This window comes from Bacteroides sp. 90-K9/2 (assembly GCF_047310725.1).
Lineage (GTDB): Bacteria > Bacteroidota > Bacteroidia > Bacteroidales > Bacteroidaceae > Bacteroides > Bacteroides vicugnae.
This window is the reverse complement of the sequence record NZ_JBCGVL010000005.1, coordinates 1-381,933: the sequence shown is the minus strand read 5'-3', so window position 1 is coordinate 381,933 and position 381,933 is coordinate 1. Positions and strand designations below refer to the sequence as shown.

Here is a 381,933-nt window from a genome sequence, read left to right as displayed (position 1 = left end):
TGATAAAGGAAAGGATCCTGACGGCCATTCCATAAATGAGGTTGATCGATTTCAAATGTAAATTCCTGCTGCATTGCTGCGTTTCCAGAAAGATTCACTTTCTTTGTTCCTTCTTTCACCACCCTTTGACCATCTAACAGGCGTACATTAAGCTCTACTTCCCGATTACCACTATCTCCGTTTGATAAATCAACAACAGCACGCACCTTAGCATATTTATGGCTTACACTATCCTGTATCAGACGTACTCCGGGAGAAGCATAATTCAAAGGAGAAATACACGTCTCATCAGTAATCAGCAAATGTACATCCCGATAAATACCTCCATAAAAATTAAAGTCACCGACCAAAGGCATAATATCCAACTGTTCACCATTATTCACTCGTACCAATATAGAATTTTCTTTTCCATATTCCACCTTTCCAGTGATCTCAAAGATAAAAGCCCCATATCCCCCACGATGCTCACCTATATGACGACGATTGACAAACACATCTGCAATGTTATTCACTCCTTCGAAACGAATAAAAAGACGTTTTCCTTTCCATTCGGAACGAATAAATAAATTCTTCTCATAATTGCCAATTCCCCGTTTATAGTCTATCTTACCGGACAAAGCATCCTGCGCATTCCAAGTATGAGGCAAATCAACTCTTACTTCTGTTCCCTTCTGTACCTGATGCGAGAACCGGAAATTCCAATCGTTATTTAACAAGATATCCTGTCGCTGGGCAAACATCGACATACCATAAAGCATGAATAAAACAACCGATACCAAACGGTTGGACTGTAAAAAAACTGTTCTCATATTATTTCTTTAATGATGACTTCTTTATTCTGATAAAAGAAGATAATGATTCGACCTTATTCTTATATTTTTTCTCATCTACCCGATTCTTGTTTTCCTTCCTGTCAATCTGATGATCAAACAGCATACTGGCTTTCTTCACGTCGCCTTTCATCCATTCCGCATAACTATAACGCCGGTCAACAGCATTATCTCCTCCTTCCCACTGAATATAAACTTCATCTTTCGTCTTAGCTTTCAGATTTTTGAAAACCCCGGCAAAGCTTTGTCCGCTTAACTGTTCAGCGGGAACAGGAAGTTTGCAAAGTTCACATAAAGTTGGGTACAAATCAACAAATTCCACCATCGATTTTGTTTTTCCCTTTTTCATTCCCGGCACACGGACAATCAACGGTACATGAGTAGAAGTATCCATCAGATTATGTTTACCTATAAAATCATGTTCTCCCAGATTCCAGCCATGATCCCCCAACAAAACCACAATTGTATTATCCGATAATCCCAGTTCATCCAATGCATCCAATACCTTGCCGATCTGTGCATCCACATAACTCAAACAAGCATAATATCCATGTTTTACCTCCCGTTGGAAGTCAATATCACTCGTATCCGTAACCCGTGCATACGCATATATCTCGCCCGAATTACGAACCTGTTCCGGTAATCCTTCAGGCCGGAAACGATTGGTAGCCAAAGGTATTTCCTCCCGTTTATATAAATCCCAATATTTCTTTGGAGCATTGAACGGCAAATGAGGTTTCCAGAAACCACAAGCCAAGAAGAAAGGTTTGCCGGTCTCCTTCATCCTTTTCAAGTCACGAATAGCCCGGTTTGCAAGTTTCCCATCATCATAGGCAGTATCAGGAACATCAGCAGATTCACAGAAAGGTCCCCTCATCGTTTTCGGATTAATCGTTTTTCCCGATTCCGAATTCATCCAAAGTTCCCATTTATTATATTCCGCCCAATATACATCATATCCATCCGGATGATTCCGGTAAGGAGCCTCGCTCCACGAATCCGCATGATCGCTGATATGATGAAACACCTTGCCGTCCGAAATAGTATGATAACCATTCCGGGTGAACCATCCCGAAATAGGTATTGCTTCAGGACAATCTTTGCTGGCATAGGCGGAAAAACTAATAAAGCGATCGGGATAATGAGGATATACCCCCGTCAATAAACTAGCCCGGGATGCCCCACTCACCGGAATATTACAATACGCATTCTGAAACAAGACTCCACTTGCCGCCAAACGGTCCATATTAGGAGTTTTCACTACATCCACCCCGTAGCACCCCAGTTCGGGACGCATATCATCAGCCATTATAAAAAGCACATTCATTCGAGATACATCCTGTTGCGCCCGTAATATAGATGAGATGCAGCAAGCTGTTCCACAAAAAAACGCATATTTTATTGATATTCTATTTTTCATTTTCTACCTTAAATTTTCAAGACCTGCAATATACTAAAATATTACAGGTCTTGTGCATCATTTTAATTTAAAATTACTTTGTCCATACCGGATTTTGTTCCAGATTCGTATTTAAAGCCAATTGCTTCAAAGGCAACGGATACAGATAATAATGTTCCTGCCATCCAAGCGGGGTATCAAAGAAATAAACATATCCTTCATCAGCACCTGTGCCACCCGTTACTTTCAAATTCTTGGCCGAAGCCCCTGTCACATAAGCACCTAGCGGTTGTTTGTTAACATAGTCTCCTTTCTTCCACCTGCGCAAATCATCCAGACGGAAACCTTCACCCATCAACTCAACTCGTCTCTCCCTACGCACTTCCCACAAGAGAGCAGGAACGGAAGGATCACGCTTCGGATCAAAAGCATCATTAATATCATTTACCACCATTTTCGCCACATTAGCTCTTGCCCGAAGTTTGTTAATAGACTTATCCGCAGCATCCTGGTCTAACTTGTTCAATTCGCACATCGCTTCGGCATAATTTACCATCACCTCACCTATACGAAACAGCGGGGCATCTGTTGTATTCACCCCATTCGCGTTGGTAGCTACAGTATGTGTATTATAATATTTCCATACCCAGAAGCCCATTTGGGAAGCATTCCAGCCCTGTCCCCAGTTCATATTCTTAAAGTGAGGTTGTCCTTGCACAGTGAATCCTTTAAAGTTGGAAGACGGCAAACGATGATAAGTTTCACCGGAAATCGTAGCCATTAAATCTATAAATTCTCTGTCCTGTGCATTATCCGTATATTTCCAATCAGCCGTACTGGGTCCGTTTTCTTTCTTCACCATATATGGAGGACAGATCGTCAAATACAACCGGTAATCACGATCACGGAATTGTCCATACATATTCTTATCACCCCCATAATGGCTAGTCGTCGTGCTAACCGGTCGTCCATCCGTACAGAGATAACTGTCTACCGCGTCTTTCGTTGCCTCAATATAAGATTCACCTGTACGCACCATACGGGTCAAACCATGCATCAACTGTCCGGTTTCATAAGCCTTATACAAAATAATCCCTGTCACTCCATCCAGTGTTTCCGAATTAAACAACTCATCATATTTAGGATGCACATTCGGATATTGCTTAATCACCTCTTCAGAAGCACGGGCACATTCTTCCAGATAAGTATCTGCCCCCGACAAACCATGATATTTTCTCCAAGTTCCTTCAAATAAAGCAAAACGGGAAATAAGAGCTTTCACCACATACATATTAATTGTATTTTTCCCATCCGCTTCGATATTACTGCCAATATGTGTTTCCGCATATTTCAAATTAGACAGAATATTGGAAGCCACCAGGTCACGACTATCACGTTTTCCATAAAGCTCGGGACTTTCCTCTGTCAAAGCATGCTCTACCCAGGGAATATCACCAAATTTAGAAAGCATCTGAAAGTATTTATAAGAACGGAAGAAATATCCCACACTTCTCCAATGCTCCCTCTCGGTTTCATTCATTTCCGAATGATCGATATTATCAAGCATCAGATTAACACGGCGGATATAATCGTAATCCCAATCTTTAGATTCATCCGTAGCCTTTGCTTTGCGATATGCCCACTGACCTTCATATCCATCCAATCCTTTTATCATGTTATCCGATTCAAAATCACCACGGAAAATTTCATCCGTTTGCCCTGTATCATACGTATATCCGAAGAACACGTTATACAATCCCCATGTATACGTTTTAAAGTTGTCATAAGTAGTAAAGACCGATGCTTCTGTTTGCTGTCCTTTAGGATAAACCTCCAGAAATTCGTCATTCAGACAAGACGACATCAACAAACAAAAACTAACGCTTACACATAGTATATATTTATTCATAATAATTACTCTTTAAGTTGTGAAACAATCAGAATGAAAGGTTTATACCGAACGAATACTGTCTCATATACGGATAGGTAAAACCACGTTGTCCTAAATCATCCGTGACAGAACGTTCCGGATCAAGTCCCTTCGGCAAGTGGTCGAACGTATAAAGATTCTCACCACTGAAGAACACAGCCAGATTATTAACTCCAATCTTACTCATCCACTTGGACGGGAAATTATAAGAAAGTGTTATATTACGAATACTTAAATACGATCCATCCTGTAAATAACGAGTCTGTACACGTGTATTGGCATCTGTATTTCCGGCCGCTTTCTCATAAATACGGGGAAAATAACTATTCGTATTTTCCGGAGTCCAGTAATTCAACTGTGAATCGTAAACGGTAGTCCAAGCATCATAATGTGGATAAAACAGATCGTTCATCACCCATAAATCCCGTTTACCAACTCCTTGCAGCAAGAATGACAGAGAAAAACCGTTCCAACTTGCACTACCATGAATACCATACTGATAACGCCGGGTATTATTACCGATGATTTTACGGTCTCCCGGATCTTTCGTTGTACTGGTACCACTGTTGATAATATTATTACCATCCAAATCTTTGTATAATATATCTCCCGGATTCGGATTATACCCTTCCACTTTGGCAATACCCGGTTTCAATTTACCTTCCGCATCGAAATCATCTACTGTATACAAACGATCGGTTACATATCCCCAGATCTCACCCAGCTCCATTCCTACACGATATGTTTCATTATCATTCTTGTCCTTACCAAATAATCCTGTTTCGTTATTGTATTTAGTAATCTTTGTTTTCGAATCGTAAAGATTGAAACCTAAGCTATATTTCACTTTTCCGATTTGGTCATTCCAGTCAACCGAAACTTCCCATCCTTTAGAACGAAGATCAGCCGTATTTTGTAAAGGAGCACTTGCACCTAATACACCCGGAAGTTCAGAACCCGGAGCAAGCATACCCTTAGTATCTCTTCGATACCAGTCGAACACCATATTTAGTCTGTTATCCAATAGCCCAAGATCGAATCCGACATCAATTGTCGTAACTTTCTCCCAAGTAAAGCTATTGCTGACCAATGCAGCAGGTTTCAAAGTAGTAACTTTAATACCGGAAACAGTCCAATAAGCCTGTTCAGCATCCATACCGGGAATATATGCATAAGGAGTGATACTCTGATTTCCGATATTACCCCAAGAACCACGCAATTTCAAGTTAGAAAGAACTGAATTCAAAGGTTTCATAAATGCTTCCTCGCTGATACGCCATCCGGCGGAAACAGAAGGAAAGAAACCGAAACGGCTATTCTTCGGGAATTTGGAAGAACCGTCATAACGTCCGTTCGTTTCAAGCAAATACTTGCCGGCAAACGAATAGTTGATGCGATAGAACAACCCTCTTACCGTATAACGTTCAAATTTGTCTTTAGCAAAATAGTCACCTGTCGACTGCGAGATAGACGGCAGATCTTCATTAATCATATTCATACGCGACATCTCCGCATAGCGGTAGTCGCTACTTTCCTGATTGAAACCTCCCATCACCGTTACATCATGTTTGCCCCATGAGTTGTTATAGTTAGCATAGAAGTTCAATGCATTATAATCCGTAATACCATTGGAGTATTCATACTTGGAATTGGCAGTGGAAACCTCTTTCACAAAATTGCCTCCATGTGCATAATAGAACTTCTTCTCAAATTTCGTTTTCTCGTTACTTAGATGATTGAATGTGTACTCACCAATCAACTTCACATTCTTCAAAGGACTGATCGTTACCTTTCCGAAAATACGAAGATTATTCTTTTGAATAGTGGTCGGATATGCCAGGTCAATCAAATTACGAGGAGTATTGATCGGTAATTCTTCACCGTCGATATTCATTGTTCCGGTAGGGAAATAAGAAGGGAATGCGACTGCTGCTCCCCATATACCATATCCTCCGGAAGTTTCCGGCAATGAAGAGTTGGAATTCGTATATTTAATATCCAATTCCGGAGTAATCCATGAAAACACATCTGAACGGAGATAAGAAGACACATTGTAACGCTTGTACGTATCTTTATCCGAAGCCAGTACCCCATTTTCATTCACCATACCGAAGGAGAAACGATAAGAAATATCTTTCGTACCGCCACCTACCGAGATATTATGAGTTTGCTGGAAACCAGTCTCCATCATATCATCGAAAAGATCAGTTTCTGCCAAGCTATAGCGCAGCCCGTCCACCATTGCATAACCATCCGGATATGCAGACGGATTAGCATTATATTCCTTCAAAAGTCCCAACCAAGTATCTACGTTCTGACCACTTTGATAATTGATTGTCCCCATGTCCTTATAAGCCTGTACCGTTTGGAGCGGAGTAGCCTTATGAGGCATATTGGCAGGCCTGCTGAAGGAGAAATTATTTGAATAATTAATAGAGAGTTTAGTTGCATCCGAACCTTTCTTTGTAGTAATCAAAATCACCCCGAAAGCTGCCCGTGCTCCATAAATAGCAGAAGATGCCGCATCCTTCAAAACAGTCACCGATTCGATATCGTTCGGATCGAGCATATTAATATCCATCTCCACGTTATCCACCAGTACCAGCGGTTTTCCATTCTTATCCAGACTGTTGACACCACGAATATTGAAACTCATTTCTTCACCGGGTCTTCCAGAATTACCTGTAATCTGCAAACCGGGCATTGCCCCTTTCAAAGCGTCACTCACAGACACCACCGGACGGTCACCTAAAACATCATCCATCTTCACACTGCTCACCGCACCTGTCAGGTTCGCTTTCTTTTGTACGCCGTAACCAACAACTACTACTTCGTCTATTAACCGGGTATCTTCTTTCAAAGTTACATTGAGAGGACGTTGATCTTTCACCACCACTTCCTGTGTGGCATAGCCGATATACGATATGGATAAACGGGCATTTGGAGTAACCATCAAGGAGAAATTGCCATCCATATCCGTAATGGTACCTTCTGTAGAATCGACCACTTTCACATTTGCCCCAATCACCCCTTCACCAGTAGGATCAGTGATCCGTCCTTTTAAGACAAACGCTTTTTTCTGTTCTTTCTGCGGTGTCACTGCATGGAACATAATCACCCGGTTTCCGTTCACTTCATACCTGACGTCCGTTCCGGCCAGCAATTGTCCCATCACATCATTAATAGTACCGTTATTTATATTCACAGAAACTTTCCTATTCAAATCAATGTCATTATTACGAATCAGGAAAGAGTAATTGCCTTGCTTCTTTATTACTTCAATGGCTTCTTTTAAAGTAATATTATCTACTTTCACACTGAAACTTTTACTTTGTACCTGTGCCGATAGCTGGAAACCACCAGTCAAAGCATTTCCTACAGACAAAAGCAGAAGCATTAATAATATTCTTTTTACTATTAATCTCATATTTTTCACTATTAAAGGTTAACATAATATCTTTCTATACAACGCTGAACCGCCGATATATCTATCGACTAAGTTCTCAATCATACTTTACTTTTTCTTATTTTACCTCCTTTTTCTTGTCAGTTATAAAGATAGTGTCTCCACTAACTTTCCATGTATATTGCTTCTCAACGTTGATTTCTCCCAATATATCATTGATACTTTGATTACTATTGAAACATCCGGAAAAGCGTTCCGCTTTCAGACGTTCACTCCCTAAACTGATCTTCACCTGGAATTTGCGCTCCAGACGGTGTGCAATGTCGGCAAATGGAGCATCCTCAAATGTCAGGCCACCATCCAACCAGTCACAGGCAGAACTAGCATTTGATTTCATTTTCTCCATGCGGCCCGTATTCTTATCGTAAAAAGCCTGTTCGCTAGGGAATAGCTTCATCACCGAACCGGACAAAGTGGCTAAATTGACACGACCTTCCAACAGAGATACCATTACATAATTATCGTCATCATAAGCACGGACATTAAAAACAGTCCCTACCACCTTTACCTGTACACCATTCGTCGTTACAAAGAAAGGAATCTTCTCATTTTTTGCCACCTTGAAATATCCTTCGCCATCAAGCGTAACATCACGTTCACGAATACCGAACCCGCGACAATAGCGTAACACAGAACCCGCATTCAATGAAACCTCTGTTCCATCCGGAAGCACAATATTCGTCCGCGAACCGGCCGGCACTTTAATTTCATAAGGAGAATCCGCATTCGTATATACTTCCGTAAGATTTTCAGTATAAGTGTACCAGAAGTAATTACAGCCCAACAACAAAATAATTGCAGCAGCCACCTTCAGCCACACAGGAACTATCTTCCGCGAACGGACAGGCTTCATCTCTGCAGCCGCTATTTTTTCTTTTATCTGTGATAAATTAGCATCCTCTATTTTCGCAAATGCAGGCACAGAAGAAACAGCCCATACTGCGGACATCTCCCGAAATATTTTAGCAGCATCTTCATTGGAAGCCAGATAAGCGAGCAGAGCTTCTTTCTCTTCTTCGGTGCAGTTACCGGACAGATAGTTGCTTATCCGGATTTCCAATTCTTCTATATGATAAGAGTCATTCATAAACGTACTTTTTCTATGGGTGTATATAACTAGATACGCAATAAAAAAAGAAACGTTTAAAAGAAAAGCGATTTTTTTTAGAGAAACATCAAAATAGCTATCATATAAGGAGTACCTAGCGATTCGCGCAGCTTAGTCAATGCTATTTTCATCTGTACCCTTACAGTGGTCACATTAATATTCTGCTCCTCGGCAATTTCACTATATGTCTTCCCCTCATACAAACTTGCTTTAAATATGGCACGGCATTTGGCAGGCAATTCCTCCACCTTCTTCATGATGATGGTATTCATTTCGCTATGCTCCAATGCCTGCAAAGGATTATCGGAAGAAAGAATATGATTTTCGAGAAAAGCCCAGATTTCTTCCATCTGTTCCGTCATCTGTTTTTCGTTGAAGTAAGAAGAGCGCAGATAACTGATGCTCGCATTTTGAATGGCACGCCGCAAATACGGAAGAGCAGGATGAGTAATATGATGTCGATTCTGCCAAAAAGCAACAAAGACATCATTCACAATCTCCCCTGCCACCCTTTTATCATGCACATAATAAACGGCTATCGCACACAAATAAAGATAGTAGGTATGATAGATTTTATCAAATGCTTTTGTATTACCGTGATTTAACTGTTCAATTAGATTTTCAGAGATTTCTGGTAGATTCATTCGTTGTCTTTCTTTAAGGAACGGTGCAAATATAGCGATTAATTCAGAAAAACAAAATTCCAATCTGATAAACCGGAGCCCGGCAATCATTCCTTAGCCCTACAATCCCATCGGTATTTTCAACAAATACCAAACGATAAACAACAATGTCCAGACAACCAAAATGCCTAATGAATATCTCCAGGTATATTTCAGCAATGAACCATACGTAATCTGCTTATCATACTGCCGCATATAGGTAAGCACCAGAGGCATATAGAATAAGAAAGGAGTAATGGCATTCGTCGAGCTATCTCCGATACGGAAAGCACATTGTGCTATATCCGGAGCAATTCCCATCTGTGCAAACATCGGGATAAAGATAAAAGACATAAAAGCCCATTTGGAAGTAGCAGATACCATAATCAGGTTTATCAATGCCGTAAACAGAATAAACAGGACAAGAGCAGACAAAGGAGCCGGTTCAAACGAAGAAAGCAGATCAGCACCCATGATAGCCAGACATTTATCCAGATGAGAATATTCAAAACAGGCAAACATCTGCGCAGCGAAGAAAGCGATAACGAAATACACTCCAAGAAGCTTCATCGGCTGCGTAAGTCCTTCAATCACATCATTGTCAGTGCGATACCGCCCGGAACTGAATCCATAAGCCATTCCCGTAATACCTGCTCCCAAAGAAAGCAAAAACAAAATACCGGCAATAAAAGGCGAATGCATCAAACCACCGTTCACACCCCGCAAAATTCCATAAGAAGAAAAAGTAAGCCACAAGATAAGAGCCACATAGATAGCTGCCACAACAATGGAAATCATAATAGCACGCCGCTCTTTACGAGACAGAGGATGGTAAGCCACCACTTTCATACTGCCTTCATATTTACCTAACGTAGGAAGAAGCCATTTTTGAGTAATCCAATACACAATAGCCGTAATGGCTACTGTTGAAGCACTCATAAAAAAGTAATTGCAAAGAGGTTCCGTATTTCCCTGATAACCCGTTTGTGCCAATGCAGCCTCTTGCGTGGTATGCGCCAACAACGGGTCCATCGTACTCAATACAATATTAGCACTATACCCGCACGCAACGGAAACATAAGCCGTAACAATCCCTGCAACCGGATGAAGCCCCACCCATTGAAACAGCATAGCAGCAATAGGCAATAAAATGATATATCCACCATCACCAATGGCATTCGACAACAAACCAAGCACAATCACCCACAAAATGATTTTCCTCTTTTCCTGCCGGTTTCCCACCCCCATGCGGATACATGCATCAATAAAACCGGAATGTTGTGCCACTCCCAATCCGAACATAGCAATAATCACCATGCCCAACGGAGCAAAACCTGTAAAGTTCTTAATAGCGTTCCGCAACCACCAACGGATTCCTTCCGGACTCAACAGGCTTTGTACACGGATATCCTCACCTGTCTGCGGCAATGTCACTTTCAATCCATAGATATCGCATATCCATGAAAGAAAGACCACTGCCATTGTCAGCAGAAGGAACATCGTAGCGGGATGGGGCATGCGCCATTTATTCTTCATATAATACTTTATACCTAATACTTAATTTACTCTTCGTCAGGCTCCAGATTATCCAGATCAATAATACGCAATTCCAATGCACGTACTGCCAACCGGGTAGCATTCACTCCCACCCGTTCACCATTCGGGAAAAGACGTCCGATAAGATCATTCTGCCGTTTCTCCAATGATTTCACACCAAAAGGCATTCCTTTCAGATTGGCAATCATCTCTTTCGTATAACCTAATGCCAGATGACGGAGAAAACGTTCGTCATATTCATCAATATCATAACTGATGACAGCCTCCTGACGCTTGGCATCGTTGGCTACAGATTTCTTGAAACGATCTACAATCTTTTCCAGAATCGGATAGTTGAATACCAATTTCTTTCCGTCCATCACAGCCTGAACGTCTGTTTTCGTCAGTAACTCACCCGTTTTGAGGATGATTCCATCGGCACCGGCATTCAATACGTCCACCCACAACTTTTCGTTCAGAATCTCCCCCGTGAAGATCAATACCCGAACTCCTTTGTAACGTTTGAATATATTCTTGCAAATATCAACACCAATGGTCGTAGAACCTCCCAGTCCTAAGTCCAACAATACCAGATCGGGAAGCTGGGCCTCCATCAACGGCCAAAACTCACTTTCCGTCATTGCCGTGCCGATCACTTCCGCATTCGGTATTTCATGACGGAATATTTCTTCTGTCCCTTTCAACTCCAGTTTTACATCCTCTACAATAATAACTTTAAACTTCTGTTCTTCCATGTTCCTTATCTAATAACTTTTATGTGTTTTCCTTTTATCGGCGCGGAATAGTGAAATAAACCGTAAACCCGCTGCCTTCAGCCGGCTCGGCATTGATACGGCATCCCCTACGTCCCGCAAATTCGTCGTGGTCGCGGATAATCTGCTTGCATACCAGATATTCCGTTCCCCTCAACTCCCCTTTTTCACCGGAAGTCATACGTGCCAGATTCGGATAAAATAGTTGATTCAACTCTTCCACACTCTTCTCGCGTCTCGTATCCGTAAAGAGGAAACGAATATATTCATTATCCTTGCGTGCTTGCAGACGTATCACTCCATCTTCACGCACAGTCAATGCTTCATCAATCAAATTCTCCAATAGAAAACGCAACTGATTCACGTCTCCTATCACCTTCGCCTCCATAGACTCTATTTCCAATTCTATCCTCTCCGGCCGATTCTTCATCAACTTCTTGAAATATTTTCCGGCAGCATCCAAAAGCTCCTGTACCGGAATCACCGTACGCCGGAAAGTGACCTCCTCCAATTGACGGGAAGCACACGAACTCAAAATCGTAAAGATTCCCTTATAGTATTCAATCAATTCCGTCATAGTCTCCACCGCTTCACGCTCTTCCGTTTCCGGAAGATTCTGCGCATTCAACCGTCCTACAATCTGTTTGATCTTATTCGGATAATAAATCGTCTCATGTTTAATAGTCGACAAACAGTTGTCAAGCACCATATTCTGTACATGCAACATGCTGTCCTCCCAAGAAGCCCGGCGTGTTTCTTCGTGTGCCGACTCGATATCCCGGTATTTTGTAGCCAGCTTCACCACTGCGTTAAACACGACAATAGCCACATAACGAGCTACCAGTTCAAAAAGCAGTCGATCCGTCTCCTGTTCCGTTCCCTCCCTGCGCTCCAGATAAAGCACACCGACACATTGATGCTCGCCTCCTGCTTCCACCATCAGCGGAATTGCCTGAAGATGCTGTTCGGAAAGATATTTTCCGGAACTAAAACACAGCTCTACCATCTCCGGCATTTCCTGTCCGGGACGAGAAGCATATTCCAGCCGGTGCGTCGTTTCATTATAAACAGCAATCCCCATCCGATCAATCGTCAGTAATTCATTTACCGAACTGAATGCTTCATCCACAATCCGCTGTGGAATTTCTTTAAGCGTACTCTCTTCCCGTTGAAGCGCCTCTGCGTTTTCCTGTTCCTGCGGTCTCACCAAAGATGCGGCAAACACCTTTTGGTTAATCTCAAGTACCTGTTCGAGATTCAAACGATTCTGCAAACGTTTTCTCATGTACAGAAAATAATATCCGACCAACGAAACAATCAATAAAACAAAGCATAAAATAATTCCTACCGTCTTATTAGTATTCGAACGCTCCAACTGCCGGCAATATGCTTCGAGAGTTTGATCCTCTCCCTGCAACTTATACAAATCCGTAAATGCCGAATTATTATAACTATATGCATCCAACTGTTTCAAAGCCAGAAAAGCTACTGACGCCTCATTCCTGATATCCAAAATTACATGATAATCCGAATCAAACAGTTCGTTCCACCAACTGATTTCAGCAGGCGTTCCCTCACCTACCAGCTTCATATACCGATGTGGACGATCCGGACGCGCATATTTTTCATAATGCTCATTCAGAAAAAGCATGGCAGAATCTATATATTGCAAAGCTAACTCATAATTTTCATCCACATTAGCAAAATAGGCGGCATTCGCATAATCCGATGCTACATCCAGCAAATCCTCATACGCAGAATCCGTAACTACTACAATCGAATCGCCATCCTGCAACATGGGAGGAATCGGATCATGCAGACAAGAAACCATCTCTAACGGAAATAACAAGCAAAGCAGCAATCCCCCCATCGCTTTACGCACTCCCGAAGGCAAACGAAAATAAAAACGACTTCCTTTCCCCAGTTCGCTCTCCACATCAAAGACGCATCCCCGGAATAAATCATTCGTTTTCTTATACTTCTCAATGATTCCCTTACAATTCATCAATCCGAAACCACTACCTTTGTTCTCTTTCAACACTTCCGGATCGGCTGCATTCTTCATTCCGATCACACGGGAATCATACACCTTCTCACCAATGATATACGCCACATCCTCTTCGGAAATACCTCTTCCGTTATCCTCCACAGAGATCTCGACATAGGCATCCTCCGTAGTGCGGGCATACACTTTAATGGTTCCTCCTTCCGGAGTATATTTACGGGCATTTTCAGCCAGCGTATTAATCATAAACAAAGTCAGTGCCCGGTCAGCCTTCACCATAGCCGTAGTCGGTTCAATTTCCAACTTCTGATTTTTCATTTCAAAAGCACGTCTTCCCTTGCCTAGCAACTCAAACAGTTCATTGAGACTGAAAGTTTCAATATTCAAGCTAAGCGTTCCCTGCTTCATCTTAATCCAAAGAGCCAGAATATCGTTGTACTCATTAATCGTAGTTACCAGCTCATCAATGTATTGATACTTCTCTTTCTTAATCTTCGCATGATCAATATATCCCCTCTCCGTCAACTTATGCACCTCATTCAAGATACGGTCGATATAAGGATTAATACCATTGACAATGGCCAGACAAGCCTTCTTTATAAGATTCTGGCGTTTATTTCCCGCAATATGTTGTTCGTAAACATACCGCTGCTTTTCCAACTGCATCCGCTCGTCACTCAACGCTTCCACCATCTGCTCATTATCCGCAGCCCAAACAATATACGGTTCAAGCACATGCACTAACGCTTTTTCATCACGGTTCAACCGATGCAGAGGAACCAGTGCCGCTTTTCCCTCCTCCGAAATTTCCAGTTGAAGACGTCCTTTCCCGAACAATTGATCGATACCTTGCTGAATTAATGGGACATTCATCGGAATGGACGAAGTTATGTCCCGGCAAAGAGTCAGAATCCGTTGCAGACGCTCCACGTCTACCTGATTCCTTATTTTAGACCGTTTATTGAAAAACCACCAAAGAATAACCACCAATACAAGTCCGACAATAACCAAAGAAAGTACAAGCGTCATTTGTCGTGAATCGGCTTCCAATGAAAGATAACGGCTCTCCAACTCCTTATCCTGACGGGTATAATTCAAAATATCCAGATATATATTCCGGTTGTAGTCAGAAGCATACTTCATCCCGAGCCCCGCATACGACACACTCAATTGCTCCCGAATCCTTGAAATCCATTCAGGTACCGTTCTCACATCTTCCTGCATAATCCATGGAACCCCGGTATAAGTCGTATCTCCTTCTACAAAAACATATAGTTTATCCAATGTATCCGCCGCATGATGATAATAGAGCATGTGATGTTGATTCACACAATCCAACGCTTTTGCAAGCGTATCCAATGCCTCCGAATAACGTCCGTGCTCATTCATATATTTACCGATAGACACATACGCACCGGCAATCTGATACAAATCATTATACTCACGGAACTTTTCAAGCGCACGCTGTGCCATCCGCAAAGGCAAAAGCGAATCTACCGGAAAACCAAACTGATCCAGCGCATATCCCCTTCTCGTCCGGAAAAGTTCGAAATTATTAGGTGAAACCATCAGATTAGCCAATCCTTGTAGACCATTTCCTTCGAAATAAGGATGATTGGTCTGAACAGCTGTCCGCCACGTAATATAAAGTTGGTCGAACTCACGCATTTTCCGGTCTTCCGGCTTAGTTGCTTCTACCAATGAGGCCGAACCTTTTATATAATGATAATAAAGCAACTGATTAGTATCTGTCAAAGCTTCATCTTCGGGAATCCGGTTGAGAGATGTGATGGCCTCCTGCCGTTGCTGCAGATAGTAGTAATAAATAGAAGAAACGATGAAAAATTCGGTGAACGCATAATCCAGCCGGAGTGCTTCGTGACGATCAGCAAACAGGTCACTCTCTTCACGAATACGTTTCATGCGCTTGAGCGCACTGTTACGATAATCATAAAATTCTTTGTTCATAGCCGTCCGCTGACAGATTTTCATCAGTCCGATGTCGGCAATCAACAGTTCGAGTTCATTTTTAGTCAGTTTATATACTTCCTTATGCAACGCTTCCGCCCGGTCAAAGTCCATAGCCATAAAAGCACAGAATCCCAGGTTGTTGGATGCTTCCGCTTTCCCCGACTTGTAGAAGTTCACCTGCCGATAGGCTTCATTGGCATATTTATAAGAAGAATCCAGACTTCGATAACGATAAGCATACGCTTTCCCGTTTAATGAATCAATCAGGCGCACCTCTTTGGTCGGCACCATATCAGTGCACGAAAAAAAAGAGGCAAACAACACTATACCTATTATATATAAAGGAAAGCGTGAACTCATTTTTGACTATTAACTGTTTTCAGAAAGCAAATCTACAAATATTTCCGATAAGTTGGAGAGAAAAATATTTTTTATACAATAAGTCCTTCTAAATAATAAGAGAAATTCCTACCTTTGCAGGCAAATTAACAAATAGGTAACATCTATTACAAAATGAGCGAAAAAGCACCCTTTATGGTATTCTCGGGAACAAACTCGAGATATCTTGCAGAAAAAATCTGCGCAAGCCTGGATTGTCCTCTGGGAAATATGAACATTACCCATTTTGCCGATGGCGAATTTGCTGTTTCATATGAAGAGTCAATTCGTGGCGCACACGTATTCCTGGTTCAATCCACTTTCCCTAACTCAGACAACTTAATGGAACTTCTCCTGATGATCGATGCTGCTAAACGTGCATCTGCAAAGAGCGTTGTGGCCGTAATCCCCTATTTCGGATGGGCACGTCAGGATAGAAAAGACAAACCGCGTGTATCTATCGGCGCTAAGTTGGTAGCCGACCTGCTATCTGTTGCAGGTATCGACCGCCTGATTACGATGGACTTGCATGCAGACCAGATTCAGGGATTCTTCAATATTCCGGTAGATCACCTGTATGCATCAGCAGTATTCCTCCCCTACATCCAGTCATTGCAACTGGAAAACCTGGTTATTGCTACACCGGACGTAGGAGGTTCAAAACGTGCCAGCACTTTCTCCAAATACCTCGGTGTGCCATTGGTACTTTGCAACAAATCACGTGAAAAAGCCAATGAAGTAGCATCTATGCAAATCATCGGTGATGTAGAAGGTAAAAACGTTGTATTGATCGACGATATTGTAGACACGGCAGGAACAATCACCAAAGCAGCCAACATCATGCTGGAAGCCGGTGCCAAATCTGTACGTGCTATCGCCAGCCACTGTGTAATGTCTGATCCGGCTTCTTTCCGTGTACAAGAGTCTGCCCTGACTGAAATGGTATTTACCGACAGCATCCCTTACGCAAAGAAATGCCCGAAAGTGAAACAGTTAAGCATTGCCGATATGTTTGCAGAAACAATCAAACGAGTGATGAATAACGAATCTATCAGTTCACAATACATCATTTAATAGATGATAAGTGATAAATGATAGTTGATAGTTGAAGTTACTTTCAACAGGAAATTAAAAATGGATAATGACCGCTTTGGGTTATTATCCATTTTTCTTTGTACCATAAAAAAGAGGCCACGCAATGCGCAGCCCACTCCCACTATCATTTATCACCTATCATCTATTGAAGTCTTCCAAATTTATAGGTTCCTTTTTTAATCACTTTCCCATCTTTATCTGTTTCTACAAAGGGACCATTCTTCTTTCCTTGTTTGAAAAAGCCTTCGAAGCGATTACCGTCTTTGTCGATTTGTACGCCTTGTCCGTCTTCCAATCCATCAACAAAGCCACCTTTATATTGCATACCAGCAACGGTTTTCAGAGTACCCTGTCCATTGGGACGGTTATCTTTCCACTCACCATCATAAACATCGCCATTGCTCCATTTATAGACTCCCTTACCATCACGTTTGTTATTTTTCCAGCTTCCTTCATATACAGCACCATTCGCCCAGGTAAAAGTACCTTTTCCGTCTTGCATGCCATTTTTGAAATTACCAACATATTTGTCACCGTTAGCGTGATAATAAACTCCCTCACCGGTACGTTCACCTAAGAGATAAGAACCTTCATAACGATCGCCCGTATGAAAGTAGTAAGTACCTTTCCCATGTTGGATATCATCTGCCCAGTCACCGTCGTATTTATCTCCATTGGTATATTCAAACACCCCTTTTCCGTGACGGACATCATCTTTCCAGTCTCCTTCATACTTACAGCCGTCGTCCCAGTTCATGATACCTTTGCCATTCTTCTTATCATTTTTCCAGTGACCGGTATATTGGGCACCATTCGCCCAAGTGTATGTACCTTCGCCTTCACGCTTATCATTCACCCATTTACCTACATACAAATCACCGTTATGATAATACATTGTTCCTTCACCATGCTGATAATCCTGATACCACATACCGTCGTAACGGTTATTATTCATAAAATAATAAATACCCTTTCCATGCTGCTGGTCCTGAAACCACTGTCCTTCGTACTTTTCTCCGTCGGGAAACATATAAATTCCATATCCCTCACGTTTTCCCTTCACATATTCTCCTTCAAAGACATCACCGTTTTTAAAGACAGTTTTTCCTTTTCCATTCGGTTTTCGTCCTTTCATTTCTCCCGTATAGACACTGCCATCCTTAAAAGTATAGTTGCCAATCTTTATTTCAGTGGAGAATGTATCTTTAATTTTTCCGAAAAATCCGCCTTTTTTTCCTTCATTTTCTTGTGCCATCACTCCCTCTTGTGCAAGAAGAGCCAGCAAAAGTGTAGTATATAGATATTTCCTCATTGGTTTTAGTCGTTACTCATTTTAGAATTACAATTTGGACAAAGATACAATTTCTATCCCAAACAGCCCACTTTCGGAAAGCAAATTATGACAACTTTTTACCTGCAATGACCTCTTTTAATGTCTCTTTGCACAAATAGCGCTGTGCCAAATCTTGTATTTCCATCGGAGTAACCTCATTCACAGCCAGCAGAGAACGTGAAAAGTAGTCATCATCCAGCCCGGAAGTAGCAATGAAGATCCACGCATCCGAAAGTGAGAAAGGCGACTCATAACTACGGCACATTTCTCCCAACATATAGTTGCGCACAATAGTCAGTTCCTCGGCTGACACAGGTTCCTGATGCAGGCGGTCTATTTCATGGTACACTTCCTGTATCAACGGTTCCACATATTCATTATCCGTTTCTGTCGAGATAGCCAACAGTCCGCTATCCGGATAAAACATGATTCCTGCCGAAATACCATAAGTATATCCCTTCTCTTCACGGATATTAGACATCAGCCGACTGCCGAAATAACCTCCAAATAAAGTCATCAGTACCCGAAGTTTCAAATAATCAGGATGATTACGGGTAATGGTCGTATATCCCATCTTCACAGCACTCTGCATAGCATCTTCACGCTCTGTAAAAATCCTCTTTTCGGGAACAGCAGTAAAAGGAAAACTTAATCTCGACACCTGCTGCTGATGTTGACCGAAAGAAGTGCCGAATGTATCTGTCACCCGACTGATAATATCCTCCGTCACCTTGCCGGACAAGAATATAGAGCAATTACCCGAATGATAATACCGTTCATAAAATTCACGGAGCACTTCCGGAGTGATGGCATGATAATCTTCCTCCACCACAATTTTACCACATGGATGCTGTTCACCGTAAAGTGACTGCAACAGGCTGCGGTGTGCCAGAAAATCAACTTTGGAAGTATTAACCAGATATTGTTGGATATTGGTATCGAGAATAGTATGCAATTCCTTCTCCGGGAAAAGCGGTTCTTTAATCATGGATTCCACCACCTCCAATGTTTTCGCCAAATACTTATTCAACGAATAAACAGTGATATATGCATATTCCGACGAACTGGACAATTCGAGCCATGAGCCGTAATAATCCAGTTTTTCGGCAATGGTAGCAGCCGTATACTTTTTCGTGCCTTCGCGCAGCATCCGGTTCGTAAACAGAGCTTGCAGTTTCTGCGACTGCTGCCAGCGTCCCCCGGCAAAAAGCACATCTATGCGTACCACTTCCTGTTCACCCGCATTAATAACAGTCAACGGAATGCCGTTTGGCAACGTCATTCGAACAGGAGGAAGTATACGAAAATTTTTCAGGGTTTGTATTTCAGGTTGTATCGTACGATCCATAAGATTAACTTCTATTCTTCAAAAATTCTTCTGCCCGTTCCAAGTCTTGCGGCGTATCAATTCCAATAGTTTCCACTTCACTGATACCTACCTTTATTTTGTATCCGTTCTCCAGCCAGCGAAGCTGCTCCAAAGATTCGGCCAACTCCAAAGAAGACTGTGGAAGCATGGTAATCTCTTTCAGCACCTCTGTACGATAAGCATACAATCCGATGTGCTTGTAGTAGGTATGTCCCTTCAACCAGTCCTGTTTCTCGGCATTACGCTGATAAGGAATGATAGAACGGCTGAAATAAAGTGCGTTCCAGTTCTTGTTGACTACCACTTTCGGTGAATTCACGTTTTCCAGTACGGCAAACGGTTCATCGGCAGTAAAAGGCTTCACCAATGTAGCAATCTGCGTGGTTACATCCTCGAAGCAAGCCTTTACCGCATCCAGTTGTGAAGGCTGAATAAAAGGCTCATCTCCTTGTATATTCACTACGACGTCAAAATCACCTCCAATCTTGGTACAAGCTTCATAACAACGATCCGTACCACTTTTATGGTGAACGGAAGTCATCACAACCTTTCCCCCGAACGCCTTAACGGCAGCTTCAATGCGTTCATCATCCGTAGCTACATAGGCGTCATCTAAAACGCCTGCCACCTGTTCGTATACACGTTGTATGACTGTTTTTCCGCCTAACATAGCCAACGGTTTCGCAGGAAAACGAGTGGATGCATAGCGGGCAGGTATAATTCCAAGAAATTTCATCTACTTAATAAATAATGAAGAATGGAAAGCTGATAATGACTGTTGTATATATCCCCTTTGCCAATCTTCCGGTTTTAATATTTTGTTATCATATAAAAGCATGTCAATATCCAGACATACTTTTTCCTCTTTCTTATCCTCCGGACGACGCCCGGACCTCTGTTCTATATTTTTCAGCATTTTCCTCACCGTCTCTTCATCCTTATCGGAATAGAACAGAGCCACTTGGTTGGAAAACAGAGCCGGATTCTTAAAAAACAAAGGTTTAGTTTCCAGTTCGGGAGCAAAACAAATAGAAGAGAACGATTCAGTCAACTTCTGTCTGGCAAAAGTCAGGTTCTCTTTCCTATTGTAATTACTCCCTATGCAAACAATATACTTGTGCACTTCTTTAATTGAAAAGATCGTCCAGTCCTCTTTCTTCCACTTCGCCATCAGGAGTTTCCGAACCGGCACACGGGTCAAATCCTTCAGGAAGTTTGAATCTCTCCTGCTGGTCATATCCTAAAGTCGGGTCATCATATACTTTCTTCATATACATCGCCCAGATAGGCAAAGCTGCAGCAGCCCCCTGTCCATAGGTCATTCTACCGAAGTGAATATCACGTTCGTCCCCTCCTACCCAACAACCGGATACCAGTGAAGGAGTAAATCCCATAAACCAGGCATCGGAGTTATCATTGGTCGTTCCTGTTTTTCCACCCATATCGGCGGTAATTCCATATCGACGAACACGTCCACCCGTTCCCTCATTGATAACGGCACGCAGCATAACCAGCATCTTGTAAGTGCTCGACGCGCTTATCACTTCTTCCATTTGCGGTGCAAAAGTAGAAATGACATTGCCATCACTATCCTCAATGCGAGTAACGAACAATGGAGCCACCCGGATTCCCTTATTGGCAAAAGCCGTGTATGCGCTGACCATTTCACCGACAGAAATTTCACAAGGTCCCAGACAAAGTGAAACCACCGGATCAATTGCTTTATTGCGTACACCGAAACTATGGATCAAGCGTACCAAATCATACGGATTCAGCTTACCCATCAGGTATGCAGAAATCCAGTTATCGGAGTTTGCCAATCCCCATTTCAGAGTCACCATTTCTCCATAACGCTTATCATTTGCATTACGTGGTGTCCAGGGAGTCCCATTCTCATCAATCAAAGTCTGCTCTACGTGGCGTGCCTGATCGCAAGGAGAAAATCCGTTCTCCATTGCCAATGTATATAAATACGGTTTAATAGTAGAACCTACCTGACGACGTCCCACCATCGCCATATCATACTGGAAATATACATAATTCGGTCCGCCCACATAAGCCTTCACGTGTCCGTTTGCCGGATCCATTGACATAAATCCCGTCCGCAAGAAAGATTTGTAGTAGCGGATGGAATCCATCGGTGTCATAATCGTATCTTTATCACCCTTCCAGGAAAAGACAGTCATTTCTTCCGGTGTATCGAACGCCTTACGAATCTGTTGTTCCGAAGCTCCCGCCTCTTTCATGAGGCGATAACGTTCCGTTTGTTTCATTGCTTTCGTCAACAACTCTTCCACTCGTTTTTCCGGTAGTGATCGTGCATACGGAGCATTCTTACTTCCCTCTTTTTCTTTGAAGAATACAGGTTGCAGATAATCACCCAAATGCTCTTTTACAGCATCTTCGGCATACTGCTGCATACGTGAATTGATAGTTGTATAAATCTTCAATCCATCTGTATAGATATTATAATTTGTACCGTCTTTCTTCTTGTTTTTCGCACACCAACCATATAACGGGTTAGTTTCCCAAGCGATAGAATCCTCATAGAATTTCTGCATTTGCCAACCACGATAATCACTTCTTACCGGTTTCGGTGCTGTCATGACGCCACGGAGATATTCACGGAAATAAGTAGCCAGCCCCTCTTTGTGGTCAACACGATTATATGTCAGTTTCAACGGAAGAGCCTGCAAAGAATCACATTCTGCATCTGTGATATATCCGGCTTTACGCATCTGCTCGAGCACCACATTACGACGGCCACGGGAACGTTCGTTGAAACGAACCGGATTGTAGAGTGACGGATTCTTACACATACCCACCAACGTAGCTGCTTCTTCAACCTTCAAGTCCTTCGGTTCACAGCCAAAATAGGTATATGCAGCAGTTTTGATACCAACAGCATTATTCAGAAAATCAAATTTATTGAGATACATACTCAATATTTCCTCTTTGGTGTAGTAACGTTCAAGTTTCACTGCAATCACCCATTCAATTGGTTTTTGAAAAAGACGCTGAAGTGTATTTCTCGCCACATTTTCCGTAAACAACTGTTTAGCTAACTGTTGCGACAAGGTACTACCCCCACCTGCATTTTTCTGAAACATCAAACCACGTTTCACAAATGCACGGAACAACGCTTTGGCATCAATCCCGGAATGCTCGACAAAACGAACATCTTCCGTTGCAATAAGAGCATTGATAATGCTGGGTGACAAATCCTTGTAAGCCGTGTACACCCGGTTCTCCTTGCTGTAAGACCATGTACCAAGCACTTTCTCATCTTCAGAAAAAATCTCCGTTGCAAATTTATAGCTCGGATTCTCAAGTTCCTCTACAGGAGGCATATAGCCAATCCAACCCTTTGAGATAGAGACAAAGATGACAACAATAGCCAACACAACGACTGCCAAAAATATCCAAAGAGCTTTTATTATTTTTCGAATCATGTTTTTTCTCGCTTAAAATGACGCATTTAATTGAGATGCAAAGGTAGATAAAATCCGCTATTCAGCCAACGAGTTTGATTAGATTTTCTATTTTGTTAAAATATAGAGCGATACTCCTAACAAATAGCACGAAACAAAAAGAAAGAACGTTTGTTTGGGAAAATAGCGGAAAGAAAGTATCTTTGTATACACTTATTCAAAGTGCATTCATATAAAAGACATTAATTATGAAATATGTATCATCAGACAGGAAGTTGTTACCTTATGGTATGATGAACTTCGAGGACATCCGTTTGGATAATTATTATTACGTGGATAAAACCTCTTACATCCCCTTGATAGAGCAATCAGATCGTTTTTTCTTTTTTATCCGCCCGCGCCGATTCGGAAAAAGTCTGACTTTGAATATGCTTCAACATTATTATGATGTACGTGCCAAAGAAAAGTTTGACGCTTTGTTTGGCGATCTTTATATTGGAAAGCATCCCACAAAGGATCGCAATAGCTATCTGGTAATAAAATTAAATTTCTCGGGAATAAGTGGAGATTTACACAGCTACCGCAAAGGTCTGGACGAACATTGCAGAATCGTATTTGACTATTTCTGCGACGTTTATGCTGACTACTTACCTGAAGGAATCAAAGAAAAAATGGACGAAAAAGACGGAGCCGTCAGCCAATTCGAATATCTGTTTACGGAGTGCGCCCGTGTCAATCAAAAGATTTATCTCTTCATTGATGAATACGACCATTTCACCAATACAATACTCTCTGATGTCGACAGCTTAAACCGTTACACTGATGAGACACACAAAGAAGGTTATTTACGTGCTTTTTTCAATAAAATAAAATCCGGCACAGACTCCAGTATTAAACGTTGCTTCATCACAGGTGTCAGTCCCGTGACAATGGATGACTTGACCAGCGGCTTCAATATCGGCACTAACTACTCATTGTCACCAAGATTCAACGAACTGATGGGATTCACAGAAAGTGAGGTTCGCGAAATGTTAACTTATTATTCTAATACAGGGCATTTCAATCATACCATCAATGAGTTGATAGAAATCATGAAACCATGGTATGACAATTACTGTTTTGCACAGGAATGCTATGGTAAAGATACGATGTACAATTCCAATATGGTGCTTTATTTCGTCAAAAATTATATAGAATATAACGGTGAAATACCGAAAGATATGGTAGAAGACAACATCCGTATTGACTACGAAAAATTGCGTATGCTCATCCGCAAAGACAAGGAGTTTGCGCACGATGCTTCCATCATACAGACTTTAGTAAGCCAAGGATACATCACTGGAGAAGTGAAAAAAGGATTCCCAGCCGCCAGTATTATTGATCCGGACAATTTCATAAGCCTACTCTATTATTTTGGCATGCTTACTATTAGTGGCACACATGAAGGAAAGTGCAAACTCACCATTCCCAATCAGGTAGTTCGCGAACAACTTTACACCTATTTGTTGAACACTTACAATGAAGCCAACTTAAGCTTTAGCAATTATGAGAAAAATGAATTATCCAGTTCGCTCGCTTATCGAGGTACCTGGAAAGCTTATTTTGACTACATAGCTGATTGCCTGAAACGCTACGCCTCCCAACGCGACAAGCAAAAAGGAGAATTTTTCGTACATGGTTTCACGCTAGCCATGACTGCACAAAACCGGTTCTACCGCCCTATTTCGGAAGCAGATACACAAGAAGGATATGCTGACATCTTCTTATCTCCATTATTAGATATTTATCCGGATATGAAACACAGCTACATAATCGAGTTGAAATATGCTAAATACAAAGACCCCGAAAATCGTGTGGATGAATTACGATTAGAAGGTATCGCTCAAACCAACCGTTATGCTGATACAGATACAGTAAAAAATGCTATTGGCACCACACAGTTGCATAAGATTGTTGTAGTATATAAAGGAATGGAAATGAGAGTATGCGAAGAAGTGTAGCTCTCTTATTATATCTAAACACAAACAGGCGGGATTTCTCCCGCCTGTTATTCATTCATAAATATACCTATTTATAAGATAATCAATTACAACGTTGCTGCCTGCACACCAACCACTCCGGCAATCGCACCAGCAACAGCAATAATCACTTTCAAAATAATACTCCACGTTTTTTTCATAGACATTTCTTTTTTAAAATTAAACACTAAATGGACACTCTAACCGTCAACTATTAATTGTCAAGGCATTAAGCTGCGGGATCCGGTGCCTCTCCACCATCATCACCATCATCTCCACCATCTTCGCCTTCACCCGGTTTTTCAGGATTTGTGGGAGATACAGTAACACTAATTTTCTTCAGATATTCATCCAGACTGATCAGGTCTAACTTCTCATCTGCACGGGTAGCAGTTTTGGTGACACGCAACTCTTTATTGGCTTGGAAAAAGATGCGAACACTATCCACACTCTTAGCATTAACATCCTTCGCCAACTCCGCACCCTTGGAACGGGCAGTCAACATAAACACACCCAAGCCTTCGATATTAATTGATTTACCTTCCAGCAACTGCTCCTTCATTTTTTCCACAAAATTCTGGATTACGCTCTTAATATCACCGACAGACAGCGAAGAACGATCCTGCATTTTCTGTGCAATATATTTCAGATTGACAGACTGACCTAAAGTGATCAGATGCGGATAATATCTCTTAGGAGAATTGGGAACACGCGGATCTGTTGGCCGCGTAATGACTTTGTAAATTACACTCATACTACGTTTTTTTAAAGATTTAAATTCAAGTTTATTTATTCACGTTTTGTTGATCAACAATGCAAAGGTGAAGCTTTTATTCCGGATAGAAAAGAAAAAAGCCCCTTACGGAGCTATTTTCATTTACCTAAGTATATAATAAACTATAAATCAACAATATAATCAGCATCCTATAATCTTCCAGTCCCCAATCGTACACCGTTCGCTATCAAAACTGACAGCCACCTTTACAACAGGCAATCCACATAAAGCAAAGCGTTCCGGATAATTCTTCAAATCAATTTGCTCCATCGCTTCACCCGCACTTTTATCCAATTTCAGTTCCATCACATACAATGTAGTCTTCGTACGAAGTACTATATCTACCCGTCCACGAGGAGTACGAACTTCCACATCCACATAATACCCCAACAAACTGAATATGATATAAAAGACCTGCTGATAGTGTCCTTCGAACCTTGTATTGTCGCAGTAGGGAATCGTAGACAGAAATTCCTGCAAACGGTGTAAAGCAGCATCCATATCACCATTCTGAATATCATAAAAAAGATATGCCACCATGGTAGTTGCTTCAGGTGTCTTGTTATCTACATAATAAGGAAGAAGGCTCTCCATAAGTCCTAGTCTTACTTCTTTATTGGGAATATCCAGCGTATAAAGATCTAGCATCTTATTATAATCCTTAATAGTGATATACCCACTTTGGTACAATAAAGGCACTGCATCAGTCATCGTTTCAGTAGGAGCATCGAAAGCTGAGGACTTTAGTTGTTTACATCCAATTTCGGAAGGTTTCACTCCGAATTTATTCAACATCTTAATCAGATATGTAGGAGTACCGCTACCAAACCAATAAGATCCAAATTTTCCATCAGCAAAAGCATTTAGCAAACTGAAAGGATTATATATATCGGGCGAAGGAGATGTGAAATGATAACCATCATAATTTTCTTTCAATTTCATCAAAGCCTCTTCAGGTGTTATCTCCAATTTCTTTGCCAATTCTCCCAAATCATCCTTCATTTGCAAACGTATCTCATCTTCACTAATTCCACAGATAGCAGCGTATGGCTCATCCATACTAATATTCTTTATATTATTCAACTCACTAAAAATACTTAGTTGGGAGAATTTGGTAATACCAGTCAAAAATACATATCGCAAATAAGGATCACAAGCTTTTAACGGACTGTAGAAGTTACGCATGATATTACGCAATACATCCAGGTTTTCCCATTCGTGCACTACATCCAGTAGAGGAGCATCATATTCATCAATAAGCACGACCACTTTCTTGCCGGTTTGCTCATAAGCACGTTTTATCAGTCCCATCAAACGCTGATTGGGATTAACCTCCTCCTCCAGCCGTCCATAAATCTGTTCATAACCATATAGTTTCAGATTCAATTCTTGGAGCAACTGTTCACTATCCGCATGTTTGGCAGTACTCATATCGAAGTGAAGTACCGGATATTCCGTCCACTCCTTCTCCAGTTTCTCCATAGCCAATCCATGAAACAGCTCCTTACGTCCGGAAAAATAGCTATGCAGCGTGGAAGTAAGTAATGACTTACCAAAACGTCGTGGACGGCTCAAAAACATATAGCTGGAAGCCGAATGAGTCATCCGGTAAACATATTCCGTTTTATCAATATAGAGGTAATTCCCCTCCCGTATCTTCGAGAATGTCTGTATCCCGATAGGATATAGTCTTTGCAAATCTTCCATATCAACCATATTTTTCACATACTTAAGCATTTATAATCTCCCAGCCCCCAATCGTACACCGTTCGCTATCAAAACTGACAGCCACCTTTACGACAGGCAATCCACATAAAGCAAAGCGTTCCGGATAATTCTTCAAATCAATTTGCTCCATCGCTTCACCCGCACTTTTATCCAGTTTCAGTTCCATCACATACAATGTAGTCTTCGTACGAAGCACTATATCTACCCGTCCACGAGGAGTACGAACTTCCACATCCACATAATACCCTAATAAACTAAATATGATATAAAAGACCTGCTGATAGTGTCCTTCATATTTCGTATTATCGCATTGCGGTATAGTGGACAGGAACGTTTGCAAACGGCGTAATGCAGTATCCATATCCCCATTACGGATATCACGGGAAAGATACGCCACCATTGTCGTGGTTTCCGGAGCTTTACTACCGACATAATGTGGAAGAAGACTTTTCATCAGGCCTATTCTCACTTCCTTATTAGGAATATTCAATGTATACAAGTCTAATTCCTCATCATAATTCTTAATAGTGATATAGCCACTTTGATATAACAGCGGGATAATACTTGTCATCCTTTCTGTTGGTGCATCAAAATCCTCGACCGAAACCCTATTATTTCCAATTTCGGAAGGTTCCACGCCAAACTTCTTCAACATATTTATCAGATACGTAGGCGTACCGCTACCAAACCAGTAAGATCCAAATTTTCCATCTGCAAAAGCATTTAGCAAACTGAAAGGATTATATATATCGGGCGAAGGAGAAGTGAAATGATAACCATCATAATTTTCTTTCAATTTCATCAAAGCCTCTTCAGGTGTTATCCCCAATTTCTTTGCCAATCCTTCCAAATCATCCTTCATTTGCAAACGTATCTCATCTTCACTAATTCCACAGATAACAGCGTATGGCTCATCCATACTAATATTCTTTATATTATTCAACTCACTAAAAATACTTAGTTGTGAGAATTTAGTAATACCAGTCAGAAATACATAACGCAAATAAGGATCACAAGCTTTTAACGGACTGTAGAAGTTACGCATGATGTTACGCAATACATCCAGATTTTCCCGTTCATGTACTACATCAAGCAAAGGAGCATCATATTCATCAATAAGCACAACCACCTTCTTACCTGTTTGCTCATAAGCACGCTTAATAAGATTGACTAAGCGTAGATTGGCATCCCCCTCTACTGTGTTAATAGCAAACGTACGTTCATATTCAGCAAGCATAAAATCAAGAAGACGTTCCAATCCTCCTTTATCCACATGTTTCGCCATACTCATATCGAAGTGAAGTACCGGATATTCCGTCCACTCCTTCTCCAGTTTCTCCATAGCCAATCCGTGAAACAGGTCCTTGCGTCCGGAAAAATAGCTATGCAGCGTAGAAGTAAGTAATGATTTCCCAAAACGTCGTGGACGGCTCAAGAACATATAACTGGAAGCCGAATGAGTCATCCGATAAACATATGCTGTTTTATCAATATAGAGGTAATTCCCCTCCCGTATCTTCGAGAATGTCTGAATCCCGATAGGATATAATCTTTGCAAATCTTCCATATCAATCATATTTTTCACAAAGCTACTAAAAATTATCCATCAGTCATTGCATTACAAAAAAAATATCAACTATCTTCACAGACAGTTGATATAATAGAAATCACATCGGATTTACACCGATATGAGGGCGTTGATCAGGAATACACCGCTGTGTATTTCCTGACCACAAAATGTAGGGATCTTCATGTGTGTAGCATGAAGTTAGGGACCTACATGTTCCATCTCACTTTCGTGTAAAGTATTAAAAATACTCTATAACATTATTAACTTTAAAAAGATCAGTCATTAATGACTTTAGTCTTCCTTGGTATGAGATTGTTCTCCATATCCATAACCGTAGCCATATCGCTTACCATAGCCATAATACTTGCCATATTTACCATAACCATAATAATAACCATACTTTCTTCTCTTTAAATCCAGACCATTTATTACAGTACACAGTTTAGGCAATTTATTATTTTCAGCAAGTTCGTTAATCAAAGTATACTCATTCTTGTGGGTATAGTCTGCACGACAGACATAAACAGATAAATCAGCCACACGTCCTATCAACAAAGTGTCAGTTACCATACCAACAGGAGCTGTATCCAAAATCACATAATCAAAATTCTTCTTGAGTGTCTCAACCGCTTTATCCAAGCCATCACGAGCCAACAATTCGGTCGGATTAGGAGGAACTGTTCCACCAGGAAGAATATAGAGATTCTTACTGATATCAGAAAGCTGTACTAAATCCATCAAGTTCTTTTCCGGATTGGCCAAATATTGAGTTATACCAATTTCTTTTCGAGGAATATTAAAGACCTTATTCAAACCCGGTTTACGAATATCAAGACCGACTATCACTACTTTCTTACCCAATAAAGAAAGACTGATAGCAAGATTAGCAGAGATAAAAGATTTACCTTCACCACTGACCGTAGAAGTAACCAAAATCACCTTCTTATCATTTTCAAGTATAAACTGAAGATTTGTTCGGATATTTCGAAAAGTCTCACTCATCAGGTTATTTTGATTCTCAAATACAGCAATAGCTCCTTGTTTTTCATCGGTTAATGGGATATCACCGACAATAGGCAAACTTGTGAGCTTTTCTACATCTGCACGACCTTCAATCTTAAACTTAGTCAATTCGAGCAGATAAATAACCCCTACCGGAATTCCAACTCCTAACACTAAAGCAATCAGGTAAATCATCTTACCCTTAGGAGATACGGGAGCATCATCCGCTATAGCATCATCTATAATCTTCGCATTATTGGCTGTAGCAGCCAGAGTTATAGCATTCTCCTCACGCTTCTGAAGAAGCATCAGATACAGTCCGGCCTTTATCTCCTGTTGACGCGCAATACTTACAAACTCACGTTCCTGGCCAGGTGCCTCACTGATACGACGGGAATAACGGCTCGCTTCGCGATCCAAATCCGCCTTTGTGATAAATAATCCACGCAAAACCCTGTCTAAAGAGACTTGGATATTCTCTTTCATTGCACCGATACTGGTATCCAGGTTTATAATGGTAGGATTATTCTCCGTTGATGTACGTAATAAACGTTTCCTCTCAACAAGCACATCATTATAACGGTTGATGGCAGCTGCAAGATTCAAATCCTGCAATCCGATATTACTGGGTAGAACCTCATAACCTTCATTTTGCATATATTTCTGCAGGTCCTGTAGCAAATTTATCTGGGTTTGATTCTCCACACGCTTCTTTTCATATTCAGCACTACCCGTCAAAGCAATTTGTGCATCACTGGTCAAATCAGTAATACCTGCCCCACGTTTGAAACTTTCCAAATCCTTTTCCGTACTACCCAGTTCTTTGGAGATTATACCAATACGTTCATTGATAAATTCTGCTGTTTTCTGCGCCACTTCATTCTTATCATTATTCGTATTGATATTATACATCTCTAATAACTTATTGATAAAATCCTTGCCACGCTGTATATTTGAGTTTTTCAATGATATGACAGCCACAGAAGTGGTTTTGGAAGTCGGCTCGATAGTCATACTCCCACAATACCCTTTCGCTACAGCCAAAGGCTTATTAATCACTGCCGTAATATTACGTACAGTTCCTTCTACACCCACTATTTCCTCTGACGATTTCTTAGAAGGTAATATTGAATCTAGTGTCTGAAAGAAAGCAAGTGTTCCTTTATTGGTGGGAAAAACAGCCGGTAACTTTTCGAAATGTTTCTGATATTCATCATCACCTATCTTCACATTCACATCCAGACTTCCCTGTGGTTGCAATGTCATCTCCACAATCATCGGTTTCTCCAACAAGTCAGCCTCCTGCGGAGTCAGGCTTACTTGCACAGGCGAAGTCTTATACATGTTTCTGGAAGGAAATTCATCCTTATCTGTATAAGAAATATAGAGTCCCAAATCCTCAACCACCTCTTTAACAATAGTCTTTGAACGAAGAACCTCAATCTCGTTATCAATATTCTGCGAAGAAGAGACCATACCATCCAATCCCAGACTCTCCAACCCGGAAAGCATTCCAGCCCCCCCCCCTTTTTTATCATCTTTTATCAAAACCGTAGCGGAAATATTATACACGGGAGTGGACATATATAAATAGACCCATGCCGCAATCAGACACGCCACAACCGCACCCACAAACCAGGGCCAGTGGATCAAATATTTAAACAACAACTCCTTGACGTCTATATTTTCTTCCTTAGATTCTTTTGCTTCGTTGAAATCTGTTTCTTTCATTGCAAATCATTATTTTAAAATATTTACTAATAGGCTGACGATAGATACCAAAATAGAGGTAGCGGAGAACCAAAGACTGGTACTGTTGCCCACATCCGAATTTCGAGCCTTTGCTTTATTGGGGGTCACATAGACAATATCATTCTGTTGTAACCAATAGTAAGGTGAAAGAATGGTTTCGGCCTTATTCAAGTCCAAGGTGACAATCTGCTGTTTGCCGTTTGCATCCTCACGGATCAACTTCACATTATCACGAAGACCGTATACCGTCATGTCACCCGCCATGGCCAATGCTTCCAACAGATTTACTTTTTCATTAGAGATAGTAAAAGTACCAGGTCGGCTAACTTCTCCAATGACAGATATTTTATAATTGACCATACGTACCGTTACAATAGGTTTTTCTTTTATGTAAGGCTTTAGTTTATCTATTATCAACCGCTCAGCCTCTCGTTTAGTTAAGCCGCCTAATTTCAATTCTCCTAATACCGGAAAATTTATGTTTCCTTCATTATCAACTAAATAGGCCTGTAATGCAGGCTGGGTAGTCACATAAAACGAAGTATTCGCAGCCAAACTAGCATTACTAGCCACTGTCAAGTTAAAAGGTACTGCTAATTCTGGATTAGTACATGATACTACAATGGTCAACAAATCCTTTGGCATAATCTTAGCATCATACAATTTTTCTTGTTGTTCTGCCTCATTCACCACATCCACATCATGAAAATAAGGTACTTTTTTATAAGACTGACAAGCGACCAGTAAGAGTGGTAGCAGCATTAGCCATAAATGTCTGTTGTTAAGTTTTCTCATCATAATTCTCAAATTCATAATTAAACGCCCTTTAATTCCTAAGTTTTTATTATTATTTTTTAATATAAATTACAATCCTATCAATACGCTTCTTTTTCTCCATGTATGGCATTATACACCGTCTTATACATAATATACAAATCAAGCAGAAATGTCCAATGTTCTATGTACCAGATATCACGCTGCACACGACCCTCCATCTGCCAGAGCTCCTTCGTCTCACCACGATAACCCGTCACCTGCGCCCAGCCCGTTATTCCAGGTTTAACAAAATGGCGAACCATAAACTTATTTATCAGACTGGAATATTCCTCTGTATGCTTCAACATGTGTGGACGGGGACCTACAATCGACATATCCCCTTTCAATACATTGATGAACTGAGGTAATTCATCTACACTAGTCCTTCTCATAATCTCTCCAATACGTGTTTTACGAGGATCATTTTCTGTAGCCTGAAGAGTATCACATTGCGCATTCACCCGCATTGAACGGAACTTATAACACCAGAATTCACGACCATCCTCACCACTACGTTTCTGTTTGAAAAAGACAGGACCGGGAGAACTTAATTTAATTGCAACTCCGAAGAATATATAGACGAACGGAAAGACAGTAATAAGAAATAACCCCGAGCAGACAATATCAAAAGCACGCTTAATTATACGGTTTTCTAATGACTCCAATGGTTCACAACGAATGGAAAGTACAGGAACATTACCCAATAACTCAAAATGCATCCTACGCTTCAAATAGTTACGGACATTAGGAACACTAAAGAAACGGACCAGATGGTTTTCGCAGTAATTAATGATGGGAACAATCTCCGCACTACGCACAGAAGGAAGACTACAGTAAAGCTGATTGATCTCTCCCGCATGTTTTTCTAAAAAAGCACTTACTTCGTTTGGTTGTCCCAAATATGGAACATCCTGCGGATACCGGTCCGAAGGAAAATCCTCGAAATACCCCAGTACACGATAACCGGACGTAGGATCATCCGTCATCGCATGATAAAGTTCCTGCATATTCTCATGGCTCCCAACCAATACTACCTTGCGGACATTCCCCCCCTTTTTCCGATAAAGCTCCAGAAAGTGACGAAAAATTAAACGATAGCTGACAATAACAATTATTAAAGCGACATAAAATAATCCGAAATAACGGGAATGAGAAAAATGAAAATGAAAAACAAGCAACATACAAACCGAAAAAAAAACAAAAGGAACCATGTTACGTAAGACACGGATCATGATCTGTTCGGGACGAACCACAGGACGATGAAGAATGACACCTGAATGCATGTTACAAAGTAAATAGCACAGAGTGACAAGAGCCATCCCCTGAAAGATAGAACCGCAATGGATACACCAGAAACGGGTACCCAGAAACAAATTAAATCCCCATAAAAGCAGGTTCAGCAAAATAAGATCCCCTAAAAGGACCAAAGACTTTAGGACTTTGTTAAAACGTTGGACTTCCTGCATAACAACAAACTTAAATATATAAAAATTAAAACATATTTTCGTATACAGAAACAACCTGTTCTGCTATTCTATCCCAGTTATACTCATCCATTAAATAATGGACAGGACAAAAATCCTGCACTAAATTCTTTTGTAATTTTTCCTGTAGTTGCTTTTCATTCCCTGTCTGAAAATAGCAATCAAAAGCCAGCCCTACTTCCAGATTTGCAGGGATATTACTCACAATCACTGGAAGATCATAGCTCATCGCCTCCAATAAAGCGATAGGTAAACCTTCATGAGAAGACGGCAAAACAAAACAACGGGCATGAGTTAGCAGTTCATGCAACTTAGTACCTTTAATAAAACCAGTCAGAATTACCCCATTTTCTTTTGCCAAAGACTTCAGTTTCTTTGAATAATCATCCTCAAAATCTGTATCGCCTGCAAGCACCAGTTTATAGTTCTGTTGTTTCAGAGCTGCAAAAGCACGAATCAACTGATGAAAGTTCTTTTCCGGTACAAAACGTCCCATGGCAAACACGTAACTATGGGATTCTACCCCCAGGCTTTTCAGATAGTCCGTATCCGCCACCTTATCCGGCGCAGGTACTCCGTTGTAAATCAGGTGGCAGTCTCTCCGCCCGTATTTGCGCACCAGGAGGTCGTTGATCACCTCCGAGATAACAATCACCTCATTGGCGAACATGACACCCATCCGTTCGCCGTGTTTCAACATGGTTTTAGCCGCCCATCCCCATTTGTCCCTGTCGTAATCGGGACCATGGTGCGTGAAGACCACCTTCATGCCCAGCAGGCGTGCCAATGGTGTCACCAGTGCAGGTCCTATAGCATGGATATGTACAATATCCGCATGCAGGCTTTTAGCTTTCAATATAGCTTTGAATGTATGAATGATAGCCTCCAACGACTTTCTCTTGGGAGTCGCTAGGTCCACCAGTTTTACCCCCCTATATTCCGTAAGCGAATCATGGACGTAACTCCTCCTGCGAATCAGACTGACGTCAATACCTTTCCTCACAATACGTGGAAAAAGCTCCTCACAATGTGTCTCGACACCGCCCAGAATATCAGGGATACCCCGAGTGCCAGTTACTATAATTTTCATGTAAAACTATTTATTTAAAAATCGATTATAGAAATTTATTAGTTTCGGATAGTAATTTGTCAAACCAAAATTCCGTTTAGCAAAATCTATCGTATTTTGGCTGAATAGTTCATACTCCTCATTTGATAAAAGTAAAGCCTGTTCTATCTTATCCAACAAATTATCTACATTTCCACTTTTAAACTGAAAGCCTGTACTATTATCTATAACAATTTCAGGAATACCACCTATTTGCGCCCCAATAACAGGTGTGCCTAAAGAATAAGACTCAATAATAGTCATGGGATTATTTTCATACCATTCGGAAGGAACAATAACAAAATACGCGTTCTTTACCAAAGAAACAAGCTCTTCTCCTTTCTTATAACCCAAAAATTTAATGTTATTCAAATCGTGTTTTTCCTTAAAATCCTTAAGTTCGCTTTCCAAAGGACCTGTTCCAACAATTCGCAACTGGTAGCTATTTTTTCTCCTAAATGCTTCCATCAAAGTTTTTACCCCTTTCTCATAAGACAAGCGTCCGAAAAATAAAAAATATTTATCTATAAAAAAATTCTTTTCAGCAACTATAGATGTAGAAAAGTTATAAAGAACAATATTAGTTTTTTGTCTAACAACTGGCATATACTTCTCCTGTATTTCCTTCGAAAAATAACTTACATAAATAAATCCATCTATATATTTCGCAGGATTAAAAAAACAATTACGGAAATATTGTTCAGCCGCCATAACCGCACTCATCACTTTGTCGCCTTTTGTACAAGTGTGAGTGAAGCATTTATAAAAATATCTGCCTTTACAATCTTCACAAATACGTCCACTGCCATCTCGGAATGTGTATGCCGGGCACACAATCCTATAATCATGCACTGTGAAAACGATAGGTATGTCATATTTCTTCAATACAGGGAACACAGACGGTGTTATTTGTCCCCAAAGTAAATGGATATGAGCAATATCAGGTTGCTCGTCTTTTATCAATTGTTCCATGTTTCTTGCAGCTTCAAAATGGTAGAAGTAATTTACTAAATTTTTTACTCCTTTCATTGGTCCCTTTCGAGTTTCCTTCGATTCGGGAAAGTATTTGGAATAAGGTGACGGAGTGTTCTTCGACCATTTTAAGGTGAAATATACCACCTGATGCCCGAGCTCTTTCAACATTTTCCCTGTATTGAAACAGACAGTTTCCGCTCCGCCTTTATTGTAGTTATACACATCAATTAAAAGAACTTTCATTATTTATATTATTATTTTGAAGTACACAATATGGATTTCATAAGTCGGTAGTCTCTTTAGCAATGAATGTAAGCACTCAATTTAGGACATCCCCCTTTGAAAGGGCATATAATTATGCTCTAAACCGATTTTTGTTAATAAATTAGGTTAAATTTAATATTGACTTGCAGCCAAAGTGATTTTGTCAGGAACCATGTTAACATATACATATCTTTTTTAATTTGATTCTCGATGAAGGTAACCATCCATTTTAGATCCTAATTTTAGTGCTTACCTCACATGTATCTTAAACTGGCCTCACATTTTAAAATCTCTAAGGATTAGAATTCCAGAGTTAAACCCTTTTATTCGCCATCTTTTTGCTCCAATAAAATAATTTACAGAAAGCAAACAAGATATAAATTCGTTTGTGTATTGTCAACCAATAAATGATCGCTTGAGCTAAAGGAAGATAATGGACCTTATATCGGGGGATTATTTCTTTCCATATAGGGTGATCAAGCATACATCTCATAATATTCAATTTATCTTTTCTGTCAGAACCAATGAGCTGAATCAACTGGACCCTACAATATCCCAAAAAGAAACGGTTGATTCTCAACATTGTTTCATTTGATTTACCCAATTTTTCAATTTGACAGCTTCTAAGCTTTATAAATCGCTCAAATTTTTCAGGCTTGAATGTAGTAGTCAGTGAAGTTCCATTGAGACAATAATAATACATTGCGAATGGAAGTAATACCATCTTTTTGCTTTTCAAGAAAAAATCTATTTGAAAAGGAATATCTTCCGAAACAAGTTCTCTCTCTGAAAGAAAACGCATTCCATACTGATCAATGATAGACTTCTTGTAAATAGAATGCCATACAGACATGGAATGAAGCCTTTCTATTTTATTTCCGGGAAGAGTAGCAATCATATCAAACAAATATTCTCGAATACCATCTTGAGTTAAGAGAGTCTCTTCCTTGACTTCAATTTCTTTATCCCAAATACCCGCAGCAGTTTCTGTTTGAATGCCAGCAAATACACAATCAGCCCCGTACCGGACAGCTGCATTGTATAGTTTTTCATAAGCGTCAAGAGTTACATAATCATCTGAATCGACAAAAGCGATGTATTCGCTACATGCCATATCTATGCCGGAATTTCTTGCAAATCCAAGCCCCGCATTTTTCTTATGTATGACTTTAACTCTATTATCTTTCTTTGCATACTCATCGCACATCCTAGGGCAATTATCAGGAGAGGCATCGTCAACCATAATAATTTCTATATCCTTCAAAGTTTGATTAAGTAACGAAGTCATACAACGATCCAAGTATTTCTCAACGTTGTAAATTGGAACAATAATACTTATTTTTGGCATATATGATTGTATTTATTATAATCATAAGCAATTAGAAATGAGATAACAACAAGCAATTTATTGTCTATTGTAATCTCTACTAATCCCACAATGAAAAAAAACAAAATGTAGCACAAAAGAGGATAAGAAAAAGAATGAGCGATTTTATCCTTAACATATTTAAATACACTTATAAATATAAGCAAATACAATACTGTGCATGTTAGCCCCTCTTCAATATATAGATTCACTAAACCATTTTGAGCATTAGCTACACCTAGTAGATACGCTAAAACCCAATGCGAATTTCCTACACCGACCCCCCATAATGGTCTAACAGATAAGATGGGAATCAAGGCATCATAAATTTCAGTTCTTCCAGTCAAAGTTATGTCCTCATGAAGTATATTCACTATAAAATCTTGAACAATTTGTATATCAAGTATAAAACTATAAAAGAAAATAAACAAAACACCCAAAGATAGAATTATGACGTAAGTTTTTAGCTTGAATAGAATAAACCCAAAGCGTCTTTTAGTATTAAACAGAAATACAATAACCAACATTCCAAGTAAGGTTGTTGTACATTCTGCCAATATCGACATTAATAATGTCATAATTATCAACATTATACTTATGCATTTATTAGGTATAACATTCCTTTTATAAGAATATATGTAGTAAAAAACATAGCATAAAATATGCATATAGCACAATGAAAACTTATTCCCGATTAAATAACCTTGTTCGCCAATACTTCCAATTACAAGAAATACTAAATCAGATATAATGATATAGAAAAGTGACACTTTATAAAATGTTCTAAATAGTATTTCAGTCTTATTTATGCTACTTAAGTATTCAATATAAATGAATGACGTAAGAACAGAAAGAGCCTGAAGTATTCCTAAAGTATATGATGATAGTCTTAAATCTTCTTTATTACCCAATCTTAAACTATCAAGACTATTCATATTTATATCTTTGCTTAAATAAGATATTACAAACAATCCAATACAATATATTACAACTAATCTATTAATAGTCTTAAACTGTGGCAACAATTTATATTTCCGCTTGACTAATAAAAGTGCAATGAGAGCCACAGTACTCATAGCCTGAATTATTCGCCCTATTCCACTACCGTCATCAAGATATACAAATATAGAATGAAAAAGAAGTAGTGATGTTAATAATAAGAAACGTTCATTCATAATTCAAGTTCTATATAATAACTTTCAGCGGATAAAATCAATCAACTTATAAGGCCAAAAAAAATTTCGAAAAGCTCCCCAAAGTAGAATCTTCTTTATCAGAGATATTCTATTCTCCGAAAATACATAACAAGAAGAAGGAGCATATAAATCAACAAGCCATTCTTTCTTTCTCGTGGCCTTTCTCAACATGCAAGCTCCCTTAAAAGTATTAACAAAGTTACAGAACGCAGCCTCATGCTTCTGAAAAAGGTCCTTGTTTACTAAAATCCGCTCTATCATTTTCAGGTTTTCATATACACTGCTAGCACGTTTCAGCGAGTATTCGTCGCTAGTCAAAGAGCCCGAGTTTGTCAGATTATAATGATAGAATGGTTTATCTATAAATGATATTTTTTTAACATTTACAAAAATTTGCACCATGATTACCAAATCCTCATGCATATTGGCAATGGGAAATTCCAAGCCTTCATACATTTCTCTTCTCACTAATTTGTTCCAAACACCCGAATGCAATTGTGCTCTAAGCATCATATTTATTCCATCCGAAGCCATGTCGAATCGAGGACCTTCTATCACAACTTGTTTATCGGTATAATTTTCATAATAATGAGCTATGACTATATCAGAATCATTCTTAACTGCCGATACATACATTTTTTCAATGTAATCAGATTCTACCCAGTCATCAGAATCAAAGTGAATAATATATTTCCCTTTTGAAGCTAAGAATCCGGTCTTTCGGGCTTGGGGTAAACCTTCATTCTTAGGTTTATTAATTATTCTAACATTACGATTTGGATAATCGGATATAACCTTTTGCAGAATCTCCATTGAATGATCCTTTGTGCAATCATTTACAAAGATAAATTCTATATCATTGTAAGTTTGTTCCAATACAGACCTTGCGCATCGTTCAATATATTGCTCAACATCATAAATAGGAATAATAACACTAATCATAAGACATTTAAAATTTGATTATAGAACTCTTTTCTCTTTGCATCAAACAACTGTTTGTTAGGTTTGGCTTTCATTACAGCATCTACATTAACTATGAAAGATTTTTTATCAAAACTATCCATATAGAAAATATATCCACAGTCTTTTATCCATTCAAAACAGTTTTTTACTTTTTGATTGCTATTAGAAAATACAATAGCAGGAGTCCCAGTAATATATGCAAATATCATCCCATGTAATCGGTCTGTAACCATTAGTTTTTTACTAGACAGATTGAGTAAGAATTCATTCAGATAATATTCTTTATTATCTAAGGTAATCATCGTATCGCTGAGAACAGTATCTGTCCTTTCAAAAGGTTCGGAATAAGTTTGAACGACTTCTATTATATCAGAAACATCATTCCAAGAAAGGAACTTCTCTTTATCATCTCTTAAACAAATCGAGAAACCTTTGCGTTGATTGTCGAGTTTCAAATAATCCAAGGTCAACACAACATCCGGCACGACTACTACTGATTTATTTAATAGTTCAAAAAGGAAATCAGAGGTTCTACTCTCTCGAGCTAGTATTTTCAAATGCTTATGACTACCATATATTCTTTGAGCAGCCTTCATTGTTTGCCTACCTTCTAACGAATCAGAGAAATCCGCAGTTAGCGGAAATTGTAAAATTTCATTAATAGGAAGTAATGAAACAATAATCTGACGAAGATTCTCATAAAGAGGATACATATCTCCCATATTTCCTCCTCCTACAAAAGTAACTATATCTTCATTAGATACTTGTTTAACAACACTTTTAAGATAAGAGTACGAACAATTTGATGGAATTTCGACGATAGTATAATCAGGTTTCCAGAAATGTAGCAACTGATGTTGAGCATAAGTAATAGCAATGTCACCTAAATTTCCATAATTAGCTGCCAAGAAAATAAAAATTCTTTTCTCTTTTGGCAACTCTATCTTGGATTCCCTTGCTAACCAATAATTTTTTTTAAAACGGAAATAGGGCGGAACAAGAGTTTTAAGCCTATCTATATAATACATTCTTTATGAACAGTTTTAAGTTTTTTGGAATGAATCCTTTTATGCCACTAAGTAATAAACATTCGTAGTGTACATAAGACGAGCAAAATGTCTCCCATTTAGTGTCACAATTATGATTATCATACAGTTTTTGCGACATGATTTCTTTCATCTCATCATTAATCCAATTCCATCCCTCCTTTGTTTTACGATTCCTCAATTCATAGTAAGTGGGAGCTTTGTATTCAGGAATGACTCCGAAACTTATGAAATGAGAAGAGTTCATACAGAATGGAGAACGACAATGATGACCAACAGAAAAGAACTTAATAGGCCTCTCTATATCCTTGTAAAGGTTGATCGTATAGGGAGATGCATAGCAAGATCTGAATTCACCTGTAGCCATATTTAAACTTCCCCCCCACTTGCCTGAATAGCAGTATTCATAGCGTTTCACCATAAAATTCTTCATAGTAAAATCAAATAGAGGAGAGTTGAATTCATTACCTTTTCTAACATATTCTTCCTTTGAATGTTGAGTTAACAAACGGATATCTTTTGAAAGATTTAACTCATCACGTGTTGCCGCAATCTGGGGCAATGCTCCCACATTGTCCATACACAATTGTTTGATTTCATCAAAATAAGATTCATATTCGTCACATAAATTCACTTGAACCAAAAATGAGCATCCTAAATTATGCACATATTTGATATTATCGAAAAACTTATCTACATAATTAATTCTCTTCAATTCTATCAAATGCATGGAAAAAGAGAACTGTACATGTTTCAAAAGGTCCGACGGTATTACTTCCGCTATTCTTTTAAAGGCTTTCGTAATAGTTCCATTCGTGGTGATATTAACATAATGTCCTTCTTTCAATAGAGCAAGCATCAACTCGGGCAAATCTTTTTGCATCATTGTTTCACCAGCTCCACACAGTGAAAAGTATGCTATACCTCCAAGACGTTCTTTAGATAGCGCTCGACCAATATATTCAGTAGAATATTTCATATCTGCCATTTTCATCTTACGATTATCTCTTTGTACCACATAACAATAGTGGCATTTGATGTTACAAGCAGTAATAGGTATGAGACATTCAAAAAAGTATTTTATTTTTTCCATAAATCAATTTTTTCCTTGATCTTTATCAAATTACGTCTTATAAAAGAACTAGCAATCTCCATTTGGCTATCCCATTTTTTAATTTTATCAAAATTATCAAGCGTAATGATTGGATATTCTAATTCGCAGAAACGATTAGGAATAATTTTTACAATATCATTTAATAACAAATCAGAAGAAAATAACATTTTGCGCTTCTGCAAATGTATATAGGCCATTTCTTCGAAAACGAGCCGTGCCCCTTTTTTCATATACCGAACAATATGACCATGATCCCACAAATAAATTGCATTTCTATAGGGCTCTGCTAAATATCCATACTTAGATTTCTCCTTATATTTTCCAATATATTCTACACGAACAAAACGGTAATAGCTCATATGAAAATTAAATGAGAAATCCTTTATATATACAGGTCTGTTTTCAGCTAAAAATATTCGATTAATATTGTTATCATAAAGATATTCTTCATCAAAAGTAGCTATTGAGTTTGTCGTAAACGCATTCTTATATAAAGATATTCCTTTATAATCGTGCATGAAAATTCTATTGGTTTCGTATGAATTACGATACAAAACCATATGGCCTAAACAAAATAATTTATCATATTTCTTCAGAAGATCATCCGTTATAAAATTCGACAAATCCCCCATTATAGTATCTGTATCGCAATGCCCCCAAAATTGAAATTCAGAAAGATACTCTTCAAAAAGATATCCATAAGCCGGCTTGTAGTCACACAGTTTATATGGCGTTTCTAATGCAATAGGAAAATCAAATTTTGATTGCACTAAATCTCGCATTTTTTTAAAAGATATTTTTTTAACTATGAAATTCTCGGGATAATTATATTTTGTTTCATCATCGGTTATTACAAGCCAATTAAAATCTGTATTCTTAGCACAAGATCTCAAAAATAATGGGAAATAATTATTAAACCGTCCAAAGTAAACAATGATGAAACAGCACTTCTTTATTTTTTCAGCATCCATTTTACCAGTTTTTTAACGTAAGTTCTTAATCTGTTATAATAATATATGAATGTATTTAATATAATTTCTAGAGTAATTGCTTCTTTGATAATAAGATTATCCGACTCAATATTTAGAAATAATTTCTCCCATTCTATTATCACATTTTCAATAGAAAATTGCTTTATATAATCCATTGTAGCTTTTTTATTATAACAATCATTGTTTAAAAGCCGAATTACATAGTCAGCAAGCTGGTCTGTGTTATCATAAAGATTGCTTTTTTCATAGACAGTGTCAATATATCCAGCACATTTGATAGTTGTAACCTGACAATCCATAAATTGCATTTCAACAGCTGTATATCCAAAGGTCTCTGATACTCCACTTGGATTCGGAACTCCAACTTTGCACTTCTCTAAAATATCATATTTTTCATTTCCCATAATACCCAAAAAATGTACAGAATTTAGTATTTTATCATCTTTTGTGATAAAGGGTATAAATTCGCGCTCAAATTCAAATGAAGCAATTCCCCATTTACCTAGTTTTGTATTTCTCCCATATAATTTTCCAGAACCAATGACATATAATTGAGCCCCGGGTATTTCTTTAATAATAGAAGGCCATGCCTTTGCTAAATATTGAAAGCCTTTAGCTGCATGCAAACTGCCTATATAGCACACGTTGGGTGATCTTAACTTATTAGGGGTAAGAGTCGGATAATGACTCAAAACATTTGTCGGAACAGCATTAAAAATATAACAAGACTTATCATAAATAGGATGCCCTTTTGTTTGCTCAAGTTCTTCTTTTCCAACATTAACAATCTTAATAACATTGTTCATTCGCGAGATGAAATCTTTGCTATCATCTTTAATGAATGTATTTGCCCATCCAACAAATTTCACTTTATTGAATCGGCAAACAATATCTTTAGTCAATAGTTTACCATCCACAACAAGAAAATCTATCTTGTTGTGGATGCTATATTTAATAGCTCCAATAAAATCCTTGCAAGCATTCCAGCATAAAGACGATGGAAATGTACCTGGTTTATCACAGAGCATGATACAATCAATATATCCTCTTATACATAATTGAGAGGCTATTAGGACTGCAGAATACTCAGACCCTCCGACTCCGGGATTGCCTTCGTCAACCTTTCGAAAATCAATATTTTCAATATTCTCATTTGCAACATAAAAGGCTATTTTCATCTGCAAGAAAAGTTTAATGATTCGTTTAGATACTGTTTTGATCTGGAAATATATGATTCTAATTTGCTTTTTACCATAGGATAATCTATTATATTTTCCTTGAATTCGTCCTTGGATTTTATATATCTTTCTAATAATCCAGCATTAGATAACAAAGTTTTAAGTCGGGCACTTTCATATCTATTTATAACCCAAAGTTCTTTATTCAAAATAATAGATAATGCAACACCGTGAAAAGAGTTAGTTATGACTGTATCAGCATATTTTATATATCCTGCTATTTCTAATGGACCAAGCCCTCTCTTATGTCGTTTGCCCTTGTTTGAATAGAAACTTGCATGAACTTCAACCACCATTAGACCTTTTCTTTTAGCAATAAAATTTGCTAATTCGACAGATTCTTGGGTTTCTGACATATGATATACAAGAATATAATTTGTTTCTTGCGGTTTGACCAATATTTTTTCATAGTCTTCACAGTCAAGTAAAAAAGTAGGATCTATACACACAGAAATATCTTTATGTGTATAACTGGCTAGTTCATCCTTTAATTGATTTTCTCTTACTGATAAAAAATCAAATGATTCTAATAATCTAATCAAATCATCTTGATATTTTTTAAATAAGTGAAAAGATGCTATTTCTGAACTTGCTGCATAGGAAATTCTTAAAGCTTTAGCTGGCATGGGAAAATCTAAAAAATAATATTTATTCAATCCATGCAGTAAAGAAAAATTCCAAATTTGATCACTTCCTGCTATATAAGCATCGTAATTTAAATTTTCTATTTCTTTGTTATTACAATTTGATAATTTGAGGTATTTTGATCTGAATAAATCATATGCTTTCTTTTTACTATACATTTCACGATGATTCCATAGATTAAAGCAAAATATATAGATAGACTTTAATAGATTTTTTCTTTGAAAAAAAATTTGATAGTTTAAAATACTATAAACTTGTTCTATTGCTTTGCAACGATAGTCAACAATACTTGCATCATACCCCTTTCGTTGAAGGTATGTTTGCAAAGCATATGCTTGTAAAGCTGCTCCAAAATTATCAGCTCGATGAAATGTTAATATGCCAATTTTCATTTTCTCCGTAATAAGAATTTAGCAATAGATTTAACCTTAACTATAAATTGTTGCTTACTTTTTTCTAGCTTATATCTCCACCCGTCTTCACCATATTTTCTAAAGACGTATTCAAATCCATGATTTACATAGTCTTTTTCAAAATCATCCCTATGTGAATCCATTCTTGTTGGATATATCATATTGGGTTGAATACAATTATCTAATTCTGCGGTTATTACAATCATCCTAGATTGAACCATTTCAAACAATTTTCGTCCTTTCTCCGTATTTATTAGAACCAAAGAAACACCTTTATCATCAGAATTAATATTGGAATCTGTTTTTTTCCATCCCCAGAAATCAGCAATTGTTATATCACTAGGACGATGAAGATTAGTAAAGTGACATTTTCCACATGATTTGCGAAGCATTATGTGTTTATAAAACAAAAATGTAAAACTCATTTTACCCCCCCCTTAACAAATTTAAACGTTTCATAATGAGCTGCCCATCCAAATTTTTGCTTATCGCGAAAATTCACCCAACAAATAGGTGAACCTTGTTTTTTTTCTAAATAAGCAAGGTAATCTCTCCATAAATAGGGTCCAGGCACACCATGACAAACAATATCAATTAAAAAGAGATTCGTACGTAAACGTTTACCCACATAAGAGTTTAAACCGGAAGTCTGACATGGAGTCCCTGAAAATAGTACAATCAATCCATCACGCAAATCTTTTTTTATCTGACGAAACACTGTATTCATATCACTTTGTACATACTTACTTCCTTTAAACTCATCTCTTTCAGCTTTAGTAACAGCACGTTTATGAACAACACGAAAATGATCTTTATAACCTGCACCATAAACAACACCACCTTGTTCCAATATATAATCAGATATAGCTATAAATGCTGCCCCGCTGCGACTTGTCTCGACTTCATTCATATCTTTATGTCGTGTAGCATAAGCCAAAGGTTTGTCAAAGTTAAAACTCGTATCATAATGATCGTTGAATGCACAAACTTTCTCACATAAACCGCAATCTACACATTTTTCCTTATCGACTTCTGGATAAAAAAAGCCTAGAGCATCGGGTTTCATTACTATCGCATCATGAGCACATATACAAGCACAAGCCGTACACCCGCAACAATCTGCCGGATTGCTAATGTTTATCATTTTTTAATATTTTATCTTTAAGTAGAGTAGCTTTATTTTTGATAAGACATCTTTCATTTCTACTACATCCAACGTATAATATTGCAAATGAAGTACAAAGAATAGACACAATAGATTTTACAAAAAATGAACAAAAAGATTCTGTTAATTTGCTTTCTAAAATAAGTGGAAACAAAACAGATGCTAACGACACTAGTAATATATTAAAATATACTTTTTTTAAAAACAGAATTGAAGAAAGCCCTATCATTTTCCTTAATAAAAAAAGACGAACAAACAAACAACACTGTGACATTATTATTGATATAATCATTACACTCTCCGGAAAATAGCCCAATCGAAAAAGCAGATAACAAATTGGAACATTCATTAATTGTAAGCTTCCAACGATTATTTGATATTTTTTAATATTACCTGTTGCCAACATTGCTGTAATTAGTGGATTTGAAATTGATTCACACATAGCAGAAACCAAAATCAACTGAACAAATGCCACAGTATGGCCGGGTACTATTTTAAGCCAAATAACTAATATATAATGTGCATTAACAATCACCGGTAAGGATAATAACAGAAGCATATAAAAAGAAAGTCTAGCACCCTGATAAATTAATTTCATCATATATTCCTTATCCCCCGCGGCATATGATTTTGTAATTTGCGGATTTATAGCCGTCATAAAATTATTTACAAAACCCATAACTGCGCCATTGACTTGAATCGCAATTCCTCTGGCAGCATTGACCGCAGGACCAAAAAATACATTGATAAGAATATTTCCACCTTGGTCCCTGATTACTGATGACGCTGCACCTATAAAATTCCATCCTGCAAACTTAAACATTTTATAAAAAACATCTTTATCCCAATAAAAATGATAAGTACATTCTATGAAATGTTTCTTACAATAACATCCATATACTACTCTGACAATTATAGCAACGATACACATTAAAATAGAGTAGAAAATCAACTTATCAATAGGAGCCATAATAAGCAAAAATGCAATTGCTAGTTTCCCAATAGCTTCTAATATACCGATGTAAGCAAATGCCGACATTTTCTCGTGTGCAATGATAGCTGCATTGTAGGGAATACTAATCAAATTAATAACAAAGGTGACGATCGAAAATTGGAGTACCCAGTTGGCTGCCGTCATTCGTTCGACAGGGATAGTCATCTTAGTATTCAGAAACCACACTCCTATCAACTCGATAAGAACAACAATAAGTAGTGACAGAATGAGTTGAATAGTGACTGAAGCTGAAAAGATGCGATTCAGCTTGTTTTGGTCTTCTTTTCCCAGCTCAAAAGTAATGAAACGACTGATGGCGGCTGACAAGGATCCAGAAATAACAGCAAACATCGCCACTACCCCACCTACCACATTGTAAATACCAAAGTCTTCCACACCCAATGCATTCAAGATGATGCGACTCGTATATAAAGACACAATCATCATGAAAAGCATCCGCACATACAGCAGCAACGTATTCTTCGCTATACGTTTATTATTATCTGAAATATTTTGAGACATTCCATCAACTCGTTAATCAAGATACATTCAGCTTTACAAGCATAGTCAACACGACAAACATAAATAACAGAAAGGCTACATAAGCAAATTTCACAATTTTAACTATGGTTTTTATAAGTGTTAGTTTATGATAAATATATTTCTGAATCAATTCCGTTCACTGACAGGTTCCACATACCCAACCGGCATATCCGCACAAGCACACCCCAGCATATTCAACCGGACAGCAATCTTACTCCTGCCATCTACCGTGACAAGTTCTCCTACAAGACCAGTCAAAGGACCTTTGACAACACGTACTTTTTCACCACGTGCCAAAGGAGCACTATTCATACAGATTGCCTCTTCGGAATAGTCGAGCATAAAACGGAAACGGGCCATTTGTTCATCAGGAATGATAGTCGGACTGCTCTCACCGCGCATTACCATATACCGACTAACTGTAGAAAAGGAAAGAACCTCTTTACGTTCTTTAGGATCAGCATGTACAAAAACCATCATGGGAAGCAACACGGATTCAACCACTTTACGGCGGTCGCTCCATTGATGTACTTCTTGCTGGACCGGTACAAAATTTTCAATCCCCATTTTGTCTAAACGTTCGGCTACTTTCTTCTCATGATGCATACGGACCAGAGCGACATACCAGCGTTTAGAGTGTGCTACGCCTTCCCCTGTCCCAATTTTAGGCCCAGCACTTAAAGTTTCTTTCGTTAGAATCATACTTTTTTACCCCTTATGTATCCGTTACTTCTTAGGTAACGGATAAGGTACTTATTCACAGGAAAACAGATGAAAACAGAAAAACATAGACAAGAACCGCCTACAGCAATGTTTTTCTAACCTACGCGAAGGGAAAAACATCTTTGAAAACAGAATATAGGAATATCGGGCATGATGAAACAGAATTATCATGTCCTGATATATTTTTGTTGCATATTTCAACAAATCAGAAAAAAAAAGAAGATTTTACTTGTTTACTATTTGTATTTTTGCATATCTTTGCACCGAATAATTATCCGTTACCTAAGAAGTAACAGAAACATTTCGCCCTTGATTTCTAACACTTTACCGTTAATTACCTACCTAAACGATAGTTCCTAATGTAAGATAAATTCCCTTTATTTACCTCTGTACGTTCTCTTAGCTCAAAACCCTTTAAATAGATTTGTGTGGTTTTTATTGATTTGTGTCCCAATGATTCACTGATCATTTCAATTGGCACTCCACGATACTTGGCTGTCGTTGCCCAGGAATGACGGAGTGTGTAAGAAGAAACGGGAGACTTCAAACGTAGAGCTCTCGCCAAATCCTTCAAACGATTATTGAATCTCCGAAGAGCAGACTGATATTCACGGTATGCCCTTTCATCCTTCCGTTTTTTATTACCGCAAAGTATGTCGAACAGATAGTCCGGACAATCAGGAATGGGTTCCTGATTACTTCGGAGTTGATTAATCATTCCCCTGGCAGTATCAAGCACTTCCACGCTCATGGGAGTTTTCGTCTTGATTCGATTATAGCGTAATACACTCTGATCTAAAGCCGATTTTTCCAGATGCGCTAAATCAGCGAATGACATTCCACAAAACTGGAACATCAGAGCAGCAATAGTTTGTGTGCGACGTAAACGCTCCGATTTGGGATCCTCATACAGAAGTCTGTGCAACTCACCGGCAGGCAAAGCTTTCTTTTGTCGGACATCCACACCTGTATAGACATCATGAAATAATCGGGGAACATAAGGGGCACTCCCTGCTTCCACTCCCCGATTGTAAATGCTACGAAGCATACGCATATACGTAGAAATCGTATTAGGCTTCAAACCACACTCATAAAGATACTGACCATAACGTCGTAAACGTTCTTTGGTGACCTGTCTGAACGACATATTCAACGTACCACAAAACTTACTGAAAGAATAAAGGGCATTCTTATAGACATGCGCTGTAGAATAGCGCCCCTCCTTTCGTAAACGATTGATGTAGTTCTCCCCACATCGACTGAATCCATTTTTATTCATCATTTGCATCACTAGTTATTTTATATATATACTATTTGGCAAGCGACAAAAGAACAAATCTTTTTGCAGGTTCAATTTCACTTTCCAGATATTATTTTTAGAATTAACACATGTTTAACCAACGTTAAAATTAGTAGATTATGAAAAGTAAAAATGCCAAAAAAGGTAGTAAAAACGACAAGGTAAAAAGAAATGTCCAAACAATGAAAAAAGCTTCAGGGAAGCACTCAAAGGAAGAAATCATCAGTGAAGAAGAGCTGGATAACAGAATAGCAATCGACGGAGATATCCGCCTTTATTTCACCATGTATTTAAAAATCTTTATTGATGGACATTTCCGCCATCCTAAGAAGAAAAAGCTGATAAATCTAGCCCAATATATCTATGACCAAAAAGTATTATACATCCACAAACATGGCGGCTATAAGTTAATGGAACTTAGCAGTATACATGCTGAATTGGGTGCATTGAAAAAACCTGTTGAGGAAGAGTACATGAAAGAAAAAAAGGAAAAAAGAGAACAGGCTGAAAAGGTCAAAAGCAAGTACTAAGAAAAAATAATGGGACAGTTGGAATATAAAGCTTACCTTCGCCGCCGTTTTCAACCGGTCGAAAACTAACAGATTTTCTCTTAAAAAAATAGTGACGGTATGCTATCGTTATAGCGTCACTATAATGAAAGGATAGTGACGCTATGACAACAACATACCGTCACTATCTATAAGGGAAGATTTACGCTCAAACAGAAATTTATTTTTCAAAATTAAAAACAGAAGAAAATGAGACAAAAAATCAGGAAAGGCAAGTTAGAAGCTTGCAAATTAGTATGGAAAAAACGTATTACTGCTGAAAAGGGGATTTCGGATAAATGTGCGGAGAGAATTGTACAAGAGTGCATTAAACTAATAGATCGCATGTTGTATGGAAATGTAGTGATAGCTTTTTACAAGCAGGATGGCACGTTTTGTCTGGAAAGAGGAACACTGGTAGGATATGAAAAATTCTTCCATAGAGAATTCAATATCACAGCAAAACAAGAGTCTATTCTCTATTGGAGTGAAGAACAAAAAGGATGGAGAAGATTTATGATCGGGAACCTGATGGAGTGGAGAGCTATTGTATAAGTTAGATTAAAATATATTGAACAATGAATATGATTAATAAAGGGATACCTTATTTTCCGACACCGGCAAACTTCTTTGACGAAGAAGTAATGGAACTATTAGAAGCTAAGTTTGGAGTATTAGCTTCTTACATTGTCATGCGATTGCTTTGTAAAATATATAAAGAGGGATATTATATCTCTTGGGGAAAGGAACAAAACCTGATTTTCGTCCGTAAAGTGGGCGGCGGGATCAAAGAGGACATGATGGAAAAGATTGTCGACCTGTTATTGGAGAAAGGATTTTTCCATAAAGAAACCTACGAAAAATACGGCATACTCACTTCGGAACAGATTCAAAGGGTGTGGTTCGAAGCCACTACACGGAGGAAAATAGATTTCTCCCAACTACCTTATCTATTAGAGACCAAGAAGAAAAAAGGGATGCAAAAAGAAGAGTTGAACGCGGAAAATGCAGACATTTTTGAAACTCAAGAGGAGGTGAGTCAAGAAAATGCAGACATTTTCCGACAAACTAAACTAAAGGAAACTAAACTAAATCATGAAGAAGAAGAAACCAACATTGTTTCGATTGAGATTCCGGGGTATGCCTACAATCTGGCTACACACAACATTGCAGGATTAATGGAGAGCCTGGACAACCATAAAGTGACTGACCAGAAAGAGAAACAGACGATTCTGCGGTTATCGGACTATGGCAGGAAAGGCACCCAGGTGTGGAAACTGCTCTCCAATACGACCTGGAGCAAAATCGGAGCACCGGGGAAATATATCATTGCAGCGTTAGCCGGCGGACGGAAATAAACCGACTGATTAAAAGCTGATAAAAAAGGTACGAAAAATCTGTGCTTTTCACAAATTCTTCGTACCTTTACGCTCCGGTAAAACAAGTTCTATCCACATAAAAGATAACAAAATGGAAAACAGAAGTTTAGTAACCATTGCCGAACATTCTAAAGAAAAAATCCTCTACATGCTCGAAATGGCGAAGCAGTTTGAAATGAACCCCAATCGCCGGTTATTACAAGGAAAGGTTGTAGCAACCCTGTTCTTTGAACCTTCCACCCGTACCCGCTTGAGTTTTGAAACAGCTGCCAACCGTCTCGGTGCACGAGTAATCGGATTCTCTGACCCCAAAGCTACCAGCTCTGCCAAAGGGGAAACACTTAAAGACACGATCATGATGGTGAGCAACTATGCAGATATTATCGTCATGCGACATCATCTCGAAGGAGCTGCACGGTATGCCAGCGAAGTAGCCCCGGTGCCTATTGTCAACGCAGGTGACGGAGCCAACCAGCACCCGTCGCAAACGATGCTCGACCTCTACTCTATCTACAAGACACAAGGTACGCTGGAAAATCTGAACATTTTCCTGGTGGGTGACTTGAAATACGGTCGCACCGTACATTCATTGCTGATGGCGATGCGACACTTTAATCCGACTTTCCATTTCATCGCTCCCGAAGAGCTGAAAATGCCGGAGGAATACAAACTTTACTGTAAAACTCACCAAATAAAATACGTTGAACATACGGAATTTAACGAAGAGATTATCGCTGATGCTGATATTCTGTATATGACCCGTGTGCAACGCGAACGTTTCACCGATTTGATGGAATATGAACGGGTGAAGAATGTATATATTCTCCGTAACAAAATGCTGGAGAACACACGTCCGAACCTGCGTATCCTGCACCCGCTTCCCCGCGTCAACGAAATTGCTTACGATGTGGATGACAACCCGAAAGCATATTATTTCCAACAGGCACAAAACGGTCTGTATGCCCGCGAAGCAATCCTTTGCGATGTATTAGGTATCACATTAGATGACGTTAAAAACGATATTTTATTATGAGCGAAAATAAACAAGAATTGCAAGTAGCTGCCCTGAAAAACGGGACAGTGATTGACCATATCCCATCCGAAAAGCTCTTTACCGTAGTGCAACTGCTCGGTGTGGAACAGATGACCAGCAATATCACTATCGGATTCAACCTCGACAGCAAGAAGCTGGGTAAAAAGGGGATCATCAAGATTGCAGATAAATTCTTCTGCGACGAAGAGATCAACCGTATTTCAGTAGTTGCCCCACACGTCAAGCTGAATATCATCCGCGATTACGAAGTAGTGGAAAAGAAAGAGGTGAAAATGCCGGATGAACTTCGTGGCATCGTGAAATGTGCCAATCCGAAATGTATCACCAACAACGAACCGATGGCCACTATCTTTCATGTGATAGATAAGGATAATTGCATCGTTAAATGTCATTATTGCGAGAAAGAGCAGAAACGTGAAGAGATTACAATCCTCTAACTCCTATTCACCACAGAGGACACAGAGGACACAGAGTATATTGAGGTACAGAGAGTAAAAAACTTTTTTTTCAAAGAAATAAAACTCTGTGTCCTCTGTGGTGAAAAAAGATATAAGTAGTATGAAACAGGACTGGAAACCAGGAACGATGATTTATCCGCTGCCGGCTGTACTGGTGAGCTGCGGAAAAGAAGAAAGCGAATATAATATTATCACAGTAGCATGGACGGGTACGATTTGTACAAACCCGCCCATGTGTTATATATCCGTACGTCCGGAGCGCTATTCTTATGACATTATCAAAAAAAACATGGAGTTTGTCATCAACCTGACAACGAAAGATATGGCTTTTGCCACCGACTGGTGCGGAGTTCGTTCGGGACGTGATTATCATAAATTTGATGAGATGAAGCTGACACCCGGACAGTGTACGGTGGTCAGTGCCCCGTTGATTGAAGAATCTCCTCTTTGCATTGAATGCCGTGTGAAAGAAATCATCTCTCTCGGCTCACACGATATGTTTATCGCTGACGTGGTAAATGTCCGTGCGGACGACCGGAACCTGAATCCGGAAACCGGAAAGCTGGAACTAGCAGAAGCCAATCCGCTGGTATATGTGCACGGAGGATATTATAATCTGGGAGAGAAAATCGGTAAGTTCGGTTGGAGTGTGGAAAAGAAGAAATCATAAAAAGTGCGATATTGCCATGAATATGCTGCGTAAATTCATTCTTCCCGGTTTGTTAGCCATAGCCTGCACGGCTGTCGGTCAGAATTATAATGCAGATAGAGTGGACCGCCCCAATACAAGAAAAATAAATATCGGTATCAAGGCGGGATTCAACTCCTCCATGTTCATGGTGTCTGAACTGAAAATTAAGGATGTGACTATCGATGAGGTGCAGAACAACTATAAGATAGGTTATTTCGGCGCCCTCTTTATGCGCATCAATATGAAGAAGCATTTCATTCAGCCGGAAGTGTCCTATAATGTAAGCAAATGTGAGATTACTTTCGATAAGCTCGGTTCGCAGCATCCTGCCATCGAACCTGATTATGCTTCGGTGCAATCGGTGCTGCACAGTATCGATTTTCCCATATTATATGGTTATAATGTGGTGAAAAAAGGACCTTATGGAATGTCTATCTTCGTAGGTCCCAAACTTCGCTATTTATGGGGAAAGCACAATGAAATCACTTTTAAGAATTTCGACCAGAAGGGGATTCATGAAAGGCTGTATCCGTTCAATGTCAGTGCAGTGATCGGCGTAGGCGTCAACATCTCCCGTATCTTCTTCGATTTCCGTTACGAGCAAGGCCTCGGAAACATCTCCAAGTCCATCATTTACGACAACATCAATTCTGACGGAAGCACGGGGGTGAGCAATATTATTTTCCGTCGCCGCGACAGCGCATTAAGTTTTTCGCTGGGATTCATTCTTTAAGAAATTGAGAGTTGAAAATTGAGAATTGAAAAATAAAGAGTGGCGGTTCAAAGGGTTGAATGTTTAAAGATTGTCAATTGTCAGGAGGCAATTGTCAATTATCCTTTGATTTCATTAACTTTGTGCGCTTAAAATAGGTATCTCGAATTAGAAATTTAATCTTACTTATAAAAGAATGAAAAGAGACGACATCATTTTCGACATTATCGAAAAAGAGCATCAACGTCAGTTGAAAGGAATCGAGCTTATTGCATCAGAAAATTTTGTGAGTGACCAGGTTATGCAGGCAATGGGTTCTTGTCTGACTAACAAGTACGCAGAAGGTTATCCCGGCAAACGTTACTACGGAGGTTGCGAAGTAGTAGACCAAAGCGAACAAATCGCTATCGACCGCCTGAAAGAAATTTTTGGCGCTGAATGGGCAAACGTACAGCCACACTCGGGAGCACAAGCTAATGCCGCTGTTTTCCTCGCAGTTCTGAATCCGGGCGACAAATTCATGGGATTAAATCTTGCACACGGCGGACACCTTTCTCATGGCTCACTGGTAAACACTTCCGGTATTATCTATACTCCTTGTGAATATAACCTGAATCAGGAAACCGGACGCGTTGACTACGACCAGATGGAAGAAGTCGCTCTGCGTGAGAAACCGAAAATGATTATCGGTGGTGGTTCTGCATACTCCCGTGAATGGGATTACAAACGTATGCGTGAAATCGCTGACAAAGTAGGCGCTATCCTGATGATCGACATGGCTCACCCTGCCGGTCTGATCGCTGCCGGAGTGCTCGAAAATCCGGTTAAATATGCACATATCGTCACTTCTACTACACATAAAACACTTCGCGGACCTCGTGGTGGTGTCATCATGATGGGTAAGGATTTCCCCAATCCGTGGGGTAAGACCACTCCGAAAGGTGAGATCAAGATGATGTCTCAATTACTGGATTCTGCCGTATTCCCAGGGGTTCAAGGTGGACCGTTGGAACATGTAATTGCTGCTAAAGCAGTTGCTTTCGGTGAAATCCTGCAACCTGAATTTAAGGAATATGCTAAACAAGTACAAAAGAACGCTGCTGTACTTGCACAGGCTTTGATTGACCGTGGCTTTACTATCGTTTCCGGTGGTACAGACAACCACTCTATGTTGGTCGACCTGCGTAGCAAATATCCTGAACTGACAGGTAAAGTGGCAGAAAAAGCATTGGTTTCTGCTGATATTACCGTTAACAAAAACATGGTTCCGTTCGACAGCCGTTCGGCTTTCCAGACTTCCGGTATCCGTTTGGGTACTCCTGCTATCACTACCCGTGGTGCAAAAGAAGACTTGATGCTCGAAATTGCCGAAATGATCGAGACTGTATTGTCTAACGTAGAAAATGAGGAAGTTATTGCAAAAGTACGTGCACGTGTCAATGAGACAATGAAGAAATATCCTCTTTTTGCTTATTAAAAAACAATTTCAAAGCTAATAGCTACAAACTGGCAGCTTTATTTCCCATTTAAGGTCTGCTCCTCGTAAAAGGAGCAGACTTTTTTATTTATTAACAATCCTATCCGAACCATCTGTCCGGAATTTCGTTTTTCTTACTATAAAAGAAATATATGATGTTATATATCACTTACAACAAGGACGAATTCAACCGTACAGTGTGCAAGAAGAGAAAATAGAAGCGCACTGGACTCTATATACAGCCATCCCCGTCTTTCCACATTTTATTTTATAGGGAAAGACGGGGATTTATTTTACCGGCAATACCGGAATATTTTTTTCTTGAGGATATATTAACTCAATCCTTCTATTTCTCCATCCACAATATCGATGTATAATGCTTGCGGTTCCTTGGGTAATCCCGGCATACGAAGAATTTCTCCGGCAATGGCCACAATCATTTCAGCTCCGTTATTGATAACAATATCTTTAATATGGAACTCGAAGTTGTTTACCGCACCATAAATCTTCGGATCGGCAGAGAATGAATATTGTGTTTTAGCAATACAAACCGGATAATGAGTGATTCCCATTTTCTCAATCAGTTTGATACGACTGCGGGCGATACTGCTATAGGTAATAACGCTGGCTCCGTAAATATTAGTAGCTACCTTTTCGATCTTCTGCTGTATGCTATCTTCTTCTTTATAAGTGTAGCGTAAGGATTCTGACGGATTGTTCTCTATGGTATCTACCACCAGGCGAGCCATATCTACTGCTCCCTCTCCTCCTTCACTGAACGCATTGTTGATGGCAAAGCCCACTCCCAACTGTTCGCAATGTTCGCGCAGCAATTCCATTTCTTCGTCCGTATCGGATGCAAACTTATTGAAAGCTACAATGATTGTCTGACCGAATGAGCGAAGGTTACGAACGTGTTTGTCGAGATTACGCAATCCCTCTTTCAGTCCTTCCATATTCGGCTCTTTGATACGGTCGAGACTGACGCCTCCATGCATCTTCAATCCTTGTGCCGTAGCGACAATCACCGTGAGACGAGGTTGAAGCCCGCTCTTACGACATTTGATATTGTAGAACTTCTCCGCACCGAGATCAGCACCGAACCCGGCTTCCGTGATTACATAATCACCGAAAGACATGGCCAATTTGGTGGCAAGGATAGAGTTACAGCCATGGGCAATATTGGCAAACGGACCACCATGTACAAAAGCAGCGGTTCCTTCGGTAGTCTGCACTAAATTAGGATGAATCGCATCTTTCAATAACACGGTAATGGCTCCTGCCACTCCCAAATCTTTCACTGTGAAAGGTTGGTCGTCATACGTGAAGCCCAACAGGATATTTTCAATACGGCGACGCAGATCACTCACATCTTTAGAAAGGCAAAGAATTGCCATGATTTCCGAAGCAGGAGTAATATCGAAACCGGACTCCTGGGTAATCCCGTTGGATTTAGGTCCGAGGCCGACAACGATGCTACGCAATGAACGGTCGTTCACATCGAGCACTCTCCGCCAAAGGATTTCTTTCAGTCCGAAACCTTTTGACTGATTCTGGTAGAGATAATTGTCGAGCAAGGCGGCAATCATGTTATGAGCAGAGGTGATGGCATGAAAGTCACCAGTGAAATGGAGGTTAATCTTGTCCATCGGAAGCACTTGTGCATATCCTCCACCGGCTGCTCCCCCCTTCATCCCGAAACACGGACCGAGAGACGGCTCACGAAGAGCGACAATCGCATTTTTTCCAATTTTATTCAGTCCCAAAGCGAGACCGATAGATACTGTAGTTTTGCCGATGCCCGCTTTGGTTGCTGTGATAGCAGTTACCAGAATAAGATTGCTTTTCTTCACTTTCTCTTCATCAATCAGTTGTTCGGGGATCTTTGCAATGTAGCGGCCATAATTCTCCACTTCCTCGCGAGGGATTCCGATACCTTCGGCAACTTGCTTAATCTTCTTCAGCTCAATGCTGCGAGCAATTTCTATGTCTGATTTCATACAGAATATGATTAGTTTTATTTTTGAATGAACAAAAGTATAACAAAAAAGCGAAATAGAGAAATTTAAAGTCTATCGGATATTTATATCTCTATTTATCATAAACACTATAAACTCTTTCCACACAACAACTGTTGTAGATAGCATAACCTAAACAACAACTTAATTATGGAATGGATTATTAATCAACTAAGGGTACATCCTGAACTTGCTATTTTCCTTACGCTTTTTGCCGGATTCTGGCTCGGCAGACTCAAAATAGGAAAATTCTCCTTGGGGACAGTCACCAGCGTTCTTCTGGTCGGAGTATTGGTCGGACAACTGAATATCACTGTAGATGGTCCGATGAAAGCCGTGTTCTTTCTGCTTTTCTTATTTGCCGTTGGCTATAAGGTGGGTCCGCAGTTTTTCCGCGGATTGAAGAAAGACGGTCTGCCACAAGTAGGATTTGCCGTATTGATGTGTATTGTCAGTCTGGTAGCCCCGTGGATATTGGCCAAAATCATGGGATATCATGTAGGAGAAGCTGCCGGACTGTTGGCAGGCTCACAAACAATATCCGCCGTTATCGGCGTGGCAAGCGATACGATCAACCAGCTGGGAATCAGCGATGCACAGAAAGCCACGTTCATCAATGCAATTCCGGTAGCTTATGCCGTAACTTATATTTTCGGAACGGCCGGTTCGGCATGGATTCTGGCTTCTCTCGGCCCTAAGATGCTGGGGGGACTGGATAAGGTGAAAGCCGACTGCAAGGAACTGGAGGCTCAAATGGGAACATCGGAAGCTGATGAACCCGGATTTTCCCCAGCTCTTCGTCCGGTCGTATTCCGTGCTTATAAAATCACCAACGAATGGTTTGGCAAAGGAAAGAAAGTCAGTGAACTCGAAGCTTATTTATGCAAGAATGACAAACGTCTGTTTGTAGAACGGATTCGTCAAAAAAGAATGGTGAAGGAAGTAGATCCGAACCTGATTCTTCACAAGAACGACGAAGTGGTACTTAGCGGACGCCGTGAATTTGTGATTGGAGAAGAAGACTGGATAGGTCCGGAAGTGATCGATGCACAATTACTTGACTTCCCGGCAGAAACTCTTCCTGTAATGGTGACCCACCGGACTTTTGCCGGAGAAACAGTTTCCAAAATCAGATCGCAGAAGTTTATGCACGGGGTCAGCATCCGGAATATCAAGCGTGCCGGAATCAACGTTCCGGTATTACCTAAGACAATCGTAGATTCGGGAGACATTCTCGAACTTACCGGTCTTAAACATGAAGTGGAAAGTGCTGCCAAACAAATGGGCTATATTGACCGGCCTACCAATCAGACAGATATGATTTTCGTTGGATTGGGTATTTTGCTCGGTGGCCTTTTCGGTGCACTGGCTATTCATCTGGGAGGTGTTCCTATCAGTCTTTCTACCAGTGGAGGCGCATTGATAGCCGGACTTCTGTTCGGTTGGCTACGCAGCAAGCATCCTACTTTCGGAGGTATTCCCGAACCTTCTTTATGGGTATTGAATAATGTAGGGCTGAATATGTTTATCGCAGTGGTCGGTATCGCTGCAGGTCCCAGTTTCATTGCCGGATTCAAGGAAGTAGGCGTCAGCCTGTTTATCATCGGTGCATTGGCTACGGCTATCCCTCTCCTCGCCGGATTGCTGATGGCGAGATACCTGTTCAAGTTCCACCCTGCCCTGTCATTGGGATGTACGGCAGGAGCACGTACTACAACAGCTGCGTTGGGAGCCATTCAGGATGCAGTGGAAAGCGACACACCGGCATTAGGATATACGGTGACGTATGCAGTCGGCAATACACTCCTGATTATCTGGGGAGTTGTCATCGTACTACTTATGTAAAACTAACTAAATAAATATCATTATGGAAAAGAAAACAAATAACCCTGCCATTACCAAAAGTTATGCCAAGAAAATGGAAACGATCAGCCCGTTCGAGCTGAAAAACAAACTGATCGATATGGCAGATGAAAGTATCAAGAAGATAGCACATACCATGTTGAATGCCGGAAGAGGTAACCCGAACTGGATTGCTACCGAGCCACGTGAAGCCTTTTTTCTGCTGGGGCAATTCGGCCTTTGCGAATGTCGCCATGCGTTTTCACTGGAAGAAGGAATAGCAGGCATTCCGCAAAAGGCGGGAATTGCCGCCCGTTTCGAGGCTTTCCTGAAAGAAAACGAGAAAGCTCCCGGTGCTAACCTGTTGAAAGAGGGCTACAATTATATGCTGATGGAACATGCCGCCGATCCGGATACGCTTATTCATGAATGGGCGGAATCGGTGATTGGCGACCAGTATCCTGTGCCCGACCGTATTTTACATTTTACGGAGTTAATCGTACAGGATTACCTGGCACAAGAGATGTGTGACCGCCGTCCGCCAAAAGGAACTTTTGACCTTTTTGCAACCGAAGGAGGTACGGCAGCCATGTGTTATCTGTTCGATTCATTGCAGGAGAATTTCCTGTTGAACCAGGGGGATGCCATTGCTTTAATGATTCCAGTGTTCACTCCTTATATAGAAATCCCGGAACTGCGACGCTATCAGTTCGACGTGACCGAAATTTCTGCTGACCAGATGACTCCTGACGGTTTACATACCTGGCAGTATAAGGATGAAGATATAGACAAGCTGAAAGATCCGCGGATCAAAGCATTATTTATCACCAATCCGAGTAATCCGCCCAGTTATGCGCTTAGTAAAGAGACTACCGAACGTATCATCAACATTGTGAAGAATGATAATCCGAACCTGATGATTATCACGGATGATGTGTACGGGACATTTATTCCTCATTTCCGTTCATTAATGGCAGAATTGCCGCATAATACGCTTTGCGTTTATTCGTTCTCCAAATATTTTGGAGCTACGGGATGGAGAACCGCAGTGATCGCTCTACACGAGGACAACATCTACGACAAAATGATTGCCCGCCTGTCGGAGGAGCAGAAATCAATATTGAACAAACGTTATTCCAGTCTTAGCCTACAACCGGAAAAGATGAAGTTTATCGACCGTATGGTGGCCGACAGCCGGCAGATTGCATTGAATCATACTGCAGGACTTTCTCTACCTCAACAAATGCAGATGAGTTTGTTTGCCATTTTCTCACTTCTGGATAAAGAAGACAGTTATAAGAAAAAGATGCAGGAAATTATTCATCGTCGTCTGCATGCGTTGTGGGATAACACAGGTTTCACACTGGTGGAAGATCCGTTACGTGCCGGATATTATTCGGAGATCGATATGCTGGTATGGGCGAAGAAATTCTATGGGGATGACTTCGTTGCTTATCTGCAAAAGACCTACAATCCATTGGACGTGGTTTTCCGCCTGGCAAACGAAACTTCACTCGTTCTGTTGAATGGTAGTGGATTTGCCGGACCGAAATGGAGTGTGCGTGTGTCACTAGCCAACTTAAATGAAGCCGATTATGTGAAAATCGGACAAAGTATCAAGTGCGTCTTGGAAGAATATGCCAAAGCATGGAAGGCATAAAATCACCACTTATTTAAAGCGGGAAGTATCGACCTCTTCCCGCTTCTTCTCTTTGTACCCTCCGAATTTATAGTTAAACGAAATGCCGAATGTACGGGTGGTCCGCATATAGTGGTTTTTCACATTCTGCAATCCGTAACGGACTTGTGTCGAAATGGTGGAGGTATTGAACAGGTCGTCACACTTCAACGTCAATTGTGCTTTTCCTTTTGCAAAGGTGTAACGAAGCGCTGCATCCAGATTTCCCGAACGGGGAAGATCGAAAATTCCCTGTATGGCTTTATTTTGATAAAATCCGGTCAAGGTAAACTTTAAGTCGGGCTTGGTGGAAAGGGTGAATGTGTTGTTCATCGTCAAGACGAATGTATATAGTTTGCGGTCAAACGGGATATCCCAGAAATCACTGTCTTTCTGGCGATAACGAAAACCGATAGCGGTGAAACGGGAGTCCAGCCATTTTTTCACCTTAAAGGGAACTGTCATTACCAATCCGGCCTGTGATGAAAAATCAAAATTGAAGAATTTGTAAATCTCTACCAAGCGTTCCGGTGATTGGTAGAGGGTTTGCATTTGATTGTCTTTTGTATAGCTATAAAAGGCGGTAAAAACATACTTGCCTTTTAATATATAATTAAGGCTGGTTTCATAATTCGTGGCAGGTTTGAGATAAGGATTTCCTTGAATTTCAGAATATGCTCCCATGTAAGAGATTGCATTCTGTACGCTCCAGTATTCGGGATATTCCTTGTCACTACTCAATGAGAGCTGGAGGACATGTCCGGCAGCGGGTATATAAGTTAGATTAGCTACCGGGTACAGGCTCCATTCATTCCAGATATTTGTATGATACTGCTCCGCTGCCAGAGAAACATCGGCCGAGAGTTTTTCACCGAAGCTTTTACTCAGTCCGGCATACACATTCAGGGTTTGCTCGCGACGGCGGGAGGTCATGTTATTATCCGGTAACAGGTTGTCTGTTTCCGGGTCATAATACCTTTGATAACTATGGTCTAAAGCGGTCGTATAGGTTATGCCATAATTCAATCCCCAGCCTTTGCCCAAAGTATGTTCTTGTCCGGCATAGAAACGCCATTGATTGATTTGCTGCTTATCCCGGCTTAGGAAGTTCATCGTCTCTGCTCCCATCGTGCTATGTAATAGTTCGCTACCGGGAGAATGATAGGATGTAAATGCTACGCCTGCTTTCAGTCCGAAAGGGGTTTGATAATCTAATTTTGCATTATGGAGCTGGCTGTCTCCCTGTGAATCGGTAACGGAATTCTGTGCACCGGTAGCTATGGAATAATGCTTGGAATCGGTAAAGGCTGTTGTATAGACCAAGCTTAACAGATGATTTTCAGCGAAAGAGTAGTCCATTCCGAGGCGCATCTGATGAGTGTTGGTACGGGAAGTCATGATTTCATCCATATCCATCTGATGCACCGAACCATCGGCCAACGTGTGAAGTGCTTCTTTCTCCGTAATCCTTCGGTCGCGATCATAAGAGTAAGAGTAAAGAAGATCTGCAGAGAATTTACGTCCGGAGTACAGAAGACTTGCACGTTCTGCCAAAGATTCGTAGTGATGTTGGTTAAAAGCTGTATAAAGTTCTCCTTGAAGGGAAGATGCCTGTCCTGTGCCGGGTGCTAATATCAGGTTAATCATCGGTCCGCGTACCTGATAGCGTGCCGGAGCGGAATACATCACCTCCGCCTTCTCGATCCGGCTGACAGGGATTGATTTTAATAAAGCGTCTAATTGCTCGACGGACAGTGTGGTAACTTTTCCGTTGATGACAACGGTAACTTCCTGTCCTCCCAACATCAGACTATTATTCATATTTACTATACCCGGAAGATTTTTCACAACATCATAGGCATTATCCACAGGCAGGTTACCTACCAGCCTCGGTACGTCATACACAAGTTTGCCTTGTTCGGCTTTCACTATCGGGCGTTCACCCGTAATCATTACTTCGGGCAATTCCTGAAACAAGCTATCCATATAACCTATATTCTTGATACTGTCGACAGGTTCCTGTGACTGTTGTCCGATTTGTGCTGTAGCAGATATCCACACGCAAAGAAGAGACATAAATAGTAAATTAATCCGTTTCATTTCGTCTTTATTTTTAGAATACGACAAAATACGGTAGAAAAAATGGATATTTGCGTTATCACTGGCTTATCTAGTGTTATTTAGTCTTATCAAAGAGAAGAATAAGAATAGTTTCCTATTATCTTTGTCAGTATGAAATTACCGCTAAAACATATCGTCATACTGGTTATCTGCTCGCTAATCGGAATTTTTGTTTATCAAGCTTATTGGTTGACAGGGCTTTACCGGTCGATGAAAATGGAAATGGAGAGCAATATCAGAGATGCAATGCGGACGAGTGACTTCAACGAGGTCGTGCTCCGGGTTAATGATTTGCAAAAAGATAATGTGGAACACGGTTCGCTAACGGTATCGGCCGGATATGATGCGGACGGCAATTCATTAGTGACCCAACAAACGATTTCTTATACGGATAGTAGCCGTCAGGATACGATACATTCCCGGACAGAAACTACCACAGACACGGTAAAAACCGTTGGCAATGCTTCTGAAGATTCCAAAGCTGTTGCAAGTAGCGAAAGCGGACTGGATGTATTATTGAAAAAGCAAGATTCGCTAAAGGAGTTGTTAATGAGTATTCAGCAGGGCATTCATTCAGGTGTGGACACTTATATAGATGTCAACCTGCAGCGATATGACAGTTTGCTCACCCATGTGATGAAAGAGCATAATCTTTCTATTCCTCATCACACTCTTTTGATTTATACAGGAACCAGTGCAGATTCTTCCATTGTATATACAGATACATTAGGTCTTGCGGGAGATAGCAGTTATATTCCCAGTCCCAAGGCAATTCGCTATGACTATGAATTTAATATGCATCATAGCCAACGCTACCAACTGGTGTTCGAGCCGATCAATTCATTGGTATTAAAGCAGATGACAGGTATTCTGGTCACTTCATTTGTAATTCTTCTGATTCTCGGATTCTCTTTCTGGTTCCTTATCCGGACGCTCCTGAAACAGAAAACACTGGATGAAATGAAAAGTGATTTTACCAATAATATCACGCACGAATTAAAGACTCCCATTGCCGTAGCCTATGCGGCTAATGACGCATTACTGAACTTTAACCAAGCGGAAGAGAAAAGCAAGCGCGACCAGTATCTACGCATCAGTCAGGAGCAGTTGCAAAGGCTTAGCGGGCTGGTGGAACAGATTTTATCCATGGGAATGGAGCGTCGCAAAACGTTCCGTTTACATCCGGAGGAAATCAACCTGAAGGAGCTGATTACTCCGCTCATGGAGCAGCACCAGCTAAAAGCGGACAAGCCTGTACATATCGAATTGGACATTAAACCGGAAACGCTTGTTATTGTTGCAGACCGTACGCATTTCAGCAACATCATCAGTAACTTGATAGATAATGCTGTGAAGTACTCGAAAAAGGAAGCCGAATTGTCTATTTCCTGCCGACAGACAGGGGGAACAGTAACCATCAGCGTTACCGACCGGGGAATCGGAATTCCACTTGATAAACAAAAGCATATATTTGATAAATTCTACCGGGTCCCGACGGGCAATCTTCATAATATAAAAGGTTACGGACTAGGACTGTTCTATGTCAAGAGCATGGTCGAAAAACATGGAGGGACTATCACCGTAAAGAGTGAACCGGACAAAGGAAGCACTTTTACCATTACTTTATAAACCCATAAAATCATGAGTAAAAACAAAATTACCGTATTACTGGTAGAAGACGAACAGACGCTCGCCATGATCATCAAAGATACACTTGAAGAAAATGATTTTATCATTCATACGGCGAATGACGGCGAGGAAGGTCTAAGCCTTTTCTTCGAACTTCATCCGGATATACTTGTAGCTGATGTGATGATGCCGAAAATGGATGGCTTTGAAATGGTACGTCGCATCCGCCAGACGGATAAACAGACTCCTATCTTATTCCTGACTGCCCGTTCGACCATCAATGATGTGGTGGAGGGCTTTGAACTCGGAGCGAATGATTACCTGAAAAAACCTTTCGGTATACAAGAGCTGATTATCCGAATCAAAGCACTGATGGGAAAGGCTTTTCTCTTCACAGAGAATAAGGTTGCCAATCATTTTGAGATAGGAAGTTATCTGTTTGATCCTGTTGCACAAACTTTATTACACGCAGGAACGAGACAGGAACTCTCTCATCGTGAATCGGAAATCCTGAAACGGCTTTGCGAAAACCGGAATCAGGTGGTCAACACGCAGGATGTCTTGCTCGAACTTTGGGGAGATGACAGTTTTTTCAATTCCCGAAGCTTGCATGTGTTCATTACCAAATTGCGGCATAAACTCTCGCAAGATGAACAGATACGTATTGTCAATGTACGGGGAATCGGTTATAAACTGATTGTCAACTAAACTCTTTAACACCGCAAAGTGCCATGAATAAAAGACAGTTCACAGGATTTATGTTTTTACTTTGTACCTGTACAGCATTTGCGCAACAGGTGGAAGTGAAAAAGGATAGCATCGGCCGTGCGGTTCTTCTGCCACCGGAGCAAAAGCAGACATTAAATATGGATAAGGAGGGCTTCATCTTACCCGATATGAATATAACGCCGAACGACAGGAAGCCAACCATTCAAACGGATAGCATGACGCTTCATATATCTCCTCCCGAATTTATGGATACTCCCTGGCCTACTCCCAGACTGGGTACTTCTTTCGATCCTTTCAGCCGCGACTATAATCGGTCGGATCTTTTCGGGATCAATGCTAACAGCTATTTAAGTACGTATAGTTTGCATAATACGTATCCTACCATGGGGACGCATATTCAGGTAGGTGCCATTTATACGTATGCCCCTAATGAACGATGGGAGTTTTCAGGTGGGCTGTTCAGCGCCAAGTATACAATGCCTTCTTTCAAACATGGCGCCAGAAATGATTTTGGTTTTAGCGGTTCGGCTGCTTACCGGATTAATAATTTTCTACGTATACGGGCTTTTGGTGAATATTCTGTGAATGGAGAACGAAATGCTTCGCAGGGATATCTCACTCCTATCTATCCGCAAAGCGGTTATGGCATGATTCTTGAAATCAAGTTCAACGATTATATCGAACTCCATGGAGGCATGGAACGTTCATACAACCCGATGAAAAGGAAATGGGAGACGGCTCCTGTCATTTATCCGGTTATTAAATTGAAAAGATAATTTTTTTTCTAAGAAAACATAACGGAAGCGGATAGTCAGGTGGAAATTATCTATCTTTGTGATAAATCAACCTTTACGAAGATGAAAAAACTGATTCTATTTCTTTCGCTGATATTATCGGTCGGTTTTGCATCCGCACAGTCGGAAATTCCTTCCGATAGTATTCGTCGTGCTCCATCTACCAATATCAAAGAGTTTGGTGGTTTTCTGCTGGATATGGGGTTAATGAACGTAGCAACTCCCGAACTTCCCAAGTTTAATTTAGATATGCCTAATATGACGAAAGATTATAATCAGCTCTTTCGTTTAAACACGGATATTACCTATTCTCAAGGATTCACTGACTCCTTTTCTTCATCTTCTTACTCCGGGTTTTCCGGTTGGGGATACGGATATGGTTGGGGATTGTCTTCTTCTCCACAGTTTATGCAGATGGGATCTTTCAAACTGAAAAACGGAATGAGAATCAATACTTACGGAGATTACAACAAGGATGGCTGGCGGGTGCCTAACCGCAGCGCTATGCCTTGGGAAAGAAATAATTTTCGGGGAGCGTTCGAACTGAAATCTGCTAATGGTAATTTCGGAATACGAATTGAGGTGCAGCAAGGAAGAAATGCTCCTTATTAAATAATAATTAGGCACGGATTACACGGATTTCACGGTCTTTAGGGTTACCATTGCTGAAAAACAACCGCGTTAATCCGTGTAATCCGTGCCTAAAAAAATAGCAATTAATTAGTGGCAGGTAGTTATTAAAATCAGGAAAATCAGAAGGCTTTGTCTGCCGCACTGATTGCATTGGCTATACGGTCACACCACGAATCAAATTCCGGATCGGGTGTTTGAGTTTCCGGATGAGAAAGCATATAATGTACAGCTTGCCGCAATCCGTCCGCCATGGAGATATGGCATATAAAATCCGGGACGAACCGCTTTATCTTCGAATTATCGAAAACAACCGTAGCCGCTTTATCTCCTAAGAGTTCCCCCCTGAAATCATAATGATCGCTATGTTTGGCAAGGAAATCGGATGCTACGTGCAATGCGTTCAGAGGTTTGCCTAACGCATCGGCGATTGTCTGGTAAATCTGATTCCAAGTCATACTTTCATCGGTAGTGATATGAAAAGCGTTCCCAATGGCATGTGGATTCGCCATCAGTCCGACATAGCCTTTGGCAAAATCTTTGGAGTGAGTCAGTGTCCACAAAGAGGAGCCATCACCGGGAATAATGACAGGTTTTCCGTCAAGAATCCGTTTGAGAATCTGCCAGTTTCCCTTATCTCCATGTACAGCTACGGGAGGTTTGGTTCCGTTATAGGTATGGCTGGGACGAACGATGGTCACCGGAAAGCCACTTGTCCGGTAGGCTGACATCAATACTTCTTCCGCTTCTATCTTGTTTCTGGAATACTGCCAGTAGGGATTGACCAGAGGGGTGCTTTCGGTAATGCGATAATCAGTCAATGGCTTTTGATAGGCAGAGGCACTGCTGATAAAGATGTATTGCCGCGTTTTATTCTGAAACAGACGGATATTACGCTTTACGTCTTCTGCCGTATAACCGATGAATTGTGCAACCACATCGTAATGTTCAAGTGCGATGGCTTTTGCCACAGCTTCTTCATCATTAATATCCGCAATGATACTGTGAATTCCTTCCGGCATTTTTTTTGAGCCGCGGTTAAGGAGAGTAATCTCCCACCCTCTCTGTTGCGCCAATGCAACTACATCTGTACTGATAGTACCCGTTCCTCCAATGAATAATGCTTTCATAAAACCTGTTTTTTATATTCTCCGTAGCAAATATATCAATTCCATGACTTACTTCCAGCAATCATTGCCATTTATTTTTCCGTCCGCAAGTTTATGTAGTATACAGATTACTGATTCTTGTACCCTTATTACTGATTTGAAGAATGAAATAAAAAAGATACCTCCAAATGTTTTATCTTTGTATCAGATTAATAACAAAGCATATGGATGAAATAACAAAAATTGAAACCGTCGATCAGTATGACCAGTTGTTTGGACTGGAAACATTGCACCCTTTAGTTAATGTAATCGACTTCTCAAAAGCTACCAAGTCGGTTGAGTATATCCGTATGAACATCGGATTCTACTGTCTGTTCTTGAAAGATGCCAAATGCGGGGATCTCACATACGGACGTAAGAATTACGATTATCAGGAAGGAACGGTTGTCTGCATGGCACCGGGACAAGTGAGCGGAATAGACAACCGCAACCGTACGGCTCCCCGTACCAAGTCGATTGGAGTTTTATTCCACCCCGATTTAATCCGTGGAACTTCATTAGGACAGAATATCAAAAACTATACTTTTTTCTCTTACGAGGTCAATGAAGCATTGCATCTTTCAGACCAGGAAAGAGAAATCGTAACCGATTGCATACATAAAATCCGGCTCGAACTGGAGCATACTATCGACAAGCATAGCAAGCAGCTCATTGTACGAAATATCGAACTGCTATTGGATTACTGTATGCGTTTCTACGAACGGCAGTTCATTACACGCAATCAGGCGAATAAAGATATAGTCGTTAAATTCGAGCAATTACTGGACGAATATTTCCAAAATCAGGTGGCAATGACCGAAGGACTGCCATCCGTGAAATACTTTGCAGACAAGGCATGCCTCTCTCCTAATTATTTCGGGGACCTGATAAAGAAGGAAACCGGAAAAACTGCACAGGAATATATCCAGTGCCGGATTATCGAACTGGCCAAAGAAAGAATTCTGGAAGGTGTTCAAACTGTCAGCCAGGTAGCTTATGAACTGGGATTTCAATATCCACAGCACTTCAGCCGGTTATTTAAAAAGCATGTCGGCTGCACCCCGAACGAATATAAACAAAAAAACTAGACGTATTTTAGATACAGGAGTCTCAACATCATGGGAGATAAAGTACTCAAAATAGGAACCGTGCATCAATGCAATTGTTGCCTGGGGAGTAAGACACTACACCCGCTGGTAAGTGTCATTGATCTCTCAAAGGCTGACTTGTCAGCTCATACGGGCATCAAGTTCGACTTTTATACGATTCTATTGAGTGAGTGTAAATGTGAAGCGTATATGTATGGTCACCAGTATTATGATTTTTCGGATGGTACTTTGCTCTGCCTTAGTCCCGGAGAGTCTATCAATATGAAGGAAAACAGTAAGAATTTTCCCTCTAAAGGATGGATATTGGCTTTTCATCCCGATCTGATTTGTGGCACTCCGCTCGGACTTCATATACATAACTATACTTTCTTCTCTTATCTGCCTGAAGAAGCATTACATATATCTTTGCGCGAGAAGCAAATCATCCTGGAGTTTATGGATAAAATAAACCAGGAACTCGAGCGTTGCATTGACCGCCATAGCAAGAAGATAGTTTCCAAGTATATAGAACTATTGCTGGATTACTGCGTCCGTTTCTACGAACGTCAATTCATTACACGTAATGAAGCGAATAAAACGATTATCAAACAATTCGATAAAATCATAAATAACCATTTCGAAACGAAACAGGTATCGCCTGTTGATATACTTTCACATAAGTATTGCGCGAACCTGCTTCATTTGTCTCCTGAATATTTCAACGACTTACTGGAGTATGAAACGGGAAAATCATTTAAAGAGTATATCGAATTCAAACGCTTCGAGATTGCCAAAGATTGGTTGGTAAATACTGATAAAACGATCAATCAGATAACGCAAGAGCTGGGTTTTCAGAATCCACAGTATTTCAGCCGGTTATTTAAGAAAATCACAGGTTGTTCTCCGAATAATTTCAGGATGCCTAATTGAAAGTATATGTAAAGGGATTAGAGGAGGATAAAGCCATCAAAAAGTCTTAATAAAAATTGAATTGGAATATCAAATTCTTAATCTATGTTATGAAACATACTTTTTTTCTTGGATTATTTGCTAAGTTGCCAAAAGTATGTACCTTTGCAATGTGTTTTTCATAGTATTAGATTTAAGGTTAACAAAGGTTGGAGCAAGGCGTTGCTCCTTTTTTATGTCCATACGCTAGATACTCCTTTAAACATGGCATGACATTATCCCTTAATCACTGCCATTGGAGCCAGCTCTACCAACGGTTTCACCAAGTCCCGCTCATTCGCTATCACTTGCGCAATATCTTTATAAGCTCCCGGTGCTTCATCCAGTTCGTTCTGCGAACGAAGTCCGTGAATGATACCTTGCTGATCCATTCTTTCCTTCTCTTCATCCAGTGACAAACGGCGACAGGCATCCTTTCTTCCCATTAATCGACCTGCACCATGCGAACAGCTTTTAAAACTCTCCGGATTACCCAGTCCCTCAACAATATAGGATTTAGTACCCATAGATCCGGGGATAATACCAATCTCACCCTCATAGGCACGCGTAGCACCTTTTCGGTGTACAATCACATCCTGATCGAAGTGCTTCTCCCAAGCGGCATAGTTATGGGCAATATTAATCATAGGTTCAAAGTCTGTTTCAGGTTTCACCGCTTGGATAGATTCGCAGATACGGTTCATCATCAACTGACGGTTGGCAAAGGCAAAAGCCACACAATAATTCATTTCACGGAAATAATCCTTTGCCATCTGTGTCTCCATTGGCAGGTAAGCCAGTCCCGGTACCATTGCAGAATACCATTTCTCATTCCAATACTGTGCAACCTTATTATAGTGATTGGCAACCTTCAAACCAATGTTACGGCTTCCGGAATGAATCATCACCCAGACGTCAGATGTCTCTGTATCTTTCTGAATCTCAATAAAGTGATTTCCTCCTCCCAAGGTTCCTATCTGCTTCAAACAAGCCTCGTACTGATTCTTCAAAACAGGCATCTCTTCAATGTCGAATCCTTGCGGAAGCAATTTCTGATCCTGCTTTTTATTCTGATGATCGAATCCCAAAGGAACAACCGCACGAATCTTCGACATAATGGAAGTCAAATCCGTATAACTAAAATCTTCCGCTTTTAGATTCGTTTTAATCGCACACATACCACAACCGATATCCACTCCCACAGCATTGGGAACAATCACGCCTTTGGTAGCCAACACACCGCCAATAGGCATTCCTTTTCCCGCATGCGCATCAGGCATGATGGCAATATGTTTAAATGCAAAAGGCAGTGAAGTCAAATCCATAATCTGTGACATACAAGAATCCTCTACTTCATCCAACCAAAGTTTAGCGGGTAAACGTGTTCCCATAATTACTTTTTCCATACATCTTTTTTTTTATCAATTCATATAAATCTCGTTATCGGGAGCAAAGTAAGAAGGGAAGTACGAAATCTATTTGCGCAGTTGATATTATTTTTTATTTTTGTAGAAATAATCTATAACATCTATATATATAACCTAATGAAGAAGATATTAATTATCGGTGCCAACGGATTCACCGGACGCCAGATTTTAAACGATTTGTCTGCTTGTAAACAATATAAGGTAACGGGCTGCTCCCTGCATCCGGATATTCTTCCCAATAACGCGGAGGATTATCGTTTCGTCGAAACAGATATACGGAATGAAGCGGACGTTAAGCGTCTCTTCAAAGAGGTTCAACCCGATGTAATCATTAATTGCTCCGCCCTGTCCGTGCCGGACTATTGCGAAACGCATCACGAAGAAGCCTATCTTACCAATGTTACTGCAGTAGGCCAACTGGCTGATTTATGCGAAGAATACAAAAGCCGGTTCATTCATTTATCTACTGACTTTGTTTTTGATGGAAAGATAAACAAAGCTGCCGGACTGTTATACACAGAAGAAGATCTCCCTGCTCCGGTCAACTATTACGGATATACCAAATGGAAAGGAGAAGAGAGAGTGGCAGAAACTTGCAGCAGCTATGCCATTGTCCGTGTAGAAATTGTTTATGGCAAGGCACTGCCGGGACAACACGGTAATATTGTTCAGCTGGTAATGAACCGTTTGAAAGCCGGACAAGAAATACGTGTCGTGTCCGATCAATGGCGGACACCAACCTATGTTGGAGACGTTTCGGATGGAGTGCTACGTTTAATAGAACATACGACGAATGGCATCTTCCACATCTGTGGAGATGAATGTATGACCATTGCAGAGATTGCCTATCAGATAACAGATTATATGAAACTCGACCGTTCTCTTATCCATCCTGCCACCACAGAAGAAATGAATGAAAGCACTCCCCGTCCCCGCTTCAGTGGCATGAGTATTGATAAAGCCCGGACAATGCTTGGATACAGGCCCAAAAAGTTAAAAGAGATTCTTACGAACTGGGATAATCTATAAGGGAAAGAGCACATAACCAACTTTTTACAACCATCTATCTCGTTCAGGATATTCCTTTCTCTCTTTCTCTTCATTTATTGCATATTTATTTTGAAAATATGCAATAAAGAACTATCTTTGCACCAAATTCAAAAAAGACCAATGATGAATCAAACATTACAATTACATAACGCTACTCTTTTTCTTGCAGGAATACCAATTTTCTGTAAGTCCTGTTGCGTGCATGTGCATTGGTTCAGTGGATTCATCTAAATTTCCCAACTATTTCTTTACAGGAACTACCTGCTGACTTGTTTTGTTAGTCACAGCAGTATTTCTTTCTGATTTTCAAGTAGATGTAACATCTTCTTTGAAAATTCCTTTGTGTGTTGTCAATCATCAGTTTAACCTAACCCCAAATATATACAATTATGTTCTCTATTATATCTACCATGTTTTTAGGAATCGGCATCGGCTATGTATTGCGTAACTGGAGTATTCTGCAGAAGACAGAAAAGACAATTTCTCTTACAATATTCCTGTTGCTCTTTATTCTCGGTGTATCTATCGGTTCTAATAGTCTGATTGTGAACAATCTTGGTAAGTTCGGATGGCAAGCCATCGTTCTTGCTGTGTCCGGTGTATTGGGAAGCCTGATTGCTGCCCGTTTGGTACTACAATTATTTTTCAGGAAAGGAGGTGAACAATGAAAGGAAGTCTGATCGTTATAGTATTCTTTTTTGTAGGCTGTATCATGGGAGCTTTCAATAAGTTCGAGTTCGATACGCACACAGTTTCCATGTATATACTTTATGCATTAATGCTACAAGTGGGAATCAGCATCGGTTCCAATAAGAACCTGAAAGCCATTGTTTCACATTTGCACCCTAAAATGTTGCTGATTCCATTGGGAACGATTATCGGTACGCTGTTATTCTCCGCCCTGGCAAGTTTGCTATTGCGTCAATGGAGCGTGTTCGACTGTATGGCAGTGGGAAGTGGATTTGCCTACTATTCACTTTCTTCCATCCTTATCACGCAGTTCAAAGAACCCTCCATCGGACTGCAACTGGCTACGGAACTGGGAACCATTGCCCTGCTGACTAATATTTTCCGTGAGATGATGGCACTTCTTGGTACTCCGATCATCAAGAAGTATTTCGGGAAACTTGCTCCTATTTCAGCAGCAGGAGTCAATTCGATGGATGTACTGCTGCCTTCCATCACCAGATATTCAGGAAAAGAAATGATTCCCATCGCCATCCTGCACGGTATTCTGATTGACATCAGCGTTCCCGTTTTCGTTTCTTTCTTCTGTAATCTTTAACCCTGTCCGGGATAATAACTTTATTTATTAATGCCCGGAAACAGCCAATACAAACTTGATATCAGCATAGGAGACATCGTCTCCTAATGCTACCTTTATAGCGAATATTCCCATGTATTCATGTTCATCCAAATACTTGCGAATCTTCGCTATATTTTCAGCTTTCACCACCTGCTCCACTTTGATCTTTCCCGAACGGACATAATGCTCCAGATGTCCGGCAATGGTTCCGGATACCAAATCACGAGCCTTGGCTATTTCATCTATATTCATTCCCTGACGGAACATTTCATAGCTAACCAACTTCGTATCTTTCTTCGCCTCCTTCTTTTTCTCCTTCTCCGCCTCTTTCTCCTGTTTCTCTGCCTCTTTCTGCTGCTTCGTCTTTCGTTGCCTTGCCATATCATCGCTATTACCGGAGGAGATTAACATATCTGTGATCTCCGGCCTCTCCAATTGATTCTCCGCCATATACTTGCGGATAATACCCAGAATTTCAAGCCCGTATTTCTCTACTCCTTTGGCTCCAAAATAAGGTATCGCCTCCAAAGCTCTTGGACTATCCGGTAGCAGATTCACAATTCCCATCAATGCTTTCTGTTGCATAATCACATAAGCAGGGACATTCATCTCCCTTGTTTTGGCTGTTCTCCATTCAGACAGGGCGCGATAAAGCTCCGGATGCAGAATATCCGTAGGAACTTCCACCTTTACCTTTTCAGCACTGCGCGTACGCTCTTTCCGTTCCTTGCGTTCTTTCTTCTCCTTCAAAGCCTTCGAAGAACCGGAGGACATAGAATCATCTTCAAGACTCAACATTACTTTAGCCTTCAACTTCAAATAATCCGTGATAGCAAACTTCCCTCTCGCAGACACAGCTTCCAACAAAGACTCTTTAATCCACAACGCATCATCCAGCGCCTGCATACGTTCTGCCAACAGCTTTCTCAACTCTTTATTATCAAGAGGCATATTAGTCTTATTGTACAAAGCCCGAACCGGTTCCAACTCCTTATGAAAATATCCGGCACCGGAACGAATCCGTTCCTGCAACTCCTCATTCGTCGCATAATCCTCACTCTCATGTATCAACCGGGTATACTGATTGCGGAAACGTTGGGACACCTCCACAATCTTCTCCTTAACATGGGGAGCCAACGCCTTATATTCAGCCAACTGCTTCGGAAAGAGCTTATACAAATCCTCATCCATAAGACGAAGCAACCGTTTATAAGCCTGATCGATTGAATAGAAATTAAACAAATCACTCAACAAATCAAAGAAATACGCCTTTTGCATATCATTCAACTGCTGGCTGCCCGGCTTATTCTGCTCCACCGCTTTGGTGAAATTATCCACCGTAGCATCACTTATTATGGCTTCCCTGCGCAAAGGAGACTCCAACACCATACCCTCCAACGTCTTGCAACGACTCAAAGCCACATAAGTCTGCCCATGCGCAAAGGAATTCCGTGCATCAATAATGGCACGTTCAAACGTCAAACCCTGACTCTTATGTATCGTAATAGCCCACGCCAAACGAATAGGATACTGGCGGAACGTCCCCTCTATCACTTCAGTGATTTCCTTCGTCTCCTCATTCAACACATACTTATAATTCCCCCACTCTTCCGGCAACAACTGAAATTCGGATCTGTCTCCCTTACCACGCACCACAATACCTGTTTCATTAACCGCTACCACCTCACCGATCATACCGTTATAATACCGTTTCTCGGACGATGGATCATTCTTCAGGAACATAATCTGTGCTCCCTCCTTAATTGTCAGAAGTTTATCCGCAGGATACGAATATTCAGGAAAATCCCCCTCTATCTCGGCACTAAAATGATACGCCTTGCCGGGCAACGATGCCAGTTCGCGATCATTAACCCTCTGTGCCTGATTATTATGCGTCGTCAGACGAATATATCCCTCTTCTTTTTGCGGCTGAAAGCCGGGCTGATAACGACGGTTCAATTCATTCAACACCTCATCATCCGCCTTATTCTCCCGGATTTTATTTAATAAGGAAAGGAAGAACGTGTCACTCTGACGATATACTTTCTTGAGTTCAATCGTCATATATGCCGTTTCTTTCAAGGCATGACTTGCAAAGAAATAAGGAGTCTCATAATGCTTTCTCAACAACTCCCACTCATTATCTTTCACGACAGGCGCCAACTGTTGCAAATCGCCAATCATCAACAGTTGCACCCCGCCAAAAGGTTTCTCTCTATCGCGATACCTCCGCAGAGTTGCATCCACCGCATCCAACAAATCGGCACGCACCATACTGATCTCATCAATAACCAGCAAATCCATACTACGGATAATATTCCGCTTTTCTTTACTGTAACGATAATGCGTCTGGGAAGAATTAAAGGTGGTTTCGGGCACAAAAGGAGCAAAAGACAACTGAAAGAAAGAATGAATCGTTACGCCTCCCGCATTGATGGCTGCAATCCCTGTCGGAGCCAATACGACCATGCGTTTGGGAGTATGTTCTTTCAATCGTCTAAGAAATGTCGTTTTCCCGGTTCCTGCTTTTCCGGTAAGAAATAAATGTGTGCCTGTATTTTCAATGAACTGCCAAGCAAGCTGCAGTTCCGGATTATTTTCCATGCTTTTTACAATTTTCGGTAAAGTTACTGAATATTCTTTTTCTTTCGTCTTGATACGAAAGAAAAAGAACCAAAAAGAAAGAATCAAGGCTGCGTTTTTCCGGCTACTCCGGTGCTTCCTCCGGCTAAAGGGCAGAAACTCGCTACGCTCAAACAGTCTGCCCTTTTTAACGCCGGAGAAATCACCTGCGCTTGACGCCGGAAAAACGAGGCCGGAAGACCTGCGGCGTGAAAGCCTTACAATGTGGAAAACTTTATTTACTAAAAACTCACTATATAAGAGAGGAATATAGAATAAAACTAATATAGCAAAAAGGATTTATAGAATAAAGACTTAACAAAATGAAAGTGAATGTAGCTAAAGTCCCAAATGAAAAGCTTAATAGAATAAAAAGCTAATAGAATGATAACCAATATAACCCTAGTAATATAAAGAGACTTATGAAAGATTCCCCCCTTATAAAAAAGCTTTGCTATATAAAAGCCGCAGACGTTATACGACTTAATATAGCAAAGCAGAACAATATATAATAAAATTACAAACGATATAACAGCGACTCACCAAAACAATACCAAACATATCGCACGTCTTCCCCGCAAACTCCTCCAAAACAGCTTCCCCACAAACCTACCCTACATCCTGCAATACCTATCCTGCACCCCACCCCGCCAGGTTCCCCGGCCTACTTTTTTCTCCGTCAGGCGAGCGCCCGCAACGGAGCGTTAAGAAGGGCAGACTGTTTGAGCGTAGCGAGTTTCTGCCCTTTAGCGAAGTGAAGGAAGCGAGTAGGAGAAAAAAGTCAGCCTTGAATTTTTCTTTGCTTCTTTCTTTTGTTTCAAGACAAAAGAAAGAAGATTACTTCATGGAGCCCCCCACAATATCCAGCAATTCGTTTGTAATCGCCTGCTGCCGGCTCTTATTATACTGCTTCGTCAAATCCTGAATCAGCTCATTTGCATTGTCCGTAGCCACTTGCATAGCTAGCGTACGTGCAGCGTGTTCCGATGCATTGGAGTCGACAGCAGCGGTAAAAATCTTCTGGCTCAATACAGTTGGGATTAAACTGGCGATTAATTCTTCCGCGTTTGGCTCGATGATATAATCATTAGCAATTTCGTTCTCCTGTATATCTTCCTTACCTCTGTTTCCCTCCTTGTTCCCGTCCTCTTCGCCAACCACATTCGTCAGATTAATAGGAAGATACGTCTCACGGAGAAGAATCTGTATCCCCATTGATTTGAAGTGATGATAGATTATTTCCACACGGTCTACCTCGCCTGCCACATACATATCCATCAGTCGGTGAGCCAGTTCGGCAGCCTCCTGATACGTCGGTTTGTCGGAGAGCGTCGGAGAAACCTCCTGCGGTTTGAAACCCATCCGTTTGGCAGCTTCATCCACCTTCTTGCCTACCGGGAATATCAAGATATTATCCTGTCCTAAAGTACGAAATTCCCCGATAGTCTGCATCATCATTTTGATGACGTTGGCGTTGAAAGCACCACAAAGAGAAGTGTTCGAAGAAAAAACAACGATTGCTACACGCTTCACTTCACGCTCCTGCACATAAGGAGATTCGATAGGCAGGTCCGCGCTTAGGAAGTTAGTCAGAATCTTGTTCAACTTCTTCTGATAAGGCAGCATATTCTCAATGGCTCCTTGTGCCTTATGTAATTTGGCAGAAGCCACCATCTTCATTGCTGAAGTGATTTTTCGGGTACTCTTGACCGAATTTATTCTGGTTTTTACTTCTTTCAGTGAAGCCATAGTGATAATTAAAAATTAATAATTAAAAATTAAAGGCGATCAGATAAATTGTTTAGCAACCATGGCAGCAGTCTCTTCGATAGCCTTGGTCACCTTATCGTCAATCACACCCGTTTTCAATACATCCAGTACATCCTCCTGATGATTCAGTTGCAAAGATTCGATGAAGCTACGTTCAAAGTCCTGCACCTTATCCAAGGGAACATCGTGGAGCAGTCCGTGTGTACCACAGTAGAGGATAGCAATCTGCTGCTCTACGGGCATCGGACTGTATTGAGGCTGAATCAACAGCTGGCCGTTCTTACGTCCCTTATCAATGGTCAATGCGGTAATCGGGTCCATGTCGCTGCTGAACTTGGAGAACGCTTCCAGTTCACGATACTGTGCCTGGTCGATCTTCAATGTTCCCGCCACTTTCTTCATGGCCTTAATCTGCGCATTGCCACCTACACGGGATACAGAGATACCGACGTTGATAGCCGGACGCGTACCCTGGTTGAACAAGTCAGTTTCGAGGAATATCTGTCCGTCAGTGATAGAAATCACATTCGTCGGGATATAAGCCGATACGTCACCAGCTTGCGTTTCGATAATAGGCAATGCCGTAAGCGAACCACCGCCTTTGACAATACCCTTCAGACTTTCCGGAAGGTCGTTCATTTCGCGAGCCACTTCCTCCTGGCTGATAATCTTGGCAGCACGTTCCAACAGACGGGAGTGCAGATAGAAGATATCACCCGGATAAGCCTCACGACCAGACGGACGGCGGAGAATCAGAGAAACCTCACGATAAGCTACCGCCTGCTTGGAAAGGTCATCATAAACCACCAATGCATGACGACCGGTATCACGGAAATACTCGCCAATGGCAGCACCCGCAAAAGGAGCATAATACTGCAATGCAGCCGGATCACCAGCCGTAGCAGCCACCACAATCGTGTAGTCCAGTGCTCCGTACTCACGAAGCGTATTAACGATAGAAGCAACGGTAGAACCCTTCTGACCGATAGCCACATAAATACAATATACAGGATCACCTGCCAGGAAGTTACTGCGCTGGTTGATAATCGTATCAATAGCGATGGCAGTCTTTCCCGTCTGACGGTCGCCGATAATCAACTCACGCTGTCCGCGACCGATAGGAATCATGGCGTCTACCGCCTTCAATCCCGTCTGCAACGGTTGGTTCACAGGCTGACGGTAGATTACCCCCGGAGCTTTCCGTTCCAATGGCATATCATACAGTTCGCCGCCGATCAATCCTTTGCCATCGAGCGGTTCGCCCAACGGGTCGATCACACGTCCCAGCATACTCTCTCCTACACGGATGGAGGCGATACGTTTGGTACGCTTTACAACAAATCCCTCCTTGATCTTGTCCGTCGGCCCCAACAGTACAGCTCCCACGTTGTCCTCTTCGAGGTTCATCACAATTGCTTTGATACCATTGTCAAACTCCAGCAATTCATTGGCTTCGGCATTCCGCAGTCCATAGATACGCACTACGCCGTCGCTCACCTGGAGCACCGTACCAATTTCGTCAAGTTGCACATTAGCGTTGATTCCTTCGAGCTGCTTGCGCAATATATCAGATACTTCGCTTACTTTTATATTTTCAGACATTATACAATTCTCCTATTCTTATCAATAAATTGTTGTTTCACTCGCTTCAACTGCGTGGCAACACTTGCATCCAGCCGGTAGTCGTTGACATCGAAGATAAATCCGCCTTCAATAGAGGGATCTACCACCGTTTCCAGTTCCATCTGGGCATGCAAGATATGCTCTGCCGCAGAACGGATCCGGCTTTCCGTTTCCTTATTGACAGGAACGGCTGTAATCAACTTGCCTATTCCGATGTGCTTCAGTTTCCGGTAAAGATCCAGATACATCAGGCTGATAAATTGCAGATAGCCTTCACGCCTGTTGCGCAGTACCAAAGTGATAAAACGGACAAACTCTCTGGTCGATTTTCCGTCACCATCGGCAGCTGTGCAGACTAACGCCAACTTCTCCTTGAATGAGATGACAGGATTATCAAGCGCTTCACGCAGACCGGGCAGTTCACAAAAGCTGTGTGACAGAGTCAAAAACTCCTGATACAACCTATCCTCCATACCTTTTTCCTGTGCGTATTCAATGATGGCTTTCGCATAACGCATTGAGAGTATTCCGACTTCCATCTTCCTTAGTTCTTATTCGGGGTTAGTACTTCATCCAGCATACGGTCGATCATACCCATCTGTGCTTCCTTGTCCTCAAGACTCTTGCGGAGCACTTTCTCGGCGATGTCCACAGAAAGCACGGCTACCTGGCGACGGATGTCGCGGATGGCTTCGTCTTTCTCTATCTGGATTTGTTGTTTCACCGCATCCAGTTCTTTTTGTGCGGCAATTTCGGCTTGTTTACGGGCCTCGTGAACAATCTTGTCACGTTCTTCCATTGCTTCCCTCAAGATGCGTCCTTGTTCTTTGTTGGCAGCTGCCACCAATGCGTCACCTTCTTCTTTCAGTTTAGACAACTGGGCATTAGCTTCTCTCGCCACCTCCAAAGACTGGTCGATATAAGTCTTGCGACCCTCCACCATCTTGATGATGACGGGGAAGCCGTATTTCGCCAATATCACGAACACAATCCCGAATGAGAGAAACATCCAGAACAGCAGGCCACTATCAGGTAATAGTAATGACATAATCTTTATTTACGATTTTACGATTTACAATTTACGATTTCGCGGCTGATCATGATTTGAAACATGGCTCACGCCTGCGAAATTCGCTTGTTATATGCCTGATTAGAGGAAGAACACCAACAGACAAACTACTACCGCCAACAAAGCCACACCTTCAATCAAGGCGGCAGCGATAATCATATTCATACGGATGTCCCCTGATGCTTCCGGCTGGCGTGCGATTGCTTCCATTGCCGAACCACCGATCTTACCAATACCCAAACCAGCTCCGATTACTGCAAGACCTGCACCGATAGCTGCACCTAATTTACTAACTCCTACTGCTGCTGCAGTGGCTTGTAACAATACTGATAGTAACATAATTTTCAGTTTTAAAATGGTTTATATTTTCTCTTGTTTATTATTTAATCATTCATTCCGCGCGCCTATTCCGTATCTTTTTTATCGACGTTTTCACCGCGTTTCATTTCAATCTTCTTCTGTTTTCACTTTGGCACCTTCCTGTGCCAGTCCGATAAACACTGCCGACAACATCGTAAATACGTAAGCTTGGATGAAAGCAACCAACAACTCAAGCGCATTCATAAAGATGTTGAACAATACGGATGCCACCGTCAGCGTGCCGTTCAGTGCAGGCCCCATGCTTGCCGAGATAAAGATCAGGCAGGTGAGCACCAGCATCGCCATGTGTCCTGCCAGCATATTGGCAAAAAGACGGATCATCAAAGCAAACGGTTTCGTAAAGATTCCGAAGAACTCGATGAACGGCATCATCGGTATAGGCACTTTCAACCACCAGGGCACATCGGGCCAAAAAATATCCTTCCAATAATGTTTCGTACCGAAGATATTCACTGCCAGAAACGTGCAGACTGCAAGCACCATAGTGATAGCGATATTTCCCGTCACGTTCGCCCCTCCGGGAAAGAACGGAATCAATCCCATCATGTTATTGATAAAGATGAAAAAGAACGCTGTCAACAGATACGGTGCAAACTTCCGGTAGTTGGGTCCTACACAACTCTTGATAATATCGTCGTTCACCATCATGATAAACATCTCCATGAATCCGATAAATCCTCCCGGCGCTTTCGCTCCTTGCGGGCGTTTTCTGTACCAGTGTGACACGCTCAATACGATAACGAGCAACAACACGCTGTTGAACAGCAAAGCAAACGTCACTTTTGTGATGGAAATATCCCACGGGCGAACCTGTTCGCCTGCCGCATTATACTCTACCAGTTTGCCCTCGTACTTGCTTCCTTCGGGAGCGATGGAAAGTCCTTCATAAGTACCTCCATTCTCTTCGAGACGGGAAGAAAGGAACGTGTGCCAACCTGTAGTACTACTATAAACAATGATAGGTAATGGTATAGTAATGTGCGTGTTACCCCACGTTGTGATATGCCATTCGTAGGAGTCTCCGATATGACCGAACACAATTTCTTTCACATCCACCGTGTTCTCCTGTTCCTCTTTCGGAGTAATCTCGTCCTGCGTCTGTTGTGACACCGCTTCCCCCTCCTGCTCCTGTGCAGGAACCGGCAAGCTGACCACTGCCATGAGGCAGAACAGAATTAACGGAGCTACTATGTTATGCAACTGTTTCATTTTTCTTCTTATTTTTCTTTTTCCGTTTCTGATTCAACTCAAAAGAGAAGAAGAACCAGGTTTCGAATATCAGATATATCAAATAGAACGAGATAAACGTCAGCAGAAAGGCTCTGGCTTCTTCGCGAACGGCAAGACAATAAATCAATACCAGAATCAGCGATAGAATCATTTTTATCATCTTTATTGCCAGATACAACAGTAACAATCTCTGTGGAGCATGTCGGCGGCAAGCGTCGAACATATAGATGCTAAACAGACCAAAGAAGTAAAAATAGACCGGAATAAACGGATACCCTCCGAAATAATGTCCTGGCAAAGCGAAGTGTAGAATGACAGCTCCGAGTGCCGCGCTTATTACTGCAAATAAGGTATGCAAAAAAATAAAATTCCGTTTAGTTTTACTTATATTCACCATGTTACTGTGTTTTTCTGTAAAGTTATAATCTCGTTTTTTTCACACTTTTGATATTTAGTCTTTGTGCCGGTGGGGAACTTCCGTCAGGAAACACACGCGGAAACCGTACCGTCACTCATTTCGACAAAACCGCCCTGAATATCCATCGTGTGCTCTTCTCCGTCCATCGTCGTGTAACTCAACGTTCCCTCTTTCAACGACGAAACAATGGGCGCATGCCCGGGGAGAATAGAAAACGAACCGATCATTCCCGGCAATGTGACAATCTTCACATTTCCGTCGAATATGCTCTTTTCGGGCGATACTATACTCAAATGCAGTTCTTTCATCATGCTATCTTTTTATTTTTTTGCCTGTTCCAGCAATTTCTTACCTTTCTCTATTGCCTCCTCAATGGTTCCGACATTCAAGAAAGCCTGTTCGGGAAGATAATCCACTTCTCCTTCCAGAATCATCTTGAATCCCTTGATAGTGTCTTCGATGCCCACCATCACGCCCGGAACGCCTGTAAACTGTTCGGCTACGGCAAACGGTTGCGAAAGGAAACGCTGCACACGGCGGGCGCGGTTCACTACCATCTTGTCTTCTTCCGAAAGCTCTTCCATACCGAGGATGGAAATAATGTCCTGCAATTCCTTGTTACGTTGCAGAATTTGTTTCACTTGCTGCGCTACGTCGTAGTGCTCCTGACCAACAATGTGCGGATCGAGGATACGTGACGTAGAAGCCAACGGGTCTACAGCCGGATAAATACCCAGCTCCGTAATCTTACGATCGAGTACGGTAGTGGCGTCCAAGTGGCTGAAAGTCGTTGCAGGAGCCGGGTCGGTCAAGTCATCGGCAGGCACATACACCGCCTGTACGGAAGTGATAGAACCTTTGCGGGTAGACGTGATACGTTCCTGCATCGCACCCATTTCCGTAGCCAGCGTAGGCTGGTAACCAACGGCGGATGGCATACGTCCTAAAAGGGCGGACACTTCCGAACCTGCTTGTGTGAAACGGAAGATATTATCGATAAAGAACAAGATATCGCGTTTCTCACCTTCTTTTCCTGCGTCGCGGAAAGATTCCGCTACCGTCAGTCCGGACAATGCCACAGAAGCACGTGCGCCCGGAGGCTCGTTCATCTGACCGAAAATCAGAGACACCTGCGATTTCTCCAGTTCGTTATAATCCACTTTCGAAAGATCCCAATGACCTTTCTCCATTCCTTCCTTGAATGCCTCGCCGTAACGGATTACACCGGATTCAATCATTTCGCGCAGCAAGTCGTTACCTTCGCGGGTACGTTCACCTACTCCGGCAAATACAGAGAATCCGTTATGTTTCTTGGCGATATTATTGATAAGTTCCTGAATCAATACAGTCTTTCCTACACCGGCGCCGCCGAACAAACCGATCTTACCACCTTTGGCATACGGTTCGAGCAGGTCGATCACCTTGATACCTGTGAAGAGCACCTCTTGCACAGTTGTCAAATCCTCAAACTTAGGGGGTTCTCGGTGAATAGAATATGCACCTTTACGGTCGAGTCCTTTCATACCGTCGATTGAATCACCGACTACGTTCATCAGTCTTCCTTTAATCTGTTCGCCAATCGGCATCGTGATCGGGCCTCCGGTGGGATACACTTTCATGCCTCTCTGAAGTCCGTCAGTACTATCCATCGCTACGGTACGCACCGTATTTTCGCCGATATGTTGCTGAACTTCTACAACCAGTATTTTGCCGTTTGGCCTCTTTATCTCCAGCGCGTCGTGGATGCTTGGCAGCACCAATTCTGCATCCGTACCTTCAAAGTACACATCGACCACAGGGCCGATCACCTGCGAGATATGTCCGATAATCTGTGACATAAGCAATCTCAATTTATTTATATTATTCTTTTCTCTCCCTTTGACTTTATAATATGACAAGGAATGAACATTTTTCGCGTTTTACCTATTTTCATTATTATAGTAAACAGTTGAGTTCAGTTTTTGTTCAACTATTTTCTATATTCGATAAACTTCTGTCCTTAGAAATAGTTAAAGAAACAACTGCGCAAATGTAGAAACAATTCCGTGTCGTTGTGCTTCCTTTTTCATTATTTGTCGTTCGATAACACTTATTAGACCTACAAAGACTACAGATTAACCAATTCCGGCGGTTTTCTGCTATAAATTAAAAGCAAAACAAGTTTAGCACTAATAAACTATCAATAAACTAAATTATCTCCTCCAGTTTCCTATCTCCCTGTTTAAAATCAATGAATTAGCCAGAACAGAAAATAGTAGCAAAGGCAACTAGTTTTGTGTTCGAACACAGAAAAGACGGTTTTTCCATGCTTTCCTTAAGAAAGTTTAAAGTTAGACTCCCTGTTTTCCTACTATTCATTCTTTCATATTCCGTATTCCTGCGTTAAGACCCACATCCATCTTTATAAACTTCCCGATTTATATAAAAGAGCAATATAATAACGCTCTATACAATTATTATCTCATTTTTTTGCTGTAATTTTGCACCACTTAATATAAAACACTCAAAATGATGAAGAAAATACTATTACTCGGTTCCGGCGAACTAGGAAAAGAATTTGTAATTTCAGCTCAACGTAAAGGCCAGCACATCATTGCATGTGACTCCTATGCGGGAGCACCGGCTATGCAAGTGGCCGATGAATTTGAAATATTCGACATGTTGAACGGTGAAGAACTGGAACGCGTGGTGAAGAAACACCGCCCGGACATTATCGTTCCGGAGATTGAAGCAATCCGTACAGAACGTTTATACGACTTCGAAAAAGAAGGCATTCAGGTAGTTCCCAGTGCCCGTGCCGTGAACTTCACCATGAACCGCAAAGCCATCCGCGACCTTGCCGCTAAAGAACTCGGATTAAAAACGGCCAAATATTTCTATGCCAAAACCTTGGAAGAACTGAAAGAAGCTGCCGATAAAATAGGTTTCCCTTGTGTCGTTAAGCCGTTGATGTCTTCTTCCGGCAAAGGACAATCGCTCGTGAAGAGTGCCGACGAACTCGAACACGCTTGGGAATACGGATGCAGCGGCAGCCGTGGCGATATTCGCGAACTTATCATTGAAGAATTTATCAAGTTCGACAGCGAAATCACCCTGCTCACCGTTACTCAAAAGAACGGTCCTACCCTCTTCTGCCCTCCCATCGGACACGTGCAGAAAGGTGGCGACTATCGTGAAAGTTTCCAACCTGCACACATCGATCCCGCCCATTTAAAAGAAGCGGAAGAGATGGCCGAGAAAGTAACCCGTGCACTGACAGGCGCAGGACTTTGGGGAGTTGAGTTCTTCCTAAGCCACGAAAACGGAGTCTATTTCTCCGAGCTTTCCCCGCGTCCGCATGACACAGGTATGGTGACACTGGCGGGCACACAAAACCTGAATGAGTTCGAACTCCACTTACGTGCCGTGCTCGGCCTGCCCATTCCCGGCATCAAACAAGAACGGATAGGTGCAAGCGCTGTGATCCTTTCCCCGATTGCCAGTCAGGAACGCCCTCAATATCGCGGACTGGAAGAAGTGACGAAAGAAGAAGACACCTACCTCCGTATATTCGGCAAACCGTTTACCCGCGTCAACCGCCGTATGGGAGTAGTGCTTTGCTATGCTCCGCTGAATGCCGATTTGGATGCCCTGCGTGATAAGGCAAAGAGAATTGCCGGGAAAGTAGAGGTTTATTAAAATCCAAAGAATCATAGAAAACTAGAGGAATCATAGAGAAGATAAAAACGAGGCGTGTGTCGAAAGTTAGTGATTACCACTTATTGACACACGCCTCACTTTTTCAGAGAATATCTATCGATTCATCACCATCTTATTCTTTAGAAGAACACCATCCGCTTGTTTATAATTTCAAAAAGTTTGTTTTTTAGCACATTAGCATTGATCGGTTTGGAAGCATAGCCGTCGAACCCTTCGCTAAGAATACGCTGCTCATCCGAAGCATAAGCATAAGCCGTGATAGCGATGATAGGAATTTCGGCAGATAGTTTGCGTATCTCTTTCGTTGCTTCGTATCCGTTCATTATAGGCATATTGATGTCCATCAATACAATATGCGGATGCTTCTCCTTGAACAAATCGACAGCCTCCTGACCATTCCAGGCATGGATAATATTGAAATCCTTGTGCAAGATATTCTCGAACAATTTATAATTACTCTCGTTATCTTCGGCAATCAAAATACTGATATCATCGCGATGCACGTGCATCATGTCGAACTTCGGTTCCTGCGACTGCATCTTTTTTACAGGATGATAAGGCAGCGTAAACCAGAAAGTAGAACCCTTTCCGTACTCCGATTCCACACCTATTTTCCCTCCCATGTGCTCCACAATCATCTGGCAGATTGAAAGTCCGAGTCCTGTGCCTTGCGCAAAACTGTTGAGCTTCACAAAGCGGTTGAACACCGTTCCCAGTTTGTCCTCCTGTATGCCACAGCCCGTGTCGGTCACATAAAAGCGCAACATATTCTCTTCTTTCTCCAGTGTATATCCGAAAGTGATGCTGCCGCCTTTATCGGTGAATTTGATTGCATTGGTGATAAGATTCGTAATCACTTGGTTCAACCGGTTGCCATCTGTTTCAATACAACAATCCGGCATAGGCTCCATCAGGCTGAAAGCCAGCCCTTTTTCTTCCGTTCGGGCTTGCAGTGAGCATTTTATACCCCGCAAAATCTCGCTCAAATGCTTGGGCAGGTAAGCAAACTCAAGTGTGCCCGATTCTATTTTGGACAAGTCGAGGATGTCGCCCACCAGTTGCAACAGCAGCTTGTTGTTGTTTTCGATGATCGTAATATACTCTTCTTTTTCTTCCGGTTCCTCTACGGTAGGTAATAGTCCGGAGAAACCGACAATCGCATTCAGCGGCGTGCGTATCTCGTGGCTCATATTGGCAAGGAAGGCACTCTTCAGGCGATTCGATTCCTCGGCACGGTCCTTGGCACTTACCAATTCCTCTTCCAAAGCCTTGCGGGCGGTAATCACCAATGAAGAACCTACCAACGTCAGCGGGCGACCGTTTTCGTCACGGGTGGCAACAGTTGCCTGTGCTTCCACCCAGTCCGTTTGCAGTCCCGTAGCCGTGCGGGTAACCACCCGGTATTCTTCTTTCACCTTCTTGATAGTTCCGGTTATCAAATCCTGATAAGCCTTCTCGATGCGTGGCCGGTCTTCCCTGAATATTTTTGCAAAGTACTGTGCATCCGGCACAGAAAGTTGCTCTTCGGTAACATCCTGTTCTTCGGTGCTCAATTCGATAGGACGGTTTATGTCGCAAAGAATCATCCTCCGTTCCAGATCCCACTTCCAAGGAATGATGTCGGCCACTTCGAGAGCCATAATCAACTTCTGGTTTGTGGCGTTCAGTTTTTGCTGGGTGTGATACAAATCCGTGCTGTCCACACCAAACACATCTATGTAATCTTTCTTCGAGCTAAGAGCCAGCACGATTTCCTGATGCTTATTGGTCTGTGGGGTATAAAATGAATACGTGATCGGACGTTTTCCCTTATCCAGAATCTTCACATAGTTTATAGAGGCAAGGAAGTTTGTTCCAAACAATTCACTGGCCCGCTTGCCGATTACATCCACTTTAGATTCATACTGTTTCAGGAAATGCTTGTTTATGGAACAGATTTCCATATCAACGATTTCGCCCTCATCATCACGTATCAGACGTTCACGGGCATAGATGATAGGCATATTATCAAACAAATCCGACAACTCTTGTGCCGTTTCCAATTGCGTCTGTTGGGCTTCACGCACCCTGCCTAACGCTTTTATTCTTATATATTGATAAAGCACCACAAAGAGAATAACAAAGAAAGCGATAATGGCTATGAATAAATAGCCATACTGCTGCCATACAGTTTGCGGACGGTTGAAAAAGACAGAACCGGACGGACAACTGTCCGGCGAGAAATTCCGTTGCAACAAAGCGGGATAATTGAATATATTTTCTCCCTTCGGAATGTAAAACGGGATAGTGCGCGGAGCAACTCCCGACAGTACAGCGGAGAGTGTTTTGAGCAACTGCTCGTTGAAATCCGTTTGTGAATACATAAACCCTCCTATCATTCCGCTATTTACGACCAGAGAGTTTTTAAGTGCAAATATCGGAGTCACACTATTGGAGATTACCTGGAATGAATTAGCTTGCAACTGCACATTTCCGGCTACCACCTGACGGGTGAACCAGGATGAAAGAAGTACTCCCGTGGTAGCACTGTCCACTTTGTTCAGTTTCAACAGCAAACTGTCCGTAGTCATATTTGCAGCCGAATAGAAATCATATTCCAGCTCCGGATATGCCTTCTGCAATAACTGTTTCATGTCAGTATTGAGTTGCTGATTCACATAACGTCCGTCTCCGATCAGGATAATCTTCTTCATACCGGGAATCATATGTTGCAGCAGCTTCACATTTTCCTCAATAAACACACGGGTCTGGAGCAGTGTGAGATTATACTCTTCGGTGAAGTTGGTAAGCGGAACCTGTTCGGACGGTACTACCGGATATTTTTTAATGTAGCAGTCATCGGGACCCATATAACTCTCTTCCCCGCACAAAATGAGGGGAACATCTCCCCATGCTTCACGCATCTCATTGCGGAAGAGCATCATCGAGTTGCCCAACAGCAATACGGCTTTAGGTTTCTTCTTTCCATATTTGGCAAAGATATTCGTTTTGAGGTCCGCCAGTTTCAAGCTGTCATCAATCATCAGCATATTCATGTTTTCCACATATACTTCTGTTTTTCTTTCCATGTTCAGCCATTGCAGAACAGGGGAAATGATGGCATTACTCCAAGGAGCATCCGATGTATAGGTATTAAGTATTAGCAGATAATCACTCTGGAAAATGGTATCTTCTTTCACTTGAGGAAAAACGGTGAGAGTCCAAAGGCATAGACTTACCAGCAAAATGGCTTTACGGAACTTTAGTGCTTCCATATTTTCTTGTTGTTTTATTTGTGATATTGATAAACTTCGCAAATCTATGATTTATTTTTGGTATTTTGAGTAAAAACATCAAAAAAAGAAATGATTTTCACTCACTTTCCGAAAAATATCAGTTTATCTTCGTTATTATGCGAATCCCGTTCCAGAAAGTGCATACGCACACTCTGAAACGGGACTACACTTTTGAATGACTCCGGATTCATCGTCCAAAAAAATTTCTACATACCTATTTATATAATTATGTCTTTCTCCGGCGACCCGAATCCGGCTTTTACCTCAAAACAGGGACACGATTTCACCCATTCTTCCGGCTCTATTTCACCATTTCCGTTCAGGTCGGGACTAAGATCACGATGGCCGCACACCCTGCAATCCGGGTAATCCCGCAACAACGTGAGAACCAATACGCGCAGTGAGTGCTTCTGCCATTCGGTACAGGTGTCTTTGGGCTGCCCTGTGCGGTCGACATGTGTACCGAAGCAGTTTGAATGCAATCCGCACTTTTCTGGGTTCGGACAAGATGCCGTTTCGGCAACTGACGCCCAAATGGTTGAAGCGTTTTGAGAACAGTCTACGGGAACATGGATGCAGTTGGAACACGGTGTCTACTTATCTGCGGAAAGATTATTGATTTTGTGAAGCGGTCAAGAGGGAAAGCAATCTCCTGACAAATAAGACGTTACTTCGTAGGTAACGGAAATTTAATTTGAAACGAAAAAGGACACAGAGTATGTATATACTGTAACTGTCAACATGCCGGATGATGGAAAAGTAGAAGCCGGACAATAGTCACCTTTTGGATTATTTTATCCTTCTCCTTGACCATATTCAACAAAAAAGCGCTATCTTTGTTTTGTAATTGAGACACAACATACAATGGGAAGATTTATCAATCCCTTTACCGATTTTGGCTTTAAGTTTTTATTCGGCAGAGAGGTAGAAAAGGAGTTATTAATTGACTTCTTGAATGATTTGCTCGTAGGAGAGCACATAATCACCGACATCCAGTTCCTCAACAACGAACAGCAGCCGGAAGTAAAAACAGAGCGAGGTATTATCTACGACATATATTGCGTAACCGACACGGGCGAACGCATTATCGTAGAAATGCAGAATCGGGAACAGCCTTATTTTAAAGACCGTGCCCTCTTCTATCTCTCACGAGCCATCACGCAGCAAGCAAAAAAAGGTGTTTGGGACTTCCAGTTGGATGCAGTGTATGGAGTGTTCTTCATGAATTTCGTGATGGACAAGGATATGCCCGCTAAAATCAGAACGGATATTATACTTTCTGACAGGGATACTGGGAAGCTCTTCAACAACAAGTTCCGGCAAATCTTTATCGAACTGCCAAACTTCAACAAAGAAGAGGATGAATGTGAAAACGATTTTGAACGCTGGATTTATATATTAAAGCATATGGACACACTTGACAGAATGCCTTTCAAGGCTCGCAAAGCAGTTTTTGAACGACTGGAGAAGTTGGCTTCCAAAGCGAATATGACCCAGGAAGAAAGAGCGCAGTACGAGGAAGAATGGAAAATTTACAACGATTATTTTAATACGTTGGACTTTGCTGAACAGAAAGGACGACGGGAAGGACGGCAAGAAGGGATACAGAAAGGTCGACGGGAAGGACGGCAAGAAGTTCTTATCGAGACCGCTCGTAAATTCAAAGAAATGGGATTTACTACTGAAATGATTGCCAAAGGCACCGGACTTTCAAAAGAAGAAATAGAAAAGCTATAAAATCGACTTATTACGATTAGTACCTCCTCGGAGGAAAACAGGAATACATATCAGAAAAATAAAAGTCCCGTTTTGTCTTGCAACAAAACGGGACTTTCTCTATAAAAAAACTACTACCTATCGTTTCTTGCTCAAGAAACGCTTTGCCAAATACTTACGCAAAGGTTCATCATAGAATTTCAAGCTTAGATAAGCCAGTACAATGCATAATGCGTAAACACATAAAGCTACCTGCCAAGTCTCGCCCAGCGTATAGAGTTGATTCTTAATCAGCCATGCATAGAACAGATACATCAACGGATAGTGTATCACGTAGATCGGATAAGATATATCTCCCAAGAACTTACATATCTGCGTTGACCGCTTATCCGTCGTACTTCCCGACGCACCCAGCCACACAAGGATAGGGAAAGCTACGACAATGCAAAACGCTTCATACACACCGTTCGTACAAACCGGCTCTGCGCCCTCCAAATAAGGAACGGAAAACAGGGCAATCAATACAAGGGTACATATCCAGAAAGCGCCTTTCACTTTCACTGGTTTGAAGTTGCGGGATAAAAGCATACCCAAAGAGAAAGGGAAAAGCATTCTCAATGATCCGCCCAAGAAGTTTACACCATCCAGCGTCCATCCTACCCCCATGTTTCCATAACCGGAGACATCGAAGATGGCGAATGACGTCAACGCCACTCCCAACAATACCACCATCACAGTCAACGCCTTATTAGACAAACGGCGAATGAACAACGCATAAAGGATATTGCCTATATACTCGAAAAATAACGACCAGCACGGCCCGTTCAGCGGAAACATCTCGCCATTGCCGCGAACCTCATAGCCCGCCCCCGGCATGGCAGGAATGAAAAATATCGTGCAAAGAAGAGACAACATCACCATGGATATGGTAACGTGTGTTCCATCCCATTGCACAGAGCCCTGAATGCAGAACGTGATAGCTCCCAGAACAGCCCCCAGAACAACCATGGGATGAAGACGTATCAACCGGCGTTTAAAGAAATCTTTCATAGTGAGACTCTTACCCCAACGGTCGTCGTAAGCGTAACCGATCACAAAACCCGAAAGGATAAAAAAGAAATCCACGGCCAAATATCCGTGATTCAAAGTTTCAATAGCACTATTACTGGCAAAAGCGAAGCCCTCGAATACATGATACCAGATCACCATAAGAGCCGCCACACCGCGAAGTCCGTCAAGAAGATCATAATGCGCCTTGGTGTCTGAAAAGGCTGAAGCAGAAATGTTCGACATTTGTTTTTCTATTAGTAAGTTAGTATTTTCAGAGGACAAAGATACGGTTTGCGCTACGAAGTTTCTTTGCTCTAAAGCAAAAAAGCCCTGCTAATCGCTATTTTTTAGCGCGCACCCGGCTAAGGGTATAGATGGAAATACCCAAAAAAGCAGCCACATATTTCAGCTTCACCCGGTTTATAAGTCCGGGATAGCGGCGGTTGAACTGTTCGTAGCGTTCTTTAGGCGAAAGTTGGAGGCGTTCCACAAACATGTGGCTAAGCTCCTTGTTTACATTCTGATGCAGGATTCTTCCCCAGTTGGCTATGTCGATATACGTTTCGTAGAGGGCATTCAGCTTGTCGATGTGGATAACGTAGATTTTGCAAGCGGAAAGCGTTTCAACGCTTTCTATCGATGGTTGCTGATAGTAGAGCGAATCCATGCCGAACGTAACGTCACCCTCCTGACTGAACCACGTAGTGGTGTCCTCTCCGTTGTGATGGAATATAGAACGGGCAATGCCCTCTTCAATGAAATAAACCAAGCGGTCTGTCACTCCTGCCTGAACAATATAGGTATCTTTGGGATAATACCTTAATTCCATATTCGCCTGAAGCGCTTGAAGTGCTTCGTCGGAAACCGGATAGATTTGCCTGATTTTACGAATGATATTTTCCATTTGGGGGAATGGCGTATTGGGGGTTAATGACGTACTTTAGGATATTTATTATTAAAACGGAAACCAAGACCGAGCATCAGATAATTAGGAGTCTGGAAATCCTGAAGATTGTAGCCGATGTGAAGGAATGAACTCCGGGTGACGTCTATCTTCAACGCAAAGACCTGATACAGTCCGCGCAAATCGCCACGCCCCAGCACATTTGTTCCCAAGCCGACACCGATAGTAAAAAACGGCATCACGTATTCTGCCCGTCCGGAGAGTCCCAGCGCAAGCTGATGCTGAATGCCCGGCACGAGAAATTTACGACGGGAGGAACCGCTGCCGCCATCGTACTCTACCAGCGCATCTTCGGTGTACACATTGGCACTACCGTCATAGACACCATCCAGCGAGACTCCGAAGCGCAGCTTATAGTTGAGATTGTACATCGGAGCAAAGTTGAATCCCGCTACGGGATAGCTGCCCGGTGATGCAATCTGTTTCTCGCCCACATAGACACCTTTCCGGCGCCACGAGCCGAACAACACAAGGTCATAACTGACGTGCCGCGGAAAACGGGGAACGTAGGGATGAACCAATGATTTAGTGAGGTCGGCTTCTTCCCGGTTGAAGTTGTACACCAGTCCGATTTTCGCTCCGGTGGTGTTGACACCTGCATTGGGAAACTTGGTGTTGCCGTTAGAGAAATGCGTGAAGTCTCCGCCGATGATAAAGTCGAAATAACGGGAAAGCGACCAGTTAAGGTAGATACCTGCGTTGAGATAGGCATTCACCCGTGAGCCTACGGCTCCGTTGTAAGAGTTGTAATCGTTGTCATAAGGTTTCCATCCGGCAGAGATACCGAAATTCCACTCGTAATTGAGCGAAAGGCGGGGATTGAAACGGGCAATGCGTGCACCTTGAAAGACATAGAACGTCACAGGATCACCCAGCTGCTTTTTATCGCCAAAGGTGGTGAAGGCCAAGCCGAAACCTTGATAGGCTCCGCCATAGATGCGGTCGGCACAGGTGTTGGGACGAAACTTGAAAGAGTATTTCAGATGAGCGGCAAATGAACTCTGGATGGGTTTCCACCGTTCGTTCTCGCCTTGCAGGAAAGGATTGGTGGGGAACACGTATTGCGGCCGCGCCTCTATCCCCAACCGGTGAATGAAATGGTGGGGAACGTAGGGAGCTACGGTGTCGGCTCCGCATTGCGGGAAACTGTTGTGCCGGAAGCCATGAATTTCTTCCTGCAATCTCCGCACTTCTTCACGAAGTTGGCGGACGTCCTGCCGGAGCTGTTTCACCTCTTGCCGCATTTCCTTCATCTCTTTCTCTTCCTGCCCTACCTCCTGCGCACAAAGCGAAGTGCCGGGAAAAAGCAAAGCGGAACAGATTACGGCAATTTCCCATCTGGGTATCTTTACTCTCATATAATAGTCTGGTTTGTCTTTTCAGAACGGAAGTTACAAATGGAGCTTCTCAATAAACTGTGCCACATGATAGCCGTCCATCAATCCATGATGGCAGGTTACGGAAACGGGCATCATCAGTCTTTCTCCGTCGCGGAAGTACTTTCCGGTGGAGATTTTGGGAACACTATCGCCCGAACGCATATTGGTGGGGTGCTTCATGTCGGTGAATGAGAGCCACGGCACTGCCGAATAATGAATGGCATTGGGATGGAAAGTGCCTCCTTTGTTGAGTCCCGTAGTGGCTTGCAAACGTTCCATCTCTGCTTTTGCCCGACGGATAAAGACGAGTTCGTCCGGATCGTATTCAAAGGCGGCAAAAGAAAAGGTATGGTCGGCACGGCCTACGGTGGCTTCGGGCAGAAGGCTGTCATAGCACACCACCTTATCGCCTTCGATGCGGTAACGGAATTCTTCTACCGCAGCAGCGGCTGTCGTTATCCGGTGGAGGACTAACAGGGAAAAGGATATGCCTTTGGCTTTGGCTTCCTGATACGCGCGCGTACAGTCTACCTGAACGGTTACTCCGAAAAACGGATCGTCAAAAGCACTGAAATGTTCGTAATGTTCTCTTCTGTTCCAAGTAGCAATATCGATGATCTTCTCTATCTGATTCATTCTAAACACTCTTTTTTAAGTTTCACCACAGAGGACACAGAGTTTTTTCGGTAAGGTAAGACCGGAAACAATGGAATCAATTGCATTAATCCGGTGAAAAAGTTCTATAAAAGCTCTATAAAATCTCTGTGTCCTCTGTGTCCTCTGTGGTGAATAAATTACTGATGTTGCTCACGCAACAGGTCGTTCACTGTTTTTACCGGGTTGAAGGTGGAAAGTGGCACTTCTACGAAGACGGTATTCCAGTCGCTCATCGCACCGTTCCACAAGCCGGGAAGTTCGAGAGCTTTCAGGTCTTTGCCGTTCTTCGATTTGTAGGAGATGAAGCCTGTTGCCTTATCTACGTACTTCACCAAGTCGAATTTATGTCCTTTATAATCGCGCACAGCACATACGAGGTCTACCGGATTGAAGTGTGTGCCTTTCTCGAACATTTCTTTCTTCTCCGGATCGTCCATGTCGATCTGTGAGCTTTCGAGGATTTGCAGGGAGATGGTTCCGTCGCTGTTGTAAGCAAGGAACGGGCCGCCACCGGGTTCGCCTACGTTCTTCACCATTCCGCAGACACGCATCGGGCGGTTGAACTTGTTTTTCAGGTAGATGGCGAGTACGGAATCTTCGAGGTCTTTCGTCTCCGGATTCTTGCAGAAGAGTTTCTTTTGCAGGAATTGAAGCATTTCCATCATCTGGTCATGGGTGTATTTACCGCTGTCGAGCAGGGTAAGATATTCGAATACTTGTTTTTGCAAAGTCACGAGCACTCCGGCAATCAGTTTCTTATAAGTAACGGTGTCGGCCTTCAGTCTGTCGGGCACTACGTTGTCGATGTTCTTGATGAAGATAATATCTGCATCGAGGTCGTTCAGATTCTCAATCAGTGCACCGTGGCCACCGGGACGGAACAGCAGTTTGCCGTTGTCGCGGAAAGGTTGGTTGTCCATGTCGGCGGCAATCGTGTCGGTACTCGGCTTCTGTTCGGAGAAGGTGATGTAATAATCCACTCCATAGCGTTTGGAAAATTCGTCTACCTTTTCGGCTACCAATTTCTTGAAAAGTTCGCGATGTTCGGTAGATACCGTGAAGTGCACATTCACTTTACCGCTCTTTCCGGCAGCATACATGGCTCCTTCGGCGAGATGTTCTTCCATCGGTGTGCGTGAACCTTCAGGGTACTTATGGAATTTGAGCAGACCTTTCGGCAATGCGCCATAATTCAGTCCGGCAGTTTCGAGCAGGGCGGACACCACTGCTTTATAGTTACCTTCTTCGATCAGTCCGGAAATATCTTTTCCGTCGATACGCTGGCAGGCTACATTCAGATCGTCATAGAAAGCAAAATCCTTGATTCCGTCAAAGAATGCCTGTTCGAACTTGGTAGTCGGCCGGTCATAGTCGGCGGACAGGAACTCGAATAGGTTCTTGAACATACGACTCGCTGCACCGGAAGCGGGCACGAACTTCACAACAGTCTTACCTGTGTTTGTATACGCATCCCAAGCGGCCAGATAAGCCTTCTGTTCTTCTGCATCGGGAGCCAATATTCCTTTTTCGATGGAAGCGGCTGCATCCAGTTTCAAAAAGGGGAAACCCGTCTGGAAGCATGCTAATTGTTCTGCAATTTGCTCTTCCGTAATGCCTTTCTTGGCAAGCAACTCTTTGTCCTGTGTCGTTATCATAATATCTAATTTTATTAATTGATGCCCAAAAATACAAAATGTTATTTACTTCTTGCCGAATAACCGGGAAAAAAACTAATTTTACATCGAATTAACAAGATTGAATATGGACGACTTTTTTACATCGGAGGAAAAAAAGGAGCTTTTTTCACTCTACCGGCATTTGTTGCAATCTGCAGGAGATAGTATTTCCTGGAAGGATTGCCTAAAGTTAAAGAGACATCTTATCAAAGCGGCCCAGTGTAACGGTCTGCAACGCAATAACTTCGGGATGAATCCCGTCATCAGAGATTTACAAACGGCAGTGATCGTTGCCGAGGAAATCGGTATGAAAGGTTCGTGCCTGGTCGGTATCATGTTGCACGAAATCGTGAAGGGGCATGTCTTGTCTATCGACGAGGTGAACGCCGAATATGGGGATGACGTGGCAAGTATCATCAAGGGATTGGTGAAAACAAACGAGCTTTATGCGAAGAGTCCGGCTATCGAGTCGGAAAACTTCCGTAATTTGCTGCTTTCTTTCGCGGAGGATATGCGTGTAATCCTGATAATGATTGCGGACCGCGTGAACGTGATGCGCAAAATCAAAGATACGGGCAACGAGGGGGACCGGATCAAAGTGGCGAACGAAGCTGCATATCTGTATGCTCCGCTGGCGCACAAGCTGGGACTGTATAAGCTGAAATCGGAACTGGAAGATTTGTCTCTCAAATATACGCAGAAGGAAACGTATTATTTTATCAAGGATAAGCTGAATGAGACGAAGGCTTCCCGCGACAAGTATATCGCTGCTTTTATCGAGCCGATCCAGAAGAAGGTGTCGGAAGCAGGATTGAAGTTCGACATCAAGGGGCGAACCAAGTCGATTCATTCGATATGGAACAAGATTCAGAAGCAGAAAACGTCTTTTGAGGGGATTTATGACTTGTTCGCCATCCGTATCATCCTCGATTCGGAACCGGATCCGGCTAAGGAGAAGCAGGAATGCTGGCAGGTTTATTCGATTGTTACGGATATGTACCAGCCGAACCCGAAGCGTCTGCGCGACTGGCTCTCTATTCCGAAAAGCAATGGTTACGAATCATTGCACATCACTGTGATGGGCCCGGAAGGGAAATGGGTGGAAGTGCAGATACGTACCCGCCGCATGGACGAGATCGCGGAACGCGGCTTGGCTGCTCACTGGAGATATAAAGGTATCAAGGGTGAAACGGGTCTGGACGAGTGGTTGACTTCTGTGCGGGAGGCGTTGGAGAATGCGGACAACGACTCGCTGAAAGTGATGGATCAGTTTAAGATGGATCTCTACGAGGATGAAGTGTTTGTCTTCACGCCCAAGGGGGATTTGTTCAAGCTCGGCAAGGGGGCTACGGTATTGGATTTTGCGTTCCATATCCATAGTAAGTTGGGATGCAAGTGTATCGGCGCGAAAGTGAACGGCAAAAATGCACAGCTTAAACAGAAACTGAACAGCGGCGACCAAGTGGAAATCATGACTTCAAACACCCAGACTCCGAAGCAGGACTGGCTGAACATCGTGACGACTTCCAAAGCGCGCACCAAGATAAGGCAGGCTCTCAAGGAGATGGTGGCACGCCAGCATGCTTTTGCCAAGGAGACGCTGGAACGGAAATTCAAGAACCGTAAGCTGGAATATGATGAAGCGACCATGATGCGCCTCATCAAGCGATTGGGCTTCAAGAATGTGACGGAGTTTTATCAGCGGATTGCCGACGGTGGACTGGACGTTAACGAGATTCTGGATAAATACGTAGAGCAACAGAAACGGGACAGTGATACGCACGACGAAATTGTGTATCGCAGTGCCGAAGGGTATAACTTGCAGGCTGCGCAACAAGAGGAAACGACGTCTAAGGAAGATGTACTGGTGATCGACCAGAATCTGAAAGGGTTGGAATTCAAGTTGGCTAAATGTTGTAATCCGATTTACGGGGACGATGTGTTTGGTTTCGTTACGGTAAGCGGTGGTATCAAGATACACCGGGCGGATTGTCCGAATGCCAACCAGATGCGTGAGCGTTTCGGTTATCGTATTGTGAAGGCTCGTTGGGCGGGGAAATCGGTGGGTACACAATATCCTATCACGCTGCGGGTTGTAGGACACGATGATATTGGTATCGTGACTAATATCACTTCTATTATATCCAAAGAGAATGGTATCACGCTGCGCTCCATCGGTATTGACTCGCACGACGGTTTGTTCTCCGGAACACTGACGGTCATGGTGGGTGATACGGGACGTTTGGAGGCTCTTATCAAGAAATTACGTACTATAAAGGGAGTAAAACAAGTTAGCCGGAATTAATTCCGGCTACTCTCCTATCTTACTTTCTTCTTTATATAATAAGGATAGGTAATCAATACAAAGAAGAGTAAAGCAATGGATGCTACTATCTGTCCGGTATGTAGCATCTTATCTGTATCCAGTTCCATGTAGCAGGCGGTAGCGATTCCCAGAGAAATGCCGATTTCGGTTGCCAGCAGATGGGTAGTGTTGGCTGTTCCGCGTTGGCAATGGTGGGATAGCTTTACGAACATCACCAGGAATTCCGGCAGGATAAAGCCTAAGCCCAATCCCAAGAGTACGGAGGAAATACCTATGGAGATGTCTGTATTCAATAAAGACATGGCTACCATTTCCAATCCGATTCCCATAATGACCAGTCGCAAGGTTTTCTCTTTCAGGAAAAACAGACGTGCAAAGAACAGGGAAACAATGTATCCGAGGGCTGTTCCTACAAAGAACGGTACGGGGATTCCTGTGTTTCCGAGTACGAAATCGTTTAGGAAAGGGTGTACCATGGGAACCAGCAGTCCCGGAATGAAGGTTATCAGGATCAGATTGATGGCAGGAACCCATCCACGAAGCAATAAGAAGCGGTCGAAGGAATAGAGTTTGGTGACAATCGGCGCACGGAAAGGTACGTAGACTCCTGATAAAATGAGGATTCCGACAGCTCCGGTTATGACAGATACAGTGAGCAGGGTTTGGAAGGATTGGCTTTGATAAAGCCATACTCCGAGGATAATGCCTGCGATCATCCCCATACGTGCCATCCAGGAGAAACTGACGTTTCCCGCACTGCGCAGCGTGGAGTTGGTGATGTCGATGGCCAATGTGATGCCGGCTGTTGTGCCTATGCCAAAGGCAAGCCCTTGCACGGTGCTCAACAGAATCAGTTCTGTGAGGTTGGTGACAAAGGCGTATCCGATGGTCGCCACTACCATCAGGGCGGCAGCAAACATACACACGTATTTACGCTTGTATGCATCTACCAGATAGGCATGGAAAGGACCGATGAGGAACATCCCCAAGGTGAAAAAGAGAAAGATTACTCCTGTCTGTGCAGCCGGCACTCCGAGACGGTCGGCCATCTCTACGGAAAGCACCGGAAATAACACATACAAGGATATAAACAACAGCAAATTAGCTACACATATCCGCATAAAATGAACTGTCCACAATTTAACTGCCATATACTATATTTAATATTGTTCCTTCTCGTTGGGAAAGTAGCAATTCTTCACGTCAGAAACATAACGGCTGATGGCATCGGTCATCACCGTGTACAAGTCAGCGTAACGACGCAAGAAACGGGGACGGAATCCGTTGTTCATGCCAAGCATATCCTGAATCACCAATACTTGACCGTCTACGTGTCCACCGGCACCGATACCGATAATAGGTATGGTCAGTTCGGAAGCTACGCGTTCGGCAAGGGTTGCGGGAATCTTTTCGAGTACAATGGCAAAACAGCCTGCTTCTTCCAATAGATGGGCGTCGCGAATCAGCTTCTCGGCTTCGGCGTCGTCCTTGGCACGCACGGTATAGGTACCGTATTTATTGATGGATTGAGGCATGAGTCCCAGATGTCCCATTACCGGAATGCCGGCGCATACGATGCGTTTCACCGTGTCTATGATTTCTTCACCACCTTCCATCTTCAAAGCGTCAGCGTGGCTTTCTTTCATGATGCGGATGGCAGAAGCAAGTCCTTCCATCTCGTTGCCCTGATAGGATCCGAAAGGCATATCAACCACTACCATCGCACGCTTTACACCACGTACCACGGATTTAGCATGATAAATCATTTGGTCGAGTGTGATAGGTAGTGTAGTCACATTACCTGCCATTACATTAGAAGCAGAGTCGCCTACCAGAATTACATCCATTCCTGCACCGTCTACAATCTGCGCCATTGTGTAATCATATGCAGTCAGCATAGATATTTTTTCACCTCTCTGTTTCATTTCAACCAAGCGATGAGTAGTCACCTTTCTTGTATCATCCGATATATAACCAGCCATGTCTTTTTAAATTAAAAATTAATGATTAAATATTAAAACGACGCCAAGCGCCTTCAAAAATCGCGGCAAAGTTATAACATTTAATTCAGAACAGAGAAGGAAATGCAAAAAATCCTTTCAAACGCCTCGCTTAGGTAGCTGGGGAGGCGTTTGAAAGGATTCTGTGAGGTATAATAAAAGCTCCTTAACGATATAAGGAAGCGATTTATCAAGTGCAATAATGTGCGTTTCGGATTTATTCTTTCTCTTAACGATGTAGAGTCAGGAGCTTGTCGTAGGTCATGCCGATAAAGTCATCTATTATATAATGTGCTTTGCCGGTAATAGCTTCACGTGAGTTGGTGGTGGCAAGTCCGATCACTGTTGCCCCGGAAGTCATTCCGGCTTGCAGACCGTGGAAAGAATCTTCAAAGACATAGGTATTTTCGGGAGTGGCTTCAAAGATTTCCATTCCGAGCAGGAAGCAGTCGGGAGCCGGTTTGGAACGGGCAAACATCTCTCCGGTCAGAATGCGGTCTACCATTCCTTTAAATTCGGGGTGGGCATTATAGACGTTGGCCATCTTCTCTTCGTTGGAGCTGGTGACTACGGCTATCTTTGCACCGTTACGGCGAAGATCGGCTATAAAGGCTTCTACTCCGGGGATATACTCGTAGGACATCTTTTGCTCGTAAACGTAAAGTTCAGCGCTTATTTCAAGCTGGGCTTCGGGTTTGTCCGAGAAATACTTTTCATAGATTTGCAATAATGTCTGTCCCTTGATCCGGCGGCCGAAATCTTCTTCGTTCAGATATTTCCGTCCCTGCTCGTCCCAGAAGACTGTGTACTGCGTTTCTGTATCCATAATGACACCATCAAAATCGAAGAGTGCCGCAATCGTTTTCGTTGTATTCATATATAAACTTTCTTTTTACCTAAACGTTAAACCTTGTGTATCCATCGCTGCAAAGTTCCGAATAATCATCGAATCAGGCAAATAATTCGTACCTTTGCAAAGCTAAAAAAAACGTAACATACGTTTTTATCCAACAAAATCTACTAGCGCATGAGCAAGAACGACCCACATATCTTAGGCAAAGAAAGTATCGGCAAATTGCTGTTACAATATTCCATTCCTGCAATTATAGGAATGACGATTACTTCTATCTATAATATTATTGATAGTATCTTCATCGGACATGGCGTAGGCCCGATGGCGATTGCCGGACTGGCCATCAGCTTTCCGCTGATGAATCTGGTGGTGGCTTTCTGTACATTGGTATCGGCGGGCGGTTCTACGCTGGCGTCTATCCGTCTGGGACAAAAGGATATGAAGGGGGCTACGGAAATCTTGTCACACACGTTGATGCTCTGTATCACTAATTCGTTCTTCTTTGGTATTTTGTCTTTCATCTTTCTGGATGATATATTGGTTTTCTTCGGGGCCAGTAACGAGACGCTTCCTTATGCGCGGAGCTTTATGCAGGTGATCTTATTGGGTACTCCTATCACTTATACGATGATTGGGTTGAACAACGTGATGCGTGCTACCGGATACCCGAAAAAGGCGATGTTGACTTCGATGGTGACGGTGGTGGCGAACATTATCCTCGCTCCTATCTTTATTTTCCACTTTGAATGGGGAATGAGAGGGGCTGCTACGGCAACGGTGATTTCGCAGTTGATCGGTATGGTGTGGGTGGTGAGCCACTTTGTCAAGAAAGACAGTACGGTGCATTTTGAGGGGAATATCTGGAAGATGAAACGGAGAATTGTGGAGAGTATCTTCGCCATTGGTATGTCTCCTTTCCTGATGAATGTGTGTGCGTGTGCCATTGTGATTATCATCAATAACAGCCTGCAAAATTACGGAGGTGATATGGCGATTGGAGCTTATGGGATCATCAACCGTTTGCTGACGCTTTATGTGATGATTGTGTTAGGTCTGACGATGGGTATGCAGCCTATCGTGGGGTATAACTTCGGAGCGCAGAAGATAGACCGCGTGAAACAGACGTTGCGACTGGGGATTATCTCCGGGGTTGTGATTACCAGTAGCGGGTTTATTATCTGCGAGTTCTTCCCGCATGCTGTGTCGGCTCTTTTCACGGATAGCGATGAATTGATTGATTTGGCCGTAGACGGTATCCGGCTGGCTGTATTGATGTTCCCGTTTGTAGGGGCGCAGATTGTGATTGGTAACTTCTTCCAAAGTATCGGGAAGGCTAAAATAAGTATTTTCCTTTCGCTGACGCGGCAGTTGCTTTATCTTTTGCCTTGCTTGCTACTCTTTCCCAACTGGTGGGGATTGAAAGGTATCTGGATTAGTATGCCGGTATCGGATGCACTGGCATTTATTACGGCGGTTGTCAGTCTGATGATTTACATTAAGAAAGTATCTAAACAACATCCGGAAACGGTAGCGGAATAAAGCATTAGCAGCTTTACTCCGCCTATTGGTTTTTATTATTTATTCTGCTTTAATGCTCTTTACGGGGTTTTCATTGGCAACGTGCCAGGCTTTCACTACCACGCAAGCCACGATAACCAATAGTACCAGCAGGGCTATTCCTATAAAAAGTAACAGATCCATATCAATTCGTTCGCTAAACTGTTCCAACCATATTTGGCCTGTAAAATAGGAAGCGGCAGTACCTATCAGAACAGAGATTACGGAGATGTTCAGAATGTCGTATATCAATAATTTCAGGATGCCGGAGGCTTCTGCCCCATTCACTTTGCATATGGCTATTTCCTTGCTGCGGCGTTGAGTTTCTCCATTCACATAGCCAATCAATCCCGTGATGACAATAAGCAGGATGAAGCAGGACGAAATCCAGACTGCATTACGGAAACGATATACACTCTTATAGCCTTCCCGGATCTTGCTGTCTACTGAATTGAAGTTCAGAGCTACATTCGGAAATGTTTTTGCCACACATTCGTTCAAGCGTTTCAGGTTCTCGTCATAGGGTTCTTTTAGACGGACATTGATGGTGTGATTGGCCGATTCTTTATCGGCAATCAATGCAATAGGAGACTGACTGGAATAGAAACTTCTATTACGAATATCATCAAACACTCCTACGATGGTACCTTCTACCCCACTCACGGATTTTCCTACGGCACCATCGGTCCATTTCATCAAACGGACGAGTTCTTTATTCACCAATAGATCGCCTTTTTTCTTGATGGTGGTGCCTTCTGTTATTCTGATTCCCATCACATTCGGATAATCATAGTCGCACATATTGAAATTAAGGGTAGCAATGCGTTTGCCGTCGTTGCCAATCAATCCACGTGTCCAGTACTCTCCCAGTACGCTGTGTGTGGATGCCGATACCCCATCCACCATCGGTTGGCGAAGCAACTCGTCTTTTACATGTTCTACTGTTTCGCCTGACATCCAGGTTTCGGCTTCTACCAGTCCCGGAATCTTGATTCCCATATCTCCATTCATCAGGTGAGAATATTGTAACAGGGTAACCAGCAATAGTCCGAGTACAAAGGAGGTACCCGTGAACTGGACAAATAGCAATGAACGTTTCCATCCTCTTTTCCCATCCGTATAGTGCCGGAATACCTGCGTGACGGGAATACGTGAAAACAGTTTCCCCGGTATGCCTCCTGCCAGGAGGAAAAGGACTGCTACAGTGAGCAACGGTATCCAAATGATGTCCCAGGCAAACAGTGAGGCAAGGCTGGTTCCCAGCAGGTCTTCGATCAATTCGCCCATGTTGATTATCAACAGGAAGCTAAATAGAATGGATAGTAGAACCAAGACTCCGGTTTCTGCCAGAAACATACCAAAGACGTTCCCTGAACTGGCTCCACTGCATTTATGTACTCCTACGCTTTTTGCACGACGACTGATAGTGGCTATTGAAATCAACATATAATTCATGATGGCTACAAAAAACACTGAAAAGCCGAGGAAGCCGAATATCATCAAACGTTTCTGGGTATCGGCAGAATCCAGATGACGTTCCGAAAGAGGAACAACGCTGTATTCCAACTTCCAGTCATCCCATTGCAAGGGGCTGTATTTTGCCATTACTTGTTGGATTTTGCTGTTCACCTTGTCTATATCCGACGCATGACGCAAGCGTGCAAAGGCATAAAAGATATCATTCCCATTCCAACCGTTACCACTCGCATAGTGACCATCGCGGTGAATGGTAATCACAAAGTCACGGGAGAGCATCGAATTTTCGGGTATATCTTTATAGACGCCACGAATTGTCAGTTCCAACTGTTTGTCCGCCGAAAGGGTTTTCCCAATAGGGTCTGCACTGCCGAATGTTTCACGGGCAAAATGTTCTGAAACAAATATGCTATTCGAAATGATGAGATCTTTCGCGTTCCCTTTTAGTACGGGTATACCCATCGTTTCAAAGAAACAGGTGTCAACCCTCATGTAATTTGCTTTTGACAGCAGTTTGTCTTCTTTATAAATATGATAAAACTGGGAAGGAAGTACACAGGTGGCCAACTCTATTTCTTCAGGCATATCCTGCGCCAGGGTAAAAGCTACCGGATCGCAGACGGTATAGTCATAATTCATTCCGTCATCGCCCTGCACTTCGCCGGTCGTCATATTCTGTGCCGCTATTCTCGCCATTATCAGATTCTCCGCTTCCGGGTAACATTTCTCATAGCTCATCTCAAAAGCTATTTGCGAGAAAAGCAAGATGCCAACTGTTAGTCCTAAAGAAAGGGAGAGCACTCTTACGATATTCAAAGTACGCTCATGCAGTAATGTACGTATGCTATAATAGATTTGTCTCATACTTGCTTCTGATCTGGTTTATGCTATCACACTGGCTACCACGCTGCCGTCGAACAAATGAACTGTACGATGGGCAAAGGATGCGTCATGTTGTGAGTGTGTCACCATGATGATGGTTGTTCCTTCTTTATTCAGTTCGGTCAACAGGTTCATCACTTCTGCCCCATTCTTTGAATCGAGGTTACCGGTCGGTTCATCGGCGAGAATCAGTTTCGGATTGGTCACTACGGCACGGGCAATGGCGACACGTTGTTGCTGACCACCGGAAAGTTGTTGCGGAAAGTGTTTGGCACGATGACTGATGTTCATCCGTTTCAGAATATCTTCTACCATGCGGCGGCGTTCGGATGCTTTAAAGCCCAAATATGTCAGAGGAAGTTCTACATTCTCGTAAACATTCAGTTCGTCGATCAGGTTAAAGCTCTGGAATACGAATCCGAGTTTGCCCTTACGCACATGGGTACGTTCTTTCTCTTTCAATCCGCCCACTTCTTCACCCATCAAGCGGTAGGAACCTTCGGTAGGGTTATCGAGCAACCCCAGAATGTTCAACAAAGTGGATTTACCACAACCGGAGGGCCCCATAATGGCTACAAACTCTCCCTCTTTTACTTCAAGGTTTACGTGATTCAAGGCAACTGTCTCCACTTCGGAAGTACGGAATACTTTACTGATGTTGTTTATTTCAATCATAATCTTTTTATTTATGTTTTTAATTATTCACTTTTAAGGCTACTCACGGGATTTTCATTGGCAATCCGCCACGATTTCCAAAGTACGCAGGCTACGATAACGAGAAGATTTACAATCGCTATCAGTACATACGCCGCCCAGCTGACGGGCACGTGTTCGGCAAACATATCCATCCACATATCATTGACGTACCATGATGCCGCCACACCGACCACAACGGCTGCAACGGCTACATAGAGCACATCTTTCACCAACATTTCCAAAATACCGGAGGCTTCGGCGCCATTGACTTTGCGTATGGCAATCTCTTTGGAACGGCGGCGGACTTCGTCGGTTGTGTAGCCTATCAATCCCATCATCATCACAAAGAACATGGTAACCGCTGCCAGTATGGTAGCATTGCTGAAGACGCGGATGGAGTTATAACTCTCTTTTATCATCTGCTCCATCGAACGGAAATCGACCGTTTTATCGGGGAAAGCATCTGCCGATACTTTATTCAGTTTCTGAAGATTCTCCGCAAAAGGTTCTTTCAGCCGGACATGAACACAGCTCCCGAAATTCTTGGTACTCATCAGGATGAAAGGTGCTTGCGGGTTGGTGAAATTACCGATCCGGAAGTCTTTAATCACTCCCACTACTTTACATACGTAGCCTGAATTATAGACGGTACGGTTCAATAGTTCGGTTCCCCAGTGCATCCATTCGCCGTATGTTTCATTGATGACTACTTCGTCTTCATTTCGTGGCATACGCCCCTCCTTCATCACCATACCCATCATCTTCGGATAGTCTTCCATCATTTTACAAAAACGGGAAGAGAAAAGTGATTGTCCACTTTCATCCTGAATCATCGTTCCGCTATAACTATATACGGGATGGGAATCGGCACTGGACACGGACTCTACATAAGGCAGGCCGCGGAAGAAAGTCAGGGCATAGTCTTGGTTTTCTTTATTGCCGAAACCGGTATTGGCTACGACAACGCGCTTCGGATTGTATCCCAGGTCTTTGTTTAAGACATAGTAGTATTGCAGCATCACCACATACATCAGTCCGCAGATGAAAGCTACGCCGGCAAACTGCACGAATAATAGCGGGCGTTTCCAGCCTTTCTTTCCTTCTGTATAGCGGCGGAAGACTTGTGAAACGGGGATTTTGACAAAGATGCGTCCGGGCAGTGCTCCTCCTATGAGGAACAGGATAGCTACCGTCAGCAGGGGTACCCAAAGACGGTCTAAAGAGAACAGAGCTCCGAGTTCAACGGCGGTTGTATCTTCTATAAAGTCGCGGAAGTTCAGTAAGATTAATCCCATCAGTAGTAAGGCGAAGAGAATAATGATAGCTGTTTCCAATAGGAACATTCCCAGAATTTTGCCGCTGCCTGCACCGCTACACTTATGTACGCCGATGGCTTTGGCACGATATGAGAGTGAAGAGATGGAGATCAGTACGTAGTTCAAGGTAGCGATAAAAAGGATGATTATTCCCAGGATAGACATGATGTTCCGCATCCGCTTCACGTCCGGCTCTTCCCTGTACACATCACGGATCGGCTTTACAAAAGCGGTATAACCTACTACTTTCTGGTCTTCTGCAGGACGATATTTCTTTATCAAGTCATTCAACCGGGCATTCACCACGGATTTGTCTGCTCCGGGACGGAAACGGATAAATGCAATCCAGCTATCGCCTCCTCTCCAGGAGTAGTTTCCCCATCCACGGCTCCATACGGTAGGCAGAGAAATCACAGCCTCCGGTCTGACGGTAGCATTTTCAGGTATGTCAGCATACGTACCTTTCACTGTCAGTTCTATTTCCTTATTATAAGAGATAACTTTGCCTATCGGATTTTCTTGATCGAACATCTTACGAGCCAACCGGTCACTAAGAAAGACAACATCTTTCTGCATCAGTTCCTTTTCCGGAACACCGCTTAAAACGTCGATACCCATAGTCTGAAAGAATAGTGAATCGGCTGTCACTTTGTTAGCTTCAAAACGGACACTTCCATGATAAAGAGGGGCACTCATCCAGACGCAATAGCTGGTGGCTGCCTCCACTTCTTTAGGAAAATTCTCCAGTATGGCACCCGCCACCGGTCCGCAGTTCATTTCCTGCGGCTCAAAGGTTTGGCCATTGGCGGAAAAGACGGAGAAGATCTGATACAGGTTATCATAATCTTTGAAGCATTTGTCAAAGCTCTGTTCGAAAGCCACACGGGCAAACAACAGAATGCTCATCGTCAGCCCCAACGCCAAAGAGAGGATTTTGATAACGTTGGAACCATGCCCCCGCAATAAAGTACGGATCACATAATAGATTTGTTTCATATTATATTTTATTTTTGTTTTTCTATTTTCAATCATGCAGAAAGCATGCCAAAAAAGAATAATAATTCATTATCAGGTGTTTATCATTTCAACCTTTCTGAATATTGTCTAAAAATTAGACAGTACCGTCTAATTTTTAGACAACCGGGAGACTATTCCATTTCTCCTTTAAATTGTTCCAACAGTCTCTATTATCCATGGGGAGATTGTCCATCCCGGTAGAAAACTTTATCTTTGCATTCAGTTTTATAAACTATTAAAGTAATGATGAAGAGGAAGAATTTATATGCACTGTGTTCGTGCCTGTTCCTTTCGGGATGCGGTATGATAGACTATCATCCGTATGACGTCCGCATCAGCGGAGAAACAGAGGTCAATGCACACAACATCGAAAGAATAGAAGCGAGCTGCCAGGGTAAAACTACGATACGGTTCGTGACAATGGGCGACTCACAACGATGGTATGACGAAACGGAAGATTTTGTAAAAGCGATCAATCAACGGAATGATATTGACTTCGTCATCCACGGAGGGGATATGAGTGACTTCGGACTGACCAAGGAATTTCTTTGGCAAAGGGATATCATGAACGGACTTCATGTTCCTTATGTGGCTTTGATCGGAAATCATGACTGCCTGGGCACGGGAGCGGAAACCTACAAGGCTGTATTCGGCTCCACAAACTTCTCTTTCATCGCAGGCAATGTGAAGTTTGTCTGCTTGAATACCAACGCTTTGGAGTATGATTACTCCGAACCGGTACCGGACTTTACCTTTATGGAAAATGAGATAACGAACAGGCGGGAGGAGTTTGAAAAGACAGTTATTTGTATGCACGCGCGTCCCTATACGGATGTGTTCAATGATAATGTGGCAAAAGTATTCCAGCACTATGTCAAACAGTATGCAGGAATACAGTTCTGCACGGCCGCCCATACCCATCACTATCAGGACGATGTGATTTTTGATGATGGAATACATTATGTTACCAGTGATTGTATGGATTACCGTACTTATCTGGTATTTACAATAACTCCGGAAAAATACGAATATGAGCTGGTTAAATACTAATTATATCTTACGCGCAGGAGTACTGTACGTGCTTCTCCTGCTTTCCGGTCTGATGTCTGCCACCTGCCAGACAAACGCACCGGAACAGACCCAACATACCCGTTATGACAATCGGGTTCACCGTTTCCGCAGAAACTGGGAGCGGATTATCCCGACTCATTCCAAAATACAATATGCCGGAAATATGGGATTACTCTCTTTCGGCACAGGATGGGATTATGGAAAGCGTAATCAGTGGGAAACGGATGTATTGCTCGGATTCATCCCGAAATATTCTTCGAAGAAAGCAAAAGTGACCATGACGCTCAAACAGAACTATATGCCCTGGAGCATTAACATTGGAAAAGGATTCTCGACGGAGCCTCTTACCTGTGGTCTTTATGTGAATACCGTATTTGGAAATCAGTTCTGGGTGAATGAGCCGGAACGTTATCCGAAAGGGTATTATGGTTTCTCAAGCAAAGTGCGTTTCCATGTCTTTATGGGACAACGCCTGACCTATGATATTGACCCGCAACGCAGATTTATGGCCAAGTCCGTAACCTTTTTCTATGAAATAAGTACGTGCGACCTTTATGTGATTAGTGCGGTAAACAATAGTTATCTCCGTCCGCGTGATTACCTTAGTTTATCATTCGGATTGAAGTTCCAGTGGTTTTGATTGGGGGCACAAGGAGTCTAAAATCAATTTTGAATTATGATTCTTGAATTATCACATCCTTTTTTCGTAAGTTTGCGCTGTACAAACTTGAACGAAAATGAGTAAATCTGGAACAATCATCATTGTAGACGACAATAAAGGAGTGCTGACTGCCATACAAATCCTTTTAAAAAGTTATTTTTCAAAGGTCGTTGCCCTCTCCTCGCCTGTCACCCTGACGAGCGTCCTGCGGGAGGAAATGCCGGAAGTGGTATTGCTGGACATGAATTTCACATCGGGCATCAATACCGGCAATGAGGGATTATTCTGGTTACATGAAATAAAAAAAGTACGTCCGGATCTTCCGGTCGTACTTTTTACGGCTTATGCCGATATTGAACTGGCTATCCGGGGGATTAAAGAGGGAGCAACGGACTTTATCGTTAAACCCTGGGACAACCAGAAACTAGTGGAAACGCTGCAAACCGCAGCAACCTCTACGCACAATGACAGGAAAACAGCAAGCAAAGAAAAGCCTGCTCACTCGCCTATGTACTGGGGAGAAAGCAAAGTAATGCAACAGTTACGGGTTTTGATTGAAAAGGTTGCCATCACCGATGCCAACCTCCTGATAACGGGTGAAAACGGAACAGGAAAAGAGATGCTGGCACGTGAAATCCATGCGCTTTCCAACCGCAAACATAAGGAAATGATTGCTGTGGATATGGGAACCATCACGGAATCTTTATTCGAGAGTGAGCTTTTCGGACATATAAAAGGGTCGTTCACTGATGCACATACCGACCGGACAGGTAAGTTCGAGGCTGCCGAAAAGAGTACGCTGTTTCTGGACGAAATAGGAAACTTGCCCTACCATCTGCAAGCAAAACTACTGACTGCCATCCAACGGCGAAGCATTGTAAAAGTGGGAAGTAACACGCCAATTCCTATTGATATCCGACTGATATGTGCCACGAACCGGAACTTGCAAGAGATGGTAGCGAAAGGCGAATTCCGGGAGGACTTGCTCTACCGCATCAATACCATTCATGTGGAAATTCCTCCCCTGCGCGAACGGAAAGAGGATATTATCCCATTGGCCGAACGATTTTTGTCTCACTTCTGCAAGCAATATGACAAGTCGTTGATGAAGTTCACTCCCGAAGCAGAGGATAAATTGACTGCGCATCCCTGGTATGGGAATATCCGCGAATTGGAGCACGTCATCGAAAAAGCGGTTATCATCAATGACAGTCCGCTGATTCCTGCTGAATTATTCCAATTATCCGTACCACGGATAGCCATTCAGGAACAAAACATCTCCACCCTGGAAGAAATGGAAGTGCAGATGATACGGAAAGCACTCGATGCCTGTGCGGGAAATTTATCGGCAGTGGCCGCTCAACTGGGAATAACCCGGCAAACGCTCTATAACAAGATGAAAAAATTCGGATTATGAACTCACAGATCCAACAACTGGGGATTCGGTACTGGTTCAGAGTTTTGCTGACTGTACTTTTCTGTATATCGACTGTCTGGTTCGGTATTCATCAATCATACGGTTGGTTGGGCGTCAGTCTTTGTCTGCTGGTGCTTAGCATCATCTGGCAAATCCGCCTGTACCAGCTTCACACCAAGCAGGTGCTTTTCATGATTAACGCGCTTGAAAACAATGATAACACCTTTCATTTTCCCGAAGAAAACGGTACTCCCGAAAGCCTAAAGATCAACCGGGCACTCAACCGGGTGGGACACATTTTATATAATGTAAAAGCGGAAACCGCCCAGCAAGAGAAATATTACGAGCTGATTCTGGATTTTGTCAGTACAGGATTGCTGGTACTCAATGACAATGGGGCGGTTTATCAGAAGAACAAGGAAGCACTCCGTCTTTTGGGGCTGAATATATTCACGCATATCCATCAGTTAAGTAAAGTAGACACTACGCTCATGGAGAAAATAGAGAACTGCCGTCCCGGAGACAAACTGCAAGTGATGTTTCACAACGAACGGGGAACCGTTAATCTATCCATACGTGTATCGGAAATCAATGTGCGCAAAGAACATCTGCGTATCCTGGCCCTGAACGATATCAATACCGAACTCGATGAAAAGGAAATAGATTCATGGATTCGCCTGACACGGGTTCTGACGCATGAAATCATGAATTCGGTCACTCCTATCACTTCCCTTTGTGACACTCTTCTTTCCATGTCCGAGGGCAAAGATGAAGAGATCAGTCACGGGTTGCAGACCATCAGCACCACAGGAAAAGGGTTGCTCTCTTTTGTAGAATCTTACCGGCAGTTTACACGCATACCTGCACCGGAACCGTCGCTGTTCTACGTGAAAGCGTTCATAGAAAGGATGATTGAACTTGCCCGCCATCAGAATCCGTGTGACAACATTTGTTTCCACACGGAGATTTCTCCTGCGGACTTAATCCTGTATGCAGATGAAAACCTCATCGCCCAAGTGGTTATCAATCTTCTAAAGAATGCCATTCAGGCAATCGGCAGCCAGCCGGATGGTAGAATCGAGATCCGGGCTTATTGCAATGACATGGAAGAAATATGGATCGAGATCAAGAACAACGGCCCTGAAATCCCATCGGAGATAGCAGAGCATATCTTTATACCTTTCTTCACCACCAAAGAAAATGGTAGTGGAATCGGACTTAGCATTTCACGCCAGATCATGCGTCTTTCGGGCGGAAGTCTCACTTTGCTGCGGGAGAAAGAAACAACGTTTATTTTAAAATTCAAATAACTATTGATATATGATACCTGCACTCGTCAACAATCCCTTATTCCGGGGAATCACTCCGGAAAGACTTTCTGCCGATCTGGAAGAGATCAGTTTCCATACACGTTCTTATAAGAAAGGGGAAATCCTGGCTCAACAGGGGGCTGTGTGCAACCGCCTTGTCATCCTGACCAAAGGAAGTGTGCGTGGAGAGATGATCGATTATTCGGGGCGTCTTATCAAAGTGGAGGACATCGCTGCTCCAAGAGCGATTGCCCCTCTGTTCCTGTTCGGTGAGGAGAACCGCTATCCGGTGGAAGTGACGGCCAACGAACCGACAGAGGTTATCGAACTTCCTAAATCAAGTGTATTGAGTTTATTCCGCAAAAACGAGCAGTTTTTGGAAAACTATATGAATCTTTCTGCCAATTATGCACGGACCTTATCGGATAAGCTTTTCTTCATGTCATTTAAGACGATTCGTCAGAAACTTGCTTCGTACTTGCTCCGACTACATAAACAGCAGCAACAGGCACATATCACCCTCGACCGTTCACAACAGGAATTGAGTGATTACTTCGGGGTGTCCCGTCCTTCCCTCGCCCGTGAACTGGCGCATATGCAGGAAGACGGATTATTGATAGCCGATCGTAAGCATATCACTATCTTACAGAAAGAAGAACTGGTCCGGCTTATCCAATAATGGAATCGACTTAAAAATTCATGGATTGAATATTGACCGGATAATAATCAAATAGTGAGTATCTATATAAAAAATATTCATTGTTGTAACATTGGTTACAGAATCACCTGAAACCTTTCCTCTACTTTTGCGTTCAAGAGATAAACTATTGGACTAATTAAAAACGTAAAAGTTATGAGTATGTTCTGTTATCAATGTCAAGAAACCGCAATGGGTACCGGTTGTACCTTGAAAGGTGTGTGCGGTAAAACGTCTGAAGTGGCTAACCTGCAAGACTTACTACTCTTCGTAGTACGTGGAATTGCTGTCTACAACGAACATCTGCGTAAAGATGGACATCCTTCCGAACAAGCAGACAAATTTATCTATGATGCATTGTTCATCACCATCACCAACGCCAATTTTGATAAAGCGGCTATCACTGAAAAAATCAAAGAAGGACTGAAACTGAAAAAGGAACTTGCCAACAAGGTAAAGATTGAAAATGCTCCCGACGAATGTCTTTGGAATGGAAGCGAAGATGAGTTTGAAGAAAAATCAAAAACTGTCGGTGTGCTTCGCACTCCCAACGAGGATGTCCGCTCACTGAAAGAACTTGTACACTATGGCCTGAAAGGAATGGCTGCCTATGTAGAGCATGCACATAACCTGGGCTACGAGTCACCGGAAATATTTGCTTTCATGCAACATGCCTTATCCGAACTGACCCGCAATGATATTACAGTGGAAGAACTGGTTCAGCTGACTTTGGAAACAGGAAAGCATGGAGTATCGGCAATGGCACAGTTGGATAAAGCGAATACCAGCAGCTACGGAAATCCGGAAATCTCACAAGTGAGTCTCAGTGTACGCAATAATCCGGGTATATTAATCAGCGGACATGATTTGAAAGACCTGGAAGAGCTATTGGAACAAACAGAGGGCACAGGAGTAGATGTATATACTCACAGCGAAATGTTGCCTGCACACTATTATCCTCAACTAAAGAAGTACAAGCATCTGGCAGGAAATTACGGAAATGCCTGGTGGAAGCAGAAAGAGGAATTTGAAAGTTTCAACGGTCCTATCTTGTTCACAAGTAACTGTATCGTTCCGCCACGTGCAAATGCCAGCTACAAGGATCGTATTTACATCACAGGAGCCTGTGGTTTGGAAGGGGCACATTACATCCCCGAACGCAAAGACGGAAAACCGAAAGATTTTTCTGCCCTGATTGCTCACGCCAAACAATGTCAGCCACCGGTAGCCATTGAAAACGGAACGATTATCGGAGGATTCGCTCATGCACAGGTGACAGCCCTGGCAGATAAAGTGGTGGACGCCGTGAAGAGCGGAGCTATCCGCAAATTCTTTGTAATGGCAGGATGCGACGGACGTATGAAAAGCCGTGAATACTATACGGAATTTGCTCAAAAATTACCTGGTGACACCGTGATTCTTACTGCCGGTTGTGCCAAATACAGATATAATAAACTGGCTTTAGGTGATATCAACGGCATTCCGAGAGTATTGGATGCAGGACAATGTAACGACAGTTACTCACTGGCCGTCATCGCTTTAAAACTGAAAGAAATCTTCGGACTGGATGATGTAAATCAGTTGCCTATCGTATACAACATCGCCTGGTACGAACAAAAGGCAGTCATTGTTTTATTGGCATTACAGGCTTTAGGAGTGAAACATATTCATCTGGGTCCTACTCTCCCCGCTTTCCTTTCACCGAACGTAAAGAACGTATTGATCGAACAATTCGGAATCGGAGGCATCAGCACAGTAGATGAGGATATTGTGAAGTTCCTATCCTAAACAACAATGGAATAGCCGGAAATTTCAATTGGAGATTCCCGGCTGCAAAATAGTGACGGTATATGATAAAGATAGTGACGGTATTGTTGTCGTATACCGTCACTATCTTTATCATATACCGTCACTATCTTTTTCTATATTGAACAAGATTTCTATGTTTATCCCGCACGCATAGTCGATGGAATCTTTTTGAATAGTTTCTTTTTAAATAGAATATCAATCTTCTCTAGGCAATATTAAATTGAGAAGCACTCCCACCAAAGCTGCCAGTCCAATGCCGGACAATGAAAAATCGCCCCAATTAAAAGCAGCGCCGCCAATACCGACAGTCAGTGTCAAAGACACAATGACTATATTTCTTGTACGACTCAAATCAATGCAATTATTCACAAGATTACCAATTCCCGCGCAAGCAATCGTTCCGAAAAGCAATAACATGATGCCGCCCAGTACCGCACTAGGAATGGATCTTAATAATGCACTGATTTTACCGATAACAGAAAATAAGATAGCGGAAATGGCAGCTATTCTTATCACTTGCGGATTGGTTATCTTTGTCAGAGACATGGCTCCGGTCACTTCCGAATAAGTTGTCACAGGAGGGCCACCCAATAATCCGGCACAGAAACATGCCAGACCATCCCCCAATAAAGTACGGTGCAACCCCGGATCTTTCACGAAATCTTTTCCGGTGACCGTATTAACGACATAGATATCACCAATATGTTCTATCACCGGAGCAATGGCTACCGGAATCATAAACAACACAGGTTCCCATGAGAATTTAGGAAAGACAAACTGCGGCAATCCAATCCAAGCAGCATCTCTGACACCGGACAAATCCAAATCATAGAAAAGCCATGCAGCCAGATACCCTACAACAATTCCACAGAAGATAGGAATCAGTTTCAAAAGCCCCTTGGCCTTCATTGAAACAACGACTGCGGTAACCAACGAAAGCAGTGCCAGTACCCAGTTCTCTTTTGCCATATTCACTCCCGTTCCCGCCAATGACAAACCTATCAGAATGATGACAGGCCCTATGACAACAGGAGGAAACAGCCGTTCAATCACCCTCACTCCCTGCCATTTGACAAGCGCACTCATCACAAAGTAAACTAACGCTACTCCAACCATGCCGGATAAGGTGCCGGGCAATCCATAAAGTTCTGTCGCTTTAATGATAGGTGCAATAAATGCGAAACTACTCCCCAGAAAGACAGGAACCTTTCCACGCGTAACCGCATGAAAGATAAGCGTACCAATACCTGCTGTAAACAGAGCTGTAGAAGGGTCAAGCCCCACCAATAACGGCACGAGTACCGTAGCACCGAAAGCTACAAACAAGAATTGTACCCCCACCATCCCTTTCCTCAAAGGTGTAAGATTATTTGAATCCATAAGTATAATGTAGATTATTCTTTGCAAAATTAGTCTTTTTAGACAATTTAACTCCCTTTTTTCACAAAAATACATCCAAAAAGGGTTTTTATTTGTTGTTAATAATGTGTAACTTCGCACGGTGAGAATTAATACGACAATTTTATAACTTTATAATATATTGCCTATGATATTTACAGCAGAAAACACTCTACTTATCGGTTCTATCTTACTTTTCGTCAGCATCGTTGTTGGAAAAACCGGATACCGCTTTGGAGTACCTACCTTATTATTGTTCCTCGTAGTAGGAATGTTGTTTGGAAGTGACGGCCTCGGCCTGCAGTTCCACGACGCGAAAGACGCCCAATTTATCGGTATGGTGGCCCTTAGTATTATCCTTTTCTCGGGAGGTATGGATACGAAATTCAGAGAAATCAAACCTATTCTAGGTCCCGGTATCGTGCTTTCCACTGTCGGAGTACTACTCACAGCCCTTTTCACCGGACTCTTTATCTGGTGGATATCAGGTATGAGCTGGTCTAATATCTATTTACCTATCACTACTTCCCTGCTTTTGGCTTCTACCATGTCGTCTACCGACTCGGCTTCGGTGTTCGCCATCCTCCGCTCACAGAAGATGAACTTGAAACACAACCTTCGTCCCATGCTGGAACTGGAGAGCGGAAGTAATGACCCGATGGCCTATATGCTGACCATTGTCCTAATACAGTTCATTCAGTCGGCAGGTATGGGAGTCGGAGCCATCGTCGGATCTTTCATTATCCAGTTCATCGTTGGTGCCGCTGCCGGATATATACTTGGAAAGCTAGCCATCCGAATGTTGAATAAGCTCAATATTGATAATCAGGCCTTGTATCCTATCTTATTACTTGCATTTGTATTTTTCACTTTCTCCATCACCGACTTACTGAAAGGTAACGGTTACCTTGCCGTATATATTGCGGGTATCATGGTAGGAAACAATAAAATCATGCATCGTAAAGACATCTACACCTTTATGGACGGACTGACCTGGTTGTTCCAAATCATCATGTTCCTTTGCCTGGGATTGCTTGTCAACCCGCACGAAATGCTGGAAGTAGCTTCCGTGGCATTGTTGATTGGTGTCTTCATGATTATTATCGGCCGCCCGTTAAGCGTGTTCCTCTGTCTGCTTCCATTCCGGAAAATCACGATGAAATCACGTATTTTCGTGTCTTGGGTAGGATTACGCGGTGCAGTTCCTATTATCTTTGCTACCTATCCGGTAGTGGCGGGCGTAGAAGGTTCGAACCTCATTTTCAACATTGTATTCTTTATTACCATTGTCTCATTGGTCGTACAGGGAACAACCATTTCTTTCGTCGCCCGGATTTTGAATCTTTCCAAACCGCTGGAAAAAACCGGTAACGACTTCGGAGTGGAACTTCCGGAAGAAATTGACTCTGACCTTAGTGATATGACTATCACTAAAAGTATGCTGGAAGAAGCAGATACATTGAAAGATATGAATCTTCCGAAAGGCACGCTGGTAATGATTGTGAAGCGCGGAGATGAGTTCCTGATTCCCAACGGAACGCTGAAACTGCATGAAGGAGATAAACTGTTACTTATTTCCGAGAAGTCCAAAGAAGAAGATGCTGATTCAGAATAACATCAGAAAAGAGTTATTCAGTACACCATAATTGATTCGTCTCCACGCATGAAACCTCTTGCCTTTGCAAGACATTCGTTTCATCTTCATGCATGGAGACGAAACGTTTTATACAGGCCAATGAACTAGTTTTAAGGAAGAAACACGAAAGACCTTTATCCGGCTGGTAAAATTGTTCATTCCCCTCCGTTAATTAACCGTAAAACTTGAATTTAAAATTCGGTTTACATCTACGAAGTATTAATTTTGCGCAGTTTTAAACTAAATGTGCAAAAATCGAATGGAACAAGAACATCAGTTCATTGATTATATTGAGCAAAGCATCATCAAAAACTGGGACAAAGATGCCTTAACTGACTATAAAGGAATTACCCTCCAATATAAGGATGTAGCGCGTAAAATCGCTAAATTTCACATCGTCTTGGAAAGTGCCGGCATCCAGCCGGGAGATAAAATAGCCGTTTGCGGACGTAACAGTGCTCATTGGGCGGTTACTTTCTTGGCGACCATCACTTACGGAGCTGTTATTGTTCCCATTTTGCATGAATTCAAGGCAGATAATATTCATAATATCGTCAACCATTCCGAGGCCAAATTACTTTTCGTCGGCGACCAGGCATGGGAGAACCTGAATGAAGATGCCATGCCTTTGTTAGAGGGCATCGCTTCACTGACAGATTTCTCGGCATTAGTGTCCCGGAACGAAAAACTCACTTACGCTTTTGAACACCGGAACGCTATTTACGGCCAACAGTATCCCAAGAACTTTCGCCCGGAACATATTTGTTACCGGAAAGATCGTCCGGAAGAACTGGCTATCATCAACTATACTTCCGGTACCACGGGTTACTCTAAAGGAGTGATGCTCCCCTATCGCAGTCTTTGGTCGAACGTGGCTTATTGCTTCGAAATGCTTCCCGTTAAACCGGGAGATCATATCGTTTCCATGTTGCCTATGGGACACGTGTTCGGTATGGTATATGATTTCCTTTACGGATTCTCTGCAGGTGCACACATCTATTTCCTGACGCGTATGCCGTCTCCGAAAATCATTTCCCAATCTTTCTCCGAAATCAAACCCAGAGTGATTTCTTGTGTACCGTTGATTGTGGAAAAAATTATCAAGAAAGACATTCTTCCTAAAGTAGACAGCAAAATCGGCAAGTTATTACTGAAAGTGCCTATTGTGAATGATAAAATCAAATCATTGGCACGACAGGCTGCCATGGAAATCTTCGGTGGAAACTTTGACGAGATTATTATCGGAGGTGCTCCTTTCAATGCGGAAGTAGAGGATTTCCTTAAAAAGATAGGGTTCCCCTACACCATCGCTTACGGTATGACGGAATGTGGTCCGATTATTTGTTCCAGCCGTTGGGAAACACTGAAACTTGCTTCCTGCGGAAAGGCAACCAGCCGGATGGAAGTCCGCATAGACTCACCGGACCCGAAAACACATGCCGGAGAAATCGTATGCAGAGGAATGAATATGATGCTGGGGTATTATAAAAATCCGGAAGCTACGGCACAAATTATTGATGCTAACGGTTGGCTGCATACCGGTGACCTCGGTACGTTGGATGAAGAGGGTTATGTGACAGTCCGCGGACGTAGCAAGAACCTGCTTCTCACCTCTAGCGGACAGAATATCTATCCCGAAGAAATTGAAAGCAAGCTGAACAACATGCCGTATGTTTCGGAGTCACTGATCGTCTTACAGCACGAAAAGCTGGTAGCCCTGATCTACCCGGATTTCGACGATGCTTTCGCTCATGGATTGCAGCAGACGGATATTCAGAAAGTAATGGAGCAAAACCGTATCGAATTGAATCAACAGCTTCCTAACTATTCTCAAATAAGCAAGATTAAAATCCATTTTGAAGAATTTGAAAAGACTGCGAAAAAGTCAATCAAACGCTTTATGTATCAGGAAGCAAAGGGATAATATCTCAAATAATAAAATAAGTATTCTCGCAAATAAAAACAAAAACGGTGGACAGCCTCAACACTGTCCACCGTTTTTTTCTAACCTCTAACCAACTTTATTTATACTACCTGTTTTCTATCTTTCTACCTAAAAACGAATCCTATTTCCATTATTAACAGTCTAACTTTATAATCAATCAGTCTTTTTAAAGTGCTATAAATGAAATAGCCTGTCCGCCTCCGGAGCCATTCGTATGTTCAACGTATTTTCAGAAAATAGTTCCCCTTTGCTTTACGCACGATGGCTACAAATTCACCCGGTTCTCCTGCCAATGCTTTCGATTCGTCACAATCCGGATCGAAGTCGCGGAAGAACTGAAAAGCCGGATGGCCTTCATAATTTTCAATCAACAATGAGTCACCTACTAAAACATTATATAACGGTTTGCCGTTGTCGTCTACTGTTAAAGCCATTTTGATATGACCGTCCGGTGATTTCACTTCTGTTTTCGGACTGCCACACCCATAACATCCCAGCACACAGAAAAGCTCCAATGACACAATTTATTTTCATAGCATATCTATTGTTTGTATATAGTACAACTCAAAAAGAAGAAACACTTAAATGTAGCGCAGATTTCTTTCTCCGGATGCCAGGAAAAAAGTATCTTTGCACATAAACAATCTGAATTATGGCAAAGATACTATTGGTTGAAGATGAAATTAATATCGCCTCTTTCATCGAACGGGGACTCAAAGAATTCGGGCATTCGGTAAGCGTCTGCCATGACGGGAACGCCGGTTGGAAAATCCTTCAGGACGAGCCTTTCGACCTTTTGATACTGGACATTATCATGCCTAAAATAAACGGTCTGGAACTTTGCCACCTTTACCGCCAGATGTTCGGGTATCAGACTCCGGTTATTATGCTGACGGCCTTGGGTACAACGGAAGACATTGTTAAAGGACTGGATGCGGGAGCAGACGATTATCTCGTCAAACCTTTTAGTTTTCAGGAGCTGGAAGCGCGCATCAAAGCCCTATTGAGACGCAACAAGGAAGCAGCTTCCAATCTATTGACTTGCGACGATCTGGTGCTGGACTGCAATACCCGGAAAGCCAGAAGAGGTGAGACAGACATCGACCTCACCGTTAAAGAATACCGCCTGCTCGAATATTTCATGACCCATCAAGGGGTTGCCCTCTCACGTATCACCTTGCTCAAAGATGTATGGGACAAGAACTTTGACACCAATACCAATATCGTAGATGTTTATGTGAACTATCTCCGGGTAAAGATTGATCGTGACTTTGATAAAAAGCTGATCCATACAGTCGTAGGACTAGGATATATCATGAATACTTAAACTCCCAAGCACCCCGGCTATGAAAATAGGTTCTAAAATAGCTCTTTTTTATACATTAATCAGTGTACTGACCACTGTCATTATCATTGCCGTATTTTATATTTTCAGTACACAGTACATCAATAAACTTTATGCTTCTTACCTGCGTGAAAAAGCCTACCTGACCGCACAGAAGCATTGGGAAAAAGATGAAGTAGACGAACAGAGCTACCAGATTATCCAACGCAAATATGACGAACTCCTGCCCGAAGCCCATGAGATTCTTTTAAATATGGACAGTCTCTCCGAAGTGCGTGATACACTGAATAAATACCTCACGCAACACCAGCAGGCTCTTCTGCTGGCAGGACAGGACAGCATCCCTTTCTCTTTCAAATATAAGGATCAACTGGGAGCCGCCCTTTATTATCCGGATAATGAAGGAAACTTTATCGTACTCGTCATGTCCCGGAATGCCTACGGAACAGAAATCAAGGAACACCTATTATTGCTTTCCATATTTCTCATCTTAGCCAGTTCCGTCCTGATCTTTTTCATCGGGAAAATATACTCCGGCCGCATTCTGGTTCCCCTGCAACACATACTAAAGGAGCTGAAAAGAATACGTGCCAACAGTCTGAACCGCCGATTAAAGACCACCGGCAATAATGACGAGCTGGAGGACATGATAAAGACATTAAATAGTATGCTCGACCGTCTGGACAGTGCATTCAAGGCAGAGAAGTCCTTTGTCAGTCATGCTTCACATGAGTTGAACAATCCGATTACCGCCATTCAGGGAGAATGCGAAATCAGTCTGCTGAAAGAGAGAAGTACGGGAGAATACATTGAATCCCTTCAACGAATCTCTTCGGAAAGCAAACGATTGTCCAGCCTCATCCGGCACCTTCTTTTTCTTTCACGACAAGAAGAAGAACTTCTGAAAAACAATATTGAAGAGATTATTCTGGCCGATCTATTAAAAGAGTTGACGGCTTCCGATGAAAGGATCCATCTTCATTTGGAAGAGACAGACCGGCAGATGACCGTAAAAGCCAATCCATATCTATTGAAGATAGCATTAAAGAATATAATAGATAACGCCTGCAAATACTCTGATAGAGAAGTCAATGTGACTCTCTACCGGGAGCAACAACAAATCATTCTTGATATAGAAGACCGGGGAATCGGTATTCCACAAGAAGAAATAGAACACATATTCCAGTCCTTCTATCGGGGCAGTAATACCCGGGACTATGCCGGACAAGGCATCGGACTTAGCCTGACCCTGAAAATCATCTCTGCTTATCACGCAAAGTTGGATATATTTTCAGAAATAGAAAAAGGAACAAAAGTACGGGTGATTTTTTAATTCACCCTTCTTTTATTCCTTTCTCCCTCTACCTACTGAAAACCTACAAATTTAATCTATGAGAGTTTTTTTCACAGAATAGAAATGAACTAAATACGTCTTTGCAATAACTTTCCATTTTTATCATATAACATTCGTTCATATACCACTTCCACAATAAGAGGAAAGACAAACAGCGCAAAGAAAGTCGCTCCTATCAATCCACCGATAATGACAATCGCCAACGGACGCTGTGATTCCGAACCAATTCCATGACTCATGGCAGCGGGCATCAAACCGATAGCTGCCATTGCCGCTGTCATAATCACAGGGCGGATACGCGAGCGCACTCCTTCCTTAGTGGCTTTCTCCAAGGGCGAGCCCAGTTTCAGATTCGCCTTAATATCGGAAATCATAATCACCCCATTCTGAATACAAATGCCAAACAAAGCAATGAAACCGATACCGGCAGAAATGGAGAAGTTGAACTGCGTTATCAGAAGAGCCACAATACCCCCCACGGCGGCAAACGGTACATTCAACAATACCAGTCCCGCATCCCGCGCATTAGAGAATAGAATAAACAGGATGATAAAGATAATAGCAATACTGATAGGTACAACCTGTGCCAGACGTTTTGTGGCACGTTGCTGGTTCTCAAAATCCCCCGTCCATTTCAGCGAATAGCCTGCTGGCAGATGTATGGAAGCATTCACCTTTTTCTGCGCCTCGGCAACTGCCGTACCCATATCGCGGCCTCTCACCGAGAACTTCACCGCACAGAAACGAGCGTGATTATCACGGAATATCAATAACGGTCCCGTAATCGTCGTTATATCTGCCAATTCCTTGATAGGAACCATCGTTCCATCCATCGCCGGAACCAATATCTTACCTATCTCCTCTTCATTCTGACGGAATTGTTCGCTATATCTTACCATGATATTGAACTTCCGCTCATCCTCATACAACAGTGAAGCCGATTTTCCGCCAATAGCCATTTCTATAATCGATTGCACATCCTCCTTGGCAACCCCATAACGCGCCAACTGACGTTCATTCAACTCTATACGAAGCTCCGGCTGACCGATGTTCCGAATCACACCCAAGTCTTCAATTCCCTGAACCGTACTAAGAATTTTTTCAATCTGAACCGCATATTTCTCCGACTCATACAAATCTTTACCAAACACTTTCACCGCAATAGATCCTTTCACACCGGAAGCAGCTTCCTCCACATTATCGGTAATCGGTTGTGAGAAATTGAAGTCAATGCCGGGATAAATGGATAAATCCTCCTGCATCTTATCAATCAGTTCCAATTTTGTCAGCTTGCTCTCCCATTCCTTTTCGGGATAGATATCAACGTGAAACTCGATATTATAGAATCCGGTAGCATCTGTACCGTCATTCGGCCGTCCGGTTTGCGACAGCACTTGCCGCACTTCCGGAAACGTCAAAAGTTTCCTTCTCATTTTATTGGCGAGAACCACCGATTCATCCAGCGAAATACTTTGTGGCAAGGTAGCACGAATATAGATAGATCCCTCATTCAACTGCGGAAGGAACTCCGTACCCAAGAGAGAGAAAAGCCATAATCCGACACCAGCTATGACCGTTGCCAACCCGATAGTCAGCTTCCTGTGCGCATAGAATAAATCAAAAAGAGCCGAACACTTCGTATTGATAAAATGGACAAAACGGTTATTCTTCTCACGGACATTCTTCTTCAATAACATGGAAGACATCACGGGAACCAATGTCAATGTAAAGATCAGCGCTCCCAACAGTGCAAAGCCCAGTGTGTAGGCTAAAGGAGAGAACATTTTTCCTTCTACCTTCTGGAAAGAGAAAATAGGGATCAATGCAGTGATGATAATCAATTTGGAGAAGAAAACCGCTTTCGCCTTATCTTTTGCCGTGTTGCGGATCAATCCCATTTTAGACATAACATTAAAAGCCGGCATCCCCACTTCCCTCGCTTTCTTGTCCAAAGCCACAAACACTCCTTCCACCATTACCACAGCCCCATCAATAATAATACCGAAGTCTATGGCTCCCATAGAAAGCAGATTGGCGGACATTCCCATCACCCGTAAACAGATAAAAGCGAACAAAAGGGCTAATGGGATAACGACAGCAACAATCACGGTAGTCCGCCAATCTGCCATAAAGATCAATACAATAAACGTAACCAATAATATTCCTTCGATCAGGTTATGCGTCACAGTCTTTACCGCCAGATTCACCAAGTCCTCCCGGTCATAGAACGCCACTATCTTCACATCTTTCGGAAGCACATTCTGATTCAAGTCTTCTATTTTATCTTTCAGGTTTGCAATCACCTCACCCGGATTCTCTCCTTTCCGCATGACTACAATGCCCTGAACAACATCATCCTCATCCATTCGCCCTACCTGCCCCAGACGAGGCAGACAGGATTCGTGTACATCGGCAAGATTCTTCACCAGAATGGGAGTGCCATTGATGTTTTTCACTACGATATTTCTCAATTCGTCCAAATCATTAATCAGACCGATTCCACGAACGACATATGCCTGTGAGCTTTTAGTAATGACATCACCTCCTACGTTAATATTACTTTTGGCAATCGCATCATAAAGTTCCAAAGAGGTAATGCCATAATTAATCAACTGGTGAGGATTCACACTTACCTCAAACGTCTTCACCTCCCCGCCGAAGCTCACAATATCCGCCACACCGGACACCGAACGAAGATTACGTTCAATCACCCAATCCTGAATCGTTTTCAGTTCCCGCACACTGCGCTTGTCACTACGAAGCGTATAACGGAATATTTCTCCCGTCGGTCCGTACAGAGGTTGCACTTCCGGAGTCACCCCGTCCGGAAGGTCGGCATCATTCAATAAATTATATACCTGTTGACGTGCGGTGAAATCATCGACACGATCTTCAAACATTACATTGATGACAGAAAGCCCGAAAAGAGTGGTGGAACGAATATCCGTTTTCTTCTGAACGGGATTCATCGCAATCTCAACAGGAATGGTGATAAACTTCTCTACCTCTTCGGCACTACGTCCCGGCCATTGCGTGATAATCGTCACTTTCGTATTCGTCACATCCGGGAAAGCATCTATCGGAGTATGTTTAAAGGAAACAGCTCCGGCTATAACGGCAATCGCTGTACAGAAGAAAATAAAGAATTTGTTCTTCAGCGAGAAAGCCACTATATTATCTATGAATTTGTGCATACTATTTTCTGTTTTTAATCTGCATTCAACGCATTATATACCAACAATACATTATTATTCAGCACTCTGTCTCCCTCGGAAAGTCCGGAACGGATATAGCACTCCTTGCTCAACTGCTTGTACACATCCACCTCTTTCACCTGCAAACGCTCATCCGGCTCCACCACGACCACATAATTCTTTCCTCCTTCAAATACCAGTGCATGAGCATCGATACGGGGCATGGAAGTTCCATCCGCTTTACATTTCACACTTACATTCGTAAACATCCCCGGTTTCAACAAATACTCTTCATTCTTTAATTTGATACGGACATTCATCGTTTTACTTTCACTGTTCAGCAAATGATACACCTTATCAATCGTACCGGCAAACATCTTATCCGGATAAGCCAACGTAGAAATGCGTACGGAAGCACCTTCAGAAACCTTACTGATATCGCTTTCATACACATCCGCCATCACCCATACATCTGACAACCCCGAAATCGTGAACAGCTCTTCGCCCTGATCCGGACGCAACTGCATATCTCTGCTAATTCGTTTCTCTACAATAAACCCCGAAACGGGAGATTTCAACTGATAATAAGCATTTCCGGAGAAATTATAAATAGAGAAAACATCCTTTATTCTTCTTTCTTCGGCTTCGGCACTTGTCAACTCCTGCTTCGCCTGAAGTACATCTTTATCCGAGGTCATGCCGGAAGCATACATATCCTGCATGGCATCCATATTTCTGCGTGCCAGCAATAACTGTTGTTCCGCCTCCTTCAATTGCTTTTCATAATCTGCCACTTCTCCACTGCGGATGACTGCCAATACCTCTCCCTTACGAACAAAGTCTCCTATTTCAACCTTCAGTTCTGTTACCGTACCTCCAAACATCGGATATACATGTGCCACCTGATTCTCATTAAACGTCACCCGTCCGTTCAATGTCAGTTCATCAATCACCTCTTGAACGTGAACCGTATCGACAGATACAATTCTCAACAAGCTATCTGTCAGGCATAAGGCAGTCGGTTCAACATTCGTTTGTTCTCCTTTACCGGAGCATGCTCCCAATACGGTAGTAAGCAATATGCAAGGAAGGAATTTATTCCAGTTCATAGTCTTTGATAATTTATGAATATTAGTAGTTCAATATAGTTTGTCCGATAGTTGTATTCAGGTTTTCCATCGCCAGGAAAACGTCTTTCTTTATTTCATGTAGCTGAATACAAGTTTCTTTATAGCTGTCATAGTAATCGATAAACTCCAACAAGCTGATATTTCGTTTCTTAAAGTTCTCATTCACTCCTGCTATCAGTTTTTCGAAGTTACGTTCCAGCTCCATATGGGTAGATTGATAAAGCTGAACAGCTTTATCCAACGAAGCATAAGCGGTATAAAGCTCCATATCCGCACGGTTAGCCGCATTTTCCTGTTCCGCTCCTGCCTGCCGGATACTAAAACGGGCAGCTTTAATATTTCCCTGGTTGCGGTTGAAAATAGGCACTGACAGGCTCACTCCTATTGCAAAATAGTCATTGATAAAGTTTCCGACACGGTCATAACTACCTTTCACCGAGAATTCCGGAAATGCCATCGATTTCTGCAATTTCAAGTTCGCACGGGAAGCACTTACCATGCTCCGGGCAATCTTGAGATCCGGACGCTCATTCACCATCGCTTTCAAGTCGGCAAACGATAATTGAGACAGATCCAATTGTTTTAACACTTCTTCATCCAGCGATAGCTTAATCACAGTATCTCCCGGAAGATTTAACAAGACATTGAGTTCCCCTCTAAGGGTCAGCAACTCGTTTTCCCGTTCGTTCTTCTCTTTTTTCAAAGAGAACAGCATAGATTCCAGACGGGACATTTCCATCAACGAAATATTTCCTTTCTCCTGTTGCTGTTTCATTCCGGCAAGTAACTCTTGCAGAGAGTTCACTTCTTTCTCGTAAATAGATATGGATTTCGAAAGAAAATAGACTTGTACGAACTTCTCATTCAATTCCTGTCGAAGTGTCCTCATCACCTCTTCAAACTGATATTCCGCTATTTCCTTATTGATTTTCTCGAGCTTCACCTGTTTATTTCGCTGTCCGGCAAGATGAATCACCTGTTCAATCTCCACAACCGCTTCGCCCTCCTTACCAAAATCAAAATACTTCCCGTTCAGTCGGTTATAGACATTCTGTTCCAACGAGATTACCGGATTCTCAAATAATTTGGCTTGCAGCACTTGTGCCTGTGCCACATCAATGTTGTACCGTTCGGCTATCAGCGATAAGTTACGTTCCAGAAAACGCTGTTCCGCCTCTTTCAGGGTTAATGTTCCTGTGGTAACTTGTTGCGCACAGACTTCTCCTGTCAACAGAAGAAAAAAAGAAATTAGCAATACTCTATTCATTACTCTATTTATCTTTATTACCTTATTGTAATTGTCGTGGCAAAATTACAATTCTGTAACCGGAGAGATGGGAAAAAGCGATTATAAGCCTCTCATATCAGATTAGAATTCGATTAGAAAATAGCTATAAAGGAAGAATTGTAAACACAACAGGAAAAATGGCTATCCTTCTTTCATCCCAACTCCCCTATCTTTGCAGAAGAGAAAATAAAATGAACCATTAAAAATTAAGATATGAAAATAATAGATTTAACCAAAGATAGTTTTGTAGAAAAAGTAGCTGATTATCAATCTTATCCTGACAACTGGAACTTCAAAGGGAATAAACCTTGCCTGGTCGATTTTCATGCTCCGTGGTGCGTTTATTGCAAAGCGTTATCGCCTATATTAGACCAACTGGCTAAAGAATACGAAGGGAAATTAGATATTTATAAAGTAGACGTCGATCAGGAACCGGAACTGGAAAGTGCATTTAAAATCCGCACCATTCCCAATCTGTTACTTTGCCCGCTGAACGGCAAACCGACAATGAAATTAGGTACAATGAATAAAAACCAATTGAAAGAACTGATAGAAACCAGTTTACTTTCAGAATAAAAATACATTAAAAGTCCGGGAAACTTCTGATGATGATAAACTGCCGGACTTTTGATATCATACAGAACATTGGCTTTTATATAGGGAGTGTGTCAAAACGCAGATTAACGCAAATTATCGCAGATTATTTCATTTATATTGATATATTAATCAACGACTTATAAAATTATTTCTGCGATAATTCGCGTTAATCTGCGTTTTATTATTCATTATGCCCCTCCTCTTTGGGGATTATTTCAACTATTCTTTATGCAACAGAATATCAGTTCCCGGAACAATCTTCCCCATCGACCATACACATCGCACATTCAGCTCCTTATCAAGAATCACAATATCGGCATCCTTTCCCTTTGCCAACGCCCCTTTCCGGTCACTCACTCCAATTAAACGGGCAGGAGTTTCAGAAGCCATGCGCACGGCATCTTCCAAAGGTATATTCGCTTTCTTCACCATGGTGCGAACCAATACATCCATCGTAGCCAAGCTACCGGCCAGTGCAGAATGATCTGCCATCTTACATACGCCGTCCTCTATGATATAGCGAGGATCAATCGGTTCGTTCCCTTCATAAGCAGCATAAGCCAAAGCATCGGTAACGAGGCACGTATTCTCTACACCTTTCAACTTATAAACTAATTTTAGAATCGTGGCAGGCAAGTGAATACCATCTGCAATCACTTCCACTGTCATCCCATCCGTCAAATATACACTCTCCACCGTACCTTCATATTTATATTCACGACGTTTGTGGAAACCCGGCATCGCATTGTAAAAATGGGCAGCATGAGAGAAACCCACTGCATACGCAGCCTTGATATCATCATATTCGGCTTCCGTATGTGTTACGGCAGTCATAATTCCTTTCGAACGGGTGTACTTTGCAAAATCATGCGCGCCGGGCAGTTCAGGACTGATATCCCAACGTCTGATACAAGAGGTATGCTCCAATAAAGGAATATATTCATTTTCATCCGGAGTTTTCAGGAAACCGTCATATTGTGTTCCCGCCATCTTCGGATTCAGGTAAGGACCTTCGATATGCAGGCCGAGAACAGGAGAATCCTTCTCTTTCATCAGGTTTTCACAGACATCGACAGCCTGATAGATTCTTTCGAACGAGGTAGATGATAATGTAGGAAATATCCCGGTAGCACCATGTTTCAGATGTGCAGTAGTTGCCGTGCGGAATGCTTCTTCCGTTGCTTCCGTATAATCATGTCCGCCACCTCCATGTGCATGCATACTTACAAATCCGGGCACAATCGTCATCCCTCTGGCATCAATAACCGTTGCACCGATAACCGCCAAATCACTGTTGGTCACCTCTAATATTTTTCCATCACAAATCAATACGGAACCATCTTTCAACCAGCCTTGCGGGGTCAATATTCTTCCGTTTATTATTTGAGTCAACATAGTTTTCGTTATTTATCAGATTTAAAACAGTTTATTGGTGCCTTCCACCAGTTCTCCCATTGCCCATACAGCTCTCACATTCAAGTCTCTGTCTAAAGCAATCATATCGGCATCCTTGCCACGCTCCAGCGTTCCTTTGCGGTCGAGTACTCCCATGATCCGGGCAGGGGTTTCGGAAGCCATGCGCACGGCATCCTCCAAAGGTATTTCCGCCTTCTGCACCATGGTACGAATCAGGCGGTCCATCGTTGCAATACTTCCCGCCAGTGCTGAATGGTCTGCCAGCTTACATACACCGTCCTCGATAATCACACGCGGATCAAAAGCCACCTGACTATCGCTGGCCGCACAAGCCAATGCATCCGTTATCAGGCAAGTGCGTTCCACTCCTTTTATCTTGTAAACAAGGCGCAAGATTGTTGGAGGCACATGAATTCCGTCTGCCACCACTTCCACTGTCATATCATCAATCAGATAAATACTTTCTACCGTACCTTCATACTTGTACTCTTTCCGTTTATGGAATCCCGGCATCGCATTATAAAAATGAGTGGCATGTGTATATCCCGCCTCGTAGGCTGTCTGTATATCCTCAAACTCGGCCTGGGTATGTCCTACCGAAGCCAACACCCCTTTCGCCGTTATATATTTACCAAATTGCATGGCTCCGGGAAGTTCCGGTGCGGCATCCCAACGCTTGATACAATGAGTTTCTTCCAACAACGGAATATATTCTTCGGGATCGGGATCTTTGATATTTTCCGGAATTTGTCCGCCTGCCATCGCCATATTGAAATAATGTCCTTCCAGATGAAGTCCGAGCACAGGGCTATTAGGCTCCGCCATCATTTTTTCAGTAGTTTCCGCAGCTGCACGGATCATGGGAATGGTAGAAGAAGAAAGAGTAGGAAAAATACTGGTAGTGCCATGCTGCATATGAGCTTTGATTGCTGTCCGGAAAGCCTCTTCCGTGCCTTCCATAAAGTCTCTTCCACCACCACCGTGAACATGGATTTCTACACCGCCCGGAACAATATACATTCCTTTGGCATCAATCAGTTTGGCTCCGATAATTGCAAGGTCACAATTGGTTACTTCCAGAATTTTATTGTCACGAATAAGAACTGACCCATCCTTCAACCAGCCTTGCGGAGTGAGGATGCGTGCATTAATGATCTGTGTTAACATATCACAAATAGTTAAATTAATTAAAGGTCTGTGTGAATCAATGACGCTCTTTTTGGGGGGAGTACATTGATTTTTTCGTTTGCAAAATTACGTTTTTCCGTTCAATCTATCGCTAAAATCGTCCGGTAAACTTCCAATATTATACAAAAAAAGGTTGCCAATCTTATCGACTGACAACCTCATTCTATATGGAGCGGAAAACGAGACTCGAACTCGCGACCCTAACCTTGGCAAGGTTATGCTCTACCAACTGAGCTATTTCCGCAAACTAAATTTCGTCATTCAGAAATCTGAAAGATGGGTGCCCAGAACAGGACTCGAACCTGCATGCCTCTCGACACACGCACCTGAAACGTGCGCGTCTACCAATTCCGCCACCTGGGCAAAACTTAGTTCCATTATTTCAAAGAAACAAGAGCGGAAAACGAGACTCGAACTCGCGACCCTAACCTTGGCAAGGTTATGCTCTACCAACTGAGCTATTTCCGCATTTCACTTTTATAAACTGTGAAGAGAAGGAGACTCGAACTCCCACGACATAACTGTCACTACCCCCTCAAAGTAGCGCGTCTACCAATTCCGCCACCTCTCCATAATTTTAAAGTTTAACCTTTGTGCCCAGAACAGGACTCGAACCTGCATGCCTCTCGACACACGCACCTGAAACGTGCGCGTCTACCAATTCCGCCACCTGGGCAAAGATTATTGTTCCAACATTTCAAAGAAACATGAGCGGAAAACGAGACTCGAACTCGCGACCCTAACCTTGGCAAGGTTATGCTCTACCAACTGAGCTATTTCCGCATTTTTCCGTTTGCGGTTGCAAAGGTAGGGATTTTCCGTAAACCTGCAAACATTCTGCCTACTTTTTTCACAGAAATCTGTTCACTTTGCATCGACCGCAAAACAATCATTTTGATTATCAACTCATTCGGTCACGATAATCTTCATAAGAAAATTGCTTGTATATTTCAGCTTTCCCCTCTTTTGTCCAGATGGCAATGGCAGGATGATGAATTCCGTTAAACATATTTGTCTTGACCATCGTATAATGAATCATATCTTCGAACACAATACGCTCTCCGATTTGTAACTCATGATCGAAGCTCCACAGCCCCATATAATCACCGCTCAAACAGGAATTTCCTCCGAGACGATAAATATATTTTCCTTCATTTCCCATTTCCGCACCACGCACGGCAGGTTGATATGGCATTTCCAGACAGTCAGGCATGTGGCAAGTGAAACTGACATTCAAAATTGCCGTCTTGATGCCACGACTTTCCACCAGATCCACTACTTCGGAAGTCAGCACTCCCGTCTGCCAGGTAAAGGCCGAACCGGGCTCCAGAATAATGCGCAAATGAGGATAACGTGCTTTTAACCCTTGCAACAGTCTTATCAAATGATCAGTATCATAGTCTTTGCGGGTCATCAGGTGTCCACCACCCAGATTCAACCATTTGATCTGTGAAAACCAGCGGGCAAATTTAGCTTCGAGATGTTCTAATGTACGTTCCAACTCATAAGAAGAAGATTCACAGTGACAATGGCAATGAAAGCCTTCAATCCCTTGCGGTAATGCTTCGGGGAGCAGATCGGCCGTTATCCCAAAACGTGTGCCGGGTGCACATGGATTATAAAGTTCGGTTTCCACTTCCGAATATTCAGGATTTACGCGGATACCACAAGAAATACCGCTTCCTTCTGCAACCACCATCGGATAGAAACGTTCAAACTGCTGCATTGAGTTGAATGTGATATGACTGCTGCAACGCATGATTTCCGGGAAATCCTGTTCCGTATAAGCAGGAGAATATGTATGCGCCTTACTGCCGAACTCTTCCAATGCCAAACGGGCTTCATACACCGAACTTGCCGTAGAATGATCTATATATTCACGGAATATAGGGAAGGAACGCCACATGGCAAATGACTTGAAAGCAAGGATGATCTCCACTCCCGCCCTGTCGGCTACGCTTTTTATCAAACACAGGTTCTTTCTTAAAAGTTCTTCTTCCATGATGTAACAAGGAGAAGGGAACTGATTAAAATCTATCATATATAAAAATATTATCTAAAATAACGCCTTATGAACGTGAATGCAAAAATACAAATTCAAAAGCAAAGAGGGATTGTTTTATTTTTAATTAAGATATTGGTTTTCGCGAACTTTTTCTTATTTTTACACCTTTATAATCTATAAGTAGTTATATCATCCTAAATACCTGATTGAATATGAATAAAGATTTAAGAAAAGTAGTGATTCTGCTGGCACATCCAAACATAAAGGGATCCCAAGCAAACAAAGCATTAATTGATGCTGTCAGTGACATGGAAGGGGTGGCAGTTTTCAATCTTTACGAGCTGTCGCAGGAAATCGCTTTCAATGTAGATGAATGGAGTAAAATCATTTCCGATGCCTCGGCTGTCATCTATCAATTTCCTTTCTATTGGATGTCTGCACCGTCATTGCTAAAGAAATGGCAGGATGAAGTCTTTACTTTCCTATCCAAGACTCCGGCAGTCGCCGGCAAGACATTGACAGTAGTAACAACTACGGGGTCCGAATACGAAGCCTATCGTAGTGGCGGCAGAAACCGTTTCACTACGGACGAATTATTACGTCCTTATCAGGTTAGTGCCATTCATTCGGGAATGTCATGGCAAACTCCTATTGTTGTTTACGGAATGGGAACGGCAGACGCAGGGAAAAATATTGCTGAAGGAGCAAACCTGTATAAACAACGTGTGGAGATGCTTATCGGTAGCAGTAATGCCGGGAATAATTGGTAAGACTATACAAAGCGTAGCTTTATCCTATCTAAAGCTACGCTTTACAAGTGCTAAAGCTTAGCTTTAGGTATCATCAACCACTTCTTTTTCAACGTCAGCACCGGCAGGAAAATAAATACTCCGATTACAGACATTATCAATCCTCCGATAGTGCCTGCTGCCAATGGAAACCAAAAGCCTTCTTTCTCCAAACCTACCATAAAAGGAATGAATCCTAAAATGGTAGAAGTCACCGTCAGGAAGATAGGAATCACTTTCGTATTCCAGGCTTTCACGTAAGCCCGAAGCGGTGAAAGACGCGGAAAACGTTTACGAACGGAATTATATTCATTCAAGATATAAATGCTCGCATTTACCGTAATTCCACAAAGCAAAACAAAGGAAGCAAATCCTCCCTGATCGAAATTCAATTTGAACCAATAGAATGTCAGAAACACGCCGATATAAGATACAGGAATCACAAAGATTATTGCCAATGGCTGTTTCAATGAATTGAACAAAATACTCGTAATAAAGAAAATAATAGCAATCACAATCAAAAGCAGGCGATATTGTTTATTATCCTTTCCGCCCCATGACCAGTTATTATCTTCCGATTTAGCAGTATATCCCATCGGAAGGATCTCATTAAACTCTTCCAAATCCTTTTTCAGTAGTTTATTTCCCTGTTCCGAAGAGCCGATATACTCATATTGCAGGCATAACCGATACTGCTGATTCTCCTTGGCCACTTCCTGCGGCATCTGCCCTTTTTCCACAGTTGCCAATTCCGACAACTTATATTCTCTCCCTCCTATTTGAAAAGGATAAAACTGCATCGCCCACACATCCCTATCCACCGACTGACGCGAAGAAAGCTTTATCTTTTCAGTACCCTCTTCCGCCATCACTGAACCAATTTCCATATTCCGTCCATATATCGGATGGATAGCGGCAAACAACTTTCCGGCTCCAATCTCCTCCTCTGCCATTCGCTGTTTATCCAGATTAAAATAGAATTCCATATAATCATCTTTCCACCAAGAGAAATCAGAACCGATTGTCACTTCTCTAATCCGACGGTGAGACAACAACTTTGCTTTTAACTCTTCAGCCCAACCATACAGTTCATCATAATTATATCCATACATCTTCACCCGGAAAGACCCCGCATTCTCACGTACATCATTACTGAATCCCTGGTCCTGCAAGCCATATATGCTCCAATTTCCACCTCCCAGTTGAAGAGCTTTACTAATCATATTAGCTTTCAATGTATAAGGAAAACCGCTTTTCTGGTGTTCTTTCGTAAAATAGATATGAATAGATGCCCTGCGGGCACTTTCCACAGATGTCTGGAACTGCTTGATCTCTTTAAATTCACTCAAATAAGTCTCCATTCGTTTAATCAGTGTATTCATCTGCTCAAGTGTACTTCCATTCGGCAAATTGGCATTAGCGTGAAGCACTACCTCTTCATTATTTGAAAAGTAACTTCCTTCATACACCTTTTGCACAAATAACCTCAAAGTGCCGCCCAATGCCTTATCCACTATTGGTTTCACCTTTTCCTTATAAGTGGAAGTACCCAATGTCTTATTATAAGCTGTCGCCCATTTATCATCACCTTTCATCTTTTCCGGTAATAGAAATACCGGTAATCCGAATGCCAATAATAACAAAATACACACTGCCACCCTCCAACGGCAAAGAACTTGTATCAACCACCTGTAAAAACGGCTAAAATAAACCGGAATCCGGCGTATTCTTGAACGCATCCACACAAAGAAATGTATATTCCCAATCCTCCATCTAACTATTGAAAAAGAAGACTTCTTTCTTCGTTTCAATCCTATTTTATCAATCAGAGAAGGAACAAAGAATAAGGCAACCAGCAGTGATACCCCCAGATTTATAATGACTACTGCTGCAAAATCCTGTAAATTAAGCCGTATCTTCTCATCCAAAAAGAAAATGATAACCAAGGCTCCCATTGTTGTCAACGTAGCTGCAAGAATAGACATAAATGCCTTCCGGTCTCTGCGTCGCAGATAATGATCACTCATTACAATTGTATTATCTATCACCAGGTTTAATGAGACCGTAATACCAGCTAACGAATACAGTTGCATTTCCAATCCGAATATATAATAAAGGATTACAGCTATCGTCATATTGACAATCAAGCTAATCACAATCAAAAAAAGATATTTAGGACTGAAGGTTATCAACAATACAAACAGAAGCAAAATGGCTACAGTCATTCCTGTACGCAAATAGATTTTGCCCAGTTCTTCCTGAATAAATTCCGTTGCATCATAACTGGCATGAATTTCATATCCTGCCGGAAGTAACAACCGGATATCGTCCATAGATGCCTTCACCTTTTCACTCAATGCCAGTTGATTTGCCGTTTCCTCTGCAACAATCGACAGATAGATCGAATTCAGCCCATTAATCCGGTAATAGCTCTGAGGTTGTTCCTCCATGCGGGAAACCTTTACCAACTCATTCAGACCTATGATCTTACCATCCTTCATTCTCACCTTTATCTGCTCCGCATCAAACTCCCGAATCTCATTCTCGGGAACCAATGCCAGACGTATCCATTGTCTGCCCGCAGTTCCCTGTTCCATATCATAAGTACCCAGAAATTCTTTCTGATAATGCAACCGGACGGCCTGACGAATATCATCCGTACTTACCCCAAGTATACGCAATTGTTCTGAATCATACTCCAATCTCCACTCCATCGGAGTAGCTCCACCTAGATTAATCCTATAAATTCCCTGAATCTGTGCAAGACGTGTTTTTATATGTTCCTCCGCATATTGCTGAATTAAGATAGGAGTAGCGGGCGCATTGATCGTAAATGCCATAAAAGGTCCCTGACTACTCTGCCCCGGACTATGCATCTGAATATACGGATAACTCACCCCGTCCGGCAGTTCCGGCCATGTCTGGCGAATAATAGTAGAAGCCTCAAAACGGGCAACCGCCGCATCCACATGTTTATCCAGATTCACACTGACGCTTCCCCATCCATTTCCTGACGTAGAAGAAATTCCCCGAATCCCTTTCACACGGGCGAGCATTGCCTCCAATTTACTGGTAGCCGTCATTTCCACCACACGTGCCGAAGTGCCCGGCATACTGAAACGTACCGTGAAACCGGGTAATGTGCGTGACGGATTCAGTTTGACAGGCAGCAACGGAATAATCGCCACCCCAACCAATGCCACACAGACAAAAGCCACAATCAGTGTGAAAGCGGAAGCTTTTGAAGACTTTTTTATTTCAGAATCTATATTTTGCATTATTATTTATATGAATGGGAATTTTGAGGAACGGATTACACGGATTACACGGATTACGCTGTTGCTTTGTACAATCATATATCAGAAAACCGTGAAATCCGGGTAATCCGTGCCTAAATTAAAATTATCATTTGATCAACTTCCCTCCGTTAAAATCAAACCTGTCCGAAAGCGAAAGTTTCGAAGCAAAATCAAATAGAGTGAGCCTTCGTATCTTATAATAATTCAGCCAATAGTTCTGTAAGGCAGAGATAAAATTGCGTTGTGCCTGTTGCTGTCTGTTGAGAGAAAGAGTCAGACTATTAATATCTGCTTTACCGATAATAAAACGCTGTTTTGTTTCATTGTAAGCAAGTATGGACAGATCCAACGCTTCTTCCGCACTGGCTATCAACTGCTGCTGGATATTAAAATCGCTTACCGTCATGATTACTTCCTCCTCGATGCTTATCTCATCCTGACGTGCCGATATCTTCACTACATTCAGATTATTCCTCGCCATATTATACTTTCCCTTGCGAACACCCCAGTCCAGTAGCGGAATAGAAACACTGACTGCCACCAAATCCTGCTGCATCGGCTTATGATACACATCCCCGAAGTTATCCGCCACCTGGTTGAAGCCAATACTCGCATTCACACTTGCATTAAAGTGAGATTCCTTTTTTGTCTTATCCACACTTCGTTCCGCTTCAAGTACATTCTGTTTCAGGCCCAACAATTGCGGGTTATTATTCCTACCCCACTTCAAAGCCTCATCTATCGGAATTTCCATCCTTTCCGGACGGGAAGGAAGTTTTAATTCAATTTGCGTATTCTTATCCAGATTGAGGAAAGATGCCAGTGAGAACATAGCCCGTTTCAGGTCACTCGCTTTATTTTGTAACGTATTCTGCGCATTCACACGATCCAGCTTCAACGTCAACAAATCAGCCTGCGAAATAGCCGCAATTCGATGACGCTGTTGCCCTATACGATACAACGTATCCGTAGAAGCCAGATTTTCTTTGGCTAGATTATATTCCGCCTGTGCCATAGCCAGAGAGAAAAAATAATTAGTAGCAGTTTCCGACACCTTTTCCACATTATAGAGAAATTCCTTTTTTACGCGTTCGTATTTTAACGGCTCTATCTTCCGTTCCCATTTAAAGGAATTATATCCCACCAGACTTTGTGAATATCCAATTCGTATAGGGACGCTCGTGAACTGTGTCGCACTGTTCCCTCCGAAATTACGCATATAGGCAAGATTCGATTCCAGGTAGAATGTACCTCCAGTCAAATCAAAGTTCTGTTTCACACTCAACCCTCCATAAGCATAGTAAGACTGTTGCGTACGATATACATCCAAATCCTGCCCCGAATCGTATCGTTTCGTTATATCCCGGTTATATTGTGCCGGAGTAACATCCAGTGTCAGACTAGGCAAACGATTTGCCCGGTAAGTCCTGTATTCCCAATAACCGGATAAATACATATTCTGCGTACGGAAGGACTCCAACGAACTGTCGTTGGCAAGAGAAATAGTCCGGTTCAAATCCAATACCAGGTGTTTCTGTGCTCGAAGCTGGGATTCACCACAGAGGACACAGAGGGCACAGAGGAAAACGGGAATTCTTTTCTTTAATCTATTCATAACTCTCATTTTTGGACTAATACTTAATACCTAATACTTATTTTCTTGTTCCTATAAATAAACCAGTAAAGCAACGGTATGATAAACAGACTCACCGCCGTACCAATCGACATCGTTCCTATCATAGCAATAGACAGAGGTTTTTGCAATTCCGAACCCATATCCGAAGAAAAAAGCAGTGGTACCATTGCGAATATTGTAGTCAATGAAGTCATGATGATCGGTCGTAAACGTCTTCGGCCAGCTTCATGTATAGCTTCTAATAGCGGGACACCTTCCTTACGTAATTCATTAATAGCATCCAGTTTCAGAATAGAGTCATTGATTACGATACCACAGGTAACAATAAGTCCGATAGCAGACATTAAATTCAGCGTATGTCCACAAATCCAAAGCAAAAGCAAGGCAAATGCAAGGTCAATCGGTATCTCCGCCAGAACAAGCAAAGGCTGCAAAAAACTTTCAAACTGTGCGGCAAGAATAAAATACATCAGCAACAACGAAATAAATAAGATTACCACCAATTCATCCAGCATCTCGCTATTGGAAAAGAAACTGCCGGAAAAACCGGTATCCCAATCCTTCATTTCTTCCGCTGTTTGTTTCACCTCTCTTATGAGTTTGTTCCCGTCCGATACACCGTAAAAATCAAAAGGGATATATTCCCCGTTACGTCCGGCAGCAATACTCTTCAAGTCTTCGGCAGGAGTGACCGTCACCAGCTCCCGGAGTGGAATATACTCTCTGTTGCCTTTATTGTCCGGTTCAGTCTGTATCAATGTTTCCTGTAATATTTCATTCACAGTCTTCTCACTGCCCGCAACGTTAATCGGAAGATATTGCTGGTAGGAATGCAGCATAGTCACACTATTTTCCCGGAAAGCAGTTTTCAAGACTCGATAAAGTTCATTGTAAGCAACACGGTAAAGCAGTAGCTTTTCCTTATTGATACTTAGGTTCAACTGATTTTCAAAAGCAATACCTGTAGGAGCGATTCCCGTTCTTCGGAATAACTCCTGTTCCAGCATCCGGATATCTCCCGCTTCCGGTGCTTTTGCCTTATTACGGGTGTAAAATTCGGCTATGATATCCGGTTCTCCCGTTACAAAAAGCTTCTCAAATACCGTCTCCGGTGGAGAGAAAGAAATAACGGAAAGCGGATAATCTTCTTTCAGTTTATGATATATTTCCTGCTGCAAAGGATTGATTGTTTCTGATGTCTCCGTTCGGAAATAGAGTTCTGCTTCGGAAGAAGAAAGTTCCCTTTCACGATTCAGAAGAAAATCCTGTCTGCCAACCGATGCCGTGTGCTCCAATACCTGTTCTTTTAAATCCTTAAAAAGCTCATCCACACGCCGCCTGTTTTCATCCACATGAATATTTTCATTCCACTCGATTCGGGCGATCAATTCATTCTCTTCTATATCAGGCATCCGCTGCTTGTCTATAAAGAAAAAGAAGAATACACAAAGCGGAATAGAGATAATACAAAACAATACACTAAATGTTTTGTGACAGAACACCCAATCCACACCGGCATCATAGAATCGATCCAATGTATGATCCTTTATCGGATTATTGAATTTAAAAGAAAGCCATTTCCATTTCCGGGTATGAATACCTGTCCGATAAACCAGCAGATAAAGCACCGGAAGAAGCATAATACCGGTAAAATACGAAACCATCAGTCCCACTGTAACCGAAAAGGCCTGATCATAGAAAATAGCTCCGGCAATACCACTCATAAAAATCAAGGGAGCAAATACAGAAATGGTAGTCAGGGAAGAACTCAACATGGGTGTCACCACTTCACTTGTCCCTGTTATACAGGCGCGGCGCAATGAATATCCCCGTTCCCGGTATTGTGAAATATTTTCGGTCACAATGATCGAACTGTCAATCATCATACCCAATGCCAGAATTAATCCGGCAAGCGAGATGATATTCAGGGACATATTGCACAGATAGAAGAAAACAAAACTAATCACGATAGAAACCACCATACTAAGTCCGATTACCAACGGAGATTTCACATCTCCCAAAAACAGGACAGCTACCAGACAGATAAAGAAAAAACCTAAAGTAAGATTCTGTTGCAGATTTGAGATGGTGTAGTCCAGTAGCTCCGTCTGGTTGCGACTGATATTGAAGTCAATATCAGGATATAACCGCCTAAAATGCTCCATCGTCCCTACCAAGGAGTTCTTCATCTTGTCCATATTCTCATCCGCCTGCTTGATGACAGCCAGTGTCACCGCACGCTTTCCGTTCGATAAGGACACGCCCTTCTCTTTCACAGGCACGATATTGACCTTGCAGAAATCCTTTAACTGCACAATGCGGTCGCCCTTACGCAGATAGATATTTTCCACATCTTCCGCCGTACGCAGTAATGTCGAGAATTTGATATTATATTCATAGTACCCGTCACGTACCGTCATACTGCCCGGTTCTACATTGTTGGACGACAGGGCGGACTCAATATCCTCGATGGCAAGTCCCATCATGGCAAGCTTGTCCTCATCGGGCACAATCTGTACCTGACGTTCCACCAGTCCGGTCACGTCCACCATAGCCACTTCTTCAAGCTGCTCTATCCGGCGCTTGATAACCGATTCGGCAAATTCACACAAGTCAAGAAAGGATTGCTGTCCCGTGGTAGCAGTACTATAAGCACTGTCATTCTTCAAAGTCAGATTCAGGTAGAACACGGGAATATCCGTTGCGCTCGCCTTGATTACTTTCGGACGTTCCGTTTCCTTGGGGAGATAGTTCATCGCAGCGTCTATCTTCTCATTGACCTCGATAAAAGCAAGGTCCGTATTAGTGCCGAACTCAAAAGACAGGCGGATGATGCCCGCCCCGTCCCTTGATTCGCTATGAATGTCTTTCAAAGTGGAAACTTGAATCAGTTGGCTGCGCAAAGGTTTCACAATCGTGTTTTCCAGTTCGCGGGCGGATGTATTCGCGGCAGACACTTGTACGGTAATCTCCGGAATGGCGATATTCGGAAGCAGCGATACCGACAGTGTGGAATAAGTCACCAGACCGATTATAAAACAGGCGGTGAACGCCATCAATACGGCGATAGGACGCCGGATTAAAAATTTTATCATGCTTACTTTAGTTTTAGTCACGGATTACACGGATTACGCTGTTGCTTTATGCTATCACAATTCTAAAACCGTGAAATCCGTGTAATCCGTGCCTTTTTGATTATCTTACATTTACTTCCGCTTCATGCGCCAGATTCAGGTTTCCGGTCACAATAACCGTGTCTCCTTCCAATAAACCGTCTTCAACACCTTTCCGGGATTTATCAGAAACGATGTATTCCGTTGCGTTCTCCAGTCCCGTATGCACATAGTTCCACATAGCCTTGCCTTCTTTCAATGTGAACACCACCTGCTTGCCGGAGCGCAGTACCACAGCCGTCTTGGGAATCACCAACTGTTCACCCAGATTCCGCCTGACACTGACCCTCACATTCATACCGCTGAACAGCCTGCCTTCACCGTTTACGTCAGCCTTCACCTTCACCATTCCATTGGTATCCACCAACGGATTGACTTCAGATACCCTACCCTCAAACGAGCTTCCCCCGGCATAAGGAATGACCGTCACCTTATCACCTTTTTTAATAAAGGCAAGTTCATTCTCCAATACGGTAAATTCAGCTTCCATTCCTTTGGTATCAAGAATAGTACAGAATACTTCCGAGGTATTGGCCGGATTATAAGGCTTTGAAAAAAGATTAGCCACCACCCCGTCAAAAGGCGCGGCAAGCGTCGCATGCTCCGTCTCCCTTTTTGCCAGTTCGTACTGGGATTTCGACTGCTCGTAACCGCTCTTCACTTTCGCAATCTTCATTGTCTCCACAGGAACCTTGCTGAAATCATCCGGCGTATATCCCTGCCCGATGAGTACATCTTTCAATTCTAGCTCAGCTTTCAACAGAGCGTCTTCCGCCTGGGACAGTTTCTGCTCCAGACGAAATCTGTCCAATTCCGCCAGTTTCTGCCCTTTATGTACACGGTCGCCATTCTTCACATAAATACGGGCAATGACTTCGCCCGTTTCAAAGCGCAAATCGGCTTTACTGCGGGCATTCACCTTTCCGTTGCTTACCAGTTCATGGTCAAAATTCCGCTTCTTCAGAATTTGGGTAGTAACTTCATTCTTTGTGTCAGGAAGAATGGTAGTCACTCCTTTCTCCTGTTCATCAGCACTATTTTTCTTGCCAGAGCAAGAGGTGTTTGCTCCTAATGCCAAACATAACAGTAACCATATACAATCGTGTTTCTTCATATTTATTGGTTCTTTTATTTCAATAATTTCTTTACTTCTTCTCTCATTTCTCTGACTGCCGTAGACTGCACTTTCGGTTCTTTCGTCAACACTATTTCAGCAACATATTTTAATTTTTCAGGTTGCCGATATTTTGGCTCCGCATAAAGTTTCGCCAACAGATAATAGGGATAAATCCGCCCCGGAAGCCGGTGCGTAGACCGAATCAGGTATTCTTCCGCTTGCTCATAATCTCCTGATGCCTGATAATTCTTGCCGATAATATTCAGAATCATGGGATCATTACTGTGTGTCATCGCTTCCTCCAATATCCTTGTCGAGTTATCATATTCTTTCAATTTATGCAGAGAATATCCGTATTCAAAAAGAAATGCTCCACGATTTGCTAATTCGGGATATAACTTCTCGTAGTCTTCTTTAGCTGACTGGTAAGCCCCTATATTATAGAGCATCTTACCACGATGCCAGTCCTTACACGCATCATATTGGTTGTTTTTCCAATAATACGCTCCCAATAGGACCATCAGCGAAACAAAAAATAATAGTATTATCTTTGAACGCCCGATAACACAAGCCGCCAATAAAAAATAAAATGTCACTGCAAATCCAGGAATCTGTATCGGATAAGAGGAAAAGGCAAATACCATAACAGAAATTACACTCCCACAAAGACCTATTCTTCCTTCACTGCTCCCCTTCCAAAGACAAAATCCAATAACTAAAGAGACAACTAATAAGAAAGGAATCCCATATTCCACTGCTACTTGCAGATATTCATTAAAAGCATATTCCGGACTTCCTGCCACCAATTCTTCCGTTTCCGAATATTCTCCGTTGGCGAAATAATCTTCCTGCGCTCTGCCATAGGCCGAAACAAAATTCCCAGTTCCATGTCCGATAACGGGACTTTCGGCAATAGTAAGAGTGCTGACTTTCCACATGAACAAGCGTCCGTTGGCGGAAGTGGCTTTCAGTTGGAAAAGTGCGTAACCAATCATTATGATTATAACACCGCCTGCGATACAAACCAGTCCTACCTTTCTTTTATCTCTCTCTCTAATCTCCTTTAATTTGCTTCCCCATGAAGCGTGCATCCCATATACCCATACACCCGATATAATGGCAGCAATCCAAGCCGAACGGCTCATTCCGGCAGGTAGTACACAAAGAATCAACAGCATCACTCCCAATGCCATATAATATTCCCCCTGTTCTCCCCATGTACGTTCTGTTTTTTCTTTCAAATTTAGCCATTCATACAGGCAAAGCGGGAATATCATCGCCAAATATCCCGAATAAGGTCCCGGATTATAGAAAGAGCCCGTAAGTGCATATAAAGAGTGATTGGAAACAGCCAAGCCATATATCTGCCTCAATCCCCAGATAGCTTCCATTCCTCCCAATATAATCAATACCCATGTCACGATGGTTGGAAAAGACAAATAGTTTTTTCTATTCAGACAAAAGGATAATAGACAGCAAACGACAAAAACAAAAGTCATGCGTCCCAACCATAGTATTTGATATGCCATTTCACCGACAGGAATATCATTCGAAGTAGCAAAAACTACTACGCTCAAGATTGCCGCAACTCCTGTAAGAGTTATTACATCCGCCATATTCTTCTGTGTCATCCGCATCAATTCCAACTTTATTTTCGTTCTTTATTTGATTTTCTTCATAATTCTGTCCCAACGGGGTTTCTCCGTAAATTTATCTTCCGAATACCAAATACGGGTAGCCTTACCTACAATATATTCTTCAGGCAACATCCCCCAGTATCTTGAATCTTGTGAATTTGCCATATTATCACCGGAAACAAAATAATAGTTCTTTTTAAAGCGATACTGGATAATCACGCTGTCCCCCAATACTATCTGTCCGTCTTTTATACGTAGTTTCTTCTTCTGTTCCCAACCTATCAACTGCCTGTACAAAAGGCAATTCGTACGGTTCATCATTACTATCTGACCTTTCTTGGGAATCGGCAAAGGTCCGAACTCACAAATAGTCCATCCAATTTGTTTGTCATACGGAAATGTACCTACTACAATGCCATGCTGTTTCGGATACTGTAATCCAGCGAGATATTGTTGAGCCTTATAGTTTCCCAACTGTTCATCACAACCACGTATTTTATAAAATCCTCCCCGAATCTCTAATGTATCTCCCGGCAAAGCAATACAACGCTTTACATAATATTGCATTACATCCATCCGTACACTATCCCAACGATTCATTTGATATGGGAAATTAAAAACCAGTATATCATTTCTCTTGAAATTCCCAAATCCGGGCGTTCGGTGAATAACAACATCCTCATTATTCAAAGCTGCAAACACATCGAACAAACGAGCCCCCTTTATCATCTTATTAACTAATATCCGGTCGCCATCCTTCAACGCCGGTTCCATAGAATCCGAAGGTATCCTGAATGAAGTAAAGCAGAACAGTTGCATCAAGAATAGAACTACTACCATACAGAATATGAAGAATGCTAAATTCTCCAGTATCGCCCAAATTCTCTTTACTTTACTCATAAGTTTCCCTTTAATTGAACCAATTTGTGATAAGCCATCAGTCCTAACACACATTTCACACGTTCGTCATCATTATCCAATAATCCAACAGATGGAAAAGTCATTATCTTCATTCTTTCCTGCAAATAATCCGCCCACAAGCACAACTGTTTCCAATGCATATCAGCGTAACCGAAATCCTGTTCCGCTTCTACAATAGCAGTTGTCATCATCAACATATTAGACGCCGCTTCTACAGCACAGTCTTCCAATTTTACTTGTTTACTAGCAATAGGATACAAACCTATATCGTAAGGTGGATACTTCTTCACCCAATAAATATCTTCACAATATGCAAATATTGGATTCAACAAGCCTTTCATCCAGTCAGTACAGTTAAAAAACAACAACGTTGGAAAATTTTCATAAGCTTCTCTGACATTACTCAAAGTATCACCAAAACAAAAAAGCTTATTATCCGAGGATAACACAAACCTATGAGAGGATATAAAATTACGATAAGCAGGAAGCATTTGTTCGGCAAAAGCTTTATTCCCTGCTTGAAACGCCTTGATATTCCACCGATAATCCAATTTATTACATTCTGCTTTCAACTCCTGATACCTGTTTCCTACAGACATCATCAATTCTTTTATTTCTCTTGTTCCATCCTTATTCCAAAGTGGGCGTAAACTCTCACCACTATACTGGAAAGTTTTCCCTTCTTCATATCCGAGAAGCAATACCCCCCTATTTTCATTTCCCGCACACAATTTTTGAGATAGAATGATATGATTATCTTCACACGAAAAGGTTGTTTCATCTGCTGCCATAGCCAAATACAAACTGTCGGACTTCACAAAACACCAATCCTTATCGACCCAACTATCAATTTTCCTTTTGCCAAACATCCATTCAGTGTCCACGTCGAACAAAACTTCCACCGTATGTTCCTTTTCGCTTTTCGTACGAACCTGATAGGTCAGAAAACCGACAGGCCATCCTGTCATATTCCACTTTTCCGATAAGGAAGGGGAAACAAAGTCAATCTGAAGTTCCACATCTCCACATTGGAAAATAAATTGAGTCTGCGTAGCTTGCACTTCCATTTCTTTCAAAGTTGCCGGTTCTGCATCAGCATATGTTTTATTTTCTATATACAAGCCAAAATCCAACAAGCCGGCACCACCCGTATTACGACAGTATGCAGCCAGAACATTATCTCCATCAACTATTTGACTAACAGCTTCATCAGTCAAGCGTTGACATTTCGTTCGATGCGTAAATCCATTCTCTAACAGAAATCCCCCATTACAAAAAAGCTTTATTTGATCGTCACATACATAACGGGCATACACCTTATGATTCTTCAAAACATCTTTATTGTCCACCTTGATATGCCTGCGAACATAAAAATTTTCCGCTCCCCACAGAGTATGAGCCGGATAATAATATCCCTTTGTCGGACCAAAAGCTCCGTTACCTTCATTCCACAAAGAATCATCATATTCTCTCAATTCCCATCCTTTTCCCGGATACAAAAAAGAATATTTCCCCATCCATCCGATAGTATCCTCTGAAAGAGGAGCTAAAGGAGATATACGCAAAGAATCGTCTCCCATGAAACGATAAGCTTTACCGTCTACACGCAAAAGACCTGTTATCGGGAATACTTTCCCGGTTCTCAACTGCGGATAACTTTTATTTAGCGAATCACCTATTACTTTGATACTAACATCGGGAGTAATCGCCAATAATGTATGTTCAGAAGGAGCAATACCGGAAAGATGCGAAATCTTCTTATCCGAATAAGAACAAGCATATATTAGAGAAATAATACCCGAGATTATAATTATTCTCCATGCCACGACAAGCCTGATATGAGTTCTTATTTCCATAGCTGAGTTCCGTTTTCATAAATAAAGATTCTCTCGTCCAGTCCGCGCGTATGATTTCTCAGAAGTAACAGTGTATTTACGGGAATATCCCGAAATACCAGTGAATCGGCAGTTGCTTTTATTTTTCCGGCAGACTTCCAATCCCGGTCACAATAAAATAACTCATATACATCATCAGGACGAACATAATTATCCCTATTGCGCGGAGTATAGACAATACGGTCTACGCAGACTTTTCTGCCTAAATCAAGTCCTGCCCATCCTCCGGTAGGCTTAAAATAGTCGAAAGAAGTCCATGTTTTCCCGTCAAACACATTGGTATATTCATGCGTTCCGTCATGTTGATAGCATCCGGGAGTCCCTATCACTTTCCCTGACAGAGCAACAGTATCATTCTTCTCATAAAAAGCGACTTCTGAAATATTACATGCGCTTCTGGGTGGACCAAAATATCTTAGATAACGATATTTTTTATCAGACCAACTCTTTACAGTTGTATTCAAACGATTAGGTCTGCCCTGTATTATGAACAAAGTGTCTTTTTCCAAAAAATCAGGATGGTTGCTCCCTTCAAAAACACCGCCTATCATCCGGTCTCTGAACATATTTTCTCTCCCAATATCACACTTGGCATATAATACTACATCTTCCTTCCCCTTTCCTGCAGGATAATAACAGTTCTCATTACTCTGTTTATCAACATAAAAAGGATCGGTCAGAAAGCATAATGTTCCATCCTCATAAGTAGCCACTCTCATAAACGAACCATTCCGTACATACTGAAATGCCAAATGCCCCGCATCATATGCAGTCCAGTCAACAGGAGTCCAACGATCCCTGTCACTGACACATAGATAAGCCATTTTCCCGCTCCGTTTCGTTTTATACTGTTTTTCTAAAGGGATAACCAATTCTTTCTTAAAATTATAGCCATATCCATAAGTTACGTCTGTAAATTTCGGCAAACGCCAAAAAGGATATACTTCTTCACCATACTTTGCCATTTGCTCATACAGGTCTCTATTCACACTAAAAGTATATCTATACACTTTGGAACTGTCATCCCACCGATACCACCAGTTCTTCCGTACAGGTCGCAATTTTTGCGGGAAATCAGTCATATATTCCTCTCCATCCTTATTCCATGTTGTCAACCAAAAATGCCCGGCATTTATGTAACTTCGTACAGGAACAAAATCTATGGCACAAGGAATGCCCAAAGCACGGAATAGATACACAGCAAAATCGGTCACTTCCCTACATGTACCGGATAAGTATTGTACATATTCCGGCCCTATATGTCCAAATGGATAGGGCGTTACAGAAGTATAATAATAGCTCTTATCAGGCAATTTACTTATTAGATAATTAGCGGCAACCACCGGGTCTTCAATATCCAATGAATCAGACATACGTAATGAATCCAGTAACGAATTATATTTGTCATAATACATTTCACGCCAATAAGTTAATGGTTCATCACCTATTCGGTAAGGCAATAAGTACTCACAAAACATTTCAAATGAGATATTCTTTCCCCAAGGTTGTTCCTGCCAAACCTTAAATGCCCAGTCAATATTATGGCATAGGTAGGCAGAATCTATTTCCATAATATCTCGTTTCTTGCTGGGCTCCTTCATAGGACCATATATCTTCTTAATAGAATCAGCTACTTGTTGCGGAGTTTTTCCTTTACTTTTCTTCAGCCATGTATAGTAAGATTTATAATTTTCAAATTGTTCACTATCGGAATAAGTATAAAAAGGAATATTTTCTATAAGGAAACAAGCTGCTTTATATTTTAGGCTGTCTGCCAAATTTATTCGATAATAATGAAGCACCTTTTCTAATTCTTTTCTATTTTCACCAGCCACTTGTAATACTGTTTCCAAAGAAGTAACATACTCTTTTCTAAGAGAGTTTATTATTACTTTTCCAATTAACATGATAACAAGTACAATAACTAAAGTATATTTAAAATTCCTGTTCATACATTTTTAATGAGCATTTCCAGTAACTTTCACTCGTAATGGTGCATTAGATGCATTACAATAAACTGTAATAGTCTTATCAAAACGTTCCGGGCGCTCTGATTTATAAATTATTTTCACCTTTGATGTTTCATGAGGGTTAAGTGGTTTCTTAACGTATTTTGCAGTAATACAACCACAAGATGTAATCACATCATTAATTACTAATGGGATTTTTCCAGTATTGCAGATTTCGAATTCTACTTCTTGCTTCTGCTCCCAAGAAAAATTACCCATTTCTATTTGAGACGAAGAAAGTGAAACTGTAGTTAGCGGTTGATTATCCAACATAGATGAGTCTTGTCTACCTGAGATTATATTCCAATAAAGTTCTTTAATACGCGGATTCTGCATCGGATTACCAATTGCCATAACTTTATTATTTTTATCTAATAAAAAAGTTTGGTATTGCATATCAGAAGGAAAGTGGTTTATTTTATTTAAGACATCTAATGTATCAATACAAATTGGATATACGAATCTTTCCACTCTTAAGGTAAGATATATATCACGTCCATTTTTTGGAAAAAAGAAAAATAAAAACTGAACTTTATTAGGATAAATAGAATCAATATTATTAATATAATTGTTCCATTCAGATAAATGTAACTTACAACTGGTACATCCCATAGAGTCTACATATGCTATTATCTTAAATTCACTATCACGTATAGTAAAATTCGAAGCCCTTTCACTTCCTTGAATACTAAAATTAAGATTTTCAGGAAAAATAATCTCTTTATCTATCCATTTCTTTAATATTTTTTCAGCATGTATACTCTTTTCATCTTGACAAGAGAACATACAAATGGAAAGAAAAATTATATACACAAAATATTTCATAATCAATTCTTACTTAATTTTAACTTATAAAAATGATAGGGATCATTAGAGTCTACACCATAAAAGCAATTCAATAACTCATCTATAAAAAAATAAGATATAGTTTGCCCTAAATGATATATAGCTTTAAATTCTCCATCCCAATTTGCGACTAGTAAACTGGAAGGTGAGTTTACTTCCTTTGTATCCGGACACAACAAATAAATCATATTATTAGTAACATATGCATCTCTTATATGCAAGAATCGTCTCTTTATGTCAGTATCAATAATAGTCTGACAAGGTTCGTAATTCAACAAAATGTCACGAAATAACACACCGTTTTGGTTATAAATACGACAACGCCGTGTCCTATAATAAAACACCAATAAACGACTCCCATCAGGCTTTGCTATAATTTCATGAGCATAAGCTGATTTAAAATCACTGATAGAACTAAAATTTACATGTGTATCTGGATATATGCCTTTAGGTTCTTTTTGTTTTCGAGATAAATTTATCATAAAAAATTCGTTCATTCCTTTATCAAAACAATTGTCAGAATAAGCATACAAATTATCATTTAGCTTAGCAACTCCTAACATTTGTTGTCCCATTATATTATTAAAGAAAGAAGTTGAAAACAACTTCAATGAATCACCTTCAACCCATTTATAAAAATATAATGAATCATTATGAACTAAATAAAATTCATCATTAAACTGCTCCAAAGGGACAATAAACTCAGATTGTTCACCAAAATATGACAGATGTTTCATTTTGGGATAAGAAAATACAGAATAGACAGCATTATCCAAAGTTGAAGTACGTACTAAAATTCTCTCATTATTAAACAAGATACACCGAGGATTAAATTGAGCAGGATACATCGGTAGTTTTTCTAAAGTAACAATAGTATCTTTGGAAAAGATGTTATTGTATACAAGTGGCACTGTAGATGAAGATGGAATACAGCCCACCAAACAAATCCCTCCCCAAATCACTATGGTCAACAATCTAATTCTCATAATTCATATTTAGCCAACACATAATCAGGATCAACTCCTATTGCATATAAAGTATTACTTTTTCTATTAGCTACTATTCTAATTGCAGGCATTCCTATATCCACTATTTTCAACAAGTTACCATTGTAATCATACAAAAACAGTGTATGAGGACACTTACTTATATTGCGACCAACCGTAGATTCGTCTACGGGCTCTTTCTCACGATCCCGTTCTAAAGTAATTATATAATCCTTACTCATACATACATCATACGCTCCAACTATTTTTCTATCAAATATAACTCTATCATCTGCAATAGTATAATTCTTTTCTTTATTAACTTTCCGTTCCCATTGTAAAACAAAAGTAGAATTTTCTTTTTTATACAAAGCCAAATATGGAAACTTGAAAGACGAAATCAGAAACAATCCTTCAATTGGATCATAAGATTCATAAATACCAATATGTTCCTTAATTTCAGGGATAGGATAAACACCCCACGATGATTCTTGCCCATTTATTATTGTTCGAAAATAATTTTCCGAACCATTTTCTGTATATTTTATATATAGGTCCTTATCTACTTTTTCCATCTTCATTTCTTTCTCTTTATCCGACAATTCGCAAAATGGTTCCTGTCCATTTATCAGACTATCAATAGATAAATAACCAACTGTCTTCCCATTTGCATCTATAGCAAAAAGTTTATTATCTACACAATATCTATTAGTCATAGGCGTAATAAATTCTTTAGGACCTTCTCCTACTTTTCCCATTACTCCTAATTCTTCACCAGTTAATGCACTATGCACATGCAAAAAACAGTCTCGAGCAAATGGATCGGACCAAACTAAATAGTCATCAGCCAAAAGTAAATCGCCCGGCATCATGGTAAATATTTCATCATTTAAGACTTGCGATTTCAAAGATAGTCTTTGCACATCTGTTCTATTAGAAGAACAAGAACTAAATATAAAGACCGCAATACTAGCTATTATAATTATATTTTTACACATAGTATTAATTATAAAAGCTACCTTACTAGATAAATACTGATGATTTTCTTTTAAGGTAGCTTAATTCAACTCAATTATTACCAGTGACTACAGCCACTTTTTGTATCACAACTTCTATTAACAGATGCCTGATAAGTATAGTGAATACCATTACATACACAGCATTCTCTACTAGATGAAGGTTCACAATTTCCTCCTGAAGATTCGCCTTGAGCTAACGCCTCCATATTTACCATAGCTAAACCAGACAGCTTCACATCATTTGGTGAAGTAAGCATATTGTATCCCGCAATAGCGGCAATAGCAACAACAGCTATAAGCCCCATTATTTTCTTTTTCATTTTGTAGTTTTTTAATTTGTACTTTTCGTTTTTCTTCTGTATCTATCATTTCAACAGAACAGCAATAGTTTGCTACATTAACTTTTTATTCTTATGTTTGCATCGGAATCTTTTTTAAAGGTTTAGGAGCAGATGATATGTAAGCAAATCCGGCAAGATGGACAAACTCATCATTCTGCTCCTTTAATCATGTTAATTCTCTCATACGCTACCAAAACAAAATTTTAGTATTGGCTGATCGTTATTAACATCTGTTGCCATTATTGTTTTAGTAGCTTCATCCACCCAAATACCATATATATAATGGTCGAGTACATATTTACACATCGGTTCTCCTTTCAAACTAAATACATAAATGTATTTTCCTCCGTCAGGAAGCCTTCCACTTTGTCTTGCTATCTCTTTAAAGGGCGTTCCGTGAAATACCGCATAAATGGCACTATCCGTTACTTGAACATCACTGAATCCCATGATGCCTGTTGGTATACCATATCCATCTGAAATTTTGAATTCAGGTTCGTCATGCTCACCGATACGAATTACATGAGTACTATCTTTTAAATTATAAACTTCAACCACCTCGCCCAGTTGAGTGACAGCAGCTAAAACGCCATTATGGGGATTATAATCTAAAAAGCTACGCCATGCCTGTGCTAATGCCGGACGGGCTTCTTGCAAAGCTTTCTCATTCGCTGTAGGTATAGCGCCTATCTTCTCTATAAGTTTACCTTTGCAACTAACCTTTAAAAAGCGGCTCTCACCTGAATAGTCAGGAATGACAAATGTTGTATCATCATACACTGTAAAATCAAGCGGTCGAAGTATATCTTCATCCAATGTTACCGTTTCCTCACGAAGCAGTGAATCACCGGATGAAGAAAAATCTAACCTAGTTAATTCGCTTTTGTTAGCATCTAAAGTCCATAATTCATGGTTATACAAACGGAAGTTTTCCATTGACAACATTTCCGTTGGGGAATCGCCTCGTCTGCCGAAAGAAGATAAATACCGGAAACTTGGGTATTGGAATAAGTGCCCATAATGTTCGGAACCATGCAAATCCATTACAATGGCTTTATCTCCCTCTATCCGTATCCGAAAAGGATAGCGGAACAAGGCTGTATCAAGCTCTATTACCTGTGCCGACAGATGTTTCTCTTCCGGAAAATCCGAATATTTAATCCCCAAAAAAGTTTTTGGGGACTGTGAGCACGAGAATAATATCCCAACTACCAATATCAGTAGCAGAAGCTTACCAATCCAATATAAATGGTTCGAAAACATACTTTACTTTTTCATGATTTAAAGGACAATCTACAGAACCGGTACCTCTACATCTAGTCGTAGGATTCTCACCGGCAGCCAATGCCTCCACATTATTTAATAAAATAACATTTTGCAGTTTGTTGTGCTCAGCTTTTCTACAAAAGAAAATAGAAACCAATACGACAAAAGAAAAAACTCCAAACTTTAAATACTTTTTCATACTATAATATAAATTGATTAATTTTTGCTCGAAAGTAGGCATCTTATTCGAACACGACAATTTATTGACGTGAAAAATCGTGCGAACTATTGTGAGAAATTTCTCACAATAGTTCGCACAACAAATTTTCATCGATGAAATAGCACTTTTTAAACAATCAAAGAATAGCTATTTCCTGATGATTTAATAGATATGTTCACTGATTTTTCCCGAAGTAAAGACCTTAAATCACTCACCACACGACGCAACCTACCTTCTACTCCTCTATCTTCCGGCCTCCAGAAACATGAAATAATCTCTTCTTTTGTCATTGTATGATTTGGAGCTTTCAAAAGCAGCAAAAGTAAAGATGCAGGTTGGCCAGTAATCCGAATCTTTCGATTATCATCTACATAAAATTCATGCGAACTGTAAACATAACGCAGATTCGCTAATTTTATATCTAATTGGGAGATATCTGTTACTGAAGGAATGCTCTTTTTTATTTTCTTTCTTAGATAATAGATAAAACAAACAAATAAAAGAACAAGGATAATCAATTCTACAATAACCACCATCGTTATTGAGGTGTTTTTAAGAACTGTCAACCAAGAATACCGAATAAAAGGCTCTACTTCAATTTCATTGGAAAGTCCGGCATAAACACTACTAATCTTTTTATACTCAGGTAAAAATAACGTAGAATCTCCACAAACAAGTACATAGGCACTATCTGTATGAATATGAATATGTATTTGTAATGCATGACAAGAAACAATATCAGCTGCAGACAGTTTCTTACTCCACAAAGATAAACAAGCATCGGCATCTATTCCCTCTTCTGCTAAAACGGTATGACTTATTCTAGTATCAATATCCGAACTCACTACGACCTTGTTTTCTTCAACCGCAATATCTTTTACTTTTTTACCTTTAGAACTAGTTATAGTACAATGCTCAAAGTTCCTGTTCGGTTCCATTTTATAACCAGCCTCATATAGTCCCAGTGCATCATATTGCGCATTGAATCCATCTTCTATTGTTTCCAATAAAGTTATTTTAGTCTTATTTGCAAGTGCAACTTCTCCTGAAGCATAAAGCATTCGTTCTAATGTGACAACAAGAATTATCATTAAAATGAAAAATAGTAAAGCCATTCGTCTGTCTGAATCCATAATTTACACCAATAACAAATTATTATAAATAGTTCTTATCATGTTTCTTTTTATATATTTTTCAGTCACAAAGGTAACATTATTTAAACTAACAAACGAATAAATCAAGCAACAACCATATCATGAGAAACAATATTCTTGCAGTTTCAACAGAGAATGGAATGTCAACCGTGTCTCTCAGAATAAGAGATTCTGTTCTATTTTTAAGATTTCCCCTTTTAATATTTAACTCAAAATCGAGCAAATAGAAAAATAAATACATAAATTAATGTAAGAATATGCTATTCATGAGCTAAAAACTGCATAAATGAGGAATAAAAAACAAGTCATTCTCTCTAAACTAGGCTCCGTTCCTTTAAAAGGAACGCATCACTGGTCAGTGAGGATCAATGCTTTTCTCACCGACCAACGATGTATTCATCGGTGTGACTCTAAATAACCTGCATATTTTCAGCTATTCCATGCTTTTTACTACAATAAACTGATGTAGCAAAATACGATATAGCCACACAATTCTCTGACGAAATATCATAATTAGCACTTTATTACAAACTATATGCACCACAATAACATATAAGCAGAAGCAATACAGATTTTCATAATGCCTAATTACTCGCATATTTGCTTGAGCGCCATATACTGTTCAGATTTCAAGCAAGAGAAACGCATACAGTATCCTATTTTTATGAATAAAAAAACGCTCTCAGTACAAATGGAAGCGTTGTCTTTATCATTTTAAAATTCACATTTTTCGGGGGCAATCCCTACTACAAGCTTTTTATTTCTTCAAGGGATAGTCCTGTAACTTGCGAAATGGTATCAAGTGGAATATTCAAAGATTTCATATTATGTACCATTTCTCTTTTTTCTTCCATACGACCTTCCATAAGTCCCTCTGCACGGCCCTCAGCACGACCTTCCGCACGTTCGGTATATATATTATCGCGTAGAATCACTATATTATCCAAATGACGATAATAAGCATTTAATTCTTCTTTAATCATCTTATCCAGTTTCAAGCGTTGACGAGCCTCATCCAACCCCGGTGCTGTCGCACTATCAGGTATATCACCAGTATTCATATAATAAATCCATTCTTCCAACGGGCTCCGAGCCACTTGATTGAAATCATTGACCTTCAGAATATAATATTCGGGATAAAACTGACTGACACTATCTACTTTGAATGTCTGTTTCTGGAAAGGAGTCAATTCCAAAACATCTCCCTGATGGATTCCGCGGAATTCAGTTTTTCCATGATATACGATATCCTTTCCACTCCCTAAAGAGAAATATACAATATTGACACTATATACTTTCCTTACTTTGTCATACCCTTCCCCGCGGTTTATGTATTCGGTCACCAATTTCGAAGTGCCGAATAACATACGTTGGAAATACGCATACTCATTATTATTTTGAACTTCAATTAAAATAAGTTCACCCTTTGAGTTTTCAGCAAGCATATCTACCCGATTATACTTGTCAAACTCGTCCTCTTGATTGCTCTCACTTTCCAACAGCTTCTGAATGACTATCTTTTCATTTAGAAGAGTGGTAAGAAAGCCCTCGAGAACTACAAAATAGGCTTTATTGCGTAATAAACGCTTCATAGCCCAATCGAAACGAATATAATTACTCGGCATAGGTTCGTCTCCTTTCTTGTTACCTTGTTTCATGCTCTATCACCCACTTTCCCAAAGTCCGTGTTGTACTATCAAAATTCACTCCGACCTTGACAACCTTGTGATGATCTATCTCGTAAGGAATAGCATATTGCTTACTATTAATTTGAGCCAATGCTTCTTCGGGAGTTCCATCTACCTTAAATTCAAATACATAAATTGCATCGGGCATCTTAATTACCACGTCAGCCCTGCCAATGGCATTCTTTACTTCTACATCTACATATTGGCCCATTAAACGGAATAATAAATAGAAAATAGTCTGATAATGCTTCTCCTGATTGTTCTCCAAATCATAAGGTATAGATGAAAAGAAAGAACGAGTACGAAGAAGACACTGCTCAATATCACCTTTCATCAGGTCTCTTACAAAAGAGACTACATAAAAGTTACTTTCTCGTGTCGGTTGATTGAGATAGGAAGGGATCAATGTCTCAATAAAGCCTATTTTAACTTCTTCGTTGGGATAACCTAATGTATATGTACGAAAGAGAGGTTCATATCCTTTAATAGTCAAATAGCCACTCTGATAAAGCACAGGAATCGGATCGGTAATAACCTCTGTCGCTTTATCAAAATCTTCGTCTTTCACTTCCATCTTTTCCAATAGATTAAGACTGAAGTCCATTCGCTGTAACATTTCAATCAAGAAAGTAGGCGTGCCGGTAGAGAACCAAAAGCTCTTATAATCTTTTTGCGAAAATGCATTGAAAAGGCTGAACGGATTGTAAATATCTTCACAATTCTTGCTAAAATGATAACCGTCATACTGCCGTTTCAAATGCCGACAAGCTTCTTCATAGGTTTCATTATTCGCTTGAGCTATCCTCTCAATATCCGGTTGCATCTGACTTAGCAACTCTTGCTCTGTAATACCACAAATAGCACTATAATCATCGCTCATGCTGATATTCTGCAAGTTATTCAGCTCACTAAATATACTCATCTGACTGAACTTGCTGATTCCTGTCAAAAACAAGAAACGAAGATATTGCCCTTGTGCTTTAAGAGGACTGAAGAACTTCCGCATTTCAGTTCGCAATTGTCCTTGTAAAGCAGAGTCACTATTACTATCCAATAAAGGTGCATCATATTCGTCAATCAATACGACAACCTGCTTTCCTGTCTGTTGATAAATTCGTTGAAGCAAACCGGTTAAACGGGCTGCATAGCTCGTTTCTTCTTCATTTTTCCCATAAGTCCTCTCCCATTCGCTTAGATAAAGATTCAATTGCTCTTGCAAATCTTCGATAGTGGTATATTTTGTTCTGCTGAAATCAATATGCAACACAGGATAAACAGTCCATTCCTGTTCCAACTGTTCTATTGCCAGTCCTTTAAATAAATCTTTTTTTCCGGAGAAATAAGCTTCTAGAGTAGAGACTAGAAGACTTTTTCCAAAGCGGCGGGGACGGCTAAGAAAATACACAGTATCAGTATGGACTAATTGATAAACCAATGCGGTTTTATCAATATATACACAATTCATATTACGTAACTGCTCAAAATTCTGTATCCCGATAGGATATCTTCTGAATATCTCTTTCATATAAACCTAATGCATTAGTTGAAACATGAACAAAGATAATGTTTTTACGCATATCTTACACAGATAGAGACTGAATTTGTTATTTCTAACCGTATCATTGTTGTATTGAAAATGAAAGTTGCTATCTATCATTCATTATCAACGAGAAGTATTATCACTTTTCACTCATTCACAATGAGCAATTTTAGCATTTTATATTCGTTTATAATGAGAAGTTTTATATCTTTGCAATCAAAAGCCCAGTTATCATGAAAGAATTATTAAAGCATATCATATTCGACCAGCGTGAAAAAGACATATCCCAAATGATAGAAAGGGATATTGACATGAGTTGTGTAAACAATCCCGAAGTGCTAGTCATATCTGGTATAAGAAGATGCGGAAAATCTGTTCTTTTACAGCAAATACGTTCGCAACAGTCAGAACAAGACTTTTACATGAATTTTGATGATGAGCGGCTTATCAACTTCAAAGTCGATGATTTTCAAACCTTATATGAAGCTTTCATCGAATTGTTTGGAGAACAAAAAACATTTTATTTTGATGAAATACAGAATATTCCCGGTTGGGAAAGATTTGTAAGAAGGTTGCATGACAGTGGATGTAAGGTATTTGTTACAGGCTCTAATGCCAATATGCTAAGTAGAGAATTAGGCACACACCTCACCGGACGTTATTGCCAAATTGAACTATACCCTTTCTCATTTCCCGAATTTCTAAAAATGAAGGAAGCATATCCGCAACAAAAGGACTTTTATACTACTACCGGAAAAAGTATGCTAAAAAAACACTTCGACGAATACTTGAAAACTGGCGGTTTTCCCCGTTATATAAAAGACCGGAACAACAATTACCTATCCACTCTTTATGAGAATATTATTTATAAAGACGTTGTCACTCGAAACAAACTAAATGGTGAAAGAGAATTGCTGGAAATGGTTTATTACTTAGCCAGCAATGCTACGAAACGTTTCTCGTACAGTTCGTTAGCAAAAACGATAGGTATCAAACATACGGAAACAGTCAAAAACTATCTGGAATATCTTGAAAATACTTATCTGCTATTTCAGGTAATGAAGTTCGACTGGTCTGTAAAAAAACAGATGAACAACCAAAAGAAAGTGTATTTCATAGATAATGCCATTATTGGCAAAGTGGGATTCAATGCGACCGACAACATCGGGCAATTACTTGAGAATTTGGTATTTATAGAAATAAAGCGCCAGGGAAAAGATATCTATTATCATAATGACGGAATAGAGTGCGACTTCATTATGCGTGAAAACGGACATATTGTATCTGCCTGCCAAGTCACCCGTTCGATGAAAGATGAAAAAACAAGGCAGCGTAAAATAAATGGATTAATTTCCGCACTCAATACCTATAATCTCACCGAAGGAATAATTTTGACTGATGACGAAACCGAGGAAATAACTATCGGCAACAAAACAATACATATAATTCCTATATGGAGATGGCTATTAAAATAGTGACGCTATCCCACCAACATAGTGACGGTATATGCTTAGGATAGCGTCACTATTCCAGGCATATACCGTCACTATGTTTGAACCGGATATTCCGGGCTGTTATTTCTAGTTTCCGCGCTGTGTAGGCAGAGTAAATTCTTGCGAATCACAAATCACTCCATTCTCGTCCGCCACTGCGACACGGAATGTCACTTCACCGTCTTTCAATTTTTCACCTGCATGAATGGAAGCGGTATAACGGATGCCTTCACCCGGAAGAATTTCCTCCACCATCACGGAAGGAGAAATGCCGAGATGCTTCACCTTCCCCACCGTTTCTACCACAGGAACTACATTATAAACTGGATTTCTCCCTTCATTCATAATCTCAAAGATTATCTTGCTATTTTCTCCCGCATCAATCACATGACTGCGATTATCATCTATAAAACGGATCTTGCGCAACTTCAGTTGAGAAATAGGCTGTTGCACCTGTGGCTGCTTCTTATATTTTTGCACACGGACTTCCCTCACTTCAGGAATATACGCATCTTCCTCTATTTGCTCTTGTCTTGGCGCCGTCAACGCGTTTCCAATAGCTGCACCGGCAATGGTTCCCACAATATTCCCAATAGCAGAACCACGGTAACCGCCTCTCCAGCCACGATTATTATCTCCGATAAGTCCACCTATCGAACCTCCCAGACTACCTCCGATAGAAGCACCTGCCATGATAGCTCCCGGATTTCCCATACGCCCCGACGCACATCCACTCAAAATCAAAGCGGAAAGCAAAATTACTGTTAGTTGTTTCTTCATGAGTCTCTCTATTTAGTGTTATTATTTATTCTACCACTTTAAAACGAGCGAAACGTAATAATAGTTGTTTGTCTCCCGCATTTTTAAAATGAATAGTTGCTTTCGCATTGTCTCCCGTTCCTTCTACTTTAATCACTTCACCCAATCCGAAACGTTCGTGCTCTATCATCTGTCCGGCCTGTACTCCTGCTACCGATGCCGAAGTGGAAGAGGTTGCCTGTGCACCGTTACTTGGGCTAACAGTACTAACTTTCTTCAAATTCCTCGGTACGCTGGGAGCAATGATCTGTGCTTTCGGATGTTGCTGTAAGGAAGCGCGGAAACGTCCCGCACCTTCATCGACAGCCCGGCTCACTCCTGCCTCATGCGGCAGTTGCAAGTAATGAACATCGATATCACGCAAGAAACGACTGGGGCTTCCAAATTCCATCTTTCCATAACGGAAACGGGTTTTGGCAAAAGACAGATAACAATGTTCCTCCGCACGAGTAATTGCTACATAGAACAAACGACGTTCTTCTTCCAGTGCCCGGGGAGAATCTCCTACCATCCCACTGGGAAACAGGTTCTCTTCCAGACCGACCACAAATACATTCTTAAACTCCAATCCTTTAGCCGAATGGACTGTCATCAACGTTATCTTTTCTCCATCATCCGCCTTATCGGAATCCTGATCGGTAAGCAATGCAATCTCCGAAAGGAAATCGGTAAGAGACACATTCGGGTTACCCTCCTCCTGCCGCAAAGCGCAGAAGTCGTTGATACCATTCACCAACTCTTCTATATTTTCCTTACGGCTTAGATTCTCGGGGGATGTGTCCTGACAGACATCATTGATAATGCCGGACTGACGGATGATATTCGTTCCCATTTCATAAGCGTTCTTATCCGCCTGATCAACAATGAAACTTTCTATCAATTCACGAAAGCCTTGCAGTTTCGCATGCGTTCCTTTATTTATATCCAACCCATAAGTTAATGGTTCGCAGAGTGCCGCCCAAAGACTTACACCATGATCGGTAGCCGCCGATATAATCTTCCCGACCGTCGTATCTCCAATGCCACGCGCCGGATAATTAATGATTCGCTTGAATGCTTCTTCATCATTCGGATTCACTACCAAACGGAAATAAGCAATCACATCTTTTATCTCTTTTCGCTGGTAGAACGAAAGTCCTCCGTAAATCTTATAAGGTATACTTCGTTTCCGAAGAGCCTCTTCAAAAATACGGCTTTGTGCATTCGTACGATACAGGATAGCAAAATCAGCATATCCGTAGCGATACTCCCGACGCAGTTCTGCAATCTTATTAGCTACAATATCACCCTCTTCCACATCGCTATACGCCTGAAACACACCGATAGGTTCCCCCTTTTCTTTCTCTGAAAACACGGCTTTCCGTATCTGACGTTCATTCTTCTCAATCAGGCTGTTGGCAGCACAAACAATGGTTTGCGTGGAACGGTAATTCTGCTCCAGTTTAAAGACTTTCGTATTGGGGTAGATTTTTGTAAAATAGAGAATATTGTCAATATCCGCCCCACGGAAAGAATAGATACTTTGCGCATCGTCTCCCACTACACAGACCCGTTGATTTTCTTTAGTCAGTTGCAGGACAATGCTATGCTGCGCATAATTCGTATCCTGATACTCATCTACCAGCACATAACGGAACTGATCCCGGTAGCGTGCCAACACTTCCGGAAAGTCACGGAATAAAATATAGGTGTACACCAGTAAATCATCGAAATCCATTGCACCTGCCTGACGACATCTGTCCCAATAACGGGTATAGATATCACGGATAGCAGGCATCTTGGCGGCCATATCTCCTTCGTAGGCCTCTTTATTGGCAGCATACCCCGTGGGAGTAACCAGATGGTTCTTGGCATTGGAGATGCGTGCTTGCACTACTCCCGGCTTATACGTTTTCTCGTCCAATCCCATCTCCTTGATGATGGAGCGAAGCAGACTCTTACTATCAGCCGTATCATAGATGGTGAACTGGGAAGTAAAACCGATATATTGTGCTTCGGCACGAAGAATCCGTGAGAAGATGGAATGGAAAGTTCCCATCCACAAATAACGTGCCCGTTCCATACCGACCTGACGGGCAATACGCTCTTTCATCTCACGTGCAGCCTTATTGGTAAAGGTTAATGCAAGGATATTCCATGGATTATACCCGTTCTCCTGCTCCAGCAAGTAAGCGATTTTATAAGTCAATACACGCGTTTTTCCCGAACCGGCACCGGCTATCACCAGTGAAGGACCGTCATTATAAGTCACTGCTGCACACTGACTCTCGTTTAATTCCTCTATATAATTGGTATTCATAACAGCATTATAAAAACTATGTGGATTTTTAACAAACCCTTGGCACTCAAATTTGTTCTCAATACAAAAGTATAATATTCATTCGAGAATGAAGGTATTTTTATGAATTTTCATCACTAACTATTTTAACCTAACACCAAAAAGCAATGAAAAGAAGTATATTTTTATCGATTATTTTGAGTTTGTTTCTGGTTGCCTGCATCCCACAGGCAATGGCACAAAAGCAGAGCCGCCTGGAAAAGCTGCTAAGGTATCTGAACGATAATGACGCCGACAAATGGCAGAAGAACCGTGATAAGATAGACACCGAGACTCAAAGCTATTACGCCGAAGAACTGGCATTATTGGATGTGCTCAACGAATTATGGAACGAGCAAAGCGAACAAGCCGCCGCCAATTATTTCGGATGCTATGAAAAGGCTGCGAAAGCCTATTTCCCGAATATCTGCGAAGAAGAGAAGATACAACTTTCCAACGTGCAAGACAAAGCGGAACAAGCTGTCATCTCTGTTCTGGAGGCTTCGAAAGACCAGATTCCTTTTAGCAAGACATTGATGGACAGCATCCAGTCAAGCGGTTATCCGGCAGACTCCGCCATTTTACAAAAGGTACGGGACATCCGTGAAATGGCCTTACTGGAAGGGATGCTGAAAACACCCACGCTGAATATTTATCAAACGTACATCACGGAATATCCGAACGGCAAATTTATCTCTCAAATCAACGCTGCGGAAAACAAACGGCTTTACCAGATTGTAAAGAGTAATCCGACATCGGAGAATTTCAAGGCATTCTTTGATAATGCCGATATGCAGAAATTTTTCACTGATAAAGATACGCGTCCATTCCTTCCGGAAGTTCGCACGCTATACGACGATTTTCTGTTTCAAGGGATCGACAGCCTCCGGGAAAAAGGAAATGCGACAGCCATCCGGCAGATCATTGACGAGTATAAGCAATCACCTTACCTGACTTCCACTGCGCGTACTCATCTGGATGATCTTGAATATCTTAGTGAAAAGGCTGATTTCGAGCTTTTAAAAGCTGCCATTGTCAGTTCCGAATCATTGAGCATGCTGCAGGATTTTCTTTGCACACACAGGTACAAGGAATTTCGTGACCAGGCTAATGCACTACGGACACCGTTTATCCTACAAACAATCGTATCCACCCCTACCTCTGTGAAATACTATAATGGAGGACGATTGATAAAGTCTGCGGAAAATGACAGTACAGGAAATATATCGACCACTTATTCGTATGACGATAAGGGACAGCTCATTTCCACCCTGTCGCTTACCATAAGAAACGGTCAGCCAAGCAATGAAATACAAACGAACAGATTATACGATCCGCAAGGCCACTGCATCTTTGAAGTGCAAACGAATCCGAAAACCAAAACGGACCTCTACCGGCGGACACGCCGTATCGGTACGGATGGAAGTATCGAGAGTGATTCACTCAAGTATACAGACGGAAGAGTTATCATAAGTTCCTATGATAAACAGGGGTTATTGACCGAAACCAAAGAGTATAATAAGAATGGAGAACTTCAGGCGTACACCGCAAACAAATATGATGATAAGGGCAGATTGATTTCATCGCAACATCAAAATTTGCTTTTCGCCAACTCTCCGGATCAGATTATATCACAAAAAGATGCTTATGAATACGATAAATACGGCTATCTGACACAGATCGTCTACCAACGGATTTTGGGCAATAACCAGAAAACATCCGGATGCCTGATCTGCCTGTACGATAAATACGGAAACCGGATCGATAGTAATTCTTATTATGAATATGACAATACGGGCCAATGGACCTGCCGTACCAACCGTGATCATCCGAAAGATGTGGAACGTATACAGTACATTTATAAATAAAGCAAGATAGTGTGAACATTTTGCAGAGGGCTTCTGTTATTATAGTATAACAAGCCGATTAAAACTTGTAACATTATGAATACTATATTAATGTCTTTAATTATGATGACCATGACTTACGAAATGCCTAAACTTCCTTATGCAAACAATGCATTGGAACCTGTAATCAGTCAGCAAACAATAGATTTCCATTACGGAAAACATCTACAAACGTATGTAAATAATCTGAATAGCCTCGTGCCCGGTACAGAATATGAAGGTAAAACGGTAGAAGAAATCGTTGCAGCCGCACCGGATGGAGCTATATTCAATAACGCCGGACAAGTATTGAATCACAATCTGTACTTCCTGCAATTTGCCCCGAAACCTTCGAAAAAGGAGCCAACCGGCAAACTGGGAGAAGCCATCAAACGTGACTTCGGCAGCTTTGAAAACTTCAAGAAAGAATTCAATGCAGCAGCAGTCGGGTTGTTCGGTTCAGGATGGGCCTGGCTATCCGTAGATAAAGACGGTAAACTGAAAATCACTAAAGAAGTGAACGGAAGCAACCCAGTACGCGCCGGTTTGAAACCGCTTCTCGGATTTGACGTTTGGGAACACTCTTATTATCTGGATTACCAAAACCGCCGTGCCGACCATGTTAACGCCCTGTGGGATATCATCGACTGGGATGTGGTTGAAAAAAGAATGTAATCGGATTTCATAGACTAAACTATACTTATGAAAAGGTCGTTGTGTATTTCACAGCGACCTTTTTTACAGACTAAAAAAAAACTGACTTTTATTGTATATCAGACGCATTAGTTGTATTTTTGCAACTAATAATCCAACATAACAAACAATTATGATACTATATAAAAGAAAAAAAATACGATTTATCGTCTCCATTGCAATCCTTTTCTTCCCTCTTTTTTGCAATGCTGCCACCACAGAAGAATCTGCGGGAGAAATTCTGTTCATCACCTCTTATAATTCGGATACTAAATACACCTACGACAACATCAGTACATTTATAGAAACTTACACCCGATTGGGAGGAAAATACTCGACCATCGTAGAAAACATGAATGCAACAGACTTAACGCAGGCACACCAATGGAAAAAAACATTAACCGATATTCTGGATAAGCATCCGAAAGCTAAATTAGTGATTCTTCTGGGTGGGGAAGCATGGAGCAGTTTCCTCCATCTTGAAGATGAAAAATACAAGCAGCTTCCTGTTTTTTGCGCAATGGCATCACGCAACGGAATCCGTATTCCGGAGGATTCGATCGATATCCGAGACTATAATCCAGTAAGTATCGACTTAACGGAACGAATGAAAGACTATAATGTAAAATACTGTAATTCATACGAATACAATATCAGCAAAGACATAGAAATGATACAGGATTTCTATCCGGATACCGAGCATCTGGTATTTGTATCGGATAATACATACAACGGACTTGCCGAACTGGCATGGTTCAAGAAAAACCTGCAGCATTTCCCGCAGTTATCTATCACTTACATCGACGGTCGCATCCATACACTTGATATGGCTGTCAATCAATTGCGCAATCTTCCCAGAAACACGGCAATGTTACTTGGCATCTGGAGAATCGACAGCCGGGGTATCACCTACATGAGCAACTCTGTTTATGCTTTCTCCAAAGCCAATCCTCTCCTGCCTGTGTTCAGTATGACTTCCACTGCCATTGGTTACTGGGCTATCGGAGGATATGTCCCGCAATATGAAGGAGTGGGAAAAAGCATGGGAGAATATGCTTACCGTTTTTTAGACCAGAAGGAAACTGATATCAGCAGTATCAATATCTTACCCAACAGATATAAATTTGATGCGAAGAAACTAAAAGAATGGGGATTTGAAGACAAGAAGTTACCTGTCAACTCAATGGTCATCAATCAGCCCATCCCGTTCTTTGTAGCTTACAAGACAGAAGTGCAGTTCATCCTGATCATATTTCTCATATTAGTAGGAAGCCTGATGATTTCCTTGTATTACTATTACCGGACTAGAATCCTGAAGAACCACCTTGAAAAAACGACGAAACAATTACGGGAAGATAAAAAGAAGCTGGAAGAGTCTGAAGTTGAATTACGTGACGCCAAGGAACGTGCCGAAGAAGCCAATCAGTTGAAAAGTGCCTTTGTTTCGAATATGAGCCACGAGATACGGACACCTTTAAATGCCATTGTCGGTTTCTCCAGCCTGATTATCGGCTCTGTTGAGCAAAATAAGGAACTGAAAGAATACGCAGATATTGTCCAGACCAATTCTAATTTACTGCTACAATTGATTAGTGACGTACTGGATATATCACGTCTGGAATCAGGGAAACTGCAATTCAATTATGAATGGTGTGAGCTGGTGAACCATTGCCAGAATATGATTACCCTGACCAACCGGAACAAGACAATGGATGTAGACATCAAACTTCAAATGCCTAAAGAACCCTATAAGCTCTACACAGACCCGTTACGCCTGCAACAGATTATTATCAATCTACTGAATAATGCTCTGAAATTCACTCCCGCCGGAGGAAGTATCACGCTGGATTATAAAGTGGATGAGGAAAAGCAATGTATGCTGTTCTCCGTGACTGATACCGGCACAGGAATCCCCGAAGACAAGCAGGAACTCGTATTCCAACGTTTCGAAAAGCTGAATGAATTCATGCAGGGTACGGGATTGGGACTGGCCATCTGCAAACTGACCATCCAATATATGGGAGGTGATATCTGGATTGACAAAAGCTATAAGAATGGTGCCCGGTTTATCTTTTCCCATCCCATCAAAAAACAAAAATCAACAGAAAAATGAAAAAAAATCGGATGATTTAGTGTTTTTCTGTTTCTTTTTCGCTTACTTTGCCCCTGTAAAGACAAAGGGGTGCCCCTCGAGGGGCTGAGATTATACCCTAGGAACCTGATGCAGTTAGTACTGACGTAGGGATTGTGTTTCTTCGTTATCGCCTTTCCATTCAAGCACGCTCTTTGTATTTACTTTCAATTTATTTATTCTGATAGGACAATGAAAGTACAAGTGAACAACAAAGAGGTGGAAATTATTCCTGATTCTACCCTTACACAACTGACAGCACAGCTCGAACTTCCTGTTCAAGGCATTGCTATCGCCGTAAACAACAAAATGATTCCCCGTACCGAATGGGAAGGTTTCATATTGCATGAGAACGACAACCTGGTGATTATCAAAGCTGCTTGCGGAGGATAAGGGAATGGTCAGTCTACAATTTATCACGCATCAGACCGAACGGTATTCGTACCTCGAATCGGCACGTATGGCACTCGAAGGAGGGTGCAAATGGATCCAGCTACGCATGAAAGACGCTTCTCCCGAAGAAGTGGAGGCAGTAGCCTTGCAACTGAAACCGCTCTGCAAAGAACACGAAGCGATCTTGATTCTGGACGACCACGTCGAACTGGCGCAAAAGCTGGAAGTGGACGGTGTGCATCTGGGTAAAAAAGATATGCCTATCGACCAAGCTCGCCAGATACTTGGAGAAGCCTTCATTATCGGCGGCACCGCAAATACATTCGAAGATGTCGTACAGCACTACCATGCCGGAGCCGATTATCTCGGCATCGGTCCTTTCCGGTTTACTACCACTAAAAAGAATTTAAGCCCTGTACTGGGATTGGAAGGTTATTCCTCCATCCTTTCACAGATGAAAAAGGCGAATATCGAAATCCCCGTAGTAGCGATTGGAGGAATCACTTATGAGGATATCCCTGCCATACTTCATACAGGAGTCAACGGGATAGCCCTGTCAGGAACCATTCTCGGAGCGGACAATCCGGTAGAAGAGACACGTAGAATCATTGATTCACCACAGAGTACACAGAGTTTTTCGTTCTTTCCTAAAACAGAATGATAAACACATATACTCTGTGTAACTCCATAATGAATAAGAAATCATCAGACCTCCGTGTCCTCTGCGTCCTCTGTGGTGAACTCATAAATTAGCATTTAAATAATCAACTAAAATACATAGAATGGAAAAGTTAGTAATTGCGGGACGCGAATTTAACTCCCGTCTTTTCCTGGGAACAGGAAAATTCAATTCCAATGAAGTAATGGAACAAGCTATTCTGGCTTCAAGCACGGAAATGGTTACTGTTGCCATGAAACGAATCGACATGGACAACAAAGAGGATGACATGCTGAAACATATTATCCATCCGAATATTCAGCTATTGCCCAATACTTCCGGTGTACGTAATGCAGAAGAGGCTGTTTTTGCCGCACAGTTGGCTCGCGAAGCCTTTGGAACAAACTGGCTGAAACTGGAAATTCACCCGGACCCGCGTTATCTGCTCCCTGACTCTATCGAGACACTGAAAGCTACGGAAGAACTGGTAAAACTAGGTTTTATCGTGTTGCCTTATTGTCAGGCTGACCCCGTACTCTGCAAACGTCTGGAAGAGGCGGGCGCAGCTACCGTTATGCCACTCGGTGCACCAATCGGTACTAATAAAGGATTGCAGACCAAAGAATTCCTGCAAATCATAATCGAACAGGCAGGTATCCCGGTGGTCGTAGATGCGGGTATCGGTGCACCCAGTCATGCTGCCGAAGCAATGGAACTGGGAGCTTCCGCTGTATTAGTAAATACTGCAATAGCCGTTGCCGGAAATCCGGTAGAAATGGCAAAAGCATTCAAAGCGGCTACAGAAGCCGGAAGACAGGCTTACGAAGCAGGATTAGGATTACAAGCCGTAGACTTCGTGGCAGAAGCAAGTTCACCTCTAACGGCTTTTCTTGATTAAAAACGAATAAACTATGGAACAAAAAATAAAATTTCCCCGCTCACAGAAAGTCTATTTACCCGGTAAACTTTATCCGAATATCCGTGTAGCCATGCGGAAAGTGGAACAAGTGCCCAGTGTCAGCTTTGAAGGCGAAGAAAAGATAGCAACACCCAATCCGGATATATATGTATATGATACCAGCGGACCGTTCAGCGATGCAAATATGAGCATCGATCTTAAAAAAGGGCTGCCCCGTATGCGCGAAGAATGGATTGTGAGTCGTGGCGATGTGGAACAACTCCCTGAAATCACTTCGGAATACGGACGTATGAGAAGGGATGATAAAAGTCTCGATCACTTACGCTTCGAGCACATCGCCCTGCCCTATCGCGCTAAAAAAGGAGAGGCAATCACTCAAATGGCGTATGCCAAAAGAGGGATGATCACTCCTGAAATGGAATATGTAGCGATCCGCGAAAACATGAATTGCGAGGAACTGGGAATTAACACTCATATTACTCCTGAATTTGTCCGTCAGGAGATTGCAGAGGGACGTGCCGTATTACCAGCCAATATCAACCACCCGGAGGCCGAACCGATGATTATCGGACGCAACTTCCTTGTGAAAATCAATACAAATATCGGAAATTCAGCTACTACTTCAAGCATAGATGAAGAAGTGGAGAAAGCATTGTGGAGCTGTAAATGGGGGGGAGATACTTTGATGGATCTTTCCACCGGAGAAAATATTCATGAAACACGTGAATGGATCATCCGCAATTGTCCCGTACCGGTCGGTACTGTTCCCATCTATCAGGCACTTGAAAAAGTGAACGGCATAGTAGAAGACCTCACCTGGGAAATCTACCGGGATACATTGATCGAACAATGTGAACAAGGCGTAGATTACTTCACCATCCATGCAGGTATCCGCCGCCATAATGTTCATCTTGCCGACAAGCGGTTGTGCGGTATCGTCAGCCGTGGAGGAAGTATTATGAGCAAATGGTGTCTCGTACACGATCAGGAAAGCTTCTTATACGATCACTTTGATGATATTTGTGATATTCTGGCACAATATGACGTAGCCGTTTCCTTAGGAGACGGACTTCGCCCCGGCTCCATCTATGATGCGAACGACGAAGCGCAGTTTGCCGAACTGGATACCATGGGAGAATTAGTGCTTCGTGCCTGGAACAAGAATGTTCAGGCATTTATCGAGGGACCCGGCCATGTTCCGATGCATAAAATTAAAGAGAACATGGAACGTCAGATTGAGAAATGCCATGACGCCCCATTCTATACGCTCGGCCCGTTGGTGACGGACATTGCTCCCGGATACGACCATATCACTTCTGCTATCGGTGCCGCACAAATCGGATGGCTGGGTACGGCCATGCTTTGTTATGTCACTCCGAAAGAACACCTTGCCTTACCCGACAAAGAGGACGTACGTGTAGGAGTCATTACCTACAAGATAGCCGCTCATGCCGCTGACCTGGCAAAAGGTCATCCGGGTGCACAGGTACGGGACAACGCATTGAGTAAAGCCCGTTATGAGTTCCGCTGGAAAGATCAGTTCGACCTGTCTCTCGACCCGGAACGGGCACAGACCTATTTCCGTGCAGGACATCATATCGACGGAGAATATTGTACAATGTGCGGACCCAATTTCTGTGCAATGAGACTGTCACGCGATTTAAAGAAAAGCGCTAAAACCAACAAATAATGAGTGGGGAGAAACAAAAAGTCAGCCCACTGACCGAACCTGCCCTCCCCTCATTTTAATTTTTAATTTTCAATTCTCAATTTAATAAGAATGTTCTCCGACGAATTAGAAAAAATATCCTGGGAAGAGACGACAAAAGCCATCTATTCCAAAACAGATGCCGACGTACGCCGTGCATTGGGTAAAAAAGAGCATCTGGATGTCAACGACTTTATGGCGCTGATTTCACCTGCCGCCACTCCTTATCTGGAAGTGATGGCACGCCTTAGTCAGAAATATACGATGGAACGGTTCGGTAAGACTATCTCCATGTTCGTACCGCTCTACCTGACTAATTCATGTACCAACTCCTGTGTCTATTGCGGTTTCCACATCAGCAATCCGATGAAGAGAACAATACTGACAGAGGAAGAGATTGTCAACGAATACAAAGCCATCAAACGGTTGGCTCCCTTTGAAAACCTGCTGCTTGTAACTGGTGAGAATCCTGCCGCAGCAGGCGTTCCGTACATTGCCAAGGCACTGGATTTAGCGAAGCCTTACTTCAGCAATCTGCAAATTGAAGTAATGCCTCTTAAAGCGGAGGAATACAAGGAACTGACAAATCATGGCCTGAACGGAGTGATCTGTTTTCAAGAGACTTACAACAGAGCAAATTACAAAACGTACCATCCGAGAGGCATGAAATCCAAATTCGAATGGCGTGTAAACGGCTTCGACCGTATGGGACAGGCAGGTGTACACAAAATTGGCATGGGTGTCCTGATCGGTCTGGAAGAATGGCGGACAGACGTTACGATGATGGCTTATCATCTGCGTTATCTGCAGAAGCATTACTGGAAAACAAAGTACAGCGTAAATTTCCCGCGTATGCGCCCGTCTGAAAATGGCGGATTCCAGCCGAATGTAGTCATGAACGACCGGGAACTGGCTCAACTTACATTCGCAATGCGAATCTTCGACCATGACGTAGATATCTCCTATTCCACCCGTGAGAGTGCAGAAATTCGAAATCACATGGCAACACTCGGCGTCACAACCATGAGTGCAGAGAGTAAAACAGAACCGGGAGGATATTACAGTTATCCTCAAACGCTGGAACAATTTCATGTAAGTGACGAACGGAAAGCGGTTGAAGTGGAACGTGATTTAAAGAGATTAGGCCGTGAACCGGTCTGGAAGGATTGGGACCAGTCTTTTGACTTTAAAAGATAAGCAGATGCGGTACGACAGACAAATCATACTTCCCGAAATCGGAGAAGAAGGTCAGAAGAAACTGCAGGAAGCCAAAGTGCTTATTGTAGGCGTGGGAGGGTTAGGCTCTCCCATCGCCCTTTACCTGACAGGTGCGGGTGTGGGCTGTCTCGGACTGGTAGATGATGATCTGGTAAGCATCACTAACCTGCAACGGCAAGTTCTCTATTCCGAAAAGGAATTGGGTAAACCGAAAGCCTTGTGTGCAGCCGGACGACTCTCCGCTCTCAACAGTGGGATCAGGATCTATCCCTACTCTACCCGGCTGACGAAAGATAATGCGTATGATATTATTCAGAAATACGACATAGTGGTCGACGGCTGCGACAATTTTGCCACCCGCTACCTGATTAACGACATCTGCATTAAACAGGAAAAACCCTACGTATATGGAGCCATCTGTGGTTTTGAAGGACAGGTTTCTGTGTTCAATTACGGAAATCAGAAGAAAAACTACCGGGATCTTTATCCTGACGAAGAAGAAATGCAGCGGATGCCTCCTCCGCCTAAAGGTGTAATGGGAGTTACTCCTGCTATTGTCGGGAGTGTGGAAGCTACGGAAGTGTTGAAAATTATCTGTGATTTTGGTGATGTTTTAGCCGGTAAACTATGGACAATCGACCTGCGGACATTGCAATCTAACAAATTTTCACTATAAAGGTTGGTTTCTGACATAGTTAATTAGTAACTTTGCTAGACAATCCAATTTTAACGAAAGAAATGAAACTAATTGTAGTTACCACCCCTACCTTCTTTGTCGAAGAAGATAAGATAATTACCACTCTTTTCGAAGAGGGGCTGGATGTCCTACATCTTAGGAAACCGGAGACTCCGGCTATGTATTCAGAACGGCTGCTGACTCTTATTCCGGAGAAATATCACCGCCGCATTGTCACGCATGAGCATTTTTATCTAAAAGAGGAATTCAATCTGATGGGAATCCACCTGAATGCCCGTAATCCCAAAGAGCCGCATGACTATTATGGCCATATCAGTTGTTCGTGCCATTCAGTGGAAGAGGTGAAAAACAGAAAGCATTTTTATGATTATGTTTTTATGAGTCCTATCTATGACAGTATCTCTAAAGTGAATTACTATTCAACCTATACTGCCGAAGAATTGCGCGAAGCACAAAGAGCGAAAATCATCGACTCTAAAGTAATGGCATTGGGAGGCATCAATGAAGATAATTTACTGGAGATTAAAGATTTCGGTTTTGGAGGGGCTGTCGTATTAGGAGATCTTTGGAACAAATTCGATGCCTGTCAGGATCAGAACTATTTAGCCGTAATCGAGCACTTTAAAAAGTTGAAGAAGTTATCAGATTAATGAAAAGCCGATGGTAAACTGACTGTGCATTCCCATTATACCCACAATAAAAGAAATGACTTTCTCAATCATGAACTAAAAAAAGCCGCTGCAAATTGTCTTCTGCAACGGCTTTCTGTATTTTCAGTGTTTTCTTATCAGAACTTATATCCCACGATAATAGAGAAGTTCATATTTTTAGGATTGCCAACTTTTTGTACGTCAACTAAACCGAATTGACCATCCAAACCTGCAATGATCTTACCAAACTCCAATGCGACTCCCACACCAAGACCAGCATCAAAACGTTTCAAACCATCATCACCGAAAGTATTCTCTTTATGCTCCGTATTGTTTCCTAAGTCAAACTTTGTCTTACCGGCAATACCACAAGCAAAATAAGGACCTGCATTAACCACCAGATTAGTATTATCTGCTACATTGAAACGCGCAGCAGCCATTACCGGCAATTCCAAATACATTGCATTAATGCTACTTCCGTCTTTCTTTGCCCCCTTGCTAGTCAGGAATAATGAAGGTTGCAGTGACCATGTATCATCAAAAGCATATTCAAAACCTCCACCAAGTTTGAATCCAACCTTTGCATTCAGGTCAAGATCACCGGTGTAATTACTAAAGTTCATACCTACTTTGGCATTCCAACCTGTAATTTGAGAGAAACCTGCCACTGAAATCAGTGCAAATAAAACAAACAAAACACTCTTCTTCATAATTTTAAAGTTTTAAATTAATACTAAGGGATTTTATTACCCCTCCCTATTTAACAATACAAATGTATAATTGTAATTCGTATTAAACAACTTTTTCGTTAACAAGTGCGTAATTTATAGAGTTTATACATAGAAAAAGGGAATTCCCTATTTTTGAGAACTCCCTTTCCTATTTGATTAAACTGTTTTCCTCTTATCAGAAAGCGTAATGGAAACCAATTGAAAGATCTTCACTGGTAAGTTCAAGACCAAAAGAATCTCCAAGCGTATTTACATTTCTACGATATCCCAAGAAACCATACTTGGCAATAAAAGAAAAGTGATCGTTCAATTTAACGGCAATACCCGGTCTAAGTCCCACTTGTCCAGCCTTGGTAGTGTCTCCATCTTTAATTTTCACGAAGCCGATAGCAGCAGTTCCGTCCAGAAACAGACGGACAGCACCGGTTTCACAATAAGACCAACGAATGTACGGAGCTACAAATACAGAGTTTGCAGTTTGTCCTGTAACATAATTGTGTGAATAGTCCAATTCAGCACCCAATGCCCATGTCTCATTAAAGTTGTATCCGATTTCCGGAGCAATTTTAAAAGAGGTAGTGTTGCCTGTACTGTTACGCCACAGATTCAAAGATCCGCCTACGTAAATGTCTTGTGCTTTTACAGCGATAGTTGCCAACATTACAACTACCAATAATAAACCCTTTTTCATCTTCTTTGTTTTTTTAAATTAAACGTTAGACCCCAATTCGGTCGATTTCTGGGGTGCAAATGTAAAGCTGTTTTTACGATTAAACAAACATTTGGTTAGTTTTTTATAATAAATACCAAATATTTATTTAACCAAGAGAACGAATGCCCAAGACAAAGCGGACATAAAAAATAGACTGCAAATACTTTCACAAGTATTTACAGTCTATTTATCAGATAGTTAAGTACCTAACCAGCGTATTTGACTATCCTTCTATTGCAGCCTGCGCCACTTTCATATACGATTATTCCCCAATAGGTTACATTGCCGGTGTATGTGAAGTGTATGCGCTTTGGTATGACTTTTTTCTAAAGCTGCTACTTTCTTAGCATTATTATTCTATCGCAGCTTGCGCCTCTCCAATACATATCTGTATTTCAACAAGATGCAATATTTGTGTATGTAATCTGTATGCATCTTGATACAATGCTTGGAACAGTTGCAATAGATATTAAGGATGAATGATTTGACCTCTCTGTAACGAGATGACGCATTCATTTAAATTTCAGTATTGTTTATTCCCTATCTTTCAATAGTTCAATAATCACGTCCTTATCCTTCAGGTTTGAATCAAGACGTAAAATCTGTGAGTTCAGACTCTCTATTTGCTCTTTCAGAAGCTTGATTGTTTCCCTCAGGTTCTCTGTTTCTTTCTTTTCGCTGGATAACTGCACGGCCAGTTCTGCATCACCTATCAGATTATTTGCATTACCGTCCAATGATACGGCTGCAAGGTGTGCCGAAATATGATGCTGTTTCGGACAGAAAAGGGAAAAGAAATTGAAGTCCAATGCTTCGCTGACTTTAATAAGCCTGCTTGTCTCCATTGTTTCCCTCTCTAATATTCGGTTTATGTGCTGCTGCGGTACACCGATTTTACGTCCAAGCTCAGATTTGCTCAATCCAAGCTCGTTGCGTCTTTTGTCGATAGCCTGACCTACATGCACGTGTTTTATGTCATTATCCATGCGATTCCTTCAATAAATACATCTTAAACAATAAATCATCAAACAAATATTTGGTTATATAAACCATTTTATGTTACTTTGTAGTGTAATCTATTCATTTGGTGATTACAAAGTTAAACATTAAATATTAAACATCCAACAATTATGTCTGAAAACTTAGAAAAAATCCGTCCGGCACTTGTTGCCCTTGAAGTAGGTGAATCCGTTTCATTCCCCATTTCACGTTTGAAAAGCGTCCGTACCCAGGCTTCAGAGCTTGGTGCCATCTACAACCGCCAGTTCAAGACCAGGACTGACAGGGAAAACCATATCATTACGGTCAAGCGAACAGTATAGAAACCAAATCAGGTTTATATGAAGATATTACAGTTTCTGGACCATCTTATACCATACGAAACATTCCTGAATGACCTCTCCTCCAGAATTGTCAGGCAATTGAAAGCCGACAAGGATGATCCTGAATTCATCAGCCAGAGGAAGGCATACGAACTGTTTGGCCGCAGGAATGTAGAACGGTGGAAACGTCAGGGAAAGGTGGTTTCCTATAAAAGACCCGGTAAGGTGGAATACCGCACGGCAGACCTCAGGCTTCTCCAGCGTACCACCCAGGACTATTTTGATGAAAGTCAGCCGAAACAGGCAGAAAAACCGGTCAAGAAAGATAAATGATAAACATATTATGGCTAATATTCTAATATTGATAAACTTTATTTGTTTAGTTTAGCCGTGATACTCTATGAAATATAAAGAAAGCAATTATAGTAGGTACAGGAATGTGCGTCAGTAACCTTTGTTCACCAGCTTATAGCTTTACCACTTAACGATAAAGCCGGACAGGTCTCTTTTATCGCACATTCATAATGATTTTATAATAATGAAAGAAATCAGACCAGCGTGCGATCCAAACGGTGTCTATTCAGTCAAGCGCACCTGTGCAGAACTCGGTATCAGCAACAAGACACTCAAAAAATACAGAGATAACGGATATATCCAACCGCTCAATCCTAATAATGTCAGCCGTCCGAAATACTCCGGCCAGTCAATAATCGATTGTTGGAATTTACTGAGGACGATATGATAAGCGAAACAACCATACAGAAAGTGAGGGAACTTGCCATAGAAGACGTACTCAGTCCTTATGTCAGACTGTCCAGAAAAGGTTCAACCCTGATGGGACTTTGTCCTTTTCATACTGAGAAGACCGGTTCCTTTGCCGTCACTCCCAGCAGGAATCTCTTCCACTGTTTCAGCTGTAACCGTGGTGGTGATTCCATTACGTTTATAATGGAAAAGGAAAACCTTTCCTTCAGTGCCGCAGTGGAATTTATTGCCAGAAACCATAATATTCCGGTAAAATACATCAGTGAAGAGCGCAGTGAGGAACAGATGTCCGAAGCCAGGCACAGGGAATCACTTCTGACAGTTCTCGATGCAGTCCAGACCTTCTTCCTACAAAATTTAAAAGCAACAGACAAGGAAGAGAGCCTTGATGCCAGGGCCTACGCATACGGCCGGTGGCATGAGGAGTTCTGTGCCTTTGCCGGAATAGGCTATGCACCGAAGGACGGTCAGGCCTTTATGGATTTTTGCAGAAACAAGGCTTTGAACGAAGAACTGCTGTACGAACTCGGTATGTTCAAGCGTGGTGAGGACGGAAACACATACGCCATGTTCCGCCAGCGTATCATGATTCCTGTGAGAAACAGATGGGGACGCATCATTGCCTATACAGCCAGATACATCGGAGACAATAGGAAAGCTCCCAAGTATATCAACTCGGCAACAAGCATGATTTACTCCAAGGGAGAAACAGTATTCGGTATTGACCGTGCCGCCAGACTGCGTGATGCCGACTATTATATCATTGTGGAAGGTGCTCCTGATGTACTGAGAATGCAGTCGATTGGATATGACAATACAGTAGCGTCACTTGGAACAGCCTGGAGTGACAGCCAGTTCGAGCAGCTGAAGAAGTATGTATCCTCACTCTGTTTCATTCCAGATTCAGATATTGCGGAGGGCAAGCCATACGGACCGGGATTTGAGGCGGTGATGACCAATGGGGCTGCAGCCATAAGAAAAGGATTCCATGTGACAGTAAGAGAACTTCCTTTCGCTGAAATACCGTCAGAAGCAGAAGGAGAAGTACAATATTCCAAGAATGATGCCGACAGCTATATCCGCAGCAGGGAAGATTATACTTCACTGCCTGAAAAGCATTTCATCATCTGGCTTGCACAGAAACGTTTCCTGGTAGCCAGTTCCATGGTAGAGGAAAGAAAGTGTGTAGCGGAAATAGCAGACCTGCTGCGTTATATAAAGGACCAGCTGGTGTATGACCAGTGCATAGAGCAGTTGTCCAGACTGTACGGCAAGGTAAAACTTTGGCGTGATGCAGTTACCCAGGCACGTGGAGAGGCCAGGAGAAGGAACGACAAGCCGGCGGCCATGAACGAGATGCAGCGTGAAGCTGAACTGCTGCGCCAGTTCGGACTGTTCGTGAGGGAAAACTGTTACTACTCCATCGGTGAAGATGATGATGAACCGTCAAGAATCTCCAACTTCATCATGGAACCACTATTCCATATCGAGGATGAGATAAACGGAACCAGAATCTTCCGTATGAGGAATATGTACAATGTATGCAGGGTCATAGAACTGAAAGAGTCGGAACTCTGCTCACTAAGCAACTTTCAGCAGAAGGTCGGCTCACTGGGCAATTATGTATGGCTCGCCAAGATAGACAAACTCAACCGTGTAAAGGAATACCTGTATTCAAAGACCGATACGGCAGAACGTATCAGAAAACTCGGCTGGAATGCGGCTGAAGGATTCTTCGCTTTCGGTAACGGAATATTTTTTGCAGGTACATTCAATACCGTTGATGATTTGGGTATAGTCCGTAGTATAAACGGCAAGGCCTTCTATATACCGGCCACTTCAAAAATATATCTTAACAACCCGGAGATATTCCAGTTTGAGAGACTTATGGTACATGAGAACCGCAACGGAATAAAGCTGTATGACTACGTAAAAAGACTGATGGAAGTGTTCGGTGAGAATGCAAGCGTAGCCTTCTGTTACCTGCTTGCCACCCTCTTCCGTGACATAATATTCAGACGTACCCGTCACTTCCCCATCCTGAATCTTTTCGGTGAAAAGGGAACCGGTAAAACAACCCTGGCTGTTTCCCTCCAGTCCTTTTTCCTGCACGGAGTAGATCCGCCCAATCTCGGTGTAACTTCCGTACCGGCCATGAACGATCGTGTATCACAGGCTGTCAATACACTTGCTGTGCTTGATGAATACAAGAATGACCTCGACATACGCAAGATAGCCTATCTGAAAGGACTCTGGGGCGGTGGCGGTCAGACCAAGAAGAATACAAACACAGACGGTATGGCAGCCCAGACCATTGTCACAACAGGTGTTGCCCTTTGCGGCCAGGACAAGCCTACTCAGGATATGGCACTCTATACCCGTGTCATTTTCCTTGCCTTTTCAAAGACATCATTCAACCAGAATGAGAAAAGGGCTTATGAAGACCTTGTATCAGTCTGCAATATGGGACTAACCCACCTCACCCTGGAGATATTGGGACACCGGGAACTGTTTGAGAAGAACTTTCCGGAAATATATTCCATCACCAAGCGTGAACTGGCTGCAAAACTGGAGAATGAAACCATCCATGACCGTATATTCGGTAACTGGGTTATTCCACTGGCCACCTTCAGGACACTGGAGACAGTCATTGACGTGCCTTTCAGCTATGCGGAACTGTTTGATACAGCAATCAAAGGAATACGAAATCAGAATGAACTGGCTCAGGAAAGTTCAGAGATAGCGGACTTCTGGAGTATGCTTCAGGGATTCCAGACTTCAGGGAAATGTATCGAGAAGGCACATTACCGTATAAGGTATATGAAATCCTTCCGTCCGTTGTCTGTCAAGGAAGATATAGAATTTAAGGAAGCACGTCCTATTCTCTATCTGAACACGGCAGCCGTAGCATCACTGTTCAACAGCCGGAATGCAGGTTCCACCTCCAACCGCTCGAACTGGTCCACTATCATGTCGTACCTGAAATCCCATACTTCATACCTTGGACTGAAACAGGACAGATTCACCATACTTCTGCCTAGCGGACTTCCTGACTATACCATTGACATTGTAAATGGTGAACAGGTAAAGAAGGTAAAGGTAAACCGACCGAAGGCACTGTGCTTTGATTATCTGCAGTTGAAGGAAACTTTTGGGCTGGATCTTGAAACTGAAGTGGTGGCTGAAGTACAGGACATGCAGGAAGAAGTGATAACAGAAATGCAACACACTTTCAAACAGAATGAATTTGATTTTACATAAATGATTAATCTGAACTCTGATGATGAAAGAAGTAAAGGGTTTAATACAAATCAAAAATATAATTGTAGTATTAAAAGACTTCTCCTAGTTTTTTTGGTGAAATCACCAAGTTCTTAGATAAAAAAGCATAAATATTTAGCAATTTTTAATGATAGAGTTGACTATTTGACGGGAACAAAGTATTTTTGTACATCAATAATTTTATAACCATATTACGATGGCAAATGCAGACCAAATATTATCTCTGATACGCAATCATTTAAACAATGATGATGCACAATTCAGAAAGGTTGCCTTACAGATTTCAGCTGTAGAGGCAAAGAATGGTCATGCTGTATTGGCGAGAACTATCCAGGAATTGTTAAGCCAGAAAAAGACCTCTTTTAGCAATTTAAAAATTATTCCACGCAATAAGGATGTTGACGATTTGTTGCTTCAGACTGAAACATATGACAGTTTGAATGATCTGGTTACAGATAAGTCTGTAAAGGAGAAGCTGGAAAGGGTAATAAAGGAATATACAAGAAGAGAAGAACTTCAGAAATATGGCCTTGCAAATCGCCGTAAGCTGTTACTCTATGGTATGTCTGGTACAGGTAAGACTATGACATCAGGGGTATTGGCAAAGGAACTTAATCTTCCTTTCTTTATTGTAAGAACAGAAAAGATTATCACTAAATTCATGGGTGAAACAGGTCAGAAACTTAGCCGTATCTTTGATTTTATAGATGAAGTTCCTGCCGTTTATCTCTTTGATGAGTTTGACGCTATAGGTGCACAACGTGGAATGGAAAATGAGGTCGGTGAACAACGCAGAATACTTAATACATTCCTGCAGTTGTTGGAGCGTGATTCTTCTGATAGTTTTATTGTTGCAGCTACAAATGCAATAGAGTCCATCGACAAGGCAATGTTCCGGCGTTTTGATGATGTCATTGAATACAGAATGCCGGATGCAGAACAACGTTTGTTGTTGTTGCGTGAATATTTATATACAGCAAAAAATCTGGATTTCTCTCAGGCTGAACCTTTATTTATGGGAATGAGCCATGCAGAGATAAAAATGGTATGCTCCGACATATTCAAAGAATCACTGTTAAATGATTTGCCTATAGATATGGAAATGGTGAAAATGATTGTTGACAAACGAAATCAACTGTGCCGTGAAATAGGTTGAATATGTAGGTAATATGCAAAAGAAACATTTTTTCTTAGGAAATAAGATAGCAGAAGATCGTTCTTTTACACCAAGAACCAGGTCTGTACAACCGCCAACCATGCCTGAAAGAAACAGACAGGAACATGCGGCTTATATAAAAGAAATTTATAATACAGCTATTGATAAGGCAATAGAAACTTTGTCACAACGGTCAGAAAGAGGATTACCTGTTGCAGATGGTGTTTATATGAACTTTGATATGGTTTCAGGTTTTGTTCCTCAGGCATTGGCAAAAAGAAGTGGAGCATCAATTCTAAAAATTTCAGAAGATAAAGGTGAAGGAAATGTTGATGTTACCATATATATCAAAAAAGAAAAAAAAGATTGGTTGGATAAAAAGGCTAATGAGTATGCAAATGAAGAAATTTGCACAATAAATGGAAACCCTAAGAATGCAACTCTTATTGAGCCCATCAATTCTATTGAACAAGCTGATATTCATAGTCTTTATACTTCTGCAGAAGATTTTGATATGCTACCAGATAATCACCTGCAGACATTTGAAATATGGGTAACTAAAGGTGATGATTATAATCTAGAGGAACTTACTAAAACTTTAGACAGTCTTGGCCTTATATCGGCTGGTAAAAATATCCTGGACTTTGACGGAGTTGCTGTTCTGCTAATCAAAGCAACAAAACAACAATTATGTGAGTTACCCTTATCTGTTGGTTATATAGAGGGAATACGTCCTTATAAACAGCCTTCAATACTTGTAAAATCCCACAATGAAAGCAGGGAGTGGAGTGAACTTATTAAAGATGAAATTGAGATTTCAATAAACAGTGACAGTGTAAGGGTCGGCTTGTTGGATTCGGGTGTAAACAATGCTCATGAATTGATAGCTCCATTCTTATCGGATGATATGATGAAAAGTGCAATAGGTGTTTCTGACACTATTGATCACAGCTTCCATGGAACGGACATGGCTGGCCTTATCCTATATGGTGATATGACAGATTTAATTTATGGGCATAAGAAATCTGTTGCAATTGAAAACAACTTGGCATCAGTGAAAATATATGAATCCGGATATGAAACTGATTCTGATTTTTATGGTGCTGTTATAGAGGATGCTATACAGCAAGCTCATGAAATGGGAGCATCTATACAATGTATGGCTGTTACTGATGACATTTCGTATGACTGCAAATCCACGTCAAGTTCTGCTGCTTTAGATGAAAGTATATACAATGGAGGGAATTGTGATCGTCTGGTAGTCGTTTCTGCGGGAAATATTGAAACTACAGAAATAGACGCTTCAGATTATATAGAATCGTGTAAAGCTAATGTTATTAAAAGTCCGGCACAAGCTTGGAATGCACTGACCGTAGGAGCTTATACTGAGAAGACTGTTGTTACTGATGATAGATATAAGCCTCTGGCTGCACCTGGAGGAATCTCTCCGATGTCAAGAACCTCCTGGAGTTGGAGAAATGGTCTTAATAAGCCCGAGATTGTTATGGAAGGCGGTAATGTAGCTGATCATCCTGTTCTGCAGACTACAACAACTCCTGATTTGAGCCTGATTTCGACCAGTGCAGATCTGGCAGAATCATTGGAACCATTTTATGCAACCAGTGCAGCCACAGCGTTGGCTGCACGTATGGCAGCAAAAATCAAGACAGTGAATCCTGATCTTTCTTTGTTGTCTGTACGTGGTATGATGGTACATTCTGCGAGATGGACTGAAGAAATGAAGCGTATAGGAAGTATCAATGATATCATGTCAATATGTGGTTATGGCATTCCAGATGAAAAAATTGCTTTATTTAGCAATGAAAGATATGCTACATACATCTTTGAAAATGAATTGATACCATATGTACGTAAAGATGGTTCAAATACATATAATCAACTGCATTTTTATGATCTCCCATGGCCTGTTGAATTACTTGAGCAGATGGGAGCAGAAAAAGTAAAGATAAGAATTACACTTTCCTATTATATAAAGCCTTCTCCTGGTTATGCCGGTAGAAGAAATAAATATCGTTATCCTTCAGCAACTTTGCATTTTGACTTGAAGAGTCCACATGAAAATGTTGAAGAATTTTTATGTAGAAGGAATAAGAATGAAGGAGATAAAACAACGGATAATGATACTCAAAGATGGACAATCAAGCAAAATCGCCGTGAACAAGGTACTGTTCAGTCGGACTGGTTTGAGTGTACAGCAGCTGAATTAGCAGGTTGTGGTCATATAGTTGTTTATCCAGGACCAGGTTGGTGGAAAGAGAGAAAACTGGCTAATGTTGACAATGTTATAAAGTATTCTCTAATAATATCTATAAAAACAAGTGAAACAGAAATATATAATGCTGTAGAGACTGAAATCAACAACAAGATAGGTATACCAATAATGCAGGAAGTATAAACCTATCATTTTAAGTTTAAATCATTGTTTTAAATATAATAGTTGCGGTTTGGATTACTCCAAACCGCTTTTGTTTAAAAAAGGAGTGGTTAGCTACCTGCAATGCCATCACTAACCATGAAGCTCCAAGCTTTAATCTTAGTTACTGTTTCCTTATCTATTGAATGGCATTAGCCAATTGTGCAGAATCAATGGAAAAGGCTAAAAGGGATTGGTACTACGAGTACCATGGGATAAAAGCTGAAATATCATGAATAACAGTCATGACCTTGCCTTTATCAACTCCCTTTCGTGATATCCATTGAATTATTAACTCTGTACTATCTTTTGCCAATGACATACTGCTTGCTGCAGGGATTCCAAGAATCCCTAGTACATCTAATCCTACAGATAACAAATTACTAATAACCTATCCTTTCGGACATTTGATTGTGGCATGAACCTTCACCAAAGGTTCTACTGCCTAAAAAAAAATTTTTCCCATTTTCTTCAGGATTAAAAATTTTGAGTTTTTAATTGTAGAGCTTAGCTCCATAGTGGCAAATGATGGTATCGAACCATAAACTTATGAGCTTTACCTGGACATTTACCATAGTTTTACTTAAAAGATTACAAAAATAGCGATTAATCTTAATATTGAATATTATTATTACCATATTTTTAAATTAAATACTTGTTCCCGGTATGTCGGTGGGGTTCCCGGTATGTCCAATTTCCTGAAACAGCTTAATACTTGGATTTTCCGCATCGGTAACTTTAACTTTCTAATTGAAATATAGGATTTCTCCATAGGTTCGTCAAGTTACAAGAAGCATGTAATGTAATCAAATGACGTACCCCCCCTATATCTTCTATCTTTTAATGTTGGAAATGTTGATTTATATAAGTTTTTTGTTTAAATAATCAGGATTGTACCATTGATACCTTCATTGTTATAGTTGTATTTTTGATAAAAAGATGTGTGGATTCTGATTGTATTTTTATCCGTATTGGATTAAACTTTATAGAAGTTTTATACGGTTAAATTTCTGATTGTCAAAATATTTTCGTATATTAGTATAGCAAAAAAGATTATAAACAAAGGTATAACAAATAAATCCTATGATTATGGCAAGAACATTTACTATTACCAGTTATGGCAAGACTAAGGAATATCCAGAGAGCCAGCGTAAGAAAATGATTAAGGAGTTTGAGACGGCTATGCTTTGCTGTGATGGCAGTGAAGCTGAACGTTACAGGAATATATATGGTGACCTGGTTGCCGGTGAGAAGGAGTGTATGGACACAGAACGTCCATTGAGTCCTGAGCTTGAAGCAATGATTGAGCGAATGTTTACTACTCAAAAGTAAAATTCTACAATTGCAGATTTCTATGTTGCATACCTGTTTCTGATACGTCCAATCTTCTGAAGCAGTTTCATTCTCAGCTTTTCCGGAAAAGTAATTTCCACCTTATCGCCAAGAGCCAGGATTTCATCCACCAGCTCGTCAGTAACAAGAAGTGTGTAATCAAATGACGTGAAAGTCCCCATATCATTCCTTTCTACCTGAGAATGGTGGAAAGGATGCTTCCTCAGATAATCGGCAAATGGACCGTAAGCCCTTAGAGTAACCTCTTCCGGCTTCTGTCCGGTCGGGGCTACAACACCAATGGAGTCCGAAAGACGTCTGGCAAGGGAAAATTTGTAGTCAGTATCAAATCTCTTGCCGCTAAGGTAAATTTTGGTCAGTGCATCAAGAGGAACGGTACAGAACTCTGATCCGTTCCTGTACCCGAGCAGATACCAGCGGTTATGGAACAGTTTCAAACCTTCCGGTCTGAAACGGCCTTCCACTTCATAGCCCTTGCCCTTGTCATTCGTGTAGAATATGTACAGTTCATGCCCATCGCTGATACATTCCGATATATCCGACAGGTATTCAATACCACCTGACATGTCAGGCAGTACAACACGATGGAACAGGCACGGACTGCTTTTCAGGGCCACATCAATGATACGGCTGTTGAACAGCCAGTTCTGGCAGCTGTCACCGAGTATTTCATCCAGATTCTGGATATAGTATGTATAGTCCTTTCTGTTGCACGCAATAACTATATCAAAATTCTCCTCAATCATTTTCCGGTGATGATGGAATGTGCGCAGACTCAGCGGTTTTCCATTGTATAGGAAATGGTGCTTCCAAATATCACAAAGCCTTTCAAAAGTGACCTTTCTTTCCTGATAGACCGTATGCAGCAGCCAAATGTAGCGGTTGTAGATATTGTTCATAAAACTACCTCTTATAGCTTGTTTAACTATCTAAATATAAGCATTATAAATGAGATATGCAAGAAATTTGCATATCAGTTTTGTACAATATTTTCAATATAATCCGGACTGGGTTTCAGTACAGATTTACTATGTCCATGCCTTTCTTCAGTGCCTCCCTGCAGGTATAGAATGTCCCACCATAAGGCTTGCCGTCATAAAAGGCAATCACTCCACATGAATGCTCCAGCATGAAGTCATTGCGCCTTAGAAGACATCCTTTGAAATAGTATTCACTCAATACGATAACCCGGTCTGCCTGGGAAATTATTTTCTGATAACGTTCCTTTTCAATTGAAGGCCATCGGCAGTTCTGTCTTCTGAAAGGAACAACGGCAATTAGCCGTATATCCGGATACCTTCCCTTCAGTGAAAATACTGTTTCAGCGGCCATCAGGTCGAATCCCATGGCCATGCCTGAATAGAAGCAGGTTATACCCGATTTGCAGGCGACGGACACAGCTTCAACAAGCCGTGCCCTTATTTCATCCTGCCTTTCTACGGGAACAGTTCTGTGTCCCGTGAAAGCCAGTGACTTTGATTTTTCTGATAATATTCCGTTCATAGTTCTATACTTTATAATGGGTTCTTGCAAGGAAGATACCTTCAATGACATTCGCTCCGAGACTCTCCAGCTGATTCGCATATATACCGAAACTGATTCCGCGTGTTATTACATCATCGAAGACTATGACTGCCTTTCCTCTGAACCACTCTTCATCAAACTCGATGATGCTCACCTTTCTGATTTCCTTTTCAGCCTTACGGTTTTCATGAATAGCAAGTCTTTCTCCGCATACCCTTACATGGTCATATCCGTTTATTGCTCCGGTGAGTTCACATACCCTTTTGCAGAAGTCCATATACCGGATTTCATTCTTTCTTACCGATGATGCCGGAACCGGAATGAATACCAACTGTGAGCATCTGCTGCCGTGCTCTTCAATCATTCTTGCTGCCGTCATCTGTGCCACCGCTTCATGAGACCTTCCGTCCTTGAAGTCATAAACCAACTGTCTGTCGGCGATTTCCTTCTCGCCCACATTCTGAATACGTTTGGGAAAATACTTGCAGAACCATGTCTGTGGCTTTTCCAACTGCTTTCTGATGCTTTCGTCCATCTGTACCATACGCTCTGATTTTTTCCCTTCTGTCAGCAAGTTTTTCAGCTTGCCCGAAGGATATTTTTTGCAGTTCTCAGAAGCGCAGGTATTCAATAAGGCAAACTTCAAGGAAAGCTGAAAATACGCTTAACCCCGTTTGAGGAAGATTTTCAGCCCTGTGTTTGACGTTTGCAATGCCGGAGATACCTTTGCAAAAAAATATCTGCAGAGGCATGCTGAACAAACCTGTGGATGTAATGGTACATTAGGATAACCTGTATCCCTTTCGCATCAGATATTTTCAGATAATAAAATGCACCCGTTTCAGGGGTGACAGTGTTGACAGAAAGTATCTGTCAGTGTATCAGATACTTCATATAGAAATCATGCGTTGACAAACGTTGACAGGCGTAGCCATAATTTTCAGTCAGCTAAAAATCCATAGCCAAACGTTGACACATTATAATACCCTATTTTTTATAAGTAAAATAAGAAAGAATATAACATACTGTATTACAGAAACTTCCCAGACAGACTTTATACCGGATTTTCATTGGATTTGCTGTCAACGCTGTCAACCATCAAATATATGCCTTCCTGATTTCCGTAAAACAGATTCGTTATCAATCGCCTTACCCCAGCCGTATTGAATATGACAGGTAACACATAATCCATACAAATCCCACAATCTCCGGAATAATCCCATATTTGACGTATTGACAGCTAATAATCAGTTGTTTACCTTTACGGTATCCAATAAACGAAAAGATTAACCAGCATGAGATATAATGAAAGTCGTTCCGGAAAAGACATATTCAGTAAAGGAGGCAGCACGCTACCTGGGTGTTCACCGCTGTACCATCTATGCCTATATCCGTTATCTGGAAAAGCCGCTGGCTTTCCTGAAGATTCCTGATAAGGCAAAAAGGGTGTTCAGAGGAACTGACCTGATAGCCTACAAGGAAACCGGTCTGCCCAAACGTGGCCGCAAGCGTAAGAAACACCGTTAGTTCAGTCTGTCCCATGGAATGGTATCCAAAAGATTACATTTAGCATTCATAGCTGCAAGTTCAAGAGCCAGCAGCCTTGCCTTTAGCCTGACATCCTCCATGTCAGCCACGGCCTGAAGGAACTCCGACGGCTCCATTGCTCCTGACTGAATCATCCATTCCCTTGCACATTGTTCAGGAACAGCGGCACTGACGAAAGAGAATATTTCTTTTGCTATGCAGCCGGCTGTACCGTCACCGGCTTCAATGGTAAAGCAGAATGGTACACCGCTCGGAGTCTTCCTCTTGAAATTGAGAAACCGGATTCCATCCATGTCTTCCATAGAAACGCTCCACCCATGCCGGGCAGAAATATTAAAAATATTACGACAATTTTCCATTTACCATACAATTATAGTTTTGTTTTCATTTACCTGCTATAATAAGCAGCCGGTCTTGTCCGTGACGGATAGGACCGGCCACTTCTGTTTTCATACAGCCTATTCAAACCTTGCAAGAAAGTCCTGAAGCCTGCTGTCCTGAATCTGTTTCAGCGGAACCGGCTTAAAGTTCTGCTGCTGTCTTACCTGAAGCTTGCCAAGTCCCTGAGCACTCAGGTCAAGCTCCACATCCGAAAGCTCATTGAGGGAAACATACCCGTATTCATCCTCCATGAGTCCGACTACGATACCGAATAGAATCACATCATTATCCTCCCTGTTTCCTTCAAGGATAAACCACCTTACAGCACCAAGAGCAAAAACCGCACGGCAAACAGCCTCTTTTCCCTTGCCGTCCTGGGAATAGAGCGGATAACCCTCCAGAGCTTCCGCCAGTTGTGTCGTCATCAATCTGCACATATCAGTAAAAAATTAAAAGATTGTTTGATACTCATTCTTCATGCTCGCATAACATTTGAATTTTGAAGTTCCGATTCTTTTCCCTTTGGTAAAGCTCATTGAGCTTCATGGCCGGGAAAAACCGTTTTATGTGCATTTGTGACTGCGGACCAAAGGGAGAAAAAGACAAGTGTGAAGTCAGAGAATGCAGACGGAATACCCAAATTTTTGAGGCATGAGAAAATTTGCGGAAGGCTGCCGTCAAGTCCTCCGACTGAAAGCGCAAGCGTCACTTGGCGTTTCTCCAGTCCGCAGTACCTTTGCACATAAGAAACGGCTCCGGCTATGACGCACCAATGATTTCCTGATATTCAGTATTCAAAGATTTCTGAAGAGTATAGTATCCGTTTTCAGACAAACCACCGGTAACCGGTTGCCAATGTCAGAGCCTTTGAAGTGAAGAGTAGCGCAACTTTAAAGGCTCTGTCTTTGGCAACTGCCCTGATTTATCTGCATGATGGGATGAACCTATCGGCTGAAACTTGCCTGGTATTGTAGATACGAAGCAAGTCAGCCGGTAAGTTTCCGTAGTATAAGGCAAGTTGTTCCGGCATCGCATGAAATACGAACAGTCGGAACAGCTTGCCGGTATTTTAAGACGAGTATTCAGGGATATAGGACGTTCCGGCATTGCAAGCTTTAGCCTGCATCATCGGAACGGCCTGCTTGTTTTCGTTTTCAGACATGTTATCGATAATCAGTTGCCAATGTCATAGTCTTTGAAGTGAAGAGTAGCGCAACCTTAATGGTTCTGTCTTTGGCAACTGTCCTGATTTATCTGTATGGTTGTATAAACCTGTCGGCTGAAACTTGCCTGGTATTGTAGATACGAAGCAAGTCATCCGGTAGTTTTCACATTGAATAAATAAAGTACTTTGGTAATATTAAATTCAAGCAGAAGTTAGAAGATTTATAGTATTAAATTTTTTATTATTGGCAGAATTATATAAGTTTGCGTGTTAGTTTAATAAATAAAAGATATATGAGCAACCTTAATAGAATTAAAGTAGTTCTGGTAGAACAAAAAAAAACAGGTAAATGGTTGGCAGATCAGTTAGGAAAGTCTACGTGCACAGTAAGTAAGTGGTGTCAGAATACTACTCAACCAGATTTACTGACATTGGAACAAATTGCACAACTTTTAGAGGTTGATATTAGAGACCTGCTTGTTGGTACAAAACTAACAACCACATCAAAATATTGATGTTATGGCAAATACGTTCATTATAACTTGTTATGGCAAGACAAATACATATCCTGAAAGTCTGCAAAAAAAATGACCAAAGAGTTCAAAATGGATATGTTTTGCTGTGATGGTAGTTAGGCTAGAGATATAGTATATTTATCAAGATTAGACAGTTGGCGAGAAGGTGTGTATGGATACAGATCACTCGTTGACTCATGAACTTGAAACTATGCTTGCAAAAATGTTTGCTACTACGCAATATTAATGAACTATACAATGTATAAGTTGGCGTTTATGCCATAATTTTTTAGTATGTAAAATAAAGAAATAAATGAATCAAAATAAGAATTATAAGTTTATAGATTTATTTGCTGGAGCTGGTGGCTTGTCTGAAGGTTTTATTAGAGCTGGCTTTGAACCGATAGCTCATATAGAAATGGATCATTATGCATGTGATACCTTAAAAACACGTGCTGCGTACCATTACTTAAAAGCAAATAATAAACTATCAATATATGAACAATATTTAAGGACAAAGAAAGAAAAAACTGATGGCGCTTGGTTGTGGAATCAAGTGCCAAAAGAAGTTATTGACACAGTTATTCAAGAAGCAATAGGTAAAGAAACTATTGATGGGATTTTTAAAAAAGTTGATAGACTGTGCAAAGGCCAAAAGGTCGATATTATAATTGGAGGTCCCCCTTGTCAAGCATATTCGATTGCCGGACGAGCTAGACTAGGAAAAAAAATTGAAGATGATCCACGAAATGATTTATATAAATTTTATGTGGAATTTCTGAAGCGATACAGTCCGGAAATGTTTGTTTTTGAAAATGTTCTTGGAATTAAAACAGCCAAAAAAGGTGAACCGTTCAGAGACTTACAGAGACTGGTCAATGACCTTGGATATAAAATGGAACCGGTTGAACAAATTGCGTCTGAGCATGGTGTCTTACAAAAAAGACATAGGATTATCATTGTTGGTTGGAAAATAAATCGTTCAGGAAGCGATATTCCTACAACTTATAACTATCCAACCCTTGAAAAAGGAGATATGCCATATTCTATAATGAAGGATTTGTTTTGTGATCTTCCTGAAAGAAAAGCTGGAGAAGGTGAATTATGTGGTATTGTTGAATATACAAAACCCTTGGAGGAAATGGAGTATCTTAGGAAAACAGCAATAAGAGGTGTTCTTAATTTTACGACTCAACATATTGCAAGACCAACAAATGATAATGATAGGGAAATATATAGGCAAGCTGTATTGATGTGGAAAACAGGTAAAAGGCTTAATTATGCAAAACTCGATCCAGCCTTACAAAAACATAAAAATAAAGAATCTTTTTGTAATCGTTTTTGTGTCGTTGATCCCAATGGAGTTTGTCATACCGTTGTGGCTCACATTGCGATGGATGGACATTACTATATATATCCCAACGAAACTCCTACTTTAGAGAATGTTCGTTCAATAACAATAAGAGAAGCAGCTAGAATACAATCGTTTCCTGATGATTTCTTCTTTGAGGGAAGCCGAAGTGCAGCTTTTAAGCAAATAGGAAATGCTGTACCTGTTGTATTAGCAGAAAAAATTGGCCTGAAAATAAAAAAGTTATTGAAAAATGAGGATAGATTACGATAGTCTTAGAACTGCGAATGCAATACCATGTGCCGCTTCAATGATTGAAACATTTAGAGCAATAGGGTACAATATCGAAACTGCAGTAGCAGATATTATAGATAATTCAATATCTGCAAATGCGAAAAATGTGTGGGTCACAAGACATTGGCATGGAGATAAATCTTTCATAACAATTAAAGATGATGGATGCGGCATGAATAGTCAAGAAATAATTGATGCAATGCGTCCTGGAAGCCATAGCCCATTAGAAGAACGCTCTAAAACAGATCTTGGTAGATTTGGATTAGGTCTGAAAACAGCATCATTTTCACAATGTAGAAAATTAACTGTCCTTAGTAAAAAATCCGGATACCATAGTGCATACTGGACTTGGGACTTGGATTATGTAGCACAAACCAATGAATGGACTCTTTTACAATGGATTCCTGAATATTTGGACGAATCTGTAGATGATATTGAACATGGAACTCTTGTAATATGGTCAGATTTAGATAAAGTCGTTAGAAAAGGAACTTCCGAAAATGATATAAATGCAAAGGAAAAGTTTTCCAATTCTTTAGACCGTGTCCGTCAACATATTGCAATGACCTTTCACAGATTTCTTGAAGAAAAATCTTTAAAGATATTTTGGTGTGGTCATGAAATAGATCCTTGGAATCCCTTTTGTATAAGTGAATCTAAAACTCAGTCAAGACCTACAGAAGGAATCGTTGGAGGTATTAAATTGAAGGGATATGTATTGCCACATAAAAGTGCCTTTTCTTCAGAGAAGGCTTATAATGTGGCAGAAGGCATTAACGGCTGGCCAGCTCAACAAGGATTTTATGTATATAGAGGGAAACGTTTATTGTTAGCTGGGGATTGGCTTGGACTATTCAGAAAAGAAGAGCATTATAAATTAGTCCGCATTCAGGTAGATATTCCTAATACATTAGATAGTGAATGGCAGATTGATATTAAAAAATCAAAGGCGTATCCTCCTATACAATGCCAGAATCAACTTGAAGCATATGCAAAGGATGTGAGGAAAATAGGATGTGAGGTTTATCGTCATAGAGGAAAGATACTGAAACAACGTGCAGGTCAAAGTTTTCAGCCGCTGTGGAATGAGAAAAGGAAAGACAATAAATGGTCTTTTGTTATAAATCGAGATAATGCTATGATTCAGCAATTAAAAGATATGGCTCACACAGATTCCGATAAAGCCTTTAATTATTTATTACGTCTTATAGAGGAAACTATACCTGTTAAGACAATTTATATCAACGAAGCTAAAGGTGAAGAATCTCATAAAGAACCATTTGAAGGTTCAGATACTTCTGTAGTGAAAGATATGATTACAAGAATGTATCAGAATCTAATGGCTTCCAATATGACTTCAGAACAAGCTAAAGCATATATAATGACTATTGAGCCATTAAATTCATTTGAAGAACTCATTGAACAATTGTGATATGGAAGAATTATATAATAAAGCCTTAAATATTTGCCGTTTATTCATTGGTGCAATACCTGTTGTAACTGATGAACAGATTAATACCGCTATAGAGCAAGTCTCTTTTATGCCAGATTTTAAAATGTTGGATAAACACATATTAAAAAAGAAACTACTTGCCCATTATGGTGTAAGAATTCAAGATTTTCAAATATTGGAAGGAAACGACAGACGTTTACCTTGGCTTAAAGAATTTAAAGCAAATAAAATATCTAATTGGAACTTTTGGACAAGATACAAGTTATATCTTTCAGAGCAGAAAGGGTATGCTCCGGCAGTTATAAATCAATTAGATGAAATCACTGATAGAATATTAGATAACTTGTTTAATCCTCAACAAGTTAATATCTCAATAGATAAAAAAGGGCTTGTTGTAGGGCAAGTGCAGTCAGGGAAGACAGCAAATTATACAGGTTTGATTTGTAAAGCTGCTGATGCAGGTTTTAATTTTATCATCGTATTAGCAGGTATTCATAATAATCTAAGAAGTCAGACACAAAGTCGAATTGATGAAGGATTTTTAGGTTTTGATACACAATACGAGCGAGCATACTCAATAAACTCAACAACTAAGATAGGTGTTGGTCTTATTCCTGGATTTGATTCAGCAATTGCAAATTCATATACGACAAGTATTGATAAAGGAGACTTTAATAGTAGGGCTGCAAATACGGCTGGATTTAATTTTAATGCACCACAGCCTATTATCTTGGTTGTGAAAAAAAATGCATCTGTACTTAAACGTCTTTATAAATGGCTTTGTGCACAAACTTCTGGTAAGAAACAAATATCAAATAAATCTCTTTTGTTAATTGATGATGAAGCTGATAATGCGTCCATTAATACAAAAAAAGATAAGGATACAGATCCAACCGCCATAAATGATAATATTCGTAAGATTATACAACTGTTCAATCGCTCTGCATATGTAGGATATACAGCAACTCCATTTGCGAATATATTTATAGCACAGGACGAAACAGACTTATTTCCAAGGGACTTTATAATAAATTTGCCAGCTCCAGATAATTATATTGGGCCAAATAAGGTTTTTGGCACATATTCTGAAACTTCTGAAGAAGAGGATGATGTATTGCCTATTGTCATTCCTATTGATGATTATAAGGCTTTTATACCTGATGGACATAAAAAGGATGATAAAAAACCAACAAAAAGTGATATTCCTGAGTCTTTGAAGCTTGCTATTAAATGTTTTATTTTAACATGCGCAATTAGAAGAGCCAGAGGACAGGAGAACAAGCATAATTCCATGCTAATACATGTGTCAAGATATCAGGTTTGGCAAAATGAAATTCGGGATATTGTGAACGAACAGTTCAGGTACTATAAACAAGAAATAGAAGCTAATGATCCCGCTGTTTTAGCCGAGTTTCGGGCTTTATTAGAAGGAAATGTAAACGGGTGTCCATCGTATAAACAGATAACAGAAAAAATTAAGGGGTCTCCTTCTCTTTCAAAGATTGATCAGGACTTAACAGTTCATAAATGGGATGAAATAAAGCCATTATTATACCAAGCAGTTCAAAAAATTGAAGTAAAATCTATTAATGGTTCCTCTGGTGATGTTGTTGACTACCAATTAAATTCTAAAACCGGTATTTCAGTTATTGCAATTGGTGGAGATAAGTTATCTAGAGGCTTAACGTTAGAAGGTTTATCGGTAAGTTATTTTCTAAGAGCTTCGAAGATGTATGATACTCTTATGCAGATGGGAAGATGGTTTGGTTATCGTCCTAGCTATGTTGATTTGTGCCGTTTGTTTACTAGTAGCGAACTTAATGAATGGTATAGGCATATTGCTGTAGCTTCATCTGAGCTACTTGATGAATTTGATTATTTAGCGGAATCAAGAAGTACTCCAGAAACTTATGGTTTAAGAGTTCGTACTCATCCAGGTTGTCTTCAAATTACTGCTCTAAATAAAATGCGTAATTCACATGAAATTCAGGTATCATGGGCTGAAAGACTTATTGAAACATATCAGTTACCACTGAATGAGGATTTAAAGAATAAGAATCTTGTTGAAACAGATAATTTTCTCAGTAAGTTAGGTAAGCCTTTAATAAAAAACGAGAATTATCTGTGGACTAATGTTTCTCCGGTTGATGTCTGTGAGTATTTCAGTAATTTCAGTGTAGCTGAGGGACTTAGAAAAGTCAACATGGAGTTAATTTGTGAATATATTCAAGAATTAGTATCTAAAGGAGAACTTACAAAGTGGAGCGTTGTATTAATGAATAAGACAACACGGTCGAATGCTAGAGAAACTATAAAGAAGCATACTTTTTGTGGCTCTTATTCTGTATCATGTTTTAATCGTAGCCGTGCTGTAGATTCCAGCAATTATAAAACATACTTCATAAGAAAGAATCATATTGTCGGAAATCCTAGCGATGAATTAATAGATCTTGATGATGATTTATTAAATGAAGCTTTAAAAGAAACAATCGAACTTAATAAAAAGAAAGGGATTGAATGGAAACACACATATCCACAGCCAATAGTTGTTAGGTCGAAGTTTAGACCAATAAATCAACCGTTACTAATTATTTACCCACTTAATCCTGAATATGCAAATGTTAAGGATGAAAATGGTAATATTGTGCCAGGTACAACTATATTTACAGCGGAAGATGATCCTTTTGTCGGATTTGCCATTTCATTCCCTCACACCAATACAAATTGTGCAGTTTCATATAAGGTAAATATGGTGGCAGAGTATGCTGACATTGAAGATAATTTTGATAATGAAAACGACAACACATATGGCGACTAATATACCAATACAAGTAATATGGAATAGTCTGAAGTCAAATAAGACTTATGGTTTGGTCAAGCAATTGTATAACAGTAATTTAAGTGCAAATATATATGCAATATATAAGTATCCTGAAAATCTTCATGGTATAAGTGTGTCATTTAATCGTAATATAAAATTAGATATATCTTCATTTTCAGGACTAAAGGAGTTGGATATTTCAATAATAAATGATGCCTCATTACCACAGAATCAGATGTTATGCATACAGTTAATAGATTCAGGTAATTTGTTTGTTTTTGCTACCTTATGCGAAGATTTGATCTCATCTATTGGTAATATATCTGACGAAAAAATTTTAGTTAGGTCAATTCTTTGTCAATTAGAAAAATGGCGAAATCTTTTTGAATGTTCAAGAAAGAAAGAATTGTCAGAGAGTGAACAATTAGGACTTTTTGGAGAATTGACATTCTTGCAATATATGTTACAGGTTTTACCCACAAGACAGTTAGATGTTTTGCATACATGGATGGGAGTTGAGAAATCAAATAAAGATTTTCAGGGGAATGAGTGGGCAGTAGAAGTAAAGTCATCCATAAGCAGGAAAAATAAGGTGACGATAAATGGGGAAACTCAGTTGGATAGTAATATTTTTAAACACCTGATATTGTGCCATTATTCTATTGAGAGAAATAATGCCAATGGCTTAACATTACCTCAATTAATTGATGGAATTGAGAACTTGCTAAAATATGATCAAATGATTCTTAACTATTTTCGGGCAAGATTAATGTTGGCCGGGTATATGCCGGAAGACAGGACTAAATATGAATTAAGACACTATAATATAAAGAAAAGGGATTTTTATAGTGTGACATCAGATTTCCCAAGAATCGTTCAAGATGATTTAAGAAAGGGAGTACATGATGTAACATATACAATAATGCTTGATGTATGTGGGTCTTTTTTAATATCTGAAAATAAATTATTACAAATAATAAAGCAACTATGAATTTGTTAGATAAATTTTATTCATCATTTATGCAGGAGATTGTTTCCAGACAGCTTGCAAATGAAGATGGAGAAACTCAGGAACAGGCATTTACACGTTATGTCTTAGACCTATTATCAGAAGCTGGGGAGACAGAGAATGCAGCAGTAGCTTTTGATGAGAAAGCTTTGGGAACCTCGAAGCAACACAAAATCAATGGTTTTGCAATATCTGACAATTATGAAACCATTGATTTGTTTATATCTATCTATGAAGTAGAAGAGCAAGTATATACAGTTCAGAAAAGTGAAGTTACAAGAGCAGCAACTCGCATTACAAATTTTTTTAGAAAAGCTGTTTATGATGATTATGTTAATGAAGTAGCTGAATCTTCTGAAATATTTGAGTTTGCACATACTCTGGCTAATTATGGAGAATTAAAAGACAACTTAATTCGTGTAAATGTAAGTATATTAACTAATGGTGAATATAAAGGAGATATACCGGATAATACAGAAATATGTGGATATAAAATCTTTTATAGAGTTGTTGATATTAAATACATTTATCAGATTTCTGAAGAATCTCATGTTCCAATTGAAATTGACTTTAAGGAAGAAGGTTTTCTTGTTCCTTGTTTGCCAGCATCATCTGATAATGAAGATTATCAGTCTTTTATCGCCATCATTCCTGGTATTTGTTTAGCTAATTTATATGAGCGCTATGGTGCTAGATTGCTAGAACAGAATGTGCGTTCATTCTTACAATTTTCAGGAAAAATAAATAAAGGTATAAGAGATACTATAAAAAAAGAGCCACATATGTTTCTGGCATTCAACAATGGTCTGGCTGCTACTGCTGACCATATTGAATTGGATGAAGATAATAGATATATAACAAAAATCTCTAATCTTCAGATTGTTAATGGTGGACAGACAACAGCGTCTATTTATCATACATTCAAGAAAGATAAAGCAGATATATCTAAAATTTTTGTTCAGGCAAAAGTTTCTGTTATTAAACGGATTGAAGAGTATAGTAATATAGTATCTCGCATATCCCGGTATGCCAATACTCAGAATAAGGTAAATGATGCTGACTTTACTGCGAATAATCCGTATTTAGTTGCACTTGAGAAACTGTCCCGCTGTGTTTTGACTCCGAGAACCGAAAACTCAGTCAATCAAACATATTGGTTTTTTGAACGTGCAAGAGGTCAGTATAAGAATCTTCGTATGAAAGAAGGATTTACAAAAGTACGTCAAAAGGCTTTTGATCTTAAATATCCTAAAAATCAAATGTTTACTAAAGTTGAATTAGCTAAATATATTAATGCCTATTCTGAAGTGTATGAAGGTAAAAAGCTTGTTATTGGACCACATGTTGTTGTAAAAGGTAATGAGAAAAACTTCGCAAAGTTTATAAATAATAATTTACCAAGTGCACTTAGTAAAATTAATAATATATACTACGAGGATACTATTGCTAAAGCTATATTGTTTAGAGCCATGGATAAACTTTATGGTACAAAGAAATCTGAAACAAATATAGGCGAGTTAAAACAGGTTGTAGTACCATATACAATATCATTGCTTACTATTCTGACAAATAATCGTTTAAATCTTTATAAGATTTGGAAAGAGCAGTCAATTTCAGAGCAACTATCTTCTTTTTTATATGATTTAATGAAACAAGTAAATAATTTCATATTAAAGGAATCGCCTGTTTCTCATTATATAGAATGGTCTAAGAAAGAAGAATGTTGGGAAAAGATTAAGCAGCATACTTGGGCCTATAATATATTAGACATAGAAAAAGATTTAGTTGATGATTCTCAACCGATAATTCGTAAGGAAATTTTTTTCGGAGACAAACAAGATAATACTGTAGAACATGATATGGAGATAATTACATCCATACCTCATCAGTTATGGTCTAAAATTTCAGAATGGGGGCGGGATACAGATAGTTTATCCATTAACTATCAATCTACAGCGATGGATATTGCACATAAACTTAAATTTAATCGTAAGTTTAGTGATAATGATCGGCAAAGAGCAATGGCTATTTATGATATAGTATGTGAAAAAAATATTGAATTATTATTAGAAGCAGACGAACTAGCAAATGTTGAAGCTCCACAGAAAACGCCAACAACTGAAGAAAGTCAAATACTTGAGCTCATAACTATTGAATTAGTTCAAAAGATGGTAGATTGGGATAGACGTAAACGGGTATTAAAGGATTGGCAATGGAAGGTTATGGATGATGTTGTCAAAGGAAAAAGGCAGCTTGATGACCGGATGAAATATGGCTTTTATTCCAATTTAAAGCGATTGCGTAGTAAAGGGTTTCCAGAATAAAAGTTTATGTTGACATGGTAATATGACATAATAATATTACTAGTACTTAGTACCTTGGATTAAAGATTATCAAGTTGTTGATAAATCAATATTTATCTAGATTGCTAGTATTATGGATGTCTACAGTAGTTAGTGTGATTTTAATAGAAGTATGTTTAAAAGATTCATGATAAGTAGATGTCAGATAGATTAACAAAAGAGCAAAGACATAAGAATATGTCTGCTATACATGGCAAGAATACAAAGCCGGAATTACTGGTCCGTAAGTTCTTGTTCAGCAGGGGCTTCCGCTACCGGCTGAACCATCCTCGTTTGCCAGGGCATCCTGATCTTGTATTACGGAAATACAGAACTGTAATATTTGTAAATGGATGTTTCTGGCATGGTCATGACGGATGCAAGTATTTTGTACTACCAAAAACAAACTCAGAGTTTTGGAAGGACAAAATCCAGAAAAATAAGGAACGTGATATTAAAGAGCAAAAAGAGCTGGCCTCTATGGGATGGCATTGTATTACAGTATGGGAATGCCAACTGAAACCAGCACTTCGTGAACAGACTTTTAAATCACTGGAGTATACGCTTAATCATATTTATCTTGAAGATCGTATAATAAAATCATACGCTATATTGGAGGAAGAAAAACAATTGGTAGCAGAGTCTAAAATAGACAGTTATCACTTATAAAAATTGAAAATTAAATAGACCCGAATTATGATAAAGAATTAAAAACACATGAAAGAGGATATTCTATCTACAGAAGAATATTTATCACAATTGGATGAAAGTAATGTGATTTTATTCTTCAAAGAACATATAGAGAATTTATGTCATACTGTATTTAAGTTGATACATCAGCTCAGATCTTATTGGAAGTATAATCAAAAGACTGTCTCAGAAAGTGACTGTATAGCGCAATGTATGCTGCAAATGGGATTGTTGAGAACTAAATCAATCTTAAATTTATTAAAAGGACAAAGTTTATTGGAAAATAGTAATTTACTTATTCAAGATATACCATCCATATTATCTGTCCTAAGAAGCTATTATGAATTATGCTTTACATTTCATAACATATTTATAACGCAACAAAGTGATGCTGAAAGAGAAATAGTTTTATCAATATGGGAAATTCGAGGTTTTCAGAACAGACAGGGACTTAATAATGTTCCAGAAGAGTATAAGGAGAAAGAAGCAAAGGAAAAAAATGAAATAGAAAATTTGAAAAATAAAGTGTCTGTACTTTTACTACAATTAAAAGTACCTGATAATGTAATTAAGGATTGTAAGAAGATTTTAGATTACAAAGGTACATCGTTAAAAGGATATTATTTTGTTAAGTCAAATGGTGAAATTACGGGCATAAAAGGCATTCATGTGGATAACGGAATCAATCAGATTATATGTGATGATGATGCTAAAAATCTATATAGGATTACATCATCTCATATACATTCATCATTTCTGAGTGTGTTGCAATTTGGTCAAATGTTCAATGATAATATAAATAGCTATGTTAAAACAATAATAAAATCTACATATATTCTTTTAGCAACCATCTTGTATGATTTCTGCTGTTATTCAAATGATGCACATATCATACTTAACCAGATAGATAAGGACGCATTTGAAATACTATCATACATCCTTAAAGAAAATAAACATGATTATATAAACTGCATTAGAAAATAAAATGGATAAACACGAAATTATAACACGACTAAATGAAATAACATCATACTTTTCATTTGGAAGAATTTTGGGATACATCTCTTTCTTTGAAACCGTGGGAATAGAAAGTCAATTAAAACATGGACAAGAGTCAAATCGTGATAGACTTCTTTCAACAGAGATAGACTTTTTATGTGGCCTTTGGTTGCAGAATGTTAATCTTGCGAAGAATTGGGATATTATTAAGGATGAGGAAATTCGTAAAGAAGTATATGGCTTAATGGATGATCTTCATAACCTATATAGAGATTCTCAGGATTTTGGTGATTTGTTTGTTGAAAATTACTTTTATGAAGGTGACCTTGCTTATAATTGGCAATATATAAAATTTGCAAAAGAAAAATACAATGAACAAATATTATCATTCAAATTGAGAGAAGAGTATGAGTTTGATACAACTGTAATTGAATCAACGTTCAATAAAATCATAACAACTCTAGAGAATCAAATAAGGAAACGAATTAATGAAAAACGGCGTAAGAATGAATATGTTTGTCCTTTAAATCTATTTACTATAAAACCGAACAAAATAAGAAAAATCTTCTCTCCAGAAGAGCAGAATATCTTAAAAAGAATGTCATACAAATTAGGAGATAAACTTCCGGATAAAATTTGTGATATAACAGACTACAATTATTTTAAACAATATCCAATAATTAAATTACCTGATGATAGAGGATTGTTCATTGTAAATACGAACTCTTTGGCTGCTGCAATTAATGAAACGCCATATTACTGGCTTTCAGAAGATAAGTCTTTTCATAAGAAATTAGCAGATTTAAGAGGAAGGACAGCGGAAGATATTGTATATAAGATCATTAAGAGAAGATTCCACATAAGTTCATACAATCACATCCTTATTAAAAGAAGTAAATCTTCAGATCCTATTACTGACATTGATGCTATGTTATGTAATAATGAAATGGGAATTGTTTTCCAGGTTAAGAGTAAAAGATTGACTGAATTATCAAAGCGAGGGTGCGTAACCTCAATCAAAGAAGATTATCAAAAGGCCGTTACAGAGGCATTCAATCAAGGCCTAAAATGTATAGAATGTCTTAATCATGCATCTGAATATTATTCATTAAGAAAAGCTGATATGACATTTGCCGAAAATCTCAAACTGCTTAATGTATGTATAACTCTAGATTCTTTTCCCGGCATGTCTTCATTGAATTATCTAAATCAGCCAAAGGACAGCAAGGTTCCGGTTATTGCTATGTCTGTTTATGAACTTGATATTATATTTTATCTATTTCAATCAGATTCTATTATGGATTATTTTAAATTCAGATCAAAATGCGCTCAGTATGGTATTTATGGGCTTAATGAGATTTACTATATAGGTGCTTACATAAGCGATTACCTTGGTGAAGGGATTAAACTTCAGGGAAATAAGATTTGTAGAGAATATGCTTTGTATGTAGACTATTTAGTAAAAAAAGCTAAGCACGGTAGCTATTGTAACAAAGATATTGATTGTGATATTCACAGTCTTGTAAATCAATACCCAATAAACTCTCCTATAACATGTAAGTAATGTAACGGAGCAAGCTATTACAGTTTGCTCCGCTTAATATTTACAATCCGATTTTCAGCTTCATAAAAGTGGAATTTCAAATGACCTGATTACACATTGCGCTTCCTTATCCATAATAAACCAGTATTCAGAGCAGTACGGTTTCCCGTCAGAATCAGTGGCTTCATATTCAACCTTCACTTTCCAACCGCTGAACGGCTTGCATTCCTGACTAATTTCATCACCTGTAGATTTCAGTTCACCGGAAAGCATCAGAGAACGGAGTACCGTCATGGCATCCATCTGACATTTCATCTGCCCTGACATCCCGTGACATTCTGAATCTGGATTATCAAAATCCGTATTCTCCATAAACCTGCGGCTGATTTTCATCATGGCCATAGAAAGAGCCATCTTCTCCTTCATTGTAACATACTCACGGCCAAATACAGAATCCGGTTTGCTGATACCGACAATCTTTACGGATTCCGGATTGTCCACCAAAGCCATCAGTGCCTTTCTGGCCATATCCTGTGCCTTATTCTCGCTGTTGTCGGAACAGCCGGTTCCCATTCCGAGCAGAACTGCCACTGCAGGCAGTATCAGTAGTTTCTTTCCCTGTTTCATATCTTTACGATTTGAAGTTTGTCCGGAGCAAGACCGAGGCGTTTGCGGTAAATGGAACCGTCCTCCCGGTACATCTCCAGTTCGGATGAAGTAATGTTCTTCTCACAAAGTTCCTTCGCCTCTTCCAGTGTCAGCTGATGGCCTCCTATATTCCTCCATATGGCGAATGAACACGGTGCTTCCTGATTGCTGTAGTTGGAACAGTTGAAAGCCCTTGTCCCCACACGTACCTCGCCGCTGCAGTGCGGACACCTGCCGATAACGGACTGCATATTGACTGCACCGTCATCAGCAAGTTCCAGCACTGTCGGGAAAGTCTTGCCATCCTTGGTGGAGAATCCGTCCAAAAGAATTCGGCGTTTCTCCAGAAATTCGGCAATCTCCCCGTCATTCATTTTCCGGTTGCCGATGATGGCATTGATGTTGAGCACACAAGAAGGATGCTCACCTGTGTTGTTTTCGCAGCGATACCCCTTACAGGTCTTCACCACGTTGCCGCCGCAGAACGGACAGCATCCTATAATCTTCTTTTCTGAATCCATATTCCTGATAAATTACAATGTTTGAATTAATTGAATGAGAACCCCCGGTTCCAGTCCGCAACGATTCCTCCTATGATGTTCTTGCCGGACATCACGCTTGCCCATCCTTCCGGGTCAAGAGAGAACCAGAGGTCGTTCCATGAGAGTGTGCGTACCTGCCATGCCAGGATAAAGAGGTCGGTATTGACAGCCTCCAGTCTGGTCAGTACCTCGTTTGCAATGTAGTACCGCTCGGAAGAACTGAGCAGGTTTACCTTGTGCTTCTCCTTGCTTCCGTCAGAACCGTCTGTGTCATAGCTTCCGGAAGTCACCAGCTGCTTCATGAACGGATAAAGCGCAGCCATCTGGGTTGCGGCATCAGCCAGCTCGTCCGAGACGATTGCAGCAATGGCCGTTCCCTTCAGGTTACTGCCGACCGATTTGAGCAGCAGGCTGCAGTTCTGAGGTATCTCCGTGGCCACCAGTTCCCCGGCACGCTTAATCTGATAGAGATTCTGCATGGCACCCTGTGCATTGGAAAGATATTCCAGCATCTTGTCCTCCACACTGTGTACCCTGTCGAGTGCAACCGTTACGGCAGTCTCGGCAGCAATGATTTTCTCGTGTGCCTTTTGGCGTTTGTCATAGATATTCTTCAGAGTGGAAGTCTGTGCAAAGACAGCACCCGTCAGAGTCGGGTCTGTCTGTTGTGCAAAAGTGTCCGTACCTTTCAGCATAAAAACCGCCAAAGCAGTCACTACCGTTATTCTTAACTTGATTCTGTTCATATCATTCAGATTTTACGTCCTTTATTCCTTTGTTCGCTCAGATTCTGTTCACGTTCCTCTTTGTGTGGTGAAATCACCGGCTCCATCGGCCTGTTCAGCAGGCAGTCGTTCCAGTCCTTGAAAACCTTCGGAGGAAGCCACTGTCCCATGCGGTACCGGATATTCAGCTGCCTGGCAACCTGAGCCAGTAGGGGACGCTCCATGTCAGGCTCGAATACCTTTCCTTTCGCTTCAATCCGGATACCGCCGTCAGTCCTGCTTATCTTCATCTGAATACCTTCCTGCAGAGCCATCATGCGCAGTCCGTATATCCTCCCGGCCAGGTCGTTGTCAAAACAGTCGAAGGCACGTGCATTAGGAAAGCGTTCCATGACTCCGGTTATCTGCCTGTCAGAGAATGTACCGCCCAGTGAAACCAGAGCCGCACTGTCCCCAATCTGTATCCGGTTCATCTGGTAGAAGGCCATGGCATCAAATGCAGATTCACAGAAGAACACGCTTCTTACATTGTCCGGACTGATACCCGAAGGAACAGCCACCCATGCCGAGGATGACGAATCCGTACCGGCAGCCTTCGACTTGTAACCGCCATGTCCTCTGATTTCATACCCCCTGACTTCATTTCCCTTTCCGTCAGTATATGGGAATCCGATATTGTAGCCTTCAAACTTTCCGTTGTTCCTGTCCCTTATAAGGGAAATAAAGGGTGAAAGAGCCGTTACGGTCGCTTTGGACAGTCCGCGCCGGGAAAACAGTCCCGGTATTTTACCTGTATCAACCGGCTTCACCTCATATCTGGAAACGTCAAACACACCGCATGATTTTCCTGCCGATTTAACATACTCCCTGTCCTCCCTGTATTCCGGTTCCGGCATGTTGGCAAAGCGTGCCATGACCTTGGCTATCTTCTGCCATTCATCCTTTCCCGAAACGGTAAAGGAAGACAGATTCTCACGTATGAGTGTCACCACATCGCCCTTGGAACCGTCACGGCGGAAGAAGGTCTGTGCCGCCTTGTCGTTCGGATGGCTGACAATCAGCGTATCCCTTTTGTTACCGCCTTCACCGAGTACTAGCTCGATGTAACGTCCGATACCGGCTTTCCTGTCCAGACGGTATCCCAGAGCATATGCAATGTCATCAATCCCCACACGGGATTTCATTTCCCTGAAATTAACCTTGTAGTCACTCATGCTTTCCGATTTAAGATGTTATACAGATTTCATATACCAAGTCCTGTACCGGCATTTCGGTTCCTACTCATCATAGTAATCTCCGGTTCGTATGTCTTCCGTGCCGTCATGTTCAGGAAAGCCTCCTTGTCCTTCCAGTCCGTAAGCTGGAAGAATGTTTTGGCCGTTTCCTTGGAAACCTTCTTCAGCCCCAGCTCCACACCATCGTATGACGCACGGATGGCATAGTCTCCGGAACGGGTCTTGACAATGGCCGCATTCTTGAAAGATTTCTCTTCGTCAGCACTCATTGAAGTCAGCGGGTCATTCTTTGCCAGATAAGGCTGTTCGCCGAGAGCCAGACGCTGTTTATCCACATGGTCAAGAATCAGGTCGGAAGCTTTGTTCACGTCAGCCATGACTGATACGATAAACTTCGGTTCCTGTTTCAGTACACCAATCCATGAGTCCAGATAGGCAGCCGAGTTGTCCGTTATCCTGGAATCAAAGCCCATGGAATGGCTGATCATGGCAGCCGTAAGTTCCGCCACCAGCTCCTCCTTGGCATATTTCGGGTCACCGAACCTGCCGCCCATCTCCCTGTTCAGACGCTCCGGTGTCATGGTGGAGTGAGTCATTTCATGGAGCATAGTAGAATAATACTCCATTCCACCACGGTAGGTTTCTTCCGGAGAATCACCGATATTGAACTGCGCCTTCATGGGCAGCACTACAATATCCTTTGAGGGAGAATAATAGGCACCGTTCTCACGCTTATCGGCACGTATCGGACATAGCCACTGCTGCGTCTCTACCATACGGTCGAGTGCGGCATGGGTGTACATACCTTCCGTATCCCGAAGTTCCGGAACCTTGAACCTGTCCATGAGCTTCTGCATCCTCTCCGGCTGTACTTCTGCCAGATTGGTCTGAGCCACATTGTACACCGGGAATGACTTGATGAAAGGAATGACATCCATATCCTTCTTCTCTTCCTTGCTCATTGCACGGTATTCCTCCGTGCTTATCCTCTTGCCGTGACTGTCCTTTATCATCATATCCCAGTACACTACCGGGAAGGCCTTTTCACCCCTCAGGACATGAGCCTTCAGGTTATGTGCCTGCTTGAAGGTCAGATATACCGGAAGCTGGTAGTTCATGGCTGCGGTATGCATCTGAAGAAAGAAGGAATTTGAACCGGAATAGTTGCGGCCACCCACATTCTGCGGCAGTCCGGCATAACCTGATGCGCCGCCAATCCATCCCTGTTTCCATCCGGTATCCTTCATCTGCTGCATACGCTCAATCATCATTGCAGCGAAGCGGTCTATGGCCGCCTGTCCGCTGTTTCCCTGAGAGTCAGTTCCAAATGCCATAGCTGTCGTCATCCATTACCTGACGGTCCATCTGCTCGATGTCCGTCTGTTCCACATAGAACTCAGCCGATTCATCCGAAGGGTCTGTACCGTGTGAACGGCACCATTCCAGATAATCATCTGCATTCTCACTGTCCATAACAAAGCGGAGGAAACCGATTTTGCCCTCCTGCAGAAGCTCCACAAGCTCCTCATGATTCTTTTTAGCTGACATATAACTTGTATTTTAGTTTTCTGATTATGTTACATTTTCATAGAAGCCGTTTTCTCCACCTTTGCGGTATTGGCGGCAAGCATACCGGTTATCTCCGTATTCAGATATTTGGCTGCAATCTGTTCCCTTGTGGCCGTCTTGGTCTTGAAAAGCGAATAGCCGTCATCGAAGGAGATTTCATGCCGGGAAGTCTGTCCTTTCTCTCCGAGGTCAACCGATACCTTCCACTTGTTGTCATTCCTGTCCTTGGCTACACGTACACCCTTGGGGTCAACACCTTCAGGAAGCTGATACTTCTCGTATGCGGATTTCAGATGCAGACGTTCCCCGAAGTTCTTTTCAATAAGCTGGTTTGGAGTGGCCACCCTGTCAAAGTAGGCATTCAGGTCCTGGCGTGAAGCCACGGCTGACATGTTCGTATCTCCAACCTGAACATAGAACTTGTATTTCCCAAAGTCAGGACGCTGCTCGTCCTTCTCCTTATAGACATTAAACTTGTTTACGGTTATAGAACCGTCTGGTCCTGCAATCTCCATTGGCATACGGAAGGCTTCCTCAGATACCTTCGGCATCAGCTTTGTCGGATAGTAGCGTTCCATCAGCTGCGGCACCGTCATTTCCTTGTTCTGATAGGCCGCAAGGTCGGCTGCTTCCATCTTCTGGGGTTTGAGCTGCTGTCCGTCAATCTTTGCGGTAAAGTACCAGTCGGCAGGATTGGTGGCACTCTGGTAGGCATGACCATGAGTAACCTTTTGACCGTTGGCCGTCACCATCTGCGGCTCACGGGGCTTGCGTTCCTGGGCTGTCTCCGTTTTCTGTTCGTCCTTCTTTTCGGTCTTTACCTCATTATCCGTCCCGGTCTCAGCTTTGGCCTTCGACTTCTTTTCCCTTGCAGGTTTTACATCGACAGTGTTCTCCACTGTTCTGTCAGGAACTTCCTGCGCACCCTGTTCCTTTTTCTTCTTTCCCATATCTGTATTGTTTTGAATGGTTCTGTCATTATTTTCAGCCTTGTCCTGTCTGGCCTTCTTCTTCAAAGGATTGTCCAAGGCATCACAGATTGCAACCCTTATTCCAGAACGTATTAGTCTGGGCAGATAAATGTCCAGTGCTGATTGAGGGAATGATGCAACCTTTACCGGTTTCTTGTAATCAGGCAGAATCCTATCTGCAATTTCGATGGCAAGCACTGCGGCAGCCTTTACGGCATCCTGCTTATAGAGTTCATAGAAACTGTTCCATCTGAACAGTAGCATGGCATCCGGATGCTTCTTCTTCAGTTCGTTGAACTGCCGGATGATACCGTTATCATTATCTGAATCTGTCTTTGGGGCCATAAGAATCAGTATTAGAGTTTAAGGCTGTTTGCTTTTGTTTCCTTCCAGGATGGAGAGAGTGAAATGGCACGCTCAACGGACTGTTTGTCCACCACCTTCTGATACTCCCAACGGTTCTTGTCAGTCATGACAAGACCAAGATATTCAGGATGAATCTCGTCATAGCGGAGCTTCTGCTGTCTTTCCCATTCCTTCATGTCACCCTTGATAAGCTTGAATCCCTGTTGCTCCTTCAGGTCAATGCCGACTGAAACCTTCTCGCCGCCCACATTCAGTTCAACAGGTTTTCCCTCCCGTACCTGCTGCTTCTGCTGCATACCCAGTTCAATGTCGTTTACCTTCTCCATGTCCTTCAGACGCTGCTCCAGCTTGATGTCAGTGACACGCTTGTGAATGACGGATTTCGTTTCGGGATCAAGCTGCAGATACTGCTGAGTCTTTTCACCGTTCACATTGATCGCCTTCTGAATTACCTCACCTCTGGCCAGGCGTTCAGCCTCCTGCTGAGTGAGATTGAGAACCTTGTTGCGTTCCCGGTCCAGTTCGGCACGTACCGGATAGGCAATAAGAGCCGGAGCACCGTTTTTGTCTGTAGTCATCTGTAGCTTCATCGGCATGGTGATGATGCTGCCGTTCCTGGCGTTGATGGATACCTGCATGATGGGAGTCACTTCACCTGCCATCAGCTTCTCCTTCACTTCCATGGGTAAACTATCCGCCTTTTCACGGTCGATACCCAGTATTGCCAGTTTTTCGTATGGCAACAAACCGGACTGATTTCTGTTGTGCATTTCCATATTACTGTAATTAAGCTGTTATATTTGCGGTTCTAATCGCCTGAATGCCACAAATGTATTCACGGCAATCTCCTGAAAAAGAAATGCACAACACTATTCTGATTTCACTGCTGTTAATGCTGCTGCCGGTAAGCGTATCGGCACAGTTCTATACGATAACCAGAGATTCGGAAATTCTGCCAACAGAAAGACAAAAAGAGGCTTATAACCATGCTGGAAAGGATGTTACAGAAGGCAAAAAGAATAAGATGATGGTAAAGGATACCCTGATTGTCGGACCGGACAATAAGAAAAAATTGGAAAATATTAGCCGGAATAGTGACAAGAAAGCATCCCTAAAAACAGAACTGCAAAAGAAAACAGATGATATTACTAAATCAGAAAATCATTTTCCTGAACTTACCATCCCCAACCTTTATAAAGAAATCATAAGAAACGGAATCCTATATCCTAAAATCGTATTGGCTCAGGCTATACTGGAAACCGGATGGTTCCATTCTTCAGTATGCCGGAACAAACACAATCTTTTCGGACTTACCAATCCACGTACAGGGAAATACTATGAATTCAATCATTGGACGGAAAGTGTCCAGGCTTATTATACTAAAGTGCAATACAAGTATAAAGGGGGTAACTATCTGCTTTGGCTTGAAGAAATTGGGTATGCAGAAAATCCTATGTATAAAAAAGCCATATATTGTATACTAAAAAGCCTTTGAAATAAGTCAAAAGAATTTGCTGTTCTGATCGATATAAATAACTTTGTAAAAGGAATACAAATTTGATTATTATGAGTTTAGATATAGAGCAATTTCAAAAAAAAATAAATGAAGCTTCTCCATTAGAGGTACCATTCCTTTTAATGCAGTTAGAACAATATGACTGTGAATCTGCGCAGGATATGCTTGAACGAATCAATAAGGATTTTCAAAAAGAAGACATGATTAACAATGTGGTTACTCCTGTAATGACATCAATTGTTGACTCTTTATTAATGCTACCGATTTTTAAAGGATTTACACGTAAACTAGGTTTGAACGCAAACCGTGTGATGTTGGAATGTCGTACTTTTAATTATGACGGACAAGCAATATATCTATTGCCAGATACTTTTGTTGAAAATTACAACCAGGAAAATATCAACAAAAAATGGGGTATTAATAATCGCCCTAACTATAATCGAACGATATACGAAAATCCTAGCGAAATGGGGCGCTACAAGAAGAAAAGAGTTGAAGATGCTGGAACTGTTAAAAATTTAACGGATGAATATACAGGTGAAAAAAATATTACTGCTAAAAAGAATAACCCTGATTTGAGGAGGAATGATCCCAATAATTTGTATAATGCAGAAACTGACCATATTGTACCATTAAAGCAGATTTTTGATCAACTCCAAAATAATGCCGGTCTCAGTGATGGTGATATAAAACGAATTGCAAATTCAGAGGATAATTTGGCTATTACAGGACGAAGAATCAATAATCCTAAAAGAGACATGTCCAACAGCAAATTTATTGAGCAACAAGAAATACTAAAATCCCAAGGAAAAGATTATATTGAATTAACACCAGAGCAGAAGGCTAATATGATTAGAATGGAACAGGAAGCAAAACAGGCCTTGGAAAATGGTATAAATAAAACAGTTATTAAGAATCTATTGGGGCAGGGACAAGCTGATAGAGATAAACGGAAGGAATCATACCAGCAGAAAGAAAAAGAATTAGGGCGTAAATTAACTAAAGATGAGAGAGAAACATTAGACAAGGAACTGGCACATGGGAAAGCTTATGAAATTCATAAGGAGAACTTAGCAAATGCAGGTAATCAAACTATGATGTACGCAATGGGATCTGCTATTCTTTTTATGATAAAACCTCTTTATTTTGAAATGAAAGATTCCATACTAAATGGTTTTATAGAAGGCGTAAATGCTTACACCTATAAAGATGCATTCTCTATTCGGTTTGGTCGAGTTAAAGAGTATGTATGGAACCAGATTTCAGATCTCGGTAATGCATTCTCTTCCATAATGGATAATTTGAAGAATCTTATTTCTGCTATTCTTGAAGGAATTTTAGGAATGTTTGTTGGTATTTTCAAACATGCTTTTAGAATAATTAAGGAGGGAATTAAGATTATGATGCAATCTTACAGCGTACTATTTGGAGAAAATGCCAATAAATCTACACCGGCAGAAAAAGGTGATGCTATACTTAAAATTTTTGGAGCCAGCGCAGCAGCATTTTGTGGTATTTGGATTGATTCTATGCTCGAAAAATTACCTGTCATACCCGAAAGTTTACGAGGATCTATATCAACGTTGCTTTCTGGGTTAGCTTCGATGCTGGTATTTTATCTTTTAGATAAAGCTGATGTTTTTAATGTAAAAGCAGAAAAAAGAAATACAAGAATAAAAGAATTATTTGATGAAAGAATTAATGATATTCAGCAAGCCACAAATAACATGAATGAAATCGTTATTGAAAAAATGAGACAATACAGTCTTGAATCACGTCAGATTTTAAACAGATTTTCAGAAGCAATTGAAAACTCAGATTATTCAACAGCAAGCAAAGAAACTTTAGCCTTAGCAAGATTTTTAAAGATAGACTTGGGTTACAATAATTTTTATGAGTTTAACGAGCAAAGAAAAAAAGGAACTATAAATTGGGATATGTAATGAAAACAATAGATTCAGAAATTAGAAACATTATTAAATATACCGTATCGTCATCATATGCTTCAACGATTATCTTAAATAATGATAATGTAAAACTAATAATGAAGTATGGTAATAATGTGAATGACCTTAAGAAGGATAAGGATTTTCTTTCAAAGTCTATTCAAACGCAAAATTGGATTCTAGCTTCTATGTATCCGGGGGCTCGCTATATTAATTGTGTCCCCAATATACCTAATGCAATTTTAGATGTAGTATGGGATATTATTTCTGATTTTATTTTCCCTGGAAAGAAACTTGCGAAGATAAGAAAAAACATAACAGAATATATCAAAACAGCTAAAAAAGAATATATAAATTATGTTGAGAGCCATGAAAAGTATATCTGTGATGTCCAGGCACAAATAGATATAATAAATAAACGTAAACCTATTATGAAAGACTATATACTTCAGAAAGTGGTAAACAAACTATGTGAACTTGGTATAGATAGTCAGCTTGGTGATTACCCTATGGAGTTTATAGATTATAGAATATTCAAAATGAATGAGGAATTCAGTTATATAAATAAAGAATTCCAATTAATACAGAATGACCAATATGCACAAATATTGGAATATATTCCTATGATACCAGTATTCCCTTATATATTAACGCCAATTCTTGTGAAAAAGAAAATAAAACAATTAGAAGAAAAATTTTCTCAAATACAAAAACAATCAAGATTAGTATTTGAAAAGATGAATAGTGACAATCAAAAAATTAAAAATCTTTCAATAGCTTTAAATAATATTGCTAATATATACACAGATATTAATTCAAAGTTTATTCCAACTATTGAAAACATCCTAAACATAATTTCTGTAAAATATTATAACAATATTAAAGAAATACCTGATGACCTTTTATACTTATTACGAACTACTACTAAATTTCTTAAAGAATTGGCAGAACGTAGAATAATACCAAAAGGTAATTCAAGTGACATAGTAGATTCTGTTATAGAAGCAAGTAATGATATTTCTGTAACATATGAAAATTTAAGAAATGAATTTTATAAAGCTGCATAAATGATTGTTTCAATTCATTGATATAAATAATAGATGTACAGGGTAAAAAGCATAGAAACCATATTTAGCTATGCTTCCCTGCACAAATCCTCTTGTTCCATTATATACATAAAGAATCATGCAGGCCATTACAGCACCAATAACCCCATAGTGTATCACCAAAGCAAATGTGCAAAAAAATTGCATATCTCTGCTATATGTGAAAGAGTGACCATATCCATTAAAAAGATAAGAGGCAACAATTATCAGAATCCCTCTCCACTCATAATCCACTCCAAGCCATGAAGCGAGTCCGGCCATGCCAAGTGTCCAAAGAAATCCCAGTACCAGACTACGTTGCAGAAGATTTTCAAGAACCATGAGTGTGGCCAGGCCCAAAGCCAGTGTAAACATCACATTATATGTCCCGTCAGCACCATTCAGCAGATACCAGGGTATTTCACTGATTACGGCAAAGCCCAGCAGAGTAAAGAAATACCTGTACCTGCTTCTTGTATGGATAAATCCTTCTGCTATCAGGAAGGCAAACACAGGAAAAGCGATGCGCCCGATACAGCGCATCGTTTCGTATAATACGGTACCGTGCTCCAACAGATAGAGAGCAATATGGTCTATCACCATGGAAATCATGGCAATGACTTTCAGGGCACTGCCGCTAAGTCCGAATGCCGGTTTTAAGGTCATATTCATAAATTAAATATTTAACTGATACCGAGAAGTTCCTTTACCATATCCTCCACTTCCTGGTTCACACGCTTGAAGTTACGGTTGAGCAGGATTTCCTTCTCTTTGTCGTTCTTGAACTCATAGATTTTGGGTAGAGCCACATAGTGTTTTTCCTCGTCCTTAATCTTTTTCATATCAAAGTGTGTCTTGCAGAAATACTTGGTAGTCTTGAACTCTTCCGACTGCTCGATGTCAAAATGGTCAAGCATACTGTCATCAGTAGCCGTAAAGTCACGTGCAGCCTGCCCGGCCAGCCAGCCGGTAGCCATATCCGCAATCTTGGCTGCGGGAACCAGAAAGTCCATCTTCTCAGATATTGTGGTTGATACCTTGTGGTCATTGATGGAAATGGAGCGTGAAGTCTGCTTTGCCTTTCCGAATACATCATTCTGTGCCCACTCCAGCGTCTCCTTGTTACGTGCCGCACCCATGAAGATATTACCGCAGGTGGTGATAATCTTCTGCATACCGACCTTACCGTAGTCAGCTTCCAGCTGTGGAAGCTCCTGGAAACCTAAAGTTACGGCAACCTTGTTGGAACGAGCCGTACCGATAAGACGGTCTATCTTGTGAAAGTACAGTGTCGGAAGCTCGTCCACGATGATGCTCACCGGTATATTGCCCTTTGAGTTTACCCTTGTAATCAGTCGGTTCAGTACCAGGGCATTGAGCGAGCCGATAACCTGTTCCTTTTCCGGGTCATTGGCAATTACAAGATAACTCGGATTTACCCTGTCAGAAATCTTCAGGTCGAAATCATCCCCGGTGAATACCCAGTATGCTTCCGGAGATACAAGGCGTGCAGCATTCACACGTAGCGTACCGACCATACCTTCCAGCTGGTCATTCGCCTTGTTTTCGTAAGCACTCTTGAACGGAGCCATCAGTGAAGCAATCCTGTCATCCTGCATCAGGATATTGAATACCTGGTCGTATGGTCTTCCAAGAAATGAAAGCACATGCGGCATATCCGAGAACTCTCCGGTTACGGTATCCGGTTCCACCTCATTGCCATGCTCATCCTCATACCAGCACCTTTGAATCAGAATCTTCCTGCTGGTCCTGTCCTTATAGCTGTATCCGTTCAGGTCAACAAACATACGGTCCTCGTCAGTCGATACGTCATTGCCGTTCTCATCCACGAAATCAAGCACCACATTGCCGTCCTTGTCGATGGCATTGAAGTCATCCCAGTTGCGTATGACAATCTCCAGCTTCTTTCCCTCCAGTGATATGAAGCGTCTAAGCTTCTTCCCGTTCCTGAACCCGACCGGATGGAAGTTCACAAAGAAATATATGATGGCAGCCAGGAAGTTTTCCGCAGAGTTGGTAAAGAAAGCTTCCGAACCGCCCTTCTTCTCTCCACCTCCCTTGTTGAGTGAGGCCAAAAGAGTAGCCGCCGTTTCAGAAGCGGCAGCCAGATCCGGGATATATTTCCGCTGAATCGGATTGATACGGTTGGAGTATTCCACATCGGTAAAATTTACTATACGGAATCCGCAGTTCTGAGGCAGTTTACCGACTTTCCTGTTCTTGCAGTACTGATAGAAAAGCGTCTGTGCAAGTGTCGGAAACTTGAAGTCATATACCATCATGGCAAAGCCCTTTGCAGAGTGCTGCCTGATGAACGGGTCAATGATACCGAAAGACTTACCCGAACCCGGCGTACCCAGTACAATCGTACCACGGAACGGATTGATGATATTGATCCATCCTTTGTGCATCTTCTTTTTCCAGTAGTATATCATCGGAATGTTCACTGAGTAATCATTGCTGACCAGCGTTTCCGACTGCTGGAACGATTCGTTCTCAAAGTTGAAACGGTCCTCACCAACCTTATAGTTGTAATACTTGGCTATGCCGTCCAGTCCCTGATGCACCAGCATGGTACCCACCACCGAACATACCGCATACAGAAGACGGTTGGCAGGAAATCCCATCCAGTTGAATCCAAAACTCATGCCATGGAATACAAAACAAAGTCCTACAAGTGTCAGACCGGCCAGTACCGGATAGATGACCATTGTCCTTACATTGAACTTCAGGGACTTTTCAGCCTTTGTGCCGATACAGACAATACAGATGCATATCAGTTCGGTCACCTTGCATCCCGATACGGAATTGAATACCCTGAACCGTGCCAGCAGGTCGAGTACGAACTGAGTAACCCTGTTGTCTGCCGTAACAGGCAGGTTCATGATGATTTCAATAATCAGAAAGATATAGATGCAGCTCCTGAAGTAGTTGTACATCTGCTGCTGTTCCCTTGTCTCCTCAAATGCCATACGCCGTAAGATTTATATTGTCAGAAAGGAATCTTTATACCCAGCAGCAGACCGTTGCGAAAGGTATCCCCATGCAGGAAGTTCACATTGTTCTTCTGGATTATTGAAAACTCCAGTCCGCTGCGGAACACATAGCTGTATTCAAATCCGGCCTCCAGCCCGAAGAAGAACTTCTTCTGTACTGCACCAAACTGAGACCCCAGACGAAGGCGCATCATGCCGTTCTTGTACCGTGCCAGACGGTGCTTGTAAACCATACCTCCATCCCAGAAATATCCTTTCCAGAAATTGTGACATACCGGCTTCTGCCAGTGATTCCCGACCTCACCATATACTTCGACCGCATTTCCGTATGAAAGCGGATACTCATAACCCAAAGTGGCATTCAGCGTACTTGGAAAAAGGAATCCGGCATTGACGGAAACCTTTCCGGTCTGTGCCGATGCACCGATGGATGCAACCGAGCAAAACAGAATGAACAGAATCTTCTTCATGGCCTATCTTTTTATGGAATGATCAATATAATAGTAGGGGTAATAGTCGGCATCGTCCAGAATATCCGAGTCGAAACCGTCCGCATTGAGAATGTCCTCATACTCGATGGTGAGTACCACCACACGTCCGCTAATCTGGTTCTCGGAAATCTCCAGACGAAGCACCTTCTCTTCAGGGAAAGTCAGTTTCGGAATCACAAGCACGTTCCTGTAGTCCTTCCTGAACTTACTGGTGTTGTTCATGGAAAATACAGGAGTAAGCTCTATGGTCTGTGAGTTGGTTGCCTTTGTTTCCTTTTTGTCAGTAAGTTTTACCCTTATCTCCTCAATGTCGTATGCAATCCTGGTCCTGTTCTTCAGCGTATAGTCCAGAAAGAAATAGTCACCGATGGAATAGATATTGTTGATGTATGCCCTGATTCCGTTTTTGTCTGATACAATCTGGTTGAACTTTCTCCTGCTTCCATAGACAGCCCAGGCATATCGTGCAATCTCGGCCATCGGCATGGAAACCTCCGGATTGATATAGGACTGTGTCTCATTGTAGGATACATTGTAGATGGTAGAAGCATATTTGGGTGATTCGGTATATAGGATGTCATACTGGGCGATATGACGCTCACCGATAATGGTGAGTGTACCCAGCAGTTCATTTTCGCTGTAACCTTCAGACGATATGGAATCATTCTCCAGATAAGGCTTGATGCGGACTATATTGTCTGTACACTGGTTGCCTATAATTTTAGTAGTGGAAATATCCACCATTTTAATGTTCTCCGGCATTACAATGTGCGTGGTCACTTCCCGGTTGATGTATATCTTCTCGTTGGCCGACAGATGTACGGCTATGCCTGTGATAAGGCATATTATCAGAATAATTCTGGTTTTCATATTGGAATATTAAAATGTTACTATAATTTTCTTTGCTGTATTCAGATATATCAGCGTGCATCTTCCGAGTTTATCAGATAAACGATGGTATTGTACTTGATTTTTGCCTTGTTCTTTCTGATATTGGAAGATATGGCAGAAGTTGCAGAGTTATACATGTTCTGCAGTGACTGAAGTGCAATAGCTTCCGTGGAAATCCCAGTACCGTAACCGTCACTGGATTCAAAACTGATATTCTGTTGTACCGTATTGGAACCTGCATCCTTCATAAAATCTCTGAAAGCCGATTCAGGAACATAGAAGCCTTCCATACCGTCATTGTCAAAAACCGAAAGCTTAACCTTTATGAATCTGTCGCCGACAAGAATACTGGTTATGGAAGCCCTGACACGCTGCTGTCCGAAACCGGTTACCGTTCCATAGAGGTAAGTTCCCTTCTTTAGCCTTGTGCCGCTTACCGTCACATCATCCAGAAGCTTGAACCGCAGACGTGTACCTTCATGCGCCTTTGTAGTCTGGTCAATCATGGCACGTATCAGCTTGTTCTCGGCAAATTCATCCGGAGCAGTAACCGTATTGAACCTGTCGGCATTGGTGTCATCAGACTTGATTACCAGACTCGGACGGTTGCGTTCCCTTTCCTCCTGACGCACTTTAGCTATGGAATCAGCCTTGTGCTTTCTTTCCGCTTCTTCTGCTTCCGGGTTTTTGATACCCAGTCCGCTTTCAATGGCTTTCTGCCGTTCATAGCTCCTTCGCTGAATCTCTTCAAGGTCACGTGCAAACTCGTCCTGTGAGGAATATCCCATACCTCCGTAACCTGTTTCACTGTTTCCCGAAGGACCGTTTCCGTAAGCATATGCATTGATATGCTTTCTTGATTCGGCAAGGGAACGCTCCAGTTCTTCAAGTTCCCTCTGCTGCCGCTGTCTTTCAGCTTCAGCAGCATCCAGACGGTTCAATTCCTCCTCGCTGTACCCGTGTTCCAGTTCCTCCTTCTTCTGTTCTTCTTCTCCGATACCGCTGACAGCTGTGAAGGCATCCTCGTCACCGAAACGTCTGGACATCTCATACATCTTGTCTCCGGCTTCCTCTGCATTGGCCTGGGGAAGTTCCATGTTGATACGGTCTGTAGCTACCGTTCCGGCAGTCTCCTCACCGCCGGAGAAGGTCTGCATCACAAAGTATACCAGTGCGCACAGCGGAACGAATATGACCAGCGGAAAGATATACTTGGGCTGTTTGAAATTAATCTTAATCATGGGTTATCATTGTTTTTAATGGATTTGACTATATTTTCCAGCTGCCGGTATTTGAGGATGATCCGCAAGGAATCCTCACGGCTCTTTACAGGTATGGCAATCATGGAGTCCAGTTCATGATGCAGTAACTGTCCCTTTACCGTCATGTCCGTCAATGCACTGCGGTGAATGTCCTTGTTTGCCTGGATGGTACGGAATCCCTGAAACACCGGTTCCATATTGGTAATCGAACTGACATCCGGTTCACTCTGTTTCCCGTTGCCGGAATCTATGGCAAAAGTACTGACAAGTAGCAGAAGCAGCGTTCCCGCTACACCTGCGAATGTCGTTTTCGGATGTTTAGCCGCCCATCTGTTGGCCAGTCTGATTCTTGCGGCCAGACGGTATCTTGTTCCGATGACACCCAGTTTGGGCTGCAACCACGACCTGACAAGCAGATGTGTTTTCAGACGGCTTTCCTGTATCTTTTTTCTGAATGATTTCATAATATCCGTATATCAATAGTCCAAATCCCTGTTTTCAAGAGTCCTCCAGCCGGTAATGAGCAGACCGTGGGGATTGTTCCTTGTTCTCGGTACGGACTCGATGTAACCTGTTGTCACCATCGAGCGTCTGATATCCCTGGTCCTGCGCTTGATAAGCTGCGTACCGTAATAGGTAAACTTCCGTTCATGTTCGTCAAACTGAATGGAGTCACACATGATGGTACAGACAGCCGAAGAGGAAATGATGTCCGAGTAGAAACCGTTCTCGTCCATGGCCTGTTTCTGTTTCAGCGCAGTCCCGTCAGCCATATACATTGCTTTCCCTACCGTCCATTTGATATAGTCGTTGTCGGGCGGCAGATTGAAGAAATACTGGTGGAATAACTGTATGTGCGCCTTGGCCTCCATGGTGAAGTTGGCTTCCAGCCGTGCACGCTCGGCAAGAAACGGAATGTCTCCGTCAAGTACATAAATCTGCTGCCTTTCCTCATTGACAAGGGAAATGCAGCACCAGACCGTAAAGGCACAGATGACGGTGCAGCCTCCGATTACCGCAAATACCGTCATCATGGCCAGTCTGGTTTTCTGTGCAAGTGATTCGATAAGCATATAATGAAAGATTTTAAGTTATTTGACCAATGACCTGACAGCTGAACCCGTTCCTTTCATGGCAGAACCTGCCATACTTCCGGCCATACCACCTGCAGCCGAAGTGATGCCCATTGCAGCCGAACCGGCAACGGAACCCGTACCCGAACTTACACCTCCCGGAATCAGCCATGAAGCCACTTCAGGAACGAAGCGTATGATATAGGCACCCACGAGCATACCCATGGCATACATACAGTTGGAGCCTATTCCCTGCAGTCCCAGTGCGCCAATCTGTTCCCAGGAGTTTACCGAGCCATGAAGCAGATGGTCGTATGCCACCAGATCCTGCTGCAGGTTATAAAGAAGGATGAAGTCTATATAATAGATACACATGTAGGTCACGAATCCCCATAATGAGAGGGAAAGGAACTTGGACATCCATTGACTCCAGGCCGAGTTCCATGGCGGTGCCAGCGAGAGGGCAAACATGATCGGACAGAATATCATCATGATGGCCATGAAAATCCTCTGTGCCACGAGCATCCCGTAATACGACATCTGGAAAATCAGTTCCCCGACAAAGCGTATTACATCGTTTATCCATTCACTGACCTTCGTCTCAGCCGCCACGGCAGCCCTCTGGGCGTAGTTGTTGATGGTCGAGCCTAGATTCTCCACATTATATATCAGCTTGTCCCACCAGGCAGCATCCTGACCGATTTCGGCCACCTGCTTTGCCGTGGCTATGGAGTCCTGTACGGTTCTCAGCCTGTCGAGATATTCACTCTGTTTCTGTGCCACCTTCAGCTCGAAGGCCGCCACTTCCTTGTTCTTTGCCTTGGCCATAGCCCATGTAGCGGACTCCAGACTCTTTCCCGGAATCTGCAAAGCCGAGCATATCCATGAAGAGGATGAAATACACAGGGAAATGCCGATGATGCGCAACAGCTTCATGACATCCATACCACGCCTTCCGAGCATCATCATCCAGCATTCGTATGAACCGACACACAGGGCCAGGCACAGACCGAGAGCCTTTGCCATTGAAACGGCATCACCAAGAACAGCCACATTGGGAAATGTCTCCATGGCCGTCAGCAGCTTTTCCAGACTTTCGTCAATGGCCGGAAGTCCTATTGTCAGCGGAATAAACAATAAATCCATATCTTAAAATGTTATTTGTTTTTACTTGTTTTTCAATAATGCGTAGCGGCAACGGCACAAAGGTGTGCAGTCCTGTTGACCAGTTCTGCCATCCTGGATTTGGCTTCCTCATATGCCTTCTGCCGCTTGGCGTTCTCCAGTCCATAGCCGACACCGGTTTTGTGTATATAGGCTATATCCGCACAGAGTATCTCATTCTGGCGGCTCAGCTCGTCCACCTGATAGCGGAGCTTGCCGTCACTCTTCTGCATACAATAGAGCAGTCCGTCCGTGATACAGTCCTGCATACGGTTGAACTCGTCCTTGTAAGTGGCATACATCAGGTCAACATTTCTGTCAGCCTCCCTTGCCAGTTCTTCCTTATACAGTTCCTCGATATATTTGCGCTCACTCTCCACTTTTTTGATATTCTGTCTCTGCGTCTCTTCGGCAGTCACACGCACCGGCATGATACGTTTTACATCAGACTTTGGTTCCTTGAAACGGACACGGAATCCGGAGTTGAACCAGTCCCATTTCCAGTACATTTCCGCACCTGAGTATTTCTTGTGCAGGAAAAAGTAATACCAGTCCGGAGCAAAATCCCACGGACCGTTCTCCATTGACTTCCACTGCTTCTGCTTTTCACTGTCACTGACTATGCTTTGAGCATTGGCAACAGTGACTGTACCTGAAACTGCCATACAGAACAGGCACAATAACATAATTCTAACCTGCATATCCCTGATTCCATTTGTTGATTACACGCTCAGCTATCTCATTCTTCACATTGGAGTTCAGTATCTCCCAGATATAGTCCGGCTTCCATCCGCAGTCCGTGACAAGGAAACAGTACAGATTGGCATTGTCTATGATGTACCTTGCCCTGTCGATGGAAGCCTTCAGTGTCATTACCAGATTCAGCTTCTCATCCATGGAAGCCTTCATCAGATTTATACCCGAAGCGGCCACGGTTGCATACAGTCTGTAGCAGTGTTGTATCTCCCTTGATATTGCTACGTTGGCATCGGCATAATACCAGGCCACGAAAGGCTTCTTCGATACATGGCTGAAAGTATTACCGGTAAAGTCCTTGTATTCCGTTACCAGCTGATACAGTGAGTTGGCCGTTGAAGAAATGGCACCGGCCAGCACCAGGTATGAATAGGCATTGTTCAGCCTTGTATCCAGAGTGGTCCGGACATCATTGAACTTTTCCGCACCCTTCTCAATGAGCGACTGCTCGCCATAGCTTGTGACCACTCTTGTCAGAGCCTTGTCCTCGTCCTTCTTTATGGCCTTGTGCAGGGCTATGAGTGCTTCGATGGTCGGCAGGTCTTTGGGTATGATGAAAGCAGAAGCCTTTACAGGCAGCAACAGCATTATAATACCGGCTGATATGATACTTATATTCCTGATTTTCATAACAAATTCATACATATGAAAGGTTAATAATTTGAAGCAACCAGTCCGTTCCAGTCCTGTACAAGATTTCCCACATGATTCTTCATGGTTACCACATTTGCCCATCCTTCAGGGTCAATGGCAAAGAAGAGGTCGTTTGCAGTGGCATACTGTGCCATCAGAACCATCCCTTCCACCTTGTAGCGTATCCTGTTCAGGTCAGTATAGATGCTGTTGGCCAGTGTCAGCCTTTCATACCTGTCCAGCAGGTTGTAGCCGTCATCCTTTTTTTCGGCAGTGGCCTGTCCCTGCAACGGATTGGGAATCCTGGCATTGTTCACGATATTGACGAAGTTGCCGACCAGCTGCTGTGTTTCCGCTACAAGATTGCCGAGTTCGTTCAGACAGAGCAATTTGTTTGAAAATTTGGCCTTGTTTACCGTGCTGACAAGTACCGGAACATTTCGCAGAATATCCAGAGCACACAGGCCTATTTCCTTATAATAAAGACTTTCAGTCCCGAAACCGGATATGTTCTCCATGCTCAGCTTGTATAGTTCCTTCATGGTAGCCATGCTTACCGTATAGAGTTCCACCTTCTGCTTCTTTGCTGCAATGGTATCCACACGCTGGTTGTGCTGTTCCTCGATAACTTTCTGTGAAGCGGTATTGGCCATGACAATCTTCAGACAGTTGCGGTCGAATACGATTCTCCATGCAGCAGACATATTGGCTGATGCCGATACCAGCAGTATAGCAATCAGCATAAATCTGAATTTTACCATAGTGACATAACTTTTTGATGTTGGTTGACTTTTCTTGCAAACTCCAGATACAGAAGCCCTCCGTCAGCCTTGCGGTCTTCCTCAATACGGGTGATGGCCTCCTGCAGCGTACCGTACCGGGCAAGATAAATCTTCAGTGCCTCCTTCTCGGTACGTTCTGTAGTATATGCCCAGTAACATTCCGGTGCTTCCTCCACACCATACACATCCGAGTGCTGTCCCCGGCAAATCCACACTTCTTTGAAGTAACTTCTTCCCTCATGGTTGTTCAGCGCATTGATGGTGAAAATCTGCTGACGCTGTATGTCAGTGAGTCCCAGAATGGCTGCAATATCCTCATACCTGTCCTTGAACTTGGTCTGGTCAAGCAGAATCTTCACATCCGAGTTGTTGATGATGGCCTCCTTCACAATAGGGGAATCAATCACGTCATTAAGCTCCTGAGTAACCACACCGGCTATTCCGTGGAACTTTCTGACGGTCTTATACAAATACTTTATATATTCTGCCATGGTAGGTGAAGCGATTGCCTTCCATGCCTCTTCAATGATAAGAGCCTTCCGTCCCTTCTTGATACGCATCTTCTGCAGGAACACGTCCATGATAATAAGCACCACAATCGGAAAAAGCACCGGATCATCCTTTATTTTATCTATTTCGAACACAATGAAACGCTCGTCAAACAGATTAATGTCGAGGTCGGAGTTCAGCGTCATCTCCAGTTCGCCGCCACGGTAGAACTGTTTCAGTATGGCCGCAAAGTCATGTATATTGAAACTGATTTTCTCTAGCTGTGTAATCTGCGGAATGCGCTCCAGGGCAAACTCATAGTAGGAATTGAACGATAGTTCCTGAACCTTCAGCCTGCGCTTCTGTTCCTCCATGTGGTCAATCTGCCTGTCTATCTTAATCAGCATGGAATTGTTATAAAGTTCCCTCTTATATTTTTCTATGATGGCAAGTGCACGTTCCTTTTCCGATTCTGTGGCCGCTTCATCATTAATCAGAGCAGTCAGTGAACGGCACTGTCGTATCAGCTTCAGACGGCGTACTTCAGAAGGCAGCAGCAGGGCACGGCTTTCAGCCTTCTCCTGAACCTCTTCCGTGTTTATCTGCCTGTCGATGTCCTCCATGCTGTGCGTGTACTGTTCATAGTCATCCTCCATCTTGGCGGCGACCAGCAGTTTCTGCCTCAATGCCTCACGCTCACTGTCACTGAACCCTTCAAAAGGATTGAAATAGGCCTCGTAATATTCTACGATGGTCTGGTTTATCAGCATGTCCTCAATCTTTGTTGGAAATGCGTTACCCTTGAATATCAGGAATATCAGCGATTTGAGAAAGTTCTTCTTCTCCCCGAAATTAAGCTCATATTCCTCCTTCGTGACCTTGAATGGATTCATGGAAATGGGCTTCTCCTTCGAGTAGGCTATGTATGTACCCTTGTAATATCCACATATGCCTTCGTATGAATCACCCGTATCCACCATGACCACATCCGTATTCTGTTCCAGAAGCTGACGTACCACATTGTTCATGTGGAACGACTTGCCGGAACCGGAAGGGCCGATACAGAAGAAGTTGGCATTGTCCGTCATTTTCTTCTTGCCTTCCTTGCCGGTAATGTCGATACATACAGGTAACCCCTGACGGTCGGTGTAGTATGTGGTCAGCGGTGTATCCTCAGACTCCTTCAGATGCTCCTTGAAGAAAAAGCACAGGGCAGCATCCGAAAGCGTCAGGAACAGGTCATAGTCCGGGTTGAAAGCATAGCCGTTACCGGGAAAACTGTCCATGAAAAGCTCCAGCTGATTGTAGGCTGTTCTTGACGGCATGATGCCGCACTCATACAGCTTTGTCTCCAGAAAGGAAGTTACAGGAGTTACTTTGTCAGGGGGACAGCTCACCAGAATGTTGAAGTTGCAGTACACAAGCATGGTACTGTCAACGGCCAGCCTGTCCAGCACTTCCTCAATGTCAGCCTTGGCAATACGGTTGCTCGGGTCCGGCATGGAACCGTGACGCTTCGCTTTGGCCTGAAGCTTACGCAGCAGCTTCCTCTGTCCTGGTATTTGAATGACCTGGTTGAACACCACACAGTCCGAGTAGGGGACGCCGGTAAGGAAAGAAAGCAGGTCTGTAGCAATTCCGTATCCGTTGATGTTCATCTGCGTGTACGGCTTTACCATGGAAGGCAGGTTTATCTCGTCAATATCCACCAGCGGATAGGAACGGATGATACGGTCACCAGTCCTGAGATATTCGTCCGAAGCCTTGAAGTTGGTCATTGAGAACGGTCCGTGCCGGAACTGGAATGCCATGAAACGGTGACAGTACTCGCTGACTTCCTCCTTGCCGAGCTTTCTGTGCCGGATATGCTTTTCGGTCAGAATATCATCCGTCTTTGATACCTTGGAATGGAAATCGAGCCATCTCTTCGGGTCGTACTGGATGAACTGGTTCTTCTGAGCCTCCTGGGTAAGGATAAGAAAAGTCCTTATCTCTGTGAACTCCCTTCCCTCGAAGTATCTGAAATAGCTCCTTGTCAGGAACTCCGCATCGTCCGGTACGTCATGATGATATGCCTGTCTGCACAGAATGTCCTGCTTCTGCAGTGCATATCCCTCACCGATGGTCTGAAGGATATTGGATAGCACGTCATGAAACAGCATGTACTGCTGCGCATCCGTACAGAGCTGCTGGACCGGATTGGTTATTTCGAAGATAACGGACGGCTCGCCTCTGGCCGAGAACAGCACGACATTGCCGTCCGTCTCCTCCAGCTGCGCATAGAGTCCGTCAAAAATTCTTTTCCTTTTGTGTGCCATACTGTATAAAGTGATTTACTGTTCTTTTCTCAGGCTTCTGTAGATATAGATGCCTCTTGCCCTTTTCTTGTTGTGGAGTCCTCCACGCTGCTTGATGTAGATGGTTATCAGTCCCACCAGTGCCATGACCATCATGGCTATGAAACCTGCAACCTTCCCCAAGGCGATTGAGAAACCGATGAAGCCTACGAATGATACGCCTATGGCTGCCGCTGCCAGAGTAAGGAAACGGCCGCGTATGCCCATAAACTCCAGCGGTTTCTGCAATCCCTTGAACACAGGGTATCCTTCCTGATTCATTGTCATGCCGGGTAAGGATTACTGGAAGAACAGCGGAAGAGCTTCCGAAAGTGCGATGAATGCGATACAGCCTCCGATGGTAAGCATGATGGTCTTCTTCACATCCTGGTCTCCGTTCTGCATCTTGAAATAGACGTTGAAGGCACCGACCAGGACGATAACGGCTGCAATGGCCTTCATCAGGTTCGATACCGGAGTCTGGTAGGAACTGACTTCCTGAGTGGCCTTGGTAAAACCAGCTGCACCCTTGCTTCCTGCCATTGCATTGGATGTGGAAATAACAAGTGCAATTGCCGCCACCACACACTTCTGTCCAAAACTTGAACCGATGAAACGTTCCGTAAGATTCCGGGCACTTTTCTTTATTATCTGCATTTCTGAATAATGTTAAATGATTTCATCGCCAAAGAAACAGATGTCACTAAAGGAACGGTATATAATATCAGGCATTCTCACAGCTGAAGATAACGGCACCGAGGTCACTTGTACCGGTCTCTGCCAGTCTGTTTATTTCCTGAATGATATTCTCAACCAGAATGCCGTCAGTCATGATGGCCTCCCGGTAAACGTGTCTGGAAGATTCTGATTTGGATGCAGATTTCTCTGTACCGTCAGAATCAGTATTTTCATTCTCAGGTTCGGGATTCCCTGTATTATTCTGTTCTGAACTTTCTTCTTTGGAATCAGGTTCATCCCGGTTTATTCTTATCGGTCTGAAGCTTCGTGCCTCTTCCGATATGTCAATGTCCTCTTCATTATGGCTGTCCTGCTCGGCATTCTGTGCGGCCTTTGCCCTCTGGAAGTCCATGAAAATCATTGCCGCATAGTAGAATACCATTGCCACGAAGAGAAGGAATACTATCTGTCCGTACTGCATGGCTGTTGTAATATGATGTTGGATGAAAAAGCGGAACAGTCCTCCGGAAACGGAAGGATATGCAGTCCCAGTCTGATACCCCGGCTTTCCAGACGTTCCCTGCGTTCCGTAGTGCCGGTATAATAAATCACGTTGTGTTCCTCACTGATGATGTATCCGTTTGACTTCATGTTTGAGCGCACCCTTACCTTCGCCCTGTTTGAAATGACACGGATACCGGTTATGGGTTCCAGTCCGAAGACGATACGCCGTCTTTCCCTCTTTACCATCTGGGTACGGATACGTGAGGAAATCAGGTGTTTCTCTTCACTGCTGCGTTTCAGTCCGAGTGCAGCGGCTATGCGTCCGACACTCATCCGGGTAATGCCGAGAGCTTTCCCTATCTCAGAGAAGGAACACTCCTGAAAGTGGTTCCTGATATAGTCGGCACGCTCCATCCATCTGGATTTGGCCATTTTTACAAGTCCAAGTTCACGGGCTTTCTGCTTGACGGTCGATTCGCTCAGATTAAGAACGGCAGCGGTATAGGCTGTGGTCTCTACCGGATACAGCTCGACAAGAGCGGCCAGCATCCTGTCAGTCCAGTCTGTCTTTTTCATATCCTACAGATTATAACTGTTAAACAAAGATTTCTTTTCCCTTCTGTATTCTGCCAGACGTAGCAGGTATGACTTGAAGAATGCCCTTACGATGGCATTCACCAGGTCAGAGCGACATCTGCCATGTATATCGCAGTCGTCCAGTGAATCCGCAAGGTCACGGTCAAGCTTGCAGACAAGCCTTTCAGTTTTGTCCGTTCCCGAACCGTCCGATTGAAGGAATTCCATGAAGTCATCCCAGCATCCTGTATCCGAAAAGGAAACAGCAGTATCCTTTTCCTGTGTTTCATTATTATTTTCTCTTTGCTCAACCTGTGTTTCTACGGTATCTTCCGTCAATATAAGTTCTGAATCATTGATGCCTCTTGTCAGGTCATCTATTTCCGGTATATCCTTACTCATAGTGCTATGGTTATTGAAGTTTACTGATTATTCTGGTTCTTTATTCTGATTTTCGTTACTGTCCTGTGAAGCTTCATCAGACTGCTGTGCCTTCTTTTTCTTCTTAGGTTTGGGATTCAGATTTTCCGTCAGCTGTATGCCTTTGAGTTCTTTTTCCCTTATCGGTTGAAGTGTATCGAAGATACTCTGATAGACCTTGTCAAAGACCGGTGTAACGATAGCGGCCTGCATATCCAGTGCCGCCATGGTGCTGAACCGTTCCATATCCGCACGTTTGGGAATCTTCGCAGTGACGTATCCATAGTTGGAGAAGGTATCCCTTGCATTGTCCCAGATAAGCAGTTCTGAACGCTTGCCGATTCTTCCGTCGTTCAAATTGGGAATGATGAAGAGTCTGGCCTTCATCCTTTCACCGACAGCTTTTTTCAGCCGGTCAACAAACATGAGGAAACTAGCCGTGGACGGAACGGTTATCAGATCATAGTGAAATGGAACAATAATGATATCCGAGTTGACGAATATGGGTATCAGCCCTTCCGCTTTCAGACTGCCGGGAGAATCCATAAGTACAACGTCGATTTCAGGATCGTTGTGCAGCTTCTCCATAAGGGAAGTCATCATCGCCTTGTCGTTGGCTTCATATGCCCATACCTCGTATGGCATTTCCTGTTCGCCATATTTTCTGATGTCAGCCTTACGGCATTTCATGATGGAGTGCTGGAAGTCGCAGTCAATCACTACAACCCTTACACCATTTGTCACCAGATAGTTGGCAAAGGTTACGCAAAGGGTAGTTTTTCCTACACCTCCTTTTTGATTGGCAAATGTCACTATAACCGGAGTCTGTATCATTTCAAGTATTGATTGATTTTGTGACAAATGTATTAACCAAGATTTTCAGGTAAGAAATGTGCAACACATTTGTGATTTGGGATGGATAAACCGGAATATTCAGATAGATGAAATTTGAATAGCATGTTTTATTTAACTATAAAAGTTACAATAGTACATTACATTGTACAATAGTTGTTTATGTCGTGTGATTTCGTGTAACAATACTCATACATTGTACAAATATAAACTTGTCACTTTTTGGACATTTAATTAACTTTGTACCCAAAATAAATAACAATGGATAAATTCATTAAAAATCTCATAGAAGGCAATAATTTCCCACCAAAAGGTTCTGTTGCTTTCACCTCTTCAGATCACGTAAGATTTCAAAATAATCAAGATATATCTGGCCATAACTATGGAGCAAACAGAAGATTAGTCATAGAAAAAAATATTGAAGATGGAGAAGGATATACAGTCACTATGTTTAACTTAGACGGTATACATCCTTTGTGGCAGAACAATATACAGATGTCTCCAAAACGTATGCGCATTACTAATGTTAGCGACAATATAGTTCAACTTCGTGGTTATGGGTATGATAGCATGGGAACTTCATTTGCGGATTATGGCGTAGTTTTACTTATTGAAAATGAAGAAATTATACGTGCTCAATTAAATATGTACGACCGAAACATAAGTATAGTTTATCTAAAATAAAATAATATGGCTGAATTAGATAGAACATTCACGGAAGAATTATTTACAGAGGTATTGGAGTCAACACCATGTATTATTGTATACTCTCAACAAGCCTTTGAGTGTAGCAAGAATTATCTTAAATCTACAACTCAGACAGCAAAAGAAATCTTCGAATCTATTCTTGGTGTCCATCAATGCAAAATTATTTATAAAGGAAAGAACAAGAAAGACTTTCGAAAATATCAGTTTATTATCGAAGAATTGAAGTTATCTATATATGTTACGCCAAGACAAAATCTAACTGAATTCTCGTTAAACTATATCTCAGACGAGGAATTTGTTGTCCCAACTGATTCTTCTGAATATAAGAGCATGAATCTGAAATTCATGGCTGAAGAATATATTAATCACAATCTAATGGATTTCCTCGATCGCAATGACCTTATGACATCATATCGTGAAATCAAGGATTTCTGTACTAGTCTTCTTTCCTTGAAAGAACCAGTAAGAGAGATAAATAGAGAACAATCTCGAAAAATGTGGAAAGCATATATTGATGGTGAAAGAGCTTTAAATACAGATAAGAAGGAATTATTTATTGTAGAAGAAGTCGGAAGCATAGAGAAAGAGCACTATAATGACCGCACGTATAATACATTAACATTAAAAGTTAAAGCTCCAACTCTTCAGGAAAGATTGACTTCAGCTATAAAAAGTGTTCAAGCTACAAAATACCGTAATCCTAATATAGATTTTGTAACAAATAATAAAGGAGAAATATCATTTGTCGGTTACGTTGATATAACAGAAGAAATTCTTGAAGAGTTATCAAATGTAGCTGCTGATAACTGCTATAAAGTAGCTGAAGATGTAAAGCATATTCTTTCTGGTAGTTTAACACTTAAGTCGTCAGAAAATCTTGATGATTTGTTGGAGAGTATAAATTCAAACCTAAATGATTATGATCCGAACTATAGCTATGCAGATGGGGTATATACCTTTAACAATGATAGTCAAGCGTTATATCTAGAAGAATTAATAAAATCTGATTATCCTGAAACATTGACAACTGAACGCAGGACTGTTATAGTCGCATCGTTTAAAAGCAACCAAAATATAGCTTCAATTATATCTGAGATTAAAGAAATGCCAGGAGTGATAGATGTACTTGATTCTGTTAGTGGTCAACTACTTATAAAAACTCAGGGAAAAAGTTATCTTAACTTTAACTCTCAAGCAATACAAAGTATAAGAATTGCTGCTTGCAGAGCTATCTTTACACCTACAGATTTTAGACCAGATGTGCAAATTGAAGGTCTTTCTGTAAGTGGGAATTCATATATTTTTACTTCTAATGATTCTTATTCTTTTTTCAACACTGCATACGAGATGCACCAGAAGGTTATTGCTGCATATGATAATAAGACCTTCATAAAAAAAGAATACGACTATGGCTGTTTTGTAATTCCGAATAAGGGATTGTTGCGTGAAATGCAGTTAAAATTTGTTTCTAACAAACGGATTAGAGTTAAAGCAGCATCAGGATTGGTTGAATTTTATCCAGCTGATTATAACAACTATATAGAATTACTTTCTCAAGTTCGCCAACATTGTGGTGAATCTTTAAGTATTCAAGAACCGGAATATCATCCTTCTGTTGCTATCAAATTATTAAGTGATGATATTAGCTATTGTAAGAAAGTTTATAAGGAGGTAGCGGAAAAAATAACTGAGATTGCTCCTTCTTTTACAGCCTCTTTTGAAAATGATGAAACATGTCAGGTTCTCAATTACACTATTGAGTATACTGAGTTGGAAGAATTAGCTTCATTTCATGATGCTATCAACTCTAGTATAACTTTATACCCATCTTTGCTTACAAATGAATATGATTTAAATGATGAAGGTAAAACTATATTGTCTTTTGAGTTTGACCATCAATTAAATATAAAATTTGAAAAGAATCTTAGAAATGGTTATATAAATGAGAACGTAAATCTCATCAAGGCTAATGAATATGATGCTATTAATGAAGCGATAGATTTGGCATATGAGGAAGAGTATCAGGATTATGATGAAATTAAAGAACTGAGAAATAACAGAACTCAAATGCTGAAAAATGCTTTGAAGCTAGGAAAATGCATTGGAAGAAAACTCAATAGTATTAAATTTGAAATTAGCTCAGAATTTATTGAATACATGGAGGATCGCAATGCCCAAGGACGAGTTGAGAGATTTATACATGTTGGAGACTACTTGCAATTTCCAATGGTTGGCAAATCTTCTGAGTTACAAAGATTGGCCGATTCAATGTTGCGAATTACCAATCCAAACCAGTTCTATCCACATTCAAAAACTAAAAGGATTCCTGCACCTGCTAATCCAAGATTATGTGACTTCCTATTTGATCCCAGATATGCAGGTGAATTTGATGAGAATCTTGAAGAGGTTAAGAAACGAATAACAGAAACAAAAATTGAAAAGTTCCTTAATGATAAGCAATTGGAGGCTGTAGCAAAAGCTGTTTCTGCTCCTGATATTGCAATTATTCAAGGCCCTCCTGGTACAGGTAAGACAACTGTTATTGCAGAGATTATATGGCAACAAATACTTAAGAAACCTGATTCGAAGATTCTTCTAACTTCACAAACTAACCTTGCAGTTGACAATGCTCTTGAAAGATTGCAGGGGCGTAGAGGTATTAGACCTGTACGAATCCAGAATGCATCAACGGAGAAAGAAATCGGAATAGAAGCAAAAAGGTACATGTTGGACTTTATGGAAGATTGGTGTATTAAACCAAGTGCTGAGAATGAAGACAATGGTACAAACATTTGGATAGACTCCATTCTTAAAGGCATGACAGATGATACTAAGTATGCATCTGTTATAAATCAATGGAAGAGGGATCTTACTGTCAGAGATCGCAATACAAGAGAGTATTTCTATGAAGCATATAAGAGTAATGTAAATCTTGTTGCTGCCACTTGTAGTATATGTGGCTCCAAACAACTTCAAGAAATATATAAATATTTGTTTGGTAACAATGAGAATGCTTTTGATGTTGTTATTATGGATGAAGCAAGTAAGGCTACACCATTGGAGATGTCTGTACCTATGGTATGGGGAAAGAAAATCATCATCATAGGTGACCATAAACAGCTTCCACCGATGATGAATGAAAATAACATCATAACATCCTTGAAAAAGGCAAATCAAAAAGTATTGGCAGAAACCATCGAAAGCTTCAAGGAGTCACAATTTGAAATATTATTTAGAACAGCATTCAAACTCAAACCATCAATAGTCGCAACTTTGGATACACAATACCGAATGCATAAAAAGATTATGGATACGATTGGTCATTTCTATAGTGAAGAACTTGAAGAAGGTCTGAAATGTGGACTTGCTGATGAAGACATGGATAATGAACAATATAATGCTAGAGGAAGTCGTTATCATGGACTTACTATTCCTGGGTTTATTGAACCACAAACACATGCTATTTGGGTTAATGTAAATACATATGAAAGCCAGCCGAGTGGCTCTACATCATATGTAAATTACGGTGAACTAGATGCTATTAAAACAGTCATTAAAGCCTTGCAAAAAGCAGACGGTTTCCAAAAGTTTATGGATTCTCAAGAAAAACCAGAAGATAAAGAAATAGGTATAATAACTTTCTATGGAGCACAATATGGTAAAATTAAAGAAATGTACAAGGATGGAAAAATTGACAAGTCACTTCCTTGTAGAATTAATGTAGTGGACAAGTTCCAAGGTATGGAGCGTAACATAATCATAATTTCAACCGTGAGAAGCAATAAAGAGAAGCATTACGGATTTGCTGAAGATATTAGGCGTATAAATGTCGGTTTCTCTCGTGCAAGAAGACTTCTAATTGTCATTGGGAATAGAGACTTCTTTAGAGAAAATGCTCATTATAAAAAATCAATTGATGAGATGGACCATTTTGATATTAAACAACTTCAACATTTGGTAAGATGAAACAAAATACATATAACAAGGGACGAAACAAAAATTTTACCCCAAAGTCTAAGAAGTTTAAGTCACAACCTCTAAAAGAGGATTTTGACAAAAAGGAAACTATTGAAGAGACGTTGGATCAACGCCTCAATAATGTCATTGATAAAAATAAAGCAATATCTGAACTCATTATCGGATATATACCATATACTATTAAATTTGTAGCTCAGTTATATAAAGGAGTTACAAACAAACCGGAAAAAATTTCAGCATTTGAGAAAGCCATTGTTGGAATAATTAGTATTGACGGACAAACATCACTTTCCAATATTGGCAAAATATTAGGATTGGATATAGAGCATGACATTGCTGAACAAAAGATGATTCGTAATGCTATTGACTCTATGATTCGATACAATCTTGTGACGGGCGACGAGTCCGCATATTTTATCACGGAACAGGGACAAGAATTTGCCTCTCATGGTGAGAGAATGAAATCATTTAGTTCCGATTTTGAACTTTGGTATTTAAATAATAATCATTCTTTTGCAGGATTACGTGACTGTATCCCATCTGATGATATTCAACTTATCAATGAATCAGATTTCTTAAAAGAGGAAGAATCTTTAACCCCTCTAAGCTTTGAAGAAATAAAAGCGCTTTCTGAGATACAAGCATCAAATATGCAGAGTTCAAAGGGAAGATTTATTCTTCAGAATGCAGACCCACAAAATCACAATTTTTATAAGTACGAATTGATAGTTTGTTTTGTTCAGAGCATTAGAACAAAACAAGTCAGGGCTATTGTTTATGACGATATTACACAGAGTGTTTTGCCTCAGTTATCTCAATTAATTGAAGATGATGGAGATTTAAAACAGACTTTGTTTTCCAAAATGCTTCAAGCTGCAAGTGAGAGTGAAGACCTTACGATTTACAATGATTTAGACCTTGCCAAGTCTGATCCTTTGGTAAAGGAAGATGTGGCAAATATTATTACGGCAGAAAAGAAACTTATTGAGCAAGAGGATAAGCAATCTATAGCAAATGAAGAAAATAAAAAGACAGAGGAGGTTAATTCTAATGACCTTTCAGAAAGGCTTCATAAACGTGCATTATATGATACTATTGCATTTGAATCCGAATTGCATAATATCTTCCAAACTGACAAACCTGATGAAATTTGGTTATCCAGTCCATGGGTAGCAGATGGTACATTTATGCGCAATAGGCTTCCTTTAATCAAGAATTATCTTAAACAAGGAGGTAAAGTATTCATATCATACTCTTCTCCAGATGAAGGGCTTGATAGCCACAAGGATAAAATGGTAGGAAACCAATCCCAAAAAGCACTTGAAACTTTGGAAACTGAATACGGTAGGCAGTTCTTTCATGTTGAGCTTCCTGCATTCCATAAGAAGAATGTTATTGAAGTAAAAAATGGTCAATGTGTATTGTTTACAGGGAGTTTTAACGTTCTATCATTTTCTGTGACACCTAAAAATATCACTCATGTTAGAACAGAAGAGATGTGTCTAGCTCATTATCAAGCTGCAATTAATCAATATCATTTATCAAAGAAACAATTTGCAGAAAAGTACATTGAAAAAGCATTGCAAGAGATTTCCAAATTGCCTTCAGGTGATGTACAAAACTACAAAAATGAGAAGATTGAGTATTTTAGAAAAGATGCTAACCTTGAGGAATTATTTATTGATTACGATAATATTCTTGAGGAACGTAGAGCACTGGCAAAATCTGAACTGCTTACAAAAGAGATAGAGGCATTAAAGAATGAAATTGAGAGTAAAATGTCAAATGGCCTATCTCAAAAAGAGGTTGGTTTTTATAGGGCAAAATTGTTTAAATTATCATCTGCATGTGATGGTTCTATCATAAGTGATGATATTCAAAATGTAATTATTCACTTACAGAAGCTAATTAATTCATCTACAATGAAGTCAAAGGTGAATAATGCAAGTGATTCATATAATCCTAAAAAGAAGAATGATGTAGGTAATACAGAATCCTATGATAGGATTTTATCTTTAACAATGTCCTTCTATGAACTAGAGCCCACAGATTCAATATCTATTATAAAACATCTCACAGCTCTCTTTTACTTGTCGTCATACGATAATGCTATAAAAGCAAATATTGGGGACAAGTGGAAGGATAAGTTGATTGCTTTATTGAGCAGCTCAGAATTAAGGAAACTATTCAAATACAACATATTAAAAGATAAACAAGAAGGAGCTTCTCGTGTATTTATAGCTATAGATGAAAAGTTGTATGCTTTTTATAATATCAGATTAGGTAATAAATTGGTAAAGCAATTGCTTCCAGATAAAATCTTTTTGAATAAAGATGATTACCATGATCCATTAAAAAATATTGAAGAATTGTTATTTTCATTATAATTATGTCAAGATTTGAATCATCTAGGTTTGTACGAAACCCTCAAATAATGAATGCTAATGTTTTAATGGCTGCATGTGAGACGTTAGGATGGAAGTATTCTTTGCAAAACAATATATTATTGGTTACTGAAGTTGGAAATGATTCTAACTTCAATGGTGAGTTTGCCTTGAGATTAGATGTGTCAACTAACGAGGTTACTTACAATACTTATTATATGCCAAATGCATATGTAAAAGTAGAAGAATTAAAGGAAAAGTTTCAAGAGCTCAATGCTGAATACTCGAAAAATGCTTTAATCTCTGAATTTGAAAAATACGGATTTACCTATAGATCGAATTATACTTTTACACCTACAGAAGAAGAAAGGTTTAGTTTTTATATGGAGGCAAAATCGTATGACCCACTAGAAGATGAACCTTTTGCCTCTATTAAATTTACTATACTAAAAGACGGGACCATTATAACAGATTCTGACTATTTACCAAATGATATAAACGAAAAGGCTCATGAAGCTATGGATATATTGGAGCAGCATTTAGGTAACAAACGTGTAATGACAAAAAAGCCTGTTCCTGCCAAATATTTAAGTAAAATGAAGCCTCGTAGAACAATTAATTTAAATCAAAATTCATAATAGTATGGAAGATGTTTTTCAGAAACTTATCCTAATGATTAGGGCATACTACCCTGTATTATATCTTCATAGTTACGAATACTACAGAACGAAACAAAAGATTAAAGGTATTGTAGAGCTGTTGCGTAGAGAAGGTAAGAAAGTAAATTACTATCAATGGGATTGTGTATATGGACTTGTTCAGATATTACCTGATAAAACAGAGAAAAGAATTGAGCGTATGCAAAACCCTCTTGAAGTGTTAGCTTATATTCTTAACTCAAAAAAGTCTGGGGAGAAAAATATATTTGTTCTTGATGATATAAATAATCATATTGAAAGGGATGAAGTTAAATTGATGTTCCGTAAAATTGCAGAAGCAACAAATAACAATACCCATGCAATTATTCTATCGTCAATTTACAGACTTCCTGCTGAATTGGAAAAGTATATTACTGTATTACAAATACCACTTCCTAAACGTAATGAATTGGGAGAAGTTTTGGATATAGTGGCGAAGCAGTCAAAAGTTGAACTCAAAACAAACCTAAGAAATAGACTGATAGATGCTGCGTTAGGAATGACATCAATGGAGGCAGATTTAGCTTACTGCCTTGCCTCTGTTAAGGATGGCTTTGACGATAAGTCTCCTTTTACTGTATCTTCTGAAAAGGAGCAGATTATTAGGAAATCGGGCATTTTGGATTACTTTCCCAAAAATGAAAGTCTAAAAGATGTCGGAGGTATGGAAAATTTAAAGGAGTGGCTTAAAAAAAGGCAGTTAGCATATGACAAGGAAGCTCGTGATTGGGGATTAAAAGAGCCTAAGGGCTTGCTTTTGTTGGGTGTCCCAGGATGCGGAAAGAGCTTAATAGCTAAAAGTATTGCTTCTAGTTGGAATATGCCTTTACTTCGGTTAGATGTAGGAAAAGTCTTTCAGGGTATTGTAGGGTCGAGTGAAGATAATATTCGAAAAGCAATTGCAACTGCCGAAGCTGTTGCTCCATGTGTATTATGGATTGACGAAATAGAAAAAGGTCTTAGCGGTGTACAATCAAGTGGAGCTACAGATGGTGGTGTGACTTCTAGAATATTTTCTACAATATTAACATGGATGCAGGAAAAGACAGCACCTGTATTCGTTGTGGCAACTGCTAATAATATTAATCAACTACCTCCAGAACTACTTAGAAAAGGCAGATTTGACGAAATCTTTTTTGTGGATCTTCCAAGTCAGAAAGAAAAAGAGAATATTTTTTCCATACATTTGCAAAAAAATCGTCAAAATGTATCTTCATTTGCTTTAGATATTTTAGCCCAAAAAGCTGAAGGATTTAATGGAGCAGAAATTGAAGAATGTGTAAAGGAAGCTATGTTTACTGCATATGTAGAATCACAAGAATCTAATATTGCTCCCAAATTACAGATGATACATATTTTGGATGCTATCAAAAATACCGTACCTCTTTCTAAGACTATGGAGAAACAGATAACTGATCTTAGAAAATTTGCTGTTTCAAGAGCTAAAAATGCTTCTAAAGAGATTGTCTTAGAAAATAGAATGGAAATGCCAATTCTGCTAACTCGTCCAGAATTGGAACTGGAACGCTCATTCGATTCGGGGTTTTCTGAGAAAGATAGTAAAAGTAACAATATATAATTAGGCGTTAACAAAACGTTGTCCCACCTCTTCCCATTCCGAACAGAGAAGTGAAATGCGTTTATGCTGATGGTACTGCAAATGCGGGAGAGTAAGTGAATGCCAGCCCGGAAGCAAACAGGGATGATAACATGTGATGCACTAACTATCAAATTTTACAGAATTATGTTCGATAAATTTTATTTTTTGAACAATGGTGATGTATAGTTTGAGCAGTCTCGCAACAAAGGGGCTGCTCCTAAAAAGACATCTCCTTTTGGGGAAGAGTTTTAGAAACAATTGGGTAAGCGACTCGCTGATTTAATTTGGGTATCAATTATGATACTTCTGATATCTCTTCTCTAAGCAGACCTCCTGAGCATGAGGGTAAAAGGCTCATTTATAATATATGCTTGAATTAGAACTAAAATAATACAGTAGTGATATCTGTGTATTATACCAATGGAAGTTGCTTTATACTTGACCTTCTATAGAAGGCTCTTGCCACGTATGGATATCAGTATCACTATCGCAATGAATATTTTTTGCGAACCATGGTCAACTTTAATATAATTGACATAATGAGGGAGATCAGATAAGTAACGTCTCTATGCTTTTGTTTGATTTGTTTAAAGAAATGAAATTAAATAAACTAATCAAAACAGATGGACGGATTTAATTTCTCAAATAATATTCCGTCTGAATTAGACGAAACTAACGACAGAGTAGTAAATCAATATAATATCGAAACTTAAACATAACATTATGTTATTTGGAAATAGGATTAGAGAACTCAGAGATAAGCAGGGCGTGTTGCAACGACAATTGGCAGCACTATTGGAGATAGACACACCTATGTTCAGTAAGATTGAACGAGGTGATAGGCGAGCAAAGCGTGAACAGGTGATTAAGCTTGCAGAATACTTGCATCAAGACGTGAAAGAGATGTTGACATTGTGGTTAGCAGATAAAGTTCTTGATGCGGTAGGCGCTGAAGATGAAATAAGTTATGATGCAATAACAGTTGCACAAAAACATGTCCAAAAGTAATGGGTTGAGTGGTAAGGTCTTTCCTATTGTCACTTAATATAATGTTATCTTTTTCATTGAATTACCATCATCGATATCATCATAGCTACCTTTCTGTCCAACTTCCCACTCACGTTTCTCGCTATGACTGCCACCACCTACATCACGCAGCTTGGTCTTGCCAGAGAAATGTGAAGTCGACTTTGTTTGTTGCTGGTATTTTTGCCGTTCAATTTGCTTCACAGACTGTTTCTTTAGCCGTTCAAGATTGAAGTTTTCTTCAGTAAGATTTATAATGATATGCTGCCCGAAATTTATGGCATAAGTTGTATCTTCCTCCTGACGGACAGTAAAACCTTCTTCATATAGTTTACTCCTGACGGATGAAATAGTTTCATCATTGAATATCTCACGTAGACGGTTCACTGCATCTGTGTAGTAGTGTGTTCTTTCCGGAGATATATCTACCAGATCTGTCCGGGAAACATTAAAAATTATACAAAGCAAATCCCGTTCAGCCTCAGTAGCCGGGTTGAACATTTCAACCATGTCTATACGGTTATTACGGTCGATAGCTTCTGCCATAAAAGGTTTCAACGATCGGCTTTGGCCATCAAAATAGATGATGCCTTTCTTGATATAGGCACGCTGTTTCTTGATTTTACTGTATATTTCACTCTGGGTAATTTTGGGGTTAAGTGTCAGTAATCGGTCAATATAGTCCTCTATCCGATTGAACCGCTCTTCAGGAGTAGTGAAGTCCAGGAGTTCCTCTACAGCCAGCACTCTTGCACCATGAATGACGGTCTTGTTTGCATGATCAACAAGCATATACCCGTATGGCGCATCCTTCTTGCCGAAGAATACAATGTCAATGCCGAACTTCGTTTTCAGTTCCTTCTGTAGTTCCTCCTTGTTGGAACTTACGTCACGGTACTTCTTTAATATACTTCTGAGCTGACGGCAACGTGTCCTTTCCCGATAACCGCTCTTGAAAAGACTTTCTATTTCAGTAAAAGGGATTTCCTTCTGAACCTTTCCACCATGCTTGACGAATACATTTCCATCTTTCTGATAGACTTCATATCCCATGGAAACCATTATAGACTTGAATTGGGCAAATGAAGAGAAAGTGTACTGCTTGGCCAAATTAATGTCATCTTCCGTTTTCTTCTTCCTGTCGTTACCAAGAATACGGTCAATGACTTCTTGAGAACGTCTGCGCTCATGACTGTGCTGAATCTTTCTTCCATCAGGTGCCACTCTTGAAGTGACAATATGAAGATGGGTATTCTCTGTGTCATAATGGGAGTAAACAAGCAATGGCTGACCGGATTCTCCGTATCCCATTTCCTTGAGATACTGGTGTGCAAAATCCAGCAACTCATCTTCCGACATTTCGTGACCTTTACATGATATGGCCACATGAAACTGCGGTTTCCTGATTCTGCTGTTCTGTGAACTGTACTTCTGGAGATAACCGACCAACTCACTTGGGGTAGGTTTGTGAAAAGTTCCGAGTGAACCGAAATTCTGAATCTCGATAAGCCGTGCAATACCTTTCGATACTTTATATTCATTGTAACCGACAGCATGGAAGTTCGTGCTTCCCGGTAATATGGTTGCTATCATATTGAATCTTTATTTATCAAGGTTTAAGTGACTGAGTAACCGAAATACTTCAAGCTCATTAATCTACGGTTACGCAATAATAATATCTGAAATGATTGAATATCGTGTAGTCTGCAATTCAGATTCTGACAGCTTTCTGTGTCAGAGAATCAAGGTCTTTCTTTATTCGGTTCAATGTTTCCTGAGTTTCAAGAATAACCGGTAACAGAACTTCCTGAATATAGCTGGGTGTGAGTAAACCGGCTACCGCAAGCTCATTGGCACGTTTAACCGACTGATTAAGGTTTCCTCCAGCCCAGGAAAGTTCATTCTGATATTTCCGGTAAAACAAACCCAAATCATTCATCAGTTCGAGCTGCCTTTTGGTACCAATATTTGAATACTCTGCCAATGCCGAGCGTATATAATGGCTCACAGATGAATAGGTGGCAGATTTCTCCTTAAACTGTTGTACTTCCTCCGGTGTCATTCTTACCTTGATGTACTTGTTTCTCTGATTCTTCATGCTTGAATACAAAGGTGGTTAGGTTTCCCGGACCATCTTTCGCCATGCGAAACAGCGGCCTGCCGCTCCGATGCGCCAGCATTCGGCAAGTTACTTTTGTGAGTACGAAACGGAGTTTTGTGGCCACAAAAGTACAACTTGCTTGGAAAACTCTGCACGTCAGAACAATACCTTCCGGGAATGATTATTACACCCAAATTTACCAGAGAAAGCCGTTGCAAACCGAAATCAACAACACAATTCTTTGGAGGCATATTCCTGTTAACCATGTGCTGTAGCATCCGGTTGTCTTGGAATATCCATATAGCGGAATATTGTTGTATAGAGTCCTAAAACTTATCAAACTAATTTTCGTGTATTCAGAAATAGATGCTATAAGTATTATTCAATTTTAGAACAATACGAATCTCAGTAATCAGAAAATAATGTTGCGATATATATGGTTTGATAAACCAAAGTTTCAAAAACACAGAAGATGTAGTTATCTGGGATAAATGGCTATTGTTCTCATAAAACCTATATCCAATATAATATGTAGTCCCGATACCATGATAGCATGATAAAAGTAACCTGCTTATCTAAGTTATTGGAATCCCAATAAAAGGGAAAATATAATTATGTAGCTAATTCAGCTGATGAAATGGCTATCAGGAAATCTTATTTTATCTGAACTGTATTGCAGAAACATTCAGGTAGAATAACCCTGTAATCAGAGTCTGAAGATACCTTGTTATCATGGTGATATAACACAGATAATCAGTAAAAAATCTACTCGAATAACAAGAAAATAGTGTTGTGCAATTTTCTGTATCTCATTGATTTTTAGTATATTTATATAATTAATAAGCTCTTATACTCATAAATATTACACATTATGTTTGAACTGCTGTTGATTATATATCTGCTGCCGGTACTTATTATCGGTATACTGCTCCTGAAGTTGATATTCTGGCTTTTGAGGATTGCCATACGTCTGGCTGTATGGCTGGTTAAGAAAACCTTTATACTTATATGGAAGCTCATCGTACTTGTCTTTGCTATAATTATAGGCCGTGAAATTATGCCCTGGAATCAACCGGACAAATAGAAAGAACCGCACCAATATGAGAAATGGTACGGTTCTGATAAAGATAAGTAGAATCCTCCCTTTGTGTTAATTGCTTGTTCAGTTTTGCCGATTACATGAAACCTTTTCCCTTGCTTCTTTCATATACAACTTCCTTCTTGGAATCACAATTCATAAGACGGAACTGAACCATACATCCGGTAGGAATATCCTTGGGTAACTGTTCAACCAGTCTGTCGATAACTTGGTCCACATTACTGAAACCAATGTCTGTTATTTCACCGATTACGTCACCTTTGAAATATGCACGGCCATAGATCATCATCTTCTTTGTGATGCGGAACATCTTGTCTGCCGGTGTCTCGAAGTCACGTGCCTTGCCTTGCTTGCTCTTCTTGCTGCTGAAGAAAATGAAGTCAATCACTTTGGCATTTAGTTCCCAGGCAGGAGTGAAGTCTATCTTAACATAGCCTCTTGTTATATTCAGTCCATGACTGTGATTCATGCCGAAAGCAACTTCATACAGATTGGCATCACAGTCATTTTGGGCAATTGTAGCCCATGTATGACGGAAAGTATAATAACAGTAGTAATCCTCCTTCTTCATTCCCATATCGGCACATATCTTTCTGATTCCAATGTTTACGTTGGCATTGAAACTGTCCGGATTGCTGTAACGTTTATGGAATTTGAAAAGATATTCATCATTCTCGTCTGAAAGATACTTGTCAAATGTGGCCTGAATGAACGGTTCCACACGCATTTCAATATAGGCTTCGTCTTTCCGGCTGTGCTTTGTCTTAGCTCTTTTATATCCGATAACTCCATCCTTATAGTTTTCTTTTTTAAGCTCAAAAATATCTACGGTGTTTATTCCGCCCAAACACAAGGATAGAAGTGCCACGTCTCTGCCCAGTTCCGGAAGAGAGGAAATCATTTTGGTTTCCGGTAGGGGACGATTGAAAAACTCTCTACACGCCTCTGCACTGATGGCTCTTTGAACTGTACTGTCAGATTTTGGAATGGATACTTTTAACCAAGGATTGTATTTGATTCGCATGATACCACGTTCTTCATCGTTCAGTTCTATAAGTGCCCTTTTGAATATCTGTCTTAAACAAGTAGGGTACATTTCTTTCGCCCTGTTCGTTAACGAAAGGCTATTAATCCATCTTGTCAAAACAGAAGATGACAAGTAGGTAAACATTACTCTGGTTGTTCCCAAATATCTTTCGAGGTGGTTTACAGCCAGGCGATAGTTTTTAGCATTACGTTCATGTCCTTCAGAGGCCATACGGTTAATGAATTTTGTAGCATAGTCACTAAAACATATTTCTTCATCTGAATGGATAAGGAATTCAATTAGTTCAGCAACAGAATAATTTGAGACATCCTTACGGTTTATCATATCGCTATAACGTAGGATTTCTCGTGAACAATATTCGTTGACCACAATATCCTTGATTTCGCCATTCTTGGTGATTTGCTTGTCCGTAATGAGTTTATCGGTTTTAATATAACCCATTCTTGAACGGTGGACAACACGAATGTACACTGGATAAAATCCGTCAGCTCTCTTTTTTCTTACGACTACTTTAAATGTTGCCATATCAGATTGATTTATAAGTTATTAAATGGTGTATGCGTTGGTGTATGCGCCACTGTTCAAAAGTGTATGCGTGGTGTATGCAAGTACCGTTTATTTGGCTCATTTTTTGCGGACAAATGCACGAACCGCCTAAAAACAACTTAGGCTGTAACGCCTGATAAACAGTTCGTTACAGCCTAAATCAAATATTATCCTATATTGCTTATGCTTCCTCAATAGCAGCCTGCGCCGCCGCCAGTCTGGCAATCGGCACTCTGAACGGAGAACAACTAACGTAGTTCAAACCTACCCGGTGGCAGAACTTCACAGAAGAAGGCTCACCACCATGTTCACCACAAATACCACATTTCAGATCCGGACGGATAGCACGGCCCTTTTCTGTAGCCATACGTACCAATTGTCCCACACCATTCTGGTCGAGAACCTGGAACGGATCCACTTTTAAAATCTTCTTTTCCAGATAAACAGGAAGGAAAGAAGCTATATCATCACGAGAATAACCGAAAGTCATCTGCGTCAAGTCATTTGTACCGAATGAGAAGAACTCGGCAGAAGAAGCGATACGGTCGGCAGTCAAAGCAGCACGCGGGATTTCGATCATTGTACCAACTTTGAAGTCGATACTATCTCCCACTTCCTCAAACAACTTCTTTGCTTCCGAGCGGATTACATTTTCCTGCTCCTTGAATTCATACAGGATACCAGTCAACGGAACCATGATTTCCGGATGAGTTTCCACTCCTTCTTTCTTCAGTTCCAATGCAGCACCTAAGATGGCACGTGTCTGCATCTGTGTAATTTCAGGATAAGTATTTCCCAGACGGCAACCACGGTGACCCAACATCGGGTTATGCTCACACAGTGATTCTACACGCTGCTGGATATATTGCAAGCTCACCCCCATAGTATCTGCCATTTCCTGCTGTCCTTTCAAATCGTGAGGAACGAACTCGTGCAAAGGAGGATCGAGCAAACGGACAGTTACCGGACAACCTGCCATTGCTTTAAAGATACCCTTAAAATCTTCCTGTTGGTATGGAAGAATCTTAGCCAATGCTTTCCGACGTCCTTCCGCATTTTCTGCCAGAATCATTTCACGCATTGCCTTGATCTTTTCACCCTCGAAGAACATATGCTCCGTACGGCAAAGACCGATACCTACCGCACCGAAGTTACGGGCGACTTCCGCATCATGAGGAGTATCCGCATTCGTACGTACCTGCAAACGGGTATATTTATCAGCCAATGTCATCAATTCTGCAAAGTCACCGGAAAGTTCTGCAGCTTTCGTTTCCACCTTGCCATTATATACCACACCTGTACTTCCGTTCAAAGAAATATAATCTCCTTCTTTCAAAACAACGCCGTCGATTTCTACAGTACGGTTCTTATAATCAATATTCAATGCACCCGCACCCGATACACAGCACTTACCCATGCCACGAGCCACCACAGCAGCATGAGAAGTCATACCGCCACGAGCCGTCAGAATACCTTCGGCAACTGCCATACCCGCCAAGTCTTCCGGAGAAGTCTCGATGCGAACCATCACCACGCGTTTACCGGCAGCATGCCATTCAGCAGCGTCATCGGCGAAGAATACAATCTGGCCGGTTGCGGCACCCGGAGAAGCCGGAAGACCACGAGTCAGCACTTTGGCTTTCTTCAAAGCATCTTTATCAAATACAGGATGAAGCAGTTCGTCCAGTTTATTCGGCTCCACACGCATCAAAGCAGTTTTTTCGTCAATCATGCCCTGACGGAGCAAATCCATAGCAATCTTCACCATGGCAGCACCCGTACGTTTACCGTTACGCGTCTGAAGGAACCAAAGTTTACCTTCCTGTACGGTGAACTCCATGTCCTGCATATCTTTATAGTGATTTTCCAGTTTGGTCTGAAGAGCATCCAGTTCTTTATAAATTTCCGGCATTGCCTCTTCCATGGAAGGGAACTTCGCCGCGCGAACATCTTCGGTAACGCCAGCCAACACAGCCCAACGTTGAGAACCGATTTTGGTGATCTGTTGCGGAGTACGAATACCGGCCACAACGTCTTCACCTTGCGCGTTGATCAGGTATTCACCGTTGAAAAGGTCTTCACCTGTACCGGCATCACGTGAGAAACACACACCTGTAGCCGAAGTATCACCCATATTACCGAATACCATAGCCTGTACATTGACAGCCGTACCCCATTCATCAGGTATACTTTCCATCTTACGGTAAAGAATAGCGCGTTCATTCATCCATGAATCAAATACGGCACAGATAGCTCCCCACAGTTGTTCGTATGCACAAGTCGGGAAATCTTTTCCCGTCTGTTCCTTCACGGCAGCTTTAAATTTCTTTACGAGTTCCTGCAAGTCTTCCACTTTCAGCTCGTTATCCAGTTCCACCCCTTTCGCTTTCTTCACCTCTTCGATAATGGCTTCAAACGGGTCGATATCATCTTTATTGGTAGGCTTCATGCCCAGAACCACATCACCGTACATCTGTACAAAACGACGATAAGAGTCCCATGCAAAGCGTGCATTACCAGTCTTACGGATAATTCCTTCTACCACTTCATCATTCAATCCCAAATTCAAAATCGTATCCATCATACCCGGCATAGATGCGCGTGCACCGGAACGTACAGACACCAACAAAGGATTTTCAATGTCACCGAATTTAGATTTCATCAACGCTTCCACATGGGCGATCGCTTTTACTACTTCATCTTTCAGCAGCTCAACCACTTTATCACGCCCTAGCGTATTATATTCCGTACAAACATCTGTAGTTATTGTGAATCCGGGAGGGACGGGAATTCCGATTAAATTCATTTCAGCAAGGTTGGCTCCCTTACCACCGAGCAAATTCTTCATGTCAGCTTTTCCTTCTGCCTGACCATTACCAAAGGTATAAACTCTTTTTTTATCCATAATATTGTGTTTAAAGTTACATTATGACTATTATCTTTTCGCAAATCTAAGGATATTTCGCAAACTTGAAAACTTTTTGCGAAAAAACTTTCTATCAAAATGCAATTTCGACATTACAATCCGGAATATTTCTATATACCCGAATTTTTTCCAAAAAAAATACCTACTTTTGCAAAGTAATTATTAGACTGGTGTAAAAGTGGCAAGAAAGAAAAAAGAGCTTCCCTTATTGGAGAAGGTAACAATCATGGATGTGGCTGCCGAAGGAAAAGCCATCGCAAAAGTAAACGACCTGGTGATTTTTGTTCCCTATGTAGTGCCGGGTGATGTGGTAGACCTGCAAATCAAGCGTAAAAAGAATAAATATGCCGAAGCTGAAGCGGTGAAGTTTCACGAGCTGTCACCCAATCGCGCTGTTCCTTTCTGCCAACACTATGGCGTATGCGGTGGCTGCAAGTGGCAAGTGCTCCCCTATTCGGAGCAAATCAGGTATAAGCAAAAGCAAGTGGAAGATAATTTGAGACGTATCGGAAAGATCGAACTTCCCGAAATTTCCCCGATTCTCGGTTCTGCCAAAACGGAATTCTACAGAAACAAACTGGAGTTCACCTTTTCAAACAAACGCTGGCTGACTAATGAGGAAGTCCGTCAGGATGTGAAATATGACCAGATGAATGCGGTGGGTTTCCACATTCCGGGAGCCTTTGACAAAGTGCTGGCCATCGAGAAATGCTGGTTGCAGGATGATATATCCAACCGCATCCGGAATGCAATACGTGACTATGCTTACGAGCATGATTACTCTTTCATCAATCTGCGCACGCAGGAAGGTATGCTGCGGAATATGATCGTACGCACATCCTCAACCGGGGAACTGATGGTGATCGTTATTTGTAAGATTACGGAAGAGCACGAAATGGAACTGTTCAAGCAGTTACTCCAATTCGTAGCGGACTCTTTCCCTGAAATCACGTCCCTTCTATACATTATTAATAATAAGTGCAACGATACCATCAATGATTTGGATGTGCACGTATTTAAAGGGAAAGATCATATCTTTGAAGAGATGGAAGGACTGCGTTTCAAGGTCGGTCCGAAATCATTCTATCAGACCAACTCGGAACAGGCTTATAATTTATATAAAGTAGCCCGTGACTTTGCCGGACTAACAGGAAACGAATTGGTATACGACCTCTATACAGGAACAGGAACAATCGCCAACTTCGTCTCACGCCAAGCCCGTCAGGTGATCGGTATCGAATACGTGCCGGAAGCTATTGAAGACGCAAAGGTAAATGCAGAAATCAATGATATCAAGAATGCACTGTTTTATGCCGGCGACATGAAAGATATGCTGACACAGGATTTCATCAATCAGCATGGACGTCCGGATGTAATTATCACAGACCCTCCCCGTGCCGGTATGCATCAGGATGTGGTTGACGTCATTTTGTTTGCTGAACCGAAACGGATTGTTTATGTAAGCTGCAACCCTGCCACTCAAGCACGGGATCTGCAGTTGCTTGATGAGAAGTATAAAGTGAAAGCCGTCCAACCGGTAGATATGTTCCCTCACACTCACCATGTAGAAAATGTTGTGTTACTGGAACTTCGATAAAAAGTTCACCGCAGATTACACAGGTTAACACAGATTTTTATTATTGATTATTATAATGTGTGTAATCTGTGGTGAAAAATAAAATCTCAAAAGAAGAAAAAGAAATGAAAAAAAGACCCAGAAGAACTCCTGCTGAAAAAGCACGCGCTCAATATACAAATTATGCAGTGAAAGAACCTATGGAACTAATGGAGTTCCTCGCTGCCAAGATGCCGGACGCAAGTCGCACCAAATTGAAATCGTTGCTAAGCAAGCGGGTGGTGTTTGTTGATAATGTGATAACCACGCAATTCAACTTCCCGTTGGAACCGGGCATGAAGGTACAAATCAGCAAAGAGAAAGGAAAGAAAGAATTTAATAACAGACTGCTGAAAATCGTGTATGAAGATGCCTATATCATTGTTGTCGAAAAGATGCAGGGACTTTTATCAGTCAATACGGAACGCCAGAAAGAGCGCACGGCCTACACGATACTCAATGAATATGTGCAACGCTCCGGACGTCAATTCCGTGTGTTTATCGTTCATCGCCTGGACAGGGACACTTCCGGTCTGATGATGTTTGCCAAAGACGAAAAAACACAGCGGACCCTGCGCGACAACTGGCATGATATAGTGACCGACCGCCGATATGTAGCTGTAGTGGAAGGTAATATGGAGAAAGATTATGATACAGTCGTTTCCTGGCTGACTGATAAAACGCTTTATGTAAGTTCCAGCGAGTATGATGACGGCGGCTCAAAATCTATAACCCACTACAGGACAATCAAACGTGCCAACGGATATTCCCTGTTGGAGCTCGATCTGGAAACCGGCCGGAAGAACCAGATTCGTGTGCATATGCAGGATTTAGGTCATCCCATTATCGGTGACGGAAGATATGGAAGAGAAGATTCCCCCAATCCTATCGGACGTCTGGCACTCCATGCTTTCAAACTTTGTTTCTATCATCCGGTAACGGGAGATTTGATGGAGTTCGAGACGCCTTATCCGGCAGAGTTCAAGAAGTTGTTTTTGAAAAAATAAAACTACACTCAAAAAAAGAGAAGGAGTTAGATCAATTGATTTTGATTTAACTCCTTTTTCTATTAAAATCAGATCTTATTCTATTGCATTTGCAACTCAATATAATCAATATATCCTCCATCAAGATACAGGTCACCTTGCAAATAACGCCCTCTGACACGAACGCCCCTTATCTCACGTAAAGCAAAATCACGTCCATAATCAAGGTACAATGTGCCATAATCAACCCACCACCGGAAAGGCAAATCACCTGCAGATTTACCATTATAATCATAAACCTGATAGTCTATTCCCAGCCCATTATTATCCAAGCGAATACCACTTTCTATCGGATTATAATCAGAACCGAACCACAAATCACCCACCCAGGTGCGTCCCATCAAATCGTCATAAATATCTTCATCGTCTTCACACGAAGTAAAGCCAACCAATAAAGTCAGCATCATCAAGATACCTGCATATCTTTTTATCATTTTCATAATTCTCTAGTTTATTGCGTTTATTAATACAAAATTAGCATTTTATATTTACTATACATCACAAGCCACAAGTTTTTTGTACCTTTGCAAAGATAATATTAAATTTTCCACATGAAACTTCTTTGGCTTGATTTAAATAGTTCGTACGCACACTCCTCATTGGCACTCCCTGCACTCCATGCTCAAATAGCAGACGATACCACTATTGAATGGTGCGTAGTCTCCGCCACTATCAATGAAAATACGGGCAGTGTCGTCAATCAAATCTACCGTCATCAACCGGACATCATCGCAGCTACCAACTGGCTATTTAATCACGAGCAACTCCTACACATCGTTTCACGCGCAAAAGCATTACTACCCCACTGTTGTGCCATACTCGGAGGCCCCGAATTTTTAGGAGATAATGAAGCTTTCTTATATAAGAACAAATTTGTAAGCGGAGTGTTTCGCGGAGAAGGCGAAGAAGTATTTCCTTTATGGTTAAAAGTGTGGAATCAGCCAAGAAAAGAATGGAAATCAATCACAGGACTCTGTTATCTGGACGAATCAGGAGGATATCATGACAACGGACTCGCCCGCGTTATGAAGTTTTCCGAATTGGTTCCCCCCGAAAAGAGCCGTTTCTTCAACTGGAGCAAACCTTTTGTACAGTTAGAAACCACCCGCGGATGTTTTAACACCTGTGCCTTTTGTGTCAGTGGAGGTGAAAAGCCAGTTCGCACCCTATCTCTTGAAGCAACCCGGAAACGTCTCGACGTAATACACCAACACGGAATCAAGAACGTGAGGGTACTGGACCGCACGTTCAATTACAACAACAAACGGGCAAAAGAATTACTAAATCTATTCCGCGAATACCCGGATATCTGTTTCCATCTGGAAATTCATCCCGCACTCCTTTCCGATGAACTCAAACAGGAATTAGCCACCCTCCCTAAAGGACTGCTGCATCTGGAAGCCGGAATCCAAAGCCTACGGGAAAACGTGCTTGAACAAAGCCGGAGAATAGGAAAACTCTCCGACGCTCTGGCCGGACTTAAATATCTATGTTCACTTAAAAACATGGAAACTCATGCCGACTTGATAGCAGGACTCCCACTCTACCATCTATCAGAGATTTTCGATGATGTCCGTACTTTAGCAGAGTATGGCGCAGGAGAAATTCAACTGGAATCCCTCAAATTACTTCCGGGCACCGAAATGAAAAGAAGAGCGGACGAGTTAGGCATACAGTACTCCCCACTCCCTCCATACGAAGTTCTTCAAACTCGTGAAATCACCGTAGATGAACTACAGACAGCACATTATCTGTCCCGCCTGTTAGACGGTTTCTATAATACTCCCACTTGGCGAAGCATCACACGGATACTCATTCTGGAAAACCCTCATTTTATACATGAGTTACTCGACCATTTAGTTCAAACTGATGTCATTGACACCCCTCTTAGTCTGGAAAAAAGAGGATTAATCCTCTATGATTTCTGCAAGAATCATTATCCCGACTACCTGGCACAAGTCAGCATTGCATGGATAGAAGCGGGTATGTCATTAAAAAAGGCTCCGGCAGAAAAAGTAAGGACCAAAAGACAGCTACCACCTGAAAGCTGGGAAATAGAATATGGAGCATATCGCGAGAATCTACGATTATGTTTCCTTCCCACCGATGAAGAAGGACATGGTTACTGGTTTGGTTTTGAATCGGAGATTCAGAAGATACAACCGGTTTTCAAAGCTAAAAAACTATCATAAATAAAAGAGAAGTATTCCCATATTATGTGAAATAATTACTATTCATTGATCGTTTAGAGCAGCATTTCCTGTTTTCCATCGTCCATACAATAAACTCTACTAGCACAACGCAGTATGGACATTCGAAAATATCAATTGAATATTCTTTGTTTATTATTGTTCCCCTTATCCGCAGCAGGACAAGAATGGAACCAACAAGATTCATTGAAACTTCAGCAAATGCTGGAATCCGATCAGGAGATCAACACAAATAGAAAGTTCATCGAAAAAGTAGAGCAAAACATGTACTCTCGAAAACCATTTGTAGATTTTGATCCCACACTACCCACTTTAAAATCTTCCACAATCTTTTCGAAACCTTCTATTCACACATACAAGATGTTCCGAAAGCCAGGTTCCACCTTTTTACCCACTTATTCCTGGCTAAGAATAAACAAGAATCTTATTCTGCATAGTAAAAGCGACTTTGCGGAAAATCCCAATCATTTTCATATCCAAAGCCAAATGGAATATAAATTGTCCTCCAAATGGTCTCTCGACATATATGGTTCACAAAACCTCGATACCCGAAGATATCGCGGGCTCCCCTCCGAAGTGGAACCAACCAAATTTGGAAGTAATGTCATTTTCAAAATAAATAAAAACTGGAAAATCAAAACAGGGATGCAATACCAATATAATGCTATACGAAAAAGATGGGAATGGATACCTCAAGTTAGCGTTTCATACGAATGGTAAAAATCTATGATATCCATGATTTCCCGTAACTGGGAGAATCCCACTTTCTATTCTACTATTGACCAGTTGCGTACATTTAAAATACGTTGATTGATGCTAATAGCGCATATTCTGCAACTTTAGTGTTGTTTTGAGCCCTTTAAATATGTTGCTCAAAATCGGAAAAATGAAATATCATAGATTGTGATAAAAAAAGTTGAGAGGTATTGGGATATGTCGAAAAATATATATAAATTCGTATAGTATTCACATAAACACTTATGATATGAAACATTTAACCTTTATGTGTTTTCTGTTGTGTCTTTTCGCTTGTAGCAGTGAAGACATTGTAAGTACCGTTGAGGAATCTGCAAAGCCGGCTAATGAATTGACTGCACAAACTGTTAATTTACTTGATAGCCTTGAAATTATGGAATATATTGATAGCATTATTAGTTCTTTTCCAAAGACTAGAGATCATGTAACAGGATATCTTTTAAAAGATGGATGGGACTATCAACTAATAGAAGAGCAGATAGAGCTTATTAGAAACAGCTTGCCGCGTCCACTTTTTACCCAAGAAAAAGTTCAGTTACAAAAAGCATTTACTTGTGTTGATTATACTAATACGGTTGTTTGGAACAACTGGTCTGGACTGTACAATTGTTATGCATATTCGATGGGGATTTATTCGTGGATAGAGTTCTATAACTGGGACGATTTATATCTCGGATATGGCAATGCGAGAGCAAAGTATCATGCTTATTATGATTATAGCGATAGTGACTTTGGAACAGAAAAAAAATATCCGGTAATTTGGAGTCAGGGGCCCACTCCTTTACATGCAAGTTTATGTGATTTTAAACATAGTAACTCCCAGCGCTCTAAGATGGGGCAAACGTGGCTGTTATGGCATAGTAGTCAGGGAGATATTAACGCTGAAGAAATCAGGAAAATGCATGAGGCTACTCAAGAAAATATAACTATTTCACGGAGTGAACTGGCCATAATCTCCCAAAAGGCACGTGCAATTAGTAAGAGGTCAATGTTTGAATCTTTGTTTAATGAATGGAAAGAAGCATGGACATGGTCTTTTAGTAGTAATACAGCTACTACAAGACAATTGCCCCAATATGCAGAATTAAAGGCTATGGGAAGGGAAATTATACCATTATTGATCGAGAAGATGGCGACAGAAGAAGATAACTTTTTTGCGATAAGATTGTATGAAGATCTTCAAGATGACCAGAATCAGAAAATACGATATGCGAATGAGGATCCTCATCAATTTGAAGGGTTACAACAAACTACGAAGAAGACTATAAAGAAGTGGTTAGAGGCTAATTCTAATTAAGATTATCTAAGGGACAATCGATTGTCGGACTTTTAATTAAGAATATAGATTTGTACTTTTGACCGGTGTAAATGATCGATGACACAAATAAATACACTATCTTTGTGAACGTTAATCCCCGCAGTTCTGTCTGGTCTATTCATAATGAAGAGTTTTAAGTTACAACCGCAATATACGAATCAGTGTGCTTAGAGCGCGAATATTAGACGGGGAATTGTGCCGAAGGGCTTGACTTTTTATCACAACTGGCCTAAAAATCAGAGATTTTATCTAAATTTGTCATACGATTAAATATGCTATCATAATGAAGAACTTTATCAAGGGATTCCGGTTTACTCCCTCTAATTATCCGGCTGAAGTAGAAGCAAAAATACAGAAATACAGAAAGCAAGGTTACAAACTCCCCCCGCGCAAAGTACTCCGTACTCCCGAACAACTGGAAGGGATTCGTGAAAGTGCCAAAATCAATACTGCACTGCTGGACTATATTTCGGAAAATATCCGGGAAGGCATGTCCACCGAAGAAATTGATGTGCTCGTATATGATTTTACTACCAGTCATGGTGCTATCCCTGCCCCACTCAACTACGAAGGATTTCCCAAAAGCGTCTGCACCAGCATCAACGATGTAGTGTGCCACGGAATACCCAATAAAAATGAGATTCTGAAAAGCGGAGATATTATCAATGTGGATGTTTCCACCATTTACAAAGGGTATTTCTCCGATGCATCCCGTATGTTTATGATCGGTGACGTCAGCCCTGAAATGCAAAAGTTGGTACAGGTAACCAAAGAATGTATGGAAATAGGCATTGCCGCCGCCCAACCTTGGAAACAGCTGGGTGATGTAGGCGCTGCCATTCAGGAACATGCCGAAAAGAACGGATTCAGCGTAGTCCGTGATCTCTGCGGACATGGCGTAGGAATGCAATTCCACGAAGAACCGGACGTAGAACATTTCGGACGCCGGGGTACGGGCATGATGATTGTGCCGGGCATGACCTTCACCATCGAACCTATGATTAATATGGGAACCTATGAAGTATTCATAGACGAAGCCGACGGATGGACTGTCTGCACCGACGACGGACTGCCTTCCGCCCAATGGGAAAATATGATTCTGATAACGGAAACCGGAAACGAAATTCTGACATATTGATGGAACTGATTCTACTTATTGTTATTGCCGTGTTAGTGATAGTCCTACTTGTATTATCACTAACCAAAGGCAACAATCAAACTCAAGCAGAACAATTACAAATAGCCTTGCGCCAGCAAATGCAGGAAAACCGGGAAGAACTGAACCGCAGCATCCGGGAACTTCGCATGGAAATGACGCAAACGCTGAACCAGAATATGCAACAGCTCCAAGATGTTCTGCACAAGAATATGATGACTACCGGAGAACTGCAACGACAGAAATTCGACATGATGGCCCGCCAGCAGGAAGCATTGCTGAAATCCACCGAAAAACGTCTCGACGATATGCGTTTGATGGTAGAGGAAAAGTTACAAAAAACACTTAACGAACGTATCGGCCAATCATTCGAAATCGTCCGTTCGCAACTTGAAAACGTACAAAAAGGACTGGGAGAAATGAAATCTCTCGCCCAAGATGTCGGTGGGCTGAAAAAGGTATTGAGCAACGTAAAGATGAGAGGCACGTTCGGCGAAGTCCAACTGGGTGCACTCTTAGAACAAATGATGAGCCCCGAACAGTACGACGCCAATGTCAAAACGAAAAAGAGCGGAACCGAATTTGTGGAGTTTGCCATCAAACTTCCGGGAAAAGATGACGCCAACAGCACCGTCTACCTCCCCATCGACGCCAAATTCCCCAAAGATGTATACGAACAATACTACGACGCATTCGAAGCGGGAGACACAGCATTGATGGAATCGTGCGGCAAGCAATTGGAAAATACAATCAAAAAGATGGCAAAAGACATCCATGATAAATATGTAGACCCGCCGTTTACCACAGACTTTGCCATTATGTTCCTGCCGTTTGAAAGCATATATGCTGAAGTAATCCGTCGTACCAGTCTCATCGAAACACTCCAAAAGGAGTATAAGATTGTAGTTACGGGACCGACAACATTAGGCGCCATTCTCAACAGTCTTCAGATGGGATTCCGCACGCTTGCTATCCAAAAACGTACCGGAGAAGTCTGGACCGTATTGGGAGCTGTCAAAACAGAATTCAGTAAATTCGGAGGATTGCTTGAAAAAGTACAAAAGAACCTACAAAGCGCCGGTGACCAACTCGAAGAAGTCATGGGAAAACGGACACGTGCCATCGAACGCAAACTGCGGCAAGTGGAACAGTTGCCGCATGAAGAAAGCCAAAAGATTCTCCCCATTGACGTAGAGGACGATTCGACAGATTACTAACTGATATTATTCAGGCACGGATTACACGGATTACACTGTTGCTTTATGCAATCGTATTTCTAAAAACCGTGAAATCCGTGTAATCCGTGCCTAAAAAAATACTCCACAACATTTCCATATCACGTCAATCCACATAACTCCGCAAAGCCAGATTCTTCACCCAAAGAACGAAGATACCCGTCAGAATCAGATTCAATACCAGAGTAAGCACTGAAATAACCAATGCAGGGCCACCCAAGTTATATCCCAATGCAATGAAAATGATTCCGGCCCCTACCTCGCCACGGGTAAACATACCGATGGAAAGAGCCAGCCGCTCACTTAATTTCCGGTCACGATAGAAGAACATCGGACAAAGCTTTCCTATATTCGACAATAAAGAGACAATCACCACATGAAACAGAATCATTCCCCACGACATCATCTCCTGCGAACCGGTTACGGAATAAGAACCTGCATGAGTCTCCGCAAAGTTCACTCCGATAAAATGCGGCATGCTCATTCCCACCAGAAACATGAAGAAAAATGAAATTCCGGTAGACACCTTTCGTTCCACCGGTGTATCATGTTCCTTATGTTTCATGATCATACCCAAAACAAATGCCGGCAACAGGACTTCAATATGAATACTTCCCTCGTCCCCATACAATTCTTTACTCCCCAGATACAGTATTTGAGTAGCCAGAAATATAATCACTGAATAAAAGAGGATAGCCTTCCAGTCCTGACGCCAATCATACTTATTCAATCTTTGCCAGCCGATCGACAATAACAAGAATACAATCACCACCACAATAATCAACTGCCAGCGCAGTCCGATCATCATAATCTGAAGAGGAATCATCAAAAGAATCGTATCCAAATCATCGAAAATTGCCAATACCTGTATTTTCTTATAAATCCAACTGGACTTCAGTCCGATAGCCGCCAACATTGTAAACAGAATACCGGCCGATGTAGGTGCGGCAAAACGGCTTAGCAGCAAATTCTCCTTCCATGCTTCCCAACTATTCCAGAAATCGGGCGGAAGCAAAATAAACACATAATAAATAGCAATCATAAACCACGGTAAAGCAGCCGTCGCCATTGCAATAAAATAATCTTGAGCGTAACTTTTCCACCTCGTTTTATCAAGGACAAACTCACGGCCTACATTAATCATTATAAAACTAAGGCATACATAGAGCAGTACATTCGATATGGATTTAACAGCTCCATACCCATCCCCTGCCATCACCGGCAGGAATTGCGAAACGATGAGCCCCAACATCAGGAAGCCCGAAAAAGACAGAACTTTTCTCATATTTATAGTTGTTTGTGTATTAAAAACTAACCGCAAGTCAATTTGTTCAGAACATATCTCTGAAAAATTGCTTGCGGCAGTATTTTAATCTAGTTTCAGTACGGCGAGGAAGGCTTTTTGCGGCACCTCCACGTTACCGATCTGTTTCATTCGTTTCTTACCTTTTTTCTGCTTCTCAAGCAGTTTACGTTTACGGCTCACGTCACCCCCGTAACACTTCGCTGTCACATCCTTACGGACCGCCTTAATGGTTTCACGCGAAATAATCTTCGCTCCGATAGCCGCCTGAATGGCAATATCAAACTGCTGGCGCGGAATGAGCTCTTTCAGCTTCTCACACATCCGTCGTCCCATATCGTAAGCATTGTCAATATGTGTCAAAGTAGAAAGTGCATCCACAGGCTCACCGTTCAACAAGATATCCAGCTTCACCAGTTTGGAAGTACGGAAACCATTCGGATGATAATCAAACGACGCATACCCTTTGGAAATACTCTTCAACTTATCGTAGAAATCAATCACAATCTCTCCCAAAGGCATATTGTAATAGATTTCCACACGATTACCGGAGATATATTCCTGTTTAATCAATTCACCACGTTTACCCAGGCAAAGCGTCATAATAGGACCGATATAATCGGTGGTTGTAATAATAGATGCTTTGATATACGGTTCCTCGATATGGTCAATCATCGTCGGGTCGGGCATACCACCGGGGTTGTGCACCTCCTTCATATTACCTTGCTTGTCATAGATATGGTAGGACACGTTCGGCACCGTAGTAATCACATTCATGTCAAACTCACGATCCAGACGCTCCTGCACAATCTCCATGTGGAGCAATCCGAGGAAACCACAACGGAAACCAAAACCCAAAGCCAGCGAAGACTCCGGCTGGAAAGTCAACGACGCATCATTCAGCTGCAACTTTTCCAAAGACGCGCGAAGATCTTCGAAATCCTCCGCCTCAATCGGATAAACCCCGGCAAACACCATCGGCTTCACTTCCTCAAAACCGGCAATAGCCTTGTCACACGGACGGGCAATATGCGTAATGGTATCTCCCACCTTCACCTCTTTAGAAGTCTTGATACCGGAAATAATATATCCCACATCCCCCGTACGAAGTTCGTTGCGAGGTACCATATCCATTTTCAGCACTCCCACTTCATCGGCATCATACTCTTTTCCCGTATTGAAGAATTTCACCTTATCCCCCTTGCGAATCATACCGTTTTCAATCTTGAAATAAGCAATAATTCCACGGAAAGAGTTGAATACAGAGTCGAAAATCAAAGCTTGCAACGGAGCCTCTTCATCTCCTTCCGGATGAGGAATACGCTCGATCACGGCCGCCAGTATTTCTTCCACTCCCATACCCGTTTTGCCGGATGCACGGATCACTTCCTCCCGCTTGCAGCCCAGCAATTCAATGATCTCGTCCTCCACTTCTTCAGGATTGGCACTCGCCATATCGCATTTATTAATCACCGGAATAATCTCAAGGTCGTGCTCAATTGCCATGTACAGATTCGAGATAGTCTGTGCCTGCACTCCCTGCGAAGCATCGACAATCAGCAACGCACCTTCACACGCAGCAATAGAGCGCGACACCTCATACGAAAAGTCCACATGTCCCGGAGTGTCAATCAGGTTAAGGATATACTTCTCCCCCTGATAAGTATATTCCATCTGGATTGCATGGCTCTTGATAGTGATCCCCCTTTCTTTCTCCAGATCCATATTATCAAGCATCTGCCCCGAAGTCACCTGAATAGTGTGTGTAAACTCCAACAAACGGTCGGCCAAAGTCGATTTCCCGTGGTCAATATGAGCAATAATGCAAAAGTTGCGTATATTCTTCATTCTGAATTCTTATTATTTTTAGCTTTTTGGTGTGCAAAGATACGTAAATGGCGGAATAAAAAAAAATGCGTTGATAACATTATGACCATGTACCAACGCATTTTTTTTATTGCTTAAGTGAGTTACTCGCTTAGATCAATTTGATGAAGAGTTCACCTTCAACTTCTTCCACAGAGACTTTGTCTTCTCTCAATAACCAGCCAAGGCCGAGGAACAGATCTTTGTCAACCAATTTAGTTGCTTTTTTAAGCTGCTTGGCAGTCATTCCTTCTGTTTCGTTCAGTGCATTCCAGATAGTACCTGCAATTACACCAGCTTTTTCTTTCAACATTTGCTTTGCAATTTTAGTTAGACATGCTTAAAATCATCCGGTCCAAAAGACTTTCAGATTTTATTTCGGAGGCAAAGATAGTTATTTTTATGTTATATAACACTTTATTGAGCACTTTTTTACCGTTTTTGTAATAAAAAAGCATTTTAGAACCTCATTTAGGATGCTTTTCGAGATATTCCGACCAAATTCTTGCCGCTTCTTCCACCATTTTAGCACAGGGACGCTTGCTATAATATTGAGCAGTACGCTCTTCCGGAATGGTTGAAACGGGATCTTTTTTCTTTAATCCCAACAATTCGCCACAAATCAGCGAACCGTTACGCTTCTTAAATTCAGCCGCCAGTTCTTGCACTACCGCATAATTGGCAGCTTTTCCTTCCCGGTCTGTCGCTTCCGTAGCGCCGGTTTCCAAGCCCGCCACCAAAAACATGCCGCAGGCAGCTCCACACGTTTCGCGCATTCGTCCTATTCCCCCGCCAAAGGAAGCACCCATACGTAACGCCTGTTCCTGTGTAAATCCATACATATCTGCAAAGGCCGCTACCACCGACTGCGAACAGTTATATCCGCTCTTAAAAAGCTCCACTGCTTTCTGTATTCTATCTTCCATAAACTATTTTGCATTTTTATTTCGCACAAAAATATAAGACACCCGTAAATTGAGTATTACTATCCTATAATATTTCCAACGCCATCGGACAATGGTCGGAATGTACGGCCTCATTCAGGATATACGCCCGTTTCAACAGCGGGCGTACCGGCTCACTGACCATACAATAGTCAATTCTCCAACCTTTATTCTTGGCACGCGAATTAAAACGATAGCTCCACCAAGTATATTCCTGTTTTTCGGGACAAAGCGTACGGAAAGAATCCACATACCCTGCAGACAGGAAACGTGTCATCCACTCCCGTTCTTCAGGAAGGAAGCCACTGTTTGTCGCATTCCGGACAGGATCATGAATATCAATCGGTTCGTGGCAAATATTATAATCACCACAAAGAATCAAATTGGGACGGGACTTCTGCAACTCCGTCACATACTTCTGAAAATCTTCCAGCCACACCATTTTAAAAGCCTGACGTTCGTCCCCGCTCGTTCCCGAAGGGTGGTAAACACTGACTACCGATAAATCTCCAAAGTCCGCCCGTATAAAACGTCCTTCATTATCATAAGCCTCCATTCCCATCCCATATTCCACATGGTCCGGTTCCTGCTTGGTAAGTATGGCCACTCCACTGTATCCTTTCTTCTGTGCCGAATACAAATAAGACTTGTAACCCAACGCTTCAAACACCTCTCCCGGATATTGGTCCGGTTGCAGTTTCGTCTCTTGCAGACAAAGAATATCAGGATTCTCCTGCGCCAACCACTCCGGCAAGCCTTTAGATACGGCAGCACGCAGTCCGTTCACATTATAAGTAATAATCTTCATCGATCTATATTTATTGATTTATATTCATTTTATGAAAACAAAAGCATGATGTTCAGTGCCGAAACAATAATAGCAATCGAATACAACACAAACGTGCTCCAACGACTGTTGACATAATCTCCCATCACCTTGCGGGAAGACGTCAGCCCCACCTGCAGAAACACTGTGAAAGGTAATTGAATACTAAGTATCATCTGCGAAATAATCAGTCCTTTGAAAGGATCTCCAATAAAGAAAATCAGCAATAAGGCAATTCCCAGAGACAAAAGGACTCCCACCTGCGAGTGGCTGTCTTTGATATGATACGATTCGCCGAAAATACCAGCAAAGATAGAACCCGCCGCCATTCCGCTCGTAATGGTGGATGAAATACCCGCCATCAGCAATGCCAGTGCAAATACGATGGCCGCATTACTTCCCAACAAAGGTTCGAGCAATGACTTGGCCTGTTGCAGTTCCTCTACCTGAATACCGCTTTTAAAGAAAGTAGCGGCAGCCAGCAGAATCATGGCACTGTTAATCGCCCAGCCGACAATCATGGAAAAAAGAGTATCAAACAACTCATATTTCAAGACCTTCTTAATAGAAGCGTCATCTTTCTTATTATATTCGTGACTCTGTATCACCTCCGAATGAAGGAACAGATTATGAGGCATCACTACCGCTCCCAACACACTCATGATAATCAGCATACTTCCTTTCGGAAAAGAAGGAGTCACCCACCCTGCTGTCGCAGCCGGCCAGTCTATTTCCACCAGAAACAATTCGTAGATAAACGAAAGTCCGATAACGGAGACAAATGCAATGATGGAACGCTCTATCTTCTTATACGAATTAGTGAAAAGCATGATAGAGACAAAAAGCGTAGTCAATATAGCCCCCCATATAATAGGAATATCAAAGAGCATTTCCAAGGCAATGGCACCTCCCAGAATTTCCGCTAAAGAAGTAGATATCGACGCCAGTACCGCCGTACCAAGAATAGGTCGCGACACCCATTTGGGAGTGTACTTGGTGGCCGCCTCCGAAAGGCAAAGTCCGGTAACAATCCCCAGGTGGGCAACGTTGTGCTGAAGAACGATCAGCATAATAGTAGACAATGTAACCACCCACAATAAGGAATAGCCGAATTCGGAACCGGCGGCGAAGTTAGAAGCCCAGTTTCCCGGATCAATAAATCCTACAGTAACCAGAAGCCCCGGACCAATATACTTAAAAACATCCAGTCCACCCAGATAGCGTTTATGATCTTTGCGTTTTAAGTCTTGAAAAATATTCTTCATTTTTGCATAATAGTTTTAACCTTACAAATATACTTATAAATAACGAGTGAAGGTCAATTTTAGTTCAAAATACCGACAAGTAAGTATACAAAAATTAGGCACGGATTACGCGGATTTCACGGTCCTTATTTTATTGAAACCGTGAAATCCGTGTAATCCGTGCCCGAATAAATGTCGTCGATTAATATCCCATCTCGTGCAATGCACGACACAACTGGTCAGGACATGAAGTCGGCCTGCCACCACACCGCACTCCTTCAAGTTTTGCGATAACATCCGCTACCTTCATTCCTCTCACAAGACGGGAAATACCTTGAAGGTTACCATTGCATCCTCCCCAGAAAACAACCTCTTTCACCACTCCATCTTCCACGTTCAGCTCGATGTTAGTGCTGCAAGTTCCCCGGGTTTTATACACATATTCCATAACCAGCCTTACTCTTCTTCCCCTTCCGGCTGCATATTGGTATAAACAGTCTGCACGTCATCAAATTCTTCCAGACGTTCGATCATCTTATCCAATGTCTCGCGTTGTTCCGGAGTCACCTCTTTCATGTCGTTCGGGATATAAGTGAAGTCTCCACCGACATCTTCAAAACCACACTCCTCCAAGTGTTTCTGAATAGCGGCATAGCTCTTGGGGTTACCATAGATAGTGATTGTTCCCTCTTCGTCATCTTCTTCATATTCATCCTCCACATCATAATCGATCAGATCCAGAATCAGTTCTTCCATATCCAATCCGTCTTTCTTCTTGAAAGTAAATACACATTTGTGGTCGAACAGGAACGCGAGAGATCCCATTGTGCCGAGATTACCGCCAAACTTATTAAATACCGAACGGACGTCAGCCACTGTACGGGTTGTGTTGTCTGTCAGGGTATCTACAAATACAGCAATACCGTGAGGGCCGTACCCTTCGTAAGTCATGCTCTTGTAGTCACTCTGGTCTTTACCCATTGCGTTTTTGATAGCACGTTCAATATTATCCTTCGGCATATTCTCACGCTTACAAGTAGCGATTACCGAACGCAAAGTCGGGTTGTTTTCAGGTTCCGGACCGCCAGCCTTTACAGCTATAGCGATTTGTTTGCCCAGTCTTGTAAATGTTTTAGCCATGTGGCCCCATCTTTTCAGTTTAGCGGCCTTTCTATATTCAAATGCTCTTCCCATTGGTTTATATTTTTAGATTGAAATTTTAAGTTTATCTAAGTTTGGCACCCAGCTTATCTTCCAAGTTCTTCACCAGTTTGGACATGATCTTATCAATCATCTTATCATTCAAAGTCTGGCTCTCATCCTGAAGCAGGAAGCTCACCGCATACGACTTCTTGCCTGCTTCCAGATTCTTACCTTCGTACACATCGAAAAGTTCCACTTCTTTCAGCAGCTTCTTCTCTGTTTCGTAAGCAATCTTTTCGATTTCGGCAAACTGCACATTCTTGTCAAGCAACAATGCCAGGTCACGTTTCACAGCAGGGAACTTGGAGATTTCCTTGTAGCTGATCTTCACAGAACGGATAGCCTTCATCAGTTCCTTCCAGTTCAAGTCGGCAAAATACACTTCATTGTCGATATCAAATGCTTTCAACAGTTTTTTAGTCACGATACCGAAAGAAGCAAGACGCTTACCACCCTTCGTATTGACAGAGAGTGCGGCAGCAAAAATATCGTCCGTCAGATTACCGACAACCAGATTGTGCAAATCCAGTCCCAGACGCTTCAATATATTTTCTACATAAGCCTTCAACTCATATACCGAACTGTTCTCATCCGCATGTGCCCATGAATTGGAAACCTTCTTACCGGTTACCCACAAACCCAAGTGATAATCTTCCGAGTAAGGAGCCAATACCTTCTCTTCGTTCTTCTTGTCACCATCGAAATGATAGCAATTACCGAATTCGAAGAACTTCAAATCAGCATTCTTACGATTTGCATTATGAGCAATACTTTCCAGTCCACCGAACAGCAAAGTCTGGCGCATAGCGTTCAAATCCGCACTCAACGGATTCAGCAACATCACCAGGTGGTTGGACGGATAAGTCTCCATACCATCATAGTAAGCAGCACGCGTCAATGAGTTGTTCAGGATCTCATTAAATCCGCAACCCACCAATTGCTCTGCAATCAGGTTCTGCAATTTATTCGATTTATCATGTTCACCTTTAGTAGTCAGGCTGGAGTTCAGCGTAGTCGGGATTTCAACATTGTTATATCCGTAGATACGAAGAATATCTTCAATCACGTCACAATCACGCTGCACGTCTACACGATAAGGAGGAACAGCTAATGTCAGCCCTTCTGCCGTTTCATTAGTGATCTTCATTTCCAGGCTGGTCACAATGCTCTTGATTGTCTCTACCGGGATTACTTTTCCTACCAAAGAATGTACTTTCTCATAAGCCAGATCGACTATAAAATCGGGTGCAGGAGTAGTGAACACGTCTTTTATTTCAGAAGAAATCGTACCGCCCGCCAGTTCTTTGACCATCAAAGCAGCCAGCTTCAGGCAATAAATAACTCCGTTCGGATCAATACCGCGTTCGAAACGGAAAGAAGCATCCGTATTCAAGCCATGACGGCGGGCTGTCTTACGCACCCATGTAGGATGGAAATAAGCACTTTCGATGAATACATCTGTCGTAGCTTCCGTGGAACCGGAGTCCAGTCCGCCGAATACACCGGCAATACACATGGCCTCTTCCTTGTTACAAATCATCAGGTCGCGTTCGCTCAATTTACGCTCCACTTCATCCAGCGTAACGAACGGAGTTCCTTCCGGCATTGTCTTGACAATTACTTCATTGCCTTTGATCTTTCCGGCATCGAAGCAGTGCAACGGCTGACCGAAAGCATGAACGATATAATTGGTAATATCCACTACATTATTAATAGGACGCACCCCGATCAGACGCAATTTGTTTTGCAGCCATTCCGGACTTTCCTTCACAGTGACACCTTTCACCGTAACACCGGCATAATGCGGACAAGCTTCGCTGTTTTCCACCTTCACTTCAATATTCAAGTCGTGGTTTTCCACTTTAAAGCCGTCCACCGACGGACGTTGCAAAGTAGCCTGTTTGCCGTTCTGAATCAGATAAGCGTACAAGTCACGAGCCACCCCATAGTGAGAGCAGGCATCCGCACGGTTAGGCGTGATATCCACTTCAAGCACATAGTCGCTCTTGATATTATAATAATCCTTGGCAAGCGTACCCGGAACAGCATTTTCCGGCAATACGATAATACCTGCATGATCCGTACCGATCCCTATTTCGTCTTCAGCACAAATCATACCGATAGATTCCACCCCACGGATTTTTGATTTCTTGATGGTAAAACATTCGTCACCGTCATAAAGTTTTGTACCTAAAGTAGCCACCACCACTTTCTGTCCGGCAGCCACATTCGGGGCACCACAAACAATCTGTACCGGTTCACCGTCTCCCAGATTAACAGTAGTAATATGCAAATGGTCAGAATTAGGATGTTCCGTGCAGGTCAGCACTTCACCAATCACAAGTCCTTCCAAACCACCTTTAATGGTTTGCACTTCTTCTACACCACCTGTTTCCAAGCCGATAGAAGTCAACGCAGCCGCCGTTTCATCGGGCGTCAGATCGAAGTTGACATACTCTTTCAGCCAGTTATAAGAGATATTCATATGATTAATTTTTTATTGTTTCTCAAAAAGATTTGCAAAGTTAATAAGATTTTTCGGTTGACCGAGAAGGTTTGATAAAAAATTGCGCGTTATTTCACCACAGAGGACACAGAGGACGCAGAGGATACCGGAAAAATGAAAAATAAGTGTAAATCCGTAATAAGCAAATGTATATAATTCATTTACCAACAAATTCAACATGAGTACTTAATAAAAAGAAAGAACTCTGTATTCTCTGCGTCCTCTGTGTCCTCTATGGTGAAACAAAGCACAACTAGAACGGTAACGGTCCATCCCCCGGCGCCCCGAACGGATTCGCTGTCTGTGGCGAAAAATCAGGAGCCGGCGGCGGCGGTACAGACCCCGCATTGCCCGCATTCATTTTCGATCCCAGCATAGCCCCGGCAGGTTCGCCCGGCATCGGGATCACCATATCGTCCTCCGGATTAGAGAAACGGGTAAACTCACCCTTAAAGCGGAGCAACACCTCGCCTACTGCACCGTTACGGTGCTTGGCGATTACAATTTCCGCCATGCCGCGCAGGTCATTTCCGCGGTCATCCTGATAAATCTTATAATATTCCGGACGGTGGATAAAGCACACCATATCGGCATCCTGCTCGATGGCTCCCGATTCACGAAGGTCACTCAACTGCGGTCGTTTACCGTCAATACCTTCACGGCTTTCCACACCACGATTCAACTGTGACAGTGCGATGATCGGAATACTCAACTCTTTTGCCAATCCTTTCAACGAACGGGAAATGGTACTAACCTCTTCCTGACGGCTACCAAACGCCATACCACTCGCATTCATCAACTGAAGGTAGTCAATGATGATGATTCGCACCCCATGTTCGCGTACCAGACGGCGTGCTTTCGTTCGAAGTTCAAACACAGACAGAGACGGCGTATCATCCACGTAAAGCGGTGCATCCATCAGATTCTTCAGTTTATAATCCAACTGTTGCCACTCATAACCCGCCAGCTGTCCGCTCTTGATCTTTCCACTTTCAATTTCGCAGACATTGGCAATCAAACGATTCACCAGCTGAACGTTACTCATTTCAAGAGAGAACAATGCCACCGGGTTCCGGTAATCCACCGCAATATTCTTAGCCATTGAAAGGACGAAAGCAGTCTTACCCATAGCAGGACGGGCAGCTATAATAATAAGGTCGGAATTCTGCCAACCCGAAGTCATCTTGTCGAGCTTTGTAAAACCACTCTCAAGACCACTCAAACCGTCGGTTCGCGCCGCAGCCTTCTGAATCAGCTTATAGGCTTCGTCAATCACCGGATTGATCTGCGTATAATCTTTTTTCATATTCTGCTGTGAGATCTCAAAAAGCTTGCCTTCCGCTTCCTGCATCAAGTCGTCCACATCCAGCGTTTCATCAAACGCCTTACTCTGGATATTGCTTGTAAACGTAATCAGCTCACGCGCCAGAGATTTCTGTGCAATAATACGGGCGTGATACTCAATATGCGCTGATGAAGCCACCTTACTACTCAATTGAGTAATATAGAACGGGCCTCCCACCTCTTCCAATTCTCCGCGTTTGCTAAGTTGTTCCTTTACAGTCAGAATATCCACCGGTTTCTGATTCACCGCAAGATCGGTGATAGCAGAATAAATCAACTGATGCCGTCGTTCGTAAAAAGATTCGGGACGAAGAATCTCACTCACCAACGAGTAAGCATCCTTTTCAATCATTAAAGCTCCCAGAACTGCTTCTTCCAGTTCAGGCGCCTGCGGCTGAATACGACCATAATCATTTACCGGTTGTATTTTAGTAGACTTTGAATTGCGGGTATTTCTTTTCTGTTCGGCCATCGAGGTATTTACTATTTTACAATTTACTATTTACTATTTTACGACTGGACAGACTCTATTATCACATTTATCACGGAATTCTTCCAGTCGGGACGACAAAGATAGAATATAATCATGAAGAATGGATAAGGAAAAATGAAGATTTTACTAACTTTGCTCCCGAATTACATTCAACACATGATTAATTGTCATGTGCAGCACTGCAAATAGTAAATCGTAAATAGTAAAATAGTAAATAACCTTATGCTTGCTTTTCCTAATATCAAAATAAACCTGGGACTTTCCATCACGGAAAAACGCCCGGACGGATATCACAATCTGGAAACCGTTTTCTATCCGGTAGCTCTGGAAGACGCACTGGAAATCCGTACCTCCCCTAACGCTGACCGAAAATTCACTCTCCACCAACACGGAATGGAAATAGCCGGTAACCCGGAAGACAATCTGGTAGTAAAAGCCTATTTGTTGATGGATAAGGAATTTCATCTCCCTCCTGTCGAAATCCACTTATACAAGCACATCCCTTCAGGAGCCGGACTGGGAGGAGGATCATCGGATGCCGCTTTCATGCTGAAGTTGCTCAACGATCATTATCAGCTGGGAGTATCCGAAGAACAATTGGAAGTATACGCTGCCACTTTGGGAGCAGACTGCGCTTTCTTTATCAAAAACAGACCGATATTTGCCGAAGGAATTGGAAACATCTTCTCCCCGGTCGAACTTTCATTAAACGGCTACCAAATCATGATTATAAAACCGAATGTTTTTGTTTCCACCCGGGAAGCCTTTTCAAACATTCATCCCCATCGTCCGAAATATCCGGTTATGGAGGCAATCCAGCGTCCTGTACAAGAATGGAAGGATACGTTAATCAATGATTTCGAAGCAAGTGTATTCCCGCAACATCCCGTCATTGGAGAAATCAAAGAAGAACTCTATCATCAAGGAGCAATCTACGCATCCATGAGCGGCTCCGGATCTTCGGTATTCGGATTGTTTGCTCCCGGATTCGTCTTACCGGAAATTAATTGGGGAACTGACGTATTCTGCTTCAAAGGAAAGCTATAAAGTAAAGAACCATATAATCGTACGCCCATGCTGGGCGTACAAAAAACGGTACCACGACTCACGTCGTAGTACCGTCACAACACAAACACAAAATAAAACACGACAAAACTACTATGCAATCTTTCCTGTCTATGCCGGGGAGGCATAAGTACTATTTACGTATATTCGCATACTCATAAACAGCTTCAGGTCGATTAGCATCAATTAAACAAATCGCATGCACGATTTGTTTAAACTTTTATGTTATTTAAAACAAGTTTCCCTTTTATTGAATCCCTCTTTCACGGAGTTTCAGCTGCCAGTTCCATGCAGAGCGTAAAGTATCTTCTAAAGTTTCTACGGCTTTCCAGCCCAGCTCTTTATTAGCAAAATCCGGGTTAGCCCAAACTTTTTCAATGTCGCCTGCACGACGTCCGACAATCTGATAATTCAATTTTACGCCCGTGGCTTTTTCAAAGCCATTTATTAATTCCAATACAGAAACACCACGTCCTGTACCAATATTGAATACTTCTACTTTTTCTTTTTGTGTCTTTTCCAAGATACGACGGATAGCAATCACGTGTGCTTTAGCCAAGTCAACGACATTGATAAAGTCACGGATACAAGAACCGTCCGGTGTATCATAATCGTCACCAAACACGCTAAGTTTCTCACGGATACCGATGGCTGTCTGGGTCAGATATGGAATCAGGTTTTGAGGAACCCCGTTAGGCAGTTCACCCAGCAATGCAGTAGGATGCGCACCAATCGGGTTGAAATAGCGCAACATGATCGCATTGATCGGAGCACCTGAAGCTACCGTGTCACGAATAATCTCTTCATTGATCTGTTTGGTATTTCCATAAGGTGATTCCGCTTTCTTGATCGGAGCCTTTTCCGTTACCGGCAACTCGTCCGGCTGACCGTATACTGTACAAGAAGAAGAGAACACAATACCTTCTACTCCATGCTTTGGCATCAGTTCGAGAAGGTTAATCAAAGAAACCAGGTTATTACGGTAGTAAAGCAACGGTTTCTGTACCGATTCTCCTACTGCTTTGCTAGCTGCAAAGTGAATGATAGCCTTAATTCCTTTATATTTTGTAAATACTGCATCCAGACCGGCAAAGTCCAGGCAATCCAGCTTTTCAAAAACTGGACGAATACCGGAAACTTTCTCTATATTGTCAACAACGTCAGCACTTGAATTTGATAAATTATCGATGATGATTACTTCATATCCGCTGTTTTGTAGTTCTACAACAGTATGAGACCCAATGTATCCTGTCCCGCCTGTTACTAAAATTCTTTCTTTCATATACTTTATAAAATGGTTAGTTTCTCGGCTTATTATTGTTTGAGTTACAAATGTATGGAAATAAAATGGAATAGCAATAATTTGCCACGAATTTATTTGCTAAAAAGTAATTAAGGTACAATTTGGTAGCATTTAGGTATAAAAAAGAATTGGAAACTCTAATCTGTATGTCGCCACACAGCAGAGCTTCCAATCCCCTATTTAATTATCAACTGTAAATCCTTACCTTACACCACGCCGGAGAATCCCATGAATGCCATAGCAAGCAAACCGGCGGTAATCAAAGCAATCGGAGTTCCTTGCATTCCTTTCGGAATTTTCACAAGGCTCATCTGTTCGCGCAATCCGGCAAAAAGCACCAGTGCCAGACCGAAGCCGATAGCCGTAGAGAATGCGTATACAACCCCTGTCAGCAGGTCATAGTCTTTCTGAATCACCAGAATAGCGACACCCAGAATACAACAGTTCGTTGTAATCAGCGGCAAGAACACACCCAAAGCCTGATACAGAGCCGGAGACACCTTTTTCAGGATGATTTCCACCATCTGCACCAGTCCGGCAATCACCAGGATGAACGTAATCGTCTGCAAATATCCCAGTCCGAAAACATCCAGTACAAACTTCTGAATCAGGAAGGTGACGATGGTAGCGATGGTCAACACGAAAGCAACCGCAGCACTCATACCCATCGCAGTTTCCACCTTCTTGGATACGCCCAGGAACGGACAGATACCCAAGAACTGCGACAACACGATGTTGTTTACAAAGATTGCCGAAATAAATATCAATATATATTCCATAGTTGTTAAATTGAAAATTGAAAATTGAGAATTAAAAAATCAGAGAATGTGAAAATGAAATTAAGAATATGGTTCATATCTATTATTTCTCAATTCTCAATTTTCAGTTCTCAATTTATTAATTATTGCAATGAGGTATCCCAAAGCGATGAAAGCACCCGGAGCCAATACGAATACCAACATTCCATATTCTTCCGGCATGATGGTCAGATCGAAGATTTTACCGGTCCCCAGAAACTCGCGGACAGCACCCAGCAAAGTCAGGGCGATGGTGAAACCAAGTCCCATACCGATACCGTCGAACATGGAAGCAACTGCGTTATTCTTGGCAGCAAAGGCTTCGGCACGTCCCAGCACAATACAGTTCACTACAATCAACGGAATGAAAAGACCGAGTGTAGCATACAGTCCCGGCACGTAAGCCTGCATCACCATTTGAAGCAAGGTCACGAAGGATGCGATCACCACAATAAACGATGGGATACGCACCATGTCCGGAATCAGGTTCTTTATCAAAGAGATCACCACATTCGAGCAGATCAATACGAACATGGTAGCCAGTCCCATACCCATACCATTGATAGCCGATGACGTGGTACCCAATGTAGGACACATACCGAGCAGGAGTACAAACGTAGGATTCTCTTTAATAATCCCGTTCATCATTACTTTAAAGTTATTCATATCTGTCTCCTTTCTTATTTAGCACTGACCGAATCAGTTAGTTCAACTTTAATCGTAGCTCCCGTAGCAGCGTCAGCAGCATCTGCGTCCGCGCCTTTCGCTTTTTGAGAGGCACCGGTTACACCGTTCACTTCCCCGCCTTCGGCCTTATAGGCTTGATAAGCGGCATTCACTGCATTGAGGAAAGCACGTGAAGTAATGGTAGAAGCTGTGATGGCATCCACCGCTCCCCCATCTTTGCTGACAGTCAACGGAGCTTCACCCGGATTCATACCCAGAATAGATTTTTTACTCTCTTCGTGAGATACCGCTTGTTCTCCCTTTGCAGGATCATAAGCCCCGAACCATTTGTCGGCCTTAGAGCCCAATCCCGGAGTTTCCGCATGTGCCAACAGGGAGTAGTTATAGATTTTCCCTTCGGCATTAAAACCTACCAGCACTTTCAGTTCACCGCCAAATCCCATTGATTTAGCTTCAACGGCCGTGCCCACCAGTTCTTCCCCGTTCTTGGCCGGATAAACGATAAAGTCAACGATCTTCTTTCCGTCTTTCTCGCTGAAGATCGTATCACTTTCCGCTACCGGATTGTTGGTAAATTCAGGAAGAACCTTTTTCAAGGCCTCGTTCAGCGTCTTTGCATTCGCTTCGGCGATAGGGCCTTTCGTCAGTTCATTTACATAAGCCAGCAACGCAACGGAAATAGCAGTCACTCCCGTAAGCACCAGCAACATATTCTTTAAAGATGATTCTAACTTTTTCATTTCTTCTTCGCTACCTCCCCAAAGCGTTTAGGTTTACAATAGGTGTTAATCAGCGGAGTGAACGCATTCATAATCAGGATGGCGAACGACATACCTTCGGGATAGGCACCGAACAAGCGGATAACCACTGTCAGCAGACCGATACATACACCATAAATCAGCATCCCTTTCTTGCTCATCGGAGAAGTCACATAGTCGGTTGCCATAAAGACGGCACCCAGCATCAGACCACCGGAGAGCAACTGCAATACCGGAGATACATATTTTTCCGGATCTGCAAGGTGCATGATACCGGCAAAGATAAACACGGTAGCCAGGATAGACACAGGAATATGCCAGGTGATAATCTTCTTCCAAAGCATATAAACCAGCCCGATCAGCAGAGCCAGTGCACTCACTTCACCCAAGCATCCGCCGTTCTGTCCGATCAGCAAGCTCAATGCGTCCGGAATCTGGTTTAAAGCATCCATAGCCGCGCTCTTATCTGCAGCATGAATCGCCTGTTTCATCAATGCCAGCGGAGTAGCACCGGTGGTAGCGTCCGTATATGCCGTCAACTGTCCGACTACCGGCCAGCTGGTCATCTGCACCGGGAAAGAAAGCAACAGGAACACGCGGCCTGCCAATGCAGGGTTAAAAGGATTGCAACCCAGTCCGCCGAAAGACATCTTGCCTACACCGATAGCAAACAGTGCGCCCAGGATGATAATCCAGACAGGCAGGTTAGACGGTAAGTTAAATGCCAGCAACACACCTGTGATGATGGCAGAGCCGTCGCAGATGGTGGTGGTCGGTTTCTTCATTAAATATTTTCCGATGGCCCATTCGAAGAACAAACAAGCCGCAACGGAAGTAGCCGTGACAATCAGAGCCCCCAGTCCGAAGAAATAGAGAGACACCAGAAAAGCCGGAATCAGTGCGATCAGCACGCCATACATATTTTTCTGTACGCTGTCTCCGCCATGGACGTGGGGCGATAGTGATACGATTAATTTATTTTCCATATTCGTTATTTTTTAGCTTGACGTGCACGAATCATAGCTCCCACTTTGCCTTTACCCAGACGACAATAGTCGAGCAGCGGACGGTTGGCGGGACAAGTGAACTGGCAAGAGCCACACTCGATACAATCCATGATTCTTTCTTTTTCCATTGTTTCAAAATCTCCGTTTTCGGACAAAGCTCCGAGCAAGTACGGCTCCAGTCCCATCGGACAGGCACTCACACACTTCGCGCAACGGATACAGGTCTGCGCCTCCCCACGTTTGGCTTCCTTTTGGTTCATAATCAGGATACCGGAACTGCCCTTCGCAGTAGGAACCTCGATGTTTACCAACGCCTTACCCATCATCGGGCCGCCGCCGATCACCTTACCCGTATCTTCGGGCAAGCCGCCGCAAGCGTCGATCAACTGCTTCATCGGCGTACCGATACGAGCCAGGAAGTTGGACGGTTTGGCAACCGACTTTCCTGTCACGGTAATCACCCGTTCGAACAACGGCTTATTCTTCTGTACCGCTTCATAAACGGCAAATGCTGTTCCCACGTTCTGCACGACCGCTCCCGTAGAGATAGGCAACGCGCCGCTGGCCACCTGACGTTTGGTAATCGCATCGATCAGTTGCTTTTCACCTCCTTGCGGATATTTCACCTTCAAGGGCACGACCTCGATGCCTGCATAGCTGGAAGCCACTTTCGTCATCAGTTCGATAGCATCCGGCTTATTATTTTCGATTCCGATAAATGCCTTGTTCACTTTCACCGCTTTCATCAGGATAGAAACACCTACCATGATTTCTTCCGCGTGTTCCAGCATCAGCTGATGGTCGGCAGTCAGGTAAGGTTCACACTCTACGGCATTGATTATCACACATTCCGCCTTGAAGGAAGGAGGAGGACAAAGTTTCACTTGAGTAGGGAAACAAGCACCGCCCAGCCCTACGATTCCGGCATCGGCAATCTTCTTCACGATCTCTTCTGCGGAAAGTTCACACTCTTTCACCAGTGTGGTGCTACGGTCGATTGTTTCTTCCCATTCGTCGCCTTCCACGTCAATGAAGATAGCAGGTTTCGCATAACCGCTGGCATCGACTATGGTATCAATCTTCGCCACTTTACCGCTGACTGAAGAGTGAATTGCTGCCGAAACAAAGCCGGCAGGTTCGGCAATCCGTGTGCCCACCTTTACCACATCCCCTTTCGCAACGATCGGTTTTGCAGGTGCACCGATGTGCTGCCCCAGCAAAATAACAGCCTTTGCAGGAACTTCCGCTGTGATAATGGGTTGATGTGCCGACAATTTATTTTCGTGTGGATGAACTCCACCAATTGAAAATGTCTTTAACATACAATTCTGTATTTTATTCTGTTATTATTCTGTTACTTTTGGAGCTTCTGTTGTCTTTGCAGCAGCAGGTTTCGGAGTAGCCGGAGCCTCTTCTTTCGGTTTCCGCGGAGGGAAATTCAATTCGATAATGGTATTCTGCGGACAAACTTCCACACATTTCCGGCAAGATTTGCACTTGTTCGGATCAATGTAAGCCAAGTTGTTTTCCAGCGTGATAGCTTCGAACGGACAAGTCTTCACACACTTGCCGCAGCCGATACAGCCCACCGCACAAGCCTTGCGTGTCACAGCTCCCTTGTCTTTATTCACACAAGAGATATACACACGGCGCGATTTCTTTCCTTGCGGACGGATTTCAATAATCGCCTTCGGACAAGCCTTTACACAGGCACCACAAGCGGTACATTTCGTTTCATCCACTTCCGGAAGTCCTGTTTCAGGATTCATGTGGATGGCATCGAACTGACAGGCAGCCACACAGTCGCCGCATCCCAGACAGCCGTAGCTGCAACCCGTTTCCCCGCCATACAGCGAAGCAGCGATAGCACAACTCCTCGCACCGTCGTATTGGTTAATACGCGGACGATTCGCACACGTTCCGTTACATCTCACCACTGCTACCATCGGTTCAGCTTCTCCGGCTGCAAGCCCAAGGATATCAGCAATCTGTGCCATGACGGGCTGTCCGCCTACGGGGCAGAACTTGCCATCCAGCGAACCGGCTTTGACGCAAGCGTCGGCAAATCCGCTACAACCGGGGTAGCCACATCCACCGCAATTAGCCTGGGGAAGCACTTCTCCCACCTGGGCAATCCGCGGATCTTCATACACGGCAAATTTCTTGGAAGCCACATAAAGAATAGCGGCTAGCACGAGCGCTATAGCTCCCAATGAAATCACTGCAATCAGAATCAAATTCATAATGTTTTTAGTTATTTATTGGTTTTATAGTAAATGAAAATTGTTGTTTGAGTCGCGTTTTGTTGAGCCATAAAACGAAATAATAAGGTATAAGGACAGCCAGAGAAAGAAGAGCCGCATACAGTTCATTCCCCATCAAAGCCATCAAAAGAAACAATGAGAATATAAGAAGTACGAAAGGAAGTACAAACGCCAACAATACCGCCATCATGCCCATCGACGTTTCGCCGACCACCATTACTTTCTCTCCCACCTGATAGGAAGAAGCCGCCGTATCTATGATATCTATGATTTTGTCCTTACTATCCGCCGAAGAACAATGTCCCTTTGCGCCACAAGCCGCACAAGCCGATGTCTGGACAATCCTCACCGACAGATGAGAACCCTGTATGTTTTCCACAATACCTAGATGCTTTATAGTATTATTCGTCATTCTGCAAACTCCACATTACAAATCGCGGCAAATTTAATCATTATTTGTGAACTACGAAGCATTCCTCAAACTTTTTCTACATAATAAAATGTTATTTTTTGCGTTTTCGTTATCGCACACGAAAAAGGTATGGCTACTATTTGATAGATTTCAAAAATGACAAATAGACATCTTAAACAAAAAAATCCCGGCCGTTTTATTTATTCAGCCAGGATTTTCTATCAATTATTTCACGGATTACTCCACTATCCTCTTCTTGTAGTAGCGCAGATACATTCTCACCAACGTATTCAAAATCTGTTCAATCTCCTCTTCGTTGTAGGCATTCAAACAGAGATTCATTACTTTTATATAATCGTTCAATGGGAGATTTAGCCCTTTTTTATGCCATTCAAAACATCATGTCCCATACCTAGGGTCTCGCAGACATACTCATTTCTCAATTTCGCACGTTTAAGCAACTCATTAATATAAGCTCCCAAATCACTGCAACAAACCGTTTTCTTTTTCATCTTTGTTTTTTGTTGTTAAATACACACTTCAATAATTAATTATTTTAACTTTTATCCTCACATATCAGGGTAGAGTCTATTTTGTTATTACTACTTTCATGCCGTGTTTTGGCACACACTCATATTTTTTGCAAAAGTAAACATTTTAACTTACAACAAAAAGAAAATGATATCAAACAACTACAGAATGTCCTATTTCATGCCACCGATCGCTCCTATCAAAGACAAACAAGGCCGACTGATGACTCCTCCCACACTTATCCCTTTCTGCGAAGTCTCCCTCGAACAAGTTTTCCAAATGATTACCTGCAACGAGAATCTCAAAACCCTGACCGAACAAGTACGGAATGCCGCGGATATACGAGCAGCCAAAGCGTCATTACTACCGTATGTGACTCCCTGCGGCACATTCACCCGCCGCAGCAGTAAGGATTTCGTCTCCCCGTCTCATCTGGTGATAGTAGATGTGGACGGTCTCTGCTCCTATCAGGAAGCAGTGGAAATGCGCCGTATGCTCTATGACGATCCTCTCCTGCAACCTGTACTCACCTTTATCAGCCCCAGCGGACTGGGTGTAAAGGCATTTGTTCCTTGCCATTATTCCTCCACGACAGATGATGCCAAAAATATCACAGACAACATGAGTTGGGCGATGCGGTACGTAGAGACGGCATACAATACGGTAACAGCGGTTTCTTCCGAAACGAAACCCAAAGTAGATTTCTCCGGCAAAGACCTCGTGAGATCCTGTTTCCTTAGTTATGACCCGGAAGCATTGTTCAGAAGAAATTATAAATTATAAATTATCAATTAAAAGACATGACTGATATTGAATCTTTACGCCGTCTCACCGAAGCAGTCGAAACGGCAGGAGCGGACATTGCTCCCACTTATCTTGAATACGTACAATTGTCATTCGCCATCGCAACGGATTGCGGTGAAGCAGGACGTGAGTTTTTTCACCGCCTATGCCGGGTCTCTCCCAAGTATCAGCGCGAACATGCCGAACGGGTATTCTCCAACGCGCTCCACACCCAACGTGGAGAAGTGCACCTAGGCACGGCTTTCCACCTTGCCGAAGCGACGGGAGTCGCCATCAGCTATGTGGAGACAGTGGGGACAGTGAGGACAGCCCCTCAAATTCTCACACAGGCACGCGCGTATAATAAGGTGGCAAATGAGGAAACAGACGAAGAAACGATCACGGAAGAAAAAGAAGAACTGCTATCCGGTAGCGATCCGCAACACCCGCTACCCACTCTGCCGGAAGCAAACTGGCCGAAACTCCTGCAGCGTATCATCACGGTAGCGAAAAGTGAGATTCAACGCGACATCATGCTGATGGGAGCATTCACCGCGCTGGGAGCTTGCATGTCGCGCCACGTGCGATGCCTCTATGGCGGCAAATACTATTATCCCAGCCTCCAATGTTTCATCGTAGCGCCCTCTGCTTCCGGCAAAGGCATCCTCTCCTACCTCCGCCTGCTCGTGCAACCCATCCATGACGAGATTCGCGCGAAAGTGGCGGCGCAAATGAAGATCTATAAAAAAGAAAAGGCCGAATATGACGCGATGGGAAAAGAGCGGTCGAAAATGGAAGTCCCGCAAATGCCCCCTAACAAGATGTTCTTGATTTCGGGCAACAACACCGGCACAGGCATCCTACAAAACATTATGGACTCCGAAGGTACAGGACTTATCTTCGAGTCGGAAGCCGACACACTGTCCACCGCCATCGGATCGGAGCACGGCCATTGGAGCGACACGCTGCGCAAAGCGTTCGACCACGACTTTTTGTCCTACAACCGTCGCGGTAACCAAGAATATCGGGAAACAAAAAAGGTCTGCCTTTCGCTCCTGATGTCGGGCACCCCACTCCAGGTGAAAGCCTTCATCCCGACAACGGAAGACGGAGGATCCTCCCGCCAGTTGTACTACTACATGTACGGAATCGACAAATGGGTCAGCCAGTTTGTAGACGACGAAACAGACTGGGAAGAGGTATTCAACGCTCTGGGACTGGAATGGAAAAATCAACTGGACGTGATAAGGGAACATGGCATTCACACGCTACAGCTCACGAGCGGGCAGAAAAACGAAATTGACACCGTCTTTTCGGAGTTGTTCGATCGTTCGAGCATAGCCAACGACAGAGAAATGTATAGCTTTGTGGCGCGTATGGCTATCAATTTGTGCAGGATCATGTCGGAAGTAGCCGTGTTGCGCGCTCTCGAACACCCGAATCCCTACAGCCTCCAAATTTCCTCCTCTTCCCCCTTCACACCCGACAAGTCCATTCCTTCGGACAACCGCAAGGACGGCATCGTCACCCGCTGGAACGTATCCATCTCGGCGGAAGACTTCCACGCCGTATTAAATTTGGCGGAACCTCTCTACTGTCACGCCATGCATATCCTGTCGTTCCTCCCCAACACGGAAGTCAGCCACCGCCCCAATGCCGACCGGGATTTCCTCTTCCAGCAACTGGGTAAGGAATTTACCCGCACGGAGTTGCTGGAAAAAGCAACGGCTCTGGGTATCAACAAAAGCACCGCCATCACCTGGCTGAAACGTCTCACCCGACAAGGCAAGCTAATCAGTGTAGACGGCAAAGGGGCTTACGCGCGTGCGTGTGTGTATGAGTGAAACGGGGAAAAGTGTCCCCACTGTACCCACCTTACTTACTGTAATCGTTTGGACTGGTACATTCATTTTGATTACCGCATCCGTTTTTACTGCATAAAGCATCGCTTTAGGAGGTGTAAAGCTAAGCTTTAGACATCGTAAAGCGGCGCTTTATTCAAGGCTCTCCCAGGGCATCTACAATCACTCTTACTTCCAACGGTGTGAATGAACGTCGCTTTGATTCATAGCCTAAGTCGTATAGGCGTTGCAGAAGTCCGGGACATAGAGAGATCCATTTCTTCATTTTTCGATAAGCGGCAATATCGGTAAGTTCCGGAGAATAGAGTTGAGCCAGTTCCATGCGCCCGTAGGCACGTATTTTGAATTCGTTCATAATGGATAAGTTTCTGATTTACAGTTACAAAAATAGCAAAATATTTCTACATAGCCAACGCTTTTTCATTGAATAATCGATCATAATTGCACACAACCGACAACAATCGTACGCAACTGTGTACTATTGATTTTCCGGAGTTTGAGGGTGGTATCTTTGTATCGTCGAAAGGGAAATAATTCCCCGGACACGATGTTTAACCCTTTAATTTATTGTTTTATGATTCGTTACAAGATTTATCAGAACCAGCAGAAGAAAGGCTTGAATGCGGGTAAGTGGTTCGCCCGTGCAGTAAGCGACGAGACGTTTGATTTGGCAAAACTTGCCGAGCATATGTCGAAGCACAATTCACCGTATTCCGGTGGTGTCATCAAAGGTGTGCTTTCGGATATGGTAGATTGCATCAAGGAATTGTTGCTGGATGGCAAATGTGTGAAAATTGATGATCTTGCCATTTTTGGGGTGGGTATTCGCAGTAAGGCGGCTGATACGCTGGAAGAGTTTTCGCTGGAGAAGAATATTACCGGTATGCGTCTGAAAGCCCGTGCCACCGGTAATCTGTCGACCAATAATCTGAAACTCGACAGTCAGTTGAAGCAGCAGGCGGAATATCAGAAACCGACAACTGCCGGAGGAGGTTCTGATTCGGGTGATAACCCTGATCCAAAACCGGATGGTGGCGGCGAAGCGCCTGACCCGGCTGCCTAAAAGGTTCACCACAGAGGACACGGAGGACACTGAGTTTTTTCACCACAGATTATTTCTTTCCTCTGCGTCCTCTGTGTCCTCCGTGGTGAATAAAAAAACTATTATCAATTTATTTAAAACTTCTTATTATGAGTAATTCATCATCTCCCCGCTCCGTATGGAGCTTCATTATCAAAGTAATCATCACCGTTGCCACCGCTATCGGAGGCTTGATCGGAGTACAGAGTTGTATGTAACCCCATGCGGACTATTACATTAATTATCATTCATTGCAGTGCCACGCCGGAAGGAAAATCCCTTTCGGCGGAGGCTTGCCGACAGGATCATATCTTGCACCGTGGCTTCCGTGATATTGGCTATCATTTTTACATTACTCGCGACGGGGAGATCCACCGGGGACGTGCTTTAGAAAAGATTGGAGCACACTGCCGGAATCATAATGCTCATTCGATAGGTGTTTGTTATGAAGGAGGATTGGATGCGGGCGGAAAGCCGAAAGATACGCGTACTGTGGAGCAAAAAGGAGCTTTGCTTGCTTTGTTGAGGGAGTTGAAAAGGCAGTTCCCGAAAGCGTTGATTGTGGGACATCGGGACTTGAATCCAATGAAAGGATGTCCGTGCTTTGATGCGGTGAAAGAGTATTCACAGGTAATTTCTTGTCAAAAGTAGCCTAAAAAGCAGTTTTAAAAAGCACCATAAAATTAAAAACAAAGCGTGATTCCACTCGGTTTCACGCTTTGTTATAGCTATTTTCCAATAATACCCAGTTGTTATTTTCACTCATCTAGTTATCTCTCCTTCTTACTCTGATTTATACGCTCCATCTTTAGCCTCAAATATCACAGAAGGCTCAATCACCTCTACAGTATGCCATGCGCCTTTAGGGATTTGGCAACCATATTTTGCCTCAGCAGGACAGAGGTGAATGCGTTGTCTTTCTCGATATTCCACCTTACGAGATACATCCTGCACATCCATACTATGTGGAAGTCCAGATATACTATTCTCATACAAAATAACTTCTTCGTAAATAACTTCATCCAACTTACCACACAAACAAATTACAGTTTCTGTGGTATCTTCATGCCGATGGATAGGCACTTTAGTTTCTGGCAACAATGCGTTTAGCATACGTTGACTAGTATCGGCAGATGAGGTGCGTAGGTCGAAGTTCTGACGCAAACGTGGATTCTCCATAGCTTGTTCAAATAGCTTGCCCAAAAACTCTTTATCAAATTCCATAATCGTTATTGTTTCAATGATATGAGATATTCTTCATGCAAATGATAGTATTTTTTCATAAACAATATGTATACGATAGCCAATACAGCTAATACACCCACCAAATATAACCAATGAGCAAACACTGTATCGGGACAAAGATAGATAAATCCAAGGGAAATCACTAACTGCATAACCGTATACAGCAATGAAACTTTTACATGACCCACTTTCAACTCATTAGCCATAATCTGATAAGCATGCTTACGATGTGCCTCACCCAAGTTCTCGTGCAACATAATACGATGTACAATAGTCAGACAGCCATCCACACCATATACTAACAAGAATATCAGCCAAGTAATATCCGTTGTCTTGATCATCACATTACCTAACAGAAACAGTATGATAAAAGCAATGCCGATAGAGCCGACATCCCCTGCAAAGCATTTCGCTTTACCCTTCGGACAGAAATTGAAAATACAAAACACCAATGAAGAAAGAATCGTTGATATGATCAAACTCTGTTCTACAAAAACACCATTCATATTCACCAACGTCAATGGAACCAATACAGCCAAAGAGTATCCTGCTGTGATACCATTGATTCCATCCATGAAGTTTATTACATTCGTGGCACCGACATATACTATTAGTGCCAACAGTATAATCCACCACATTGACCAATGCAATATGCCGAGCTGATAGAACGCCATTGCGGCAGCTGCAAATTGAGCGACCAATCTTACAGAGTCCGGTAATGAATGGATGTCATCTACAAAGCTAATGCCTGCTACAAGTGTCAGACCCACTAGAAACCAAGGATATTGAAATCCGAAGAAGGCGCTCCAAATCCATATACCAATCAAAAAGATTATACCTCCGCCACGCAATACAATAGTGGAGTGTGATGAGCGTTCGTTGGGTTTGTCAATAATGTTGCATTTATCCGCAATACGGAAATAGAGGAGTTCTGCTATGAGAAGCAGAATAAAAATAATAATGTATGTTATCATATGAATTAGTTTTGTCTGAATATATCCGGAATGATCTTATCTTTATTTATAACTCATGTGCATATAAAAAAATTATAGTTTTCAAAAATCTCTATGTAGCACACAGTAAATAAGACCCAATAATTCGTTTCTTCTTCTACTTCAAATTTTATAATTCGTTAGTACATCTAACGGTTCCCAACCAAGTTCCTTACGTGCTTTCTCATTACTAAAAGTGAGGTTCTTGGTCATCTTTTCTAATTTATAGCTGTTGATAGGAGCTCTTGTCCCTAAAAGATCACCAACTAAAGCCATACACTTAGCCATCCACATTGGAATACAGATAGGTCTACTTTTGCCTAGTTGCTCTGCTATCGACTTACTAATCTGCCCAAAAGTCGGTTGGAATGTATCACACACATTATAAACTCCTCCTTTCTTGACCAAAGCAGGCATAATACAAGCAATATCTTCTGCCATCAAAATACTCTTCACAACCCTACCTCCGGCAATATTCATGTAAAAACCTTTCTTCACACCATTTACCATAGTACCAAGATTACCCGGAGCATCCTTACCAGCAAGAAGTGAAGGACGAAGAATTCCCAGAACTACATTATGCATCCCACACCATTTAGTCAGATACTCCTCTGCCAAAATCTTACTTTTAGCATATGGAGTGTCCCCTTCCAGCGGATGATCTTCGGTAATCAACTCACCAGACTCACAGCCATATACCGCCACAGTACTGATAAAAACCAGAGCCTTAGGGGGACCCACTTTTTCTAGTGCATTACACAAATGAACTGTACCAGTGTAGTTCACATCAAAAAAAGCCTGTTTCTCTGCTTCAGTTTTAGGCACGACATGAGCCTTACCACAAGCATGCAATACTACATCATAATGTTGCTCCAGCCGAGGAACCTCCTTTGCCAAATTCGTTTTAATCATATCATCAGGAGTGATACCGCAAGTAGTCACCTCATACATTTTGTCCAATATCGGACGGATATTCTTGCCAAGAAAACCCGTACCACCGGTAAACAATAATTTATCCATTATATAGCTTTCAAGAATTTATCCAAAATTACACTTTCAGAATATTCACTCTCAGCCAGAGCTCTTGCCTTTCGGCCCATTTCAATCAAGGTTGTTCTGTCCCATTTTTCAGGCCATCCACAATAGCCAATACCTTCCTCACGAATCAGCAAATCTATCTCACTACCTTTAGGTCCAAAGAATAAAATAGGACGACCTGATGCCAGAATGTTGTAAGTCTTACTTGGAACACCCAAGCCGTACATACCCTCCTGAAGAGTTACGAGAGCAATATCACAAGCAGCCAATACCTCATTCTGCTGAGAACGGAAATAAGGACCATGAAAAAAAACATTTTTCCGCTTTCTCTCCTTGAGTTTTTTCTCCATCGCTCCCGTACCATAAAAATGCAACTCCACATCCTCTGGTAACATATCCATCACCTTGTCCAATCCTTGCACACGCCCAATGTTACCGGCATATTCAAGAATTATCTTACCTTCCGGAAATGGCTGTGGTTTGATATTGCCGATATCTGCCCAATTTTCTATAATAGTAACCTTAGGATTTTCCCATTTACCAACCTTCTGCTCTAGCACATTTGCCATATCACGCCCAAGAACAATCAGCTGATCGGCTTTCGTATAAGCCTTATCAAAGATATATTTGAACAGACTGTACATGGGTAGTTTCAAGCCAGCGGGACGAGTATTTTCAGGAAATACATCATGTACAAGGATGTTCAGTTCAAATCCTTTTTTTTTCTTTAGTCTCGCCATTAATGGAATCATAGGAGCCGGATTCGTCACCATCAGCACCTTATCTCCAGTACATACATACTTGCGTACCAGAGCTATCATTCTTCGACTCATTAAAATGAAAGAAAGAGCCTTACCCTTGGTGGTATTCTTATCCAAATCAGATCCTAACGCACGATGTACCTCAATGCTCTCGTGAAGTTTAAACTTATTGTTTGCGTCAAGCTTCTTTCGCTTGTCATATATCTCAGGACCACAAATTACTCCCACATTGTACTTCTGTGCCATTGCATTGGCAATCTCGCCAAGGATGTAGCTCGTGGAAGTTTCATCTGGTGGGAAAAGTTCGGTTACTATCCAAAGTCGTTGAGTTATGTTACCCATTATTTATATCCTTTTAGTTTTTTCTATTCACAAACAGGAGTAAACACCTAATACCATCCACCCTCCTGTAAGCATTCAATTAATGGCATCCCCCTTAGTTTGGTCACCTTTAAAGTGCCCAGACTAAGGGATCTGTTAATTAATACGTTTGATTTTCGATGTAACTATCTATTTTTCCACAACACTCCCGAATAGCCTCTCTACAAAGCAATTTCATAAATATCAAAAATAAAATTCAGCTATCTTTTAATATTTATTTAGAGATAAAACAGGGTAAAAGTGCTACTTTATCCATATAACTGCATGGTTGAAATGTAAGACGACCGACCCACTCGAACATACGTATATTCTAAATTCACGACGTGTAGGATATACCTTTTCCATATACTCTTTCTCATCTGTGATCTGGTCACCATAGATAAAGTCATAAAGTGCTGCCGGTCCACTCAATCCTACCGGCACTTTTGCCGCCTCATTCCATTTTCCATAACGAAACATATCAAAAGGGTAAATACTATTAATGTCTCCCAAATTTTCTATTTGGATAATTTCCAAATTAGGATTATATGGCATTGTCTTTTCTCTCAGAACATCAGTCATCTCTCTCCCTAATGATATTATTTTATCCATACGGGCATACGATCTATTAAAGATGTTGAGGCACTGTCTGTATATTAAATTAGGAAATTTGAACCTCATTAGTAGAGGTTCTGGAAAAAGATCGTAAGCAAGAAAAGATATTTCATAATCTTTTTTCTATGAAAGGCCATTATATTAGTAATGGGAATAGATTACTAACTAGTAATACTTTATCTCCTTTATTTATTACCTTCTTTGATGCCTTACGTAGACACCAACTCATTAATAGGAATTTACGAATTCTAGAGAGCTTATTTGCTTTGTTTTCCTTAATTCCTTTGACTCGAATTGTTGTAACGCCCGCTATCAATGATGATTTTGGTAAAACCTTTAATTTGTTCTGGTCGTATGCCTCTGGCCCGCAAACAACAGTCACATTATACTTGTCCGAAAAAGTTTTTGCAATTTCCCCCATTATATATGCCGTTGAAGTTTCTTCTGGGGGGGGAAAGTTCAGATATTACGATTAAATTCATAGAACTAACAAAATTAATTTTTATTTTTCATTAATTCCTGTTCAGCAATCTTTGCATCAACAACGAAACGGTAGAAGTATGCTTGAAGGAATGCCCAAACATGTCCTGCTTCACCATCGAGGAAACCCAACTTAATGTAAAACTTGTACCAATAGTACATTTTAGCTCTAAAATATTTTGGGAGTCGATAATATAAGCCATCTCGAAGTTTCTTCGCTTTTTCGGGCTCGCCATCTAATACAGCATTTTCTCGTCCGCTCCTGACAGCAAAATAGTCAGCCACCTCTCGGGTTGCATACCAATTGTGCTTATCAATGAAGGCGTTCAGACTTTTAAAGTCATAATGCTCACAATCTTTTTTCAGGTCAATACAGCGACCTTCGCTCAACACGATGTGCTCGCCCATTGAACGATCCTCAAATCTTCCTTTGCCATACTTGAAGATAGTTATCTTCAGGAAAGGATAAGCACCTCCATGTTTCAGAAACTTGCCCAGAAAGAAAATCTTGAAGCGCATCATCATACCTGATACATCATCATCCTTATGCTTCTCACACTCGGTTAGAATCTCCTGCTTCAACTCTGGAGTTACGCACTCGTCAGCATCAAAACGGAACACCCAATTGGTTTTGATATCGGTATTGTCAATAGCCCAATTGAACTGCTTTGCATAATCTACAAAAGGTTCGTGATGATATATCTCTGCGCCCAAATTCTCGGCAAGTTCCACGGTTCTATCCGTGCTGCCGCTATCGACGACTACTATTCTTTCTACCCAACCCTTTACAGAGTTGATACATCTCTCGATGTTTGCCTCCTCATTTTTCGTGAGGATAATTACTGTCATATCTAGCATATTACAAATGTAAGATCTGTTTATATAAGTATACATAATCATGAAACCGGTCGTACTTATTAAAATACAATACGGCTCTCTTGCGACATGCATTTTTTTGAGCAACCTTTTCTTTATTCGATTGTTTACGAACATCTTGTACATAGAAAGCCAAGGCTTCTACATTACCTTTATCAGTAACCCAACCGGTTTCCTTGTCCAATATTTCAGGGGATCCACCTGTTCTATAAGTAATCACAGGAGTTCCACAAGCCAAGGCCTCCATATTAACTGTTGGAAGAGAATCTTGATATGTAGGATTAATAAACACATCTGCAGCAGAGTAGTATTCCGCAAGTTCTTGCTGATTAGCAGTTCTTTGAAGACCAATTACATTATTCGGTAATCCTTGAAGCTGAGATTCCTCCAAACCTATCAATATAATTCTATAGTTATCGTCCAATATTGAACTGAGTTTCATAAACTCATTAAACCGTCTAAGGCCACCACCTTCGAACCAACCTGTTGCAACTCCAAGCACGATAGTACGATTCCCTATGTTATGACGGTCTCTCACAATACTATTCTCAGATATTTTAAAGATATCTAAATCGATACCATTATGGATTACATGTGTAGGGTATTTCTTGAGATATGATTCTTTCACTACACTCTCAACCCAAGTCGAAACAGGTACTATTGTGAGATTAGGAACAGAGTTAAAAATCTTATTTTTTTGGTTCCAATTACATCTTGAATTATCAAATAGAACAGAACTTGGATAATCTGTCTTCAAAGCACATTTTGAGCAACCCTTTTTCCATTTCATACACCCTATTGCATCAAAATGAGAACAGTGACCTGTCATAGACCAGCAATCGTGTAACGTCCATACAACGGGTATGTTTGCTCTACTTAGGTATGTAAATAGCAATGAATAATTAATGTAATATCCATGTATGTTGTGCAAATGAATAATATCAGGATCTAGCTCTTTGATCTTCTTGATTAAATTTCGGGTTGAAAAATATGAACCTAATCCATGCATATCAAAAAGGCGTGTTAATACAGCATGAATCTTGCTGACTAAAGGTGACCCTATTCGATAGTATTGGGATTTACAAGGAGACTCAGGATTGCGTGCTGAATACATAATCCAACTATCCCAACCACACGCCAATACCTGTTCACCTATAGCTTGAGCAATGGAGCCTGTAGAACGAGTAATACCTGAATTTATTTGAAGTATTTTTGGCATATTCTATAACTGAGGTCTATGTCCAATTATATGTTTTAATGTTTTGATAATAAATCTACAATTCTTTGCACCCAAAACTATCAAGGCGTAGTAGTATATATAAAAATAGAAAGACTGAGCATAGCCCATTTCTTTTAGTCTTCGCGCATACTCTCTAAACACTTTTATTCCTTTATTCCTCTGGATTTCAAGAACTGGATATGAATACTTAGATTGATTTAGCATTAAAATCTTATTGGAATCGTCATTATGCTCTTTGGCAATATAATCTTGCAGCTTGATATACCAAGCCATAAAATTAATGGAGTTGTCAATCGTTATTGTGCCAGGTGTGTATATCGCCTTCTCACTTTCACTACTTCCAAAAAATGGCGTACCGCCCTCTATAGCCTGGGTGATAATTACACGAGAATATGCAGCAGGATATTTATAGCATGTTTCTGCCAACAAATACATTTGATAAAGAAGAGAACTATCAAATTTTTCGCTTTCAAATTCTAAAGCACAGTCTCTGCGAATTGTAAACCCAGAAACAAATACACTCTTACCAAATAAATCTATATAGGTTTCTTTACAAGGTGGAAAGACCCGATCCTCAGAGTAGTACCTAAAATCCTCATGATCTCCGTTCGCAAAATTATTGCGATATGATCTCAGGATATATCCACAATCAGAATGTTCTTTTGCGAAATCAAAGAACTTATCAAAAGCACCTGGCATAAACAGGTCATCATCACCCATGAACATGATAAAGTGGCCCTTTGCTACACGAATAAGGTTACGGAGATTCTTGTCATAACCACAATTTTCCTCATTTTCGATATAGTTAACCTCATATCGTGTCTTTGACTTGAAATCAAGAACCTGTTTGCGTATTTCTTCTCGTTTAGGGGATTTATCTTCACAAATTACAATCTCAACCTCATCTACATGAGTTGTGTCAATGCTATTGAGCAAACGACGTATTTCTGCAGGCCTGTTATAACTTGGGATGCAGATGGAAAAGAGTTTTTCTTCCATTATTTTAATTCTTTATAAGTTTCTACTATTTGTCGGCAACGATCTATTTCTGAGCCGCCCAATTCTTTCAGTCTCCTGTATCCTTTCTCTGCTATTCGCTTAATCTCCGAAGGATTTTCAAGCAACCACTTACACTTCTTTACAATCTCATCCTCATTTCTAAAATATACTGCACATTCATCTGAAGGGTACATTTCATTCAAATCATCAGTATATTCTGAAAGCATGAGTGTTTGGGTAGCAGGTATCTCAAAACATCTACGAGTATATGTATCGCTATTCAGCTTTGATAGGAAAACAATTGTTATCAGACATTCGTTAATAGTGTGATTGTATTCTTTGCCTCTTTTTCCCGGTTTTACACAGGCCTTAATATCTTCGTAAAGGGGTGCATCCTCCCACTCAGAACCATTAAATACCGTAACTGGTATATTAGCATCAACTAGAGCCTTTATATATTTATCACGACCATCATTTTCGAAATGTCCCAGAAAGGCTACAGGTATTGTGTCTTCACAATCCTCACGGAAATTATTCTTCTCAATGTAATATGGAAGTAATACTTTTATATTCTTTGCACCTACAGATTCATAGTCCGCTATGTTTTTTTTGCGATAGACATAATTAACATCCGTAAGTCTTAGAATTCTATGAAAGTTTCTATAAAAGCCCAGATTAGGCGTGCCGCTGAAAGGATCATCGTTGTTGTATGTAAACACAAAGAACCCTTTCTTTTTCAACTTCTTAACGGTAGATGGCCAAATGCGATAGCAACGATACAGAAATACAAAATCTGCTTTTAAGGCTTCTGCTTTTTTTATAATATCATTGTTATATGCAGATAGCCTATAGCCTATGTGAATGCGATTCTGAACTCTTGTAAGTAACGCATTGATTGTACCGCTACCATAAAGATAATCATCATATTTTACGGTAACCACCTCATGCCCCAAAGCTTTGAAACCAGACTCAAAAGCTGGAGCATACATGGGATGTTCAAAGGAACCAACTAAGAGTATCTTCATTACCTGTTGCTATACATTGATTCATAATACTTTTCGTACTCCCCTGATGTGATATTATCCATCCAAGCTTCATTCTCCAAGTACCACTTTACTGTTTTCTCAATTCCCTCCTCAAACTGTAAAGATGGCTCCCAGCCAAGTTCCTTCTGCAACTTAGTCGAGTCGATGTCATAACGTGCATCATAACCGAGTCGGTCTGTTACGTATGTAATCAGATCCAGGTCTACACCCTCAGGGCAGCCAAGAAGATGATCTACAATAGCGATAACGGTCTTGATGATATCGATATTCTTCCACTCATTGAAGCCACCAATATTGTAAGTCTCGGCTATTGTTCCATTGTGAAAGATGGTATCGATAACGCGAGCATGATCCACTACAAGTTGTCCGTTGGCACCTGCTACAAGTATGCTCATATTAATAATTCAATTTGAATTCTTCGATTTTAGGCTGCACCTCAGCAATTAAACGAGCTTATTGCATTTGGTTTGCACTAAAATTCGGGATAAAGGTTCATATCAATAGAGAAAGGCGAATCGAAATCTTTCAAGCACTCATGGAGAGTATCCTTTTCGCTCAACAACGCTTTGTCTGTAGGAATCTTCCAATCTATGCCAAAGCTCTCATCCTTAATCGAGATGCCACCATCTGCCTGAGGTGCATAGAAGTTATCGCACTTGTACTGGAAGATTGCAGTCTCTGAGAGTACAGCAAAGCCATGAGCAAATCCTCTTGGCACAAAGAACTGGCGATGATTGTCTTCTGTGAGTTCTACTGCTACATGCTGACCGTATGTAGGCGAGCCCTTGCGAATATCAACTGCAACATCGAGTACTGTCCCCTTCACGCAACGAACGAGCTTGCTCTGAGTGAAGGGAGGTCGCTGGAAGTGCAGACCTCTCATTACACCATAAGAGGACATACTCTCATTATCCTGTACAAAGTTGATCTTGCGAACCTTCTCTTCAAATTCACGTTGGCTAAAGCTCTCAAAGAAGTATCCGCGAGCATCACCAAATATCTTAGGTTCGATGATGACTACACCATCTATTTCGGTTTTAATTACATCCATTGTATTATATATTTTTGTTATTAGTACTGGCTGTCCGTATTGAACGGAAACATACTTGTCCACCTGTGCAGCCAGTTATCCTTATTTAGTCGAGATTAGGATTACCTGTTTCCTTCATCTCAACAATAACCTTTAGCAGGTACTGACCATACTGGTTCTTGAGCATAGGCTTTGCGAGCTCACGCATATGCTCCTCGGTAATCCAGCCTTGGCGATATGCGATACCCTCAAGACATGCGACCTTCAAGCCTTGACGTTTCTCCAGCACCTCAATGTATGTTGATGCCTCAGAGAGCGAATCGTGTGTACCAGTATCCAACCAAGCGAATCCACGCCCAAGAGTCTGAACTTTGAGTTCTCCATCTTCAAGGAACTTCTGATTTACGGTAGTGATTTCGTACTCTCCACGAGCGGAAGGCTTGATGTTAGCAGCCACTTCCACAACCTTGTTTGGATAGAAGTAAAGACCAACGACTGCATAATTCGACTTTGGCTTTGCAGGTTTTTCTTCAATAGAGAGACAGTTACCTTCACGGTCGAACTCAGCTACACCATAGCGCTCAGGATCGTTGACCCAATATCCGAAGACGGTGGCTTTCTTCTCCTCGTCAGCAGTACGTACAGCTTCCCTCAGTATCTTGGTGAAGCCGGCACCCTGGAAGATGTTATCGCCAAGAATAAGACAAGCGGAATCATCACCAATGAAGTCCTTACCAATGGTGAATGCCTGTGCAAGACCGTCTGGTGATGGCTGCTCGGCATAAGTGAACTCTACTCCATAATCCGAACCATCACCCAAAAGACGCTTGAACCCAGGGAGATCGTATAGGGTACTGATAATGAGTATTTCTCTGATACCAGCCAACATCAGAACGCTTATAGGATAATACACCATTGGCTTGTCGTAAATAGGCATGAGCTGCTTGCTGATACCTTTGGTGATAGGATACAATCTTGTACCACTACCGCCTGCGAGAACTATACCTTTCATATTAATATTATTTATTATTCTTTATTTGGCAAGGTCAACCACTGACCAAATTTGTAATCCCACTCTTCAGGATCAAATGGAGACATCCCCCCTCCACTATAAAATGTTAGCTCTCCAAAAAATACCTGACCATCAATGTCATAAAAGTCAACTCGAACATGAGGAATATCCTTTGACAGCTTTCTAGCCAACTCCTTCATGTGCTCAAAACCAGCAGGCTTCAAAACAGGCTTTGTAGCGTTTGGATGACCTTTCCGAAAGTCAAGATGATTGAAATCCATATCGAAGAAGTCAAACTTCGTATCTACAGTTGGATCAAGTCTATCTGACGCAATAAAGATGGCTTTAGGCTCACCATTGAAACAGAAATACTTGTAATCTGTGAGCTCACCAGAATTATCTTCCATATACTTTTCTGCAATTACACGAGGTTTAACATTCTTGTATGGCCACTCTCGAGTTGAATAATAGAATTCGACCTTAAAAGATGCTTTGAGTTTTTTTATTGCAGCCTTTTTGTCGAGTTTGCTTTTATCACGACATACAACCAAACCACCACTATCATGAGTACATTTCAATACGAACTGGTTAGGTAGAGAGTCCCAATCAATGTCATCTACGGAATCCCAAACTCCAAGTGTCGGAATTATATATTTCTCTCCTATGATGGAAGCCACATATTTCTTCGCCTCGTATTTATCAACCATCTTTGAGTACTCGGGATTGCGGTTGTAAATCTTCAGCCATTGAAGCTTCTCGTTAAAGGACTGTGGATTCTTCAGGTTAAGAGGTTTCCCACAAAGACATCGATACTGAATCTTCAGATAGACTTTATCCGAAAGCCATCGACGAAGAGGTGTATGGTCAACGATATAATACAAAAGCCATGGAAGTGCATCTTTAGATGTAAGATGCTGAATTACATAATTTGCCATATTATTTTGAAGTATCTATTAAAAGCCATTCTTTACAGTTAATATTATGCTCACTATTTTTGAACCAGTTGCTTGGTGCCACAATGATCTTATCAGTATTATTGTTAAGCCATGCTCCCCACCAAGAAAAAGTACTATTGGCAATGATATTATGCTTGCATTGGGTCATGAGGTACATATCTTGATAGCTATCTTTGCCTTGGTTCCAGTTGACAATCTTGAAATTAACTCTAAATTCCTTCATAAACGAATCGCACCAAGATGGTTCGTTAGAAAATACATAGAAAATAGGATTATCTACTCTATCTTTTATCTGTTCTATAGCTTGGCGATAATAATTCTCATTACAAACACAGTAATATGGAAGTTTCAAGTAATCACCTCTGCGGATATGTATACTAACAGAATTGTTCCCATGCATTTCGTTAGCTGTATCAACATTTTTATTACCAATATTGTGAAATCTATATGCATTAACAACGACATCCTTTATGGACTCGAAGTATTTAGGCGATAACCAATCGCCCATAAGAAATGATTTTTTACTTTCTAATGCATCTGGACAAAAGGTATATGGTTCGTCTATTGTAAGAATACTCTTTGGTTTATACCTTCTTAGCATCTTGATCAATAGACTATGCAACGCTGATGTCTGATTGGGGGAGTCCGGAATATCGAATACAGACTTCAGTTCAAATCCGTTATGCATTTTGTTAGTTTGAAAAAGAGTCGTATCTAAAGAACAACTCTTCCCTTTTGCTTTCATACTCAAAAAAAATGCATATTGAAACATTTGATTGCCTAAACCGCCAGATAGTATTATAGTTTGCTTCATTTTCCCAATATTTCTTTAAGTGTGTTTTTCCAACCTTCCCAATCAGTCATCTGTTGATAGAGTTTATAGGCTCCATCAGAGACGTCTTTATATAAACATTTATTATTAGCAAGTTCATTTATTTGGGCAGCCATAGCAACAGATGTATCAGCAACAAATCCATTATAACCAGATTTAATAATCTCAGGATGAATACCAACTTTATATGTGAATACTGGTTTCTTAAGGCCTAAAACCTCGAGAAGTACGAACTCTGTTGTAGATGGCCAAATGGATGGGTTGATTACACCACGACTGGCTGCAATAACTTCTCCAAGGTTCGTCTTCCACGTACATTCATTGCGCATTTCGAGAATACCTTCGTCAACGTATGTCTGTAATCCATAATTATTCAAAGCAAAATCAATACTCTTTTGAGATGCGTATGCAGCGACCACCTTAACGTTCGAATTACAATGCTCCAGCACATCCTTCAACAGATGAATACCCTTATCTATTCGATTTTGAGCTACAAACACAAAATAGTCTCCCATAGTGGGATTATATTTCTTAAGCTTGTCGCCATTGAAGTAAAGAGGGGTAGTATAGCAATGATCGCGATGGATACCATATCTAACATAGAAACCAACCTGCTGCTGAGAAGATGTGATGACAGCACCAGCCTTAGTTAATTCTCTCTGAAGTCGATAGCGATTGATTGTGGAATTGAGCTTCTTTATGAACCCTTTCAGCCCTTTATCATTTGATCGTACACAGTTACGGAATAGAGCTTCTTTAAAACCAAGGTCAAGGCACTTAGTGCAAAGGCCCCTCTCATCATTAGCATAATAATTATAGCAGAAGAAATCTTGCATGAAGATTTTGGAGATGACTTTTATTCCCCTTTTACGAGCCATTGACCAATAGATTATATTCTTGTTGGTCACTGATCCCAGTGTAAAGATTGTATCTGGATTGAAATCGTCTAGTACATGCGTGTACTGTTTCTTATGTTTGCCTTGAAACCAATTGGCAGTGAAATTGCATGGATAGCGATAATATAACTTTGTACCATCTTCTTCCACCTTATCCTCAGTCACTTCGTCAGAATAAACTGCGACTGTACACCCAAGTTCAAGGAGAAGTTTCTTGGCTATCTGACTAACGTAAGCTCCCGAGAAGTCGCCAAGATAGGCATCTGGAATAAGTAGAACTCGTTTATTTAACATGTTATCTTTTTCTGAATTTTGATACAAATGAACCAAAGAAAGACCTGTTTGTGAGATAAAGTGTTGTAAAATAAACCATTGAGAATACAACAAAATATCCGACATACATATATATATTGTGGTAGTCAGGACTCAAAACATAATGAAGTATTATAAATGGAACAATGACAACCATCGATTTCAAAAACTCCATTACAAGCATTTTGATTTCCAGAGATAGATACTTTCGCATCAATTTTAAATACCAAACTATGAATAAAAGGCTCACAGCAAGTGTTGCAAGTGGTATAGCGTAAATCTGGGTAGCTTTAATGATGGTCAAAAGAATCCCAATATAAGCTATTGCACATAAGATATCCAACTTTGCCGACTTGTTAATCATACCCCCTGTGTAAAGAATATTGTTACAATATGCTCGGAACTGAAATAGAATCTTAGCTACAACAATCACAATAAGCAACCAGGTTCCCCCATATTTATCAAGACCAACCCAATAGTTAATGACTGATTCCGTAAAACAAATGGAATATAGGCCAACGACAGCAAGCGTAATAGCAAAAAATTGTGTTATATTTCGAAATATATTATTAATTTTCCCTTTATCGCCAGAAGACAATGTTAGAGAGAAAAGGGCAAAGAATGAACCGTTGGTCTGGGAAACAAATCCACATGCTACATAACAAACTTTTGACGTGAGATCGTATACTGCAGCCAAAGCCGGATTCATGAAGTGGGCAATAATGAAGCTTTGAGAATTACCCATTAAAACACTGGATAACTTAGAAAAAAAAGGATAAATACAATCCTTTGCTAAAGACTTACTCTCCGATATCGAATAAATTGGTTTTTGAATAGAATCTCGATTCTGTTTATGTATAATCCACCATCCTTGGCAAGTGAGATTGAGTAAGGCTCTAACCAAATAGCTCATTGCGATAGCGACAACTCCTAAACCGAGGAGAAGGAAAGCAACTAAGGATGCAATAGCCAATAGTCCAGTACATGTATTGATCATACCTACCGCCTTAGTGTCTTGCCATACCTGCGGAAAAGCCCCGAATAAGGACACACAAATAGCGACAGAAGAAGCAAACAATGCTATGATATAAGACAAACGAATTTCATAAGAAACAGATTCTTCAACGTTAATCCAATTCGTTATGAAAGGGGCAATACATAAACCAAGAAAAAGGATTCCAAAAGCTATTAATATTGCTGTCACTATATTGGCACCAGCAAGTTTTCCATATCTCTCTTTGTCACCTGAACCTATAGCTGCTGCCATCTTCTGCGTAATCACACTAGAGAATCCACTCTCAAGCAATCCCAACATTGCTACCATATTACCTGTTGCAAGCCATGCTCCATATGTAGATACCGACATATAGTGAAAATATACCGGGACCATCACAATGCCGTTGATGATTACGATAATTGCATTAATGGAGTTAAAGAAGTAATTATATATAGAAGCTTTATAAATACTCATACACTATTTCCATAAATTACTAAAACCTACATTTCCGATCATTAGAATTAATATATTTAAGAAAACAAGAATACTTAATGATAACTTAAAGTAACGCGCATAACCAACGCGCACCTGGTAAAAAAACCAAGGCAGTGTAAATATCAGACCTTCTGATATATAACCAATATGCATCTGTTTTGACAAAAAACCGCTTAGCATAATTCCAAAACCCAAAATGGTCATAGTATCCAAATTTTTAAAAGAGACAGATTTCCAGCTGTGGAATAGTGCAATAAGGTATCCAAACTGGAAAGTACCCATCAAAAAATCCTGTAACTGCCAAGAATATGCGACATTGACTTCTACTGATTTGAAAAATTGAACCCAGGGAAATGGACCAATCATTCCAAATATTATTTTTATTGGAAGTGCTAAATAAGACATAGCATTTACATAACCAGCATTATAATCCTCAGTATTGGCAGAATCTGTAATATTCTTTAAATAAATAAATGCTATTATACCTAAAAAGACATAGAAGAGCTTTAATCCAATATTTTTCGTCCTATTAAAATAGCCCCAAAAGGATGATATACCTACAATTAAGATATACATCGTTCTTTGATAAAAAGAGACTATTGCAGTTACAATAAAAGAAAAGAACTTTTCAATAGCTGAATTGCTCAATGAAATAAGGACAACACCTATGGAAATAAGGCAGATTCCAAAAGGATCGCGCCATATCATATCATTTAGAAGGAATGAAGGGAAAAACGATGTCCAACCTAATACAAGTTTCTTAGATTCTTCATTCACGCTACTAGACCTACAACACAAAAAATAGATATTTACAGAAGTAAAGAGCGAAGAAAATACATTTAATGGCGAATAATTCATCCATTTATTCTGTAGGAAAAAGAAAGGATAGCTTATAAAATGGTAAATCTCAGAATGAGAATTTTGAAATTCATAAGCATCCATCCAGTAAAAAATGCCACTTGATCTTCTTGCTTCTTGCAAACGTTCTATAGCGTCAAATGTTGTTAAATATTCATGCCAAAATGCACTAGATGGCTGTCCTGTTCCTACAAAATAATGAGGATCCACAAAGTACAAATAGTGCATTAATCCAATAATTATTTGGGCAATGAATGCAAATACATAATACCTAATATAGAACGAGCCTTTAAGTATTAATTTGACACATACTATCGTTAGAATAAAGAAACAAATGCATGATGCTAAATAACTACTTACCGTTGCTGTTGCAAATGGGCTAAGTGCAATAGGCAATACCACAAACAAAGCAGCTACAATAAATAATTTATATAGATATGAATTGAATGTTATGTTTTGATACATGAACAATCGGATTAGTAAGTTTCAATTATGTCAACAATATTGATTGTATCTTCAAAGCCTGTAGCCTCATGGAGTTTCTTACCATCAAGTGCCAAATACTTCATACCCACATCGGCACGCTGGACACTTCCGAAACAGCCTTTTGGAACTTCCTTCCCCATAGCATGATGGATCTCGGTAACAATCTCTTTGACGGTTACAGTTTCCTTGCCCTGGATGTTATAGAGACCGGAAGGAAGGTTCTTCTCGAATGCCAATGCGAGCATACGAGGAACTTCATTCACATGGATGTACTGACGGGTCTGGTCACCTGCTGTAAAGTGGAGTTCTTCGCCATTACGGATTGCATTGATAACGTATGGGATGAGACGCTTTGGATTTTCACCTGCTCCATAGATTGTAGGAATATAGAAATGCCAGTGAGTGAAATCGTGCTTATAAGAAGCAACGAACTTACTCAACATGCGTTTGCTGACGGTATAGTCGTTAGGAGCAGTACACATTGAGGTAAGAACGTCTTCCTCTGTGAAGAAGCGTTCCTCCTTAGTTTCTCCCATTTCGAATACGCTACCGAAGGTAACAAATCGACCTTGGTAGTTGAGTTCTTTCAACTTGTTACAGATAGTGACAGGAGCAGTTACATTGAGGTTATAAATGAGGTTGAAACCTTCCTTGAGATTTGCCTGAATACCTGCACCAATGGCATAAATGATTATATCAGAATCTATGAGACCAGAACAATCGAGCTCTGCATCCATGAGGTTCACCTTATAGAAATTGTCATACTTGTGACCAACAGGTTCATCAAGTCCGTACATATCCAAAGCCCACCCGGCTTCGTTGGCATATTTAGCAATGGCTGTTGAGAGGAAGCCATTTGTTCCTAATATTGAAATCTTCATCCTATAAACTTATTGATCTCCTCCACACAGAGGTCATATACATTTTCTGTCTTATAGCGCTTGTACCAGTCGGAAGTGAGGACTGCACACTCTTTGGCATTCAAACGAGGCTTCCAACCGAGACGGGTCTTTGCCTTGTTGATGTTGAGCATCAAGAGGTTTGCCTCATGGAGGGCATTAGGATCGCTTACGTCCTTCAGCTCACCAAAGCCGAAGTTCTCGATGATGGCGGTTGCTACCTCCCAAACGGTCAGGACGCTTTCTGCCTCAGGACCGAAGTTCCAGCCCTCGCAATAACCGGTTGGATCGTTCCACATCTTCTGAGCGAGAAGCATGTAGCCTGAGAGTGGTTCAAGAACATGCTCCCAAGGACGTACTGCCTTTGGTGAACGAATGTCAATAACCTTGGTAGTCTCAAGAGCACGAATGCAGTCTGGAATGATGCGGTCTTTTGCCCAATCACCACCACCGATAACATTACCTGCACGTACGCTGGCGAGTGATACGGTATGCTTCTTGCCATAGTCAGCAGGATTGAAAAAGGAACGTCTCCATGACTGGATAGCCACCTCACAAGCACCCTTGGATGAAGAGTATGGGTCGTAACCTCCGAATGGATCGGTCTCGACATAACCTTCGAACTGCTCGCAGTTGTCGTAACACTTGTCAGTAGTAATCATCACACCCACCTTCACGCTCTTGGTAGCGCGAATGGCCTCCATGATGCAAATAGTGCCCATCACGTTCACTTCGTAAGTCTCCACAGGAATCTCATATGAGAGACGAACGAGAGGTTGTGCAGCAAGATGAAAGACTATTTCAGGCTGATATTCAACAAAGATCTGCTTCATCTTCTCGCCATCGCGAATGTCGGCACGAATGTCTGCTTTAATCTTGTTGCCAATGCCAGAGAGCACAAAGTTATCGCGCTCTGAATATGGGTCAAGACTTACACCTACTACTTCAGCCCCAAGTTCGTGGAGCCAAATGCAAAGCCAAGAGCCCTTGAAACCTGTGTGACCCGTTACGAGCACTTTCTTACCTTTGAAGAAACCATTATATATATCAATGTTCATTTCTTTAACTTTCAAATTATTAAATCTTTAACCTTTTATCTCGTATGCAATTGTATCCTTTGGATCATACAGTTTATCCGTATAAGCCAAAAGGATAAAGTCCTTATCACCATTGTTCACCACAACGTGAGCCACATTATTAGGAATGAATACCGTGATAGCCTTTACCAAAGACATTTCAATATCGAGACGCTCATGAGTCTCCATGTCCTCCAGTTTAAGAATAGCACTTCCCTCAATGATGGTAAACCACTCTACAGCCTCCGGGTGATAATGTCCACCCTTAGCCTGCCCAAGCTTGCCCATGGTTAGATAAACTTCACCAGTATAAGTGGGTATGCCCTCCTCTGTTCCTGTAATTGCTTTCAGGAACCAACCTCTATCATCTGCTATCAACCGCCGCTGGATGATGGTAGCCCTTTCTTTTAAAGGTTTATTCATATACGTAATCTTTTATTACTTGGAACCACATTTTATATGCATTAGGAAGTAAGTGAACCCCATCGGCAGTATACCTGTTGGGAAGAATATTATCCTCTGCATAAAGTGGGTATAAATTAATGTATCTGCATTTGTATTTTCTACTAATTTGTTCTATGATGCCGTTCGCTTCGATTATCTTTTGGCAGCTAGGAACATTGATATTCTTGATTGCCTTGTTGACAGGAAGGATGGATTGTAAATAGATGACAGTTAACGGCATTGAATCCTTCAGTGATTTTACCAAGGTTTCGTACTCGTTTTCGAAATCATTAAGATCTTGGTTAGTCAAACCATTAATTCCTCCCATAAGAAACACCTTAGCAGGATGTAGTGCCATAACCTGATTAATGCGTTCTGTCATTCCACATAAATCATCACTTGGATAACCCAAATTACAGATTCGCTTATCGGAAAATTCTGCTTCGAAAAGACCTCCATAGGTAATCGAATTCCCCAAGAATACGATATCGACAGTGTCTCTTAATGAATACAAACTATTTGTCCATCCTTTCAAACACTCTTCTGCCTTCCATTGATAATTATTTGAGTTAGTAGTAGCCAAATTAATCAATATATAGCCAACAAGCAGTATATTTGCAATAACAGATACAATCGGCAGTTTTCTCATTCGAAAAATCTCTTGAATATGTGTTTATCCAATAGTTGTGAAACCTTATTTTCTACGTGACTAAATATCAACAGACGCAACTTATCTACTGCCAGTGGTATAGTCATAGAAAGAACAAAGAGTAGAGATATCCAAATCCAAAAGTTGAATGTAAATCCATGTCGCAAGTATAACTCTCGAACTTGACCATAGCAATGAATACCGCCCTCTTGCATCAAGTATATAGACAAGCAAGATGCAGCCAAATAGTTTATTACATTACTTCTGTATTGAATCTTTGTAAACAACATAAACAACGATATCGCACTTATCAACACAAATGGACTATTGTAGCAAAACACACGATAGGCATCTATTCCACTGCGGTGAAGAACAACTGCAAGAATTGCCGTAATGGTGGATGATCCTGCAAACAAAAGCAAATCGTATTTTCTAGCAATGTGTTTGTGATAATATATCTTCAGGTAGCGACCAATCAAATAGAGCATTATAAAATTGGTAAGATTATAACCATCAGTTACAAATGTTACATCTTGCATCCATCCCAAATAGACATTGACAAACAACAATATAAGAATTGTTGTCAACAATGATTTTTTTGTTGCAACCTCAACATACTTATTAATTGGGCTACTCAAGAACATCAGTATGAAGTAATACTGTATAAACCAATAGGTTTTATTGGATATTACAAAAATACCTCTCTGAGCTATTCTGCCAATCGACCCAATCACTCCCCCCTGTAAACCATTAGTATATAAATAGTTACAAAACCCCATCATTGCAAAAAATGAGACAACAGAGAATAGCTTAACAAATCCGCCAGCTTTGAACTTAATAGAGAAATAGCCTGAGATCAATATAAATACATCTACAGCTGCAATCAAGAAACTGTCAACTATCAAAGCATAGTCAATCTGTGAAGAAGACAATAACGGAGTTTCACCGAATGACAAGAATCTATACTGTCCTAAACCGTGAAATATGAAATGATGGAGTACAATAAATGCCATCACAACCAGTCGCAGTAACTCTATGTTCGATTCTCTCTGCTTTGCCATTACCATAGACTAAATATTGCCGGTTACTTTACGTGCTTCAATAGAAGGAACCTGACGATCCCAACGCTTCCAAGGAGCTTTATCCTGAGCTAGAAGGTTCTCAAGCATATTCTTCTCACGGATGTTGTCCATACACTGCCAGAAGCCTTCGTGGATATATGACATCAATTCACCCTTGTTTGCTAATTCAACAAGAGCAGTTTTTTCAAACACACAAGCATCACCATCAAGAAGGTCGAATACCTGTGGTTCGAGAACCATATAGCCTGCATTGATGGGAGCACCATCGCTCGCATTCTTTTCACGAAATGAACGAACAGAGTTGTTTTCGCTAATATCCAGCACGCCCTTATCCTGTACCATCTTAACAGCAGTAAGAGTTGCGAGCTTGCCATGGCTTTTGTGGAACTCAATGAGCTTATCAATCTCTACATCACACACACCATCTCCATAGGTCATGAGAAAAGGCTCATTACCTACATACTCTTGGATACGCTTGATGCGACCACCGGTCATGGTGTTGTAGCCTGTATCAACCACCGTTACCTTCCAAGACTCCATATTGGTCTGGTGTACGGTCATCTCGTTTTTACCATTGCAGTAATCGAAAGTAACATCGGAGTTGTAAAGGAAGTAGTTGGCAAACCACTCCTTGATGTGCTCCTGTTTATAACCAGCACAGATGATAAACTCAGTATGACCGTAGTAGGCATACTCTTTCATGATGTGCCAAAGGATAGGCATACCACCAATCTCGATCATTGGCTTTGGTTTAAACTGAGATTCCTCAGAAATGCGGGAGCCGAAGCCTCCGGCGAGAAGAACGACTTTCATATTAATTACATTTAAAATTATCGGATATAAAAGACGTACATCACTATAAATTGGGTCATATTTCGTGCGAAGTAATATCGAACCCATAGATCCACACGCCTTAAATGTTAACTTGTTAACTGACTTTGTTTTTGAACTAGTAGGAAATATCGAACTTTTGTTCCACCTGTGTGCTGATTAACCTTATTAAAATTCAAATGAAAATCGCTACTGAAATGAGGAAGGCGATTGTTTGGAGATTCTGCTTCACTCAGAAATCAAGAAAAAATCCTTTTAATGATCTGGATGAAAGAATCGGCCTTTACTTAGAAGCTTATTTTGAAATGATTAGAAAAATCGATTAAGGACAATTTGTATAAATGCTATCTCCACCACTGTTTCTGTTGTTTCAGTCGGAAACTCGTAGTCAATGGTATATCTCCTATAGTTTTCAAACCAAGAGGACGTTCTTTCCACAATCTATCCTTTAGGAATGACATTGAATTTCTTTGGGGACTGAGAACAACTTCAAATTCCCCACCGAACCTGTCTTTCACCCACATTGCTAAATCGCCTTGACATCTTCCATTAGTAAGAATTACAATTAGCCGACTAAACAGATAAATATCTATTGTTTAATCATGTCAAAATAGCTTTTTAGCCAAGTTAGGAATACCAGCTAATTCGTTCTGGATGTACTCAAGACTTGCAATCTTGACCTTGGTTTCTTCGAGATTCAGGCGGCGGGTGTTATCTGAATTAAATTCAGTTAACTCACAGCGTTTCTCATCACCTTCTGTGAAATACTTATCGTAATTTAAACTGCGGTTATCAGCTGGCACGCGATAGAAGTCACCCATATCCTCTGCCTTGGCGCACTCCTCATTAGTGAGGAGAGTTTCGTACATCTTCTCTCCATGACGGATGCCGATGACCTTGATATCTTCTTTCTTGCCGCCAAAAAGCTCACATACGGCTTCGGCCTGGGTCTGGATGGTGCAGGCTGGTGCTTTCTGAACAAGTATATCACCATTTTGACCATGTTCGAAGGCGAAAAGAACGAGATCGACGGCCTCTTCGAGTGACATAATGAAGCGGGTCATTTTGGACTCGGTGAGGGTTATAGGGTTGCCGTTGCGAATTTGGTCTATCCAGAGAGGAATAACAGAACCGCGAGAGCACATCACATTACCATAGCGTGTACAGCAGATTTTTGTTTCACCTGAGTAGCGTGACTTTGCGACTGCAATCTTCTCCTCAATAGCCTTAGTGATACCCATGGCGTTAATAGGATATGCAGCCTTGTCGGTTGAGAGGCAGATGACGGCCTTCACGCCTGCTTCGATAGCTGCGGTGAGGACATTATCTGTACCGATGACGTTGGTCTTGACGGCTTCCATTGGGAAGAACTCACAAGAAGGAACCTGCTTGAGGGCGGCTGCATGGAAGATGTAGTCTACACCAGGCATTGCGTCCTTACAAGACTGAAGGTTGCGAACATCGCCAATGAAAAACTTAATCTTGCCTGCGTACTCAGGATATTTAGTCTGATACTCATGACGCATATCGTCCTGCTTCTTCTCATCGCGTGAAAAAATGCGAATCTCCTTGATGTCGGTCTGGAGGAAACGATTCAACACAGCATTACCAAATGAACCTGTGCCTCCAGTAATCATAAGAGTTTTACCTGCAAAAATTGACATAATTGTATGATGTTATTATTTGTTATTCTTTTACTACCTTATCAAAAAATGTATCAGGTCTCTCTGGATTGAAAATCTCGTTGCAATACATGACAGTAATAAGGTTTTGCGTATCAGAGAGGTTGACGATGTTGTGGGTATAGCCAGGAAGCATGATGACGCTCTGGATTTTGTCACCTGACACTTCATATTCGAGAATCTCTCCATTTGGATCATTCTCATTACGAAGCTGAATAAGTCCATGACCACTAACTACGATAAACTGTTCCCATTTGGTATGATGCCAATGTTCTCCCTTGGTAATTCCTGGTTTGGAGATATTGATGCTGACCTGACCGCAATTTAAGGTATGAACAAGTTCCGTGAAACTACCTCTGTTATCAACGTTCATCTTCAAATCGAAGATCGCCTTTTCCTTTGGGAGATAACTGAGGAAAGTGCTATAGAGTCGTCTTGCGAATGAGTGGGCAGGTATCTCAGGAATCATCAGAGTTTTAGGCATCTCTGCAAACTTGTGAAGAAGGTCGACAATCTCTCCGAGCTTGACATGATGAGTGATTGGTACGGCACAATAGCGACCTTCCCGAGTGAAGACTGCTTTAACTCCATCAAACTCGCAATGATGCTCTTCTCCCTTCAAAGTACAGATCATTTCCTCTACCAAGTCATCAATGTAGAGGAGCTCCATATCTACGTTAGGATCATTTACTATGATTGGTAGATCATTAGCTATGTTATTACAGAACGTGGCTATAGCACTATTGTAGTTTGGCCGACACCACTTGCCATAAAGATTAGGGAAACGATAAACCAATACTTTTGCTCCAGTCTCTTCGCCATACTGGAACATGAGTTCCTCTCCAGCCTTCTTGCTCTTACCATACTCGCTGGTGCCGAAACGGCCTGCGAGGGTGGCTTGGATAGAGCTACTAATCATCACTGGACAGCTGTTCTTATGCTTCTTGAGGGTGTTCAAAAGAACGGTAGCAAAGCCGAAATTACCTTCCATAAACTCCTTTGGGTCTTGTGGACGGTTGACACCAGCAAGATTGAAGACAAAATCACAATCTTTACACCATGCGTCAAGTTGCTCAAAAGTAGAATCGATGTCGTACTCATAAACCTCACCAATAACAAGATCTTCATAACACTTTGTTTTGCCGGTCTTGATGTTATTGAGTTGTGCACAAAGATTTTTGCCCACAAACCCCTTGGCACCTGTTACTAATACTTTCATAAATCTGAGATTTAGAATTTACGCCAAACCATTTTGTTGACTACACCTACGTATGACTGAATAATCTTAACCACCTTGGTGCTGACATTCTCATCAGTATAGTTTGGTACTGGAGTTCCATAATCACCGTTCTTGACAAGTTCAACTGCAGTATCAACTGACTGGAGAAGGCCATTAGTATCAATTCCAGAAAGGATGAAACCCGCCTTGTCGAGCGATTCTGGTCTTTCGGTAGAAGTACGGATGCAAACAGCAGGGAATGGATAACCTACGCTAGTGAAGAAACTACTCTCCTCTGGAAGTGTACCGGAGTCAGATACCACGGCATAAGCCTTCATCTGGAGACAGTTGTAGTCGTGAAACCCAAGAGGCTGCTGTACCTGTACGCGAGGATCGAGTTGGAAGCCAGAAGCTACGAGACGGTTACGTGAACGAGGGTGGCAGCTGTAGAGGATAGGCATGTCGTATTTCTCAGCCATAGCATTGATAGCATTGAAAAGAGAGAGGAAGTTCTTCTCGGTGTCAATATTCTCTTCACGATGAGCAGATAGGAGAATGTACTTGCCCTTCTCCAATCCGAGGCGCTGGTGAACGTCGGATGCCTCAATCTCGGCGAGGTTCTGATGAAGCACTTCAGCCATAGGCGAACCTATAACATAAGTGCGCTCGCGTGGAAGTCCGCACTCCGCAAGGTAGCGACGTGCGTGTTCTGAATATGCAAGGTTGACATCTGAGATAATATCTACTATGCGACGGTTGGTCTCTTCTGGGAGGCATTCGTCTTTACAACGATTACCTGCCTCCATGTGAAAAATAGGGATATGAAGTCGCTTTGCTCCGATGACACTCAAACAACTGTTTGTATCACCCAAAACGAGAACTGCATCAGGTCTAGTAGCTACCATAAGCTTATAACTGGCATTAATAATATTTCCACAAGTTGATCCGAGGTCATCGCCTACGGCATTCATATAAACTTCAGGATCTTTGAGTTTTAAGTCCTTGAAGAACACGCCATTGAGGTTATAGTCATAGTTCTGACCAGTATGAGCAAGGATAACGTCAAAATACCGACGTGCCTTGTTAATGACGGCAGCAAGACGGATAATCTCTGGACGTGTACCGACAATAATCAGCAGTTTTAGTTTGCCATTATTCTGGAAACTGACGTTTGAATAGTCTGTTCTGAGTTCCATAAATGTATGTTATATATTCTATTTCTGTTATTTCAAGTGCGGCAACCGATTCGATGATTTATATCGATCTAGTTGCCCGCATTTCATTCTTAATCATTAGTACTATAGTATTTTGCATACCACTCTGCGAACGCTCTCAAACCATCTCGAAGTGGTGTTGACGGTTTGAAACCAAAGTCTTGCTCAAGAGGTGTGGTATCGGCGAATGTAACAGGAACATCCCCTGATTGCATCGGAACGAGTTCCTTATGAGCCTCAAAATCATAATCGGCAGGGAGAACTTTAGCGGTAATTAGTTCTTCTTGAAGGATAGTCACAAAATCCAGCAGATTCTCTGGCGAGTTATTGCCAATGTTATACACTTTATATGGAGGAATTGGCAATCCATCCTCACCGTTCTGTTTTTCCGGAGCGTGTTGCATAACACGTACTACTCCCTCCACAATATCATCCACATAGGTGAAATCACGCTTGCAATTACCATAATTGAAAATCTTGATAGTTTCGCCTTTTACAAGCTTATTGGTGAACCCGAAATACGCCATGTCCGGACGACCTGCAGGACCATAAACTGTAAAGAAACGCAAGCCTGTTGATGGAATATTATAGAGTTTTGAGTATGCATGAGCCATCAACTCGTTACTCTTCTTGGTTGCCGCATAAAGACTAACTGGGTTGTCAACCTTGTCGTCAGTTGAATACGGAACTTTCTTGTTACTACCATAGACTGATGATGAAGATGCATAAATCAAGTGTTCTACCTCATGATGACGACAGGCTTCAAGGATATTATAGAAACCAATAAGATTACTTTGGATATAGGCATCAGGATTGGTGATACTATAACGAACCCCAGCCTGGGCTGCAAGATTTACGACAACGGAAATTTGGGTTTCAGAGAAAATTCTCTCTACCACATCCTTGTCAGCAATCGAGGCACGAACAAAAGTCCAGCCACGGTTTAACGACTCTATTTCCTTGAGACGTTCATACTTGATATTGACATCGTAATAATCGGTGATGGAATCAATACCGATTACCTTGATATTTCGGAAATCATGGAAAAGACGCATGACAAGGTTACTCCCAATAAAACCGGCAGCACCCGTTACAAGCACTGTCTTTCCATCCAGTTCTACATTATATGGCAACATGGTCAGTCTCTTCTAAAAATGTCACGTGTATAAACCTTTGCTTCCACATCTTCCAGACTGTTGTCAAAGCGGTTGGCTATAATAGCCTTGCTCTGCGCCTTGAATCCGACAAGATCATTAACGACCCTGCTGCCGAAAAATGTAGTCCCGTCCTCAAGCGTGGGTTCATATATGATCACTTCCGCACCCTTCGCCTTAATACGTTTCATTATACCTTGAATGGCGGATTGGCGGAAATTGTCAGAATTCGATTTCATGGTCAGGCGGTATACACCGATGACGCAGGTATGCTCCTTGGATGCATCCCATTGTCCGTTCCCTGTATAATAGCCTGCCTTGCGGAGCACTGCATCAGCTATATAATCCTTGCGGGTTTTGTTTGATTCCACGATTGCGGACATCATGTTCTGGGGAACATCCTGATAGTTGGCAAGAAGTTGTTTGGTATCTTTCGGCAGGCAATAACCGCCATAACCGAATGAAGGATTATTATAATGTGTCCCAATACGGGGGTCAAGGCCTACGCCCTCAATGATCGCTTTGCTGTCCAATCCCTTTATTTCCGCATATGTATCAAGTTCATTAAAGTAGCTGACACGAAGAGCCAGATAGGTGTTGGCGAAGAGTTTGACAGCTTCCGCCTCTTTTATGCCCATGAAGAGCGTATCGATGTTTTCTTTGACAGCCCCTTCCTGCAAAAGGGCGGCAAATGTCCTGGCTGCTTCCTGTAACATATCGACATTCGTGACGGACTTAATCGCCTTATTTTCTTCCGCAAACTCCGGACCGTCAATAATCTTCGGATAGCCTACGATGATACGGCTCGGATAGAGGTTGTCATAAAGAGCCTTGCTTTCACGGAGGAACTCCGGTGAGAACAGCAGGTTGAACTTCTTTACTCCTTTTTTGGCATATTTCACATAAAGGTTACGGGTATAGCCCACCGGAATCGTCGATTTGATCACCATTATAGCATCAGGATTCACTTCAAGCACAAGGTCGATAACCTCCTCCACACGGCTCGTATCGAAGTAATTCTTCACAGGATCATAGTTTGTAGGAGCGGCTATTACCACAAAGTCGGCGTCAGCGTAGGCTGCCCTTCCGTCCAAAGTGGCTACAAGGTCAAGTGGCTTTTCAGCTAGATACTTCTCGATATAATCATCCTGAATAGGAGAAACCTTGCCGTTCAGTTTCTCCACCTTTTCCGGAACTACATCCACAGCGGTTACATGATGATGTTGTGATAGCAGTGTCGCTATGCTCAGCCCCACATAGCCTGTTCCGGCTACTGCGACCCGAATCTCTTTGAAATCACGCATATTATGTTTGATTTGGTTTTATCGATATCAATGTTATTTACCTTCCCGACCTTGCATGCTTCTCTCCATAGCCATAGCCGTAACGCTTGCCATAGCCATAATACTTGCCGTATTTGCCATAGCCATAGTAATAGCCGTACTTCTTTTTCTGAAGATCCAAGCCGTTTATAGCGATACAGAGATTAGGCAGCTTCTTGTTTTCAGAAAGCTCATTGATCAAAGTAAATTCAGCTTTGCGAGTATAATCAGCACGACAAACGTATACAGACAAATCAGCGGTACGACCTATCAGCAAAGTATCGGTTACCATACCAACAGGAGCGGTATCCAGAATCACATAATCAAAGTTAGTCTTCAATGTTTCGATGGCTTTCTCCAATCCCTCACGGGCCAATAATTCCGTTGGATTGGGCGGAACTGCTCCACCCGGAAGAATAAAAAGATTTCTGTTGATATCCGAAGGTTGAACCAGATCCATCAAGTTCATACTCGGGTTAGTCAGGAACTGAGTAATACCATGCTCTTTCTTGGGGATATTGAACACTTTATTCAGACCGGGCTTGCGAATGTCAAGGCCAACGATTACAACTTTCTTACCTAACAAAGAAAGGCTAACTGCTAAATTGGCGGAAATAAAAGACTTACCTTCACCACTGATAGTAGAAGTTACTAAAATTACGTTCTTATCTCTTTCAAGCATAAACTGAAGATTGGTACGAACATTACGGAAAGTCTCGCTCATCAGGTTGTTCTGATTCTCAAAGACCGCAATTGAACCGGATTTCTCATCCGCCAATGGAATATCACCGACAACCGGAAGTGAAGTCAATTTTTCTATATCGGCACGTCCTTCAATCTTGAATTTGGTCAAGCCTATCAGATAGATGATACCTACCGGGATTCCCATTCCCAAAAACAAAGCAACCAGATAGACCATCATCCTTTTAGGGGAAACGGGATTATCATCAGCAATCGCTGCATCAATTATCTGGGCATTATTTGCCGTAGCTGCCAAAGTAATAGCATTCTCCTCACGTTTCTGAAGCAGCATTAGATACAGTCCCGATTTGATTTCCTGCTGGCGGGCAATGCTTACAAACTGGCGTTCCTGAGTCGGGGCGTCACTGATACGACGGGAATAACGACTCGCTTCACGATCCAAATCAGCTTTAGTGATCTGTAATCCTTTCAAGGTAGCATCCAAAGTGGCCTGCACATTGCTACGCATAGCACGAATACTGGTATTAAGGTTGACAATCGCCGGGTTACTTTCCGTTGAGGTACGTAACAGACGGTTGCGTTCAATCAGCATCTCATTATAACGCGAGATTGCTCCAACCAGGCCACCATCCTGCAAACCGACATTGGCAGGCAACACTTCATATTCATCACCCTGAAGGTATTTTTGCAAATCAACAATAAGGTTGATCTGAGTCTGATTCTCCACACGTTTCTTTTCGTATTCCGCATTACCCGTCAAGGCGATCTGCGCCTCGCTACTCAAATCCGTAATACCTGCTGTACGTTTGAAATTTTCCAGATCTTGCTCAGTACTGCCCAACTCTTTGGAAATAATACCGATACGTTCATCTATAAACTCTGCCGTTTTCTGGGCCACTTCATTCTTGTCATTATTCGCATTGATGTTGTACATCTCAAGCAGTTTATTGATAAAATCCTTACCACGACGGGAATTGGTATTCTTCAATGAAATGACAACAACAGAAGTCGTTTTTGAAGTGGGAGCTATCGACAAGGAGTTGGCATATCCTTTTGCTACAGAGAAAGGACGGTTAATGAAAGCCGTAATATGACGTTCTTTCGTCACGTTTTCCGGACGAACAGCAGACAAGGTATCATTATTTGCGAAAAATGCGACCGTACCCTCATCTGTCGGGAATACGGCAGGTAATTTTTCAAACTGTCTCCGGTATTCTTTATCACCCACTTTCATTTGTACATCCATCACACCTGTCGGTTGAAGAGTCATGGCGACTTCCATCCTGCCAGGAAGCTTGTCTGCCTCCTGCGGAGTAAGGCTCACCAATACGGGAGAGGTCTGATAAAGTTCCTTTTTCGGGAACTCGTCTTCATCCACATAGGTAACAAACAGTCCTAAATTGTTTACCACCTCTCCGGACAAAGACTTCGAACGGAGCACTTCGATTTCATTATCGACATTACCGGACGAAGAGACAAAACCGTCCAAACCCATCCTTTCCAGTTCGGAAGACATACTTGTACCACCGCCTTTCTTATCATCCTTAATCAAGACTGTGGCGGAAATATTATAAACGGGCGTTGTCAGTCGCAGGTATCCCCACGCACAGGCGATACATACAATTACTGAAAACACAAACCAAGGCCAGTGAACCAGACAACGGAAAAAAATTTCCTGAATATTAACCTGCTCTTCAGAATGTTCCATACACTTTTCCTTTTTTTCCTCAACCATACAGTGATACTATTTGAAGATTGTTACTAATAAACTTGCCAATGACACCAAGATAGAGGTGGCTGAGAACCAAAGGCTTGTACTGTTACCAATATCAGAGTTACGCGCTTTCGCCTTGTTCGGAGTCACATAAACAATATCATTCTGCTGCAACCAATAATAAGGGGAAAGAATGGTTTCCGCACTGTTCAGATCCAGCGTTATAATCTGCTGTTTGCCGTCAGCACCTTCACGAATCAGTTTTACATTATCACGAAGCCCCCAGACAGTCATATCACCCGCCATGGCCAAGGCTTCCAACAGATTCACCTTCTCATTATTGATGGTAAAGGTACCGGGACGTGCAACTTCACCCAGTACAGAAATTTTATAGTTTACCATGCGGACGGTTACTATCGGAGTCTCCTTGATATAAGGTTTCAACTTTTCTATAATTAATTGTTCTGCCTCTTTCTTTGTCAAACCGCCCACCTTTAATTCGCCTAAAACCGGAAAATTGATCTTTCCTTCATTATCCACCAAATAAGGTTGCAGAACCGGCTGGACACTCAACTGCGAATTTCCAGCAGCCACACTAGCAGGACTAGCTACCGTCAGATTGAATGGAATAGCCAACTCGGGACTGGTACATGAAACCACAATAGTAAGCAGGTCTTTAGGCATTATCTTGGCATCATACAAATTTTCCTGTTGGACGGTCTGTTCCACAACTTCCACATCCTGCAAGTAAGGAACCTTTTTGTATGACTGACAAGACGCGAGCAGAAATATCGCAATCAGACAGGCAAACACATTACGTCCCATACCTTGCATACTCATATACATGTAAAATGATTTATTCATAAAATTATAAATTTATTATTCCTTATCCAACCTCTCAAATTTCGGAGAATTCTTTGACTTAAATTCCGGCACGACTTTCTTCATCAACCGCACGGTATCCATAATCTTTACCGTACGCGACAACTTCTCAAACTCTGCATAAGTATCAAGGATATCTGCATATTCATACCGACGTACTTTAGCTATCATAATTTTCTTGTTTTCGGTAGGTATTGTATTTTCTTTATCGCTCAACACCTCTTCATAAAGCTTTTCACCCGGACGTAATCCTGTAAATTCGATCTTTATGTCTTCCCCCGGACGATAACCCGCCAATTCAATCATACGGGTAGCCAAATCAACAATCTTCACGGCTTTGCCCATTTCAAAAACAAAGATCTCATTGCCCTCTCCCATCGTGGCAGCCTCCATCACCAAACGGCAAGCTTCAGGAATAGTCATGAAGAACCGGATGATATCAGGATGAGTAACAGTGACAGGACCGCCATTCTCAATTTGTTCCCTAAAACGAGGAATGACAGAACCATTACTGCCCAATACATTTCCGAAACGTGTCGTGATGAATTTGGTATGACCTTTCACTTTCCCTTCACGAATAGCACATCCCAAACTCTGTACATAGATTTCTGCCAAACGTTTGGAGCACCCCATTACATTGGTAGGATTCACGGCTTTATCTGTAGAAACCATAATCATTTTTTCTGCGCCATATTCCACAGCCATGTCAGCTACCTGTCGGGAACCGGTTACATTGACAAGGACAGCCTCGCAAGGATTTTCTTCCATCAACGGTACATGTTTGTAAGCGGCGGCATGAAAGACGATTTGAGGATGATAAAGATCAAACACCATACGTACACGCTCTTTCACACGCACGTCACCGATCACAGGAATAAAATCTATATTTGGATAATTTTTCTCAAATTCAAGACGGACATTGTGTAAAGGAGTCTCTGCAGAGTCGAACATGATAAGTTTTTGAATTCCCATCTGCACCAATTGACGGCAAAGTTCACTGCCAATACTGCCTGCCGCACCGGTCACCAACACCACTTTTCCCCTGAATTCTTCCGCAACCTGACGAAGATTGATGTTGATTTCAGCACGTCCCAGCAAATCTTCAATCTTGATGGGACGTATCCATTGGTGAAAATTGCCGTCAGAATCCGCTTCACTGATAGTAGGAGCTATCAATGTTTTAAGTTCATTGCTTTTACAATATTCCAAAAGGCGTTTTTCTTCCAAGCGAGTGTCTTCATAACGGGCAAACAGGATCCCCTTAATTCCACGCTTTCGCATGATATAATCAACATCCGACTCATTTTCAAAGTAATAAACGGGAAGATCTGCCAATCGGCGTCGGCTGTTATTTTTACCATATACATAAAAACCTGCTACCTTATAATGTGCACTATCCCTAAGACGTAATTTCAAGGCCACGCTCTCTTCGTCAGTACCATAAATAAGAATACGGGTATTCTTTTTATTCACCCAATCCAACAAGAGGTCATAGACGATTATTAACGATACGCGAAAAGATGTCAGAATCACCAGAGTCAATAAGCCATCAAATAGAAGATAGGATATTTTATAATTGTATGGCAATTGAATCTCATATATAAGCCCAAAAGAAATAATGGCCAAACAGACAATTTTGAATAAAACGGCACACATGATACGCCAAAGTTCACGAGCTTGTGAAAAACGAATCGTATTACGATAAGTATGGAATAACAAAGCGCCCGCAACACTTGACACCAAGGAAACACAAGCAAATTTACAAAGCATCCAGTCTGTCATTGGCACATGCGCCATATAATGAATTACAGCATAAGCTACCAATGAACACAATACAGAAAGTGCCGTGTCAATACCTAAAACAACCCAATAACTGAAATAGTTTTTGCGGGCATATTGTACTATGCCCTTCAATGTTTTTTCCATTATAGTATAAATGAATAAAATAATATTTCGAAGTTTGATTTATCTGATTGATTACTATCAATACAAAGGCAATGAGCAAGATTTCAATGTCAGTGTAACCCAACAGAGAATCTTTTCATCTTTCGATACGTACATACATTTCTACACTATATCTTTTACAAGATATAATTCATAATACTTTTATGGATTTTTTTGAGAGAGGTCATCGATAAATATATCCACTGTTTGGTTACCGATGTCAGATAGACTGTCTGCTATTTTACAGACTTTCATTACATTTTTGCAGTAAAATCCCCATACCCCCTATAAAATAGATTGATTATTCAATCATCTAAATCCCCATTTTCAAACACCGGCTCTACACACCCCACCGGTATATCTACACATGCATACCCCAACATCGTCAATCGAACAGCAACTTTCGATTTCCCATTCATATTTACTAATTCCCCTTCCAGTCCTGCCAATGGTCCTTTGATTACCCGTATTTTTTCTCCCGGAGCTAATGGCGATGTACTCATGCTGATCGTCTCATCCGAGTAATCGAGCATAAACTTAAATCGCAACATTTGTTGGTCAGGAATAACAGCCGGAGTACTCTCCCCACGTAATACCATATAACGGCTGATAGAAGATAAAGTCAGGACTTCTTTTTGTTCTTGCAGATCAACGTGAACAAAAATCATCATCGGAAGTAGTACCCGGTCGACAACCTTACGACGGTCGCTCCATTGATGGACTTCTTGTTGAATTGGAAGGAAATTTTCGATACCCATTTTCGTAAGCCGCTCACTCGTTTTTTTCTCGTGACAGATGCGCACAATGGCCACCAACCAACGTTTTGAGCGCGCTACGCTGCTGCCAATCACATCTGTTGGCAGAGTTCTTTGATCGTCATTTTTCTTAATGATCATGTATTTTTACCCCTCATTTTCCATCACCTTTTAGGCAATGGATTGAATTCGGTGGCAAAGATAGATAAAATTATAAATAATAAACAAGAAAAATGCTTTATTTTTCCACACAACGAACAAAACAGGCATCTTTACCACCACTTGTCCCCCAACTACCTATAGGATAAAAATCAAATGTAAAATAATTGAAATCCCATGCAACATTATCTTCCTCTACGTTATTTATTTTATTCTTTCCGATCTTATCATACCAGTATATTGCACCGGGACGCATATAGATGTCATAAAACAACGGACAGTCTTGAACGCCATGATGATAAAGCGCTGTACTATCTGTCGGGAAATATGTATTTCTGCTGGCAGCGTATCTCAAGATTCCCTTGTATTGATTTTCAGTTGATTCACCCCGGGAGTCTTTTCTATGACCATAACCGGAAGCACCTATCGGAAAGAAAAGATTTTTCCCTGTTTGTTCGTTATAAACAAAGCATCCTCTCATCCCACGTATTTTTGAAGTTGTGTAATCATAGCCATACGCATCATTAAGATCATCGGCCGCCTCTTCTGCCCCATCTCCATATAATACTCCATATCCCTGTTTAATATTATCGCTATCAAACAGCGCCTGATAGTCTGCAGCACCGGCAACTTTCCAACCAGTTTTGGGTTCTGTGAAATTGGCAGCCCCTGTTATATCACTCCATTTCTTCTTTTCACCACTTCCGGCTATGGTAAAAAGACCATCTGCAGGATAGGATTGATTGAAATCTTCCGGTTTGACATTAATCCAATATTCTTTGGGATTCTTATTGTCCAATGCATCAATAGGGTAATCCCAATTACCACGCCCAAACAGAGAGCCTTCGTCTAACGGAGACTCTGCTTCGTCCGTTTTTGTCCTCATATTCTTGGCATGCCATTTCGTTCCACCAGCTATCAAATCATCCGGACTATCACCTTGCCGTACAAAGATCAAATGATAGCAGGTATAGTTGTGATATTCAACCCTTATAATAGCATAACGGGAAGTATTAGCATCACATGTTCCATTGAAATTGACATTAAAATCAATCTCGGAGCCTGTCTTCCCATATATGGTGTCTTTTATACATTCTGACATCTCTCCTCCTTTATCAAGGCTAATAACCCGCTCTGCACTTCCATCACTGTTACATGCCCTTACAATATATGCCTTCCAAGGACCTTCTGATGCAAACGTTTCAAATTTGGTTGCGTTTTCCTTAGGCAAGCGTTTCAGTACCACATGAAAGGGATCACTTTTTTCGCTACTGCGATAGATACCCTTGGGATTTACGATACGACGTACTTGATAAATGGTCACCATATTTTCAAACGTTTTTTCTATCCCTTTAAGCTTAGTCGTAATCTTAACTTCTGCGTTCCGAAGATATGCGACATAAGGATTATTACCAGTATAAGCTGTTTCTTTTATCAACTGTTTGGCGCGTGTATACATAGGAATAAAGATATTGTATGTATTCGCTTCCGTAGAATGTTTTTCCACACGGTAGGTATCTTTCGAATCGGATCCTGCTGTAGTGTGTACCCCTATACTCATGTCTGTGTATGTACGCTCACCTCTTTTAGGTGCTTGCTCATAATATGCTTTATTTGATTCTACATCTACCGAACTTGTCGTTTTGGAAATATACAGGTCTCTTGTCATATGCAATGACAGAAAGCCATTCCATTGATTACTATTTGCTATGTCCATTTGATGGTAATATACCGATTTGTCTGCATTGTACGGAGCCCAACGGTTATCCACAATTTCCGCCTTTATGTATTCAATTTCACGTCCGCCGGTATTCACCTTGATAGGATACATCATAGAGTGATTATACAAATATGAAATATAATATGGCTCCGGAGTTACTACACCCGGTTCCGGCTCTTCATACTCGATATGCCAGTCTACGTCATTGGCGAAATTTTTAAATTGCAACGTTAGTTTGTAATGACAGTTACGCTTGGCGTTGTAATCTTTGTAAATATCCTGCCCAAGCATAAAACGATATTTTATAGAACCGTTGCCAATCTTTTCGGAATTGATGGATATATAATAGGCATCTACCTCTATATATGTACCATATGGTTTGTTGTCTTTATGTATATAGCCGGGATCTTTCGGTAATCCCGGAGCGTCAAGCTCATGATTTCCATCAGCATCCTGCCGCTTATCTTTGCCTTCTCCCTGCAAGTTCTCATAAAAGTAAACGGCAACGGAGTCTTCGTGATGCGAGCCATAATACGGTTTTCCGCTTGTTATGCGCGGGCCATCATATTCATGGTCGAAATCTGTCGGTGGGTTACCTTTATAGTATTTTAATTCTTCACCATCTAGCAGCTCATCGCCTAGTTCGTATCCTTCAGCGCCTACATTATTCTCCTTCCCCAAATAGCAATGTGACGGAATGTCCTTTATCTGCACCGACTTAAGATATACAAAGACACCTTCTTTCAGTTTACTGCCATCATAAGTGATTGTGAGCTTCGATGCAGCCCGACGCAACCATGAGTGCAGATATATATTAGGCTTGTTGATGGTGATAAATTCGTTTTCCGACTGGTTTTTCTTGGTCGATGTGAAATATCCAAGCATCTGACTGTTCTTACCGACTTCAGCGGGATGATTATTCCAAGCAAGCGGTATACGCTTAAGCCCATCTTTGGTCTTGATAAAATCAGAATATTCGGTAAGAAGATCGGGAATATTAGCAACGGCATAGATATAGTATCTGCCATAAGGTATTTCTTTCAACTTAAAAGTGGCACGCGGAGTCTGCGTCTCTGCTGATGCGTTATTGTCTGCGTCCGCATTCACACGTTGCTCATTTGTGATTTCGAAATCAAGAATCTGGCGACCCTCTGCAAGGTTGCCGTTTTCATCATATAGCAAGACATAAAGCGTCTCTATTGCCTTTATCGCATCTCCCGCCGCCCTTGTACCCTGTGTTAGTCCGGAAGCCATAGGACGGAAATCCACAGTGGCGGACACCGTACTCTTGCCTTCTCCGATAGATTCCGGCCTTTCAAACCAATCATCTACACAGCTTGTCATACTGAAAATAAGTATGCACAAAAATATATATAATATATCGCGTCTCATCATCTTACTATATTATCATTCTTTCTTATTTGTTATTTTCACTGCATTTATAATCCAAAATCCGGATTAAGAAGAACCTCACTATAGGGCATTACATCCACTTTGATACCTTTCTCCCGAAAAGTGACGTCAACCAGTACATGAGTGTTGCGGAAAAGGGCTTTCAGGTTTGGAAAAGACTCGGTAAACAAGACTTCATTCTCTTCCGAAACTCCGGCTTCCTTTTCCGGGTTCTTCTCTGTCAAGTGAAGGGTCATTTTATAGGCTTGCTCTCCATAATCTTGTGTTTCTTCTTTTAATTTTTTGCTTTCCGGCAAATAAAACACGGGGAAAATCTCCTTACCGGGAGTAGGTGCTTCATTCACATGATATGTGAGTCCGGAAACAAGTGTCGGAAAACGAACAATGACTTCCTCGTGAGTTTGTCCGGAAGGAATATCATAATCTTGTATCCATCCTCTCCTGTCTGCCAAAGTCACATCATCCAGATGTTCTTGCGACTCATCCGCCACTTTCTTCAACCAGTCGATCCAAAAAAGCGGCTCGTCCTCAAAGAGCATCTCTTTATTCTTTTTATGAGGCATCAGATAGGTGCTCCTAACTATTCCGGAAATTGCAATTGCATCCACACTAATGTCATTCTCACGTTCGTTCGTAAAGCGGAAAGTGAACTTGGTAGCAGCACGGACTAAGTAGAACTGGCATTCTACCAGTCTCTCTTCTTTGAATTGAACCTCATACACCGAACTCATGGGAATGGGTTTCTTATAATCAGGAGTAAAAGAGCATTCGTCAACAATGCCACAGAAAGTATTATCACCTGCTGCTAATGTTTCCAATTTTCCGTGAAGTTCGGAAGATATACTCTCTTCATTCGCTATCAGATATATTTTCTTGGTTTCATTCCGCAACACCTCTAATACTCTGAAATATTCGGATTGAGGATTGTTGGCGAAATCAACATAGACATTGTGTTCCACACTGCCATCCGCATGGAGAACAACAATACGCAACGTGTACATATATTCGACAAAACTATCTGCTTTATCGACATCAAATGCACGTTTTTTGTCTAAAAGGGCAGTACGCAAAAAGAGTGTAGCGGTGCGGTTGTCTGATTGTATTTCATCCATACAACCCTCCCCTTTGCCACACGCTGCCGACAATAAAGCCCAACTGACAAAGGCTGTCATCCATGCTATATGTCGCAATATTTTTTCCATACTTTTTTTCTTTTATTTTTCTTTCTGATATTGTTCAGTCTAGATCTACATTAGAACGTACGACTTTCCATGAAAGGACTTGTATCATCGTACTCACCCACTTGTTGTTTTCATTAAGGAAGAATGTCATGTTGTATTCATCTGCTCGATCAAGATACTCCTGATCGGACATCTTCTTGTTACATTCACCTTTCACCATCAAGGCATAGTCAATCACCGGAATAGAAACGATGAGTTTTCCTTCGATAGTGCGGATAATCAACATGGGGCGTGTATACAGACTCCAGTCTCTTGCTACCAGTCTACTTACTGTAAGTTCCGCTACGGCAGCTTTAACTGTTGATATAGCACGATTTCCAACTTCGGGCATTACGTCTACACCTGCTTTGGTAAGCACATCTACACCTGCATCAGCCGAATAAGTAGCCCAGGCACAGTACGTAATCGGTTCATCATCAATCAATGAGTTTTTATGCGACACCCAACCATTACAATCTTCAATGCTGAACACAAAGTCATCAGCGTTTATATCTTCTCCGGAAAGATGCTGAAGCACCACACGGAATACATTTGTATCTTTCGTCAATGACATGACATAAGTATATTCGCCCCCGTCATCATTCACAGGCAGACTGACATCAAGAACACCATGGAATAAGGGGTGTAAATCTTTTTTTGAACAAGCAATAGTTTTTTGCGTACCTGTCACCGCATCCGTCGCCACATCATATTGACGTTTCAACTTACAGTGCAAATCTTCCAAATGGCATCCATACGATGCGTCAGGCAAAGCGAAGGATTCTTCATTGTCAAGTCCGCACCATGCCACAAGGTGATAATCACCGGGAGCAAGGTCGAGAGGCATGACATAGTCTCCTGATGCAAGGACACTACCCTGTTCGGCGGACTGCCATACCAGCTCTCCATCGGAATTGAATGCGTAAAGTCTGACGGATTTCACTTCATGAGCAAAAGCGTCGGCAAACTTCAGATTCATGTCATAACGAAATTTCAGACGGTAACGTACGGAGCAGTCACCCTCATCATTATATATCATACCGTCACACGACATGAACAAAAAGGTACTCGCAACGACTGCCAATACTGTTATTCTCAAATGTTTGATATAAGACAGTGTGTTCATTATTTATCATTTCTTATTAATGATCATATATATAGTCTGTGGCAAAACCACAGTAGAAATTTCTGATTAAGTGGAAACCCGAAATCTTCTGCCAGGTTTCAAAGCGGCATCTCTCTTTGCGCCGATGCCGGAACGCATTCTTTATACTGAAAAAGATGGCGGGACGCTTCCCGACGGGAAATGTCCCGCCATCAGGATTACTTAATAATTGTTTTTATATTTTTATTTAGTATGAAAATCACCAACCCAAATCAATATTCTGTTTCACAACTCTCCATGAAAGGATATTGATTTGTGCGGCAAGATAAGTTTCATCGTCTTTCGGCTTCTGCGGAATGATTTCTTCATTAGGATTCAAAACTGGAGTTCCAAGACCAGCGACAGAGTTAATAGCAATATCATAAATGTGATTACGTACTACACCAAACTTACCTTTTGTCTCATCTGCATTTTCTTCGTGCTTAATATCGGTATAGTAATATGTTTGACCGGATGACCACACTCTTGCACCTACCGATTTGTCATTGGCAAGCATCTTGTTTACTTCAGTATGATCTGCATACGCACTTCCATCTGCCTTATAGAATGTTACATCTTTCGCCTTCTCTTCATTCAGTTGCAAATAGCTCAAATATCTTTTGCTATCTTCAAAGGTCATATCAGCTACACCTGCCTCTACTCCGGAAACAAATTTAACCATATCCTCTTTAATCGATACCAATTTCGCTTCTTCTCCTTCCCCTTCTTTTGTATAAATTTCATGATTTACAAAACCCAGCATTGCTTTCAACGCATTTTTTTCTGTATATTGAGTTCCACCAAATTCTGCCAAACTAAGAGGAGTAGCAATATTGTCACCATCTATCGTCACCAATACTGCTGCAACAATTGCTTGGGTACGATTGCTTAGACCATTTTCCGGATCAGCCGGATCATAAGATGCTCTCGTACCATCATTTTGATTAGCAGCATTTTCAAGACAGTATACATTTTCCCCATCATATGAAGTAGAGTTATTATTTACAACTCCCTGGGTACCAATTTTTTTAGATATTTTATTATAAGACAAGTAACTAAGTTTAGTATTTGCCGGATTCTGTGCCCAATAAGAACGGTAAAGAGACGGTCTGTTCCATGTCCAACCCAATTCCCAGTTAGAATCAACTTTTTTGAAGAGATATGTTTGGTCAATGGTACCCGTCACATCCCATCCATTAAAAATGGCATATACAACATCGTCGTTATCTCCAGTAGTCAAATACTCTCCACTGTCTTTTGCCTTTTTCAATGGAACAGCCGTACAAGTTTTATTGTTATATGTTACAGTTTTGGGGGAGATACCGTCACTCCATTCCGTGTACAATCTTGCTTTCGCATAAACACGTTCTACATAGATCTCTACCGGATCGGCAGTGGCAAGATCCGGGGCAGTTTTCAACTTGTCTGCTGAAACCGCAACTTCACAACAGAACTCTTTGGAACCAAATACGGAACTTGTCATCAGGAAAAAATTGTCTTTAGAATCTGTAGAAGTTGTATAACTTGTGGAACCTGACTCTGCAATGGTAGCACGAAGTGCAGTCAACGTTTTGTTATCATCGCCCCAGATAAATTCGTCGCCTACTCCACCATTAAGTACGGCAACCATAGACTTAAGCCCATCTACATTATCATCCTGATCTGTTTCAATAACAAGTACAGCTTTCACCGTTTCTTCAATATTAGACATATTGCCTTCACTACTCCCCAGATCGTCACTACCATCAAGGGAATAATCGTAATAACTCTTTCCGTCGCGTCTTACCGGACAAGCAGAGCCATCAGCTTTAAAGAAATAAAATCGTATTGATTTCACAGCATTTTCATTTGCCAATCCTTCTTCAAACTCACCAGTCGGATCTTGTTGACCGGGATTCACTGTAGCACGTGTTCTGATAGCAGCCGGATTTGCAATTTGAACAGACAAGAAACGACTTTGACCATCAAATGCCTGACCGCCGTTTTCGGGCACAATTTCATCGCTGGAACAAGCACTAAATGCCATTACTCCAAGCAAGCCCCAAAATAAATTTGATAACTTCATAAAATTTAATGTTAATGGATTAATAATTTATTTTTTTTGCTTTCTCTATTTTATTTATCTCAATAAGAATTATCTCCGCTTCCTCTACTCCCATCGCCTTCGCATCATTCAGGAACCTTCGAGCATCATCATACTTCCCTACTCCAAAAGCATATACCCCACGAGCGTATACCGCCTGTGACGAATCTCCCGCTTTGGAAAGATAACGCTCTGCGCTTTCAAAATCCTTACGCTGCATAGCAGAGTTTGCAGCATTCAAATTGGCAATCTCATCATCGGGATACATTCTCACGGCCGTTTCGAACACCTCATTAAACTCTGCGCTTCCCGGTTCGTATGTCCGCGCCACGAGATAGAACTCATTAAGACTAAGTTTTTGCGGTTGTGTCCGCATAATACGTTTGATTTCTTCTACATCACTGAAGCTGCGGATAATGTAATCTATGCGATAGTCAGTGTGGCGTAAAGCCGGATAACAGTTTTGTAACAAGAAACGGTATTCTTCCGGATAAGTCCGCTTGATTTTTGCTTCCTTAGCATCCGGTTCCATGTCACTGTCAATCATTGCCAATATTTCCGTACGATGTGCAAGGTTCGTTTTCTCAACATACCGGCGCAATCCTCCCCAATCTTCCGGTTCATAGGCGGTAGTTATTACACTATCCCTGAAATGGTACAGTTGATTGATGTAACTTTTCAATGCCGCTGTACGACCTATCGCCAAATCACGGTTATGGGAGTATGGACTTTCAGGTGAAGCGTAACCTTTAAGCCATACCGAAGTGATAGTTATATCTCTATCATTACGGACAGAGTCAATAGAAGCTTGAATTTTACCCAACTCGGAAGTATTCCGACGATACTCGGGATATATAACCGTCTTGTCGACCGGGAAATCGATAAAAGCCGAACCGGAAAGCGAACGACTTTTGACTGTTTCTGCCTGTGGGTATACATAGAGCAACTGTGGAGAAAGCGGTTCTATTTCGGCATATCCGCCCAACGGCTCGATACATTCCGCTAATAGTGTGCTACAACATCCGTAATCACTACGATACAGTTCCAGTGCAGAACCGTTCATCCATTTGTAATAAGGAATAATAGCATGATACGCCACATCTTCTGGTCTGGAATGTGCTTTGAATGTCATCTCTTTTTTGCCGGAGAGCATACTTTCACCATTACGCACATAATAATAATAACGACGACGCCCATAAACTCCTACCGAAGGAAGCTCCAACGTGTCCGTAGCGCACACAAAGCGAGGAGTGAGCAGCACTGCTCTATTGCTCTCCACATCAAGAGGAGACAGCCCCATATTCATATCGACTACTATATATTCACCGTTCCGTTCAATTTTAAGGTTATCTGTTGTCACTCCAATTGTTTGCTGGGCATTCAGCATACAGCCAGCTCCCAGCAATGCTGTTATAATAAAAATAGTTCGTTTCATAACTAAACGCTTTTAGAATAAATAAACTAAATTCACTGCCGCTTTAGTGAGACCAAAATAGTTATGCGGCTTGCTCTCCTCCACTTTCTTTCCACACCCGGCGCACCTGAAACGGTCATATCGGGTATAGGAATAACCGACACCTATTTCAGCCTCGATATTCCAATGACGCCCCAAGATCCAAGCATAACCATAAGCAACACCGCCGCCAACAAACCATCCTTGATAGCGGGTGTCCTTAAGAGTTGAAAAATCTGTGCCCAGTAATTTGAAATCAGTGTCAATACCACCTATATTATATTGTCCACCGTGGAGATGAGCTCCGACAAAATGACCTGCAAAGCGATCGCAAAACCAATAGCGTGCTTCAGGTTGTACCGCCCAGTGTTTCCACCGGCGATTATGCGATAAGGTCCATGCGTTGAAATCTCCGGAAATATCCAATGTCCACCGAGGTGCAAGTCCTACCTCGAAACCGGTATTTACATTCATGAAAACATCGGACAGGATATTGGTCTTTAGCGCCACTTTCTGCGCATTAATTGTATAAGCCACGCCATTCATGGCTACTATCAGAAAAAGAATCCTTAGTTTCATCATTTATGTGTGTTCCTATGCCAAATAATTGTTACTATTTCTCTTTAAGCATTACCCCAAACAAACAGCAATAAACAAATTAGCATTTACTGATATTCTAAAAATATATCTTGATCTTTATTTCCCCTGCAAATATGTTTATACCCCAATTCTATTTGCTTTATGGCTTAATCCAATACTTCTCTTATCAAGAAAAGTACCGACAACAATACTATCTGATACTGATACTTTTGGATTATATTAAAGTGCTGTTTCAATTAACATTTTACAAAAAATGCTAATATTTTTTGTTACAGAATAAAAAAAGTTGTTGGATATAATGCTGTATGGCCGTTTTTTTATAATTTTGCATCAAATTAATACTTTTCTTGATAAGAAAAGTACCGGCTCAATAATATACACTCATTTCTTTTTTTATCATTATAAAGAATTGATAATAAGATTATTAGCATTATCCACAGCTGAAGTATCCAATGATGCAAGATAAATTTTTGTAGTATTCTCCGAGTCGTGTCCCATAGCCTCGCTAATAACAGAAATAGAAATATTTTTGCTTCGGGCTATACTGGCCCAAGCATGGCGGGCAACGTATGTTGTCAGTGTCACATTCAAATTCAACAGTTCTCCAATCATTTTTAATTTCCTGTTTATCAAATGTGCCGCATTTATATATTGCCGCCTTTCATTTTTACCTATATCTTTTATTATCGGTAACAGATAAGGCGTATCTACCGTATTATACTTGTTAACGATTTCTTGCATAGGCTTTTCCCATTTGATAAAAAGCTGCTGATTCGTCTTGTGACGCCGATATGACAAGATGCCATTCTGAATATCTTTCTTTTTAAGGAATGCTATATCTATAAACGACATTCCACGAGTATAAAACGAAAACATAAAGATATCCCGAGCATACTCCATTGAAGATGAAAATCCCAGTTCCAAATCTCTTATCTGGCGAATAACTGTCATTGACACAGCACGCTTCATTGTCTTGTCAATCCCAGTATACACATGTTTGAACGGACTACGCTGTACCGTCAACCCCTTGTCAACAGCACGGTTATATATCGCACGCAAATTTCTCATATAATACGAAGAACTGTTGGGGCATACTCCAGTTGATTTTAAAAATGTTTCATACTCAACCATAAAAGCAGAATCCACTCCTTCAATAAGAATATCACCACGGCTTCCCATGAAACGTTCGAAACTATTTAAGGTTGCCCTATAGGTTTCAGCGGTACGTTCTTTACCTATTTGCTCCAACTGCACAATAAGATTCCGCCCAAATGACAGGAAACCGTCAACAAGAGGTACTTTATAGGCCTTCACTACATCGTCTGACGTAAAAGTATCCGCCGACCGCTCAAACCGTCGAATAATTTCTTTAAGCCGGGATTGATCTTCTAAAATGCATTTTCTTAATGTAACAAGATGACGTGCACGAACTTCGTTATCAGTGAAGGTAATAACCGAAGAAAACCGGTTATCCCATTCCGACGGGAAAATCTTGTAACACGTGCTTATCCGCTTCACGACTCTATTATGAGTCACTTGATAAAATAAAGTCCCCTCTTTTTTACAAACTGAAGAAGGACGAAATTTCACTTTTACTGTTGCCATATAAGTTATATTTTGAATTATAAATTAGTGATATAACAAATATATGGATCAAAAAAAGAGACTGAATAACATTTTATTGTTAAACAGCCTCTTTTATTTCTTTGGGGAAACTTTAAATTTCTTACCACTTATAATTAATACCGAAACTAAGCAATTCTTTCAACTGGAAGAAGCTGTCTCCTTCAGTCGGTTTCGAACTGTCGTCAAAACGGGTATGTATATAGAGCTTAGTAGAAAGATAACGGTTCAACACAAAATTGAATGTATTCTCCCACTCTATACGTGCCCAATGGTAGTTGGTCAGACAATTGAGACGGGATTCTAAAGTCACTGCAGAGATGATGGTCCAGTTGAATGTCGATTGCAGCTGGGAACCGAAGTCATTTTTAGAACATTTGCCTTTGTCCAAACCGAATTTTGTTTCATCCACTTCCGAGCTACCAATATAACGTAAATTATAAGTTAACGGTGCCATAAACACGGAAAGATTAAATTTCTTCTTAGTCAGTTTGTAGTCCATACCGACACTGACCGCCAAATCTGCCGGAGACATGAAAGCCGAAACCAATTCTTCACTATTAGCTTTATAACCATTAAAGAACTGCGTCTTGAACTCGGAAGAAATGGTATAATACCAGTTCTTGAAAGCTCTCAGACCTAATTTATTATACAAGCGAAATTGGTCGGTATTAAAAAGATATTTATGGTATTCATCTGACGGAGTGGAAGTCATACCGACTTTAGCTTCCAACTGGTTTTCAAACAGTACTTTTTCATTGTCATTATAGTTGGCAAAAACCTGAAAAGTCGCTAATCCGGAAAAGTTGCTTTCCCCTCCCTTATACCAGTTGTCCGACAGGTGGTTCTGACTGATCTGCAACGACCCGTTACCTCCCGTAACCCACCAGTTAGGTCGACTAATCTTCATATTGGCCTTTCCTACATTATCATCCATATTTTCCGGTTGAAACAGATGAACAACAGTTGCTTTCGGAGATATTTTCGGCTTCACATCGTGACGGAACACATCACGGCTCATGATGCGATCTTCTGTAGTTACAACCAAATCCGGATGTGCCAGATACAGATCCATCAACGCACTGTTCACTATTTTACCGGCACGCTGGGTTTTGGTAAATGCCAAGGTATCGTATGGCAGAAGTTCTGTTGTCAGTTGAGGAGTAGCATCCAATTGTATGGGTTTCCATTCCAATTTCGAATATTGCGCCATCGGGGCATAATAATACGCCACAGGTGTAAATAAGCGGAAATAATCGGGATCAGACGGAATATAACGTGGCGGAACGGACAAGTCGTTCAAATAATCTAATTGTGCAACATACTTATTATATAAATAAGAAACGGTATCCAGTTTCGGAGTCGGACCAGACAGATTAAGTTTTAGCATCAAATATTTCTGAAGTTCTGCAGAAAGGGTATCTGCCCTCACGACTCTGGCTTTTGCCACCACTGTTGAAGATTTAACCGTTTTGGCAGGTTTGATCGCTGCAGGAGCAGGCTGCAGAGAGTCAGTCGGAAGTGAAGCGGATTCGACAGGCTCCTGTGCAAAAAGCGATAACGATAAGATTGACAGGATAAACGCTGAACATAAAGTAGTAATTCTCATCATATTTGTCTATGGTTTAGGCTGCAAAGCTACATTATTTTGTTTAGAAATCATAGGATTCTTTCAAAATTGCATTTTTTAATAAAATTGTAGAGACGAAAGTCTGCAATCTTCCTCTTTTTTTTATAATTTTGCGCTTTTTAAGTTCGTAAGAATACTACTAAGTAACAATTATTAAAACAGTTATAGCTGTGGGAGAAACAAAGTATATTTTCGTCACCGGTGGTGTTGCCTCTTCTTTAGGAAAAGGGATCATCTCATCATCCATCGGTAAGTTGCTGCAAGCAAGAGGTTATAATGTAACCATCCAGAAGTTTGACCCGTATATTAACATCGACCCGGGAACATTAAATCCTTATGAGCACGGGGAGTGCTATGTAACCGTAGACGGACACGAAGCCGACCTCGATCTGGGACACTATGAGAGATTCCTGGGAATACAAACGACAAAGGCGAACAACATTACTACGGGACGTATCTACAAGAGCGTCATTGACAAGGAACGCCGTGGAGACTATCTGGGTAAAACCATCCAAGTGATTCCTCACATCACAGACGAGATCAAACGGAATGTTAAACTGCTTGGTAATAAATACAAGTTTGATTTTGTGATTACTGAAATCGGTGGTACGGTAGGTGACATCGAATCACTCCCCTACCTCGAAAGTATCCGTCAGTTGAAATGGGAACTCGGTAAGAACGCTCTTTGCGTACACTTGACTTATGTTCCTTATCTTGCTGCTGCCGGAGAATTGAAAACAAAACCGACGCAACATTCTGTAAAGGAACTCCAAAGTGTGGGTATTCAGCCGGATGTACTGGTTCTGCGTGCCGAGCATCCGCTAAGTGACGGATTGCGTAAGAAAGTGGCACAATTCTGTAATGTAGACGATAAGGCTGTTGTGCAGTCTATCGACGCGGAAACAATCTACGAAGTACCTATCCTGATGCAGGCACAAGGACTGGACAGCACTATCCTCGAAAAGATGGGACTGCCGGTAGGAGAAACTCCGGGACTCGGCCCATGGCGTAAGTTCCTGGAACGCCGTCACGCCGCAGAGACAAAAGATCCGATCAATATTGCACTGGTTGGAAAATATGACTTGCAAGATGCTTATAAGTCTATCCGTGAGGCTTTATCACAGGCAGGAACGTACAATGACCGCAAAGTGGAAGTTCATTTCGTAAACAGCGAGAAGTTGACAGACGAAAATGTATGTGAAGCTCTGAAAGGTATGGCGGGTGTAATGATTGGTCCGGGATTCGGTCAACGGGGTATCGACGGCAAGTTTGTCGCTATCAAATATACACGTACACATGACATCCCGACTTTTGGTATTTGTCTGGGTATGCAATGTATTGCTATCGAGTTTGCCCGCAACGTACTGGGATACGCTGATGCCAACTCACGTGAAATGGATGAAAAAACTCCGCATAACGTGATTGATATCATGGAAGAACAGAAGGCAATCACCAACATGGGTGGTACCATGCGTCTGGGTGCTTACGAATGTGTTTTGCAGAAAGGTTCTAAAGCATATCAGGCTTACGGACAGGAACATATTCAAGAACGTCACCGTCATCGCTATGAGTTCAACAATGATTATAAAGACCGATATGAAGCTGCCGGCATGAAATGTGTAGGTATCAACCCGGAATCGGATCTGGTAGAAATTGTTGAAATCCCGGCTTTGAAATGGTTTGTCGGCACACAGTTCCATCCGGAATATGGTAGTACGGTACTGAACCCTCATCCGTTGTTCGTCGCCTTTGTGAAAGCTGCCATCGAAAACGAAAAAGCAACGGTGAACGGCTAACGATATGTGGTAAACAACCGGTAGTTTGTAATTTATATAATTTGTAATTAAAATAAGAATGGATAAAAACACCATCACAGGTCTCGTTCTGATAGGTATATTATTGGTAGGATTCAGTTTTTTGAGCCGTCCAAGCGAGGAACAGATAGCTGCACAAAAGAAATACTACGATTCTATTGCCGTGGTACAGCAGCAGGAGGAAGCGTTGAAGGCTAAAACGAAAGCTGCACTGGCTAACAGCCAAAAAGAGGTGGCAACGGCTGCCGATTCTTCTGCTTTGTTTTTCAATGCCTTGCATGGAACTGACTCTAAAATCAGCATCCGGAATAATGTAGCGGAAATCACTTTCACAACCAAAGGCGGACGCGTCTATTCAGCCATGCTGAAAGATTATATGGCACAGGACAAAAAGACGCCGGTCATGTTGTTCGACGGTGACGATGCTTCGATGAACTTCAACTTCTACAACAAAGCAGGAGCCATCCAGACCAAAGATTATTTCTTTGAAGCGGTGAACAAGACGGACAGTAGTGTTACAATGCGTCTGGCTGCGGATAGCGCAAGCTATATCGATTTCATCTATACGCTGAAACCGGATAGCTACCTGATGAACTTTGAAATCAAAGCGACAGGCATGGAAGACAAGTTGGCAAGCACTAAGTATGTGGACATCGACTGGTCACAACGTGCCCGCCAACTGGAAAAAGGATTCACTTATGAGAATCGTCTGTCGGAACTGACTTATAAAGTAACAGGTGACAATGTAGACAACTTGTCTGCTGCCAAAGATGACAGTCAGGATTTGCCGGGACGCATTGATTGGGTAGCTTTCAAGAATCAGTTCTTCTCGTCTGTATTTATCGCTGAACAGGATTTCGACAAGGTTTCCGTTAAGTCAAAAATGGAACAACAGGGAAGCGGATATATCAAAGATTATTCTGCTGAAATGAATACTTTCTTTGATCCGTCAGGTAAGGAACCGACAGAGATGTATTTCTACTTCGGTCCGAACCACTTCAAGACGTTGAAAGCGTTGGATAAAGGCCGTGACGAGAAATGGGAGCTTCACCGACTCGTTTACTTGGGTTGGCCGTTGATTCGCTGGATTAACCAGTTTATCACGATCAACGTATTCGACTGGTTGTCCGGTTGGGGATTGAGCATGGGTATCGTTCTGTTGATTCTGACTATTATGGTAAAAGTGCTGGTTTATCCGGCTACCTGGAAAACATATATGTCTTCTGCCAAGATGCGTGTATTGAAACCGAAAATTGACGAAATCAACAAGAAATACCCGAAGCAGGAAGATGCAATGAAGAAACAGCAGGAGGTGATGGGCCTTTACAGCCAGTACGGGGTAAGCCCGATGGGCGGCTGTCTGCCGATGTTATTGCAGTTCCCTATCCTGATGGCTTTGTTTATGTTCGTGCCGAGTGCTATCGAGCTGCGTCAACAGAGCTTCTTGTGGGCGGACGACCTTTCTACTTATGATGCGTTCATCACGTTCCCGTTCCATATTCCGTTCCTGGGTAACCATCTTAGCTTGTTCTGCTTGCTGATGACGGTGACCAATATCCTGAACACAAAGTACACAATGTCTATGCAGGATACCGGAGCGCAGCCACAAATGGCAGCTATGAAATGGATGATGTATCTGATGCCGATTATGTTCTTGTTCGTCTTGAACGACTATCCGTCAGGTTTGAACTATTACTACTTCGTGTCAACGCTGATTAGTGTGGGGACTATGATTCTGCTTCGTAGAACGACCGACGAGGTCAAATTATTGTCTATTCTTGAAGCGAAAAAGAAAGACCCGAAACAAATGAAAAAGACCGGATTTGCTGCCCGCCTGGAGGCGATGCAAAAGCAACAAGAGCAATTGCAGCAGCAAAGACAGAATAAAAAATAAGGAGTAATTCCCGAAATCTATTCTAAGAAAGCCGGACACCCAATTTTGGTTGCCCGGCTTTCTTTCTCTAAAAAATAAAATAGGATGAAAACTAAATATTCGTATAAACAAATCTGGACGATTGCCTACCCTATCCTAATCAGCCTGATTATGGAGCAGATGATCGGTATGACGGACACGGCCTTTCTGGGACGTGTAGGTGAAATTGAGCTGGGTGCTTCTGCTATTGCAGGTGTATATTATCTTGCCATCTTTATGATGGCATTCGGTTTCAGCATCGGTGCACAGATATTAATAGCCCGTCGCAACGGAGAAGGAAACTACAAGGAAATCGGCCCGATTTTCTATCAGGGCGTTTATTTCCTGCTTGTAATGGCTGTGATCTTATTTACGCTCTCCATTGTATTCTCACCCCATATCCTCAAAAATATAATTTCGTCTCCTCATATTTATGATGCAGCCGAAAGTTATATTCAGTGGCGTGTGTATGGGTTCTTCTTCTCCTTTGTCATGGTGATGTTCCGCGCTTTCTTTGTAGGCACGACGCAAACCAAAACATTGACGTTGAACTCGATTGTGATGGTACTTTCAAACGTGGTGTTCAACTATATCCTGATCTTCGGTAAATTCGGTTTCCCGCAACTGGGTATTGCCGGTGCTGCCATCGGTTCTTCACTGGCCGAAATGGTATCGGTGATTTTCTTCATTATCTATACGTGGAAACGGATTGACTGCAAGAAGTATGCATTGAATATACTGCCCAAATTCCAAGGGAAAACATTGAAACGAATACTGAACGTCTCCGTATGGACCATGATTCAGAACTTTGTTTCCTTATCTACCTGGTTTATGTTCTTTCTGTTCGTGGAACATTTGGGAGAACGTTCTCTGGCAATCGCCAACATTATCCGTAACGTGTCGGGTATCCCGTTCATGATTGCGATGGCATTTGCAGCTACTTGTGGCTCACTGGTAAGTAACCTGATCGGTGCAGGCGAACAGGATTGTGTACGGGGAACTATCAGGCAGCACATTCGGATCGGATATCTATTTGTATTGCCGATTCTGGTATTCTTCTGCCTGTTTCCGGATCTGATTCTGCGTATCTATACGGATATGCCGGATTTAAGGGCTGCATCCGTATCTTCACTATGGGTATTGTGTTCCGCTTACCTGGTGTTGGTGCCTGCCAATGTTTATTTCCAGTCGGTATCAGGTACGGGAAATACTCGAACAGCACTGGCTATGGAACTTTGTGTATTGGTTATTTATGTGGCATATTCTGCATATTTTATCCTGCACCTACGAATGGATATCGCATTTGCCTGGACGACGGAATGTGTGTACGGTACTTTTATACTGATATTCTGCTACTGGTACATGAAGAAAGGAAACTGGCAAAAAAAGAGGATTTAAAAAATTTATTCCTTATGAACCATTATGAACTTGATTTTAATAGGACAACCTCCTACCTTTGCAACAAACATAAAAAAACTAATCATTATGAAATTGCATTTATTAGTGGGAAGCTGCATTTTAGTACTGTTATGTGCTTGTTCAGCAGGGGAAGAGGAACAACCCAAACAACCCGAAACGCCGTCTGTAAAACGGATACCCATCACATTGAACTGTATGGCAAGTAATACAAATGTCAACGCCATAGAAGGTGTTCATACTCGTGTTACCGACTGGGGCTATGAAAATCAGGACAAAATCGGACTATATGTGGTAAACTACAACGGCACAACGCCGGGAACCTTGCAAAACAGCGGCAATCATGTAGACAATATGCGTTTCACGTACGACGGGACATGGACCCCTGACAAGGAAATCTATTGGAAAGATGAAAGTACCAAAGCAGATTTCTACTGTTATTTCCCGTATAGTACACTTTCCGACATTTCTGCACATTCTTTCTCTGTAAAAGAAGATCAGTCTACCGAACAGGCTTATACGGCAAGTGAATTTCTGTACGGTAAAACTGCGGGAGTGTCACCCACGGAAGAAGCTGTTAGCATTACAACCAAGCACATTTTCAGCTGTGCGGTTATCAATGTCAAGGCAGGTAACGGATTCACGGATGAAATTCTAGCACAATCAACAATAGGTGTAAAGATGAACGGAATAAAGACCGAAGCAATCATCAACCTCACCAACGGTATAGCTACGGCAACGGGAACAGCCAAAACAATCCTTCCGCTCGAAAACGGAAATAACCGTTCTTATAAGGCACTGATTGTACCTCAAACGGCTTCGGGCAATAATTTCATCACCGTCAATATTGATGGCAGAGATTTCAATCTTAACAAGGAATTTACTTTCGTCGGAGGGAAAAGACATACTTTCTCTGTGACGGTAAGTAAGACTAGCAATGGCATTAATGTCGGCATTGGGGCTTGGGAAGATGACGATATAGACAATGGTGGTGTAGCCGAATAAAACAGACATACGTATGAGAAGAGAATGGCATAAATATATAGTATTCAGTGCTGTATCGGCATTGATGCTTATGTCGTGCAACGACAATGAAATAACGGAAGGCGTTTCACGGGGACAGGATTCGAATGTCATATCCTTGTCGGGAGAAATAGACCAAGTAGCAGTGACTCGTGTCAATGATAATGGTTTCTGCGATGGTGACATTATGGGTGTTTACATTGTAGACTACAATGGTAACACACCGGGAACGCTGGCAACTAAAGGTAACCGGGGTACAAATGTGCCACACACTTTTGACGAAGCAGCTTATAAGTGGAACTCTGCTTATGATATTTACTGGAAGGATGATCGGACACACGTTGATATCTATGGGTATTACCCATATGGTACACCGACGGATGTAAACGAATATGCATTTGAAGTACAAAAAGATCAAACGAAAAATAATGGGGATGAAATGGGAAGTTACGAAGCAAGTGACTTCCTTTGGGGAAAGGCAGCGGACGTAGCACCTACGGAAAAAGTGATTCGACTGCCATTGCGGCACAAGATGAGTAATGCCCGCATTACCTTGAAAGAGGGCGAGGGATTCGCTGAAGGCGCCTGGACGGAACTGGAGAAACAAGTGCTGGTTCTGAACACCAAGCGTAGTTCAGTGATTAACCTCGCCACGGGTAATGTGACGGCTACGGGCGAAGTTGCCAAGACAGGAACTATCCCATTCTGTAAAGACAATGAATTCCGTGCTATTGTGGTTCCGCAGACTGTGGAAGCAGGAAAAGTGCTTTTCAGTATTACGGTAGACGGCACCCCTTACACATTCAAAAAGGAAGAGAAGTTCACGTACATGGCGGGAAAAATGCACAACTTCACTATTCAGGTGAATAAGAAGGAAGCAAGCGGACAATATGAGTTCAAACTCATTGATGAGTCTATCACTGCCTGGGAAAATGATATGGCTTCACATGAGGCTACCGCCAAAGAGTATATCGTGATTGATGTGGAAAAGGCGGGGACGCTGAAAGAGTGTATCACGGCTGCAAATAAGGATTATACGAAGTTGCAGAATTTGAAGATTACAGGAGAAATTAATTCAGCAGACTTCAACTTTATGAGAGATTCGATGGAAATGCTACAATCACTCAATCTAAAAGAAGTAATCATTAAAGCTTTGGACAAACAAGAAAGCTATGGCATAGTAGAATGCGAAGATAATCAAATTCCAGCAGATGCATTCTATACCCATGCCACAAACAGCGGAAAACAATCTTTGCTTCGTTTGGTATTACCAGACAAATTAAAATCTATCGGTAGACGAGCATTTTACGGATGCCGCTATTTAGGTGGTTCTTTAATCATACCGGAAGGAGTCACCGAAATACAACAGGGAGCATTCAAAGGGTGTAAATCATTAACAGGAACTCTGTCCTTACCTTCTACATTAAAATATATAGGAAACAGTGGAAGCAAACCCAACCATGAAACATGTAATGAAGATGTTGATTATTATAACGGATCTTTCCAAGAATGTGGTTTTGTATGTGAACTCATTATTCCGGAGGGTGTAGAATTAATCAGAGGCTATGCTTTTGAGAACTGTAAGGGATTATATGGTAATTTAAAACTTCCTTCAAAATTAAAAAGATTAGGAGATCGTACTTTCTTCCAATGTAAAAATCTAACAGGTTCTCTATCTATTCCACAAGGAATAGTAGATATTCCTAAAGAATCTTTTAGCGGTTGTAGCTTTGACGGTACGCTAAATTTGCATGATGGAATAGCAACAATTGGAGAATACGCTTTTAGCAATTGCCATTTCAAAGGAGAACTTAATCTACCTAGAAATTTAACTGTCATCAATGACAATGTGTTCAATGGTTGTGATTTCTCCGGTGAACTTAAACTCCCACAAGAATTAACAACCATCGGTGAGAATGCCTTCAAAAACAACTGGCGTCTTATGGGTGTCCTCGAAATACCGGAAAATGTACAAAGTATCGGCGCAGGAGCATTTGCCAACTGCCGCAGTATCGAAGGAGTGGTTTTTCCCGAAGGATTGGAAAACATCCGTTGGGAATCTGTATGGGGCGATGAAGGTGGTGCCTTCTCCAACTGTTTCGGCATTGGCTCCATCGTCTGCAAAGGAACCATCCCACCCTACGTACAAACAGGAGCTTTCAACGGCGTAGCTAAAGACAACTTCACGCTCGAAGTTCCCGAATCCGCCATCACCGACTACCAAACCGCAGTAGGCTGGAGCGACTTCAAACGTATCTCTGCCCACCGCGAACTGGTCTGCCGTCCTTCTATCGCCAATGCCATTAACACCCGATGCACACGCCGACTGGTCTTGAATGCCGAAGGAGACTGGGAAGTGGAAAGCATGCCTGACTGGTGTAGCCTGTCGCAAAACAGCGGCTCAAAGAAAACGGAACTAACCTTGACCATCAACGAAATGGCCAAAGGCACTACCCAAGGACGTACAGGTGAAATCGTATTCAAGCTGAAAGACAAGGATTATACTACTAAATGTTCCGTCTCTCAATATGACTATGAATATGGCGAAGACGAAATCATTACTATACAAAAAGCTACTAAAGGAAACAATGGAGGCATTAACCTCGTATTCCTAGGTGACGGATACAATGCGAAAGACATCTCCGAAGGTGAATACATGAAAGCCATGAGGGAGCAAGTAGACAATTTCTTCGGCATCGAGCCTTACAAAACCTATCGTGATTATTTCAACATATATACCGCCATTGCCGTTTCTCCCGAAACAGGAATCGGTACTATCAATACCATCCGTTACGCCAAGTTTGAGACAACCTATACAGGTGGTGTAGGACTGAAATGCGATTATAACGCTGTATTCAATTATGCACTGCGTATCCCCACAGTGACAAAAGCAAATCTAAACCAAAGTCTGATTATTATCACACCTAACTCTACCGATTATGGTGGCATCTGCCAAATGTGGGACGACGGTTCTGCCATCGCCTTCTGTCCAAGAAGTACCTACGGCTATCCACTCGACACACGCGGAGTGATTCAGCATGAAGCCGGTGGACACGGATTCGGTAAGCTGGGTGATGAATATATATACCACAATGAGTTTATTGATTTCTGTACATGTACTTGCTGCGCACACACATTCGAATTTAACTGTGCTAAGGCATTGGGCTGGTATGACAACCTCTCACTAACAGGCAAAATGCACGAAGTACCTTGGAGTCACCTGATATTTGACGAACGTTACAGCGATCGGGTAGACATCTACGAAGGCGGATTCATGCACAATCGTGGTGTATTCCGTTCGGAGCTAAACAGTTGTATGAACAATGATATTCCGTATTACAGTGCCATCAGCCGTGAATCTATTGTGAAACGTATCAAGCGATATGCCGGTGAAGAGTATTCATTCGAGGAGTTTGTAAAGCACGACAAAGGAACCGTAGATATCAAGACACGTGCCATGGATGTTCCTTATGCTGGAAGCCGCGTACATACATTCCAATATCCTCCTAAGATTCATAAAGGCAGCCCGCTGAAATAATTAAAGTATGTGTAATACTAAAACAGAAAAAGGAATTAAAAAGGAAAAAACATGAAATCAACGATTCATACCATCTACGCTGCTTGCATCTACCTACTGTCATGTATGACTATGGCAAGCTGCGGACAGGAAGAAACGGCAAGCATGGAAACGAAACAGAACAACGTAATGCAGTTCCGGATTGCGCATCCTTCACAACAACAAGCCGCTCCTGTTAGCCGCGCCACAGAAACAAGTTTCGAGACAAACGACCGCATCGGTCTGTTTGTCTGCGAAGAAAATGAGCCCCTACAAGTAGGAGGTAACTACGTTAACAATGCTTCTCTGACCTACAATGGAACGGAATGGACTCCCACCCGTCCTATCTACTGGAACGATGGCAGTTATGATGTGTACGCCTACTATCCCTACCACTCTCCCATTCTATCGACAGACGAAATGGAATTCCGCGTGGCAGCTGACCAAAGCACAGCAGGCACAGCTGACGCAGTGGGAGGATATGAAGCCAGCGACTTCCTGTGGGCATCGGCAAAGAAACAGACTGCCGGCAATGATGCCGTGGCACTGAAATTCAAGCATTGCATGAGCAAACTTACCGTACGGCTTATCAAAGGCGAAGACTACGAAGGCGACGAACTTCCGCAGGATGCCGAAGTGTTTATCCACAACACTGTACCCAATGCTACCATCGACCTTGCTGCAGGGATAGCCACCAAAACACTCTACGGTACGGAAGCCACACTAAAAGCAAAGGCAGCAGGAAACAACAGATACACCGCTATTGTCGTTCCACAACGAATCACCAACCGTCGTCCACTGGTGGAGGTAGTGATGAGAGGAGTGTCATACCTGATGGAAAGCACATTCGTCTTCAAGCCGGGAATGCACCATATTATTTCACTGACCATCACGAAAAACCCTGAACAAGTGAAAATTGAGATTGGCGGTGAAATTGAGAATTGGGAAACAACCGAGGAATAATAATTCTGGTTTCACCACAGATTACACGGGTTTCCACAGATTACAATATTTTTCTATAGGTTTGATATCACACATTCACCCACATGGGTTCCCTTCTTTTCGGAAGGAAAAGAGTTGAAGTTACTATTGGCTTTGCCCTCCAATCATGTAGAATATAGATAATCTGTGGAAATCCGTGTAATCTGTGGTGAATTTTCTTGCAATATGTTTATATTTGCAACGGGGGTTCTTAAAAGTTAACTATCAATGAACGACAAACTGAAGTATATCGTCTCTTCTACTATTCTTTCAAGCCTGTTTGCGCTGTTATATACCGGATGCAAACCGGGCAATTTAGAAATCAATGCACTGCCCTTTCAGGAAAATGAAGGAGACCACTGGGGACTTATCTCTACCAGTGGAAAGATTGAAATCCCTTCCGGAAGCTTCAGTCGCCAACCGTCGGCAGTAGTCAATGGAATGTTCAGTCTCCCGGACGAAAAAGGATATTACCAACTCTATGAATTGCAACATCCGGAACAGCCCACCAGTGCAAGGCGATTTGCACAAGTCGGGCATTTCTTTGAGGACGTCACACTGGCACAGGAATTTCCTGACTCTCCAATCCTTATTATCGACCGGAAAGGACAAAGTATCAATAACATCGGGATAAGCCTGCACTACGACATCGTCTTAGCACACAACTTTGCCGAAGGCAGAGCCTTGTTCTGTACCCGAAAAGGGAAATACGGCTACATGGACACCCGAGGAAACATCCTCATCCCTCCTATATACGACCAAGCATATGACTTCCACGAAGGCTTGGCACTGACCGGTAACACAAACGACAAAGGAGAAACCTGTTACCAGCTTATCGACTTATCAGGTAACGTACGTATACAAATTCAAGACACACCTGCTCTCCTTGACCCACAACCCTCATGCGGACTGATGAAATATAATAACTGCCAAAGCGGACAATGTTGTTATCTAAGCACTACGGGAAAAGAAGGACTCTTCCTGCCGGACAGTATCCGTGAAGCCTTCCGCTTCCGCCATAACGCTGCTATTATCCACACCGACCACGGCGCAGGACTTATCGACCGCCAAGGAAAATTACTGATTGCCCCCACATACGAAGAAGGATTCATCGCCGGCAATGACCGTGTGTGCCTGCGCATCGGCAACGAATGGCGGCTCACCGACTTCGAAGGAAACATATTAGGAGAAACAGGCAAAAGTTACGAACGAATATCCACTTTCTATCCTTCGGGACTTGCCATCGCCAGTTCCGGAACTCAATGCCAATGGATAGACCGACAAGGAAAGTCCACCGATAGCCGGACCTACCACTGCATCGCAGAAGACCTTTCCGCATTGCAACTTGCTCCGCAAGTCTTCGTCCGAAAAAACACTAAGACAGAAAACGAAAAAAGGATTTCAAAGAATATACCTGAAAAGACGGAAAAAGTTTCCTCTTCAACATCAGAAGAAAAAGCTAAAAGTACCCTGCCATCCGCAGGAAACTCCCACACCACCTGCATCGTTAACAATGATGAATGGAAAAACATCGGAAAACAAAACCCGTTCTATGCCGAAGCAAGTAAAATATTGTCCGGCAAACTAACCGAAACGGATGCAGAGAACAGACAAGTGATACTCAACTATGTGGAACACCTGCGCACATCGTATACCACCAAAGACATCGACTTCCTGACGCAACTATTCAGCGAAGAAGCACTGATTATTGTCGGCAAAGTCATCCGCAGTACTCCCCAAACAGACGGGAAATACCTGCCACAACACCAAGTGGAATATAACATCAAGAGTAAACGCACCTATCTGGAACGCCTCAAAATACTGTTCAGGCAAAATAAAGAAATCAACCTGCAATTCAGTGACTTCAAAATAATGCGGCATCCCACACAAGAGGGATTATACGGAGTGACATTACGCCAAAAATACAGTTCTGATCTTTATTCGGACGACGGTTATCTGTTCCTACTGTGGGATTTCAGAGATGAAGCCACCCCGTTGATTCATGTACGCACGTGGCAACCCCGCATGCTGGACGACCGGACACTACTGCCGGAAGAAGAGATATTCAATATACGTAATTTCAATTTGCAATGAACGTTTCTATATCAACTCCCAACGTGGAAACTAACTTGTTGAACGCGAAAAGATTCGTGTTGACAACTGCCATACTTCTTGTCTTTTCCGCTTTGCACGCACAACGTTTTTCCGTGCAAAGTTTCCGGCAACTGCCCAATGACATCAGTGCCTACATCCAGCCTGTGAAAGACCTGAACGACGAAGCCTGTGCACTCATCAAGATAGTGGGTAGCCGTGATTTCGTATTCTCTACCCCCTTGGGAGTGGTGAAAAGGAAAAACGATGTTGGAGAAACATGGATATACGTCCCACGCGGTACTACACAAATCACCATCAAACACCCGCAATGGGGCGTACTTCGCGATTATCGCTTCCCTTCTCCCTTAGAATCACGCCTGACCTACGAGCTGGTATTGAACGCTCCCGTCACCATGCCCCGGAAAAGAATTCCCCCGATCGAGAATACTGCCGTCAGTTATCTGCGTACATACGAAATGCCTTTGCAACAACTTCCCACACCTGAATGGCAACGTCCCCGACGACCGAAAGAGAAAGCTGCATGGCTGATTATACCAAGCATCGGATTTCATCGTCAGGAGGTAGCAGGTGGTATACGCCTTGCCTGGATGCGGCGACACGGAATATACCTACATGTATTGAGTGATTTCCGCACCACCCCCGACACCAACGGACAAGAATGTGACAAGAACGGGTTACTACCAGGTAGCGATCTACCGCCCTACTACACCGGAAAGACTGAAAAGTCATACTACGCTTTCACCGCAGGAGGGATACATCGTATCATCGGTAACTTCTGCCTTTACGAAGGCATCGGCTACGGAACACGCACGGTTGTCTGGCAAACGGACGAAGGGACTTACCTGCGCAACAGCGATTATTCATCCCAAGGACTCGCCGCTGAAGCGGGTGCCATGCTGCGATTACGAAAGCTTGCTTTTTCCGTCGGTGCCATCACCACAGACGGAAAATACTGGATGGTAAACCTCGGGCTGGGTATTCGTTTATGACCGCCTTCTTTATTAAGAATGTAGAATTGCACAAAAGACATACAGATTGACATATGTACACAAGAATCATTTGTTTCCTGACTCTCTTCGCTTGTTGCCTGCTCCCGACAGGATGCAGTGACGAGAACCGCCCTAATAATCCGACGCCGGAAATCATCCTGCACGAAGCACAGGACATCACCCGTACGAGTGCCCGTCTCACTGGTACAGTGAATGTCCCGCCCCATAGCCATACCGACCGTTACCGTTTCCGCTACGGGACTTCACCGGATATGGTGAAAAGTGAAGAATACCTCCAGCCAAATGGTCTTGTCACTACCGAACTACAAAACCTGACACCGGGAACCACCTACTATTACTGTCTGGAAGCAGGAAACGAAATGTATATGCGGCAAAGTCCCACCTATCATTTCACCACCTTTCCCAACGAACGGCCCCGAATAGACCCCATCACTTTTCTGGGACAAGGCCCTATCAGTATCATCCTGTTATGTGCTGTCACGGACGATGGCGGTGACCCTGTGACAGCCTGCGGCTTCCGTTATACCTCTGCCGATGGACAAGAGCTGGAAGCAAGCGCATTCCTGACAAACGACAATCAATGGCGACTTCATATCAACCACTTGGAAAAGTACACTGAATATACCGTAAAGGCTTTTGCCGAAAACAGAAACGGAAGAACTTACAGCGAACCATACCGCTTTTGCACCAGTGATGCAGTAACCCTCATTGATGCAGGCACGCTGCCCGAAATTATCGGAGAAGACGGAAAAGACGACTATACACAACTGAGTATCACAGGTCCGCTGAACGGAACGGATATCCGGTTCATCCGGGAAATGTGCGGAAAAGACGTACGTGGCAACCGGACACAGGGGCAGTTGCAGAAGTTGGATTTGACGGACGCACTCATCGTTGCAGGCGGATTGTCTTACGATGAATCGCGATATACAACAGAGTATACAATCGGCAACGGAATGTTCGGCGAACTGGATATACCGACGGAAATCAAACTTCCGGAAAACACGTTGGTGATTGAACAGAATGCCTTCCGCAACTGCACGTCACTGACGGCACTTTCCATTCCTGGAAGTACAAAAGAACTGACTCCTTCCAGCGGATGCTGCCATCTCGAACACCTGTCCGTGACTACGGGAAATTCCGAATATAGCAGCATAGACGGAGTGGTATACAGCAAAAACGGTGAAGCACTTGTATGGTTTCCCGAAGGAATGGAGAAAGAGGAGCTTCGTCTCTCTCCCACTCTGAAGAGTATCGGAGAATACGCATTACAAAAATGCAAAATCCGTTCTATCGTATTGCCCGGTTCAGTCATAAGTATCGGAAAGTTGGCTTTCTATGCTTCCGAAATAGAATCGATCGTACTACCGGACGGATTACGGAGTATGCCGCTCGGAATATTCCAGCAATGCCAGAATCTCACGAGTGTCACACTAGGTAGTGACTGTGAAACGCTCTCGGATTATTGTTTCGACGGATGCCCGCTCCAGCATCTATACGTAAATGCAGTCATTCCTCCTGTCTGCCAATCGAACACGTTCAGCGGAGCAAGAAATATTTTTGCCGACTGTATCCTACATGTCCCTGCGGAGAGCTTGCCTATATATAGAAACCACTCTACATGGAAACTGTTTCAACACATTAAAATTATCGAAGCTACAAGTATATGATTGTCACATCTTGATGTCACAGCTGTGCCACCGCATTGGCACAACAGTGACATCATTGTGGCACGGTTGTGCCAATGCGGTGGCACAGTTATTTATTACACATAAATGTATGAGGGGATCTTAATGTTGTCGCACCAGCGACTTAATCTGCTTTAACTGGCGTTCCGCCTCTTGTTGCAACCCTTCCCACCGGCACTTATAAGCTGCAGACTCTCGCAACTCGGGCAATGGATATTCAGCATCCAGCGCAGCTTTCAATTGCTGCATCAATTGCAGGCTATCTGCTTTCCAATTACGTTCGTCCGCTAATGAATCGACAGCATGTATCATTCGCATCCGTTCAGATGCAAGCAGGCGAAAACAATTCTCGCTACAGACCTGATTTCCGTAGACTGGATAAAAAGAGGAAGAAGAAGAGAAAGACGGCAACAAGTCACCTGCAACAGCATAAACACCCACACAGACTGCTCCTGCCAACACTGCAGCAGCCATCCCCACATAAAACCTTTTCCTGCGAGGCGCAGTGACGGCGTTTGCCACCTCCACAACAGACGCATAACGCTTCTCCCGCTTCCTACGGGTACACTTGCGCGAAACTGCTGCCAGCTGTTTGTCTTTCAATACTGTAGCCATCTCACCGATAATTACCCCAAGCGAATAAATATCAGCACGCAAATCCAACGACACATCCGGTTGCAACATCTCGGGGGCAAGATAATAACGTGTGCCGGCAGGAAGCTTCAGCACATCGTAATCATCACAATCGGAAAGGCTGAAATCAATCAGTTTCACATTGTTACCGTTGTGCGTAATCAGAATATTGTCCGGCTTCAAATCACGGTGGACAATCTGCTTGCTATGGATATACTGCAAAGCACTACATAGTTCGTTGATAATCTTGACCGCCACCGGACGAGTCAGCTTGCCATGCTGCATAAACTCTTTCAAAGTGACTCCGTCGACATATTCCAACAGGATACAGCACCCTATAGACGGTACACTCTCCCATCCCAATGTACGGCAAATATGAGGATGTTCCAATTGATAGCCGATATTGAATTCTTTTTTAAGAGCCTGCTCGTAGAAAACCGTTCCTTCATACATCGGCTGCAAAGCTTTCAACACATGCAATTTACCATGCCGATGGCAACGAAACAAGCGGTTCCACCCCGAACGGGAAGTATATATTTCCTGAATATCAGTAAAAGCCACGTCAACAGGAGGCGTTGTTTCCCCTATAAAACCGGAAGTAAAAGTGTCGTCATTCATTGCCAATACAGTTCAATAAAGTAAGACCTCCGTTACGTCCCGCAATAAATGGAGAAGTACGAACTCCGTTACGTAAAATGTATGGCAAAAACAAAGGCTGTCCTTTCAAAAAAGCGGAAGTCTCAAAACAATCTCCTTTTTGCAATTTAGACTGCCGCGCCTCACACACTTCAAACAAAGCCTTACCTCTATAAAGCAGACGCAGATAGCGATTGGGCGACCAGCCAATTTCGACTTCCGCCCCGGGAGCAAGCTCACTTGCCATCACCTGACAAGCAGAGAAAAATGAAGAATTGTATGCACTACTACTCTTCAGGTAGCTACAGAAAGAACTGAAAAAATCAAAACCGATAAAACGGGATAATAAATCAAGCGTCTGCATACGTGGCATATGCATATCATTTACATATCCCCACAAACGCTTCAATGTAGAAGTCGAAATCCTCCCTAATGAGTGCTTCTGCAAATAAAAAGAAAACTCCTCAAAATCGGTAGTCGTCCGCAAAGCCCTTCCATATTTCTTTTCGACCAGCAATAAAAGTTCCGCTATCTCCGGTTTATATACATTCATGATTCAATACTGGATATTTTATAATGAACAAAGATAAGTAAAATCGTTTTATTATCGTATATTTGTCCGGTTATTCTAACAAAAATCTACTAAACAATCATTTAAAATATGAGACAAGCTAATTTATTTATGATGTCGGCAGCAATGTTATTAGCTGCCTGCGGAGGAACCAAAGACGCAGGCAAGACAGATCAGGTGCTTATCGAGAAATCGGACATAAAGATCGAAGGGAAGCGCATGACTCCCGAAGCACTTTGGGCTATGGGACGTATCGGCGGATTCGCCGTATCGCCCGACGGAAAGAAAATTGCGTATACGGTAGCGTATTACAGCGTACCGGAAAACAAGAGTAACCGCGAAGTTTTCGTGATGAACGCAGACGGAAGCGAAAACCAGCAAATCACTCGTACCCCGTATCAGGAAAATGAGGTGACTTGGATTAAGGGAGGCACCAAACTTGCATTCTTAAGCAATGACAACGGAAGCAGCCAGCTTTATGAAATGAATCCGGATGGTAGCGGACGCAAGCAGCTGACCAGCTACGACGGAGATATCGAAGGATATTCCATCTCACCGGATGGCAAAAAACTGCTATTTATTTCACAAGTAAAGACGAAAGAAAGCACCGCTGATAAGTATCCGGACCTGCCGAAAGCCACCGGTATCATCGTTACCGACCTGATGTACAAGCATTGGGATGAATGGGTGACGACCGCTCCGCATCCTTTCATTGCTGACTTTGATGGTAACGGTATTTCCAATATCGTGGATATCCTGAACGACGAACCGTATGAAAGTCCGATGAAACCTTGGGGTGGCATCGAACAACTTGCCTGGAATACAACCTCGGACAAAGTGGCTTATACTTGCCGCAAAAAGACGGGACTGGAATATGCGATTTCTACCAACTCGGATATTTATATATATGACCTGAACACCAAGAAAACGGAAAATATTACTGAAGAGAATAAAGGATATGATACCAATCCGCAATACTCACCGGACGGCAAGTATATTGCCTGGCAAAGCATGGAACGGGATGGATACGAAGCGGATCTGAACCGTCTGTTCATCATGAACCTGGAAACCGGCGAGAAGCGTTTTGTGAGCAAGGCATTCGAATCGAATGTAGATGCTTTTGTCTGGGGAGCAGATGCAAAAGTGATCTATTTCACAGGTGTATGGCATGGAGAGTCGCAGATTTATGCGCTTGACCTGACAAATGATTCGGTAAAGGCTATTACTTCAGGAATGTACGATTACGAAGGGGTAGCTCTTTTCGGAGATAAGCTGATCGCGAAACGTCATTCAATGAGTATGGGTGATGAGATTTACTCTGTGGCACTGGATGGTTCTACCACTCAACTGACACAGGAGAATAAACAAATCTATGACCAGCTGGAAATGGGTAAAGTGGAAGGTCGCTGGATGAAAACAACAGATGGCAAACAGATGTTGACATGGGTGATTTATCCTCCACAGTTTGATCCGAACAAGAAATATCCGACTTTGCTGTTCTGTGAAGGAGGTCCGCAGAGTCCGGTAAGCCAGTTCTGGTCTTATCGCTGGAACTTCCAGATTATGGCAGCTAATGATTATATCATCGTCGCTCCGAACCGTCGCGGTTTGCCGGGATTCGGTGTGGAATGGAACGAACAGATCAGCGGCGATTACGGTGGCCAGTGTATGAAGGATTACTTCACTGCTATTGATGAAATGGCAAAAGAGCCGTATGTGGACAAAGATCGTCTGGGATGCGTAGGTGCCAGTTTCGGAGGATTCTCCGTATATTGGTTGGCCGGACATCACGACAAACGGTTCAAAGCGTTCATTGCTCATGATGGTATCTTCAACATGGAAATGCAGTATCTGGAAACTGAAGAAAAATGGTTCGCCAACTGGGATATGGGAGGCGCATACTGGGAAAAACAGAATCCGGTGGCACAGCGTACATTCGCCAACTCTCCTCACCTATTCGTAGAGAAATGGGATACTCCTATTCTCTGTATTCATGGAGAAAAAGACTACCGTATTCTGGCTAATCAGGCAATGGCTGCTTTTGATGCTGCCGTGATGCGTGGTGTTCCCGCAGAGTTGCTGATTTATCCGGATGAAAACCACTGGGTATTGAAGCCACAGAATGGAGTTTTATGGCAACGCACATTCTTTGAGTGGTTGGATAAATGGGTAAAGAAAGCGCCGTCCAAATAAAAACGGTACATATTCCTATAAAGTAAAAAGAAGGCTCTGTTCTCAATCTACTTGAGTTCAGAGCCTTCTCCATTACATTCAACCAAAATCCGCTAAATTTTACCTTGAGTAAATATTTTCAATTTCTACAATATACATCTTATGGAAACCTCCATGAGCACCACCATACCACTTTTCTATTGATTCTTTATCCAGAAAACATTCCGGTTTGATAGCGTCAGCATAAAGTTTCTTACATTCCAAGCTCAAACGTGCCTGTTCGAACAGGACATTACCTTTTTCTGTAAATACAGGTTTCAATCCGGTTTCTTTTACTTTATCTATATTACGTCCCGACTTGGAACCACAAACCGCATGAATCTTCTTATTTTCTTCTCCTAAGAAAGAAAGTGTCAGGTGATCGTTCTCCTCTACAAACTCGTATGTATACCGTTCAGGACGGATAAAAACGAAAGCAACCGGTTTATTCCACAACCAGCCGATGCCACCCCAACTTGCTGTCATGGTGTTAAACTTCTCTTTTGTTCCCGCCGTTACGAGCATCCACTCTTTTCCGATTGCTTCGAAAAAGTTTTCTTTCAGATCTTTTACTTCTAATTTCTTCATCTCTTTATTCGTATCTAAATATTCTTATTTCTGTTTCCTCAATTTCACGATCTCTCCCAAATAAGGAATTTCCACAGAGATCTTCCGTTTCTTTGCTTCTGTTGCAAAGACTTTCGGGGGATCATGCAAAGGCTCGTCAGACAAATCGAATGTGCCATAATGCATGGGGATAGTAAGTCCTGCATGCATTTCTTCGGCAGCAGTCAAAGACTCGTGAGGCGATATATGATTGGGACGCATAAACCAGCGAGGTTTATATGCCCCGATACCCAACAAAGCGTAATCCGGTGCTCCGAACAGATCGGGAATCTCACGAAAGTGGCTGGAATAACCAGTGTCACCACTATAATAAAGGGAGATTCCATCTCCTTGCAGCATGAAGGCTCCCCACAGTCGCTGGCCGCCATCGCGTACGGAACGTTTGCTCCAGTGTTGTGCCGGTAGAAAAGTTATCTTCAATCCCTCATCTTTCATTTGTTGATACCATCCGGCTTCAATCACCTTCATTTCAGGAAACCATCCCTGAATCAGTTCACCGGTTCCCAATCCACAAAAGAGTTTCATTTGCGGGTTATTCCTCAATAGGCGGGCTATACTCTGCTTGTCCAGATGATCGAAATGGTCATGGCTGACAAGTAGATAATCAATCCCTGTAAATATGTCAGGATTAGCGGGAAACTCGCTCTGCCTCTTCACAAAAGGAATACTTCCGAACACAGGATCGAACATGATTCGTTTACCTGCTAATTGCAGAAAGAAAGAATTATGTCCGAGCCATATCAGGGAATCTCCTACCACCGCATCCAATGAACGGAGATAACAAACTTTCGGATCCCATTTCACCGTTTTCTTCTCCTTGCGTTGGGGGTTGGGCGAAAGACGCCATTTCAGTACACTCCCCATCCCCGGACGGAAGCGATGCTGCCGATTAAAAAAACGCCCGCGCACCATCGGATTTCCTCTCCAATAAGGGTTGACTGTCGCTAAACGTTCGTTTCTCCTAAAACATATATGTTCACCCATTTTTATTTCCTGAATACGTATTTACAAACTTACTAATAATTTCTCGATTTACGATGAATTAGAGTAAACAAAAAATGTACCCCGGACACACTATCGGGGTACATTTACTTATAAAAGAATAAATATTATCCTTTTTTATATAGAATGAGACTTCGTTAAGAGCAGTGCAAGCCATACAAAGGCAGTTGCCAGCCAAGAGCTGAAAGATTAATAATCATTATGACTGCACCCAATATCCATAGAATCAATAGCGACCATTTCAAGCCTGCTCCCATCGGCGACCAATGGAATAACTGCCGCAAGATAGTATACAAGAAAGCTCCTAATGGAATACCGATGAGGGCAACTCCGGCAATCGTACCCAGTAGTGTCATCATTGGCGATAAAGAAGTAACCGGCATCCAGTCAATGGCAGGCAGCATCTGGTAAAGTAATGCTCCTCCGCTAACTGCCACGGCAATTGCTGCAAACACCAGCGCTACCAGTACAACGGCCAATACAAACAAGACAGGACAGCAGAGAATGACAAGAGCTACCAGAAATATTTTAAAGAGAACGGCAGCAATGGAAACAAATACATCACCTATCTTTTGAAGAAAGGTACGAGGTTTGCCGGAATTCATATAGTTATTGACTCCGTCCGCTACGCGTTCGAAACCGTCTGTCACTGTTTTGCCAATATTCTCAATGGTCACCGCTTCTCCACGCATACTCAATTTTTCTGCAGCAGTACGGGCTTCCGGAATAACAAGCCATCCGATAATATAAAGTATAATCATCGGGCAATAAGGTACAAACACCAGGATAATCATCAGTATACGTACCAATGTAATGTCCCAACCAAAGTAAGCTGCCAATCCTGCCGCTACACCTCCCAACAATTTATTATCCGGATCACGGAACCAACGGCGTTGAGCAGAGGTTTGTGTACCGCCTTGATTAGCAGACGATGTTTGTTCCGTTCTTTTCTGTGAGTCCATATCCTCATCAGCAATTCCAAAGTCTTCCGGTTTGCCGACGCGGGCGATGATTTCTTCCACATCCGAAACTGTGATGACCTGTTTCCCTTCATTTACTTTTTCGGCAAACAGTTCGGCAATACGCATTTCAATATCGTTTACGATTTCTTCCGCACCCTCCTGTTTACGAAAGTAATGTTTGAGGTTAGACAGATAATTGTCTAACAATCGGTAGGCGTCATCATCTATATGATAGACAATTCCTCCTAAATTTATGGTCAATGTCTTTTTCATTTTTATTTCTTCTTTTTCGGATTATCTATTGGCAATATGATTCACTGTTTCATTAAGTTCCTTCCAGGAAATTTCAAGTTCTCCCAAAAAGACTTCTCCCTGTTCGGTCAATTTATAGTATTTGCGGGGAGGTCCTTGGGTGGATTCTACCCATTCATAACTTAACAAATCGTCATTTTTCAGACGGGTAAGCAATGGATACAAGGTGCCTTCCACTACAATCAGTTGGGCTTCTTTCAACTTTTGAATGATATCAGAAGCATAAGAGGGTTCCTTGTGTAGCAAAAGCATGATGCAATATTCAAGCATGCCTTTCCTCATCTGTGATTTTACATTGTCTACTTTCATTATTCACTTCTTTTAGATGGCACAAATATATGCATTACTTTAGTACCTTGCATTGCAAAGTACTATAAATTAATAATAATTAAAACATTAGAGAGTGTACTCCTTATTATAAAAAGAAATAATGGCTATATTTGTGCCTATTAAACCAAGAATAGATAATAGATATGTTTACAATTCGAAAAGCAACAGTAGCCGATTGCGAGCTTATTCATAAGATGGCAAAGGAGGTATTCCCCGCCACCTACAAGGAAATTTTATCTCCCGAACAACTGGATTATATGATGGACTGGATGTATGCTCCTTCCAATGTGCGCAAACAAATGGAGGAAGAGGGACATGTGTACTCCATTGCTTATAAGGAGAATGAACCATGCGGATATGTTTCCATTCAACCACAGGAAAAAGATGTATTCCATCTTCAGAAGATATATGTTCTCCCCCGTTTTCAAGGCACGCATTGCGGCAGTTTTTTATTTAGGGAAGCCATCAAGTGTATCAAAGAGATACACCCGGAACCTTGTTTGATGGAGCTCAACGTAAATCGTAATAATAAGGCTTTGCAGTTTTACGAACACATGGGAATGAGAAAGTTACGGGAGGGTGATTTCCCGATTGGTAACGGATATTACATGAATGATTATATTATGGGATTGGATATTTAAAAATTAGGGTAATAAACGGTTTTTATACAAACCGTTTATTACCCTAATTTATTATTAGATCTCAGGCAAATACCTGCCTTATTTTAAGCAACTTTTTCAAGCTTCTTCATGATAGAGAATATGAATAGAGCTGATAACAGACAACAAGCAATCAATACGCTCCATACCATCCACAGTTGCATATCACCCCACAAATAACCAATAATAGCAACCAGATAATTTCCAATAGCTGTAGCTACAAACCAGCCTCCCATCATCATACCTTTATACTTGGGTGGCGCTACTTTTGATACAAAAGAAATACCCATTGGTGAAAGTAACAACTCTGCAAAAGTCAATACCAGATAAGTAGAAATCAACCAGTTGGGAGAAACAAGAACATCCGGATTAATACCAGCCGTTTCTACTGCTTTCGGAGTAGGAAGACCCATGGAACCAATGGCTAAAATCAAGAAGCCACACGCTGCAATCACCATACCAATACCGATTTTGCGCGGTGCGGAAGGTTCTTTTTTCTTTTTAGCCAAATAACCAAAGACAGCCAAAGACACCGGAGTCAGAGCCACTACAAAAAATGGATTAAACTGCTGGAATATTTGAGGAAGAATTTCTACGGTTGAATCCATAGAGCAATAGCTCCACACTAATATAGCAAGAGAAGCCAATACGACAACACCGGCAATGGCTTTTCCACGACCAGTTTTTGACTGGAATAGAGAGAATGCGCCATAAACAGCAATGATAACAAGAACCAGATTCCAAACATCGAATCCAATACGATCAATTCCTGTCACAGATTGAGTAGTGTAGTCACGTGCAAAGAATGTCATAGTCAAACCGTTCTGGTGGAACGCCATCCAGAAAAAGATAACCACAGCAAACACAAGCAACAAAGCAACAATACGTTCTTTTGTTTGTGCCGGAGTCAATTCCGGCTCATTATAGTTATTTACAGCCTTAGCTTGTTTTGAGTTATAGTCTGCATGCTTAAACATGGAACGGCAACAAATATAAATTGCCATTGAAATAATCAAAGAAATACAAGCTACGGCAAAGCCATAGTTATATGCCTCTGACAGTTTCTCGATATAAGTACTACAGAATGCAGCTGTATCACCGGCAAAGCCTTGTGCCGCCTGTAATCCACTAAGGGTAACATTACCTTCCGGAGTAATAGTCCCACCAAGAAATTGATGCGCCAATGAAGGTATTTGAGCATTATAGGTAAATCCTGCGCCACTTAAGATATAATTAGTCACTTTGGTAGCAGCTGTCGGAGCAAATAAAGCCCCCACATTGATTGCCATATAAAACAAACTGAAAGCAGTATCACGCTTTGAGCTATATTCCGGAGAATCATAAAGATTACCTACCATTACTTGCAGGTTTCCTTTAAATAAGCCGGTCCCGCAAGCGATCAGAAACAGTGAACCAAACATCATCATCTTGCCTGTAAGATTCGCTGCTGTAGGAATAGCCAAAAGCAAATAACCAATAAACATAACAACGATACCCGTTGTTACCATCTTACCATAACCACATTTATCAGCCAAAATACCACCTATAAGAGGCATAAAATAAACTGCTGCCAGAAATGAGCCAAAAATAGTAGAAGTTTCTGCTGCCGTGTAACCAAACTTCGCTTGTAAGAAAAGTGTAAAAATAGCAAGCATCGTGTAGTAGCCAAAACGCTCGCCCGTGTTAGCCAAGGCTAAAGCGTATAGCCCTTTCGGTTGTCCTTCAAACATATAAACAAGAATATTAGATTAATAAAATTGATATTTTCTGCAAATATATACTTTTTTTAATTCATTCAAAGAATATGTAGTCATATTTACTCTACAAATAATAAGACTTACTCCTCAAATAAACGACAAATTTCCGCTCTGGATTCACGAATCAAATCTTCCGGTGCTATTTTTATCTGAAGTCCCCGTACACCGGCACTTACATAAATATACGGAAATTGTTGACTGGTTTCATGAATATAAGTAGGAAAATGCTTTTTCATACCGATCGGCGAACAACCTCCGCGGATATATCCGGTAAGTGGCAGAAGCTCTTTTACGGGAATCAGCTCGCACTTCTTGTTACCCGAAGCTTTAGCCGCCAGTTTCAAATCAACTTCATGTTCCCCCGGAATGACACAGACAAAATATCCGCTTTTATCGCCGTGCAGAACAAGCGTTTTAAATACCTGCTCGATGTTCTCTCCTAAACTTGCTGCCACATGAACAGCACTCAAGTCGTTTTCATCTACTTCGTAGGGAATTAACTCATAGGCTATCTTAGCCTTATCTAACAGCCGTGCGGCATTTGTTTTATTGATTTTCATTTTCGTTGTATTTATAAGTTCTGTATCTGATAAATAAAGAATATGATATGATAAGTGCCAACTCATCGAAGATTGTCCGATAAGTTGGCACTCTATGATTTAAATTAGAGCCCCAGCTCTTCGCGAAGAAACTTAGGTGTATATCCTTTATGGCTCTTCGCAACTTCTTCCGGTGTTCCGTGACTAAGGAGTTCTCCCCCGCCCTTACCACCTTCAGGGCCCATATCGATAATATAATCCGCCATTTTAATCACATCCAGATTGTGCTCGATGACGATAACAGTATTACCTTTATCTACCAGCTTATTCAATACTCCCATCAATACACGGATATCTTCAAAATGAAGTCCGGTAGTCGGTTCGTCAAGGATATAAAGAGTTTTGCCCGTATCTCTTTTTGATAGCTCCGTTGCCAGTTTCACACGCTGGCTTTCTCCACCGGAAAGAGTGGTAGAAGATTGTCCCAGTTTTATATATCCGAGTCCGACATCCTGCAAGACTTTAATCTTATTCAAGATTTGCGGCACATTTTCAAAGAATTCCACAGCACGGTTGATCGTCATGTCAAGTACATCGGCAATTGATTTTCCCTTGAAACGTACTTCCAGTGTTTCCCGGTTATAACGTTTACCGTGACAAACCTCACAAGGCACATATACATCAGGAAGGAAATTCATTTCAATCGTCTTATAACCATTTCCCGTACATGCTTCACAACGCCCACCTGCAACATTAAAGGAGAAACGTCCCGGTTTATAACCGCGAATTTTAGCTTCCGGCAGACCTACAAACAGGTTACGGATATCAGAAAACACACCGGTATAAGTCGCAGGATTGGAGCGTGGCGTACGTCCCAAAGGTGATTGATCCACATCTACTACCTTATCTATATTTTCCAGCCCTTCAATCGAATCGTATTCCAAAGGATCTTGTAAGGAACGATAGAACTTCTGTGAAAGAATCGGCTGCAAAGTTTCATTAATCAAGGTGGATTTTCCACTTCCTGATACACCAGTTACGCAAATCAGTTTACCTAACGGAAATTCAACATCTACATTCTTCAGGTTATTCCCCTTCGCTCCTTTCAGCCAGATAGATTTCCCGTTTCCTTTTCTACGCTTGGCAGGGATTTCTATCTTCATCTTCCCATTCAGATATTGCGAAGTCATCGTATCTGTATTCAGCATTTCCTGCGGGGTTCCGGCGAAAACGACTTCGCCTCCGAGACGTCCGGCTTTCGGACCCATATCGATGACATAATCGGCAGCCAGCATCATATCCTTATCATGTTCCACTACAATCACGGAGTTCCCCATGTCGCGGAGTTCTTTCAATGAGTTGATAAGACGCAGATTATCACGCTGATGCAGACCGATACTCGGCTCGTCGAGAATATAAAGTACATTCACTAATTGCGAACCAATCTGTGTAGCCAAACGGATACGCTGACTCTCACCACCGGAAAGACTAACAGAGCTACGATTCAATGCCAGATAATCCAACCCCACGTCCAGCAAGAACTTCAAACGGGTGCGAATCTCTTTCAGAATCTCCACCGATATTTTCTTCTGCTTATCGGAAAGGAACTCATCCACCTTCATCAACCAGTCGTACAACTCGTTGATGTCCATATTCGCCAACTCATTGATATTCTTATCATGGATACGGAAATGCAAAGCTTCCTTATTCAAACGAGCCCCTTTACATTCGGGACAAACCGTTGTTTTGGCAAATTGTTCCGCCCATTTCTGTGCTGTTGCAGAAGCATCCTTTTCCTGTAACATCTGAATATACTTCACCACTCCTTCGTAAGTAACAAAGTAATCGGAGGAAGTACCGATCAACGAACTCTTGATTTTAATCCGTTCATCAGAACCGTACAAGACTTCATCAATCGCATCGTCCGGCAACTCCTTTATCGGAGTTTTCAGTGTTGCGTCGTACTTTTCGAGCAAAGCACCGATTTGCCAGAAAATCATCGCATTCTTATATTTTCCCAAAGGTGCTATCGCTCCTTCATAAATGGAAAGTTCACGATCGGGAATCACTTTGTCCACATCAATCTGATTGACTACTCCCAATCCCTTACACTTCGGACATGCTCCTTGCGGTGAATTGAATGAGAAGTTATGCGGAGCCGGTTCACGATAAGACAATCCGGTGACGGGACACATGAGCCGTTTACTATAATGACGGATGCTTTCAGACTGGGCATCCAGAATCATCATCAACCCGTCTCCCTGACGCATAGCGGTTGCCACACTCTGTTTCAAGCGCCGGTCATCTTTCTCCGCTACCACTAATTTATCAATAACCACTTCTACATCGTGATTCTTATAACGGTCGAGTTTCATGCCATGCGTTATTTCACGCACTTCACCATCCACCCGTACATACAGGTATCCTTTTTTACGTATTTGTTCGAAAAGTTCCCTGTAATGTCCCTTACGTGAACGAACTAGCGGAGCCAGCAGATATATTTTCTTTCCTTTATAATCTTTCAGAATCAAGTCCAGAATCTGCTCTTCGGTATATTTCACCATCTCCTCACCCGACAGATACGAATAAGCCACTCCCGCACGGGCATACAGCAAACGGAGATAATCATATATCTCCGTAGTCGTTCCTACAGTAGAACGGGGATTTTTATTCGTTGTTTTCTGCTCAATGGAGATAACCGGACTCAAACCAGTTATCTTATCGACATCCGGACGCTCCAGATTGCCCAAGAAGTTACGGGCATACGCTGAAAAAGTTTCGATATAGCGACGCTGTCCTTCGGCAAAAATCGTATCGAAGGCTAAAGAAGATTTTCCACTACCGCTCAATCCGGTGATAACAGTCAAACTGTTACGGGGAATTTCGGCATCAATATCCTTCAAATTGTGCACGCGCGCACCGTACACATTAATATATTCTGTTTCCTGCATATTCATATCCTTCCATAAATGTTGCAAAATTAATGTTTCCGCCCGAAATATGCTCCTAAAAAAGCACAATATTATTTTCTTAACTCAAATCTTATGAAGATATAGGGCATTATTTGTACCTTTGTTCCTTGATTTCAAGAACCAATAGTTATAATTTGATGAAACCGATAAACCGTATATTCTTATTTTTGCTTTTTATAAGCGTTTCATATGCTATCAGTTATGCACAAGAAAACCAATCCTATTTCTTGCATACCATCGAAAAAGGACAAAGTTTATACTCCATCTCCAAGATGTATAATGTCACTACATCAGACATCATACGTCTGAATCCGGGCTGTGACGAAAAGATCTATGCCGGACAGACAATCAAAATTCCTACGGGGAAAGAGAGTCAGAAGGGAGAAACATTCCATACGATTCAAGCCGGAGAAACACTATACAAACTGACAACCATGTATAATGTATCCGCCAAAGATATTTGTGAAGCAAACCCCGGTTTGAGTGCCGAAAATTTCCGCATCGGACAGGTTATCCTGATTCCGCGGAAAAAAGAAGAGCAAACTGCCACTCCAACGCCTACTGAACAGACCACCATTCAAGGCCCTGTTGTTCCGAGATGCAAGGATATGCATAAGGTAAAGCGCAAAGAGACTATTTTTAGCGTGAGCCGTGAATATGGAATCAGCGAACAGGAGTTAATTGCGGCTAACCCGGAACTGAAAAAAGGCATGAAAAAGGGACAATTCCTTTGCATCCCTTACCCGGCAGCAACAACCGTACAACCTACACAGAAGGAAGATCCTTACGCTATTCCTCCCAGCAATAGCGAGCTTTTCCGCAAAAGTAAAGAGACTCCCCAAAAGCTGTCTACCATTAAGGCCGCTTTATTGTTGCCTTTCCAGGAAGACAGACGCATGGTGGAATATTACGAAGGTTTCCTGATGGCAGTAGACAGTCTGAAGCGTACAGGTATTTCTCTTGATCTATATGTATATGATTGCGGAAAAGACCTTTCTACATTAAATACGATTCTTGCCAAGAACGAGATGAAAAGTATGAATATCATCTTCGGTCCGATGCATCAGAATCAAATAAAGCCATTGTCCGACTTCGCAGAGAAGAACGACATACGCCTGGTGATTCCTTTCTCTCAAAAAGGAGAAGAGGTATTCAACAATCCGGCAGTTTATCAGATCAACACACCTCAATCTTACTTATATTCAGAGGTTTATGAACACTTCACCCGTCAATTTCCCAATGCAAACGTTATCTTCATAGAACCGGTGAGCGTTGACAAGGAGAAAGCGGAATTTATCAGCGGCTTGAAACAAGAGTTGAAAAGCAAAGGCATCTCTATGAAAACTGTCAGCGAAAGCGCAACGAAAGAAACGCTGAAAGCAGCGCTCCGCAGTGATAAAGAAAACATCTTTATTCCGACATCAGGCAACAACGTCTTACTGATTAAGATACTTCCTCAACTGACGCTGTTAGTCAGAGAGAATCCTGCAGAGAATATTCATCTGTTTGGCTATCCGGAATGGCAGACCTATACCAGAGATCATCTGGAAAATTTCTTTGAGTTGGATGTATATTTCTATTCTTCATTCTATACAAATACGTTGTTCCCGGCAGCTGTGCAGTTTACCAACGCTTACCATAAATGGTATAGCAAAGACTTGGCAAGCAAATACCCTAATTACGCAATGCTGGGTTTTGACACCGGCTTCTTCTTTCTGAAAGGATTATCACTTTACGGCTCGGAACTGGAAAACAATCTGCCTAAAATGAACCTGACTCCTATCCAGACGGGATTCAAATTCCAACGTGTGAATAACTGGGGAGGATTTATTAATAAAAAGGTGTTCTTCATACGTTTCACTAAGAATTTTGAATTAGTAAAACTTGACTTCGAATAATACGAAAATGATAAAGATAAAACCATTTTTGATCGCAACACTCCTACTTACAGGATTTACCCTTCCTGCCGCTGCCCAAATCGGGGAAGCACGAAGCAATTTATCGGTAGGTATCAATGGAGGTGTCAATTTAAACAGTGTTTCTTTTACCCCCACCATCAAACAAAATAGCTTGATGGGAATTACCGGAGGTTTGACAGCACGTTATATATCCGAGAAGTATTTTGCCATGATTTGTGGTGCACAAGTCGAGTTGAATGTTTCGCAACGAGGTTGGGACCAATTATTTGAAACAATATCACTGGACGCCAACGGATATGAAGTCACTTCGAAGGACCCTACTAAAACTTACACCCGCAAAATGACTTATATAGATATTCCTTTCCTCGCTCACCTCGCTTTCGGACGAGACAGAGGATTGCAATTCTTTGTCCATGCAGGTCCTCAAATCAGCTTTCTAATCAGTGAATCGGAAACAATAAAAGGTATTGACATGAATAGCTTATCTGATACACAGAAAGCCCTATACGGAGTTAAGATTCAAAATAAATTTGACTATGGTATTGCCGGTGGCGGTGGTGTAGAACTTAGAACAAAGAAAGCCGGTAGCTTCATCGTTGAAGGCCGCTATTACTTTGCCCTGTCTGATTTTTACAGCACTACTAAGAAAGATTATTTCGCCCGTGCAGCACATGGTACAATTACCATAAAGCTCACATATTTATTTGATTTGAAGAAATAACCCCTCTTTCAAGGAGGAAGAGATTAAAACCTCTTATTTATAAACAAAATCCCATTCACAACGAACTAAAAAAAATCCCCACTAACTCTAAACGAATTAGCGGGGATTTCTATTTCTGGGAGCTTTAGTCCTTTTTATCGTAATCTATCCGCAGCCTTTACCATCACCTCATCCCGTCCGATAGCACGGATAGCCAGTATATTCAGGATGATAGAAACAAGCGGCAAACACAATGCCCAGCCTATACGGAACATATTTTCATCATTCTTCAATGCAAAATAAAAAGCAAGGGCAGCAATGTAATAACCTACCAATAATAAGCTATTGAAAATTGTCATGCGAATCTGCAACATACGGTTCTTGTACAAAAAGATAGTAGCCACAGCTACGATGGTGCTAACCATCAAAATTCCGAATAAGCCCCATGTAGACTGAATAGCACCGTTTACTTCCAATCCTAATGCCTTAAAAGGATGTTCTCCCATTGCATCAATGAAGTAGCCCATCGGCAAACACATGGCTGTAATCAGCAATCCTGCAACAATCAATAAATAAACAGTTTGAATTCGTTGAATCATAAGTATTCTAAATAGTAGTTGAGTTAAACAATAATAGCCAAGCAATAAGGAGTAGGGATAATCATCCCACTTACTACTTGACTATCAAATTCTTCGTCAGAAAATAAATTACTGAAGTTTTTCTTTCTCCTTAGCCGGATTTCTATAATATATTTTCCCTTCGATGTATTCTTGCGTAGCAATCAAGTCCGGTTTCGGCAATTTCTCATAATAACGAGAAATTTCGATTTGCTCTCTATTTTCAAACACTTCTTCCAAATTGTCATTGTAAGAAGCAAACTCTGCCAGTTTCTTAGAAAGATCGTTTTTGATTTCTACACTGATCTGATTAGCACGCTTACCAATAATGGCAACTGTTTCATAAACATTACCTGTATCAGCACAGAGTTCCATCATGTCACGGGTTACTGTTGTAGCAGGAGCATTCGTTTTTTTGTAGTCCATAAATCTATTTAAATTTAGTCTTTAATTACTTTTTGTGATTCATTGAATATCTTCTCGGCTTCTTTCAAATATTTACTTTCAGGAAATTCATTCTTAAAAGCGTAATATTCATCAATCGTTTCGCGGTAACGATCCATCTTCTTGTCCTCAACGCTATAGATAGCCATTTCGTGTCTTGCACGCAGAACCAAAATGGAAAGTTCTTCACGATAATCAGTATAAGGATAATCCTTCAATGCATTTTGAGCTGTGATTACACAAGACTCATAGTTATTGCCCAAATAATTACCCAGATTATAATATAGCCTTGCTGAATAAAGCTCTTTCAAAACCAGTTTATCCTGTAAAGCAAAAATCATATCCTGTGCTTCCTGCTTCTTTGTGCTGTTCGGGAAATACTCCATGAACATCTGCAGCTGCTGGATAGCCTGATAAGTGCTTGACTGATCCAAACGTGGTTCCGGAGTATCCAGGAATAAAGCCTTACCTGCATGGAAACGTGCCAGTTCGGTAAAAGTACCACGAGGATATGTATTGAAATAGGTGATAAATGTCTGGGCAGCTGTCTGATAATCTTTCTGATTATAGTAGCTCATTCCCAACATATACAAAGATTCTTCCGCTTTATCAGTTCCTTTCAGAATGGTTATCAACTCATTCAACAACGTGGCTGAACGATTATACTGTCCCTTCGCAAAATAGTTTTTGGCGGCTTCGTACTTGTATTCGTAATCGGTGCTTTTCAGCAATTTATTATACTCTCCACATGATGTAAGAGTAGCCGCCGCAAGCAAAGTTATAATGATATTTTTCTTCATCCTATTTTAAAATAATGCGCAAAGTTACTTATTCGCTGGGAATTTAGCAATTAATCTGTGTTTTTTAATACATAAAAGGCGTTAAACATCGACAAAAGGAGAGAAAATGACGTCGAATTGCAAACGACAAACTATAAACAGCAGATTATAAACGACTCGCAATAGTGACGGTATGTGTTCGGGATAGTGACGGTATCGTTAGCATATACCGTCGCTATCTTCACTGGATAGCGTCACTATATTTATAGTAAAAACGGTAAGCAGTTGCGTTGTCCTTGAGTTGGATAACACAACTGTTTACCGTTCATTATTTATTGCTCACTGTTATATTTACAGTTTATACAAGTCACTTGCAGCCAATAGATCGACTTTCTTATCTTTCAGTACCTCGATACATTTATCCAGGTTGCTGGGGCGGATCACTACATTTGCAATATGGTTATTGGCAAACGAATACATATATTCAATAAATACGCCCTCTTCTGATAAATATCCCAGCACTTTTGCCAAAGCACCCGGCACATTGGGACAGCTTATACCTACTACATCAGTCACATTCACTGCAAAATGATTATCTTTTAAAGCTTTGTATGCTCTATCCGGATCAGATACAATTCCACGCAAAATACCAAAATCAGCATTTTCGGCAATGCACAAGGCAGAAAGGTTGATATTTTCTTTCGCCAGCACTTCAGTCACTTCCGTCAAACGGCCTGACTTATTTTCCAAAAAAATAGAAAGTTGTTTTGCTACCATCATTGTTAAGTATTAAGTATTAAGTTTTAAGTATTGGCATCAAGTATCAAGTTTTAAGTTTTAAGTATTAGCTATGCAGACATATGCCAATGGCTGCGATAATACTTGATACTTAATACTTGTTTCCCAATACTTATTTACATTTTTCTGTTATCAATTACACGTTTCGCTTTACCTACGCTGCGTTCAATGCTGCGAGGCTCTACCAGTTTCACGTTGACTCCCAGTCCGAGTACGCTTTGCAAACGTCCTCCCAGTTTCTTCTTCAAAGCCAGCATTTTGTTGATCTCATCCGAATAGAATTCCGGACGTACTTCAACCTGGAGTTCCATTGTATCGGTATTGTTTTCACGACCCACTATCAACAAATAATGCGGTTCAAACTCTTCCATTTCAAGAATGACTGATTCAATCTGCGTCGGGAATACATTCACACCGCGGATAATCAACATATCATCACTACGTCCCAAAATACGATCCATACGTACCAATGTACGGCCACAGGAGCATTTATCATGATGCAAAGCCGTCAAATCACGCGTACGGTAACGAAGCAACGGCATACCCTCTTTGGTTAAATGAGTGAATACCAGTTCGCCCGTTTGACCGGATTCCACCGGTTGCAATGTATTCGGGTCGATGATTTCCGGGAAGTAATGGTCTTCATTCAAGTGAGTCCCGTGCTGACATTCGCACTCGTACCCGACACCCGGTCCGGCAATCTCACTCAATCCATAAATATCGTATGCTTTGATTCCCAACTTTTCTTCTATCTCATGACGCATATTTTCCGTCCAGGGTTCTGCACCGAAAGCACCGACTTTCAGTTTGAATTCTTCACGTGGTAAACCGGAATCTTTGATAGCATCTGCCAGATAAAGCGCATAGGAAGGAGTACAACAAAGCACTGTCGATCCGAAATCGTGCATCAAGGTTATCTGTTTTTCCGTGTTGCCACTGGACATCGGAATAACAGAAGCACCGATATTTTCGGCTCCTGCATGTGCTCCCAATCCTCCCGTAAACAGTCCGTATCCATAAGATACCTGAAAAATATCAGAACGTCCCGCTCCATAAGCGGTAAAAGCACGCGATATACATTCCGCCCATGAAGCCAAGTCCTTACGGGTATATCCGACAACCGTGGGTTTTCCGGTTGTTCCGGAAGAAGCATGAATACGTACAATCTGGCTCATCGGCACGGCACAAAGTCCGAACGGATAATTATCTCTTAAATCATGTTTCGTGGTAAACGGCAGTTTTACAATATCATCAATCGTATTGATGTCATCGGGAGTAATCCCCATTTCCTGCATCTTCTTTCGATAGAAAGGTGTATTGTGATAGACGTAATCTACAATTTTCTTGAGTCGTATGCTTTGAATCTTGCGAAGACTTTCGCGGTCCATACACTCAATGCTCTCATTCCAAATCATGTGTTTCCGGTATTACTAGTTGTATGAATCTGTTTTTTGATATTAATATGTTGCAAAGTAAAGGATTTATTTGGAAAAATGATTTGTTATCTCGATTATTTTACCGAATATTGCTCCACTTTTTAGGATTTAACTATGAATTATGAACTAACATCAGCTTACAAACCTACCGGAGATCAGCCGGAAGCTATAGCACAACTTACTGAAGGGGTACTTCAGGGAGTTCCCGCACAAACTTTATTGGGAGTGACCGGGTCGGGAAAAACATTTACCATTGCCAATGTGATCGCCAATATCAATAAACCCACCTTGATTTTGAGCCATAACAAAACACTGGCTGCCCAGCTCTACAGTGAGTTTAAAGGATTTTTCCCCAATAATGCGGTAGAATATTACGTTTCTTACTATGATTATTACCAGCCGGAAGCTTATCTGCCGAGCAGTGATACATATATAGAAAAGGACCTCGCCATCAATGACGAAATCGACAAGCTCCGACTCGCTACCACTTCCGCCCTGCTTTCCGGGCGAAAAGACGTGGTAGTGGTTTCTTCGGTATCTTGTATCTACGGTATGGGAAATCCTTCGGACTTCTACAAAAATGTCATCGAAATAGAACGGGGACGGATGATGGACCGCAATGTGTTTCTACGTCGTTTGGTAGACAGTTTGTATGTCCGCAATGATATTGACTTGAACCGTGGAAATTTCCGGGTCAAGGGCGACACGGTGGATATTTATCTGGCTTATACCGACAACCTGCTCCGTATCACCTTCTGGGGAGATGAGATTGACGGTATCGAAGAGGTAGACCCCATCACAGGAGTCACTATCGCGCCATTTGACGCCTATAAGATTTATCCGGCCAACCTGTTCATGACTACCAAAGAGGCTACTCTCCGCGCTATTCATGAAATAGAGGATGATTTGACCAAGCAAGTAGCTTTCTTCGAATCTATCGGCAAAGAATACGAGGCCAAGCGATTGTATGAGCGAGTAACTTACGATATGGAGATGATCCGGGAATTGGGACATTGTTCCGGAATTGAGAATTACTCCCGTTATTTCGACGGCCGTGCTGCCGGTACCCGCCCCTATTGTTTGCTCGATTTCTTTCCGGATGATTTCCTGATCGTTATCGACGAAAGCCACGTAAGCGTACCCCAAATCCGTGCAATGTATGGAGGAGACCGTGCGCGAAAAATCAATCTTGTGGAATATGGTTTCCGATTGCCTGCCGCTATGGACAACCGTCCGTTGAAATTCGAAGAGTTTCAGGAGATGGCAAAACAAGTAATCTACGTCAGTGCTACACCGGCGGATTATGAATTGATTCAATCGGAAGGAATCGTCGTGGAACAGGTGATTCGTCCTACCGGTCTGCTTGATCCTGTCATCGAAGTGCGTCCGAGCCTCAATCAGATTGACGATTTAATGGAAGAAATCCAGCTCCGTATTGAAAAGGAAGAACGCGTACTCGTCACTACACTAACCAAACGAATGGCAGAAGAACTGGCAGAATATCTTCTTAATAATAATGTGAGATGCACCTATATCCATAGCGATGTCGACACACTGGAACGTGTGAAGATTATGGATGATCTCCGGCAAGGAGTTTATGACGTACTTATCGGGGTGAACCTGCTTCGTGAGGGTCTCGACCTTCCGGAAGTGTCTCTCGTCGCTATCCTCGATGCAGACAAAGAAGGATTCCTCCGCTCACACCGTTCGTTGACACAAACTGCGGGACGTGCCGCGCGTAATGTGAACGGTAAGGTAATCATGTATGCTGATAAGATGACGGATAGTATGAAACTGACGATTGATGAAACGAACCGTCGCCGCGAAAAGCAGTTGGCATATAATGAGGCAAACGGAATTACCCCGCAACAGATTAAAAAGGCCAGAAACTTGTCTGTATTCGGCAATGCAAAAGAGGCAGATGAACTGTTAAAAGAAAGATATGCTTATATAGAACCTTCTACTCCGAATATCGCCGCAGATCCGGTAGTGCAGTATATGAGTAAAGCGCAAATGGAAAAGAGTATCGAGCGTACCCGCAAACTGATGCAGGAAGCAGCCAAGAAACTCGAATTTATCGAAGCCGCACAATATCGTGACGAATTATTGAAACTGGAGGACTTGATGAAAGAGAAATGGGGATAAAATTCCCCCATTGTTCACCTATCATAGCCTGATTGTTAAGGGTTGAAACTCTTAACAAACCTGTAACTTCGCATTTAGTCTATTAATTAGTGTTATAAAAACACCTGTTAAGGGCTGATAATTTGCAAAGTTACCGGAATCCCGTATCTTTGCACTGTGTTTTTCATAGTATTAGATTTAAGGTTAACAAAGGTTGGAGCAAGGCGTTGCTCCTTTTTTTATGTCTATAGGCCATCAGCTGGAAAGACATAACGGAAACTCTCTAAAGAATAAATAAGGAGGATTGCAGATATAGACTGATCGTTCATTACGACTGAATCTATCCCTGCAATCCTCCCCATTTTTTATAGTTGGATTACTCCTACTTCAAGTGATGATAAATCAAAGCGCCTTCTCTATGGCATTTTTAATCAACGGTTCCATAATATCATATCCCTCGCTCGTCGGATGAACTCCATCTTTAGTATATTGAGGATTCAAGGCCTGGTTTTCGTCAACCACCATTGCTTTGTAATAATTAACAAACGGAATTTTATTTGCTTTTGCATAAGCCTCTATCCGGTCATTTAAAGATTTAATTTTCTGCGGAGCATCTTTTATTTCCATTCTCCACTTAAATGCTGCAGCAGGCAATACGGAAGTCAAAATTACTTTTATTTTATTTGCTTTCGCCAGTTCCGCCATAGAAACGATGTTTCCGAATGTATAATCTTCATTATAAGCTTGTGTATTTTCAGCGACATCATTTGTTCCGGCATTAATCACCACTAAAGCAGGAGAAAGATTAATCACATCTTCCCGAAAACGTAACAAGAATTGATAGGAAGTCTGCCCACTGATTCCACGGCCAATATAACCGTTTGATTTGAAAAAATCCGGATGAGTCCTTACCCATCCTTCCGTAATGGAATTTCCCATGAAAATAACCCGTTTGTCTTTCTTGGTCGCTTGTGGAAGTGCAGCATTTTCTTTTGAATAACGACGTAGATTAGCAAAATCATTTTTCTGTGCATAGCTTTCTCCTATCGAGAAACTCAAGCAAACAACAGCCAATAATATCCATTGGCCCCATCTTCTTTTATCCATGTTTATATTAAGTATTAGTAATATAATATTTTATGCAAAGATAAAAAAAACTCCATATATAGGCATCCAAAACAACAAATAACCGTTAAGTCGAAGGAGTTTTTTCTTAATCTATGTTATATAACATGCGTTTTTTCTTGGATTATTTGCTAATTCCATAGCAGTCCGTATCTTTGCACTGTGTTTTTCATAGTATTAGATTTAAGGTTAACAAAGGTTGGAGCAAGGCGTTGCTCCTTTTTTTATGTCTATATGCTTGATTTCCTAAAAAAGAATGGTATTTTTGTAAAGTCACAATTATTATCCGAAACATGAAACGCAAACTACTTTATACCACTCTAATAATAGCTATCCTGTGTGTAATCAGCATAATTGTATGTAACAGGACAATCAAGAAACACACAGTCTCCAAACTATATACGGAAGTAAATACTATCCCCTCCAACAATGTAGGATTACTTCTCGGAACTTCTCCCAAGTTGAAAAATGGAAATAACAATTTATATTTCGATTATCGGATTCTTGCAACAGTAGAGTTATATAAAGCCGGGAAAATTAAATATATCCTCATCAGCGGCGATAACCGTAAAGAGGATTACAATGAACCGGAAGAAATGAAGAAAGCACTCATGCAAAAAGGTATTCCTGAAAAATCCATTTATTTAGATTATGCGGGATTCCGGACTCTCGACTCTGTTGTACGTGCCAAAGAAGTGTTTGGACAAAATCATCTGACCATCATCTCCCAACGTTTCCATAACGAACGAGCGATCTATCTTGCAGAGAAAAATGGAATAGACGCCATCGGGTACAACGCCCAAAATGTAAATGCTTATGCCGGACTGAAAACTAACATCCGGGAATTACTCGCAAGAGTCAAAATGTTCATAGATTTAGGAACAGATAAACAACCTCATTTCTTGGGAGAGAAAATCATTATTGAAAACAATAAATGACTAAATATAAAATGCCATGAATAAACACAAAAGATAAAACCTATGAGACATCAACAAAATAAGAAAAAAACAGCCTGGAAGAAAAGTCGCACCTTTGGTGACATTAAAGGAGGAAGAATGCGAATCAAATTAAAGGACAATATAGTGAAAAGAGAACACTCTTTATTAAAACCAACAGAATTTGATAAATGCCCCATTTATATAATGGAAAATCCGTCCAGAGATTTCTATTTTCCAATAACAATAGACCATATTGAAAGTGTATTGAATCAATTACCCGAAAAAGATGTATCATGTATAACACACATATGGCTACGCAAACCTAATTCTAAAGTAAATTGCCAAGGTTATTTTACTACGGGTAGTGGAGTATATGCCATTATATTATATCCATTTCCTAAAAACAACAAAATCTCCATAGGAAAAAGCAAACCCAGTCACAAACTACTGACATGGTATAAAGGCTATGCGTCTGAACCTGTAAAAGAACGAGGTAACTGGTATATTGAATTCACAGAAGAAAGTGCAAGAAGATATTATCTTGAACGTTTATTAATGCATGAAATCGGACATTGTGTCAATACATGGTCAGTTTATAATAAAACAGTAAACTACAAATCAGAAAATAGTGCAGATAATTATGCTTTGAATAATAAACTTGAAATAACTTATTAAATTATGCAACAGCAAATTCAGCTCAACGATCACAACAAGCAGGAATACCCTCCTATGCATACAGCAGAGCATTTACTCAATGCCACCATGGTGAAAACCTTTGGCTGCTCACGTTCTCGCAATGCCCACATCGAAAGGAAAAAGAGCAAATGTGACTATATACTTTCGTCATGTCCGACAGCGGAACAAATCCAGTCTATTGAAGATAAAGTGAACGAGGTTATCAGTCAGAACCTACCTGTGACTGTTGAGTTTATGACTCATGAACAGGCCAAAAACATCGTAGATTTAAGTAAACTACCTGCCGATGCAAGCGAAACTCTTCGCATTGTCCGCATTGGAGATTATGACACCTGCGCCTGCATCGGATTGCATGTATCCAATACTTCTGAAGTGGGTACCTTCAAAATCATTAGTCATGATTATGACGAAGAAAGGCAAACACTAAGAATAAGATTCAAACTGATCGAGAAGAAGTAAACAGGTTATCAAATTAATATCTATCTTATATAAAATAAATAAAAACAGAATACATTTTGTCACCTGTATTGCAAATTTGGCACTATTACAATGACAAATAGACAATTTTAGTCTCCAAAATCTCTTGGCATAAGGTTTGCATTTATAGAAGCGAACAACGGTTCGAGAGCGGACGATGGAAGGCGGGATAACCGATACCATCGGAAGTGAAAACGCCGAAGTTCAAGATTTATTAATTGAATGTTTAACTTAAAGATAGGAGACTAAAATTATGATGCCTGTTAGAAGAACTCAAGGTTGGTTACCAAGTATCTTTAATGATTTCTTTGATAACGATTGGATGGTAAAAGCAAATGCTACTGCACCTGCAATTAATGTTTTGGAAACAGAAAAAGAATACAAAGTGGAATTGGCTGCTCCTGGTATGACGAAGGATGATTTCAATGTTCGCATTGATGAAGACAACAACCTCGTTATCAGCATGGAGAAGAAGACTGAAAACAAGGAGGAAAAGAAAGACGGTCGCTATCTGCGTCGCGAATTCTCATACTCTAAGTTCCAGCAAACAATGATTCTACCGGACAATGTGGACAAAGAAAAAATTGCTGCATCTGTAGAACATGGCGTTTTAAACATCGAACTTCCTAAACTCTCTGAAGAAGAAGTGAAGAAGCCAAATCGGCAAATCGAAATAAAGTAATACGGTAACCACTTGCTGTTCACCGGAAGCGGTGATGAGAAGTAATAAAACAGCTCTTTCCCTGAAAGGGAAACGAGCTGTTTTTATATTATTATTGCAGACAACGCCTCCTTATCGCCCTTAGTTATTCTTCCGATAACTAATCACTGCCCAACTATTAAACACTACTGCAAAAAACAACAATACTCCAAACTGCGGCAGTAAATCAAAGAAACCACTCCCCTTCAAATACACCATTCGCATCACTTCCATAAAATACCTCAAAGGATTGAGCCTGGTAATTAGTTGAGCCCATTCCGGCATACTGCTAATAGGAGTAAACAAACCACTCATCAAAATTACAACCAACAAACAGAACCACATAACAAACATAGATTGTTGCATCGTTGCCGAGTAGTTGGAAATAACAAGTCCGAAACCGGACATTACCAAAACGAAAAGAACTGCGAAAAAGTAAATCAATAGAAAATGACCGACTGGCACTATGCCATAAATTAACCAAGCTAATATGAAACATACAGTCAGCACGACAAAACCAATCAACCAGTAAGGCAAGAGCTTTGCCAAAATAAAGACAAATTTCGAAACCGGAGTCACATTAATCTGCTCGATTGTTCCTACTTCCTTCTCACTAACTATATTCAATGCAGGTAAGAAACCACAAATCAGAGTCAATAACATGACCATCAATGCCGGAATCATATAGAGTTTATAATTCAGATTCGGATTAAACACCCCTTGCGTATCAATGCCTATCGAAGGGAAAGCACCGGAGACTGTAGCAGTCGCAGGATATTCAGAACGCAGTTCGGCTGCATAATCATTAACAATAGAAGATAGATACGAACTCCCCAGCCCTCCTTTTGTTCCATTCACGGCATTGGCTGCTATCAGTATGTGGGTATCTTCTCCATTCATCCAATCCCGTTCCAGATGCCTCGGAATTTCCATCACAATATCCGCCGTTCCAATTTCAATATTCCGTAGACCTTCTTCATACGAAGCCGGCACTTCCACCAGACGGAAATAGGTAGAGGCGGCAATCTTATTGACCAAACGTTGTGAAATAGCCGAATGGTCATTATCCACAATATTCAGCTGTATATTCTTGATTTCCAGATTTACCGCCCAAGGCATCAGCAGCATAATCATGCATGGAAATACAAGAATCAATTTCGGAAGAAACGAATTGCGAAGCAATTGTTTAAACTCTTTTTCTATCAGGAACTTTATCATAAATAATCTTCCATTTATCAATCTGCCCATTAGCACACTTGTATAATATTCATACAATCAATTGGCATATCGACATATTATTCCAATCTATACTTAAATTTCTTGATACTGATCGTAATAAGTACCGCCGCCATCAATAACAAGATACCAATCTCTTTATACACCAATGCAACTGGTACTCCTTCAATCATCAGTTTACGCACAGCCTGTATATACCAACGTGCTGGAAGTATATCCGAAATCCATTGAAGTATCACCGGCATACTCTCTATAGGGAAAATCATACCCGATAGAAGCATCGTGGGCATCATCAGCATCAATCCGGAAACCAGCATGGCGGCAACCTGTGTACGTGTGACTGATGAAATCAATAAGCCCAATGCCAAGGATACGAAGATAAACAGCAAAGATACCGTGATTAACCAGAACAAACTTCCTACCACCGGAACATCCAATACAAAGACCGAAAGCAAAAGGATCGTTATCAGATTGACGAACGACAGCACAAAATAAGGTACAGCCTTTGCCAAAATAATAAATAGCGGCTTCACAGGTGAAACTAATAATACTTCCATCGTGCCTGTTTCTTTCTCACGAACAATGGAAATCGAGGTCATCATGGCGCAAATCAGCATCAGTATCAAGCCCATCACTCCCGGAACAAAGTTATAAGCACTCTTCATCTGCGGGTTGTAGAGCAATTTGATATCAGGAGTCAGGCGGGCAGCCGACATATTCGGGGGAATCATCTCCTGGCCTACCATAGAAACGATTCCTGTCGCATAATTAACTTGCGAAGTCGACATATTGGGATCTGTTGCATCTACTATCAGCTGTACACGAGCATCACCCGTATAGAGATCATCCGCAAACCGTTCGCTAAAGACAATCGCCATATCAACTTCATTCTTTAAGAAAGCAGCTTCCATTTCCCGGGGCGAATGAAAACGTGCAGTAACGGTGAAATACTCACTGGCATCCAAACGATCAATTATTTTTCGTGTTGCCACATCATTCGAAGGATCGAGTACCGCCAACCGAACATTTTTCACTTCCGTAGTGATAGCAAAACCGAATAAAATAATTTGCACGACCGGCATCCCCAACAAAATCAACATGGTTCGCCGGTCACGGAAAATATGATAAAACTCTTTCTTTATAAAAGCTATAAACTGTCTCATAATCAATCTGCTTTGCGCACCGCACCGCGGGCTAATTTCTGAAAAACGTCATCCATCGTTTCCGCACCGAATTGTTGTTTCAGACGGGCAGGTGTATCAAGTGCTTTTATCTGACCGTCTACCATGATAGATATCCGGTTGCAATATTCCGCTTCATCCATATAATGGGTAGTGACAAATACGGTAATACCCTGATCGGCTGCCTGATAGATCAATTCCCAGAACTGCCTTCTCGTAGCAGGGTCTACTCCGCCGGTCGGCTCATCCAGAAAAACGATTCTCGGTTCATGGAATATTGATACTGAAAAAGCCAATTTCTGTTTCCATCCCACCGGAAGGCTCTTCACCAGAGTATCCCGTTCGGCTGTAAGCTCCAAACGATCCAACAATTCTTCTGTCTTCCGTTCTATCTCCTGTTCCTTCATGCCATAAATTCCGGCAAACAGACGGATATTCTCCCACACTTTCAGGTCTTCATATAGCGAAAACTTTTGGCTCATATAGCCGATATTTTTCTTTACTTGTTCGGCCTCCCGGTAAATGTCATATCCTGCCACCTTTCCGATGCCTGATGTCGGTTTACTTAATCCGCAAAGCATACGCATAGCTGTCGTCTTTCCTGCTCCATTAGCACCCAGAAAGCCAAATATCTCGCCCCGGTTCACCTGAAAGGAGATATGATCTACTGCGGTAAAATCTCCAAAACACTTTGTCAACTGCTTCACTTCAATGACCGGAGCTACTTCATGCTTCACTTCCTCCCGCTCCAAGGAAGGAGGGCAAAGGATAGACGCAAATTGATGAAGAATACGTTCGGGAGTATCAATGCCATGAATCTGTCCATGATTGATGAAAGCAATCCGGTCACATTGCCGAGCCTCATCCATAATGGGAGTAGAAACGACAATGGTAATACCCTGTTCACGCAAATTTCGGAGCATTTGCCAAAATTCCTTACGTGACACAGGATCCACTCCGGTAGTGGGTTCATCCAGAAATAAAATATCCGGTTTATGAATCAAAGCGCAGCTCAATGCCAGTTTCTGCTTCATACCACCTGACAAAGCTCCTGCCCTTCTTTTCCTGAACGGTTCTATCTGCTGATAGATATCTTTAATTAAATCATAATTCTCCTGAACTGTCGTATGGAACACGGTAGCAAAAAACTCCAGATTCTCTTCTACAGAAAGATCCTGGTAAAGTGAAAAACGACCGGGCATATATCCCACTTTCGTACGAATCTGTTTATAATCCGCTACCACATCCAGTCCGGTAACCATGGCCGTTCCTTTATCCGCCAGCAACAAAGTAGTCAGAATACGGAATAAGGTACTCTTACCGGCACCGTCAGGCCCTATCAGGCCAAAGATTTCTCCCCGTTCCACAACGAAAGAAACTTCTTTCAGCGCCTCCACCTTTCCATAGTTCTTGCCGACTTCTTTCACAACCACTATGGGTTCTCCCTTTTCCATCTCCTTGCGTTTAATTTTTAATCATTAATTTTTCAATGTCACTCCTCCGTACATACCAATCTTCAATGCTCCGTCATTCTTCACGGCAATTTTCACTGCATATACCAGATTAGCACGTTCATTTTTCGTCAAAATCGTTTTGGGAGTGAACTCCGAACGGTCGGAAATCCATGTCACTACCCCCGGATAAGCTTTCTGCTCCGAGTTTCCATAATCAGCATACACAGTTACCTTATCTCCCAATTTCACTTGCGACAACTGTTCGGAGGTAATGTAAGCCCTCAAATACATGCGATCCACTTCAGCCACTTTAAACAAAGGTTTGCCTATTGCCGCCAATTCACCGGCTTCTGCATATTTTGCCAATACTGTACCTTCGATAGGCGACTGGACATGACATTTAGCTAACTGATCCTCCATCTGTGCAACCTGTATGGCAACCGAATTTCCTTGTTCTATCAGGCTATTTGTACTATTCTGCAATGATGATTCCTGTGCGACAAGCTGCCTTTCAAGCAATTTGACTTGTGCATCCCAATCGTCCAGCTGTTTCTGATTCGCCGCTCCTGCAGCAAGCAGATTTTCCACGCGTTTCTTTTCACGTTCAGCCGTTGCTATTTGCTGTTTGGTAGCAGCTATCTGTTTAGCAAGATCCGGACGTTGGCTTTCCACTGATTTCATATTGGCTTCCAGTTGTAGTTTCTTCAAATACAATTGCACCGTATCCACCAGTCCAATCTCCTCACCTGCTTTCAGCCTTGTCCCCTCTTCTACCTCCAGTCGCAACAACTTTCCGGCAGCTTCGGCAGAGACTATCACTTCCGTGGCTTCAAACGTACCGGTTGCATCATAGCTGGGTATTCCCTTACCACAAGCAGCCAACATTATCAATGCCACTCCATACATTCCTATTTTTGTCATTCGTTCCATATCTAAAGAAGTTATATTAATCATTCGTAGTATATTTCAATTGATAAATTCCCATTAACCGTTGAATTTCATGCAACGCTTTCGACTGACGTGCCAAACTCTCATTGGTCAATTCCCGAAGCATCTCGGTCACCGTCAATGTTCCATTCGCCACTTTGGCTTCTGCCGATTTACGAATATTGGTACGCAAACGGATAATCTCATCATCATCCTGCATTTGCTTTTCCAATGATTGGATAGCCTGATCCTGTTGTGTCATCTCCAATCTTGTATTAAAAAGAAATACATCCCGGTTATTATCCAATTGCCGGCGTTTATTTTCAATTACCTTCCGGTCATTCTTCAAGGTGTATAAACTACCGAAATTCCATGAAAGGCGAACACCCGCAATATAGTAAGGAGAAAATTCATTTTTCAGCATATTCAGTCCGGGGTTTCCATAGGCTCCCTGCACAAACAATCCGAACTGTGGAAGATGACGCACATTCAAAGCTTTCTCCTGTACTTGTAATCCGACTCCTTGCGCATTAAACAAAGACAATTCCGGGCGACGAATCTCACTGACAGCCGAAACCTCATCTTGAGGAACAGGTTTCTCCAAAACCGTTTCCTGTGGCAACTTCTCTCCTACCAGAAGTGAAAGCATCTTCAAATATGCCATACGCGATGAAACCAGTTCTACTCTTTTCTGCTTTGTGTTCAGCTGTTCCACTTTCACAGCATCCAAATCGGCCTGATTGGCAATGCCATTTTCTACGTAGGCAGCAATCTGGCGATAATTTCTCTCCAGTTCATCTTGCAACAATGCATTCTGTTTCAACTGCTCATCCAACAAAAGAATTCCAAAATAAAGGTCATTTACACGACTATTCAGCGCATACATATCCACATTCAGCTTTTCTTTCTCTATCTCCGCTTCCGCAGTCGTTTGTTTCTTCTGCATCCGGATTCCTCCGCCATCCCAGATTTTCTGTTGTAACTCCAACATCACCTGATACTGATCTTTTGGCAGTCCTTTCAAATCCACTCCGGGGAGCTTCACCGGAATTTCTGTTACCTCACTCTGATAAGAAGCTTTAGCCGAAAGGGCAAGCTGTGGCAAATATCCTTTTGCCGCATTCTCAAGATTATATTCCTTTGTTTTCTCCACCAGACCATACTGATGTACCAACGGATAATTTTCCTGCGTCTTCCGTTGGCATTCTTCCAACGTTATCTGCGCATTTATTCCCGATACAAACAATAAAAAGGAGAAACTGAAAAACATTCTTTTCATACACATCATTTCTTTAATTTCTTCAAAAGACAAAGATAGAGATTTCAAAGATACATTCACATTCCGATAGTTAGTAAAAATATCCCAATAGTTCGATAAAGAGAAAGAATAAAAGGCTATTTGCTGATTTTTATTATCTTTGACGGAAAAAACAGATAGAGATGGAAAAGAAAATACCATTGAATATAGGTCTCGAAATCTTAGAAAATCCGGATGTCGTCCGACATAACGAATTCCGTTACATATCTCCGCATTTTGGATTCGTAAATAGCTTCGCCCAATTAGAATCCAATCTTATCATACTGGGCCAGCCTTATCGTATCAAAGAAGGACGCATCGCAGTCATCAAACAGGGATATGCACGCGTTTTAATCAACCTGATAGAAGAAACCTTTCAGCGGGACAAGCTACTATTAATTGTTCCGAATTCCATTCTTCAGATTATAGAAGTCTCTCCGGATTTTGATATGCAGATGGTAGCCATGGACGCAGAATTTCTTTCTATAGCCGGAAAAGACAATTTCTTCACTCATCTTTCACAGTTACAGAAAAACCTCATATTATCTCTGACCTCACATGAGTACGACTTGTTTAAGAGTTACTTTGCTTTAATACGGAATATATTACAAGAACCGACATTCCGACGGGAAGCTATTCAATATCTACTGATCAGTATTCTGTGCAATATAGAATATCTTGTCAAAAACAGCAATCAAAAAGAACAGAGCTGCCAGACACATCAGGAAGAGATTTTCCAGCGTTTCATTTCTTTAGTCAATGCTTATAGCAAGAGAGAACGTAATGTTAGTTTTTATGCGGATAAGCTATGTCTCACTCCCCGCTATCTTAACACTATCATCCGCCAAACCAGTCAACAAACAGTAATGGACTGGATAAACCAGTCCATTATATTAGAAGCTAAAGTATTGCTAAAACATAGCAATCTGCTTGTTTATCAAATTTCTGATGAATTGAACTTCCCTAATCCTTCTTTTTTCTCGAAGTTCTTTAAGCGAATGACAGGAATGACACCACATGAATATCAATTCTCGAAATAAAATTTATTTCGAGAATTCCTTAATTCTTTGCTCTTTTTGTGGGGTGGTTCCTTTGAATGAGGCTGTAGCGACTGCAGGGGGGCTACTTGTATAACAGAAA

Annotated in this window: 312 protein-coding genes, 6 tRNA genes, 1 rRNA gene, 4 pseudogenes and 1 riboswitch; of the genes and pseudogenes, 109 read left to right on the top strand and 214 right to left on the bottom strand. The window is 41.6% G+C overall.

Going from position 1 to position 381,933, the window contains the following annotated elements; all coding sequences use genetic code 11:
• The 9 genes from AAHJ11_RS14445 to AAHJ11_RS14405 form a co-directional block, all read right to left on the bottom strand.
• Nucleotides 1–758 (bottom strand): sugar-binding domain-containing protein (locus AAHJ11_RS14445; protein ID WP_413579710.1); only part of this gene is annotated, 758 nt, incomplete at its 3' end.
• 52 nt (nucleotides 759–810) lie between these two features.
• Nucleotides 811–2,250: a sulfatase gene (locus AAHJ11_RS14440; protein WP_167511896.1), complete on the bottom strand. Its 1,440-nt coding sequence runs from the start codon at nucleotides 2,248–2,250 to the stop codon at nucleotides 811–813.
• Between the two features lie 73 nt (nucleotides 2,251–2,323).
• A complete protein-coding gene (locus AAHJ11_RS14435; protein WP_148367381.1) occupies nucleotides 2,324–4,138 on the bottom strand; it encodes a RagB/SusD family nutrient uptake outer membrane protein in 1,815 nt (604 codons plus the stop codon).
• Between the two features lie 28 nt (nucleotides 4,139–4,166).
• A complete protein-coding gene (locus AAHJ11_RS14430) occupies nucleotides 4,167–7,556 on the bottom strand; it encodes a TonB-dependent receptor (protein WP_167511905.1) in 3,390 nt (1,129 codons plus the stop codon).
• Between the two features lie 127 nt (nucleotides 7,557–7,683).
• Nucleotides 7,684–8,712: a FecR domain-containing protein gene (locus tag AAHJ11_RS14425; protein WP_195650661.1), complete on the bottom strand. Its 1,029-nt coding sequence runs from the start codon at nucleotides 8,710–8,712 to the stop codon at nucleotides 7,684–7,686.
• A gap of 77 nt (nucleotides 8,713–8,789) precedes the next feature.
• The gene (locus tag AAHJ11_RS14420) at nucleotides 8,790–9,377 is read right to left on the bottom strand and encodes an RNA polymerase sigma-70 factor (RefSeq protein WP_004308903.1); all 588 of its coding nucleotides are present in this window, start codon (nucleotides 9,375–9,377) and stop codon (nucleotides 8,790–8,792) included.
• A 99-nt stretch (nucleotides 9,378–9,476) separates the two neighbouring features.
• A complete protein-coding gene (locus tag AAHJ11_RS14415) occupies nucleotides 9,477–10,931 on the bottom strand; it encodes an AbgT family transporter (RefSeq protein ID WP_217723460.1) in 1,455 nt (484 codons plus the stop codon).
• Between the two features lie 26 nt (nucleotides 10,932–10,957).
• Nucleotides 10,958–11,686 carry a DUF5932 domain-containing protein gene (locus tag AAHJ11_RS14410; protein WP_004295828.1) on the bottom strand — a complete coding sequence of 243 codons (729 nt, stop codon included), beginning with the start codon at nucleotides 11,684–11,686 and terminating at the stop codon, nucleotides 10,958–10,960.
• Between the two features lie 34 nt (nucleotides 11,687–11,720).
• Nucleotides 11,721–16,040 (bottom strand): DUF5113 domain-containing protein, encoded by a 4,320-nt coding sequence (locus AAHJ11_RS14405; protein ID WP_413579704.1) that lies wholly within the window; start codon nucleotides 16,038–16,040, stop codon nucleotides 11,721–11,723.
• A gap of 153 nt (nucleotides 16,041–16,193) precedes the next feature.
• Between AAHJ11_RS14405 and AAHJ11_RS14400 the strand changes: the two genes are divergently transcribed.
• The gene (locus tag AAHJ11_RS14400) at nucleotides 16,194–17,132 is read left to right on the top strand and encodes a ribose-phosphate pyrophosphokinase (protein ID WP_167511898.1); all 939 of its coding nucleotides are present in this window, start codon (nucleotides 16,194–16,196) and stop codon (nucleotides 17,130–17,132) included.
• A 163-nt stretch (nucleotides 17,133–17,295) separates the two neighbouring features.
• Here AAHJ11_RS14400 and AAHJ11_RS14395 read toward each other — a convergent pair whose 3' ends face one another.
• The 5 genes from AAHJ11_RS14395 to AAHJ11_RS14375 all read right to left on the bottom strand — a co-directional run bounded on the left by AAHJ11_RS14395 (nucleotide 17,296) and on the right by AAHJ11_RS14375 (nucleotide 23,307).
• Entirely contained in the window at nucleotides 17,296–18,465 is a 1,170-nt protein-coding gene (locus tag AAHJ11_RS14395; protein WP_148367393.1) for a phosphatidylinositol-4-phosphate 5-kinase, read from the bottom strand.
• Between the two features lie 85 nt (nucleotides 18,466–18,550).
• Entirely contained in the window at nucleotides 18,551–19,834 is a 1,284-nt protein-coding gene (locus tag AAHJ11_RS14390) for a M16 family metallopeptidase (RefSeq protein WP_259023012.1), read from the bottom strand.
• A 4-nt stretch (nucleotides 19,835–19,838) separates the two neighbouring features.
• Nucleotides 19,839–20,591: a 3-deoxy-manno-octulosonate cytidylyltransferase gene (kdsB, locus tag AAHJ11_RS14385; RefSeq protein WP_148367397.1), complete on the bottom strand. Its 753-nt coding sequence runs from the start codon at nucleotides 20,589–20,591 to the stop codon at nucleotides 19,839–19,841.
• Complete coding sequence (locus AAHJ11_RS14380) at nucleotides 20,592–20,978, bottom strand: 2-amino-4-hydroxy-6-hydroxymethyldihydropteridine diphosphokinase (RefSeq protein ID WP_298045708.1); 387 nt, start codon at nucleotides 20,976–20,978, stop codon at nucleotides 20,592–20,594.
• A gap of 4 nt (nucleotides 20,979–20,982) precedes the next feature.
• Nucleotides 20,983–23,307, bottom strand: a complete 2,325-nt coding sequence (locus tag AAHJ11_RS14375; RefSeq protein ID WP_122138474.1) for a transglycosylase domain-containing protein — start codon at nucleotides 23,305–23,307, stop codon at nucleotides 20,983–20,985.
• Between the two features lie 227 nt (nucleotides 23,308–23,534).
• Here AAHJ11_RS14375 and AAHJ11_RS14370 point away from each other — a divergent pair, with 227 nt between their 5' ends.
• The gene (locus tag AAHJ11_RS14370) at nucleotides 23,535–25,286 is read left to right on the top strand and encodes an ATP-binding protein (RefSeq protein WP_259023013.1); all 1,752 of its coding nucleotides are present in this window, start codon (nucleotides 23,535–23,537) and stop codon (nucleotides 25,284–25,286) included.
• Between the two features lie 86 nt (nucleotides 25,287–25,372).
• Here AAHJ11_RS14370 and AAHJ11_RS14365 read toward each other — a convergent pair whose 3' ends face one another.
• The 22 genes from AAHJ11_RS14365 to AAHJ11_RS14260 form a co-directional block, all read right to left on the bottom strand.
• A complete protein-coding gene (locus AAHJ11_RS14365) occupies nucleotides 25,373–25,465 on the bottom strand; it encodes a smalltalk protein (protein WP_004295819.1) in 93 nt (30 codons plus the stop codon).
• Between the two features lie 68 nt (nucleotides 25,466–25,533).
• Entirely contained in the window at nucleotides 25,534–26,058 is a 525-nt protein-coding gene (locus AAHJ11_RS14360) for an HU family DNA-binding protein (protein WP_122138472.1), read from the bottom strand.
• Between the two features lie 162 nt (nucleotides 26,059–26,220).
• Nucleotides 26,221–27,795 (bottom strand): ATP-binding protein, encoded by a 1,575-nt coding sequence (locus AAHJ11_RS14355; RefSeq protein ID WP_259023459.1) that lies wholly within the window; start codon nucleotides 27,793–27,795, stop codon nucleotides 26,221–26,223.
• Nucleotides 27,796–27,808: 13 nt separating this feature from the next.
• Complete coding sequence (locus AAHJ11_RS14350) at nucleotides 27,809–29,374, bottom strand: ATP-binding protein (protein WP_004303423.1); 1,566 nt, start codon at nucleotides 29,372–29,374, stop codon at nucleotides 27,809–27,811.
• Nucleotides 29,375–29,668: 294 nt separating this feature from the next.
• A complete protein-coding gene (locus AAHJ11_RS14345) occupies nucleotides 29,669–32,110 on the bottom strand; it encodes a GumC family protein (protein WP_413579702.1) in 2,442 nt (813 codons plus the stop codon).
• 9 nt (nucleotides 32,111–32,119) lie between these two features.
• Entirely contained in the window at nucleotides 32,120–32,944 is an 825-nt protein-coding gene (locus AAHJ11_RS14340) for a polysaccharide biosynthesis/export family protein (protein ID WP_413579701.1), read from the bottom strand.
• Between the two features lie 62 nt (nucleotides 32,945–33,006).
• A complete protein-coding gene (locus tag AAHJ11_RS14335; protein WP_413579699.1) occupies nucleotides 33,007–34,413 on the bottom strand; it encodes an undecaprenyl-phosphate glucose phosphotransferase in 1,407 nt (468 codons plus the stop codon).
• A gap of 25 nt (nucleotides 34,414–34,438) precedes the next feature.
• Nucleotides 34,439–35,521: a glycosyltransferase family 4 protein gene (locus tag AAHJ11_RS14330; protein ID WP_413579697.1), complete on the bottom strand. Its 1,083-nt coding sequence runs from the start codon at nucleotides 35,519–35,521 to the stop codon at nucleotides 34,439–34,441.
• Between the two features lie 6 nt (nucleotides 35,522–35,527).
• On the bottom strand, nucleotides 35,528–36,757 hold the full coding sequence (locus AAHJ11_RS14325; RefSeq protein ID WP_413579696.1) for a glycosyltransferase family 4 protein: 1,230 nt from the start codon (nucleotides 36,755–36,757) through the stop codon (nucleotides 35,528–35,530).
• A gap of 334 nt (nucleotides 36,758–37,091) precedes the next feature.
• Nucleotides 37,092–38,126, bottom strand: a complete 1,035-nt coding sequence (locus AAHJ11_RS14320) for a glycosyltransferase family 2 protein (RefSeq protein WP_413579695.1) — start codon at nucleotides 38,124–38,126, stop codon at nucleotides 37,092–37,094.
• Complete coding sequence (locus tag AAHJ11_RS14315) at nucleotides 38,114–39,319, bottom strand: O-antigen ligase family protein (RefSeq protein ID WP_413579694.1); 1,206 nt, start codon at nucleotides 39,317–39,319, stop codon at nucleotides 38,114–38,116. The genes AAHJ11_RS14320 and AAHJ11_RS14315 overlap by 13 nt, the downstream gene beginning before the upstream one ends.
• Nucleotides 39,320–39,343: 24 nt before the next feature.
• Nucleotides 39,344–40,282, bottom strand: coding sequence for a glycosyltransferase family 2 protein (locus AAHJ11_RS14310; protein WP_413579693.1), 939 nt, complete (start codon nucleotides 40,280–40,282; stop codon nucleotides 39,344–39,346).
• Nucleotides 40,279–41,331, bottom strand: a complete 1,053-nt coding sequence (locus AAHJ11_RS14305) for a polysaccharide pyruvyl transferase family protein (RefSeq protein ID WP_413579692.1) — start codon at nucleotides 41,329–41,331, stop codon at nucleotides 40,279–40,281. The genes AAHJ11_RS14310 and AAHJ11_RS14305 overlap by 4 nt, the downstream gene beginning before the upstream one ends.
• Entirely contained in the window at nucleotides 41,315–42,442 is a 1,128-nt protein-coding gene (locus AAHJ11_RS14300) for a radical SAM protein (RefSeq protein ID WP_413579690.1), read from the bottom strand. Before AAHJ11_RS14300 ends, AAHJ11_RS14305 begins: the two co-directional genes overlap by 17 nt.
• On the bottom strand, nucleotides 42,430–43,434 hold the full coding sequence (locus AAHJ11_RS14295; RefSeq protein ID WP_413579689.1) for a DUF6625 family protein: 1,005 nt from the start codon (nucleotides 43,432–43,434) through the stop codon (nucleotides 42,430–42,432). The genes AAHJ11_RS14300 and AAHJ11_RS14295 overlap by 13 nt, the downstream gene beginning before the upstream one ends.
• Complete coding sequence (locus AAHJ11_RS14290) at nucleotides 43,416–44,633, bottom strand: glycosyltransferase (RefSeq protein WP_413579688.1); 1,218 nt, start codon at nucleotides 44,631–44,633, stop codon at nucleotides 43,416–43,418. Before AAHJ11_RS14290 ends, AAHJ11_RS14295 begins: the two co-directional genes overlap by 19 nt.
• A complete protein-coding gene (locus tag AAHJ11_RS14285) occupies nucleotides 44,630–45,730 on the bottom strand; it encodes a polysaccharide pyruvyl transferase family protein (RefSeq protein ID WP_413579686.1) in 1,101 nt (366 codons plus the stop codon). The genes AAHJ11_RS14290 and AAHJ11_RS14285 overlap by 4 nt, the downstream gene beginning before the upstream one ends.
• Entirely contained in the window at nucleotides 45,727–46,176 is a 450-nt protein-coding gene (locus tag AAHJ11_RS14280) for a Coenzyme F420 hydrogenase/dehydrogenase, beta subunit C-terminal domain (RefSeq protein ID WP_413579685.1), read from the bottom strand. Before AAHJ11_RS14280 ends, AAHJ11_RS14285 begins: the two co-directional genes overlap by 4 nt.
• The gene (locus tag AAHJ11_RS14275; RefSeq protein ID WP_413579682.1) at nucleotides 46,173–46,817 is read right to left on the bottom strand and encodes a Coenzyme F420 hydrogenase/dehydrogenase, beta subunit C-terminal domain; all 645 of its coding nucleotides are present in this window, start codon (nucleotides 46,815–46,817) and stop codon (nucleotides 46,173–46,175) included. The genes AAHJ11_RS14280 and AAHJ11_RS14275 overlap by 4 nt, the downstream gene beginning before the upstream one ends.
• 64 nt (nucleotides 46,818–46,881) lie before the next feature.
• The gene (locus tag AAHJ11_RS14270) at nucleotides 46,882–48,432 is read right to left on the bottom strand and encodes a lipopolysaccharide biosynthesis protein (protein WP_413579680.1); all 1,551 of its coding nucleotides are present in this window, start codon (nucleotides 48,430–48,432) and stop codon (nucleotides 46,882–46,884) included.
• Nucleotides 48,433–48,579: 147 nt separating this feature from the next.
• On the bottom strand, nucleotides 48,580–49,155 hold the full coding sequence (locus tag AAHJ11_RS14265) for a UpxY family transcription antiterminator (protein ID WP_413579678.1): 576 nt from the start codon (nucleotides 49,153–49,155) through the stop codon (nucleotides 48,580–48,582).
• 355 nt (nucleotides 49,156–49,510) lie between these two features.
• The gene (locus AAHJ11_RS14260; RefSeq protein ID WP_148366909.1) at nucleotides 49,511–50,464 is read right to left on the bottom strand and encodes a tyrosine-type DNA invertase cluster 3b; all 954 of its coding nucleotides are present in this window, start codon (nucleotides 50,462–50,464) and stop codon (nucleotides 49,511–49,513) included.
• Nucleotides 50,465–50,595: 131 nt separating this feature from the next.
• Here AAHJ11_RS14260 and AAHJ11_RS14255 point away from each other — a divergent pair, with 131 nt between their 5' ends.
• The 8 genes from AAHJ11_RS14255 (at nucleotide 50,596) to glyA (ending at nucleotide 56,795) form a co-directional block, all read left to right on the top strand.
• A complete protein-coding gene (locus AAHJ11_RS14255) occupies nucleotides 50,596–51,006 on the top strand; it encodes a DUF4119 family protein (RefSeq protein WP_413579677.1) in 411 nt (136 codons plus the stop codon).
• A 228-nt stretch (nucleotides 51,007–51,234) separates the two neighbouring features.
• A complete protein-coding gene (locus tag AAHJ11_RS14250) occupies nucleotides 51,235–51,579 on the top strand; it encodes an SH3 beta-barrel fold-containing protein (protein ID WP_008648001.1) in 345 nt (114 codons plus the stop codon).
• A gap of 23 nt (nucleotides 51,580–51,602) precedes the next feature.
• Nucleotides 51,603–52,382 (top strand): DUF4373 domain-containing protein, encoded by a 780-nt coding sequence (locus tag AAHJ11_RS14245; protein WP_320974613.1) that lies wholly within the window; start codon nucleotides 51,603–51,605, stop codon nucleotides 52,380–52,382.
• Between the two features lie 112 nt (nucleotides 52,383–52,494).
• On the top strand, nucleotides 52,495–53,436 hold the full coding sequence (gene pyrB, locus AAHJ11_RS14240) for an aspartate carbamoyltransferase (protein ID WP_122137587.1): 942 nt from the start codon (nucleotides 52,495–52,497) through the stop codon (nucleotides 53,434–53,436).
• Nucleotides 53,433–53,894 carry an aspartate carbamoyltransferase regulatory subunit gene (gene pyrI / locus AAHJ11_RS14235; protein WP_032843517.1) on the top strand — a complete coding sequence of 154 codons (462 nt, stop codon included), beginning with the start codon at nucleotides 53,433–53,435 and terminating at the stop codon, nucleotides 53,892–53,894. Before pyrB ends, pyrI begins: the two co-directional genes overlap by 4 nt.
• Before the next feature lie 121 nt (nucleotides 53,895–54,015).
• Complete coding sequence (locus tag AAHJ11_RS14230; RefSeq protein WP_413579676.1) at nucleotides 54,016–54,585, top strand: flavin reductase family protein; 570 nt, start codon at nucleotides 54,016–54,018, stop codon at nucleotides 54,583–54,585.
• 16 nt (nucleotides 54,586–54,601) lie between these two features.
• The gene (locus AAHJ11_RS14225; RefSeq protein WP_122137590.1) at nucleotides 54,602–55,339 is read left to right on the top strand and encodes a porin family protein; all 738 of its coding nucleotides are present in this window, start codon (nucleotides 54,602–54,604) and stop codon (nucleotides 55,337–55,339) included.
• Nucleotides 55,340–55,514: 175 nt separating this feature from the next.
• Nucleotides 55,515–56,795, top strand: a complete 1,281-nt coding sequence (glyA, locus tag AAHJ11_RS14220; protein WP_122137591.1) for a serine hydroxymethyltransferase — start codon at nucleotides 55,515–55,517, stop codon at nucleotides 56,793–56,795.
• A gap of 332 nt (nucleotides 56,796–57,127) precedes the next feature.
• On the opposite strand, the gene AAHJ11_RS14215 is transcribed toward glyA, so the two are convergent.
• Nucleotides 57,128–58,795 carry a formate--tetrahydrofolate ligase gene (locus AAHJ11_RS14215; protein WP_122137592.1) on the bottom strand — a complete coding sequence of 556 codons (1,668 nt, stop codon included), beginning with the start codon at nucleotides 58,793–58,795 and terminating at the stop codon, nucleotides 57,128–57,130.
• A gap of 168 nt (nucleotides 58,796–58,963) precedes the next feature.
• Between AAHJ11_RS14215 and aspT the strand changes: the two genes are divergently transcribed.
• Entirely contained in the window at nucleotides 58,964–60,658 is a 1,695-nt protein-coding gene (gene aspT / locus AAHJ11_RS14210; protein ID WP_367743445.1) for an aspartate-alanine antiporter, read from the top strand.
• 22 nt (nucleotides 60,659–60,680) lie between these two features.
• Nucleotides 60,681–62,315, top strand: a complete 1,635-nt coding sequence (gene aspD, locus AAHJ11_RS14205) for an aspartate 4-decarboxylase (protein WP_413579674.1) — start codon at nucleotides 60,681–60,683, stop codon at nucleotides 62,313–62,315.
• Between the two features lie 9 nt (nucleotides 62,316–62,324).
• Here the strand turns inward: aspD and AAHJ11_RS14200 are convergent, their stop codons facing one another.
• On the bottom strand, nucleotides 62,325–64,433 hold the full coding sequence (locus AAHJ11_RS14200; protein WP_413579673.1) for an outer membrane beta-barrel family protein: 2,109 nt from the start codon (nucleotides 64,431–64,433) through the stop codon (nucleotides 62,325–62,327).
• Nucleotides 64,434–64,565: 132 nt separating this feature from the next.
• Here AAHJ11_RS14200 and AAHJ11_RS14195 point away from each other — a divergent pair, with 132 nt between their 5' ends.
• From AAHJ11_RS14195 to AAHJ11_RS14180, 4 genes are all read left to right on the top strand, one after another.
• On the top strand, nucleotides 64,566–66,083 hold the full coding sequence (locus AAHJ11_RS14195; protein ID WP_258980802.1) for a sensor histidine kinase: 1,518 nt from the start codon (nucleotides 64,566–64,568) through the stop codon (nucleotides 66,081–66,083).
• A gap of 12 nt (nucleotides 66,084–66,095) precedes the next feature.
• On the top strand, nucleotides 66,096–66,791 hold the full coding sequence (locus AAHJ11_RS14190; RefSeq protein ID WP_217723252.1) for a response regulator transcription factor: 696 nt from the start codon (nucleotides 66,096–66,098) through the stop codon (nucleotides 66,789–66,791).
• A 23-nt stretch (nucleotides 66,792–66,814) separates the two neighbouring features.
• The gene (locus AAHJ11_RS14185; protein ID WP_413579672.1) at nucleotides 66,815–67,588 is read left to right on the top strand and encodes a hypothetical protein; all 774 of its coding nucleotides are present in this window, start codon (nucleotides 66,815–66,817) and stop codon (nucleotides 67,586–67,588) included.
• Nucleotides 67,589–67,669: 81 nt separating this feature from the next.
• Complete coding sequence (locus AAHJ11_RS14180) at nucleotides 67,670–68,218, top strand: occludin (RefSeq protein WP_234133589.1); 549 nt, start codon at nucleotides 67,670–67,672, stop codon at nucleotides 68,216–68,218.
• 140 nt (nucleotides 68,219–68,358) lie between these two features.
• On the opposite strand, the gene AAHJ11_RS14175 is transcribed toward AAHJ11_RS14180, so the two are convergent.
• Nucleotides 68,359–69,366, bottom strand: coding sequence for an SDR family oxidoreductase (locus AAHJ11_RS14175; protein WP_413579671.1), 1,008 nt, complete (start codon nucleotides 69,364–69,366; stop codon nucleotides 68,359–68,361).
• Nucleotides 69,367–69,569: 203 nt separating this feature from the next.
• Here AAHJ11_RS14175 and AAHJ11_RS14170 point away from each other — a divergent pair, with 203 nt between their 5' ends.
• Complete coding sequence (locus AAHJ11_RS14170; RefSeq protein WP_004295775.1) at nucleotides 69,570–70,472, top strand: helix-turn-helix domain-containing protein; 903 nt, start codon at nucleotides 69,570–69,572, stop codon at nucleotides 70,470–70,472.
• 30 nt (nucleotides 70,473–70,502) lie between these two features.
• Nucleotides 70,503–71,402, top strand: a complete 900-nt coding sequence (locus tag AAHJ11_RS14165) for a helix-turn-helix domain-containing protein (RefSeq protein ID WP_413579670.1) — start codon at nucleotides 70,503–70,505, stop codon at nucleotides 71,400–71,402.
• A 254-nt stretch (nucleotides 71,403–71,656) separates the two neighbouring features.
• On the opposite strand, the gene AAHJ11_RS14160 is transcribed toward AAHJ11_RS14165, so the two are convergent.
• A complete protein-coding gene (locus AAHJ11_RS14160) occupies nucleotides 71,657–72,826 on the bottom strand; it encodes an RtcB family protein (protein ID WP_413579668.1) in 1,170 nt (389 codons plus the stop codon).
• A 138-nt stretch (nucleotides 72,827–72,964) separates the two neighbouring features.
• Here AAHJ11_RS14160 and AAHJ11_RS14155 point away from each other — a divergent pair, with 138 nt between their 5' ends.
• The 3 genes from AAHJ11_RS14155 to AAHJ11_RS14145 all read left to right on the top strand — a co-directional run bounded on the left by AAHJ11_RS14155 (nucleotide 72,965) and on the right by AAHJ11_RS14145 (nucleotide 75,182).
• Nucleotides 72,965–73,876 (top strand): SDR family oxidoreductase, encoded by a 912-nt coding sequence (locus AAHJ11_RS14155; protein WP_413579667.1) that lies wholly within the window; start codon nucleotides 72,965–72,967, stop codon nucleotides 73,874–73,876.
• A 410-nt stretch (nucleotides 73,877–74,286) separates the two neighbouring features.
• Nucleotides 74,287–74,565 carry a LysO family transporter gene (locus AAHJ11_RS14150; RefSeq protein WP_004303461.1) on the top strand — a complete coding sequence of 93 codons (279 nt, stop codon included), beginning with the start codon at nucleotides 74,287–74,289 and terminating at the stop codon, nucleotides 74,563–74,565.
• The gene (locus tag AAHJ11_RS14145) at nucleotides 74,562–75,182 is read left to right on the top strand and encodes a lysine exporter LysO family protein (protein WP_148366921.1); all 621 of its coding nucleotides are present in this window, start codon (nucleotides 74,562–74,564) and stop codon (nucleotides 75,180–75,182) included. Before AAHJ11_RS14150 ends, AAHJ11_RS14145 begins: the two co-directional genes overlap by 4 nt.
• Before the next feature lie 27 nt (nucleotides 75,183–75,209).
• Here the strand turns inward: AAHJ11_RS14145 and AAHJ11_RS14140 are convergent, their stop codons facing one another.
• From AAHJ11_RS14140 to atpD, 10 genes are all read right to left on the bottom strand, one after another.
• Entirely contained in the window at nucleotides 75,210–77,807 is a 2,598-nt protein-coding gene (locus tag AAHJ11_RS14140) for a helix-turn-helix domain-containing protein (protein WP_320974618.1), read from the bottom strand.
• Between the two features lie 855 nt (nucleotides 77,808–78,662).
• Nucleotides 78,663–79,574 carry a F0F1 ATP synthase subunit gamma gene (locus AAHJ11_RS14135; protein WP_217723235.1) on the bottom strand — a complete coding sequence of 304 codons (912 nt, stop codon included), beginning with the start codon at nucleotides 79,572–79,574 and terminating at the stop codon, nucleotides 78,663–78,665.
• Nucleotides 79,575–79,613: 39 nt separating this feature from the next.
• Complete coding sequence (atpA, locus tag AAHJ11_RS14130) at nucleotides 79,614–81,197, bottom strand: F0F1 ATP synthase subunit alpha (protein ID WP_148366924.1); 1,584 nt, start codon at nucleotides 81,195–81,197, stop codon at nucleotides 79,614–79,616.
• Nucleotides 81,197–81,757, bottom strand: coding sequence for a F0F1 ATP synthase subunit delta (locus AAHJ11_RS14125; RefSeq protein WP_148366925.1), 561 nt, complete (start codon nucleotides 81,755–81,757; stop codon nucleotides 81,197–81,199). Before AAHJ11_RS14125 ends, atpA begins: the two co-directional genes overlap by 1 nt.
• 5 nt (nucleotides 81,758–81,762) lie before the next feature.
• The gene (atpF, locus tag AAHJ11_RS14120; RefSeq protein WP_004295759.1) at nucleotides 81,763–82,266 is read right to left on the bottom strand and encodes a F0F1 ATP synthase subunit B; all 504 of its coding nucleotides are present in this window, start codon (nucleotides 82,264–82,266) and stop codon (nucleotides 81,763–81,765) included.
• A 102-nt stretch (nucleotides 82,267–82,368) separates the two neighbouring features.
• Nucleotides 82,369–82,626, bottom strand: coding sequence for an ATP synthase F0 subunit C (gene atpE, locus AAHJ11_RS14115; RefSeq protein WP_004295758.1), 258 nt, complete (start codon nucleotides 82,624–82,626; stop codon nucleotides 82,369–82,371).
• A gap of 108 nt (nucleotides 82,627–82,734) precedes the next feature.
• Nucleotides 82,735–83,877, bottom strand: coding sequence for a F0F1 ATP synthase subunit A (gene atpB / locus AAHJ11_RS14110; RefSeq protein WP_148366926.1), 1,143 nt, complete (start codon nucleotides 83,875–83,877; stop codon nucleotides 82,735–82,737).
• The gene (locus tag AAHJ11_RS14105; RefSeq protein WP_074557000.1) at nucleotides 83,861–84,295 is read right to left on the bottom strand and encodes a hypothetical protein; all 435 of its coding nucleotides are present in this window, start codon (nucleotides 84,293–84,295) and stop codon (nucleotides 83,861–83,863) included. Before AAHJ11_RS14105 ends, atpB begins: the two co-directional genes overlap by 17 nt.
• 83 nt (nucleotides 84,296–84,378) lie before the next feature.
• A complete protein-coding gene (gene atpC, locus AAHJ11_RS14100; protein ID WP_074557056.1) occupies nucleotides 84,379–84,624 on the bottom strand; it encodes an ATP synthase F1 subunit epsilon in 246 nt (81 codons plus the stop codon).
• 12 nt (nucleotides 84,625–84,636) lie between these two features.
• On the bottom strand, nucleotides 84,637–86,154 hold the full coding sequence (gene atpD, locus AAHJ11_RS14095; protein WP_074557001.1) for a F0F1 ATP synthase subunit beta: 1,518 nt from the start codon (nucleotides 86,152–86,154) through the stop codon (nucleotides 84,637–84,639).
• 673 nt (nucleotides 86,155–86,827) lie between these two features.
• Between atpD and purT the strand changes: the two genes are divergently transcribed.
• Nucleotides 86,828–87,994 carry a formate-dependent phosphoribosylglycinamide formyltransferase gene (gene purT, locus AAHJ11_RS14090; RefSeq protein ID WP_217723261.1) on the top strand — a complete coding sequence of 389 codons (1,167 nt, stop codon included), beginning with the start codon at nucleotides 86,828–86,830 and terminating at the stop codon, nucleotides 87,992–87,994.
• A 140-nt stretch (nucleotides 87,995–88,134) separates the two neighbouring features.
• On the opposite strand, the gene AAHJ11_RS14085 is transcribed toward purT, so the two are convergent.
• Entirely contained in the window at nucleotides 88,135–91,269 is a 3,135-nt protein-coding gene (locus tag AAHJ11_RS14085) for an ATP-binding protein (RefSeq protein WP_148366927.1), read from the bottom strand.
• A 239-nt stretch (nucleotides 91,270–91,508) separates the two neighbouring features.
• Nucleotides 91,509–91,784, bottom strand: a pseudogene (locus AAHJ11_RS14080) (N-acetylmuramoyl-L-alanine amidase); the annotation flags it as partial.
• On the opposite strand from AAHJ11_RS14080, the pseudogene AAHJ11_RS14075 reads away from it, so the two are divergent.
• Both AAHJ11_RS14075 and AAHJ11_RS14070 read left to right on the top strand, forming a co-directional pair.
• Nucleotides 91,745–91,897, top strand: a pseudogene (locus AAHJ11_RS14075) (phage integrase SAM-like domain-containing protein); the annotation flags it as partial. The pseudogenes AAHJ11_RS14080 and AAHJ11_RS14075 sit on opposite strands and share 40 nt — an antisense overlap.
• A 257-nt stretch (nucleotides 91,898–92,154) precedes the next feature.
• A complete protein-coding gene (locus tag AAHJ11_RS14070) occupies nucleotides 92,155–93,027 on the top strand; it encodes an Rpn family recombination-promoting nuclease/putative transposase (RefSeq protein WP_413579664.1) in 873 nt (290 codons plus the stop codon).
• A gap of 117 nt (nucleotides 93,028–93,144) precedes the next feature.
• Here the strand turns inward: AAHJ11_RS14070 and AAHJ11_RS14065 are convergent, their stop codons facing one another.
• The 5 genes from AAHJ11_RS14065 to AAHJ11_RS14045 all read right to left on the bottom strand — a co-directional run bounded on the left by AAHJ11_RS14065 (nucleotide 93,145) and on the right by AAHJ11_RS14045 (nucleotide 98,711).
• Nucleotides 93,145–94,299 (bottom strand): acyltransferase family protein, encoded by a 1,155-nt coding sequence (locus AAHJ11_RS14065; RefSeq protein ID WP_413579662.1) that lies wholly within the window; start codon nucleotides 94,297–94,299, stop codon nucleotides 93,145–93,147.
• A 97-nt stretch (nucleotides 94,300–94,396) separates the two neighbouring features.
• Nucleotides 94,397–94,960, bottom strand: coding sequence for a Crp/Fnr family transcriptional regulator (locus AAHJ11_RS14060; RefSeq protein ID WP_148366929.1), 564 nt, complete (start codon nucleotides 94,958–94,960; stop codon nucleotides 94,397–94,399).
• Nucleotides 94,961–94,983: 23 nt separating this feature from the next.
• Nucleotides 94,984–96,378 (bottom strand): acyloxyacyl hydrolase, encoded by a 1,395-nt coding sequence (locus tag AAHJ11_RS14055; protein WP_195650532.1) that lies wholly within the window; start codon nucleotides 96,376–96,378, stop codon nucleotides 94,984–94,986.
• A gap of 33 nt (nucleotides 96,379–96,411) precedes the next feature.
• Nucleotides 96,412–97,035 (bottom strand): chloramphenicol acetyltransferase, encoded by a 624-nt coding sequence (locus tag AAHJ11_RS14050; protein ID WP_217723226.1) that lies wholly within the window; start codon nucleotides 97,033–97,035, stop codon nucleotides 96,412–96,414.
• 158 nt (nucleotides 97,036–97,193) lie between these two features.
• Nucleotides 97,194–98,711: a DUF4301 family protein gene (locus tag AAHJ11_RS14045; protein WP_148366932.1), complete on the bottom strand. Its 1,518-nt coding sequence runs from the start codon at nucleotides 98,709–98,711 to the stop codon at nucleotides 97,194–97,196.
• Nucleotides 98,712–98,817: 106 nt separating this feature from the next.
• On the opposite strand from AAHJ11_RS14045, the gene AAHJ11_RS14040 reads away from it, so the two are divergent.
• The gene (locus AAHJ11_RS14040; RefSeq protein WP_413579661.1) at nucleotides 98,818–101,037 is read left to right on the top strand and encodes a RelA/SpoT family protein; all 2,220 of its coding nucleotides are present in this window, start codon (nucleotides 98,818–98,820) and stop codon (nucleotides 101,035–101,037) included.
• 14 nt (nucleotides 101,038–101,051) lie between these two features.
• Here AAHJ11_RS14040 and AAHJ11_RS14035 read toward each other — a convergent pair whose 3' ends face one another.
• From AAHJ11_RS14035 to AAHJ11_RS14025, 3 genes are all read right to left on the bottom strand, one after another.
• On the bottom strand, nucleotides 101,052–102,209 hold the full coding sequence (locus AAHJ11_RS14035; protein ID WP_195649566.1) for an MFS transporter: 1,158 nt from the start codon (nucleotides 102,207–102,209) through the stop codon (nucleotides 101,052–101,054).
• A 9-nt stretch (nucleotides 102,210–102,218) separates the two neighbouring features.
• Nucleotides 102,219–103,040, bottom strand: a complete 822-nt coding sequence (gene panB, locus AAHJ11_RS14030) for a 3-methyl-2-oxobutanoate hydroxymethyltransferase (protein ID WP_148366935.1) — start codon at nucleotides 103,038–103,040, stop codon at nucleotides 102,219–102,221.
• A 247-nt stretch (nucleotides 103,041–103,287) separates the two neighbouring features.
• The gene (locus AAHJ11_RS14025) at nucleotides 103,288–103,935 is read right to left on the bottom strand and encodes an HAD family hydrolase (RefSeq protein WP_413579660.1); all 648 of its coding nucleotides are present in this window, start codon (nucleotides 103,933–103,935) and stop codon (nucleotides 103,288–103,290) included.
• 150 nt (nucleotides 103,936–104,085) lie between these two features.
• Between AAHJ11_RS14025 and AAHJ11_RS14020 the strand changes: the two genes are divergently transcribed.
• Nucleotides 104,086–105,450: an MATE family efflux transporter gene (locus AAHJ11_RS14020; RefSeq protein WP_148366937.1), complete on the top strand. Its 1,365-nt coding sequence runs from the start codon at nucleotides 104,086–104,088 to the stop codon at nucleotides 105,448–105,450.
• Nucleotides 105,451–105,489: 39 nt separating this feature from the next.
• Here AAHJ11_RS14020 and AAHJ11_RS14015 read toward each other — a convergent pair whose 3' ends face one another.
• Genes AAHJ11_RS14015 through AAHJ11_RS14005 form a run of 3 tightly spaced genes read right to left on the bottom strand, consistent with a single transcriptional unit; the run spans nucleotide 105,490 to nucleotide 110,834 of the window.
• Nucleotides 105,490–107,808, bottom strand: a complete 2,319-nt coding sequence (locus AAHJ11_RS14015) for an ABC transporter permease (RefSeq protein WP_413579659.1) — start codon at nucleotides 107,806–107,808, stop codon at nucleotides 105,490–105,492.
• 18 nt (nucleotides 107,809–107,826) lie between these two features.
• Complete coding sequence (locus AAHJ11_RS14010) at nucleotides 107,827–108,501, bottom strand: ABC transporter ATP-binding protein (RefSeq protein ID WP_004303508.1); 675 nt, start codon at nucleotides 108,499–108,501, stop codon at nucleotides 107,827–107,829.
• Between the two features lie 23 nt (nucleotides 108,502–108,524).
• Nucleotides 108,525–110,834, bottom strand: coding sequence for an ABC transporter permease (locus tag AAHJ11_RS14005; RefSeq protein WP_413579657.1), 2,310 nt, complete (start codon nucleotides 110,832–110,834; stop codon nucleotides 108,525–108,527).
• A gap of 267 nt (nucleotides 110,835–111,101) precedes the next feature.
• Here AAHJ11_RS14005 and AAHJ11_RS14000 point away from each other — a divergent pair, with 267 nt between their 5' ends.
• From AAHJ11_RS14000 to hcp, 6 genes are all read left to right on the top strand, one after another.
• Nucleotides 111,102–111,905, top strand: a complete 804-nt coding sequence (locus tag AAHJ11_RS14000) for a metallophosphoesterase family protein (RefSeq protein ID WP_074557058.1) — start codon at nucleotides 111,102–111,104, stop codon at nucleotides 111,903–111,905.
• A 52-nt stretch (nucleotides 111,906–111,957) separates the two neighbouring features.
• The gene (locus tag AAHJ11_RS13995; protein WP_370540826.1) at nucleotides 111,958–112,566 is read left to right on the top strand and encodes a hypothetical protein; all 609 of its coding nucleotides are present in this window, start codon (nucleotides 111,958–111,960) and stop codon (nucleotides 112,564–112,566) included.
• A gap of 97 nt (nucleotides 112,567–112,663) precedes the next feature.
• The gene (locus AAHJ11_RS13990; RefSeq protein WP_234133602.1) at nucleotides 112,664–114,004 is read left to right on the top strand and encodes a sigma-54-dependent transcriptional regulator; all 1,341 of its coding nucleotides are present in this window, start codon (nucleotides 112,664–112,666) and stop codon (nucleotides 114,002–114,004) included.
• The gene (locus AAHJ11_RS13985; protein ID WP_148366942.1) at nucleotides 114,001–115,314 is read left to right on the top strand and encodes a sensor histidine kinase; all 1,314 of its coding nucleotides are present in this window, start codon (nucleotides 114,001–114,003) and stop codon (nucleotides 115,312–115,314) included. Before AAHJ11_RS13990 ends, AAHJ11_RS13985 begins: the two co-directional genes overlap by 4 nt.
• Nucleotides 115,315–115,324: 10 nt before the next feature.
• Complete coding sequence (locus tag AAHJ11_RS13980) at nucleotides 115,325–115,993, top strand: Crp/Fnr family transcriptional regulator (protein WP_148366943.1); 669 nt, start codon at nucleotides 115,325–115,327, stop codon at nucleotides 115,991–115,993.
• A 174-nt stretch (nucleotides 115,994–116,167) separates the two neighbouring features.
• Entirely contained in the window at nucleotides 116,168–117,799 is a 1,632-nt protein-coding gene (hcp, locus tag AAHJ11_RS13975; RefSeq protein WP_413579656.1) for a hydroxylamine reductase, read from the top strand.
• Nucleotides 117,800–118,015: 216 nt separating this feature from the next.
• Here the strand turns inward: hcp and AAHJ11_RS13970 are convergent, their stop codons facing one another.
• Nucleotides 118,016–119,200: a uracil-xanthine permease family protein gene (locus AAHJ11_RS13970; protein ID WP_099145904.1), complete on the bottom strand. Its 1,185-nt coding sequence runs from the start codon at nucleotides 119,198–119,200 to the stop codon at nucleotides 118,016–118,018.
• A gap of 166 nt (nucleotides 119,201–119,366) precedes the next feature.
• Between AAHJ11_RS13970 and AAHJ11_RS13965 the strand changes: the two genes are divergently transcribed.
• Nucleotides 119,367–120,833, top strand: a complete 1,467-nt coding sequence (locus AAHJ11_RS13965; protein ID WP_074557017.1) for a potassium/proton antiporter — start codon at nucleotides 119,367–119,369, stop codon at nucleotides 120,831–120,833.
• Nucleotides 120,834–121,113: 280 nt separating this feature from the next.
• On the top strand, nucleotides 121,114–122,778 hold the full coding sequence (locus tag AAHJ11_RS13960) for a long-chain fatty acid--CoA ligase (protein ID WP_074557018.1): 1,665 nt from the start codon (nucleotides 121,114–121,116) through the stop codon (nucleotides 122,776–122,778).
• Nucleotides 122,779–123,017: 239 nt separating this feature from the next.
• On the opposite strand, the gene AAHJ11_RS13955 is transcribed toward AAHJ11_RS13960, so the two are convergent.
• Entirely contained in the window at nucleotides 123,018–123,320 is a 303-nt protein-coding gene (locus tag AAHJ11_RS13955; protein WP_413579711.1) for a hypothetical protein, read from the bottom strand.
• 131 nt (nucleotides 123,321–123,451) lie between these two features.
• Between AAHJ11_RS13955 and AAHJ11_RS13950 the strand changes: the two genes are divergently transcribed.
• Together AAHJ11_RS13950 and AAHJ11_RS13945 are read left to right on the top strand one after the other, a co-directional pair.
• A complete protein-coding gene (locus AAHJ11_RS13950; RefSeq protein ID WP_074557019.1) occupies nucleotides 123,452–124,126 on the top strand; it encodes a response regulator transcription factor in 675 nt (224 codons plus the stop codon).
• A gap of 19 nt (nucleotides 124,127–124,145) precedes the next feature.
• The gene (locus AAHJ11_RS13945) at nucleotides 124,146–125,477 is read left to right on the top strand and encodes an ATP-binding protein (RefSeq protein WP_413579655.1); all 1,332 of its coding nucleotides are present in this window, start codon (nucleotides 124,146–124,148) and stop codon (nucleotides 125,475–125,477) included.
• Between the two features lie 89 nt (nucleotides 125,478–125,566).
• On the opposite strand, the gene AAHJ11_RS13940 is transcribed toward AAHJ11_RS13945, so the two are convergent.
• Genes AAHJ11_RS13940 through AAHJ11_RS13930 form a run of 3 tightly spaced genes read right to left on the bottom strand, consistent with a single transcriptional unit; the run spans nucleotide 125,567 to nucleotide 131,089 of the window.
• Nucleotides 125,567–128,692 carry an efflux RND transporter permease subunit gene (locus AAHJ11_RS13940; RefSeq protein ID WP_413579654.1) on the bottom strand — a complete coding sequence of 1,042 codons (3,126 nt, stop codon included), beginning with the start codon at nucleotides 128,690–128,692 and terminating at the stop codon, nucleotides 125,567–125,569.
• A gap of 14 nt (nucleotides 128,693–128,706) precedes the next feature.
• A complete protein-coding gene (locus AAHJ11_RS13935; RefSeq protein ID WP_413579652.1) occupies nucleotides 128,707–129,801 on the bottom strand; it encodes an efflux RND transporter periplasmic adaptor subunit in 1,095 nt (364 codons plus the stop codon).
• Between the two features lie 22 nt (nucleotides 129,802–129,823).
• Nucleotides 129,824–131,089, bottom strand: a complete 1,266-nt coding sequence (locus AAHJ11_RS13930; protein ID WP_413579649.1) for a TolC family protein — start codon at nucleotides 131,087–131,089, stop codon at nucleotides 129,824–129,826.
• Nucleotides 131,090–131,323: 234 nt separating this feature from the next.
• Between AAHJ11_RS13930 and AAHJ11_RS13925 the strand changes: the two genes are divergently transcribed.
• Nucleotides 131,324–131,686 carry a thioredoxin family protein gene (locus AAHJ11_RS13925; RefSeq protein WP_004295721.1) on the top strand — a complete coding sequence of 121 codons (363 nt, stop codon included), beginning with the start codon at nucleotides 131,324–131,326 and terminating at the stop codon, nucleotides 131,684–131,686.
• 240 nt (nucleotides 131,687–131,926) lie between these two features.
• On the opposite strand, the gene nagA (AAHJ11_RS13920) is transcribed toward AAHJ11_RS13925, so the two are convergent.
• From nagA (AAHJ11_RS13920) to nspC, 9 genes are all read right to left on the bottom strand, one after another.
• Nucleotides 131,927–133,102 carry an N-acetylglucosamine-6-phosphate deacetylase gene (nagA, locus tag AAHJ11_RS13920; protein ID WP_234133607.1) on the bottom strand — a complete coding sequence of 392 codons (1,176 nt, stop codon included), beginning with the start codon at nucleotides 133,100–133,102 and terminating at the stop codon, nucleotides 131,927–131,929.
• Nucleotides 133,103–133,123: 21 nt separating this feature from the next.
• Nucleotides 133,124–134,290 (bottom strand): N-acetylglucosamine-6-phosphate deacetylase, encoded by a 1,167-nt coding sequence (gene nagA, locus AAHJ11_RS13915; protein ID WP_008648092.1) that lies wholly within the window; start codon nucleotides 134,288–134,290, stop codon nucleotides 133,124–133,126.
• Nucleotides 134,291–134,479: 189 nt separating this feature from the next.
• Nucleotides 134,480–134,555 (bottom strand) — tRNA-Gly (locus tag AAHJ11_RS13910).
• Nucleotides 134,556–134,592: 37 nt separating this feature from the next.
• Nucleotides 134,593–134,674, bottom strand: a tRNA-Leu gene (locus AAHJ11_RS13905).
• 32 nt (nucleotides 134,675–134,706) lie between these two features.
• A tRNA-Gly gene (locus tag AAHJ11_RS13900) sits at nucleotides 134,707–134,779 on the bottom strand.
• 19 nt (nucleotides 134,780–134,798) lie between these two features.
• Nucleotides 134,799–134,882: transfer RNA gene (locus AAHJ11_RS13895), tRNA-Leu, on the bottom strand.
• A 23-nt stretch (nucleotides 134,883–134,905) separates the two neighbouring features.
• Nucleotides 134,906–134,987, bottom strand: a tRNA-Leu gene (locus tag AAHJ11_RS13890).
• Nucleotides 134,988–135,021: 34 nt separating this feature from the next.
• Nucleotides 135,022–135,094: transfer RNA gene (locus AAHJ11_RS13885), tRNA-Gly, on the bottom strand.
• A gap of 118 nt (nucleotides 135,095–135,212) precedes the next feature.
• Nucleotides 135,213–136,352, bottom strand: coding sequence for a carboxynorspermidine decarboxylase (gene nspC / locus AAHJ11_RS13880; protein WP_148366950.1), 1,140 nt, complete (start codon nucleotides 136,350–136,352; stop codon nucleotides 135,213–135,215).
• Nucleotides 136,353–136,528: 176 nt separating this feature from the next.
• Between nspC and AAHJ11_RS13875 the strand changes: the two genes are divergently transcribed.
• Complete coding sequence (locus tag AAHJ11_RS13875) at nucleotides 136,529–137,086, top strand: NAD(P)H-dependent oxidoreductase (protein ID WP_148366951.1); 558 nt, start codon at nucleotides 136,529–136,531, stop codon at nucleotides 137,084–137,086.
• 50 nt (nucleotides 137,087–137,136) lie between these two features.
• On the opposite strand, the gene AAHJ11_RS13870 is transcribed toward AAHJ11_RS13875, so the two are convergent.
• The 17 genes from AAHJ11_RS13870 to AAHJ11_RS13790 form a co-directional block, all read right to left on the bottom strand.
• A complete protein-coding gene (locus AAHJ11_RS13870; RefSeq protein WP_413579644.1) occupies nucleotides 137,137–140,382 on the bottom strand; it encodes an efflux RND transporter permease subunit in 3,246 nt (1,081 codons plus the stop codon).
• 127 nt (nucleotides 140,383–140,509) lie between these two features.
• Complete coding sequence (locus AAHJ11_RS13865) at nucleotides 140,510–142,018, bottom strand: TolC family protein (protein WP_259023054.1); 1,509 nt, start codon at nucleotides 142,016–142,018, stop codon at nucleotides 140,510–140,512.
• 23 nt (nucleotides 142,019–142,041) lie between these two features.
• Nucleotides 142,042–145,134, bottom strand: a complete 3,093-nt coding sequence (locus tag AAHJ11_RS13860) for an efflux RND transporter permease subunit (RefSeq protein WP_195649585.1) — start codon at nucleotides 145,132–145,134, stop codon at nucleotides 142,042–142,044.
• A 100-nt stretch (nucleotides 145,135–145,234) separates the two neighbouring features.
• Nucleotides 145,235–146,326, bottom strand: a complete 1,092-nt coding sequence (locus tag AAHJ11_RS13855) for an efflux RND transporter periplasmic adaptor subunit (RefSeq protein ID WP_320974828.1) — start codon at nucleotides 146,324–146,326, stop codon at nucleotides 145,235–145,237.
• Between the two features lie 14 nt (nucleotides 146,327–146,340).
• Nucleotides 146,341–147,966 (bottom strand): O-antigen ligase family protein, encoded by a 1,626-nt coding sequence (locus AAHJ11_RS13850; RefSeq protein ID WP_195649587.1) that lies wholly within the window; start codon nucleotides 147,964–147,966, stop codon nucleotides 146,341–146,343.
• Nucleotides 147,967–147,990: 24 nt separating this feature from the next.
• Nucleotides 147,991–148,866, bottom strand: coding sequence for a signal peptidase I (gene lepB, locus AAHJ11_RS13845; protein WP_195649588.1), 876 nt, complete (start codon nucleotides 148,864–148,866; stop codon nucleotides 147,991–147,993).
• Nucleotides 148,863–150,743 (bottom strand): glutaminase domain-containing protein, encoded by a 1,881-nt coding sequence (locus AAHJ11_RS13840; protein WP_413579641.1) that lies wholly within the window; start codon nucleotides 150,741–150,743, stop codon nucleotides 148,863–148,865. Before AAHJ11_RS13840 ends, lepB begins: the two co-directional genes overlap by 4 nt.
• Entirely contained in the window at nucleotides 150,734–152,689 is a 1,956-nt protein-coding gene (locus AAHJ11_RS13835) for a transglutaminase domain-containing protein (protein ID WP_370540827.1), read from the bottom strand. Before AAHJ11_RS13835 ends, AAHJ11_RS13840 begins: the two co-directional genes overlap by 10 nt.
• Before the next feature lie 51 nt (nucleotides 152,690–152,740).
• Entirely contained in the window at nucleotides 152,741–153,616 is an 876-nt protein-coding gene (locus AAHJ11_RS13830) for a DUF1573 domain-containing protein (protein ID WP_195649591.1), read from the bottom strand.
• Nucleotides 153,617–153,618: 2 nt separating this feature from the next.
• Nucleotides 153,619–154,623, bottom strand: a complete 1,005-nt coding sequence (locus tag AAHJ11_RS13825) for a hypothetical protein (protein ID WP_195649592.1) — start codon at nucleotides 154,621–154,623, stop codon at nucleotides 153,619–153,621.
• A complete protein-coding gene (locus AAHJ11_RS13820) occupies nucleotides 154,620–155,621 on the bottom strand; it encodes a hypothetical protein (protein WP_259011504.1) in 1,002 nt (333 codons plus the stop codon). The genes AAHJ11_RS13825 and AAHJ11_RS13820 overlap by 4 nt, the downstream gene beginning before the upstream one ends.
• Nucleotides 155,622–155,698: 77 nt before the next feature.
• The gene (locus AAHJ11_RS13815) at nucleotides 155,699–155,962 is read right to left on the bottom strand and encodes an NVEALA domain-containing protein (protein ID WP_195649593.1); all 264 of its coding nucleotides are present in this window, start codon (nucleotides 155,960–155,962) and stop codon (nucleotides 155,699–155,701) included.
• 201 nt (nucleotides 155,963–156,163) lie between these two features.
• Entirely contained in the window at nucleotides 156,164–157,246 is a 1,083-nt protein-coding gene (locus AAHJ11_RS13810) for a BF3164 family lipoprotein (protein ID WP_367743591.1), read from the bottom strand.
• Nucleotides 157,215–157,448 carry an NVEALA domain-containing protein gene (locus AAHJ11_RS13805; protein WP_367743593.1) on the bottom strand — a complete coding sequence of 78 codons (234 nt, stop codon included), beginning with the start codon at nucleotides 157,446–157,448 and terminating at the stop codon, nucleotides 157,215–157,217. The genes AAHJ11_RS13810 and AAHJ11_RS13805 overlap by 32 nt, the downstream gene beginning before the upstream one ends.
• A gap of 149 nt (nucleotides 157,449–157,597) precedes the next feature.
• Nucleotides 157,598–158,602: a hypothetical protein gene (locus AAHJ11_RS13800; RefSeq protein ID WP_413579636.1), complete on the bottom strand. Its 1,005-nt coding sequence runs from the start codon at nucleotides 158,600–158,602 to the stop codon at nucleotides 157,598–157,600.
• A gap of 767 nt (nucleotides 158,603–159,369) precedes the next feature.
• Nucleotides 159,370–160,281, bottom strand: coding sequence for a PD-(D/E)XK nuclease family transposase (locus AAHJ11_RS13795; protein WP_367743598.1), 912 nt, complete (start codon nucleotides 160,279–160,281; stop codon nucleotides 159,370–159,372).
• A complete protein-coding gene (locus AAHJ11_RS13790; RefSeq protein ID WP_367743600.1) occupies nucleotides 160,268–161,836 on the bottom strand; it encodes an ATP-binding protein in 1,569 nt (522 codons plus the stop codon). Before AAHJ11_RS13790 ends, AAHJ11_RS13795 begins: the two co-directional genes overlap by 14 nt.
• A gap of 248 nt (nucleotides 161,837–162,084) precedes the next feature.
• Between AAHJ11_RS13790 and AAHJ11_RS13785 the strand changes: the two genes are divergently transcribed.
• A complete protein-coding gene (locus AAHJ11_RS13785) occupies nucleotides 162,085–163,326 on the top strand; it encodes an ATP-binding protein (protein WP_234133554.1) in 1,242 nt (413 codons plus the stop codon).
• Nucleotides 163,327–163,431: 105 nt separating this feature from the next.
• Here the strand turns inward: AAHJ11_RS13785 and AAHJ11_RS13780 are convergent, their stop codons facing one another.
• Both AAHJ11_RS13780 and AAHJ11_RS13775 read right to left on the bottom strand, forming a co-directional pair.
• On the bottom strand, nucleotides 163,432–164,124 hold the full coding sequence (locus AAHJ11_RS13780) for a glycine zipper family protein (protein ID WP_148366967.1): 693 nt from the start codon (nucleotides 164,122–164,124) through the stop codon (nucleotides 163,432–163,434).
• Nucleotides 164,125–164,149: 25 nt separating this feature from the next.
• Complete coding sequence (locus AAHJ11_RS13775; RefSeq protein WP_322019130.1) at nucleotides 164,150–166,462, bottom strand: ATP-dependent helicase; 2,313 nt, start codon at nucleotides 166,460–166,462, stop codon at nucleotides 164,150–164,152.
• A gap of 146 nt (nucleotides 166,463–166,608) precedes the next feature.
• Between AAHJ11_RS13775 and AAHJ11_RS13770 the strand changes: the two genes are divergently transcribed.
• The 10 genes from AAHJ11_RS13770 to AAHJ11_RS13725 all read left to right on the top strand — a co-directional run bounded on the left by AAHJ11_RS13770 (nucleotide 166,609) and on the right by AAHJ11_RS13725 (nucleotide 177,433).
• On the top strand, nucleotides 166,609–168,348 hold the full coding sequence (locus AAHJ11_RS13770; protein WP_234133553.1) for an RHS repeat domain-containing protein: 1,740 nt from the start codon (nucleotides 166,609–166,611) through the stop codon (nucleotides 168,346–168,348).
• Between the two features lie 75 nt (nucleotides 168,349–168,423).
• Nucleotides 168,424–169,041, top strand: coding sequence for a superoxide dismutase (locus tag AAHJ11_RS13765; RefSeq protein WP_148366970.1), 618 nt, complete (start codon nucleotides 168,424–168,426; stop codon nucleotides 169,039–169,041).
• A gap of 151 nt (nucleotides 169,042–169,192) precedes the next feature.
• The gene (locus AAHJ11_RS13760) at nucleotides 169,193–171,172 is read left to right on the top strand and encodes an ATP-binding protein (RefSeq protein ID WP_413579633.1); all 1,980 of its coding nucleotides are present in this window, start codon (nucleotides 169,193–169,195) and stop codon (nucleotides 171,170–171,172) included.
• Between the two features lie 55 nt (nucleotides 171,173–171,227).
• Nucleotides 171,228–171,321: riboswitch (TPP riboswitch) on the top strand.
• Nucleotides 171,322–171,382: 61 nt separating this feature from the next.
• Nucleotides 171,383–171,583 carry a sulfur carrier protein ThiS gene (gene thiS / locus AAHJ11_RS13755; protein WP_148366972.1) on the top strand — a complete coding sequence of 67 codons (201 nt, stop codon included), beginning with the start codon at nucleotides 171,383–171,385 and terminating at the stop codon, nucleotides 171,581–171,583.
• 4 nt (nucleotides 171,584–171,587) lie between these two features.
• A complete protein-coding gene (locus tag AAHJ11_RS13750; protein ID WP_148366973.1) occupies nucleotides 171,588–172,244 on the top strand; it encodes a thiamine phosphate synthase in 657 nt (218 codons plus the stop codon).
• 121 nt (nucleotides 172,245–172,365) lie between these two features.
• Complete coding sequence (locus tag AAHJ11_RS13745; RefSeq protein ID WP_413579630.1) at nucleotides 172,366–173,139, top strand: thiazole synthase; 774 nt, start codon at nucleotides 172,366–172,368, stop codon at nucleotides 173,137–173,139.
• 13 nt (nucleotides 173,140–173,152) lie between these two features.
• Nucleotides 173,153–174,850, top strand: coding sequence for a phosphomethylpyrimidine synthase ThiC (gene thiC / locus AAHJ11_RS13740; protein WP_234133552.1), 1,698 nt, complete (start codon nucleotides 173,153–173,155; stop codon nucleotides 174,848–174,850).
• Between the two features lie 90 nt (nucleotides 174,851–174,940).
• On the top strand, nucleotides 174,941–176,065 hold the full coding sequence (gene thiH, locus AAHJ11_RS13735) for a 2-iminoacetate synthase ThiH (protein WP_148366975.1): 1,125 nt from the start codon (nucleotides 174,941–174,943) through the stop codon (nucleotides 176,063–176,065).
• A 4-nt stretch (nucleotides 176,066–176,069) separates the two neighbouring features.
• Complete coding sequence (locus AAHJ11_RS13730; protein WP_148366976.1) at nucleotides 176,070–176,762, top strand: HesA/MoeB/ThiF family protein; 693 nt, start codon at nucleotides 176,070–176,072, stop codon at nucleotides 176,760–176,762.
• A gap of 62 nt (nucleotides 176,763–176,824) precedes the next feature.
• Entirely contained in the window at nucleotides 176,825–177,433 is a 609-nt protein-coding gene (locus AAHJ11_RS13725; protein ID WP_320979798.1) for a thiamine phosphate synthase, read from the top strand.
• A 137-nt stretch (nucleotides 177,434–177,570) separates the two neighbouring features.
• Here the strand turns inward: AAHJ11_RS13725 and AAHJ11_RS13720 are convergent, their stop codons facing one another.
• From AAHJ11_RS13720 to AAHJ11_RS13710, 3 genes are all read right to left on the bottom strand, one after another.
• Nucleotides 177,571–178,143, bottom strand: coding sequence for a porin family protein (locus tag AAHJ11_RS13720; protein ID WP_148366978.1), 573 nt, complete (start codon nucleotides 178,141–178,143; stop codon nucleotides 177,571–177,573).
• 196 nt (nucleotides 178,144–178,339) lie between these two features.
• Complete coding sequence (locus tag AAHJ11_RS13715; RefSeq protein ID WP_148366979.1) at nucleotides 178,340–178,855, bottom strand: outer membrane beta-barrel protein; 516 nt, start codon at nucleotides 178,853–178,855, stop codon at nucleotides 178,340–178,342.
• A gap of 554 nt (nucleotides 178,856–179,409) precedes the next feature.
• Nucleotides 179,410–179,862 carry a helix-turn-helix domain-containing protein gene (locus AAHJ11_RS13710; protein ID WP_007835175.1) on the bottom strand — a complete coding sequence of 151 codons (453 nt, stop codon included), beginning with the start codon at nucleotides 179,860–179,862 and terminating at the stop codon, nucleotides 179,410–179,412.
• A 144-nt stretch (nucleotides 179,863–180,006) separates the two neighbouring features.
• On the opposite strand from AAHJ11_RS13710, the gene AAHJ11_RS13705 reads away from it, so the two are divergent.
• From AAHJ11_RS13705 to AAHJ11_RS13675, 7 genes are all read left to right on the top strand, one after another.
• Nucleotides 180,007–180,198, top strand: a complete 192-nt coding sequence (locus tag AAHJ11_RS13705; RefSeq protein WP_007835177.1) for a hypothetical protein — start codon at nucleotides 180,007–180,009, stop codon at nucleotides 180,196–180,198.
• 18 nt (nucleotides 180,199–180,216) lie between these two features.
• Nucleotides 180,217–180,531 (top strand): hypothetical protein, encoded by a 315-nt coding sequence (locus AAHJ11_RS13700; protein WP_005815676.1) that lies wholly within the window; start codon nucleotides 180,217–180,219, stop codon nucleotides 180,529–180,531.
• A 205-nt stretch (nucleotides 180,532–180,736) separates the two neighbouring features.
• Nucleotides 180,737–180,940, top strand: coding sequence for a hypothetical protein (locus AAHJ11_RS13695; protein ID WP_080549527.1), 204 nt, complete (start codon nucleotides 180,737–180,739; stop codon nucleotides 180,938–180,940).
• Complete coding sequence (locus AAHJ11_RS13690; RefSeq protein WP_032936309.1) at nucleotides 180,937–184,224, top strand: DNA primase; 3,288 nt, start codon at nucleotides 180,937–180,939, stop codon at nucleotides 184,222–184,224. The genes AAHJ11_RS13695 and AAHJ11_RS13690 overlap by 4 nt, the downstream gene beginning before the upstream one ends.
• Before the next feature lie 217 nt (nucleotides 184,225–184,441).
• On the top strand, nucleotides 184,442–185,401 hold the full coding sequence (locus AAHJ11_RS13685) for an AAA family ATPase (RefSeq protein ID WP_005815670.1): 960 nt from the start codon (nucleotides 184,442–184,444) through the stop codon (nucleotides 185,399–185,401).
• Between the two features lie 13 nt (nucleotides 185,402–185,414).
• Nucleotides 185,415–187,817 (top strand): S8 family peptidase, encoded by a 2,403-nt coding sequence (locus tag AAHJ11_RS13680; RefSeq protein ID WP_007835182.1) that lies wholly within the window; start codon nucleotides 185,415–185,417, stop codon nucleotides 187,815–187,817.
• Between the two features lie 1,107 nt (nucleotides 187,818–188,924).
• Entirely contained in the window at nucleotides 188,925–189,167 is a 243-nt protein-coding gene (locus AAHJ11_RS13675) for a hypothetical protein (RefSeq protein WP_229084558.1), read from the top strand.
• 20 nt (nucleotides 189,168–189,187) lie between these two features.
• Here AAHJ11_RS13675 and AAHJ11_RS13670 read toward each other — a convergent pair whose 3' ends face one another.
• The 3 genes from AAHJ11_RS13670 to AAHJ11_RS13660 all read right to left on the bottom strand — a co-directional run bounded on the left by AAHJ11_RS13670 (nucleotide 189,188) and on the right by AAHJ11_RS13660 (nucleotide 191,256).
• Nucleotides 189,188–190,087, bottom strand: a complete 900-nt coding sequence (locus AAHJ11_RS13670; protein ID WP_007835185.1) for a helix-turn-helix transcriptional regulator — start codon at nucleotides 190,085–190,087, stop codon at nucleotides 189,188–189,190.
• A gap of 115 nt (nucleotides 190,088–190,202) precedes the next feature.
• Entirely contained in the window at nucleotides 190,203–190,691 is a 489-nt protein-coding gene (locus AAHJ11_RS13665; protein WP_007835186.1) for an SLOG family protein, read from the bottom strand.
• Nucleotides 190,692–190,695: 4 nt separating this feature from the next.
• On the bottom strand, nucleotides 190,696–191,256 hold the full coding sequence (locus tag AAHJ11_RS13660; protein WP_032936312.1) for a hypothetical protein: 561 nt from the start codon (nucleotides 191,254–191,256) through the stop codon (nucleotides 190,696–190,698).
• Between the two features lie 761 nt (nucleotides 191,257–192,017).
• Here AAHJ11_RS13660 and AAHJ11_RS13655 point away from each other — a divergent pair.
• Entirely contained in the window at nucleotides 192,018–192,239 is a 222-nt protein-coding gene (locus AAHJ11_RS13655; protein WP_007835189.1) for a helix-turn-helix domain-containing protein, read from the top strand.
• On the opposite strand, the gene AAHJ11_RS13650 is transcribed toward AAHJ11_RS13655, so the two are convergent.
• Nucleotides 192,236–192,619: a hypothetical protein gene (locus tag AAHJ11_RS13650; protein ID WP_007835190.1), complete on the bottom strand. Its 384-nt coding sequence runs from the start codon at nucleotides 192,617–192,619 to the stop codon at nucleotides 192,236–192,238. The two genes, AAHJ11_RS13655 and AAHJ11_RS13650, sit on opposite strands and share 4 nt — an antisense overlap.
• Nucleotides 192,620–192,718: 99 nt before the next feature.
• Nucleotides 192,719–193,078 carry a DUF2958 domain-containing protein gene (locus tag AAHJ11_RS13645; protein ID WP_032936187.1) on the bottom strand — a complete coding sequence of 120 codons (360 nt, stop codon included), beginning with the start codon at nucleotides 193,076–193,078 and terminating at the stop codon, nucleotides 192,719–192,721.
• Nucleotides 193,079–194,099: 1,021 nt separating this feature from the next.
• Between AAHJ11_RS13645 and AAHJ11_RS13640 the strand changes: the two genes are divergently transcribed.
• From AAHJ11_RS13640 to AAHJ11_RS13600, 9 genes are all read left to right on the top strand, one after another.
• Complete coding sequence (locus tag AAHJ11_RS13640) at nucleotides 194,100–194,321, top strand: helix-turn-helix transcriptional regulator (RefSeq protein ID WP_007835193.1); 222 nt, start codon at nucleotides 194,100–194,102, stop codon at nucleotides 194,319–194,321.
• Between the two features lie 313 nt (nucleotides 194,322–194,634).
• Entirely contained in the window at nucleotides 194,635–195,945 is a 1,311-nt protein-coding gene (locus AAHJ11_RS13635; RefSeq protein ID WP_007835194.1) for a DNA cytosine methyltransferase, read from the top strand.
• Nucleotides 195,926–197,398, top strand: coding sequence for an ATP-binding protein (locus AAHJ11_RS13630; protein ID WP_007835195.1), 1,473 nt, complete (start codon nucleotides 195,926–195,928; stop codon nucleotides 197,396–197,398). The genes AAHJ11_RS13635 and AAHJ11_RS13630 overlap by 20 nt, the downstream gene beginning before the upstream one ends.
• 1 nt (nucleotide 197,399) lies before the next feature.
• Nucleotides 197,400–200,237, top strand: a complete 2,838-nt coding sequence (locus AAHJ11_RS13625; RefSeq protein ID WP_007835197.1) for a Z1 domain-containing protein — start codon at nucleotides 197,400–197,402, stop codon at nucleotides 200,235–200,237.
• Nucleotides 200,209–201,231: a PD-(D/E)XK motif protein gene (locus tag AAHJ11_RS13620; protein WP_032936315.1), complete on the top strand. Its 1,023-nt coding sequence runs from the start codon at nucleotides 200,209–200,211 to the stop codon at nucleotides 201,229–201,231. Before AAHJ11_RS13625 ends, AAHJ11_RS13620 begins: the two co-directional genes overlap by 29 nt.
• Nucleotides 201,228–203,573, top strand: a complete 2,346-nt coding sequence (locus tag AAHJ11_RS13615; protein WP_007835202.1) for an AIPR family protein — start codon at nucleotides 201,228–201,230, stop codon at nucleotides 203,571–203,573. Before AAHJ11_RS13620 ends, AAHJ11_RS13615 begins: the two co-directional genes overlap by 4 nt.
• 177 nt (nucleotides 203,574–203,750) lie before the next feature.
• A complete protein-coding gene (locus tag AAHJ11_RS13610; RefSeq protein ID WP_007835204.1) occupies nucleotides 203,751–204,260 on the top strand; it encodes a very short patch repair endonuclease in 510 nt (169 codons plus the stop codon).
• Between the two features lie 48 nt (nucleotides 204,261–204,308).
• Nucleotides 204,309–205,265, top strand: coding sequence for a DUF5677 domain-containing protein (locus AAHJ11_RS13605; RefSeq protein WP_007835205.1), 957 nt, complete (start codon nucleotides 204,309–204,311; stop codon nucleotides 205,263–205,265).
• A gap of 1 nt (nucleotide 205,266) precedes the next feature.
• The gene (locus tag AAHJ11_RS13600; protein WP_007835207.1) at nucleotides 205,267–206,844 is read left to right on the top strand and encodes a hypothetical protein; all 1,578 of its coding nucleotides are present in this window, start codon (nucleotides 205,267–205,269) and stop codon (nucleotides 206,842–206,844) included.
• A gap of 60 nt (nucleotides 206,845–206,904) precedes the next feature.
• Here the strand turns inward: AAHJ11_RS13600 and AAHJ11_RS13595 are convergent, their stop codons facing one another.
• From AAHJ11_RS13595 to AAHJ11_RS13560, 8 genes are read right to left on the bottom strand one after another with little or no spacing between them, the layout of a single operon-like run.
• A complete protein-coding gene (locus tag AAHJ11_RS13595; RefSeq protein WP_007835209.1) occupies nucleotides 206,905–207,450 on the bottom strand; it encodes a hypothetical protein in 546 nt (181 codons plus the stop codon).
• A complete protein-coding gene (locus AAHJ11_RS13590; protein WP_007835216.1) occupies nucleotides 207,447–207,992 on the bottom strand; it encodes a topoisomerase C-terminal repeat-containing protein in 546 nt (181 codons plus the stop codon). Before AAHJ11_RS13590 ends, AAHJ11_RS13595 begins: the two co-directional genes overlap by 4 nt.
• Nucleotides 207,993–208,018: 26 nt before the next feature.
• Complete coding sequence (locus tag AAHJ11_RS13585; protein ID WP_007835219.1) at nucleotides 208,019–208,759, bottom strand: hypothetical protein; 741 nt, start codon at nucleotides 208,757–208,759, stop codon at nucleotides 208,019–208,021.
• A gap of 5 nt (nucleotides 208,760–208,764) precedes the next feature.
• Complete coding sequence (locus tag AAHJ11_RS13580) at nucleotides 208,765–209,952, bottom strand: toprim domain-containing protein (RefSeq protein ID WP_007835220.1); 1,188 nt, start codon at nucleotides 209,950–209,952, stop codon at nucleotides 208,765–208,767.
• A gap of 29 nt (nucleotides 209,953–209,981) precedes the next feature.
• A complete protein-coding gene (locus tag AAHJ11_RS13575; RefSeq protein ID WP_007835222.1) occupies nucleotides 209,982–211,307 on the bottom strand; it encodes an ArdC family protein in 1,326 nt (441 codons plus the stop codon).
• On the bottom strand, nucleotides 211,291–211,521 hold the full coding sequence (locus tag AAHJ11_RS13570) for a hypothetical protein (RefSeq protein WP_007835224.1): 231 nt from the start codon (nucleotides 211,519–211,521) through the stop codon (nucleotides 211,291–211,293). Before AAHJ11_RS13570 ends, AAHJ11_RS13575 begins: the two co-directional genes overlap by 17 nt.
• Before the next feature lie 29 nt (nucleotides 211,522–211,550).
• Nucleotides 211,551–212,858, bottom strand: coding sequence for a DNA mismatch repair protein MutS (locus tag AAHJ11_RS13565; protein WP_413579624.1), 1,308 nt, complete (start codon nucleotides 212,856–212,858; stop codon nucleotides 211,551–211,553).
• Nucleotides 212,859–212,869: 11 nt separating this feature from the next.
• Nucleotides 212,870–213,655 carry a DUF4099 domain-containing protein gene (locus AAHJ11_RS13560; protein WP_007835228.1) on the bottom strand — a complete coding sequence of 262 codons (786 nt, stop codon included), beginning with the start codon at nucleotides 213,653–213,655 and terminating at the stop codon, nucleotides 212,870–212,872.
• 83 nt (nucleotides 213,656–213,738) lie between these two features.
• On the opposite strand from AAHJ11_RS13560, the gene AAHJ11_RS13555 reads away from it, so the two are divergent.
• The 3 genes from AAHJ11_RS13555 (at nucleotide 213,739) to AAHJ11_RS13545 (ending at nucleotide 217,408) form a co-directional block, all read left to right on the top strand.
• Nucleotides 213,739–214,374: a glucosaminidase domain-containing protein gene (locus tag AAHJ11_RS13555; RefSeq protein ID WP_032936195.1), complete on the top strand. Its 636-nt coding sequence runs from the start codon at nucleotides 213,739–213,741 to the stop codon at nucleotides 214,372–214,374.
• Nucleotides 214,375–214,445: 71 nt separating this feature from the next.
• A complete protein-coding gene (locus AAHJ11_RS13550; protein WP_007835232.1) occupies nucleotides 214,446–216,338 on the top strand; it encodes a hypothetical protein in 1,893 nt (630 codons plus the stop codon).
• Nucleotides 216,338–217,408 carry a hypothetical protein gene (locus AAHJ11_RS13545; RefSeq protein WP_007835233.1) on the top strand — a complete coding sequence of 357 codons (1,071 nt, stop codon included), beginning with the start codon at nucleotides 216,338–216,340 and terminating at the stop codon, nucleotides 217,406–217,408. Before AAHJ11_RS13550 ends, AAHJ11_RS13545 begins: the two co-directional genes overlap by 1 nt.
• A 9-nt stretch (nucleotides 217,409–217,417) precedes the next feature.
• Here AAHJ11_RS13545 and AAHJ11_RS13540 read toward each other — a convergent pair whose 3' ends face one another.
• From AAHJ11_RS13540 to AAHJ11_RS13455, 18 genes are all read right to left on the bottom strand, one after another.
• Nucleotides 217,418–218,098 carry a TraX family protein gene (locus AAHJ11_RS13540; RefSeq protein ID WP_007835235.1) on the bottom strand — a complete coding sequence of 227 codons (681 nt, stop codon included), beginning with the start codon at nucleotides 218,096–218,098 and terminating at the stop codon, nucleotides 217,418–217,420.
• A gap of 11 nt (nucleotides 218,099–218,109) precedes the next feature.
• Nucleotides 218,110–220,419, bottom strand: a complete 2,310-nt coding sequence (locus tag AAHJ11_RS13535; protein WP_007835237.1) for a type IV secretory system conjugative DNA transfer family protein — start codon at nucleotides 220,417–220,419, stop codon at nucleotides 218,110–218,112.
• Between the two features lie 20 nt (nucleotides 220,420–220,439).
• The gene (locus AAHJ11_RS13530) at nucleotides 220,440–220,913 is read right to left on the bottom strand and encodes a hypothetical protein (protein WP_007835239.1); all 474 of its coding nucleotides are present in this window, start codon (nucleotides 220,911–220,913) and stop codon (nucleotides 220,440–220,442) included.
• A gap of 3 nt (nucleotides 220,914–220,916) precedes the next feature.
• A complete protein-coding gene (traN, locus tag AAHJ11_RS13525; protein ID WP_007835248.1) occupies nucleotides 220,917–221,804 on the bottom strand; it encodes a conjugative transposon protein TraN in 888 nt (295 codons plus the stop codon).
• Nucleotides 221,805–221,854: 50 nt separating this feature from the next.
• On the bottom strand, nucleotides 221,855–223,066 hold the full coding sequence (gene traM / locus AAHJ11_RS13520) for a conjugative transposon protein TraM (protein WP_007835250.1): 1,212 nt from the start codon (nucleotides 223,064–223,066) through the stop codon (nucleotides 221,855–221,857).
• Nucleotides 223,063–223,551 carry a hypothetical protein gene (locus tag AAHJ11_RS13515; protein ID WP_007835260.1) on the bottom strand — a complete coding sequence of 163 codons (489 nt, stop codon included), beginning with the start codon at nucleotides 223,549–223,551 and terminating at the stop codon, nucleotides 223,063–223,065. Before AAHJ11_RS13515 ends, traM begins: the two co-directional genes overlap by 4 nt.
• Before the next feature lie 12 nt (nucleotides 223,552–223,563).
• Complete coding sequence (traK, locus tag AAHJ11_RS13510) at nucleotides 223,564–224,160, bottom strand: conjugative transposon protein TraK (RefSeq protein WP_005649285.1); 597 nt, start codon at nucleotides 224,158–224,160, stop codon at nucleotides 223,564–223,566.
• 18 nt (nucleotides 224,161–224,178) lie between these two features.
• Nucleotides 224,179–225,306 (bottom strand): membrane protein, encoded by a 1,128-nt coding sequence (locus tag AAHJ11_RS13505; protein WP_007835262.1) that lies wholly within the window; start codon nucleotides 225,304–225,306, stop codon nucleotides 224,179–224,181.
• Nucleotides 225,307–225,338: 32 nt separating this feature from the next.
• Nucleotides 225,339–225,989, bottom strand: coding sequence for a DUF5045 domain-containing protein (locus AAHJ11_RS13500; RefSeq protein ID WP_413579707.1), 651 nt, complete (start codon nucleotides 225,987–225,989; stop codon nucleotides 225,339–225,341).
• A gap of 25 nt (nucleotides 225,990–226,014) precedes the next feature.
• Complete coding sequence (locus AAHJ11_RS13495; RefSeq protein ID WP_032936321.1) at nucleotides 226,015–226,668, bottom strand: hypothetical protein; 654 nt, start codon at nucleotides 226,666–226,668, stop codon at nucleotides 226,015–226,017.
• A gap of 65 nt (nucleotides 226,669–226,733) precedes the next feature.
• Nucleotides 226,734–227,474, bottom strand: coding sequence for a hypothetical protein (locus AAHJ11_RS13490; protein WP_007835267.1), 741 nt, complete (start codon nucleotides 227,472–227,474; stop codon nucleotides 226,734–226,736).
• Nucleotides 227,468–230,302 (bottom strand): TraG family conjugative transposon ATPase, encoded by a 2,835-nt coding sequence (locus AAHJ11_RS13485; protein ID WP_264435091.1) that lies wholly within the window; start codon nucleotides 230,300–230,302, stop codon nucleotides 227,468–227,470. The genes AAHJ11_RS13490 and AAHJ11_RS13485 overlap by 7 nt, the downstream gene beginning before the upstream one ends.
• 15 nt (nucleotides 230,303–230,317) lie before the next feature.
• A complete protein-coding gene (locus AAHJ11_RS13480) occupies nucleotides 230,318–230,608 on the bottom strand; it encodes a hypothetical protein (RefSeq protein WP_005649295.1) in 291 nt (96 codons plus the stop codon).
• A gap of 12 nt (nucleotides 230,609–230,620) precedes the next feature.
• Nucleotides 230,621–230,977 carry a DUF4134 domain-containing protein gene (locus AAHJ11_RS13475; protein WP_007835272.1) on the bottom strand — a complete coding sequence of 119 codons (357 nt, stop codon included), beginning with the start codon at nucleotides 230,975–230,977 and terminating at the stop codon, nucleotides 230,621–230,623.
• Nucleotides 230,978–231,044: 67 nt separating this feature from the next.
• Complete coding sequence (locus tag AAHJ11_RS13470) at nucleotides 231,045–231,479, bottom strand: hypothetical protein (RefSeq protein WP_007835274.1); 435 nt, start codon at nucleotides 231,477–231,479, stop codon at nucleotides 231,045–231,047.
• Nucleotides 231,461–232,078, bottom strand: coding sequence for a hypothetical protein (locus AAHJ11_RS13465; protein WP_007835276.1), 618 nt, complete (start codon nucleotides 232,076–232,078; stop codon nucleotides 231,461–231,463). Before AAHJ11_RS13465 ends, AAHJ11_RS13470 begins: the two co-directional genes overlap by 19 nt.
• Nucleotides 232,079–232,081: 3 nt before the next feature.
• On the bottom strand, nucleotides 232,082–232,480 hold the full coding sequence (locus tag AAHJ11_RS13460; RefSeq protein ID WP_007835278.1) for a hypothetical protein: 399 nt from the start codon (nucleotides 232,478–232,480) through the stop codon (nucleotides 232,082–232,084).
• 27 nt (nucleotides 232,481–232,507) lie between these two features.
• Entirely contained in the window at nucleotides 232,508–233,332 is an 825-nt protein-coding gene (locus AAHJ11_RS13455; RefSeq protein WP_007835280.1) for a ParA family protein, read from the bottom strand.
• Between the two features lie 279 nt (nucleotides 233,333–233,611).
• Here AAHJ11_RS13455 and AAHJ11_RS13450 point away from each other — a divergent pair, with 279 nt between their 5' ends.
• From AAHJ11_RS13450 to AAHJ11_RS13420, 7 genes are all read left to right on the top strand, one after another.
• Nucleotides 233,612–234,034: a hypothetical protein gene (locus tag AAHJ11_RS13450; protein ID WP_007835281.1), complete on the top strand. Its 423-nt coding sequence runs from the start codon at nucleotides 233,612–233,614 to the stop codon at nucleotides 234,032–234,034.
• A gap of 6 nt (nucleotides 234,035–234,040) precedes the next feature.
• Nucleotides 234,041–238,024 (top strand): AAA domain-containing protein, encoded by a 3,984-nt coding sequence (locus tag AAHJ11_RS13445; RefSeq protein WP_007835283.1) that lies wholly within the window; start codon nucleotides 234,041–234,043, stop codon nucleotides 238,022–238,024.
• Complete coding sequence (locus AAHJ11_RS13440; RefSeq protein WP_007835285.1) at nucleotides 238,021–240,423, top strand: hypothetical protein; 2,403 nt, start codon at nucleotides 238,021–238,023, stop codon at nucleotides 240,421–240,423. The genes AAHJ11_RS13445 and AAHJ11_RS13440 overlap by 4 nt, the downstream gene beginning before the upstream one ends.
• Nucleotides 240,424–240,470: 47 nt before the next feature.
• Complete coding sequence (locus AAHJ11_RS13435; protein ID WP_007835286.1) at nucleotides 240,471–241,058, top strand: hypothetical protein; 588 nt, start codon at nucleotides 240,471–240,473, stop codon at nucleotides 241,056–241,058.
• Nucleotides 241,059–241,062: 4 nt separating this feature from the next.
• Complete coding sequence (locus AAHJ11_RS13430) at nucleotides 241,063–242,697, top strand: AAA family ATPase (protein ID WP_007835287.1); 1,635 nt, start codon at nucleotides 241,063–241,065, stop codon at nucleotides 242,695–242,697.
• Nucleotides 242,698–242,805 (top strand): 5S ribosomal RNA (gene rrf / locus AAHJ11_RS13425).
• Between the two features lie 636 nt (nucleotides 242,806–243,441).
• A complete protein-coding gene (locus AAHJ11_RS13420; protein WP_007835288.1) occupies nucleotides 243,442–243,726 on the top strand; it encodes a helix-turn-helix domain-containing protein in 285 nt (94 codons plus the stop codon).
• A gap of 33 nt (nucleotides 243,727–243,759) precedes the next feature.
• Here AAHJ11_RS13420 and AAHJ11_RS13415 read toward each other — a convergent pair whose 3' ends face one another.
• Nucleotides 243,760–245,337, bottom strand: a complete 1,578-nt coding sequence (locus tag AAHJ11_RS13415) for a relaxase/mobilization nuclease domain-containing protein (protein WP_007835289.1) — start codon at nucleotides 245,335–245,337, stop codon at nucleotides 243,760–243,762.
• 118 nt (nucleotides 245,338–245,455) lie between these two features.
• Nucleotides 245,456–245,842, bottom strand: a complete 387-nt coding sequence (locus AAHJ11_RS13410; RefSeq protein WP_007835290.1) for a plasmid mobilization protein — start codon at nucleotides 245,840–245,842, stop codon at nucleotides 245,456–245,458.
• An 874-nt stretch (nucleotides 245,843–246,716) separates the two neighbouring features.
• Here AAHJ11_RS13410 and AAHJ11_RS13405 point away from each other — a divergent pair.
• Nucleotides 246,717–246,929, top strand: coding sequence for a hypothetical protein (locus tag AAHJ11_RS13405; RefSeq protein WP_032936213.1), 213 nt, complete (start codon nucleotides 246,717–246,719; stop codon nucleotides 246,927–246,929).
• Nucleotides 246,930–247,020: 91 nt separating this feature from the next.
• On the opposite strand, the gene AAHJ11_RS13400 is transcribed toward AAHJ11_RS13405, so the two are convergent.
• Both AAHJ11_RS13400 and ppdK read right to left on the bottom strand, forming a co-directional pair.
• A complete protein-coding gene (locus AAHJ11_RS13400; RefSeq protein WP_007835294.1) occupies nucleotides 247,021–248,517 on the bottom strand; it encodes a tyrosine-type recombinase/integrase in 1,497 nt (498 codons plus the stop codon).
• Nucleotides 248,518–248,719: 202 nt separating this feature from the next.
• Nucleotides 248,720–251,443, bottom strand: a complete 2,724-nt coding sequence (ppdK, locus tag AAHJ11_RS13395) for a pyruvate, phosphate dikinase (protein ID WP_320948984.1) — start codon at nucleotides 251,441–251,443, stop codon at nucleotides 248,720–248,722.
• A gap of 247 nt (nucleotides 251,444–251,690) precedes the next feature.
• On the opposite strand from ppdK, the gene rlmD reads away from it, so the two are divergent.
• A complete protein-coding gene (gene rlmD, locus AAHJ11_RS13390; RefSeq protein WP_259023465.1) occupies nucleotides 251,691–253,061 on the top strand; it encodes a 23S rRNA (uracil(1939)-C(5))-methyltransferase RlmD in 1,371 nt (456 codons plus the stop codon).
• 104 nt (nucleotides 253,062–253,165) lie between these two features.
• The gene (locus AAHJ11_RS13385) at nucleotides 253,166–254,086 is read left to right on the top strand and encodes an RluA family pseudouridine synthase (RefSeq protein WP_099145921.1); all 921 of its coding nucleotides are present in this window, start codon (nucleotides 253,166–253,168) and stop codon (nucleotides 254,084–254,086) included.
• 80 nt (nucleotides 254,087–254,166) lie between these two features.
• On the opposite strand, the gene AAHJ11_RS13380 is transcribed toward AAHJ11_RS13385, so the two are convergent.
• Nucleotides 254,167–254,565 (bottom strand): hypothetical protein, encoded by a 399-nt coding sequence (locus tag AAHJ11_RS13380; RefSeq protein WP_148366982.1) that lies wholly within the window; start codon nucleotides 254,563–254,565, stop codon nucleotides 254,167–254,169.
• A 111-nt stretch (nucleotides 254,566–254,676) separates the two neighbouring features.
• Here AAHJ11_RS13380 and AAHJ11_RS13375 point away from each other — a divergent pair, with 111 nt between their 5' ends.
• From AAHJ11_RS13375 to AAHJ11_RS13355, 5 genes are all read left to right on the top strand, one after another.
• Nucleotides 254,677–256,317, top strand: a complete 1,641-nt coding sequence (locus AAHJ11_RS13375) for a B12-binding domain-containing radical SAM protein (protein WP_321027954.1) — start codon at nucleotides 254,677–254,679, stop codon at nucleotides 256,315–256,317.
• 114 nt (nucleotides 256,318–256,431) lie between these two features.
• A complete protein-coding gene (locus tag AAHJ11_RS13370; protein WP_413579617.1) occupies nucleotides 256,432–257,055 on the top strand; it encodes a DUF4858 domain-containing protein in 624 nt (207 codons plus the stop codon).
• 265 nt (nucleotides 257,056–257,320) lie between these two features.
• Nucleotides 257,321–258,388, top strand: coding sequence for a hypothetical protein (locus AAHJ11_RS13365; RefSeq protein WP_413579615.1), 1,068 nt, complete (start codon nucleotides 257,321–257,323; stop codon nucleotides 258,386–258,388).
• A gap of 304 nt (nucleotides 258,389–258,692) precedes the next feature.
• Entirely contained in the window at nucleotides 258,693–259,547 is an 855-nt protein-coding gene (gene map / locus AAHJ11_RS13360; RefSeq protein WP_148366985.1) for a type I methionyl aminopeptidase, read from the top strand.
• On the top strand, nucleotides 259,547–260,782 hold the full coding sequence (locus AAHJ11_RS13355; protein WP_195649605.1) for a DNA recombination protein RmuC: 1,236 nt from the start codon (nucleotides 259,547–259,549) through the stop codon (nucleotides 260,780–260,782). The genes map and AAHJ11_RS13355 overlap by 1 nt, the downstream gene beginning before the upstream one ends.
• 124 nt (nucleotides 260,783–260,906) lie before the next feature.
• Here AAHJ11_RS13355 and AAHJ11_RS13350 read toward each other — a convergent pair whose 3' ends face one another.
• The 10 genes from AAHJ11_RS13350 to dnaB all read right to left on the bottom strand — a co-directional run bounded on the left by AAHJ11_RS13350 (nucleotide 260,907) and on the right by dnaB (nucleotide 272,508).
• Nucleotides 260,907–262,085 carry a sodium:proton antiporter gene (locus AAHJ11_RS13350; protein WP_413579614.1) on the bottom strand — a complete coding sequence of 393 codons (1,179 nt, stop codon included), beginning with the start codon at nucleotides 262,083–262,085 and terminating at the stop codon, nucleotides 260,907–260,909.
• 84 nt (nucleotides 262,086–262,169) lie between these two features.
• Nucleotides 262,170–263,951 (bottom strand): translation elongation factor 4, encoded by a 1,782-nt coding sequence (gene lepA, locus AAHJ11_RS13345; protein ID WP_148366988.1) that lies wholly within the window; start codon nucleotides 263,949–263,951, stop codon nucleotides 262,170–262,172.
• Nucleotides 263,952–264,081: 130 nt separating this feature from the next.
• The gene (locus AAHJ11_RS13340) at nucleotides 264,082–264,282 is read right to left on the bottom strand and encodes a winged helix-turn-helix domain-containing protein (RefSeq protein WP_004295603.1); all 201 of its coding nucleotides are present in this window, start codon (nucleotides 264,280–264,282) and stop codon (nucleotides 264,082–264,084) included.
• 154 nt (nucleotides 264,283–264,436) lie between these two features.
• Nucleotides 264,437–264,895 carry a C-GCAxxG-C-C family protein gene (locus AAHJ11_RS13335; protein WP_004295601.1) on the bottom strand — a complete coding sequence of 153 codons (459 nt, stop codon included), beginning with the start codon at nucleotides 264,893–264,895 and terminating at the stop codon, nucleotides 264,437–264,439.
• A gap of 64 nt (nucleotides 264,896–264,959) precedes the next feature.
• Nucleotides 264,960–265,721 carry an exodeoxyribonuclease III gene (locus tag AAHJ11_RS13330; RefSeq protein WP_148366989.1) on the bottom strand — a complete coding sequence of 254 codons (762 nt, stop codon included), beginning with the start codon at nucleotides 265,719–265,721 and terminating at the stop codon, nucleotides 264,960–264,962.
• A 29-nt stretch (nucleotides 265,722–265,750) separates the two neighbouring features.
• Nucleotides 265,751–267,004, bottom strand: a complete 1,254-nt coding sequence (locus AAHJ11_RS13325) for an Nramp family divalent metal transporter (RefSeq protein ID WP_148366990.1) — start codon at nucleotides 267,002–267,004, stop codon at nucleotides 265,751–265,753.
• Nucleotides 267,005–267,185: 181 nt separating this feature from the next.
• Complete coding sequence (locus tag AAHJ11_RS13320; RefSeq protein ID WP_148366991.1) at nucleotides 267,186–267,431, bottom strand: TIGR03905 family TSCPD domain-containing protein; 246 nt, start codon at nucleotides 267,429–267,431, stop codon at nucleotides 267,186–267,188.
• Nucleotides 267,432–267,439: 8 nt separating this feature from the next.
• Nucleotides 267,440–268,177: a YebC/PmpR family DNA-binding transcriptional regulator gene (locus AAHJ11_RS13315; RefSeq protein WP_074636120.1), complete on the bottom strand. Its 738-nt coding sequence runs from the start codon at nucleotides 268,175–268,177 to the stop codon at nucleotides 267,440–267,442.
• A 31-nt stretch (nucleotides 268,178–268,208) separates the two neighbouring features.
• Nucleotides 268,209–270,671: a phenylalanine--tRNA ligase subunit beta gene (gene pheT / locus AAHJ11_RS13310; RefSeq protein ID WP_148366992.1), complete on the bottom strand. Its 2,463-nt coding sequence runs from the start codon at nucleotides 270,669–270,671 to the stop codon at nucleotides 268,209–268,211.
• A 274-nt stretch (nucleotides 270,672–270,945) separates the two neighbouring features.
• Nucleotides 270,946–272,508, bottom strand: coding sequence for a replicative DNA helicase (gene dnaB / locus AAHJ11_RS13305; protein ID WP_148366993.1), 1,563 nt, complete (start codon nucleotides 272,506–272,508; stop codon nucleotides 270,946–270,948).
• Between the two features lie 243 nt (nucleotides 272,509–272,751).
• Here dnaB and ispE point away from each other — a divergent pair, with 243 nt between their 5' ends.
• A complete protein-coding gene (ispE, locus tag AAHJ11_RS13300) occupies nucleotides 272,752–273,576 on the top strand; it encodes a 4-(cytidine 5'-diphospho)-2-C-methyl-D-erythritol kinase (protein ID WP_148366994.1) in 825 nt (274 codons plus the stop codon).
• Between the two features lie 265 nt (nucleotides 273,577–273,841).
• Here ispE and galE read toward each other — a convergent pair whose 3' ends face one another.
• The 8 genes from galE to AAHJ11_RS13260 all read right to left on the bottom strand — a co-directional run bounded on the left by galE (nucleotide 273,842) and on the right by AAHJ11_RS13260 (nucleotide 280,822).
• Nucleotides 273,842–274,876, bottom strand: coding sequence for a UDP-glucose 4-epimerase GalE (galE, locus tag AAHJ11_RS13295; protein WP_074705183.1), 1,035 nt, complete (start codon nucleotides 274,874–274,876; stop codon nucleotides 273,842–273,844).
• Between the two features lie 227 nt (nucleotides 274,877–275,103).
• Entirely contained in the window at nucleotides 275,104–275,676 is a 573-nt protein-coding gene (gene rsxA / locus AAHJ11_RS13290) for an electron transport complex subunit RsxA (protein ID WP_004295587.1), read from the bottom strand.
• Between the two features lie 96 nt (nucleotides 275,677–275,772).
• On the bottom strand, nucleotides 275,773–276,360 hold the full coding sequence (locus AAHJ11_RS13285) for an RnfABCDGE type electron transport complex subunit E (protein ID WP_008998541.1): 588 nt from the start codon (nucleotides 276,358–276,360) through the stop codon (nucleotides 275,773–275,775).
• A gap of 14 nt (nucleotides 276,361–276,374) precedes the next feature.
• On the bottom strand, nucleotides 276,375–277,121 hold the full coding sequence (locus AAHJ11_RS13280; protein WP_148366995.1) for an RnfABCDGE type electron transport complex subunit G: 747 nt from the start codon (nucleotides 277,119–277,121) through the stop codon (nucleotides 276,375–276,377).
• On the bottom strand, nucleotides 277,118–278,125 hold the full coding sequence (locus tag AAHJ11_RS13275; RefSeq protein WP_138343724.1) for an RnfABCDGE type electron transport complex subunit D: 1,008 nt from the start codon (nucleotides 278,123–278,125) through the stop codon (nucleotides 277,118–277,120). Before AAHJ11_RS13275 ends, AAHJ11_RS13280 begins: the two co-directional genes overlap by 4 nt.
• A 5-nt stretch (nucleotides 278,126–278,130) precedes the next feature.
• A complete protein-coding gene (rsxC, locus tag AAHJ11_RS13270; RefSeq protein ID WP_074909204.1) occupies nucleotides 278,131–279,468 on the bottom strand; it encodes an electron transport complex subunit RsxC in 1,338 nt (445 codons plus the stop codon).
• 24 nt (nucleotides 279,469–279,492) lie between these two features.
• Nucleotides 279,493–280,389 carry a Fe-S cluster domain-containing protein gene (locus tag AAHJ11_RS13265; RefSeq protein ID WP_148366996.1) on the bottom strand — a complete coding sequence of 299 codons (897 nt, stop codon included), beginning with the start codon at nucleotides 280,387–280,389 and terminating at the stop codon, nucleotides 279,493–279,495.
• Between the two features lie 7 nt (nucleotides 280,390–280,396).
• Nucleotides 280,397–280,822 carry a SoxR reducing system RseC family protein gene (locus tag AAHJ11_RS13260; protein ID WP_148366997.1) on the bottom strand — a complete coding sequence of 142 codons (426 nt, stop codon included), beginning with the start codon at nucleotides 280,820–280,822 and terminating at the stop codon, nucleotides 280,397–280,399.
• Between the two features lie 681 nt (nucleotides 280,823–281,503).
• On the opposite strand from AAHJ11_RS13260, the gene AAHJ11_RS13255 reads away from it, so the two are divergent.
• The gene (locus AAHJ11_RS13255) at nucleotides 281,504–282,136 is read left to right on the top strand and encodes a BT4734/BF3469 family protein (RefSeq protein WP_297284816.1); all 633 of its coding nucleotides are present in this window, start codon (nucleotides 281,504–281,506) and stop codon (nucleotides 282,134–282,136) included.
• A gap of 17 nt (nucleotides 282,137–282,153) precedes the next feature.
• Nucleotides 282,154–283,980: a DUF3987 domain-containing protein gene (locus tag AAHJ11_RS13250; RefSeq protein WP_148366998.1), complete on the top strand. Its 1,827-nt coding sequence runs from the start codon at nucleotides 282,154–282,156 to the stop codon at nucleotides 283,978–283,980.
• Nucleotides 283,981–284,134: 154 nt separating this feature from the next.
• Here AAHJ11_RS13250 and AAHJ11_RS13245 read toward each other — a convergent pair whose 3' ends face one another.
• A complete protein-coding gene (locus AAHJ11_RS13245; protein ID WP_004297475.1) occupies nucleotides 284,135–284,353 on the bottom strand; it encodes a DUF4248 domain-containing protein in 219 nt (72 codons plus the stop codon).
• Nucleotides 284,354–284,572: 219 nt separating this feature from the next.
• Here AAHJ11_RS13245 and AAHJ11_RS13240 point away from each other — a divergent pair, with 219 nt between their 5' ends.
• The 3 genes from AAHJ11_RS13240 to AAHJ11_RS13230 all read left to right on the top strand — a co-directional run bounded on the left by AAHJ11_RS13240 (nucleotide 284,573) and on the right by AAHJ11_RS13230 (nucleotide 285,730).
• Nucleotides 284,573–285,061 (top strand): DNA-binding protein, encoded by a 489-nt coding sequence (locus tag AAHJ11_RS13240; RefSeq protein ID WP_099145941.1) that lies wholly within the window; start codon nucleotides 284,573–284,575, stop codon nucleotides 285,059–285,061.
• Nucleotides 285,062–285,189: 128 nt separating this feature from the next.
• Complete coding sequence (locus tag AAHJ11_RS13235) at nucleotides 285,190–285,297, top strand: smalltalk protein (RefSeq protein ID WP_004297473.1); 108 nt, start codon at nucleotides 285,190–285,192, stop codon at nucleotides 285,295–285,297.
• A 4-nt stretch (nucleotides 285,298–285,301) separates the two neighbouring features.
• A complete protein-coding gene (locus AAHJ11_RS13230) occupies nucleotides 285,302–285,730 on the top strand; it encodes an N-acetylmuramoyl-L-alanine amidase (RefSeq protein ID WP_148366999.1) in 429 nt (142 codons plus the stop codon).
• A gap of 132 nt (nucleotides 285,731–285,862) precedes the next feature.
• On the opposite strand, the gene AAHJ11_RS13225 is transcribed toward AAHJ11_RS13230, so the two are convergent.
• From AAHJ11_RS13225 to AAHJ11_RS13030, 40 genes and pseudogenes are all read right to left on the bottom strand, one after another.
• Nucleotides 285,863–286,303: a WbuC family cupin fold metalloprotein gene (locus tag AAHJ11_RS13225; protein ID WP_148367000.1), complete on the bottom strand. Its 441-nt coding sequence runs from the start codon at nucleotides 286,301–286,303 to the stop codon at nucleotides 285,863–285,865.
• Nucleotides 286,304–286,308: 5 nt separating this feature from the next.
• Entirely contained in the window at nucleotides 286,309–287,298 is a 990-nt protein-coding gene (locus tag AAHJ11_RS13220) for an MraY family glycosyltransferase (protein WP_148367001.1), read from the bottom strand.
• Nucleotides 287,299–287,439: 141 nt separating this feature from the next.
• Nucleotides 287,440–288,336, bottom strand: a complete 897-nt coding sequence (locus AAHJ11_RS13215; protein WP_148367002.1) for an NAD-dependent epimerase/dehydratase family protein — start codon at nucleotides 288,334–288,336, stop codon at nucleotides 287,440–287,442.
• Nucleotides 288,336–289,457: a glycosyltransferase family 4 protein gene (locus AAHJ11_RS13210; RefSeq protein WP_148367003.1), complete on the bottom strand. Its 1,122-nt coding sequence runs from the start codon at nucleotides 289,455–289,457 to the stop codon at nucleotides 288,336–288,338. Before AAHJ11_RS13210 ends, AAHJ11_RS13215 begins: the two co-directional genes overlap by 1 nt.
• 282 nt (nucleotides 289,458–289,739) lie before the next feature.
• Nucleotides 289,740–290,087, bottom strand: coding sequence for a hypothetical protein (locus tag AAHJ11_RS13205; RefSeq protein ID WP_254883817.1), 348 nt, complete (start codon nucleotides 290,085–290,087; stop codon nucleotides 289,740–289,742).
• 498 nt (nucleotides 290,088–290,585) lie between these two features.
• Complete coding sequence (locus AAHJ11_RS13200; protein WP_254883818.1) at nucleotides 290,586–291,419, bottom strand: glycosyltransferase family 2 protein; 834 nt, start codon at nucleotides 291,417–291,419, stop codon at nucleotides 290,586–290,588.
• Between the two features lie 10 nt (nucleotides 291,420–291,429).
• Nucleotides 291,430–292,665: a glycosyltransferase gene (locus tag AAHJ11_RS13195; protein WP_148367005.1), complete on the bottom strand. Its 1,236-nt coding sequence runs from the start codon at nucleotides 292,663–292,665 to the stop codon at nucleotides 291,430–291,432.
• Nucleotides 292,666–292,668: 3 nt separating this feature from the next.
• Nucleotides 292,669–293,685, bottom strand: coding sequence for a glycosyltransferase family 2 protein (locus AAHJ11_RS13190; protein ID WP_148367006.1), 1,017 nt, complete (start codon nucleotides 293,683–293,685; stop codon nucleotides 292,669–292,671).
• A complete protein-coding gene (locus AAHJ11_RS13185) occupies nucleotides 293,685–294,710 on the bottom strand; it encodes a glycosyltransferase (RefSeq protein WP_148367007.1) in 1,026 nt (341 codons plus the stop codon). The genes AAHJ11_RS13190 and AAHJ11_RS13185 overlap by 1 nt, the downstream gene beginning before the upstream one ends.
• Nucleotides 294,710–295,090, bottom strand: a pseudogene (locus tag AAHJ11_RS13180) (GDP-mannose 4,6-dehydratase); the annotation flags it as partial. The pseudogene AAHJ11_RS13180 and the gene AAHJ11_RS13185, both read right to left, overlap by 1 nt.
• Before the next feature lie 113 nt (nucleotides 295,091–295,203).
• Nucleotides 295,204–295,782, bottom strand: a complete 579-nt coding sequence (rfbC, locus tag AAHJ11_RS13175; RefSeq protein ID WP_148367009.1) for a dTDP-4-dehydrorhamnose 3,5-epimerase — start codon at nucleotides 295,780–295,782, stop codon at nucleotides 295,204–295,206.
• A gap of 85 nt (nucleotides 295,783–295,867) precedes the next feature.
• On the bottom strand, nucleotides 295,868–296,773 hold the full coding sequence (gene rfbA / locus AAHJ11_RS13170) for a glucose-1-phosphate thymidylyltransferase RfbA (RefSeq protein WP_148367010.1): 906 nt from the start codon (nucleotides 296,771–296,773) through the stop codon (nucleotides 295,868–295,870).
• A 14-nt stretch (nucleotides 296,774–296,787) separates the two neighbouring features.
• Nucleotides 296,788–297,708 carry an ATP-grasp fold amidoligase family protein gene (locus tag AAHJ11_RS13165; protein WP_148367011.1) on the bottom strand — a complete coding sequence of 307 codons (921 nt, stop codon included), beginning with the start codon at nucleotides 297,706–297,708 and terminating at the stop codon, nucleotides 296,788–296,790.
• 1 nt (nucleotide 297,709) lies between these two features.
• The gene (locus tag AAHJ11_RS13160; protein WP_148367012.1) at nucleotides 297,710–298,543 is read right to left on the bottom strand and encodes an alpha-1,2-fucosyltransferase; all 834 of its coding nucleotides are present in this window, start codon (nucleotides 298,541–298,543) and stop codon (nucleotides 297,710–297,712) included.
• Nucleotides 298,540–299,751, bottom strand: coding sequence for a glycosyltransferase (locus AAHJ11_RS13155; protein WP_148367013.1), 1,212 nt, complete (start codon nucleotides 299,749–299,751; stop codon nucleotides 298,540–298,542). Before AAHJ11_RS13155 ends, AAHJ11_RS13160 begins: the two co-directional genes overlap by 4 nt.
• A gap of 1 nt (nucleotide 299,752) precedes the next feature.
• Nucleotides 299,753–301,240: a lipopolysaccharide biosynthesis protein gene (locus tag AAHJ11_RS13150; protein WP_148367014.1), complete on the bottom strand. Its 1,488-nt coding sequence runs from the start codon at nucleotides 301,238–301,240 to the stop codon at nucleotides 299,753–299,755.
• Between the two features lie 3 nt (nucleotides 301,241–301,243).
• Nucleotides 301,244–302,584, bottom strand: coding sequence for a hypothetical protein (locus AAHJ11_RS13145; RefSeq protein ID WP_148367015.1), 1,341 nt, complete (start codon nucleotides 302,582–302,584; stop codon nucleotides 301,244–301,246).
• A gap of 11 nt (nucleotides 302,585–302,595) precedes the next feature.
• On the bottom strand, nucleotides 302,596–303,486 hold the full coding sequence (locus tag AAHJ11_RS13140; protein WP_148367016.1) for an NAD-dependent epimerase/dehydratase family protein: 891 nt from the start codon (nucleotides 303,484–303,486) through the stop codon (nucleotides 302,596–302,598).
• Entirely contained in the window at nucleotides 303,483–304,562 is a 1,080-nt protein-coding gene (gene rfbG, locus AAHJ11_RS13135) for a CDP-glucose 4,6-dehydratase (protein WP_148367035.1), read from the bottom strand. The genes AAHJ11_RS13140 and rfbG overlap by 4 nt, the downstream gene beginning before the upstream one ends.
• Before the next feature lie 27 nt (nucleotides 304,563–304,589).
• Entirely contained in the window at nucleotides 304,590–305,003 is a 414-nt protein-coding gene (locus tag AAHJ11_RS13130; protein WP_148367017.1) for a WxcM-like domain-containing protein, read from the bottom strand.
• Entirely contained in the window at nucleotides 304,996–305,673 is a 678-nt protein-coding gene (locus AAHJ11_RS13125) for a GDSL-type esterase/lipase family protein (RefSeq protein WP_148367018.1), read from the bottom strand. Before AAHJ11_RS13125 ends, AAHJ11_RS13130 begins: the two co-directional genes overlap by 8 nt.
• Nucleotides 305,670–306,734: an acyltransferase family protein gene (locus AAHJ11_RS13120; protein ID WP_167511881.1), complete on the bottom strand. Its 1,065-nt coding sequence runs from the start codon at nucleotides 306,732–306,734 to the stop codon at nucleotides 305,670–305,672. Before AAHJ11_RS13120 ends, AAHJ11_RS13125 begins: the two co-directional genes overlap by 4 nt.
• A gap of 9 nt (nucleotides 306,735–306,743) precedes the next feature.
• The gene (rfbF, locus tag AAHJ11_RS13115; protein WP_217722109.1) at nucleotides 306,744–307,568 is read right to left on the bottom strand and encodes a glucose-1-phosphate cytidylyltransferase; all 825 of its coding nucleotides are present in this window, start codon (nucleotides 307,566–307,568) and stop codon (nucleotides 306,744–306,746) included.
• Between the two features lie 623 nt (nucleotides 307,569–308,191).
• A complete protein-coding gene (locus AAHJ11_RS13110; protein ID WP_148367021.1) occupies nucleotides 308,192–309,250 on the bottom strand; it encodes a polysaccharide biosynthesis protein in 1,059 nt (352 codons plus the stop codon).
• A gap of 22 nt (nucleotides 309,251–309,272) precedes the next feature.
• Nucleotides 309,273–310,487, bottom strand: coding sequence for an NAD-dependent epimerase/dehydratase family protein (locus AAHJ11_RS13105; RefSeq protein WP_148367022.1), 1,215 nt, complete (start codon nucleotides 310,485–310,487; stop codon nucleotides 309,273–309,275).
• A gap of 11 nt (nucleotides 310,488–310,498) precedes the next feature.
• Nucleotides 310,499–311,683 carry a UDP-N-acetyl glucosamine 2-epimerase gene (locus tag AAHJ11_RS13100; protein ID WP_148367023.1) on the bottom strand — a complete coding sequence of 395 codons (1,185 nt, stop codon included), beginning with the start codon at nucleotides 311,681–311,683 and terminating at the stop codon, nucleotides 310,499–310,501.
• Between the two features lie 89 nt (nucleotides 311,684–311,772).
• Nucleotides 311,773–312,837 (bottom strand): NAD-dependent epimerase/dehydratase family protein, encoded by a 1,065-nt coding sequence (locus AAHJ11_RS13095; protein WP_217722111.1) that lies wholly within the window; start codon nucleotides 312,835–312,837, stop codon nucleotides 311,773–311,775.
• Between the two features lie 2 nt (nucleotides 312,838–312,839).
• Nucleotides 312,840–314,159 (bottom strand): UDP binding domain-containing protein, encoded by a 1,320-nt coding sequence (locus tag AAHJ11_RS13090; RefSeq protein ID WP_148367024.1) that lies wholly within the window; start codon nucleotides 314,157–314,159, stop codon nucleotides 312,840–312,842.
• A 37-nt stretch (nucleotides 314,160–314,196) separates the two neighbouring features.
• The gene (locus tag AAHJ11_RS13085; RefSeq protein WP_148367025.1) at nucleotides 314,197–316,614 is read right to left on the bottom strand and encodes a GumC family protein; all 2,418 of its coding nucleotides are present in this window, start codon (nucleotides 316,612–316,614) and stop codon (nucleotides 314,197–314,199) included.
• 9 nt (nucleotides 316,615–316,623) lie between these two features.
• Entirely contained in the window at nucleotides 316,624–317,457 is an 834-nt protein-coding gene (locus tag AAHJ11_RS13080; protein ID WP_148367026.1) for a polysaccharide biosynthesis/export family protein, read from the bottom strand.
• Between the two features lie 15 nt (nucleotides 317,458–317,472).
• Complete coding sequence (locus AAHJ11_RS13075) at nucleotides 317,473–319,401, bottom strand: polysaccharide biosynthesis protein (RefSeq protein ID WP_217722113.1); 1,929 nt, start codon at nucleotides 319,399–319,401, stop codon at nucleotides 317,473–317,475.
• 323 nt (nucleotides 319,402–319,724) lie between these two features.
• Nucleotides 319,725–320,315 (bottom strand): UpxY family transcription antiterminator, encoded by a 591-nt coding sequence (locus tag AAHJ11_RS13070; RefSeq protein WP_148367442.1) that lies wholly within the window; start codon nucleotides 320,313–320,315, stop codon nucleotides 319,725–319,727.
• 97 nt (nucleotides 320,316–320,412) lie between these two features.
• On the bottom strand, nucleotides 320,413–323,397 hold the full coding sequence (locus AAHJ11_RS13065; RefSeq protein WP_254883823.1) for a hypothetical protein: 2,985 nt from the start codon (nucleotides 323,395–323,397) through the stop codon (nucleotides 320,413–320,415).
• Nucleotides 323,398–323,492: 95 nt separating this feature from the next.
• Nucleotides 323,493–324,668, bottom strand: a complete 1,176-nt coding sequence (locus AAHJ11_RS13060; RefSeq protein ID WP_413579609.1) for a hypothetical protein — start codon at nucleotides 324,666–324,668, stop codon at nucleotides 323,493–323,495.
• A gap of 34 nt (nucleotides 324,669–324,702) precedes the next feature.
• On the bottom strand, nucleotides 324,703–325,812 hold the full coding sequence (locus AAHJ11_RS13055; protein WP_258980952.1) for a FimB/Mfa2 family fimbrial subunit: 1,110 nt from the start codon (nucleotides 325,810–325,812) through the stop codon (nucleotides 324,703–324,705).
• A gap of 238 nt (nucleotides 325,813–326,050) precedes the next feature.
• The gene (locus AAHJ11_RS13050) at nucleotides 326,051–327,895 is read right to left on the bottom strand and encodes an Mfa1 family fimbria major subunit (protein WP_320974799.1); all 1,845 of its coding nucleotides are present in this window, start codon (nucleotides 327,893–327,895) and stop codon (nucleotides 326,051–326,053) included.
• Between the two features lie 19 nt (nucleotides 327,896–327,914).
• On the bottom strand, nucleotides 327,915–329,348 hold the full coding sequence (locus AAHJ11_RS13045) for a tetratricopeptide repeat protein (RefSeq protein WP_413579607.1): 1,434 nt from the start codon (nucleotides 329,346–329,348) through the stop codon (nucleotides 327,915–327,917).
• Nucleotides 329,349–329,360: 12 nt separating this feature from the next.
• Nucleotides 329,361–329,945, bottom strand: coding sequence for a DUF3575 domain-containing protein (locus tag AAHJ11_RS13040; RefSeq protein ID WP_148367568.1), 585 nt, complete (start codon nucleotides 329,943–329,945; stop codon nucleotides 329,361–329,363).
• A gap of 420 nt (nucleotides 329,946–330,365) precedes the next feature.
• Entirely contained in the window at nucleotides 330,366–331,571 is a 1,206-nt protein-coding gene (locus tag AAHJ11_RS13035; protein ID WP_217722126.1) for a tyrosine-type recombinase/integrase, read from the bottom strand.
• A gap of 121 nt (nucleotides 331,572–331,692) precedes the next feature.
• Nucleotides 331,693–333,201 (bottom strand): DUF3078 domain-containing protein, encoded by a 1,509-nt coding sequence (locus tag AAHJ11_RS13030; protein WP_148367457.1) that lies wholly within the window; start codon nucleotides 333,199–333,201, stop codon nucleotides 331,693–331,695.
• Nucleotides 333,202–333,389: 188 nt separating this feature from the next.
• On the opposite strand from AAHJ11_RS13030, the gene AAHJ11_RS13025 reads away from it, so the two are divergent.
• From AAHJ11_RS13025 to AAHJ11_RS12985, 9 genes and pseudogenes are all read left to right on the top strand, one after another.
• Nucleotides 333,390–335,015: a CTP synthase gene (locus AAHJ11_RS13025; protein ID WP_148367459.1), complete on the top strand. Its 1,626-nt coding sequence runs from the start codon at nucleotides 333,390–333,392 to the stop codon at nucleotides 335,013–335,015.
• Nucleotides 335,016–335,073: 58 nt separating this feature from the next.
• Nucleotides 335,074–336,927, top strand: a complete 1,854-nt coding sequence (gene yidC, locus AAHJ11_RS13020) for a membrane protein insertase YidC (RefSeq protein ID WP_413579606.1) — start codon at nucleotides 335,074–335,076, stop codon at nucleotides 336,925–336,927.
• Between the two features lie 84 nt (nucleotides 336,928–337,011).
• A complete protein-coding gene (gene bexA / locus AAHJ11_RS13015; RefSeq protein ID WP_217722129.1) occupies nucleotides 337,012–338,343 on the top strand; it encodes an MATE family efflux transporter in 1,332 nt (443 codons plus the stop codon).
• An 87-nt stretch (nucleotides 338,344–338,430) separates the two neighbouring features.
• Nucleotides 338,431–339,366: a fimbrillin family protein gene (locus AAHJ11_RS13010; protein WP_320983017.1), complete on the top strand. Its 936-nt coding sequence runs from the start codon at nucleotides 338,431–338,433 to the stop codon at nucleotides 339,364–339,366.
• 13 nt (nucleotides 339,367–339,379) lie between these two features.
• Nucleotides 339,380–342,922, top strand: coding sequence for a fimbrillin family protein (locus AAHJ11_RS13005; RefSeq protein WP_320983018.1), 3,543 nt, complete (start codon nucleotides 339,380–339,382; stop codon nucleotides 342,920–342,922).
• 51 nt (nucleotides 342,923–342,973) lie between these two features.
• Complete coding sequence (locus tag AAHJ11_RS13000; RefSeq protein ID WP_320978376.1) at nucleotides 342,974–343,903, top strand: fimbrillin family protein; 930 nt, start codon at nucleotides 342,974–342,976, stop codon at nucleotides 343,901–343,903.
• A 246-nt stretch (nucleotides 343,904–344,149) separates the two neighbouring features.
• Nucleotides 344,150–344,701 (top strand): annotated as a pseudogene (locus tag AAHJ11_RS12995) (WG repeat-containing protein); the annotation flags it as partial.
• Between the two features lie 1,310 nt (nucleotides 344,702–346,011).
• On the top strand, nucleotides 346,012–347,025 hold the full coding sequence (locus AAHJ11_RS12990; RefSeq protein ID WP_320983019.1) for a hypothetical protein: 1,014 nt from the start codon (nucleotides 346,012–346,014) through the stop codon (nucleotides 347,023–347,025).
• A gap of 53 nt (nucleotides 347,026–347,078) precedes the next feature.
• Nucleotides 347,079–348,716: a leucine-rich repeat protein gene (locus AAHJ11_RS12985; protein ID WP_320983020.1), complete on the top strand. Its 1,638-nt coding sequence runs from the start codon at nucleotides 347,079–347,081 to the stop codon at nucleotides 348,714–348,716.
• A 120-nt stretch (nucleotides 348,717–348,836) separates the two neighbouring features.
• On the opposite strand, the gene AAHJ11_RS12980 is transcribed toward AAHJ11_RS12985, so the two are convergent.
• Nucleotides 348,837–349,985: a serine/threonine protein kinase gene (locus AAHJ11_RS12980; RefSeq protein WP_413579604.1), complete on the bottom strand. Its 1,149-nt coding sequence runs from the start codon at nucleotides 349,983–349,985 to the stop codon at nucleotides 348,837–348,839.
• Nucleotides 349,978–350,556, bottom strand: coding sequence for a hypothetical protein (locus AAHJ11_RS12975; RefSeq protein ID WP_217722143.1), 579 nt, complete (start codon nucleotides 350,554–350,556; stop codon nucleotides 349,978–349,980). The genes AAHJ11_RS12980 and AAHJ11_RS12975 overlap by 8 nt, the downstream gene beginning before the upstream one ends.
• Nucleotides 350,557–350,664: 108 nt before the next feature.
• Between AAHJ11_RS12975 and AAHJ11_RS12970 the strand changes: the two genes are divergently transcribed.
• Nucleotides 350,665–352,767 (top strand): prolyl oligopeptidase family serine peptidase, encoded by a 2,103-nt coding sequence (locus AAHJ11_RS12970; protein ID WP_413579602.1) that lies wholly within the window; start codon nucleotides 350,665–350,667, stop codon nucleotides 352,765–352,767.
• A gap of 99 nt (nucleotides 352,768–352,866) precedes the next feature.
• Here the strand turns inward: AAHJ11_RS12970 and AAHJ11_RS12965 are convergent, their stop codons facing one another.
• The 4 genes from AAHJ11_RS12965 to AAHJ11_RS12950 form a co-directional block, all read right to left on the bottom strand.
• Entirely contained in the window at nucleotides 352,867–353,373 is a 507-nt protein-coding gene (locus AAHJ11_RS12965) for a flavin reductase family protein (protein WP_029425934.1), read from the bottom strand.
• A gap of 24 nt (nucleotides 353,374–353,397) precedes the next feature.
• Nucleotides 353,398–354,396 carry an MBL fold metallo-hydrolase gene (locus AAHJ11_RS12960; RefSeq protein ID WP_413579601.1) on the bottom strand — a complete coding sequence of 333 codons (999 nt, stop codon included), beginning with the start codon at nucleotides 354,394–354,396 and terminating at the stop codon, nucleotides 353,398–353,400.
• 155 nt (nucleotides 354,397–354,551) lie between these two features.
• Complete coding sequence (locus AAHJ11_RS12955) at nucleotides 354,552–355,649, bottom strand: PspC domain-containing protein (RefSeq protein WP_148367470.1); 1,098 nt, start codon at nucleotides 355,647–355,649, stop codon at nucleotides 354,552–354,554.
• A gap of 21 nt (nucleotides 355,650–355,670) precedes the next feature.
• Entirely contained in the window at nucleotides 355,671–355,997 is a 327-nt protein-coding gene (locus AAHJ11_RS12950) for a PadR family transcriptional regulator (protein ID WP_007752390.1), read from the bottom strand.
• A gap of 164 nt (nucleotides 355,998–356,161) precedes the next feature.
• Here AAHJ11_RS12950 and AAHJ11_RS12945 point away from each other — a divergent pair, with 164 nt between their 5' ends.
• Entirely contained in the window at nucleotides 356,162–356,659 is a 498-nt protein-coding gene (locus AAHJ11_RS12945; protein ID WP_148367472.1) for a GNAT family N-acetyltransferase, read from the top strand.
• An 83-nt stretch (nucleotides 356,660–356,742) separates the two neighbouring features.
• Here AAHJ11_RS12945 and AAHJ11_RS12940 read toward each other — a convergent pair whose 3' ends face one another.
• The 3 genes from AAHJ11_RS12940 to uvrA all read right to left on the bottom strand — a co-directional run bounded on the left by AAHJ11_RS12940 (nucleotide 356,743) and on the right by uvrA (nucleotide 361,924).
• The gene (locus AAHJ11_RS12940; RefSeq protein ID WP_074638610.1) at nucleotides 356,743–358,407 is read right to left on the bottom strand and encodes a peptide MFS transporter; all 1,665 of its coding nucleotides are present in this window, start codon (nucleotides 358,405–358,407) and stop codon (nucleotides 356,743–356,745) included.
• A 107-nt stretch (nucleotides 358,408–358,514) separates the two neighbouring features.
• On the bottom strand, nucleotides 358,515–358,994 hold the full coding sequence (ybaK, locus tag AAHJ11_RS12935) for a Cys-tRNA(Pro) deacylase (RefSeq protein ID WP_004309260.1): 480 nt from the start codon (nucleotides 358,992–358,994) through the stop codon (nucleotides 358,515–358,517).
• Nucleotides 358,995–359,098: 104 nt separating this feature from the next.
• The gene (uvrA, locus tag AAHJ11_RS12930) at nucleotides 359,099–361,924 is read right to left on the bottom strand and encodes an excinuclease ABC subunit UvrA (RefSeq protein ID WP_413579706.1); all 2,826 of its coding nucleotides are present in this window, start codon (nucleotides 361,922–361,924) and stop codon (nucleotides 359,099–359,101) included.
• Between the two features lie 158 nt (nucleotides 361,925–362,082).
• On the opposite strand from uvrA, the gene AAHJ11_RS12925 reads away from it, so the two are divergent.
• Nucleotides 362,083–363,843 (top strand): LysM peptidoglycan-binding domain-containing protein, encoded by a 1,761-nt coding sequence (locus tag AAHJ11_RS12925; RefSeq protein ID WP_320979308.1) that lies wholly within the window; start codon nucleotides 362,083–362,085, stop codon nucleotides 363,841–363,843.
• A gap of 7 nt (nucleotides 363,844–363,850) precedes the next feature.
• Nucleotides 363,851–364,585: a porin family protein gene (locus AAHJ11_RS12920; RefSeq protein WP_148367475.1), complete on the top strand. Its 735-nt coding sequence runs from the start codon at nucleotides 363,851–363,853 to the stop codon at nucleotides 364,583–364,585.
• A 134-nt stretch (nucleotides 364,586–364,719) separates the two neighbouring features.
• Here the strand turns inward: AAHJ11_RS12920 and AAHJ11_RS12915 are convergent, their stop codons facing one another.
• The 5 genes from AAHJ11_RS12915 to AAHJ11_RS12895 form a co-directional block, all read right to left on the bottom strand.
• Entirely contained in the window at nucleotides 364,720–365,163 is a 444-nt protein-coding gene (locus tag AAHJ11_RS12915) for a DUF4293 domain-containing protein (RefSeq protein ID WP_074638409.1), read from the bottom strand.
• Nucleotides 365,164–365,271: 108 nt separating this feature from the next.
• Entirely contained in the window at nucleotides 365,272–365,607 is a 336-nt protein-coding gene (locus tag AAHJ11_RS12910; protein ID WP_004299989.1) for a DNA-directed RNA polymerase subunit omega, read from the bottom strand.
• 14 nt (nucleotides 365,608–365,621) lie between these two features.
• Entirely contained in the window at nucleotides 365,622–366,425 is an 804-nt protein-coding gene (locus AAHJ11_RS12905) for an outer membrane protein assembly factor BamD (RefSeq protein ID WP_004299990.1), read from the bottom strand.
• Nucleotides 366,426–366,755: 330 nt separating this feature from the next.
• The gene (locus tag AAHJ11_RS12900; RefSeq protein WP_148367570.1) at nucleotides 366,756–367,181 is read right to left on the bottom strand and encodes an amino acid-binding protein; all 426 of its coding nucleotides are present in this window, start codon (nucleotides 367,179–367,181) and stop codon (nucleotides 366,756–366,758) included.
• Nucleotides 367,182–367,318: 137 nt separating this feature from the next.
• Nucleotides 367,319–368,617 carry a phenylacetate--CoA ligase family protein gene (locus AAHJ11_RS12895; protein WP_074558373.1) on the bottom strand — a complete coding sequence of 433 codons (1,299 nt, stop codon included), beginning with the start codon at nucleotides 368,615–368,617 and terminating at the stop codon, nucleotides 367,319–367,321.
• A gap of 135 nt (nucleotides 368,618–368,752) precedes the next feature.
• Here AAHJ11_RS12895 and uvrB point away from each other — a divergent pair, with 135 nt between their 5' ends.
• Nucleotides 368,753–370,783: an excinuclease ABC subunit UvrB gene (gene uvrB, locus AAHJ11_RS12890; protein ID WP_320979307.1), complete on the top strand. Its 2,031-nt coding sequence runs from the start codon at nucleotides 368,753–368,755 to the stop codon at nucleotides 370,781–370,783.
• A 381-nt stretch (nucleotides 370,784–371,164) separates the two neighbouring features.
• Here uvrB and AAHJ11_RS12885 read toward each other — a convergent pair whose 3' ends face one another.
• Nucleotides 371,165–371,869: an SGNH/GDSL hydrolase family protein gene (locus AAHJ11_RS12885; RefSeq protein ID WP_074558376.1), complete on the bottom strand. Its 705-nt coding sequence runs from the start codon at nucleotides 371,867–371,869 to the stop codon at nucleotides 371,165–371,167.
• A gap of 311 nt (nucleotides 371,870–372,180) precedes the next feature.
• Between AAHJ11_RS12885 and AAHJ11_RS12880 the strand changes: the two genes are divergently transcribed.
• From AAHJ11_RS12880 to AAHJ11_RS12865, 4 genes are all read left to right on the top strand, one after another.
• Nucleotides 372,181–372,825, top strand: a complete 645-nt coding sequence (locus AAHJ11_RS12880) for a vancomycin high temperature exclusion protein (RefSeq protein WP_320979306.1) — start codon at nucleotides 372,181–372,183, stop codon at nucleotides 372,823–372,825.
• Nucleotides 372,826–372,867: 42 nt separating this feature from the next.
• Entirely contained in the window at nucleotides 372,868–373,500 is a 633-nt protein-coding gene (locus AAHJ11_RS12875; RefSeq protein ID WP_074558378.1) for a hypothetical protein, read from the top strand.
• Between the two features lie 3 nt (nucleotides 373,501–373,503).
• Nucleotides 373,504–373,980, top strand: a complete 477-nt coding sequence (locus AAHJ11_RS12870; RefSeq protein WP_320979305.1) for a hypothetical protein — start codon at nucleotides 373,504–373,506, stop codon at nucleotides 373,978–373,980.
• Between the two features lie 271 nt (nucleotides 373,981–374,251).
• Nucleotides 374,252–374,680 carry an Hsp20/alpha crystallin family protein gene (locus AAHJ11_RS12865; protein WP_139164968.1) on the top strand — a complete coding sequence of 143 codons (429 nt, stop codon included), beginning with the start codon at nucleotides 374,252–374,254 and terminating at the stop codon, nucleotides 374,678–374,680.
• Between the two features lie 120 nt (nucleotides 374,681–374,800).
• Here the strand turns inward: AAHJ11_RS12865 and AAHJ11_RS12860 are convergent, their stop codons facing one another.
• From AAHJ11_RS12860 to AAHJ11_RS12840, 5 genes are all read right to left on the bottom strand, one after another.
• Nucleotides 374,801–375,916 carry an ABC transporter permease gene (locus tag AAHJ11_RS12860; protein WP_320979311.1) on the bottom strand — a complete coding sequence of 372 codons (1,116 nt, stop codon included), beginning with the start codon at nucleotides 375,914–375,916 and terminating at the stop codon, nucleotides 374,801–374,803.
• Nucleotides 375,917–375,993: 77 nt separating this feature from the next.
• Nucleotides 375,994–377,097, bottom strand: coding sequence for an ABC transporter permease (locus tag AAHJ11_RS12855; RefSeq protein WP_148367484.1), 1,104 nt, complete (start codon nucleotides 377,095–377,097; stop codon nucleotides 375,994–375,996).
• A 2-nt stretch (nucleotides 377,098–377,099) separates the two neighbouring features.
• On the bottom strand, nucleotides 377,100–378,569 hold the full coding sequence (locus AAHJ11_RS12850) for an ATP-binding cassette domain-containing protein (protein WP_099146955.1): 1,470 nt from the start codon (nucleotides 378,567–378,569) through the stop codon (nucleotides 377,100–377,102).
• A gap of 24 nt (nucleotides 378,570–378,593) precedes the next feature.
• Nucleotides 378,594–379,499: an HlyD family secretion protein gene (locus AAHJ11_RS12845; RefSeq protein ID WP_234133515.1), complete on the bottom strand. Its 906-nt coding sequence runs from the start codon at nucleotides 379,497–379,499 to the stop codon at nucleotides 378,594–378,596.
• Between the two features lie 16 nt (nucleotides 379,500–379,515).
• Nucleotides 379,516–380,775 carry a TolC family protein gene (locus AAHJ11_RS12840; protein WP_234133513.1) on the bottom strand — a complete coding sequence of 420 codons (1,260 nt, stop codon included), beginning with the start codon at nucleotides 380,773–380,775 and terminating at the stop codon, nucleotides 379,516–379,518.
• Nucleotides 380,776–380,936: 161 nt separating this feature from the next.
• On the opposite strand from AAHJ11_RS12840, the gene AAHJ11_RS12835 reads away from it, so the two are divergent.
• Nucleotides 380,937–381,833: a helix-turn-helix domain-containing protein gene (locus tag AAHJ11_RS12835; protein ID WP_413579598.1), complete on the top strand. Its 897-nt coding sequence runs from the start codon at nucleotides 380,937–380,939 to the stop codon at nucleotides 381,831–381,833.
• Nucleotides 381,834–381,933 lie beyond the last annotated feature (100 nt).

Excerpts from the sequence above, each read along its gene's own strand:
- AAHJ11_RS14440 (WP_167511896.1), bottom strand. The coding sequence starts at position 2,250 with ATGAAAAATAGAATATCAATAAAATATGCGTTTTTTTGTGGAACAGCT.
- AAHJ11_RS14435 (WP_148367381.1), bottom strand. The coding sequence starts at position 4,138 with ATGAATAAATATATACTATGTGTAAGCGTTAGTTTTTGTTTGTTGATG.
- AAHJ11_RS14430 (WP_167511905.1), bottom strand. The coding sequence starts at position 7,556 with ATGCTTCTGCTTTTGTCTGTAGGAAATGCTTTGACTGGTGGTTTCCAG.
- AAHJ11_RS14425 (WP_195650661.1), bottom strand. The coding sequence starts at position 8,712 with ATGAATGACTCTTATCATATAGAAGAATTGGAAATCCGGATAAGCAAC.
- AAHJ11_RS14420 (WP_004308903.1), bottom strand. The coding sequence starts at position 9,377 with ATGAATCTACCAGAAATCTCTGAAAATCTAATTGAACAGTTAAATCAC.
- AAHJ11_RS14415 (WP_217723460.1), bottom strand. The coding sequence starts at position 10,931 with ATGAAGAATAAATGGCGCATGCCCCATCCCGCTACGATGTTCCTTCTG.
- AAHJ11_RS14410 (WP_004295828.1), bottom strand. The coding sequence starts at position 11,686 with ATGGAAGAACAGAAGTTTAAAGTTATTATTGTAGAGGATGTAAAACTG.
- AAHJ11_RS14405 (WP_413579704.1), bottom strand. The coding sequence starts at position 16,040 with ATGAGTTCACGCTTTCCTTTATATATAATAGGTATAGTGTTGTTTGCC.
- AAHJ11_RS14400 (WP_167511898.1), top strand. The coding sequence starts at position 16,194 with ATGAGCGAAAAAGCACCCTTTATGGTATTCTCGGGAACAAACTCGAGA.
- AAHJ11_RS14395 (WP_148367393.1), bottom strand. The coding sequence starts at position 18,465 with ATGAGGAAATATCTATATACTACACTTTTGCTGGCTCTTCTTGCACAA.
- AAHJ11_RS14390 (WP_259023012.1), bottom strand. The coding sequence starts at position 19,834 with ATGGATCGTACGATACAACCTGAAATACAAACCCTGAAAAATTTTCGT.
- kdsB (WP_148367397.1), bottom strand. The coding sequence starts at position 20,591 with ATGAAATTTCTTGGAATTATACCTGCCCGCTATGCATCCACTCGTTTT.
- AAHJ11_RS14375 (WP_122138474.1), bottom strand. The coding sequence starts at position 23,307 with ATGATTCGAAAAATAATAAAAGCTCTTTGGATATTTTTGGCAGTCGTT.
- AAHJ11_RS14370 (WP_259023013.1), top strand. The coding sequence starts at position 23,535 with ATGAAATATGTATCATCAGACAGGAAGTTGTTACCTTATGGTATGATG.
- AAHJ11_RS14365 (WP_004295819.1), bottom strand. The coding sequence starts at position 25,465 with ATGAAAAAAACGTGGAGTATTATTTTGAAAGTGATTATTGCTGTTGCT.
- AAHJ11_RS14360 (WP_122138472.1), bottom strand. The coding sequence starts at position 26,058 with ATGAGTGTAATTTACAAAGTCATTACGCGGCCAACAGATCCGCGTGTT.
- AAHJ11_RS14355 (WP_259023459.1), bottom strand. The coding sequence starts at position 27,795 with ATGGTTGATATGGAAGATTTGCAAAGACTATATCCTATCGGGATACAG.
- AAHJ11_RS14350 (WP_004303423.1), bottom strand. The coding sequence starts at position 29,374 with ATGGAAGATTTGCAAAGATTATATCCTATCGGGATTCAGACATTCTCG.
- AAHJ11_RS14345 (WP_413579702.1), bottom strand. The coding sequence starts at position 32,110 with ATGAAAGAAACAGATTTCAACGAAGCAAAAGAATCTAAGGAAGAAAAT.
- AAHJ11_RS14340 (WP_413579701.1), bottom strand. The coding sequence starts at position 32,944 with ATGAATTTGAGAATTATGATGAGAAAACTTAACAACAGACATTTATGG.
- AAHJ11_RS14335 (WP_413579699.1), bottom strand. The coding sequence starts at position 34,413 with ATGCAGGAAGTCCAACGTTTTAACAAAGTCCTAAAGTCTTTGGTCCTT.
- AAHJ11_RS14330 (WP_413579697.1), bottom strand. The coding sequence starts at position 35,521 with ATGAAAATTATAGTAACTGGCACTCGGGGTATCCCTGATATTCTGGGC.
- AAHJ11_RS14325 (WP_413579696.1), bottom strand. The coding sequence starts at position 36,757 with ATGAAAGTTCTTTTAATTGATGTGTATAACTACAATAAAGGCGGAGCG.
- AAHJ11_RS14320 (WP_413579695.1), bottom strand. The coding sequence starts at position 38,126 with ATGCCAAAAATAAGTATTATTGTTCCAATTTACAACGTTGAGAAATAC.
- AAHJ11_RS14315 (WP_413579694.1), bottom strand. The coding sequence starts at position 39,319 with ATGAATGAACGTTTCTTATTATTAACATCACTACTTCTTTTTCATTCT.
- AAHJ11_RS14310 (WP_413579693.1), bottom strand. The coding sequence starts at position 40,282 with ATGATTAGTGTTATTATTCCTATTTATGATGTTGAGCAATATATTGAA.
- AAHJ11_RS14305 (WP_413579692.1), bottom strand. The coding sequence starts at position 41,331 with ATGTATTATATAGATAGGCTTAAAACTCTTGTTCCGCCCTATTTCCGT.
- AAHJ11_RS14300 (WP_413579690.1), bottom strand. The coding sequence starts at position 42,442 with ATGGAAAAAATAAAATACTTTTTTGAATGTCTCATACCTATTACTGCT.
- AAHJ11_RS14295 (WP_413579689.1), bottom strand. The coding sequence starts at position 43,434 with ATGGATGCTGAAAAAATAAAGAAGTGCTGTTTCATCATTGTTTACTTT.
- AAHJ11_RS14290 (WP_413579688.1), bottom strand. The coding sequence starts at position 44,633 with ATGAAAATAGCCTTTTATGTTGCAAATGAGAATATTGAAAATATTGAT.
- AAHJ11_RS14285 (WP_413579686.1), bottom strand. The coding sequence starts at position 45,730 with ATGAAAATTGGCATATTAACATTTCATCGAGCTGATAATTTTGGAGCA.
- AAHJ11_RS14280 (WP_413579685.1), bottom strand. The coding sequence starts at position 46,176 with ATGAGTTTTACATTTTTGTTTTATAAACACATAATGCTTCGCAAATCA.
- AAHJ11_RS14275 (WP_413579682.1), bottom strand. The coding sequence starts at position 46,817 with ATGAAACCCGATGCTCTAGGCTTTTTTTATCCAGAAGTCGATAAGGAA.
- AAHJ11_RS14270 (WP_413579680.1), bottom strand. The coding sequence starts at position 48,432 with ATGTCTCAAAATATTTCAGATAATAATAAACGTATAGCGAAGAATACG.
- AAHJ11_RS14265 (WP_413579678.1), bottom strand. The coding sequence starts at position 49,155 with ATGATTCTAACGAAAGAAACTTTAAGTGCTGGGCCTAAAATTGGGACA.
- AAHJ11_RS14260 (WP_148366909.1), bottom strand. The coding sequence starts at position 50,464 with ATGCAAATGATGAATAAAAATGGATTCAGTCGATGTGGGGAGAACTAC.
- AAHJ11_RS14255 (WP_413579677.1), top strand. The coding sequence starts at position 50,596 with ATGAAAAGTAAAAATGCCAAAAAAGGTAGTAAAAACGACAAGGTAAAA.
- AAHJ11_RS14250 (WP_008648001.1), top strand. The coding sequence starts at position 51,235 with ATGAGACAAAAAATCAGGAAAGGCAAGTTAGAAGCTTGCAAATTAGTA.
- AAHJ11_RS14245 (WP_320974613.1), top strand. The coding sequence starts at position 51,603 with ATGAATATGATTAATAAAGGGATACCTTATTTTCCGACACCGGCAAAC.
- pyrB (WP_122137587.1), top strand. The coding sequence starts at position 52,495 with ATGGAAAACAGAAGTTTAGTAACCATTGCCGAACATTCTAAAGAAAAA.
- pyrI (WP_032843517.1), top strand. The coding sequence starts at position 53,433 with ATGAGCGAAAATAAACAAGAATTGCAAGTAGCTGCCCTGAAAAACGGG.
- AAHJ11_RS14230 (WP_413579676.1), top strand. The coding sequence starts at position 54,016 with ATGAAACAGGACTGGAAACCAGGAACGATGATTTATCCGCTGCCGGCT.
- AAHJ11_RS14225 (WP_122137590.1), top strand. The coding sequence starts at position 54,602 with ATGAATATGCTGCGTAAATTCATTCTTCCCGGTTTGTTAGCCATAGCC.
- glyA (WP_122137591.1), top strand. The coding sequence starts at position 55,515 with ATGAAAAGAGACGACATCATTTTCGACATTATCGAAAAAGAGCATCAA.
- AAHJ11_RS14215 (WP_122137592.1), bottom strand. The coding sequence starts at position 58,795 with ATGAAATCAGACATAGAAATTGCTCGCAGCATTGAGCTGAAGAAGATT.
- aspT (WP_367743445.1), top strand. The coding sequence starts at position 58,964 with ATGGAATGGATTATTAATCAACTAAGGGTACATCCTGAACTTGCTATT.
- aspD (WP_413579674.1), top strand. The coding sequence starts at position 60,681 with ATGGAAAAGAAAACAAATAACCCTGCCATTACCAAAAGTTATGCCAAG.
- AAHJ11_RS14200 (WP_413579673.1), bottom strand. The coding sequence starts at position 64,433 with ATGAAACGGATTAATTTACTATTTATGTCTCTTCTTTGCGTGTGGATA.
- AAHJ11_RS14195 (WP_258980802.1), top strand. The coding sequence starts at position 64,566 with ATGAAATTACCGCTAAAACATATCGTCATACTGGTTATCTGCTCGCTA.
- AAHJ11_RS14190 (WP_217723252.1), top strand. The coding sequence starts at position 66,096 with ATGAGTAAAAACAAAATTACCGTATTACTGGTAGAAGACGAACAGACG.
- AAHJ11_RS14185 (WP_413579672.1), top strand. The coding sequence starts at position 66,815 with ATGAATAAAAGACAGTTCACAGGATTTATGTTTTTACTTTGTACCTGT.
- AAHJ11_RS14180 (WP_234133589.1), top strand. The coding sequence starts at position 67,670 with ATGAAAAAACTGATTCTATTTCTTTCGCTGATATTATCGGTCGGTTTT.
- AAHJ11_RS14175 (WP_413579671.1), bottom strand. The coding sequence starts at position 69,366 with ATGAAAGCATTATTCATTGGAGGAACGGGTACTATCAGTACAGATGTA.
- AAHJ11_RS14170 (WP_004295775.1), top strand. The coding sequence starts at position 69,570 with ATGGATGAAATAACAAAAATTGAAACCGTCGATCAGTATGACCAGTTG.
- AAHJ11_RS14165 (WP_413579670.1), top strand. The coding sequence starts at position 70,503 with ATGGGAGATAAAGTACTCAAAATAGGAACCGTGCATCAATGCAATTGT.
- AAHJ11_RS14160 (WP_413579668.1), bottom strand. The coding sequence starts at position 72,826 with ATGGAAAAAGTAATTATGGGAACACGTTTACCCGCTAAACTTTGGTTG.
- AAHJ11_RS14155 (WP_413579667.1), top strand. The coding sequence starts at position 72,965 with ATGAAGAAGATATTAATTATCGGTGCCAACGGATTCACCGGACGCCAG.
- AAHJ11_RS14150 (WP_004303461.1), top strand. The coding sequence starts at position 74,287 with ATGTTCTCTATTATATCTACCATGTTTTTAGGAATCGGCATCGGCTAT.
- AAHJ11_RS14145 (WP_148366921.1), top strand. The coding sequence starts at position 74,562 with ATGAAAGGAAGTCTGATCGTTATAGTATTCTTTTTTGTAGGCTGTATC.
- AAHJ11_RS14140 (WP_320974618.1), bottom strand. The coding sequence starts at position 77,807 with ATGGAAAATAATCCGGAACTGCAGCTTGCTTGGCAGTTCATTGAAAAT.
- AAHJ11_RS14135 (WP_217723235.1), bottom strand. The coding sequence starts at position 79,574 with ATGGCTTCACTGAAAGAAGTAAAAACCAGAATAAATTCGGTCAAGAGT.
- atpA (WP_148366924.1), bottom strand. The coding sequence starts at position 81,197 with ATGTCTGAAAATATAAAAGTAAGCGAAGTATCTGATATATTGCGCAAG.
- AAHJ11_RS14125 (WP_148366925.1), bottom strand. The coding sequence starts at position 81,757 with ATGGAAGTCGGAATACTCTCAATGCGTTATGCGAAAGCCATCATTGAA.
- atpF (WP_004295759.1), bottom strand. The coding sequence starts at position 82,266 with ATGTCATTACTATTACCTGATAGTGGCCTGCTGTTCTGGATGTTTCTC.
- atpE (WP_004295758.1), bottom strand. The coding sequence starts at position 82,626 with ATGTTACTATCAGTATTGTTACAAGCCACTGCAGCAGCAGTAGGAGTT.
- atpB (WP_148366926.1), bottom strand. The coding sequence starts at position 83,877 with ATGAAACAGTTGCATAACATAGTAGCTCCGTTAATTCTGTTCTGCCTC.
- AAHJ11_RS14105 (WP_074557000.1), bottom strand. The coding sequence starts at position 84,295 with ATGGTGAATATAAGTAAAACTAAACGGAATTTTATTTTTTTGCATACC.
- atpC (WP_074557056.1), bottom strand. The coding sequence starts at position 84,624 with ATGAAAGAACTGCATTTGAGTATAGTATCGCCCGAAAAGAGCATATTC.
- atpD (WP_074557001.1), bottom strand. The coding sequence starts at position 86,154 with ATGTCACAGATTATCGGACATATCTCGCAGGTGATCGGCCCTGTGGTC.
- purT (WP_217723261.1), top strand. The coding sequence starts at position 86,828 with ATGAAGAAAATACTATTACTCGGTTCCGGCGAACTAGGAAAAGAATTT.
- AAHJ11_RS14085 (WP_148366927.1), bottom strand. The coding sequence starts at position 91,269 with ATGGAAGCACTAAAGTTCCGTAAAGCCATTTTGCTGGTAAGTCTATGC.
- AAHJ11_RS14070 (WP_413579664.1), top strand. The coding sequence starts at position 92,155 with ATGGGAAGATTTATCAATCCCTTTACCGATTTTGGCTTTAAGTTTTTA.
- AAHJ11_RS14065 (WP_413579662.1), bottom strand. The coding sequence starts at position 94,299 with ATGTCGAACATTTCTGCTTCAGCCTTTTCAGACACCAAGGCGCATTAT.
- AAHJ11_RS14060 (WP_148366929.1), bottom strand. The coding sequence starts at position 94,960 with ATGGAAAATATCATTCGTAAAATCAGGCAAATCTATCCGGTTTCCGAC.
- AAHJ11_RS14055 (WP_195650532.1), bottom strand. The coding sequence starts at position 96,378 with ATGAGAGTAAAGATACCCAGATGGGAAATTGCCGTAATCTGTTCCGCT.
- AAHJ11_RS14050 (WP_217723226.1), bottom strand. The coding sequence starts at position 97,035 with ATGAATCAGATAGAGAAGATCATCGATATTGCTACTTGGAACAGAAGA.
- AAHJ11_RS14045 (WP_148366932.1), bottom strand. The coding sequence starts at position 98,711 with ATGATAACGACACAGGACAAAGAGTTGCTTGCCAAGAAAGGCATTACG.
- AAHJ11_RS14040 (WP_413579661.1), top strand. The coding sequence starts at position 98,818 with ATGGACGACTTTTTTACATCGGAGGAAAAAAAGGAGCTTTTTTCACTC.
- AAHJ11_RS14035 (WP_195649566.1), bottom strand. The coding sequence starts at position 102,209 with ATGGCAGTTAAATTGTGGACAGTTCATTTTATGCGGATATGTGTAGCT.
- panB (WP_148366935.1), bottom strand. The coding sequence starts at position 103,040 with ATGGCTGGTTATATATCGGATGATACAAGAAAGGTGACTACTCATCGC.
- AAHJ11_RS14025 (WP_413579660.1), bottom strand. The coding sequence starts at position 103,935 with ATGAATACAACGAAAACGATTGCGGCACTCTTCGATTTTGATGGTGTC.
- AAHJ11_RS14020 (WP_148366937.1), top strand. The coding sequence starts at position 104,086 with ATGAGCAAGAACGACCCACATATCTTAGGCAAAGAAAGTATCGGCAAA.
- AAHJ11_RS14015 (WP_413579659.1), bottom strand. The coding sequence starts at position 107,808 with ATGAGACAAATCTATTATAGCATACGTACATTACTGCATGAGCGTACT.
- AAHJ11_RS14010 (WP_004303508.1), bottom strand. The coding sequence starts at position 108,501 with ATGATTGAAATAAACAACATCAGTAAAGTATTCCGTACTTCCGAAGTG.
- AAHJ11_RS14005 (WP_413579657.1), bottom strand. The coding sequence starts at position 110,834 with ATGAAACAAATCTATTATGTGATCCGTACTTTATTGCGGGGGCATGGT.
- AAHJ11_RS14000 (WP_074557058.1), top strand. The coding sequence starts at position 111,102 with ATGAAGAGGAAGAATTTATATGCACTGTGTTCGTGCCTGTTCCTTTCG.
- AAHJ11_RS13995 (WP_370540826.1), top strand. The coding sequence starts at position 111,958 with ATGTCTGCCACCTGCCAGACAAACGCACCGGAACAGACCCAACATACC.
- AAHJ11_RS13990 (WP_234133602.1), top strand. The coding sequence starts at position 112,664 with ATGAGTAAATCTGGAACAATCATCATTGTAGACGACAATAAAGGAGTG.
- AAHJ11_RS13985 (WP_148366942.1), top strand. The coding sequence starts at position 114,001 with ATGAACTCACAGATCCAACAACTGGGGATTCGGTACTGGTTCAGAGTT.
- AAHJ11_RS13980 (WP_148366943.1), top strand. The coding sequence starts at position 115,325 with ATGATACCTGCACTCGTCAACAATCCCTTATTCCGGGGAATCACTCCG.
- hcp (WP_413579656.1), top strand. The coding sequence starts at position 116,168 with ATGAGTATGTTCTGTTATCAATGTCAAGAAACCGCAATGGGTACCGGT.
- AAHJ11_RS13970 (WP_099145904.1), bottom strand. The coding sequence starts at position 119,200 with ATGGATTCAAATAATCTTACACCTTTGAGGAAAGGGATGGTGGGGGTA.
- AAHJ11_RS13965 (WP_074557017.1), top strand. The coding sequence starts at position 119,367 with ATGATATTTACAGCAGAAAACACTCTACTTATCGGTTCTATCTTACTT.
- AAHJ11_RS13960 (WP_074557018.1), top strand. The coding sequence starts at position 121,114 with ATGGAACAAGAACATCAGTTCATTGATTATATTGAGCAAAGCATCATC.
- AAHJ11_RS13950 (WP_074557019.1), top strand. The coding sequence starts at position 123,452 with ATGGCAAAGATACTATTGGTTGAAGATGAAATTAATATCGCCTCTTTC.
- AAHJ11_RS13945 (WP_413579655.1), top strand. The coding sequence starts at position 124,146 with ATGAAAATAGGTTCTAAAATAGCTCTTTTTTATACATTAATCAGTGTA.
- AAHJ11_RS13940 (WP_413579654.1), bottom strand. The coding sequence starts at position 128,692 with ATGCACAAATTCATAGATAATATAGTGGCTTTCTCGCTGAAGAACAAA.
- AAHJ11_RS13935 (WP_413579652.1), bottom strand. The coding sequence starts at position 129,801 with ATGAACTGGAATAAATTCCTTCCTTGCATATTGCTTACTACCGTATTG.
- AAHJ11_RS13930 (WP_413579649.1), bottom strand. The coding sequence starts at position 131,089 with ATGAATAGAGTATTGCTAATTTCTTTTTTTCTTCTGTTGACAGGAGAA.
- AAHJ11_RS13925 (WP_004295721.1), top strand. The coding sequence starts at position 131,324 with ATGAAAATAATAGATTTAACCAAAGATAGTTTTGTAGAAAAAGTAGCT.
- nagA (WP_234133607.1), bottom strand. The coding sequence starts at position 133,102 with ATGTTGACTCAAATAATAAACGGAAGAATATTGACCCCGCAAGGCTGG.
- nagA (WP_008648092.1), bottom strand. The coding sequence starts at position 134,290 with ATGTTAACACAGATCATTAATGCACGCATCCTCACTCCGCAAGGCTGG.
- nspC (WP_148366950.1), bottom strand. The coding sequence starts at position 136,352 with ATGATAGATTTTAATCAGTTCCCTTCTCCTTGTTACATCATGGAAGAA.
- AAHJ11_RS13875 (WP_148366951.1), top strand. The coding sequence starts at position 136,529 with ATGAATAAAGATTTAAGAAAAGTAGTGATTCTGCTGGCACATCCAAAC.
- AAHJ11_RS13870 (WP_413579644.1), bottom strand. The coding sequence starts at position 140,382 with ATGCAAAATATAGATTCTGAAATAAAAAAGTCTTCAAAAGCTTCCGCT.
- AAHJ11_RS13865 (WP_259023054.1), bottom strand. The coding sequence starts at position 142,018 with ATGAATAGATTAAAGAAAAGAATTCCCGTTTTCCTCTGTGCCCTCTGT.
- AAHJ11_RS13860 (WP_195649585.1), bottom strand. The coding sequence starts at position 145,134 with ATGATAAAATTTTTAATCCGGCGTCCTATCGCCGTATTGATGGCGTTC.
- AAHJ11_RS13855 (WP_320974828.1), bottom strand. The coding sequence starts at position 146,326 with ATGAAGAAACACGATTGTATATGGTTACTGTTATGTTTGGCATTAGGA.
- AAHJ11_RS13850 (WP_195649587.1), bottom strand. The coding sequence starts at position 147,966 with ATGCGGATGACACAGAAGAATATGGCGGATGTAATAACTCTTACAGGA.
- lepB (WP_195649588.1), bottom strand. The coding sequence starts at position 148,866 with ATGAGTAAAGTAAAGAGAATTTGGGCGATACTGGAGAATTTAGCATTC.
- AAHJ11_RS13840 (WP_413579641.1), bottom strand. The coding sequence starts at position 150,743 with ATGGAAATAAGAACTCATATCAGGCTTGTCGTGGCATGGAGAATAATT.
- AAHJ11_RS13835 (WP_370540827.1), bottom strand. The coding sequence starts at position 152,689 with ATGTTAATTGGAAAAGTAATAATAAACTCTCTTAGAAAAGAGTATGTT.
- AAHJ11_RS13830 (WP_195649591.1), bottom strand. The coding sequence starts at position 153,616 with ATGAAATATTTTGTGTATATAATTTTTCTTTCCATTTGTATGTTCTCT.
- AAHJ11_RS13825 (WP_195649592.1), bottom strand. The coding sequence starts at position 154,623 with ATGAGAATTAGATTGTTGACCATAGTGATTTGGGGAGGGATTTGTTTG.
- AAHJ11_RS13820 (WP_259011504.1), bottom strand. The coding sequence starts at position 155,621 with ATGTGTAAAAATATAATTATAATAGCTAGTATTGCGGTCTTTATATTT.
- AAHJ11_RS13815 (WP_195649593.1), bottom strand. The coding sequence starts at position 155,962 with ATGAAAAAGAAAATAATGGGGCTTATAGCTGTTGTTGCTATTGCCGCT.
- AAHJ11_RS13810 (WP_367743591.1), bottom strand. The coding sequence starts at position 157,246 with ATGTTTTCGAACCATTTATATTGGATTGGTAAGCTTCTGCTACTGATA.
- AAHJ11_RS13805 (WP_367743593.1), bottom strand. The coding sequence starts at position 157,448 with ATGAAAAAGTATTTAAAGTTTGGAGTTTTTTCTTTTGTCGTATTGGTT.
- AAHJ11_RS13800 (WP_413579636.1), bottom strand. The coding sequence starts at position 158,602 with ATGGATTCAGACAGACGAATGGCTTTACTATTTTTCATTTTAATGATA.
- AAHJ11_RS13795 (WP_367743598.1), bottom strand. The coding sequence starts at position 160,281 with ATGAAACAAGGTAACAAGAAAGGAGACGAACCTATGCCGAGTAATTAT.
- AAHJ11_RS13790 (WP_367743600.1), bottom strand. The coding sequence starts at position 161,836 with ATGAAAGAGATATTCAGAAGATATCCTATCGGGATACAGAATTTTGAG.
- AAHJ11_RS13785 (WP_234133554.1), top strand. The coding sequence starts at position 162,085 with ATGAAAGAATTATTAAAGCATATCATATTCGACCAGCGTGAAAAAGAC.
- AAHJ11_RS13780 (WP_148366967.1), bottom strand. The coding sequence starts at position 164,124 with ATGAAGAAACAACTAACAGTAATTTTGCTTTCCGCTTTGATTTTGAGT.
- AAHJ11_RS13775 (WP_322019130.1), bottom strand. The coding sequence starts at position 166,462 with ATGAATACCAATTATATAGAGGAATTAAACGAGAGTCAGTGTGCAGCA.
- AAHJ11_RS13770 (WP_234133553.1), top strand. The coding sequence starts at position 166,609 with ATGAAAAGAAGTATATTTTTATCGATTATTTTGAGTTTGTTTCTGGTT.
- AAHJ11_RS13765 (WP_148366970.1), top strand. The coding sequence starts at position 168,424 with ATGAATACTATATTAATGTCTTTAATTATGATGACCATGACTTACGAA.
- AAHJ11_RS13760 (WP_413579633.1), top strand. The coding sequence starts at position 169,193 with ATGATACTATATAAAAGAAAAAAAATACGATTTATCGTCTCCATTGCA.
- thiS (WP_148366972.1), top strand. The coding sequence starts at position 171,383 with ATGAAAGTACAAGTGAACAACAAAGAGGTGGAAATTATTCCTGATTCT.
- AAHJ11_RS13750 (WP_148366973.1), top strand. The coding sequence starts at position 171,588 with ATGGTCAGTCTACAATTTATCACGCATCAGACCGAACGGTATTCGTAC.
- AAHJ11_RS13745 (WP_413579630.1), top strand. The coding sequence starts at position 172,366 with ATGGAAAAGTTAGTAATTGCGGGACGCGAATTTAACTCCCGTCTTTTC.
- thiC (WP_234133552.1), top strand. The coding sequence starts at position 173,153 with ATGGAACAAAAAATAAAATTTCCCCGCTCACAGAAAGTCTATTTACCC.
- thiH (WP_148366975.1), top strand. The coding sequence starts at position 174,941 with ATGTTCTCCGACGAATTAGAAAAAATATCCTGGGAAGAGACGACAAAA.
- AAHJ11_RS13730 (WP_148366976.1), top strand. The coding sequence starts at position 176,070 with ATGCGGTACGACAGACAAATCATACTTCCCGAAATCGGAGAAGAAGGT.
- AAHJ11_RS13725 (WP_320979798.1), top strand. The coding sequence starts at position 176,825 with ATGAAACTAATTGTAGTTACCACCCCTACCTTCTTTGTCGAAGAAGAT.
- AAHJ11_RS13720 (WP_148366978.1), bottom strand. The coding sequence starts at position 178,143 with ATGAAGAAGAGTGTTTTGTTTGTTTTATTTGCACTGATTTCAGTGGCA.
- AAHJ11_RS13715 (WP_148366979.1), bottom strand. The coding sequence starts at position 178,855 with ATGAAAAAGGGTTTATTATTGGTAGTTGTAATGTTGGCAACTATCGCT.
- AAHJ11_RS13710 (WP_007835175.1), bottom strand. The coding sequence starts at position 179,862 with ATGGATAATGACATAAAACACGTGCATGTAGGTCAGGCTATCGACAAA.
- AAHJ11_RS13705 (WP_007835177.1), top strand. The coding sequence starts at position 180,007 with ATGTCTGAAAACTTAGAAAAAATCCGTCCGGCACTTGTTGCCCTTGAA.
- AAHJ11_RS13700 (WP_005815676.1), top strand. The coding sequence starts at position 180,217 with ATGAAGATATTACAGTTTCTGGACCATCTTATACCATACGAAACATTC.
- AAHJ11_RS13695 (WP_080549527.1), top strand. The coding sequence starts at position 180,737 with ATGAAAGAAATCAGACCAGCGTGCGATCCAAACGGTGTCTATTCAGTC.
- AAHJ11_RS13690 (WP_032936309.1), top strand. The coding sequence starts at position 180,937 with ATGATAAGCGAAACAACCATACAGAAAGTGAGGGAACTTGCCATAGAA.
- AAHJ11_RS13685 (WP_005815670.1), top strand. The coding sequence starts at position 184,442 with ATGGCAAATGCAGACCAAATATTATCTCTGATACGCAATCATTTAAAC.
- AAHJ11_RS13680 (WP_007835182.1), top strand. The coding sequence starts at position 185,415 with ATGCAAAAGAAACATTTTTTCTTAGGAAATAAGATAGCAGAAGATCGT.
- AAHJ11_RS13675 (WP_229084558.1), top strand. The coding sequence starts at position 188,925 with ATGGCAAGAACATTTACTATTACCAGTTATGGCAAGACTAAGGAATAT.
- AAHJ11_RS13670 (WP_007835185.1), bottom strand. The coding sequence starts at position 190,087 with ATGAACAATATCTACAACCGCTACATTTGGCTGCTGCATACGGTCTAT.
- AAHJ11_RS13665 (WP_007835186.1), bottom strand. The coding sequence starts at position 190,691 with ATGAACGGAATATTATCAGAAAAATCAAAGTCACTGGCTTTCACGGGA.
- AAHJ11_RS13660 (WP_032936312.1), bottom strand. The coding sequence starts at position 191,256 with ATGGTACAGATGGACGAAAGCATCAGAAAGCAGTTGGAAAAGCCACAG.
- AAHJ11_RS13655 (WP_007835189.1), top strand. The coding sequence starts at position 192,018 with ATGAAAGTCGTTCCGGAAAAGACATATTCAGTAAAGGAGGCAGCACGC.
- AAHJ11_RS13650 (WP_007835190.1), bottom strand. The coding sequence starts at position 192,619 with ATGGAAAATTGTCGTAATATTTTTAATATTTCTGCCCGGCATGGGTGG.
- AAHJ11_RS13645 (WP_032936187.1), bottom strand. The coding sequence starts at position 193,078 with ATGTGCAGATTGATGACGACACAACTGGCGGAAGCTCTGGAGGGTTAT.
- AAHJ11_RS13640 (WP_007835193.1), top strand. The coding sequence starts at position 194,100 with ATGAGCAACCTTAATAGAATTAAAGTAGTTCTGGTAGAACAAAAAAAA.
- AAHJ11_RS13635 (WP_007835194.1), top strand. The coding sequence starts at position 194,635 with ATGAATCAAAATAAGAATTATAAGTTTATAGATTTATTTGCTGGAGCT.
- AAHJ11_RS13630 (WP_007835195.1), top strand. The coding sequence starts at position 195,926 with ATGAGGATAGATTACGATAGTCTTAGAACTGCGAATGCAATACCATGT.
- AAHJ11_RS13625 (WP_007835197.1), top strand. The coding sequence starts at position 197,400 with ATGGAAGAATTATATAATAAAGCCTTAAATATTTGCCGTTTATTCATT.
- AAHJ11_RS13620 (WP_032936315.1), top strand. The coding sequence starts at position 200,209 with ATGAAAACGACAACACATATGGCGACTAATATACCAATACAAGTAATA.
- AAHJ11_RS13615 (WP_007835202.1), top strand. The coding sequence starts at position 201,228 with ATGAATTTGTTAGATAAATTTTATTCATCATTTATGCAGGAGATTGTT.
- AAHJ11_RS13610 (WP_007835204.1), top strand. The coding sequence starts at position 203,751 with ATGTCAGATAGATTAACAAAAGAGCAAAGACATAAGAATATGTCTGCT.
- AAHJ11_RS13605 (WP_007835205.1), top strand. The coding sequence starts at position 204,309 with ATGAAAGAGGATATTCTATCTACAGAAGAATATTTATCACAATTGGAT.
- AAHJ11_RS13600 (WP_007835207.1), top strand. The coding sequence starts at position 205,267 with ATGGATAAACACGAAATTATAACACGACTAAATGAAATAACATCATAC.
- AAHJ11_RS13595 (WP_007835209.1), bottom strand. The coding sequence starts at position 207,450 with ATGAAACAGGGAAAGAAACTACTGATACTGCCTGCAGTGGCAGTTCTG.
- AAHJ11_RS13590 (WP_007835216.1), bottom strand. The coding sequence starts at position 207,992 with ATGGATTCAGAAAAGAAGATTATAGGATGCTGTCCGTTCTGCGGCGGC.
- AAHJ11_RS13585 (WP_007835219.1), bottom strand. The coding sequence starts at position 208,759 with ATGAACAGAATCAAGTTAAGAATAACGGTAGTGACTGCTTTGGCGGTT.
- AAHJ11_RS13580 (WP_007835220.1), bottom strand. The coding sequence starts at position 209,952 with ATGAGTGACTACAAGGTTAATTTCAGGGAAATGAAATCCCGTGTGGGG.
- AAHJ11_RS13575 (WP_007835222.1), bottom strand. The coding sequence starts at position 211,307 with ATGGCATTTGGAACTGACTCTCAGGGAAACAGCGGACAGGCGGCCATA.
- AAHJ11_RS13570 (WP_007835224.1), bottom strand. The coding sequence starts at position 211,521 with ATGTCAGCTAAAAAGAATCATGAGGAGCTTGTGGAGCTTCTGCAGGAG.
- AAHJ11_RS13565 (WP_413579624.1), bottom strand. The coding sequence starts at position 212,858 with ATGGCCCCAAAGACAGATTCAGATAATGATAACGGTATCATCCGGCAG.
- AAHJ11_RS13560 (WP_007835228.1), bottom strand. The coding sequence starts at position 213,655 with ATGGAAATGCACAACAGAAATCAGTCCGGTTTGTTGCCATACGAAAAA.
- AAHJ11_RS13555 (WP_032936195.1), top strand. The coding sequence starts at position 213,739 with ATGCACAACACTATTCTGATTTCACTGCTGTTAATGCTGCTGCCGGTA.
- AAHJ11_RS13550 (WP_007835232.1), top strand. The coding sequence starts at position 214,446 with ATGAGTTTAGATATAGAGCAATTTCAAAAAAAAATAAATGAAGCTTCT.
- AAHJ11_RS13545 (WP_007835233.1), top strand. The coding sequence starts at position 216,338 with ATGAAAACAATAGATTCAGAAATTAGAAACATTATTAAATATACCGTA.
- AAHJ11_RS13540 (WP_007835235.1), bottom strand. The coding sequence starts at position 218,098 with ATGAATATGACCTTAAAACCGGCATTCGGACTTAGCGGCAGTGCCCTG.
- AAHJ11_RS13535 (WP_007835237.1), bottom strand. The coding sequence starts at position 220,419 with ATGGCATTTGAGGAGACAAGGGAACAGCAGCAGATGTACAACTACTTC.
- AAHJ11_RS13530 (WP_007835239.1), bottom strand. The coding sequence starts at position 220,913 with ATGAAGAAGATTCTGTTCATTCTGTTTTGCTCGGTTGCATCCATCGGT.
- traN (WP_007835248.1), bottom strand. The coding sequence starts at position 221,804 with ATGAAAACCAGAATTATTCTGATAATATGCCTTATCACAGGCATAGCC.
- traM (WP_007835250.1), bottom strand. The coding sequence starts at position 223,066 with ATGATTAAGATTAATTTCAAACAGCCCAAGTATATCTTTCCGCTGGTC.
- AAHJ11_RS13515 (WP_007835260.1), bottom strand. The coding sequence starts at position 223,551 with ATGAAATCATTCAGAAAAAAGATACAGGAAAGCCGTCTGAAAACACAT.
- traK (WP_005649285.1), bottom strand. The coding sequence starts at position 224,160 with ATGCTTATCGAATCACTTGCACAGAAAACCAGACTGGCCATGATGACG.
- AAHJ11_RS13505 (WP_007835262.1), bottom strand. The coding sequence starts at position 225,306 with ATGGATTTATTGTTTATTCCGCTGACAATAGGACTTCCGGCCATTGAC.
- AAHJ11_RS13500 (WP_413579707.1), bottom strand. The coding sequence starts at position 225,989 with ATGGCAGTTTCAGGTACAGTCACTGTTGCCAATGCTCAAAGCATAGTC.
- AAHJ11_RS13495 (WP_032936321.1), bottom strand. The coding sequence starts at position 226,668 with ATGCTGTTGCTGCCTGTAAAGGCTTCTGCTTTCATCATACCCAAAGAC.
- AAHJ11_RS13490 (WP_007835267.1), bottom strand. The coding sequence starts at position 227,474 with ATGGTAAAATTCAGATTTATGCTGATTGCTATACTGCTGGTATCGGCA.
- AAHJ11_RS13485 (WP_264435091.1), bottom strand. The coding sequence starts at position 230,302 with ATGGCACACAAAAGGAAAAGAATTTTTGACGGACTCTATGCGCAGCTG.
- AAHJ11_RS13480 (WP_005649295.1), bottom strand. The coding sequence starts at position 230,608 with ATGACAATGAATCAGGAAGGATACCCTGTGTTCAAGGGATTGCAGAAA.
- AAHJ11_RS13475 (WP_007835272.1), bottom strand. The coding sequence starts at position 230,977 with ATGCAGATAATAAAGAAAAGTGCCCGGAATCTTACGGAACGTTTCATC.
- AAHJ11_RS13470 (WP_007835274.1), bottom strand. The coding sequence starts at position 231,479 with ATGCAGTACGGACAGATAGTATTCCTTCTCTTCGTGGCAATGGTATTC.
- AAHJ11_RS13465 (WP_007835276.1), bottom strand. The coding sequence starts at position 232,078 with ATGAAAAAGACAGACTGGACTGACAGGATGCTGGCCGCTCTTGTCGAG.
- AAHJ11_RS13460 (WP_007835278.1), bottom strand. The coding sequence starts at position 232,480 with ATGAGTAAGGATATACCGGAAATAGATGACCTGACAAGAGGCATCAAT.
- AAHJ11_RS13455 (WP_007835280.1), bottom strand. The coding sequence starts at position 233,332 with ATGATACAGACTCCGGTTATAGTGACATTTGCCAATCAAAAAGGAGGT.
- AAHJ11_RS13450 (WP_007835281.1), top strand. The coding sequence starts at position 233,612 with ATGGATAAATTCATTAAAAATCTCATAGAAGGCAATAATTTCCCACCA.
- AAHJ11_RS13445 (WP_007835283.1), top strand. The coding sequence starts at position 234,041 with ATGGCTGAATTAGATAGAACATTCACGGAAGAATTATTTACAGAGGTA.
- AAHJ11_RS13440 (WP_007835285.1), top strand. The coding sequence starts at position 238,021 with ATGAAACAAAATACATATAACAAGGGACGAAACAAAAATTTTACCCCA.
- AAHJ11_RS13435 (WP_007835286.1), top strand. The coding sequence starts at position 240,471 with ATGAATGCTAATGTTTTAATGGCTGCATGTGAGACGTTAGGATGGAAG.
- AAHJ11_RS13430 (WP_007835287.1), top strand. The coding sequence starts at position 241,063 with ATGGAAGATGTTTTTCAGAAACTTATCCTAATGATTAGGGCATACTAC.
- AAHJ11_RS13420 (WP_007835288.1), top strand. The coding sequence starts at position 243,442 with ATGTTATTTGGAAATAGGATTAGAGAACTCAGAGATAAGCAGGGCGTG.
- AAHJ11_RS13415 (WP_007835289.1), bottom strand. The coding sequence starts at position 245,337 with ATGATAGCAACCATATTACCGGGAAGCACGAACTTCCATGCTGTCGGT.
- AAHJ11_RS13410 (WP_007835290.1), bottom strand. The coding sequence starts at position 245,842 with ATGAAGAATCAGAGAAACAAGTACATCAAGGTAAGAATGACACCGGAG.
- AAHJ11_RS13405 (WP_032936213.1), top strand. The coding sequence starts at position 246,717 with ATGTTTGAACTGCTGTTGATTATATATCTGCTGCCGGTACTTATTATC.
- AAHJ11_RS13400 (WP_007835294.1), bottom strand. The coding sequence starts at position 248,517 with ATGGCAACATTTAAAGTAGTCGTAAGAAAAAAGAGAGCTGACGGATTT.
- ppdK (WP_320948984.1), bottom strand. The coding sequence starts at position 251,443 with ATGGATAAAAAAAGAGTTTATACCTTTGGTAATGGTCAGGCAGAAGGA.
- rlmD (WP_259023465.1), top strand. The coding sequence starts at position 251,691 with ATGGATGTGGCTGCCGAAGGAAAAGCCATCGCAAAAGTAAACGACCTG.
- AAHJ11_RS13385 (WP_099145921.1), top strand. The coding sequence starts at position 253,166 with ATGAAAAAAAGACCCAGAAGAACTCCTGCTGAAAAAGCACGCGCTCAA.
- AAHJ11_RS13380 (WP_148366982.1), bottom strand. The coding sequence starts at position 254,565 with ATGAAAATGATAAAAAGATATGCAGGTATCTTGATGATGCTGACTTTA.
- AAHJ11_RS13375 (WP_321027954.1), top strand. The coding sequence starts at position 254,677 with ATGAAACTTCTTTGGCTTGATTTAAATAGTTCGTACGCACACTCCTCA.
- AAHJ11_RS13370 (WP_413579617.1), top strand. The coding sequence starts at position 256,432 with ATGGACATTCGAAAATATCAATTGAATATTCTTTGTTTATTATTGTTC.
- AAHJ11_RS13365 (WP_413579615.1), top strand. The coding sequence starts at position 257,321 with ATGAAACATTTAACCTTTATGTGTTTTCTGTTGTGTCTTTTCGCTTGT.
- map (WP_148366985.1), top strand. The coding sequence starts at position 258,693 with ATGAAGAACTTTATCAAGGGATTCCGGTTTACTCCCTCTAATTATCCG.
- AAHJ11_RS13355 (WP_195649605.1), top strand. The coding sequence starts at position 259,547 with ATGGAACTGATTCTACTTATTGTTATTGCCGTGTTAGTGATAGTCCTA.
- AAHJ11_RS13350 (WP_413579614.1), bottom strand. The coding sequence starts at position 262,085 with ATGAGAAAAGTTCTGTCTTTTTCGGGCTTCCTGATGTTGGGGCTCATC.
- lepA (WP_148366988.1), bottom strand. The coding sequence starts at position 263,951 with ATGAAGAATATACGCAACTTTTGCATTATTGCTCATATTGACCACGGG.
- AAHJ11_RS13340 (WP_004295603.1), bottom strand. The coding sequence starts at position 264,282 with ATGTTGAAAGAAAAAGCTGGTGTAATTGCAGGTACTATCTGGAATGCA.
- AAHJ11_RS13335 (WP_004295601.1), bottom strand. The coding sequence starts at position 264,895 with ATGGAAGATAGAATACAGAAAGCAGTGGAGCTTTTTAAGAGCGGATAT.
- AAHJ11_RS13330 (WP_148366989.1), bottom strand. The coding sequence starts at position 265,721 with ATGAAGATTATTACTTATAATGTGAACGGACTGCGTGCTGCCGTATCT.
- AAHJ11_RS13325 (WP_148366990.1), bottom strand. The coding sequence starts at position 267,004 with ATGAAGAATATTTTTCAAGACTTAAAACGCAAAGATCATAAACGCTAT.
- AAHJ11_RS13320 (WP_148366991.1), bottom strand. The coding sequence starts at position 267,431 with ATGGAATATGTGTATAAAACCCGGGGAACTTGCAGCACTAACATCGAG.
- AAHJ11_RS13315 (WP_074636120.1), bottom strand. The coding sequence starts at position 268,177 with ATGGGAAGAGCATTTGAATATAGAAAGGCCGCTAAACTGAAAAGATGG.
- pheT (WP_148366992.1), bottom strand. The coding sequence starts at position 270,671 with ATGAATATCTCTTATAACTGGCTGAAAGAGTATGTCAACTTCGATCTG.
- dnaB (WP_148366993.1), bottom strand. The coding sequence starts at position 272,508 with ATGGCCGAACAGAAAAGAAATACCCGCAATTCAAAGTCTACTAAAATA.
- ispE (WP_148366994.1), top strand. The coding sequence starts at position 272,752 with ATGCTTGCTTTTCCTAATATCAAAATAAACCTGGGACTTTCCATCACG.
- galE (WP_074705183.1), bottom strand. The coding sequence starts at position 274,876 with ATGAAAGAAAGAATTTTAGTAACAGGCGGGACAGGATACATTGGGTCT.
- rsxA (WP_004295587.1), bottom strand. The coding sequence starts at position 275,676 with ATGGAATATATATTGATATTTATTTCGGCAATCTTTGTAAACAACATC.
- AAHJ11_RS13285 (WP_008998541.1), bottom strand. The coding sequence starts at position 276,360 with ATGAATAACTTTAAAGTAATGATGAACGGGATTATTAAAGAGAATCCT.
- AAHJ11_RS13280 (WP_148366995.1), bottom strand. The coding sequence starts at position 277,121 with ATGAAAAAGTTAGAATCATCTTTAAAGAATATGTTGCTGGTGCTTACG.
- AAHJ11_RS13275 (WP_138343724.1), bottom strand. The coding sequence starts at position 278,125 with ATGGAAAATAAATTAATCGTATCACTATCGCCCCACGTCCATGGCGGA.
- rsxC (WP_074909204.1), bottom strand. The coding sequence starts at position 279,468 with ATGTTAAAGACATTTTCAATTGGTGGAGTTCATCCACACGAAAATAAA.
- AAHJ11_RS13265 (WP_148366996.1), bottom strand. The coding sequence starts at position 280,389 with ATGAATTTGATTCTGATTGCAGTGATTTCATTGGGAGCTATAGCGCTC.
- AAHJ11_RS13260 (WP_148366997.1), bottom strand. The coding sequence starts at position 280,822 with ATGACGAATAATACTATAAAGCATCTAGGTATTGTGGAAAACATACAG.
- AAHJ11_RS13250 (WP_148366998.1), top strand. The coding sequence starts at position 282,154 with ATGACTGATATTGAATCTTTACGCCGTCTCACCGAAGCAGTCGAAACG.
- AAHJ11_RS13245 (WP_004297475.1), bottom strand. The coding sequence starts at position 284,353 with ATGAACGAATTCAAAATACGTGCCTACGGGCGCATGGAACTGGCTCAA.
- AAHJ11_RS13240 (WP_099145941.1), top strand. The coding sequence starts at position 284,573 with ATGATTCGTTACAAGATTTATCAGAACCAGCAGAAGAAAGGCTTGAAT.
- AAHJ11_RS13235 (WP_004297473.1), top strand. The coding sequence starts at position 285,190 with ATGAGTAATTCATCATCTCCCCGCTCCGTATGGAGCTTCATTATCAAA.
- AAHJ11_RS13230 (WP_148366999.1), top strand. The coding sequence starts at position 285,302 with ATGCGGACTATTACATTAATTATCATTCATTGCAGTGCCACGCCGGAA.
- AAHJ11_RS13225 (WP_148367000.1), bottom strand. The coding sequence starts at position 286,303 with ATGGAATTTGATAAAGAGTTTTTGGGCAAGCTATTTGAACAAGCTATG.
- AAHJ11_RS13220 (WP_148367001.1), bottom strand. The coding sequence starts at position 287,298 with ATGATAACATACATTATTATTTTTATTCTGCTTCTCATAGCAGAACTC.
- AAHJ11_RS13215 (WP_148367002.1), bottom strand. The coding sequence starts at position 288,336 with ATGGATAAATTATTGTTTACCGGTGGTACGGGTTTTCTTGGCAAGAAT.
- AAHJ11_RS13210 (WP_148367003.1), bottom strand. The coding sequence starts at position 289,457 with ATGGGTAACATAACTCAACGACTTTGGATAGTAACCGAACTTTTCCCA.
- AAHJ11_RS13205 (WP_254883817.1), bottom strand. The coding sequence starts at position 290,087 with ATGGATAAAATAATATCATTAGGGAGAGAGATGACTGATGTTCTGAGA.
- AAHJ11_RS13200 (WP_254883818.1), bottom strand. The coding sequence starts at position 291,419 with ATGACAGTAATTATCCTCACGAAAAATGAGGAGGCAAACATCGAGAGA.
- AAHJ11_RS13195 (WP_148367005.1), bottom strand. The coding sequence starts at position 292,665 with ATGCCAAAAATACTTCAAATAAATTCAGGTATTACTCGTTCTACAGGC.
- AAHJ11_RS13190 (WP_148367006.1), bottom strand. The coding sequence starts at position 293,685 with ATGGAAGAAAAACTCTTTTCCATCTGCATCCCAAGTTATAACAGGCCT.
- AAHJ11_RS13185 (WP_148367007.1), bottom strand. The coding sequence starts at position 294,710 with ATGAAGATACTCTTAGTTGGTTCCTTTGAACATCCCATGTATGCTCCA.
- rfbC (WP_148367009.1), bottom strand. The coding sequence starts at position 295,782 with ATGGATGTAATTAAAACCGAAATAGATGGTGTAGTCATCATCGAACCT.
- rfbA (WP_148367010.1), bottom strand. The coding sequence starts at position 296,773 with ATGAAAGGTATAGTTCTCGCAGGCGGTAGTGGTACAAGATTGTATCCT.
- AAHJ11_RS13165 (WP_148367011.1), bottom strand. The coding sequence starts at position 297,708 with ATGGCAAATTATGTAATTCAGCATCTTACATCTAAAGATGCACTTCCA.
- AAHJ11_RS13160 (WP_148367012.1), bottom strand. The coding sequence starts at position 298,543 with ATGAAGCAAACTATAATACTATCTGGCGGTTTAGGCAATCAAATGTTT.
- AAHJ11_RS13155 (WP_148367013.1), bottom strand. The coding sequence starts at position 299,751 with ATGTTAAATAAACGAGTTCTACTTATTCCAGATGCCTATCTTGGCGAC.
- AAHJ11_RS13150 (WP_148367014.1), bottom strand. The coding sequence starts at position 301,240 with ATGAGTATTTATAAAGCTTCTATATATAATTACTTCTTTAACTCCATT.
- AAHJ11_RS13145 (WP_148367015.1), bottom strand. The coding sequence starts at position 302,584 with ATGTATCAAAACATAACATTCAATTCATATCTATATAAATTATTTATT.
- AAHJ11_RS13140 (WP_148367016.1), bottom strand. The coding sequence starts at position 303,486 with ATGAAGATTTCAATATTAGGAACAAATGGCTTCCTCTCAACAGCCATT.
- rfbG (WP_148367035.1), bottom strand. The coding sequence starts at position 304,562 with ATGAACATTGATATATATAATGGTTTCTTCAAAGGTAAGAAAGTGCTC.
- AAHJ11_RS13130 (WP_148367017.1), bottom strand. The coding sequence starts at position 305,003 with ATGAATAAACCTTTAAAAGAAAGGGCTACCATCATCCAGCGGCGGTTG.
- AAHJ11_RS13125 (WP_148367018.1), bottom strand. The coding sequence starts at position 305,673 with ATGAGAAAACTGCCGATTGTATCTGTTATTGCAAATATACTGCTTGTT.
- AAHJ11_RS13120 (WP_167511881.1), bottom strand. The coding sequence starts at position 306,734 with ATGGCAAAGCAGAGAGAATCGAACATAGAGTTACTGCGACTGGTTGTG.
- rfbF (WP_217722109.1), bottom strand. The coding sequence starts at position 307,568 with ATGAAAGTCGTTCTTCTCGCCGGAGGCTTCGGCTCCCGCATTTCTGAG.
- AAHJ11_RS13110 (WP_148367021.1), bottom strand. The coding sequence starts at position 309,250 with ATGTCAATTTTTGCAGGTAAAACTCTTATGATTACTGGAGGCACAGGT.
- AAHJ11_RS13105 (WP_148367022.1), bottom strand. The coding sequence starts at position 310,487 with ATGAAAGTATTAGTAACAGGTGCCAAGGGGTTTGTGGGCAAAAATCTT.
- AAHJ11_RS13100 (WP_148367023.1), bottom strand. The coding sequence starts at position 311,683 with ATGGAACTCAGAACAGACTATTCAAACGTCAGTTTCCAGAATAATGGC.
- AAHJ11_RS13095 (WP_217722111.1), bottom strand. The coding sequence starts at position 312,837 with ATGTTGCCATATAATGTAGAACTGGATGGAAAGACAGTGCTTGTAACG.
- AAHJ11_RS13090 (WP_148367024.1), bottom strand. The coding sequence starts at position 314,159 with ATGCGTGATTTCAAAGAGATTCGGGTCGCAGTAGCCGGAACAGGCTAT.
- AAHJ11_RS13085 (WP_148367025.1), bottom strand. The coding sequence starts at position 316,614 with ATGGTTGAGGAAAAAAAGGAAAAGTGTATGGAACATTCTGAAGAGCAG.
- AAHJ11_RS13080 (WP_148367026.1), bottom strand. The coding sequence starts at position 317,457 with ATGAATAAATCATTTTACATGTATATGAGTATGCAAGGTATGGGACGT.
- AAHJ11_RS13075 (WP_217722113.1), bottom strand. The coding sequence starts at position 319,401 with ATGGAAAAAACATTGAAGGGCATAGTACAATATGCCCGCAAAAACTAT.
- AAHJ11_RS13070 (WP_148367442.1), bottom strand. The coding sequence starts at position 320,315 with ATGATCATTAAGAAAAATGACGATCAAAGAACTCTGCCAACAGATGTG.
- AAHJ11_RS13065 (WP_254883823.1), bottom strand. The coding sequence starts at position 323,397 with ATGACAAGCTGTGTAGATGATTGGTTTGAAAGGCCGGAATCTATCGGA.
- AAHJ11_RS13060 (WP_413579609.1), bottom strand. The coding sequence starts at position 324,668 with ATGGAAAAAATATTGCGACATATAGCATGGATGACAGCCTTTGTCAGT.
- AAHJ11_RS13055 (WP_258980952.1), bottom strand. The coding sequence starts at position 325,812 with ATGAACACACTGTCTTATATCAAACATTTGAGAATAACAGTATTGGCA.
- AAHJ11_RS13050 (WP_320974799.1), bottom strand. The coding sequence starts at position 327,895 with ATGAAGTTATCAAATTTATTTTGGGGCTTGCTTGGAGTAATGGCATTT.
- AAHJ11_RS13045 (WP_413579607.1), bottom strand. The coding sequence starts at position 329,348 with ATGAAACGAACTATTTTTATTATAACAGCATTGCTGGGAGCTGGCTGT.
- AAHJ11_RS13040 (WP_148367568.1), bottom strand. The coding sequence starts at position 329,945 with ATGAAACTAAGGATTCTTTTTCTGATAGTAGCCATGAATGGCGTGGCT.
- AAHJ11_RS13035 (WP_217722126.1), bottom strand. The coding sequence starts at position 331,571 with ATGGCAACAGTAAAAGTGAAATTTCGTCCTTCTTCAGTTTGTAAAAAA.
- AAHJ11_RS13030 (WP_148367457.1), bottom strand. The coding sequence starts at position 333,201 with ATGATGAGAATTACTACTTTATGTTCAGCGTTTATCCTGTCAATCTTA.
- yidC (WP_413579606.1), top strand. The coding sequence starts at position 335,074 with ATGGATAAAAACACCATCACAGGTCTCGTTCTGATAGGTATATTATTG.
- bexA (WP_217722129.1), top strand. The coding sequence starts at position 337,012 with ATGAAAACTAAATATTCGTATAAACAAATCTGGACGATTGCCTACCCT.
- AAHJ11_RS13010 (WP_320983017.1), top strand. The coding sequence starts at position 338,431 with ATGAAATTGCATTTATTAGTGGGAAGCTGCATTTTAGTACTGTTATGT.
- AAHJ11_RS13005 (WP_320983018.1), top strand. The coding sequence starts at position 339,380 with ATGAGAAGAGAATGGCATAAATATATAGTATTCAGTGCTGTATCGGCA.
- AAHJ11_RS13000 (WP_320978376.1), top strand. The coding sequence starts at position 342,974 with ATGAAATCAACGATTCATACCATCTACGCTGCTTGCATCTACCTACTG.
- AAHJ11_RS12990 (WP_320983019.1), top strand. The coding sequence starts at position 346,012 with ATGAACGTTTCTATATCAACTCCCAACGTGGAAACTAACTTGTTGAAC.
- AAHJ11_RS12985 (WP_320983020.1), top strand. The coding sequence starts at position 347,079 with ATGTACACAAGAATCATTTGTTTCCTGACTCTCTTCGCTTGTTGCCTG.
- AAHJ11_RS12980 (WP_413579604.1), bottom strand. The coding sequence starts at position 349,985 with ATGAATGACGACACTTTTACTTCCGGTTTTATAGGGGAAACAACGCCT.
- AAHJ11_RS12975 (WP_217722143.1), bottom strand. The coding sequence starts at position 350,556 with ATGAATGTATATAAACCGGAGATAGCGGAACTTTTATTGCTGGTCGAA.
- AAHJ11_RS12970 (WP_413579602.1), top strand. The coding sequence starts at position 350,665 with ATGAGACAAGCTAATTTATTTATGATGTCGGCAGCAATGTTATTAGCT.
- AAHJ11_RS12965 (WP_029425934.1), bottom strand. The coding sequence starts at position 353,373 with ATGAAGAAATTAGAAGTAAAAGATCTGAAAGAAAACTTTTTCGAAGCA.
- AAHJ11_RS12960 (WP_413579601.1), bottom strand. The coding sequence starts at position 354,396 with ATGGGTGAACATATATGTTTTAGGAGAAACGAACGTTTAGCGACAGTC.
- AAHJ11_RS12955 (WP_148367470.1), bottom strand. The coding sequence starts at position 355,649 with ATGAAAAAGACATTGACCATAAATTTAGGAGGAATTGTCTATCATATA.
- AAHJ11_RS12950 (WP_007752390.1), bottom strand. The coding sequence starts at position 355,997 with ATGAAAGTAGACAATGTAAAATCACAGATGAGGAAAGGCATGCTTGAA.
- AAHJ11_RS12945 (WP_148367472.1), top strand. The coding sequence starts at position 356,162 with ATGTTTACAATTCGAAAAGCAACAGTAGCCGATTGCGAGCTTATTCAT.
- AAHJ11_RS12940 (WP_074638610.1), bottom strand. The coding sequence starts at position 358,407 with ATGTTTGAAGGACAACCGAAAGGGCTATACGCTTTAGCCTTGGCTAAC.
- ybaK (WP_004309260.1), bottom strand. The coding sequence starts at position 358,994 with ATGAAAATCAATAAAACAAATGCCGCACGGCTGTTAGATAAGGCTAAG.
- uvrA (WP_413579706.1), bottom strand. The coding sequence starts at position 361,924 with ATGCAGGAAACAGAATATATTAATGTGTACGGTGCGCGCGTGCACAAT.
- AAHJ11_RS12925 (WP_320979308.1), top strand. The coding sequence starts at position 362,083 with ATGAAACCGATAAACCGTATATTCTTATTTTTGCTTTTTATAAGCGTT.
- AAHJ11_RS12920 (WP_148367475.1), top strand. The coding sequence starts at position 363,851 with ATGATAAAGATAAAACCATTTTTGATCGCAACACTCCTACTTACAGGA.
- AAHJ11_RS12915 (WP_074638409.1), bottom strand. The coding sequence starts at position 365,163 with ATGATTCAACGAATTCAAACTGTTTATTTATTGATTGTTGCAGGATTG.
- AAHJ11_RS12910 (WP_004299989.1), bottom strand. The coding sequence starts at position 365,607 with ATGGACTACAAAAAAACGAATGCTCCTGCTACAACAGTAACCCGTGAC.
- AAHJ11_RS12905 (WP_004299990.1), bottom strand. The coding sequence starts at position 366,425 with ATGAAGAAAAATATCATTATAACTTTGCTTGCGGCGGCTACTCTTACA.
- AAHJ11_RS12900 (WP_148367570.1), bottom strand. The coding sequence starts at position 367,181 with ATGGTAGCAAAACAACTTTCTATTTTTTTGGAAAATAAGTCAGGCCGT.
- AAHJ11_RS12895 (WP_074558373.1), bottom strand. The coding sequence starts at position 368,617 with ATGATTTGGAATGAGAGCATTGAGTGTATGGACCGCGAAAGTCTTCGC.
- uvrB (WP_320979307.1), top strand. The coding sequence starts at position 368,753 with ATGAATTATGAACTAACATCAGCTTACAAACCTACCGGAGATCAGCCG.
- AAHJ11_RS12885 (WP_074558376.1), bottom strand. The coding sequence starts at position 371,869 with ATGGATAAAAGAAGATGGGGCCAATGGATATTATTGGCTGTTGTTTGC.
- AAHJ11_RS12880 (WP_320979306.1), top strand. The coding sequence starts at position 372,181 with ATGAAACGCAAACTACTTTATACCACTCTAATAATAGCTATCCTGTGT.
- AAHJ11_RS12875 (WP_074558378.1), top strand. The coding sequence starts at position 372,868 with ATGAGACATCAACAAAATAAGAAAAAAACAGCCTGGAAGAAAAGTCGC.
- AAHJ11_RS12870 (WP_320979305.1), top strand. The coding sequence starts at position 373,504 with ATGCAACAGCAAATTCAGCTCAACGATCACAACAAGCAGGAATACCCT.
- AAHJ11_RS12865 (WP_139164968.1), top strand. The coding sequence starts at position 374,252 with ATGATGCCTGTTAGAAGAACTCAAGGTTGGTTACCAAGTATCTTTAAT.
- AAHJ11_RS12860 (WP_320979311.1), bottom strand. The coding sequence starts at position 375,916 with ATGATAAAGTTCCTGATAGAAAAAGAGTTTAAACAATTGCTTCGCAAT.
- AAHJ11_RS12855 (WP_148367484.1), bottom strand. The coding sequence starts at position 377,097 with ATGAGACAGTTTATAGCTTTTATAAAGAAAGAGTTTTATCATATTTTC.
- AAHJ11_RS12850 (WP_099146955.1), bottom strand. The coding sequence starts at position 378,569 with ATGGAAAAGGGAGAACCCATAGTGGTTGTGAAAGAAGTCGGCAAGAAC.
- AAHJ11_RS12845 (WP_234133515.1), bottom strand. The coding sequence starts at position 379,499 with ATGGAACGAATGACAAAAATAGGAATGTATGGAGTGGCATTGATAATG.
- AAHJ11_RS12840 (WP_234133513.1), bottom strand. The coding sequence starts at position 380,775 with ATGAAAAGAATGTTTTTCAGTTTCTCCTTTTTATTGTTTGTATCGGGA.
- AAHJ11_RS12835 (WP_413579598.1), top strand. The coding sequence starts at position 380,937 with ATGGAAAAGAAAATACCATTGAATATAGGTCTCGAAATCTTAGAAAAT.